The sequence below is a fragment of the Serratia proteamaculans genome, from assembly GCF_013337185.1.
In the GTDB taxonomy this organism is placed as follows: Bacteria; Pseudomonadota; Gammaproteobacteria; order Enterobacterales; family Enterobacteriaceae; genus Serratia; species Serratia proteamaculans_D.
In genome coordinates this window covers 1,320,812-1,782,184 of sequence record NZ_SWDE01000001.1, presented here as the reverse complement: position 1 = coordinate 1,782,184, position 461,373 = coordinate 1,320,812, and the positions used below count along the sequence as shown (strand labels likewise).

At 54.7% G+C, this 461,373-nt stretch carries 425 protein-coding genes, 1 pseudogene, 1 riboswitch and 1 other annotated feature (2 of these 428 only partly in view); of the genes and pseudogenes, 235 read left to right on the top strand and 191 right to left on the bottom strand.

Features of this window, described 5'->3' with window-relative positions; all coding sequences use genetic code 11:
• From galM to modE, 7 genes are all read right to left on the bottom strand, one after another.
• Positions 1 to 831, bottom strand: partial view of a galactose-1-epimerase gene (gene galM, locus FCL49_RS08330; protein ID WP_174353168.1) — the 5' portion only. Its footprint begins 213 nt before the window's first position; only the first 831 of its 1,044 coding nucleotides appear in the window; its start codon is at positions 829 to 831; the stop codon falls past the left edge of the window.
• Positions 825 to 1,976 carry a galactokinase gene (gene galK / locus FCL49_RS08325; protein ID WP_174353167.1) on the bottom strand — a complete coding sequence of 384 codons (1,152 nt, stop codon included), beginning with the start codon at positions 1,974 to 1,976 and terminating at the stop codon, positions 825 to 827. Before galK ends, galM begins: the two co-directional genes overlap by 7 nt.
• On the bottom strand, positions 1,973 to 3,025 hold the full coding sequence (gene galT, locus FCL49_RS08320; protein WP_174353166.1) for a galactose-1-phosphate uridylyltransferase: 1,053 nt from the start codon (positions 3,023 to 3,025) through the stop codon (positions 1,973 to 1,975). The genes galK and galT overlap by 4 nt, the downstream gene beginning before the upstream one ends.
• A gap of 275 nt (positions 3,026 to 3,300) precedes the next feature.
• A complete protein-coding gene (locus FCL49_RS08315) occupies positions 3,301 to 4,119 on the bottom strand; it encodes a CPBP family intramembrane glutamic endopeptidase (protein WP_174353165.1) in 819 nt (272 codons plus the stop codon).
• A 136-nt stretch (positions 4,120 to 4,255) separates the two neighbouring features.
• On the bottom strand, positions 4,256 to 4,828 hold the full coding sequence (locus tag FCL49_RS08310; protein WP_174353164.1) for a cysteine hydrolase family protein: 573 nt from the start codon (positions 4,826 to 4,828) through the stop codon (positions 4,256 to 4,258).
• 118 nt (positions 4,829 to 4,946) lie between these two features.
• Positions 4,947 to 6,419 carry a molybdate ABC transporter ATP-binding protein ModF gene (gene modF / locus FCL49_RS08305; RefSeq protein ID WP_174353163.1) on the bottom strand — a complete coding sequence of 491 codons (1,473 nt, stop codon included), beginning with the start codon at positions 6,417 to 6,419 and terminating at the stop codon, positions 4,947 to 4,949.
• A 90-nt stretch (positions 6,420 to 6,509) separates the two neighbouring features.
• Entirely contained in the window at positions 6,510 to 7,301 is a 792-nt protein-coding gene (gene modE, locus FCL49_RS08300; protein WP_174353162.1) for a molybdenum-dependent transcriptional regulator, read from the bottom strand.
• A 190-nt stretch (positions 7,302 to 7,491) separates the two neighbouring features.
• Here modE and FCL49_RS08295 point away from each other — a divergent pair, with 190 nt between their 5' ends.
• From FCL49_RS08295 to modC, 4 genes are all read left to right on the top strand, one after another.
• Positions 7,492 to 7,635, top strand: a complete 144-nt coding sequence (locus FCL49_RS08295) for an AcrZ family multidrug efflux pump-associated protein (RefSeq protein ID WP_174353161.1) — start codon at positions 7,492 to 7,494, stop codon at positions 7,633 to 7,635.
• Between the two features lie 157 nt (positions 7,636 to 7,792).
• Positions 7,793 to 8,566, top strand: a complete 774-nt coding sequence (gene modA / locus FCL49_RS08290; protein ID WP_174353160.1) for a molybdate ABC transporter substrate-binding protein — start codon at positions 7,793 to 7,795, stop codon at positions 8,564 to 8,566.
• Positions 8,563 to 9,252, top strand: a complete 690-nt coding sequence (gene modB / locus FCL49_RS08285; RefSeq protein WP_174353159.1) for a molybdate ABC transporter permease subunit — start codon at positions 8,563 to 8,565, stop codon at positions 9,250 to 9,252. Before modA ends, modB begins: the two co-directional genes overlap by 4 nt.
• The gene (gene modC, locus FCL49_RS08280; RefSeq protein ID WP_174353158.1) at positions 9,253 to 10,320 is read left to right on the top strand and encodes a molybdenum ABC transporter ATP-binding protein ModC; all 1,068 of its coding nucleotides are present in this window, start codon (positions 9,253 to 9,255) and stop codon (positions 10,318 to 10,320) included.
• 32 nt (positions 10,321 to 10,352) lie between these two features.
• On the opposite strand, the gene FCL49_RS08275 is transcribed toward modC, so the two are convergent.
• A complete protein-coding gene (locus FCL49_RS08275; RefSeq protein WP_174353157.1) occupies positions 10,353 to 11,177 on the bottom strand; it encodes a pyridoxal phosphatase in 825 nt (274 codons plus the stop codon).
• Positions 11,178 to 11,344: 167 nt separating this feature from the next.
• On the opposite strand from FCL49_RS08275, the gene pgl reads away from it, so the two are divergent.
• Positions 11,345 to 12,340: a 6-phosphogluconolactonase gene (pgl, locus tag FCL49_RS08270; protein WP_174353156.1), complete on the top strand. Its 996-nt coding sequence runs from the start codon at positions 11,345 to 11,347 to the stop codon at positions 12,338 to 12,340.
• A 173-nt stretch (positions 12,341 to 12,513) separates the two neighbouring features.
• On the opposite strand, the gene FCL49_RS08265 is transcribed toward pgl, so the two are convergent.
• Positions 12,514 to 12,996: a kinase inhibitor gene (locus FCL49_RS08265; protein ID WP_174353155.1), complete on the bottom strand. Its 483-nt coding sequence runs from the start codon at positions 12,994 to 12,996 to the stop codon at positions 12,514 to 12,516.
• 167 nt (positions 12,997 to 13,163) lie between these two features.
• Here FCL49_RS08265 and FCL49_RS08260 point away from each other — a divergent pair, with 167 nt between their 5' ends.
• Positions 13,164 to 13,565 carry a YkvA family protein gene (locus tag FCL49_RS08260; protein WP_174353154.1) on the top strand — a complete coding sequence of 134 codons (402 nt, stop codon included), beginning with the start codon at positions 13,164 to 13,166 and terminating at the stop codon, positions 13,563 to 13,565.
• 4 nt (positions 13,566 to 13,569) lie between these two features.
• On the opposite strand, the gene bioA is transcribed toward FCL49_RS08260, so the two are convergent.
• A complete protein-coding gene (gene bioA, locus FCL49_RS08255) occupies positions 13,570 to 14,844 on the bottom strand; it encodes an adenosylmethionine--8-amino-7-oxononanoate transaminase (RefSeq protein ID WP_174353153.1) in 1,275 nt (424 codons plus the stop codon).
• An 88-nt stretch (positions 14,845 to 14,932) separates the two neighbouring features.
• Between bioA and bioB the strand changes: the two genes are divergently transcribed.
• From bioB to bioD, 4 genes are read left to right on the top strand one after another with little or no spacing between them, the layout of a single operon-like run.
• Entirely contained in the window at positions 14,933 to 15,970 is a 1,038-nt protein-coding gene (bioB, locus tag FCL49_RS08250) for a biotin synthase BioB (protein WP_012005745.1), read from the top strand.
• Positions 15,970 to 17,121, top strand: a complete 1,152-nt coding sequence (gene bioF, locus FCL49_RS08245; protein WP_174353152.1) for an 8-amino-7-oxononanoate synthase — start codon at positions 15,970 to 15,972, stop codon at positions 17,119 to 17,121. The genes bioB and bioF overlap by 1 nt, the downstream gene beginning before the upstream one ends.
• The gene (gene bioC / locus FCL49_RS08240; protein WP_174353151.1) at positions 17,105 to 17,872 is read left to right on the top strand and encodes a malonyl-ACP O-methyltransferase BioC; all 768 of its coding nucleotides are present in this window, start codon (positions 17,105 to 17,107) and stop codon (positions 17,870 to 17,872) included. Before bioF ends, bioC begins: the two co-directional genes overlap by 17 nt.
• Positions 17,865 to 18,545 (top strand): dethiobiotin synthase, encoded by a 681-nt coding sequence (gene bioD, locus FCL49_RS08235; RefSeq protein ID WP_174353150.1) that lies wholly within the window; start codon positions 17,865 to 17,867, stop codon positions 18,543 to 18,545. The genes bioC and bioD overlap by 8 nt, the downstream gene beginning before the upstream one ends.
• A 57-nt stretch (positions 18,546 to 18,602) precedes the next feature.
• On the opposite strand, the gene FCL49_RS08230 is transcribed toward bioD, so the two are convergent.
• Both FCL49_RS08230 and FCL49_RS08225 read right to left on the bottom strand, forming a co-directional pair.
• Entirely contained in the window at positions 18,603 to 20,273 is a 1,671-nt protein-coding gene (locus FCL49_RS08230; RefSeq protein ID WP_174353149.1) for a hypothetical protein, read from the bottom strand.
• A gap of 190 nt (positions 20,274 to 20,463) precedes the next feature.
• Complete coding sequence (locus FCL49_RS08225) at positions 20,464 to 21,174, bottom strand: ATP-binding cassette domain-containing protein (protein ID WP_174353148.1); 711 nt, start codon at positions 21,172 to 21,174, stop codon at positions 20,464 to 20,466.
• A gap of 1,138 nt (positions 21,175 to 22,312) precedes the next feature.
• Between FCL49_RS08225 and uvrB the strand changes: the two genes are divergently transcribed.
• Together uvrB and FCL49_RS08215 are read left to right on the top strand one after the other, a co-directional pair.
• Complete coding sequence (gene uvrB, locus FCL49_RS08220) at positions 22,313 to 24,325, top strand: excinuclease ABC subunit UvrB (protein ID WP_174353147.1); 2,013 nt, start codon at positions 22,313 to 22,315, stop codon at positions 24,323 to 24,325.
• A 107-nt stretch (positions 24,326 to 24,432) separates the two neighbouring features.
• Positions 24,433 to 24,690: a VF530 family DNA-binding protein gene (locus FCL49_RS08215; protein ID WP_112350229.1), complete on the top strand. Its 258-nt coding sequence runs from the start codon at positions 24,433 to 24,435 to the stop codon at positions 24,688 to 24,690.
• Between the two features lie 4 nt (positions 24,691 to 24,694).
• Here FCL49_RS08215 and yvcK read toward each other — a convergent pair whose 3' ends face one another.
• Entirely contained in the window at positions 24,695 to 25,612 is a 918-nt protein-coding gene (gene yvcK, locus FCL49_RS08210; protein ID WP_174353146.1) for a uridine diphosphate-N-acetylglucosamine-binding protein YvcK, read from the bottom strand.
• Positions 25,613 to 25,872: 260 nt separating this feature from the next.
• Positions 25,873 to 26,014, top strand: a riboswitch (molybdenum cofactor riboswitch).
• Here yvcK and moaA point away from each other — a divergent pair.
• From moaA to FCL49_RS08180, 6 genes are all read left to right on the top strand, one after another.
• Positions 26,004 to 26,987 (top strand): GTP 3',8-cyclase MoaA, encoded by a 984-nt coding sequence (gene moaA, locus FCL49_RS08205; RefSeq protein WP_174353496.1) that lies wholly within the window; start codon positions 26,004 to 26,006, stop codon positions 26,985 to 26,987. It overlaps the preceding riboswitch by 11 nt.
• A 27-nt stretch (positions 26,988 to 27,014) precedes the next feature.
• Entirely contained in the window at positions 27,015 to 27,527 is a 513-nt protein-coding gene (gene moaB / locus FCL49_RS08200; RefSeq protein ID WP_174353145.1) for a molybdenum cofactor biosynthesis protein B, read from the top strand.
• 5 nt (positions 27,528 to 27,532) lie between these two features.
• Positions 27,533 to 28,012: a cyclic pyranopterin monophosphate synthase MoaC gene (gene moaC, locus FCL49_RS08195; protein WP_012005756.1), complete on the top strand. Its 480-nt coding sequence runs from the start codon at positions 27,533 to 27,535 to the stop codon at positions 28,010 to 28,012.
• Positions 28,009 to 28,254 (top strand): molybdopterin synthase sulfur carrier subunit, encoded by a 246-nt coding sequence (gene moaD / locus FCL49_RS08190; protein ID WP_012005757.1) that lies wholly within the window; start codon positions 28,009 to 28,011, stop codon positions 28,252 to 28,254. The genes moaC and moaD overlap by 4 nt, the downstream gene beginning before the upstream one ends.
• A 2-nt stretch (positions 28,255 to 28,256) precedes the next feature.
• Positions 28,257 to 28,724, top strand: coding sequence for a molybdopterin synthase catalytic subunit MoaE (gene moaE, locus FCL49_RS08185; protein WP_174353495.1), 468 nt, complete (start codon positions 28,257 to 28,259; stop codon positions 28,722 to 28,724).
• A 130-nt stretch (positions 28,725 to 28,854) separates the two neighbouring features.
• A complete protein-coding gene (locus tag FCL49_RS08180; protein WP_153857640.1) occupies positions 28,855 to 29,565 on the top strand; it encodes a Bax inhibitor-1/YccA family protein in 711 nt (236 codons plus the stop codon).
• Positions 29,566 to 29,608: 43 nt separating this feature from the next.
• Here FCL49_RS08180 and FCL49_RS08175 read toward each other — a convergent pair whose 3' ends face one another.
• From FCL49_RS08175 to cecR, 5 genes are read right to left on the bottom strand one after another with little or no spacing between them, the layout of a single operon-like run.
• Complete coding sequence (locus FCL49_RS08175; RefSeq protein WP_174353144.1) at positions 29,609 to 30,715, bottom strand: ABC transporter permease; 1,107 nt, start codon at positions 30,713 to 30,715, stop codon at positions 29,609 to 29,611.
• 11 nt (positions 30,716 to 30,726) lie between these two features.
• On the bottom strand, positions 30,727 to 31,899 hold the full coding sequence (locus FCL49_RS08170; protein ID WP_254611005.1) for an ABC transporter permease: 1,173 nt from the start codon (positions 31,897 to 31,899) through the stop codon (positions 30,727 to 30,729).
• Positions 31,896 to 33,626 carry an ATP-binding cassette domain-containing protein gene (locus FCL49_RS08165; protein WP_174353143.1) on the bottom strand — a complete coding sequence of 577 codons (1,731 nt, stop codon included), beginning with the start codon at positions 33,624 to 33,626 and terminating at the stop codon, positions 31,896 to 31,898. Before FCL49_RS08165 ends, FCL49_RS08170 begins: the two co-directional genes overlap by 4 nt.
• Positions 33,627 to 33,636: 10 nt before the next feature.
• Positions 33,637 to 34,623 (bottom strand): secretion protein HlyD, encoded by a 987-nt coding sequence (gene hlyD, locus FCL49_RS08160; RefSeq protein ID WP_174353142.1) that lies wholly within the window; start codon positions 34,621 to 34,623, stop codon positions 33,637 to 33,639.
• 18 nt (positions 34,624 to 34,641) lie between these two features.
• A complete protein-coding gene (gene cecR, locus FCL49_RS08155) occupies positions 34,642 to 35,331 on the bottom strand; it encodes a transcriptional regulator CecR (protein ID WP_174353141.1) in 690 nt (229 codons plus the stop codon).
• A 302-nt stretch (positions 35,332 to 35,633) separates the two neighbouring features.
• Between cecR and rhlE the strand changes: the two genes are divergently transcribed.
• Complete coding sequence (rhlE, locus tag FCL49_RS08150) at positions 35,634 to 37,004, top strand: ATP-dependent RNA helicase RhlE (RefSeq protein ID WP_012005765.1); 1,371 nt, start codon at positions 35,634 to 35,636, stop codon at positions 37,002 to 37,004.
• Positions 37,005 to 37,082: 78 nt separating this feature from the next.
• On the opposite strand, the gene FCL49_RS08145 is transcribed toward rhlE, so the two are convergent.
• Positions 37,083 to 38,111, bottom strand: a complete 1,029-nt coding sequence (locus FCL49_RS08145) for an HlyD family secretion protein (protein WP_174353140.1) — start codon at positions 38,109 to 38,111, stop codon at positions 37,083 to 37,085.
• Positions 38,112 to 38,113: 2 nt separating this feature from the next.
• Positions 38,114 to 39,721 (bottom strand): MFS transporter, encoded by a 1,608-nt coding sequence (locus FCL49_RS08140; RefSeq protein ID WP_174353139.1) that lies wholly within the window; start codon positions 39,719 to 39,721, stop codon positions 38,114 to 38,116.
• A gap of 160 nt (positions 39,722 to 39,881) precedes the next feature.
• Here FCL49_RS08140 and FCL49_RS08135 point away from each other — a divergent pair, with 160 nt between their 5' ends.
• The 4 genes from FCL49_RS08135 to dusC all read left to right on the top strand — a co-directional run bounded on the left by FCL49_RS08135 (position 39,882) and on the right by dusC (position 43,118).
• The gene (locus FCL49_RS08135; RefSeq protein WP_174353138.1) at positions 39,882 to 40,661 is read left to right on the top strand and encodes an IclR family transcriptional regulator; all 780 of its coding nucleotides are present in this window, start codon (positions 39,882 to 39,884) and stop codon (positions 40,659 to 40,661) included.
• Positions 40,662 to 40,673: 12 nt separating this feature from the next.
• The gene (locus FCL49_RS08130; protein ID WP_174353137.1) at positions 40,674 to 41,123 is read left to right on the top strand and encodes a universal stress protein; all 450 of its coding nucleotides are present in this window, start codon (positions 40,674 to 40,676) and stop codon (positions 41,121 to 41,123) included.
• A gap of 24 nt (positions 41,124 to 41,147) precedes the next feature.
• Positions 41,148 to 42,107 carry a D-2-hydroxyacid dehydrogenase family protein gene (locus FCL49_RS08125; protein ID WP_174353136.1) on the top strand — a complete coding sequence of 320 codons (960 nt, stop codon included), beginning with the start codon at positions 41,148 to 41,150 and terminating at the stop codon, positions 42,105 to 42,107.
• A gap of 81 nt (positions 42,108 to 42,188) precedes the next feature.
• The gene (dusC, locus tag FCL49_RS08120) at positions 42,189 to 43,118 is read left to right on the top strand and encodes a tRNA dihydrouridine(16) synthase DusC (RefSeq protein ID WP_174353135.1); all 930 of its coding nucleotides are present in this window, start codon (positions 42,189 to 42,191) and stop codon (positions 43,116 to 43,118) included.
• A 41-nt stretch (positions 43,119 to 43,159) separates the two neighbouring features.
• On the opposite strand, the gene FCL49_RS08115 is transcribed toward dusC, so the two are convergent.
• From FCL49_RS08115 to FCL49_RS08105, 3 genes are all read right to left on the bottom strand, one after another.
• Entirely contained in the window at positions 43,160 to 43,849 is a 690-nt protein-coding gene (locus FCL49_RS08115; protein ID WP_254611006.1) for a type 1 glutamine amidotransferase domain-containing protein, read from the bottom strand.
• 55 nt (positions 43,850 to 43,904) lie between these two features.
• Positions 43,905 to 44,666 carry an arylamine N-acetyltransferase family protein gene (locus FCL49_RS08110; RefSeq protein WP_174353134.1) on the bottom strand — a complete coding sequence of 254 codons (762 nt, stop codon included), beginning with the start codon at positions 44,664 to 44,666 and terminating at the stop codon, positions 43,905 to 43,907.
• 75 nt (positions 44,667 to 44,741) lie between these two features.
• Positions 44,742 to 45,680, bottom strand: a complete 939-nt coding sequence (locus FCL49_RS08105; protein WP_174353133.1) for a LysR substrate-binding domain-containing protein — start codon at positions 45,678 to 45,680, stop codon at positions 44,742 to 44,744.
• Between the two features lie 81 nt (positions 45,681 to 45,761).
• Here FCL49_RS08105 and FCL49_RS08100 point away from each other — a divergent pair, with 81 nt between their 5' ends.
• Entirely contained in the window at positions 45,762 to 46,616 is an 855-nt protein-coding gene (locus tag FCL49_RS08100) for an EamA family transporter (protein ID WP_368040107.1), read from the top strand.
• Positions 46,617 to 46,641: 25 nt separating this feature from the next.
• Here FCL49_RS08100 and FCL49_RS08095 read toward each other — a convergent pair whose 3' ends face one another.
• The gene (locus FCL49_RS08095) at positions 46,642 to 47,541 is read right to left on the bottom strand and encodes a LysR substrate-binding domain-containing protein (RefSeq protein ID WP_174353132.1); all 900 of its coding nucleotides are present in this window, start codon (positions 47,539 to 47,541) and stop codon (positions 46,642 to 46,644) included.
• Between the two features lie 132 nt (positions 47,542 to 47,673).
• Between FCL49_RS08095 and FCL49_RS08090 the strand changes: the two genes are divergently transcribed.
• Positions 47,674 to 48,255: a hypothetical protein gene (locus FCL49_RS08090; RefSeq protein WP_174353131.1), complete on the top strand. Its 582-nt coding sequence runs from the start codon at positions 47,674 to 47,676 to the stop codon at positions 48,253 to 48,255.
• On the opposite strand, the gene FCL49_RS08085 is transcribed toward FCL49_RS08090, so the two are convergent.
• Positions 48,252 to 49,550, bottom strand: a complete 1,299-nt coding sequence (locus FCL49_RS08085; RefSeq protein ID WP_174353130.1) for an oligosaccharide flippase family protein — start codon at positions 49,548 to 49,550, stop codon at positions 48,252 to 48,254. The two genes, FCL49_RS08090 and FCL49_RS08085, sit on opposite strands and share 4 nt — an antisense overlap.
• Positions 49,551 to 49,703: 153 nt before the next feature.
• On the opposite strand from FCL49_RS08085, the gene FCL49_RS08080 reads away from it, so the two are divergent.
• Positions 49,704 to 50,558, top strand: a complete 855-nt coding sequence (locus tag FCL49_RS08080; RefSeq protein WP_174353129.1) for an ATP-grasp fold amidoligase family protein — start codon at positions 49,704 to 49,706, stop codon at positions 50,556 to 50,558.
• 15 nt (positions 50,559 to 50,573) lie between these two features.
• Here the strand turns inward: FCL49_RS08080 and FCL49_RS08075 are convergent, their stop codons facing one another.
• Positions 50,574 to 51,476 (bottom strand): LysR substrate-binding domain-containing protein, encoded by a 903-nt coding sequence (locus FCL49_RS08075; protein ID WP_174353128.1) that lies wholly within the window; start codon positions 51,474 to 51,476, stop codon positions 50,574 to 50,576.
• 111 nt (positions 51,477 to 51,587) lie between these two features.
• Here FCL49_RS08075 and FCL49_RS08070 point away from each other — a divergent pair, with 111 nt between their 5' ends.
• The gene (locus tag FCL49_RS08070; RefSeq protein WP_174353127.1) at positions 51,588 to 52,367 is read left to right on the top strand and encodes a HalD/BesD family halogenase; all 780 of its coding nucleotides are present in this window, start codon (positions 51,588 to 51,590) and stop codon (positions 52,365 to 52,367) included.
• Positions 52,368 to 52,405: 38 nt separating this feature from the next.
• Here FCL49_RS08070 and ansP read toward each other — a convergent pair whose 3' ends face one another.
• Together ansP and FCL49_RS08060 are read right to left on the bottom strand one after the other, a co-directional pair.
• Positions 52,406 to 53,869: an L-asparagine permease gene (gene ansP, locus FCL49_RS08065; protein ID WP_174353126.1), complete on the bottom strand. Its 1,464-nt coding sequence runs from the start codon at positions 53,867 to 53,869 to the stop codon at positions 52,406 to 52,408.
• A 489-nt stretch (positions 53,870 to 54,358) separates the two neighbouring features.
• A complete protein-coding gene (locus FCL49_RS08060) occupies positions 54,359 to 54,796 on the bottom strand; it encodes a PACE efflux transporter (RefSeq protein ID WP_174353125.1) in 438 nt (145 codons plus the stop codon).
• Between the two features lie 127 nt (positions 54,797 to 54,923).
• On the opposite strand from FCL49_RS08060, the gene FCL49_RS08055 reads away from it, so the two are divergent.
• Together FCL49_RS08055 and FCL49_RS08050 are read left to right on the top strand one after the other, a co-directional pair.
• The gene (locus tag FCL49_RS08055; RefSeq protein WP_174353124.1) at positions 54,924 to 55,817 is read left to right on the top strand and encodes a LysR family transcriptional regulator; all 894 of its coding nucleotides are present in this window, start codon (positions 54,924 to 54,926) and stop codon (positions 55,815 to 55,817) included.
• A 75-nt stretch (positions 55,818 to 55,892) separates the two neighbouring features.
• Positions 55,893 to 56,519 carry a LysE family translocator gene (locus tag FCL49_RS08050; RefSeq protein WP_174353123.1) on the top strand — a complete coding sequence of 209 codons (627 nt, stop codon included), beginning with the start codon at positions 55,893 to 55,895 and terminating at the stop codon, positions 56,517 to 56,519.
• A 2-nt stretch (positions 56,520 to 56,521) separates the two neighbouring features.
• Here the strand turns inward: FCL49_RS08050 and FCL49_RS08045 are convergent, their stop codons facing one another.
• Positions 56,522 to 57,085: a DedA family protein gene (locus FCL49_RS08045; RefSeq protein ID WP_174353122.1), complete on the bottom strand. Its 564-nt coding sequence runs from the start codon at positions 57,083 to 57,085 to the stop codon at positions 56,522 to 56,524.
• Between the two features lie 95 nt (positions 57,086 to 57,180).
• Between FCL49_RS08045 and FCL49_RS08040 the strand changes: the two genes are divergently transcribed.
• From FCL49_RS08040 to FCL49_RS08015, 6 genes are all read left to right on the top strand, one after another.
• Positions 57,181 to 58,284: an adenosylhomocysteinase gene (locus FCL49_RS08040; protein ID WP_174353121.1), complete on the top strand. Its 1,104-nt coding sequence runs from the start codon at positions 57,181 to 57,183 to the stop codon at positions 58,282 to 58,284.
• A gap of 161 nt (positions 58,285 to 58,445) precedes the next feature.
• On the top strand, positions 58,446 to 59,375 hold the full coding sequence (gene pbpG, locus FCL49_RS08035) for a D-alanyl-D-alanine endopeptidase (protein WP_017892020.1): 930 nt from the start codon (positions 58,446 to 58,448) through the stop codon (positions 59,373 to 59,375).
• Between the two features lie 161 nt (positions 59,376 to 59,536).
• Positions 59,537 to 59,941: a VOC family protein gene (locus FCL49_RS08030; RefSeq protein ID WP_174353120.1), complete on the top strand. Its 405-nt coding sequence runs from the start codon at positions 59,537 to 59,539 to the stop codon at positions 59,939 to 59,941.
• A 210-nt stretch (positions 59,942 to 60,151) separates the two neighbouring features.
• Positions 60,152 to 61,156 carry a TauD/TfdA family dioxygenase gene (locus FCL49_RS08025; RefSeq protein WP_174353119.1) on the top strand — a complete coding sequence of 335 codons (1,005 nt, stop codon included), beginning with the start codon at positions 60,152 to 60,154 and terminating at the stop codon, positions 61,154 to 61,156.
• 12 nt (positions 61,157 to 61,168) lie between these two features.
• Positions 61,169 to 62,086 carry an AEC family transporter gene (locus FCL49_RS08020; RefSeq protein WP_174353118.1) on the top strand — a complete coding sequence of 306 codons (918 nt, stop codon included), beginning with the start codon at positions 61,169 to 61,171 and terminating at the stop codon, positions 62,084 to 62,086.
• Positions 62,087 to 62,209: 123 nt separating this feature from the next.
• Positions 62,210 to 63,130 (top strand): DUF808 domain-containing protein, encoded by a 921-nt coding sequence (locus FCL49_RS08015; RefSeq protein WP_174353117.1) that lies wholly within the window; start codon positions 62,210 to 62,212, stop codon positions 63,128 to 63,130.
• 38 nt (positions 63,131 to 63,168) lie between these two features.
• On the opposite strand, the gene FCL49_RS08010 is transcribed toward FCL49_RS08015, so the two are convergent.
• The 6 genes from FCL49_RS08010 to FCL49_RS07985 all read right to left on the bottom strand — a co-directional run bounded on the left by FCL49_RS08010 (position 63,169) and on the right by FCL49_RS07985 (position 67,896).
• Positions 63,169 to 63,708: a GNAT family N-acetyltransferase gene (locus tag FCL49_RS08010; RefSeq protein WP_174353116.1), complete on the bottom strand. Its 540-nt coding sequence runs from the start codon at positions 63,706 to 63,708 to the stop codon at positions 63,169 to 63,171.
• A 125-nt stretch (positions 63,709 to 63,833) separates the two neighbouring features.
• Positions 63,834 to 64,862, bottom strand: coding sequence for a MerR family transcriptional regulator (locus FCL49_RS08005; RefSeq protein ID WP_174353115.1), 1,029 nt, complete (start codon positions 64,860 to 64,862; stop codon positions 63,834 to 63,836).
• A gap of 137 nt (positions 64,863 to 64,999) precedes the next feature.
• Complete coding sequence (locus FCL49_RS08000; RefSeq protein ID WP_174353114.1) at positions 65,000 to 65,812, bottom strand: MetQ/NlpA family lipoprotein; 813 nt, start codon at positions 65,810 to 65,812, stop codon at positions 65,000 to 65,002.
• A gap of 133 nt (positions 65,813 to 65,945) precedes the next feature.
• Positions 65,946 to 66,782, bottom strand: coding sequence for a DUF1460 domain-containing protein (locus FCL49_RS07995; RefSeq protein ID WP_174353113.1), 837 nt, complete (start codon positions 66,780 to 66,782; stop codon positions 65,946 to 65,948).
• 104 nt (positions 66,783 to 66,886) lie between these two features.
• On the bottom strand, positions 66,887 to 67,429 hold the full coding sequence (locus FCL49_RS07990; RefSeq protein ID WP_174353112.1) for a GNAT family N-acetyltransferase: 543 nt from the start codon (positions 67,427 to 67,429) through the stop codon (positions 66,887 to 66,889).
• On the bottom strand, positions 67,426 to 67,896 hold the full coding sequence (locus FCL49_RS07985; RefSeq protein ID WP_174353111.1) for an acyltransferase: 471 nt from the start codon (positions 67,894 to 67,896) through the stop codon (positions 67,426 to 67,428). Before FCL49_RS07985 ends, FCL49_RS07990 begins: the two co-directional genes overlap by 4 nt.
• Positions 67,897 to 68,101: 205 nt before the next feature.
• On the opposite strand from FCL49_RS07985, the gene FCL49_RS07980 reads away from it, so the two are divergent.
• The gene (locus tag FCL49_RS07980; protein ID WP_012005797.1) at positions 68,102 to 68,692 is read left to right on the top strand and encodes a Yip1 family protein; all 591 of its coding nucleotides are present in this window, start codon (positions 68,102 to 68,104) and stop codon (positions 68,690 to 68,692) included.
• Between the two features lie 54 nt (positions 68,693 to 68,746).
• Here the strand turns inward: FCL49_RS07980 and FCL49_RS07975 are convergent, their stop codons facing one another.
• The 4 genes from FCL49_RS07975 to FCL49_RS07960 form a co-directional block, all read right to left on the bottom strand.
• Entirely contained in the window at positions 68,747 to 69,598 is an 852-nt protein-coding gene (locus tag FCL49_RS07975; protein WP_174353110.1) for a DMT family transporter, read from the bottom strand.
• A 361-nt stretch (positions 69,599 to 69,959) separates the two neighbouring features.
• A complete protein-coding gene (gene dld / locus FCL49_RS07970) occupies positions 69,960 to 71,666 on the bottom strand; it encodes a D-lactate dehydrogenase (protein ID WP_174353109.1) in 1,707 nt (568 codons plus the stop codon).
• A gap of 58 nt (positions 71,667 to 71,724) precedes the next feature.
• Positions 71,725 to 72,519 carry a type I methionyl aminopeptidase gene (map, locus tag FCL49_RS07965; RefSeq protein ID WP_135315645.1) on the bottom strand — a complete coding sequence of 265 codons (795 nt, stop codon included), beginning with the start codon at positions 72,517 to 72,519 and terminating at the stop codon, positions 71,725 to 71,727.
• Positions 72,516 to 72,719 carry a ParD-like family protein gene (locus tag FCL49_RS07960; protein WP_006324220.1) on the bottom strand — a complete coding sequence of 68 codons (204 nt, stop codon included), beginning with the start codon at positions 72,717 to 72,719 and terminating at the stop codon, positions 72,516 to 72,518. The genes map and FCL49_RS07960 overlap by 4 nt, the downstream gene beginning before the upstream one ends.
• Positions 72,720 to 72,888: 169 nt before the next feature.
• Between FCL49_RS07960 and ddlA the strand changes: the two genes are divergently transcribed.
• On the top strand, positions 72,889 to 73,992 hold the full coding sequence (ddlA, locus tag FCL49_RS07955) for a D-alanine--D-alanine ligase (protein WP_174353108.1): 1,104 nt from the start codon (positions 72,889 to 72,891) through the stop codon (positions 73,990 to 73,992).
• A 520-nt stretch (positions 73,993 to 74,512) separates the two neighbouring features.
• On the opposite strand, the gene FCL49_RS07950 is transcribed toward ddlA, so the two are convergent.
• Entirely contained in the window at positions 74,513 to 75,292 is a 780-nt protein-coding gene (locus FCL49_RS07950; protein WP_174353107.1) for an ABC transporter substrate-binding protein, read from the bottom strand.
• A gap of 42 nt (positions 75,293 to 75,334) precedes the next feature.
• Positions 75,335 to 76,489 carry a pyridoxal phosphate-dependent aminotransferase gene (locus tag FCL49_RS07945; RefSeq protein ID WP_174353106.1) on the bottom strand — a complete coding sequence of 385 codons (1,155 nt, stop codon included), beginning with the start codon at positions 76,487 to 76,489 and terminating at the stop codon, positions 75,335 to 75,337.
• A 116-nt stretch (positions 76,490 to 76,605) separates the two neighbouring features.
• Here FCL49_RS07945 and FCL49_RS07940 point away from each other — a divergent pair, with 116 nt between their 5' ends.
• The 6 genes from FCL49_RS07940 (at position 76,606) to FCL49_RS07915 (ending at position 83,659) form a co-directional block, all read left to right on the top strand.
• Positions 76,606 to 77,535 carry a LysR substrate-binding domain-containing protein gene (locus tag FCL49_RS07940; protein ID WP_174353105.1) on the top strand — a complete coding sequence of 310 codons (930 nt, stop codon included), beginning with the start codon at positions 76,606 to 76,608 and terminating at the stop codon, positions 77,533 to 77,535.
• 117 nt (positions 77,536 to 77,652) lie between these two features.
• Positions 77,653 to 79,950, top strand: a complete 2,298-nt coding sequence (gene bglX, locus FCL49_RS07935) for a beta-glucosidase BglX (RefSeq protein ID WP_174353104.1) — start codon at positions 77,653 to 77,655, stop codon at positions 79,948 to 79,950.
• 168 nt (positions 79,951 to 80,118) lie between these two features.
• On the top strand, positions 80,119 to 81,168 hold the full coding sequence (locus tag FCL49_RS07930) for an ABC transporter substrate-binding protein (protein WP_174353103.1): 1,050 nt from the start codon (positions 80,119 to 80,121) through the stop codon (positions 81,166 to 81,168).
• Positions 81,165 to 82,163 (top strand): FecCD family ABC transporter permease, encoded by a 999-nt coding sequence (locus tag FCL49_RS07925; protein ID WP_174353102.1) that lies wholly within the window; start codon positions 81,165 to 81,167, stop codon positions 82,161 to 82,163. The genes FCL49_RS07930 and FCL49_RS07925 overlap by 4 nt, the downstream gene beginning before the upstream one ends.
• On the top strand, positions 82,156 to 82,935 hold the full coding sequence (locus FCL49_RS07920; RefSeq protein ID WP_174353101.1) for an ABC transporter ATP-binding protein: 780 nt from the start codon (positions 82,156 to 82,158) through the stop codon (positions 82,933 to 82,935). Before FCL49_RS07925 ends, FCL49_RS07920 begins: the two co-directional genes overlap by 8 nt.
• Positions 82,928 to 83,659 (top strand): substrate-binding domain-containing protein, encoded by a 732-nt coding sequence (locus tag FCL49_RS07915; protein ID WP_174353100.1) that lies wholly within the window; start codon positions 82,928 to 82,930, stop codon positions 83,657 to 83,659. The genes FCL49_RS07920 and FCL49_RS07915 overlap by 8 nt, the downstream gene beginning before the upstream one ends.
• A 31-nt stretch (positions 83,660 to 83,690) precedes the next feature.
• Here the strand turns inward: FCL49_RS07915 and FCL49_RS07910 are convergent, their stop codons facing one another.
• The 7 genes from FCL49_RS07910 to lsrK all read right to left on the bottom strand — a co-directional run bounded on the left by FCL49_RS07910 (position 83,691) and on the right by lsrK (position 89,747).
• On the bottom strand, positions 83,691 to 83,987 hold the full coding sequence (locus FCL49_RS07910; RefSeq protein ID WP_174353099.1) for a hypothetical protein: 297 nt from the start codon (positions 83,985 to 83,987) through the stop codon (positions 83,691 to 83,693).
• A complete protein-coding gene (locus tag FCL49_RS07905) occupies positions 83,984 to 84,619 on the bottom strand; it encodes an AAA family ATPase (protein ID WP_153857578.1) in 636 nt (211 codons plus the stop codon). Before FCL49_RS07905 ends, FCL49_RS07910 begins: the two co-directional genes overlap by 4 nt.
• 275 nt (positions 84,620 to 84,894) lie before the next feature.
• Positions 84,895 to 85,236: an HNH nuclease YajD gene (gene yajD / locus FCL49_RS07900; RefSeq protein ID WP_004942039.1), complete on the bottom strand. Its 342-nt coding sequence runs from the start codon at positions 85,234 to 85,236 to the stop codon at positions 84,895 to 84,897.
• 57 nt (positions 85,237 to 85,293) lie between these two features.
• On the bottom strand, positions 85,294 to 85,755 hold the full coding sequence (locus tag FCL49_RS07895; RefSeq protein ID WP_174353098.1) for a GNAT family N-acetyltransferase: 462 nt from the start codon (positions 85,753 to 85,755) through the stop codon (positions 85,294 to 85,296).
• Between the two features lie 52 nt (positions 85,756 to 85,807).
• Positions 85,808 to 86,701 (bottom strand): LysR family transcriptional regulator, encoded by an 894-nt coding sequence (locus tag FCL49_RS07890; RefSeq protein ID WP_174353097.1) that lies wholly within the window; start codon positions 86,699 to 86,701, stop codon positions 85,808 to 85,810.
• A gap of 60 nt (positions 86,702 to 86,761) precedes the next feature.
• Positions 86,762 to 87,946, bottom strand: coding sequence for an MFS transporter (locus tag FCL49_RS07885; protein ID WP_174353096.1), 1,185 nt, complete (start codon positions 87,944 to 87,946; stop codon positions 86,762 to 86,764).
• Positions 87,947 to 88,181: 235 nt separating this feature from the next.
• On the bottom strand, positions 88,182 to 89,747 hold the full coding sequence (gene lsrK / locus FCL49_RS07880) for an autoinducer-2 kinase (RefSeq protein ID WP_174353095.1): 1,566 nt from the start codon (positions 89,745 to 89,747) through the stop codon (positions 88,182 to 88,184).
• Positions 89,748 to 90,059: 312 nt separating this feature from the next.
• Here lsrK and lsrG point away from each other — a divergent pair, with 312 nt between their 5' ends.
• On the top strand, positions 90,060 to 90,353 hold the full coding sequence (gene lsrG, locus FCL49_RS07875) for a (4S)-4-hydroxy-5-phosphonooxypentane-2,3-dione isomerase (protein WP_012005816.1): 294 nt from the start codon (positions 90,060 to 90,062) through the stop codon (positions 90,351 to 90,353).
• An 87-nt stretch (positions 90,354 to 90,440) separates the two neighbouring features.
• A complete protein-coding gene (locus FCL49_RS07870; protein ID WP_174353094.1) occupies positions 90,441 to 91,034 on the top strand; it encodes a LysE family translocator in 594 nt (197 codons plus the stop codon).
• On the opposite strand, the gene FCL49_RS07865 is transcribed toward FCL49_RS07870, so the two are convergent.
• The 5 genes from FCL49_RS07865 to bhsA (FCL49_RS07845) all read right to left on the bottom strand — a co-directional run bounded on the left by FCL49_RS07865 (position 91,031) and on the right by bhsA (FCL49_RS07845) (position 95,421).
• Complete coding sequence (locus FCL49_RS07865) at positions 91,031 to 91,849, bottom strand: AraC family transcriptional regulator (protein WP_174353093.1); 819 nt, start codon at positions 91,847 to 91,849, stop codon at positions 91,031 to 91,033. The genes FCL49_RS07870 and FCL49_RS07865 overlap by 4 nt on opposite strands.
• Before the next feature lie 145 nt (positions 91,850 to 91,994).
• Entirely contained in the window at positions 91,995 to 92,843 is an 849-nt protein-coding gene (locus tag FCL49_RS07860; RefSeq protein WP_174353092.1) for a PA4780 family RIO1-like protein kinase, read from the bottom strand.
• 123 nt (positions 92,844 to 92,966) lie between these two features.
• Complete coding sequence (gene amyA, locus FCL49_RS07855; protein WP_174353091.1) at positions 92,967 to 94,457, bottom strand: alpha-amylase; 1,491 nt, start codon at positions 94,455 to 94,457, stop codon at positions 92,967 to 92,969.
• Between the two features lie 246 nt (positions 94,458 to 94,703).
• Positions 94,704 to 94,961, bottom strand: coding sequence for a multiple stress resistance protein BhsA (bhsA, locus tag FCL49_RS07850; RefSeq protein WP_174353090.1), 258 nt, complete (start codon positions 94,959 to 94,961; stop codon positions 94,704 to 94,706).
• 202 nt (positions 94,962 to 95,163) lie between these two features.
• Entirely contained in the window at positions 95,164 to 95,421 is a 258-nt protein-coding gene (gene bhsA, locus FCL49_RS07845) for a multiple stress resistance protein BhsA (protein ID WP_174353089.1), read from the bottom strand.
• Between the two features lie 175 nt (positions 95,422 to 95,596).
• Here bhsA (FCL49_RS07845) and FCL49_RS07840 point away from each other — a divergent pair, with 175 nt between their 5' ends.
• Complete coding sequence (locus FCL49_RS07840; protein ID WP_174353088.1) at positions 95,597 to 96,241, top strand: TetR/AcrR family transcriptional regulator; 645 nt, start codon at positions 95,597 to 95,599, stop codon at positions 96,239 to 96,241.
• A 94-nt stretch (positions 96,242 to 96,335) separates the two neighbouring features.
• On the opposite strand, the gene FCL49_RS07835 is transcribed toward FCL49_RS07840, so the two are convergent.
• Together FCL49_RS07835 and FCL49_RS07830 are read right to left on the bottom strand one after the other, a co-directional pair.
• Positions 96,336 to 96,779: an acetyltransferase gene (locus FCL49_RS07835; protein WP_174353087.1), complete on the bottom strand. Its 444-nt coding sequence runs from the start codon at positions 96,777 to 96,779 to the stop codon at positions 96,336 to 96,338.
• A 26-nt stretch (positions 96,780 to 96,805) separates the two neighbouring features.
• The gene (locus tag FCL49_RS07830; RefSeq protein WP_174353086.1) at positions 96,806 to 97,696 is read right to left on the bottom strand and encodes a LysR family transcriptional regulator; all 891 of its coding nucleotides are present in this window, start codon (positions 97,694 to 97,696) and stop codon (positions 96,806 to 96,808) included.
• A 120-nt stretch (positions 97,697 to 97,816) separates the two neighbouring features.
• Between FCL49_RS07830 and FCL49_RS07825 the strand changes: the two genes are divergently transcribed.
• From FCL49_RS07825 to FCL49_RS07810, 4 genes are all read left to right on the top strand, one after another.
• Positions 97,817 to 98,797 (top strand): quinone oxidoreductase family protein, encoded by a 981-nt coding sequence (locus tag FCL49_RS07825; protein ID WP_174353085.1) that lies wholly within the window; start codon positions 97,817 to 97,819, stop codon positions 98,795 to 98,797.
• 58 nt (positions 98,798 to 98,855) lie between these two features.
• The gene (locus tag FCL49_RS07820) at positions 98,856 to 99,728 is read left to right on the top strand and encodes an oxygenase MpaB family protein (RefSeq protein ID WP_174353084.1); all 873 of its coding nucleotides are present in this window, start codon (positions 98,856 to 98,858) and stop codon (positions 99,726 to 99,728) included.
• Positions 99,729 to 99,890: 162 nt separating this feature from the next.
• On the top strand, positions 99,891 to 100,994 hold the full coding sequence (locus FCL49_RS07815) for a suppressor of fused domain protein (protein WP_174353083.1): 1,104 nt from the start codon (positions 99,891 to 99,893) through the stop codon (positions 100,992 to 100,994).
• 27 nt (positions 100,995 to 101,021) lie between these two features.
• Positions 101,022 to 101,549 (top strand): cysteine hydrolase family protein, encoded by a 528-nt coding sequence (locus FCL49_RS07810; protein WP_174353082.1) that lies wholly within the window; start codon positions 101,022 to 101,024, stop codon positions 101,547 to 101,549.
• 46 nt (positions 101,550 to 101,595) lie between these two features.
• On the opposite strand, the gene FCL49_RS07805 is transcribed toward FCL49_RS07810, so the two are convergent.
• Both FCL49_RS07805 and FCL49_RS07800 read right to left on the bottom strand, forming a co-directional pair.
• Positions 101,596 to 102,489 (bottom strand): NAD(P)-dependent oxidoreductase, encoded by an 894-nt coding sequence (locus FCL49_RS07805; RefSeq protein ID WP_261421007.1) that lies wholly within the window; start codon positions 102,487 to 102,489, stop codon positions 101,596 to 101,598.
• 62 nt (positions 102,490 to 102,551) lie between these two features.
• Entirely contained in the window at positions 102,552 to 103,298 is a 747-nt protein-coding gene (locus tag FCL49_RS07800; RefSeq protein WP_174353080.1) for an SDR family NAD(P)-dependent oxidoreductase, read from the bottom strand.
• Positions 103,299 to 103,425: 127 nt separating this feature from the next.
• Here FCL49_RS07800 and FCL49_RS07795 point away from each other — a divergent pair, with 127 nt between their 5' ends.
• Together FCL49_RS07795 and trpS are read left to right on the top strand one after the other, a co-directional pair.
• Positions 103,426 to 104,361, top strand: coding sequence for a LysR family transcriptional regulator (locus FCL49_RS07795; protein WP_174353079.1), 936 nt, complete (start codon positions 103,426 to 103,428; stop codon positions 104,359 to 104,361).
• 157 nt (positions 104,362 to 104,518) lie between these two features.
• Positions 104,519 to 105,526, top strand: coding sequence for a tryptophan--tRNA ligase (trpS, locus tag FCL49_RS07790; protein WP_174353078.1), 1,008 nt, complete (start codon positions 104,519 to 104,521; stop codon positions 105,524 to 105,526).
• A gap of 27 nt (positions 105,527 to 105,553) precedes the next feature.
• Here the strand turns inward: trpS and FCL49_RS07785 are convergent, their stop codons facing one another.
• Both FCL49_RS07785 and FCL49_RS07780 read right to left on the bottom strand, forming a co-directional pair.
• Positions 105,554 to 106,912 (bottom strand): MFS transporter, encoded by a 1,359-nt coding sequence (locus tag FCL49_RS07785; RefSeq protein WP_174353077.1) that lies wholly within the window; start codon positions 106,910 to 106,912, stop codon positions 105,554 to 105,556.
• 225 nt (positions 106,913 to 107,137) lie between these two features.
• Positions 107,138 to 108,043 carry a GntR family transcriptional regulator gene (locus FCL49_RS07780; protein WP_174353076.1) on the bottom strand — a complete coding sequence of 302 codons (906 nt, stop codon included), beginning with the start codon at positions 108,041 to 108,043 and terminating at the stop codon, positions 107,138 to 107,140.
• A 138-nt stretch (positions 108,044 to 108,181) separates the two neighbouring features.
• Between FCL49_RS07780 and FCL49_RS07775 the strand changes: the two genes are divergently transcribed.
• From FCL49_RS07775 to FCL49_RS07745, 7 genes are all read left to right on the top strand, one after another.
• Positions 108,182 to 109,204: a zinc-binding alcohol dehydrogenase family protein gene (locus FCL49_RS07775; protein WP_174353075.1), complete on the top strand. Its 1,023-nt coding sequence runs from the start codon at positions 108,182 to 108,184 to the stop codon at positions 109,202 to 109,204.
• A 119-nt stretch (positions 109,205 to 109,323) separates the two neighbouring features.
• Positions 109,324 to 110,157, top strand: a complete 834-nt coding sequence (phnC, locus tag FCL49_RS07770; RefSeq protein ID WP_174353074.1) for a phosphonate ABC transporter ATP-binding protein — start codon at positions 109,324 to 109,326, stop codon at positions 110,155 to 110,157.
• Between the two features lie 190 nt (positions 110,158 to 110,347).
• On the top strand, positions 110,348 to 111,280 hold the full coding sequence (gene phnD / locus FCL49_RS07765) for a phosphonate ABC transporter substrate-binding protein (RefSeq protein WP_174353073.1): 933 nt from the start codon (positions 110,348 to 110,350) through the stop codon (positions 111,278 to 111,280).
• Positions 111,281 to 111,357: 77 nt separating this feature from the next.
• A complete protein-coding gene (gene phnE, locus FCL49_RS07760; RefSeq protein ID WP_174353072.1) occupies positions 111,358 to 112,221 on the top strand; it encodes a phosphonate ABC transporter, permease protein PhnE in 864 nt (287 codons plus the stop codon).
• Positions 112,218 to 113,117, top strand: coding sequence for a phosphonate ABC transporter, permease protein PhnE (gene phnE, locus FCL49_RS07755; protein ID WP_174353071.1), 900 nt, complete (start codon positions 112,218 to 112,220; stop codon positions 113,115 to 113,117). The genes phnE (FCL49_RS07760) and phnE (FCL49_RS07755) overlap by 4 nt, the downstream gene beginning before the upstream one ends.
• Positions 113,118 to 113,336: 219 nt before the next feature.
• A complete protein-coding gene (locus FCL49_RS07750; protein WP_174353070.1) occupies positions 113,337 to 113,804 on the top strand; it encodes a DUF1456 family protein in 468 nt (155 codons plus the stop codon).
• 189 nt (positions 113,805 to 113,993) lie between these two features.
• Positions 113,994 to 116,561: a putative mucin/carbohydrate-binding domain-containing protein gene (locus tag FCL49_RS07745; RefSeq protein WP_174353069.1), complete on the top strand. Its 2,568-nt coding sequence runs from the start codon at positions 113,994 to 113,996 to the stop codon at positions 116,559 to 116,561.
• Positions 116,562 to 116,621: 60 nt separating this feature from the next.
• Here FCL49_RS07745 and FCL49_RS07740 read toward each other — a convergent pair whose 3' ends face one another.
• Together FCL49_RS07740 and FCL49_RS07735 are read right to left on the bottom strand one after the other, a co-directional pair.
• On the bottom strand, positions 116,622 to 118,121 hold the full coding sequence (locus tag FCL49_RS07740) for a SulP family inorganic anion transporter (protein ID WP_174353068.1): 1,500 nt from the start codon (positions 118,119 to 118,121) through the stop codon (positions 116,622 to 116,624).
• On the bottom strand, positions 118,118 to 118,729 hold the full coding sequence (locus FCL49_RS07735) for a carbonic anhydrase (protein WP_174353067.1): 612 nt from the start codon (positions 118,727 to 118,729) through the stop codon (positions 118,118 to 118,120). The genes FCL49_RS07740 and FCL49_RS07735 overlap by 4 nt, the downstream gene beginning before the upstream one ends.
• A 616-nt stretch (positions 118,730 to 119,345) precedes the next feature.
• On the opposite strand from FCL49_RS07735, the gene atzF reads away from it, so the two are divergent.
• The 10 genes from atzF to acpA all read left to right on the top strand — a co-directional run bounded on the left by atzF (position 119,346) and on the right by acpA (position 133,626).
• Entirely contained in the window at positions 119,346 to 121,175 is a 1,830-nt protein-coding gene (gene atzF / locus FCL49_RS07730; RefSeq protein WP_174353066.1) for an allophanate hydrolase, read from the top strand.
• A 2-nt stretch (positions 121,176 to 121,177) separates the two neighbouring features.
• Positions 121,178 to 124,801 carry an urea carboxylase gene (gene uca / locus FCL49_RS07725; RefSeq protein WP_174353065.1) on the top strand — a complete coding sequence of 1,208 codons (3,624 nt, stop codon included), beginning with the start codon at positions 121,178 to 121,180 and terminating at the stop codon, positions 124,799 to 124,801.
• A gap of 51 nt (positions 124,802 to 124,852) precedes the next feature.
• Positions 124,853 to 125,563, top strand: coding sequence for a GntR family transcriptional regulator (locus FCL49_RS07720; RefSeq protein ID WP_174353064.1), 711 nt, complete (start codon positions 124,853 to 124,855; stop codon positions 125,561 to 125,563).
• Between the two features lie 44 nt (positions 125,564 to 125,607).
• Positions 125,608 to 126,876: an urea ABC transporter substrate-binding protein gene (gene urtA, locus FCL49_RS07715; protein ID WP_174353063.1), complete on the top strand. Its 1,269-nt coding sequence runs from the start codon at positions 125,608 to 125,610 to the stop codon at positions 126,874 to 126,876.
• A gap of 51 nt (positions 126,877 to 126,927) precedes the next feature.
• Positions 126,928 to 128,508 (top strand): urea ABC transporter permease subunit UrtB, encoded by a 1,581-nt coding sequence (gene urtB, locus FCL49_RS07710; RefSeq protein WP_174353062.1) that lies wholly within the window; start codon positions 126,928 to 126,930, stop codon positions 128,506 to 128,508.
• Positions 128,508 to 129,584, top strand: a complete 1,077-nt coding sequence (gene urtC, locus FCL49_RS07705; RefSeq protein ID WP_174353061.1) for an urea ABC transporter permease subunit UrtC — start codon at positions 128,508 to 128,510, stop codon at positions 129,582 to 129,584. Before urtB ends, urtC begins: the two co-directional genes overlap by 1 nt.
• Positions 129,581 to 130,387, top strand: a complete 807-nt coding sequence (urtD, locus tag FCL49_RS07700) for an urea ABC transporter ATP-binding protein UrtD (RefSeq protein ID WP_174353060.1) — start codon at positions 129,581 to 129,583, stop codon at positions 130,385 to 130,387. Before urtC ends, urtD begins: the two co-directional genes overlap by 4 nt.
• An 8-nt stretch (positions 130,388 to 130,395) precedes the next feature.
• Positions 130,396 to 131,094, top strand: a complete 699-nt coding sequence (gene urtE, locus FCL49_RS07695; RefSeq protein WP_174353059.1) for an urea ABC transporter ATP-binding subunit UrtE — start codon at positions 130,396 to 130,398, stop codon at positions 131,092 to 131,094.
• Between the two features lie 142 nt (positions 131,095 to 131,236).
• A complete protein-coding gene (locus FCL49_RS07690) occupies positions 131,237 to 131,749 on the top strand; it encodes a DUF2165 family protein (protein ID WP_174353058.1) in 513 nt (170 codons plus the stop codon).
• 170 nt (positions 131,750 to 131,919) lie between these two features.
• Positions 131,920 to 133,626, top strand: a complete 1,707-nt coding sequence (gene acpA, locus FCL49_RS07685; protein ID WP_174353057.1) for an acid phosphatase — start codon at positions 131,920 to 131,922, stop codon at positions 133,624 to 133,626.
• A gap of 3 nt (positions 133,627 to 133,629) precedes the next feature.
• Here the strand turns inward: acpA and FCL49_RS07680 are convergent, their stop codons facing one another.
• Entirely contained in the window at positions 133,630 to 134,142 is a 513-nt protein-coding gene (locus FCL49_RS07680) for a GNAT family N-acetyltransferase (RefSeq protein ID WP_174353056.1), read from the bottom strand.
• 131 nt (positions 134,143 to 134,273) lie between these two features.
• Here FCL49_RS07680 and FCL49_RS24665 point away from each other — a divergent pair, with 131 nt between their 5' ends.
• Positions 134,274 to 135,050, top strand: coding sequence for an MbcA/ParS/Xre antitoxin family protein (locus FCL49_RS24665; RefSeq protein WP_254611007.1), 777 nt, complete (start codon positions 134,274 to 134,276; stop codon positions 135,048 to 135,050).
• A gap of 75 nt (positions 135,051 to 135,125) precedes the next feature.
• Here the strand turns inward: FCL49_RS24665 and FCL49_RS07670 are convergent, their stop codons facing one another.
• Positions 135,126 to 136,343, bottom strand: coding sequence for an FAD-dependent oxidoreductase (locus FCL49_RS07670; protein WP_174353055.1), 1,218 nt, complete (start codon positions 136,341 to 136,343; stop codon positions 135,126 to 135,128).
• Positions 136,344 to 136,602: 259 nt separating this feature from the next.
• Between FCL49_RS07670 and FCL49_RS07665 the strand changes: the two genes are divergently transcribed.
• On the top strand, positions 136,603 to 137,472 hold the full coding sequence (locus FCL49_RS07665) for a LysR substrate-binding domain-containing protein (RefSeq protein WP_174353490.1): 870 nt from the start codon (positions 136,603 to 136,605) through the stop codon (positions 137,470 to 137,472).
• On the opposite strand, the gene sseA is transcribed toward FCL49_RS07665, so the two are convergent.
• Genes sseA through FCL49_RS07645 form a run of 4 tightly spaced genes read right to left on the bottom strand, consistent with a single transcriptional unit; the run spans position 137,469 to position 144,737 of the window.
• A complete protein-coding gene (gene sseA / locus FCL49_RS07660; protein WP_174353054.1) occupies positions 137,469 to 138,314 on the bottom strand; it encodes a 3-mercaptopyruvate sulfurtransferase in 846 nt (281 codons plus the stop codon). The two genes, FCL49_RS07665 and sseA, sit on opposite strands and share 4 nt — an antisense overlap.
• A 41-nt stretch (positions 138,315 to 138,355) precedes the next feature.
• The gene (locus tag FCL49_RS07655; protein ID WP_174353053.1) at positions 138,356 to 140,587 is read right to left on the bottom strand and encodes a virulence factor SrfC family protein; all 2,232 of its coding nucleotides are present in this window, start codon (positions 140,585 to 140,587) and stop codon (positions 138,356 to 138,358) included.
• Positions 140,584 to 143,529, bottom strand: coding sequence for a virulence factor SrfB (locus FCL49_RS07650; RefSeq protein WP_174353052.1), 2,946 nt, complete (start codon positions 143,527 to 143,529; stop codon positions 140,584 to 140,586). Before FCL49_RS07650 ends, FCL49_RS07655 begins: the two co-directional genes overlap by 4 nt.
• On the bottom strand, positions 143,529 to 144,737 hold the full coding sequence (locus tag FCL49_RS07645) for an SrfA family protein (RefSeq protein WP_174353051.1): 1,209 nt from the start codon (positions 144,735 to 144,737) through the stop codon (positions 143,529 to 143,531). Before FCL49_RS07645 ends, FCL49_RS07650 begins: the two co-directional genes overlap by 1 nt.
• Positions 144,738 to 144,851: 114 nt before the next feature.
• Here FCL49_RS07645 and FCL49_RS07640 point away from each other — a divergent pair, with 114 nt between their 5' ends.
• Positions 144,852 to 145,277 (top strand): NUDIX hydrolase, encoded by a 426-nt coding sequence (locus FCL49_RS07640; RefSeq protein WP_174353050.1) that lies wholly within the window; start codon positions 144,852 to 144,854, stop codon positions 145,275 to 145,277.
• Here FCL49_RS07640 and FCL49_RS07635 read toward each other — a convergent pair.
• The 5 genes from FCL49_RS07635 to FCL49_RS07615 form a co-directional block, all read right to left on the bottom strand.
• Entirely contained in the window at positions 145,274 to 145,774 is a 501-nt protein-coding gene (locus FCL49_RS07635; protein ID WP_174353049.1) for a DUF523 domain-containing protein, read from the bottom strand. The two genes, FCL49_RS07640 and FCL49_RS07635, sit on opposite strands and share 4 nt — an antisense overlap.
• A gap of 72 nt (positions 145,775 to 145,846) precedes the next feature.
• Positions 145,847 to 146,521 carry an epimerase gene (locus tag FCL49_RS07630; protein ID WP_174353048.1) on the bottom strand — a complete coding sequence of 225 codons (675 nt, stop codon included), beginning with the start codon at positions 146,519 to 146,521 and terminating at the stop codon, positions 145,847 to 145,849.
• A complete protein-coding gene (locus FCL49_RS07625) occupies positions 146,518 to 147,540 on the bottom strand; it encodes an AraC family transcriptional regulator (RefSeq protein ID WP_174353047.1) in 1,023 nt (340 codons plus the stop codon). The genes FCL49_RS07630 and FCL49_RS07625 overlap by 4 nt, the downstream gene beginning before the upstream one ends.
• A 9-nt stretch (positions 147,541 to 147,549) precedes the next feature.
• Positions 147,550 to 148,434, bottom strand: a complete 885-nt coding sequence (locus tag FCL49_RS07620) for an oxidoreductase (protein ID WP_174353046.1) — start codon at positions 148,432 to 148,434, stop codon at positions 147,550 to 147,552.
• A gap of 82 nt (positions 148,435 to 148,516) precedes the next feature.
• The gene (locus FCL49_RS07615) at positions 148,517 to 149,965 is read right to left on the bottom strand and encodes a PLP-dependent aminotransferase family protein (protein ID WP_174353045.1); all 1,449 of its coding nucleotides are present in this window, start codon (positions 149,963 to 149,965) and stop codon (positions 148,517 to 148,519) included.
• A 177-nt stretch (positions 149,966 to 150,142) separates the two neighbouring features.
• Between FCL49_RS07615 and FCL49_RS07610 the strand changes: the two genes are divergently transcribed.
• The gene (locus tag FCL49_RS07610) at positions 150,143 to 150,331 is read left to right on the top strand and encodes a DUF1127 domain-containing protein (RefSeq protein ID WP_174353489.1); all 189 of its coding nucleotides are present in this window, start codon (positions 150,143 to 150,145) and stop codon (positions 150,329 to 150,331) included.
• A 238-nt stretch (positions 150,332 to 150,569) separates the two neighbouring features.
• Positions 150,570 to 151,700 carry a Gfo/Idh/MocA family protein gene (locus tag FCL49_RS07605; RefSeq protein ID WP_174353044.1) on the top strand — a complete coding sequence of 377 codons (1,131 nt, stop codon included), beginning with the start codon at positions 150,570 to 150,572 and terminating at the stop codon, positions 151,698 to 151,700.
• 87 nt (positions 151,701 to 151,787) lie between these two features.
• Here the strand turns inward: FCL49_RS07605 and FCL49_RS07600 are convergent, their stop codons facing one another.
• From FCL49_RS07600 to FCL49_RS07590, 3 genes are read right to left on the bottom strand one after another with little or no spacing between them, the layout of a single operon-like run.
• Positions 151,788 to 153,659, bottom strand: coding sequence for an amidohydrolase (locus tag FCL49_RS07600; RefSeq protein ID WP_174353043.1), 1,872 nt, complete (start codon positions 153,657 to 153,659; stop codon positions 151,788 to 151,790).
• A 21-nt stretch (positions 153,660 to 153,680) separates the two neighbouring features.
• Entirely contained in the window at positions 153,681 to 154,226 is a 546-nt protein-coding gene (locus tag FCL49_RS07595; protein ID WP_174353042.1) for an antibiotic biosynthesis monooxygenase, read from the bottom strand.
• Positions 154,227 to 154,272: 46 nt separating this feature from the next.
• Positions 154,273 to 154,917 (bottom strand): hydrolase, encoded by a 645-nt coding sequence (locus FCL49_RS07590; protein ID WP_135315704.1) that lies wholly within the window; start codon positions 154,915 to 154,917, stop codon positions 154,273 to 154,275.
• Between the two features lie 142 nt (positions 154,918 to 155,059).
• Between FCL49_RS07590 and FCL49_RS07585 the strand changes: the two genes are divergently transcribed.
• Positions 155,060 to 155,968, top strand: coding sequence for a LysR family transcriptional regulator (locus FCL49_RS07585; RefSeq protein ID WP_174353041.1), 909 nt, complete (start codon positions 155,060 to 155,062; stop codon positions 155,966 to 155,968).
• Positions 155,969 to 156,006: 38 nt separating this feature from the next.
• Positions 156,007 to 156,378: a cell envelope integrity TolA C-terminal domain-containing protein gene (locus FCL49_RS07580; RefSeq protein ID WP_174353040.1), complete on the top strand. Its 372-nt coding sequence runs from the start codon at positions 156,007 to 156,009 to the stop codon at positions 156,376 to 156,378.
• Positions 156,379 to 156,424: 46 nt separating this feature from the next.
• Here the strand turns inward: FCL49_RS07580 and nudI are convergent, their stop codons facing one another.
• Positions 156,425 to 156,850 (bottom strand): nucleoside triphosphatase NudI, encoded by a 426-nt coding sequence (gene nudI, locus FCL49_RS07575; protein WP_174353039.1) that lies wholly within the window; start codon positions 156,848 to 156,850, stop codon positions 156,425 to 156,427.
• 234 nt (positions 156,851 to 157,084) lie between these two features.
• On the opposite strand from nudI, the gene FCL49_RS07570 reads away from it, so the two are divergent.
• The 6 genes from FCL49_RS07570 to FCL49_RS07545 are packed head-to-tail and all read left to right on the top strand — an operon-like array spanning position 157,085 to position 162,819.
• Entirely contained in the window at positions 157,085 to 158,152 is a 1,068-nt protein-coding gene (locus FCL49_RS07570; RefSeq protein WP_174353038.1) for a fatty acid desaturase, read from the top strand.
• Positions 158,153 to 158,181: 29 nt separating this feature from the next.
• On the top strand, positions 158,182 to 159,114 hold the full coding sequence (gene osmF, locus FCL49_RS07565) for a glycine betaine ABC transporter substrate-binding protein OsmF (protein ID WP_174353037.1): 933 nt from the start codon (positions 158,182 to 158,184) through the stop codon (positions 159,112 to 159,114).
• Between the two features lie 47 nt (positions 159,115 to 159,161).
• A complete protein-coding gene (locus FCL49_RS07560; protein ID WP_174353036.1) occupies positions 159,162 to 160,322 on the top strand; it encodes an ABC transporter permease in 1,161 nt (386 codons plus the stop codon).
• Complete coding sequence (locus FCL49_RS07555; RefSeq protein ID WP_174353035.1) at positions 160,319 to 161,254, top strand: ABC transporter ATP-binding protein; 936 nt, start codon at positions 160,319 to 160,321, stop codon at positions 161,252 to 161,254. Before FCL49_RS07560 ends, FCL49_RS07555 begins: the two co-directional genes overlap by 4 nt.
• On the top strand, positions 161,251 to 162,030 hold the full coding sequence (locus FCL49_RS07550; protein ID WP_254611008.1) for an ABC transporter permease: 780 nt from the start codon (positions 161,251 to 161,253) through the stop codon (positions 162,028 to 162,030). Before FCL49_RS07555 ends, FCL49_RS07550 begins: the two co-directional genes overlap by 4 nt.
• A 9-nt stretch (positions 162,031 to 162,039) precedes the next feature.
• A complete protein-coding gene (locus tag FCL49_RS07545) occupies positions 162,040 to 162,819 on the top strand; it encodes a phosphate/phosphite/phosphonate ABC transporter substrate-binding protein (protein WP_174353487.1) in 780 nt (259 codons plus the stop codon).
• Positions 162,820 to 162,821: 2 nt separating this feature from the next.
• On the opposite strand, the gene FCL49_RS07540 is transcribed toward FCL49_RS07545, so the two are convergent.
• Positions 162,822 to 163,556 (bottom strand): SDR family oxidoreductase, encoded by a 735-nt coding sequence (locus FCL49_RS07540; protein ID WP_174353034.1) that lies wholly within the window; start codon positions 163,554 to 163,556, stop codon positions 162,822 to 162,824.
• A 129-nt stretch (positions 163,557 to 163,685) separates the two neighbouring features.
• Here FCL49_RS07540 and FCL49_RS07535 point away from each other — a divergent pair, with 129 nt between their 5' ends.
• Complete coding sequence (locus FCL49_RS07535; RefSeq protein WP_174353486.1) at positions 163,686 to 164,597, top strand: LysR family transcriptional regulator; 912 nt, start codon at positions 163,686 to 163,688, stop codon at positions 164,595 to 164,597.
• On the opposite strand, the gene FCL49_RS07530 is transcribed toward FCL49_RS07535, so the two are convergent.
• The 3 genes from FCL49_RS07530 to FCL49_RS07520 form a co-directional block, all read right to left on the bottom strand.
• Positions 164,585 to 164,761, bottom strand: a complete 177-nt coding sequence (locus FCL49_RS07530) for a hypothetical protein (protein WP_174353033.1) — start codon at positions 164,759 to 164,761, stop codon at positions 164,585 to 164,587. The genes FCL49_RS07535 and FCL49_RS07530 overlap by 13 nt on opposite strands.
• Before the next feature lie 165 nt (positions 164,762 to 164,926).
• Positions 164,927 to 165,844 (bottom strand): drug/metabolite exporter YedA, encoded by a 918-nt coding sequence (yedA, locus tag FCL49_RS07525; protein ID WP_174353032.1) that lies wholly within the window; start codon positions 165,842 to 165,844, stop codon positions 164,927 to 164,929.
• 168 nt (positions 165,845 to 166,012) lie between these two features.
• Positions 166,013 to 166,666 carry a helix-turn-helix transcriptional regulator gene (locus FCL49_RS07520; protein WP_174353031.1) on the bottom strand — a complete coding sequence of 218 codons (654 nt, stop codon included), beginning with the start codon at positions 166,664 to 166,666 and terminating at the stop codon, positions 166,013 to 166,015.
• Positions 166,667 to 166,770: 104 nt separating this feature from the next.
• On the opposite strand from FCL49_RS07520, the gene FCL49_RS07515 reads away from it, so the two are divergent.
• The 4 genes from FCL49_RS07515 to FCL49_RS07500 all read left to right on the top strand — a co-directional run bounded on the left by FCL49_RS07515 (position 166,771) and on the right by FCL49_RS07500 (position 169,862).
• Entirely contained in the window at positions 166,771 to 168,225 is a 1,455-nt protein-coding gene (locus FCL49_RS07515; RefSeq protein WP_174353030.1) for an MFS transporter, read from the top strand.
• Between the two features lie 97 nt (positions 168,226 to 168,322).
• Positions 168,323 to 168,892 carry a helix-turn-helix domain-containing protein gene (locus FCL49_RS07510; RefSeq protein WP_174353485.1) on the top strand — a complete coding sequence of 190 codons (570 nt, stop codon included), beginning with the start codon at positions 168,323 to 168,325 and terminating at the stop codon, positions 168,890 to 168,892.
• Positions 168,893 to 168,894: 2 nt separating this feature from the next.
• The gene (locus tag FCL49_RS07505) at positions 168,895 to 169,413 is read left to right on the top strand and encodes a GNAT family N-acetyltransferase (protein ID WP_174353029.1); all 519 of its coding nucleotides are present in this window, start codon (positions 168,895 to 168,897) and stop codon (positions 169,411 to 169,413) included.
• A complete protein-coding gene (locus FCL49_RS07500; RefSeq protein ID WP_174353028.1) occupies positions 169,413 to 169,862 on the top strand; it encodes a GNAT family N-acetyltransferase in 450 nt (149 codons plus the stop codon). The genes FCL49_RS07505 and FCL49_RS07500 overlap by 1 nt, the downstream gene beginning before the upstream one ends.
• 44 nt (positions 169,863 to 169,906) lie before the next feature.
• Here FCL49_RS07500 and FCL49_RS07495 read toward each other — a convergent pair whose 3' ends face one another.
• The 3 genes from FCL49_RS07495 to ompC form a co-directional block, all read right to left on the bottom strand.
• The gene (locus tag FCL49_RS07495) at positions 169,907 to 170,737 is read right to left on the bottom strand and encodes a 5'-nucleotidase, lipoprotein e(P4) family (protein WP_174353027.1); all 831 of its coding nucleotides are present in this window, start codon (positions 170,735 to 170,737) and stop codon (positions 169,907 to 169,909) included.
• 32 nt (positions 170,738 to 170,769) lie between these two features.
• Positions 170,770 to 171,609 (bottom strand): GNAT family N-acetyltransferase, encoded by an 840-nt coding sequence (locus FCL49_RS07490; RefSeq protein ID WP_174353026.1) that lies wholly within the window; start codon positions 171,607 to 171,609, stop codon positions 170,770 to 170,772.
• A gap of 190 nt (positions 171,610 to 171,799) precedes the next feature.
• The gene (gene ompC / locus FCL49_RS07485) at positions 171,800 to 172,897 is read right to left on the bottom strand and encodes a porin OmpC (protein ID WP_174353025.1); all 1,098 of its coding nucleotides are present in this window, start codon (positions 172,895 to 172,897) and stop codon (positions 171,800 to 171,802) included.
• A 243-nt stretch (positions 172,898 to 173,140) separates the two neighbouring features.
• On the opposite strand from ompC, the gene FCL49_RS07480 reads away from it, so the two are divergent.
• The 4 genes from FCL49_RS07480 (at position 173,141) to dinG (ending at position 176,891) form a co-directional block, all read left to right on the top strand.
• Entirely contained in the window at positions 173,141 to 173,791 is a 651-nt protein-coding gene (locus FCL49_RS07480) for a glutathione S-transferase family protein (RefSeq protein ID WP_174353024.1), read from the top strand.
• Positions 173,792 to 173,921: 130 nt separating this feature from the next.
• Complete coding sequence (locus FCL49_RS07475) at positions 173,922 to 174,239, top strand: carboxymuconolactone decarboxylase family protein (protein WP_174353484.1); 318 nt, start codon at positions 173,922 to 173,924, stop codon at positions 174,237 to 174,239.
• A 4-nt stretch (positions 174,240 to 174,243) separates the two neighbouring features.
• Positions 174,244 to 174,678: a tautomerase family protein gene (locus FCL49_RS07470; RefSeq protein WP_174353023.1), complete on the top strand. Its 435-nt coding sequence runs from the start codon at positions 174,244 to 174,246 to the stop codon at positions 174,676 to 174,678.
• A 14-nt stretch (positions 174,679 to 174,692) separates the two neighbouring features.
• Positions 174,693 to 176,891, top strand: a complete 2,199-nt coding sequence (dinG, locus tag FCL49_RS07465; protein ID WP_174353022.1) for an ATP-dependent DNA helicase DinG — start codon at positions 174,693 to 174,695, stop codon at positions 176,889 to 176,891.
• Here the strand turns inward: dinG and FCL49_RS07460 are convergent, their stop codons facing one another.
• Positions 176,892 to 177,326: an Lrp/AsnC family transcriptional regulator gene (locus FCL49_RS07460; RefSeq protein ID WP_012005895.1), complete on the bottom strand. Its 435-nt coding sequence runs from the start codon at positions 177,324 to 177,326 to the stop codon at positions 176,892 to 176,894.
• A 136-nt stretch (positions 177,327 to 177,462) separates the two neighbouring features.
• Here FCL49_RS07460 and FCL49_RS07455 point away from each other — a divergent pair, with 136 nt between their 5' ends.
• Positions 177,463 to 178,377, top strand: a complete 915-nt coding sequence (locus FCL49_RS07455) for a DMT family transporter (RefSeq protein WP_174353021.1) — start codon at positions 177,463 to 177,465, stop codon at positions 178,375 to 178,377.
• Between the two features lie 47 nt (positions 178,378 to 178,424).
• On the opposite strand, the gene FCL49_RS07450 is transcribed toward FCL49_RS07455, so the two are convergent.
• Positions 178,425 to 179,261 carry a helix-turn-helix transcriptional regulator gene (locus tag FCL49_RS07450; RefSeq protein ID WP_174353020.1) on the bottom strand — a complete coding sequence of 279 codons (837 nt, stop codon included), beginning with the start codon at positions 179,259 to 179,261 and terminating at the stop codon, positions 178,425 to 178,427.
• 100 nt (positions 179,262 to 179,361) lie between these two features.
• Here FCL49_RS07450 and FCL49_RS07445 point away from each other — a divergent pair, with 100 nt between their 5' ends.
• From FCL49_RS07445 to FCL49_RS07430, 4 genes are all read left to right on the top strand, one after another.
• Positions 179,362 to 180,783, top strand: coding sequence for an MFS transporter (locus FCL49_RS07445; RefSeq protein ID WP_174353019.1), 1,422 nt, complete (start codon positions 179,362 to 179,364; stop codon positions 180,781 to 180,783).
• Positions 180,784 to 180,847: 64 nt separating this feature from the next.
• Positions 180,848 to 181,480 carry an FMN-binding negative transcriptional regulator gene (locus FCL49_RS07440; RefSeq protein WP_174353018.1) on the top strand — a complete coding sequence of 211 codons (633 nt, stop codon included), beginning with the start codon at positions 180,848 to 180,850 and terminating at the stop codon, positions 181,478 to 181,480.
• A 39-nt stretch (positions 181,481 to 181,519) separates the two neighbouring features.
• Positions 181,520 to 182,479, top strand: a complete 960-nt coding sequence (ybiB, locus tag FCL49_RS07435) for a DNA-binding protein YbiB (RefSeq protein ID WP_174353017.1) — start codon at positions 181,520 to 181,522, stop codon at positions 182,477 to 182,479.
• A gap of 50 nt (positions 182,480 to 182,529) precedes the next feature.
• Entirely contained in the window at positions 182,530 to 184,386 is a 1,857-nt protein-coding gene (locus tag FCL49_RS07430) for a M3 family metallopeptidase (protein WP_174353016.1), read from the top strand.
• A gap of 63 nt (positions 184,387 to 184,449) precedes the next feature.
• Here FCL49_RS07430 and FCL49_RS07425 read toward each other — a convergent pair whose 3' ends face one another.
• Positions 184,450 to 185,088: a flavin reductase family protein gene (locus tag FCL49_RS07425; protein ID WP_174353015.1), complete on the bottom strand. Its 639-nt coding sequence runs from the start codon at positions 185,086 to 185,088 to the stop codon at positions 184,450 to 184,452.
• 119 nt (positions 185,089 to 185,207) lie between these two features.
• Between FCL49_RS07425 and rlmF the strand changes: the two genes are divergently transcribed.
• The 3 genes from rlmF to FCL49_RS07410 all read left to right on the top strand — a co-directional run bounded on the left by rlmF (position 185,208) and on the right by FCL49_RS07410 (position 191,002).
• Positions 185,208 to 186,173 carry a 23S rRNA (adenine(1618)-N(6))-methyltransferase RlmF gene (rlmF, locus tag FCL49_RS07420; protein WP_167796628.1) on the top strand — a complete coding sequence of 322 codons (966 nt, stop codon included), beginning with the start codon at positions 185,208 to 185,210 and terminating at the stop codon, positions 186,171 to 186,173.
• 220 nt (positions 186,174 to 186,393) lie between these two features.
• A complete protein-coding gene (locus tag FCL49_RS07415) occupies positions 186,394 to 189,402 on the top strand; it encodes a DUF4214 domain-containing protein (RefSeq protein ID WP_174353014.1) in 3,009 nt (1,002 codons plus the stop codon).
• A 322-nt stretch (positions 189,403 to 189,724) separates the two neighbouring features.
• Positions 189,725 to 191,002: a methyl-accepting chemotaxis protein gene (locus FCL49_RS07410; RefSeq protein WP_174353013.1), complete on the top strand. Its 1,278-nt coding sequence runs from the start codon at positions 189,725 to 189,727 to the stop codon at positions 191,000 to 191,002.
• A 78-nt stretch (positions 191,003 to 191,080) separates the two neighbouring features.
• Here FCL49_RS07410 and ybiO read toward each other — a convergent pair whose 3' ends face one another.
• The 8 genes from ybiO to rhtA form a co-directional block, all read right to left on the bottom strand.
• On the bottom strand, positions 191,081 to 193,291 hold the full coding sequence (gene ybiO, locus FCL49_RS07405; RefSeq protein ID WP_174353012.1) for a mechanosensitive channel protein: 2,211 nt from the start codon (positions 193,289 to 193,291) through the stop codon (positions 191,081 to 191,083).
• 154 nt (positions 193,292 to 193,445) lie between these two features.
• Positions 193,446 to 194,168 carry a glutamine ABC transporter ATP-binding protein GlnQ gene (gene glnQ, locus FCL49_RS07400; RefSeq protein ID WP_012005910.1) on the bottom strand — a complete coding sequence of 241 codons (723 nt, stop codon included), beginning with the start codon at positions 194,166 to 194,168 and terminating at the stop codon, positions 193,446 to 193,448.
• A complete protein-coding gene (glnP, locus tag FCL49_RS07395; protein WP_012005911.1) occupies positions 194,165 to 194,824 on the bottom strand; it encodes a glutamine ABC transporter permease GlnP in 660 nt (219 codons plus the stop codon). The genes glnQ and glnP overlap by 4 nt, the downstream gene beginning before the upstream one ends.
• A 105-nt stretch (positions 194,825 to 194,929) precedes the next feature.
• Positions 194,930 to 195,673 (bottom strand): glutamine ABC transporter substrate-binding protein GlnH, encoded by a 744-nt coding sequence (gene glnH, locus FCL49_RS07390; RefSeq protein ID WP_085115857.1) that lies wholly within the window; start codon positions 195,671 to 195,673, stop codon positions 194,930 to 194,932.
• A gap of 348 nt (positions 195,674 to 196,021) precedes the next feature.
• Entirely contained in the window at positions 196,022 to 196,288 is a 267-nt protein-coding gene (locus FCL49_RS07385; protein ID WP_174353011.1) for a DksA/TraR family C4-type zinc finger protein, read from the bottom strand.
• A 159-nt stretch (positions 196,289 to 196,447) separates the two neighbouring features.
• Positions 196,448 to 196,951, bottom strand: a complete 504-nt coding sequence (dps, locus tag FCL49_RS07380) for a DNA starvation/stationary phase protection protein Dps (RefSeq protein ID WP_012005914.1) — start codon at positions 196,949 to 196,951, stop codon at positions 196,448 to 196,450.
• Between the two features lie 362 nt (positions 196,952 to 197,313).
• Positions 197,314 to 197,781, bottom strand: coding sequence for an N-acetylneuraminate anomerase (gene nanQ / locus FCL49_RS07375; protein WP_174353010.1), 468 nt, complete (start codon positions 197,779 to 197,781; stop codon positions 197,314 to 197,316).
• Between the two features lie 145 nt (positions 197,782 to 197,926).
• A complete protein-coding gene (gene rhtA / locus FCL49_RS07370; protein ID WP_174353009.1) occupies positions 197,927 to 198,814 on the bottom strand; it encodes a threonine/homoserine exporter RhtA in 888 nt (295 codons plus the stop codon).
• A 398-nt stretch (positions 198,815 to 199,212) separates the two neighbouring features.
• Between rhtA and ompX the strand changes: the two genes are divergently transcribed.
• Positions 199,213 to 199,731, top strand: a complete 519-nt coding sequence (ompX, locus tag FCL49_RS07365; protein WP_037425349.1) for an outer membrane protein OmpX — start codon at positions 199,213 to 199,215, stop codon at positions 199,729 to 199,731.
• A 104-nt stretch (positions 199,732 to 199,835) separates the two neighbouring features.
• Here ompX and FCL49_RS07360 read toward each other — a convergent pair whose 3' ends face one another.
• Positions 199,836 to 200,819: a nitrilase family protein gene (locus tag FCL49_RS07360; RefSeq protein WP_174353008.1), complete on the bottom strand. Its 984-nt coding sequence runs from the start codon at positions 200,817 to 200,819 to the stop codon at positions 199,836 to 199,838.
• A gap of 94 nt (positions 200,820 to 200,913) precedes the next feature.
• On the opposite strand from FCL49_RS07360, the gene FCL49_RS07355 reads away from it, so the two are divergent.
• Entirely contained in the window at positions 200,914 to 201,792 is an 879-nt protein-coding gene (locus FCL49_RS07355; RefSeq protein WP_174353007.1) for a LysR family transcriptional regulator, read from the top strand.
• Here FCL49_RS07355 and FCL49_RS07350 read toward each other — a convergent pair.
• The 6 genes from FCL49_RS07350 to ltnD all read right to left on the bottom strand — a co-directional run bounded on the left by FCL49_RS07350 (position 201,787) and on the right by ltnD (position 207,432).
• A complete protein-coding gene (locus FCL49_RS07350) occupies positions 201,787 to 202,317 on the bottom strand; it encodes a GNAT family N-acetyltransferase (RefSeq protein ID WP_174353006.1) in 531 nt (176 codons plus the stop codon). The two genes, FCL49_RS07355 and FCL49_RS07350, sit on opposite strands and share 6 nt — an antisense overlap.
• Before the next feature lie 51 nt (positions 202,318 to 202,368).
• Positions 202,369 to 203,739: a GntP family transporter gene (locus tag FCL49_RS07345; RefSeq protein WP_174353005.1), complete on the bottom strand. Its 1,371-nt coding sequence runs from the start codon at positions 203,737 to 203,739 to the stop codon at positions 202,369 to 202,371.
• Positions 203,740 to 203,846: 107 nt separating this feature from the next.
• Positions 203,847 to 204,623: an HPr family phosphocarrier protein gene (locus FCL49_RS07340; RefSeq protein ID WP_174353004.1), complete on the bottom strand. Its 777-nt coding sequence runs from the start codon at positions 204,621 to 204,623 to the stop codon at positions 203,847 to 203,849.
• A 3-nt stretch (positions 204,624 to 204,626) separates the two neighbouring features.
• A complete protein-coding gene (gene otnC / locus FCL49_RS07335) occupies positions 204,627 to 205,259 on the bottom strand; it encodes a 3-oxo-tetronate 4-phosphate decarboxylase (RefSeq protein WP_174353003.1) in 633 nt (210 codons plus the stop codon).
• Positions 205,256 to 206,518 (bottom strand): 3-oxo-tetronate kinase, encoded by a 1,263-nt coding sequence (gene otnK, locus FCL49_RS07330; RefSeq protein ID WP_217434280.1) that lies wholly within the window; start codon positions 206,516 to 206,518, stop codon positions 205,256 to 205,258. Before otnK ends, otnC begins: the two co-directional genes overlap by 4 nt.
• Complete coding sequence (ltnD, locus tag FCL49_RS07325) at positions 206,518 to 207,432, bottom strand: L-threonate dehydrogenase (RefSeq protein WP_174353002.1); 915 nt, start codon at positions 207,430 to 207,432, stop codon at positions 206,518 to 206,520. The genes otnK and ltnD overlap by 1 nt, the downstream gene beginning before the upstream one ends.
• 281 nt (positions 207,433 to 207,713) lie before the next feature.
• Between ltnD and ygbI the strand changes: the two genes are divergently transcribed.
• Complete coding sequence (gene ygbI, locus FCL49_RS07320; protein WP_174353001.1) at positions 207,714 to 208,478, top strand: DNA-binding transcriptional repressor YgbI; 765 nt, start codon at positions 207,714 to 207,716, stop codon at positions 208,476 to 208,478.
• Positions 208,479 to 208,852: 374 nt separating this feature from the next.
• Here ygbI and FCL49_RS07315 read toward each other — a convergent pair whose 3' ends face one another.
• Positions 208,853 to 209,338 carry a hypothetical protein gene (locus FCL49_RS07315; protein WP_174353000.1) on the bottom strand — a complete coding sequence of 162 codons (486 nt, stop codon included), beginning with the start codon at positions 209,336 to 209,338 and terminating at the stop codon, positions 208,853 to 208,855.
• Between the two features lie 124 nt (positions 209,339 to 209,462).
• The gene (locus tag FCL49_RS07310) at positions 209,463 to 210,230 is read right to left on the bottom strand and encodes a molybdopterin-dependent oxidoreductase (protein ID WP_174352999.1); all 768 of its coding nucleotides are present in this window, start codon (positions 210,228 to 210,230) and stop codon (positions 209,463 to 209,465) included.
• Between the two features lie 107 nt (positions 210,231 to 210,337).
• Between FCL49_RS07310 and FCL49_RS07305 the strand changes: the two genes are divergently transcribed.
• The gene (locus FCL49_RS07305; protein WP_174352998.1) at positions 210,338 to 211,468 is read left to right on the top strand and encodes an RNA-guided endonuclease InsQ/TnpB family protein; all 1,131 of its coding nucleotides are present in this window, start codon (positions 210,338 to 210,340) and stop codon (positions 211,466 to 211,468) included.
• Between the two features lie 32 nt (positions 211,469 to 211,500).
• Here FCL49_RS07305 and FCL49_RS07300 read toward each other — a convergent pair whose 3' ends face one another.
• Positions 211,501 to 212,118 (bottom strand): cytochrome b/b6 domain-containing protein, encoded by a 618-nt coding sequence (locus FCL49_RS07300; RefSeq protein ID WP_174353482.1) that lies wholly within the window; start codon positions 212,116 to 212,118, stop codon positions 211,501 to 211,503.
• Between the two features lie 14 nt (positions 212,119 to 212,132).
• The gene (locus tag FCL49_RS07295) at positions 212,133 to 212,759 is read right to left on the bottom strand and encodes a hypothetical protein (RefSeq protein WP_135315748.1); all 627 of its coding nucleotides are present in this window, start codon (positions 212,757 to 212,759) and stop codon (positions 212,133 to 212,135) included.
• A gap of 140 nt (positions 212,760 to 212,899) precedes the next feature.
• On the opposite strand from FCL49_RS07295, the gene FCL49_RS07290 reads away from it, so the two are divergent.
• From FCL49_RS07290 to FCL49_RS07250, 9 genes are all read left to right on the top strand, one after another.
• Entirely contained in the window at positions 212,900 to 213,571 is a 672-nt protein-coding gene (locus FCL49_RS07290; RefSeq protein WP_115182929.1) for a heavy metal response regulator transcription factor, read from the top strand.
• Positions 213,568 to 214,992 (top strand): heavy metal sensor histidine kinase, encoded by a 1,425-nt coding sequence (locus FCL49_RS07285; RefSeq protein ID WP_174352997.1) that lies wholly within the window; start codon positions 213,568 to 213,570, stop codon positions 214,990 to 214,992. Before FCL49_RS07290 ends, FCL49_RS07285 begins: the two co-directional genes overlap by 4 nt.
• A gap of 544 nt (positions 214,993 to 215,536) precedes the next feature.
• The gene (locus FCL49_RS07280; RefSeq protein WP_174352996.1) at positions 215,537 to 216,376 is read left to right on the top strand and encodes a winged helix-turn-helix domain-containing protein; all 840 of its coding nucleotides are present in this window, start codon (positions 215,537 to 215,539) and stop codon (positions 216,374 to 216,376) included.
• 210 nt (positions 216,377 to 216,586) lie between these two features.
• Positions 216,587 to 217,216: a helix-turn-helix transcriptional regulator gene (locus FCL49_RS07275; RefSeq protein WP_174352995.1), complete on the top strand. Its 630-nt coding sequence runs from the start codon at positions 216,587 to 216,589 to the stop codon at positions 217,214 to 217,216.
• 434 nt (positions 217,217 to 217,650) lie between these two features.
• Positions 217,651 to 218,238 (top strand): common pilus major fimbrillin subunit EcpA, encoded by a 588-nt coding sequence (ecpA, locus tag FCL49_RS07270; protein ID WP_174352994.1) that lies wholly within the window; start codon positions 217,651 to 217,653, stop codon positions 218,236 to 218,238.
• Between the two features lie 81 nt (positions 218,239 to 218,319).
• Positions 218,320 to 218,988: a hypothetical protein gene (locus tag FCL49_RS07265; RefSeq protein ID WP_174352993.1), complete on the top strand. Its 669-nt coding sequence runs from the start codon at positions 218,320 to 218,322 to the stop codon at positions 218,986 to 218,988.
• A gap of 96 nt (positions 218,989 to 219,084) precedes the next feature.
• The gene (locus tag FCL49_RS07260) at positions 219,085 to 221,565 is read left to right on the top strand and encodes a CS1-pili formation C-terminal domain-containing protein (protein WP_217434329.1); all 2,481 of its coding nucleotides are present in this window, start codon (positions 219,085 to 219,087) and stop codon (positions 221,563 to 221,565) included.
• Positions 221,555 to 223,189: a fimbrial adhesin EcpD gene (gene ecpD / locus FCL49_RS07255; RefSeq protein ID WP_174352991.1), complete on the top strand. Its 1,635-nt coding sequence runs from the start codon at positions 221,555 to 221,557 to the stop codon at positions 223,187 to 223,189. Before FCL49_RS07260 ends, ecpD begins: the two co-directional genes overlap by 11 nt.
• 10 nt (positions 223,190 to 223,199) lie before the next feature.
• Positions 223,200 to 223,862 (top strand): fimbria/pilus periplasmic chaperone, encoded by a 663-nt coding sequence (locus tag FCL49_RS07250; RefSeq protein WP_174352990.1) that lies wholly within the window; start codon positions 223,200 to 223,202, stop codon positions 223,860 to 223,862.
• A 10-nt stretch (positions 223,863 to 223,872) separates the two neighbouring features.
• On the opposite strand, the gene FCL49_RS07245 is transcribed toward FCL49_RS07250, so the two are convergent.
• Together FCL49_RS07245 and FCL49_RS07240 are read right to left on the bottom strand one after the other, a co-directional pair.
• Complete coding sequence (locus tag FCL49_RS07245; RefSeq protein WP_174352989.1) at positions 223,873 to 225,336, bottom strand: sensor histidine kinase; 1,464 nt, start codon at positions 225,334 to 225,336, stop codon at positions 223,873 to 223,875.
• 3 nt (positions 225,337 to 225,339) lie between these two features.
• Positions 225,340 to 226,053 (bottom strand): response regulator transcription factor, encoded by a 714-nt coding sequence (locus FCL49_RS07240; RefSeq protein ID WP_174352988.1) that lies wholly within the window; start codon positions 226,051 to 226,053, stop codon positions 225,340 to 225,342.
• 151 nt (positions 226,054 to 226,204) lie between these two features.
• Here FCL49_RS07240 and FCL49_RS07235 point away from each other — a divergent pair, with 151 nt between their 5' ends.
• From FCL49_RS07235 to FCL49_RS07220, 4 genes are all read left to right on the top strand, one after another.
• A complete protein-coding gene (locus tag FCL49_RS07235; protein WP_174352987.1) occupies positions 226,205 to 226,816 on the top strand; it encodes a cytochrome b/b6 domain-containing protein in 612 nt (203 codons plus the stop codon).
• Between the two features lie 10 nt (positions 226,817 to 226,826).
• Positions 226,827 to 227,615 carry a molybdopterin-dependent oxidoreductase gene (locus tag FCL49_RS07230; RefSeq protein ID WP_174352986.1) on the top strand — a complete coding sequence of 263 codons (789 nt, stop codon included), beginning with the start codon at positions 226,827 to 226,829 and terminating at the stop codon, positions 227,613 to 227,615.
• 59 nt (positions 227,616 to 227,674) lie between these two features.
• Complete coding sequence (locus FCL49_RS07225) at positions 227,675 to 227,980, top strand: pentapeptide MXKDX repeat protein (protein ID WP_174352985.1); 306 nt, start codon at positions 227,675 to 227,677, stop codon at positions 227,978 to 227,980.
• A 62-nt stretch (positions 227,981 to 228,042) separates the two neighbouring features.
• A complete protein-coding gene (locus FCL49_RS07220) occupies positions 228,043 to 228,291 on the top strand; it encodes a YdgH/BhsA/McbA-like domain containing protein (RefSeq protein ID WP_174352984.1) in 249 nt (82 codons plus the stop codon).
• A gap of 76 nt (positions 228,292 to 228,367) precedes the next feature.
• Here FCL49_RS07220 and FCL49_RS07215 read toward each other — a convergent pair whose 3' ends face one another.
• Entirely contained in the window at positions 228,368 to 230,407 is a 2,040-nt protein-coding gene (locus FCL49_RS07215; RefSeq protein ID WP_174352983.1) for a choline transporter, read from the bottom strand.
• A 414-nt stretch (positions 230,408 to 230,821) separates the two neighbouring features.
• On the opposite strand from FCL49_RS07215, the gene betI reads away from it, so the two are divergent.
• The 3 genes from betI to betA all read left to right on the top strand — a co-directional run bounded on the left by betI (position 230,822) and on the right by betA (position 234,776).
• Positions 230,822 to 231,418 carry a transcriptional regulator BetI gene (gene betI, locus FCL49_RS07210; protein ID WP_174352982.1) on the top strand — a complete coding sequence of 199 codons (597 nt, stop codon included), beginning with the start codon at positions 230,822 to 230,824 and terminating at the stop codon, positions 231,416 to 231,418.
• Positions 231,419 to 231,438: 20 nt separating this feature from the next.
• On the top strand, positions 231,439 to 232,911 hold the full coding sequence (gene betB / locus FCL49_RS07205) for a betaine-aldehyde dehydrogenase (RefSeq protein ID WP_174352981.1): 1,473 nt from the start codon (positions 231,439 to 231,441) through the stop codon (positions 232,909 to 232,911).
• A gap of 197 nt (positions 232,912 to 233,108) precedes the next feature.
• Positions 233,109 to 234,776, top strand: a complete 1,668-nt coding sequence (gene betA, locus FCL49_RS07200; protein ID WP_174352980.1) for a choline dehydrogenase — start codon at positions 233,109 to 233,111, stop codon at positions 234,774 to 234,776.
• Between the two features lie 94 nt (positions 234,777 to 234,870).
• Here betA and FCL49_RS07195 read toward each other — a convergent pair whose 3' ends face one another.
• The 3 genes from FCL49_RS07195 to FCL49_RS07185 all read right to left on the bottom strand — a co-directional run bounded on the left by FCL49_RS07195 (position 234,871) and on the right by FCL49_RS07185 (position 237,995).
• Positions 234,871 to 236,493, bottom strand: coding sequence for an FMN-binding glutamate synthase family protein (locus FCL49_RS07195; RefSeq protein ID WP_174352979.1), 1,623 nt, complete (start codon positions 236,491 to 236,493; stop codon positions 234,871 to 234,873).
• A 172-nt stretch (positions 236,494 to 236,665) separates the two neighbouring features.
• On the bottom strand, positions 236,666 to 237,256 hold the full coding sequence (locus FCL49_RS07190) for a LuxR family transcriptional regulator (protein ID WP_174352978.1): 591 nt from the start codon (positions 237,254 to 237,256) through the stop codon (positions 236,666 to 236,668).
• Positions 237,257 to 237,278: 22 nt separating this feature from the next.
• Positions 237,279 to 237,995 (bottom strand): EAL domain-containing protein, encoded by a 717-nt coding sequence (locus FCL49_RS07185; protein ID WP_174352977.1) that lies wholly within the window; start codon positions 237,993 to 237,995, stop codon positions 237,279 to 237,281.
• Positions 237,996 to 238,510: 515 nt separating this feature from the next.
• Here FCL49_RS07185 and FCL49_RS07180 point away from each other — a divergent pair.
• The 4 genes from FCL49_RS07180 (at position 238,511) to FCL49_RS07165 (ending at position 243,488) form a co-directional block, all read left to right on the top strand.
• Positions 238,511 to 239,038 (top strand): fimbrial protein, encoded by a 528-nt coding sequence (locus FCL49_RS07180; RefSeq protein WP_174352976.1) that lies wholly within the window; start codon positions 238,511 to 238,513, stop codon positions 239,036 to 239,038.
• A 71-nt stretch (positions 239,039 to 239,109) separates the two neighbouring features.
• Positions 239,110 to 239,793 carry a fimbrial biogenesis chaperone gene (locus FCL49_RS07175; RefSeq protein WP_174352975.1) on the top strand — a complete coding sequence of 228 codons (684 nt, stop codon included), beginning with the start codon at positions 239,110 to 239,112 and terminating at the stop codon, positions 239,791 to 239,793.
• Between the two features lie 27 nt (positions 239,794 to 239,820).
• Complete coding sequence (locus FCL49_RS07170; protein ID WP_174352974.1) at positions 239,821 to 242,436, top strand: fimbria/pilus outer membrane usher protein; 2,616 nt, start codon at positions 239,821 to 239,823, stop codon at positions 242,434 to 242,436.
• An 11-nt stretch (positions 242,437 to 242,447) separates the two neighbouring features.
• Complete coding sequence (locus tag FCL49_RS07165; RefSeq protein WP_174352973.1) at positions 242,448 to 243,488, top strand: fimbrial protein; 1,041 nt, start codon at positions 242,448 to 242,450, stop codon at positions 243,486 to 243,488.
• Positions 243,489 to 243,545: 57 nt separating this feature from the next.
• Here the strand turns inward: FCL49_RS07165 and FCL49_RS07160 are convergent, their stop codons facing one another.
• From FCL49_RS07160 to FCL49_RS07150, 3 genes are all read right to left on the bottom strand, one after another.
• Positions 243,546 to 244,004 (bottom strand): helix-turn-helix domain-containing protein, encoded by a 459-nt coding sequence (locus FCL49_RS07160; RefSeq protein ID WP_174352972.1) that lies wholly within the window; start codon positions 244,002 to 244,004, stop codon positions 243,546 to 243,548.
• Positions 244,005 to 244,346: 342 nt separating this feature from the next.
• Positions 244,347 to 245,924 (bottom strand): malate dehydrogenase (quinone), encoded by a 1,578-nt coding sequence (gene mqo / locus FCL49_RS07155; RefSeq protein ID WP_174352971.1) that lies wholly within the window; start codon positions 245,922 to 245,924, stop codon positions 244,347 to 244,349.
• A gap of 433 nt (positions 245,925 to 246,357) precedes the next feature.
• The gene (locus FCL49_RS07150; protein WP_174352970.1) at positions 246,358 to 247,197 is read right to left on the bottom strand and encodes an NmrA family NAD(P)-binding protein; all 840 of its coding nucleotides are present in this window, start codon (positions 247,195 to 247,197) and stop codon (positions 246,358 to 246,360) included.
• Between the two features lie 93 nt (positions 247,198 to 247,290).
• Between FCL49_RS07150 and FCL49_RS07145 the strand changes: the two genes are divergently transcribed.
• The gene (locus FCL49_RS07145) at positions 247,291 to 247,917 is read left to right on the top strand and encodes a TetR/AcrR family transcriptional regulator (protein ID WP_254611009.1); all 627 of its coding nucleotides are present in this window, start codon (positions 247,291 to 247,293) and stop codon (positions 247,915 to 247,917) included.
• Between the two features lie 11 nt (positions 247,918 to 247,928).
• Here the strand turns inward: FCL49_RS07145 and FCL49_RS07140 are convergent, their stop codons facing one another.
• The 5 genes from FCL49_RS07140 to FCL49_RS07120 form a co-directional block, all read right to left on the bottom strand.
• Positions 247,929 to 248,486 (bottom strand): GNAT family N-acetyltransferase, encoded by a 558-nt coding sequence (locus FCL49_RS07140; RefSeq protein ID WP_174352969.1) that lies wholly within the window; start codon positions 248,484 to 248,486, stop codon positions 247,929 to 247,931.
• 10 nt (positions 248,487 to 248,496) lie between these two features.
• Entirely contained in the window at positions 248,497 to 248,880 is a 384-nt protein-coding gene (locus FCL49_RS07135; RefSeq protein WP_174352968.1) for a hypothetical protein, read from the bottom strand.
• A gap of 127 nt (positions 248,881 to 249,007) precedes the next feature.
• Positions 249,008 to 250,435, bottom strand: coding sequence for an alkaline phosphatase (phoA, locus tag FCL49_RS07130; protein ID WP_174352967.1), 1,428 nt, complete (start codon positions 250,433 to 250,435; stop codon positions 249,008 to 249,010).
• Between the two features lie 143 nt (positions 250,436 to 250,578).
• On the bottom strand, positions 250,579 to 251,286 hold the full coding sequence (locus FCL49_RS07125; protein WP_174352966.1) for a glutathione S-transferase N-terminal domain-containing protein: 708 nt from the start codon (positions 251,284 to 251,286) through the stop codon (positions 250,579 to 250,581).
• A gap of 63 nt (positions 251,287 to 251,349) precedes the next feature.
• Entirely contained in the window at positions 251,350 to 252,033 is a 684-nt protein-coding gene (locus tag FCL49_RS07120) for an ArsR/SmtB family transcription factor (protein WP_174352965.1), read from the bottom strand.
• Between the two features lie 81 nt (positions 252,034 to 252,114).
• Here FCL49_RS07120 and FCL49_RS07115 point away from each other — a divergent pair, with 81 nt between their 5' ends.
• Both FCL49_RS07115 and FCL49_RS07110 read left to right on the top strand, forming a co-directional pair.
• Positions 252,115 to 253,182 carry a cytochrome P450 gene (locus FCL49_RS07115; RefSeq protein WP_174352964.1) on the top strand — a complete coding sequence of 356 codons (1,068 nt, stop codon included), beginning with the start codon at positions 252,115 to 252,117 and terminating at the stop codon, positions 253,180 to 253,182.
• A complete protein-coding gene (locus FCL49_RS07110; RefSeq protein ID WP_174352963.1) occupies positions 253,179 to 253,526 on the top strand; it encodes an antibiotic biosynthesis monooxygenase family protein in 348 nt (115 codons plus the stop codon). The genes FCL49_RS07115 and FCL49_RS07110 overlap by 4 nt, the downstream gene beginning before the upstream one ends.
• 56 nt (positions 253,527 to 253,582) lie before the next feature.
• Here the strand turns inward: FCL49_RS07110 and cynS are convergent, their stop codons facing one another.
• Both cynS and FCL49_RS07100 read right to left on the bottom strand, forming a co-directional pair.
• Positions 253,583 to 254,053, bottom strand: coding sequence for a cyanase (gene cynS, locus FCL49_RS07105; RefSeq protein WP_012005966.1), 471 nt, complete (start codon positions 254,051 to 254,053; stop codon positions 253,583 to 253,585).
• Between the two features lie 21 nt (positions 254,054 to 254,074).
• A complete protein-coding gene (locus FCL49_RS07100; protein WP_174352962.1) occupies positions 254,075 to 254,728 on the bottom strand; it encodes a carbonic anhydrase in 654 nt (217 codons plus the stop codon).
• A gap of 114 nt (positions 254,729 to 254,842) precedes the next feature.
• Between FCL49_RS07100 and cynR the strand changes: the two genes are divergently transcribed.
• From cynR to FCL49_RS07085, 3 genes are all read left to right on the top strand, one after another.
• Positions 254,843 to 255,745 (top strand): transcriptional regulator CynR, encoded by a 903-nt coding sequence (gene cynR, locus FCL49_RS07095; protein WP_174352961.1) that lies wholly within the window; start codon positions 254,843 to 254,845, stop codon positions 255,743 to 255,745.
• Between the two features lie 24 nt (positions 255,746 to 255,769).
• The gene (gene mchS3, locus FCL49_RS07090; protein ID WP_174352960.1) at positions 255,770 to 256,186 is read left to right on the top strand and encodes an MchS3 family protein; all 417 of its coding nucleotides are present in this window, start codon (positions 255,770 to 255,772) and stop codon (positions 256,184 to 256,186) included.
• A gap of 191 nt (positions 256,187 to 256,377) precedes the next feature.
• Entirely contained in the window at positions 256,378 to 257,970 is a 1,593-nt protein-coding gene (locus FCL49_RS07085; protein ID WP_026142274.1) for an ABC-F family ATPase, read from the top strand.
• Positions 257,971 to 258,059: 89 nt separating this feature from the next.
• Here the strand turns inward: FCL49_RS07085 and moeB are convergent, their stop codons facing one another.
• Positions 258,060 to 258,815: a molybdopterin-synthase adenylyltransferase MoeB gene (gene moeB, locus FCL49_RS07080; RefSeq protein WP_174352959.1), complete on the bottom strand. Its 756-nt coding sequence runs from the start codon at positions 258,813 to 258,815 to the stop codon at positions 258,060 to 258,062.
• Between the two features lie 2 nt (positions 258,816 to 258,817).
• Positions 258,818 to 260,056: a molybdopterin molybdotransferase MoeA gene (gene moeA, locus FCL49_RS07075; protein ID WP_174352958.1), complete on the bottom strand. Its 1,239-nt coding sequence runs from the start codon at positions 260,054 to 260,056 to the stop codon at positions 258,818 to 258,820.
• A 94-nt stretch (positions 260,057 to 260,150) separates the two neighbouring features.
• Between moeA and FCL49_RS07070 the strand changes: the two genes are divergently transcribed.
• From FCL49_RS07070 to FCL49_RS07035, 8 genes and pseudogenes are all read left to right on the top strand, one after another.
• Positions 260,151 to 260,687, top strand: coding sequence for a DUF924 family protein (locus tag FCL49_RS07070; protein WP_135315789.1), 537 nt, complete (start codon positions 260,151 to 260,153; stop codon positions 260,685 to 260,687).
• A 345-nt stretch (positions 260,688 to 261,032) separates the two neighbouring features.
• Positions 261,033 to 261,980, top strand: coding sequence for an isoaspartyl peptidase/L-asparaginase family protein (locus FCL49_RS07065; protein WP_174352957.1), 948 nt, complete (start codon positions 261,033 to 261,035; stop codon positions 261,978 to 261,980).
• Positions 261,981 to 262,121: 141 nt separating this feature from the next.
• Positions 262,122 to 263,999, top strand: coding sequence for a dipeptide ABC transporter ATP-binding protein (locus FCL49_RS07060; RefSeq protein WP_174352956.1), 1,878 nt, complete (start codon positions 262,122 to 262,124; stop codon positions 263,997 to 263,999).
• A gap of 23 nt (positions 264,000 to 264,022) precedes the next feature.
• Positions 264,023 to 265,561, top strand: a complete 1,539-nt coding sequence (gsiB, locus tag FCL49_RS07055) for a glutathione ABC transporter substrate-binding protein GsiB (protein ID WP_174352955.1) — start codon at positions 264,023 to 264,025, stop codon at positions 265,559 to 265,561.
• 50 nt (positions 265,562 to 265,611) lie between these two features.
• Positions 265,612 to 266,532, top strand: coding sequence for a glutathione ABC transporter permease GsiC (gsiC, locus tag FCL49_RS07050; RefSeq protein ID WP_174352954.1), 921 nt, complete (start codon positions 265,612 to 265,614; stop codon positions 266,530 to 266,532).
• A 9-nt stretch (positions 266,533 to 266,541) separates the two neighbouring features.
• Positions 266,542 to 267,450: a glutathione ABC transporter permease GsiD gene (gsiD, locus tag FCL49_RS07045; protein WP_174352953.1), complete on the top strand. Its 909-nt coding sequence runs from the start codon at positions 266,542 to 266,544 to the stop codon at positions 267,448 to 267,450.
• A gap of 597 nt (positions 267,451 to 268,047) precedes the next feature.
• A complete protein-coding gene (locus FCL49_RS07040) occupies positions 268,048 to 268,284 on the top strand; it encodes a type II toxin-antitoxin system CcdA family antitoxin (protein WP_174352952.1) in 237 nt (78 codons plus the stop codon).
• Between the two features lie 50 nt (positions 268,285 to 268,334).
• Positions 268,335 to 268,599: pseudogene (locus tag FCL49_RS07035) on the top strand (CcdB family protein).
• A gap of 36 nt (positions 268,600 to 268,635) precedes the next feature.
• Here FCL49_RS07035 and fghA read toward each other — a convergent pair.
• From fghA to ptrR, 3 genes are read right to left on the bottom strand one after another with little or no spacing between them, the layout of a single operon-like run.
• Positions 268,636 to 269,478, bottom strand: coding sequence for an S-formylglutathione hydrolase (gene fghA, locus FCL49_RS07030; protein WP_174352951.1), 843 nt, complete (start codon positions 269,476 to 269,478; stop codon positions 268,636 to 268,638).
• 14 nt (positions 269,479 to 269,492) lie between these two features.
• The gene (locus FCL49_RS07025; protein ID WP_012005990.1) at positions 269,493 to 270,620 is read right to left on the bottom strand and encodes an S-(hydroxymethyl)glutathione dehydrogenase/class III alcohol dehydrogenase; all 1,128 of its coding nucleotides are present in this window, start codon (positions 270,618 to 270,620) and stop codon (positions 269,493 to 269,495) included.
• A gap of 26 nt (positions 270,621 to 270,646) precedes the next feature.
• A complete protein-coding gene (ptrR, locus tag FCL49_RS07020; RefSeq protein ID WP_174352950.1) occupies positions 270,647 to 271,564 on the bottom strand; it encodes a putrescine utilization regulator PtrR in 918 nt (305 codons plus the stop codon).
• 106 nt (positions 271,565 to 271,670) lie between these two features.
• On the opposite strand from ptrR, the gene FCL49_RS07015 reads away from it, so the two are divergent.
• The 7 genes from FCL49_RS07015 to mglC all read left to right on the top strand — a co-directional run bounded on the left by FCL49_RS07015 (position 271,671) and on the right by mglC (position 280,253).
• Entirely contained in the window at positions 271,671 to 272,828 is a 1,158-nt protein-coding gene (locus FCL49_RS07015) for a YbfB/YjiJ family MFS transporter (RefSeq protein ID WP_174352949.1), read from the top strand.
• 247 nt (positions 272,829 to 273,075) lie between these two features.
• Complete coding sequence (folE, locus tag FCL49_RS07010) at positions 273,076 to 273,738, top strand: GTP cyclohydrolase I FolE (protein WP_153857423.1); 663 nt, start codon at positions 273,076 to 273,078, stop codon at positions 273,736 to 273,738.
• A 70-nt stretch (positions 273,739 to 273,808) separates the two neighbouring features.
• Positions 273,809 to 274,990, top strand: coding sequence for a DUF418 domain-containing protein YeiB (gene yeiB / locus FCL49_RS07005; RefSeq protein ID WP_302479844.1), 1,182 nt, complete (start codon positions 273,809 to 273,811; stop codon positions 274,988 to 274,990).
• Positions 274,991 to 275,119: 129 nt separating this feature from the next.
• Positions 275,120 to 276,160, top strand: coding sequence for an HTH-type transcriptional regulator GalS (galS, locus tag FCL49_RS07000; RefSeq protein WP_174352948.1), 1,041 nt, complete (start codon positions 275,120 to 275,122; stop codon positions 276,158 to 276,160).
• 256 nt (positions 276,161 to 276,416) lie between these two features.
• Complete coding sequence (gene mglB, locus FCL49_RS06995) at positions 276,417 to 277,409, top strand: galactose/glucose ABC transporter substrate-binding protein MglB (protein ID WP_012005996.1); 993 nt, start codon at positions 276,417 to 276,419, stop codon at positions 277,407 to 277,409.
• Positions 277,410 to 277,722: 313 nt separating this feature from the next.
• A complete protein-coding gene (mglA, locus tag FCL49_RS06990; RefSeq protein WP_174352947.1) occupies positions 277,723 to 279,231 on the top strand; it encodes a galactose/methyl galactoside ABC transporter ATP-binding protein MglA in 1,509 nt (502 codons plus the stop codon).
• Positions 279,232 to 279,242: 11 nt separating this feature from the next.
• Positions 279,243 to 280,253 (top strand): galactose/methyl galactoside ABC transporter permease MglC, encoded by a 1,011-nt coding sequence (gene mglC, locus FCL49_RS06985; protein WP_012005998.1) that lies wholly within the window; start codon positions 279,243 to 279,245, stop codon positions 280,251 to 280,253.
• Positions 280,254 to 280,313: 60 nt separating this feature from the next.
• Here mglC and sanA read toward each other — a convergent pair whose 3' ends face one another.
• From sanA to metG, 8 genes are all read right to left on the bottom strand, one after another.
• Positions 280,314 to 281,057, bottom strand: a complete 744-nt coding sequence (gene sanA / locus FCL49_RS06980; RefSeq protein ID WP_174352946.1) for an outer membrane permeability protein SanA — start codon at positions 281,055 to 281,057, stop codon at positions 280,314 to 280,316.
• Positions 281,058 to 281,226: 169 nt separating this feature from the next.
• A complete protein-coding gene (locus FCL49_RS06975) occupies positions 281,227 to 282,924 on the bottom strand; it encodes an NAD-dependent malic enzyme (protein WP_174352945.1) in 1,698 nt (565 codons plus the stop codon).
• A 221-nt stretch (positions 282,925 to 283,145) separates the two neighbouring features.
• Positions 283,146 to 284,030 (bottom strand): cytidine deaminase, encoded by an 885-nt coding sequence (gene cdd, locus FCL49_RS06970; protein WP_174352944.1) that lies wholly within the window; start codon positions 284,028 to 284,030, stop codon positions 283,146 to 283,148.
• Between the two features lie 137 nt (positions 284,031 to 284,167).
• Positions 284,168 to 284,863, bottom strand: coding sequence for a CidB/LrgB family autolysis modulator (locus tag FCL49_RS06965; protein WP_174352943.1), 696 nt, complete (start codon positions 284,861 to 284,863; stop codon positions 284,168 to 284,170).
• A complete protein-coding gene (locus FCL49_RS06960) occupies positions 284,860 to 285,267 on the bottom strand; it encodes a CidA/LrgA family protein (protein ID WP_135315806.1) in 408 nt (135 codons plus the stop codon). The genes FCL49_RS06965 and FCL49_RS06960 overlap by 4 nt, the downstream gene beginning before the upstream one ends.
• Positions 285,268 to 285,403: 136 nt before the next feature.
• Positions 285,404 to 286,627, bottom strand: coding sequence for an MFS transporter (locus tag FCL49_RS06955; RefSeq protein WP_174352942.1), 1,224 nt, complete (start codon positions 286,625 to 286,627; stop codon positions 285,404 to 285,406).
• 102 nt (positions 286,628 to 286,729) lie between these two features.
• A complete protein-coding gene (locus FCL49_RS06950; protein WP_174352941.1) occupies positions 286,730 to 287,800 on the bottom strand; it encodes a sugar ABC transporter substrate-binding protein in 1,071 nt (356 codons plus the stop codon).
• A gap of 198 nt (positions 287,801 to 287,998) precedes the next feature.
• A complete protein-coding gene (gene metG, locus FCL49_RS06945; RefSeq protein WP_174352940.1) occupies positions 287,999 to 290,026 on the bottom strand; it encodes a methionine--tRNA ligase in 2,028 nt (675 codons plus the stop codon).
• Positions 290,027 to 290,186: 160 nt separating this feature from the next.
• Between metG and apbC the strand changes: the two genes are divergently transcribed.
• Entirely contained in the window at positions 290,187 to 291,299 is a 1,113-nt protein-coding gene (apbC, locus tag FCL49_RS06940) for an iron-sulfur cluster carrier protein ApbC (RefSeq protein WP_017892171.1), read from the top strand.
• Between the two features lie 51 nt (positions 291,300 to 291,350).
• Here apbC and FCL49_RS06935 read toward each other — a convergent pair whose 3' ends face one another.
• Positions 291,351 to 291,980 carry a phosphatase PAP2 family protein gene (locus FCL49_RS06935; protein ID WP_017892172.1) on the bottom strand — a complete coding sequence of 210 codons (630 nt, stop codon included), beginning with the start codon at positions 291,978 to 291,980 and terminating at the stop codon, positions 291,351 to 291,353.
• Between the two features lie 245 nt (positions 291,981 to 292,225).
• Between FCL49_RS06935 and udk the strand changes: the two genes are divergently transcribed.
• The 4 genes from udk (at position 292,226) to dcuC (ending at position 297,010) form a co-directional block, all read left to right on the top strand.
• The gene (gene udk, locus FCL49_RS06930) at positions 292,226 to 292,867 is read left to right on the top strand and encodes a uridine kinase (protein ID WP_012006009.1); all 642 of its coding nucleotides are present in this window, start codon (positions 292,226 to 292,228) and stop codon (positions 292,865 to 292,867) included.
• 126 nt (positions 292,868 to 292,993) lie between these two features.
• Positions 292,994 to 293,575, top strand: a complete 582-nt coding sequence (dcd, locus tag FCL49_RS06925; protein WP_012006010.1) for a dCTP deaminase — start codon at positions 292,994 to 292,996, stop codon at positions 293,573 to 293,575.
• Between the two features lie 44 nt (positions 293,576 to 293,619).
• Positions 293,620 to 295,455: an outer membrane assembly protein AsmA gene (asmA, locus tag FCL49_RS06920; RefSeq protein ID WP_174352939.1), complete on the top strand. Its 1,836-nt coding sequence runs from the start codon at positions 293,620 to 293,622 to the stop codon at positions 295,453 to 295,455.
• Between the two features lie 196 nt (positions 295,456 to 295,651).
• A complete protein-coding gene (dcuC, locus tag FCL49_RS06915; RefSeq protein ID WP_017892176.1) occupies positions 295,652 to 297,010 on the top strand; it encodes an anaerobic C4-dicarboxylate transporter DcuC in 1,359 nt (452 codons plus the stop codon).
• 28 nt (positions 297,011 to 297,038) lie between these two features.
• Here the strand turns inward: dcuC and FCL49_RS06910 are convergent, their stop codons facing one another.
• Positions 297,039 to 298,625, bottom strand: coding sequence for a TerC family protein (locus tag FCL49_RS06910; RefSeq protein WP_174352938.1), 1,587 nt, complete (start codon positions 298,623 to 298,625; stop codon positions 297,039 to 297,041).
• A gap of 661 nt (positions 298,626 to 299,286) precedes the next feature.
• Here FCL49_RS06910 and galU (FCL49_RS06905) point away from each other — a divergent pair.
• The 18 genes from galU (FCL49_RS06905) to FCL49_RS06820 all read left to right on the top strand — a co-directional run bounded on the left by galU (FCL49_RS06905) (position 299,287) and on the right by FCL49_RS06820 (position 321,722).
• Complete coding sequence (gene galU / locus FCL49_RS06905; RefSeq protein ID WP_174353479.1) at positions 299,287 to 300,186, top strand: UTP--glucose-1-phosphate uridylyltransferase GalU; 900 nt, start codon at positions 299,287 to 299,289, stop codon at positions 300,184 to 300,186.
• A 45-nt stretch (positions 300,187 to 300,231) separates the two neighbouring features.
• On the top strand, positions 300,232 to 301,125 hold the full coding sequence (locus FCL49_RS06900) for a sugar phosphate nucleotidyltransferase (RefSeq protein WP_174352937.1): 894 nt from the start codon (positions 300,232 to 300,234) through the stop codon (positions 301,123 to 301,125).
• A gap of 452 nt (positions 301,126 to 301,577) precedes the next feature.
• Positions 301,578 to 302,714, top strand: a complete 1,137-nt coding sequence (locus tag FCL49_RS06895) for a polysaccharide export protein (protein ID WP_174352936.1) — start codon at positions 301,578 to 301,580, stop codon at positions 302,712 to 302,714.
• An 11-nt stretch (positions 302,715 to 302,725) separates the two neighbouring features.
• Complete coding sequence (locus FCL49_RS06890; protein WP_112362372.1) at positions 302,726 to 303,160, top strand: protein tyrosine phosphatase; 435 nt, start codon at positions 302,726 to 302,728, stop codon at positions 303,158 to 303,160.
• Positions 303,161 to 303,172: 12 nt separating this feature from the next.
• On the top strand, positions 303,173 to 305,320 hold the full coding sequence (wzc, locus tag FCL49_RS06885) for a tyrosine-protein kinase Wzc (RefSeq protein ID WP_174352935.1): 2,148 nt from the start codon (positions 303,173 to 303,175) through the stop codon (positions 305,318 to 305,320).
• A gap of 93 nt (positions 305,321 to 305,413) precedes the next feature.
• Complete coding sequence (locus tag FCL49_RS06880; RefSeq protein ID WP_174352934.1) at positions 305,414 to 306,103, top strand: acylneuraminate cytidylyltransferase family protein; 690 nt, start codon at positions 305,414 to 305,416, stop codon at positions 306,101 to 306,103.
• 3 nt (positions 306,104 to 306,106) lie between these two features.
• Positions 306,107 to 308,347 (top strand): N-acetylneuraminate synthase family protein, encoded by a 2,241-nt coding sequence (locus FCL49_RS06875; RefSeq protein WP_174352933.1) that lies wholly within the window; start codon positions 306,107 to 306,109, stop codon positions 308,345 to 308,347.
• Entirely contained in the window at positions 308,348 to 309,586 is a 1,239-nt protein-coding gene (locus FCL49_RS06870; protein WP_174352932.1) for a lipopolysaccharide biosynthesis protein, read from the top strand. It abuts the gene before it with no gap.
• A complete protein-coding gene (locus tag FCL49_RS06865) occupies positions 309,583 to 310,089 on the top strand; it encodes an acyltransferase (protein ID WP_174352931.1) in 507 nt (168 codons plus the stop codon). Before FCL49_RS06870 ends, FCL49_RS06865 begins: the two co-directional genes overlap by 4 nt.
• A gap of 48 nt (positions 310,090 to 310,137) precedes the next feature.
• Positions 310,138 to 311,154 carry a polysialyltransferase family glycosyltransferase gene (locus tag FCL49_RS06860; protein WP_174352930.1) on the top strand — a complete coding sequence of 339 codons (1,017 nt, stop codon included), beginning with the start codon at positions 310,138 to 310,140 and terminating at the stop codon, positions 311,152 to 311,154.
• Between the two features lie 30 nt (positions 311,155 to 311,184).
• Positions 311,185 to 312,324, top strand: coding sequence for a glycosyltransferase family 4 protein (locus tag FCL49_RS06855; protein ID WP_174352929.1), 1,140 nt, complete (start codon positions 311,185 to 311,187; stop codon positions 312,322 to 312,324).
• Complete coding sequence (locus tag FCL49_RS06850; RefSeq protein WP_174352928.1) at positions 312,324 to 313,658, top strand: hypothetical protein; 1,335 nt, start codon at positions 312,324 to 312,326, stop codon at positions 313,656 to 313,658. The genes FCL49_RS06855 and FCL49_RS06850 overlap by 1 nt, the downstream gene beginning before the upstream one ends.
• Positions 313,659 to 313,691: 33 nt before the next feature.
• Positions 313,692 to 314,750: a glycosyltransferase family 4 protein gene (locus tag FCL49_RS06845; protein ID WP_174352927.1), complete on the top strand. Its 1,059-nt coding sequence runs from the start codon at positions 313,692 to 313,694 to the stop codon at positions 314,748 to 314,750.
• Positions 314,747 to 315,811: a glycosyltransferase gene (locus FCL49_RS06840; RefSeq protein WP_174352926.1), complete on the top strand. Its 1,065-nt coding sequence runs from the start codon at positions 314,747 to 314,749 to the stop codon at positions 315,809 to 315,811. The genes FCL49_RS06845 and FCL49_RS06840 overlap by 4 nt, the downstream gene beginning before the upstream one ends.
• A gap of 102 nt (positions 315,812 to 315,913) precedes the next feature.
• The gene (locus FCL49_RS06835) at positions 315,914 to 317,329 is read left to right on the top strand and encodes a mannose-1-phosphate guanylyltransferase/mannose-6-phosphate isomerase (RefSeq protein ID WP_217434281.1); all 1,416 of its coding nucleotides are present in this window, start codon (positions 315,914 to 315,916) and stop codon (positions 317,327 to 317,329) included.
• A gap of 63 nt (positions 317,330 to 317,392) precedes the next feature.
• On the top strand, positions 317,393 to 318,766 hold the full coding sequence (cpsG, locus tag FCL49_RS06830; RefSeq protein WP_174352924.1) for a phosphomannomutase CpsG: 1,374 nt from the start codon (positions 317,393 to 317,395) through the stop codon (positions 318,764 to 318,766).
• Positions 318,767 to 318,892: 126 nt separating this feature from the next.
• Positions 318,893 to 320,287 carry an undecaprenyl-phosphate glucose phosphotransferase gene (gene wcaJ, locus FCL49_RS06825; protein ID WP_174352923.1) on the top strand — a complete coding sequence of 465 codons (1,395 nt, stop codon included), beginning with the start codon at positions 318,893 to 318,895 and terminating at the stop codon, positions 320,285 to 320,287.
• Positions 320,288 to 320,387: 100 nt separating this feature from the next.
• Positions 320,388 to 321,722, top strand: coding sequence for a cellulase family glycosylhydrolase (locus FCL49_RS06820; RefSeq protein WP_174352922.1), 1,335 nt, complete (start codon positions 320,388 to 320,390; stop codon positions 321,720 to 321,722).
• A 283-nt stretch (positions 321,723 to 322,005) separates the two neighbouring features.
• On the opposite strand, the gene FCL49_RS06815 is transcribed toward FCL49_RS06820, so the two are convergent.
• Positions 322,006 to 324,993 carry a beta strand repeat-containing protein gene (locus FCL49_RS06815; protein WP_174352921.1) on the bottom strand — a complete coding sequence of 996 codons (2,988 nt, stop codon included), beginning with the start codon at positions 324,991 to 324,993 and terminating at the stop codon, positions 322,006 to 322,008.
• 662 nt (positions 324,994 to 325,655) lie between these two features.
• On the opposite strand from FCL49_RS06815, the gene FCL49_RS06810 reads away from it, so the two are divergent.
• The 15 genes from FCL49_RS06810 to FCL49_RS06740 all read left to right on the top strand — a co-directional run bounded on the left by FCL49_RS06810 (position 325,656) and on the right by FCL49_RS06740 (position 345,515).
• Positions 325,656 to 327,422 (top strand): type I secretion system permease/ATPase, encoded by a 1,767-nt coding sequence (locus FCL49_RS06810; RefSeq protein ID WP_174352920.1) that lies wholly within the window; start codon positions 325,656 to 325,658, stop codon positions 327,420 to 327,422.
• Between the two features lie 54 nt (positions 327,423 to 327,476).
• Positions 327,477 to 328,808, top strand: a complete 1,332-nt coding sequence (locus FCL49_RS06805) for an HlyD family type I secretion periplasmic adaptor subunit (RefSeq protein ID WP_174352919.1) — start codon at positions 327,477 to 327,479, stop codon at positions 328,806 to 328,808.
• 2 nt (positions 328,809 to 328,810) lie between these two features.
• Positions 328,811 to 330,187 (top strand): TolC family outer membrane protein, encoded by a 1,377-nt coding sequence (locus FCL49_RS06800; protein WP_174352918.1) that lies wholly within the window; start codon positions 328,811 to 328,813, stop codon positions 330,185 to 330,187.
• A 227-nt stretch (positions 330,188 to 330,414) separates the two neighbouring features.
• Positions 330,415 to 331,437, top strand: a complete 1,023-nt coding sequence (gene galE / locus FCL49_RS06795) for a UDP-glucose 4-epimerase GalE (RefSeq protein ID WP_174352917.1) — start codon at positions 330,415 to 330,417, stop codon at positions 331,435 to 331,437.
• Positions 331,438 to 331,932: 495 nt separating this feature from the next.
• Positions 331,933 to 332,820 carry a UTP--glucose-1-phosphate uridylyltransferase GalU gene (gene galU, locus FCL49_RS06790; RefSeq protein ID WP_174352916.1) on the top strand — a complete coding sequence of 296 codons (888 nt, stop codon included), beginning with the start codon at positions 331,933 to 331,935 and terminating at the stop codon, positions 332,818 to 332,820.
• Between the two features lie 323 nt (positions 332,821 to 333,143).
• Positions 333,144 to 333,911, top strand: a complete 768-nt coding sequence (locus tag FCL49_RS06785) for an ABC transporter permease (protein WP_112350249.1) — start codon at positions 333,144 to 333,146, stop codon at positions 333,909 to 333,911.
• Entirely contained in the window at positions 333,911 to 334,651 is a 741-nt protein-coding gene (locus FCL49_RS06780; RefSeq protein ID WP_174352915.1) for an ABC transporter ATP-binding protein, read from the top strand. The genes FCL49_RS06785 and FCL49_RS06780 overlap by 1 nt, the downstream gene beginning before the upstream one ends.
• Before the next feature lie 31 nt (positions 334,652 to 334,682).
• The gene (locus FCL49_RS06775; RefSeq protein WP_174352914.1) at positions 334,683 to 336,581 is read left to right on the top strand and encodes a DUF4422 domain-containing protein; all 1,899 of its coding nucleotides are present in this window, start codon (positions 334,683 to 334,685) and stop codon (positions 336,579 to 336,581) included.
• A gap of 7 nt (positions 336,582 to 336,588) precedes the next feature.
• Positions 336,589 to 337,743: a UDP-galactopyranose mutase gene (gene glf, locus FCL49_RS06770; RefSeq protein ID WP_174353478.1), complete on the top strand. Its 1,155-nt coding sequence runs from the start codon at positions 336,589 to 336,591 to the stop codon at positions 337,741 to 337,743.
• Positions 337,740 to 338,636, top strand: a complete 897-nt coding sequence (locus FCL49_RS06765; RefSeq protein ID WP_174352913.1) for a glycosyltransferase — start codon at positions 337,740 to 337,742, stop codon at positions 338,634 to 338,636. Before glf ends, FCL49_RS06765 begins: the two co-directional genes overlap by 4 nt.
• A 14-nt stretch (positions 338,637 to 338,650) precedes the next feature.
• Positions 338,651 to 339,793 (top strand): glycosyltransferase family 4 protein, encoded by a 1,143-nt coding sequence (locus FCL49_RS06760; protein ID WP_174352912.1) that lies wholly within the window; start codon positions 338,651 to 338,653, stop codon positions 339,791 to 339,793.
• 16 nt (positions 339,794 to 339,809) lie between these two features.
• Positions 339,810 to 341,000 carry a polysaccharide pyruvyl transferase family protein gene (locus tag FCL49_RS06755; protein WP_174352911.1) on the top strand — a complete coding sequence of 397 codons (1,191 nt, stop codon included), beginning with the start codon at positions 339,810 to 339,812 and terminating at the stop codon, positions 340,998 to 341,000.
• 137 nt (positions 341,001 to 341,137) lie between these two features.
• The gene (gene gndA, locus FCL49_RS06750) at positions 341,138 to 342,544 is read left to right on the top strand and encodes an NADP-dependent phosphogluconate dehydrogenase (RefSeq protein ID WP_012006041.1); all 1,407 of its coding nucleotides are present in this window, start codon (positions 341,138 to 341,140) and stop codon (positions 342,542 to 342,544) included.
• 153 nt (positions 342,545 to 342,697) lie between these two features.
• Positions 342,698 to 343,543 (top strand): glycosyltransferase family A protein, encoded by an 846-nt coding sequence (locus FCL49_RS06745; protein ID WP_174352910.1) that lies wholly within the window; start codon positions 342,698 to 342,700, stop codon positions 343,541 to 343,543.
• A 28-nt stretch (positions 343,544 to 343,571) separates the two neighbouring features.
• Complete coding sequence (locus FCL49_RS06740; protein ID WP_174352909.1) at positions 343,572 to 345,515, top strand: HAD-IA family hydrolase; 1,944 nt, start codon at positions 343,572 to 343,574, stop codon at positions 345,513 to 345,515.
• A gap of 124 nt (positions 345,516 to 345,639) precedes the next feature.
• Here FCL49_RS06740 and hisIE read toward each other — a convergent pair whose 3' ends face one another.
• The 9 genes from hisIE to hisL all read right to left on the bottom strand — a co-directional run bounded on the left by hisIE (position 345,640) and on the right by hisL (position 352,919).
• Complete coding sequence (hisIE, locus tag FCL49_RS06735) at positions 345,640 to 346,254, bottom strand: bifunctional phosphoribosyl-AMP cyclohydrolase/phosphoribosyl-ATP diphosphatase HisIE (RefSeq protein ID WP_174352908.1); 615 nt, start codon at positions 346,252 to 346,254, stop codon at positions 345,640 to 345,642.
• Positions 346,248 to 347,024: an imidazole glycerol phosphate synthase subunit HisF gene (hisF, locus tag FCL49_RS06730; protein ID WP_017892208.1), complete on the bottom strand. Its 777-nt coding sequence runs from the start codon at positions 347,022 to 347,024 to the stop codon at positions 346,248 to 346,250. The genes hisIE and hisF overlap by 7 nt, the downstream gene beginning before the upstream one ends.
• Positions 347,006 to 347,743, bottom strand: coding sequence for a 1-(5-phosphoribosyl)-5-[(5-phosphoribosylamino)methylideneamino]imidazole-4-carboxamide isomerase (hisA, locus tag FCL49_RS06725; protein ID WP_174352907.1), 738 nt, complete (start codon positions 347,741 to 347,743; stop codon positions 347,006 to 347,008). Before hisA ends, hisF begins: the two co-directional genes overlap by 19 nt.
• Before the next feature lie 5 nt (positions 347,744 to 347,748).
• A complete protein-coding gene (gene hisH / locus FCL49_RS06720) occupies positions 347,749 to 348,339 on the bottom strand; it encodes an imidazole glycerol phosphate synthase subunit HisH (RefSeq protein WP_174352906.1) in 591 nt (196 codons plus the stop codon).
• Complete coding sequence (gene hisB / locus FCL49_RS06715) at positions 348,339 to 349,406, bottom strand: bifunctional histidinol-phosphatase/imidazoleglycerol-phosphate dehydratase HisB (RefSeq protein ID WP_012006046.1); 1,068 nt, start codon at positions 349,404 to 349,406, stop codon at positions 348,339 to 348,341. The genes hisH and hisB overlap by 1 nt, the downstream gene beginning before the upstream one ends.
• Positions 349,403 to 350,491 carry a histidinol-phosphate transaminase gene (gene hisC, locus FCL49_RS06710; protein ID WP_174352905.1) on the bottom strand — a complete coding sequence of 363 codons (1,089 nt, stop codon included), beginning with the start codon at positions 350,489 to 350,491 and terminating at the stop codon, positions 349,403 to 349,405. The genes hisB and hisC overlap by 4 nt, the downstream gene beginning before the upstream one ends.
• Entirely contained in the window at positions 350,488 to 351,795 is a 1,308-nt protein-coding gene (gene hisD, locus FCL49_RS06705; RefSeq protein WP_174352904.1) for a histidinol dehydrogenase, read from the bottom strand. Before hisD ends, hisC begins: the two co-directional genes overlap by 4 nt.
• Positions 351,796 to 351,799: 4 nt before the next feature.
• Positions 351,800 to 352,699 (bottom strand): ATP phosphoribosyltransferase, encoded by a 900-nt coding sequence (gene hisG / locus FCL49_RS06700; RefSeq protein WP_174352903.1) that lies wholly within the window; start codon positions 352,697 to 352,699, stop codon positions 351,800 to 351,802.
• Between the two features lie 70 nt (positions 352,700 to 352,769).
• Positions 352,770 to 352,896, bottom strand: a sequence feature (His leader region).
• On the bottom strand, positions 352,872 to 352,919 hold the full coding sequence (hisL, locus tag FCL49_RS06695; RefSeq protein ID WP_101495319.1) for a his operon leader peptide: 48 nt from the start codon (positions 352,917 to 352,919) through the stop codon (positions 352,872 to 352,874). It overlaps the preceding feature by 25 nt.
• 229 nt (positions 352,920 to 353,148) lie before the next feature.
• Between hisL and FCL49_RS06690 the strand changes: the two genes are divergently transcribed.
• Complete coding sequence (locus FCL49_RS06690) at positions 353,149 to 353,973, top strand: SDR family oxidoreductase (RefSeq protein WP_174352902.1); 825 nt, start codon at positions 353,149 to 353,151, stop codon at positions 353,971 to 353,973.
• A gap of 55 nt (positions 353,974 to 354,028) precedes the next feature.
• Here the strand turns inward: FCL49_RS06690 and FCL49_RS06685 are convergent, their stop codons facing one another.
• Positions 354,029 to 354,943: a LysR family transcriptional regulator gene (locus tag FCL49_RS06685; protein WP_174352901.1), complete on the bottom strand. Its 915-nt coding sequence runs from the start codon at positions 354,941 to 354,943 to the stop codon at positions 354,029 to 354,031.
• A gap of 247 nt (positions 354,944 to 355,190) precedes the next feature.
• On the opposite strand from FCL49_RS06685, the gene speB reads away from it, so the two are divergent.
• Entirely contained in the window at positions 355,191 to 356,123 is a 933-nt protein-coding gene (gene speB / locus FCL49_RS06680) for an agmatinase (RefSeq protein WP_174352900.1), read from the top strand.
• A gap of 73 nt (positions 356,124 to 356,196) precedes the next feature.
• Positions 356,197 to 357,579 (top strand): sodium:solute symporter, encoded by a 1,383-nt coding sequence (locus FCL49_RS06675; protein WP_174352899.1) that lies wholly within the window; start codon positions 356,197 to 356,199, stop codon positions 357,577 to 357,579.
• 40 nt (positions 357,580 to 357,619) lie between these two features.
• Here the strand turns inward: FCL49_RS06675 and corA are convergent, their stop codons facing one another.
• From corA to FCL49_RS06655, 4 genes are all read right to left on the bottom strand, one after another.
• Complete coding sequence (gene corA / locus FCL49_RS06670) at positions 357,620 to 358,600, bottom strand: magnesium/cobalt transporter CorA (RefSeq protein WP_174352898.1); 981 nt, start codon at positions 358,598 to 358,600, stop codon at positions 357,620 to 357,622.
• An 11-nt stretch (positions 358,601 to 358,611) separates the two neighbouring features.
• Positions 358,612 to 359,031 (bottom strand): GNAT family N-acetyltransferase, encoded by a 420-nt coding sequence (locus FCL49_RS06665; RefSeq protein ID WP_174352897.1) that lies wholly within the window; start codon positions 359,029 to 359,031, stop codon positions 358,612 to 358,614.
• Positions 359,032 to 359,226: 195 nt separating this feature from the next.
• Entirely contained in the window at positions 359,227 to 359,847 is a 621-nt protein-coding gene (locus tag FCL49_RS06660; protein WP_174352896.1) for a glutathione S-transferase family protein, read from the bottom strand.
• A 108-nt stretch (positions 359,848 to 359,955) separates the two neighbouring features.
• Positions 359,956 to 360,612: an HAD family hydrolase gene (locus tag FCL49_RS06655; RefSeq protein ID WP_174352895.1), complete on the bottom strand. Its 657-nt coding sequence runs from the start codon at positions 360,610 to 360,612 to the stop codon at positions 359,956 to 359,958.
• Between the two features lie 112 nt (positions 360,613 to 360,724).
• Here FCL49_RS06655 and FCL49_RS06650 point away from each other — a divergent pair, with 112 nt between their 5' ends.
• Both FCL49_RS06650 and FCL49_RS06645 read left to right on the top strand, forming a co-directional pair.
• Positions 360,725 to 360,961 (top strand): hypothetical protein, encoded by a 237-nt coding sequence (locus FCL49_RS06650; protein WP_174351922.1) that lies wholly within the window; start codon positions 360,725 to 360,727, stop codon positions 360,959 to 360,961.
• Complete coding sequence (locus tag FCL49_RS06645; RefSeq protein WP_174352894.1) at positions 360,906 to 361,925, top strand: isopenicillin N synthase family dioxygenase; 1,020 nt, start codon at positions 360,906 to 360,908, stop codon at positions 361,923 to 361,925. The genes FCL49_RS06650 and FCL49_RS06645 overlap by 56 nt, the downstream gene beginning before the upstream one ends.
• A gap of 50 nt (positions 361,926 to 361,975) precedes the next feature.
• On the opposite strand, the gene FCL49_RS06640 is transcribed toward FCL49_RS06645, so the two are convergent.
• Positions 361,976 to 363,121 (bottom strand): trans-sulfuration enzyme family protein, encoded by a 1,146-nt coding sequence (locus FCL49_RS06640; protein WP_174352893.1) that lies wholly within the window; start codon positions 363,119 to 363,121, stop codon positions 361,976 to 361,978.
• A gap of 13 nt (positions 363,122 to 363,134) precedes the next feature.
• Positions 363,135 to 364,502, bottom strand: a complete 1,368-nt coding sequence (locus FCL49_RS06635) for a pyridoxal-phosphate dependent enzyme (protein ID WP_174352892.1) — start codon at positions 364,500 to 364,502, stop codon at positions 363,135 to 363,137.
• A gap of 465 nt (positions 364,503 to 364,967) precedes the next feature.
• Between FCL49_RS06635 and FCL49_RS06630 the strand changes: the two genes are divergently transcribed.
• On the top strand, positions 364,968 to 366,173 hold the full coding sequence (locus FCL49_RS06630) for a serine hydrolase (protein ID WP_167519893.1): 1,206 nt from the start codon (positions 364,968 to 364,970) through the stop codon (positions 366,171 to 366,173).
• Between the two features lie 62 nt (positions 366,174 to 366,235).
• Here FCL49_RS06630 and FCL49_RS06625 read toward each other — a convergent pair whose 3' ends face one another.
• The 4 genes from FCL49_RS06625 to deoC form a co-directional block, all read right to left on the bottom strand.
• Complete coding sequence (locus FCL49_RS06625; protein WP_135315861.1) at positions 366,236 to 367,603, bottom strand: L-serine ammonia-lyase; 1,368 nt, start codon at positions 367,601 to 367,603, stop codon at positions 366,236 to 366,238.
• 91 nt (positions 367,604 to 367,694) lie between these two features.
• Positions 367,695 to 368,990, bottom strand: a complete 1,296-nt coding sequence (locus FCL49_RS06620; RefSeq protein WP_174352891.1) for an HAAAP family serine/threonine permease — start codon at positions 368,988 to 368,990, stop codon at positions 367,695 to 367,697.
• 969 nt (positions 368,991 to 369,959) lie between these two features.
• The gene (gene deoR, locus FCL49_RS06615) at positions 369,960 to 370,724 is read right to left on the bottom strand and encodes a DNA-binding transcriptional repressor DeoR (protein ID WP_174352890.1); all 765 of its coding nucleotides are present in this window, start codon (positions 370,722 to 370,724) and stop codon (positions 369,960 to 369,962) included.
• A 145-nt stretch (positions 370,725 to 370,869) separates the two neighbouring features.
• A complete protein-coding gene (deoC, locus tag FCL49_RS06610; protein WP_135315864.1) occupies positions 370,870 to 371,550 on the bottom strand; it encodes a deoxyribose-phosphate aldolase in 681 nt (226 codons plus the stop codon).
• A gap of 215 nt (positions 371,551 to 371,765) precedes the next feature.
• Here deoC and FCL49_RS06605 point away from each other — a divergent pair, with 215 nt between their 5' ends.
• Positions 371,766 to 372,608 carry a hypothetical protein gene (locus FCL49_RS06605; RefSeq protein WP_174352889.1) on the top strand — a complete coding sequence of 281 codons (843 nt, stop codon included), beginning with the start codon at positions 371,766 to 371,768 and terminating at the stop codon, positions 372,606 to 372,608.
• Between the two features lie 36 nt (positions 372,609 to 372,644).
• On the opposite strand, the gene ybjG is transcribed toward FCL49_RS06605, so the two are convergent.
• Together ybjG and FCL49_RS06595 are read right to left on the bottom strand one after the other, a co-directional pair.
• Complete coding sequence (ybjG, locus tag FCL49_RS06600) at positions 372,645 to 373,250, bottom strand: undecaprenyl-diphosphate phosphatase (RefSeq protein ID WP_174352888.1); 606 nt, start codon at positions 373,248 to 373,250, stop codon at positions 372,645 to 372,647.
• Positions 373,251 to 373,255: 5 nt separating this feature from the next.
• On the bottom strand, positions 373,256 to 374,008 hold the full coding sequence (locus tag FCL49_RS06595) for a phosphatase PAP2 family protein (RefSeq protein WP_217434282.1): 753 nt from the start codon (positions 374,006 to 374,008) through the stop codon (positions 373,256 to 373,258).
• 137 nt (positions 374,009 to 374,145) lie between these two features.
• On the opposite strand from FCL49_RS06595, the gene FCL49_RS06590 reads away from it, so the two are divergent.
• The 3 genes from FCL49_RS06590 (at position 374,146) to FCL49_RS06580 (ending at position 376,860) form a co-directional block, all read left to right on the top strand.
• Entirely contained in the window at positions 374,146 to 374,985 is an 840-nt protein-coding gene (locus FCL49_RS06590; protein ID WP_174352886.1) for a 5'-methylthioadenosine/S-adenosylhomocysteine nucleosidase, read from the top strand.
• Positions 374,986 to 375,126: 141 nt separating this feature from the next.
• Positions 375,127 to 375,639 (top strand): serine protease inhibitor ecotin, encoded by a 513-nt coding sequence (gene eco, locus FCL49_RS06585; protein WP_174352885.1) that lies wholly within the window; start codon positions 375,127 to 375,129, stop codon positions 375,637 to 375,639.
• Positions 375,640 to 375,891: 252 nt separating this feature from the next.
• Complete coding sequence (locus tag FCL49_RS06580; RefSeq protein ID WP_174352884.1) at positions 375,892 to 376,860, top strand: threonine ammonia-lyase; 969 nt, start codon at positions 375,892 to 375,894, stop codon at positions 376,858 to 376,860.
• Between the two features lie 203 nt (positions 376,861 to 377,063).
• Here the strand turns inward: FCL49_RS06580 and FCL49_RS06575 are convergent, their stop codons facing one another.
• On the bottom strand, positions 377,064 to 378,752 hold the full coding sequence (locus tag FCL49_RS06575; RefSeq protein ID WP_012006072.1) for an aspartate:alanine antiporter: 1,689 nt from the start codon (positions 378,750 to 378,752) through the stop codon (positions 377,064 to 377,066).
• A gap of 315 nt (positions 378,753 to 379,067) precedes the next feature.
• Here FCL49_RS06575 and FCL49_RS06570 point away from each other — a divergent pair, with 315 nt between their 5' ends.
• On the top strand, positions 379,068 to 379,448 hold the full coding sequence (locus FCL49_RS06570; protein WP_174352883.1) for an inner membrane protein YbjM: 381 nt from the start codon (positions 379,068 to 379,070) through the stop codon (positions 379,446 to 379,448).
• 51 nt (positions 379,449 to 379,499) lie between these two features.
• On the opposite strand, the gene FCL49_RS06565 is transcribed toward FCL49_RS06570, so the two are convergent.
• Complete coding sequence (locus FCL49_RS06565) at positions 379,500 to 379,763, bottom strand: GrxA family glutaredoxin (protein WP_012006074.1); 264 nt, start codon at positions 379,761 to 379,763, stop codon at positions 379,500 to 379,502.
• 242 nt (positions 379,764 to 380,005) lie between these two features.
• Here FCL49_RS06565 and FCL49_RS06560 point away from each other — a divergent pair, with 242 nt between their 5' ends.
• From FCL49_RS06560 to rlmC, 9 genes are all read left to right on the top strand, one after another.
• Positions 380,006 to 380,311, top strand: a complete 306-nt coding sequence (locus FCL49_RS06560) for a YbjC family protein (RefSeq protein ID WP_174352882.1) — start codon at positions 380,006 to 380,008, stop codon at positions 380,309 to 380,311.
• Between the two features lie 57 nt (positions 380,312 to 380,368).
• On the top strand, positions 380,369 to 381,271 hold the full coding sequence (gene rimK, locus FCL49_RS06555; protein ID WP_174352881.1) for a 30S ribosomal protein S6--L-glutamate ligase: 903 nt from the start codon (positions 380,369 to 380,371) through the stop codon (positions 381,269 to 381,271).
• A gap of 161 nt (positions 381,272 to 381,432) precedes the next feature.
• Positions 381,433 to 381,912 carry a YbjN domain-containing protein gene (locus FCL49_RS06550; protein ID WP_135315874.1) on the top strand — a complete coding sequence of 160 codons (480 nt, stop codon included), beginning with the start codon at positions 381,433 to 381,435 and terminating at the stop codon, positions 381,910 to 381,912.
• 407 nt (positions 381,913 to 382,319) lie between these two features.
• Entirely contained in the window at positions 382,320 to 383,429 is a 1,110-nt protein-coding gene (gene potF / locus FCL49_RS06545) for a spermidine/putrescine ABC transporter substrate-binding protein PotF (protein ID WP_174352880.1), read from the top strand.
• A 128-nt stretch (positions 383,430 to 383,557) separates the two neighbouring features.
• Positions 383,558 to 384,691, top strand: a complete 1,134-nt coding sequence (gene potG, locus FCL49_RS06540) for a putrescine ABC transporter ATP-binding subunit PotG (RefSeq protein ID WP_174352879.1) — start codon at positions 383,558 to 383,560, stop codon at positions 384,689 to 384,691.
• Between the two features lie 25 nt (positions 384,692 to 384,716).
• Positions 384,717 to 385,682: a putrescine ABC transporter permease PotH gene (gene potH, locus FCL49_RS06535; RefSeq protein ID WP_410001295.1), complete on the top strand. Its 966-nt coding sequence runs from the start codon at positions 384,717 to 384,719 to the stop codon at positions 385,680 to 385,682.
• Complete coding sequence (gene potI / locus FCL49_RS06530; RefSeq protein WP_174352878.1) at positions 385,679 to 386,524, top strand: putrescine ABC transporter permease PotI; 846 nt, start codon at positions 385,679 to 385,681, stop codon at positions 386,522 to 386,524. The genes potH and potI overlap by 4 nt, the downstream gene beginning before the upstream one ends.
• Before the next feature lie 171 nt (positions 386,525 to 386,695).
• Positions 386,696 to 387,175, top strand: a complete 480-nt coding sequence (locus tag FCL49_RS06525) for a YbjO family protein (RefSeq protein WP_174352877.1) — start codon at positions 386,696 to 386,698, stop codon at positions 387,173 to 387,175.
• Positions 387,176 to 387,243: 68 nt separating this feature from the next.
• Positions 387,244 to 388,371: a 23S rRNA (uracil(747)-C(5))-methyltransferase RlmC gene (gene rlmC, locus FCL49_RS06520; RefSeq protein WP_174352876.1), complete on the top strand. Its 1,128-nt coding sequence runs from the start codon at positions 387,244 to 387,246 to the stop codon at positions 388,369 to 388,371.
• Here the strand turns inward: rlmC and FCL49_RS06515 are convergent.
• Both FCL49_RS06515 and FCL49_RS06510 read right to left on the bottom strand, forming a co-directional pair.
• On the bottom strand, positions 388,368 to 388,652 hold the full coding sequence (locus FCL49_RS06515; RefSeq protein ID WP_174352875.1) for a type II toxin-antitoxin system RelE family toxin: 285 nt from the start codon (positions 388,650 to 388,652) through the stop codon (positions 388,368 to 388,370). The genes rlmC and FCL49_RS06515 overlap by 4 nt on opposite strands.
• Positions 388,642 to 388,893 carry a prevent-host-death protein gene (locus tag FCL49_RS06510; protein WP_085116028.1) on the bottom strand — a complete coding sequence of 84 codons (252 nt, stop codon included), beginning with the start codon at positions 388,891 to 388,893 and terminating at the stop codon, positions 388,642 to 388,644. The genes FCL49_RS06515 and FCL49_RS06510 overlap by 11 nt, the downstream gene beginning before the upstream one ends.
• A gap of 131 nt (positions 388,894 to 389,024) precedes the next feature.
• Between FCL49_RS06510 and FCL49_RS06505 the strand changes: the two genes are divergently transcribed.
• Complete coding sequence (locus FCL49_RS06505; protein WP_174352874.1) at positions 389,025 to 389,192, top strand: hypothetical protein; 168 nt, start codon at positions 389,025 to 389,027, stop codon at positions 389,190 to 389,192.
• Here the strand turns inward: FCL49_RS06505 and FCL49_RS06500 are convergent.
• The 7 genes from FCL49_RS06500 to FCL49_RS06470 form a co-directional block, all read right to left on the bottom strand.
• Complete coding sequence (locus FCL49_RS06500) at positions 389,189 to 389,806, bottom strand: Fic/DOC family protein (RefSeq protein WP_174353476.1); 618 nt, start codon at positions 389,804 to 389,806, stop codon at positions 389,189 to 389,191. The two genes, FCL49_RS06505 and FCL49_RS06500, sit on opposite strands and share 4 nt — an antisense overlap.
• Positions 389,807 to 389,894: 88 nt before the next feature.
• Positions 389,895 to 390,629, bottom strand: a complete 735-nt coding sequence (gene artJ / locus FCL49_RS06495; protein WP_012006085.1) for an arginine ABC transporter substrate-binding protein — start codon at positions 390,627 to 390,629, stop codon at positions 389,895 to 389,897.
• 208 nt (positions 390,630 to 390,837) lie between these two features.
• Complete coding sequence (gene artM / locus FCL49_RS06490; protein WP_012006086.1) at positions 390,838 to 391,506, bottom strand: arginine ABC transporter permease ArtM; 669 nt, start codon at positions 391,504 to 391,506, stop codon at positions 390,838 to 390,840.
• The gene (artQ, locus tag FCL49_RS06485; protein ID WP_174352873.1) at positions 391,506 to 392,222 is read right to left on the bottom strand and encodes an arginine ABC transporter permease ArtQ; all 717 of its coding nucleotides are present in this window, start codon (positions 392,220 to 392,222) and stop codon (positions 391,506 to 391,508) included. Before artQ ends, artM begins: the two co-directional genes overlap by 1 nt.
• A 9-nt stretch (positions 392,223 to 392,231) precedes the next feature.
• Complete coding sequence (gene artJ, locus FCL49_RS06480) at positions 392,232 to 392,963, bottom strand: arginine ABC transporter substrate-binding protein (protein WP_017892235.1); 732 nt, start codon at positions 392,961 to 392,963, stop codon at positions 392,232 to 392,234.
• Positions 392,964 to 392,996: 33 nt separating this feature from the next.
• A complete protein-coding gene (gene artP / locus FCL49_RS06475) occupies positions 392,997 to 393,725 on the bottom strand; it encodes an arginine ABC transporter ATP-binding protein ArtP (RefSeq protein WP_012006089.1) in 729 nt (242 codons plus the stop codon).
• A 263-nt stretch (positions 393,726 to 393,988) separates the two neighbouring features.
• Positions 393,989 to 394,537 (bottom strand): lipoprotein, encoded by a 549-nt coding sequence (locus tag FCL49_RS06470; RefSeq protein WP_174352872.1) that lies wholly within the window; start codon positions 394,535 to 394,537, stop codon positions 393,989 to 393,991.
• Positions 394,538 to 394,698: 161 nt separating this feature from the next.
• Between FCL49_RS06470 and FCL49_RS06465 the strand changes: the two genes are divergently transcribed.
• Positions 394,699 to 395,022, top strand: a complete 324-nt coding sequence (locus FCL49_RS06465) for a heavy metal-binding domain-containing protein (protein ID WP_037426521.1) — start codon at positions 394,699 to 394,701, stop codon at positions 395,020 to 395,022.
• 42 nt (positions 395,023 to 395,064) lie between these two features.
• Here the strand turns inward: FCL49_RS06465 and FCL49_RS06460 are convergent, their stop codons facing one another.
• Positions 395,065 to 396,609 carry a DUF3300 domain-containing protein gene (locus FCL49_RS06460; protein WP_174352871.1) on the bottom strand — a complete coding sequence of 515 codons (1,545 nt, stop codon included), beginning with the start codon at positions 396,607 to 396,609 and terminating at the stop codon, positions 395,065 to 395,067.
• A gap of 190 nt (positions 396,610 to 396,799) precedes the next feature.
• Between FCL49_RS06460 and FCL49_RS06455 the strand changes: the two genes are divergently transcribed.
• Positions 396,800 to 397,636, top strand: coding sequence for an N-acetylmuramoyl-L-alanine amidase (locus tag FCL49_RS06455; RefSeq protein WP_368040106.1), 837 nt, complete (start codon positions 396,800 to 396,802; stop codon positions 397,634 to 397,636).
• Here FCL49_RS06455 and FCL49_RS06450 read toward each other — a convergent pair whose 3' ends face one another.
• Both FCL49_RS06450 and FCL49_RS06445 read right to left on the bottom strand, forming a co-directional pair.
• Positions 397,637 to 398,647, bottom strand: coding sequence for an NAD-dependent epimerase/dehydratase family protein (locus FCL49_RS06450; RefSeq protein ID WP_174352869.1), 1,011 nt, complete (start codon positions 398,645 to 398,647; stop codon positions 397,637 to 397,639).
• Between the two features lie 168 nt (positions 398,648 to 398,815).
• Positions 398,816 to 400,255: a DUF2867 domain-containing protein gene (locus tag FCL49_RS06445; RefSeq protein ID WP_174352868.1), complete on the bottom strand. Its 1,440-nt coding sequence runs from the start codon at positions 400,253 to 400,255 to the stop codon at positions 398,816 to 398,818.
• Positions 400,256 to 400,408: 153 nt separating this feature from the next.
• Between FCL49_RS06445 and FCL49_RS06440 the strand changes: the two genes are divergently transcribed.
• The gene (locus FCL49_RS06440) at positions 400,409 to 400,756 is read left to right on the top strand and encodes a DUF1294 domain-containing protein (RefSeq protein ID WP_174352867.1); all 348 of its coding nucleotides are present in this window, start codon (positions 400,409 to 400,411) and stop codon (positions 400,754 to 400,756) included.
• Between the two features lie 35 nt (positions 400,757 to 400,791).
• Here FCL49_RS06440 and ltaE read toward each other — a convergent pair whose 3' ends face one another.
• From ltaE to FCL49_RS06415, 5 genes are all read right to left on the bottom strand, one after another.
• Positions 400,792 to 401,808, bottom strand: a complete 1,017-nt coding sequence (gene ltaE / locus FCL49_RS06435; RefSeq protein WP_174352866.1) for a low-specificity L-threonine aldolase — start codon at positions 401,806 to 401,808, stop codon at positions 400,792 to 400,794.
• A gap of 163 nt (positions 401,809 to 401,971) precedes the next feature.
• Positions 401,972 to 403,693, bottom strand: coding sequence for a ubiquinone-dependent pyruvate dehydrogenase (gene poxB, locus FCL49_RS06430; protein ID WP_174352865.1), 1,722 nt, complete (start codon positions 403,691 to 403,693; stop codon positions 401,972 to 401,974).
• Between the two features lie 180 nt (positions 403,694 to 403,873).
• Positions 403,874 to 404,878 (bottom strand): NADH oxidoreductase, encoded by a 1,005-nt coding sequence (hcr, locus tag FCL49_RS06425; protein WP_174352864.1) that lies wholly within the window; start codon positions 404,876 to 404,878, stop codon positions 403,874 to 403,876.
• 54 nt (positions 404,879 to 404,932) lie between these two features.
• Positions 404,933 to 406,582: a hydroxylamine reductase gene (hcp, locus tag FCL49_RS06420; protein WP_174352863.1), complete on the bottom strand. Its 1,650-nt coding sequence runs from the start codon at positions 406,580 to 406,582 to the stop codon at positions 404,933 to 404,935.
• Between the two features lie 171 nt (positions 406,583 to 406,753).
• Entirely contained in the window at positions 406,754 to 407,650 is an 897-nt protein-coding gene (locus FCL49_RS06415) for a lysine exporter LysO family protein (protein ID WP_012006100.1), read from the bottom strand.
• A gap of 191 nt (positions 407,651 to 407,841) precedes the next feature.
• Here FCL49_RS06415 and FCL49_RS06410 point away from each other — a divergent pair, with 191 nt between their 5' ends.
• Positions 407,842 to 409,506: an ATP-dependent endonuclease gene (locus FCL49_RS06410; RefSeq protein WP_174352862.1), complete on the top strand. Its 1,665-nt coding sequence runs from the start codon at positions 407,842 to 407,844 to the stop codon at positions 409,504 to 409,506.
• Here FCL49_RS06410 and FCL49_RS06405 read toward each other — a convergent pair.
• Positions 409,503 to 410,471, bottom strand: a complete 969-nt coding sequence (locus FCL49_RS06405; protein ID WP_174352861.1) for a VirK/YbjX family protein — start codon at positions 410,469 to 410,471, stop codon at positions 409,503 to 409,505. The genes FCL49_RS06410 and FCL49_RS06405 overlap by 4 nt on opposite strands.
• A gap of 191 nt (positions 410,472 to 410,662) precedes the next feature.
• On the opposite strand from FCL49_RS06405, the gene macA reads away from it, so the two are divergent.
• Together macA and macB are read left to right on the top strand one after the other, a co-directional pair.
• Positions 410,663 to 411,778 carry a macrolide transporter subunit MacA gene (macA, locus tag FCL49_RS06400; protein WP_254611011.1) on the top strand — a complete coding sequence of 372 codons (1,116 nt, stop codon included), beginning with the start codon at positions 410,663 to 410,665 and terminating at the stop codon, positions 411,776 to 411,778.
• Entirely contained in the window at positions 411,778 to 413,724 is a 1,947-nt protein-coding gene (gene macB, locus FCL49_RS06395) for a macrolide ABC transporter ATP-binding protein/permease MacB (RefSeq protein ID WP_174352859.1), read from the top strand. Before macA ends, macB begins: the two co-directional genes overlap by 1 nt.
• Before the next feature lie 75 nt (positions 413,725 to 413,799).
• Here macB and cspD read toward each other — a convergent pair whose 3' ends face one another.
• Complete coding sequence (cspD, locus tag FCL49_RS06390) at positions 413,800 to 414,021, bottom strand: cold shock-like protein CspD (RefSeq protein ID WP_012006105.1); 222 nt, start codon at positions 414,019 to 414,021, stop codon at positions 413,800 to 413,802.
• A 359-nt stretch (positions 414,022 to 414,380) separates the two neighbouring features.
• Between cspD and clpS the strand changes: the two genes are divergently transcribed.
• Positions 414,381 to 414,701, top strand: a complete 321-nt coding sequence (clpS, locus tag FCL49_RS06385) for an ATP-dependent Clp protease adapter ClpS (protein WP_004928347.1) — start codon at positions 414,381 to 414,383, stop codon at positions 414,699 to 414,701.
• A gap of 27 nt (positions 414,702 to 414,728) precedes the next feature.
• Positions 414,729 to 417,008 carry an ATP-dependent Clp protease ATP-binding subunit ClpA gene (gene clpA / locus FCL49_RS06380; protein WP_012006106.1) on the top strand — a complete coding sequence of 760 codons (2,280 nt, stop codon included), beginning with the start codon at positions 414,729 to 414,731 and terminating at the stop codon, positions 417,006 to 417,008.
• A 212-nt stretch (positions 417,009 to 417,220) separates the two neighbouring features.
• Here clpA and infA read toward each other — a convergent pair whose 3' ends face one another.
• From infA to trxB, 7 genes are all read right to left on the bottom strand, one after another.
• Positions 417,221 to 417,439: a translation initiation factor IF-1 gene (gene infA, locus FCL49_RS06375; RefSeq protein WP_002211347.1), complete on the bottom strand. Its 219-nt coding sequence runs from the start codon at positions 417,437 to 417,439 to the stop codon at positions 417,221 to 417,223.
• A gap of 106 nt (positions 417,440 to 417,545) precedes the next feature.
• The gene (gene aat / locus FCL49_RS06370; protein WP_012006107.1) at positions 417,546 to 418,271 is read right to left on the bottom strand and encodes a leucyl/phenylalanyl-tRNA--protein transferase; all 726 of its coding nucleotides are present in this window, start codon (positions 418,269 to 418,271) and stop codon (positions 417,546 to 417,548) included.
• 30 nt (positions 418,272 to 418,301) lie between these two features.
• A complete protein-coding gene (cydC, locus tag FCL49_RS06365) occupies positions 418,302 to 420,038 on the bottom strand; it encodes a heme ABC transporter ATP-binding protein/permease CydC (protein ID WP_174352858.1) in 1,737 nt (578 codons plus the stop codon).
• 2 nt (positions 420,039 to 420,040) lie between these two features.
• Positions 420,041 to 421,807: a heme ABC transporter permease/ATP-binding protein CydD gene (gene cydD / locus FCL49_RS06360; protein ID WP_174352857.1), complete on the bottom strand. Its 1,767-nt coding sequence runs from the start codon at positions 421,805 to 421,807 to the stop codon at positions 420,041 to 420,043.
• A 176-nt stretch (positions 421,808 to 421,983) separates the two neighbouring features.
• The gene (gene gstA, locus FCL49_RS06355; protein WP_174352856.1) at positions 421,984 to 422,601 is read right to left on the bottom strand and encodes a glutathione transferase GstA; all 618 of its coding nucleotides are present in this window, start codon (positions 422,599 to 422,601) and stop codon (positions 421,984 to 421,986) included.
• 95 nt (positions 422,602 to 422,696) lie between these two features.
• Positions 422,697 to 423,584: a LysR family transcriptional regulator gene (locus FCL49_RS06350; RefSeq protein ID WP_174352855.1), complete on the bottom strand. Its 888-nt coding sequence runs from the start codon at positions 423,582 to 423,584 to the stop codon at positions 422,697 to 422,699.
• A 79-nt stretch (positions 423,585 to 423,663) separates the two neighbouring features.
• On the bottom strand, positions 423,664 to 424,635 hold the full coding sequence (trxB, locus tag FCL49_RS06345; RefSeq protein WP_153857332.1) for a thioredoxin-disulfide reductase: 972 nt from the start codon (positions 424,633 to 424,635) through the stop codon (positions 423,664 to 423,666).
• Between the two features lie 667 nt (positions 424,636 to 425,302).
• On the opposite strand from trxB, the gene lrp reads away from it, so the two are divergent.
• The 19 genes from lrp (at position 425,303) to FCL49_RS06250 (ending at position 449,175) form a co-directional block, all read left to right on the top strand.
• On the top strand, positions 425,303 to 425,797 hold the full coding sequence (lrp, locus tag FCL49_RS06340) for a leucine-responsive transcriptional regulator Lrp (protein WP_004928318.1): 495 nt from the start codon (positions 425,303 to 425,305) through the stop codon (positions 425,795 to 425,797).
• Positions 425,798 to 425,917: 120 nt separating this feature from the next.
• Positions 425,918 to 429,502, top strand: coding sequence for a DNA translocase FtsK 4TM domain-containing protein (locus FCL49_RS06335; protein WP_174352854.1), 3,585 nt, complete (start codon positions 425,918 to 425,920; stop codon positions 429,500 to 429,502).
• Positions 429,503 to 429,862: 360 nt separating this feature from the next.
• The gene (gene lolA / locus FCL49_RS06330; protein ID WP_135315908.1) at positions 429,863 to 430,474 is read left to right on the top strand and encodes an outer membrane lipoprotein chaperone LolA; all 612 of its coding nucleotides are present in this window, start codon (positions 429,863 to 429,865) and stop codon (positions 430,472 to 430,474) included.
• A gap of 7 nt (positions 430,475 to 430,481) precedes the next feature.
• A complete protein-coding gene (locus FCL49_RS06325) occupies positions 430,482 to 431,825 on the top strand; it encodes a replication-associated recombination protein A (protein ID WP_012006115.1) in 1,344 nt (447 codons plus the stop codon).
• 110 nt (positions 431,826 to 431,935) lie between these two features.
• The gene (gene serS, locus FCL49_RS06320) at positions 431,936 to 433,228 is read left to right on the top strand and encodes a serine--tRNA ligase (protein ID WP_135315910.1); all 1,293 of its coding nucleotides are present in this window, start codon (positions 431,936 to 431,938) and stop codon (positions 433,226 to 433,228) included.
• Positions 433,229 to 433,498: 270 nt separating this feature from the next.
• Positions 433,499 to 435,952, top strand: coding sequence for a selenate/tellurate reductase subunit YnfE (ynfE, locus tag FCL49_RS06315; RefSeq protein WP_174352853.1), 2,454 nt, complete (start codon positions 433,499 to 433,501; stop codon positions 435,950 to 435,952).
• A gap of 10 nt (positions 435,953 to 435,962) precedes the next feature.
• Positions 435,963 to 436,580 (top strand): DMSO/selenate family reductase complex B subunit, encoded by a 618-nt coding sequence (locus tag FCL49_RS06310; protein ID WP_174352852.1) that lies wholly within the window; start codon positions 435,963 to 435,965, stop codon positions 436,578 to 436,580.
• A gap of 1 nt (position 436,581) precedes the next feature.
• Positions 436,582 to 437,442 (top strand): DmsC/YnfH family molybdoenzyme membrane anchor subunit, encoded by an 861-nt coding sequence (locus tag FCL49_RS06305; protein ID WP_174352851.1) that lies wholly within the window; start codon positions 436,582 to 436,584, stop codon positions 437,440 to 437,442.
• Positions 437,443 to 437,491: 49 nt separating this feature from the next.
• A complete protein-coding gene (gene dmsD / locus FCL49_RS06300; protein ID WP_135315914.1) occupies positions 437,492 to 438,109 on the top strand; it encodes a Tat proofreading chaperone DmsD in 618 nt (205 codons plus the stop codon).
• Between the two features lie 297 nt (positions 438,110 to 438,406).
• Complete coding sequence (locus tag FCL49_RS06295) at positions 438,407 to 438,865, top strand: DMT family transporter (protein WP_012006121.1); 459 nt, start codon at positions 438,407 to 438,409, stop codon at positions 438,863 to 438,865.
• 11 nt (positions 438,866 to 438,876) lie between these two features.
• Complete coding sequence (locus FCL49_RS06290) at positions 438,877 to 439,320, top strand: DMT family transporter (RefSeq protein ID WP_012006122.1); 444 nt, start codon at positions 438,877 to 438,879, stop codon at positions 439,318 to 439,320.
• Positions 439,310 to 440,491: a questin oxidase family protein gene (locus tag FCL49_RS06285; protein WP_174352850.1), complete on the top strand. Its 1,182-nt coding sequence runs from the start codon at positions 439,310 to 439,312 to the stop codon at positions 440,489 to 440,491. The genes FCL49_RS06290 and FCL49_RS06285 overlap by 11 nt, the downstream gene beginning before the upstream one ends.
• A 12-nt stretch (positions 440,492 to 440,503) precedes the next feature.
• Positions 440,504 to 440,920: an NUDIX hydrolase gene (locus FCL49_RS06280; protein ID WP_174352849.1), complete on the top strand. Its 417-nt coding sequence runs from the start codon at positions 440,504 to 440,506 to the stop codon at positions 440,918 to 440,920.
• 127 nt (positions 440,921 to 441,047) lie between these two features.
• Positions 441,048 to 441,698 (top strand): uracil phosphoribosyltransferase, encoded by a 651-nt coding sequence (gene upp, locus FCL49_RS06275; RefSeq protein ID WP_174352848.1) that lies wholly within the window; start codon positions 441,048 to 441,050, stop codon positions 441,696 to 441,698.
• Positions 441,699 to 441,721: 23 nt separating this feature from the next.
• Positions 441,722 to 441,946 carry a tautomerase PptA gene (gene pptA / locus FCL49_RS06270; protein WP_174352847.1) on the top strand — a complete coding sequence of 75 codons (225 nt, stop codon included), beginning with the start codon at positions 441,722 to 441,724 and terminating at the stop codon, positions 441,944 to 441,946.
• A 20-nt stretch (positions 441,947 to 441,966) separates the two neighbouring features.
• Complete coding sequence (locus tag FCL49_RS06265) at positions 441,967 to 442,659, top strand: HAD family hydrolase (protein WP_174352846.1); 693 nt, start codon at positions 441,967 to 441,969, stop codon at positions 442,657 to 442,659.
• 393 nt (positions 442,660 to 443,052) lie between these two features.
• Positions 443,053 to 446,889 carry an amino acid adenylation domain-containing protein gene (locus FCL49_RS06260; protein ID WP_174352845.1) on the top strand — a complete coding sequence of 1,279 codons (3,837 nt, stop codon included), beginning with the start codon at positions 443,053 to 443,055 and terminating at the stop codon, positions 446,887 to 446,889.
• Positions 446,886 to 447,812 (top strand): pseudouridine-5'-phosphate glycosidase, encoded by a 927-nt coding sequence (locus FCL49_RS06255; protein ID WP_174352844.1) that lies wholly within the window; start codon positions 446,886 to 446,888, stop codon positions 447,810 to 447,812. The genes FCL49_RS06260 and FCL49_RS06255 overlap by 4 nt, the downstream gene beginning before the upstream one ends.
• Positions 447,813 to 448,029: 217 nt before the next feature.
• On the top strand, positions 448,030 to 449,175 hold the full coding sequence (locus FCL49_RS06250; RefSeq protein ID WP_174352843.1) for an MFS transporter: 1,146 nt from the start codon (positions 448,030 to 448,032) through the stop codon (positions 449,173 to 449,175).
• 51 nt (positions 449,176 to 449,226) lie between these two features.
• Here the strand turns inward: FCL49_RS06250 and pflA are convergent, their stop codons facing one another.
• The 4 genes from pflA to ycaO form a co-directional block, all read right to left on the bottom strand.
• Entirely contained in the window at positions 449,227 to 449,967 is a 741-nt protein-coding gene (gene pflA / locus FCL49_RS06245) for a pyruvate formate lyase 1-activating protein (RefSeq protein WP_174352842.1), read from the bottom strand.
• 298 nt (positions 449,968 to 450,265) lie between these two features.
• Positions 450,266 to 452,548 (bottom strand): formate C-acetyltransferase, encoded by a 2,283-nt coding sequence (gene pflB, locus FCL49_RS06240; RefSeq protein WP_135315923.1) that lies wholly within the window; start codon positions 452,546 to 452,548, stop codon positions 450,266 to 450,268.
• Positions 452,549 to 452,602: 54 nt separating this feature from the next.
• Positions 452,603 to 453,463, bottom strand: a complete 861-nt coding sequence (gene focA, locus FCL49_RS06235) for a formate transporter FocA (RefSeq protein ID WP_012006133.1) — start codon at positions 453,461 to 453,463, stop codon at positions 452,603 to 452,605.
• Positions 453,464 to 453,924: 461 nt separating this feature from the next.
• Entirely contained in the window at positions 453,925 to 455,688 is a 1,764-nt protein-coding gene (ycaO, locus tag FCL49_RS06230; protein ID WP_174352841.1) for a 30S ribosomal protein S12 methylthiotransferase accessory factor YcaO, read from the bottom strand.
• A 148-nt stretch (positions 455,689 to 455,836) separates the two neighbouring features.
• Between ycaO and ansB the strand changes: the two genes are divergently transcribed.
• The 5 genes from ansB to rpsA form a co-directional block, all read left to right on the top strand.
• Complete coding sequence (gene ansB / locus FCL49_RS06225) at positions 455,837 to 456,883, top strand: L-asparaginase 2 (RefSeq protein ID WP_174352840.1); 1,047 nt, start codon at positions 455,837 to 455,839, stop codon at positions 456,881 to 456,883.
• Between the two features lie 282 nt (positions 456,884 to 457,165).
• Positions 457,166 to 458,251, top strand: a complete 1,086-nt coding sequence (gene serC / locus FCL49_RS06220; RefSeq protein ID WP_174352839.1) for a 3-phosphoserine/phosphohydroxythreonine transaminase — start codon at positions 457,166 to 457,168, stop codon at positions 458,249 to 458,251.
• A 115-nt stretch (positions 458,252 to 458,366) separates the two neighbouring features.
• Positions 458,367 to 459,653, top strand: a complete 1,287-nt coding sequence (gene aroA, locus FCL49_RS06215) for a 3-phosphoshikimate 1-carboxyvinyltransferase (RefSeq protein WP_174352838.1) — start codon at positions 458,367 to 458,369, stop codon at positions 459,651 to 459,653.
• A gap of 275 nt (positions 459,654 to 459,928) precedes the next feature.
• The gene (gene cmk / locus FCL49_RS06210) at positions 459,929 to 460,618 is read left to right on the top strand and encodes a (d)CMP kinase (protein WP_012006138.1); all 690 of its coding nucleotides are present in this window, start codon (positions 459,929 to 459,931) and stop codon (positions 460,616 to 460,618) included.
• A gap of 181 nt (positions 460,619 to 460,799) precedes the next feature.
• A protein-coding gene (gene rpsA / locus FCL49_RS06205; protein WP_012006139.1) for a 30S ribosomal protein S1 crosses the window boundary here: on the top strand, positions 460,800 to 461,373 show its beginning. It continues 1,106 nt past the right edge of the window; only the first 574 of its 1,680 coding nucleotides appear in the window; it begins with the start codon at positions 460,800 to 460,802; its stop codon lies beyond the right edge, outside the window.

Here is a 461,373-nt window from a genome sequence, read left to right as displayed (position 1 = left end):
GGTGAACACGCTCATTTGCACCTGGCCATCGGCCGACCACAGGTGGGCTGCCGGGCAATCCAGAGCGCCACAGGTACGGTGCAGCAGATAGGCGTGGTCGTAGCCTTTTACCCGTTGCTGGTCGCGATCGCTCAAAAAATCCTGCAGCAGGGTTTTCGGCTGGCGAAAGTCCATGCCACTGCCTTCCACCGGAGTAAGGGAGGCGCTGGGGATACCCTCGCTGTCGACCGGCAGATAACGGTCGGCAAACAGTTGCAGCCGCTGGTGACGGGCATCGGTGCCGGCACCGTCCAGGTTGAAGTAGGCGTGATTGGTCAGGTTGACCGGGCAGGCGCTGTCGGTCCGTGCCTGATAGCTGATTTCCAGGCGATTATCGGTGGTGAGCCGATAGTTGACCTGCACGTCGAGGTTACCGGGAAAACCCTGGTCGCCGTCTGGCGAATGCAGCGCGTAGCTCACCTGCTGTTCATCTTGCTGAACAATCCGCCAGCGACGGCTGTTGAAGCCTTCCGGCCCGCCATGTAACTGGTGTTCCCCCTGATTGGCCGCCAGCGGATGCGGCTTGCCGTCAATCAACAGGCTGGCGTTAGCGATGCGGTTGGCATAGCGGCCGACGGTAGCCCCCAGATAGGCGGCCTGCTGCAGGTAATCCGCCGGTGTTTGGCAACCCAGCAGCAGTTCACGCGTTTTGCCTGATTTCAGCGGTAACACGGCGGAAAGCCAGGTAGCGCCCCAATCCATCAGCGTGACCGTCATTCCGCCGGCGTTTTTCAACTGGATCAACTGGTAAGGCTGGCCGTCCGGAGCCAGCGTCTGGCTGTCGCTTAGCATGTTCCGGCCCCCTCTGATGCTTTGCAGACGTAAAAGGTTTCTTTCAGCCCGTTGGTTTGCAACGGATATTCGCGTGCCACGGCTTCACGAACCGGCTCCACCAGCGCCAACGGCATCAAGGCCACGATACAGCCACCAAAGCCGCCGCCGGTCATGCGCACACCGCCGCGATCGCCGATAACCGCTTTAACGATCTCTACCAGCCGATCAATCGGCGGTACGGTAATTTCAAAATCATCACGCATTGAGGCGTGTGACTCCGCCATCAATTTGCCCATCAGTTTCATATCACCGGCGGCCAGCGCATCGGCTGCGGCCAGGGTTCGATCGTTTTCGCTGATCACGTGGCGCGCTCGTTTGGCGACGATCGGATCCAGTTCATGCTGGATCGGGATAAACAGATCCGGGCTGACGTCGCGCAGCGCCTTGACGCCGAAGAAGCGTGCGGCCTCTTCACACTGCTCGCGACGAGTGTTGTATTCGCTGTCCACCAATCCGCGCTTCACATTGGAATTGATGATCACCACGGCAATATCTTCCGGCACCGATACCGCCCGGGTCTCTAATGTGCGGCAATCGATCAGCAACGCGTGGTCTTTTTCGCCGAGTGCGGAAATCAACTGATCCATAATCCCGCAGTTGCAGCCGACGAATTGGTTCTCTGCTTCCTGGCCATTGAGCGCCAGTGCCACGCCATCCAGCGGCAGGGCATACAGCGCCTGCATGGCCTGCCCAACGGCAACTTCCAGCGAGGCAGAAGAACTGAGGCCGGCGCCCTGCGGTACGTTACCGGAAATCACCAGGTCCGCGCCGCCAAAATCGGCGTTACGCTGCTGCAGGTGTTTGATCACTCCGCGCACATAATCCGACCAACGTTGATCAGGGTGGCTGACGATCGGGCTGTCGAGCGAGAATTGATCCTGCTGGCCTTCATAATCGGCGGCGATCACCCGGATCTGACGATCGTCGCGTTTGGCACAGGCGATCACCGTCTGATAGTCAATGGCGCACGGCAGCACAAAACCGTCGTTATAGTCGGTGTGTTCGCCGATCAAATTCACCCGGCCAGGGGCCTGGATAGTCAGCGTGGGCGCATAGCCAAAACGTTCGGTAAACAGGGTATGGGTAAGGTTCTTCAAACTCATTTTTTGGCTCCGGCTTCACGGTAATGAATATCACTAACGGCACGCAGACGTTCTGCGGCCTGTTCTGCAGTCAGATCGCGCTGGGTTTCCGCCAGCAACTCATAACCCACCATAAATTTACGCACCGTGGCGGAACGCAGCAGTGGCGGATAGAAATGGGCATGCAGCTGCCAGTGGCGGTTATCCGCATCATTGAATGGCGCGCCGTGCCAGCCCATAGAGTAGGGGAAGGAACATTGGAAAAGGTTGTCGTAACGGCTGGTGAGCTTTTTCAATGCCAGCGCCAAATCACTGCTCTGTGCGGCGTCAAGATCGGTAATGCGCTGCACTGCGTTTTTCGGCAGTAACAGCGTCTCAAACGGCCAGGCAGCCCAGTAAGGCACTACCGCCAGCCAGTGTTCGGTTTCCACCACCGTGCGGCTGCCGTCAGCCTGTTCGCGCTGCACGTAGTCCAGCAGCATTGAGGATTGGTGCTGCTGGAGATACTCGCGCTGCAGGCGATCCTCATGTTCAGCTTCATTCGGCAGGAAGCTGTTGGCCCAAACCTGACCATGCGGATGCGGGTTGGAGCAGCCCATCGCCGCACCTTTATTTTCAAATACCTGCACCCACGGATAACTGCGCCCCAGATCGGCAGTCTGTTCCTGCCAGGCGGCGATCACGCTTTCCAGTGCCGGCAGCGTTAGCTCCGGCAGCGTTTTGCTGTGATCGGGGGAGAAGCAGATCACCCGGCTGGTGCCACGAGCGCTCTGACAACGCATTAACGGATCCTGACTTTCCGGCGCCAGCGGGGTGTCCGTCATCAGCGCGGCAAAGTCATTGGTGAACACATAGGTGTTCTGATAATCCGGGTTTTTATCACCGGTGACGCGGGTATTCCCTGGGCAGAGGAAGCAGTCCGGATCGTGCTGCGGCAGTGTTTCAGTCTGTGTGGCTTCCTGCTGGCCCTGCCAGGGGCGCTTGGCGCGGTGCGGAGATACCAATACCCATTGACCGGTCAGCGGGTTGTAGCGGCGATGGGGATGATCGATGGGATTAAAATCCGTCATGACGGTTCCTTTTTCTTGGTCGATACGGCCGCGTGTAATCGCTTTCACCTGCCGCTAACGCACCTTTGACTCATGTAAATGGATAACTATGGCCAAAAATATAGCATGCCATCCAAGGCAAAAAGGTGATCCAGAGCGAAAAATGGAATCGTTTACACAGTATGACACAACCAGGATCACCGCCAATACAGTAGGAACAATAGGGGAGTGAAATAACAGTCAGAAGGAAGTGATAGCGTTTTCACCGGCAGGGGTTGGCCTGCCGGTTCTGAGGATCAGGGGTGTTGGTACAGCGGATAAGTGAACAGCAGCAGATGGGTCAGATTAAGCCCAAAGTGGAACAGAATCGGCACCCACAGACGGCCGCTCCACATCCACGCAATACCGTAAATCAGTCCGGCAAGCGTAGCGAAAGCCACCATCAGCATACCGCCGGCCAGGTGCGCTGCGCCGAAGATCAATGCGGCGATAATCAATGCCGGCCAGGCGCCCAGCCATTGGCTAAGACGTTGCTGCAGATAGCCACGGAACAGGGCTTCTTCGGCCATACAGACAAAGAACAGGTTGGCCATGACAAACGCCAGGATCCAGGCTGGGGCATGCAGTTCTATCTTCAGGCCGCCGAGCGCCACCGCCACCAGCAGCAGTGCCGGGACGCTGATAATCAGCGCGATCCAAGCGGATCTGTTAGCACTTTTACCGGTTTGTGCGGCAAACAACGTAGGCAAACAGGCAAACAGCAGGAAGGGCACCAGCGCCTTGTCGAAGTTGTAATACATGGTGAACGGCGCGCTCAATGGGCCGGCTTTCTCACCGTCAATCATCAACTGGTTATGGAACCCCGGCACCCAATGCAGGAATAGCGCCACACAGCTTGCGACCACCAGCACTTCGAGTGGAACCGCCAGATTGCGCTGAGCACGAAAATGGTGCCGCAATCCTGCAAGAGCGACAATACCTAATAAACACGCCAGGCTGAGCGGGGTCAGTACCCCGTGGTACATCCCCATTCCTGCCGATGCGGCCAAAATGACCCAGGCAATAAGCCGGTTAAATGGCAAAAAGAATAACGCCGTAGCCAGTACGCCCCACATAACTATGTCCCTTTAAAATATGTACACGGCGCTCAGTGCCTTTGCGGCGTGTGATCATGGCGAAATTGAGCGCTAATTCGGATAGTAGCACAGTGAAGTTACAGTAAAGGTCGGGGCAGTGGCGTAAATGGTGCCTTTAACCTTTCATCCAGGCCGACGAGCGGGTGATTTCCGCCAGATTTTGCAGAATATCCAGACTCTGCTGGTGCATCTCCAGCGTCGGCGCGGCGCACAAGTCCTGCAAGATGCTGACCTGAAAACCGGCGTCGTGCGCCTGTCTGGCAGTGCTCTCGATTGCCAGCGGGGTACTGACGCCGCCCAGCAACAAATGATGGCAGTGATGCTGCTGCAGCCAGGCTAACAAATTGTTACCGGCAAAGGCGCAAACTCCGTTCTTTTCGAACTGAAAATCTGCCGGTAAGACCTGCAAATCCTTATCCCACTGGCAACCCACACTGCTTAAACGCAGCGCACCGATCTGTTTTAGGTGGTTGAACAGCGGCGAGTGGGCAGGAATGTCGTGATAGTCATCGGCAAAGCCGACGCGCACCCAAATCACCGGAATTTTGCGTACCCGAGCGTAAGCCGCAGCGGCATTGGTGTTGGCAATCAGATTTTGCGCGATCGCCTGTTCACGGCAATGATTTGCACGTCCTTTGGGGCCAATCAGATCGTCGATAAGATCGATAATAATCAGTGCGGCGGACATAGTGTCTCCAGAAACGAATCCTTTCCCCTTATGATAAAAGGCCAAATGTGATGTGTTACCGGGGAAGTGTTGCCGGATATGTCATCGGATGAGTGGTAAAGCCACCCATCCGGATTTTTCAGATTAGTGTATCGCGTTGGTAGCGATAGCCATCGCCGTCAGGCACAAAGCTCAGGCGGTGGGTAATACTCTGTGGTGCGTCCTCTGCATGGTGCGAGACAAACAACAGCTGGGTTGCACCCTGGCCAATCAACACGTCGACAAAACGGCGCACCAGTTGGCGATTGAGCGGATCCAACCCCTGTAGCGGTTCGTCGAGGATCAGCAGCGCCGGGTGCTTGACCAGCGCGCGGGCAATCAATGCCAACCGTTGCTGGCCCCAGGACAGGCTGTGGAACGGGGCTTCACCCTTTGAGCCACCCAACCCCAGCAGTGCCAGCCATTGGTCGGCCAATTGCCGCTGGCGATCGGACACCGCCTGATAAATGCCAATCGAATCGAAGAAACCGGACAGGATGACGGTACGCACGCTGGCGCTGACGCGGTAGTCCAAATGCAGGCTGCTGCTGACGTAGCCGATATGTCGTTTGATATCCCAGATGGTTTCCCCGCTGCCGCGACGGCGGCCGAACAGGGTGAGATCGTTACTGTATCCTTGAGGATGATCGCCGGTGATCAGGCTGAGCAGGGTGGATTTACCGGCGCCGTTCGGGCCGACGATCTGCCAGTGCTCACCGGGGTTAACCTGCCAGTCGAGATGGTTAAGGATCGGTTGATCGTTATAACTGACCACCCCATCGCGCAGGGTGATTAATGGTTGATCTGCCGGCAACGTGGTTTTTTGCGCCGGATCCTCGGTTTCCGGCAGCGACAGGCCATCCAGGTTTTCACTGTGTGCCAGTTGAGCGACCAGTGCGTCTGCCATCACCTGCTGCCGCGTTCCCTGGCTTGCCAAAGTGCAGTCTGCCAATACACCTACCTGACGGATAAAGTCCGGCACCTCGTCAAAACGGTTGAGTACCAGCACCAGGGTATAGCCATGCCCAGAGAGGTCGCTCATCAGCGCCGCCAACTGGGCGCGCGAATTGACATCCAGCCCGTCAAAAGGCTCATCGAGGATCAGCAGGTCGGGTTGCGGCATCAGCGCCCGACACAGCAAGGTTTTGCGGGTTTCGCCGGTAGAAAGATATTTGAAGCGGCGTGACAACAGCGGGGTAATGCCGAACTGTTCGGCCAATTGCGCGCAGCGGGCTGGGTCCTTGAGCTCTTCCTGAATGATTTCCGCCACGGTACGGCCGGTATCTTCTTCGCCAGGGCTAAGCAGGTCGGTGTTGTTGCGTTGCCATTCGTCGCTGACCAGTTTTTGCAACTGTTCGAAAGAGATGCGCACCGCATGGCTGAAATCGCTGCGCCGTTCACCGCTCAATAACACCAGCTCATCGGCCAGCGCGCGAGCCAGGGCTGATTTACCGCTGCCGTTGGCGCCGACAAAGGCCCAGCTTTCGCCGGCCTGAATAGCCAGCGCATCCAGCGTCAGGGTGCGGGTATCGCTTAAGCGAAATGAACCTTGCGAAATGTGCAACGACGACATCACCTGTTCCTTTTTATGCAATTATTTTGTTTAGAAATAGGCGCATTGCAGGGGGATGTCAATCGGCAAAAATGCAACGTTACGTTGCGTTTAACACAACGTGGCGACAATCACCCGGTCGGCGTTAAACATGGCGTACACCGCGCTGCCTGGGCGCAGTTTAAGCTGCTGTAGCTCTGGGGTAGTCAGGGTAGCGCACAGGGTTTCGCCCCCGGTGAGCGTGACCAATACTTCGCTGTGATCGGCACCCGGCTGGATGCTGGCCACCACGCCTGCCAGCGAGTTGTCTGCCGCACCGGCCAAAGACGGGTCGGTATTCAGCTTCACCCAAGGCGCTTTAATCAATGCCAGCACTTCTTTACCGGGCGAGAGCTGCAGTCGATCGGCGCTTTGTTGGGTAATGGCTGCACTGAGACGGGTTTTGCCGTCGTTAAGCAAGATATCCAGATGTTGCTGCACCTGCTGGTGATCGCGTTCGATCACCGTACCGAAGAACTGGTTGCGGGCACTGGTTTGCAGCGAAAAGCGGGAGATGGCCGCCAGCAGGCTGTCGAGCGGCAGGTTGTCTTGCTGCAGGACGTCGAAGGCTTTTTGCTGGATCTGCCCCAGCAGATCGTAAAGCTGGATCAGCCGTTCACCGTAATGGGTCACCTGAGCGCCGCCGCCGCCTTTGCCGCCGGTAGCGCGTTCCACCACCGTTTGCTCCGCCAACTGGTTCATTTCGTTTATCGCGTCCCAGGCACTTTTATAGCTGATGCCTGCCAGCTTGGCCCCCTGGCTGATGGAGCCGGTGTGTCGGACCTGCTTAAGCAGCGCGATGCGGCGCGGATCGGCGAACAGTTTTTGCTGGAGTTTTAGAGTAAGAAGAATTTCGGCCTGCATAACACGTCCTGTCGGCTGCAAAAGGGTTATTGTCGCTGATTTATGGGCAAAGCGCCAAATGGCACGTTTGGCCGGTTACAAATTTCCTCCAGTCTTTAAAATAGCCACGTTTTAGTGCGTATTTTGGTTTAAAGTAAAACATACGTGGCGGTGTTCATTACCGCTCAATGGGCAGTTAAGTGAGGCTACCATGTTGGAATTATTGGAAAGTTTGCTGTTCGCCGTAATAATGGTGCCAATTGTCATGGCCATCATTCTCGGTTTGATCTACGGTTTGGGTGAGGTATTCAACGTCTTCTCCAAAGTGGGTCATGCTAAAGAGAACCGCACCTAGCACCACCCTTTCTCTATACCCGTCGGCGTCGTTCGGCGGGTGTTTCTCAAGTTATCTCCCACTGTGCCGATAAACCGCATGACAAGCTTCTGCGCGACGTTATATTATTTTTTATATAACGAAGAGTGATAATGCACGTTAACTTGCGGAGAAAACAATGAAACAGCAATGGACCAAGTGGGTCGGCGGTATCGTACTGATGTCCGGTATGGTTATGCAGGCTTCTGCGGCGGAGAAAGTGACCGTTTTTGCCGCGGCGTCGTTAACTAATGCCTTACAGGACATCGCGACGGAGTATCAGAAGGGCAAGGATGTTCAGGTCGTCTCCTCATTTGCTTCCTCTTCCACGCTGGCACGCCAGATAGAGCAGGGCGCTCCGGCCGATTTGTTTATCTCCGCCGATCAACAGTGGATGGATTATGCCATCGACAAACAGCAGATGGTCAAAGACACCCGTTATACCTTGCTGGGTAACGAACTGGTGCTGATCGCCGCCAAAGATGCCAAACAGGCTAAAATCACGCTCGATAAGCAGACTGACTGGACGAAGCTGCTCAATGGCGGCCGCCTGTCGGTGGGCGACCCGGATCACGTACCGGCCGGCATCTATGCCAAGGAAGCATTGCAAAATCTGGGGGCCTGGACCGCACTGGAGCCTAAACTGGCGCGTGCCAACAACGTACGCAGTGCCATGGCGCTGGTGGAACGTGGCGAAGCGCCGCTGGGCATTGTTTATGGCTCAGACGCGGTAGCCAGTGATAAAGTCAGCGTGGTGGCCATCTTCCCGGAAGACAGCCACAAACCGGTTGAATACCCGATGGCGGTCGTTAAAGGCCATCAAACCCCGGCCGTCAGCGCGTTCTACAGCTACCTGAAGAGCCCGGAAGCGGCGGCTATTTTCAAACATTATGGATTCTCCCCGCGTAAATGATTTTGAGTGAGTACGAGTGGCAGGCGGTTGAGCTGAGCCTGAAAGTGTCCGCCCTGGCGGTGGTATGCAGCTTACCCTTTGGCATTCTGATGGCCTGGGTGTTGGTACGCTGCCGCTTTCCCGGCAAGTCGCTGCTGGACAGTATTATTCACCTGCCGCTGGTACTGCCGCCGGTAGTGGTCGGCTATTTATTGCTGATTGCCATGGGGCGGCGCGGTGTGATTGGCGAATGGCTGTACCACTGGTTCGGTTTCAGTTTCAGCTTTAGTTGGCGCGGTGCAGCGCTGGCTTCGGCGGTAGTGGCGTTCCCGCTGATGGTGCGAGCCATTCGGCTGGCGCTGGAAGCGGTGGATACCCGGCTGGAGCAGGCTGCCAGAACCCTGGGGGCCAACCCATGGCGGGTGTTTTTCACCATTACGCTGCCGCTGTCGTTGCCGGGGGTGATTGTCGGTGTGGTGCTGGCCTTTGCCCGTTCGCTGGGCGAGTTCGGTGCCACCATTACCTTTGTTTCCAATATTCCCGGCGAGACGCGCACCATCCCGCTGGCGATGTATACCCTGATTGAAACGCCGGGGGCAGAAGCTGCCGCGGCGCGTCTGTGCGTGATTGCCATTGTGCTGTCACTGGTTTCACTGATGGTTTCCGAGTGGCTGGCCCGCTGGGGCCGCAAACGGATGGGCGTGTAAATGCTGGAGCTGGATTTCTCCCAACGCCTTGGCGATCTGAACCTTAACGTGTGCGCCGATCTGCCCGCTCAGGGCATTACCGCTATTTTTGGCCTGTCCGGCGCCGGTAAAACCTCATTAATCAATGCCATCGGCGGCCTGACCCGCTTGCAGCAGGGACGTATCGTGCTCAATGGCCGCACGCTGGTGGATACCGAGCGTGGCCTGTGCCTGCCGCCGGAAAAACGCCGCATTGGCTATGTGTTTCAGGATGCACGTCTGTTCCCGCATTACCGGGTGCGCGGCAACCTGCAATACGGTATGGCGGCCGGTATGCGCGCGCAGTTCGACAGTATTGTCGAACTGCTGGGCATCGGTCCGTTGCTTAATCGCCTGCCGTTGACGCTGTCTGGCGGTGAAAAACAGCGGGTGGCGATTGGTCGCGCCTTGCTGACTGCGCCAGAGTTGCTGTTGATGGACGAGCCGCTGGCCTCGCTGGACTTGCCACGCAAGCGCGAGCTGTTGCCCTATCTGGAACGTTTGGCGCAGGACGTTAATATCCCCATTCTCTACGTCAGCCACAGCATGGACGAAATTCTGCGTCTGGCGGAGCAGGTGATGGTGCTCGATAACGGTCAGGTGCGGGCGTTCGGCGGGCTGGAGGAAGTGTGGGCCAGCAGCGCGTTGCGACCCTGGTTGCAGCGAGAGGATCAAAGTAGCGTGCTGCGCGTCAGCGTGATTGAACATCACGCGCGTTATGCGATGACGGCGTTGGCGTTGGGTGATCAACGTTTGTGGGTCAGCGGCGTTGACGCCGCCCTGGGTGCCCAACTGCGTATCCGCATCAACGCCGCCGATGTTTCGCTGGTATTGCAACCGCCGGTCAACAGCAGTATCCGCAACGTCTTGCCGGCCAGGGTGACCGAGTGCCTGGAGGTTGACGGGCAGGTGGAGGTGAAACTGGCGGTAGGAGAAAGCGTACTCTGGGCGCGTATTACGCCGTGGGCGCGTGACGAACTGGCGATCCGGCCGGGGCAGTGGCTGTATGCGCAGGTCAAAAGCGTGTCGATCAGCCGCGAAGCGCGTTGAATTAAGCCCTCCCGGTGGGGAGGGCAATGGCATTACTGACCCAAAACGCGAGTGCGGATGACTTCGGCAATGCCCGGCTGCAGGTGATCGGCAATCACCAGATCGGCGCGTTGTTTTATGGCATCATCTGCGTTGCCCATCGCGACGCCCAGACCTACCGCTTCCAGCATGCTGAGATCGTTGTAGTTATCCCCGAAGGCCACCACCTGGCTCATGCTTAAACCCTGTGACTCCACCCATTGCTGCAGGCGTTTTCCTTTGCTGTTGCCGCCTTTGGCAATATCGACCTGATCGTGCCACGACCATTCGCAGGCCAGCCCCAGCTCCTTTTCTACCGTTTCGGCGAAGCGACGCAGTGCAGGAATATCGGCGTGCGAGGTGGCGAACTTCCAGATCGACTGCGCCTCATCGGCCGCCTGAACCAGGCTGTTAACCTGCAACAGCGTTGGGCGTTGCGCCGGTGGCAGGGTTTCGGCCCAGGCCAGTGAACGGGTGACGTGACCGCTCGGCTCCTGATACAGCATGGCGTCGTCCACGTACATCAGGCCATGAATGTCGCTTTGTTTCAGCATCTGCAACACCAGCCTGGCCTGATCTTTTTCCAGCGGATCGGCCGCCAGCACTTTTTTCTGCTGGAAGTCATACAAATAGGTGCCGTTACAGCAGATTGCCGGAGTGTCTATCTCCAGCGCCTGATAGAACGGGTGGATCGCCACATGATGGCGACCGGTGACTACCACTACCTTGACGCCGGCGGCGCGCGCCTGGGCCAGGGCTGCCAACGACTGCGGTAAAATGCGTTTTTGGTTGTCCAGCAAGGTGCCATCCAGATCGAGGGCAATGACGCGGTAGCTCATAGAGATCTCATTATAGTTAGCAACAAAATTAAACCGATGGTACACCGGATAAGCGACGGATAAAACCGCACAGATTTCATCTGCAACGCGTCACGGATGTGAGGTAAGCTAGGGGAAACCGAAAAACCTGAAACCGGTTTCTCTTTTACCCTATTCAAGGAGAATACATGAAGCAAATCGTTTATGTCGCCAGCCCGGAAAGCCAACAAATTCACGTGTGGCAGTTAAGCGACGCGGGTGCGTTAGAGTTGCTGCAGACCGTCGAAGCCCCGGGCCAGGTACAACCGATGGCGATCCACCCGGACAGAACGCATCTGTACGTGGGTGTGCGTCCGGCTTTCGGTATTGTCAGCTATCGCATTGAGGCGGATGGCAAACTGCAACAGGCCGGTATGGCGCCGCTGCCAGGCAGCCCAACCCATATCTCCACCGATTTGCAGGGGCGCTATCTGTTTTCCGCTTCTTACAGCGGCAACTGTGCCAGCGTCAGCCCTATCGGCCATGACGGCGTGGTGGTAGCACCTATCCAGCAGATCGACGGTTTGACCGCGCCGCACTCGGCCAATATCGACCCGACCAATCAACTGTTGCTGGTGCCTTGTCTGAAGGAAGACAGCATCCGCCTGTTTAATCTGGACTTGCAAGGCGAACTGACGCCACACAGCCAGGAAGCCGTGGCGACGGCCAGCGGCGCCGGCCCGCGTCATATGGCATTCCACCATAACGACAAATATGCTTACTGCGTCAATGAGTTGGATGGCACGGTAGACGTGTTCGCCATCAGCGAAAACGGCGGCAAATATACTCTGGTGCAAACGCTGGATATCATGCCGAGCGATTTCAACGGCACCCGCTGGGCGGCGGATATCCACATCACGCCGAACGGCCGTTTCCTGTACACCAGTGACCGCACCGCCAGCATCCTGACTATTTTCAGCGTGTCCGAAGATGGCAGCACCTTGTCGGTGGTGGGTTATCATCCGACCGAAGAGCAGCCGCGCGGCTTCAATATCGACCACAGTGGCCGCTTTGTGATTTCGTCCGGCCAGAAGTCCGGTCATATCGGGGTGTATGAGATAGATCAGGCCAGCGGCAAGCTGACCACATTGGCACGGTATCCGGTAGGGAAAGGGCCGATGTGGGTAAGCATCTTGGCTAAGTAAAAATCCCCGTCGTCTTTCAAGCTGCAGCGTTGTTACCTGCACTCGCTCACCCCAGTTACTTACTTAAGTAAGCGCCTGGGGATGAGCGAGCTGGTCGCCTAGCTGCAACTTGAAATCCATAGGGTATGAATTATTGGAAAGTAGGCTCGAAAGAGCCTTTTATTAACCAATAATCAGCTGTATTTCACCGTCAGTGAAGCGCTGCCGAGGCTATGGAAGTGCACGTTAAAACCAACCAGTGCGCCGCTGGAGCCTTCATCCACCTCAATGCTCTCTACGTCCAGCGCATGTACGGTGAAGTGATAGCGGTGACTTTCGCCTTGTGGTGGGGCCGCGCCGCCGTAACCGGCAGAACCAAAATCGGTGCGGGTCTGGATTGCACCGGCCGGTAAGCCACCTTTGCCGGAGCCAGCGCCCGGCGGCAGTTCACGCGTTGCCGCCGGGATATTGGCTACCACCCAGTGCCACCAGCCGGAGCCGGTCGGGGCATCGGGGTCATAAACCGAGATCACGAAGCTCTTGGTGCCTTCCGGCACGCCATCCCACGCCAGATGCGGTGACAGATTATCGCCGTGATAACCCATACCGTTAAATACCTGACGCTCCGGCATTTTTGCGCCGTCCTGCAACTCATTGCTGTACAAACGAAAAGTCATGGTGACTCCCTGTTGTCGGTAAAAGCAGAACCCCTAAGCTAGACTGTTTTGCCGGAACAACACAAGCAGCATTGTATCTCGCCAGTCGCCTTATCTATGGGTTACCATAATTAACCGCGAGGCTACATTCGCGATAACTATCATTCACAGTCCGATATAAAGTAATCATGATTTCATTCAAAAAACGCACGCCGTGGTTTGGCTGGCTGCGGCGCTGGGCCAGGGGCATCAAGCGTGACATTTATGCATTGTGGCTGGCGGCCCGTGACCGGCGCACTCCCTGGTATGCCAAATTGGTCGCCCTGCTGGTTGCGGGCTACGCGGTATCGCCGATAGATTTGATCCCGGATTTTGTTCCGGTATTGGGCTATCTGGACGATGTGATTATCGTGCCGTTGGGCATCATGCTCGCGGTGTGGCTGATCCCCAAACCGCTGATGGTGGAGTTTCGCGAGAAAGCACAACGGCGAATCGATAATCCTACCGGCCGGATGGCGGCAGCGATGATTATTTTGCTGTGGGTGGGGGCCCTGGTGTGGCTGGCCCGTTATCTGGACCAGCATTGGTAATCTATTACTCTACTGCGGCTGCTACGGCGGCGGTCAAGCGGCTGAGCTGTTCAGGTTCAATGATGAACGGCGGCATCAAATAAATCAGTTTGCCGAATGGCCGGATCCACACGCCGCGCTCGACAAAACCACGCTGTAGCTGCGCCACATCCACAGATTCACGCATCTCTACCACGCCGATCGCCCCTAAAACCCGCACATCCGCCACTTTTGGCAGCGCCTTCAGCGGCAATAACTGCTGTTTCAGCTGGCTTTCAATAGCGGCGACCTGCTGCTGCCAGCGGTTTTCTGCCAACAGCGACAGGCTGGCGTTGGCCACCGCGCAGGCCAGCGGGTTGCCCATAAAGGTTGGCCCGTGCATAAAGCAACCGGCGGCACCGTTACTGATGGTTTCCGCCACGTGGCGAGTGGTCAGGGTGGCAGATAGTGTCATATAGCCGCCGGTCAACGCCTTGCCCAGGCACAGAATATCCGGCACCACGTCGGCATGTTCACAGGCAAACAGCTTGCCGGTGCGACCAAAACCGGTGGCAATTTCGTCGGCAATCAGCAGCACCTGATGACGATCGCAGAGTTCACGCACCCGCTTAAGGTAGGTCGGGTGGTAGATGCGCATGCCGCCTGCCCCCTGAACCACCGGTTCGAGGATCACCGCCGCCACTTCCCCGGCATGCTGTTCCAGCAGCGCGGCGAACGGCGCGATATCGTTCTCATCCCAGGCCTGATCGAAACCGCACTGTGGCGCGGTAGCGAACAGGTGCGGCGCCAGATAACCCTGATACAGGCTGTGCATCGAGTTGTCCGGGTCGCATACCGACATGGCACCGAAGGTATCGCCATGATAGCCGTGACGCAGGGTCAAAATGCGTTGCCGCCGTTCCCCGCGTGCCTGCCAGTATTGCAACGCCATCTTCAGCGACACCTCTACGGCCACCGAGCCGGAATCCGCCAGGAATACGCATTGCAGCGCCTCCGGCGTCATCGCTACCAGGCGGCGACACAGGGCGATCGCGGCGGGATGGGTAATGCCCCCGAACATCACGTGCGACATTTTTTCCAGCTGTTGCGTGGCGGCCTGATTCAGTTGCGGGTGGTTATAACCGTGAATGGCCGCCCACCAGGAGGACATGCCGTCAACCAGACGGCGGCCATCGGCCAGCTGCAGTTCAACGCCGCTGGCAGCTTCGACCGGATAACAGGGCAGCGGGTGACTCATGGAAGTGTACGGGTGCCAGATATGGCGCTGATCGAATTCAAGGTCTGATTGAGTGATAGACATACTTGTAAACCAAATCAAATTCATAATGGTTGACAGTATATCCACAATAATTAAACTGACGACACTTTTTTCATTTGGAGACGCCATGATGGCCGATCGCATTCACTGGACAGTGGGTCTTGCCCAGACCCTGTTTGATAAACCCCTGCTTGAACTGTTATTTGAAGCCCAGACGGTTCACCGCCAGCACTTTGACCCGCGTCAGGTACAGGTGAGCACGCTGTTATCAATCAAGACCGGCGCATGCCCGGAAGACTGCAAGTACTGCCCGCAAAGCTCGCGCTATAAAACCGGCCTGGAGTCGGAGCGGCTGATGCAGGTGGAGCAGGTGCTGGAGTCGGCGCGCAAGGCCAAGGCGAATGGATCGACCCGTTTCTGCATGGGTGCGGCGTGGAAAAACCCGCACGAGCGCGATATGCCTTACCTGCAGCAGATGGTGCAAGGGGTGAAGGCGATGGGCATGGAAACCTGCATGACGCTGGGCACGCTGGACGGCACGCAGGCGGAACGGCTGGCGGATGCCGGGCTGGATTACTACAACCATAACCTGGACACCTCGCCGGAATTCTACGGCAACATCATCACCACCCGCAGCTATCAGGAACGTCTGGATACCCTGGGTAAAGTGCGCGGCGCAGGCATTAAAGTCTGTTCCGGCGGCATTGTCGGGTTGGGTGAAACGGTGCGTGACCGCGCCGGGCTGCTGGTGCAGTTGGCCAATCTGCCGACGCCACCAGAGAGCGTACCGATCAACATGCTGGTGAAGGTCAAAGGTACGCCGCTGGCCGATAACGAAGACGTCGATCCCTTTGATTTCATCCGCACCATTGCGGTGGCGCGCATCATGATGCCGGCTTCCTACGTGCGCCTGTCCGCAGGTCGTGAGCAGATGAACGAGCAAACTCAGGCAATGTGCTTTATGGCCGGTGCCAACTCCATCTTCTATGGCTGCAAACTGCTGACGACGCCAAACCCGGAAGAAGACAAAGATCTGCAACTGTTCCGCAAACTGGGTCTGAACCCGCAGCAGACCGAAACCGAGCACGGCGACAACCAGCAGCAACAGGCGCTGGCTGCACAGTTGATGCAGGCGGATACCGCTGAGTTTTACAACGCGGCACTGTAATGAGCTGGCAACAACGCATTGAACAAGCGCTGGAGGAGCGGCAGCAGAGCGCCGCTTACCGCCGCCGTCAGGTGAATCAGGGCGGCAATGGTCGCCATATTCAGCTTAATGGCGAGCAGTACCTGAATTTCTCCGGCAATGACTACCTGGGCCTGAGCCAGCATGCCCAGGTGATCGCTGCCTGGCAGCAGGGCGCGCAGCAGTATGGTGTCGGTAGTGGGGGCTCTGGCCACGTTACCGGTTTTTCTACGGCACATCAGGTGCTGGAACAGCAACTGGCGGACTGGCTTGGCTATCCGCGTGCATTGCTGTTTATCTCTGGCTATGCCGCCAACCAGGCGCTGCTGGCGGCTCTGATGCAGGCCGAGGATCGCATTTTAGCCGACCGGCTCAGCCATGCTTCTTTGCTGGAGGCCGCAGCTCACTCACCGGCCCAGTTGCGTCGTTTTCGCCATAATCAGCCACAGGCGCTGGCTGATTTACTGGCCAAACCCTGCGACGGCCAGATGCTGGCGGTGACCGAAGGGGTGTTCAGCATGGACGGTGACAGTGCGCCACTGGCGGAGCTGCACCGTTTGACCCGCGCGGCGGGTGCCTGGCTGATGGTAGATGACGCACACGGTATCGGCGTGCACGGCGAGCAGGGGCGCGGCAGCTGCTGGCAGCAGGGGGTAAGGCCCGAGCTGTTGGTGGTTACTTTTGGCAAAGCCTTTGGCCTCAGCGGCGCGGCGGTACTGTGCGATGAATCCACCGCTGAATATCTGCTGCAGTTTGCCCGCCATTTGATTTACAGCACCGCGATGCCACCGGCACAGGCCTGCGCATTGCAGGCGGCGTTGCATTGCATCCGGCAGGGCGATGAATTGCGTGCCCGGTTGCAGGATAACATTCAGCGTTTCCGTCAGGGGGCGGCCCAGTTGTCGCTGACCCTGACGGAGTCGGTTACCGCCATTCAACCTTTGCTGGTGGGCGACAACCAACGGGCACTCGATCTGGCGCAAAACCTGCGCAAACAGGGCCTGTGGGTGAGTGCTATCCGCCCGCCAACGGTGCCGCCGGGCGGTGCGCGCTTGCGTATTACCCTGACGGCGGCGCATCAGCCGCAGGATATCGATCGTCTGCTGGAGGTATTGCATGACGTCAGCGTTTGAATCAGTCAATAAGCAGGCGGTAGCCTCGGCCTTCAGCCGTGCCGCAGGCAGTTATGATGCGGCGGCGGTACTGCAGCGTGATGTTGGTGAGCGCTTGCTGGGGATCGGGCTGGAGCACCCGGGCGCGCAACTGCTGGATGCGGGTTGTGGTACCGGTCACTTTAGCCGCCGCTGGCGTGAACTCGGCAAACAGGTTACTGCACTGGATCTGGCGCCGGGCATGCTGGCATTTGCCCGTCAGCAGCAGGCGGCGGATCATTATCTGCTGGGGGATATTGAGAATGTGCCCTTGCCCGACGCCGCCGTGGATATCTGCTTCAGCAGCCTGGTGGTGCAATGGTGCAGCGACCTGCCGCGAGCGCTGTCGGAGCTATATCGGGTCACCCGGCCCGGCGGTGTGATCCTGTTTTCTACGTTGGCACAAGGATCGCTGGGCGAACTGGGCGATGCCTGGCAGCAGGTGGACGGCGAACGCCATGTGAATGATTTTCTGCCGCTGGCTCAGATTAGCGCCGCCTGCGCCGACTACCGTCATCAGTTGGAAGTGGAGTGGCAAACCCTGAATTATCCGGATGTGATGGCGCTGATGCGATCGCTCAAGGGGATCGGGGCGACCCATTTGCACCAGGGGCGTGATGCCGGGCTGCTGTCGCGCCGACGGCTTGCGGCCTTGCAGGCGGCTTACCCCCGCCGGCGCGGGCAGTTTCCGCTCAGTTATCATTTGGTTTATGGAGTGATTTATCGTGATTAAGCGTTGGTTTGTCACCGGCACCGATACCGAAGTGGGCAAAACCGTGGCCAGCAGTGCCTTGTTGCAGGCCGCCAATCTGGCAGGCTACCGTACTGTGGGTTATAAACCGGTGGCTTCCGGCAGCGAGATGACCGCCGAAGGCTTGCGTAACGGCGATGCGCTGGCGTTGCAGGCTAACAGTGCGGTTGCGCTAAGTTACCAGGAAGTAAACCCTTACGTTTTCGCCGAACCGACTTCACCGCATATTGTCAGCGCCGATGAAGGGCGGCCGATCGAACTGGCCCAGCTTTCCGCCGGGTTACGCCATCTGGAACAGAAAGCCGACTGGCTGCTGGTCGAAGGCGCCGGGGGCTGGTTTACGCCGCTTTCTGAGCAACATACCTTTGCCGATTGGGTGCAGCAGGAGCAACTGCCGGTGATTTTGGTGGTGGGCATCAAGCTGGGTTGCATTAACCATGCGCTGCTGACCGCACAGGCTATCAAACAGGCAGGGTTGTCGCTGGTCGGTTGGATCGCCAATGACGTCAGCCCTCCGGGCCGTCGCCATCAGGAATATCTGGCCACGCTGCGCCGTATGTTGCCTGCGCCGTTGCTCGGTGAAATCCCCCATCTGGCCGAACCCGAACGGCAGGCTTTGGGGCATTACCTGGATTTGAGCGTTTTACCTCATTGAGGGTTAAGCCTTCCGTCCACGGATCCACCGTGGACGGAGAAAAACCGACCTGCCGTTTTACATGGCGGTGATGCATGCATTATCTAAGTAAAGCACCCCGTTTTTCGCTAAGGCATACAAATTGAAAGACAAGATGACATGGGTTGCCCAAACCGGCACTTTTCGTCGGTTGGCGTTAAAACGGTATTCCTTAAACTCGGCATAATCACTGGCATTGAGAGTGCCATCCCAGGCGGCCACATCTGACTTGGCGACGATTGATACGCCGTTGCTTTCGGTCTCCTGAATACAGGCATAACTGAGTGTGGCAAATAAATTGCCGGTGCCGCCATTGAGTGCTTTCAGGGTAAAACAGGCGCCCAACTGTTCATATTGCGATACCGGAACCACCAGTCGTAAACCGGCGCTGGAGTTGGTATTTCCCAGCTTGGTCACTTTTAGGGCATTGCTGCCGTTAACGCCTGCGCCGGCCTCAATAGCCAGGGTAATGACGTCAGAGATAAAGGGACTGCTAACGTTGCCACCGGAAACCTCCCAGCCAAACGGTTTGGTGGTAAATGAGAAATTACCGTCTTTGAGCTTGTTATTATTGGCGGTGGTCAAGGTCTGAATGCCCTTGCCGCCACCGCCGCCATCGAGCCGACTGTTTTTAATCACAAAGTCGCCGGTACCGCCAAAATAACGGCCGGTCGCTGTTCGCACCCCATAGAACTTAACGTTGTCTACGATAATTCCGCTGCTGCCCGCCTCGGCGTAAAAACAGTAGTCTTGGGCCAGAGTGGTTTGCAGCGTAATGATCTCCCCACCCTGAATAAGTAATGACGCATTCTGGTTGGCGCTACAGCGGAAGGGGGAATCAGAAAGTGGGCTATTACTATTACCGAACTCAATATGGCAGCCGTGCAACTCAACGCTTCCAGCTTCTACATTTACAATCGCCCCCGCGTAATCTATTGATGTGCCGAAGAAACGAAATGCGCCATTTTGGTTCTTATTACCGATAGCCAACCCCTGAGAGTTGCCAAGAGTGCCACCGAAGAAGTTGATCCCTTCCCCAAAGTTATGATCGGTGGGATCTTTATCACCAGTTTGTGATGGTAGCACATTAGTGGTTTTAGCGGCTGGCATATGGACGCACTCATAGCAACGGACGATCTCACAGCCATAGTGATGCCCAATGTACGCGTTGGTGCCAAAATACATGCCGTAATAAAAACCGGAAATATAGACGTTATTAACGGAAAAATTTCCCAACAGGCTTTCCGGTGATTGGAACACTATCCCATCGATAAAGTTATATGCTGTCTTTTGACCGGGTACTTCAGACTGAGTTGCCCCAATCCCTTTGACGGTAAAGTTCTTTAAGATTGGTGCAGGGCGAATGGGGATCCCGTTATCCAACGCGAGAGGGGTTGCATAGCAGCGCAGGAAGTAGTTGTGGTCGTTTTCAGTCCCGTTGGGGATATTGGTGGTGATATTTACACCGTTGCCGTCAATATAAACGTAGCCGACATCGATATCGGTCTTGGGAGCCGTCCACACCTCAAACGGCGCGGTGAATTTTACAATTGTCGGTCTTTTTAATGTGCCCGTAATAAAGGTTTGAGCCTTGATCAGCTCATCGCGAGACTTTACGTAAATCCCCTCAACATCAAGACGATCTTGCAAAGTCCAGACCTTCCCGTTCAGGTCGCTATATTGGATAAATTTTGCATCGTTATCGGCCATGGTCTATCCCTCAGTTCAAGTTAACGGTTGTGAAAACCCGTTGAATATGGAGGGAGTGTCTGGTCATTTCCAACAAACGGAGTTCGGTCTTCGCTGATACAACACAAGGCGAAATGAGTGGTGCAGTTCTGCAGGCGTTAGTCTGGGATAAGCCATGAGAGCGGGGTGCAATATTGCGCACCCCTGCCAATCAAACTGCCAGATAGGCATTAATCAACTCCTCGTCCAACTGTTCCAGCGTGCCATCTGCGACGCTGCGCCCCTGGTCCATCAGACAGAAACGGTCCGCTACCCGGCGGACAAACGGCAGCTTGTGCTCCACCAGCAGGATGGTCATACCCAGCTCGCGGTTAAGCTTGCGGATCACGTTGCCGATATCGGCGGCGATCGTTGGCTGCACACCGCTGGTGGGTTCATCGAGGATCAGTAATTCTGGCTCCAGCACCAGGGCGCGACCAATCGCCAGTTGTTGTTGTTCCCCGTTGCACAAGTCGCCGGCTCTGCGGCTGCGCATTTCTCGCAGGTTGGGGAACAGGTGGTAAATCAAAGGCGGGATACGGCGGTTTTTATCGCGGCCGGCCATCAGCGCTACCTGCAGGTTTTCCTCTACGCTGAGCTGCGAAAAGATTTGCCGCCCTTGCGGCACATAGCTGATCCCCAGCGCTGTACGGGTTTCCACTGGTTGTTGCAGCAGGTTTTGTGGCGGTTCATCCGCCAACTGCCAGGTCATGCTGCCACTGACCACCGGCAAATGGCCCATGATGCAGTTCACCAGCGTGGTCTTGCCTACGCCGTTACGACCGATGAGCACCGTACACTGGCCGCGTGGTAGCTCCAGATTGATGTCCCACAGAGTATGGGTTTGTCCGTAAAACTGATTCACTGACCTTAAACTCAACATCCGGCATTCTCCTCAAAGAATTGTATTCCACTCCTTGCTACCGTTTTCGCAGTAGCGGTTTCTTTCCCGAGTGTTTTAATGTCCAGAATGAAATGCTGAATGACTGCCTTTTACCAGGTAGTTTAAATTCGGGTAAAACATGTGATACATAGCCAAAAATCGCTGTTATTGTCGGCTTGTCTGCGCTCTTTAGTCTTTATCAAGTAAAGGACGGTTGTTTTACTCCCGTTTGGCCGCTAAATGACAGCGGATCATTCCGCCGTTACTGCCCGGATATTTATCCCGACCGTACTTTTGCCGCCCAAGGGTAATGCAACCCTTGGGCCAACTTTATAAAACCGCTAAAAATAGGATTGTTATTGCCTTGTTAACGGTTTTGCGCGCCAGGGCAGGCGTGGCGGAGCAAGTGAAAATAGCGGGGAAAGTTAACGCGGACGATTTTTGCACTCTTCCAGTGCTGCGAAGAATGCTTATGGTGCAAACTATTTCGTCGGTTGTAGCAAGATGCATCAGGTGATGGCAACAATGAGATAAATCCGTTTTTGGCAATGGTGTTTTTTAGCATTAATCGGCATAACCAAAGCGATATTATTGTGAAAAAATAACTAAAAAAGCCCTCTTGGCGGACAGAAACGGCAAAAAGCGTTCTTTCTGCAACTCCCAGCCGGGGCGGGACGGTGAGAGTTATCCACTATTCCTGTGGATAACCTTGTGCATTAGATTTAGAAAACCGGTTTAAAGCGAGAGCGGACGCGGGTTGTGTTCGCTTTGTCCGCAATCTCGTCTTTTTTATAAAATCATTACTTATCAATAAATTAACTAAAATCAAGCGGCTAATGTATTGATGAAGTCTCTATGTATGATTTTTGGCCGCAGTGCTATCAATAAGTTAATTCGTGACGGATTTTGGGGATAAATCTGTTATTGACAATAAAAATGTCACGCGGCTGTAACCCCGACGGTGCATTTAGCCTGATTTGACGCACGCTAAAACGACGAATCGCTTGAAGCTGGTTTTATATCCAGTATCATGGGCACTGGCAAAAATCGCCGGGGCTTTCCATAATTAGAGGCCATTCATCGAGCATTAGCTCCATGGCCGCCTGAGCGCGCACATCTCCACAGGGTAGCCGAGTCCATGAGTAAAGTTTTCAAACTGCATTCCGAATTCAAGCCTGCCGGCGATCAGCCGCAGGCCATCAGCAAGCTGGAAGAGGGCCTGGAAGACGGCCTGGCACACCAGACGCTGCTCGGCGTTACCGGTTCGGGCAAGACATTTACCGTCGCCAATGTGATAGCCGATCTCAACCGGCCCACCATGGTGCTGGCACCTAACAAAACGCTGGCGGCGCAGCTGTATGGCGAGATGAAAGAGTTCTTTCCCGAGAATGCGGTCGAGTATTTTGTTTCTTACTACGACTACTACCAGCCGGAAGCCTACGTACCCAGCTCCGACACCTTTATCGAAAAAGACGCCGCGGTGAACGAACACATCGAGCAGATGCGTCTTTCCGCGACTAAGGCATTGCTGGAGCGCCGCGATGTGATCGTGGTGGCATCGGTTTCGGCGATCTACGGTCTGGGCGATCCTGATCTGTATCTGAAGATGATGCTGCACCTGACCAAGGGCATGATCATCGATCAGCGTGCGATCCTGCGCCGTTTGGCGGAGCTGCAATATGCCCGTAACGATCAGGCATTCCAGCGCGCGACCTTCCGCGTGCGTGGCGAGGTGATCGACGTCTTCCCGGCTGAGTCGGACGAACTGGCGCTGCGTATTGAACTGTTTGATGAGGAGGTCGAGCGGCTTTCGCTGTTTGATCCTTTAACCGGCCAGATCGAGCAGGTGGTGCAACGCTTCACCATTTATCCGAAGTCGCACTACGTGACGCCGCGTGAGCGGATCCTGCAGGCGATGGAGGAGATCAAAGTGGATCTGGCCGAACGGCGCAAGGTGCTGTTGGCCAATAACAAGCTGCTGGAAGAACAGCGCCTGACGCAGCGAACGCAGTTTGATCTGGAGATGATGAACGAACTGGGCTACTGCTCCGGTATTGAAAACTACTCGCGCTACCTGTCCGGACGTAAAGAGGGCGAGCCACCGCCGACGCTGTTTGATTATTTACCGGCGGATGGCCTGCTGGTGGTCGATGAATCCCACGTCACCATTCCGCAAATCGGCGCTATGTACAAGGGCGACCGTTCGCGTAAAGAGACGCTGGTGGAATACGGTTTCCGCCTGCCGTCGGCGCTGGACAACCGCCCGATGCGTTTTGAAGAGTTCGAAGCCTTGGCGCCGCAGACCATTTATGTGTCTGCCACGCCGGGCAAATATGAGCTGGAGAAGTCCGGCGACGATATTATCGATCAGGTGGTGCGCCCAACCGGCTTGCTGGATCCACTAATAGAAGTCAGGCCGGTGACCACCCAGGTGGATGACCTGCTGTCTGAAATTCGCAAGCGTGTGGCAATCAACGAACGCGTACTGGTCACTACCCTGACCAAACGCATGGCGGAAGACCTGACCGAATATCTTGAAGAGCACGGCGAGCGGGTACGCTATCTGCACTCGGACATCGATACCGTGGAACGGGTCGAAATCATTCGTGACCTGCGCCTGGGCGAGTTTGACGTGCTGGTGGGTATCAACCTGTTGCGTGAGGGGCTGGACATGCCTGAGGTGTCTCTGGTGGCGATCCTGGACGCGGATAAAGAAGGCTTCCTGCGTTCCGAACGTTCGTTAATCCAGACCATTGGCCGTGCGGCGCGTAACCTCAACGGTAAAGCGATCCTCTACGGTGACAGAATTACCGACTCTATGGCCAGGGCGATTAGCGAGACCGAACGTCGTCGCGCCAAACAGCAGGCGTTCAACGAAGAAAATGGCATTGTGCCGCAGGGCCTGAACAAGAAAGTTTCCGATGTTCTGCAGTTGGGCAAACCGGGCAATCGCGGCAAGGGCCGAGGGAAGGGCAAGGCGGCGGAAAACGCGGGGCAATACCAAAACCTCACGCCAAAAGCCCTGGATCAAAAAATCCGCGAGCTGGAAGCGCAGATGTATACCCACGCACAGAACCTGGAGTTCGAGTTGGCGGCGGGCTTGCGTGATGAAATCCACCAGCTGCGTGAGCAGTTTATCGCTATTTCGTGACCGCTTGGGGCGCTGCTGAGGGCGCCCCTGCCAAACATAAAATCCTTGTCGCCTCCGCCAAAGCTGATTATGGTGTGCGGCCAATTGACTACTACGAGCCGCAGACCATGACCGAACACCAGTCCAAAGACCCGATGCACGGCGTCACTCTGGAACAACTTTTGAACAAACTGGTGGAGAACTACGGCTGGTCAGGGCTGGCTGAACGCATTCGCATCAACTGCTTCAGCAGCGATCCCAGCATCAAATCCAGTCTGAAGTTTCTGCGCCGCACGCCGTGGGCGCGCAAGCAGGTGGAAGATCTTTATATCGATATGGTTGAGAAGGCCGCCAGCGATAATCCATGGTTGCGCGGCGGCCAGTAAAGCCTTAGCCGCGGGCACCCAGCTCGATCAATGCCTGATCCAGCGCCTGGCGCAGCAACTGACGGTCATGACGGTAAGGAATATCCGTCGCTTCCAGCGGTTGTTTAATCACCACCCGATCCTGTACTTCGCTGGCATCGACCGCCGGTCCAACAATCAGCGCGTCAATCATCTGGCGGCCAATTTTTTCTTCCATCAGCTCCAGCTTGTTCTTCAGCGTCAAGGCGGCTGCCGCGACGCTCAGCTCGCGCCCCAGATTGCCGATATAAATCATATTGGCGCTGCTGCGGCGCAAGGCCTGCGTCAGGTCATCGAGCAACAGCAGCGGCATCAGGCTGGTCAGGAAGCTGCCTGGTCCAATCAGGATCACATCGGCCTGTGCGATGGCGTCCAGTGCCTCTCGCGTGGCGTTGACGCGCGGTGACAGCATCAGTTCCTGCGGCATGTCTGTCAGTTGATCGACGTTCACTTCACCATAGACGTGGTTGCCTTCATGGTCGTGCGCCATCAGATCCACCGGCTGCTCAGACATCGGGATCAGCGCCGCGTCGACCTTCAGCAAGCTGCGTACCAGATTGATCGCTTCCAGTGGGCGCACGCTGAGATGATCCAACGCCTTCAGCATCAGATTACCGAGGTTATGCCCCGAGAGTTCGCCATTGCCGCTAAAGCGGTACTCGAACATCGCCGAGGCGACGCTCGGTTCGGTGATCAACTGATTCAGACAGTTACGGGTATCGCCCCAGGCAATGCCGCCTTCCGAGCGGCGAATACGGCCAGTGGAACCGCCGTTATCGGTGGTGGTGACAATACCGGTTAAACGGGATCCTAAAGACGACAGGGAAGACATCACGCGGCCAAGACCATGGCCACCACCTAATGCCACCACCCGATCGAGATCGGCCAGGGTACGATTACGCATAAATTTCCTTACAAAGGGGCTTAACTGCCCGCATAAAGTAGCGGATTTGGCGTAAAAACGCGAAAAAGAGTGTGATTTGCGTGATTCCGGTCAATTCATCTGCGTAAAGGGTGTTTATCATGGTTTACCAGATTTGGCAGCGCGTAAAAACGCTGTATACACAATTATATAGCGAAATTGGGCGTTGGCTATCGCCTTTGTTTAGCGCTAGAATTCTGGTGAAAACCACGGTTTCGTTCCGGCTACTCAGCCTGCGGGAACTGAAATCAAAACTCCTAGCCTCTGGGCCTACGTTGTTCTGAGAACAATATGGCGCTTGGGCCGTGGCGAAGTCAGCCACCAGGGTGCAGAGTGGAAACGCTCGCATCTCCCGACTTTGGAAGGTGTTATGGTGCCGCAACTCATTGATGCTTATGAGCGCAAGTTCTATTACTTGCGCCTGTCGATCACCGACGTGTGTAACTTTCGTTGCACCTATTGTCTGCCGGATGGCTATCGCCCTAACGGCAGCCCGAAAACCTTCTTGTCGCTCGATGAGATCCGCCGCGTTAGCCGTGCCTTCGCCGAGCTGGGCACCGAAAAGGTGCGCCTGACCGGCGGTGAGCCTTCGCTGCGTCGCGATTTTACCGAGATCATTGCCGCCGTGCGTGAAAACCCGGCCGTTCGCCAGCTTGCCGTGACCACCAATGGCTACCGTCTGGCGCGCGACGTTGCCGCCTGGCGCGACGCCGGCCTGACGGCGATCAACGTCAGCGTCGACAGTCTGGACCCCCGTCAATTTCACGCCATTACCGGCCAGGACAAATTCCGTCAGGTAATGGAGGGTATCGATGCCGCCTTTACCGCCGGGTTCAGCAAGGTCAAGGTCAATGCGGTGCTGATGCGTGACGTTAACCATCAGCAACTGGGCGCTTTCCTGCACTGGATAAAAGACCGTCCGATCCAATTGCGTTTTATCGAATTGATGGAAACCGGTGAGGGTGGCGATTTGTTCCGCAAACACCACGTGTCTGGCGAAGTGATCCGTTCGCAACTGGAACAGCAGGGTTGGCAACGGCAACCGCGCGGCCGCAGCGACGGCCCGGCGCAGGTGTTCAGCCACCCGGATTACCAGGGTGAAGTGGGTTTAATCATGCCGTACGAAAAAGATTTCTGTGCCAGCTGCAACCGACTGCGGGTTTCCGCCATCGGTAATCTGCACCTGTGCCTGTTCGGTGAGCAGGGCATTAACCTGCGCGATCTGCTGGTGAATGACGGCCAGCTTGAAGAGTTGAAAGATCGCATTCAGGGTGGGCTGCGGACCAAAAAGCAAACCCACTTCCTGCACCAGGGCAACAGTGGCATCACGCAGAATCTGTCGTTTATCGGCGGATAAATTTTTCCAATTGCACGGGAGCAAGCAATGAGTCATGCCAGCAGTGAATTCATTCCGGCGCATATCGCTATTCTGACCGTTTCGGACAGTCGCGGTGAAGCGGAAGACACCTCGGGTCAGTATCTGCAGGAAGCGGCGCTTGAAGCCGGGCATCAGGTGGTGGATCGCGCCATCGTCAAAGACGATAAATATCAAATCCGCGCACGCATCTCCGCATGGATCGCCGACGAACAGGTTCAGGCCGTGCTGATCACCGGGGGCACCGGTTTTACCGTCAGGGACAACACCCCGGAAGCGCTGCTGCCGCTGTTCGATCGTGAAGTGGAAGGGTTCGGTGAATTGTTCCGCATGGTGTCCTACGAAGAGATTGGCACCGCCACTGTTCAGTCGCGCGCATTGGCCGGCATGGCCAATCAGACGGTGATTTTTGCCATGCCGGGCTCGACTCGCGCCTGCCGCACCGCCTGGGAACGCATTATTGAAGAGCAGTTGGACGCGCGTCACCGCCCGTGCAACTTCCTGCCACATTTGAAGAAATAGAAACTATGACGCAGCTGACTCACATTAACGCCGCGGGCGAAGCCCATATGGTCGACGTTTCCGCCAAGGCAGAGACGGTGCGCGAAGCGCGCGCCGAGGCCTTCGTCGAGATGCTGCCGACCACGCTGGCGATGATTATCGAGGGTAGCCATCACAAGGGTGATGTGTTTGCCACGGCGCGCATTGCCGGTATTCAGGCGGCGAAACGTACCTGGGAGCTGATCCCGCTGTGTCACCCGCTGATGCTGAGCAAGGTCGAAGTGCAGTTGGAAGCGCAGCCGGAACACAGCCGGGTGCGGATTGAAACCTGCTGCCGGTTGACCGGCAAGACCGGCGTCGAAATGGAAGCCTTGACCGCCGCTTCGGTGGCCGCGTTGACCATTTACGACATGTGCAAGGCAGTACAAAAAGACATGGTGATCGGCCCGGTGCGGCTGCTGGCGAAAAGCGGCGGTAAATCCGGTGATTTTAAGGTGGAGCTATGATTAACATTCTGTTTTTTGCCCAGGTGCGCGAACTGGTCGGCACCGGTGACCTGTCAATGCCGGCGGACTATCCAACGGTAGAGGCGCTGCGTAAGGCGCTGTGCGAACGCGGCGATCGCTGGGCGCTGGCACTGGAGTCCGGCAAGCTGTTGACGGCGGTGAACCAATCCCTGGTGGCGGCCGAACATCCGCTGCGTGCCGGTGATGAAGTCGCTTTCTTTCCACCGGTAACCGGGGGTTAATGGTGGAAAATACCCGTATCCGCGTGGGGGAAGCGCCGTTCAACGTTGGCGAAGAATACCAGTGGCTGGCGCAGTGCGACGACGACGGTGCCGTGGTGACCTTTACCGGCAAGGTGCGTAACCATAATCTGGGTGATAACGTCAGTGCGCTGACGCTGGAACACTACCCTGGCATGACCGAGAAAGCGCTGGCGGAAATCGTGGACGAAGCACGCAGCCGCTGGCCATTGCAGCGCGCGACGGTGATCCACCGCGTGGGTGAGCTGTTTCCTGGCGATGAGATTGTGTTTGTCGGCGTGACCAGCGCCCACCGCAGCATGGCATTCGAAGCCAGCGAGTTCATCATGGACTACCTGAAAACCCGCGCCCCGTTTTGGAAACGCGAAGCCGTTGGCCAGGGCGACCGTTGGGTTGACGCGCGCGACAGCGATCGTCAGGCGGCAGAACGCTGGCATAAAGCGGTTAAATAACCGGTAAACAGCAGAAACAAATCAATACCTTTGCCGCTTTGCCATTAGATTTTCTGTGATACGCTTATAGCAGGCCGGGTCCCGCAAAGAGAGACTCGAAATCTTGTTCCACACGCAAAAGGTAACCGTCATGGACCGATATCCACGCTCTAATGGTTCAATCGTCGAACGTGCCAACAGCGGCATTCAGGCTTACATGGCGCAGGTATATGGCTGGATGACCTGTGGCATGCTGTTGACGGCGTTTGTATCCTGGTACGCGGCCAACACGCCCGCGATCCTTAACTTTATCTTCTCCAGCCAGATCACTTTCTTCGGTCTGATTATCGTGCAGTTGGGGCTGGTGTTTGTGATTTCCGGCATGGTCAACCGCCTCAACGGTACGGTAGCTACCGCGCTGTTTATGCTCTATTCGGCGCTGACCGGATTGACGCTTTCCAGTATTTTCATCGCCTATACCTATAGCTCGATTGCCAGCACCTTTGTGGTCACCGCCGGTATGTTCGGTGCGATGAGCCTGTACGGTTATACCACCAAGCGTGATTTGAGCGGTTTCGGCAGCATGCTGTTTATGGCGCTGATAGGTATCGTGCTGGCTTCGCTGGTCAATATCTGGCTGAAAAGCTCCGCGCTGATGTGGGCGATTACCTACATCGGGGTGGTGGTGTTTGTAGGCCTGACGGCGTATGACACCCAAAAACTGAAAGCGATGGGTGAGCAGTTGAACGCCGATGACAAAGACAGCTTCCGCAAGTACGCCATTGTCGGCGCGCTGACGCTGTATCTTGATTTCATCAACCTGTTCCTGATGTTGCTGCGGATTTTCGGCAACCGCAGATAAGAATCTATATGACTTGTAGGGGCTCAGCATGCTGAGCCCTTTTTTATGCAATTTTACGACGGAACATGGCATAGGCGGCGCTGCCGGTGGTGGCGGTGATCGCCAGTAGCGGCCACAGGCTATGCCAAATGATGCTGAAACTGGCGTCCTTCAGGTAGATCTGTTTGGTGATGTCGGTGAAGTGACGGATGGGATTGGCCCAGGTGAGGTTTTGCAGCCACACCGGCATGTTCTCCACCGGCGAGACATAGCCGGAAAGCAGGATCGCCGGCATCATAAACACGAATACACCGATAAACGCCTGTTGCTGGGTAGCGCACAGCGAAGAGATCAGCAGGCCGAACCCCACCAAAGACAACCCGTAAATCAGCATGGTGCCGTAGAACAGCAGCAGCGAACCGGCGAACGGGATCTGATAGATAAAGATACCGATCAGCAATACGACGCTGGCCTGGAAGGTGGCGACAATCAGCGCCGGAACCGCTTTACCGATAAAAATCTGCCAGGTAGTCAACGGTGACACCAGCAACTGCTCCAGCGTACCCTGTTCGCGTTCACGCGCTACCGACAACGAGGTGACAATCAGCACCCCGATAGTGGTGATCATGGCGATCAGCGACGGCACCACGAACCATTTGTAATCCAGATTCGGGTTATACCAGTTGCGCACCACCAGTTCGCTGTTGTTGGGCTTGGCACGGTTACCGATCAGCTCATTTTGATAGTCCTGCACAATTTGCTGCACATAGTTGGCGGCGATTTGTGCGCTGTTGGAGTTACGCCCATCGAGCAACAGTTGCAGCGGGGCGGTATTGCCGTTGGCGATATCACGCGAGAACTTGGCCGGGAAGCGGATCAATAGCAGCGCTTTTTGGTTGTCGATGGTGGTTTGAATCTCTTGTGGGCTGCGCAACAGCAGCACATGCGAGAAGGCTTTCGCTTTGGCAAAACGTTGGGTCAGTTCGACCGAGGCATGGCCGCTGTCTTCGCTGTAGACCGCGATGGTGGCGTTGGTCACCTCCAGCGTGGCGGCGAACGGGAACAGCAGCACCTGCACGATAACCGGCATAATCAGGATGGCGCGGGTCTGCGGATCGCGCAGCAGTGACTGCATTTCTTTTATGATTAACGTCCAGAGACGGTGAAACATCGTCTTTCCCCTTAATCCAGCCGCCGCTGGGTTTTCCAGGCCGTCAGGCCGATAAACACCACCGCCGAAGCGATCAGGAACAGCAGGTTAATCATCAGCACCGTGCCGATATTGCCCGCCAGGAACAGCGTTTGCAGCGTACTGACGAAATAGCGCGCCGGAATGATATAGGTTACGGCGCGTACGATGGCCGGCATGCTGTCGATCTGGAAGATAAAGCCGGACAGCATGATCGAAGGCAGAAAGGCGGCGTTCAGTGCCACCATCGCCGCGTTAAACTGGTTACGGGTAATGGTGGAAATCAACAGCCCCATGCCGAGCGTACTGGCCAGGAACAGGCTGCTGATGACGAATAAAATCAGCAGCGAACCGCGATAGGGCACGCCGAGCACCCATACCGATACCGCCATACATAACACCATGGCGATCATGCCAAGGAAATAGTAGGGCACCAGTTTGGACAGCAGCAGCTCAGCACGCGTTACCTGGGTGGAAAGCAGCGCCTCCATGGTGCCGCGCTCCCACTCGCGGGCAATCACCAGGGAGGTGAGGATAGCGCCGATCACCGTCATGATAATGGTGATGGCACCAGGAATGATGTAGTGCCGGCTGATGGCCGCCGGGTTGAACCAATAGCGCATCTGCACATCGATTAAGGGCTTTTCCTCGAGCCCGCGGTCGGTGGCGCGCTGTTGCTGCCAGACTTGCCACACCCCCTGGGTATAGCCCTGAACAAAGTTGGCGGTGTTCGGTTCGCTGCCGTCGGTAATAATTTGAATCGGTGCGCTGTCGTACGGCCGCGCCATACGTTGGGCAAAATCGTTGGGGATCACCACCAGCCCGCGAATGCGTCCGGCCTGCATCAGCTGGATCAGCTGCTGACGGTTGTCGCTGATGGTCGGTTCGATATAGGGCGAACCAGCAAAAGCATTGGCCAAATCACGCGCCTCTTCGCTTTGTTGTTCCATCAGGATGCCCAGCCGCAGCTTGCTGGAGTCCAGGTTGATGCCGTAGCCAAAGATAAACAGCAGCATCAGTGGAATGACAAAGGCAATCAGCCCGCTGCTCGGATCGCGCAAGATTTGTCGCGTCTCTTTCAGGCACAGCGCGCGCAACCGCCGCCAGGAAAAACCACTGTCGTCGCGGGTGGCTATTTTTTCGCTCATGGCGATTTTGGGGCTCATGGCTGCTCCTCCTGATCGTAACCCTGCACCAGTTCGATAAACGCCTGTTCCATAGAGGGATTGGGGTTATCGCTGCTGGCGACCTGGTGCTTGAGATCGTCCGGCGTGCCGGCGGCGATGATCTTGCCGCGATACACCAGCCCGATGCGGTCGCAGTATTCCGCCTCATCCATAAAGTGGGTGGTGACCATCACCGTTACGCCTTTATCCACCATGCCGTTGATATGCAGCCAGAACTCGCGCCGGGTCAGTGGATCGACGCCCGAGGTTGGTTCATCGAGAAACAAAATATCCGGCTCGTGCATCAGTGCGCAGGCCAGCGCCAGCCGCTGTTTGAAACCCAGTGGCAGCGAGTCCGGCGTCTGGTTGAGGATCGGGCCAAAGTTGAAGGCGTTGGACATCTCGCTGATTTTATCGCGCTGCGCCTTGCCGCTCAGGCCATAAACGCCGGAGAAAAACTTCAGGTTTTGCGCCACCGTCAGGTTGCCGTACAGCGAGAATTTCTGCGCCATATAACCCAAATGCTGGCGTGCCTTGCCGGAGCTGGTTTTCAAATCCATCCCCAGTACCAGCGCCTTGCCTTCGGTCGGTACCAGCAACCCGCACATCATTTTAAAGGTGGTGGATTTACCGGCACCGTTCGGGCCTAACAGGCCGAAAATTTCCCCGCGCTGCACTTTGAAGTCCACGTGATCGGTGGCGGCAAAGTCGCCGAATTTCTTGGTCAGCCCTTGCGCTTCGATCACCGTTTCCGTGCTTTCTCCCTGAACGGTCGGCATGATCTCCGCCAGCGCCGATTTACTGTTCGGCCCGCCGCCGAGCAGATCGATAAAAGCATCTTCAAAGCGAGGATCCGCTTCGCTCAGTTCGGCATCCGGCAGATCCAATTGTTGCAGTACCTGCCGATGATCTTCGCCTTGCTTGAGGATCAGCCGCAGGTATTTCCCCTGGATCACGCCGTCGGTGACCGACGGCAGGCAGATCGCCCGTTGCAACAGGGCGCGGTGGCTACCGGCCGGTGGGGCGATCAGCACCGTGCGTCCGGCCATTCTTTGGGTAAGATCTTTCGGTGCGCCGCTGAACAGCAGTTCCCCTTCGTTAAGCAGCAGTACTTCACGGCACTGCTCGGCTTCGTCCAGATAAGAGGTGCTCCACAGGATCAACATGCCGTCGTTGGCCAGTTCATGCACCATGCGCCATAGCTCGCGGCGCGAGATCGGATCGACGCCGACCCCCGGCTCATCCAGCAACAGCACCTGCGGTTGGCCGACCAGCGTACAGGCCAGCCCGAGTTTTTGTTTCATACCGCCGGAAAGTTTGCCCGCCAGCCGGGTGGTAAAGCGGGTGAGATCGGTGAAGGTCAGCAAGCGATCGAACGTCTGCTTGCGGAGATCGCCGGTGACGCCGCGCAGATCGGCGTACAGCGTCAGGTTTTCCATCACCGTCAGATCTTCATACAGACCAAATTTTTGCGGCATGTAGCCGAGAATGGCGTGCAACTGACGATCCTGGGCGATCGGATCCAACCCGGCGACGCGCAGTGTGCCGCTGCTGGGCTTGAGCAATCCGGCCAGCATACGCAGCAGGGTGGTTTTACCGGCGCCGTCCGGGCCTACCAGCCCGGTGACCGCACCGCTGGTCAGCCGGGTGGTCAGGCTGGCGACCGCCGGTTTTGCCAGTGACGGAAAACGCTTTTCCAACGCCTCAAGCTCAATGACCTGTTCCATCACCGCTCCCTCAAGGTTGGGCAAAGCGAACGGTGACCGGCATCCCCTGGCGCAGCGCGTCATCGGCGTCAGTGACGATCACCCGCAGCCGGTACACCAGGTCGGTACGCAGGTCCGGGGTTTCGACGCTTTTCGGTGTGAACTCAGCGGTGGGCGACACAAAGCCGATTTTGCCGTGATACGGCTTGTCTGGCCGGCCGTCGGTGTAGATTTCCAACTCGGTACCCGGCGTCGCCTTACCCAGGCTGGCCTCGTTGATATAGGCGCGTATCCATACCGGACGGGTCAGCGACAAAGTGAATACCGTGCCACCGGCGCTGAGCATGGTGCCCGGCTCGACCGCACGCGTCAGCACCGTACCGGCGGACGGGGAAACCAGGCTGGTGTCGTGCAGGTTAAGCTGTGCCTGAGCCAGCGCGGCTTCGCTTTGCGCCAGATTGGCTTTGGCCTCTTCTATTTCTTGCGGGCGATTACCGCTAAGGTACTGCGCCAGCTTGTCTTTCGACGCCTGCAGGTTGGCCAGCGCCTGATTGCGTGAGGTGCGGGCATCTTCCAGTGCGTCGGCGGAGGTAGCATTTTTCGCCCACAGGCCCTGCTGGCGCTTCAGGAAGCTATCGGCATAGCTAAAGGCGGACAGGCGCTGCGCCATTTCCGAACGTACCTGGGCAATTTCTTCGGCGCGGTAACCGGCCATCAGCAGCGCCAGCTTGGCTTTGGCGCTGCCGACGTTAGCCTGCGCCTGCTGCAGTGCGTTGATGTAGGGCGCGTCGTCCAGTTTGCCGAGCAATTGCCCCGGTTGCAGGGTATCGCCTTCATCCACCGTCAGCGACGCCAGCCGCCCATCGACGCGGAAGCCCAAATTCACCGTGCGAATATCCACGTTACCGTACAGCGTCAGCGGTTTTTCCTGATGCTGTTGGTAATAGCAGACCCCGTAAACGGCCGCGGCGATCAGCACAATAATGACCACGATGAAGGCACTGCGTTTCTTATTCATAACTCTCCCTGCCTGAATTTACGCGCCATAGCGTTGGCGCAGCCCATTAACCAGAATCTCAATGTGTTCAGCCAGCACTTCGCTGATTTGTTGTGCCTCGGCAGTGTCGATCTGCTGCCAGCCGGCCTGTCGGCGGACGGTTTCCCGCGCCACGCGAAACGACAGCACTTCGCCGATCAGCGCGTGGGTATGCAGCACAATTTTGGTCGAATGTGGATCGATGCCGGTATAGGCCGCCAGCAGGCGGCAAAGCTTGTTATGCAGCGGTGCCACCACCTGCTGGTGGATCAGCGGATAGGCATCGGTGGGGGAGAGCTGCTCGCGCGACATGATTTTGCTCAGGTTCAGCGTCTGCGGTTGGGTCATCAGGTCGCTGAACGCCAGCAGGCCGCGTTTCAGATGTTCGAGGTAGTGTTCCGGCAGACGTTCGGCTTCGGGGAGTTGCCAGAAGCGGTCAATCTCTTCGGCCAGCGGACGAAACGCCTGCTGGATAAAATCGGCAATCCACTGGGCGACGGCCAGATACAGGCCCTCTTTGGAATTGAAGTAGTAGGTGATGGCGGCGATATTGTGCCCGGCACGTTGGGCAATATCGCGGGTGGTGGCACCCTGAATGCCGTATTCACCGAACATTTCGATGGCAGCGGCAATCAGTTGCTGACGCGCTTGCTCACCCCGTGCCCGGCCGGCAGTCTGATTATTTGGCATTGATGGCACTCGTAAAAGTTAATCAATCATATGATTAACTTTATGCCAGATTGCACGAAATGCAATCAGTAACCGTGGTTTATTTAAGGGTATCCTTTCGGATTCGGCTGAATTGTCGCCATATTGTGCTCTGAGTCACTTAATTTGCCTTTTCTTGTTCGACTTCTGCTACACTCGCCCGCTTGGTGCACTGCAGTTTGTGCCAATCCCTCGTGGTCATGCAAAATGTCCCGTCTGATAATCCTCCCAGGAAACTGCACCGAACACTGTTAGGTTAGGGGGGATCTGGAGTTTTTCTCTTTATGTCATTTGAAACCCTCGGCTTAAGTGCTGAAATTCTGCGCGCTGTTGAAGAACAGGGCTATCGCGAACCTACGCCAATTCAGCGCCAGGCTATTCCTGTCGTATTGGAAGGTCGTGACCTGATGGCCAGCGCCCAGACCGGTACCGGTAAAACCGCTGGCTTTACCCTGCCGCTGCTACAGCTGCTGAGTAAGCATGACCATGCGGTCAAAGGTCGCCGTCCGGTACGTGCGTTGATCCTGACGCCAACCCGTGAACTGGCTGCGCAGATCGGCGAAAACGTCGAATCCTACAGCAAATACCTGCGCCTGCGTTCGCTGGTGGTATTTGGTGGCGTGAGCATTAACCCGCAGATGATGAAACTGCGCGGTGGCGTCGACGTGCTGGTGGCAACACCGGGTCGCCTGCTGGATCTGGAACACCAGCGCGCGGTTGACCTGTCCAAAATTGAAATTCTGGTGCTGGACGAAGCTGACCGCATGCTGGATATGGGCTTTATCCATGATATCCGCCGCGTGCTGGCCAAGCTGCCTGCCAAGCGTCAGAACCTATTGTTCTCTGCAACCTTCTCCGACGACATCAAAGGGCTGGCCAACAAACTGTTGCACAACCCGGCATCGGTTGAAGTGGCGCGCCGTAACACCGCGTCCGAGCAGATTGAGCAAAGCGTGCACTTCGTTGACAAGAAGCGTAAGCGGGAACTGCTGTCCCAGATGATCGGTGAAGGTGACTGGAAGCAAGTCTTGGTGTTTAACCGCACCAAACACGGCGCCAACCACCTGGCTGAACAGCTGAACAAAGACGGCATCACTGCCGCCGCTATCCACGGTAACAAAAGCCAGGGCGCTCGTACCCGCGCATTGGCCGATTTTAAAGACGGCAAAATCCGCGTATTGGTGGCTACCGATATCGCGGCTCGTGGTCTGGACATCGACCAGTTGCCACACGTGGTGAACTACGAGTTGCCTAACGTGCCGGAAGACTACGTGCACCGCATCGGTCGTACCGGTCGTGCTGAACGTACCGGTGAGGCGATCTCGCTGGTGTGCGTGGATGAACACAAACTGCTGCGTGATATCGAACGCCTGTTGAAGCGTGAGATCCCGCGTATTGCTCTGCCGGGCTATGAGCCGGATCCGAGCATCAAGGCCGAACCGATCATCAACGGTCGTCAGGCGGGTGGGCGCGGTGCGCCACGCGGCAACGGCGGTGGTCAACGCTCCGGTAACGGTGGCGGCCAGCGCAGTGGCAACGGTGGCGGCAATGGCGGTCAGCGTGAAAATCGCGGTGGCGGCAGTGCACGTCCGCAGGGTGATGGCAAGCCGCGTTCAGGTGCTCCGCGCCGTCCGCGCAGCCGCCCGGCTGAGTAAATTGCGCTGTTGTCAGCTGCTAAAAGGCCACCTTTAGGGTGGCCTTTTTTATAGGTAAAAAACAGGTTGCGCCTGCTATCAGCGCATCTCAAGTTCCGGCACCACCGACATGCCAACGCGCAGCCGCGCCAGCTCCGGCTGGTTGGGTTCCAGCAGGATCTTCACCGGCAGGCGTTGCACCACTTTGGTGTAGTTGCCGGTGGCGTTATCGGCGCTGATGGCGGCAAAGGTGGAACCGGTCGCCGGGGCGATACTGTCAACGTGGCCGCGCAGCGTCACGCCGGGCAGCGCATCAACGGTGATGGACACCGGTTGACCGGCAGAGACGTTGGCCAACTGGGTTTCCAGGAAGTTGGCGACCACGTAGCTCTGCTGTAACGGCACCACCGCCAGCAGGCGCGTACCGGCGGAGACCCAGGCACCCTGGCGCACCGCACGCTGGCCGACGCTGCCGGCAATCGGCGCAATAATCTGCGTGTAGGAAAGATTCAGACGCGCCTGATCAACACTGGCCTGTGAGGCGGCAATATCGGCTTCGGCCTGTTTGCGGCTGGCCTGCAACACCCCAACTTCTTTACGTGCCGAGACCACGGCCGCCTGATTCTGCCTTAGCTGCGCGGCGGCGGTCTGCATCACGGAGGCCGATTTTTGCTGTTCATCGGCGGTGGCGGTACCGGTTTTCAGCAACCGGCGATAGCGATCGGCGTTCTGCCCGGCGTAGTTGAGCGTGGCCTGGCTGGCGCTGACGCCGGCTTCCTGCTGGGCAATATTGGCCTGCTGTTGATCCAGCTGCGCCTGAATGCTGGTCAGCTTGGCCTGACTAATCTGCAGATTGGCCTGTGCCGTTTCCAGCGCCACGCGGTAATCCCGGTCGTCGAGGGTGGCCAGCACTTCACCGGCTTTTACTTGCTGGTTATCACTGACGTTGACGCTGCGGATATAGCCGGAAACCTTGGGGGCCACCAGCGTGTAATCGGCGCTCACGACCGCATCATCGGTACGTAAATGATGACGATTGAGCGATGAGCGGACAAAGAAAGCGATCGCCAGCAGGATTAGCAGCAGCAACGCCAGAGTTAAGGTTCGTTTTGCAGGGGTGAAGCTCATGGTTATGATCCTGATGTTTTGGGAACTAAAGGTAAAAGCGTTTGCGGCGGATAGGTACGCTTCGGTAGCCAGGCGGTCAGCAACACCAGCAGCAGTGCGCAGCCAATAATCAGCAGGTAGGCGTCACTGATGCTGAGGATCACCGCCTGATGCTTTACCAGCGTCGAAAAATGCCCGAGATTTTCCGCTGAACTGGCCGTACCGTTCGGCAACAGCGGCAGGGCGCCGCTGGCATGGTCTGAGTTTTCTGCCGTCATCAGCCACGGATGATTGCCTAACCGGTCAACCAGCACGTGAGAGTGAAATTGCTCCCGGTGGCTCATAAAGTTCTCGACCAGGCTGCCCGCCGCCACGGCGGAAAAACCGCGCACGGTGTTAAACATTGCTGAAGCGAAGGGGCCTTCCGGCGCCATGATCACGCTGGTGGAGGTCAGTAAAACTGGCAAAATCATCATCGGCTGACCAAACGCCTGCAGACTCTGGATCAGCCAGAAATTTTGCCGCGCCCAGTCGTCGGTCAGTTGCATACCCAGCAAACAAGAGCCGGCAATGCATGCAGCACCGAAGGTCAGCACCCAGCGGGCGTCTACCCAACGCAGGTTCAACAGGGTGGCGATTAAGGGTGCTATCACTAACTGCGGCAAGCCTACGACTAACGCCAGAGGCGCAAATTGTACGGTGCGAAAACCCTCCACCTGCGAAAAGTAAAACGACGGCAGCATCGAGCCTGACAGCGCCAGCAACAGCACGCCAGCCAGCGTCAGCAGGCTATAAGAAAGATTTATGCGCCGCAGTAATTGCAGTTTTAACAGCGGTAACGGATGGAACCATTCGTTGATCAAAAACACCACCAACAGCGCAATGGAAACCGGCAACATCAGGCTAATCAAGGGCGAATTGAACCAGTCGAGTCGCTCACCCTGAGTCAGCGAGAGAATCAACAGCGCGATACCGCTACAGCCGGTCAGCATGCCGAACAGATCGATCTGGCGGAAACGCTCCAACCGCAAGGGATCCTGCGGCAACCCCCAGCCGATCAATAAGGAGGCGATCAGACACAGCGGGACCGCCTGCCAGAACACAAACTGCCAACCCAGACTGTCGGTCCACAGTGCCGCCAGCGGCGCCGCGACATTAGGGCCAAAGGTGGCGGTAAGCGCATAGGCGGCCAGACCGTAAAGCTTGATGCCGGGTGGCAGAAAACGCAGTGCCACCGTCATCAGCAACGGCGGCAATGCCCCACCAAACAGGCCTTGCACCACCCGCAGCGCAATAAACAGTGTGGGATCGGCGGTTAAAGGCTGGAGTACACCGACGATGGCAAAACCACCGATCATTACCAGGGCGAAACGGCGTAGCGAAAAGGTCACGGCAAACCAGGGAGCCACCATCATGGCCGACACTTCCGCCGCCTGATAAACCGAGGTGATCCAACTCCCCTGGTCGAAACCGATACCGATAGCCGCGCGGATATCCGCCAGCGCCAGATCGCTGATGCGATCATTGAGTCCTGAGGTCAGGGCGGCAATTAGCACTCCCACCAACCCCACAGCAAGACGCAGGGTGAAAGGATGCGGCGCGGCGACGGCAGACGCAGGCTGAGCATTCATAGTATGACTCCAGAAACGAAACTTACGATGCACTGTATTGCATAGCGATACATTGTGACGCATGCTACATTGTGATGCACTGTATTGCAATGTGGTACATCGTGCCGCCTGACAGGAAAAAATGTTACAGTGTGGCCAAAAGCAAGGAAAAGAGCCTTCCATGTCTGAACCCTCAACATTCTGTGATGATGAAAAAACTGGCGGTATTCAGGTTATTACCCGTGCGGCGAAAATCCTCGAGGCACTGGGCGCCAAGCCCAACGGCATGAGCCTGGGTGAAATCGCGCAGGCGGTCGATCTGCCGCGTTCCACCGTGCAACGTATCGTCAACGCGTTGGATTCTGTGCAATTGGTGCGCGGCGGTGCCGGTGGTGTGCGTCTGGGGCCGTCGTTGCTGCGGCTGATTGCCAGCGTACATACCGAAATGGTGTCGATTGCGACGCCCTGGCTGCAGGCTTTATGTGACGCCACCGGCGAGACGGTTTCTCTGGGGCGCGCCAGCGGTTTGCAGTTGGCGGTGGTGCACTACATTGTGGCGGATCGCGAGCTGCGGGTGGTGCCGCGCATCGGCATGAATCTGCCGCTGTACAGCACCTCCGGCGGACGTGCGTTATTGGCTTTGAACAGCGATGATGCGGCCCGAAATTTACTGGGGGAAGCCTATATGGCGGTGACCGATATGACGGTACGTGATTTTCCGGCACTGCTGCAGCACCTGAACGAAATACGCCGTACCGGTCTGTCCTATGATCGGGAGGAAACGCTGGAAGGCGTTTCAACCATGGCGGTGGCCATCGATACCATTCTGGGACGTTTCTCCATCAGTCTGTTGGTGCCCAGTTCCCGTTTTACCAAAAATGAAGCTCGCTTCCGCGAGGAAATCCTCAGGTGTAAAGAGGCGCTGATTGATGAGATCGGCAAGGCGGCTGCGCGAGATTAATCGGAGTAGATAATGAAAACGCTGTTGGTTGCGGTTGATAATTCCGCCAATGCTCGTAAGGTCATTTCACTGGCTGCTGAACAGGCGTTGGCCCAGCAGGCGGCGGTCGTGGTGCTTTGTTGTGTCGATCTTGGCTATTCCATGACGGGGCCTTATGAAATAGAAGCGGGTGAAGATCCGGCAGATTTCGGCTACGCGCAGGATGAACAACAGGCCGCTGCCACTGTAGTACACCAGGCGCTGAGCGAACTGCAGGCCGCAGGGGTCAATGCGCGTGGGCGAGTGGTGGCCGGTGAGCCGGCAGAAACCATTGTTGCCCAGGCGAAAGAACTGAATGCGACGATGATTATTATGGGGCGACGCCATCTTTCCCCCTTTAGACGTTTGTTAAATGGGTCGCACAGCGCCCTGGTGATTGAACATGCCGATTGCCCGGTGCTGGTTGATGTGCGTGCCGACTGACTTTGCCTAATCCCGGAGCCGAAGATGAAACTAAAATGTGCCATTCTTGATGATTATCAGCAGGTCGCGCTCAGCATGGCCGACTGGTCTGCCCTCGGCGATCGGGTTGAGGTGTTCAGTATCGGTCAACATTTTAGTGATGAAGCGGAACTGGCCGTGCATCTGCAGGACTGCGATATTTTGGTGATTATGCGTGAACGTACGCCGATCACCGCCACGCTGCTGGCGCGTTTGCCTCAGTTAAAGCTGTTGATCACCTCGGGCATGCGCAATGCCTCTATTGATTTGGCGGCAGCGGCACAGCATGGGGTGATTGTCTGCGGGACCGCCAGCGGCTCAGCTGCACCGATGGAGCTAAGCTGGGCGCTGCTGCTGGGGTTGGCAAAACATTTGCTGACCGAAAATCACGGCCTGCGGCACAACGGGCCGTGGCAGCAAGCGGTTGGCGTGACGCTGCAGGGCAAGACGCTGGGCCTGCTGGGGTTGGGCAAGATTGGCAGCCAAATGGCGGTGGTGGCGCAGGCGTTTGGTATGCGGGTGCTGGCCTGGAGCCAAAACCTGACGGCAGAAAGGGCCGCCGAGGTGGGGGTAATGCTGGCAGCATCCAAACAGGCGCTGTTTGAACAGAGCGACTTTGTTTCGGTTCATCTGGTGCTCAGTGAACGTAGCCGTGGGCTGGTGGGCCGGCCAGAACTGCAGGCGATGAAGAAAACCGCTTATCTGATCAATACCTCGCGTGCGGCGATTGTCGATCGCAACGCGTTGATTGACGCATTGCAGCAGGGGCAAATTGCCGGTGCCGGGCTGGATGTGTTTGAGGTTGAACCCTTGCCGAGCGACGACATCTTCCGCCAACTGCCCAACGTGCTGGCGACGCCGCATCTGGGCTATGTGGCCGACAGCAACTATCAAATCTATTTCCGCGAAGCGATCGAAAACATCGAGGCCTTTATCGCCGGTGTCCCGCTGCGCCAATTGACGTAGCACGGTTTTATTCCCCTCAGATGCTTGTCTGCTGCGGGCATTCCCCCGTATCATTGCGCGTCTTTTTTAGCAGGGGTAATCATGCGCGTATTATTGGCTCCGATGGAGGGCGTTCTCGATTCTTTGGTGCGTGAGCTGCTCACCGAAGTGAACGACTACGACCTGTGCATCACCGAATTCCTGCGCGTGGTCGATCAACTGCTGCCTGCCAAGTCTTTCTACCGCCTGTGCCCTGAACTTCATCACGCCAGCCGTACGCCGTCCGGCACTCTGGTGCGTATCCAATTGCTTGGTCAATACCCGCAGTGGCTGGCAGAAAATGCCGCTCGCGCGGTGGAATTGGGATCTTACGGTGTCGATCTCAACTGTGGTTGCCCATCCAAGTTGGTGAATGGCAGCGGCGGCGGGGCGACGCTGCTCAAGGATCCGGAGCTGATTTACCAGGGCGCCAAGGCCATGCGTGCAGCGGTACCTGCCCATTTGCCGGTGACGGTAAAAATACGCCTGGGTTGGGATAGCGACAGCCGCAGCTTTGAAATTGCCGATGCGGTGCAGCAGGCCGGTGCCAGCGAATTGGCGGTGCACGGGCGTACCAAAGAAGACGGCTACAAGGCGGAACGTATTAACTGGGCAGCAATTGGTGAGATCCGCCAGCGGCTGACCATTCCGGTGATCGCCAACGGTGAGATCTGGGACTACCAGAGTGCGCAAGACTGCCTGCAAACTACCGGCTGCGATGCGGTGATGCTCGGGCGCGGTGCGCTAAATGTGCCCAACCTGAGCCGGGTAGTGAAATACAATGAACCGCGCATGCCCTGGCCACAGGTGGTGCAGCTGCTGCAAAAATACGTTCATCTGGAAAAACAGGGCGATACCGGCCTGTACCACGTGGCGCGGATAAAACAGTGGCTGGGTTATTTGCGTAAAGAATATGACCAGGCGACCGAGCTATTCAGCGAGATCCGTGCGTTGAATAACTCGAAGGATATCGCCCGGGTGATCTGTCGTTAAGGATGAAACAGGGGAGCGGTGCTCCCCCATTGAGTTAACGGTTATTTTCCTGCCAGCAGCTTCAGCACTTCCTCTGCCACCGCCGCACCCGACGCCGGGTTTTGCCCGGTGGCCACCCGTTGGTCGCTCAATGCGAATGCGGCCCAGGGTTCAGCCGCTTTCTGATAAAGGGCTCCGCGTTTTTTCAGCTCGGTTTCTGTCAGGTAGGGCACCAGCTTATCCAATTCTGCCAGCTGTTCCTCTTCATTGCTGAAACCGGTGACCTTTTTGCCGTTAATCAGGTAGTCACCGTTGGCCAGTTTGATATTCAACAGGCCGATAGCGCCGTGACACACGGAGGAGACCACGCCACCGCTTTCATAAATCGACTGGCTAAGGGTTTGCAACGCCGGGTTGTCCAGGAAATCCCAGATCACGCCGTGGCCGCCGGCATAGTAGATAGCGCCATAATCGGCGGCGTTGACCTGAGAAGGTTTCAGCGTGGCACCCAGCCGGTTCATAAACGGCTTGTTCTGATACCACTCCCAGTCGGTGGCGTCAGCCATGGCCAGGCTGTGGGGATCGATTGGGGTATAACCGCCTGACGGGCTGACATAGTCAACCTGATAGCCGGCAGCTTCCACTTTCTTCACAAAGTGCACCGCCTCCCCAAGCCACAGGCCGGTGGCGCGATCGATGCTTGGATATTTGGCAATGCTGGTGAGTACCACCAGGATCTTCTTTTTCATCATGCTTCCTCTCGATTGACTGCTTCCATCGGGCTAAAGTATAGCCAATCCGAGAGGTTCAGTTGTCCAGATCGATCTGGAAGTAGTGCATCAGCGCTTCGCGGCGTTCATCTTCCGAATGAAGTGTCGACTCCCGGCGGTGGTGATCTTCGGTGATGATCAGCTTGTTTTCGCTAATGGTCACCCGGCCGTTTTCCGTGGCGTGGGAGCACACCAATTTCTGGGTGAAATGCGACTGTGGTGAGGTGCTGTGGTAATGACACATGTCGGCAAATTCGTCGAGCCGGCGTTTTTGCAGGCTGAAGCGATAGAGCGTTTTGGCGTGCGAACGCTGATCGCCGTTGCGGCGCTCCAGGTAGTAAATCTCGCCTTCCTGTTCCAGGTGGAAGGTGCCGGTGCTTTGTGGTTGTTGCTCGGCGGTGGTGATCATTAGCGGCGTCAGAAAAGAATCCCCAAAACCCACGTCCACTAAATACGGCTGGTCCAGCTCCACCATCAGTGCCATATGGTCGAACTGCGGGCCGAAGCTGCCATCGCGGGCGCGGATCTCACCGGAAATAAAATGAACGCTAAAGCCGATGTCCTGCAACAGCAGAGCAAACAGCCGGTTCAGTTCATAGCAAAAGCCGCCGCGGTTGTGTTCGACAATTTTATTGAACAGCGCTTCTTCTTCCAGATGGATCCCCTGCTGATAAATAATGCTCAGGTTTTCAAAGGGAACCTTCAGCATATGGCCGCGGTGTAATTGTTGCAGCGTCGCAAGGTCGGGCTTGGGGATGCCTGCGAAGCCAATATGTTGCAGGTAGCGTTGTCTGTCCACGGCTTATCTCACAGCAGAAAAATTGAACATAAAATAGTTGGGTTTGGCAAAGTTGTGAGGGCAATAAGTGCTATGTCAGAATGCCGGGGATTTTCCCGCCGCCTGCAGCAGCATATTGACCCAGCGGCGGGTGGTGGAGCTGACGAACGCGCTGTCCGCCCAGCACAGGCGGTATTGGTAGGCGGCGGGCAGTTGTCGGGCGTCGTCAAATACCCGAACCAGCTTGCCGGTGGCCAGGGCATCCTGCGCGACGGCCAGGCTGCCGAGTACGATGCCATTACCTTCTATCGCTTCCTGCAGGGCATGGCCGACGCTGTTAAAGGTGAGAATACCGCGCGGTGCCGTGGTGCCTTCGCCAAAGGCGGCGAACCAATCTTGCCAGCCTGCGATGCCGATTTTCTGTCCATCCTTCCACGGCGAGTGGATCAACTGCGACAGCGCCAAATCGGCGGCCGTGATACGGCTGGGATGTGCTGCGAGAAAGGCCGGGCTGGCTAACGGCGCAAAGGCATCGGCGAGCAGCTCACGGGAGTGCGGCGGCGGGTTGGCCGTTGGGCTATAACGGATGGCAATGTCCGCTTCGCCATTGGCCAGGTCACGCAGGCTTTCATTGGCATCCAGCACCAGTGAAACATCAGGATCGGCACGGCGCAGTGCCGGTAGTCGTACAGCCAGCCAATGGCTGGCAATGCCCAACGTGCAGGTCAGCCTCAGCGTTTGCTGTTGCTCTGGCCGGACGCGATCGCTGGCTTTTTGCAGCAACGTCAGTGCGCGGGTGACGTCGATAGCCAGCTGTTTGCCGGTGTCGTTTAGCGCCACCGCGTTCCCCTTGCGGTGAAACAGCTCGACGCCCAGTTCATTTTCCAGGTGACGTATCTGGCGGCTGACCGCTCCCAGCGTGACGTTCAACTCTTCCGCCGCCTCGGTAAAACTGGCGCAGCGCGCCGCCACCTCGAAAGTATGCAGAGCTTTCAGGGAGGGCAGGCGAGGTTGAGCGTTCAGCTTGAGTTTCATTCAACCATATTGCCAATCTATCGATGTTCCACAAGTGATTTTTTGCTTACTTTTAGGGCAAATTTTCGACGGGAGTATCGAGTGGACATTGTGATGGGGCTGGCTGCCGCACTCTGCTGGGGCGGCACGGATTTTTTGGTCGGTATCAACGCCCGATCAGTGGGGGTGCGCAGGGCGGTATTTTTTTCGCAGGCGATTGGCTTTGTGATTTTCAGCGCCTTATTACCGGCAACGGCGGTTCCTGTCTTTGCGACTTCCGGCGTGGTTTGGGGGTTGGCATTGCTGGCCGCTGCCCTGATCGTAGGCGGTTCACTGGCGCTGTCACAGGCCTTCGCTATTGGCAAGGCGGCGATGGTGGCCCCTCTGGTGACCAGCTACGGTGCGGTTACCACGCTGCTGTCGTGGCTAAGTGGGGAACCTCTGGGGGCGCTGACGCTGACGGGACTGGTTATTTGTTTACTGGGGGTGATGCTGACCGCCGTCATTCCCGCTCGTCAGCCGGGCAACTCTTCGTCGGCCTTACCGGCGATGGCCTTCGCGCTGATCGCCGCATGCTGTTATGGCACCGGTTTTTGGCTGCAGGGGAAATACACGCTGCCGGTGCTGGGGCCGAGTGTCAGCCTGTGGCTCGGCTATACGCTGGGGCTGACGGCTCTACTGGCGCTGAGCGCTAACCGGCGTGCATTGCTGGCGCGTCCCGGCTGGCGGCAGGGCGGGCTGCTGCTGGCTGCCAGTTTGCTCAACCTGGGTGGCTTTAGCGCCTTTGCCGTAGGGGTCGGCGGCGGATCGGTGGCGGTGGTAACGGTGCTTAGCACCCTGTCTGGCGGCATTGCCGCGCTGCTGGGCGCCTTGCTGCTGCGAGAGCGGCTTGCCGGCATACAGTGGCTGGGCGTGTTAACGGTATTGGCCGGTGCCGTGGTGCTGCATTGGCATTAAGCTCCAGCCTCAGCCAATAAATTCCTTACTCCAGCGTGCCGGGATGCATATTTTTCTGCATCCAGTCGCGTAATGATACGACGTCGGGGCGCTCGGCAGTGTCTTCCAGAGTCACCAGATAATAATTCGCGCCGGGTAAAGACAACTCAAAAGGCGCCACCAGCATTTTGCGTTTTATCAAATCTTCTGCCAGCAACTTACTGGCAATAACCACCCCTTGCCCTGCCACCGCGGCCTGCAGCGCATGGGTCTCATCGCTGAAATACAGGCCTCTGGAAATATTCAGGTTCTCCGGCCCGTAACCTTGCCGCCAGTGTTTCCAGTCAGGGCTTTCGGCAGGCACATGCCTGTTCTCAACGTGAAACAGCGTCGTGCGATGCAGGTCATTCAGGGTATTCAAGGCCAGTGCCGGGCTGGCAACCACGATAAACCGATCTTCATACAGCAAGGTACTGTGAAGGCCCATTTCAGCGGTTTCACGATAACGTATGGCCACGTCGACGGTACGCTGCGTTAAGTCGACGCTTTGCACGCTGGTATGCAGGTGTAAATCAATCTCGGGAAATTGTGCCTTAAAGCTTTCAAGGCGCAGCACCAGCCAATTGGTCAAAAAGTTCGAGGTGGTGGTGATGGTCAGTGCCGGCGGTTGTCTGGCCTGATCAATTTTTTTTACCGACTCTTCCAGGGCGGTAAAGGCGGATTGGGTGCCCGTATACAGCAAATGTCCGGCCTCGGTTAACTTCACCCCCTGTGCGTTGCGTTCGAATACGCGGCACTCCAGCATGGATTCAATCAAACGGATTTGATGGCTGACAGCGGTGGCGCTGACATTCAGTTGCCCGGCAGCCTGCTTGAAGCTAAGGCAATCGGCAACCGCATGGAAGGCGCGCAGTGCGCCCAGCGGCGGTAAACGGGAAGATTGCATGATGAGTTATTTTCATCCATGGGTGAAAACTCTGACTTTGATTGCCTGATTATATATGCGATAGGCTCAACATACCTCCTTGTAAGGATGAAATAAATTTTCTATCGCCGCTTTTATATAGTGAGGATCATTATGAGCACGTCTCCTTTATCCGTCCCTTTTACCGCCTCTGCGCAACAGCAGGCGCAAGCTAATGCCGGTATTCTTTTAGTCAGTGGGCTGGTCGCGCAAGTTGCACTGTTACTGAAGCTCTATGCGCTGGAGAACCCGCTGCAGCTGATCGCTTTGCTGGCATGCCTTGGTATTGCCTTTGTTTTGGCCGTATTTTTAATGCAGCTGAAGGTGTTTCTGAGCAAAAGTCGCCTGAGCCTGGTACGCCATGGGTTTGTCATCAGTGCCGTCGGCACCTTGCTGCTGATCCTGGCATTGCATGGTCTGCCAAATGGCCTACCGCTATTTTCGGCAATGGCTATTTCCGGCCTGGGTCAGGGAATGGTTTACAGCGCCGCGATACGTCGAGGTACCAACAACGACGGCCATGTACTGCGCCGACGGGCACTGCTGATTGCAGGGAGTATCCTTGCGGTTGCGGCTGTTCTGCTGATCCAATCGAGTTTTAGCGGAATAACGGGTTTTCCTTACGCTTTTGCGCTGTTGATTGACCTGTCGCTGCTTGCGGCCTTGTACGTAAGGGTAGTCGAACTGGAGAGCTAGCCTTGGGTACGGCCAACCGGTCGCCGGATATAGGTCAAAGGATTCAGCGAGCGCAGGTGCATCTGCAATACTGCGCCACGGCGGAAGAAGTAGTTGAGGATAGTCAGCGACAACAATTCGGTCAGCAGGGTGCTGTAGGCCGCGCCCATCATGCCGTATTGGCGGATCAGGCAGTATGACAGCGGAATATTGATGATAAATACCAGGAACATCTTCTTCGACAAGAAGCCGTAGCCGGAGAAAATCACAATGTATTTGTAGGCCAGGGTACCCAGGGCGGAAAGCAGGGTGGCAACCGCCAACACCCCCATCGCCGGGTAAGCCGCTAAATACTGCTCGCCGTACAGCAGCACTATCACCGGTTTACCCAGCAAAAAGATGCCGGCGACGATAGCGGCGGCAATCGCCAGCACCAGCCCATTGAGTTTGGCGGCGGTGCGCATGGCATCATCGCGTTGATATGCGAATATTTTGGCGAAAAATGAAGTGATAACCGCATCGGTGACAAACATCCAGGCGGTGGCCAGCGTAATGGCAACGGAGTAAATGCCCAGCGCTTCGGCGGAGACGAACCACATCAGGAACAGCTGCGCCAGCCGGGTGTAGATGGCGATGGAGACATTGGAAACCGCCAGGGGCAGGCCGCTGGCGAGCAGATAGCGCACGTATTTGCGGCGAACGCGACCTGGTGCGACAAAGCGCGGATTACGGCGGTGATAGATATGGTGGCGGATCAGATAGGGGATCAAATAAACCATCACGATCGGGATCGCCAGGTAATACAGGTGCAGATCAAAATAAACGATCAGATAACGCGCCAGCAGCGCACTGCCCAGCCCGCTGACGTTGGCCAGCGTATTGAAGCGCGACTCCAGCCGGGCATCATGATAGATGGTGAAGACGTCTCTGAGTGAGAAGAAGCTGGCGACAAAGGTGGCGGCGCAAAAGTAGAAGGTAATGAAATCCTCACGTAGCCCGGTGTAAATCAATATTGCCGCAGAGAACAGTACGAAGCAGCCCTGACGCAGCCGGTTGGTGGAAAACATCAATGCCGTTCCCGAGGCCGGGTTGCGGCTAATCCGCTTGAACAGCACGGTATCTGAGCCCAGCAGCGCCAGCGTTTGAGTAATGGCGAAAATCGCGGTGGCAAAGGTGATTTTGCCAAAGCTTTCCGGGCCGATATATCTCGCCATATAGGCGGTGATAAAAATGACGCCAAGGATAGACACCATTTTTTCGGATATCATCCAAAACGCATTTCTCACGATATTGATATCTATGAATTTTAATTTCATGGTCACTTTCCCTGTTGCATCTTATAATAGGAATCATCCGATTATTTCCTTATCCTCTGTAAGGAATGACTCACAGGGTTTTATAATTAAGATGCAATAATCGGAGTGTCGCAGCATTTATCCCTATGCTAGATTCATGGAAGAAAGAGAAGAATGAGAAAACTCGCAAAACAACTCTATCGGGCCGCGCCCGATTTTATCTATTATCAAGTCAGTCATTATCTTGCCCATGGCGCCTGGATTAACTTCAAACACCCAAAGGCATTTTCAGAGAAAATCTACCGGCGTATGCGCTACCCATGCAGTGATTTCAGTATGTTAGCGGACAAGGTGGCAGTCAGAGACTATATTTCACAGCGGGTATCGGAAAAATACCTAACCCCCATCATTATGATCCGCGATAATTTTACCGAAAAAGATTATCTTTCATTGCCTCAATCGTTTGTTATCAAAACTAATAATGCATCGCAGCAGGTAAAGATAGTCAAAGATAAAAGCGAAGTTACTTTTTCCGAAATTGCGAAAATTCTTAAGGAATGGTCTGGAATAACCTACTGGAAAAGGTTTCGCGAAAAACACTACGCTAATATCCCGCAGAAAATTATCGTCGAGCAGCTATTGGATATAGAAACAGAAGGTGAATTAATTGATTACAAGGTGCATGTTTTTAACGGTGAACAGGCTTATTTATTCGTAGAGCTGTTGCGTGGCGGGCCTGAGCCGACTTCACTGGAGTTTTTGGACGAGCATGCGCATCACTGTTTCTTTACCCAGGCGGATATCCCGCAGATTAATACGCTGAATGAAAAACCGGCGTTCTGGGATGAAATGATCCAGGTGGCGAAAGCCGTTGCGGCAGATCTGGACTATTGCCGCGTCGACTTCTACCTCACCCGCGAGCAAATCTACATTGGTGAACTGACACTGACCCCCGGTGCCGGCAACGAGGTTTACCTGCCGCGTGCGACCAACCTGCTGCTGGGCGAGATGATGTCCAAAGTCGGGTAGTGGCTGCTGCAGCCTTTAGCGGTCATTGTCCGCTGGCGCGATGCTTTGCAGCCACCTGAGAAACTCGGTCGCTTTGGGCTTGTCCAACGTGCGTTGCGGATAAACCAGGTAGTAGGGCTTGCTGAGTGGCAGTGCCGGTTCTGCCAGCGGCACCAGCGTCCCCCTGGCCAGTTCGCGCTGGATCAGCCGCTGCTGGCCGAGCAAAATGCCGTGGCCCTCGACCGCGGCGTCAATCGCCAGTGAGGTCAGGTTATAGGTCAGGCCACGCCGTTGTGGCGGGGGTAATCCGGCGGCACTGAACCAGTCATGCCAGCCCGGCAGGAACTGACTTTCCTTGCCCCAATCCACATGGATCAGCGGCTGTTGGGTCCAGTCGCCGCTGGCCTGTAATTGCGGGCTGCAAACCGGCTGCACGCAGTCCTGAAACAGCCGCACTTTTTCCAACAGCGGGTAGTCCTGATCGCCAAAACACAGGGCAAAGTCCGCCGCTGAACCGGCGAAATCGACTTCGGCATGGGTGGCGTGCAGGCGGATATCTACCTGTGGATGCCGGGCCAGCCAATCGCCGATCGCCGGGTTCAGCCATTTGGACGCCAATGCCGGCAAGGCGAATACCGTCAGCGTTTCCTTGCCCCGCTGGCGATCGACATGCTGTTGTGCCACGCGCAGCGTTTCGAAGGCCTGTTGCACGTAGGCCAGGTAGTCCATTCCCTGCTCGGTCAGCGTCACGCCGCTTTTAGCGCGGATAAACAACACAATACCCAACTGTTGCTCAAGCTGGCGGATCTGTTGGCTGACGGCGGCGGCGGTCAACGCCAGGAGGTCTGCCGCTTTGGCCAGGCTGCCGGTGCGGGCGGCGGTTTCAAACGCCAGAATGGCGTTCAGTTTGGGCAGACGAGGACGGGAAGTTGGGCTCATGGCGGCTATCACTAAGAATTGGTTGGCTCATCCTTAACGTATTTTTGTTATTACGGCAATCCGGTATTCGCTACAGTGGGTTATCCGGCCGCTATGCCTAAGGAGTCTCTGATGCAGCCACTCGCTCATATCGTTGATTTATCCGCCAACCCAATCGGTGACTCTGCCTTTCGGGCACAATGCAAAGCTACACTGGATACGGCGGGGGCGCTGGTGTTGCCGGGCTTTCTGACGGCGGCGGCGCTGGCGACTATCCGTCTGGAAGGGGCGGAGCACAGCCATGCGGCGTTTTATGCCGCCAGCAAGCATAACGTCTACCTCAGGCCGCAGGATGAAACGCTGCCGGCCGATCACGCACGCAACCGGCTGGTGGTCTCGTCAAAGGGCTGCATTACCGATGAGGAGATCCCACCGCAATCGCCGCTGCGCACACTGTATGACGCTCAGCCGTTCCGCGATTTTCTCTGTGCGGTGCTGGAAGAACATTGTCTGTATCCCTATGCCGATCGTCTGTCTTCGATCAATCTGCACTATGCTCATCGCGGGCAGGAACTGGGTTGGCATTTTGACAACTCGTCGTTCGCCATCACGCTGTTGATCCAGAAACCGCAGGCCGGTGGACGCTTTGAATATGTGGAAAACCTGCGCGACGCCGACCGCGGCGAGATGAATTACGCCGGGGTTTCCCAGGTGCTGGACGATGAACGTGCAGTTAAGCCGTTGGCGATGGAGGAGGGGGATTTGGTGCTGTTTCGTGGCCGCAACGCCATGCACAGGGTCACGCCGACCGAAGGTGACATCACCCGCATGCTGGTGGTGCTGGCTTATAATGCACAGCCGGATATCGCGCTGTCGGAAAGCGCCAGAATGACTTTTTACGGCCGGGTATAGGGGAGTAAAACTGCCCCGGTTGGGGCAGTTTTAAAAACTTAGTGATGGGCTTCTTCGTGTGCCTGCTGTTCCAGTTTCACTTCCTGCGCGCGTTTGCGCAGGCCGAACCAGCCCAGCACCAGCAGCACGACCAGCACCGGAATGGTTGCAATGGTCCAGGTGCCGTTCGGGTAGTCAAACGCCATCATGACCACCACCGCCAGCAGGAAAGCCAACGTTAGCCAGGAGGTGACCGGTGCGCCAGGCATCTTGAAGGTAACCGGCTTGGCACGGCCTTCACGCACCGCCTTACGCAGGCGCATCTGGCAGACGATGATAAAGGCCCAGGAGCTGATAATGCCCAGCGAAGCGATGTTCAACACGATCTCAAACACCTGTGAAGGCACCAGATAGTTCAATATCACCCCGAGCACGTAGATACCGCAGGTCACCAGGATCCCGGCGTAAGGTACCTGCTGGCTGCTCATTTTTGCCATAAATTTCGGCGCCGAGCCGCCCATCGACAGCGAGCGCAGAATACGGCCGGTGGAGTACAGGCCCGAGTTCAGGCTGGAGAGTGCGGCGGTCAGCACCACGATGTTCATGATGGTGCCGATATAGGGCACGCCCAGCTTGCTGAAGAAGGTGACGAACGGGCTTTGGCCCGCCTGGTAGGCGTTCCACGGCAGCAGCAGCACCAGCAGCACCACCGAGCCAACGTAGAATAGGCCGATACGCCAGATAACGCTGTTGATAGCCTTTGGCAGCATTTTGGCCGGATCCTTGCACTCGCCGGCGGCGGTACCGATCAGCTCAATTCCGGCGAAGGCGAAGATCACCCCTTGTACCAAAACCAATGCGGGCAGCAGGCCATGCGGGAACATGCCGCCGTTTTCAGTAATCAGGTGTAGACCGGTGGTATTGCCTGCCACCGGGGTGCCGGTGCCGAGCAACACCACGCCAACCACCAGGAACAGAGCGATGGCGACCACTTTGATCAGGGCGAACCAGAACTCCATTTCGGCGAACCACTTCACGCCGATCATGTTCATGGTGGCGACCACCCCGAGGGCGCAGAGGGCAAATAACCACTGCGGCACATCGGCAAAGGTACCCCAGTAGTGCATATACAGCGCTACCGCCGTGATGTCGACGATGCCGGTCATCGCCCAGTTGAGGAAGTACATCCAGCCGGCGACGTAAGAGGCCTTTTCACCGAGAAACTCGCGGGCGTAGGAAACAAAGCTGCCGCTGGTAGGACGGTGTAAAACCAGTTCGCCCAATGCCCGCAGGATGAAGAAAGAGAAGATACCGCAAACCAGATACACCAATGCCAGCGCCGGTCCTGCCAGTTCCAGCCGGCCGCCGGTGCCGAGGAACAGGCCGGTGCCTATTGAACCGCCGATGGCGATCATTTGAATCTGCCGGTTGCCCATGCTTTTGTGATAACCGGATTCGTGAGAGTCTAACCAACGTCTTCTGGCTGCATGTTGCTCATGCGCCGATTTTTTTTGTGATTGCATCGTTCGTCCTGTTTTACCCGTCTGTAAAATTATCCTGCCCCAGCTTCGGAGCAAACGATTGCTAAGACCAACCGTGATGAGAATGAGGTCATGGCATCATTCTGTTGTTTATACCCGTCGCGTTTCGATCTTCAGCAATGAAATTCATAGCGTATATTATATGAACAGCTACCGTTAAATAACGGCGAGGCATGCTACCTTTTCTCTGGAAATGTGGCAAAAAATCCTGCGTATAAATCGTGAACAATTGTGTTTATTTTTTGTTCCATATACAAAAGAACATATTATTCAATAAGATGATTGATTTTATCAAGACGGAAATAACGAGGAATAAAAAGTGATGAAAATCACAGAATAATAATTACCGTGCAAACTACAGGGGATTTTGCTTATTTATTCGCGATGAGAAAAAAGGGGGATAATAAACTTCACTCTGCCTGCGGCGATATTGCCACAGGCGAAGAACATCATGGGAAGGGTGACCGATTTTTAGGCAGATTCTCCGACCGGCAGGGCCGAGGTTGGCAAACCGAATATCTTGTCGAATGCCCAGTTAAACACAAAGGTGTAGCACGGGATAATGACGATCAGCGCCATATCCAACAGCAGCGCCTGCCACAGCGTAATGCCCATCCACCAGGCGATCAGCGGGATCAGATACACCACCAGCGTTAATTGGAAGCCCACGGCATGGATAATGCGGCGCTTGAGCGTACGGCCCCGGGTTGCCTGGCGGCTTTCCCACAGTTCAAACAGTGAGTTATAGATGAAGTTCCAGCTGACGGCTATGGTGGTGATGATCACCGCCAGCGGCCCGGTACTGCTGGGGGCGGTGCCGGAAAGCAATGCCAGCCCGAGTGCGGAGATCGCCATGCCGATAATTTCATAGGCGGTGACATACACCAGTTTGCGTTTAACGCCTTGCATTACTCATCTCCTGACTGATTTTTTGGCTATGCGGTCGGATGACCTTTTGCCGTCTGACGAGTAAGATACCGTCAATCATATTGATAGAAAAAGTCAGGAGCTGTCAGTTTTACTGACAGGTGATGCAATGAACTTTTCCAGCGATAACATTGAGCTGTTTCTGGCGGTACTGGATCGCGGGTCGTTTTCCGCGGCTGCCCGTTCGCTGCGGCGTGTCCCTTCGGCGGTCAGCATGGGGATCGCCAACATGGAAGCGGAACTGGGGTTTCAGTTGTTTGATCGTTCACACCGGGAACCGCTACCCACCCCGCTGGCGTTGGCACTGGCGCCGCATGCGCGGCTGATCGCCGGCCAGCTTAAACAACTGCAGAACCACGCTATCGAATTATCCCAGGGGCTGGAGAGCACCCTGTCGGTGGGGGTTGCCTCGGACATCAACAGCAGTGGCCTGCTGGCTGCGGTCAAAACGCTGGCGGAACGCTACCCGTTGCTGAATATCGAAGTGCTGACCGCTCCGCAGGACGACGTGTTGCATATGCTGCATCAGGGCAGGATTGGCGTTGCTTTGGCGTTTGGCGGGCTTAATATCAACAGCCAGGAGCAGTTCCACTTCGTCGGTGCTGAATCACTGGTTGCTACGCTCTCGCCTTCGCACCCGGCGCTCAACGGGGCGGCAGACGAACTGTTTCTCGAGGATCTGGTTAACGTACGACAGATTATGGTGGCCAGCCGCGATTTGCCGATTACCGATTTGCGGCCGCAGGTGGCGGAATCCTACTGGCGTACCGACAGCCTGCCGATGGCACTGAGCATGGTGGAGGCCGGTTTGGGCTGGGGCAATTTCCCGCTCTCGCTGACCGCGCCCTTGTTGGCGCAACAGCGGCTGGTCAGGCTGAAATTCAAAAACACCAAAAACGAACTGCGCCTGCCGATGCACCTGATCTGGCTGAAGAACAGACCGCTGGAGAAGGCCGCCCATGAACTGGTGACGTTAATGCGGGACAGGCCGCAAGCGGAATAATCCCCGCTATTGCATTGCTTTTATTTTCTTCGCTGAGCTACTTTGAGTGATGGGATCACTATGGGGGCAGCTAGCATGTTAAGCGAGACGGCATTATCGGTACTGAGCATTAGCGGGGCGATTACGCTGGGGGCGATGAGCCCAGGGCAAAGCTTTATTCTGGTGGCGCGTACCGCGGTGGCCTCTTCGCGTCGCGACGGTATGGCGGTAGCGCTGGGAATGGGCGTCGGTTGCTTTATCTTTGCGCTCATTGCCCTGTTGGGGCTGCAATCTTTGCTGCTGGCGCTGCCATGGCTTTACACCACGTTAAAAGTGCTGGGGGGCGCTTATCTTGTCTATCTGGCTTGCAAAATGCTGCGCGGGGCCAGTCAGCCGCTGAGTGTGGAAGCGGTCGGTGAGCAACATCTGGGCTTTCGCAAGGCGTTTACTACCGGCCTGTTGACTCAACTGGGCAACCCCAACACCGCCATTGTGTTCGGCAGTGTGTTTGCCGCGTTGCTCAGCCACAAAATCTCACCGGTGATGTACCTTGTGTTGCCGCTGATCGCGCTGACTATCGATGTGCTGTGGTACGCCTTCGTGGCCTTTGTGCTGTCGTCACCGCGCCCGCGTCGCACCTATCTGCGGTTTAAAGCCTGGTTCGATCGGTTGGGCGGCGGAGTGCTGGCCTTGCTCGGTCTGAAATTGATGTTAAACCGATAACCCTAGTCGGCATGGCGGCGGCGCCACCAAAATCGCAGCAGCAAGATGGCGGCGATCACCAGCGCGCAAAACAGCACGCTGGTCAGCCGTTTGTCGAAGCCCGAGATAAACCGGGCGATCGCTTCACCGCCGAAATAGCCCAGCAACACAAAGATTGTTGCCCACAGGATGGCACCCAGAATATTCAACGGGACAAAGCGCGACGGCGGCAGCTTGCTGGCACCGATTAACACCGGGCCAATAATGCGAAAGCCATACATAAATCGCACGCCAATCACAAACAGCATCGGGTGGCGGGCAATCAGCTTTCTGGCGCGATCAATGCGCTTTTCCTGGCTCTTCATGCGTGAAATCACCTTTCCGCCGAAGCGCCGGCCGAGGAAATACAGGATCTGATCCCCTAGTGTGCCCCCCAATGCCACCACCGCAATCACCCAGGGCAGATGCAGTAACCCCTGATGTGCCGCAATTCCCCCCAGCAAGGTGATGGTTTCGCCTTCGGCCAGACAGCCGATAAACAGCGCCCAGTAGCCGTAGTCCGTAATGTAGTGGGCCAAATCCGCCATACCGCTCCCTTTATGTCTTTAATACATAAGGGTCAGTATACTCTCTGTCAGTCAGCCGCGCCCTGTCGGCGCGACGCACAGTAGAGGAGCAACAGATGTATCAGGATTTTGAGAGCGAACTGAACTGGGCGATGCGCCATATGCCACGTACCCGGGCGGCGGTAGCTGCGTTGCCGGATTTGAGCGGTGTGCGGCTGGCGTGCAATATGCATCTGGATCTGAAAATGGCACCGCTGGTGTCCGGCTTGCTGGACAAGGGCGCGGCGATTTATCTGACCACCTGTAACCCGACCACGGTACAGGATGATGTGGTGGCCTGGCTGGAGCGCCGCGGGGCCGAGGCTTATGCCTGGCGTGATATGAGCGATGCCGAATGGTCAGCCTCCTTTGACCGCGCTTTGGCCTGGGCGCCGACCCATCTGTGCGAAATGGGGGCGGATTTGACCACCCGTCTGCACCAGTCAAACGCCGGCCCGCAGATTATCGCCGGGCTGGAAGCCACCGGTTCCGGCATCAGTAGGTTAAACGGCATGGCGCCGCGTTATCCGATCTTCAACTGGGATGACCTGCCGGTGAAAGAAGGGCTGCATAACCGCCATATGGTTGGCCTGACCGCCTGGCATACCTTCTTCCAGACCACCCATTTGACGCTGCATGAAAAATGCGTGCTGGTGATCGGTTATGGCCTGGTGGGGCAAGGCGTTGCGGCGGCGGCGAAAGCCTACGGTGGGCAGGTGATCGTGGCGGAAATCGATCCGGCGCGGGCGCTACAGGCACGCTATGACGGCTGGGCGGTGCTCGATCTTGCCAGTGCGGTAAGCCAGGCCGATGTGATAGCTACCGCCACCGGGGCGAAAAACGTGCTGTCGGCGCGGCATCTGCAGCAGGCGAAGGACGGGGTGTTCATTCTCAATGTGGGTCATGTGACGGCAGAGATTGATGTTGGCTTCCTGCAAAACCTGCCTCACAGCGAGCCTATGCCGTTTGTAAACGCCTACCAACTGGAAGAGAAAACGCTGTATTTACTGGCCAATGGCTCGATGTTCAACCTGACGGCGGGCTACGGTGACAGTCTTAATGCCTTTGACGTGACGCTGGCCGTGATGGCGGCGGGCATTGGCCATATTGTCGGTGACGGTGCCCGGCAGCAGCCCGGTTTATATCTGTTGCCGCAGTCGGCCTGGCAGCCGGCGCTGTAACTTTTTTCCCGCGGGCGCTGACCCCAGAGCGCTCGCGGTTTGCGCAATTTTCTGTTCGACAGAATTTGTCACAAATCGGCACGTATAATCCCAGTGCCAACTTCAGATCCCTCACATATAATTCGGCCAAATAAGACCTTCATCTTCTTCGTCACAGAGTAATGCATGTGAAAATACGTGTTTTGGTACTAACCCTGCTCGCTTTGCAGGCAGGAGCAGGCATCGCGCCGCGCGCGCTGGCCAGTGAAAATAACGCAATCACCCGTGCCGCCGAGCCTGAACTGGCTTCCGGCAGCGCCATGGTGGTGGATATGCAGACCCACAAGGTGATGTATGCGCGTAACCCGGATGAAGTGGTGCCTATCGCTTCGATCACCAAGCTGATGACCGCGATGGTCACGCTGGACGCCCATCTGCCACTGGATGAAATGTTGTCGGTGGATATTCATCAGACACCGGAGATGAAAGGGGTCTACTCGCGCGTTCGTCTGAACAGTGAAATCAGCCGTAAAGATATGCTGTTATTGGCATTGATGTCGTCGGAAAACCGTGCGGCCGCCAGTCTGGCGCATCATTATCCGGGTGGTTACGGTGCCTTTATCAAAGCGATGAATGCCAAAGCCAAATCCCTGGGGATGACCAACACGCGTTACGTGGAGCCGACCGGGCTGTCGATTCATAACGTTTCGACTGCACGCGACCTGACCAAGCTGTTGATTGCCACCAAGCAATATCCGCTGATTGGCCAGCTCAGTACCACCACCGAACGCATGGCGAGTTTTAAGGATCCGAACTACACATTGCCGTTCCGCAACACCAACCATCTGGTCTACAACCAGAAATGGAATATCCAGTTGACCAAGACCGGTTTCACCAACGAAGCGGGACACTGCCTGGCGATGCGTACCATGATCGGTAGCCGCTCGGTATCGCTGGTGGTGCTGGACGCCTTCGGCAAGTACACCCACTTCGCCGATGCCAACCGCCTGCGCACCTGGATCGAAACCGGTAAGGTGACGCCGATCCCGGCGGCGGCCCGTGATTACCGCCGTCAGAAAGATGCCCGTCTGGCGAAGAACGAAACCGAATAATCTGTTTTGCGGCCTGCGGAGTTTTTCTGCAGGCCGTTTCCCCTCCTGATGCAGCCTTATCCTTGCCGTCAGCAACATCTCCAATTACCTTGGGTAGAGCCGCGGTGCCAATCCATCCGCTATCATTAATGAATACTCTATCGTCGTGAGGACAGTATCCCATGAGCAAGGTTGCCACTTTTGTCATGTTTCAGGGTAATGCCCATGCCCAACAGGCTATTGATCTTTATAGTGAGTTGTTCGCCGGCTTCAAGGTTCAGCAGGTGCAACATTATGATGACAGCAATGATGGGCCGCTGCGGATCAGGCAGGCATTCATCGACTTTGAACGGCAGAGACTGATATTCACCGATAGCCCAATCAGCCATGATTTCAGCTTTACCCCGGCGATATCCCTGTTTGTTAATTTGGCCAATGAAACCGAACTTGACCGGGTTTTCACCCGTCTGGCAGAAGGCGGCAAGGTGCTGATGCCGATTGATGACTATGGTTTCAGTGCGCGGTTTGGTTGGTTGAACGATCGCTTTGGTTTGTCCTGGCAACTGAATGTACCTGTCTCAGGGTAAAGTGACGCTCAATCTGATTTTGTGCATTAACTGATGGTTTTGAATAATTTAACGCCCGTGCACGCTCCCGGCGATGGTGGGCGAAGCTGGCAGTGACTAAGATCACGATTTTAGTTAATAAATCTTTATGATTTTGATATCCAAATGTTAACATCCTGCCGCTTTCATTAGCAATGCTAATGATATTGTTGTTATCAAGGAAAATACAGAATGGATTATCAAAATGTCTTTCAATTGACTGAACAGGAAAAAAACGAGCTATTTTCAGCATTGGATAAAATAGCTTACGATCCTGCCGGTGGCGATTCTTATATTCACGAGATCAGAACGGCAATGACCAACTTTTTACCTCATAGGGTGAGCGCAGCTCTGGGGAAACAAAGAGCGTCAATCAGTCCCAGACCTTACTTTATTTTAAAAAATGCCCCTGTAGATAAAGAAGTATTTTTCTCCCCTTGTCCAAATCAATATACACCATCTGCCAAGTCAGGAAGTATCAGTGAAAACCTGCTAGTGGGAATATCTTCTTTGATCGGCGAGCCTTACTCCATGTACTTCGAGGGTAAGGAAATTATTAATAACTTGATCCCCAAGCGTGAAGCAAAAAAGGAATATACCGGCTTGGGTTTTGATGTGGAATTGGATTTCCATATTGAAAACGCGGCGCTGAAGCATCTTGAGCAGTTCAATGTCTCACCTATGGGGCTACTGTTGGCGGGAGTGCGGCGTGATCCGCAAAGCCCAATGACGCGTATTTCAGACTCGCGGCTAGCCATCACTCAGCTCGGTAGGGAAGATATTGAGACCTTGTCCAGCCCACTTTATAACATCAAACTTCCCTACCGTTGGCGGAACTCCACTCAGGGTGGGCGGGAAGAAACCGCGCTGGTGCCATTGATTTCGCAAAATCATATCTTGCCGGATGTCAGCGCCGTATTTTACCCAGGCATGATTTTTTCCAGCACGCCGCGGGCGGAAGCCGCGTTGGAACGTTTTTATGGTTTGATTAAAGAGAACGCGATTGGCATTGATATTCGACCTGGTGATCTCGTCTATATCGATAATAGATTTGCTCTACACTCCCGGGATAAATTTACGCCTTCTTATGATGAAAATGACACACCATTGCGTTGGGTACAGCGGGTCTTCATTTCAGCCAGCCTTTGGAACCACCGTAATCTTAATCAGGTTGAAGAGCGAATTTTCTCGATTTAAGGTGTTTTATTCATGTTAAACGTTTTCTTTTCTATTTTGCCTATTTTTTTATTAATTGTACTTGGTTTTTTATCCAAGGTTTACGTCAAGGATGTTGCTGTTTTTTGGGGGTTCTCTGATAAATTTGTTTATTATCTTTTCTTTCCTGCATTATTGATTCTTGATATTAGTGAGGCGAATTTTAGTGGCGCGGATAGTTTCTATCCTGTAATGGCAACAATAATTTCAACCCTGGCAATTGCCTTGATTATCTTTGCTGTTAAGTTTTTTGTTGATACTTCGCCCGATTTGTTTACCTCAATCTTCCAGGGCGGAGTCAGATACAATTCTTATGTATTCATCGCACTGTCTCAATCACTGTTTGGCAGCGAAGGCGTCGCGTTGTCCGGTTTCTTTGTGGCTTACATGATTATTTTGACCAACATCATGAGCGTACTGGTGATGAACCACTACGGTACTGGCAGCAAGAAAAGCCTTAGCGGTGCGGTGCTGGCGTTAACCAAAAACCCTTTGATTATCGGTGCGTTACTGGGCGTGTTGATGAATGTGCTCGATCTACACATTACAGGCGCGATCAAGCAGTTATTCCAGTATTTGGCTAACGCTGCCACGCCACTGAGTTTGATGTCGGTCGGCGCCGGATTGATTGTCAGCATGCATATTCGCAAAATGGTTTCCATTTCCTACGCCACGTTACTCAAACTGGTAGCGATGCCGTTGATCACTATTGTGCTGATAAAATATTTTGGCGCGACTGGCGCCCCGGCCAGCATCGCCGTGCTCTATTCCGCCGTCCCTTGCGCAGGTAACGCTTATATTTTGGCGCGGCAAATGGGTGGCGACCACGAGGCGATGGCATCGATTATTACCTGGACCACCTTGCTGTCTGTCGTGACAGTGACATTTATATTAGGGAGTATGACGATTTAACCGCTCTGCCGGGCTCTGATGGAACAGAACCCGGCGTTTTCAGGCATCATCCCATACCCATTCATTGGCGTTTGCCGCTATGCTAAACAGGCGACAACTGATGAATTAAAAGGATGAATCATTTTGGCCGGAAGTAGCTTACTGACGTTAATCGATGATATTGCCTCACTGCTGGACGATGTCTCGCTGATGACCAAAATGGCGGCGAAAAAAACCGCCGGGGTATTGGGGGACGATCTGGCGCTCAATGCGCAACAGGTTTCCGGGGTTAAGGCCGACCGCGAGCTGCCGGTGGTGTGGAGCGTGGCTAAAGGGTCGTTTATCAACAAGGCGATCCTGGTGCCGCTGGCGTTACTGATCAGCGCATTCGCCCCCTGGGCCATTACGCCGCTGTTGATGGTGGGCGGTGCCTACCTGTGCTACGAGGGGTTTGAGAAAGTCTTTCACAGCCTGACCCACAGCAAACAAGCGGGTGAAGAGAAGAAAGAGGCGCTGGATGCCAACGAAGATGTGGCGGCCTACGAACAACGCAAAGTGAAAGGGGCAATACGGACGGACTTTGTGCTGTCCGCCGAGATTATTGCCATTACGCTGGGCACCGTAGCGGGAGCCACCTTCAGCCAACAGGTGATCGTGCTGTGCGGTATCGCCATTGTGATGACGGTGGGGGTTTACGGCATCGTGGCCGGCATCGTCAAACTCGACGATCTGGGGCTGTATCTGAGTCGTAAAAGCAGTGCCGCGGTGCGTTCAGTCGGTAACGGAATTGTCAGTGCTGCCCCTTACCTGATGAAGACGCTGTCGGTGGTTGGTACCATCGCCATGTTTATGGTCGGTGGCGGCATCCTGACCCACGGTCTGCCGCCGGTGCATCATCTGTTTGAGGACTGGGCGTCTTACGCCACCGTGGTGCCGACCTTCGGCCAGATCTTGCAGGGGGTTATTCCTGCCTTGCTCAACGTGGTATTTGGTTTGATTGCCGGCGGCGTGGTGCTGCTGGTGGTTTCGGCTCTCGGTGCCATTCGTGGCCGTTTAAAAGCCTGATGATATTGCCGGGTGCAGTTGCTGCACCCGGTTTATCACTATTGCGGAAAATTATCGCTACCTTCCCCCAGCATGCGTTGCATGATGTGAGTATCACGCCACTCGCCCAATTTAAAACCCACCGCCTTTAGCGTGCCTACGCTGCTAAACCCCAGTTTCTGATGCAGGGCCAACGAGCCATGATTCTCTTTGGCATTGCCAACGGTAGCCAACATCTGGCGCCAGGGGCCCAGCTCGCAGCGGGCGATCAATTCGGCCAACAACAGCTTGCCAATACCCTGACCTTGCTGACCATCGGCAATATAGACCGATTCCTCTACGGTAAATCGGTAGGCCGGGCGAGGGCGATAAGGGGTGGCGTAACAGTATCCCACCACCTGACCCGCCCGTTTGGCCACCAGCCAGGGCAGCCCAACCTCCAGCACCTTACCCAGTCGCTGTTGCATTTCCTCCAGCGTCGGCGGCGTTTCTTCGAAGGATGCGGCGCCATATAACACGTGGTGAGCGTAAATCTGTTGCACTGCCGCCATGTCATCTGGCGTGGCATCGACGAGCAGCAGCGGGGCAGAATGGAGCATGATAGTTCCTGTTTACCTTAAAAATCAGAAGATAAGCGCATTATGCGCCGCCTTCATCAACAAGGTAAATTGGGCTTTCTTATGCTGGAGATAAGAAAAACCTATGGTGTTGCCATGACGGTTCATCATGCACCGCGCATTAACTGCGCCACCGACTGCTGCAAATAACGCAGCAACGCCGGGGTCAGCCAGGTGCCTTCAGTCAGCGTGGGTTCCCGTTCCATCGCCTGGCGAATTTTCATCTGGGTGGCCGGGTTGGTGCCGGCATAGGATTGGAACAGCTCAAGCCATTGGGCTGCCAGCTGTTTCGCCTGCCCGGACTCCGGCGGTACGCCGTCATTGAGCGCCTGATGGAACCGGGCGATCAGCGCCGGCCATTCCTGCAAGCGGGTAAAATAGTGTTGGCGTACATAGGCGTATTCTTCCTCAGACAGGTATTTCTGGTAGATAGACAGTTTGGTTTCGGCAAAGGCCCGGGTCACATAGTCAGTCATCGCCGGGGTGATACCGGTTTGTTCGCGCATGGAGGGCTCGTCGGCATGCATAGCGTTAAGCCGGGTGAGAAACGCCGGGTTGCCTGCGGTATCGCGCTCCAGCATCTGCATCCACCGCCGGGCCAGAGTCTGTGCCTGTAGCGTTTGTGGGGCAACGCCACTGTCGATTAACTGGCGCATGTTGCTGACCAGTTCGGCCCATTGCTGATTGCGCATGGGATCGGCCTGATAGAACGGCAGTTGTGCCAGTTCGTCGGCGGTAAAATATTTGTCGTACATGATCATTAACTCCAATGTCGTCAGCCAGTCGTTCAGTTCAGGTTCTTCCCCGGCGGTGAGCTGTGCATGCATCTGTTGCAAACGATCGCGCAGTGCGGCGGTCTGGGCCAGTTGCTGCTCCAGCATGGCTATTTGCTGTTCAATCACCGTCGTTAGCGTCATCCCCGAACGTGCCAGAATTGCCCCGACTTCCGCCAGCGGGATCCCCATTCGGCGCAGCGCCTGAATATGGTGCAAGCGGCTAATATCAGCCCGGTTATATAAGCGATACCCGGCGTCGGAACGCGCAGAGGCAATCAGCAAACCAATGCTGTCGTAATAATGCAGCGTCCTGACGGTGATGCCGGAACGGCGGGCCAGTTCGCCAACTTTCAATAGCATGTGATGTGCTCCTCCCTTGTGCGTGCAGAAATACTAAAGCCTGACGTGGCGTGAGGGTCAATAGGGGAAATGAGGATATTTTCGGGGGGAGTTGCGGGCTCCATTAATAGAACCCGCAATTGAAATCAATGGATTGATTACCAGCCTTTTACCGCGCCGCCGTTGAAGATTTTCTCGGCGGCAGTGGCGACCTCATCCGACTCGTAGGCCTTGATGAAGTTTTGCACGTTCGGCGCATCCTTGTTGTCTTCACGCGTCACGATAATGTTGGTGTACGGCGAATTCTTGTCTTCGATAAAGATGCCGTCTTTGGTTGGCGTCAGACCGGTCTGGTTGATGTAAGTGGTGCTGATGACGGCGACGGTGACTTTAGGGTCATCCAGCACCTGCGGCAGTTGCGCGCCTTCCAGCTCCATAATCTTGTAGTTATGCGGGTTGGCGCTGATATCCAGCGAGGTTGGCAGCAGCCCTTTGCCCGGTTTGAGCGTGATCAGACCGGTTTTTTCCAGCAGCAGCAGTGCGCGGCCGAGGTTGGTGGGATCCAGCGGGATGGCAATCACCGCACCGTCCTGCAGTTCTTTCAGTGATTTGATTTTTTTCGAATAGCCGGCCATCGGGAATACGAAGGTATTGCCCACTTCCACCAGCTTGTAGCCGTGATCTTTATTCTGCTGTTCGAGGAACGGCCGGTGCTGGAACACGTTGGCATCCAGCTCGCCTTTATCGGTAGCGTCGTTGGGCAGCAGCGAACCGCTGAAACCGACCAGTTCAACCTCCAGGCCGTACTTCTCTTTCGCTACCTGTTTGGCAACCTCCGCCACGTCCTGCTCTGCGCCATTGATGACCCCGACCTTGATATGATTCTGATCGGTTTTTTGGTCGCAGCCTTGCAGCATCAGTACGGCGGCGAATGCCGCCAGCAGTGGGGTATAACGCCAGTTTTTGGACATCGACTTCTCCCTGAAAAAAACAATGAAATCAGTTGGTTTTGTGCTGTTAGCTAAGCCTGAACCCGTGGGGAAGTCAAACATCTGCTCAGCACAAAGGCTTCTAACTAATAACAGGAAGTTTTATTGCGCGCCCTTATTTGGCGCGAAATACCACGATGCCCGGCGTGGCCAGTACGTAATCCATAAAGGGTGAGTCCACCACCTGCATATTTTCTTTGCGTGAAGAGGCGTTACGCAGCACCGGGCCGTTTTCGGTCATGATATAGATGCCGGTATGGGTGACGTCCAGCCCGGCCAAATGAGTGTAAATGCCGATGTAATCGCCGGTGTGCAACTGGGCCAGTACCTTGTCGTCAATAAAATCGCTGGGCAGGTAGGTGATACTGCGCTGAACGTTTTTCAGCCCCGGCAGATAGCTGCTGCCGTCTGACTTTTGGTTCAGATTTTTCACCAGCGTTACCGTATGCGGGCTGAGTGAGGCGGTGATATCCGTGACGTTGGTTTTGGCCTGGTGGGACCAATCGCTGAAGAAATGCTTGCGTTGCAGGAAGCTGATTTCACCACTGGCATAACGGATGTGGGTCAGCCGCTGGACAAAATCGGTCTGGCTGCTCGCCTGGCGCAGGGCATCGACGTAATCGATATAGGTAAAACAGTCCAAACCACGGAAGTCGATCACCAGTTTTTCCGGCGTATCCTGCGAGCCAATCAGCATGTTGGCCACGTAAGGTGTTCCCAGGAAGGGCCGTGACAGCAGATCGATCATGTAGCCGCTGTCCTGCTGCTGCTCTGCCGGTGCGGCGGCGCGCAGGGCGAGAAGCTGATTGAGTTTGTTTAACGTCTGGTTATCCATGCTGGCCTTGAGATCTGCGGGTGGGGTAGTAATGGGTTCAGGTGTTTGCCCAACCGGAATTTTATCTGCGCAGCCGCTGAGCGCAATAGCCAATATCAATGAAACAACCTTGTACATTTTCCCCTCCGATGGTTTTGGCTCGTGATGGTGAAAATGATAACAGCTCTCACTATCGTCTGGAGGGGCAATGCTTAAACATAGCCTCAACGTTCGGTTAACACTTAATAACCGATTTCACTGTTAAACGGCAGGTACCAGAACAGGGCGATTTCGTGATCGGCGATGTCCGGTTGAGCGCGATACAGCAGGTGATCGATGCCGCCGAGGATAAAACCAAAGCGCTGATAACAGCGGCAGGCGGGCAGGTTGGTGTTTTGCGTTTCCAGCATCAGCCCGGCGGTTTCGTGGCGCTGCGCCCACTGGCGGGCGGTTTCCAGCAATGCGCTGGCGACACCCAGGCGGCGCACGTGGGCGCTGACCACGATTTCTTCAATCAGCGCATAGCCGTTCCAGTTATTGCTGAGCGTGATATGGCCGACCGGCTCGCCGCGATGACGGGCCAGAAAGGTGTCGCTTTCATCGTTAACGAACGGGGCCAGCGGGTAATTCTTGCGAAAGGGGGTAACCGGTAGCAACGGCCAACTTTCGACCGGTGCATCAAAAACCGGCTGAGCGTAGTGGGCGATGTGAAAGCTAAAGTCGCAACTGGTCAGGTAGCCGTCGGGTAAACGGCTGACCGGGGCAATTTGGATCGCCTGGCTCATGGGGCAAGCTCCCTCAGCAAACGCGCCGGGTTACCGGCATAGATCCCCTTACGGGTGATATTTTTGGTGACCACCGAACCGGCACCGATCACTGCGCCGCTGCAGATTTCCACCGCCAGCACTGTGGCACCGGAGCCGATGGAAACACCATCACCAATTTGCGTACGGCCCCAACTGCCGGCATCGGCATTGGGCGCGCCATCTTTAAACAGATCGTTGGCGAAGGTGACGTTGTGGCCGATAAAGCAGTCTGCGCCAATAGTGACATATTCACAGATAAAGCTGTGCGACTGAATTTTGCTGCGGGCGCCAATACTGACGTTTTTTTGGATCTCGACAAAGGGCCCGACGAACACCCCATCACCGAGTCGACAGCCATACAGATTACAGGGCTGAACGACGGTGACATTTTGACCGGCGTCGACATCGACAATACCGGCCTGAAGAACACGAATGGCGGATGACATGACATTCCTCACGGCAGTGACGCAGGGGGGGAATTATAAAGCAAACCATCGGCACGTCTGTGCTTTCCGAACGTTTTTTCAGCGAAAGACTATAATTAGTACAGGGGAGAGAGCCCCGAGGCCGCAATCCTCGTACGGTTAGCAATCCGTCAGAGGGGTAAATTCGTTCGCCGAGCGCGACCTACGGCGATGGAGGAGGTGTCTCATGGTTAGTCATGTTTGGGGACTTTTGGCGCATCCAAGCACCGAGTTCGAACAAATCAAAAGCGAGAACGAAAGCGTCTCGCACCTTTACACCCACCATGTACTGCTGCTGGCGTTGATACCGGTTGTCTGCGCCTTTATCGGTACCACCCAACTGGGCTGGCTCTCCGGCGAAGGACAGGCTATCCGGCTCGATATGTTCACCGCATCCTATACCGCGGTAGCTTTCTACCTATTGATGCTGGCGGGTGTGGCCATCATGGGGAAAGTGATCCACTGGATGGCACGGCGTTATGAAGTGCGTCCGAGTCTGCATCGCTGCATGGTGTTTGCCGGCTATATTGCTACCCCGATGTTCCTCAGCGGCATCGTGGCGCTGTATCCCGTCGTGTGGCTGTGTCTGTTTGTCGGCGTGATTGGCCTGTGCTATTCGGGCTATCTGCTGAATCTGGGCATTCCGCACTTCCTGAATATCGACAGTAAAGAAGGGTTTATCTTCTCCAGCTCTACCTTTGCCATCGGCATCTTGTTGCTTGAGCTGCTGCTGGGGGTAACGGTACTGCTGTGGGGGTATGGTTCCTGGTTATTCTAAACTCTGTTTTGATATTGCCCCTCACGCCGGTCTGGCGTGGGGGGCTTTTGCTATTCAGGGTTGGCGAAATACCAGCATCACGCCAAACAAAATGGCCGCCATGCCCAGCATGCTGATGGCCGCCAGCGCATGGCCGAGCAGCAGGTAATCCAGCAGCGCGGTCACCGCCGGGATCAGGTAGAACAGGCTGGTGACCTGCACCAGATTGCCGTGTTGAATTAGCCGGTACAGCAAAAAGGTCGCCAACACCGAAATCACCACCGCCATCCACAGCAGCGGTACGATAAATGCCGCACTCCAATCGACCCGCAGCGGTTCAAAGGGTAACACCAGCGTACACATCAACAACCCGACCGCGTACTGCAACGGCAACACGGCCAGCGGCGCTTGGGCCAGGCCTTTTTGCAGCAGCGTACCGGCGGTCATGCAGCCCAGCGCGACAAAGGCACACAGCATGCCGAGCAGCGAAAAGTGCGCAACCATCAGGCTTTGATATACCACCAGCGTTAACCCGGCCATCGCCAGCAGCAGCCCAAGGCCGCGCAGCCCGGAACAGCGGCGTTCGGTAATGAACTGAGTGAGGATCGGCTGAACGCCAAGCAACGTCGCCAATACGCCGGGAGTAATGCCTTGTTCCAGCGCCAGCAGATAACATATCTGGTAACTGCCGATCATCAGCAGCCCGATCAGCGCGACCCGACGGCGGGTGCCGGGTGCGGGCAGGCATTGCCGTTGCCACAGGCCGATCGCCAATAGCAGTGCCAGCGCGATAGCGCAACGGAAGAATAAAAAGGCAAAGGCGGAGGCATGCTCCAATCCCCAGCGAGAGAAAATCGCGCCGCTGCTCCAGAGCAGGACGAATAGCGTTGCCAGGCCGGCGTTGGCCCATTGGGAAATAAATCGCATTTGGTTTTCACCTGTCGTGAAAGTAACAAACTCCAGTACGCACGGCGGTCTTCGCCTGAACGTAAATCAATAAAAGCTGGAGGTGAGAATTCGGTTTGGCTTAGCGCACAACCACAGAGCGTGGTGGGTAAGCAGCAACCGCAGAGACGACAGAGAAAACGGCGGGTGGGGCAGAGGATGCGCACAGCAGAACGACGGCCGGAAGGGTCGTGTTCGCAGGATCTTTCATGTGCGCAAACTGAGTCATTGATATTCCTGAATGCAGGGAGTTATTAACCTATCCAAAATAGTGAAATTTGGCAGGCGGGGCAACATAAAATTAACAAAATCTCCCGACCAGCGCTGGCCGGGAGAAATCATCTTACCGGTTATTGTCGGCCCAGTTTTTCCGTTTGCTGGTTTTGCCCAGGCCCGGATTAAAGCTGTTGGTCGGATCGGCAGAGCGGTAGAACGCCTGCAGGTCTGGCTTGGCCGGGTACAGGTGGCCGACGTTATGTTCCGCCGGGTACTCCGCGCCGCGCTGGTCGAGGATCGCCAGCATTTTCTCTTTCAATGCGTGGCTGTCGACGCCTTTTTTCACCACATAATCCTGGTGGAATACGTGACACATAAAGTGGCCGTAATACAGCTTGTGCACCAGTTGGCTGTCGATTTCAGGCGGCAGGGTTTCGAACCAGTCGGTGTCGTTACGGCGCAGCGCGATATCCAGCGCCAGAATATCTTCTACCTTGTCGGCGTGCACCGCATGGTAACGCACGGCGGCACCGGCGGCGGCAAAGCGATGCAGGAAGGCTTTCTTGCCCTCGTCCGGGGTGCAGGTGAAGAACTCGCCGTCGGCCTGGGCAAAGTACTGTTTCAGGTACTGCTGCGCTTCTTCCACGCCCGGACCGGCCATTTTCAGCAGCAGGTGATGTTCAAAGCGTTCGCGGTAGTCTTTCATCCGTTTCGGCAGGTGGCTGGGGGCCAGATGGCTCAGGCCCTGCATCAGCCGGTCGGTCAGGTTGTGCGGCAGTAATGGCAGCTTGTTAAGGCTGGCATCCATACGGCCTTTCAGGGTGAAGAAGCTGGGCATCTGGTCGGTGCCGAGCTTGTCGATCATCATAAAAGTATCTTTGCCGTACACTTCGGCAATATCAAAAATATCCCGGTGCATATACTCGCCGGCTACCGGCAGGTTGTCGAACTGGCTCAGCATATGGCGACGCAGTTCGGTCAACACGGCGGTGTCGTTGGTACCGATATAAAACACCTGTTCCTTGCCTTCTTTCTCAAAGGTGTCCAGCCGCACCGCAAACACCGCCAGCTTGCCGGCGCAGCCGGAGGCCTCGTACAGGCGGCGCTTGTCGGCATTAAACCGGGAGGGCGTATCGGCATCGACATCGCGTACCCGGCTGGCGTATTCGTTGTCGGAAGCACGCAGTTCGCCGTGCTCGACATCCTCCGGCCGGTAGTCGCCTTTTTCCAGCCGGGTGAGAATTTCCTCCGGCGTATCGCCCAGGTTAATCCCCAAATGGTTTACCAGCCGCAATTGACCGTCTTCCCCCAACTGGGCATACAGCGCCATCTCGGTGTAGGCCGGGCCGCGTTTGACCAGCGAACCGCCGGAGTTATTACACACGCCACCGATCACCGACGCACCGATACAGGAGGAGCCGATGACCGAATGTGGCTCGCGGCCATAGGGTTTAAGCAATTTTTCCAACTGATTGAGGGTACTGCCGGGGAAACCGACCACCTGTTTGCCGTTATCCAGCACCTGCACGTGGTTGAGCCGCAGGGTGCTGATAATGACGACATCGCGGTCGTAGTCATTGCCGCTGGGGGTTGAACCTTCGGTCAGGCCGGTGTTGGCCGCCTGCATGATGACAATTTTGTCGGCAGCGACGCAGGCCTCCAGCAGTTGCCAGAGCTGCAACAGGCTGGTTGGGAACACCACCGCCAGTGCCTGGCCAACGCCGGAGCGAAAGCCTTTGCGGTAGCGTTCGGTGCTACGTTCGCCGGTCAGCAACTGCGGGCCGCCGACGATGCTTTTCAGCTGATTGAGAAATGTCTGGTTGGACTGCGTCATGCCGATCTCCCTTCGAATAAATTAATTTAGTGACTTATTAGGATACTAACCTGGTGGCTTAATAACGTTCTGCAAAACCGGCCTGGCGTTCTTCGTCCCGCAGCGTCAGGATCTCCACGCCGTCGGCGGTGACTGCCACGGTGTGTTCCCATTGGGCCGACAGCTTTTTGTCGCGGGTTACCACCGTCCAACCGTCTTTCTTCTGTTTAATCCGGTGGTCGCCCTGGTTAATCATGGGCTCGATGGTAAACACCATGCCCTCCTGCAAGACCATTCCGGTTCCCGGTTGACCAAAGTGCAGCACCGCCGGCTCTTCGTGCATATCCCGGCCGATACCGTGACCGCAGTACTCACGCACAATACTGTAGCCGGCCTGTTCGGCATGCTGTTGAATAGCGTGGCCGATATCACCCAGCGTCGCCCCCGGTTTTACTGCCCGGATGCCTTGCCACAATGATTCATACACGTTGTTTACCAGTCTTTTGGCCACCGGCGTGGTCTGGCCGATACAGTACATCTTGCTGGAGTCGGCGATATAGCCGTCGTTTTCCAGCGTAATGTCGACATTAACAATCATGCCGGAACGCAAGATTTTGCTGACCGACGGAATGCCGTGGCAGATAACGTCGTCAATTGAGGTATTGAGCACATAAGGGAAATCGTACTGCCCTTTGCTGGCCGGGCGCGATTTCAGCTCATTGACAATAAAGGCCTCGGCCCGGTCGTTGATCTCCATGGTGGAAATACCTTCGACAATCACCTCATCGAGCATAGCAAACACCTGCGCCAGCAGGGCGCCAGAGTGGCGCATTTTGGCAATCTGTTCCGGCGTTTTGATCACAATCTCTTTCACCCGACAATCTCCTTCAACGTCAGCGCGTTATCTTTCATCATTTTTTTAACCAGTTGGGGATAGGTCAGTTCCGGATGGAACTCCGCCAACATGCCAATCTTGATCCAGTACTCTGCCTGCGCGTTGATCGAACGCGTCATCGTCAGGCTGGCGAGGCGCAGATCGTCATGCAGCGCGTCTGAAATTTTCACAATGCCCATCGTCGGCTCCATAAGTGATTTATATACGGAGTGTATATGGTTTGGATGCTGCACATTTTGCTTTCTGTGGCATGGGAATATTCTTGTTCACAGTGATTGTCGCCGCCCGGCAATGCGTTTATTGTGATAAACGACTTTTTTACACTGATTTTTCAGAAGGATTTAGGGCGTGAGCAAATTACGTGTTGGGGTGATCTTTGGCGGTAAATCGGCGGAGCATGAAGTTTCGCTGCAGTCGGCAAAAAACATTGTGGATGCAATCGACAAAGAGAAGTTTGACGTCACGCTGCTGGGGATCGACAAGCAGGGGCAATGGCACATTAACGATGCGTCCAATTACCTGCTGAATGCGGAAAACCCGGCGCTGATCGCGCTGAACCGCTCAAATAAAAATGTGGCGCTGATCCCCGGCCAGGAGAAACAGCAACTGATCGAATCAGGCAACGCCGGTGCGCTGGGCCAGCTCGATGTCGTGTTCCCAATCGTACACGGCACCTTGGGCGAGGACGGTTCGCTACAGGGGCTGTTGCGAATGGCTAATCTGCCGTTCGTCGGTGCCGGCGTGCTGGGGTCGGCGGTCAGCATGGATAAAGACGTGACCAAACGCCTGCTGCGCGACGCCGGGCTGGCGATAGCACCGTTTGTGACGCTGACCCGCAGCAACCGCGCCAAATTCAGCTTTGATCAGCTCAGCGAACGTCTGGGGCTGCCGCTGTTTGTTAAACCGGCCAACCAGGGCTCTTCGGTGGGCGTCAGCAAGGTACAGGATCGCGCTGGTTTTGAGGCTGCGGTGGCGCTGGCGTTCAGCTTCGATCATAAGGTGCTGGTGGAGTCGGCGATTGTCGGCCGTGAAATAGAGTGCGCGGTATTGGGCAACGACGAACCCCAGGCCAGCCTGTGTGGCGAAATCGTGCTGAGCGACGCCTTCTATTCTTACGACACCAAATACATCAATGAGCAGGGTGCTCAGGTGATAGTGCCGGCGGCGATTGAGCCGGAGGTGAGCGATAAAATCCGCGACGTGGCGCTAAAAGCCTTTCGGGCGCTGGAGTGTTTCGGGCTGGCGCGCGTCGATGTTTTCCTTACGCCGGATAACAACGTGGTGATCAACGAAATCAACACGCTGCCAGGCTTCACCAATATCAGCATGTACCCCAAACTCTGGGCCGCCAGCGGCGTCAGCTACAGCCAATTGATCACTCGCCTGATTGAGCTGGCGCTGGAACGCCATCAGCAGGATCGCGCGCTGAACAGCTCGGTGTTTGATCGGTAAGTGGGCATAAAAAAAGAACCAGGTTGGTAGCCTGGTTCTTCTATTTTTTGCGCTGAAAGAGAGCGCTACTGCATGTACTTGTCATCCGGTTTTCAGTGTACCCGGTGTTTTGTTTGATTACAAATTGTGCAGCCTGCTTTATAATCAATGGCGATGACAGGTGTGTCAGAGTAGTGCATGGCGGGTGGTGAATCACACACGATTTCCATTGGTCCCAACTGGATACGGGTGGTGCCGTCCAGTTTGCTCCCACCTAAAGGTGTGCTGCATGTACTTGTCATCCAACGGGTACTCATTGTAAGGGACTGACCAAGAGCAATTATGGTGAAGTGCGCACCCTCTGTCACAAGGAGTGTGCAAGTGATAACTGCAAGTCTTGTTCTATTGACGTTACAGACAGTGCTTGTCTGTTTGCAAATTATCGTTGTCATCAAGCAACTGACTCGTCGTCCATAGGGAAATGGCGGGAACTTAATCAAGAGCTGAGCTAACCACTCAGCTCTTTTTTGAAGCTGATTTCTTATTTCACCGTTACATCAATATCGCCAAAATATTTCTTCGCCAGCTCGCTCACGGTGCCTTGCTGCTTCACTTTGACGATCGCCTCATTCAGCTTTTTCTTCAGCGCGTCATCACCCTTACGCAGGCCGAAGGCAATGCCCTCACCGAGGATTTTGTCGTCGCTGACCGCATCGCCGACAAAGGCGAAACCCTTACCGTCCGGGTGCGCCAGGAAACCGCTTTGGCCTGATGGCGCCATCACCAGCGTTGCGTCGAGCCGCCCGGCGGTCAGGTCAAGATAAGCCTGGTTCTGATCCTGATAGGACACCACGTCCACACCTTGCGGTGCCCAGTGGGCCTTGGCGTAGGTTTCCTGAATCGAGCCTTGCAGCACGCCGACGTGTTTGCCCGCCAGCGAGGTGGCGTTTGGCAGCAGACCGCTGTCGGCCTTGGCGATCAGGCGATTTGGCACCTGATAGATTGAATCGGTAAAGTCTATTGCCTGACGACGCTGGTCGGTGACGTTCATCGCCGAGTTGATGGCGTCGAACTTGCGAGCCTTCAGCGCCGGGATCAGGCTGTCGAACGAGGTCTCGACCCAACTGCATTTTAGCTGGGCGGCGGCACATACCGCGTTGCCCAGATCGATATCAAAGCCTTCGAGCTTGCCGCTGGCCGATTTGGATTCGAACGGGGGATACAGCGCTTCCAGCCCGAAGCGCATCGTGTTTTCCGCCGCCAGCGTGGAACCGGCGGCCAGCAGGCAGCCTGCGGCGATCAACGTTTTCAGTGATTTCATAGTTGGAGCCCTTTTCCCATGGTCAAAGCAAAAATAACTGCGTTATACCTGACACAGACGGCGTGCGCCCTCCAGCAGGGTCTCATTGTCTTTTGAAAAACTCAGTCGAATGATGCCGGTGTTGGTGCCGTCGCTGTAAAACGCCGACAGCGGGATCGTCGCGACCTTGGCTTCGCGGATCAGGCGCACCGCAAAATCGTTGTCGCTTTCACTGCTGAAGCCGCTAAAGCGGGCCAGCATAAAGAAACTGCCACGGCTGGGCAGTAATTCAAAGCGCGAATCCTGCAGCGCGCTCGCCAGTAAATCACGTTTTTGTTGATAGAAGGCCGCCAGACCCAGATAACTTTGCGGATTGCCCAGCGCCTCGGCGAAGGCGTACTGCATCGGCGTATCGGCGGAGAACACCATAAACTGATGTACCTTGCGGATCTCGTCCATCAACGCTGCCGGCGCCATGCAGTAACCGACACGCCAGCCGGTCACGTGATAGGTTTTGCCAAATGACGACACAATCACGCTGCGTTCGGCCAACTGTGGGTGGCGCGCCATGCTGTGGTGGATATCGCCGTCGAACACCACGTGTTCATAAACCTCGTCGGACAGGATGACGATATCAGTGTTGCGCGTCAGGGCGGTCAGCCGTTCGATGTCATGCTCGCCAAACACGCTGCCGGTCGGGTTGTGTGGACTGTTGACGATGATCATCCGCGTTTTGCTATTGATGGCGTCGGCGACTTCGTCCCAGTCAATATGCAGATCCTGCAGCGACAGTTTGATGGCGACCGGCGTTGCGCCCTGCAAGCGCACGATCGGCGCATAGCTGTCGAACGCCGGTTCGAAATAAATCACCTCATCGCCCGCATGCACCAGTGCGCTGATGGCGGAATACAATCCTTCACTGGCACTGGCAATAACCGTGATTTCTTCGTCGGCGTCATAGCGTGCGCCATACAAACGTTCAACTTTATCCGCCAGTGCGGTGCGTAATGCCGCCACACCGCTCATCGGTGCGTACTGGTTATGACCGCTGCGCATGGCTTGGGCCACCGCTTCGACCAATTGCGGTTCACAGGCGAAGTTCGGTGCGCCCTGCGACAGATTCAACGCCTGATGTTCGGCGCTAAGCTGGCCGATAACGGTGAAAATAGTGGTGCCGACGTCCGGCAATTTCGAGCGGTGTGAGCAGGCGCTCAGCATGAGTGGCTCCAGTGAATGGGGGAGGTATCGTTTGATTAAGCATCACAGAGGGTGGGCCAACAAGGGAAAGTTTGTCATACTAGCCATGAGTTAATCTCATGGCTTGAGAGGCCGTTATGTCGTCATCCTTACCATCGCTCGACGTATTGAAAACCTTTGTGGTAGTGGCGCAAAGGCTTAATTTCACCCATGCCGCCCAGAGTCTGCATCTGACGCAGGGCGCGGTCAGTCGGCAGATCCTCGGGCTGGAGCAGCATCTGGGTTACCCGTTGTTCAGCCGTCGGGCGCGTGGCCTGACGCTGACCCCGCAGGGCGCGATGCTGCTGGCACCGGTACAGCAGGCGCTGGGGCAACTGGACGAGGCACTGGCGCGGGTGGGAGCGCAACCGGGCACTCTGCGCATCAAGTGCCCAACCTGTGCCATGCGCTGGGTGCTACCGCGCATTATCCGGCTGCAAAATGAACGGCCGGAAATGCATATTGAGCTGACCGCCTCGGTGTCGCACGGGCTGGATTTTGGCGCAGAACATTTTGATGCCGCGGTGGTCTTCGGTCAGCCACAGGGCAAAAAATTGCGGGTACATCATCTGTTCGATGAAATTCTCACGCCGGTCTGCACGCCGTCTTACCTGCCCGACATGTCACGTCCCCCCACGCCGGCCGATTTGGCGGATAAAACCCTGCTGCACCCAACGCGCGATCGCCGCGACTGGCTGTTGTGGCTGAAGGCGGCGGGGAGTGAGGCGTTGCCATCCGGTAAGGCGCAGCATTTCGATACGCTCGATCTGGCGATGAGCGCCGCGTTACAGGGGTTTGGCATCGCTATCGGTGACCTGTGCCTGTTGGAGGAAGATATCCAGGCGCAGCGTATCGTCACGCCGTTCCCGCTCAGCGTGGTCAGCGGCGCAGCCTATTATTTGGTCTATCCTGAACGGGCGATGGTGCCGATGCCATTAACCGAACTGGTCAATTTCCTCAGCGATGAAGCGGCGCAAAGCCGTAGCCGGCTGCAAAACTATCGACCGGCCTCCGCTAACAGCTTGTAACTTTTAACATTACAAATTATTTCTGCGCCGAAAAGGAGTTATGGCACACTGCCTTTTCACATTGATAAATCATCTCCGTCGCCGCCTGCGGCGGGAACATGCCTGAGATTAAATAATATGAAATGGCTTTGTGTGGTGAGTATGTTGTCCGGTCTGGCCATCAGCCCGGTTTTTGCGCAGGAAAGCGCCGTAATCCAGGGCGTTAATGCCCAGCAGCGCGACGCCTTTGTCAGCAACCTGATGAAACAGATGACGCTGGCCGAAAAAATTGGCCAGTTGCGCTTAATCAGCGTCGGTCCGGATAACCCGAAAGAGGCGATCCGCGACGGCATCAGCAAGGGGCAGATTGGCGCCATCTTCAATACCGTCACCCGACCGGATATTCGCGCCATGCAGGATCAGGCGATGCAGCTCAGCCGCCTGAAAATTCCGTTGTTCTTTGCCTACGACGTGGTGCACGGCCAACGCACCGTGTTCCCGATCAGCCTCGGCCTGGCGGCCAGTTTTGATCTCGAAGCCATCGCCCTCAGTGGCCGAGTGTCGGCACAGGAAGCCAGTGATGACGGCCTGAACATGACATTCTCACCGATGGTTGATATTACCCGCGACCCGCGCTGGGGCCGGGTTTCTGAAGGTTTTGGTGAAGATACCTGGCTGGTATCCAAAATTGCCAAAGTGATGGTGGATGCCTATCAAAACGGCGACCCGTCCAAGCCCGGCTCAATCATGGCCAGCGTGAAGCACTTTGCGCTGTACGGTGCCACTGAGGGCGGCCGCGATTACAACACCGTCGATATGAGTCCTCTGAGAATGTACCAGGACTACCTGCCGCCTTATAAGGCCGCGGTTGACGCCGGCAGCGGCGGAGTGATGGTCTCGCTCAACTCGATAAACGGCATTCCGGCTACCGCTAACCCCTGGTTGCTGAAAGATTTGCTGCGCGATCAGTGGGGCTTCAAGGGTATCACCATCAGTGACCACGGTGCGATTAAGGAACTGATCAAACACGGCGTGGCCGCAGACGCACGCGATGCGGTGCGCCTGGCGATCACCTCCGGCGTCGATATGAGCATGAGCGACGAATATTACGACCAATACCTGCCGGGGCTGGTGAAGGACGGGCTGGTATCGGAAAGTGACATCGACCGTGCCTGTCGCGACGTGCTGAATACCAAATATGATATGGGCCTGTTTAAAGACCCTTACACCCATCTTGGCCCGGTCGGTTCCGATCCGCAGGACACTAATGCCGAAAGCCGTTTGCATCGTGCCGAAGCGCGCGTAGTTGCGCGTAAGACTATGGTGCTGTTGAAGAATGATAAGCAGACGCTGCCACTCAGCAAGCAGGCGACCATTGCGCTGGTCGGGCCGATGGCCGACAGCCAGCGTGACGTGATGGGCAGTTGGTCGGCGGCCGGGGTGATTAAACAGTCGGTCACCCTGCGCGAAGGGCTGGAACATGCGGTGGGCGACAAGGCGAAAATCCTCTACGCCAAGGGCGCCAACGTCACTCAGGACAAGAGCATTATCGACTACCTGAACGAGTATGAGCCGGCGGTGGTATTTGATACCCGTCCGCCACAGCAGATGATCGATGAGGCGGTGCAGGCTGCGAAGAAAGCCGATGTGGTGGTCGCGGTGGTGGGTGAATCGCAGGGCATGGCGCATGAAGCTTCAAGCCGTGCCGACATCACCATTCCACAAAGCCAGCGTGACCTGATCGCCGCGCTGAAGGCGACCGGTAAACCTCTGGTGCTGGTGCTGATGAACGGCCGACCGCTGGCGCTAAGCTGGGAAAGCCAACAGGCGGACGCGATGCTGGAAACCTGGTACAGCGGCACCGAGGGCGGTAATGCGGTGGCCGACGTACTGTTTGGCGACTACAACCCGTCGGGCAAGCTGCCGATGACCTTCCCGCGTTCGGTCGGGCAGATCCCGATGTACTACAACCATCTCAATACCGGCCGTCCGTTCGGCAAGGAAAACCCGGGCAAGTACACCTCCCGCTACTTCGACTCACCGAACGGCCCGCTGTATCCGTTTGGTTATGGCCTGAGCTACACCAGCTTTAGCCTGTCGGATCTGAAACTCTCCAGCCCGACGATGGAGCGCAACGGCAAGATGACTGCCAGCGTCACGCTCAAGAACACCGGTAAATATGACGGTGCCACAGTGGTGCAGTTGTATCTGCAGGACGTGACCGCTTCGGTCAGTCGCCCGGTGAAAGAGCTGCGTAACTTTAAAAAGGTGATGTTGAAAGCGGGGCAGTCGCAGAAGGTGGAGTTGCCTATCACCGAAGAGGATCTCAAGTTCTATAACGCCAGCCTGAAATGGGGCGCGGAAACGGGCAAGTTTAATGTGTTTGTCGGCCTGGATTCCGACGACGTACAGGCGCAGAGCTTTACGCTGAAGTAATATCTGATGGCCCTCTCTCGCTACCGCGGGGGAGGGTTTTATTGGCATTGCCATGCCAACACTTCTTGTTTGCCCCCCGTATTTTCTCAATCGTTGATCCCGCTGATTGTTTCGTTACCGCCATCGCTATATCATTTTGTATACAACGATAACTCACCGGAAATCCCCATGTTGAAACGCTTCCCACGGCTGTTACTGCTTTTTGTCCTTTTCTCTTGTGCCGCGCAGGCGGACCGTCAGGTTACTGACCAACTCAACCGACAGGTCACGCTGCCCGATACCATCACCCGCGCGGTGGTGTTGCAACACCAGACGCTGAACCTGCTGGTGCAGCTCGATGCTCTGCCGCAGGTGGTTGGCGTGCTCAGCAGCTGGAAGAAGCAGCTGGGGCCAAATTACCTGCGCCTGGCTCCTGGGTTGGCGAACATGCCGATGCCGGGCGATCTTACCTCGGTCAATATCGAAAGCCTGCTTAGCCTGCATCCACAGGTGGTGTTTGTGGCTAACTATGCGCCGCCGGAAATGATTGCCCAGATTGAAAGGGCCGGTATCCCGGTGGTGGCCATTTCACTGCGCCGTGAGGCGGCGGATCAGGCGGGGAAAATGAACCCGGTGCTGAAAGATGAGGATCAGGCCTATAACCTGGGCTTGCAGGATGGCATCCGCCTGATCGCCAGCGTAATGGGCCATCAGCCGCAGGCCGAGGTGCTGATCCAGGATGTATTTCAGCAGCGGGCGCTGGTGGCGGACCGGCTGCGCGACCTGCCGGAGGATCAGCGGGTGCGGGTCTACATGGCTAACCCGGACTTAACCACCTACGGTTCGGGTAAATACACCGGGCTGATGATGCAGCACGCTGGGGCGCTCAACGTGGCGGCGAAGGAAATTAAAGGTTTTAAGCAGGTGTCGATTGAGGACGTGCTGAAGTGGAACCCGGCGGTGATTTTCGTGCAGGAACGCTATCCCGAGGTGGTAAAGCAAATCCTCAGTTCGCCGCAGTGGCAGGGGATTGATGCGGTGAAAAACAAGCGTGTCTATCTGATGCCGGAATACGCCAAGGCCTGGGGTTATCCGATGCCGGAGGCGTTGGCGCTGGGCGAATTATGGATGGCAAAAAAACTCTATCCGCAGCGTTTTGGCGACGTTAATTTGCAACAGCGGGTGGATGCCTACTACCGGCAGTATTACCGCAGTAGCTGCTGCCAGAGTGAGCAATGAGGCTGGGTTGGCTTATCCTGCTGACGTTGCTCTGCGCATTGTTATCGCTGGGGATCGGCCGCTATCCGGTGTCGGCGACCCACAGCTTGCTAATCCTGCTGGAGCCGTTGACCGGCCCGCACGGCGACATTGATGAGGTACAGCGTCAGGTGATCCTCGGGGTGCGCGTGCCCCGGGTGCTGTTGGCGATGGGCGCCGGGGCGGCGTTGGCCCTGTGCGGCGCGGCGCTGCAGGGCGTATTTCGCAACCCGTTGGTGGATCCGCATATTATCGGCGTCTCTTCCGGTGCGGCCTTCGGCGGCACGCTGGCGATATTACTCAGCCTGCCGATGGCGGCGCTGTTGCTGTCCGCTTTCGTGTTCGGCATGGCGGCCTTGCTGCTGATTTTTGCCATTACCAGCGCTATCGCCCGGCGCAATATTCTGTCGCTGGTGCTGGCGGGTGTGATCCTCAGTGGCTTTTTTTCCGCCTGCGTCAGCCTGCTGCAATATCTGGCCGATACCGAAGAGAAACTGCCGAGCATTGTGTTCTGGTTGCTGGGCAGTTTCGCGACCGCCGACGATAACAAACTGCTGATGTTGTTCCTACCGTTGTTGTTGGGGGGCGGGTTACTGATGGCGTTGCGCTGGCGTATTAATCTGTTGTCGCTGGGAGATGAGGACGCCGCAGGGCTGGGCATCAACGTCGAAGGGACTCGTTGGTTGATTTTGACGCTGTGTGCCGCCATCGTCGCGGCACAGGTGGCGGTCAGTGGCAGCATTGGCTGGGTCGGGTTGGTGATCCCACACGTGGCCCGATTGTTGGTCGGTCCGGATCATCGCCGCCTGTTGCCTGCCTCTATGTGCCTTGGGGCGCTGTATATGGTGTTGATTGACGACCTGGCGCGTACCCTGAGCAGCAGCGAAATCCCATTGGGGATCCTGACTGCGCTGATTGGTGCACCGCTGTTTGCGTTGCTGTTGCGCCGGGCGCAACTGAGAGGTTGGCATGGCTGAAACGCTATTGGCGATCAGGGATTTGAGCTTTGGCTGGCCCGGTCAGGCTCCCTTGTTTAACCGGTTGGATTTGCAGTTACAGCGCGGTGAGGTGCTGGCGGTGCTTGGCCCCAACGGGCGTGGCAAGAGCACTTTGATGCAACTGCTGCTCGGCACCTTACCGTTGCAGCAAGGCGTGGTCGATCGCGGTAACGGGATTGGCTTTGTGCCACAGCATTTCAGCGCTCCCTTTGCTTATCGGGTATTGGATATCGTGCTGATGGGGCGGGCGCGCTATGTGGGTCTGCTGCGTTCTCCTTCGGCGCAGGACCACCGGGTGGCAAAAGAAGCATTGCAGTCGCTGGATATGCTGGGCTTTGCCGAACGTGAATTTGGCAGCCTGTCCGGCGGGCAGCGGCAACTGGTATTGATAGCCCGCGCGCTGGCGATGAGCTGCGAAGTGTTGATGCTGGACGAGCCGACCTCCGCATTGGATTTGCATCATCAGGACCGGGTGCTGAGCCTGATATCACATCTGGCACGGGAGCGGCAGATGGCGGTGATGTTCTCTACCCATCAGCCCAATCATGCGCATGCGGTGGCCGATCGCGCGCTGTTGTTAGGGGCCGCCGGGCAGCATCAGATGGGACCTTGCGCCAGAGTGCTGACGGCCGAGAGCCTGTCGCCGCTGTTTGATTTAGCCATTGAGCGGATAGCCTTACAAATTGACGGTCGGCAGTTCGAAACCCTGGTGCCTTTGTATCGCAGCCAACGGGAGCGTGGGCGTGAGTAATATCTTGTTGTTCGCCGCCGGTAGCCTGCGCGGGGCATTCGGCCCCATGCTGGCCGCATATCAGGCGCAAACCGGTGCCGTGGTGGAGGCGGTGTTTGGCCCGGCGGGGCTGCTGCGCCAGCGAATCGAAGCCGGGGAGCGACCGCATATTTTCGCTTCGGCCAATCTGGCGCATCCGCAGCGATTGGTAAGTCTGCAACTGTCGTCACGGGTTGAGCCTTTTGCCCGCAATCGTCTGTGCGCCACGGTGCGTAATATTGCCGGGTTAACCGAACCGCCACTGTTGGAGGTGTTGCTGGACTCGCGTTGGCGAGTGGCGACATCAACGCCGGGCGCTGATCCTTCCGGCGACTATGCGCAGCAACTGTTCGAGCGCATTGAGCGGTTAGCACCGGGGCAGGGAGTAGCCTTGCAGCAGCGGGCTTTGACGTTGGTAGGTGGGGCGGACTCCGTGCCGCTGCCGGCGGATCGCCTGGCGGCAGAGTATCTGCTTAACAGCGGGCAGGCGGATATTTTCCTCGGCTATGCCAGCTATGGTGCAGCGTTGGCGGGCTATCCCGAATTGTTGGTGCGTCAGTTACCCATGCCACTGGCGATAGAAGCGGTTTACGGCCTTTGCCTGTTGGATGCGCGGGCGCAGCCTTTGGCCGAATTTATTCTGGCGGAGCAGGGGCAGGGGATACTGCGGGAACAGGGCTTTTTACCTGCCAACGTAATAGATTAGTGGCTTATTAAGTTGGCAGGTTGGGAGGCTATTACAGCTTTTTCAGCAATTGCAGCAGATGGTCTTCGCTTTTTTCGGCCAGGCCGTCAATCGCCAGCTTGATGATGTCGGAGCGGGTAATGCGCACAACACCGTTACGTGCCGCCTGCACAATGATTTCATCAATCGCGTCGACGTGGTTATCGGTTAGGCTGACCGAAATAGCTTTATAGGTGCGTTTGCGGCCCTGCGGCTTGGCTTCCGGGGCGGGAGCCAGCAAGGTGTGGGAAGTGGCGCTGTTGATGAATTCGTCTTCCGACATACGCTGGCTTGGGGCGCGTTTTTTCACAGGATCACCTCCTTCACCAGGCTTTCGATTTCCGCCTGTGCTTTTAGGTTATTCGCCTCATGCACGGTGATGGCTTCGCCCCAGGCATCGCGATAAATCTTGCGGTCGCACAGGCGGTGACTGACCAGCGTCAACTCCGGATATTCGCTGAGCACCTGCGCCGCTTCATTGGCTTCATTGATGAAGATATTGGTCGGGCACATATTCAGCACAATGTAGCCTTTCACCTTCTCGTTATATTCCTGCGCGGTGGCAAACATTTCCGACAGATAGCCGACGGTGTCCAGATCCATCTGTGATGGGCGCAGAGGGGAGAGGAACAGATCGGCGGCCAGCAGGCCGGAACGTAGCTCGGCGCTGTCGCGACCGGCGGTATCGACAATCACGTAATCGTAATGGCGATCCAGTTCCAACAGGGTCTCTTTGATTTTGCCCGAGGCAGCCACCACCGGGATATGCGGCAGGCCTTCGACATTCTGACGGTCGTTATACCAGGTCATGATTGATTTCTGATCGTCAGCATCAACGATGATGGCGGTTTTGCCCTGTTTGAGGATCAGATATCCGGCGATATTGACCGCCTTGGTCGATTTCCCTACGCCACCTTTTTGCGAGCCAATCAAAACAATCATGCTGCCATCTCTCAAGTTATTAAGTTGATAGCTTATTAAGCTAGCAACTTATTGGATTGATAATTAAACAGGTTAAAAATAACAACGCTTGAACAATATGCACCAACGGTGGCGGCTTGCCAAGCCAGTATACGGTTAACTTTACAGCTTATTTTGCTGGTAACTTAGTAGCTGGGCAAGTAGGAATGCTCTGGGAAGTGGCCGTACGGAGGGAGTTTTTTTAATTTAGCAGCTTAATAAGTTATTAAGCTGCTAATGATGACTGAGGGCAAAGGCTACTTTTTCAACATCGATTTCAGATTGGCGAACGGGTTATGGGTGGCTACCCCGACGTCTTTTTGCGCGTCTTCACCAGCAATCACCGTGGAGCCGTACTGATCGGCTTCGGTGTATTTGGAGTGCTCATGGTCGTGACAATACAGGCACAGCATTTCCCAGTTGCTGCCGTCCTCCGGGTTGTTGCTGTGGTCGTGATCGATATGGTGGACTGTCAGTTCACGCAGGTTGGAGTAAACAAACTCGCGCGAGCAACGCCCGCAGACCCAGGGGAAAATTTTCAATGCTTTTTCGCGGTAGCCGGTCTCCAGCCTCGCGTAGTTTTTTGGGATATATGCCATGGTGTGTGCCCGTCGGGTGATAACAATAATGGGTAAATAATACCACAACGTGCCGGATTACAGCGTGCGGCACATCACCGTCACTTCTTCGCCGCAAACCTCCCGCAACTCAACCGGTTGCCAGCCCAGTTTTTGATACAGCAACTGTTGATCGGGAGTGTAGAGATACAACTCGGCGATCTGTTGCTGGCGGCAGTGCGTGACGCAGTGATCGATCAGGCGGCGAGCCACCCCTTGCCCACGGTGCTGGGGGTGAGTAAAGACTTCACCCATCCAGAATTTTCGCTCCGGCTTATCCGCCAGTTCGTAAACGATCACGCTGGCAGTGCCGAGGATCTCTTGTTGCGGCGACAGAGCCAACAGCGCCATGCCAGGATGCTGCGGTTCGCAACGCTGTTCAAGACGTCGGCTGATTTTATCGCGACAGCTCCACGGCGGGAAATCCTGCCACTCCAGATGCAGTAATGCGGCCAGTTCATCAATGCGTTGGCGATTCGCAGAAAGTGGTTCAATACGCATAATTCGGTTCGTTTTTTGCCCAATAGCAGCCAACTATAGCGGCAGTTTTCGCTTATTTGAAGGTCTCGATCGCCCAATCGATAAACACGCGCATTTTGGCGCTTAGATGGCGGTTGGAGGGATAGACCACGTACATCTGTTCCGAGGGCGGTTGCCAGTCGTGCAGCAGGCTGACCAGTTCGCCGTTGTCCAGATGCGGCTGGGCCATAAAGCGGAAGGTCTGGATAATGCCCAGCCCGGCCAATGCCGCGGCAAGTAGGGCATTGCCCTCGTTGACGCTGACGTGATAGCGGTGCTGGATATCAATCTCCTTGCCCCGATCGACAAAGTGCAGCGGCTGGATGCGATCGTTCAGCGCATGGCGGTAGTGCGCCAGCGGAAAACCCAGCTCCAGATCGCACGGGTGTTGCGGCGTGCCGTGGCGCGCCAGATAGGCTGGGGTGGCGCAGGTGACCCATTCAAGTTCGAACAGCCGGCGGGCAATCAGAGTGGAATCGGCCAGCGGACCGCTGCGGATCACGCAGTCGGCGCTGTCGTTAATCAAATCAATCAGGCGGTCACCGACCCCCAGGTCGATCTGTATCTGCGGGTAGCGCGAGATAAAGTCCGGCAGCGCCGGTACCAGCAACTGCCGCGCCGTTGAGCCACCGGCGTCGATGCGCAGCACGCCCTGTGGCGCAGTCTGCGACTCGGTCATGCTGCCTTCCATTTGCTCCAACTCTGCCAACCACTTGACCGTTCTCTGGTAGTAGCATTCGCCCTCGGCGGTGACCGACACGCTGCGGGTGGTGCGCTGGAACAGCTTGGTTTGCAGGTGATCTTCCAGGTTCTGAATCAGCTTGGTGACGGTGGCCTTGGGCATCCGCAACGAGTCTGCGGCGCGGGTGAAACCGCCGGTTTCCACTACGCGATTAAACACCCGGATAGCGAGTAAATGATGATCCATAGCGCTCTCAGTGCAAAACCCCGGCAGAGGCCGGGGTGTGTTTCTGCGGATGAACAATGATTATGACTGTTTAGCGCCAATCATGCCGGAACGCAAGGTCAGGCCGAAAACCAGCGCGGCGGACAGGGTGAGCGCGCCGCCAAACAGCATGGCGCTGCTGACGCCCTGCCAGTCGACCACTTCACCGCCCAATAGCGCACCGGAGGCCAGCGCAATCTGGATCACGCAGACCAGCAGTGCCTGACCGGCTTCGGGAGCCTGGGGTACGGCGGCGAACATCCAGTTGGTGGCGCAGACCGGCACGGCGCCAAACGCCAACCCCCACACCATGACCATCAGCGTGGCACCGGCGATACCGCTAAGGAACGGCGAGACGATCAGGATAGCCGCCAACATGGCGGTGATCAGAATAAAGGTGGCGCGCAGGCTACGTTCGGCCAGCCGTTCACCGAGGAAGGTACCCAGCAGACCAATGGCGCCGTAGGCCAGCAGTTGCAACGAAATTGCCGACGGACTGAGGACAAACACCTGTTGCAGCAGCGGCTTCAGGTAGGTATAGGCGGCAAAGTGGCCGATAAACAACAGCACGATGGCAATCAGCCCGGTACGGGCCATCGGCAGGCGCAATGGTAACAGCAGATCGCTTACGGTGACCGGGCGAGTGGGGGGGACGGAAGTCAACAGGCGCAGCTGCGCCAGCAGCACCCCGATCGCCAGCACCGCGCTGCCAAAGAAGGCGGCACGCCAGCCGAACAGGTCACCAATCAGGGCTCCGGCGGGGACGCCGCACACGGCTCCGACCGAAATACCGCTGAGGATCAGCGCGGTGGCGCGCCCCTGGCTGGCTTCCGGCACCAGATGGCGGCCATAGTTGGCGGCGAAAGCCCAAAAGCCGCCGACGCAGATACCGAGCAACACGCGACCCAGCAGCATCATGGGGAAATTAACCGCCAGTGCGGAGACCAGATTGGAGATGGCCAGCAGTACGCTCAGCGCCAGCATCAGCAGGCGACGATCGAGCCGACCGGCTGCCAGGCTCAGTGCCGGTGCGGCGATCGCCGCGATAATGCCGGGCACCGTCACCATCAGGCCGGCTCTGCCGGTGCTGACATCCAGCGACGGCGCGATGTTGGTTAGCAGGCCGATCGGCAGAAACTCGGTGGTGACCATTACAAAGCAGGCAACCGTCAGCGAGAAAATCGCCAGCCAGGCTGATGGTGCAGGTTTATCATTGTTATTCAGCATAGTACCGCTCATCCCAGGTGAATACGTAAACCGCGCGACGGGCGCGGAGTGACAGAGATCACAATTTACGCAGGCATTGGCGGCGGATAAATCCGTTTGCGGTGGTTACACTGTTTCTGAGGAGGAATAATCACGCGAGGCAAGCATCACGGCGGTTGGCAGCCCATCGACAGGCCAAATGCTTAATGGGCATAAGCTTATCTGACAGGCGCAGCAGGCTGCGCCCAAACCAGATTCATAATCCCGGCGCTTTCCACATCGAGGTGGTCAAGCCATGGTCTACCAGCGTTAACTGGTCGGCATAGACCTGCTGCCAGGTTTCTTTTTGTCGTTGGTACAGTTCATGATTGGCCATGTCCGGCTGATACTCACGCTCCCAACGCACCAGTTGTTCGCCGGTTTGCGCCAGCGACTCATACAATCCGGCGCCCACTCCGGCAGCAATCGCGCAGCCCAGCGCAGTGGCTTCTTTCACCACCGGCACGCGCACCCTCAGGCCGGTCACGTCGCTGAGAATTTGACTCCACAGCTTGCCCTTCGAGCCACCACCGGCGAACACCAGCGAACGCGCCTGTACGCCGGAAAAACGGGCGATCTGCTCCAGATTGCAGGCAGAAACAATCGCGGCGTTCTCTTCCAGTGCTCGAAACAGCGTTTGTTTATTGCAGCGTTCCGGGTCGAGCGACAGGTTAATAAACGAAGGCGCGGCGTGGTACCAGGTCTTGAAATGCATGGCATCGGAGAAAATCGGCATCACTCCGTAGGCCCCTGGCGGGACACGTGCTGCCATCTCTTCCATCAGGCTGTAGGCATCCACACCCAGCCGTTCTGCCATCAACTTTTCTTCGGCGCAGAAGGCGTCGCGGAACCAGCGCATGGTCAATCCGGTGAAGAAGCTGATCGACTCTGCCTGTGCCATACCGGGGATCACATGCGGATTGATACGGATGTTCATCTCCGGGTCGGTCGCCGGTTCGGGCAGATTGACGATTTGTTGCCAGAAGGTGCCACCCAATACCGCAGTTTGCCCGGCCCGCACTATCCCCAGTCCCAGACTGCCCAACTGCACATCGCCGCCGCCCATCACTACCGGCGTACCACGCAGCAGGCCACTTTGTTGGGCCGCCTGTTCGGTGACGTGCCCCAGGACGCTGCCGGTTTCTTTCACTGGCGACAGCATATCGGCGCGCAGCCCGGCCATATCGAGCAACGCCGGTCGCCAGTCACGGCTGACCAAATCCAGCATGCCGGTAGTCCCGGCGTTGGAAGGATCGACCGCCAGTTCACCGCTCAGCATGTTTGCCAGCCAGTCGCTGATCATGGTCAGCGTTGCGGCCTGACGGTAAATGTCCGGCCGGTGATGCGCCAACCACAGCAGGCGCGGCATGGCGCTTAACGCCAGCGTTTGGCCTGAATATTGGTACACCTCACGTTCGAAATTATGGTTATGCAGCTCCTTCAGCTCGCTGACTTCCTCGCTGGCACGGGCGTCAACGTTGGCGCAGGCCCAGATTGGCGTGCCGTCGCGATCGTAAAGCACTATGCCTTCGCGCATCGAGCAACAGGCGATGGAACGGATCGCCTGACCAGAGAGACCGGCGTTCTGCAGCGCCTGGCGAATGCACTGACAGGTCAGTTGCCAGTTGTGGGCCAGATCAAACTCCATCGAGCCGGGCACCCCCGGCACCGCCAGATGTCGCCATTCCGCCTGGCCCTGAGCGATCTGATTGCCTGTCAGACTGAAGATGACCGCGCGAATGCTACCGGTGCCTGCGTCCAGTGCCATCAAATAGTTATCCATAGCTCACTCTCTCTGGGGTTGGGATCTTAACTATAGATGCGGGGCTCCTGGCGCTGGTGGGGGAAAGGGTGGGGCTGGCAGGATTTGTGAACTGTGCTGCAAAATTGCCGTTGCGGGGGGTAAATCCGCAGGAATAAACCTATGGTTGGAAAGCACATATACCCTATAGCTTTCAAGTTGCAGCTAGGCGCCCAGCTCGCTCATCCCCAGGCGCTTACTTTAGTAAGTAACTGGGGTGAGCGAGTGCAGGTAACAACGCTGCGGCTTGAAAGATGACGGGTATTGACCTTCAAGGTGAAACAAGGAGCCACCATGCACGTCACTCTGGTAGAAATTAACGTTAAACAGGACAAAATCGACGAATTTATTGAGGTGTTTCGCGCCAATCATCTGGGGGCGATCGAAGAGCCGGGTAATCTGCGTTTTGACGTATTGCAGGATGAAACCATCCCGACGCGTTTTTATATCTATGAAGCCTACCGGGACGAGCAGGCGGTCGCCGCCCACAAAAAGACGCCGCACTATCTGCAATGCGTGGAAAAACTGGAAGCCTTGATGACCGGGCCACGCAAGAAAACCAGCTTTATCGGCCTGATGCCGGGTTAGGCCAGTAGGTCAGGGTAATTTTGTTCAATACATTGCTTACTCGGGTCGTCAGTCTGGCATCTGTGAATTCATTCTCAGGTGCCCGTAATGAATATTTATCTTTCGATGGCCGCTTTTGCGTTGGCCTCTTCCATCACCCCCGGTCCAGTCAATATCGTGGCGCTGAGCGCTGGGGCGCAATTCGGTTTTAATGCCACCCTGCGGCATGTCTTTGGTGCCACGCTGGGTTTTACCCTGCTATTGATTCTGATTGGGCTGGGGCTGCACCAGTTACTGACGCTGTGGCCGGTGCTGACTCAGGTGATCCAGTGGGCGGGCATCGCCTTTTTACTGTTTATGGCTTATCAACTGGCCTTTGACGACGGACGGCTGGGCAACGGCAGCCGCCCGCAAGCCCCCTCGTTCTGGTATGGCGCCTTGTTGCAGTGGCTGAACCCTAAAGCCTGGCTGGCGTCGGTGGCCAGTCTGGGGGCGTTTGTCGCCGACGGTGACCGATTGCTGTTATGGCAGTTTGCGGTGATTTATTTTGTCATCTGCTATGCCTCGGTGGCCTGCTGGGCCTACACCGGCGCGATGCTGAGCGGTCTATTGCAACAGGCTCGCAATGTGCAGCGTTTTAATCGTTTGATGGCGTTGCTGTTGGCGGTCAGCGCCTGTTATTTGCTGGCCGACGGCGTTTAGCGCGGATTTTGGTATTGGCCGGGGGTGGCAGCCAATAGCTGTTTGAAGGTGCGTTGAAAGTGCGCCTGGTCGGCAAAGCCGCTCTCACTGGCAGCCGCGGCGATCGGATAGCCCCGTTTCAGCAACCGATGACCGAACTGAATACGCTGATTGACCAGGTAGGCGTGCGGCGTCATGCCGTAACGCCGCTTAAAGGCGCGGATTAAGTAAGAGGGCGAGAGTGCTGCAGCCTGGCAGATAGCTTCCAGCGTCAGTGGTTGGGTGCAATATTGACTGATAAAGCTTGCCGCCGCCTCGAGTCTCGGGTGCTCGGCTTCGGCTGCAGATAGGCGAACATCGCCCTGACAGATTTGTAGCTCGGTGAAGTATTCCACCAGGGCGATCTGTTTTTCCAACTGGCAATGCTGTGGGTCGATCAGTAGGGAATACAGCCGGTTCAGGCCATTGAACAGGCTAGGGGCATGGCTGATCACCTGAGAAAACGGAATAAAACTACCGTCGCCACCGGCGATTTCCTGCTGCAGTTTACCCAGCCAGGTGGCATCAATATAAAACATGATGTATGACCAGCGCTGGTCACCGATGGGGTTGCAAGCGTGGGCCTGCTGCGGGTTAATCATCACCACGTCGCCGGTGCTGACCTGCAGTTGTTGGTTGCCGTTAATATAAATGCTGGTGCCGCCGGTGATAGCCCCGATGGAAAAAATTTCATGGCTATGCAGGGCGTAACAAACTTTGCGGCCATCTTCAATGGCGCGAGCTTCCACAAAAGGGAGCTGCGGATCTCGCCAAAATTGCGGCGCGGTAGCGGTCATGAGCTTTCCTTTCAGAGACGGCAGGGCTAGCTTGTTATAGCGTAAAATGAGCGAGGGAGGGAACGCGGGTGATAATTTTTAATGTGTTTTGCCGCCTTCTGAATTGAATAAACCCCCGGCCACAGAGGTATGGCCGGGGTGGTTTTTAATCTTCTTCGTTGCGGGCCATCAACTGACGTTGATGTTCTTCGCTGGCCGCCTGGATTTCCTCCAGTACTGAACCGACATCGGCGCGCTTGCTGCTTTCGACAAACTTGCCGGTCAACACGCTGGCCGGCGTCAGGTTGCCTTCCTGATACAGCGCCCAGATTTCTTTGGCGTATTTGCTGCCCAGCAGTTCCGGCGCGTACTGGCCATAAAACTGCGACATGTTGTTGATATCACGTTCGAACATGCTCTTGGCGTGGTTGTTGGCAGCGGCATCCACCACCTGTGGCAGATCGATAATCACCGGCCCATCTTTGTCCATCAGCACGTTGAACTCCGACAAATCACCATGCACCAGCCCGGCGCACAGCATGCGCACTGCGTAATTCATCATCAGTGCGTGATCGGCCCGCGCCTGTTCCGGCGTCAGGGTAACATCGCTCAGACGCGGCGCTACCAGGCCTTCTTCGTCGGTGATCAGTTCCATCAGCAGCACGCCATCGAGACAGATATCCGGTTGCGGCACGCGTACGCCCGCTTTGGCGAGCAGGTACAGCGCGTCGACCTCGGTGTTCTGCCAGGCTTCTTCCTGCTGCTGGCGACCGAATTTCGACCCTTTGCTCATGGCACGCGCATCGCGGCTATTACGCACCTTGCGGCCTTCCTGATAGTTCACGGCCTGCTTGAAGTTACGCTTGTCTGCTTCTTTGTAAACTTTGGCGCAGCGGATCTCTTCGCCGCAGCGCACGATAAAGACGTCGGCTTCTTTGCCACTTTTCAAACGGCGGATGACGTCGTCGATTAAACCATCATCTACCAATGGCTGGAGTCGTTTTGGAATTTTCATGCAGCCTTGTACCCTATTTAGGCTCCGGTGTGAATGGTTTGCTAAGGTGTTACCTCAATTTAGACCCGAAAGGCAAAATTTAGTTTGCCGCCGCTGCGACACATGGCCGCAACGGCGCACCCGCTACAGGGTTTCTGCCAGTACCCAAACGCTGACGCTGCCGCCGTTAACCGGGAAAGTGGCATTCCCCTGTTCGTCGGTGGTGACCTCATCCTGACGGTTACCGAGCAGATCGCGCCAGTTTTTATGCGCCAGTTCAGTGCCCAGCGAAACCGCTTTGCCACTTTCAGCCCCGTTGGTCAGCACCACTATGCAGCCAGGGGCATCGGCGGTACCGCTGCGGCTGAAGGCCACGCAGTTTTTATCATCAAAATAATCGGTTTGCACGCCGTTGGCAAAGCGTTGTCGCGCCTGAATCAACTTTTCCAGCTCAGGGATGACCGGCATATCAATCTGGTATTCCTGGCCGTCGCTGCCTTTATCCTTATAGCTGGCACCGAACAGGTCAGGATAGAACACGCAGGGCACGCCTTGTTCGCGCAACAGGATCAGGGCATAGGCCAGTGGCTTGAACCAGGGTTCGACCGGTGCCTCCAGCGATTGTAGCGGTTGCGTATCATGGTTGGCGACCAGCGTGACCGAATGGGCCGGATCGGCCGCGGTCAGGGTATCGGTGAACATCTGCGCCATGTCGAACCCGTCACCCTGTTTCGATGCCTGATGAAACTTCAGGTGCAAGGCTACGTCGAACAACATCACTTTGCCCTCGACCAGGTCAATATACTGCTGCAGCGCCGCCAGATCGTGCGACCAATATTCGGCGACGATAAACAGATCGCGCTGCGCGCTGTCGCGCACGTGGTCAGCCCACTCTTTAAAGAACCAGGCCGGAATGTGTTTGGCCGCGTCCAGACGGAAACCGTCGCAGGGCAGAGTTTCCAGCAGCCAGCGTGCCCAGTATTTCAGCTCTTCCACTACCGCCGGGTTGCGGAATTCGACGTCCGCGCCCATCAGATAATCATAATTGCCTTTTTCGTCGCCAACCTGGTCGTTCCAGCCGTCGTCGCCGTAGTCATTGGCGATTTTGAACACGCCTTTTTCATCGGGCTGCTCAACGTAATCCACTCCGCCGAAGCATTTGTAATCCCAAATGAATTTGGAATAGGTGCCTTGTCTGCCGGGGAAGGTGAAGCGGGTATAGGCCAGGGCGTCGAAGCCCTGGTCATTAATATCGTTGCGGTTGTTGGCATCCGCCTTGTACACGTGTATCTGTTCTTTTTCATCGGCACCGAGCTTGTGGTTGAAGACCACGTCATAAATCACCCGCACGCCGTTGTCGCGAAGCGTATTCACGGCATTTGCCAGCGCTTCTTTGTCACCGTATTTGGTGGCGCGGCTGCCTTTTTGATCAAACTCGCCCAGGTCGAACAGATCATAGCTGTCGTAACCTACCGAATAGCCGCCGGAAGCGCCCTTATAGGCGGGAGGCAGCCACAGATCGGTGATGCCCAGCCCGGCAATTTGCGCTGCGCGTTCGGTTGCCTCTGGCCATAACTGACCGCCATCCGGGTAATACCAATGGAAAAACTGCAGCAAGGTAGTTTTTTTCGTCATGAGCAAGCCGTCCTATTTGCCAGAAGGAGGTGCAGAATGAGCGGTGGCCCACCCCATACCGTTACAGCATGGGCTACTTTTGGCAAAAGGGAAACTCGGTTTGAGAGGCTAATGGTGCCGTTTTGGCGGGAGTCATGCAGCTTGGCGCAATTGGCCAATAGCGACCACAAGGCCAGTGGTATTTACTCTGCGGAAAACGCAAAAGGCGGCCAGGGCCGCCTCTTTGCACTCTTGCTGATTTAGCAATTAATTGTAGATGATCGCAGTACCGTGCAGCTTGTTGTCACCGGTAGTTGAGATGATCTGGAATGATTTGGCACCTGCGGCATCCGCTTTGGCAGCCAGATGATTTTCCAGGCTGGTCAGGTCGGAAGCCCCGCTAACGGTAACCACACCGGCTTTTTGCAGATCGGCCGGTTGAGCGTTAACCAGATCGGCGGCGAAACTACCAAATGATGCAGAAGCCAGTGCGATGGCGGCGATGGTGATTTTCAGGTTTTTCATGGTCTTATTTCCTATCTTGGTATTCTGTTTGATGTTTTTTATTGGGGTCGTTAAATTAATTAACGATCGATAATTTAATGTTAGACGCCTGTTCGGCGCTTTGCAACTATTTTTTTAGTGTTCGTTAATTAATTTTTCTTACCGTCTTTAACCAGAAGCATAATGGTCATTGCGTATCTGATTGTTTAAAGCTAACTCACTGTTATTGATAGATTACAGCGGTACCATGCAGTTGATTGTTGCCACCGGCACCAATGATGCGGAATGATTTTGCACCGGCTTCATCTGCTTTGGCTGCCAAATCGGCTTCCAGCGAGCTGATATCGGAAGCACCGCTGACGGTGATCACACCGAGTTTTTGCTGGTCTGCCGGTTGGTTGTGAACCAGGTCGGCGGCGAAACTACCAAAAGAAGCAGAGGCCAGGGCGATGGCGGCAAGAGTGATTTTTAAGTTTTTCATGATGTTAATTCCTATTTCAGAAGCGTAAACTGGGTTTGTTAATGTCTGTCGTTATGATTACTTAACGATCGATAACTAAATGTTAATCGCTTCTCGACGGCAGCGCAATATTTTTTTATAATGATCGTTAATTTAATTGATAAGCCCTGCTGCGGGGCGGGATAAGAGAGGGTCTATGAGTATCAATGAAGAAGTCTGCGCCAAAAAAACGCGTGGCAGACCGAAGCAGTTTGATCGCGACCGTGCGCTGGACAGCGCGCTCGATCTGTTCTGGCGGCACGGTTATGAATCAACCTCGCTGGCCGATCTGGTAGAAGTCACCGGTGCCAAAGCGCCAACGCTGTATGCCGAGTTTGGTAACAAGGAAGGGCTATTCCGTGCGGCGGTGGAACGATATCTGCAAAAATACACTACCTGTACCAATCAATTTTTGGAGCGGGATTTGCCAATAGCGGAGATCGTTGAAGCTTATGTGCGTTCTTCCGCGGAGGTGTTTACCGACCCGGATACGCCTTCCGGCTGCTTTATGGTTTGTGCCTCTGCGGCGCTGTCTTCGTCTTCCGATGAAGTGGCCGAGATGCTGCGTAAAAAACATCATTCGAATGAAGCCAGCCTGCGAGCCTGTTTTGACCGCAAGGTACAGCAGGGGGAGTTATTGGCGAAAACCGATACCGCGCTGTTGGCCAAATTCATCGTCTGTACCATTGAAGGGATGTCGGTTCAGGCACGTGAAGGGGCTAGCCGTGAGGATTTATATCGCTTGCTCGATGCATTGATGCTGGTTTGGCCGCGTCTCAGCCAGGTGGGCAATAAGGTTTAGGGCAAGACATATCAGGCTAGAGGTCGCAGCGTTGCGGCCTCTATTGGTTTTTGCGCTAAAACTACAGCCAGGCTGAACCTGGCCGCCGGTTTTTTTAACGCTTGTCGAGCTTCATGTGCAGCAGCGGGAAAGGATTGCCCTGACCGTCGAGTGCCGAACGGCCGGTAATTTCAAAACCGTAGTGGCGGTAAAAATCACTGGCCTGCGGGTTCTGTTCATTAACATCCAACTGCAACTCATCATAGAGCGTTTCGGCGTGGGCCAGCAGCGCTCTGCCGACGCCTTTGCCACGCTGCTCTGCATCGATAAACAGCATTTCTACTTTATTGCCGCTTAGCCCGATAAAACCGCAAGGGTGACCGGGGCGGTCTTCTGCAACCCAAACGTCGACCGCCGGCAAATAGTCGTTAAGCACCAACGGATAGAGTTGGGCGATATTATCTTCGGTGAGGAAATGGTGGGTGGCGCGGACCGAACGCTGCCAAATCTCCACCAGTTGCGCATTGTCTTGTGCTGCGCGTGCTCGGATAGTGATCATGGAAACTCCTTGGTGATTTACTTATTTTAAACCCGACCCCAGAGTCTGGCGACAGTCAGCGCGATAAAAGCTTCCAGCTTGGGTGACTGCCGACGTTCGGGCAGATAGACCAGATGCATTGGCCGCGACAACGGTGAATAGTCCGGCAGCACCTGTACCAATCGGCCGCCGGCAATATCTTCCTCCAGCAGCATGCAGGCGTGCAGCGCGATACCGAAACCGGCCAGCGCCGCCCGACGTACCCCTTCGCCAGAGTCCATCCGCAGCCGCGGCCTGACCGGCACGCTGATTTCCCCCGTCGGCCCCTGCAAGCGCCAGAAATGGTTGCCGTCCCACTGACTAAAACCAAAACAGCTGTGTGCGCTGAGTTGCTCCGGCTGGGTTGGTACACCTTGCTGCGCCAGATAGGCCGGTGCGGCGGCCAGCGTCATGCGGTAATCGGGCAGGGCGCGGGCCACCAGGCCATCGTCTGCCACCGGCCCGATGCGAAACGCAGCTTCGTAGCCTTCTTCAATCAAATCTACCTTACGGTCCGACAGCACCACTTCCGCTTCTACCTCCGGGTGCCGTTGCAGGAATTCGGTGAGGATCGGCGTCAGTACGCGGTTGCCGAAAGTGACGGGGGCACTGATGCGCAACAGGCCGCTGGGGGAGCTCAATAGTGCCCGCGCGCTGGCTTCGGCGGCATCGGCGTCGGCCAGCAGACGGCGGCAGCGTTCGTAGAATACCCGGCCGGTCTCGGTCAGCCCCTGCCTGCGGGTGGTACGGTTCAGCAACGGTGCATTCAGCCGTTGTTCCAGGTAACGGATGTGTTTGCCGACCATGGTCGGGGAGATGGCCATCTCCTCGGCGGCGGCGACAAAGCTGCCTTTTTCCACCACCCGCACAAACACCGCCATGCTGGTTAATCGATCCATTATAAACCCCTGGTGTTTTCTGAATGCTCTGTGGGCCACTTCTCCTGATTATAGCGCTTTGCGATAATCATTCTATCGACTGTCAGTGTGTTATTGGCGGAAACTTCCCGGAGCAGCAACATGCATGCATTAGCGTTTGAACATTTTGGCGGGCCGGACGTGCTCGAATACCTTGAGCTGCCGACGCCAGCGGTACCTGCAGGCGCAGTGCAGGTGCGTATGGGGGCCGCCGGGCTGAATTTCGCTGATATTTATCGCCGCAAGGGCAACTACGTGCTGCACGGCAACCCGCCTCATATCGGCGGTTACGAAGGCGTGGGAACAATTATCGCCGTGGGGGAAGGAGTCGATGGCTGGCAGTTGGGGGAGAGAATTGGTTTCGCCGATGTCCCTTTCTGTCACGCCACGCGAATCAACGTGCCGGTGGAGCATGCACTGCGGCTGCCGCATGCACTGAGCGACGTCGAAGCCGCCTCGATTCTGTTGCAGGGGTTAACGGCGCAGTACCTGATTAATGACAGCGTACAGGTGAAAGCGGGCGATCGCGCTTTGGTGCATGCGGCAGCCGGGGGCGTCGGACAAATTTTGACGCGTATGCTGGTGGCGCGTGGCGCGCAGGTTTACGCCGTGGTGTCTTCGGCGCACAAACAGCAGATTGCCCTGAACAACGGCGCTGCGGCAGCCTTCACTTATCAGCAGGATTGGGTCGCGCAAATTGCTGCGCTGACCGACGGTGGCGTTGAGTACGGTTTTGACTCGGTGGGCATCACGCTGCAACAGAGCATTGACGCGCTGCGTCCCGGCGGCCGGGTGGTCACCTTCGGCATGGCAGGCGGCGAGGCACCGGCCATTTCCGCCTACGGCCTGATGATGGATTCCAAAGGCGTGGTTGGTGGCGACCTCTGGACCTACCTTAATAGCGCCGAGGCCCGGCGAGAAAGGGCTGAGCGCTTGTTCAGCAGTTGGCAGAGCGGCGAGTTTGCCGTGCCCCATATCGAAACCTTCCCGCTGAGCGAAGGGGCGGCCGCTCATCGCCGGCTGGAGGATCGCAGCTTTGCCGGCAAGATTGTGTTGCTAAGCGATCGCGACCCTCAGAGTTAAAAGCGGCCTATCGCCGCATGTTACACTGGCCGCCAGGCGATAATGGGGGTCAGTCAGGATGGAAGTGATTCGTGCGGCGATAGAAAAACAGGTGATTGGCCTGACCGGGCTGGCGCTTGGCGATGTCGACTTTGAAAACCCGCCGGGTGACCCGGGCCTGTATGGGCCGCAGTCGGTCATTTGGCAGGTACACAGTGATTTCACCACCATGCTGTGCGGGGGCGTCAGCGCCTTACTGTTGCAGATGCTGCACCCGTTGGCGCTGGCCGGCGTCTGGGATCATTCCAACTTCCGCGACGATATGCTCGGCCGCCTGCGCCGCACCAGCCAGTTTGTCTCCGTCACCACCTTTGGGCCCACCGCCGAGGCCGAACGGCTGATCGCCAAAGTCAAAGCCATTCACCTGCGGGTCAACGGCATCAGCAGCGACGGCAGGCCTTACGCCGCCAGCGATCCCGACCTGCTCACCTGGGTGCACGTGGTGGAAAGCAGCTGCTTTTTAGCCAGCCATTTGCGTTACCGCAACCCGCATCTTTCCCGCGAACAGCAGGACGGTTATTACCGTGAGACGGCGCGAGTTGCCGCTGCACTGGGGGCACGCGATATCCCCATCTCTTGCGCGGCGGTTGAGGATTACCTGCGGAGAATGCAGTCGCAGTTGGTGTGCGATGAGCGCACGCAGGAAGTGGCTCGTATTCTGCTGGCGGCCCCGGCACCGAGCGCATTGGCACGACCTTTTGGCAGATTGGTGATGCAGGCGGGCATCGATCTGCTACCGGAGTGGGCGCAGCAGCAGTTTGGTTTTTCTCCCGGCGTATTGCAGCAAAAACTGGTGCGGGCCGGTGTCAGTGGTGTAGGTAAAGTGCTGCGTGGCTCCATGCGTAACGGCTCCTATCAACGGGCGCTACGACGAATTGGCCGACCAGTCTGAACCCGCACGCACTATAATTCTTACCAATAACCCAATGTTTAGGGACACTTTTGAGACTTTTACGGGTGATCCGGCCGCTAATGCGCTTTACACTGGGCCAAAGCCAATTCCTATTTTTTAGCGTGCAGCGTTATTCTGCGCCTTGACCCTATTTGAGGTTATATGAACGAGTCACACGTACTTGCTGAAGTCAGTAATGAGAACCAGACGCTGGTGGCGGTGGTTCAGCAAGATAGTCGGGCTGCCTATTTTTATATTTATCCTTCAGAAGAAAATAGCGAACGTTTTCAGGTGCGTGCCTGCTGGCTGCGTAACCTGGCGGCCGCGCCGCAGCAGGAAGACAGCGCGGCGCTGGCTCTGGGGCAGCCACCGATGCTGGCGGCCGAGTTTTGCCGCAATCTGGAGGGGGAAGCGCCACTGAACCCGGAAGGGCTGATGGTGGTCTGGACGGAGAGCGACGATGGTGCAGCGCTGTGGTATTACGGCCAACTGCTGGCCGTGATCCCTGGCTGGAGCCTGTATATCGACCACTCGGTGTGCTATTCCGCCAGTTGCATCAAGGAAAGCCCATTGGCTTATCCGCTGGGTTCCGCCTCCACCAATACCCAATATGCGCTGGCGGAAAACACCCGCCAGTTCTGGCGCAGTTGGCAGCGGGAAGAGGGTAACCCATGGCCAAAAATGCAGAACGACTATCAGGCGATTTACGATCAGCATTTTGGCCCTTCGGTGAAATACTACGCGATCGATCAGGGCAAATGGCCGCCGATGGCCATCACCCAGCATGAGCGCGACGGCATCTACTATTTTCTCACCATGGGCGTCAGTATCCGCCCGATGCCGTGGGTAGAGATCCTGTTTAACGACGACGCTTCCCGTTACCGCCGCATGGAAATGGGCATCGCCATCGACGGTCAGTACATGACCGAGGAGAACGCGGTGCAGATGGCCAGCGCACTGGCCGGGTTCGCCCATGCGCCATGGGCTAAAATTACCTGGTTTGGTGAAGGTCATACTCTGGAATCTGAGGTGGCACCACAGGGTTATGAGGGCTACGTGCTGTCCTCCTCGTTTTACCCCTATAGTGAACACCTGAACCTGCCGAAACAATATGGCGACCCGGTGAATATCTTCTGGGCCAGCCCGGTATTTGAAGCCGAGCGCCTGCTGGCGCACGCGACGCCGAATGGCGGTCACGATCTGGTGAGTAAGTTGCGTGAGCAGGGTGTTGACCATATCTTCCGCCCGCGCCAACCGCTATGCTGATCGTCGATTAAATTTACGGGAGTTATCATGACGTCCGCTCTGTTAATTATTGATGTGCAGCAAGGGTTGTTTACACCGCCGCCGGCCGATGCCGAAGCGACGATTGAGCGTATTAACAGCTTGAGCGCCGCTGCCCGCCTGGCCGGAGTACCGGTGATTTTTATCCAGCACCAGACCCCGGACGATGAGTTGGCGCACGGCAGCGATGCCTGGCAGATTGACCGCCGTTTGCAGGTGAAAGACGGCGATCATCGGGTGGAGAAAACCACGCCTGACTCCTTCCTGCGGACCGGACTGGGGCCGTTGCTGGTGGCTAACGGGGTTTCGCACCTGGTGGTCTGCGGCTACTCCAGCGAGTTTTGTGTAGACACCACCACTCGTCGTGCCGCCGGGTTAGGTTATCCGGTGACGCTGGCTGCCGATGCTCATACCAGTCATGACAAAGCGCACGCCACTGGCTTACAGATCCGTGCCCATCACAACGCCACGCTGTCGAATATTGAGAGCTTCGGCGTTTTGATCAACGCGCTGCCGACGGCAGAAATTCACTTCTGATCGCCAGATAAAAAGCGGGCCGGTCTATGTACCCGGCCCGTGAGCGTTATTTCAATCCCGCCCTGCGTGCGGCCACTTTGGCCAGCGCTGACCAGTCCAAATCTGCATCGCCCTGCGCCACCGCATCAAGGAAGTTGTCCTTCAACACGCTGGCGAACGGCATGGGGGTGTGGCTGTTGGCACCGGCCTCCAATGCCAGGCTCACGTCTTTCATACCCAGGCTTAATTTGAAGCCGGCCGGTTCGAACTTCTCTTCGGCAATCAGTGCGCCATAACCCTTGTAGGCCGGGGAAGCGAACAGGGTGCTGCTGAGCATTTGCAGATAATCCGCGCCAGAAACGCCGTAGTTGCGCACCAGCGCACTGCCTTCGGCCATCGCCTCAATCGCACTGGCCAGCGTGAAGTTGGCGGCGATTTTGACGATATTGGCCTGTTCGGGCTGTTCGCCAAAATGCCAGGTCTGCTGGCCGAGTACCTCAAACAGCGGCTGCACTTTGGCGATCAGTTGTGCATCGCCTGCCGCCAGAATGTTCAGCTTACCGGCTGCGGCAACGTCTACCCGCCCCAGTACCGGTGCGGCGATATAGCCAATATTGTGCTGCGCATGCAGCGCAGCCAGTCGCCTGGCCAGCGCCACCGAGACCGTCGCCATGTTGATGTGGATGGTTCCCGGTTGCAGTCGCTGCAGCAACCCGCTTTCCACCACCACCTGTTCGGTCGCGGCGTCATTGGCCAGCATGGTGATCAGCACATTCACGTCGGCCAGTTCATCAGCCTGCTGTACCTGCTGGGCTCCGGCGGCGGCCAACGGTTGTGCTGCCTGAGGGGAGCGATTCCATACTTTCAGCGTATAGCCTGCTTGTAACAGATTGGCAGCCATCGCGCTGCCCATACCGCCAAGTCCGGCAAATCCGATCTTCATATTGCGTTCCTTTTTCAGGTTGGATCCCTTCACCCTAACGCGATGGGCAGAGAACGCAAATGGCGCAATGTAACGCTTTCTTAACCGACCCGCGCGCCGCCGTTAATCGAGGTGATGGTGCCGGTAACGAACGAGGCTTCTTTTGACGCCAACCACAGTGCGGCGCTGGCGATGTCTTCTACCCGGCCGGTGCGGCCCATCGGCGTTTCAGCGGCGATGGCGTCAATGCGATCCTGCGGTAGCCCGGTGCCGAAGAAGCGAGTATCGGCGATAAAACCCGGCGCAATGGCATTGACAGTAATCCCCAACTCGCCAAGTTCACGTGCCAAACTGAGGGTAAAACCCTGCACGCCGGCTTTGGCGGCGGAATAACCTAATGCACCCGCGCTGCCGCTGCCGCATTGGGCGGCAATCGAGCTCAGATTAATGATGCGGCCGCCCGGTTTGCTCAGGTGTGGCAACATCGCCAGGGTAAACAGGAAGGTACTTTTCAGATTCCCGTCGATCACCGCATCCCATTCTTGTTCGGCCTGCGCCAATGGCGTATCGGCGGCAATGACCCGGGTAAATCCGGCGTTGTTAATCAGGACATCTACCGTACCGAGATCGGCTGCCAATTGAGCGACGACCTCCTCCACTGGCCCGCGGCGGCTCAAGTCCGCCGAATAGTAGCGGGTAGCGGGGCCAATTTCCTGCGCTGCCTGCTGCAGGCGTTGCGGATCGCGCGCCACGATGGCGACACGGTAATTCTGTAGCGCCAGTTGTTGAGCGATGGCGAGCCCAATACCGCTGGAACCGCCGGTAACAATTGCTGTACGTTGCGTCATGATTGTTCTCCTTTATCGCCGAGTGCACCGGAATGGCGCAGCACTGTGCGGTCGGGAAAGTATTGGCTTTTGCAATTGATACATCCAATACTCTATTTATGACTTCAAAATACGAAAAAGGTATTGCGTGATTGAACTACGTCAACTGCGGCAATTTGTCGCCGTCGCGGAAGAAATGAGCTTTCACCGCGCCGCCGAGCGCTTGCATATGGCACAACCCCCACTGACTGCCGCTATCCGAAAGATTGAGCAGGAACTGGGCGTGATCCTGCTGGAACGCGGCAACCGCGTCACCAGGATCACCGAAGCGGGGCAAGTGTTTCTGATTGAGGCGCGGCGTACGCTGGCACAGTTTGAACGTACCCTCGGCAATACCCGACGTGCGGCACTTGGCCTGACGGAATCGCTGCGTCTGACCTTCGTCGACAGCACGGTAAACGCTCTGTTGCCGGGCATCCTGCGGCAGTTTCGCCTGGCGCATCCGCAGGCGGAGTTTCACCTGCAGGAGGCGACGACCGCCGAGCAACTGATCGCCCTGCGTGATGACCGTGCCGACCTTGGCATGGTGGTGCTACCGATAACGCCGCAAGAGGGCTTGCAGATCCTGCCTTTCCTGTACGATCGCATGGTGCTGGCATTGCCGGAGAACCACCCACTGGCGGCGCAACAGCAAGTGACGTTGAGCAGCCTGGCCGATCAACCCTGGGTGCTGTTTCCGGCGCATTACGGCCCCGGTATGCACACGGCGATCCTGCAGGCCTGTGCGGTGGCGGGATTCAGTCCGCGTATCGTGCAGGAGGCGCGACAGATGCAGACCATCGGCGGGCTGGTGGCGGGCGGTGTGGGGATTGCGTTGATGCCGGCCCTGTTTGCAAGACTGCAATCCCCCGGCGTGGTGTTCCGCGAACTGAGCGGCACAGGCAGCCCGGTACCCTATACGTTGGCGCTGGCGTGGCGCACGGCTTCGCCGCTGACCGAAGCTTTTTGTCGTATTGCCGCTGAACAGGCGCTGAATTGGCAACCTGCGGTGATTGACAACCCGCATACCGGGGGGATACCTTAAAAGCATGAATATACCGATGCAATCCACACTCAATCAGTCCTGGTGGCGCCTCTTCTGAAGGCGGCACGGGTATTCACACCTCTTTTCAATGCCGCCGGTTCTGGCGGCATTTTTATTGCGTTGATCCGGTGGTGTATTTACTTTCAGGAGCAAGGCAATGAGCTATACCATTCTGACCGGCGATCGTCCCACCGGGTCGCTGCATTTAGGCCACTACGTCGGGTCACTGCGCCAGCGCGTTGAGCTGCAACAAAACCATCAGCAAACGGTGTTGGTGGCGGACCTGCAGGGGCTGACCGATAACGGCAACAATCCGCAAAAAATCAGCACCAACGTGCTTAATCTGGTCGCCGACTATCTGGCGGTCGGTATAGATCCGCAGAAAACCACCCTTTGCCTGCAATCCGCGCTGCCGGCGCTGGCCGAACTGACGATGTATTATCTCAATCTGGTCAGCGTGGCGCGGCTGGAACGCAATCCGACGGTGAAAAGTGAAATTATCGAAAAAGACTTTTCTCGCAGTCTGCCGGCCGGTTTTCTGGTCTACCCGGTTAGCCAGGCGGCGGACATTACCGCCTTTGGTGCCACCCACGTGCCTGTCGGCGACGACCAATTGCCGATGCTGGAGCAAACCAACGAGATCGTCCGGCGTTTCAATCACATTGTCGGCCGGCAGGTGTTGACGGAGTGCCAGCCGCTGTTAAGTCACGTCAGCCGCCTGCCGGGGCTGGACGGGCAGGGCAAGATGTCGAAGTCGCGCGGTAACACCATCACACTGGGCGCCGACGCCGATCAGGTGCATAAGGCGGTGATGAGCATGTTTACCGATCCGGGCCACTTGAATATCAACGATCCCGGCCGGGTGGAGGGCAATATGGTGTTCACCTATCTGGATGCCTTCTGTGACGATGCCGCGCTGGTGGCTGAGCTGAAAGCGCACTATCGCCGTGGTGGGTTGGGCGACATGAAAATCAAACGCCTGTTGGAAGATTGCCTGCAAAGCCTGCTGGAGCCGATCCGTACTCGCCGGGCGCAATACCTGGCGGACAAGGGTGAGCTGTTGCGCATTCTGCAACAGGGCACCCAACGCGCCGACCTGGTCAGTCGGCAAACGCTGGGGCAGGTGAAGGCCGCATTGGGGCTGGATTTCTTTACCCTGAATTGAGTGCCGGCCCCTTTGTTGGGAGGGGCGTCAGGCGGCGCTGTCAACGATCGGGTGTTTAACCACGAAGATATACGACAGCGCGCCGATGACGGTAAAGCAGGAGCAAAGGGTGAGCGCCAGGCTGAAAGAGTGGGTGGTGTCGAGGATCCAACCGGTGACCACTGGCGCGAACGAGGCAAAGATAAAGCTGGCGAAGTTTTGAATGCTGCCGACCGAAGCGGTCATGCGTGAATTCACCGCCACGTGGATCAGGCCCCAGCAGGAGGTACCAGCAAAGTGGATGCAAAACAGCGCCATGCCGATCAACAACACCGCGCTGTAGGTGGTGGTGGCCTGAGCGACCACGGCGGTAAAGGAAGCGGACAGCAACATACCGGCGACGATGCAAATTTTGCGGCTTTTCAGCGGTGCCATGCCGCGCCGCACTAAAAAGTCGGTGACGAAGCCGTTCGACAACATGCCGGCGGCGCCAAACAGGAACGGAATGGCACTCAGCAGCCCGGTGCTTTTCAGATCCAGATGGTAAGTGGTCTGCAGATAACCCGGCAGCCAGGCCAGGTACAGCCAGGCGGTGTAGTTGATGCCGCTAAAGCCAATCATCATGCCCCACATGGTACGGTTCCTGAATAGCGCACGCCATTCGCGAAAGTTCATCGGTTCAGGTCGGGCGCTGACGCTACCGGCATTCAAATAGGCCTGTTCCTGAGCACTCAGGCTGACGTCCTGCCGGTTGCGATACAGCATGTACCAGCCGATGGACAGTGCGATACCCAATACGCCGATGGTGATAAACATGCCGCGCCAGCCGAAGGCCAGCATCATGGCGGTGAGGATCGGTGGGCTGATCGCCAGCCCAATGGTCGATGCGGCATTAAAAATCCCCATCGGCATACCGCGATCCTTGATATTGAACCAGTCGTTGATCACCTTCACGCCGCAGGGGTTCATGGGGGCTTCGCCAATCCCCAGCCCGATACGTACCCAGATAAATTGGGTAAAGCTGTGGATCATGCCGGACAGAGTCTGGAACACTGACCAGACAAACATGCCGATCCCCAGCATGATGCGTGGACCTTTACGATCCAGCAGCAGGCCGCAGGGCAATTGGGCGATGCCATAGGCCAGGGAGAATGCCGACAGCAACAAGCCGATTTCGGTACCGCTCAGCCCCATTTCTTGCCGGATGGTGGAGTTCGCCACCGAGAGCGAACTGCGGTCAAGAAAGTTGATTATGGCGGCCAAAAATAACAGCAACATGGCCGTGGTTTGAATTTTTTTAATTCTGGCCGAGCGAACCAGCATTCCCTCGGGTGGCATCGGAATTATGTGATTGGAATAGGGTTCACCCTGTTCCTTCCCGGTATTAATCGTATGACTTGTTTCCATTTCATCCTCCAGAATTTCGCATTAATAATATTTATTATTCCGGGTATTCCCCTGGGTGGTGTCTTAATGAAGGTATTAGCAGGTGGTCGGCAGTAAGCCTAGAGGGCGAAATATTTTAGGCGGTGTGTTTTGTTACGGTTCCGTGCGACAGCCAGTATTTTGCTGCTTTTTATCGGTTTTAAATGACGTCAGGGTGTTTTTTATCGATAAAAAACACCCTGCAGCTCAGGCTATGGCCTGATTGAGTGAGCGGATCATCGACTGTTTGGCGGTATCCAAATGGCGATGCAGCGCATTGATGGCTTCCTGATCGTTACGGCAAATAAGCGCGCTGAGAATGGTCATGTGCTCTTCAATGGCAATGATATTGCGTTGTTTAAGATCGGTCTCATCCCACTGATAATGGAAGTGGAAAATCACCGAAATGATCTCCAGCGACTGATTGAAAAAAGGATTATTGGCGGCGGAGAGGATCAGACTGTGGAAGTCGCGATCCAACTGGGAAAACAGGCGATAGTTGTCGCTGATACCTTCCCGCAGTTGGCGGTGGCGGCTCAGCAGTTCCTTGGCCTGCAGCCAGCGTGGGTCATGCGCCGGCAGATTGATAAAGTGGGAAAGGGCGTGGGTTTCCAGCATCTGACGCAGCTCGAACAGCTGTTCGGCATAACGCTGGTCAAACTGTTTCATGCGCCATTGCCCGCGCTTGACGCTGTCGATCAGATTGTAACGGCTAAAATGCAGCAGAAATTCCCGCACGACCACCGGGCTCACATTGACCGCGCGCGCCAGTTGCAGCTCGCTGAAGCTGTCCCCGGCGCGCAGCTGTTTCTGATTAATCATCTGGTAGAACGCTTTTTCGAACCTTTTGCCCTGTTCGTCCAGGGAAGGGCTTTGGCAGTCGAAGCCGTCTTCTGGCTGGGGCTGGCGTAAAATCACATAGTCGTCACCGACCTTTTCCAGCACGCCGCGTTGGAACAAATGCGTCAACGTATGGCGCACCGTGGTACGGCTGATATTGTACATTTCGGCCAACGCAGCTTGGGACGGCAGCGGCGAGCGCAGGTGGTTATTGTTGATGCCGTCAATCATCTGGTTAACCACGTTGTGGCGCAGGTTCTGGGTTCTGCTCATGCGAGCCTCGGATGTTTTTTATCTATTTAAAACCAATTTAAAGCGGTTTATTTAGTACTGCTTCACAGAATTCGCTTCCGACTTCATGCTTGCCGACGCTTTTATTTAATAACTGATCCCATAAATAAAGGGGAGGTTATGAAAACAATGAAAGTATTAGTTCTCGAACAACCAACGAAATTAATTTATCAGCAGCGCCCGGCACCTATTCCAGCGCAGGCCGAAGCGGTGATCAAAATGATTACCGTGGGCATTTGCGGCACGGATATTCACGCCTGGTCCGGTCAGCAACCTTTCTTTAGTTATCCGCGGGTTTTGGGCCATGAGATATGCGGCGAGATTGTCAGCCTGGGCAGTCAGACGGCCGGCTGGCAGGTAGGGCAGCGCGTGACGGTGATGCCCTATCTTGCCTGCCATCATTGCGGTGCCTGCCAGAGTGGCAAAACCAACTGCTGCGAGAATATTTCGGTGATTGGCGTACATCAGGACGGCGGCTTTTGCGAGTATCTCAGCGTGCCGGTCAGCAACCTGCTGGCGGTGGACGACGTAGCGCCAGAGGCCGCAGCCCTGATTGAGCCGTTTGCCATCAGCGCTCATGCGGTTCGCCGTGCGGCCATAGCGCCGGACGATCCGTTATTGGTGGTGGGGGCCGGGCCCATCGGCCTGGGGGTGGCGGCGATCGCCAGGGCTGACGGGGCGCAGGTGGTGGTGGTTGATACCAGCGCCGAACGGCGGCGGCATGTCGAGCAGGTGCTGCAATTGCCGACGCTCGACCCGCAGGATGACCAGTTTGAAGCCCGGCTGCGCGGCCACTTTGGCGGTAGGCTGGCGGCTAAAGTGATCGACGCCACCGGGAGCAGGCAAGCGATGAACAATGCCGTCAACCTGATCCGTCACGGCGGCAGCATCGTTTTTGTTGGGCTGTTCAAGGGGGATTTGCAATTCTCGGACCCCGAGTTCCATAAAAAAGAAACCACCCTGATGGGCAGTCGCAATGCAACCGAAGAGGATTTCGCCAAGGTCGGCCGTTTGATGGCGGCAGGGGCGATCACCGCCCAAATGATGCTGTCCCACCATTTCGAATTCGACAGCCTGGCGCAGCATTATGAAGAACAGGTGATCAATAACAAGCGGCTAATTAAAGGCCTTATTCGTTTTTAACCTCTGCGGGGAATGGCGGCATTCGTCATTTCCCGGCCATAAAACCATCATCCCGTTGTCACAAAGTTATTCGTTAATAGGTGCCCATAATGATTAGCCACTGAAACCAGAGAAATCATATGGGTCAGGCACAGTTAAAACTAGCAACCACCGACTTTCCAGGGCAACAACCGCTATCATCCCGCAAGGTATTATCGGTAAAAGGCCTGGGCAAAGCTTATAAATCACAGCAACGGGTATTGGACGATATCAACTTCGACCTGCACGTTGGCGAGTTCGTGGCGGTGATCGGCCGTTCCGGCGCCGGTAAATCTACGCTGCTGCACACCCTGAACGGCACCATTCCTTCGAGCTGCGGTGAGATGCTGCACTTTGAAGATGACGGTGTGGCACAGGACATCGCACAGCTGAGCGCCCGCCAAATGCGCCAGTGGCGTGCCCGTTGCGGCATGATCTTCCAGGACTTCTGCCTGGTACCGCGATTGGACGTGATGACCAACGTGCTGTTGGGCCGTCTGAGCCACACTTCCACCCTGAAATCCTTCTTCAAACTGTTTGATGACGCCGACCGTGCCCGCGCCATCGAACTGTTGCAATGGCTCAATATGTTGCCGCATGCGCTGCAGCGCGCCGAGAACCTGTCCGGTGGCCAGATGCAGCGCGTGGCGATCTGCCGTGCACTGATGCAAAACCCCAAAATTCTGCTGGCCGATGAGCCGGTGGCATCACTCGATCCGAAAAATACCCGTCGCATTATGGATGCGCTGCAAAAAGTCAGTGAAAACGACATTGCGGTGATGGTGAATCTGCACTCGGTCGAACTGGTGAAAGAATATTGCACCCGGGTGATCGGTATTGCCCAGGGCAAAATTGTGTTTGACGGTCATCCGTCGCAACTGAACGAACGGATACTGCACCAGCTGTATGGCGAGGAAGCCAATCAAATCCATTGAAATTTTTGACAACGTGGGGAAAAAGCGTGGTTTTTCCCCACGTTGTGGTTATCAGCCGAAAATCAATAAATTGATTTTCCTGGTTTTTGTGGTTGGTGACCCCTGATATTCCAAGCATCTGTTGAGGTTTGTTATCAGTCTGATTGAAACCCTTATTTTCACTTTTACCTTACACACACAAGGCATCGTAATGAAAAAAGTATTGAGTCTGACCACCCTGATGGCCGGCGCGATGATGGTATTTAACGCTACCGCAGCGGACGCACCTAAAGTACTGAATCTGGGCATTCTCGGTGGGCAGAACGCCACCCAGCAAATTGGTGATAACCAGTGCGTTAAACAGTTCCTGGACAAGGAACTGAGCGTCGACACCAAGCTGCGTAACTCTTCCGACTATTCCGGCGTCATTCAGGGCCTGCTGGGCGGCAAAATCGACCTGGTGTTGAGCATGTCGCCGTCGTCGTTTGCCTCGGTGTACATCAAGGATCCTAAAGCGGTGGATATCGTCGGCATCGCGGTTGATGACGTCGACCAATCCCGTGGTTACCACTCGGTAGTGATCGTTAAAGCCGGTAGCCCGTATAAAAAGCTGGAAGATCTGAAAGGTAAGGCCGTGGGCTTCGCCGATCCGGATTCTACCTCCGGCTTCCTGATCCCGAACCAGGAATTCAAGAAACTGTTTGGTGGCACGGTAGACAACAAATACAACAATACTTTCTCCAGCGTGACCTTCTCCGGTGGCCATGAGCAAGACGTTCTCGGCGTGCTGAACGGTCAGTTCGAAGGCGCAGTGACCTGGGCTTCGATGATCGGCGACTATAACACCGGCTACACCAGCGGCGCGTTCACCCGCATGATCCGTATGGATCACCCGGACCTGATGAAACAGATCCGCATTATCTGGCAGTCGCCGCTGATCCCGAACGGCCCAATCCTGGTGAGCAACGCGCTGCCGGCAGAGTTCAAAGCCAAAGTCGTCACCGCGATCAAGAAGCTGGATAAGGACGATCACCAGTGCTTTATCAAAGCGATGGGCGGTAAACAACACATCGGCGAGACCACGCTGGCGGAATACCAGAACATCATCGATATGAAGCGTGAGCTGACCAAAGGCGACCGTTAATTCTCGCCTTTACGTCGTGATTGATCCAAAGGGGTTCAGCGTGCTGAGCCCCTTGTTCCATAAGATGGAAACCTATTTTGAATAAAGATTTTGCGCACTATTACCAGCAAATCCGCAGCAAGCAAAAACGCGAGACGTTGATCTGGTCGCTCGGCCTGGTGGTGCTCTATCTGGGCGCCGGCAATATCGCCGAGTTCAATTTGCACACCGTGTGGCTGTCGCTCCCTCACTTCTTTGATTATCTGGCAGAAACCATCCCGACCCTGCACTGGAAGTTGTTGTTCGCCGATAGCCACACCGAAGGGTCGTTTGCCTACTGGGGCTACCGGCTGAACATTCAACTGCCGCTGATTTGGGAAACGCTGCAACTGGCACTGGCGGCAACTATTCTGTCGGTGCTGGTGGCGGGCGTTCTGGCGTTTCTGGCGGCCAACAATACCCATAGCCCGGCAACATTACGCATGGCGATCCGCACGCTGGTGGCCTTTTTACGCACCATGCCGGAACTGGCGTGGGCGGTGATGTTTGTGATGGCGTTCGGTATCGGCGCTATTCCGGGCTTTCTGGCATTGGCGCTGCACACCATCGGCAGCCTGACCAAACTGTTTTACGAGTCGATTGAAACTGCCTCCAACAAACCGGTGCGCGGGCTGGCCGCTTGCGGTGCAACGCCATTACAGCGCATGCGTTTCGGTATGTGGCCACAGGTGAAACCGGTGTTTCTGTCGTACAGCTTTATGCGACTGGAAGTTAACTTCCGGCAGTCGACCATTCTTGGGTTGGTGGGGGCGGGCGGTATAGGCCAGGAACTGATGACCAATATCAAGCTCGATCGCTACGATCAGGTCAGCATGACGCTGTTGCTGATCATCCTGGTGGTTTCGCTGCTCGATTACACCTCAGGTGAGCTACGCAAACGGGTCGTGGAGGGGAAAAAATGATGTCAGCACCAACCATTTCGGCAGAAAAGCTCGAAAGTCTGAAACAGCAGCATCCGGAAATTTTCTCGCAGCAACGCCGCTATCTGCGTACTGTCGGCATCATCGCGGCTGCTATCATTTTGTATTATCTATTTTTCTTCCAGTTTTTTGGTATCTCCTGGCCGCAGTTCATTAACGGTTGTCAGCAACTTGGCCGTTATTTTATGCGCATGTTCGTCTGGCATGATTTCGTCAACTGGCCGTTTATGTACTACTTCCAGCAGATATTTATCACCATCGGCATAGTGTTTGCCGGCACTATTACCGCCTCATTTATTGCCTTGCCGCTGTCGTTCTTTGCCGCCCGCAACGTGATGTCGACGCCGTTGCTGCGACCGATTTCGGTGTTGGTGCGCCGCCTGCTGGATATCCTGCGCGGTATCGACATGGCCATTTGGGGGCTGATTTTCGTCCGTGCCGTCGGTATGGGGCCACTGGCCGGGGTATTGGCTATTGTGATGCAGGACGTCGGGTTGCTCGGCAAACTCTATGCCGAAGGGCACGAAGCGGTAGATAAATCCCCCAGCCGCGGTCTGACGGCGGTCGGTGCCAACGGTCTGCAAAAGCACCGTTACGGTATCTTTACCCAGTCGTTCCCCACTTTTCTGGCGCTCAGCCTGTACCAGATTGAGTCCAACACCCGATCTGCGGCGGTGCTGGGCTTTGTCGGTGCCGGCGGTATCGGCCTGGTGTATGCGGAGAACATGCGGCTGTGGAACTGGGATGTGGTGATGTTTATCACCCTGATCCTGGTGGTGGTGGTGATGATAATGGATAAGGTGTCATCCATTCTGCGCAATAAATACATCATTGGCGAAGACATCCCGCTGTATCAGCAAAAAAGCCAAATCGATTGAGAAACCCCGCTCTGATCCCTATACTGCCGCACATATTCAAGGCATGCAGCAGTACCCGTCGTCTTTCAAGCCGCAGCGTTGTTATCTGCACTCGCTCACCCCAGTAACTTACTCGAGTAAGCGCCTGGGGATGAGCGAGCTGGACGCCTAGCTGCGACTTGAAAGCCATAGGGTATTGAAATATGTATATCTCCCGGTCTACAAGCTAAAGGCAATACTATGATCAACAATGACGTGCTGCGCAGCGTGCGCTACATGCTGGGTATCAACGACGCGAAAATGGTTGAGATTATCAAGCTGGATAATTTCGACGTTGCGGTCTCGGCAATGAGCACTTACGTCATCAAGGAAGGTGAGCCGGGGTTCGAAAACTGCCCGGACGAAGTGATGGCGCACTTCCTGAACGGTCTGGTGTTCTTCAAACGCGGCAAGGATGACAAGTTCCCGGCACCGGAAGTGGAACTGCCAATCACCAACAACCTGGTGTTGAAAAAGCTGCGTGTAGCCTTCGAGTTGAAAGATACCGATATGCACGAGATCTTCACCGCGGTTGATTTCCGTATATCCAAGCCGGAACTGAGCGCGTTGTTCCGCAAAGAAGGCACCAAAAACTTCCGTCCTTGTGGCGATCAGATGTTGCGTTATTTCCTTAAAGGTTTGGCGCAGCGCATTCGCGGCGTAAAATAAAAGCACCGTGATGTTGATTAAGGCGTAATCGAAAGATTACGCCTTTTTTATTTTGACAGGGTTATCGAGGTCACTTTCGTTATTTGTTGTGTGGTGAATCAGCCTTCTTCTATGGTTAGTGATTAAGATTATTCTTGGGTAATTTCTTGAGGTCTGTTAGATGACAATAATAACCTTGAGGAATACAACATGCCTACAATCACTAAATCCAAATCTCTTTATACTTTGCCAAGGCCTGTATGGCTCGATGCTGCCGGCATGAGCAAAGGTATTGGTCACGACCGTCAGCACCTGGGGATTATTCTTGCCGCCGGGCAGGTGATCCGAGTACGTCAAACCAATGCGTCATTTAGCGCCAAGCTGAAGTTGCGTTTGCTCAATGATGACAACAAAACCGAGGCCGATTTCAGTATCGGCAGTGCCTGGGTCGAGGCCAGTGTCAATGCGGTGTCGGTGCCGTTTGTTGATACCCCTTATGTCGAGGGGGCGCCCATCCTGGAGTTTGAGTTCCCGGATACCAGTAAATCCTTGCCGGTATACCGTAAAGGCGAAAATGAAACGACATTCTTTGCGCGTTGGGATGCACAGGACGCTGAGTTTGCGTTTGTCGAGTCGGAATACACCCATCTGCTGGTGCCAAAAATAAGCAAAAAAGAGTTGAAGTCGCTCGGCGAAGCAAAAAATATTGATGGTCTGATTGCTTATTATCATCGAATTTTTACGTTTTATAATGCGCTGTCAGGTGTTTCATTTGAGGCTGAAAGCGATTCTGATCGTAATATCAAAAACCGTTATTTTATCAAGGCCGATAAAAATGGTGCCGGAGCGGCTTATTACGGAGGGAATTGGACGGCGGAAAGTACCAGTTCCATCAGCAGTTTCTGGCTGACCGCGCAGGATAATAACTGGGGCAGTTTGCATGAAATTGCTCATGGTTATCAGGGTAACTTTATGGGCGATGCCTATTTTTCCGTTGGTGAAGTGTGGAACAATATTTACGCTGCCTGTTATCAGGATATCATGCTGGGGGAGCGTAAATACAAAGAAGGCTGGTTGTATGATTATGGCAACATGGCCAAGGTTGAGAAAAAAATCGTCGACCTGATCGCTCAAGCCACTCCGCTCAATCAATGGGACCTGCGTTCCAAGCTGTATTTTATGGTGTTGATGGTGGAGAAAGCGGGCAAACATGCCTTCACCCACTTTAATCAGCAGTATCGCCAAAATAGTAATACCCCGGGCTTTGTGGCTTCCGATCACGCGTTGCTGGATATGTTGTCCGAAAGCTTTGCCACTGCCGGGGAGCAGGTTGACGTCACCCCGTTTATCCAGTTGGCAGGAGGCTATATGGGGCAGGCGCAGCGCAATCATAATGCGTTCAGCCATGCGAAAGCCGTTTACCCACTTTATCAGTTGGTCAGTGCACAGGATTTGGATCGAGTAAAAGCGCAGTTGAGGCTGGATTCCTCGCTCCGCCTGGTCGACTCAACGCAGTTGAAGGCCAGCGGCTTGAAAGGCAACGTGACGCTGAATTTTGATATTGATGATTTTGCCCAGATTGAGGGGGAATACCTGACCCTGATGGAAGGGGCGCGTTACGCCTATAAAACACGGATCAACAATACCACCATGGTATTGAACGACCTGCCAATTGGCGTTTATACCCTGCGCATACCGACGGGTAAAAACGTTAAATACCAGCCAACCACGGACTATCTGGTGTTGAAGCAGGGGGATAACCAGCTGCAGGTTGGCTTTGTCAAAAAGGCCTCTTCACCGATTGTCTCGCAAAAAATTAACCTGTTGGGTCTGGGCGATGCCATTTTCGCCACCGTTGCGGTTGATCACGCCAAAGGCGTGGTGGCTATTGACGTTACCCGCACCACGCCGCATTCCTATTTCCCCGATATGACCTATGCCAAAATTATCGTGCGTAACCAACAAAATGCGGTGATTCTCAGCAAGGATATTCATGGCACTCAGGCAACCCTGAGCCATGACGAATTGCCTCTTGTCGCCGGCGAAAAAATTGAGATCTACCATGAAGAACCGGGGCGTGTGCAATTGAGCCCTGACTACCCAAACATCATTGATAACAAAAACAAAACCAACGTTTTGTTGATCACTCGAAGCGGACTGAAAAATGAGGCGCTGCCAGGCAATCCGGAACAGGCGCTATTAGCGCGGGTGGAAAGCGCTGCCCAGGATTTACGCAGCTATCGTCAGGCCTATTACGCGCCGTTTTCAGCCTTCAAAGATGATATCTATCTGGCGATCAATACCTTTGGCAGCCCCCAGCGAGAGCAGTTGTTAGAAACCTATCAGGATTGTATTTCGGTTCATAATACCCACCCGGGTGACAACGTGGGCAATGCCTTTACCGTCGCCTGTCTGGGGGTTTATGACCGTCAGTTCCTGACCGCAACCCTCGATCTGGTGAGCAAAACCCTGACGGTGAAGGTTGAAGCCGGGGTGGCGCACAGCGGTTTTCCTGGCCTTTACGCGGCTATCAGCTACGACGACGCGGATGGCAACAACCTTTACCATCTGGAGGTGACAGGCAACCAGACGCAACAGAGTAATCTGGTGGTGCTGCCAATCTCAGGCTACGGTGGCGAGGTACTCAGTCTGCATCATGAAGAACCGAAAAACCGGTTAATCATCACCAATGAAATGCTGCACATCCGGTTAGCTGAAGTGGGTAAACAGCAGGACTATTGCCTGAAACCGAACGGGTTGGAGCGAATTATCGATTAATTGGCAGCAAGGTTTTTGACTCTCTACGACGCCGGGCTAATCACCCGGCGTCGTTTTCAGTCAAGAAACCTCGCGAGCCAGTATATTGGTGGGCGGGTGCAGACTGATATTGATCTGTTTTTCCGCTGCCGTTTGGCGATATTCATTGAGCATCGCGCGGATATCGTCGTCCAGGTAATGAATCCCTTCGCAATCGATAATCACCGTGCTGTTGTGCTCAATCTGCCCCAACAAATGCTTCAACCGCATCTTATTGAGGAAGGTCAGGTTTTGCTGGCACTGCAGCAGGTAATGGTCGTCGTAGCGGGTCAGCCGCAGGGCGTGACGGTTGCTTTGATACAGGCTCCACAGCAGTTGCGCCACCAGGCCGATAGCAATACCCGCCAGCATGCCAAACACCAGAATACCGCCGAGGGTGGCGGCAAAAGGGACGAACTGTTGCAGGCCCTGACGCCACAAATTGATAAAAATACGTGGGTGCGCCAGCTTAAAGCCGGTGTAGATCAGGATGGCCGCCAGACTGGCCAATGGAATGCTGTTGAGCAGTTCGGCAAACAGCAAGGCGCTGAGCAACAACAGCACGCCATGCAGCAGAATAGAGACCCGGCTGCGTGCGCCGGCCTGCACGTTGGCAGAGCTACGCACAATGACGGCGGTAATCGGCAAGCCGCCCAGCAGCCCACTAATGCAGTTGCCCACCCCCTGCGCGCGCAGTTCTTTATCGGGTGACGGTTCCGGCATCATCGGCGCCATCTTTTTCAACGCTTCCTGGCTCAGCAGGGTTTCCAGACTGGCCACTATTGCCAGAGTAATGGCGACCAGATAGACCGCCGGGTTACGCCATGCCTGCCAGTTGGGCAGCGAAAATTGCCCTTGCAGTGCTTCAAGGCTATCGACAGCCGGTAATTCAATTCGGGGTAGCGTGCCGATGGCGGGCCAAATCTTCTCGCCCAGCCAGACAAACAGACAACCCCACAGCACGGCGACCAGCGGGCCGGGCAATGCCGTCAGCCGCAGGCGTTGTTTGAGCGATGATTTCCCCCAAAATACAATCAGTAGCAGAGCACCCAGCGTAAGCATGACCGCCGCCGGGGCAATATCCCCACGGAGTTGCTCAGTGGAAGGTTTTTCACTCAGACCCTGCCCGGACGGATAACCCATTGCCAGCGGCAGCTGTTGCAGGATCAGTAAAATGCCGATGGCGGCCAACATGCCGTGGATCACCGCTCCGGGGATCAATGCTGCCAGTTTACCGCCGCGCAGCAGGCCGAAGGCCAGTTGCAGTATGCCGGCCAATAGCAGGGCGAATAAGAAGGTGGAAAAGTCGCCCAGCGTCAACATGGCGCCGGTAACAATGGTCACCAGTCCGGCGGCCGGGCCACTGACCGAAAAGGGCGAAGGGCTGAGCAGGGTGACGACAATGCCGCCAATCACACCGGTGAGCAGGCCAACGAACGGTGGGACACCGCTGGCTTGCGCAATGCCCAGACTTAACGGCAGGGCGACCAGAAAGACCACCAGCCCGGCGGGCAGGTCAAAACGCAGATCGGCACGATTCATGTGACCCTCCCGGCAGCGTTGCGCTGCTCCAGCACATTCAAAAATCCGTTATGCATATCGTAAATGCAGCCGACCAGCGTCAACCCGGCATTATGTCGCCAGGCGCGTTGTATTAACTGGGTGTTACTGAGGGTATTGAGTTGGAGTTGTACGTTGGTGTGGGCCGCTTTATTCAGGTCGTCGTCATGGGTTTCGGTCTCAGTTGGCAAATGCGGCTCCAGTTTGGCACGTAGCGAACTGAGTCGGCGTGTGAGTGAGTCCTTACTGGGGGTGTTAGGGTTATTCAGAGCCGCTTTGATCCCACCGCAACCGTAATGCCCACAAATCACGATGGCCCCAACCTCCAGATGCTCGACCGCGTATTGTACCACGCTCATCAAATTATCATCCTGCTCTTCGACCACGTTGGCGATATTGCGGTGTACAAACAGCTCGCCGGGTTGCGCACGAACTATGGTTTCGGCCGGGACCCGGCTGTCGGAGCAGCCAATCCACAGAATGTGCGGTTTCTGCGCCTGTGCCAACTGTGGGAAGAAATCGGGATCGCGGGCTTGTTGCTGAGTTGCCCAACTGCGGTTTTTAACCAGCAGATGATTAATCAATGTCATGGAAGCTCCTTGGGTCAGGGTATTAAGTCGCGATAAAAGTCGGCGCTGAAATTCAGGCCGTCGCCACTAGCAATAATTCCTGTCCAAGGTTAGTTCAATCACACCACCAATGATAAGCAGGCTTTGTGTAAAGTTTTCTATATTGAGGAGGGTTTAGTTGGTTTTCAGGCTTTTAATTCTATTAAGTTATAAATATATATCCGTCATTTTATGGATTTTAATTCTGGTTTTTTAATTTTTACCAGTATTTAAATGTTGTTTATGGTTAGTAGGCTAATTTATTATTCTTTTGTATTTTTATGTTGATAATCAAGCGATCACATCGTTTAGTAACTAAATAATTTATTATATACACAGGCTAATGATTTCTGATTAATCGTAAATGGGTATTCCATTGCACGCATAGAATCCAGGGTTAAATAATGAAATCTATTTTGGCATATCGCCATAATGTAATTTATTGCACCTTTTTTGTTCGCCAGTTGCCCACGGCTGGTGCAGATTTTTGCCGCTTTACTATAAGTTTTCCTTATATTTTATTGAAATCAGCCGATTAAAAATTGGCACGCTGGTTGCTGTAGGGATCCCATCTTGTGTACCAGATGGAATTTTGCCGATGACTCAGTCCGTTAGCCTACGCGGCTTCACCCTTAGCGAATGGCAGCACCATTATCATACCCGCCCGGCCGGCGAGCGCATGGCCTGCGTGCGTGCCACGCTGGTTGCCTTGTTGGCCAATTTACCCGCCGATGACAATGCCTGGCTGTATCTGGCCAGCGCTGCACAACTGGAGGCGCAGTACCAACAACTGGCCCAACGGCTTGAAGCCGTCGCCGGGGACATCAGCCGCCTGCCGCTGTTTGGCGTGCCTTTTGCGGTCAAAGACAATATTGATGTCGGCGGTTGGCCGACGACCGCCGCTTGCCCGGAGTTTGCCTATCAGGCGGCGACGGACGCCACCGTGGTTGCCAATCTGCGCGCCGCCGGTGCGCTGGTGATCGGTAAAACCAATCTCGATCAGTTCGCTACCGGCCTGGTAGGCACCCGCTCGCCGCACGGCGCGGTAGTGAACAGTTTCGACAGTCGCTACGTCAGCGGCGGCTCCAGCTCAGGCTCGGCCTCGGTGGTGGCGCGCGGCCTGACGCCGTTTTCATTGGGCACCGATACCGCCGGTTCAGGGCGCGTTCCGGCTGGATTCAACAATATTGTCGGCCTGAAACCGACCAAGGGGTGGCTGTCGAACCGTGGCGTGGTTCCCGCCTGTCGGCTCAATGACACGGTGTCGGTATTCGCCCTGACGGTGGCGGATGCCGCGCTGGTGGCCGAACTGGCGGGTGGCTATGACCCGGCAGATGCCTATTCCCGCATCAATCCCCATACCGCCCCGGCGAGTCTCCCCGCGGCCCCCCGCTTTGCGGTACCTGCGCAGCTCGAGTTTTTCGGCGATACACAGGCCGAGCTGGCCTTTCAACGGGCGCTGGAGCAGTTGCAAAGCTGCGGCGTAACGCTGGAAACCCTCGATTTTACCCCGTTCCGCGTACTGGCAGAGCAGCTCTATTACGGCCCCTGGGTGGCGGAACGCACCGTGGCGGTTGAAAAAATGCTGAGTACCAACCCGCAGGCGATTAATCCGGTGGTGCGCGGCATCGTCAATAACGGCCTGAAGTACAGCGCCTGCGACGCCTACAAAGCGGAATATCTGCGTGCCGAGTTGGCGCGGCAGATTGAACAACGACTGGCTCCCTTCGACGCACTGGTGGTGCCGACCTCGCCGACCATTCGCACCCTGGCGGAAATGGAGCAGGAGCCGGTGTTGTTCAACTCACAGTTTGGCACCTACACCAATTTCACCAACCTGGCCGATCTGAGCGCGCTGGCACTGCCTGCGCCGATGCGTGACGACGGCCTGCCTGCCGGTATCACGCTGGTTGCCCCGGCCTGGCACGATCGGGCGCTGGCCGCCTTCGGCCTGCGCTGGCAACAGGCGCAGGATCTGCCGCTTGGCGCCACCGGCCGCCCACTGCCGCCGTTGAATGCTCTGACGCCGTCGGCTCAGCACGTGCAGGTGGCGGTGGTCGGCGCTCACCTCAGCGGAATGCCGCTGAATTTCCAGCTTACGCAGCGTGCCGCGATTTTACTGGAGCAAACCACCACAGCGCCGTGCTACCGGCTGTATGCGCTGGCTAATAGCCAGCCGCCAAAGCCGGGGCTGGTCAAAACCGAGCAGGGGGCGGCAATCAGCGTGGAACTGTGGGAAATCCCGCTGGCACGTTTTGGCGAATTGGTGGCGGAGATCCCGGCGCCGCTGGGTATCGGCACGCTGTTACTGGCGGATGGTCGCCGGGTGAAAGGCTTTATCTGCGAACCCTGGGCGCTGCAGGGTGCCACGGATATCACTGAATTTGGCGGCTGGCGTAACTATGTCGCCAGCCTGAAGGGGGCTTGATCATGTTTTCTACCGTACTCATTGCCAACCGTGGCGAAATTGCCTGCCGCGCCATCCGCACCCTGAAACGCCTGGGGGTGACCAGCGTAGCGGTTTATTCCGACGCCGATCGCAATGCACCGCACGTCACCGAAGCCGATTTGGCGGTGGCGCTGGGCGGTGAAAAGGCCGGCGACAGCTACCTGTGTATCGACAAGATCCTGGCGGCGGCGGCAGAAACCGGTGCACAGGCGATCTATCCCGGTTACGGCTTCCTTTCCGAGAGCGCTGAGTTTGCCGATGCCTGCGAAGCAGCAGGCATCGCTTTTATCGGCCCGACGGCGGCACAAATTCGCGAGTTCGGCCTGAAACACCGGGCGCGTGAGCTGGCGGCACTGGCGCAGGTGCCGATGACGCCGGGTACCGGCCTGCTGGACAGCGTTGAACAGGCGGTCAACGCCGCCAGACAGATTGGCTACCCGGTGATGTTGAAAAGCACCGCCGGGGGTGGCGGTATCGGCCTGACGCGCTGCGATGACGAAGCCGCACTGCGCGATGCCTACGACAGCGTGAAACGGCTGGGTGAGCAGTTTTTCCGCGACTCTGGGGCCTTTATCGAGCGCTTTGTCGATCAGGCGCGTCATGTCGAAGTGCAGATCTTTGGCGACGGTCAGGGCTGGGTGGTGGCGCTCGGCGAGCGTGACTGCTCATTGCAACGTCGCAACCAAAAAGTGGTGGAAGAGACCCCGGCACCCAACCTGCCTGCGGCTACCCGTCAGGCGCTGCATCAGGCGGCGGTAGCACTGGGGGCGTCGGTTAATTATCGCAGCGCCGGTACCGTGGAATTTATCTACGACGACGCGCGCGACGAGTTTTATTTCCTCGAGGTCAATACTCGCCTGCAGGTGGAGCATCCTGTGACCGAGATGGTTACCGGGCTGGACTTGATCGAATGCATGTTGCAGGTGGCGGCGGGGGACGCGCTGGACTGGGCGGCGCTGCAACGCCCGCCGCAGGGAGCGTCGATTGAGGTGCGTATTTATGCCGAAGATCCGCTGAAGAACTTCCAGCCCAGCCCGGGCGTATTGACCGAGGTGCATTTCCCGGATGGGGTGCGGGTGGACGGTTGGGTCGCCACCGGCAGTGAAGTGTCGGCATTTTACGACCCGATGATCGCCAAGCTGATAGTCCACGGTGAGGATCGCCAACAGGCGCTGGAGAAAATGCGCCAGGCGCTGGATGCGACTCGGCTGCACGGCATCGCGACGAATCTCGATTACCTGCGGCAGGTGATTGCCACCACGGAGTTCCAGACCGGCAGCGTCTGGACCCGCATGCTGGACAGCTTCCACTTCCAACCCAGCAGTATCGAAGTGCTGCAACCGGGCACTTACAGCAGCGTGCAGGATTACCCGGGCCGTGTCGGTTATTGGGATATCGGCGTGCCGCCGTCCGGGCCGATGGACGACTTCGCTTTCCGGCTGGCCAACCGCATTGTCGGCAACCACCCCAGCGCCGCCGGGCTGGAGTTTACCCTGCAGGGGCCGACCCTGCGTTTTCATTGCGACGCCATTATTGCGTTAACCGGTGCGGACTGCCCGGCGGATTTGGATGGCGAAGCGCTGGCATATTGGCAACCGATAGCGGTTCGGGCTGGGCAGACACTGACGATGGGCCGCGCCCGGCACGGGTGCCGTAGCTATCTGGCGGTGCGAAACGGTTTTGATGTGCCGGTGTATCTGGGTAGCCGTTCGACCTTTGCCCTGGGGCAGTTTGGCGGTCACGCCGGGCGTACTCTGCGGGTGGCGGATATGCTGGCGGTGTCGCAACCGGCGTTGGCCGCTACCACCACGCCGGCACCGGTTGCCGCGCCGCAGGCAATGGATGAAAGCCTGATCCCAGAGTACGGCAACCTGTGGAACATCGGCGTGCTGTATGGGCCGCACGGCGCACCGGACTTCTTTACCCCGGAGTCGATCGACAGTTTCTTCGCCGCCGAATGGCAGGTGCATTACAACTCCAACCGGTTGGGTGTACGCCTGTCCGGGCCAAAGCCGGAGTGGGCACGGCAGGACGGCGGAGAGGCCGGGCTGCATCCGTCCAACGTACACGACTGTGAATACGCCATCGGTGCGATTAACTTCACCGGCGATTTCCCGGTGATCCTCACCCGCGACGGGCCGAGCCTGGGTGGCTTTGTCTGCCCGGTGACTATCGCCAGGGCCGAGCTGTGGAAGGTCGGTCAGGTGAAACCGGGCGATCGCATTCGCTTCCATCCGATCGGCTTCAAACAGGCGCAATCGCTGGAACAGGCGCAGCTTGGCAGCATCGAAGCGCTGGCGGCGGTGAAGGCCATCACCTTGCCGGCACCGGATCTGATGCCGGGTGCCACGGTGTCTGCCGCTATCCTGGCGGCACTGCCGGCGACCGACAGCCGCCCGGCGGTAGTCTATCGCCAGGCCGGTGACGGCTACATCTTGCTGGAGTATGGCGACAACGTGCTCGATCTGGCGCTGCGGTTACGCATTCATCTGCTGATGCAGTCGCTCAGGCAGGACGCGATCCCCGGCGTCGAAGAATTGGCACCCGGCGTGCGATCGCTGCAGATCCGCTACGACAGCCGCGTTCTGAGCCAGGCCGATTTATTGGCGCGCCTGCTGGCGCGTGAACAGGCGCTGGGCGATGTCAGCCAACTGAAGGTGCCGACGCGCACGGTTTACCTGCCGATGGCGTTTGAAGACTCCGCCACCCTGGGGGCGGTGGAACGCTATCAACAGACGGTGCGTTCGTCCGCACCCTGGTTGCCGAACAACGTCGATTTTATTCAACGTATCAACGGGCTCAGCACGCGTGAGCAGGTGCGCGACATCATCTTTGATGCCAGCTACCTGATCCTCGGGCTGGGCGATGTTTACCTCGGCGCACCCTGCGCGGTGCCGATTGACCCGCGTCACCGGCTACTCAGTTCCAAATATAACCCGGCCCGCACCCATACCGCAGAAGGCACGGTCGGCATCGGTGGCATGTACATGTGCATCTATGGCATGGACTCACCGGGGGGCTACCAGTTGGTCGGGCGCACATTACCTATCTGGAACAAATTCCTCAAGAACCCGCAGTTCAGCGCCGGTGAGCCCTGGCTGCTGCACTTCTTTGATCAGGTGCGTTTCTATCCGGTCAGCGAACAGGAGCTGGATGAGCAGCGCGAGGCGTTCCGCGAAGGGCGCGCGCAGGTCCGCATTGAGGACAGCGAGTTTGATTTTGCCCAATACAGTCGTTTCCTGGCGGACAACGCCGAAGACATCAGCGCCTTCCAGCAGCGCCAGCAGCAGGCGTTCAGCCATGAGGTGACGCGCTGGCAGGAAGAAGAGGGCGATGCAGAGGCCCAGTTGCTGCCGCCACAGGATGATGAAGAAGAGGTTGATGGCTATCTGGTCAGCGCCGACCTGAACGGCAGCGTGTGGAAAATTCTGGTGGAGCCGGGGCAGCAGGTCGAAGCCGGCCAGCCGTTGATCGTGGTCGAGGCAATGAAAATGGAGCTGGCGGTCACCGCGCCGCGCGCCGGGATCATCAAGCGCATCAGTTGTCAGCAGGGGCGGCCTGTCGGGCCGGGTGACGCCCTGCTGTGGCTGGAGCACGCCAGTTAACCCTGTTTAATTGTCTGGGCGCGGCAGGCTGCGCCCGCAGAGAGGAATGCGATGCAAATCACCAATAACCGCAGCAAGGCGCGGCCGGAGGGGCTGGCGGAGCGTATCTATCTGCAGCTTAAGGACGACATTTTTGATTTTCAACTGCTGCCGGGCGATCGCTTTAGCGAAAACGAAGTGGCGCTGCGCATGGACGTCAGCCGTACGCCGGTGCGTCAGGCACTGTTTTGGCTGGAGCGCGAGGGCTACGTCGAAGTGCATTTTCGCAGTGGTTGGCAGGTACGGCCGTTCGATTTTGCCTACTTCGAGGAGCTGTATGACCTGCGCATCGTACTGGAGTGTGAGGCGGTTAAACGGCTGTGCGCGCGGCCAATGGATGAAGTGCCGTTGCAACTGGAGGCGCTCGGCAGTTTCTGGATCGACGAGCCACGGCTGGAAGACGGCAAAACCGTCTCGCTGCACGACGAACAGTTCCATATGGCGCTGGTGGCGGCGGCGGGCAACGGTGAAATGGCACGCATTCATCGCGAGCTGACCGAGAAAATTCGCATTATTCGTCGGCTGGACTTTACCCAGGGCAGCCGGGTAGAGGCGACCTATAACGAACACGCCGCCATTTTGCGGGCGATCCTGCAACAGCAAACCGGGGAGGCGCAAACGCTACTCAGTAACCATATCGCCGTCAGTAAGGCTGAGGTCAGAAAAATAACCCTGCATATGTTGCATCAAGCGCGGCTTCAGCCACCAGACAGTCTCACGTGAGTTTTTCTGAACCTGTTTTCCAACACACATCAGGAGTTTGAAATATGCAACGTCGTCACTTTATAAAAGCTTTCGCGCTGTCCGCCACCATGATCGGCATGGGCATGGCCTGGGGCGTGCAGGCCGCCGATACCATCAAGGTCGGCATCCTGAGTTCACTGTCCGGCACCATGGCTATTTCTGAAACGCCGCTTAAAGACGTGGCGCTGATGACCATTGATGACATCAACGCCAAGGGTGGCGTATTGGGTAAAAAACTCGAGCCGGTGGTGGTGGACCCGGCCTCCAACTGGCCGCTGTTCGCCGAAAAGGCGCGTCAGTTGCTGAGCCAGGACAAGGTGGCGGCGGTGTTTGGCTGCTGGACTTCGGTATCGCGTAAATCCGTGTTGCCGGTGTTTGAAGAACTGAACGGCTTGCTGTTCTACCCGGTGCAGTACGAAGGGGAAGAGATGTCGCCCAATGTGTTCTATACCGGTGCGGCGCCTAATCAGCAGGCGATCCCGGCGGTGGAATACCTGCTGAGCGAAGACGGCGGATCGGCGAAACGCTTCTTCCTGCTGGGCACCGACTACGTTTACCCGCGTACCACCAACAAGATCTTGCGTGCTTTCCTGCACTCGAAAGGCATTCAGGATAAAGACATCGAAGAGGTCTATACGCCGTTTGGCTACAGCGACTACCAGACCATTGTCGCCAACATCAAGAAATTCTCCGCCGGTGGCAAAACGGCGGTGATCTCCACCATCAACGGTGACTCCAACGTGCCGTTCTACAAAGAGCTGGCCAATCAGGGCATCAAGGCCACCGATGTGCCGGTGATCGCCTTCTCGGTAGGAGAAGAAGAGCTGCGCGGCATCGACACCAAACCGCTGGTGGGTAACCTGGCGGCCTGGAACTACTTCGAATCGGTGGATAACCCGACCAACAAGCAGTTCGTCAGCGAATGGCGGGCCTATGCCAAGGCGCACAACCTGCCGAACTACGCCACCGCAGTGACCAATGACCCGATGGAAGCCACCTATGTCGGCATCCATATGTGGGCGCAGGCGGTCGAGAAGGCCGGTACCACGGACGTTGACAAGGTGCGCGCGGCGATGGCCGGGCAGACCTTTGCCGCACCGTCGGGCTTTACCCTAACCATGGATGCCACCAACCACCATCTGCACAAACCGGTGATGATTGGCGAAATTGAAGGCAACGGCCAGTTCAACGTGGTGTGGCAAACCGATGCTCCGGTACGCGCCCAGCCGTGGAGCCCGTACATTGCCGGCAACGACAAAAAGTCGGAAAGCCCGGTAAAAGGCGGTAAGTAACACCGCAATCCATGGGCCGGGCATGCCCGGCCCTTACAGAAGAGGCTGCCGATGCAACTCCCATTTTTCTTTCATTTCCGACGCTGGCTTTGGCTGCTGTGCTGCCTGCCCATGTTCGCGCAGGCGGGGCCGGCCGATGACTTTGCTGCGGCCAACCGTACGCAGCAGGCCAAATTATTGCAGGCGTGGGCGACTGCGCCGGATGCTACGCGCTTGCCGTTACTGCAGGCGTTAAAGCAGGAAAGCGTGGTGATCGACGAGGCCAAACATGCCTTTATCCAGCAGGGCGATCGTTACCAGCCGCTGGAAGGCAGTGCTGCCCCGGTCGGTACGCCAAAGAAGCTGTGGCTGAATAACCGGCTGCGGATCCTGATTGCCAACGCGCTGTCGGCCCACCGGCTGGTCAGTGAAGATCCGGCGCTGCGTTTACAGGCGGCGCAGGCCCTGCAGCAGGAGGCGCAAAACGATCAATTACCGCTGTTGACCCAACGCCTGGCGCAGGAAAAAGACAGCCGGGTGCATGAGGCGCTGAGCATCGCGCTGGCCAATCTGCAACTGACCGACGCCGATGCCAAAGTGCGCCTCAATGCGGTGCGGTTGCTCGGCAGTTCGGGGGCAGCGGAAACCCAGACGCGATTGCAGGCATTGACCGATGCCGCCCATGAACCGGACGCTGCCGTGCGCGCCGAAGCGCTGAAAAGCCTGGCCAGCGTCAAACACCGGCTGATGATTGGCGACCTGATTGGCCAGGCGTTTACCGGCCTGTCGCTCGGCTCGATCTTACTGTTGGCGGCGCTCGGACTGGCGATCACCTACGGCCTGCTGGGGGTGATCAACATGGCGCACGGCGAAATGCTGATGCTCGGTGCCTACTCGGCCTATCTGGTGCAGGGATTGTTTCAGCAGTTTGCGCCGCAGTGGCTGGCGTTGTATCCGCTGGTGGCGTTGCCGGTGGCGTTCACCATCACCGCCTGCATTGGCATGGCGCTGGAGCGCACGGTGATCCGCCATCTGTATGGGCGGCCGCTGGAAACCCTGCTGGCGACCTGGGGTATCAGTCTGGTGCTGATCCAATTGGTTCGGGTGTTATTTGGCGCGCAAAACGTGGAGGTCGCCAACCCGGCCTGGCTGTCAGGCGGCATTCAGTTACTGCCCAATCTGGTGCTGCCGTGGAACCGTATCGCGGTGATCCTGTTCGTAGTGCTGGTGTTGGTACTCACCTGGTTGCTGCTAAATAAAACCCGCCTGGGTATGAACGTGCGCGCCGTGACGCAAAACCGCGCTATGGCCGCCTGCTGCGGCGTCCCCACCGGCCGCGTCGATATGCTGGCGTTCGGCCTGGGTTCCGGCATTGCCGGGCTGGGCGGAGTGGCGCTGTCGCAGCTGGGCAACGTCGGGCCGGAGCTGGGTCAGGGTTATATCATCGACTCGTTCCTGGTGGTGGTGCTCGGTGGCGTCGGCCAGTTGGCCGGGACCGTGGTGGCGGCCTTTGGCCTCGGTATTCTCAATAAAATTCTTGAACCGCAGATAGGTGCTGTATTGGGCAAAATCCTGATCCTGGCGCTGATCGTGCTGTTTATTCAAAAACGTCCTCAGGGACTGTTCGCCTTCAAGGGCAGGGTGATCGACTGATGAGCCAACCATTGACTGTAACCGGCCTGCAGAAGGCGCCCCGGCTGGCGCTGGGCATCGGCGGGCTGGCGTTGCTTACGCTGCTGATCATGCCGTTTTTGGCGCTGCTGCCGGCAGAGCATCCGCTGGCGATCTCCACTTACACCCTGACGCTGGTGGGTAAAATCTTGTGTTATGCGGTGGTGGCGGTGGCGCTTGATCTGGTGTGGGGTTACGCCGGGCTGCTGTCGCTGGGGCATGGGCTGTTTTTCGCCCTTGGCGGCTATGCCATGGGCATGTATCTGATGCGCCAGGCGGCGGGCGATGGTCTGCCGGCATTTATGTCGTTTCTTTCGTGGAATGAATTGCCGTGGTTTTGGAGCGGTACCCAGTATTTCGCCTGGGCGCTGTGCCTGATTGTGCTGGTGCCCGGCGTGCTGGCCTTTATCTTCGGTTATTTCGCCTTCCGCTCAAAAATCAAAGGGGTGTATTTCTCCATCATGACCCAGGCGCTGACCTACGCCGGTATGCTGCTGTTTTTCCGTAACGAAACCGGCTTTGGCGGCAACAATGGCTTTACCGGATTTACGACCTTGCTGGGCTTCCCGATCACCGCCACCGGCACGCGGGTGGCGCTGTTCCTGACCACGGTACTGCTGCTGGCCGCCAGTCTGGCAATCGGCTTTGCGCTGGCACGCAGCAAATTCGGCCGGGTGCTGACGGCGGTGCGCGATGCGGAAAACCGCCTGACGTTCTGCGGCTACGATCCGAAGGGCTTCAAACTGTTTGTCTGGACGCTGTCGGCGGTGCTGTGCGGGCTGGCCGGGGCGCTGTATGTGCCGCAGGTAGGCATTATCAACCCCGGCGAAATGTCCCCGACCAACTCGATCGAAGCCGCCATTTGGGTGGCGCTCGGCGGACGCGGCACGCTGGTGGGGCCGCTGCTGGGGGCCGGTATCGTCAACGGTGCCAAAAGCTGGTTTACCATGGCCATTCCGGAATACTGGCAGTTCTTCCTCGGCCTGATGTTTATCATCGTCACGCTGTTCCTGCCGAAAGGGGTTATCGGCCTGCTGCGCAGAGGAAAATCACAATGAATTCGCTGCAAATGACCGAAGAGCTGTTCACCCAGCCGCTGCCGGCCGATAAATACCGCCAGCAAACCGATCCGGTACTGCTGCTCGACAAGATCAACGTCAGCTTTGACGGTTTTCGGGCGTTGAGCGATCTTTCGCTGCAGATCGGCGTGGGTGAACTGCGCTGTGTGATCGGCCCCAACGGCGCGGGGAAAACCACGCTGATGGATGTGATCACCGGTAAGACCCGGCCGGACAGCGGCAGGGTGTTTTACGATCAAACTGTCGATCTGACCGCGCTGGATCCGATGCAGATCGCCCAGGCCGGTATCGGTCGCAAGTTCCAAAAGCCGACGGTGTTTGAGGCGTTGACGGTGTTCGAAAATCTGGAGATCGCCCAGAAAACCCAGAAGTCGGTATGGGCCTGCCTGCGTGCCAAACTGAGCAGCGAACAGCGCGACCGCATTGATGAAATGCTGAAAACCCTGCGGCTGGGCCATGAACGCTATCGTCCCGCCGGGTTGCTGTCTCACGGGCAAAAACAGTTTCTCGAGATAGGCATGTTATTGGTGCAGGAACCGCATCTGCTGCTGCTCGATGAACCGGCGGCCGGCATGACAGATGCGGAAACCGAGTACACCGCCGAACTGTTCCGCTCGCTGGCGGGCAAGCATTCGCTGATGGTGGTGGAGCACGACATGGGGTTTGTCGAAACCATTGCCGACCACGTCACGGTGCTGCATCAGGGCCAGGTGCTGGCGGAAGGCTCATTGGCGCAGGTACAGGCCAACGAGCAGGTGATCGACGTGTATCTTGGGCGTTAGGAGTCGTTATGTTGCAAGTGAGTGAACTGAATCAATATTACGGCGGCAGTCACATTTTGCGCGGCCTGTCGTTTGAAGCTCATATCGGCGAAGTGACCTGCCTGCTGGGGCGCAACGGCGTGGGGAAAACCACGCTGTTGAAGTGCCTGATGGGGCTGATCCCAGCCAAGAGCGGTAGCATCAGTTGGCAGGGCGAAAGCCTCAACGGCAGAAAACCGCACCAGCGGGTACAGGCAGGCGTCGCCTATGTGCCGCAGGGGCGTGAGATCTTTGGCCGCCTGACGGTGGAAGAAAATCTGCTGATGGGGCTGGCACGTTTTTCCGGTAGCCAGGCGCGCAAGGTTCCGGATCAGATCTATGAACTGTTCCCGGTGCTGTTGCAGATGAAAGATCGACGCGGCGGCGATCTCTCCGGTGGCCAACAGCAACAGTTGGCGATTGGGCGTGCGCTGGCCTGCCGACCGCAGTTATTGATCCTGGATGAGCCGACGGAGGGGATCCAGCCTTCGGTGATCAAAGAGATCGGCGCGGTGATCAAACAGTTGGCGGCCCAGGGGGATATGGCCATCCTGCTGGTGGAGCAGTTTTATGATTTTGCCGCCGAGCTGGCGGACCGCTATCTGGTGATGTCGCGCGGCAGCATTGTCCAGCGCGGTGCCGGCAGCGCGATGGAGCAAGACGGCGTTCGTGGGCTGGTGGCGATTTAAGGTTCAAGGCTGGCAGTGAAAGGGCAATGATTCTCAGAACACTTTGTTGGGTGGAACGGTAGTCGCCGTTTAGCTATCCCGAGTTAAACTGCAGCAATACAAGGAACTCCGGGTTATACATCACCATAAATTAGGGATAATCATGACCGAAATCACTATGTCACGTCTGGGCTGCATCGTCCTGTCACTGTTCCCGGCTCTTTGGGGAATATTCAGCTTGCTGAACAATACCGCCGATTTTTCCGGGACTGCCCAACATGCCGTGGCCCCGTTGCTGGCCATGCAGGATACCTATCAGGTTCCTGGATTAATGTGGCGGGCTATCAGCGTTGAATGGGCCGGGCGGGTCGGGCTGGCGATGATCACTTTGCTGGAGTCTGTGGCCGGCATCACCGCTGCTTTTGGCGTGGTGCTGATGCTGAAACATCTGGGCCATTCTTACGCGGCTTTTGCCAGGGGAAAAGCCTGGGCCATGCTGGGCGCGCTCTGTGCGATCGCGGTGTGGGGCCTCGGCTTTATGGTAGTAGCAGGCGACTGGTTTATGGCCTGGCAGGCCAAGGATAATCCGCTGGCGGTGCAGCTGGGCGCGATGCTGTATATGGTGCCCAATACGCTGGCGCTGATATTTTTGATGCTGCAACGCGACGCTCGCTAACCGATAAAGCCGCAGGATTTTAATAAAACTGCGGCGAAATTCGCGAAAGTGTTGCCAAATGCTAACCTGCCGACGGGTGTCACATTTCGTTCATAATTTTGCCATAGCATAATGATCCTTAAATAAATTAATAATAAATCAACAGGTTAATTATTTTCGAGGGAATGCCTATGAGCGATAAACCGAATAAGGATCTGCCGTTACCGGCGGAGGAACAGCAGCCGAGCAACCCGGCACGTCGGCGTTTTCTGGCTGGCGCTACGGCGTTAGGGGTAGGTGCCTCCATTGCGCCGTTGGCCAGGGCCGCGGCTGAGGGTAACAAGAAAGTCTTGCTGAGCGCTGTGCCAGCCAGTGCACAAAACCCGCTGTTGCGGCGTCATGTGAAAAATGTGGTGGTGATCTACGCCGAAAATCGCAGCTTCAATAACCTGTTTGCCAATTTCCCTGGGGTAGAAAAACCGCTTTCGGCGCTCAAACCCGAGGAATACCAGCAGCGCGATCGCGACGGCAGTCTGCTGGACTCGCTGCCGCCGATCTGGAAAGGCCTGGTGCCAAAGGCACAGGAGGTTGGGCACGTTAACTATCAAATTGGTGAAGACGCGGTGTTCACCAATCAATTGCCCAATCAGCCGTTTGTGTTGACCGGGCCACAGGGCGAGAACCTGCCGCATGGCGTGGTCACCCGCGACCTATGGCATGTGTTCTACCAGAATCAAATGCAGATCAACGGCGGCAAAAACGACAAGTTTGTCGCCTGGGCCGACTCCGGTGCTTTGACCATGGGGTATTACGGTGACGGTGCTTACAACCTGCGGTTGTGGACGTTGGCGCAAGAATTTACGCTCTGCGATAACTTTTTCCAGGGGGCGTTTGGCGGTTCCTTCCTGAATCACCAGTATCTGATCTGCGCCCGCCCGCCGTTTTACCCCGAGGTACAAAACTCCATCGCCAAAGACGGCATTGCCCTGCTGGAAAGCGATGACGTGACGGACTCGCGCCTGAAGCCGTTGGGCGACTCGCCGGTTAGCGCCTCGTTCGGTATCCCGCTGTTTGGCAAGAGCCTGCTGACGCCGGATGGCTATGCGGTCAACACTATGGCACCACCGTACTGGCCGTCGTGGACTCAGGATGAGAAAGACCCGACGCTGGCGGACGCCACCATGCCCAACGTTATGCCACCACAGAAGCATCAGCATATTGGCGATTTACTGAGCCAGAAAGGGATCGACTGGGCGTGGTATGCCGGGGGTTGGCAGTACGCGCTAGACAACCGCAAGGATCAGGGCGATTTCCCTGGTGCGCCAGATTTTCAGTATCACCATCAACCGTTCAACTATTTCGAGAATCTCGGGCCGGGTAACCCGCAGGCGCGTGAGGCGCATTTGCGTGACGGCGGTATTGGCGATTCAACCGGTAGCAATAAATTTCTGGCCGCGGTCGAAGCGGGGACTTTACCGCCGGTGGCATTCTACAAACCGCAGGGCAACCTCAATATGCACGCCGGTTATTCCGATGTAGAGGCCGGCGATCGCCATATTGCCCATATCATCAACAGTCTGCGCAATGGCCCCCAGTGGGAAAATAGCGTGGTGGTGATTACCTTTGATGAGAACGGCGGCTGGTGGGATCATGTGGCCCCGCCTCAGGGCGATCGTTGGGGCCCTGGTTCGCGTATCCCGGCATTGGTGGTTTCATCTTTTGCCCGCAAAGGTTACGTCGATCATGAGGTGTACGATACCGGCTCGATCCTGCGATTAATCAGTCGGGTGTTTGATCTGCCACCGCTGGACGGGCTAACGGAGCGCGATAAAGCGATGGCGGCGCGCAGCCAAAAACCGCTAGGGGATCTGACCGGCGCGCTGGAGTTTCCGGGCTAGGGGTTACAGCGGCTTTGACATATACCAGATGCCGATGGAACCCTGGGCGCTGGTGTAGCAGGTTTCACCGCAAATACTCAGCCCCTGGCGTTGGTAAAAACGCTGGGCGCTGGTATTGCGCTGCAACACTTCCAGCCACAACGTTTTTTGCTTACGTTCGAGCGCCCGAAGCTGCACCTGTTCAAAAAAGTGCTGGCCGTAACCCCGGCCTGCATATTCCGGCAGGAAATAGATTTTCTGCAGTTCGGCACCGATTGTTTGAGTCGGTGCCAGCAGGCTGTTGAAATTCAGCCGCGCATAACCCACCAGGTTGTCGCCTTCATACCCCAATAGCCAGCAAACATCCGCGTCCTGCAGCGTCTTCTGTAGAGCTTCAACAGCAAAGTCTTGCGCCAGAAAAGCGTCCAACTCCTCTTTATGGTGCCAAAGTTTGCCAAAATGGGCCTGGTAGGTGCGCATACCCACATCACGAACCTGCGCTAAATCACCGCTCAAAGCCTGGCGGATACTGAACATAGGGACCTCTTGGAAATAATGAGAAACGGCGGACAAGCTGAAAGGGAAATGCCGCCACTGGTGAGAATTTAGACAACCCAGTGCATACGAGATATACTCAATATACGCAATATCTGCATGCCGGGGAAAGTATGACACTCAAACAGCAAACCCATCGTCGTCAGGGACATCGTACCGTTATGCAAATGCTTACTGCCGATCAGCTACAGCATCTTAAGCCAAGTAAGCATTCGGCGCGATTTTTGGTGATTGAAATTGATCCCGATGCTCATACCACCGATTCGGATCGCAACAATGACGCCGGCAATAGCGCACTGAGGAAAAAGCTTACCGACATGATCAATGATCCTGCAGTCGATCCCAATGCGGCGATTCAGATGCTGGAGATTGCCTGGGATATGGTCACCAAGTCTGCGACAGGGAAGATACCGGCGGCCCGAGTGGATGTCGATAGCGAAAAAGCTATGCCTGCCGCCAGTATCTTTGCCGGTTTTCCCGAGTTTCAGGCCAGCAATGAAGAAAGGAAGCAGGACCTTCGCCAGTACCTTCTGGCAGATGCCAACTGGCTGACATCTGCCGAACTCTCTGACCGGGCAGGTTTTAAAAATCGCAACCGTAGCGCAGGCCCAAACGGTTGGAAGCAACGCGGAAAGATTTTTGCGATCAACGTTGAGTGGCACGACCGCTATCCGGCCTACGCACTGGATGAGGCTTACCAGCCGCTAAAAATCCTCAAAGACATATTGACCGTTTTTGGTGACAGCACCAGTGCCTGGTCGATAGCGAGCTGGATGGGCACGGCCAATAGCTGGCTGGAGGGTAAAAAACCCAAAGATCTGATGAAGCAAGATCCTGCTGCGGTGTTACATGCCGCTCTTATACAAAAGGCGGGAGCGCAGCATGGATAAAATGGGCATTACCCTGCTGGAAGATGATTAATCTATCGATTGTGCCCATTACGTATTTTTGACCGCAGCAAGCCCTCAATCTGCAAGATGCTTCGGCGTTTCTCGCCGGAACCCCAGCCCGATAATCCGGCCAAATAAACGTGGCAGCCAACGGCTGTTGCCAACCCGAGCCATCAGACGGGATCCGCCGCTACCTTGACGTTTTTTCGGCCTGCGTTGGCTCATTTTAATTTGCAGGAACTGGGTGGCTTTGGTGGGAAAACTGCGGCGGCGTTGCACGCGCAGCAGGTGCTTGAGCTGCAAACACTGGCTACGCAGCGGAGGAATAATCACGTTGGCGGTGGCGACCGCGTCCTGAATCGCCAGATTCACCCCGACACCGCCAATCGGCGACATGGCGTGTGCGGCATCGCCAATGCACAGCACGCCCGGTTTGGCCCACTGATCCAGTCGATCGATACGAATGCTTAATAATTTCACCTGATCCCAACTTACGATATCCTGCAGGCGATGGTCCTGGAAGGGGGCGATCGTGGCGATCTGCAGCAAAAACTTCTCCAGCCCCTCCCGTTGGAGCGCCTCGAAGCTGCCCTTGTCGACTGAATAACCGCACTGCCAGTATTCACCCCGGTCGATCATAATGAAGTTTTGTTTTGGCCCGGTGTGTCCCATCGACCAGGCCGGATCGCCGGGTTTTTTAGCGATCTTCATCCACAATACGTCACGCGGTGAGCCGAAACAGCGGCTGCTGAGCATTGCCTGTTCGCGCACTACCGAGTTGCGTCCATCAGTACCTATCACCAATTGGCAGCGTACGCGAACAGGGCCTTCCGGCGTCTCTGCCAGCACTCCGCAGACCTGGCCACGATCGTATAGCAACTGGTGTACCTGCGCCGATTTTATCAGGGTGAATTCAGGAAAGACGGCGGCTTTTTCTGCCAGAAAGTTGAGAAACTCCCACTGCGGCATAAAGGCGATAAATTTGCAGCGCGTCGGCAGGTGGGTGAAGTCGGCAAGCGTAATGTCACGCCCGGCGATCTCGGCATGCAGCGTTTCTGCGCACTGGTGCGGCAGTGCCAGCAGTTCCTCCAGCAGGCCAAGCTGATGCATGATTTCCAACGTTGAAGGATGAATGGTGTCGCCGCGAAAGTCGCGCAGGAAATCGGCGTGCTTTTCCAGCACCATCACGTCTATGCCCGCCCTAGCCAGCAGATAGCCGAGCATCAGCCCGGCGGGGCCACCGCCAACAATGCAGCAAGTAGTGGCGTAAGGTGCGGTCGGTGACTGTGACATTGCGGGTGACTCCTGGGATCCGCATCCTGCAGATCCTGATTGAAACTCAATATTGATAATGATTATCAATATCAATATCAAGTCTGGCTGTCAACCCGCAGTGCTGTGTGGTCAAAGGGGGAGGACGTGGTAAAGCCGGCTGTTTGGCAAGCAGAGCAATGCTCCTGAAAGTTATTGACCGGCTGAGCATGACACGCCATCTTTGTTAGTAATATCGGCATTATTTTGACTGATGGTTCTTAAAAACGGGATGGTGGGTATGGGGCGAGTCACCTTTGATCTCGACGATTTGCGCAGCTACGTGACAGGTATTGAGCTGGGCAGTTTTGCAAAAGCGGCGGAACGGCTGGGGCGATCTACCTCGGCGGTCAGCGCGCATCTGAAAAAGCTGGAGCAGCAGGTTGGCAGCCCGATCCTGCGTAAGTCCGGACGCGGTATGGTAATGACCGAAGCCGGCGAAACACTGCTGGGCTATGCTCGCCGTTTGCTGGAGCTCAATGATGAGGCTGCCGTTGCGGTGCGCGGGCTGGACCTGCACGGCACTGTCAGGCTGGGTTTGCAGGAAGACTTTGGGGAAACCTTTTTACCGCAGGTCTTGGGCAGTTTTGCCCGAGCGCATCCGCGAGTGCGTATCGAAGCACGTATCGCCCGCAATACCGAACTGCTCGAGTGGGTGTTGAAAGGGCAACTGGATTTGTCACTGGCGTGGGACGGCGGTATCAGCACGCCGTTTTATCAGACATTGGGTCAGCGGCAGATGCACTGGATCGCCTCACCCCATTTTGAAATCGCGCCATGGAGCCAGGGAGATGAGCCGCTGCCGCTGGTGATGTTTGACGCCCCTTGTCTGATGCGCAGTGCCGCGACTCAGGCGCTGGATCGTGCCGGTATTACCTGGCGTATCGCCTTTACCAGTCGCAGCCTGAACGGCGTATGGGCTGCGGTCAGCGCCGGATTAGGGGTGACGGTGCGCACCGACGCCGGGCTGCCAGCGGGACTGTCCCTTTTGCCACCTGACGTGTTGCCGCCGCTAAATCAGCTAGGCGTGGTGCTGCACCGTGCCGAAGAAAACCCGTCAGCGGCGATCCAGCGTTTGGCGCAGATCGTCGCCGATAGGATCAACAGCTAGTCCTGCTCGATCGGCTGTTTGCCGCTTAACGCACCCCATTCGCTCCAGGCACCGTCATACAGTTTCACCTGCGGTGCGCCGAGTGACAGCAGGCCGAAAGCCAGCACCGCTGCCGTGACGCCGGAGCCGCAGCTGGTGATGATCGGCCCGTCGAGACTCACGCCCTTGTCGCCGAAGGTTTGCTTCAGTGCTGCCAGCGATTTGAAACGGCCGTTTTCCAGCAGTTCGCCGTAAGGAATATTGATACTGCCGGGAATATGACCGCGGTGCAGACCGGGACGCGGTTCTGGTGCTTCGGCGTAAAAACGCGGTGCGGCGCGCGCATCAAGGATTTGCACTTCGCTGTTCAGCGCCTGTTCCACCTGCTGCATATTGACTACCGCATCCGCATTAAAGTGGGCGTTGAAGGTTTGCGGCGTGCGCTGAGCCGCACCGGTAGCCAGCGGTTGGCCCAGTGCTGTCCAGCCGTTCAGACCTTCGTCCAGCACATAAACCTGCTGAGCGCCAAAGTTGCGGAAGGTCCACCAACCGCGCGGGGCCGAGAACTGATTGCCTTCGTCATAAAACACGATGGTCTGTTGTTCGCTGATGCCCAATTTCCCCACTGCCGCGCTGAATTCCTCTGCTGTCGGCAGCATATGCGGCAATGTGGTGTTTTTATCCGCGACGTCATCGATGTCAAAATACACCGCGCCGGGGATATGGCCGCGTTCAAATTCGGCGAGCATGTCTTTTTTCGGCACCAGGCCGACCGGGGACATCCTGACATCAACCACTACCAGGTTTTCATCGTTGATATGCTGCGCAAGCCATTGCGGAGTAACCAGAAACGGAGAGTTCATCGTTTTGTTCGCCTGTGGTGAAAACGGTTTTTCACTATACCTTAAATCATTGGCGTTGCCTCAGCGTTAAGCGGGGCGACAATGGCGGCCAACGCTTGATGTGCAGCTTCATCGATTGTGTCTTCCGCCGCAGTTGCCACGTTCTCCGCCAACAGCGTCTGCAGGCCAACTAACCAGTCGTAGATATAAAACGCGGTGTTTCTCGCCGGGGTGGGGGCCAGTTTGGTTAACCGGTGTTGGCTACTCCAGTCCACGGCGGGCTGCGGTGGAGGGGTAAAGATGGGTTGGCCGTGATTGATTCGGCTGGCGGGGCGTAACTTCGCCTCGCGCTGCTGGAAGCCCAGCCAGGTGACGAAATCACTCAATATCGCTAACGCCTGGCTGACCTGTCTGTCCTCAGCTTGTTCAGGTTGCGCCCCGGCAGACAAGGCACGTTCCAAAGATTCGGCAATTTCCAATCGGCAGGCGGCGGTGATTAACGCGTCGACCAGTATCTCCAGATGCTGCTTGCCGATGCCCAACAAGGCCAGCAGTTGGCTATTGTCCGGCAGGCTGCGCAGATGATTTATCCAATCGGCAAACACCCGTTGGGCAAACGAATCACCGTCTTGCCCGATGGGCGCCACACAGGCCATATCTTCCTCGTCAAACAGATCGATCTCAACCTCGAACGTTGGGCCACCGGCCACCGGTGCGGGCAAGTTATGCTGTTGCTGGCTATACAGTTGGCGCAGGGTATCGCACTGCGGCAGCAGCCACTCGAGCAGTTCGCCGTGGATCCCTGCCTGTGCCTGCAATTTGCGCAGTAACTGCTGGGCGCGCTGCTGCGTTAACGGCGTATCCGCTGCGTGCAGCCAGTTGCCGAGCAGGCTTTCCGTCAGCTCGCGTTGCAGTTCCTGCTGTTGTTCAAGAATGCGCTCCTGTTTCAAGGTCGGACGCGCCTGTGCCGCCAGCCAGGTCACCATGCGCTGGCAGTCGCTTTCATCCATCGCCAGCAGGGTGGCCCAACTTTCGCCCGGTTCACCGACATAGCGTTGAACGGCGTCGTCGGGGCGGGATTTCCCTTCCTGACGCGAGTCGAACGCGGTGACTGCCCAGATTAAACCCGGTTTGCGGCGGCTGCGTAGCTCCGCGGTTTCCCCCTGGGTTTGTCTGACCCAGTAGGCCAGCGCGTTGCCCGTACGGCCGGCATCTTGTGGCGTAAGGGCAGCATCGCTCACCAGCAGCAGACTGGCGTGCAGGCCATCGGCAGCGAGAGCCAGCAGGTTGGCGCGTTTTGTCTGCTGCATGCGCTGTATCAGCCCAGCGCCCGGGCATGGGGCGCCGGCCGGCAGGTCCAGCAGTTCGATACTGTTCGGTAACCCGACATTTCCTCTCGCTGGCAAGGTTGTAGTGACCGAGGCCGCCAACCACGCCAGGTCAGCCAACGCGATCGCTACCTCGACGCCATGCTCCGTCAGCACGGTCAGCCTTTCTCCGGCCGATGCAGGGATTGTCTGGGCATGCACAATCCCCTCATCCTGGCTCAATACCTGGCGGGGGGCATACAGGCGCTCGCAGTGGCCCAGGGCGTGCAGGGCATGCGCCAACTGGCGATAACAGGTTGTCAGTGCTGGCTCCTCGCCCCAAAGCGGTGCGAACAGCCCGGCGCGGTCGTCAACGTTCAAATAGGGTGCCAGTGAGATGGCATGTGGCCAGAAGTGTCTTGCCAGCGGCGTTTGCCATTTGCCGCCCTGAAGACGAAGGTTGTCCCACAGCGCTACCATGGCGTTGCTGTCCAGCCCGCCGATAGCCATCGGCTGGCGGAGACGCTCCAGTGCCTGCAGATGTGCGGCCATGGCACGGGCATCCCAATCCGGTCGAAAACCGCCCATCAAGGCGCTGCCAATCAACATGGCAACCAACTGCGCCTCATCCAGCAGGGAAACGGCAACAGGGTAAGACGGCGGATTTTGGGCGTCACCACAGCGGTAGCGTACCGCCAGCGTGGCATCTTCGGTCAATAGCCTGGCACCGGGCGCCAGTGCCGCCAACAAGTGGGCCTTGGCCGCGGCGTTATGACCATAGAGGCCGATGGTCAGGGGCTGATGCATGGCGCTGTCCAACTGCCTGGCCCGGTTGTAGCTGCGGCGCAGACGGACAGTCAGGTTATCGGCCTCCCGGTTCAGCCGGGTGGACTGCTGCCGGGTAGCGGCCACCCAGTCAATCGCCTGTGCAATGCTGTTTCCAAGGCTGCTTATCGGCTCGTGCCGGCCGGAGGTGATAGGTTTCATCGCTGATAAATGCTCCCGCTGTCAATCCAATAATGGGTTGCGCCAGAGGCGCTGGCTGCCAGGGTATTGAGTTTTAGTTGCAGGCTGTCTGCGGGCACCGGCGTGCCGTCGGCCAGGCGGGCTTCGGCAATGCTGACGCCTTCGGCTCCCTGCCGATCATTGCCGGTGATGGCCAAACGCAGGCTGATGACCGCATCGCCAGCCAGTTTGCGCGCCAGAGCGGCATCGGTAATGGTCAGGGCGTAGAGCGGCGATGCCGGCCAGCGTGGGTTATCCAATTGACGGAATCCCAGACGCAGCGGGCCACGTAGCTGGAAATAGCTGTCGGGATCCAGCGCAAAGTCTGCGCAGTCCAGATCGATATCGCGATAATAGACATTATCGTCGGCCAGCATGTTATTGCTGTCCAGCATGCCCAGATGACGAATGGTGGAATAGGGTTGGAAGTCGCCGACGTTAAAGTAAAAACTCTCCAGCCGCAGGTCGATAGCCAACAGGCACAGCATGGCACCCACGGCGGCGGTTGATTTGGGATTATCGATGCGCCCGCCTTGGTTAAACGGATACCAACTGCGGGTGTGATAACCCTCAAGCGGCAAAATTCGGCTGGCGGGCAAGGGTTGCAGGTGTCGCAACAGCGCCTGAACGCCGGGGAAACACGCCGGACGGCCGGTGATTAACAGCACATCGCAGCTATACAAGGCTACAACCTCGCACAGCAGGCGCAGGCAGTGGCTGATGCCGATTCGGTCAGACAGGAAAGCGGCATGCACGGCCCCCAGCCGGATCACCAGCGGGGTCTGCAGAATGTCGAAGGCGGCGTTGCCGGATCCGCGCTGAACCTCGTCATTGATAAATGCCAGCACCTGCAGGGTGGGCATCTGTGGCAATAGTTCGCCCAGAGTGGCGGCGATTTCCGCGTGGCTGTCCAGCGGATCGTAATCTTCATAGGCACTCAGCAGCGCGCGCCCGGCGGGTATGAAAATCTGCAGCGTGGCCTGCTGGCGCAGGGTGGAGAACCCATCCATACGCCCCTGGTTGCCAAACAGCTTGTCCATTATCGCCGCTGCAGCGCTGGCCCCGGCCTGTTCAAACGCCTGCTGTACGGCGGGCAAGATAAATTGCCCAATCACATCCAGCAAAATGTCGTCGCCGGCGAGCTTGAATCCTTCACGGAACAACAGGCGCGGATTGATTTTGATGTTGTTGCCCACGCCATCATCCAGCCGGTATTGGGTAATCGCCAGATCGGTAGTGCCGCCGCCGATATCGATAGAGGCGATACGCAGTGATTTTCCCGGTTGTTCTCCCGGCACTGGCGGTCGGTCCGGCCGGGCCATGGCGGCGAAAAAGGCGTCGGTGCGGCCGGCAAAATTGACCTGAGTTTCGTTATACAGATAAACCATCTGGCCGCAGGTGGCTTCGTCCCATTCCATATGCACCACTGGCACCGGCATACGGGCTTGCTCAGCGCTGAACGGGGCATCCAGCGGGTGCCAACCCATGGCTTTCCATAGCAGGCCAATCGCCTCTTGCATGCGGCGGCGGAAAATTTCACGCTCCGGCTTGGGCATCGCCGAAGGCAATGTCAGGATGATGGTACGCAAACGCCGAGGGGCCGCGGTGTTCGGCATTTTGATTCGTTGGGCGGCGCTGTTGATTTGCATCAGTGCCTGCGCCAGCAGCTCGGTCAGCATCAGGGCCATGACCGAGCTGCGGCTATAGTGGGCGGCAAAAACCGGCAACCGCTCATCTACCGGCAGCGCAGACAGTGGAACACCTTCGTCGTTGATCAGTGAGCTTAACGGCGCGGCGGCAGCCATTGGTTCTTGTTGGCTGTTAAAACGCCAGCCGGGCGCATAGCGTTCTTCGTCCCACAGGTAACGGCGTGGGCTGGAAATGCCGGTGGTGCCTTCGGTACCTTCCCGCCGCTGGGCCAGTTGCGCGGCTTCCCGGCCCACGCGGAGGATCGAAGGCCAGACAAAGGCATCATCGCGCCCGCTTTGGTATGAAAGGTGAGGTTTGCCAAATGACGCCTGGGCAAACTCCACCCGGCTTTCAAACAACTCGTTGTAAACGCAATGCGGTGCAGACAGCGAACGTAACTGCAGTTCATTGGTCTGTTTCAGGCCATTATTTTCTTGCGGATGATCTTCGACCAGCACCCCGCAGGTGTGCGAATTGCCGACATCCAAAATCAGATCTACGTTGATCGCGGGCTGTTGCGGCGTCTCCCCGATGATTTTTATCTGCGGCAGCGTTAATTGGCTGCCAAGCAGGTTCAACAGATTGAGGTAGTGCGCCTGATATTCGAAGGTTTTCAGCCCGGCGTTTATTTCTGATTCGCTGCGTAGTTCCTGGCTGCTCGCGGATTGGCTAAAGACTTCGCGCAGCCAACTGTCTACCCAGGTCAGGTCAAGAAACTCGCCCAGCTCATGGTTTTGATGGCCCAGCGAGAAGCCGATCCCGGTGTTGATGTCGCTTTCGCCTGGGGCTAGTGCTTCCTGGCCTGCGGCGGCGAGCCGGGTATCAAAGGCCAGGACCACCCGCAGCAGGTTGCCGTCCTGGTCGGGGCTATCGAGTAACCGCGTCTGCATGCGGGCCCAGTTATCCGGCCCGGACAAAAACACCCCTGATGAAGTACAACGAAAGAAAGGTAGCGGCAGCCAGGTTTTATCCAGCAGTTGCAGCGATTGCTGCAGAGAATGGCTGAACTCCGGGCGAACCACTTCAGCGCTCTGTCCCGGTTGGGCGGGCAACAGGTATTTGCCACTGTCGGCATCCCATTGCAGGCGCAGTAGCGGGCCACTGGCCGTCTGGCGGACAAACTTGCCCGGAAACTCATCATCCAGAACCGGCGTCAGGGCGAAGTCCAAAAATTGAATGCCGCTATCCTGAATCAGCGTCATGCTGCGTGGGTAATCAGTAAGAGGGGCCAGCATTATTTACTCTCGCGCTTTAACATCATGGGATAGACCGTTTGGGCATCGTAGCGACCGACGCAGGCCGCCGGGCCGGTTTCATTTTGCGTACAGGTAATTTCCGGCATTTGGTAGCGGCTGCCGTCGCTACAGCGTGCTTTGGTGCGGCTGTTAATTACCAGATTGCCGGACTGCATCAGCCCGGCCTCAATCGGTACCCGGCAGGTGATGGCATCACCGTAAGTAATGCTTGCAGTACCTTTCCCCTCTTTGATGCGATATTGCAGGCTGGGACGTTTACCGGTGGGCAGATCTTTGAGTGCCACAGTGGCTCGCCATTTACCGTTCAGAAAACGCACTGAACCGACTTTGACCGAATCGCTGGGCAACACCAGCGCATGCTTGTCCGCCGGCGGCATGACAACGGGGAGCGGGGCGGGTGGCATCAGCGTCGCCGGTGCTAAGGGCAGATGCAGTTTGAATGCGGGTACGATAGCGCGTTGCGACGGTACCGCTGGCGGTGCGACAACAGGCTCTGCAAGTGGGGCGCTTGGGCGGCTCAGCCAGCCAAACAGCAGGGCAATCAGCATCATCACAGGCAGCATCCAGCCATAACGGCGCCATTGGCGACGTGCTTGCACCGGCGTAGTTGCAGCAGGCGGCGTAACCACCGGTTCTGGTGCGGGTTTGGCGGCGGGAATGACCACCGGGCGCGGCGCGGCAGCGATAGGCGTCGGTTTTTCTTCTTCGGCCGGGCGCAGGCTTGCCAGCGGGTCGTCCTGGCACTGAGCCGCTGGCTTGATAAAGCCCCAGAAGGTCAATACCGGTTTGCCATCGACCAGATAAACATGGTTGGGGTCAGGGATTTGCATGGCCTTGGCCAGCAATGCGCCAAACAGACGGTGGCTGGGGTGCGGGTGGGTCTGTGTCTGAGCGACCAGAGTACGGAATGTCGCCAGGCTTTGTTCCAGCAACTGCACGGCCTGCGTGCGTTGGGCATCACTCGCTGCCAGCCAGGACGTTACTTTCCCCGGAAAGGGGGAATACCAGTCAATGCGGGTACCCGTTTCGTTCGGCTGCGGGACAGCCAGGCAGTCTGCGGCCGGTTGCTGTTGGCGAATGCGCAATGTTTCTCGCAATTGCAGTGCGCAGGCGTAAACCGGTTGCCCATTTTCGCCCAATGCAAGCACATCATCTAAACTGCCACTGCGTAAAAAGGGTTTCACCACGGCAAAAAACCTTGTCCTGTTCGGCTAAACAAATAATCGGCCATGGTAACCCGTGACCAGAACGGTCAAACGGATAAGGACAGGGGTAAAATGCCGTTCTTTAAGAGGTTCAAGATGTCACAGATTGATGACTCAGACTTTGGTGGCGCGAAAATCGCGCTGTTGTGCGGCGATAACGTGCTGACCTACCAGCGTGATGACAAGGTGGATATTCCCTGGCCCGGCTGTTGGGATTTGCCGGGGGGCGGGCGCGAAGGGGATGAGACGCCGCTGCAATGCGTGCAGCGGGAAACGCTGGAAGAGTTTGGCCTGCAGATTGACGCACAGCAGGTGAGTTTACGTCAGCGTTACGAAGGGATTTTCCCCGGCTACCCGCCGACCTGGTTTATGCTGGGTCACATCACGCCGGAGCAGATAGCCGCCATTCGCTTTGGCGATGAAGGGCAACGCTGGCAGATGATGGTCATCGAGCGCTTTATTGTACATCCACAGGGCATCTCGCACCTGCAGCAACGGTTGGCGCAGCATCTGCAGCGCTAGGCTTGTTCCACGGCTTCAATCCGGGCGATCAGCGCGTCGATCTGACGGTCGGAAAACACCTCAATACCATTCTGGCGCAGCAGTTCGGCGGTGACGCCGCTGCCGGGTTTGGTCTGGCCGCTGAAAGAACCGTCGTAGATAAACTGGCTGCCGCAGGATGGGCTGCCGTCGGTAAGCAGGGCAAAGCGACAATCATGCCGTTGTGCGGTCTCCAGCGCCAGATGGGCACCGAGCAGATAGCCGGCGGTGACGTCACCGCCGCTGACTTCAACCACTCTTGCCCGTTGAGCCAGTACCGTGGCGCCTTCAGCGGATGGGGTGATTTCTGCCGAGGGGCGTGGGGTGGGAAAACCGGCGGCCAGCTCCGGGCAGCACACTACCAGGCGGCCTTCGCGCTGCCAGCGTTGCAGGGTGGCGTCGAACAAGGGCTTATCGGATCCGTTATAACGAACTTTAAAACCGGCCAGGCAAGCGCTGAATAAAATCTTTGACGGCATGGGCTCTGTCTCTGTCACAGTGGCGAAAGCGTGGGGCAGGCGGCCCACGCGCGCGGCTTTAACATAGCAGAATCATCTCGCCGATGTCAGCGCCAGACGATTAATCTCCTCAGGCTCAATGACCCGCAGCGTCGTCTGGTGGCGTGCCACTGCCAGCATCGCCAGCCCGACGCGTTCGGTGGTGGTGACCTGGTGGGGGAACAGCCGAAGCGCGCCAAACCACAGCGGTTTAAATAGCCGATACAGCAAATCATAAAGCCGGGTTCTGGAGCGGATGCCGTGCAGTGGCACGATAGCGCCGGGGCGGAACATCACGGCGTGGAAAGGCAGTGCCAGCAAGGCGTTCTCGGTTGCGCCCTTGACTCTGGCCCACATGCTGCGGCCGCGTTCGCTGCTGTCGGTGCCGACACCGGAAACATAAATAAAGGTCATCGCCGGGTTCAGCCGCGCAAGCGGACCAGCGGCGGCCAGCGTCAGGTCGTAAGTCAAGGCGCGGTAACGCGCTTCGTTCATGCCGGCTGAGGAGACGCCAAGGCAGAAAAAGCAGGCGTCGTAACCTGCAAGCTGTGTCTCTACGGCAGATAAGTCACTCAGATCGGGCAGTGTCAACTGCCTTAATTTTGCATGGCTCTGCACCAGCGCGCTGCGGCCGATGCAGAGCACTTCCGTCACCTGCGGGTCACGCAGGCATTCGCGCAGCGCGCCCTGGCCGACCATACCACTGGCGCCAAATATAATGACTTTCATGCTCTGTTCTCCCTGGTACCGGTAAGGCGTTGGCTGCGCCAGCGGTTCGGCGTTTGCGCTTCCCATTGCATAAAGGCGCGGCTGAACGAATTCAATTCTTCAAATCCGAGTACAAAGGCGATTTCCCCCGGCTCCAGAGTGGTTTCGGCCAGCAGTTGGCAGGCGGTACGGTGGCGGGTTTTATCCAGCAATTGCTGGTAGCTGTAGCCATGCTGTTGCAAGCGACGTTGCAGGGTGCGCGGGCTGATATATAGCTCGGCGGCCACGCTGTTAACGCTTGGGCGCTGGCCGCGCATGCTGCGCCCCAGTATCGCCATCACCTGGCTCGGCAGGCTGTCGTCCTGCAGCGATCTGGCCAGTTCGAACTCCAGCCCTGGCAGCAGCACCGTCAGCATGTCCTGATTGTAGGTGATGAAGGGTTGGTGCATCAGCGTACGGTCAAACACCAGCACATCCAGCGGGGCATTGAAATGCACCGGGCAACCGAAGTAGTGCGACAGCGGTGAGGCAGGATCCGGCCTTCGGGTCAGTTCGATAGCCCGTGGGTGTATCGCCTGACCGGTGCCACGGCGGCACAGGGTAATGATAGAGGCGAACATCGCGTCTATCAGCAAATCCGGCGCATGGCTCTTGGCCATGGTCCAGCGGGTGTGCAGACGGATACTGTCGCCATCCTCTACCAGCATCAGTTCTTCCGGACACAGCAGCCGTTTGTAACGGGCGACCTTTTGCAACGCGTCCCCGAGAGTGGCGGAATGCAGCGCAGCGACCGAAGCAATATCATAATGCTCTGGTGGCACTTCGCCGCCAAGACGCAGGCCGAAACCGCTGTCACTCAACTGGGCGAGGGCACGCCAGATATCGAAGAACTGCCGGGTGGACAGCTTGACCTTCTCACGTCGCTCGCTGAGTAACCCTTCAGGCAGGCCGGCCAACTGACCGACCCGTTCGATATCCACACCCAGCGCCATCAGGCGGGCCGACAGGGCGCTGGACAGGGCGATCTGATCGCTGCTCATTGTTATTCCTTATGATTGACCGGCCACCAGAGCCGCCAGAGCGGCGTGATCCGGCTGGCTGTCGTCCCGATCGGTGCTCAGACTGAGCGTTCGGAAGGCGGCATCTTCTGCCTCACGTGCCGCCAATACCTGTTGGGCCAAATATACCGCATCGCTGCCGAGCAACAGGCGTAACGGCGGCTGGTTTATCGTCGTCAGTTGCAGGATCGCCTGCGCCGCCTTGGCCGGATCGCCGGGTTGATTGCCGTTATGTTGCTGCAGGTAATCCAGCATTGGGGCGAAGAGTGGCTGGTAAGCTGTGCCGACCGGTGCGACGGTCATCGACGAGCCTGCCCAGTCGGTACGAAAGCCACCCGGTTCTACCATGGTGAGTTTCACGCCGAACGGGGCAATTTCCTTGGCCAGCGATTCGGAGAAGCCTTCGAGCGCCCACTTGGCGGTATGGTAGGCGCTAAGGCCCGGCATACCCAGGCGAGCGCCGATAGTGGATATCTGAATGATATGGCCGCTACCCTGTTGACGCAGTATAGGCAGAGCGGCGCGAGTCACGTTGAAGACACCGTAAAAGTTAGTGTCGATCTGGGCGCGAAAATCGGCTTCATCGGCTTCTTCTACCGGCGCAATATTGCCGTAGCCGGCGTTGTTGACCAGCACGTCGAGGCGGCCGAAGTGTTCAACCGCCGTTTGCACTGCGCGTTTTGCCGCTGCGGCATCGGTAACGTCCAGCGCTACGGTGATAACCCGGTCGCCAAAGCTGTCCACCAGCGGCTGCAATTGCTGTGGCTGGCGCGCAGTAGCCACCAGACGATGTCCGGCAGCCAGCACCGCTTGCGCCAACTGCCGGCCCAGACCGCGCGAACTGCCAGTGATTAACCACACCTGAGACTGAGACATACAACCTTCCTTACCTGTTCATTGGGTGAGGTCTCACTCTAGAAGGTTAGACGCTGTACTGATAATCCGATTATGCCAACAATTAATCCGATTGCGCCAATGTGCTTTCACGCGTCGGCATCAGTCTTTGGATGGTTGCGCCGACCCGTAATACCGCTTGCTCAATCTCGGGCATCAGCTTCGGTGCATAGGCATAGTTGATGCGCAGACAATGGCGGTATTTACCTGAGGCGGAAAAAATACTGCCGACGGCGATCTGCACGCCCTGTTGCTCCAGATGACGGTTGAGCCGCAGGGTATCAAATTCTTCATCCAGTTCGATCCACAGCATAAAGCCGCCGCGCGGCTGGCTGACGCGGGTACCGGGAGGGAAGTATTTCATAATCCAACCGGTCATGATGTCGCGGTTTTGTTGGTAGCGGGTGCGCATGCGCCGCAGGTGTTGCAGGTAGTGACCGTGACGGATGAATTCGGCAATCGCCAACTGTGGCTGGGTGGCGGTGGATCCGGTGCCGATATATTTCATGTGCAGTACGCGCTCCAGATAGCGGCCGGGAGCGATCCAGCCGATGCGCAGGCCGGGCGCCAAGGTTTTTGAAAAAGAGCTGCACAACAGCACCCGTCCATCTTCATCGAAGGACTTGATGGTACGCGGTCGCGGATATTGGTAGGCGATATCGCCGTACACGTCATCTTCAATAATCGTCACGTCAAAGCGCTGCGCCAGCGTCAGCAAACGTTGCTTGTGCGCCTCCGGCATGATGTAACCCAGCGGATTATTGCAGTTGGGGGTCAACAGGATGCTTTTGACCGGCCACTGTTCCAGTGCCAGCTCCAGCGCTTCCAGGCTGATGCCGGTGAGCGGATCGGTGGGGATTTCCAGCGCCTTCATCCCCAAGCCTTTCAGCGTCTGCATGGTGCCGTGGAAGCAGGGGGAGTCAACCGCCACAATGTCCCCTGGCTGGCATACTGCGCGCAGCCCGGCGGACAATGCCTCGTGACAGCCGGTGGTGATCACCAACTGATCGGCATCAATCTGGCAACAGGAATCGAGTAGCAGGCGGGCAATTTGCTCACGTAACCCCAGCACGCCCTGAATGCTGTCGAAATGCAGACTGCGCAGATCGCCGTGGCGGCCCATATGCCCCAATGCTTTCATCAGCGGTTTCAACGTCGGTTCACTGATATCCGGCATGCCACGACCCAGTTGAATCAGGTCTTCGCGCGGCTTGTTGCGGATCAGTTCCAGCACCTGCTCCCACTGTGAAATATCCACCGGTCGCTGCACCGGGCGGGTCACCGCGGGCAGTTCGGCCAAATTCCGTCGCGCCTGCACAAAATAGCCCGACTTTGGCCGGGCCTCTACCAGATGTCTCTCTTCCAGCAGACGGTAGGCCTGCTGCACCGTGCTGATGCTGACGCCGTGTTCCTGGCTCAACATGCGTACCGAAGGCAGGCGATCGCCGGTCGGGTAAAGCCCCTGTTCAATGCGTTGGCTGAGGATCGCGGCCAGTGTGGCGTAGCGTGTCATACAGATGCCCAGAATGAGAGTGGATGGAGGTAAAACCGGTACAGATGAAGTTAAATTAGACCATGCAGACAGACAGAGACAGCTTTTGTATGGAAAAAATACTGTCGGCTTGAATCTGTATTGTTTTTTGTCCGCAGCGCATCATCAATCTCAGGCTAAATCGAAGGAGATTGAATGATGACAGTTATTGTTGCCGACGTACCCGCACCCCGTCAGACCCGATTAATTCCCCTTTGGCGACTCTATTGGCAGCGTTATCTTACCCGCCAATCCTTGCTGCTGTTGGACGACGCACAGTTGGCGGATATCGGCCTGACGCGCACTGACGCGTGGCGGGAAGGGTGCAAGCCTTTCTGGCGAGGCTAAACGCTGACGGCGTTTTTTAGAATAAAAAATTCATTTATACCCGCCGGGCTGGTTTCTGCTTGCCCGGTTTTATGTTGTTTCATTCGAGCCTGCAAGGATTTATGAACGGCATCACGAATATCATCTTTATTCTATCCCTCGCTTGTTATTGAAATTTATATTCCATATAAACGCTTATCAGATGATGCATTTCATTGTGTGCGCCATCCTATATGACTATCGGTAACGGGAGAAGGTGATGAAACAGGTTCGCGTTGGTTTAATTGGCACCGGCTACATTGGGCGCTGCCACGCTATTGCTTATGCGCAGGCTGCCACGGTATTTCCACTTAAAGGGGAACTGGTGCTGGAAATGCTGGCAGAAGTGACGCCAGAATTGGCGCAACAGCGAGCCGCAGAGTTTGGTTTCTCGCGCTCCACCGGTGACTGGCGCCAACTGGTGGCCGATCCGTCGATAGATGTGGTGGATATCTGCGCGCCCAACTTCCTGCATAAAGAAATGGCGCTGGAGGCGATCCGCCACGGCAAACACGTCTATTCCGAAAAACCGCTGGCGCTGGACGCCAAAGACGCCGCCGAAATGGTACAGGCCGCGCGGGCTAAAGGGGTCAAAACCCTGGTGGGCTTCAACTATATGAAGAATCCGACCAGCCAGTTGGCGCGTGAAATTATTGCCAATGGCGAGATAGGTGAAGTGGTGCATTTCTACGGTACCCACAACGAAGATTACCTCGCCGACCCACGTACGCCGATCGATTGGCACTGCCGCAAGGCGACGGCCGGGTTGGGGGCGCTGGGTGACCTGGCGGCGCATATTGTGAATATGGCGCACTATCTGGTGGGGGACATTGTTGCCGTCTCCGGCGATATGCAGACCATCATTAAACAGCGTCCGGATGCGAAAGACTCTACGCTGATGCATCAGGTGGAAAACGAAGATCAGGCCAGTGCGCTGGTACGCTTTGCCGGCGGGGCGATGGGCACCATCGAAACCTCACGTATTGCCTGCGGGCGAAAAATGGGGCTGACCTATGTGGTCACTGGCACTAGGGGGACGCTGAGTTACACTCAGGAGCGGATGGCGGAACTGAAGCTGTATCGTCATGATGAGCCGGCGGAGCGTCAGGGTTTTAAAACCTTGCTGGTGGGGCCAAAGCATCCGGATTACGCCGCTTTCTGCATTAGCGCCGGGCATGGTATCGGCTTTAACGATCAGAAAACGGTGGAGATCCGCGACCTGGTCAACGGTATTGCCGCCGATGACCCTATGTGGCCGGACTTTGAAGAAGGCTGGAAAGTCTCTTGCGTGCTGGATGCGATCGCCGCTTCCGCCGAACAGCGCCGCTGGCTGGAGATCAACCGCGACTGAGAATAACTTATGGCGCTCGTAAATTGAGAGCGCCTTAAGCTATGAAGAAGTTAGGCCATTAGCTTAGTAAGCTAATAGCCTGATAGCTTAAAAGGCAAAGCATGAGCAGCCGAACGCGCCCCAGAAGGCATTGTCGTCCGAGACGGGAATGCTGGAGCGGCGAGCGACATCATGCTGATGCGCATGCACACCGCACGGGCCGCAGCACTGGTGCGCCTGGCTTAATACCCCGCTACGGGTCGTGGCGGCAGGCGGCGCAGAGCGATAATGCCCTGGCACCTGAGTGACCGGCGACCAGTCCGGCAGCACCGGTATTGCCGGTGGCGCCAACGGTGAGAAGCTACCGGCGGCATAAACCACTTTGCCGTCCACCACCGTCATCACCGATTCAATCCCCTTGATCTGCTCCTCCGGCACGCTGAAATAGTCCTGCGACAGCACCGCCAGATCCGCCAACTGCCCAACCTTAATCTGCCCTTTTTTGCCTTGCTCGGTAGAGAACCAGGCGCTGCCCTGGGTCCACAGCATCAGCGCCGTTTCACGATCCAGCCGGGCATTGTCGTCATACATCGCCATGCCGCCGACGGTGCGGCCGGAAACCAGCCAGTACAGTGCGGTCCACGGGTTATAACTGGCCACGCGGGTGGCGTCGGTGCCCAGCCCAACCGGCAGTTCGGCCGCCAGCATTTTGGCCACCGGCGGCGTCTGTTTGGTGGCTTCCTTACCGTAGCGTTCGGCGAAATACTCGCCCTGGAATGCCATGCGGTGCTGTACCGCAATGCCGCCACCCAGTGCTTTCACCCGCTCGATGTTGCGATCGGAGATGGTTTCGGCGTGATCGAAAATCCAGTGCAGGCCGTTGAACGGAATTTCGCGGTTCACCTTTTCGAACACGTTCAGCATGCGGCTGATGGATTCGTCATAGGTGGCATGCAGGCGGAATGGCCAGCGGTGTTCGACCAAATGGCGTACCACGCGCTCGAGTTCGTCTTCGGTGCCTTCCGGCAGATCCGGACGTGGCTGCAGGAAATCCTCGAAGTCGGCGGCGGAGAATACCAGCATCTCACCGGCGCCGTTATGGCGGTAAAAATCGGTACCCTGGCCCGGTTGTAGCATGTCGGTCCACAGCTTGAAATCCTCCAGTTCCTGTTTGGGACGTTGGGTGAACAGGTTGTAGGCAATCCGCAGGGTCAACTGCTTTTTCTCGTGCAGCTCGGCGATCACCTGATAGTCCTCTGGGTAGTTCTGGAAACCACCCCCGGCGTCAATGGCGCTGGTCAGGCCAAGGCGATTCAACTCGCGCATAAACTGACGGGTCGAATTGACCTGCTGTTCCAGCGGCAGTTTTGGCCCTTTGGCCAGAGTGGCATACAGGATCATCGCATTGGGTTTGGCAATCAGCATGCCGGTCGGGTTGCCGTTGCCGTCACGCTGAATTTCGCCCCCAGGCGGGTTCGGCGTGTCTTTGGTGTAGCCCACCACTTTCAGCGCTGCGCGGTTGAGCAGGGCGCGGTCATACAGATGCAGGATAAATACCGGGGTATCCGGTGCCGCCTGATTGATTTCATCCAGCGTCGGCATGCGGCGTTCGGCAAACTGAAACTCGGTCCAGCCACCGACCACCCGTACCCACTGCGGGCTGGGGGTGCGCAGCGCCTGTTCCTTCAACATGCGTAACGCATCGGCCAGAGAAGGTACCCCTTCCCAGCGCAGCTCAAGGTTATAGTTCAGGCCGCCGCGGATCAGGTGCAGGTGTGAGTCATTGAGGCCGGGGACTGCGGTGTGGCCGTGCAGGTCAATCACCTGCGTTTCTGGCCCTGCGTACTGCATGACTTCGTTTTCATTGCCGACGGCGAGGAATTTGCCGTCGCGGATCGCCACGGCCTGGGCGGTAGGTTGCTCGCGATCGACAGTATGAAATTTACCGTTGGTGATAATCAGGGAAGCATGGTTACTCATAACGTTCTCCCGGCAGGCCGCCTAACGGCGGGTGAGCCATTGATGAAATACGCGGGTCACTATTGGCATCCAGAGAAACACCACCAGGGCAACTACGGTGGCGTCATTAAGAAAATGGCCGATCAGGGTGCCGTTCAATTGCGGCAACAGCTTGCCCCAGAACCAGGGCACCAAATTGGTGGAGGGGAAGATCACCAGCAGGGTGATCAAAAATTGTTTCCACTTGGCAGGCTGGCGGGTGTTGGGGCTTGGCGGCGTGAACCAGAATTCCGCACCGGGCCGAATTTCAATGCGATCGCTCTCCAGCAGCAGCGGTGAGACCTCCTCGATGTAGCGCTTGCGCAACGGCGAGTTAATCCACAGATAGAGATTGTCCAGGTTGTCAAAACGCACCAATACGGTATAGGCCTGTTCGTTGCCGGTAGGACGGATCACGTTAACGCCGAGGTGGCCGGTAAAGTTGGCAGCCTCGGGCATGATGCGTTTTAGCCAGGCCTCATAGGCCTGTTCCTGTCCCGGTGCCAAAAGATGGGTGATGACTAACGTGACATGCTGCGGATGGGCCATAGTATTCCACTCCAGAAAAACCCCGGCGCGAGGCCGGGGTGAAGGGTTATTTCGCCACGCGTGCAGGAGCGTGATGCACCATGGTGTAAGCGTAGTCGACACCCATGCCGTAAGCGCCGCTGTGTTCGCGCACCAGTGCCATCACCGCGTCGTAAGTCTCTTTACGTGCCCAGTCACGCTGGTATTCCAACAGCACCTGCTGCCAGGTCACCGGGATGGCACCGGCCTGCACCATGCGGTCGATTGAACGCTCATGCGCATCGACCGAGGTACCGCCGGAAGTATCGGTGACCACATAAACTTCGTAGCCGGCTTCAAGCGCCATCAGCGCCGGGAAGGTCAGGCACACTTCGGTCCACAGGGCGGAAATCACCAGCTTTTTGCGACCGGTAGCCTCCACGGCCTTCACGAAGGCGGCATCTTCCCAGGAGTTCATCGAGGTTCGTTCAATCGGGGTGATTTCAGGATGTACTGCCAACAGTTCCGGCCAGATATAGCCGCTGAAACTTTCGGTTTCCACCGAGGTAAAAATCGTCGGGACGTTAAAAATCTTGCCGGCTTTGGCCAGACCTACCACGTTGTTTTTCAGCAGCTGGCGATCAATATTAGCCACGCCAAAAGACATTTGCGGCTGGTGGTCGATGAAAATCAGTGCGGAATTATCTTTATCAAGCAATTGAAATTTAGACATGATTTACCTTCCCAGTGATACTTCGGTTTAACAGATGATGAGTGTCATCTCGATTAATCACAGAGTAGGCAGGGGCAGATTTCAAAGATAGCGCAGAATTTTTGCCGTCTTGTTGAGTTTTTTTATACACGAAGGGGGAGCGGTGAGATTAAACCTGGAAGCGTTACTGATTTTGGATGCGCTCGATCGGCATGGTTCCTTTGCCGCCGCGGCGGCAGTGCTGTTCAAAACGCCGTCGGCACTGAGCTATATGGTGCAGAAACTGGAGAACGACCTCGATATTACGTTGCTTGATCGTTCCGGCCATCGGGCGAAATTTACCGACACCGGCAAATTGATGCTGGAAAAAGGCCGGTCGATATTACGGGCGGCGCAGGATTTGGAGCAGCAGGCGCGTTATGTAGAAAACGGCTGGGAAAGCGAAATCACGCTGGGCATTGACGCTTCATTTCCGTTTGAGCGCTTGCTGCCACTGATTGAGGAGTTCTATCAACAGCATCACCATACCCGCCTGCGTTTTGGTCATGAGGTGCTGGCCGGATCCTGGGAATCCCTGGTTTACGGCTGCGCGGATATTATTGTCGGTGCAATCTGTGAGCCCCCGTCGCAGGTAGGCTATGCTTTTAGCCAGTTGGGAAGGTTGGATTACGTGTTTGCCGTGGCTCCGCAGCACCCGCTGGCGGCGTTGGCGGAACCCTTGCCAAAGGATCAAATCCGCCAGCACCGGGCGGTGGTGGTGCGTGATACCTCGCGGGTGAACGCGCCGCAAAACCTGAACATCCTCGAGGAACAAGACACCTTGACGGTCTTCGGTTTCGACGCCAAGTTGCGTGCGCAACTCAGCGGCCTGGGTTGTGGTTATTTGCCGCGTTATTTGGCTGAACCTTACCTGAAAAGCGGCGAACTGGTGGCGAAAAGCGTCGAATCGGAACGCTGTAGCGACGTTGCTTATTTTGGCTGGCGAGAAAGTGCCAGCGGCCTGGCGGCGAAATGGTGGCGCGAGCGGTTACAGCAATATGCCGATGCCGGCGGTGTCTACCCGGAACACTGATTTTTCACCTTCGGGTGATAATACAAGGAAGTAGAGAAATGAAAGCAGGGATGTGGCTATGGGTGATGTTACTGGCCGGCTGTAGCGCCGGCAGCGAAAACCGCACTGCGTTGGAAAGCGTGGCGACTTCAGTTCAGCCAACGAAGCTCCAGCGCAGCAATTATCCGGAAAGAATGCGGCAGGCCATCACGCAGGAAATGCAGTTGCCCGGCAAATATAAGTCCAAAAGTTGTTCGATCAGCATTCATCTGTTGCCGGATGGATCTTTGAAAGACTTTAAAGTGCTGGAAGGTGACGCAGAGCTGTGTGCAGCGGCAAGCCAGGCAGTACAACGTGCCAAACTGCCGAAAATGGCCAATGAAACCGAGTACGCGTTATTCCACAGCGTGGTACTGGATTTTGTTCCCTGATGAGGCAGTTGGCTTACCGCATCGGATGCGGTAAGCCATGCACCAGTTACAAAATACCTTTCTGCGCAAAGGTGATGCGAGTGGCCTCATTGAGATCGAGTTCAGGTATCCGGTCGGGCCTGAGCCAGGTGACTTCCTGAAACTCTTCATTGAAGGTGACCTGACGATTGGCACTGACACAATCGAAGATCAGATACAGCATGTAGATCTGTTCTGTTGTCCCATCAGGATAAGTCTTGGTACGAACATCATCCCTGAAAGTCCAAGGGGTGATCTGGGTAATTTCCAGTGCTTCCCCCAGTTCTTCCCTGATCTCACGACGAAGGGCTTCCTCAATCGTCTCGCCGGGGTCCATACCTCCACCGGACAGCGCCCACTGGCCGGGGAAAACGCCGCGGTCATCGGCCATTTTGCACAGTAAATACTCGCCATTATTTTCAATAATCGGGCAGACGATGGTCCTTTGACGCATGTAACCTCCTGATGTCATAAGTTCTTATTAGCCAATCAGATAACAGCTGTTATCAAGCCAGAATACTATTCACGGTAGTATCCCGTTGAACTCGATGGGGCATCCGTGATCGGGTTCTCATCAACAGCAATGGCATAAATAGCTGATTTTTAACTTTGCTTTGCCGCTTTCGTTATTTTGAGCACTCCTGCGGCTCGCTGATACTGAGCAAAATCTCAAACAGCGAGCCGCGCAATGTCCTCAGCCAAAAGCCACAGCCACTATTTGCATCCTGCCCAACGCCATTGGATACAGCAACTTAACCAGCGTTGGTCCTGGCGGCTGGAGCTGCCGACCTGGGGCATTATGGCAGCGGTTTACGGCGGCTGGTTTGGCGTGGTGCAGTACTGGCAGGCGCTGGGGCCGTGGCTTGGCACGCCAATGTTAATTCTGCTGACCACCTGGTATATGTCGCTGCAACACGAGCTGATCCACGGTCATCCCACGCGCTGGCCGCGGCTTAATCAGTTATTCGGCCTGCTGCCGTTGGCGGTGTGGTATCCCTACGGGCTGTATCGCGACTCGCATATTCAGCATCACCGCAATGAACATCTGACCGTTCCGCATGAAGACCCCGAAAGCTATTACTTCAGCCAGGCACAGTGGCAGCGCTTTCCACGGCTGTACCCGCTGTTGGCCAGAGTGCGCAATACCCTGAGCGGACGCCTACTGGTTGGCCCGGCGCTGGATATTGTCGCTACCGGGGTTAATGCGCTAAAAGCGATCGTTGCCGGTGAGTTACGTACTCTGGCGATGTGGCTGGTGCATTTGCTATTGCTGGTGGGGGTATTGAGCTGGTTGCAACAGCACGGCATTGGCACCGGGTTTTATCTGCTGGCCATCAGCTATCCGGCGTTGGCGTTGACCAAGGTAAGATCGTTTTTTGAGCATCGTGCCGTTGAAGCTCCGCAGGCACGTTCTATTATTAATGAGGCAGCCTGGCCGTGGCGGCTGTTGTTTCTTAATCTGAACTATCATTTAGTTCACCATGATCTCCCCGGCTTACCGTGGTACGGTTTACGGCAGGTGTATCTGGCGGAGCGTGATGAATACCAGCAACGCAGCCAGGGATTTGTGGTGGCGGGCTATGGCCAGTGGGTGAATGAATACGCGTTTACCCCGGTGGCCGTTGAGGTTCATCCGTTTCATGCCGGCAAGCCGCCAAGGGAAACGCAGGGCGAAAATGAAGCCTGGCCGGCAGAGACATTTATTGTGCGATGGAAGCGCGCTTCTCAGGATTTTCCAATCGATCTGGCCAAATAGCCGGAAAATACACAACAAGAGGAAAAAATATGGCAATCACCCCATCACGTGGTCGCGGGTTAGCTTTGGCACTGAGTTTACTCGCGGCAAGCCTCGGTGTGGCACAGGCGGCTGATACGGTGCGCGTTGGCTCCAAAATCGATACCGAAGGTTCGTTGCTCGGCAATATTATCGTGCAGGTGCTGGAATCCAACGGCATCAAAACCACCAATAAATTACAGCTCGGCACCACCAAGGTGCTGCGTGGGGCGATCACCTCCGGCGAAATTGACGTCTATCCGGAATACACCGGCAACGGCGCATTTTTCTTCTCTGATGAAAAAGACCCGGCGTGGAAAAACGCCCAGGCCGGTTTCGAAAAGGTGAAGAAGCTCGATTATGACAAGAACAAAATCGTCTGGCTGGATGCGGCTCCGGCCAACAACACCTGGACCATTGCTATCCGTCAGGACGTGGCGGATGCCAATCACCTGAAAACGCTGGCCGATTTGGGCAAGTGGATCAACGGCGGCGGCAAGTTCAAGCTGGCCGCTTCGGCAGAATTTATCGAGCGTCCGGATGCGCTGCCTGCGTTCCAGAACGCTTACGGCTTTAAGCTGAACCAGGACCAGTTGCTGTCACTGGCCGGCGGTGACACGGCGGTGACCATCAAGGCGGCAGCGGAGCAAACCTCTGGCGTCAACGCGGCCATGGCCTACGGTACCGACGGCCCGGTAGCGGCGCTGGGGCTGGTCACGCTGGAAGATCCAAAAGGGGTGCAGCCGATTTACGCACCGGCACCGATTATCCGCGAGGCAACGCTGAAACAGCATGCCAACATCGCCGAATTGCTGAAGCCGGTATTTGCGACACTTGACGGCCCAACGCTGCAAAAACTCAATGCGCAGATTGCAGTGGAAGGTCAGGACGCCAAACAGGTGGCGGCCGCCTATCTGAAAGAGAAAGGGTTGGTTAAGGGGTAACGCCGCTGGCCCCCGTTGGGGGGCCAACATGGAGCTGGAGAGTTTCTTTGATTATTGCCGTAAAAAACCGCGTATTACTGACGCTGCTTATTCTGTTGCTGCTGGCCGCATTTGGCCTGCCGTTTCTCAGCTATGCCCCCAATCGCCTGCTGTCGGGCAAGAGCATTTCCCTGATTTCCCTGATGCACGGCCCGGCGCTGTGGTTGCTGGTGCCCATGTTGGCGTTGGCGGTACTCAGCCTGTTGGCACCGGTCAGGCGCCATGCGTTGCTTACCGCGTTGACGGCTTCGGTGTTGCTGGCATTAACCTTCTGGTTGAGTGGGCATGCGGCCCAACAGTTGGCGTTGGAGGGATCCAAACTGGCGCGAACTTCCTGGGGCAGTGGTTGCTGGTTGATGCTGGCGCTGAGCCTGTTGATGGCCGCCGACGCCCTGACCCGTATCACCACCTCGCATTTTTGGCGCATTCTGGGCAACCTGTTGGTGGTGCTGCCTGCGCTGGTGCTGTTGTTTAGCCATCAGCTGGATCAGCTTTCGCTGCTGAAAGAGTACTACAACCGGCAGGACGTATTTGACGCCGCACTGTTGCAGCATTTGACCATCCTGCTGGCCACGCTGGTACCGGCGCTGTTGATTGGCATTCCGCTCGGGGTGCTGTGTTTTCGCTCTGTACGCTTACAAACACCGATATTTTCTACTCTGAACATTATCCAGACCGTGCCGTCGATTGCGCTGTTCGGCTTGCTGATCGCGCCATTAGCCGGGCTGGCAAAGGCGTTGCCCTGGCTGGCAGAACACGGCGTCAGCGGTATCGGCATGGCTCCGGCGATTGTCGCCCTGGTGTTGTATGCGCTGTTACCTTTGGTGCGCAGTGTAGTGGCCGGATTGCAGAGCGTGCCGGCCAGCGTGATTGAATCCGCCAGTGGCATGGGGCTGACGCGTGGGCAGATCTTCTTGCGCGTGCAACTGCCATTGGCGTTGCCGCTGTTCCTGACCGGCGTGCGCATTTTGGCGGTGCAGACCGTCGGCATGGCGGTGGTGGCGGCGCTGATTGGTGCCGGAGGTTTTGGCGCCATCGTTTTCCAGGGCCTGCTCAGCAGCGCGCTGGACTTGGTGCTGCTGGGGGTGATCCCGGTGATCGTGATGGCGGTAATCGTCGATTCGCTGTTTAAATTTTTGGTTTCAATTTTGGAAGTGTCACGCCGATGATTCAGTTTAATCAGGTCAGCAAGATTTTTCAGGGCAAGCCGGCGGTGGACGATCTTACGCTGCGGATTGCCAAGGGCGAATTTGCCGTACTGATCGGCACCTCTGGTTCTGGGAAATCCACCACGTTAAAAATGATCAACCGACTGATCGAGCACGATCAGGGCAAGATTTACTTTGCCGACGAGGAGATCCAGAAATTCAAACCGCAGGATCTGCGCCGCCGCATGGGGTATGCCATTCAGTCGATCGGCCTGTTCCCGCACTGGACGGTGGAAGAGAACATTGCCACCGTGCCACAACTGCTGAAATGGCCGCGTGCGCGCATTCGCGACCGGGTGACCGAGTTGCTGGAGCTGCTGCATCTGGAGCCGGATCTGTTCCGCCGCCGTTACCCGCACCAGCTTTCTGGTGGCCAGCAGCAGCGGGTTGGGGTGGCACGTGCGCTGGCCGCCGACCCAGAAGTGCTGCTGATGGACGAGCCTTTTGGCGCACTGGATCCGGTGACCCGTGCAGCGCTGCAGACAGAGATTGCACGTATCCACCATCTTTCCGGACGCACCATCGTACTGGTGACGCACGACATCGATGAAGCGTTGGCCCTGGCGGACCGCATTGTACTGCTCGATCAGGGCCGCATCGTGCAGCAGGGCACGCCGCTGGAACTGTTGACCGCACCGGCCAACGATTTTGTGCGTGATTTCTTTGGCCGCAGCGATCGCGGTATCAAGCTGCTGTCGCTGGAAACGGTAGCGCAACGGGTGCGGCCTGGCCAGGTGGAGGGAGAGCCTATTGCCGCCACCATGAGTCTGCGTGAAGCACTGTCGGTGTTTGTGGCACGCGGCAGCGAATGTCTGCCAGTGATTGGCGAACAGGGCGAAGCGCTTGGCGTGCTGCATTTCAGCGATCTGATTGTGCAAAAGGCGCTGTCATGAGTGCGCTTCGGGCCCTGCGCTGGCTGCGCGATCCGCTGCCCTGGACCTTTGCCCTGTTGTTGGCACTGGTGTTTGGCATGAATCATTTACACGGCCTGTTTGCCGCCTGGTTCCCGGATCTGGACCGGCCGGTGTATCAGCAGGACAGTTTTATCTCACTGGTATGGGCGCATCTGTTGCTGGTGGCGGTTTCCAGCCTGGTTGCCGTGGTGATTGGCGTCAGCGCCGGCGTCGCTGTCACGCGCCGCGCCGGTAAGGAGTTCCGCTCATTGGTGGAAACGCTGGTGGCGGTGGGGCAGACTTTTCCGCCGGTGGCGGTACTGGCGATCGCGGTGCCGGTGATGGGCTTTAGTGAACAGCCGGCGATCATCGCGCTGGTGCTGTACGGTTTACTGCCGATTTTGCAAGGCACGCTGGCGGGGATTGAGTCGGTGCCCAGCGCCACCCGTGAGATTGCGCAGGGGGTAGGGATGAGTTCCCGGCAGATCCTGTGGCGCGTCGAACTGCCGCTGGCGGCGCCGGTGATCGTCGCCGGGATCCGTACCTCGGTGATCATTAATATTGGCACGGCGGCGATAGCTTCTACCGTCGGCACCAAAACCCTGGGATCGCCGATTATTATTGGCCTGAGCGGCTTTAATACCGCTTATGTTATCCAGGGCGCGGTGGTGGTGGCCCTGTTGGCGATCATTACCGATATGCTGTTTGAGCGCTGGGTACGCCATCTCACCGCCTGGCGTCAGCAGGCGCTGGTGGCTTCTTCTTCTGCCGGATAAGGGAACATGATGCAGGTATCTTTACCGATGTACGGCGTGACACATCAACCGGCGGAAGCCTTCTGGCGGGTGCTGCGTGACAAGTTACTGCAACTGGGATTAGCGCAAGCGCCCGAGTCGCTCAGTTGGCCGCAGGATCTGGCGCAGCACTGGCAGCGCGATGACTTGTTGCTCAGCCAAACCTGCGGCTATCCGCTGGCCATCAGCCTGCCGCAGGTGCAGCTGGTGGGCACCTATCATTATCGCGTTGAAGGTTGCGAAGGGCCGGAATACAGCAGTTGGCTGGTGGTGCGTGATGACGAACCCGGCGAGCAGCTGGCGGATTTTCGCGGCCGGGTTGCGGCCTATAACAGTACCGATTCGCAGTCTGGTCATAACAGCTTGCGGGCGTTGATTGCGCCGCTGGCTCAGGAGGGCAAATTCTTCCGCGCCGCCATCGCCTCTGGCGCGCATTATCAGTCGATCAAACTGATCCAGAATCGGCAGGCGGATATTGCTGCCGTTGACTGTGTCAGCCTTGAACTGTTGAAACGGGCACAGCCGCAGGCACTGGTGGGGCTAAAAATTATTGGGCGAACGGCGAGCGTACCGGGGTTGCCGCTGATTACTTCGCGACAAACCCCGCCGGAACAGCTGGAGATCCTGCGTGCCGGGGCCAGGGCGATGCTGGGTGAAGCGGTGAGCGACAGCCTGTTGATCGGTGATTTCAGCCTGGTGCCGCGTTCGGCATACCAAAAAATCGCCGGGCTGGAACAGCAGGCCGCCGCGCTTGGGGTGACAAGGCTGTAAGCTTACAGCAGCCCGCCGCCGTCAATATCGATAATGCTGCCGGTGATAAAGCCGTTTTCCATCGCCAGCAAATAACCCGCGGCCACCTCTGCCGCCTGGCCAACACGCCCAACCGGCAGCCCAGCGCCGGTTTTGGCAAACATAGCCTGACGCTGTTCGGCGCTCATGGCGTCGTAAGCTTCGGTGACCGTGACGCCAGGGCTCACCACGTTAACCCGCCGCGGTGCCAACTCTTTTGCCAACTGCTTGCCGATGGCCTCCAGTGCCGCATTAATACCGGTTTTAATCAGCTGGCCGCTGAGGTATTTCCGCGACAGCTGGCCGGAGGTCAGGGTGATGGAACCCTGTGGCGCCAGGGTGGGCAATGCCGCCTGAATGGCTCGCAATGCGCCCCACAGTTTGACGTCGAAGTTGGCCTGCGCTTGGTCAAAGTCGATATCCGCCAGCAGTCTGGCCTGCACTACCGGCCCGGCGGTGAACACCAGATGATCGAACTCGCCGACTTCGGCAAACAGCGCACGCAGTGAGCTTTCATCGGTCACGTCAGCCTGCATCACCCGCAGGTTACCGCTACCGTCGGCAGGCTGATAGTGCTGCATGCTGCCGACGCGGCGGGAGGCCAACACCACATTGGCCCCGCGTTCTATCGCGGCATAAGCCACTGCCGCACCAATGCCGCTGTTACCGCCGAGGATCACCAGTTTTTGCCGGTTCAGGGAAGAAGAAGGAATAGTCATGATAGCGCCTCAATTTCAGTGAGTTTCAGTGCTATCTATCATTCCTGATTGAAAATCCGTGAGCAATTGGCCTAAATGGCAAACACTTGTAAAATTATTTTAATAGTTTGCGGGCCGCAGGAATAACCCATTACCTCCTTTATCGACCTCGAAGTGTTTGTCCGGACGGTGGAAGGCGGCAGCTTTTCAGCGGCGGCGCGTGCGTTGGATATGACGCCGGCGGCTGCCAGCATTGCGATTAAAAGGCTGGAACAGCGCCTGGGGGTACGGCTGCTGGTGCGTTCTACCCGCAGCTTGCGCCTGACGGAAGAAGGGCAGCGCTATCTCGACAGTGCCCGGTTGGCCCTGGGGGCGCTGGCGGAGGGTGAACAGGCAATACGCGAGAAACATCAGGGATTGTCCGGCGTGCTGCAGATCTCCGCACCCTCGGATTTTGGCCGTAACCTGTTGCTGGGCTGGCTTGATGAATTCAAACGGCAACACCCGCATATCCAGCTGCAGTTACTGATTAATGACCGCCATGCCGATCTGTTTCGTGAACCGGTGGATATTGCGCTGCGCTTTGGTCAACTGGCGGACTCTTCGCTGGTGGCGCTACCGATCCTGCCGCAGCACCGACGGTTGATTTGTGCCAGTCCGGCTTATCTGCAGCAACATGGCACGCCGCAAACGCCAGACGAACTTGCTCAGCACAGCATTCTGATTTATCAACCCAGTGGGCACAGGCAGGCGGAATGGCGCTTTTGGCGAGGCGATGAATTGACGGAGGTGCCGCTGACTGGCCGCTACTTTACCGATGACGGTGAAATAGCGCGTCGCTGGGCGCTGGCCGGGCACGGGATTGTCCGTAAATCAGCCATTGATGTGGTGGCGGATATTCAGGCCGGACGTTTGGTAACGCTGTTGCCGGAGTGGCAAAGCGACGCGGTGCCCATCAGCCTGGTTTGTCCACATCGCTCGCAGGTGTCGGAGCGCGTCAGGTTACTACAGCGCTTTTTACAGCAGCGCTGTCAGGACTGGATGACGCATCACTTGGTCTGAGTGCTGGCTGCCGGGGTCGCGCTGGCAGCGGCTTCGCTGGAGGTAGTGGTTTCTTCGCTTGGCGTGGTGGAACGGGTGTACATATTCAGCCCGGCCAGGAAGACGCCGCCGAGTGAACCAAAGGCACACAGAAAGATAACGATGATGAACGATTTTTTAAGCATTGGGATAATTTCGCAGGTTGCCCGGAACAGCGGGAATTATAGTCTCTTCAACGGACGAAACAAGAATCGTTTTTATACCCGTCGTCTTTCAAGCTGCAGCAGTTACCGTAGGGGGCGAATATATTCGCCCCGATGGATGCGGGCGCAGCATGCAGCGCCCCTACCTTATTGCTCCACGTTCTTTATACGGCTGGACGGGCGCGCAAACAGGAATTTGCCCAAGGTTACCAGCACCACCGCCGCGACGATAATCACCAGTGCTGCCCATTCACGTGGTGCCAGAGATTCGCCGGCAAAGCTGATGCCGAGCAGCACCGCTACCACCGGATTGACGTAGGCATAGCTGGTTGCCACCGCCGGGCGTACGTTTTTCAGCAAAAACATATAGGCGCTGATCGCCAGCATCGAGCCGAAGACAATCAGGTAACCCAGCGCGAAGAAACCTTTGGCGCTCGGCATCTGCGTCAGATGCTCGCCGCTGAGCTGGCTGACCACCAGTAGCACCACGCCGGCCACTAGCATTTCCGCTGCTCCGGCCATTGGCCCGGCCGGCAGAGAGATACGCGATCCCAGTACCGAGCCAAAGGCCCAACTGGCGGAGGCCAGCAGGATCAACAGCGCGCCGGTGGGGTTGCCGACCAGATTATTACCGGTATTGAGCAATATAATCCCCACCAACCCCAGCCCAATGCCAGCCCATTCCAGTTTGGTATTACGCATGCCCCACAGCAGGCTGAAGCACAGGGTGAACAGCGGCACTGTCGCCACCATTACGGCGGCAATGCCGGAAGGCACATGCTGATGTTCTGCCACCGTCACCAGGCCGTTGCCCACCGCCAGCAGCAAAATGCCAATGGTCCCGGCGGCCAGCCACTGCTTTGCCGTCGGCAATGCATGGCCGCGCAGCGCTAAAAAGCCAAACAGCACAAGACCGGCGACCAGAAAGCGGATACCGGCCATCATCAACGGCGGCCAGCTCTCCACGCCCAGACGAATAACGAAATAGGTCGAACCCCAGACAATATATAACGTGAACAGCGCCCCGATTAACGGCAGGACGTTACGGCTACTTTGGCTCAGCATGGATTTTAATTCTGCAGGGAAGGTTATTATTAGAGGACTCAGTAAACCCGATCGGGCAGAGGATAAGCAACGCTTTTCAATACTTTTTTAAGCGTGCAATGGGCTGGCTTTCCGGTGGTTATTCATCGGATGACGCCAGCCTGCTGGCTGCCTTACGCCGGGTGTCGGTTACAGCAATGAAATACGGTAGGCGCAGCGCCGTGCACCGGCCAGGATATGTTCGGAGCGTTCAACCTGCGCCTGTAATACCTCGGTGAAAACGCTCAATTCTGCGCGGCAGAATCCCTGGCAAACGGCGGCGGCGGCGCAAATAGGGCAGTGGTTTTCTACCAGCAGAAAAGAGCCGTCTTCCTGTAGGCTTGATTCGGCCATGTAGCCTTCGCGACAACGGATCGCCGTCAGGCGCGCTACGCGTTCCTGCAAATCCGTGGCGCCGACCATTGCCTGTTTGTAGTTAATGCGCGTTTCCTGCTCGCGGGTGTCGATCAACAACTCGATTGCCTGTTCGCCCAGCTTGTCGCGCACGGTGCGCAGCAGCTGTACTGTCAGTTCGGAATGGGTATCCGGAAAGCGTGCATTGCCTGCGGCGGTCAGGTGCCATAGCTGCACCGGTCGGCCGACACCGCGAGTTTCCGCCACCGCTTCAACCAACCCATCTTTTGCCAGCTTGACGAACTGCTGGCGCGCGGCTTCACCGGTGGTGCCAAGGACTTTACCTGCATCAGAAGCTTGCTGTGGGCCGCGGGTTTTCAACAGTGTCAGCAAACGGTCACTGACCGATTGTGCGGGACTACCGCTATTTTCCAAGTTTATTCTTGACATATTTCTCCGCCTCGCCCTACTCTTATTCCAAGATAATTCTTGTTAAATCTAACGCAGTCTCACAATTAACTCAATGCCATTCCTCTGAAAACAGGACGACAACTGTGATAACCAACGATGATAGCCGCTGGGCCGATCTCTTTTCCGGTAAAAATGGTGCCAGTGCGATCGCGCTCTCACTCGGCGTAGCGCTGCACGCCATCAATATTCTGGTCGCCACCACCATTCTGCCCTCGGTGGTGCAGGATATTGGCGGTCTGAGTCTGTATGCCTGGAATACTACGCTGTTTGTGGTGGCGTCAATTCTGGGTTCGGCATTATCGGCTCGTTTACTCAGCGGTTACGGGGCTCGCAGTGCCTACGTGGTGGCGTCACTGTTCTTTATTGCCGGGGCGATGCTGTGCGCGCTGGCGCCGTCAATGCCGGTGATGCTGATTGGCCGAACCGTGCAGGGCTTCGGTGGCGGGCTGATTTTCGCGCTTTCGTACGCCATGATCAATCTGGTCTTTGAGCAAAAGCTTTGGCCGCGGGCGATGGCATTGATTTCAGCGATGTGGGGTATCGCGACTTTGGTGGGGCCGGCGGTGGGCGGCATTTTTGCCGAACTGAACGCCTGGCGCTGGGCTTTTGGCATCCTGTTGCCGGTGATGGTGCTGTATGCCGGGTTTACCTTCCTGATCCTGCCGAAAGGCAAACCGCAGCAACAGGCGGCACCACTGCCGTTGGCTCAGCTGCTGTTGTTGACGACGGCGGTCCTGGTGGTGTCCGCCGGCAGCCTGGCGGACAGCGCGTGGATCAATCTTGGCGGCATTGCGTTGGCGGTGCTGATGATGGCCTGGCTGATACAGCGTGAAGCGCACTCCCGTGCCCGCTTGCTGCCGAAGGGGGCCTTGCGCCGCGGTTCGCCGCTGGCCTCGTTGTATATCACCGTCTCTCTGTTGGTGGTGGGCATGACCAGTGAAATCTTCGTGCCTTATTTCCTGCAAACGCTACACGGTCAGTCTCCGCTGATTTCCGGCTATATCGCTGCCACCATGGCGGCGGGGTGGACGTTATCGGAAATCCTCAGTTCCGGCTGGCGCAGTGCAGGCATTCGTCGGGCCATTGTCAGCGGGCCGCTGTTGGTGTTGGTGGGGCTGCTGGCATTGGGCCTGCTGATGCCGATACCTTCCGGCGGCCATTGGGCCGGGCTGACGCCGATTGTGATTGCCCTGACGGTTGTGGGTTTTGGTATTGGTTTCGGCTGGCCGCATCTGTTGACGCGTATTCTGCAGGTTTCGCCTGAGGCCGATAAAGATATTGCTGGGGCTTCAATCACTACGGTGCAACTGTTTGCGACTGCCTTTGGTGCTGCACTGGCCGGGATGATTGCCAACCTGGCCGGGCTGAATGTGCCGGGAGGGGCGGCGGGGGCGGCCTCTGCGGCGCGCTGGCTGTTCCTGCTGTTTGCACTGGCGCCGCTGCTGGCGGTGTTCAGCGCCTGGCGCTGTGCGGCAATCGCACCACCGGTTGCCGACAGCGACAAGCTGGTACCAGACTCGTCGGCTCTGTCGTCCTAGCAGCGAAAAAGTGACCACCAATTAAAAATCCGATTGACGAATCCCGTATTTGAGATTATTTCTCTCATATGGGATTTTTTGTATCAGAGACTCAATGATGGATAACGGATTGGAAAGCGCCGATCTCAGACTGGCACAGCGACTGTCTGATTTACGCCAGCAGCAGGGCTGGTCGCTGGAGGAATTGGCGCAGCAAACCGGCATCAGCCGGGCGACGTTGTCACGGGTCGAACGCGCTGAAACCAGCCCGACCGCTTCACTGTTAAACAAGCTGTGCTCGGCTTATGGGTTGACCATGTCGCGGTTGCTGAGCGAGGTCGAGGACGAGCCGCCGGAGTTGTTGCATCGTGAACAGCAGACGGTGTGGGTTGATCGCGCCAGCGGTTTTCATCGCCGTTCGGTCTCACCGCCTGCCGCCCTGTATAAGGCCGAGTTTATTGAATGCACATTGGAGGCCGGGGCGGTGATTGCCTATGACACGCCTTCGGTGCATGCGCTCGAGCACCATCTGTGGCTGCTGGCAGGGCGACTTGAACTGACGCTGGAGGGACGAACTTTCCAGCTTGAGCCGGGTGACTGCCTGCGTTATCGGCTGTTCGGCGCTTCAAAATTTCATGCCCCCGGCCCTGAGCCGGCCCACTACACCCTCGTTATCAGCAGGCCATAATCATGATTGAGATACAGCAACTGAATGCCGAAGCGGCACAAAACGCGATCCCTGAACTGGCCGAAATGTTGCAAGCTAGCGTCGCCCAGGGCGCGAGTATTGGTTTTGTCATGCCGTTCACACTGGAGCAGGCGCAGACGTTCTGGCGCAGCCTGTTACCGGCGATTGAGCGTGGAGAAAGGTTGCTGTTGGTGGCATACGATACCGGGCGTTTGGTGGGGACGGTGCAGTTGTTGCTGGCAATGCCGGAAAACGGCCGCCACCGGGCGGAGGTGGTAAAACTGATGGTGCACCCGGACGCACGCCGCCGCGGTATTGCCCACAGCCTGATGCTGCAGGTGCAACAAAGCGCACTTGAGCTGCAGCGGCATTTATTGGTGCTCGATACCCTGACCGGCGATACGGCGGAAGGTATGTATCGCCAATTGGGCTTTCAACTTGCGGGCAGCATTCCGCAATATGCCCTCGCCAGCAACGGCAGTGCGCTGGATGCCACCAGTTATATGTATAAGTTGCTGTGATGTTGACTATCTCCCGCGTTGAGGCCGGCAGTCCGGAAGCCCTGGTTCTGATGGCTGAGTTATCCAGAAAATTGGCAGAGATCACCGGCGACAGCGGTGCGAGCTCGTTTGACCTCAGCGAAATGCAGGCGAGCAACGCCTGTTTTCTGCTGGTGCGCAATGCTGCCGGTGAAGCGGTGGGCTGCGGTGCTTTCCGCTGGTTGGCTGCAGGGATTGCGGAAGTTAAACGTATGTATGTGCGTGATGCGGGTAATGGAGCAGGCGGGCAGTTGTTGCGTGAGCTTGAACAACATGCACGGCAGCAAGGCTATCGTCAATTGTGGCTTGAGACGCGGCAGGTGAACCAGCGTGCGGTAGGATTCTATCTGGCGCAGGGTTATCAGGTGCGTGAAAATTATGGCCGTTATCGCGGTAATCCCCAGGCGATATGCTTCGAAAAAATGCTGTGATATTGCCGCAAGGGCGAGGCCTCTTGCGGCAGTGAACAAACCTCTTACTGCCCGTTCCAGGCCTTGATAGCCTGTTGGCGTATCAGCAGTTTTTGCTCCGGCGTCAGCTTGTTATAGTCCTGCGCCATGCCACTTTCCCAGTCGCCGTACAGCGGGTTCGGCAGCACGATGTATTGGGTGCCGAACTTGCTTTGGTTGTCGGCGACAAATGCGCGGCGCTGTGCATTATCCTTGTGGTAGGTCGCTGCCCCGAAGTCGTTCAGGTTGTCACCGGCGTACACCACAATATCGTAGCCCGCGTTTTTGATGGCGTCGAAGCGGGGCTGTTTGTTGGAGGTGTCACCGCTGAGCAGTACGGTTTTTTCCGACATGCCGGTAAAGCCCAGTTTCTGCATATTGGCCACCGTGGCGGCGTATTCAGACTGCTTGCGGTTGGAAACGTAGAACATGGTGCCCTGATGGCTGTTGACGTAACGGGCAAATTGCACGGCACCCGGTACCGCACCGGCTTGCTCTGCCTGCGACCATTTGGCCCAGGTGGCAGCGGCGAAAGGTTGGCCCTGCTTTGCCTGCCAGCCGGAATAAGGACTGTTGTCCAGCATGGTTTCGTCCAGATCTACCACCACCGCTTTCTTCTTGCCCGGCGTGGCTTTGGCCTGATCAAAGGCCAGTTTGGCGCTGTTGAACGCCTGGTGTGACAGCGCCTGATACTCCCCGGACTGCTGGAACCAGTTCAGGGCCAGCACTGACTGATCTGCCAGGCGTTGCTGGGCTTGCAGGTCGGTTTTTGGCGGCTGCGCGCAACCGGTCAGGGCCAGTAGCGCAATGCCGATGGCCGCGCCAAGGGTGATTTTCTGCTTATTTATTCCTGCCATAAAGGGATAGCTCTCTGGTGGTTATTGTAGATTTACAGGGTTATTGTCATCTCGAACTGGCGCATCGCGTCCTGTTGCCAGCCGAGCCGAGCGAAGAAGGGGGCAGCCACTTCGGGAACGTAGACGTTGGTCACCAGCGGCAACGGTGAGAAACGCGTCTGCAGTGCGGCCAGCATGGCCCTTGCATGGCCCTGGTTACGGTGTTGTGGCGGCACGTAAATCATGCGTAAAAAACACTTATCCGCGCCAACCTGCACCACCGCATAGGCCTGGTGCTGTTCAAGGGCAAAGGCATGGGGTTTGCCGGGCAGCTTGAACAGCGTTTCCGGGGCGATCAGCCAGGGCTGGCTGGTGGCCCCTTCGGCAATCAGGCGGTGGGAAACGAACAGCGGATCAATTTCCTGCAGCGTCACAGTGTCGCCAGCCGTCTGCTCGCCTGCCAGATGGCCGGTGAGGGTGCCCACGATGCGCAACCCAGCCTGATGATACAGCGCAATGGCGGGGTCATTGCCTTCAATCACCTCCAGCGACAACTGGCGATCGCCGCGCTCACGCGCATCGGCGACAATCCGCTGCATCAGGGCTTTACCCAATCCCTTACCGCGCATTTCCGGCCGGATCGACAGCGCCGCCACCCGGCTGTGCAAGCCACGGCGGCTAATCAGCGCCAGTGCTACCGGTTGCTGTTGATGCGTGACAATAATGCTGTCATTCAGGCTGAGGTCTTCGGCACCGAAGCGACGGGCGAAGGTGTCACCGTCAATGACGAAACGCACAATGTAGTTTTCAAAACAGTGGCAAAGGATCTGCGCCAGCTGGTCACTGCTGTAGCGCAATGCTGAGTGGTATTCGAATGGGGAGGTGTTTGGCATAGGTCATCCAGGTTGATTTGCGCAACATATAGATGTAGACCCGTTTGTTTTGTAAGGCAAGTTTCCTGATGCGGTGATGAGAGGTGAAGGGCGGCCAGAGCATCAAATGAAAAAGCCGGGCGTTGCCGCCCGGCGAAGTCATTCTGGATATCAAGTGGAGCTAAGTTTGCAGTGGTGGTTATTCATCACATCAGAACTGGTAGGTCAGGGCGACGGCGATGACGTTGTCATCTTTCAGACCCAACTTATTGTTGCTGTCGAGTTGGTTGATTTTATAATCAACATAGGTCGACATGTTCTTGTTGAAATAGTAGTAAGTACCGATATCGATATATTTCACCAGGTCGGCGTCGCCGATGCCTTCAATATCTTTACCTTTCTGCTGAACATAACCCAGCGATGGACGCAGGCCGAAGTCGAACTGGTATTGCGCAACCAATTCCAGACCTTCTGCTTTATTGGCAAAGCCGCTAACAGAGGTAGAGGTATTATTAATGGTTGCAGTGCCGGAAATAGGCGCGATATTACGGCTTTGCGAGTAGGTCGCTGCCAGATAAACTTCTTTGTTGTCGTATTTCAGGCCGCCGGCCCAGATATCCGCTTTATCGCCCTTACCGAAGGTGCCTGCTTTTTGGCCGGCAGTACGGTTGGAAGAAGCGTAAGCAGCACCGACGCTCAGGCCGTCGATGATTTCATAGCTGGAAGACAGGCCCCAACCGTCGCCGTTCGCTTTGCTGCCAGAACGGCCGTCGTTTTCGTTTTTGCCCTGGTACTGTACAGCGAACTTCAGGCCATCAACCAGACCGAAGAAGTCGTTGTTACGGTAGGTTGCCACGCCGTTGGTACGGCCATTCATAAAGTTGTCGGTCTTGACGTAAGCATCATCACCGAACTCTGGCAGCATATCCGTCCAGGCACCGACGTCATAGATAATACCGTAGTTGCGGCCGTAGTCGAATGAACCGATATCTTTATATTTCAGACCAGCAAAGCCCAAACGGGTTTTGGTATCTTTGGTGCCGTCAGCCTCAGCATGGTTGGCAGCAATCTGATATTCCCACTGGCCATAGCCAGTCAGCATATCGTTAATTTGTGTAGCGCCTTTAAAACCGATACGCACATAGGTTTTATCGCCATCATTACCGGCATCGTCAGAGAAATAGTGCATTGCTTTAACGCGGCCGTAAAAATCAAGTTTATTGCCGTCTTTATTGTAGATTTCCGCTGCCTGTGCTGTCTGCGCAATTAAAAGTGCCGGAATAATAACGGCCAGAAGATTACGTTTCATGATTTACCCTGCTTTATTCGATTGAAAGACGCTTATCATCAGTTGTACTGCTGCTTCACTGTGCCGCCCGTTTTGTTTGCAGCGCAGGTTTTTTACCGTAGTTATGTGATCTATTTATGACAAAATATTCATTTCCATGTCGAACGATTAAAAAAGTTGCGTAAAGAGTGAATTTCTTCTTCATACAACTGTCTGTGGCTGGTCTACAGTTAGCGTTACTGTTCCTTGGTTTTTGGAGGAATCATGCGTGAGACTTATACGTTACTGGGTACCCGTGGTTGCGGATCCACCATTGTTGCCGCCGCGCTGGAGCTGACCGGTTTTCCCTGGGGCTACGAGGAAGTGGACTATCAGCTGGATGGGCCTGAACGCGAGCGCCTGCTGGAGCTGAACCCGCTGGGGCAGGTGCCTACTCTGATCCTGCCGAATGGCGAAGTAATGACGGAAAGCGCGGCAATTGTTCTGTTGCTGCACGATCGCGCGCCACACGCCGAGCTGGCACCCCATAGCGGATCGGCATTGTTGCCACGCTTTTTACGCTGGTTGTTGTTCATCAACGCCGAGATTTACCCCACCTTTACCTATGCCGATCATCCTGAAAAATGGGTGCCGAAAGAGTCTGGGTCTGAACAATTGGCTGCCGAAGTGTTGGGTTATCGTCAGCGGCTACTGTTGCAATTGGCCGCTGCCAGCGATGCCGGGCCCTGGTTCCTCGGCAAGACCTTCAGCGCGCTGGATCTCTATGTGGCGGTAATGTGTCATTGGCGGCCGGGACAGGCCTGGTTCCAACAGCATTGTCCCAAGCTGCACGCTATCTCCCAAAAGGTTGAGCAACGCGCCGAATTTAACGCCTTGTTCCAGGCGCATTTTGATCATGTGGCGCCGCTGGAGTAAGGCTTGTCATTTGCAGGGGAGTGGGGGAAACCATCCTGTTTTTCTGAACCTTTAGTGTTAAAAATCCCGATTTTCGCCAGCTGTGTTTGCGGGTAGCGTGGGGCTATCGGTAAATCGACAGGAGAAAATGATGCAACCTTCCCAACAGGCCGGCCAGCAGGCGTTCGGCGACATAGCCCCCAAACTGGCGCAGCTCAGTGACAGCGTATTATTCGACGACGTCTGGCAGCGGCCGATACTCACCCCGCGTGAGCGCAGCCTGATCACCGTGGCGGCGCTGGTGGCGCTTAACCGCGTGGAGCAATTGCCGTTTCATCTGCAACTGGCCCAGCGCAATGGCGTGAACGTCGAACAGCTTGCCGAGTTGATCACTCATCTGGCGTTCTATGCCGGCTGGCCTGCGGCTGCTTGTGCCGTAACGCGCTTGCGCGAACTGAAACAGGAGTAGCCTCATGCCATTCAGCCGCATTGCTTTGCATCAGGGGAAATCTGCGCAATACCTGAAAACCCTGTCAGACAGCCTGCATCAGGCGTTGGTAGAAACCTTCAGCGTACCGCCGGCCGATAAATTCCAGGCCATCGATCAATATCGTCCAGGAGAGCTGATTTACGATCGTGACTATCTGGGCGGCCCGCGTTCGGCGGATTTTGTGCTGTTTTACATTACCGCTGGTCGTCCGCGCGATACCCTGACCAAACAGCGTTTTTATCAGCGGTTGGCGGAGCTGCTGGGGGAAAATCTGCAGTTACGGCCGCAAGATGTGATGGTGGTGATCACCACAACTCAGTTGGACGAGTGGTCGTTCAGTGCGGGTCGCGCCTCAATGATCGAAGGCCAGGCTGACGCGGCCGACGGTCTGTGGGACAATAGCGCCATCATTTCGTAGAGATATAGAGTTGAATGGCGCTCTCCCCCGCAGTTAAAGATCAGATTGGCCAGTGGTACAAAGCCCTGCAGCAGCAAATACCGGATTTTATTTCCCGTGCACCGCAACGGCAGATGATCGCCGAAGTGGCAAAAACGCTGGCCGGTGATTACCCACGCCACCTGGCGATTGAGGCACCCACCGGCGTGGGCAAAACCTTGTCGTACCTGATCCCGGGGATCGCCGTTGGCCGCGCCGAAAGCAAGCCGCTGGTGGTCAGCACCGCCAACGTGGCGCTGCAGGATCAGATCTACAGCAAAGATTTACCCCTGCTGAAGAAGATCATTCCCGATCTGAAATTTACCGGTGCCTTTGGCCGCGGGCGCTATGTTTGCCCGCGTAACCTGGCGGCGCTCTGCACTGACGTCAGCGAGCAGGGTGACCTGATGCTGTTTCTGGGCGACGAGCTGGCGCCTTCTAGCGGTGAAGAACAGGCGCTGTGCCAAAAGCTGAGCAAGGCGCTTGACCGCCATGAGTGGGACGGGCTGCGCGACCATTATCAACTGTCGATCGACGATCCGCTGTGGATCAAGCTGAGCACCGATAAAGCCAACTGCCTGGGCCGTAACTGCCATTACATTCGTGAATGCCCGTTTTATATCGCCCGTAAAGAGATTGAAACCGCCGACGTGGTGGTGGCTAACCATGCGTTGGTGATGGCGGCGCTGGAAACCGAGTCGGTACTGCCGAACCCGAAAGAGCTGTTGCTGGTGCTGGACGAAGGGCATCATCTGCCGGAAGTAGCGCGTGACGCGCTGGAGATAGAAGGCGAAATCACCGCCTTGTCGACCAATTTGCAGTTGGACATGATCGTGCGCCAGGTTGAGCAGTGCATGACGCAATACCGGCCGAAAAGCCCGCCGGGGTTGGCGAATGGCGAACGTTTGAAGAACCACTGCGAAGAACTGCGCGAACTGATCCAAATCTTCGAGCATCAGGTCAGCGCCTATTTGCCGACCGATACGATCATCGCCGAACATCGATTTGAAATGGGGGAACTGCCAACGGAGATGGTAGAAACCTGCGCACGATTATTCAAGTTGACCGACGCCTTGCGTGGGGTGGCGGAGTTTATCGTCAATGACCTCAGCGAACAGACCGGCAAGCACGACATTGTGCGGCTGCACCGTTCCATCATTCAGATGAGCCGCACCCTGGGTTATCTGGAGGCGATGAGTAAACTGTGGCGGCTGGCCGCGCTGGACAAGTCTTCCAATGCACCGATCTCCAAATGGGTCACGCGGGATCTGCGCGATAACGTTACCCATCTGTACCTGCATTGTGTGGGCATTCGCGTCAGCGATCAGTTGGAAAAACTGCTGTGGCGCAAGGTGCCGCACGTGGTGATCACCTCGGCGACGCTGCGCTCGCTGAACAGCTTTTCGCGCCTGCAAGAAATGAGCGGATTAAGTGAAAAGGCCGGCGATCGCTTCGAATCCCTGTCTTCCCCCTTCAATCATGTGGAACAGGGCAAGATTGTTATTCCGAATATGCGCTTTGAGCCGGCGATGGCCAATGAGGCCGAACATCTGGAAGAGATGGCGCGCTTTTTCCGTGCCGAGCAGGCCACTGGCAAGCACAAGGGGATGCTGATCCTGTTCAGCAGCCATCGGGCGATGCAGACCTTCCTTAGCTATGTGACCGACCTGCGCCTGATGCTGCTGGTACAGGGCGATCAACCGCGCTATCGGCTGGTGGAAGAACACCGTAAACGGGTCGAAAAAGGCACGGCCAGCGTGTTAATCGGCCTGCAGTCGTTTGCCGAAGGGCTGGATCTGAAAGGTGAACTGCTGACTCAGGTGCATATTCACAAAATTGCCTTCCCGCCGATCGACAGCCCGGTGATCCTGACCGAGGGCGAATGGCTAAAATCGCTGAAGCGTTATCCGTTTGAAGTGCAGAGCCTGCCAAGCGCTTCGTTCAACCTGATCCAGCAGGTGGGGCGACTGATCCGCAGTAATGAGTGCCACGGTGAGATCGTGATTTACGATCGCCGCCTGCTGACTAAAAACTACGGTTCGCGCTTGCTGGCGTCACTGCCGGTATTTCCTATCGAACAGCGGGATGTGCCGGAGGCCGACAAGGCGCACCTGGCCGCCATCAAATCTGCCGCTGCGGCGGAAAAAAAAGACAAAAAGCGTAAAAATCCGTTCGCCCGCCGACGTACGCGTTAATCAAAGCAGCGGGGGCAGGCGGCGCTTCACCGGCGTGGTTTTGACGATGGAAGTGTTGCTCTGCGCGCGCTCGGCCAGCCGATCGAGGATCTGGTCGAGTTGTTCCATCGAGTGCGCCACCAGCCGCACGATAAAACAGTCCTCACCGGTCACCTTGTCACATTCAATCACCTCCGGGATATCCTGGATCAGCTGTTCGACCTTCTTGAGCATGCCCGGCAGCGGTTTGATGCGTACCAGCGACTGAAAAGCGTAGCCCAATGCCTGTAAATTGACGTTCAGGGTGTAACCCTGGATCACGCCATTCTCTTCCAGCCGTCGCAGGCGTTCTGAAGTACTGGGTGAAGACAACCCGGCTCTGGCGCTGAGCGTTTTCAGCGACACCCGTGCGTCCTCGGCCAGCAGGGTCAGGATTTGGCGGTCGATATCATCCATAAACTCTCCATTAGGTTAATTACGTCTTATGCCTTAAATAAAAAGGCAGTTAAGCATGTTGGCCTGTTTTATGCCATGGAAACCGGTGCGGGAAAGTCGCAAGCTAAGCGTATTGGCTTACCCTGAGGAAATAACGATGAACGCAGAGATAAAACGCGGCTCGCTGGAGATGATGGCCGCGATGCTGATTTCCGGCACCATTGGTTGGTTTGTGCTGATGTCCGGCCAATCGGTAGTGAACGTGGTGTTCTGGCGCTGTGCGGTGGGGGCGCTGGTATTGCTGGCAATTTGTGCGGCGCTGGGCCAACTGCGGCGTGACAGTCTGACTCGCACCACGCTATTGGTGGCGATAGCCGGCGGCATTGCGCTGGTGGTCAACTGGCTGCTGCTGTTTGCCGCTTATTCCTATGCGTCGATCTCCATCGCTACGGCGGTCTACAACACCCAACCCTTTATGCTGGTGGCGCTGGGGGCGTTGTTCCTCGGTGAGAAACTGACTGCCCGCAAGCTGTTATGGCTGGTGCTGGCGTTTATCGGCATGATGCTGGTGGTGTTGGCGCAGCCGAAGCAGGCGGGCGGACAGAACAACTACCTGATCGGTATTCTGCTGGCGTTGGGGGCGGCTTTTTTCTATGCCCTGATGGCGCTGGCCGCCAAACGACTGAAAGGAACGCCGCCGCATCTGATTGCGTTGATCCAGGTGACGGTCGGCGTGGTGATGCTGCTGCCGCTGGTGGATTTCCATGCATCAGCCAATGCCGGGCAATGGGGCATACTGCTGACGCTCGGGGTATTGCATACCGGGTTCATGTACGTGTTGCTGTACGGCGCGATCCAAAAGCTGCCGACCAACCTGATCGGCTCGCTGTCGTTTATTTATCCGATTGCCGCCATGCTGGTGGATCGGCTGGCGTTTGGACATCGGTTGGTGGCGCTGCAATTTGCCGGTGCGGCCATCATCCTGCTGGCGGCTGCGGGCATGAACCTGCTGGGTGAGTGCCGCGTACGGCTAACGGCTGCCCCAGGCGGCAAGCAGGCCCCCGAACAGTGATTTTCTGGGCTGGCTTGCAAGCTGATTTTTAACAGCCGTAAATAGCCTTACTCCTGCAATGACGCCTCAAACGCCGCGCTGGCCGGACTTTGTGCCAGCGCGCTGTACATCACCAGGCGTAAATGATTTTCCTCATCGACAATGAATGACGCATGTTCAAAAGTCACCTGGCCGACTCCCGGCACCTTGAAAGTACGCTGCCCCTGGCAACGACCGTGAATATCATGCTGTTGCCACAGTTGGCGGAACTGCGGTGATACCTGCTCCAATGCCTGCACCCGTTGCTGCATGGTAGCGTCTTCCGGGGCGCGGGCGTAGTCGCGGCGAAAGCTGGCGAGCACCTGGGGTGCCTGCGCTTGCCACTCTACCAATCGCTGATTGAGTTGTGGGTCGGCGAACAGCATCCACAGCATATTGCGCTGCTCCGCCGGGCGATCGCCGATGGCGAACAGCCGGTCCGCCGCCGGGTTCCAGGCGATGATGTCCCAGCTCAGGTTCATGACATAAGCCGGACGCAGTTGCAGATCGTCCAGCAGGCGGCGCACCAGCGGTGAAACCTGACACCACTGATGACCGACCGCTACCGGCGGGCGCTGATGCGCCAGCAAAAACAGATGGTAGCGCCCGGTCGCGTCCAGCTTCAGCACCCGAGCCAGATTCTCCAGAAAATCCACCGAGGCGTTAATTTCCCTGCCCTGTTCCAGCCAGGTGTACCAGGTGAGGCCGACGCCTGCCAGGGCGGCCACTTCTTCACGCCGCAGCCCCGGCGTTCTGCGCCGGGTGCCGCTCGGCAGACCTACCGCCTGCGGTGATAACTTCTCACGCTTTTGACGCAGAAAATCCGCCAGATCCTGACGGGTTCGGTTGAGGGTGCGCGGCGGCATAGTGGCTGTCCTGTTGCTATTAGTAATAGTATAACTGGCTATATAGTAACAGTTTAGGACATGTTCCATACTGCCGCCATCCCAATCTTTGGAGGCATTTATGGAACAGTCATTAGCTAGTGGAGCTCGTCGTCTTCCCGGTTTGCCGGTGTTATTGCTGGGCGGCTTTGTCACGGTGTTCGACCTGTTTGTGGTGAACGTGGCGGCGCCGGTGATCCAGCAGCAGTTCACCGCCGACTTTGCCGGCATCGGGCTGATTATTGCCGGTTATGAGCTGGCATTCGGCGTGTTACTGATTGCCGGTGGGCGGTTGGGCGATCGCTTTGGGCGCCGTCGCATGTTTAGTCTCGGCATGTTGGGTTTTACGCTGACGTCGGCGCTGTGTGGCATGGCAACCTCTCTGAGCATGTTGATCGTAGCGCGCTTTTTGCAGGGGGCGACGGCGGCGCTGTTGTTCCCGCAGATCTATGCGTTGCTGCGCGTGTTGTACAGCCCGCACCAGCGGCGGCGGGCCTTTGCCTGGCTGGGTATGACGCTGGGGCTGGCAGCGATTTTTGGTCAGATTTTCGGTGGCTTTATTATCGAAGCCAATATCTTCGACAGCGGTTGGCGAATGATTTTTCTGATCAATCTGCCGGTGGGGGCGCTGGCCATGCTGGCGGCGCGGCGTATTCCCGAATCCCGCCTCGAACAGGCGCAGCGGCTGGATGGTGTTGGCCTGCTGTTGGCGGCAAGCGGGCTGTTGTTGCTGCTGCTTCCGCTGCTGGAAGGGCCGTCGCGTGGCTGGCCCTGGTGGGTGTTGCCCGCGCTGGCGCTGGGCGTAGCGGTGCTGTGGGCCTTTATCCGCTGGGAACGGCGCTTGGCGCAGCGTGCGGGGGATGCGGTGCTTGATCCGGCGCTGTTGCGGCAGGGGAGTTTTGCCCCGGGCGTGATGGTGGTGCTGGCGATTTACTCGACCGCCTCTTCGTTCTTTCTGTGTTTTGCCCTGCTGTTGCAGGCGGGCATTGGCCTGACGCCGTTTCAGGCCGGTAGTCTGTTTGCGCCTGCCAGCGTGGCTTTTATGCTGGCTTCCCTGCTGGCACCGACGCTGGTACAACGCTGGGGCAATGGCGTGCTGGCGCTTGGCGTGGTGATTTACGCCACCGGGATGGCATTGCTGGTGGCGCAGGTGCAGTGGGGCGCGGCGCTGGTTCAGCCACTGTGGCTGTTGCCGGGCCTGGTGATTCTGGGCTTTGGTCAGGCACTGAGTATGACGCCGCTGCTTAACCTGGTGCTCGGACTGGCAAAAGAACAGCAGGCAGGGATGGCGGCCGGGGTGATTTCCACCGTGCAGCAGGTGGGTGGGGCGTTGGGAATTGCCGCCAGCGGCGCGTTTTTTGTTCCCTTGTTGGCAGGCGGTGCGGGCGCAGAGGGTTATGGGCGGGCGTTTGCCGGGGCCATGGTTTACAACCTGCTGGCGATGGCCGTTGCCCTGGGGCTGCTGAGGTGGATCATCCAACACCAGCGCAAAGTGGATCTTTAGTAAAGCTGTGGCGAGTGCTATTGCTATTCATCTCCCCCGATAACGCTGAAGGATGCTTAACGCCATGTACCAACCCGCCTCATTTCGCGATGACCGCCTGGAAAGTCAAATTGCTCTGGTACGTGCCCACCCGCTGGGCATGTTAATCAGCCACGGTGAACAGGGACTGGTAGCGGACCCGCTGCCGTTTTTGATTGACGTCGATGAGCAGGGCAACATGGTGTTGCGGGCGCACCTGTCCCGCGCCAATCCCCATGGGTCCTTGCTGCAGACCGTGCAGGAATGTCTGGTGGTGTTTCAGGGGCCGGAGGGCTATATCTCGCCGGGCTGGTATGAAACCAAGCGTCAGACCGGCAAGGTGGTGCCGACCTGGAATTACAGCGTGGTGCAACTGCGCGGGGTGCCCCGGGTAACGGAGAACGCGGGCTGGTTGCGACAACAGCTGGACGGGCTGACGGCGTTGCAGGAAGGCCGCCAGCCGGAACCCTGGCATATCGACGATGCGCCGACCAATTATATCGCTGCGCAGATCAGGGGCATTGTCGGTATCGAGATCGCTGTGACTCACCGTGAAGGCAAATGGAAGATGAGCCAGAACCGCAACGCCGAAGACGTCGAAGGGGTGATCGCCGCGCTACGTAGCGGTGATGCTGACCAGCAGCAACTGGCAGATGAGGTTGAGCGGCGGCGTGGATAAGGTATGCTGACTCCAGACTGAATCAGGGGAAAGCAGAGCATGGATTACACCAAAATTATTAAAGAGATCGGCCGTGGCAAGAACCATGCGCGCGATCTGGATCGGGAAACCGCCTTTCAGCTCTACCAAAAGATGCTGGCCGATGAGGTTGGCGAATTGGAGCTGGGCGGCATCCTGATTGCCATGCGTATCAAAGGCGAAGCCGAAGAGGAAATGATCGGCTTTTATCAGGCGATGCAACAGCAGGTGATCCGCCTGCAGGCACCGTCTGGGCGACCGATGCCGGTGGTGTTGCCAAGTTATAACGGTGCGCGCAAACAGGCGAACCTGACGCCGCTGTTGGCGCTGTTGCTCAAACGCGTCGGTCTGCCGGTGGTGGTACATGGCGTGCTCGATGACAGCACCCGCGTCACCAGCGCCGAAACCTTCAAGGCGTTGGGCCTGCCCTGGTCGCAAGATGCTGCTCATGCTCAGCAGCGCCTGGATGCGGGCGAAGTGGTGTTTATCCCGGTTTCCACCTTGTCTGCCCCTCTGGAGCGTCAGCTTGGCCTGCGCTGGCGCATGGGGGTGCGTAACAGCGCCCATACCCTGGCCAAACTGGCAACGCCGTTTGCCGAGCAGGATGTCCTGCGTATCGCCAGCGTGTCGCACCCGGAATACGTCGGCCGTGTGGCCTCGTTTTTCCGCCAAATCGGCGCTCGCGGGTTACTGATGCACGGTACCGAAGGCGAGGCCTATGCCAACCCGCAGCGATGCCCACAAATCCATTACATGGTTAACGGCGAGCAGCAGGTGCTGCTGGAACGACCGGCGCAGGATGAAATTCCCGAGCTGCCGGCGGCAAAAGATGCCGAGACCACCGCGCGCTGGACCGAACGTTGCCTGGCGGGTGAGGTGGCGATCCCGCTGGCGATCCAACGGCAGATTGCCTGCTGTTTGCTGGCTACCGGTGAAGTCGGCAGCCTGGAGCAGGGACTGGAGCGTTTACGCAGCGCGTAAATCCCGTCGTCTATACTGGAATACTTCGTGAATCGGCTGAAAGGATGGTTATGCAACAGGCTCTCGATTACTTCAATCAATTGAATCAGGATTACCTTGAGGTTCACCGCACCAAAGAAGATCTGTTCTGGCACAACTATATGGGTACCGGTGGCGACGATGTTTCCGCCCGCTTCTCGGCGGCGGAAAGCGCCTATAAACGCTTTATCGCCGAACCGCGTCGATTGGCGGAAATTCGTCAGTTGTTAGCTGGGCTGGAAGTGCTGCCGCAGGACGCACAGCGCGACGCGCTGCAACATGGGCTGAACGGCTGGCTGCGTTTCTTTGACTGTAACGCCATTGAAGATGCCGAGGCCCAGACGCTGCTGGATCAGATCATCAGTGCCGAGGCGGACCTGTATACCCGGCGCAAGGCCAATCCGGTCAGCCATCTGAATGCCACCGGGCAGCGGGTGAACGCTTCGCTCGGTGAGCTGCTGACCAACCAGGCCACCAATGAAAATGAAGATTACCGCCGCAGTTCGCAGAATGCGCTGCGTGAGCTGGAGCAGTGGCTGTTGCTCAACGGTTTGCCGGAGCTGATTAGCCTGCGTAACCGCTTTGCACGCCAGATGGGTTTTCGCAACTATTTCGACTACAAGGTCAACAAAACCGAGCGCATGACGCCGGAGCAGTTGTTCACCATTCTGGACCGCTTCGAACAGCAAACCCGCGAGGCCAATTCACGCAGCCTGCAGCAGTTGGCGGCGCAGAAGGGTGAGCAGGCGCTGGAACCCTGGAACATCCGTTTTGCCAGCGCCGGTGATGTGACCCGACAACTGGATCCTTACTTCCCGTTTGCCCAGTCGCTGGAGCGTTGGATCAACAGCTTCAAACGGCTGCACATCGGTTTTCGTGGTGCGCAGATGGATCTCGATCTACTGGTGCGTCAGGGCAAGTATGAAAACGGCTTTATGCACGGCCCGGTGCCGCCGTTTATCCAGCAGGGGAAATGGCTGCCGGCGCGGATTAACTTCACCAGTCTGGCGCAGCCGGATCAGGTGGGCAGTGGCGCTCATGGGCTGAATACGCTGTTCCACGAGGGCGGCCATGCCGCGCACTTTGCCAATATCTGCCAGAACGCGCCCTGTTTCTCGCAGGAGTTCCCGCCGACCTCCATGGCCTATGCGGAAACCCAGTCGATGTTCTGTGACAGCCTGCTGGACGACGCCGATTGGCTGAAACGCTATGCGAAAAACGCCGCCGGTGAGCCGGTGCCGGACGCGCTGATTGAAGCCAGTATTGCGGCACGTCAGCCGATGCGTGCGTTCAACGAACGTCATATTCTGCTGGTGCCTTACTTTGAGTGGGCGCTGTATCAGTGGGATGAGCAACAGCTGACACCAGAGGCGATTACCGCACTGGCGCGCGAGGTTGAGCACAAAATTCTGGGCATCAGTGGCAGCCCGCGTCCGACGCTGGCGATCCCGCATTTGTTGTCGCTGGAGTCGGCCTGTTCCTATCAGGGCTATCTGCTGGCACTGATGGCGGTCGAACAGACGCGTCATTTCTTCCTGCAGCGTGATGGTTACCTCACCGATAACCCGGCGATTGGTCCGGATCTGGCGCATCACTACTGGCTACCGGGTAACGGTGTCAGTCATGATGAAACGCTACGCAGCCTGACCGGCGAAGGCTTTAACCCGGACTATCTGGCGCGGGCCTGCAACCAGACGGTGGCGCAGGCCTGGCAGGATGCACAGCAGACCATCGCTGCCGCTGCTGTTCGGCCGCAACCGGCGGCAGACTTCGACCTGGCGGCGCATATTCGCGTGGTGGATGGCGAGCAGGTGCTGGCGGATAACGCCGAGGGCGATGAAAAGATGTGCCGTGACTTCGCCGCAGCGATTAACGCGCGCCTGGCCTGAAACCGCTGAACAAGCCCGCCATGTGCCTGCATCGGCGGGCTTGTTTTCAGAACCTGTGGCCGCTCAGCGCTTTTGCGCGTCCGGGCGGGTCAGGTCAAAACGGTGCTGTTCCGAGATGCCGTAGTAGGCGCTCGGGCCACCGGCACGCAGAATAGGTTCGGCGGCGGCGGTCTGATAGATGCCGTGTTCGTCCAGCAGCGCGGGGTCGATATGCACCGCCACCACTTCCCCCAGCACCAGCCAGGTATCCACCTTGTCGCCTGCAGCGCTTTGCAATTGAATGCACTGCGACAGGCGGCATTCAAAGTTCACCGGGCTTTCCGCTACGCGTTCGGCCTTCACCAGGCGGCTGGGTAGTGGCGTCACGCCGGCAAAAGCAAATTCATCTTCACCGCGCGCCAGGCTGGCGGAGCTGTTATTCATGGCATTGGCCAGTGGGCGCGTCGCCAGATTCCAGACAAACTCTCCGGTTTCGACGATGTTCGCCACGCTGTCTTTCCAGCCGGTACTGGCGAAGCCGATAATCGGCGGGCGGTAGTTGAAGCAGTTAAAAAAGCTGTAGGGTGCCAGGTTGCGCTGGCCGGTGACGCTGACCGACGAGATCCAGCCTATCGGCCGTGGGCCGACGATGGCATTCAGCGGATCGTGTGGCAAACCGTGGCCTGCGGCGGGTTCATAGTAATAACGGGACTCACTGCTCATAAATGACCTGAATTGGCTAAACAGAGCTTTTATTCTGGCGTGTTTCCTGCCGCCTGCAAGTTTGCCGTCGCTTTATGGTATCTTACGCGCCAGAAATACCTTTAAGAGAGCCCGTCACGGTGGAAAAAAAGAAAAGCTTCCCGCAGCAGAAAAGCGGACTGCACCCGCGTAACCGTCATCGCTCGCGCTATGACTTTCCGGCGCTGATCGCCAGCTGCCCGGCGCTGGAGCCGTTCGTCAAGCCAAACGCCTGGGGTGATATCTCGGTAGATTTTGCCGATCCGGCGGCGGTTAAAATGCTCAACCGTGCGTTGCTGCAACACTTCTATGGTATCGAACATTGGGATATTCCCGCCGATTACCTGTGCCCGCCAATCCCGGGGCGCGCCGATTACCTGCACCATCTGGCCGACCTGCTGGCGAGCAGCAACGACGGTGAGATCCCGCGTGGCAAAGGTGTGGCGATCCTCGATGTGGGTATTGGTGCCAACTGCATTTATCCGATCGTCGGCCTGCGCGAGTATGGCTGGCGTTTTACTGGCTCAGAGATTGACCCGGTGTCGCTCAATTCGGCCAAAATGATCGTCGAAATGAACCCGACGTTAAGAAACAGCGTGCGTCTGCGCCTGCAAAAACAACCGGAGTTTATCTTTAACGGCATCATCGGTGTGGCTGAGAAGTTTGACGCCACGCTGTGTAACCCGCCATTCCACGGCTCCGAGCAGGAAGCGCAGGCCAGCACCCGCCGCAAACTGCACAAGCTGGGCAAGGGTGAAGTGGCCGACAAGCCGGTCCAGAACTTTGGCGGCAAGAATAACGAACTCTGGTGTGAAGGCGGCGAAGAAGCCTTCGTGCGCAAAATGGTCGAAGAAAGCGTGAGCAAGGCGCAGAACTGCCTGTGGTTCACCTCGCTGATTTCCAAACACACCACCTTGCCGTCGATTTATCACGCGGCCAAGTTGGCCGGGGTGGCGGAAGTGCGCACTATCGAGATGGCGCAGGGGCAAAAGATCAGCCGCTTTGTTGCCTGGACCTTCCATGACGCCGAGCAACAGGCCGCCTGGGCGGCAGAACGCTGGCGTTAATTTCGGAGTTTGCACAGATTTTTGTCGGTATGGGAGGCAACTCCCATACTGGCTTTAGGCTTGACGCCCTTTCTTGACATATCCCATTAAGGTTCCTTAACTGTAGCCATACCAATAATAGCTATCCCAGCAGTGTGCATCGTCTCTCTCCCTGCAGCAGGAGACAGGTTGCGGCACTGATGTGCCGTATCTTTCATTCGACACATTAGTGGGAGTTATTATGATTCCTTTATCTACGCAACAAGAAGTCGGCGCTCTGATCATCGGTATTTTTGGACGTCTGCCGACGGTTTCTGAAATTGACTATTACGACAGTCAATTTGATATCGGCAGTCAGCCACCGGCTTATATGGCCAGTATTTTAATGAGTCAGCCTGATGCCGACTGGATGAACGGCCAGAGCGAATACGATATTCTCACCTCAGTCTACCTTTCGGTTTATAACGCCTACCCCGATCCGGATTATATCAACGAGCTGCTTATGCAGGGCCATTTCAATAGCGCGATCGCCAGTGTGGTCATCGATCTTTTCAATTATCTGGGGGACGATCCGGCTATCCTCGCGCAGCGTGACGCATTGGATCAAAGGATTGCCGAGGGGCTATTCCCGTCCGTTGCCGATGATGCTGTCGGAGGGGCCGGTGATGCCATCGCCATGTTCTACCTACTGAAAGCCCCTTGGTTGGCTGACGAAATCAATTCATATGGCCGTCAGCTTAATCAGGGGGGCGATCTGGGCGTTCTGGCGCAGGAAAAAATAGAGACCTTGCCAATCAATAATCTTTCGGACGGCGACTTTATTTTGCAGTTGTTCGAACAGGGTTTTGAGCGCCCGCCAACGGCGGCTGAACTGAGCGATTATCAAAATCAACTGGCGGGAGGGGCGACGCGTGGCGATCTGCTGGTTGCCATGATTGAGCAATTACGTGGCGAAGTGGCACCGGCAGATCAAGCTGCGCAGCAGCATTTCAATGATGCCGGTTATCAATATCCATCGGGGGAGCTGCCTGCAGCGGTTTATTTGGAACAAGTAGCAGCGCTGTTTCGCGCTATTCCTGAACGGAGTATTGATGCCGCTTCACTGGATACCTGGAGCAAAACCCTGGCCTCCGGCACCCTGAGTTATCCTGAGTTGGTCGCTGCCCTGTTGGCAACCCCCGAGTTTCAGGGACAGATTGGTGATTTGCAGGGGGATGCTTTTATTCAACACGTGTATCAGGCCGTTCATGGCAAAGCCGCAGATGAGCAACAACTGGCGCATTACCGGGCATTGGGTGACGACAAGGGAGTGATCACGCAGGCGGTAGTTGAGGATCTGATGACTAACGACGTCACTGGCGGAGTGACTCAGAGTGAGCAATGGGCGTTTGCCCGAGAGATTGGCCAAAGCCTGGCCTATAAAACCACGGCTTCGCTTGGCACTAGCGAAGAGGGTGGAAATGCTTACGGGACGGTAAACACCCATGTCGGACACTCGCTGAGCAATGCGGAAACTGCCGTACTGTTCCGGGTTTTCCTCAATGCAGATAAGGATGTCTCTGTGGATCTGAGCTATGCCTCCCAGCTTTCCTATTTGACTATCAATGGGGAGGGGGCTGCGGCCATTCAGTTGCATCATAACCCGAACGTTAAATATGGCGTGGCGGTGACCGTAAATAACGCCAACGTCACTCTCGACGGTACCTACGGTAGCGATCAGGTACAGTTAACGGCGCTGGCAGATGTGGCTGCCGCCAGCGGGAATTTTAATCTGAGTGAGGGAAATGACAGCCTGTTATGGGCCGGGAACGCCACCGGGGGGGCCAATCATGTAGGTTGGGCGCTGCGAGCTGACGGTGGTGCAGGCATGGACATCCTGTCTGCTAATCTGATCGTTAAACTCACGTCTACACTCGATCTTTGGGGAATGCGTGTCAGCACGGTGAGCAGCAACGCTGCCAACTTCAGCCATTTTGAACAGCTCGATATGGCCGGTTATATCGGTCAGGCTGAAGCGACGCTGAATAAGGTCAGTTGGAGTGGGATTAAGACAGAAAAACTGGTGACTGAAGCCCATGTTTTTGATTACGGCGTACTAAATGGCCATGCGACGGTAGAGGGCACTCTGGGGGGCTATGTCGTCCAGGATCGGGCTGCGAACGATCTGGGTAGCGGGGGACTGTTGCTTTCCGATCGGGCGGATAATGTCAAAGTGATTAACGCCAATGCGGATGCTGCACGGCTTGAAATAAGCAGCGTGGGCGATCAGGCAGACAGCCGGCTCGAAATCGATTTTCTGGCGAATGCCACTCACCGCGTCGATCTATTATTTTCCGGCAGCGGAAACGTCGGGTCTTTGGCACTGGGTTCTCACGGCAGTCAAAACCCGCTGGAGCTGATTGCCATCAATGCAGCGGGTTGGGGGCGCAGCGCACTGACGTTGACCGGCAGTAATGACCAGGTGCATGACATTGTACTTTCGGGGCGAGCGAGCTTTAACCTGACTCTGGAAGAGGGATACCACAATGTGGGGCTGATTGACGCTTCAGCCTTTGCCGGTAATGCGTTCACTCTGAATTCGGCCCATGGCGGCAGCGGAAACGGTACGCTGATCCAGATGCTGGATTTATTGCCGCTCAGCGGTGCCAGCCAGGCCAAATTGGATCCGTTATTGGCCGAATTGGGGCTGGTAGGTGAGCAACTGTTAGTCAAAGGTGGAGGGGGTAATGACCAGTTCAACATTACGGGAGATACCACGCTAATCGCAGGTGCAGGGCATAACAGCGTAACTCTGCAATCAAGCACGGCGGCTTCCGGCGTCACACTCAAGGGTTTTTCACTGCAGCAAGACAGTATTACTGACGTTTTGTCTGGCGTGCGTTTATCCCATGATGCCGGAGGTCGTTCATTGGCGGATTACGGCACCAGCGATGGCCAAAATATTGAAGCCCGGATTGGTGTGCTGGGGGATGAACAGATGGGGAGCGCCAGCCAACTGCTGGCGGCACTGCTGGATCTGGGCAAACCGGGGGCTCTCAGCGCCAAGGTGGGGGTGAGCAGCGTATTGGCCGATCAAAACAGCAGTTATATTATTGTCGACAATAACGACGATCACCGGCTGGATGCTGCTGACAGTGTGATCCTGCTGTTGGGCCAGGATCACCAGATGCTGCTCAGTGAACTGCGCTATCTCCCACCGGAAGTTACTATTACCGCTACGGCATCCATGGAGGAATCACTGGTTGCCTGAGTTTTAGCTGTCGTATTTATGTCCGCAGGCGCCGGTTATTTAACCGGCGCCAATTATAATTTTCGTTTTCCTTTCAATTTCTTCAACTTGCGTTATTCTCAATGCGGTTATCAATAATAAAAATCCTGATTTAATCATTTATTTAAAAAATAATAGTCACCTTGCTAAATTTATATATTTATCCCGGTTAGCATTATCTGTCTGGAGAATAAGGCCTGCCTGTTTCTCTGGGGATGCACGTCTGCGTGTGGGCGCGGCGTGCGTAAAAATAAAATGAGAAGCCTTGGTCCGCTAAATCATCTGCCAGAAGGATTTTTACCCTATGCTGTTACGATTCAGTCAGTTAAATACCCACAGCCGCGCGGAATTGAACGCAATAGAAAATGCCGTTGCCATGATTGTATTTAAACCCGATGGCACCGTGCTGCGCGCCAATGATCTATTTTTACAAACCATGGGATTCCAGCGACATGAAGTGCTCGGTCAACATCACGCTATTTTTTGCGATTCGCAATATGCCGCGAGCGCGGCCTATCGCAAACACTGGGATAGGTTAAATCAGGGCAAATCGATTACAGACAATATCAAACGCATTCGCAAAGACGGTGAAGTGGTGTGGCTGCAGGGGACCTACACTCCGGTATTGAACAAGCAGGGGCGGGTGATGGAGATCGTCAAGATCGCCAGCGTGGTGACCGAACGTATTACCCAGGCGCAGGAACATCAGAGTTTATTGGCAGCGTTAAATCGATCCATGGCGATGATCACTTTCAACGCACAGGGAAAGATCCTCGATGCCAATGACAATATGTTGAACTTGATGGGCTATCGGCTGGAGGAAGCGCGCGGGCAGTCGCATGCAGTGCTTTGCCCGCCAGAATTTGCCGCCTCTGACGATTACCGCCAGCATTGGCAGCGTTTGGCACGCGGTGAGTTTATTACCGGGCGTTTCGAACGTGTGAACCGACGCGGGGAGCGGGTGTGGCTGGAGGCCAGCTATAACCCGATCCTTGACGAGGATCGGCGCTTGGTGAAGGTGGTGAAAATCGCTCAGGACATTACCCAACTGATGATCCAGCAGCAGCACGAGGAACAGATGGTTCGCAACGCACATCACCTTTCTCTGGATACCGACAGAACCGCGGCGCAGGGGGCGGTGATCGTGCAGCAGGCGGTGGCGGGCATGCAGCAGGTGGAAGCGGCTGCGCGCGATACTTCTGCCGTGGTCAGCGAACTGGGCAATGGGTCACAGCAAATTGGCACCATGGTGGAGGCGATCCGTAAAATTGCCTCACAAACCAATTTGCTGGCTATCAATGCTTCTATTGAGGCCGCACACGCGGGGGAGCACGGGCGCGGTTTTGCCGTGGTCGCCAACGAAGTACGCACTTTGGCAGAACAGTCCCGCCAGGCGGCGACGGAAATCGAGAGGATTACCAAAGCGATTCAACAGGGCGTGGCGGCAGCGATTGCCGGAATGGCGGTCTGCGTGGAGCAAGCGGGCGGTGGCGTTGCCCTGACACATGATGCCGGTGAGGTGATCAATCAGGTGAATGTGGGCATGCAGGATGTGGTGAAACTGATGCAGACATTTGCCTAGGTAAAACAGCCAGAAGCGCTGCACTGAGGCCGGTGACGCTAACCCCGATGGCCAGGGTTAGCGTCATTTCCTCTCAACTCATTTTGCTGCCGGGGGTTCTGAGCCAGGAGCATAAGAAAGCTGCATGGCCTGTTGTGGCATGGCGATATCGGCCTGGTCAAAATGCATTTTTACCAGACGATCGAGCGCGTACTGCACCACCCACTGTTTCAACGCCTGAGTGCGAACGGTGACACGAGTGGTGAAGGAACGGTCACCCAGCGCGACCACGCCGTTGAATACCGGTTCGCCGACCAGAAAGTGCTTCACCTGCTCGTCTTGTTTCAATGCATCAACGGCCTGATGCAGCACCTCATGGACACGATCGATGTCTTCGTCGCGGCTAACGCTGTAATTGGCACGGTAAACGCCAAATTCACGCGCATAGTTGGCCAGCGTGGTGATCGAAGAAAAGGGAACGATGTGATACACGCCGTAGTCGTCCCGGAGACCGATTGAACGGATGGTCATGCGCTCCACGGTGCCGGTAATGCCGCTGACGGTGACATATTCGCCGGTATTCATGCCGTTTTCGAACTGGATGAAGACGCCGGTAATCACGTCTTTCACCAGCGTTTGCGCGCCAAAGCTGATGGCCAGCCCCAGTGCGCCGGCACCGGCCAGCAGGGGCGCAATGTTAATCCCCACCTGCGACAGTACAATCATGATGGTAATGGTGCTGATCACTATCGCCAGTACGTTGCGAAACAGCGTCAATAAGGTACGTTCACGCGCGCTCGGGCGAATACCGTTGCTCAGTTCCAATGCCAGGCGGTGTTCGATAATACTGGCCATTAGTGTCCAGCTGAATACCGCGATTACCACAATCAGCAGGATATGCACCAGCCCGCCAATAATTTTCTCGCCGTTTTCGCTGCCGGCCCACTGGTACAAATTGATCAGATGCCAGGCGTCAAACAGCAGCAGCGTCACCGCCAACACTACGATCACTCGCAGTATCTTCAGCCCATTGGGAATATAGGAGTTAATGCGACGTTCCAGCATCGGGTAGCGCCGGTTGACGTCATCCGGCAGCGAGATACGACGGAAAATCCAGCGGGTCAGCATGCCGGAAAGCAGGGCGCCGAGGCCAACGACCACAAGGCTTTTCACCGTCGCGGTCATCATAAAGCGCAGGCTGTTGCCGATTTCAAACTGCGACAGCGTAAATAGCACCAGGAAATAGGCGATCGCCAGCAGGTGCCAGACGTGACCCAGACCGCGCAAAATAATGCTGAAAAACGCCATGGAGCGTTCGGCCAGCAGGTTTATTTGCCGTTGTATCGGTTTGCGGTTACGCAGGATCAAAGCCACTGCATACAGCGTCAGAGCCAGCATGATTATCAGATTGGCCGCAGCCGCAGCCGGATAGCTGATTTGCGTCGCCACTACCGGCACCACCACCATCAGGCCGTAGCCAATCAGGCCGCTTAGCCAGGCGAGACGCTGGTTCCAGTAGTGGGCGCTGGCATCGCTAAACGGGAAGGGGCGCAGATAATCGAAGTTGGGCGCAAAGATCAGCCGCAGTACCGCCTTGAAGAACTCGATAACCGCAAAGGCGCTAAGAAACAGGGTTTGCAAACGCAGAATGGTCGCGCTGTCGGCATTCACATGGCGCGCAAACAGGTTGCCCGCCGCCAGCGCCAGCAGCAGTACCAGCAGATCGACGGCGAAAGCACCAAGGATAGCCGTCGGCAGTTTATACCATGGCCCCTGCTGCAGTTTGGCGTTATGTCCCCAGTTGCCCATGCGTGTATACAGCGGGCGGATCAGCCGACGGATCAGATGGAAGAGGGCAAAGGTCACCACCACCGTCAGCAGAAAGTAGCCCAGTGCGCGGAAAAAGCTGTCGGGATTAAAACTGCGTTTTGGCCCCGAGTCGATCAGCTTTTGCAGCGAGCTCAGCCTTTGATTAACGCTGCTGATACCCCCTTGTGCCAGATTGCTCAGATTGTCACTCAGCGACTCGGGCGTTTCTGACGTTTCTGTTTTCGGTGGGGTTTTGGCAGATTCATCTGCTGCCTGTCTGAGGTGGTCGATCAGCGCGGCACGGGCCTTGTCGTCTTGCAGAATATCCGCCAGTGCGGCGTAAGAGGCTTTTTGCTGTTGGTTTTGGTCAGCGGAAGCGGCTGTCTGTGCGGGTTGCGCCATCGCCAACGGGGAAACAGTGCAGGCTATCAGCAGCAGTAATAGGGGGAACCAGCGTTCTCGCAGATGAGAACCTAATCGGGAGCATGCGGTTGCGGGCATTTATCCTCTCTTGGGGCTCTGTAAATCGGCGGATTAAAGACAAATGTTAATAAAAACAAGCAATATAGTAGGAAATGATGCGAGGCAGGGAGTGGGAACGCGTGCTAAATAGAAACGGCGGGCGCTGAGTACGCCCGCCGTTGAACAGGATAAATCAGGAAACGTGCTGCAGGAACTCTTTCAAACGAGGGCTTGGCGGGTTGTTGATCAACTCGTGAGGGTTGCCATCTTCCGCAATCCGTCCCTTATCAATAAAGATCAGCCGTGACGCCACTTTTTCGGCAAAGCCGACTTCGTGGGTGACGATCACCATGGTCATGCCTTCTTCCGCCAGGTCCTGCATGACCTTCAGCACTTCATGGCGCAGTTCCGGGTCAAGCGCCGAAGTAGGCTCATCGAACAGCATCATTTTCGGCTTCACCGCCAGCGCACGGGCGATAGCCACTCGCTGTTGCTGGCCGCCGGAAAGCTCTGAAGGATAGTGGTGCGCACGCTCTGCCAGGCCAACTTTGGCCAGCAGGTCACGAGCCAGCTTTTCCGCATCCGACTTTTTCAGCCCGCGCACGCGAATAGGTCCAAAGGCGACGTTTTCCAACGCGGTCAGGTGTGGGAACAGGTAGAACTGTTGGAACACCATGCCGGCTTCCTGGCGAATCAACCGATCGTCAACCTTGGGATCGTTAGCTTTCAGGCCATCGACGATCAGATCGCCGCTGGTGATCTCTTCCAGTTTGTTGATACAGCGCAGCAGCGTAGATTTGCCGGAGCCGGAAGGCCCGATAATCACCACCACTTCACCCTGGTTAATTTTCAGGTCGATGTTGTGCAGCACCTGGGTTTGCCCGAAGTGCTTGGAGACGTTTTTAAATTCAATCACAGGATTTTCATCCTTCTTTCCAGACGACGCAGCACGAAGCTCAGCACCAGGGTAATAATCAGATAAATAACTGCCACGGCGCTCCAGATTTCCAGCGCGCGGAAGTTACCGGCAATAATCTCTTGACCCTGACGGGTCAGTTCCGCCACGCCGATCACGATAAACAGCGAGGTGTCTTTAATGCTGATGATCCACTGGTTACCCAACGGCGGCAGCATGCGGCGCAGCGCCAGCGGCATGATGACATAGCGGATGGTTTCGCGGCGCGACAGGCCCAATGCCAGGCCGGCCTCACGGAAACCGCTATGAATCGACAGCACGGCACCACGGGTGATTTCCGCAATATAGGCCCCGGAGTTGATCATAATGGTGACCACTGCCGCGCTGAAAGGATCGATGCGTAAATCGCTGAACGCCATCGGCAGGGCGAAGTAGATAAACATCACCTGCACCACGATTGGCGTACCGCGGATAACTTCAATGAATACCAGAGCCACGTGGTTGGCAATCCAACCGCCGTAGGTACGGGCAAAGCCGGCAACCAGGCCAATGATCAGGCCGCCAATCAGACCGAGGACCGAAATCCACAGGGTCATTTTGGCGCCTTCTAACAGAATGGGGATGGCGGGCCAGATGGCGCTCCAGTCGAACTGCATGGTGTTTTCTCCCGGTGTTCCCAAATGTGGGAATCAGATACAACAAAGCGCAGGGGCTAAGACACCACCCCTGTGCTCAAGTGAATCAGTGACTGACTTCATCCGTTATTTAGGTTCGGTACCGAACCATTTTTTGTAGATTTCGTTATAGGTGCCGTTGTCGCGCAGCGTTTTCAGCGCGCCATTGACCTTCACGCGCAGCTCATCACTGCCTTTCGGGAAGGCGATGCCGTATTGCTGAGCTTCCAGTGATTCACCGACGGTTTTGAACTTGCCTGCGCCGGCAGTTTTGATGAAGTACAGGATATTTGGCGTGTCGTGCAGCACTGCGTCGGCGCGCTTGGTGCCCAGTTCCATATAGGCGTTATCGATGTTCGGGAACTGACGCAGGTCTTTGGTTTTGATGTGTTGTTTGGCGTAATCAACGGAACCGGTGCCGCTCTTCACCGCCACCACTTTACCGTTCAGGTCGTCAATGCCCTTGATGCTGTTGTCGTTGGCATTCACCATCACCAGCAGGCCGCTTTTGTAGTAGCCGTCGGAGAATTCGATAGCTTTTTTACGTTCTTCGGTAATGGTAATACCGGCCAGCGCCAGATCGATATTTTTGGTTTGCAGTGCCGGGATGATACCGCTGAAGTCCATTGGTTTCAGGGTGTAATCCAGTTTCAGTTCTTTGGCGATGGCGGCCCAAAGGTCGATATCGAAGCCAACGTATTTATCGCCTTGTTTGAACTCAAAAGGCACGAATGCGGTGTCGGTGGCGACGACCAGTTTGTCTGCTGCGTGGGAGCTTACGGCAAAGGCCAGCGAAAGGGCGGCCAGGGAGACTTTAAAAATTGACTTCATGAGAGGAATTTCCTGTACAGGTTGCGGATTACCCATTTTTTATATTGCAGTTGGTGCCATGAAAGAATCGTGCCATGTTTTCAACTACTATAAAAACAAAGAGTTATGCTGTGATGTTGTGTTTGAAGATCGAATTATTATTTTCATGCACCAAATTGAGGCCCCAAAATGGTGCTTTGGGGTGCCTGTTGGTGCAGGGGTCTATCATTAACCAAATAATGGCGCTGAAACAACCGATAGTTAACCATTTCGCTTCAATACTGATAACTAACTCTAACTTTTGTGTCGCAAGGCTGTTGCATTTGGTGCAGGAGTGTTCAGTTTAGGCGGTGCCTGGCACCTATGAGCTTAACGCAGCTGGCTGTCTTTGCTGCCGCGGCGGTTAAATAAGCTACTCGCCGCCTGTTTTTTATCCAGCTCGGTTTGGCAGGCCAGACAATAGCGCACGCCTTTCAGCGCTTGCCGACGGGCTAAAGGAATTTCTTCTCCGCATTCCTGGCAATAATGCTCACTTTCGCCCCGGCCCAGCGCCTGTCTGGCACGCTGTACGGCGTCATCCACGGTGGAGTCGATTTGATCCTGCACGGCGCCTTCCGCCGCCCATCCGCTTGCCATAGTCACCTCACTTTTGTGATGCTGCCCATTGCCTGTTTTATCTACTATGGGCGGTTTTTTGAGCAATTCAAGCTGCGTAAAAAGAAAAACAGGCCGGGGCGAAAGCCCTCAGCCTGCTTAGTCCCGCGATGCGGGCCGTTTTGAACGGTACTATCGGGTTTATTCGATGTTGGACTCGATAAACCACAGGAACTTGTCCAGATCGCGGGATGCTGCGGTGAACATATCCGCGGTATCTTCATCCGCTACTTCAGTAATGGCCTTGCGAATGTCATTGGCCACCGCACCGTAACGATCGGCCAGCGCTTTCAGATGTTCCTGCACGCTGTGGATATTGGTCGGATAGCTTTTCAGCGGGGTCTTGTCGTTCACGACCTGTACCGTACCCAAGGCGACGCCGCCCAACTGTACGATGCGTTCAGCAAAAGTATCCTGATGATCGATGATGGCCGTACGGAACCCGTCCAGCATTTCATGAACGGCAATAAAGTTGGCGCCGCGCATGTTCCAGTGGGCTTGTTTGGTAATCAGCGACAGATCGATAAACTGGATAACCTGACGGTTCAGCGCCTTGATGGCGTCCAGCTTGGTTTTTTCGTCCATGTCATTGCGGGTGTAAAGCAGTTCAGAAGATTTCGTTTTCACCAGTTTAGCGGTACTCATATCAGATCTCCTCTTGTTGTAACCTGGTCCTATTTTGGTACGGGACTAATTATAGCAATGATATGAATTTTTGCAGGACGAAAATGGCTATTGGATAAATAGGGAGTAACGAATTGAAAATGATGAATAATAAGGGTAGGTTAACTCGTGTGAAATTATTTTTTATTTAAAATGTTGATTTTATTGTTTTTAATTTGTTTTAATTTGCGATTTGTTTGCGGGTGTAATAATTTATAAATGAAATTTATCACTCTGTTTACTTTTATTTTATTCGGATGGTTCTGGTCTTTAAAATTTGAACTCCAGTTTTGCAGCTATCAATAGAGCGACGAGAAAGCCGGCCATCTCGACCGGCTCGCCGGTCACAGCAACAGGGTGTAATGTATTCTAACCACCGCTTTTTTGATCAACATCGGTGCATTCAACTGGCATCCGACCTGATGCGGTTCATGAGGGAAAAATATGGCGTACATGCCCGGGAACATCGTCAGCGTCTGGCGATGACGGATGATATCCAACAGTTGCAGATCGCGGGCTTCGTCATAGGGTAATTCGCTTTGCCAGTCACCCAGCATGCCGTAATCAATTCGCTCTTCACCACTGATTAGCAGATGTATTTCGGCATATTCCTGATGCAGCTTTGCACGCCGGGTTTCCGTCGATCCGGTAGTGAGCGTCATCACTTCCATAAAAATCTTTTCACCGTCAATCTCATGCCGCCCCAGTGCCAACTCAGGCAGATCGTATTGACGAAGGGCGGTGAGGGTTTCATTCAGTTTCGGTGACAGCCCACGGCCGTAGCGTGGGTTAAACAGAGTGTTATAGATCACTTTAATTCTCCATGTGTTGAACCCTGCCGGGTTCGGTTCCATAAAACGTGGGGGATATTGCGCGGAAAAGTATGCCTGTTTGCCAGTGTGAAAACAGTTAACCCGCCTGCATTCCGCTTTTGGCAAATGCAGGCGTAGTCGTTCCTCAGGACAGCTTTTCGATTTGTGGCTTTGGCCTGATGGTCAGGGTGGCGCCCATGGAAGCCGCGATGATCGCTGCCAGTGCCAGCCATTGCACCGTTGTCAGGTGTTCATTAAGGAACAACATGCCGGACAGCGCCGCCATCGCCGGCTCCAGGCTCATCAGGGTGCCGAAGGTGCGCGCCGGAATTTTCGGTAGTGCGATAATTTCCAGGGAATAGGGTAGCGCCGTAGACAAAATGGCTACTGCCAATGCAATGGGCAGAATGTCGACATTCAGCAGCGCGCTACCGGTTTGCCAGGCACCAATCGGGCAGAACACCACGGCGGCGATCAGGGAACCGACAGCTACGGTGCCGGGGCCGTGGTCCCCCCCTGCTTTTTGGCCGCAGATAATATAGACCGCCCAACAGGCACCGGCACCCAACGCACAGGCCGCCCCCACCGGATCGATACTGTTCATGGCATGACCCAGCGGCAGCAAGAACCATAATCCGGCAATCGCCAATGCGACCCATAGAAAGTCGATCGGGCGACGTGACGAGAACATGGCGAGCGCCAGTGGCCCGGTGAACTCCAGGGCGACGGCGATGCCCAGCGGCAGAGTGCGCAGGGAAAGATAGAACAGGTAATTCATCGCGCCCAGCGTCAGGCCGTAGATAAACAGCGGCAGACGGCTGCCGGCGGCGAAACGCATGCGCCATGGGCGGAAGATAATAAACAGGATCAGCGTGCCGATACTCAGGCGCAGCGTGGTGATGCCTTCAGCACCGACCAGCGGGAACAGACTTTTGGCCAGCGAGGCGCCGGTCTGAATCGACACCATGGCAATAATTAATAAACAGATAGGCACCAGCGTGGAAGACGCTTTAGCGGTTGCAGACGAGGACATCCTTAAGAGCCTTTTATGGGGTTCCCACTACCAGGGAAGACCGTCGAAATTCGGATGATGGCAGTGTAAATGAAATGAGCTAAATGTGTCTGAGAAAAGCGTTCACAACGGAGAAAAGTGCCAGATTCAGGACGGTCGGCTGGGTTTTATGCTCAAAAAGTGCGCTTTTTTTAAGAATCATCTGGATTTTAAATAGGTGATTATTGTCACAGAAACGAGTAGAATACGGCTCGAAAATAGAGCGAAAAGAAGAGGATACACTGTTCTTGAAATCTAATGTTACACGATATAAAGCATTAGACACTCATTTTAAGGCAGAGTTTCACGCTGATTTTTGTTATATTTTCAATGCATGAACAAATGGATTTACTTAAAAATATAACGCGTTTGAGGTGGTTATGAAAAAAATTGCATGTCTTTCCGCAGTAGCAGCCTGTGTATTAGCAGTAACCGCAGGTACCGCATTCGCTGGCCAGAGCACCGTATCCGCAGGCTATGCGCAGGGTGATCTCCAAGGCGTTGCTAACAAAGCCGACGGTTTCAACCTGAAGTACCGTTACGAGTTCGACAACAACCCACTGGGTGTGATCGGTTCCTTTACCCACGTGGAAAAGAACGGTTCTGAGAACGGTTACTACGGTAAATCTCAGTACAACTCTATCACTGCCGGTCCAGCTTACCGCTTCAACGACTGGGCAAGCATCTACGGTGTGATCGGTGTTGGCTACGGCAAAAACATCGACAACGCTCAGAACGGTACCGACCGTAACGGCAACAGCGACTACGGCTTCACCTACGGTGCTGGCCTGCAGTTCAACCCAATCCAGGACGTTGCTCTGGATGTTGGTTACGAGCAGAGCCGTATCCGCAGCGTTGACGTTGGCATCTGGAGCGTTGGCGTAGGCTACCGTTTCTAAGATTTCTCCACGCCTACGGGTGTGAGCGTGTGGCGCAATTGGCCGCATCAGATAAAAATCCGCCCTCGGGCGGATTTTTTTTGCCTGTAATTTGGCACAGATGACTATTTGCCCAGTTTCTGCGCCGGCTCTGACGAAAAGCGAGCGCTGCGGGCATCTCGCTCGTAGCCCTGCGGCTGGGTGAGAATGCCGTACAGCGCCGGCCGACGGCCATGGATCCAGCGGCGTCCGGTACTGAGCGGGATTAACGACAGATCCAGTTCCGCCGTGACCATCCGATCTTCCGCCGCCCAGGTTTCCGCCAAAATACGGCCATAGGGGTCGAGGATCATCGCATTGCCGGTGCGAACTTCGTCATCATCGCGGCCCACACCATTGCTGAACAGAACGAACAGGCCATTGTCATGAGCGCGAGCCGGTAGCCAGCGCAGTAGCCAGCCGCGACCATGTTCGCCACGAAACGCCGCTTCTATCGCCGCCGGATTTGTCTGCCGCTGTTGCCAGACTTCCAGCGGGATTGGCTTCATGCCGTGTGGGCTGCGGGAATGGGTGCCGCCCGTTTGATGCGGAGCGAGCAGGACTTCAGCTCCCAGCAAAGCGGTTGCCCGCACGTTCTCTACCAGGTTATTGTCCCAACAGATCAACACTCCCATCCTGACCCCCCATGGGGTGTCAAAAACGGTGAAGCTATCGCCGCTGGCTATCGCCGGGTGTTCAAAGGCGTGCAGTTTTCGGTGTACGTGAAGCTTGCCATCGGGCAGGCAAACCGCATAGGCATTGTAATATTTGCCGTCTTCACCCTGTTCAATCAGCCCAACACCGATGGCCATGTTATAGCGCTCCGCCAGCGGACGAATACGCGCCAGTGAAGGGCTGGTGGCAATCGGCTCTGCCAGTGCAGCAATTTCGCCGGCGCTGAGATGCCGGACGTGCCAATAGCCGGTAATGCACATCTCCGGGAAGGTCAGCACCTGGATTTGTTCGGCGGCGGCGCGAGCGATAAAGCCCTCGATCACCGACAGGTTGTAATTTTTATCGTTGGCGCGGTGCTGGAATTGCACCGTCGCGGCGCGTAGAGAGTTTGTCATGGGGGACGCCTTTAGTTGTGATCAGGTGTCGATTACAGCAAAGCCATCGATTACTGTATAATCAATTAAATTCTCTATTTGATAACCAAATGGAATGGATATTCGACAACTACGCGCCTTTGTGGTGCTGGCCGAACAGGGCAATTATCGTCTGGCGGCGGAACGGCTTTGTATCACCCAGCCGGCGCTAAGCAAACAGATCCAGTCGCTGGAAGCATTGCTGGGTGCCCGGCTATTTAATCGTGGCCGCCAGGGCGCTCAGCTCACCGCCAGCGGACAGCGACTCTATCCCGAAGCGCAGACGCTGGTTGGTCAGCATGTGCAGTTTCAACAGCGTGCTTTGAGGATCGTGCAAGGCGAAGCGGGGCGGTTGGCTATCGGGTTCGGGCTGTCCAGTTTTCACCTTGCTCCGCAACTGGTTGCCGCCTTCCGCCAGCGTTTTCCTGAGGTTGCCGTGGGGCTGGAGGATTTGCCTTCAGAGCGGCAGTATCAACTGTTGTTGCAAGGAGAGTTGCAGGTGGGGTTCGTGCGGCTGCCGGTCAGCACGCCGTTGCGAGCGACCGCACTGCTGAGCGATCGGTTGGTGCTGGCGGCACCCGCTGCGTTGGCGCTGAAGGCGGAAACGATCATCGGGCAATTCAATACCCTGCCGCTGTTGCAACTGACGCCAAAACGCGGACGCGGTCTGAGCGAACAGTCGCTGCGTTTTATTGCCGCCCATCAACTGACGCCCAATGTGGTGCAGCAGGCGGGGGATATCCAGACGCTGTTGGCGCTGGTTGCCGCCGGCATTGGCGTTGCCCTGTTGCCGCACAGCGTCAGCCATATTATTCCGGTGGGTATCGATATTCTGCCGCTGAGCGGGGAACAGACCGAGTGGCAGGTCGGCATTGCCTGGAACCCACAGCAGGCTGATGCGCTGCGGGATAATTTTATTCAGGTTGCCCAGGCCACAGCAACGGTGAGTTTATAGTGGGCAGTGCATCACCAATATCGGGTTCTGATGGTACTCGCTGCGATGGCTTTCACTAAAACCGACTTTTTTCGCCAGTGCCACGGAAGCCTGGTTATCCGGCGAAATAATACAGACCGCCTTATCACCCGGTAAATGGTCTTTCCCCCAGGCCAGGGCCGCCCGCAACGCTTCGGTGGCATAGCCTTTGCCCTGCGCCGATGTCACCAGCGTCCAGCCCATCTCCGGGGCGTCGAGTGCCGGGGTGATATGCCGCTGGAAGTCAGAAAAGCCGATGCCGCCGAGGTAAGCGCCGCTGACTTTATCGCGCACTGCCCAATAGCCATAACCTAATAGCGCCCAGTGACCGACGTAACGCATCAGCCGACCCCAGGAGTCTTCCCGATCTCTAGGCGTGCCGCCGATATAGCGTACCACTTGAGGATCGGCCCACATGGTGGCCAGGGCGTCAAAATCGTCCAGTGTATGGGCATCAAGGCGTAAACGTTCGGTAAGCAACTGCGGTGCGGCGGTAATAAGGGGCATTATTTTTTCCTGCACAGAACCAAAGGCGGTCTGTGCAGTATGCCAGAGAAATTACACCGCCAGCCACAGCAACCAGGTGAACAGGAAACCGCTCAGGCCGAGGATAGTGGTCAGCACCGTCCAGGTTTTCAACCCATCAGCCACTGAAAGACCGAGATATTTGGTGACGATCCAGAAGCCGGAATCATTCACGTGCGATAGCCCCAGCCCGCCGAAGCAGGTGGCGAGGGTGACCAGCACCAACTGTAAATGGTTCAGTCCGCTGACCGCTTCCGACAGTAACCCTCCGGTCGTCAGGATCGCCACGGTGGCGGACCCCTGTGAGGCACGCAGAGCCAGCGAGATAATAAATGCCGCCGGGATCAACGGCAGACCAATGGTGGTCAGAACCTCCGCCAATGCCTTGCCCACGCCAGACTCCACCAGCACTTTGCCGAACACGCCACCGGCACCGGTCACCAGGATCACCACCGCGGCAGTGGGCAGCGCGCCACCCATGACGTCGCTGGTGTGTTGCAGGCTCCAGCCACGGCGAATGGCCAGGAAATAGAACGCCAACAGCAGAGCGATCATCAGCGCCACCGCCGGGGAACCGATCAACGATAAAGTGTCACGCAGTACCGAGCCTGGCTCAAGCAGGGTGGCGGAAACGGTACCCAGCATGATGATCGCGATAGGAATGACGATCAGCGCGGCCACCAGTCCGGCACCCGGCGGGTTGATGCGGTCGCTTAGCGGTGCTTTGCCTGCAGGAGCCGGCTCGGGGGCCGCCAGCTGCAGCTGCTCCAGCACTTCAATCGATAACGGGTAGGACTTGCGGTTCAGCCATTTGGCCGTGAAATAGCCGATAACACCGACCGGGATACAGATGGCCAGACCGATAATGGTCAGCCAGCCGATGTCGGCGCTGAGTAACCCGGCAGCAGCCACCGGGCCAGGGTGTGGCGGCAGCGCGACGTGCACCGTCAGCATCACGCCGGCCATCGGCAGGCCGAATTTCAGCGGGGAAACTTTGGCCACTTTGGCAAAGCCGTAGATGATCGGCGCCAGAATGATAAAGCCGACGTCGAAGAACACCGGAATACCGAGAATAAACGCGGCGAGGGTTAGTGCGGCGATGGTACGTTTTGGCCCTAAAGCCTGGCTGAAACGCTGGGCCAGCGACTCGGCCCCGCCGGAATGCTCGATCATTCTGCCGAGCATGGCCCCCAGACCGATAATAATGGTTACCGAGCCCAGCACGCCGCCCATCCCGGCAGTCATCACTTTCATCACTTCGCCGGTCGGAATGCCGCTGGCCAGCGCCACCAGCAGGCTAACCACCAGCAGGGCGACAAACGGCTGGATCTTGGCCTTGATCACCATCAGCAGGAGCAGCACTACGCCTAATACGGCAATTATCAAAAGCAGAGAAGTCGACATGAGGTAGCCTTTAATCGGGTAAGAGTCAGGCACCGCGATCGCCGACTGGCGATACGGGTGCGTTTAATTTTTATGTTGTTGCTGTGCAGGTACGGAGGAGTGGCCTGTTACCGATAAGGCCTTATCCAGCCCAGCCCGGCTCGGGTATCGCCACGCGGTTTGTACTCGCAGCCAATCCAGCCGGTATAACCGAGGCGGTCCAGTTGGGCGAACAGCCACGGATAATTCAGTTCGCCATCGTCAGGTTCATGGCGTTCTGGCACCGAAGCAATCTGAATATGGGCATAGCGCCCGGCCAGTGCGGTCATCAGACCGCTGATATTGCCGTCGACCAATTGCGCATGGAAAAAATCGAACTGGATAAACACATTCGGACGATCGACGGCTTCGACCAGTTTTGCTGCCTGATGCTGGCTGGAGAACAGGTAGTTGGGTTTAACCTGCGGGCTGAGCGCTTCGATCAGTACCTTGATACCGTGCTGGGCGAAGCTGTCGGCGGCGTAGCGGATATTGTCGATAAAGGTATCGCGGTAGCGCTGCCAGTCTTCGCCGGGCGGAACCACACCGGCCATGACGTGTACACTGGGGCAGTTCAGCGCGATGGCATAGGCCAGAGCTCTGTCGATATCGGCCCGTGCGTCCTGTTCGCGGCCTGGTAGCGCCGTCAGTCCCCATTCACCGGCATCGACATTGCCGGGGGCGGTATTAAACAGCACCTGTTGCAGGCCGTGGCTGCGCAGTTTTTCCGCCAGCAACCCGGCCGGATAGTCATAGGGGAACAGGAACTCCACTGCGGTGAACCCTTCGGCGGCCGCGGCCTCGAACCGCTCCAGGAACGGCAGTTCGGTAAACATCATCGATAAATTGGCAGCAAATTTAGGCATGATTCAGCTCCGTAGCTCGGCAATCTCATCATCGGTCAAATAACGAATCGGGCGTTCGCCGAGGGTGAAAATCAGCTTCGCCGCATCTTCCATCTCTTCGGTGTTGTCCGCCGCCGCACGCAGACTCTTACCGGTGACCACCGGGCCGTGATTGGCCAGCAAAAAAGCACGGTGCGTCGGTGCCAGCTTGGCCAGATCCTCCGCCAGTCGCAAGTCACCGGGGCGATAGTAAGGCACCACCGGTACCTTGCCGACCCGCATCACCACATAAGGGGTGAAGGGTTTGATGGCATTCTCCACGTCCAGCCCCTGCAGGCAGGACAGGGCGGTGAGATAGGTACAGTGCAGGTGCACCACCGCTTTGCATTCCGGGTTGTTCAGATACAGCGCGCGGTGGAAACTGATCTCTTTTGAGGGTTTATCCCCGGACAGCCATTCACCGCTCAGGCTGACTTTCGATAACCGATCGGCCTGCAGTTCACCCAAACAGGATCCGGTGGGGGTGGCCAGTAGCGTGCCGTCCGCCAATAACAGCGAAAGGTTACCGGCCGACCCGGTGGCGTAGCCACGCTGAAAGAACGAGTCTCCCAGACGTACCATTTCTTCACGCGCATGTTGTTCAGGGGTCAGTGTCATAGGGGGAACTCCGTTTGCGCCCGGGCGAAAAAGTTCTCATCGCCAAAATTGCCCGATTTCAGGGCCAGTGAAATAGACTGATCGATGGCACGCACCCAGGGCACGCCTGGAGAAATACAGGGGCCAATGTGGAAACCACGAATACCCAGAGCCTGGGTGACCACGCCGGAGGTTTCGCCGCCGGCGACGATAAAGCGGCTGAAGCCGCGCTGCTGGAGCTGTTTGACCACCCCGGCGAACAGCGACTCTACCGCCTGGCTGGCGGCGGCCATGCCGTACTGCTGTTGCACCTGCTGCAGTTTTTCCGGCTCTGCGGTGGCGTACAGCAGCGGGGCCAGCGGGGCATTCGCCTGCTGTTGCACCCAGTCGGCCAGTTCGGTGATATAGGCCGTGCGCTCAGCGTCGTCCAGGCAACGCGCCACGTCGACCGCCATGGCGGCTGCCTGTTGACGGTAACGTGTCACCTGTTGATTAGTCATAGTGGAACAGGAACCGGACAGCACCACGGCTTTTGCTCCCTGCGGCGCTCCAGCGGCCTGTGGGCTGCCTTGTCCCGGCTGCGCCCATTGGCGTGCCAGACCCATCGCCAGACCGGAGCCACCGGTCACCAGCTTCATCTCTTTCAGCGCCGCACCCTGGGTCAGCAAATGCTGCTCATTTAACGTATCGAGCACGGCGTAACGCATGCCCTGCTGTGCCAGCTGTTGTAGTTTTTCAGTCACCGCCCCGGCGCCGCGATCCATTTCTGCGGCATTCACCAGCCCACAGCGTCCCTGAGCCTGTGCTTCCATCAGCCGTAGCAGGTTACTGTCGGTCATTGGCGTTACCGGATGGTGGCGCATGCCGGATTCTGCCAGCAGCTGATCCGACACGAACAGATAGCCCTGATATACGGTGCGGCCATTCACCGGCAACGCGGGTGAGATCACCGTCTGGCTTTCACCCAGCGCATCAAGCAGGGCGTCGGTCACCGGGCCGATATTGCCCTGCGCGGTGCTGTCGAAGGTCGAACAATATTTGAAGTAAAATTGCCGGCAGCCCTGGCGCTGCAGCCAGGCCAGTGCCTGCAGTGACTGCTCAATGGCCTGTGCCACCGGACAGGAGCGTGACTTCAGGCTGATAACCACCGCCTGCGCCTCGACCGGCAGGTCATCCTGCGGCACGCCGTTCAACTGCACCGTCGGCAGACCGTTTTCTACCAGAAAACTGGCAATGTCGGTGGCCCCGGTAAAATCATCTGCAATGACGCCGAGCAGCATTATGCGTTCTCCTTCTTTTGCGGCAGGTCGATACCGGCGAAGATCTTGATCACCGCACTGTCGTCCTCTTTACCGAAACCGGCATTGCTGGCGGCGGTGAACATATTGAAGGCGGTTGAGGCCAGCGGCAGCGGGAAGTGCAGCGCTTTGGCGGTATCTGCTACCAACCCCAGATCCTTCACGAAGATATCAACCGCCGATTTAGGCGCATAGTCACCGTCGACCACGTGGCGCATGCGGTTCTCGAACATCCATGAGTTACCGGCGGCGTGGGTGACCACATCGTACATCACGTCCAGCGGAATACCGGCGCGGGCGGCCAGCGCCATGGCCTCGGCCCCGGCGGCAATATGTACCCCGGCCAGCAGTTGGTGGATGATTTTCACCGTAGCCCCCAGACCAATCTCTTCGCCAATGCGATAGACCTTGCCGGCAATGGCGTCCAGCACCGGTTGCAACTGGCGGAAAGTGGATTCGGCACCGGAGGCCATCACCGTCATCTGGCCCTCGGCAGCTTTGGCTGCACCACCTGAAACTGGGGCGTCCAACATGTTGAGGCCCAGGGCCAGCAACTGCTGTTCTATCTGTTTGGCATCGGCGGCGGAAATAGTGGAAGACACCATCACAGGCGTATTCGGTTTCAGCTTTGCGGCCAGGCCGTTATCGCCAAACAGGATCTGTTTCACCTGGGCGGCGTTGACCACCAGCAGTAACAAGGCATCCAGCTCGGCTGCGAAGTCGTCTGCGCAGGTGGCCGCCTGTTTTGCTCCGGCCTGTTGCAAGGTGGTCAGCGCCTGCGGGTTAAGGTCGACGCCGTAGGTTGTCAGCCCGGCATTAATGCACGACTTCGCCGCTCCCATGCCCATCGAACCTAATCCTACGATGCAAACTGCAAAATCCGCTGGCTGTGTCATACTGCACCTCATGTTAACTTTAGTGATAATTTGTTTTGTTGTGTTAAATATAAGCGCTTTGTGGCGCGTCATCAGCGATCGTTGTCACAATTATTAACAGTGAATGGATGAGGCTCACCTCGGTCAATAATATGAATTCTTTTCTATCTGTTTGTTTTAAAATATTAAAATTAAATAACCGATAACATGAGCGACTTCACGGCCTGAAAACAGCAGGCTTTCGCCGAACGAAAATTGACGTAAAATCACAATTATTATCACTGCGGTAAAGAGAGGGAACCGTGATACCTGTAGAACGCCATCAACAAATCTTAGCGCTGGTATCAGAACGCGGAGTGGTCAGCATTGCAGAATTGACCGAACGGCTGGGGGTGTCGCACATGACCATCCGCCGCGATCTGCAAAAGCTCGAAGAGCAGGGGGCGGTACTGGCGGTGTCGGGCGGCGTGCAGTCGGCAGAACGGGTGGCGATCGAACCTTCGCATCAGGACAAGGAAGGGATGTACAGCCAGCAGAAAGCGGCTATCGGTCAGTTGGCGGCCCGGCAGATCCCCCCTGACAGCTGTATCTATCTGGATGCGGGAACCACGACGCTGGCGCTGGCCAGGCACATTAGCGATCGCGATGACCTGACGGTGGTCACCAATGATTTCGTGATTGCGGGCTACCTGATTGAACACAGCCAGTGCAAAATTATTCACACCGGCGGTACCGTCTGCCGTGAAAATCGCTCCTGCGTGGGGGAAGCGGCAGCGCAGGCATTGCGCGGGCTGTTTATCGATCTGGCATTTATTTCAGCTTCGTCATGGGGGATGCGCGGGCTGTCGACGCCGAACGAAGACAAGGTGGTGGTGAAGAAAGCCATTGTGGATGCCAGCCGCCGCTGCATGCTGCTCAGCGATACTTCTAAATACGGTAAAGTCGCCACCTATCTGGCGCTGCCGATAACGGTATTTGATACGATTATTACCGATGACAATCTGCCCGCCGCCGCGCGCGAGGCGATCCTGCAGGCGGATATCACGCTGATGACGACCGGGGAGTGAGTGGCTAAAACAGAAAACCCCCGAATGGGGGTTCAGACTGATGACAAACCTCATTCCTGCCCAGAGCGAGTAGAGTACGATAAATAAAAATCAGGAAAATCAATTTATTGATTTTCGGCTGATCACAACAAAGCAGGAAAAACCACGCTTTTTCCTGCTTTGTCAGCAACCTCAAACCCCCTGGCGGGGGTTATGGCGTTTCGTTGGAACGGTAGCGGCTGATGACCCGCCCCGGCGTACCGAGGCAACCTCGTTCACGCCACTCCTGGCATCTTTGTTCCCACCAGGCATCATGGAAAGCTTGTAAGGCTTGCAGGCGCTGTTCTTTAATACTCAAAAAGTCCGAGCTTTGCTCCTGTGATTGATCCAAGACGTTAGATTTCGATGACATATAAACCGTCCTTTATGAATTCCATTTTGTACAAACACTGTACTCTCTGAGCGTGTTTTTTCAAGAGTGAATCATAGATTTTGGCCAAGGCGGGTCTTAAAGGTACGCTAAAAACGAGCTTTGCCTGATATTGGGTAACGAAGTCGATAATAGTTTTACCTATCCCATCGACGAACAGGCGCTCACGTTCAGAAAAAGTATACCCCATGGGGGTATAGGTATCGAATGCGGAGCGTCCTTGTCTGGTGGCAAGACTTAGCGCTTTGATATCATAAAACTCTATGGCATAAGCGTTATCTAAAAAGTCTGGGTCGGTATAAACATGCGAAAACCATGCTCGCATTTCTTGAGTGATCTTTTTGAAATCCAGATAATATTCTGCAGTTTTTTCATCACTTTTGCTTACCGTTATCTGATATCTGAACTCACCCGCCCGTAGCGTATAGCGCTCCGTAGCATCAATCTCCATGATAAAATCCTTTTTATTATTACTTTTCCAATAGTTATCTTCCTTGTTAATGGTGAATTATTAGCAGCATCGGGATATCTGTGCCAGCCACCAGAGGGGATCCTGCGCAGCGCTGCGCAGAAAACTAAATACCGCTGAACCAGTTATAACCCTGATCTTCCCAGTAGCCGCCGGGGTTGGTATCACTGACAAAAATAGCGGCGATATGTTTGGCGTTCTTGAACCCCAGCTTGGTGGGTACCCGCAGCCTTAGCGGGTAGCCGTAATCTGCCGGCAGCGCCTTGCCGCCGAAATCCAGCGCCAGAATGGTCTGTGGATGCAGCGCGGTGGCCATGTCGATGCTGGAGTAATAACGGTCTGCGCATTTGAAGCCAACATAGCGCGCGTTCAGATCCGCCCCGACGTGCTGCAGGAAGTTGCGCAGCGGCACGCCGCCCCATTGGCCGATGGCGCTCCAGCCCTCGATACAGATCAAACGGGTTATCTGGCTTTGCTGTGGCAGGCGCTGCAGCTGTTCCAGCGTCCAGGGCGCTTTTTTCTCTACCTTGCCGGAGACTTCCAACTGATAGCTGGCCAGATCCACTTCCGGCACGTTGTACTCGGGATAAAACGCGTTAAACGGGAAGGGATGGGTGATTTGATCCGGGCGATAGGTTTGCGCCAGCTTCTGGCCACTGAACAGCCAGGCCTGCACACGATCGTTCCAGCGCGACATTGCCCACAACACTTTATCGACCTGATCGCCGTCCTGCAGGTTGCAGCCGCTCAGCATGGCGATGCCGCCCAGGGTCAGGCCGGAGCGCAGCATCAGGCGGCGCTGCAGATTGACCAATTGTTTCTTTTGCGCCGGCTCCAACGTGGGTGCCGCAGGGCGCTGTTTTTTATCACTCATCAGAGTGCCTCCGGGAAACCTCGGCCTTCAGGCCGGGGAGGAAAGGAGGCGGTTTTCGAGCTAACTTCTTTTTGTCTTTTCACGATAGCTCCTGTAATTTTGTACATATGAAACGCGCTTACAGATACCGATTCTATCCAACAGCCGATCAGGTTGAGCTTTTGGCTCAAACGTTCGGCTGTGTGCGTTTTGTCTATAATTCAATCCTTCGCTGGCGTACTGATGCTTACTATGAACGCCAGGAGAAGATCGGCTATCTGCAAGCTAATGCGCGGTTAACCGCGCTTAAAAAAGAGCCTGAATGCGCATGGCTCAATGACGTTTCCTGTGTCCCCTTGCAACAATCGCTACGCCACCAACAGACGGCCTTTTCTCACTTTTTTGCAGGTCGGGCTAAATATCCCGCATTCAAAAGCAAACGCCACAAACAGGTCGCTGAATTGACCGCCAGCGCGTTTAAATATCGTGATGGCAAGCTGCATATGGCTAAGAGCAAAGCCCCATTGGACGTGCGCTGGAGCCGTGAACTCCCCTCCGTGCCGTCAACCGTCACTATTTCCAAAGATGCAGCCGGACGATATTTCATTTCCTGTCTGTGCGAGTTTGAACCTGTATCACTGCCCATTTCCGCTAAAACCGTGGGCATTGATGTGGGCTTAAAGGATTTGTTCGTTACTGACACTGGATTTAAACAAGGCAATCCCCGCCATACCGCTAAATACGCGGCTCGCCTGGCGCTACTTCAGCGCCGTTTAAGCAAAAAAGCGAAAGGTTCGAAAAACCGCGCTAAAGCCCGCTTGAAGGTGACCCGACTCCACGCGAAAATTGCCGATTGCCGCATGGATAACTTGCACAAGTTGTCCCGCAAACTGATTAACGATAACCAAGTTGTTTGCGTTGAATCCCTGAAAGTGAAGAACATGATCCGCAACCCTAAGCTGTCGAAAGCGATAGCCGATGCAAGCTGGGGCGAGTTTGTGCGCCAGCTCGCATACAAGGCTGAATGGGGCGGGCGTTCACTGGTCGCAATTGCCCCGTTTTTCCCGTCCTCAAAGCGTTGTAGTTGTTGCGGCTTCACCATGAAAAAATTACCTCTTGATGTTCGTAAATGGAATTGTCCGGAATGTCAGACAAGCCATGACCGTGACATTAATGCGGCACGGAATATAAAAGCTGCCGGGCTGGCAGCGTTAGCCCACGGAGAGTCTGTAAATCCTGAATCGCATCAAGCGGCTTAGGTTCGACTCAGTGAAGTGGGAATCCTCGCCCTTTAGGGCGGGGAGCAGTCAAGCTTGCCACCCGTAATCATTGCCCATAGCGTGCGCGGCACGATCATCACCATCAGCAGGTGGATCACCACAAATAAACCAATGCCGGACATCGCGAAAAAGTGCACATAACGCGCGATATCAAAACCGCCGAACAGGCTGACCAGCCCTTGTAGCTGCACCGGTTTCCAGATTGCCAGCCCGGAGAGCACCAGCAACAACCCGAGAACCAGTACGCCGAGGTACATTAGCTTTTGAATGGCGTTATAACGGCCGTGTTGATGCTTTAGTCGCAGCGTTAACGCCTGCCAGATATCACGCCGTAACTTACCGGCGGTGAGCGGCAGCAGATCGCGTCGAAAATGGCCGCTGAACAGGCTCCACAGGAAATAGCACAGCGCGTTGCCTGCCAGCAGCCACATGACCGCCAGATGCCAACCAATCGCGCCCCCCAACCAACCGCCGAGCGTGACCTGCGGCGGAAAGCGAAAGCCGAACAGCGGTGAGGCGTTGTAGATTTCCCAACCGCTCATGAACATGCAGACCATGGCGAACAGGTTAATCCAATGGGTAAGGCGTACCGGCCAGCGGTGCACCGGTCGCGGCGCGTTGGTTTTCATCATCGACTCCCGAGTTACATCGGTGGAACGGTGCCGTCTTTGCCGGCAGAAATGCGGGTGGCGACGCGTTCGCCCTTATCGTCAGTGGCGGAGAACAACACGATGTGCGCGCCGGGTTTCAGCAGGCTGCGATCGCCGGGATCGAGCGTCACGATCGGCACATCTTCCGGCACGTTAACGGTTTTCTGCTGGTTGCCGTAGGTCACGGTCAGAGTACGGCCGTTGGATTTAACCAGTTTACCGACGGTGCCGTTGGTCATGGTATCCACCTTGCCGTCGGCCGATTCCCAGGCCGAATGGCCCTCACCGGTGCCGCGCAGGCTGGCGGCGAAGACGTGGACTTCCAACGCTTTCAGGCTGCCGTCCGCTTGGGGTACCGCAGCGGTGCCGATAAAGCTGTCCGGTTTAATGTCATCGAGCGTACCTTTTGAAACGCTCAGCACCTTCGTCTGATCGTTGAGTTTGACATTGACCTTCTCCCCTTTACGGTCGGTAACCTGCAGGCTGCTGTCGGTCACTTGATCAATAGTGCCGCGCAGTGGAGCAATCACTTTCCCTGGCGTTTGAGCCGCAGCGGCGGCTCCGCTGCACAGCATCAGGGTGGACAGCAGTAAACCGGCAAAACGATGACGGGTAATCATAATGTTCTCCTCTGTTTAGGTTGCCGGTTAAGCATGGTTGAACAACAGGGACAGCACCATGTCCGTTTAATGACATTAATGTCATCAAGCAGGTCTGCCGAAGCTGCTAATATTTCGGCTGGTGTAATGAGGTGGCGATAATGCGGATATTGGTAGTTGAAGACGACATCAGCACGGGTGATTACCTGAAGAAAGGGCTGGGCGAGGCCGGGTACAGCGTAGATTTGGCGCGTAACGGCACCGACGGCCTGTTTCGGGCGCTTGAAGATGCCTACGACGCCATTGTGCTCGACGTAATGCTGCCAGGGCTGGATGGCTGGCAGATCATTGAGGTGCTGCGCAAGAAAAGCGACGTGCCGATCCTGTTTCTGACCGCTCGCGACGGGGTGCAGGATCGTATTCATGGCCTGGAGCTGGGGGCCGATGATTATCTGATCAAACCTTTTTCCTTCACTGAACTGGTGTTGCGATTGCGCACGCTATTGCGGCGCGGCACGGTACGCGAGGCCGACCACTATGCGATTGCCGATCTGCAGCTCGACGTCCTGCGCCGCAAAGCGGTACGGCAAGAACAGGTGATCCCGCTGACCAACAAAGAGTTCATGTTGCTGCACCTGTTGGTGCGTCGCGAAGGGGAGGTGCTGTCACGCACCATGATCGCCTCGCAGGTCTGGGACATGAACTTTGACAGCGATACCAACGTGGTGGATGTGGCGATCAAGCGGCTACGTGCCAAGATTGATCGGCCATTTGACGTCAAGCTGATCCACAGCGTGCGCGGCATCGGCTACGTTTGCGAGCCGCGTTCATGAAGGCTTTGGCCCAACGCTGGCGGGCGCTGTCGTTAACGCTGCGCAGCGCGATGCTGTTTGCGCTGGTGGCGGCACTGGTGGTTAGTGGCGCGGGATGGTACCTGTATGGCGCGATGCGTCAGGAGATGACTATCCGCAGCGATTTACAGGTCACCGGACGGGTGGAGTATTTTCGCCATTTGCTGAGCCAGCGCTTTCCTCTCGAGCGGCTGACGGCGAATACCGGCCTGTTCGAAAATATGCTGGGTAACGAACAGGACGTACTGATTTTTCAGCTACCGGGACAAAAACCGTTAATCAACGTTAACCCGGCCAGGCTGAGTCTGCCGGCGATAGTGCCGACGCCGGTTGGCACGCCGCAGCGCTTGAGCGCGGTGCACGGTGGGCAAACGCCACAAGGCGTGCCGCTGCGGGCCGTATCGGCGTTGGTCAAACTGGAGGACGGCCGCCTGCTGCAAATCTCGGCCGCACACGTGTTGGTCAATGAACAGAAGATGCTGGCGCGTTATCTTTGGCGGATTGTGGCCGCGGTGGCGATGGCGTTTGTGTTGATTGCATTGCTGGGGTATTGGGTGATGCGTCGTGGGTTGCAGCCATTATGGCGCATGGCGGCGCAGGCGGCGGTAATTACGCCGAACACGCTGTCGACTCGCCTGAGCGAGCAGGGGGCGCCGAAGGAATTGCAGCAACTGACACGTTCGTTTAATGCCATGCTCGATCGGCTGAACGAAGGCTATCAACGTCTGACGCAGTTTTCCGCCGATCTGGCGCACGAGATCCGGACTCCGGTGGGCGCGCTAATGGGGCAGTGTCAGGTGGCGTTGTATCAGTCACGCAGCGTGGAAGAGTATGAAACCCTGTTGTCGAGCAATATGGATGAGCTGGAACGCATTTCGCGCATGGTAGAAAATATTCTGTTCCTGGCGCGTGCCGGCGAAGGGCAAGCAGTACTGAACCTCAGTCGCCTTGATATGGCGCATGAGCTGCAACGGGTGGCTGATTATTTTGAAGGCCTGGCGGAAGAGCGCGGTATTACGCTGGTGTGCCAGGGCGCAGGGCCATTGCTGGCGGATGCCATGTTGTTCCAGCGTGCATTGAGCAACCTGGTGGCCAATGCGGTGCGTTATGCCGATGAGAACAGCCAGATATTGCTGCAAACCCTCAATCAGCAGACTGGCGAAGTGGTTGTGCAGGTGGTTAATCAGGGGCCAGCGATTGCCCCGGCTCATCTTGACAAGTTGTTCGACCGTTTCTACCGCGCCGATGCAGCCCGCAGTGCCGGCAGCCATGCCAGTGGTCTGGGGCTGGCAATCGTCCGCGCAATCATGACGCTGCACGGCGGGGTTAGTCGTGCCCAGTGTGCCGAAGGGAATACCACCTCCAGGATCACCTTTAGTCTGATTTTTCCCGCTGCAGATTAATTTAATCTCGCTGATTGAGGCTATTCGTTACATCGCTAATAGAGTGACGCCAGGTATTATTAGCGAAAATAGCATCCGTAACAATTTACTTTCATTTCCCTCTTTATTACGTCTGTATCCCCGCATCAAACGATTAATTCTGCTGTAGATTGCGTCAATTTTGCTCTTTACTCTTTGATTATTGGTTAAATATGATGTTGTTAAAATGGGTGTAATATTATTTACCCATTAAAAGTGCTTGCATTAAATGAACGAAAAGAATTTTTAGCTTAAAGGCGGTAATTTACAAAATAAAAAACTAACTTTAAGAACCTTTACATATAAATATATCATTGGTTGTGATGTTTGTATAATCTTTGGTTATAGGTTATGAGAAAAATCTTATATCTAAAATAGTAAGGGAAGCAGCATCCATGCTGTGGCGTTAATTGATTTTCATTACGGTGGGTGGCTGAGATTGACTAATTAACCTGATTAAATATTGCTTAATGTTTTATTAACATTTAATGCTGGCAATAAATAATCACTAGAGTGACCTTTAAAAATGAAATATAGATTAAATGATCACATCATTTTTGATGTGGATACGGGTACCCTGAGCCTGGCCGAGTTCTCTGACGATCCCATCTCTATTTCCAATCCTTCGAAGCGATTACTGCTGCTATTGATTACCCATCATGGTGAGGCCGTTTGCCGGGAAGTGATATTCAAGAAGGTTTGGGATGATTATGGCATGGTCTCAGGTAACAATAATCTTAACCAATGCGTGAGCAAACTACGTCGGGTAATTAAAAACCTGGGCATTGAAGAGGAGGTGATCGCGACCGTTCCCAAAGTCGGTTTTATGCTGCGTTATGAAATAGAGGTGGAGTCTTGTGATGAGCAGGAAGACAGCTTCACCGACGAAGAAATACCGGTTATTGCGTACGCTTCTGAGCAACCTCAAATAGCCTCATCGCCCGCAGAGCCGGCAGTCGCTGGGACTGTGCATGTCGGTTATTCCCGAAGATGGTGGGCGATAGCCAGCATTGTCGCGCTGGGGGTGATTATGCTGGTGGTGGCAATTAGCAGCTATCTCATCGGTTCGGTTCCCCGGCAGGAAATTTATCTGGGTAAGGCCAACAGCTGTAAGGTATTCATGTCAATGCCCGGCACTGCGGCCGCCGTCAGTGCCGGCCTGAGTCGTGACATTCTGGCCTATGCTGCCCCGCAGACCGCGGCGTGCAGTGGTGACGAGTTCTTGCTGGTGGTGCGCAGCAACCAGGTGCGCTCCTACATTTCCGGTATTTCCCGGCTATTTTTCCTACGTTGTCGCATTTTGCGTGAGCACAGGGTTGAAGTTTGTTCTGGTCTTGAAAGCGACAACGCAGCAATTATCAATTAATCATTAATCGGTGTCAGGATGAACACCACCCCGGGGGAAAAGGAATATGCCGCCAATATGATCACCTTGAAGTTAACCCCTTAACTTTCACTGTCTGGCTATTAATGCAGCATTTTTCTGGTGCAATATTTATGCTTTATAAGCCAGAAATGCAATGCACGGCATTTCCGGCTCGACCGCTATTTTATACCTAATTGACGGTAACAGATTATGATGAATACCCCTTTCAGGGAATCTATTCTCTTTTTTGAACCTAATCCCTGGGTGAGAAAAGGATTACGAGCGCTTATTGAATCTAAGCCTGTGCACTATCAATTTGCCTACAATCTCAGGGGAATAGACGCTGCGCTGAAGGAGAATGAGAGGCAAATCCTCATTATGGAGTTATATAATGAAAGTGAGAATTTGTATGATGTATTGCGCTTCATTCTGACCATTAACGATTTCTGGCCAAAGACGCCGCTGATCGTATTTACCGACGTCACCAACGCCAGCATACTGGCGATGCTGGCGGCAGAGGTACATTTATCTCTGGTGGCAAAAGACGATCCGCTTGATTGTTTGTTTGCAGCCGTTGTCGCCGCCGACACGGGAGTGGAGTACCGCAGTCCGGGCATTCAGACGGTGTTGACTCGACCCGTAGAATCTCTTTCCCGCAGCGAATGGCGCATACTGGCGATGATGATTACCGATACCAATCCGCAGCGTATTGCCCGTGTCACCCATCGCAGTTATAAAACGGTGAGTAGCCACAAGTTGAATATCATGCGCAAACTTGGCCTTAATCAGGCGGGGTTTATGCGCTTGATTCTGGCTTTTCGTCTCCAGCACCCAGCCTAAAATAAGTCGTCGGTCTGTCTTGTCACCCGGCCGATCGGCGACTTAATTTCCTTCTCCTCAGACTATTTATTTATGTTTCTGTCCCACGTTGCGTGGAATTGATTTACATCAAATTAAACATCCTACAAAAACAAGCCGAAAAGCCGTATTTTGATTTTGCGTAAGTGCGCATTTTATATACAGCTATGGCTGTTGCATTAGCTCAGGAAATAATAAATCTTTTGTTCTTACAAATGACGTTGATTGGGTTTTTAACCTTAAAATTAATCAGTTAAATGTTAAAAATAGAATTTAAATCTAAATATTTAACCATTGGTAGTTAATGATTCTTTTTTGATCTGATTGGATTACTCTTCCTCTCGTCAAGCAGACTGGCTAAAGCAGGTCACGCTAATGGACGCACAATCATATTTAAAGTTGAAGGGAGTTTTACCATGAAGAAAATTACACTGGCACTGGCCATTATTTCAGCCTTCGCAGCAGTTAGCTCTGCACAAGCCGCCGACGTCACCGCTCAGGCGTTGGCCACCTGGTCTGCTACCGCTAAAAAAGACACCACCAGCAAGCTGGTTGTTACCCCTATTGGCAGCCTGTCTTTCAACTATGCGGAAGGCATCAAGGGCTTTAACAGCCAGAAAGGTCTGTTTGACGTGACCGTAGAAGGGGATGCTACCGCGACGGCATTCAAACTGACCTCCAAACTGGTTTCCAACACCCTGACTCAGCTCGACACCTCTGGTTCTACCCTGAACGTCGGCGTGAACTACAACGGCGCTGCCGTAGAGAAAACCGCTGAGACCACCATGATCGATACCTCTGCCGGCATTCTGGGCGGCAACCTGAGCGCGCTGTCTAATGCCTATAACAAGGCCGTTCGTACCAGCGCACAAGATCAGTTCACCTTCACCATCATTGGTGCCACCTCTGACGGCACCACCGCAGTGACTGATTTCAGCACTTTGCCTGAAGGGATCTGGAGCGGCGATGTGAGCGTTGAGTTCAACGCCACCTGGACCGCGTAATCCCTGAGTGACCGCTGTAAACAGGGGGAGGGTCATCCCCCTGTATTCACCGCTACTGAAGAACGCCACTGGAATACCGTCATGAAACCTTTCTCTCTCGCTTCTCTCCTGCTGTTATCGCTGTCTCAACCTGTTTTCGCGCTTGATGTCGGTGAGATCAGTTCGTTCATGCACAGCGATAGCGCGCGTTTGAGTAAAGAAATCAAAAACACCACCGACAGTGGGCGCCTGGTGAACATCAAAATCGAGCGTATCTCCAGCCCATTGGAGTCCGGAACGGTGGTGCCGATGGGCAGCAAAGACGAAATGCTGCTGTCCCCGGCCAGCCTGATATTGCCGGCTAACGCCAGCGATGTGATTCGCTTTTATTACAAAGGTCCCGCTGACGGCCAGGAGCGCTATTACCGCATCGTCTGGTTCGATCAGGCACTGAGCGACGTGGGGCAAAACTCGGCCAGGCGCAATGCCGTCGCGACGACCTCTGCCCGCATTGGCACCATTTTGGTGGTGGCGCCAAGGCAGGATCAATTCAATTACCAGTTTGCCGCCGGCCAGATTAAAAACACCGGCAACGCCACTTTCAAGGTGGTGGCCTACGGTAATTGCCGCAACAAGAAAGACGGCAATGACTGTAAGGAAAACTATTTCGTGATGCCGGGTAAGGCACGTGGTTTCAGCAAAGTGGACGTCAACGACAAGAAAGGTCGCGTGGCACTGTGGCATGGCGAGCAGTTTATCCCGGTGAAATAGAGCCGGTTGTCTGCAATGAAACGGAATGCACCACATTAAAGCAAGGAGTGGCATGTGAAGGCTGTGTTGTTGAGGACGCTGCTGGCCGGTGGGGTAATGGCGATCCCTGCGGTGTTGCTACCGGGCCAGGCGGCGATCGCTGCCGGGCTGACCCAAATTGACGGTGTGTTAATCCCGCAAACCTTCAGCCTGGCACTGCGCGAGGGCATGAGTATTCCATTGCTGCTGCACTTTGAAAAAAACAGTGGCGTAAAAGACGACCGCCGTATTGGCCACGCCTTTTTGTACCTGGATGACAATCAGCTGAAAATTCGTCAGATCACGCTGGAAGACGGTGACGATGGCACGCCGCTGACGGCAGAGACCATCAGGCAATTGCAGGCGCTGCAGGAAGCCGGCTTTGACTCACAGCAGCGTATTGCACTGACCGATGACGCCTGGCTGGCGCTGGATTTCCGCCAGTTGAATTTGCAACTGGTGGTGAAAGAGGCGGCGATGGGTACCCTGTTGCGCGCCCGCTCCAGCGACATCGGCGTTTCCAGCGTGAATGCCGTCAGCAGTACGCTGGATTATAACCTCGGGGTTTACGATAACCGCACCCGGGCCAGCGAGGGCAATACCTCCAGCTATCTGTCGCTCAACAGCGTTACCGCCCTGCGTGAACATCATGTGGAAGTTAACGGTTCCGTCTATGGCATCGGCAGCGGCGATGAGAACGCCACGCTGTATAAGGCGATGTACGAACGTGACTTCGCCGGCCGCCGCTTTGCCGCCGGCATGCTGGACAGTTGGAACCTGCAGTCGCTGGGGCCGGTCACCACCATTAACTCCAGCAAGATTTATGGTCTGTCCTACGGCAACCGGGCCAACTCTACCGTATTTGATAACAGTCAATCGCTGACGCCGATCGTGGCGTTTTTCCCCTCGGCGGGGGAAGTGCATCTGTCGCGTGACGGACGACTGCTGAGCGTGCAGAACTTTGCCATGGGCAATCATGAGGTGGATACCGGCAATTTGCCCTACGGCATATATGACGTCGAGGTTGAGGTGGTGGTTAACGGTCGGGTGGTGGATAAACGCCTGCAGCGGGTGAACAAGCTGTTTAGCCCCAATCGCGGTGCCAATGCTCCACTGGCCTGGCAGTTTTGGGGCGGGATGATCCGTATGGACGACTGGCGCGGTGACGATCAACGCCAGCGGCAAGCCAGGGATTCATACCTGATCGGCGCTTCGGCCACCGGTAACCTGCGGACGCTGAACTGGGCGCTGTCCGGATACTCGTTTGACAGCAACGCGGTGGGTGAAAGCCGGATCAGTGTGCCACTCAGCCAATCCATTCAGTTCAACGTGCAGAACATGGTGGCATCAGACCATTCCTGGAGCCTGGTCAACAGCATCAGCGCCGCGCTGCCCGGCGGTTTCAGCAGCCTGTGGGTCAATCAGGAAAAAACGGTGATCGGCGACAAACTGCTGCAAAACGATGCGCACAACCGCGCCATCGGCGGCACGATGAATTTTGGTGCGCTTTGGTCGCCGTTGGGGAGCTTAAGCCTCAGTTACAACGACGATAAAAAGAACGGCAGTCACTACTACAACGCGGATTATTACCAAAATATTTTCACCGGTCGTTTTGGCACGCTTGGCGTGCGGGCCGGCGTTCAGCGTTACAACAACGGGGGGTACAGTTCGAATACCGGTAAATACGTCGCCCTCGATTTCTCACTGCCGATGGGCAACTGGCTCAGTGCCGGGGTTTCAAACCAGAACGGCTATACCATGGCTAACCTGGCTGCACGTAAAGACATTCAAGACGGGCCCATCCGCACCCTGGGCGCCAACCTGTCACGAGCGATCTCCGGTGATACCAAGGGTGACAACAGTATGAACGGGGGCGCCTATGCGCGCTTTGACACCAAGTATTCCGCCGGTACGGTCAACGTCAGCAGCTCTGCCGACGGTTACGTTAACACCAGCCTGACCGCCAGCGGCAGCGTGGGCTGGCAAGGGCGTGATATTGCGGCCAGCGGCAGAAGTGAGGGCAATGCGGGCATCATCTTTAACACCGGCATTGAAAATGACGGCATGTTGACCGCCCGGGTTGATGGCCGGACGGTGAAGCTGACCGGCAATAAAAACTATGTGCCGTTGTCGCCGTACGGCCAGTACGAAGTTGAGTTGATGAACAATAAAAACTCGGCGGAAAGCTTCGATATCGTCACCAGGCGCAAGAGCAAGCTGACGCTGTATCCAGGCAACGTGGCGGTGATCACACCGGAAATTAAACAGATGGTGACGGTGTTTGGCCGCATCAAGGCGGAAGACGGTACGCTGCTGGCCAACGCCTATATCAAAAACCATATCGGCCGCACCCGCACTGATGAAAAAGGGGAGTTCATTATGGACGTCGATAAGAAGTTCCCGGTGATCGACTTTACCCACAGTGGTAACCAGAGCTGCGAAGTGAGCCTGGATCTGAGTAAGGCGCAGGGGGCGATATGGGTCGGCGACGTGATTTGTAGCGGACTGCAAACTTATGTGGGTAACCTGCAGGCAGGAGAGATGAGCAATGAAGGTTAAGTTTACGCTGCTGCTAATGCTGTTGGTAGCTTTGCCGCTACAGGCGGCAGTGAGCGTCACCAACCGGCCGGATGCCGCGACGGTGAAGTTTGTGTTTGTTGAGAACAACGCCGATGACAACTTTTTTGTCACCCCGTCCGGGGCGCTGGATCCGCGCATGACCGGTGCCAATAAATGGACCGGGCTGAAATACGGCGGCTCCGGCACCATTTACCAGCAAAGCCTGGGTTATGTGGATAACGGTTATAACACCGGCCTGTCGGCCAACAATCGTTTTGACATGTGGCTGGAAAATGCGCCGATCAAGAACCCGTTCCTCGGGCTGCGCTGCATTAACTGGTATGCCGGCTGCAATATGGATACCAGCCTGATCTTGCCGCAGGCCACCGATGAGAAAGGCTTTTATGGTGCGGTAGTCACTCCGGGCGGCGCTAAATGGATGCACGGCATGATGTCGCCGAGTTTTTATCAGTACCTGAAACAGATGGCTCCCGGTGATGCGTTCAGCATGCAGATTAATGGCTGCCAAACCGCGGATGTCTACGATGCCAGTAGCGGTGGCCGCTGTCAGGATCAGAGCAGAGGTAACTGGTATAAACGCAACGTGACTCACAGCAAGGCGGCGCATCTGCGTTTTATCAACACCAACGCGGTGTCAGAAGTGTTTGTTAACAGTGATGGTGTGCCGATCATCGGTGAGGGTAATGCCGACTGCAAAAACCAGACGATTGGTTCGCGCTCTGGCATCACCTGTAAAATGGTCAGTTACGATCTGCAGACCGATGGCAGCGTCAGTAACACCTCGATTCACGTGTTTCCGGCGATCAATAATGCGGCGTTAACCTCAGCGACCAACGCCGCCGATTTACAGTTCAGCCTGGATGGCAATAGCTGGAAAAACACCTCGGGGACCGGCAGTTATTACACCTTTAACCAACTGAAGAGCAGTAATGTGATTTACGTGTTCTTCGCCAGCAATTTTTTCAAGCAGATGGTGAAACTGGGCATCTCCGACAGCGGGACTCGTGACCTGATTAACTTCCGCTTCCAGAACACCACTTCACCGGAGTCTGGCTGGTATGAGTTTTCCACCTCCAACCAGCTGATTATCAAACCGCGTGATTTCAGTATCAGCATCATCTCCGACGACTACGACAACCAGCCACATCGTGAAGGTTACGTCGGCCCGGCGGAGCCGCCGCTGGAGTTTGGTTATATCGTCACCACCAGCGGCAAGTCCGCCGCCGACCAGGTGCGGGTGATGGCTACCGGGCCAACGCAGGCCATCAACGGGATTAATTACTGTATTTTTTCCTCGGCGGATAACCAAAGTCAGGTGCCTTTCCCGGCCACGCTCAGTATCACTACCAGCAGCAACGGCCAACAAAGCTATGACGCCGGCTGCGACGGACAGTGGCATGACATGACCAATGCGTTGTGGAGCAGCACGCCGTGGAATGACATTTCCGGCGAAGTTGGGGTGCTGAACAAAACCCGGGTGAAGTTCAGTATCCCGATGGATAACCCGATCTCATTAAAAACGGTAGCGGGCAACGGTTGGTATGGCGACGTTAGCGCCGCCGGGGAGATCCACGTTGAAGCCACCTGGCGCAACATTAACTAGAGGAAACGCCGTGAGAAGCTGGTTGTTCTGGCTGCTGTGTTGGCCCTTTTACGCGACGGCGATAAACGTCGGCACCCTGACGTTTGCGATGGATCAGAACCAATCATTTACCGCCAAGCGAGTGCTGAACAACAACCGTAGTGCGCGTATTTATCAGGTGACCCTGCGAGCCATCGACAGGCCGGGGGAGAAAGAAACTCGCAGTCGCCCGGCAGATGGCGAACTGCTGTTTGCCCCACGCCAACTACAACTGCAGGCCGGACAGGGCGAATATTACAAGTTTTTCTACCGTGGCCCGCAGGATGACCGCGAACGTTACTACCGGGTGTCATTTCGAGAAATCCCGACTCGTCTTTTCGACCCGGCACAGCGTCAAACCAGCGGTGTCAATCTGGAGCCGATAGTGGTGATGGACACCATTTTGGTGGTGCGCCCGCGCCAGATCAACTTTGCCTATCGGCTGGATACGCAGCGCGGTACCCTGACCAATACCGGCAATACCTACTTCAAGTTCCTGCTCAAGCCCGGTTGCGACAGTACCGACGAGGAGGGGATCACCGAATACCTGCGTCCCGGTGATACCTTCACCCACGCCGGTATTCGGCTGAACGGACAGAAATTTATTATCTATAACGACAAATTTATCAGCGTTGATAAAAGCTGCATTCCCTAACCCTGTACGACTAGCGTAACGGGATCGAAAAGCGGAAACAGGCACCGGTTTGTGGCCGCTCGACCAATTGGATATCGCTGTCGTGCAGCAGCAAGATACGCCGCACGATCATCAACCCCAGCCCGCTGGCATGGCGGCGGGCGCTGCTGAGAATAGAAGGGCGCACAAACAGATCGGCGCGTAGTTCTTGTGGGATACCCGGGCCACTGTCATTAACCTGTACCAGCACCTTGCCCGCCTGTTGCCACAGGCGGACCTCGATCTCACCGCCCTGAGGCGTGTGGCGGATGGCGTTATCCAGCAGGTTGGTCAGCACCCGTTCAATCATACTGACATCGGCAAACACCAACGGAATGCCGGGGGCGATGTCCGCCAGCAACCGTTGCTGGCGAGCTTCCGCCGCCAATTCAAACTTCTGAAACACGTCCTGCACCAATTCACTGAGCGAGAACGGCTCTTTCTGCGGTTTCACTACGCCATATTCCAGCCGCGCCAGCTCGAACAGTTCCTGCGCTAATCGGCCGACCTTACGGCTCTGCGCCAGCGCAATCTCCAGATAACGTTGGCGATCGTTTTCGCTCAGGCTGGCCGATTTAACCGACAGCGTTTCCAGGTAGCCGTGCAACGAAGTCAGTGGGGTGCGTAGATCGTGCGAGATATTGGCGATGAACTCGCGGCGTTGCTGATCCTGCTGCGAAAGCGTCTGCCACTGTTCGGCTATACGTTGCGCCATGCTGCTGAACGCTTGTTGCAGTCGGCTGACTTCATCACGACCGCCTTCGGCCGGCAGCGCCGCATAGGCTTGCACCGCCGCGATGCCACCGCTGTCCAGCTCACTGACCTGGCGTGTAAGACGACGGATAGGTCGTGTCACCCAATAAAAAGCAAAACCACCGGCCACCAGACTGAACAGCACCATCAGGCCCGACGTCCACAGTGCCATGGAGACCGCGGAGTTATGCAAGGCAGAGCTGGTCAGCGTATCGTACTCCTCGCCCAGCAATACCACGTACAGATAGCCCTCAACCTGACCGTTGACCTTCAGTGGCGCGGCGCTGAACACCTTTTTGGCCTCCGGATTGCGCGGGTCATCGCCGTAAATCGGCATATTGGCACCATTGAAGAGTGCTTGCAGCGGCTGCAGGCTCACTTTTTGTCGCTTCAGGTGACCTGCCGGTGCGGCGTTGCCGATAATCTCGCCCTGCTTATCGAGCAGATAAACCTCAACGCTGGGATTCACCGCCATCAGTTGTCCAAACAGGCTTTGCACCGACTGCGGGTTCAGGCCGTTTTGCCCCAATAGCGGGTTGCTGTCGGCAATGTGCTGCGCCAGATTGCCGGACAGCCGTTGGATCACCGCCTGGCTGTACTGGGTGCTGCTGCGCACCTGCATCCAGCCGGAGATGGCACAGCTGACTACCATCAACAGGGCGAAGATCAGGGTCAGACGTTGCGTTAGCGTAAGATTTTTCATGGTTTACTCTTGCGGCATAGCCGCGAATTTATAGCCCATGCCCCACACCGTGAGGATGCGCTCGGGTTCCGCCGGGTTGGTTTCGATCTTGATGCGCAGCCGGTTGATGTGAGTGTTCACCGTGTGCTCGTAACCTTCGTGCTGATAACCCCAGACCTGATTGAGCAGGCTGAGGCGGGAAAATACCTTGCCGGGATGTTTGGCAAAAAAATACAGCAGATCAAATTCACGCGGCGTCAGATCGACATTCTGTTGGTTCAAATGCACTTCTCGGGCAATCGGATCGATGGTTAACCCGTCGAAACTCAGGGTGCCGGCGTCCATCCGCAGGTTGCGGCTCATCGCCTCCTGGCGGCGAAACAGCGCCTTGACCCTGGCCACCAATTCCAGCATCGAGAAGGGCTTGGCGAGGTAGTCGTCAGCGCCCAGTTCCAATCCCAGGACGCGATGCACTTCGCTGGATCGCGCGCTGGTAATAATGATTGGCGTATAGCGCGTCATATTGCGTGCCCGACGACAGATCTCCAGCCCGTCAATGCCCGGCAGCATCAGGTCGAGGATCAGTGCATCCCAGCCGCCCTGTTCCAGCATGGCCATGCCCAGATTGCCATCGGCGGCATGGCTGATGTCATAGCCTTCATCGCGCAGATGTAATTGCAGCAGCTCTGCGATGTTGCCGTCATCCTCGACGATTAAAATTTTCTTTGGCTTTTCCACTCTTCTCACCGCTGATTGCCAGACCTGATTGAAGTCTACACAACCCGCAGGGCCGGAGTTATCACATTTTATTTAACTTTGCGTGAGGTCTTGGGGAACAAATCAGACGGATACTCAGTACATCGAAACCGCTAACGTCAGGAGAGACTCCATGGATATGTCTGTTACGCCGGAAAAACCCGCGCTGATCCATCCGCTGTGGCTGCGCCTGACGCACTGGTTGAATGCGCTGGCGATGCTGATTATGGTCACCAGCGGTTGGCGCATCTATAACGCTTCGCCACTGTTTAACTTCAGCTTTATCAATGAACTGACGCTGGGTGGTTGGTTGGGTGGCGCACTGCAGTGGCACTTTGCCGGCATGTGGCTGTTTGGGATTAACGGGCTGTGTTATCTGCTGATTAATTTGTTCAGTGGTCGGCTGAAACGCAAATTCTGGCCGCTCAGCCCGAAAGCCCTGCTCGGCGATTTACTGGCGGCGCTGCGGGGCAAGCTCGGCCATAACGACCTGCGCCATTACAACATGGTGCAACGGGCGGCCTATCTGTTTGTGATGGTTGCCAGCGTGGTAATGGTGCTTTCCGGCCTGGTGTTGTGGAAGTCGGTGCAATTCCCTCTGTTGCGTGACCTGCTCGGCGGCTATGACACAGTGCGGTACATCCACTTTTTTGCCATGTCGGGGCTGGTGGGTTTTGTGGTGGTACATCTGGTGATGGTGGCGCTGGTGCCACGCACGCTGTTGGCCATGCTGCGTGGACGTTAAGGAGAGCCTGATGAAAACAGAAAAAGACCCAATAAGCCTGAGCGAAGGGCGGGAGATAGTCAGGGAAGCGCAGCAGCTGCTGGCACGCCAGCTGGAGTCCTCTTCGCGTCGTCGCTTCCTGCGCAACGGACTGACATTGGGCGGTATTGCGATGCTCACCGGGTGTGACATCAGCGACAACGCCAATGTCGAACAGGCGCTGAACCGCATATCGCGGTTTAACGACCGGGTACAGGGCTGGCTGTTCAATGCCGACCATCTGGCACCGGTGTATGCCGAGTCGATGATCACCCGTCCGTTTCCGTTCAACGCGTTTTATGCCGAGGAGCAGGCACCGGAGATCAATGGTAACGACTACCGGCTGGAGGTCAACGGACTGGTGCTGAATAAGCAGCCCTGGACGCTGCCGCAATTGCACAAGATGTCGCAAATCAGCCAGGTGACTCGCCATATTTGCGTAGAGGGTTGGAGCGCTATTGGCAAATGGGGCGGAGTGCCGTTCGCGGAGTTTCTCCAGGCGGTCGGCGCAGACCTGAGCGCCAAATATGTCAGCTTTAAATGCGCCGACGATTACTACACCAGCATTGATATGGCCACGGCGCTGCATCCGCAAACCATTATGGCGCTGACCTACGACGGCCAAATCCTGCCGCGAAAATACGGCTATCCGATGAAGCTGCGCATGCCGACCAAGCTCGGCTACAAGAATCCGAAACATATTCAGGTGATTGAAGTCACCAATCGTTTTCCCGGCGGTTACTGGGAAGACCAAGGTTACAACTGGTTTGGTGGCAGTTAACGGCGGCCACAACTATCCCCCGGCACACAGGTGCTTTTTAAATGAGAGAAGGAAATACCATGAAAAAGTTATTCGCAGTGATGATGTGCAGTGCGTTGATGTTGGGTTCTATCGGTGCCAATGCTGCAGACAGCATGAGTAAGGACTCGATGAAAAAGGACAACATGGGCCAGATGTCTCATGACGGCATGGCTAAAGATGGCATGAAAAAAGACGCCATGAAGAAAGACTGCATGAGCAAGGATTGCATGAAGAAAGACAGCATGAGTAAGGATGCGATGAAACATGACGCTATGAAAAAAGACAGCATGGCCAAAGACGGCATGAAGAAAGATGAAATGAAAAAAGATGCGATGGGGAAATAAACCCCGTGCCAACTCCGGCGGCTTGGGTCGCCGGTCTTTTCAACAATAGTGAGGTGTTTATCATGAAAAACCTTATCCTGGCCGTGGTATTGGCCTGCATCAGCGGGGCAGTATTGGCTGCCGCGCCGGTAACTGCGGAAAACGCTCAGCAACTGCAAAAAATTGGCGTGGTTTCCAGCCAGGCGTCAACGTTAAATGACTTTGAGCAGTCAATTGCTGCCGATGCAAGGCAACAAGGGGCGAGTGGCTATCGCATCACTTCTGTCACCGTCAACAATCATGTCTACGGTACGGCGGACTTGTATAAATAAAGGAAGATAGATGCGCTGCAGAAAATACAAAAGATGAGAAGGGGCACAGCCAGGCTGAGCCCCTTTTTTTATCGAATTACATATCCGGGAAGGTCAGGGTATTGCCCGGTGCCTCACGGTGGATATGCACAAAGTTCAGGTGTTTCTCGTACTGATCGAGGATATCGCCGATCACCTGTTCTTTGCTGTAGTCCATCAGGTCATTGCCCTGGGTGCCTTCCATCAGGAAGGTTTCCAGCCGGTAGTAGTGCGACTTGCCGGAGCGGGCGCGATAGGTAAAGCCCGGTACCGAGTAACGCTGCGGCCAGATCTGATAGATAAAGTTTTGCTCCTCGCCTAAATGCACCAGCAGTTCCAGATGGTTTAAACGCTCATCTTCGGTCGGCGGCACCTCACTGAATTCCACTTTGGCCCCGCGCAATTCCAGCTCACGTGCCACTTCCTGCATCGCCGGTCGGCAACGGGTATCCATCATTTTCTGTGTGTACTGGGTGCCTGGATAATTCATCACCCGTGACAGGCGCTGTTTCCAGTTCAATACGTCATTGCTGGACACCGGCATTGGCGCGGTGGTGTTCAGGGCGCTGGCCTTACGGTAATCCTCCACCCGTAGCGATTTATACAGCCCGGCCATCACGAAGAAGATCACAAAGCTGAACGGCAGGCCCATGATCACCGTGGTTTTCTGCAGCGCGGGCACGCCGTCGGTCATCAACATACCTATGGTCAGCAGGCCAATCGCCACCGACCAGAAAATACGCAGCCAGTTGGGGGCGTCATTATTGATATCACTCAGGCGCGAGGTGAAGTTACCCAGCACCAGCGAGCCGGAATCCGCCGAGGTGACGTAGAACAGCAGCCCGGTGATAGTGGCCACCGAAGCGCTGAAGGTAAAGCCCGGATACTGCGCCAGCAGGCTGTAGAACCCTCGTTCCGGGTACTGCATCACTTCCTGCGCAAAGGCGGCGTTGCCGTGAATAATCTGGTACAGCGCGCTGTTCCCGAAGATTGACAGCCACAGCAGGGTAAACACGAACGGAATAATCAGCGTGCCGACCACGAACTGGCGGATGGTGCGACCGCGTGAAATTCGCGCCAGGAACAGGCCGACAAACGGCGCCCAGGCGACCCACCAGGCCCAGAAGAACAGGGTCCAGTTGTTCATCCACTCCACCGGGCGATCGAAGGCGAAGCTGTTGAGCGTCATGCCCATAAAGCGGTTGATGTAATCGCCGACGTTAAGCACCAGCGCATTGAGCAGGAACTCGGTATCACCGAAGAACAGCACGAATAAAATCAGCCCCAGCGCCAACAGCACGTTGAGCTCGGAAAGAATACGGATGCCCTTATTGACGCCGGAAGTCACCGAAATGGTGGCCATGATCACCGAAAGCAGGATCAGCGCGGCCTGAACCGTCAGGTTTTCCGGTATGTGGAACAGCACTTTCAGCCCGTAGTTCAACTGCACCACGCCAATACCGAGCGTGGTAGCGATGCCGAAGATGGTACCCAGCACCGCGGCGATATCTACGCTGTGGCCAATCGGGCCATTGATGCGTTTACCGAAAATCGGGTACAGCGCTGAACGGATGGTCAGCGGCAGATTATAGCGGTAGCTGAAGTAGCCCAGGGCGATGCCCATCAATGCGTACATCGACCAGCCGGTCAGGCCGTAGTGGAACAGCGTCCAAACCATGGCCTGGCGTGCGGCTTCCAGCGTCTGACCCTGGCCTTCCGGCGGCATCATATATTGTGTCACCGGTTCGGCGACCGAGAAGAACATCAGATCGATGCCGATACCGGCGGCAAACAGCATCGCCGCCCAGCTCATCAGGCTGAATTCGGGTTTTGATTGCTCAGGCCCGAGCTTGATCGAACCAAAGCGCGAAGCGGCGATAAACACCACAAATACAATGTACAGGGTGGCGGCCAGCAGGTAGTACCAGCCAAAGGTGGTTGAAACCCAATTCAGGGTGCGGGTGATCCATCGCCCGGAGAAATCGGTAAAAAAGATGGTCATCAGCGAGAAGGCCAAAATCAGCCCTGCCGAGGTAAAGAAAACCACAGGATTAAGGCCATCCTTTTGCGGTTTTGAGGAGGTTTCGCGTGTTGTCATCGTCTTCCTCTGTTTTTTAACAACTGAGTAAAATCGTGCCCACACACCAGCCTGAACGACACACAGGTGTTGTCCGGAAACAGTGCGGATAAAAACGCCGCGGCAATCGCTATTCTGCTTGCCAAAGATTGCCGCTTTGCTTGTTAACGAAGCGGAAAATCGCCTCGTGGTGGGAACCGCTTACAGACACTGATTTTGGTCAGATTCGTTAAATACCTCACAAAAATCAGCCAGTTCCACAACCGAAAAATACATATTTGTAACCAATCGGCAATAAAATATATGCAATTTTTATTGAACGTTCAATCAAAAAAAAGTTTAATAGTGGCCATGAAGACCAAGTTCAGCAGGTGGAAAGACGGTGAAATCCCGCCGCTGAGATGAGGCCGAAATCGGTTTTGTGAGAGTCGAATTATGCCAAAGGTAGGAATGCAGCCGATCAGAAGGCAGCAGTTGATAGATGCCACGCTGGCCGCGGTCAATGAAGTTGGAATGCACGATGCCACCATTGCGCAGATAGCGCGTCGGGCGGGGGTTTCCAACGGCATCATCAGCCACTATTTCAAGGATAAGAATGGCCTGCTGGAAGCCACGATGCGCTATTTGATTAGCCATCTGGGCGAGGCGGTGAAGCTAAGGTTACAGGCGCTGAGCGACCATAGCCCGGCATCACGGCTGCAGGCGATCGTCGCCGGCAACTTTGACGACAGCCAGATCAACAGTGCGGCGATGAAAACCTGGCTGGCCTTTTGGGCCAGCAGTCTGCATCAACCGCAGTTGAACCGGCTGCAGCAGGTGAATGGTCGTCGTCTGTATTCCAACCTGTGCGCCGAATTTAGCCGGGTACTGCCGCAGACGCAGGCGAGGCTGGCGGCCAAAGGGCTGGCGGCGTTGATCGACGGTCTGTGGTTGCGCAGCGCGTTGCGCGGTGCGGCATTTAACCAGGCGCAGGCGATAGCGCTCACTACCGATTACATTACGTTTCAACTCCGGGGGCACACGCCACCCTGAGGACAACCCAAGGAGAACCTATGTCCCGTTTTGGCTTACAGAAGCTCTATATTAATGGCGCCTATGTAGACAGTACCGATGGAAAAACCTTCAACGCAGTGAACCCGGCAAACGGCGAAGTGCTTGCCGAAATCCAGTCCGCCAGCGCTGAAGACGTCAACCGTGCGGTGGCCAGCGCAGCCAGCGGACAAAAGGTGTGGGCGGCGATGACGGCAATGGCGCGTTCTCGCATTTTACGTCGTGCAGTGGATATCCTGCGCGAACGTAACGACGAACTGGCCGTGCTGGAAACGCTGGATACCGGCAAGGCGATGTCGGAAACCACGGCGGTAGATATTGTCACCGGTGCTGACGTGCTGGAGTATTACGCCGGCCTGATCCCATCCATCGAGGGGCAGCAGATCCCGCTGCGCGATAGCTCCTTTGTTTATACCCGCCGCGAACCCCTGGGTGTGGTGGCCGGTATCGGCGCTTGGAACTACCCGATTCAAATCGCCTTATGGAAGTCGGCTCCTGCACTGGCGGCAGGTAACGCCATGATCTTCAAACCCAGTGAAGTAACTTCTTTGACGGCGCTGAAGCTGGCGGAGATCTACACCGAAGCCGGCCTGCCGGACGGCGTATTCAACGTGGTCACCGGCAGCGGCGCAGAAGTGGGCCAGTACCTGACCGATCACCCTGGCATCGCCAAGGTATCGTTCACCGGCGGGGTGAAAACCGGCAAGAAAGTGATGGCTAACGCCTCCGGCTCGACGCTGAAAGAAGTCACTATGGAACTGGGTGGGAAATCGCCGCTGATTATCTTTGACGACGCTGATTTGGATCGCGCCGCTGATATCGCCATGATGGCCAACTTCTACAGCTCCGGCCAGGTGTGTACCAACGGCACCCGCGTATTTGTTCCCGCAGCGTTGCAGGCGCAATTTGAGGCGAAAATCCTTGAACGTGTTAAACGCATCCGTCTGGGAGACCCTACCGATCCGCAAACCAACTTTGGCCCGTTGGTCAGTTTTGCGCATATGGAGTCGGTGCTGCGCTTTATCGAAAGCGGCAAGAACAGCGGCGCGCGTCTGCTGTGCGGTGGTGAGCGTGTCACTGAGGGTGAATTTGCCAAGGGCGCTTATGTGGCCCCGACGGTGTTTACCGATTGCCGTGACGAGATGGAAATTGTGCGTGAAGAGATCTTCGGGCCGGTGATGAGCATCCTCAGCTATCAAAGTGAAGAAGAAGTGGTGCGCCGTGCCAACGATACCACCTTTGGTCTGGCCGCCGGAGTGGTCACTAATGATCTGACGCGTGCCCACCGGGTTATCCATCAACTGGAAGCCGGCATTTGCTGGATTAATACCTGGGGTGAATCGGCGGCAGAAATGCCGGTCGGCGGTTACAAGCAGTCCGGCGTTGGCCGCGAGAATGGCCTCGGTACGCTGGAACACTACACCCAAATTAAGTCGATTCAGGTCGAGCTGGGCGAATATATTTCCATCTTTTAAACACCCCATTATCGATTAAATGCTTGTCCGGGCATCCTAATCTATTAATCATAAAAATATATACCCAATGGATTTCAAGTCACAGCTAGGCGGCAAGTGCGGGAGTCCCCAGGAGCTTACTTAAGTAAGTGACTGGGGTGAGCGCATGCAGCCAACAACGCTGTGGCTTGAAAGACGAAGGGGATAAGGAGATATCGATGGAATACGATTACATTATCATCGGGGCCGGCTCGGCCGGTAACGTATTAGCCACCCGCTTAACCGAAGACGCTGACGTCAGCGTGCTGCTGCTGGAAGCCGGCGGCCCGGACTATCGGATGGATTTTCGCACTCAGATGCCGGCGGCGTTGGCCTTCCCGCTGCAGGGCCGCCGTTACAACTGGGCCTATGAAACCGACCCTGAGCCGCACATGAATAATCGCCGCATGGAATGTGGCCGTGGTAAGGGCCTGGGTGGTTCGTCGCTGATAAACGGCATGTGCTACATCCGCGGCAACGCGATGGATTTCGATAATTGGGCAAAGGCACCGGGTCTGGAAGACTGGAGTTACCTGGATTGTCTGCCGTATTTCCGCAAGGCGGAAACTCGCGATATCGGGCCGAACGATTTTCACGGCGGCGATGGCCCGGTCAGCGTTACCACGCCGAAAGCCGGTAACAACGAATTATTCCACGCGATGGTGGAGGCTGGCGTTCAGGCGGGCTACCCACGTACCGAAGATCTGAACGGCTACCAGCAGGAAGGCTTCGGCCCGATGGATCGCACCGTAACGCCGAAAGGCCGCCGTGCCAGCACCGCTCGCGGTTATCTGGATCAGGCACGATCTCGCCCTAATTTGAAGATTGTGACCCACGCGCTGACCGACCGCATCCGTTTCGAGGGCAAACGTGCCGTGGGCGTTGACTACTTGCAGGGGGAGGCAAAGGAAATCACCAGTGCTCGTGCGCGTCGGGAAGTGCTGCTGTGCGCCGGGGCGATCGCCTCGCCACAGATCCTGCAGCGCTCCGGCGTGGGGCCGGCGGCCTTGCTGAACCGTCTGGATATTGATTTGGTGCACGAACTGCCGGGGGTGGGTGAGAACCTGCAAGACCATCTGGAAATGTACCTGCAGTACGCCTGTAAAAAACCGGTGTCGTTGTACCCGGCGTTGCAATGGTTTAACCAACCGAAAATCGGTGCGGAGTGGCTGTTTAACGGCAGCGGTATTGGTGCCAGCAATCAGTTTGAAGCCGGTGGTTTTATCCGCAGCCGTGAAGAGTTCGCCTGGCCGAACATTCAGTATCATTTCCTGCCGGTAGCGATTAACTACAACGGCAGTAATGCGGTGAAAGAGCACGGTTTCCAGGCGCATGTCGGTTCGATGCGCTCCCCGAGCCGCGGCCGGGTGCAGGTCAAATCCAAAGATCCGCGTCAGCACCCGAGTATCTTGTTCAACTATATGGCGACCGAGCAGGACTGGCAGGAGTTCCGCGATGCTATCCGTATCACGCGTGAAATCATGGCGCAGCCGGCGCTCGATGAGTACCGCGGTCGCGAAATCAGTCCGGGGCCGGAAGTGCAGACCGACGAACAGTTGGACGCTTTTGTGCGTGAACATGCCGAAACCGCCTTCCATCCTTCCTGCTCATGCAAAATGGGCGAAGACGAAATGGCGGTGGTGGATGGGCAGGGCCGGGTGCACGGCATAGAAGGGTTGCGGGTGGTGGATGCGTCAATTATGCCGTTGATCATTACCGGTAATCTGAATGCCACCACCATCATGATCGCCGAGAAAATCGCCGACCGGATCCGCCAGCGCACGCCGCTGCCGCGCAGCACCGCCGAATATTACGTGGCCGGTGACGCCCCGGCGCGTAAGCAGTAACCCACATGTTCTCTCGCCGTTAAGGGGGAGGGCTGCTGTAGCAAGCAACCCCCTCTCCAAAGTCCTTCCCTGAGGCGAGGGGACAATCCACCGCTTAAACCGGCAGGGCGATCGCCTGATCGAAACTGTTTGGTGTCGCCATGCGCCACATGCGCGCATAGAAATCGCTCTCAATCTCTTTTTGCAACAATGCACCAGGTTTCAGGTAGTAATAGATGTCGGCATAGACCTTGATTTCCGTCGAGGTAATGCGGCGCAGCATATGGTGTGAAGTCAGTTGCTCCGGACGGCTGACCCCGGCTGCCGCCAACATTTCCGCCAGCGCTTTTACCGTGTTCTGGTGAAAATGGTAAACGCGCTCCGCCTTGTTGGGTACCACCAGCGCTTTCTGCCGTAGCGGATCCTGGGTGGCGACGCCGGTCGGGCAGTGGTTGGTGTGGCAACTTTGCGATTGAATGCAGCCTACGGCGAACATAAAGCCGCGCGCTGAATTCACCCAATCGGCTCCCAGTACCAATACGCTGGCGATGTCGAAGGCGCTGATAATCTTGCCGCTGGCACCGATTTTGATTTGGTCACGCAATCCACAGCCAACCAGCGTGTTATGCACGAACAGCAGCCCTTCGCGCAGTGGCATGCCCATATAGTTGGACAACTCAAGCGGAGCCGCCCCGGTGCCGCCTTCTTTACCGTCCACCACGATAAAGTCCGGCAATATTTGAGTTTGCAACATAGCTTTGGCGATGGCGACAAACTCCCAGGGATGACCGATACACAGCTTGAAGCCTACGGGTTTGCCGCCAGACAGCTCGCGCAACTGCTGGATGAAGTGCATCATTTCCACCGGGGTGCTAAAGGCACTGTGTGAGGCCGGTGAAATACAGTCGACGCCTTCTGGTACACCGCGCGTCGCGGCAATTTCCGCATCCACTTTTTTCGCCGGCAGAATGCCGCCATGGCCCGGCTTGGCGCCCTGACTGAGTTTGATTTCAATCATTTTGACCTGCGGGTTTTTAGCCTGCTCGGCAAAGCGCTGCGGATCAAAATGGCCATCGTCCGTGCGGCAACCAAAGTAGCCGCTGCCCAGTTCCCACACCAGATCGCCGCCGTTCTCACGGTGATAGCGACTGATACTGCCTTCACCGGTGTCATGATAGAAATTCCCCTTGGCCGCGCCCAGATTGAGGGCACGAATGGCATTGGCCGACAGCGCACCGAAACTCATGGCGGAGATATTGAAGATAGAAGCGGAGTAGGGCTGGCTGCAGCCGGGGCCGCCGATCGCCACGCGGAAGCTGGTCGGATCGGATACCGCTACCGGGCACATGGAATGGCCGATGCATTCATAGCCGGTTTGATACACGTCCAATTGGGTGCCGAAGGGTTTGTCACCCATCTCGTTTTTAGCGCGCCGATAGACCAGCGTGCGTTGGGTACGGGAGAATGGGATCTGCGCGTTATCTTCTTCCAATAAATACTGGCGGATTTCCGGGCGGATAAATTCGAAGAAGAAGCGCAGGCGGCCAATGATCGGGTAGTTGCGGCAGATGGCGTGGCGCTGTTGGGTCAGATCGTAAATACCCAATGCGCTCAGACTACCAAAGATGACCGTTGGCAGCCAAAACCATGGCCGATGCGCCAATAGCGCTAATGACACCAGCGTCAGCAAGAGACTCAACACAAGACAGGTATAACGGCTGAATAAGGATGACTTCATAACATCTCCTGATGTTTTTTTTAATCCAGACGACATGACTCACGGAAAAACTCCGTGGCGGGATCTTAACCAATGGGCAGGAGTGTTATGTGACTGTTACTGCTTTATCGTTCCTTGTTACATTAATTTAACGTGGCTACGTGGCGTCAGGCCGCCAGGGCGGCCTGAAGGATCACTTACTGGCGACGAAGATGGTACTCATGCTGCGCAAACGCAGTTTTTTCATCGCACTGTATTTTTGCGAGAAAATGGTTTTGGGATGAGTGCCGCGCTTTTGGGCAATGTGCAGCAGGCTGTCTCCACGCAGCAGGTTGAAAATAACGTCACTTTCCGCTGGGCTGAGCTCCCGGGTTTTCTGCATTTTTATCCCGCCGGGTTCTTTGCTTTCCAACAGGGTTTGTATTTTTTCCTGCAGTGAATAAAGTGGGATACGGGTAGAGACCAGCTCAACGGAAATGCCCAGAATCGACAACAGTTTCACTACGCGCTCATCGTCATAAAACACCAGCAGGCGTGTTTTTGAGTTGTATTGCTGATGCGAAGACACCAGGCTTTCAATGACATTGACGCTTTGTTCCAGATTCTGGGAGGTGAAAATCAGCGCGATATCGTGCTTGATTATTTTCTCCGCCTTGGCGCCACCGTGCATAAAGTCCGAAAACAGTCTGATATCGTACTTGCCGTAATGTTTTTTCAGTAATACCGAAAGGCCGACATAGCTGTACTTACACTCACTAATAACAAGGACATTGTTTTTAGACATAATGGCAAACACCCATAATGAGTTAAAAGTATTCAGCTGTAAGAAGCGAATTCAAATCCTTGATGTCGGATTCCTTCCACAGCTTTCCCTGCAGTGCGTAATATGGCATTTCGTCCAGCCATTTTTTATGTTCGGGAGTTTCTACTCCTTCGATAATCACCTTGTAATGATTAAGGTGAAAAAAGCGCAATAAAGCGCGCATTAAACCTTCACCGCCGGACTTTTTCATAAAGTCCCATAGTAAAAAACGGTCCAATTTAACGAAGCGAAATTGGCTGTTATACAACGCGGAAAAACCCGCATAGCCAGAACCAAAATCATCGAGCCAAAATGAATAACTCTTTAGAGAGGGATCGCCGTGGACGCGATCCTTTACCAATCGGGTTGAGTTCTCGCTGATTTCAAAATGAATACAGCGAGTGGCACTAATTCTTTCTGCAAAATGACTATTAGCCAGGGACCTCAGAGAATGGTCGTCCACATTTAATGTGGCTATAACCTGATTATCACGAAACCAGTGGTTATATTTTTCTATCAGACTGACCTGCTCTAACAGAATCGCAATCCGGGTGGCGCTATCGGCGGAACGAAAGAACTGCTCAGGAGAGAAATGTGCATATCCACTATTAAAAGTGAATCGCGACAGGCACTCAACGGCCAGCAATTGTCCGGATTTTGCGAACATTGGCTGGAAAACATAATTAATTCCGTTATTTTGCTCTCTAAAAGAACTGTGCATTCCTCAATCCCTTGATTGATATATAACTATCTGTTTTATAACGATAATAAAATAAAATGTGTATATTTATGGGTAATAATCTTATTTGATACCGTCAGGATGAGTGATGCCGCTTACAGACCGTTAAACGTGCAATTTGTCTCGAATTCCAAATCGCTCAAAAGGTAACAAAATGTAAATATACGGAATAATGTGCTGTTAATCAGGCCTTAAGGCAAAATGTCCAACTGCATGACTTTCCCAAACACAGATTATTCCTATTCGATTGAATCGTCAACATCGATCGATAGGTATTTGTTGATAGTTTATTCCTATCAAGAGGGGGCTTATGAATGTTTTAAACGATTTAACAATAAGAATACGCTTAGTCTATATTTCGTCCGGCAATGGGTTCATCGAGGCAACATTCCTTTTAAGCAAGGAGTGCTATCGCTGAGTGTATGCTCAGTGCCGGGTCGGTATATATTCATCTGTCACTGAATCGATTATTTTATTGTTTTTCTATGGAGCTGGAAATGAAAAAAGTATTATTGCCTTTGGCCGCGCTGGTATTGTCTGCTACTGCTTATAACGCTACTGCTGCAAGCGGTAACGTGAAATTTACCGGTGAAATCGTACAGTCTACTTGTCAAGTAGTTGATAAAGACCAGAATAAAGAAGTTTACCTGGGTAAATATCCTACCAGCGCATTCCCAACTTCTGGTTCTACCAGCGGTGCTAAAGCTTTCGATATTAGCCTGGAGAAATGTGAACCAGGTAATTACACCCTGCGCTTTGACGGCAACACCCCTGCCGGTCACCCAGAGCTGTTGGCTGTAACTGGCGGCGCTAATGGCGTTGGCGTTGAAATTCTGGATAACAACGGTTCAACTCTGCCAATCTCTCAGGAAGTTGCTACTCCAGCTACCGTTGCTGTAGCTTCTGATGGCGATAACCCAGGTTCTGCAACTTTCAACCTGCGTGCACGTTATAAATCTTACCAGAATGCAGTAACTGCGGGTCAGGCAAACTCTAACGCTACCTTTACCATCGAATACAAATAATTTAATTCGCTGGCAGGATAGATAGAGCTATTGGCCACGGACGGCTAAATTTTGAGAGTTGAGATATTCCGATGAAAAAAGTGCTTTCTTGTATTTTATTCGCATTCTCTGTTAATGCTTTTGCCGGCATTCAAGTTGATTCAACGCGCGTAATTTATAATAGCGGAAGTAAATCCGCATCGCTCTCAATCAGCAATGACAGCGATGACACCTATATGGTGCAAACCTGGCTGGATACTGGTGACGCAAGCCAGATGCCAAAGAATTTACCGATCGTGGTCACACCACCTATTTTAAAATTGGCTGCCAAAAAAGACGCGATTTTGCGTTTTATCTATTCCGGCAGCGGTTTACCGCAGGACAGAGAAAGTCTGCTCTGGGTTAACGTACAGGAAATTCCGCCAACACCTAAGCAGGACAACGTGCTGCAGGTGGCGATCCGTACCCGCATCAAACTGTTTTACCGTCCTGAAGCTCTGAAGACCAATTTGCAGCAGCAAGCTGAGGCTCTTAAATGGCAGCGTCAGGGGAGCAATCTGGTGGTCAGCAACAACGGCCCACTGCATGTGACGTTGGGCATACTGACGCTGAAAAGCGGTGGCAAGAGCTGGAAAGTGAATGCCGACATGGTGAAACCGCAAGATAGCCTGAAGATTGCTCTGCCACAGGGCGCGCAGTCGGCTAACAATATGTCGTTCACTTATATCAACGATTACGGCGGCCACACCGAGATTAAGAACGTTGCATTAAATTGATTTAAGCCCTTCAAGGAATGAACAAAAATGGCACATACAAGAATAACAACCCCCACGCCAAAACGTTTGGTCAGGCTGATTAATGGTGTAATTTATTTTTCTGCGGTGCCATTTTCATTCTCTCACATGGCCATGGCGGAGGAGCAGTTCAACACCTCTTTCATTCATGGCGATGACAACATTGCCCAGGTGGCTGCGTTATCCAGTGGTGACGATATTTTGCCAGGTAAATATCCGTTTGATATTTACCTCAACGGTCAACGTGTCGATCACCGCGATATCGAATTTAAAAAAGACAGCAAAGATGCACCGGTATCGCCGTGCCTGAGCGCACAAGATTACCAGGACTACGGCGTTAAACTGCCGGGTGATATGAAAACAGAAGGTGCTGCGCAGTGTTATGCACTGTCACAGCAGATCTCCGGTGCAAAACTGAGCTATGACGCGGCTATCCAGCGCATGGACCTGGAAGTACCGCAGGTTTTCCTGGTGCCGCGCCCACAGGGCTCCATCTCGCCTAAGGTTTACGATCGCGGTATTAACGCCGGCTTCGTCAACTATAACTTCAGCGGCAATCATAATAACTACAGCAACAACGCCAACGATAAAACCTCAGACTATTACTTCCTGAGTCTGAATAACGGTATCAACGTCGGTAACTGGCGTTTGCGTAATAACTCGACGCTTAACCAGCAGTCAGGAGCGGGCACTCACTGGAATGCGATCTCCAGCTGGGCGGAAACCGATATTGTTTCCCTGCGCAGCCGTATGGTGATTGGCCAGACCAATACCAATAACAATGTGTTCGACAGCATCCAGTTCCGCGGCGTGCAGATTTCCAGTGCCAACGATATGTTGCCGGAAAGCCAGCGCGGCTATGCTCCTGTGGTACGCGGCGTAGCTTCGACCAATGCTCGCGTAGAGATCCGCCAGAACGGTTACACCATTTATAGCACCAACGTGCCACCGGGTCCGTTTGCGCTGACGGATATTTTCCCGAGTACCTTGAGTGGTAACCTGAACGTCTCGGTGATCGAGGCCAACGGTTCGAGAACCACTTTCGTGGTGCCGTTCTCCTCAGTGCCAAATATGCTGCGTGAAGGGATCTGGGACTACCAGATGACCGCCGGTAAATATCACGACGGTACCACCCGTTATCAGCCGAAATTCATGCAAGGTACTTTGTCCCACGGGATGGCGTATGACATTACGCCATACGGCGGTTTGCTGGTTGCAGAGAACTACCGCTCGGCGGTGTTGGGATTGGGGAAAAACCTGGGTTCCTGGGGCGCGGTTTCTTTTGATATGTCCTATTCCGATACCAACCTGGTCAACGGTGATGACAAGCAGGGTGAGAGCTTCCGCTTCCTGTACTCCAAGTCGCTCAGCGACTGGGGCACCGAATTCCAGATCGCCGGTTACCGTTATTCAACCTCTGGCTATTACGATTTCTCGGATGCGGTTGCGGAACGCGATCGCTATGAAGACGGTTACTACCGCAACGATTACTACGATGAAAACGATCGTAACCTCGGTGTTCCCGATTGGGCGGAATCGCGTCGTCGGACTTATTACACCAGCAAGTTCAACAATAAACGCCAACGCGTAGAGCTGTCGATCAACCAACGTATCGCCGGTAACTCAACGCTGTACACCAATATCAGCAACCAGTCGTATTGGGGCGGATCCGGTCAGGATCGTACCGTACAGAGCGGTTTCAACAGCAGTTACAAGAATATCAGCTACGGCGTGTTCTATCAGGACAGCCGCAGTAACTACGGTTACAAGGATCGCAGCGTTAACTTGAGCGTGTCGATTCCGTTCAGCTTCTTCAGCCGGGATTCGTCTGATATGACGGCCAGCTTCAATGCCGGCCATAGCAAGCAGAGCGGCAACACTTACAGCGCTGGTCTGAGCGGCACGGCACTGGATGATAACCGCCTCAATTACGCGGTGCAAAGTGGGCACGATCGTTACTCCGGTCAAACCAGCTCGGCTAACGTGGGTTATCAGGGCAGTATGGGGACGGTCAATGCCGGTTACAGCTACAGCAATGATTACCAACAGTCTTCATTGGGTGTATCAGGCGGTATCGTGGCGCATTCCGGTGGTGTGACTCTGACGCAACCGCTGCAAAATACCTTTGTGCTGGTCGAGGCCAAAGATGCCAAGGGTGTCCGCCTGGAAAACCAGCCGGGTGTGGCTATCGACCGCTTTGGTTACGCCGTGATGACTTCCGCATCGCCATACCGTCACAACCGCGTGGCGTTACGCACTGAAGATATCGGTAATGGCCTGGATATCCCAATGGCAGCCCGTGATGTGGTACCAACTTACGGTGCCATCACCCGCGTGAAATTTGAAACACACACCGGTCAAAGTCTGTTGGTACACAGCAAAATGTTGGACGGCGGTGTGCCACCGATCGGCGCTAACGTATTCAGCGCTGATGGCAAGAACAACGGTACCGTGGGTACCAACGGGGATATTTATATCTCCGGTGCATCCGCAGGGGATCGCCTGCTGGTCAAATGGGGCAGCGATGCCGGCGAAAGTTGTTCGCTGGTAGTGCCGGAACTGAAATCAGCGACCGAACAGTTGATGGGTTATCAGGAACTTTCGCTGACCTGCGGAAAACCGTAAAAGGAATGAATATGTCTTCTTTGTTAAAACATAAAAACCTCGGGCTGGCAGCAGGACTGTTGGTCACATTGGGGGCGTTCTCGCAGAGCAGCTATGCGCTGTCATGTAAGCAAAATGGCAGTATCCGCCAGGACATCGTGTTGGATAAGGTGATCAAAGTATCAACGGCCAATACTGCTGCGGGGGCGTTGCTGTGGCGCTCAAAACCCTTTACTTCCGTCTTCCAGTGCGTGGATGACTGGAATAACCCTAGAGGGGAGCATGCTTTCCTGTACTGGGACCCGCAATCGCGTATGAGTCAGATCCATAACTCGATTGAAGTGGGCGTGACCTACAACAGTGTGGATATCAAACCCACTAAAGGTGCCAAACAAGATGTTGGCCCGGGTACAGAATGTCGTCCTTCCGGTAATAGCTGCCGTCCCCCGGCCAAATCTTTGACCGTAACGGTTTCCTATGCCATTTATATCAAGGCTACCGGAAAAGCACCGCCACCAGGTGGTAAAATAAACGATAGCAACGCCTATTCGGTATTCCAGGTGGATGGTGTGGGTGGCTTGAACGGTACGCCTAACAGCAACTTTAACGCCTATATTTCCGGGCTGGGCAATATTCAGTTTATTTCCTGCAACCCGAAAATCAACGTGGTGGCCAACAACGGTTCAACCGTGAACTTTGGTACTATTCCACGTCAGAATGCCGTGGCCGGCAAGATCGAAAAGCAGGTGCCATTCTCCGTTTCGGCCAACATGTCTGATCCTACTACCGGTCAGGATTGCAAGGGCGAAACCTTGCAGGCCAGCTTCAGCTCTACTTATCCGGTGCAGGACAACAGTGTAATTCTGCCGACCAGCGACAGCGGTTTTGGTATCGTGTTGTCTCAGGCGACAACGCCCAATACACCGATCATGATGAACAGCCCGGTGGACTTGGGTCTGGTCAACGGCACCGTCGTTGAAAAGAACTTTTTGGCCAGCCTGAAGTGGCTGAACACCAACCCGAGAGTGGGGCCGTTCAACGCTTCGGCGAATATAGACGTCACTTTTAAGTAAATGTCTTTAAGTAAAAAAGGGGGTTCAGCCATCCAGGCTGAACCCCCTTTTTTATGCTCAGTGCTGACCAACCCAGTTGGTGCAGACCCCGTCCAGACACTTACCTGCATACCATAGATTCATCCCCGGCGACTCGTGACGATGTCCGTTCAGCGGCTCGATAGCCTGTGGGCGCATTTCTGCGACATCCCAGCGCGTAGTACGGCGATATACCGCCGGCGTTTTGCCGAACTGTTTTTTAAACGCGCGCGAAAATGACGGTTGGGAATCAAAATGGAACTGCAGGGCGATATCGAGAATAGGGCGAGGGCTTGAACGCAGCGCCTGTGCCGCCTGCGACAGACGACGCTCGCGGATATAGCTGCCCAGCGCGTGGCCGGTGGTGCTGCGGAACATCCTTTGCAAGTGCCATTTGGAGTAGCCTGACTTGGCGGCCACGTTGTCTAACAGCAAGGGTTGATCCAGATGATTTTCAATCCAGTCCAGCAAATCGTGAATGATATTGACGCGATCCATGTTTGAGTTCTCCCGCAGTACGACATTCAGGTCAGTGTAGGTAAGAGTAATTATCCAAGCTTGTTCTTTGATAATAGGCTGCGGCACTGGGTTACGCAAGTGTTAACTATGGTGCTAAAGGTGGCTAAAAGTGCTCTTACCGTCGCGGAGAAATGAAAAAGGCCGCACGAGGCGGCCTTCAGACTGATGACAAACCCGCACAAGGGCTGAACCGGTAGGGGTCGAACATGTTCGACCCGATTTAACCCATTGCTTATGCTATAGGGCGCAGCATGCAGCGCCCCTACCACTAAACAACAAAGCTCTTTGTCATCGGCCTTAAAGCGAGGAGGGAAACGGCTATCAGTTGGTTTCCGGCTTCACTTCGATATAGTCCAACTGCAACACGCTGCTGGTGTAGCCACGGATCTTGTTGGTCATTTCAATATCGCCGTTCAGCTTGTGGCCGTAGGACGGAATGATCTCTTTCAGCTTGCTCTGCCATTCCGGCGTCGCCACTTTATCTTTGAACACGGTTTCCATCAGGTGCAGCATGATCGGTGCGGCAGTAGAGGCGCCCGGTGATGCACCCAGCAGGGCGGCAATGCTGCCGTCTTTAGCGCTGACCACTTCAGTACCGAACTGCAGCAGGCCACCTTTGTCATCGTCTTTCTTGATGATTTGCACGCGTTGACCGGCAGTCCACAGCTTCCAGTCAGCTTGTTTGGCTTCAGGGAAATACTCTTTCAGCGCGGCGAAACGGTCGTCGTCGTTCATCATCAACTGACCCACCAGGTATTTCACCAGGTCGAAGTTATCCAGACCGACGTGAGTCATTGGCATCAGGTTAGAGGTGCTCAGGGAATGCAGCAGATCGAACAGTGAACCGTTTTTCAGGAACTTGCCGGAGAAGGTAGCGAACGGCCCGAACAGCAGGACGCGTTTGCCATCCAGCATGCGGGTATCCAGGTGCGGAACCGACATCGGTGGCGAGCCTACGCTGGCCAGACCATAAACCTTGGCCAGATGCTGGTTGGCAATTTCCGGGTTGGTGGTCACCAGGAACTGACCGCCGACCGGGAAGGCACCGTAGCCTTCGGCTTCAGGAATACCGGTTTTTTGCAGCAGCGTCAGAGAAGCACCGCCCGCGCCGATAAACACGAACTTGGCGTTAACGGTGGTTTCTTTGCCGTCACGGTTCAGATCGGCCACGGTTACACGCCAGGTATTGTCGTCGTTGCGTTTGATATCGCGTACTTCATGGCTCAGGTTCAGCTTGAAGTTTGGATTTTTGGTCAGCGTATCCACCAGTTGGTGGGTGATCACGCCAAAGTTGACGTCGGTGCCCAGCGGCATGCGGGTGGCGGCAATTTTTTGCTTAGGATCGCGACCGTCCATGACCAGCGGTGCCCACTGTTTAATCTGGTTGGCGTCCTCTGAGTACTCCATACCACGGAACAGGGTGCTGTGCTGCAGCGCTGCATAGCGTTTGCGCAGGAAGTTGACGTTATCGTCACCCCAGACAAAGCTCATGTGCGGCACGCTGTTGATAAAGGATTTTGGATCTTTCAGGACGTTATTTTTAACCTGATAAGACCAGAATTGACGAGAGATTTCAAAAGACTCGTTCACCACCACGGCTTTGCTGATATCAATGCTGCCGTCTTTTTTTTCTGGGGTGTAGTTCATTTCGGCGAAGGCGGAGTGGCCGGTACCGGCGTTATTCCAGCCGTTGGAGCTTTCTTCCGCAACGCCATTCATGCGCTCATACATGTCGATGGACCAGTTTGGCTCCAGCTCATGCAGGTAAGTCCCCAAAGTGGCGCTCATGATGCCGCCGCCGATCAGAACCACATCAACGGTCTTATTCTCTTCTGCTGCGGCCTGTTGCGTGACGCCAAACAGGTTCAGACAGAAAATCAGGACGAGTAATTTTCTCATTAATTCAAATCTCTTGTGTGTAAATTCTACTCATTGCAGGTGAAAGAATTTATCGGGAGCTACCCTGGAAATAAGTGAAATCAACCCGCCCGGCAAAACCGGATTGCAGTGATAATGTCTTTTTGTTAATCATTTTTTTAACGAAAAGTGGATTATTACAGGCTGCCTGGGGACAGATTGTTCAACTCTGGTTACTGAGGGGATATTATTGTTTGCAATATTGTTAAAAACTACTTTTGTAATTAAAAAAAGCGGATTAAAGGCAGGAATAATTCATTTGTTATTTCTATTTAAATATAACCGCTATATTTACAGGGTTTAATTGCCGCGGATTTAAACGATATTCAGCTATCACACAATATTTATAGAACAATTGCAAATGCCCTCGGTAACAAAAAGAAAATGGCCGCCGTGCAGGGCGACCATTAACCGGTTAACGCGCTTGCCAAACTCCGCTGGGAAGGGTGTCGGCGATGTAAGTGCTGAAATCGCGCGGTGCACGCCCAAGGCTACGCTGGACATCATCGGTCAATGACGCGTTGCGTCCGTCCAGCACCGTGCTGAACAGATACTCAAGCAGCGTGACCATTTCTGCCGGCAGTTGCGCTTCGCGCAGGTATCCAACGTAATCTGCCACCGGCACCTGCTGATAGTGGATCTCACGCCCAGCGGCGGCGGCAATCTCGCCAATCGCCTGTTCAAAGGTCATCAGACGCGGGCCGGTCAATTCATAATGCGTATTGCTGTGGCCGGGTTGGGTGAGGGCGGCAACCGCAACATCGGCAATATCTTCCGCATCAATAAAAGGTTCGGGGATCTCGCCCGGTGGTAAATAGACTGCGCCGTTTAGTAATTCATCAAGAATAAAACTCTCGCTGAAGTTTTGCATAAACCAACTGGCTCGCAATATCGTCCAGTCCGCCCCACTGCGTTCAACCACTTCTTCCGCCTGACGGGCCTCGTCTTCGCCGCGCCCACTGAGCAACACTATTTTTTGCACGCCGCCAGTTACCGCCTGCCGGCAAAAGCGTTCAACGATTTCGGTTGCGCCCGGAACTGCCAGGTCGGGTTGAAAGCTGAGATAAAGTTTTTCCACATCCTGCAAGGCGGATTGCCAGGTGGTGCTGTCCTGCCAGTCGAAAGGGATGGCGGCACTACGATGCCCGGCACGCACCGGTATGCCCCGCTGTTGCAAACGTGCTGCCACACGGCTACCGGTTTTTCCCGTAGCGCCTAAAACCAGAATGGGTGAATCCTTTTCGTTGCTGTTCATAGTGTCGCTCAAAATGTGAGTGTTACTCATGTTTTGTAAATATGATAAACCCTCGTATTATTGTCAAGGCGGTTTTTGTTCAAAGGACGATGCATGATGAATGATAAGCAAAAAAATATTGCCGCCCTGCGGCGTAAACCCAGCCAGACGCGTAGCCGTGAGAAGGTGGAGCTGATCCTGGACTGCGCAACTGCGCTGATAGCCCAACAGGGCAGTGACGTGATGCGGATGAGCGAAGTGGCGCAAAATGCCGGCATTTCGATTGGCGCGCTGTACCAGTACTTCCCGGATAAAAGCGCTATCGTGCGTGTGCTGGCGCAACGTTATAACCAGGAGGCGCGTGAATGCATCGAGCAAGGCTTGATTCAGGTCCAGACGTTACCGCAGTTGATCGAGGCTTTTAACTGCCTGATTGACGAATATTACGCCTTGTTTATGGCTGAGCCGGTGATGCGGGATATCTGGGCGGCGACTCAGGCCAACAAAACGCTGCGTGAAGAAGAAGTGGCGGAAAGCCGGTTGAACGGTGCATTGCTGGCAGCGACAATACGCCGGTTACGACCGCAGTCAGACCCGGCGGCGGTGGAAAATGCCGCTTTCCTGTTGATGCATTTGGGGGAGGCGACGATGCGACTGGCGGTGAGTACCGATCCTGATGAGGGCCGCGATTTGGTAGCGAGTTATAAGCAAATGGCGGCCAAGATGCTGGCGGATAGTTAAAAGGTCTCTGGTTAGCGTGCCTGACGCCACTCTTCATTCAGCAGGGCATAAATCAATTCGTCGCCCCATTCGCCGTTGAAACGATCGTTTTGCCGCAGGTGCGCCTCTTTACGCATACCCAGACGTTCGACCACGCCAATCGAACCCTGATTGGCGGCATCAAGGCGGGCAAATATGCGATGAAAACCCGATTCGGCAAACCCGCGATCCAGTACCGATTTTACGGCTTCCGCGGCATAGCCTTTTCCTGAATAAGCCGGGTTGAAAATGTAGCCAATCTCCCCTTGCAATGCTGCGCCGTTGGCCAGTTTCAGCAACACTTCACCGATCAGTTTCCCGCTATCTTTCAAGGTAACGGCACAATAAAGAATGTCGCCGTCCTCACTGAAGCGCGAAGCCATCGCCTGGGTAAACAGGGAGGCCAACTGCGCATCGTCCGGTGTGGGGGCGTACAGATAACGATAGACCTCCGGCAAGCGATGATAATCCGCATAAGCTTCGAGATCGGCAGGCGTAAACTGGCGCAGTTGCAGACGTTCGGTGGTCAAGGGCAGGGTTATCAAATTCAAAAGCAGATCCTTATTTTTTGGTCGGCTCACACTGGTTTTTCAACAGGCTGGGAAACAGCTTTTGTGCGGTTGGGCCATCGGTCGAAATGCTAAGCGCAGTAACCTTTAACTCACTGCGTAGCGTGGCGCTATTTACCTGAATACCGTTGATCACTGTGATGAATGTTTTGCCGAAGTTGTCGCTGGTAGTGATTGCCGCCAGCCGTTGTGCTGCCTGCGGTTGCAGTTCGACGTTTAGCTGCACGAAGCCGGGATTAAGCGAGTCTTTAAGCTTGATACTTAACTGACTGAAATCACAGGCAGAATCAAGACGGAATTGTATCGGCGAAGCGGCCAGGGGGGAAGCTGCAACAAACAGCGAACTGATGAGTATAACCAAGCGGAATAACGCCATGAAGAGTCCTTCTCGAAAGCGAAAGTGTTCTTCAATATAACAGTTGCCTGTTGTTTATAAAGGGTAAAAACGCTATTCATCCCTGCACTCCAGGCGATGAACAGCGTTTGGGTCTCCGATTATTAGCTTACTTAATCGCCATGGCGTCGCGCAGGGTATAGAACAGATCCGTTTGATCGGTCAGGCCAACCACGTTGGCAGCATGGGGGCCGTAAGCCGCGACCCGCAATTGAGTACCCGTGTGCCCTTGCGAATCTTCTTCTGAATTGCCGTAGCTGATGGTCATCGGCGCGCCATCTTTGGTGGTCAGCGTTTGCGTCAGGCCTGGGGCCTTGGCGTCGGTGGCGATAATCTGGCTGGAGTGGGCGTGGTCTGCGGTGACGATCACCAGGGTGTTGCCATCCGCGCGGGCGAATGCCAAGGCTTTCTGTACCGCTTCATCCAAATCCACGGTCTCGCCAAACTGGCCGCACGGGTTGGCAGCATGATCCTGTTTGTCGATCGACGCGCCTTCAATCTGCAGGAAGAAACCGTTTTGATTGGTTTTCAGCAGGTCGATGGCTTTTTCAGTCATGGCTGCCAGCGTCGGGATATCCGCAGTGCGTGCCGGATTATTCTCGCAGGTCACCGCCGGCTGGTCGATATTGCCGTGATAAGTGGCTTTCGGCCCCAGCCAGCGAACCGGCATATTGCCGGCAGCAAACAGCCCGAGCAGCGGTTTCTGCTGGTTGGCTACGCTGACGGCGTTCAGGGCATCAAGGTTTTCAACCCACTGATAGCCCAGAGCGGCCGCCTGTTCTTTTAGTGATTTTCCCTGCCATTCGCCGCTTTTTGCCAGCTGATTAAAGGATTTTGCCCCACCGCCGAGCGTGACGTCGGCGCGAGCCTTCAGCAACTGCTCGCTGATGGATCCATGGCCGCCATTTTCCAGCGCGTGGGTGGCGCATTTTTCGCTGGTTTCTTCCGGGCCGTAACATTTACGTGAGGTGACATGGGAAATTTGTGCCGCCGGTGTGGCGTCCTGCAGCTCGGCAGTGGACACATTGCCGGTGGCTTTACCCGCGGTCTTGGCGATTTCCAGCAGCGTCGGCTGGTCTTTGCCGTTGACGTCCACACCCAGTGCGCCGTTATAGGTTTTTACACCGCTTGACCAGGCGGTCGCCGAAGCGGCGGAGTCGGTGACGTAATTCGGTTTGTGGGTTTTCTTGTCCAGCGAGTAATGGGTGTATTGACCGGTCAGCGGCAGGGCATCGATACCTTTAAAATAGCCGCCCGCACCTTCGGCGTAGTTGCGTGCCGAGGTGATTTCCGAATCGCCCATGCCATCACCGATCAGCAAAATCACGTTTTTGACCGTTTTGTCAGACAGCGAAGCCTTCAACGCGGCAGTTTGATCGCCACTCAGACGGCGGGCGCCACCGGGTTCCACGATGTTGCCGCGTGCCGCACGTTCGTAAAGGCTGGCGGTATTGACCGGGGTTTCATCGGCGAAGGCGGCGGAACAGAGCAAGGCGGATAACACGGCACCGGCGATCAGGGAAAGGGACTGCTGCATAGGGGGAAAGCTCCTTGTCGAAATACAAAATTATAATTGGCATCAATTTGTTACGAAGGAGGGTAGTGCAGAGGTATGACAGTTTTATGACGGTAAATGGGGGAAAGAAAAAGGATAGCCGAGTGGCTATCCCAGGCGATCCATTATTCGCTGCGGGCGGGAATATTCAGGCCGCGTTGTACTGCCGGACGGGCCAGACCGCGCTCCAGCCATTGTCCTACCAGCGGGAAGCTATCGAACTCGACCAACTCACGGGCTTCGTAAAAGCCAATCAGGTTACGGACCCAGCCCAGCAATGAAATGTCGGCGATGCTGTAATCCTGGCCCATGATCCAGTCACGGCCTTCAAGCCGGGTTTCCAGCACGCCGAGCAGGCGCTTGGATTCATTTTTATAGCGTTCCAGCGGGCGTTTATCCTCATATTCGCGACCGGCGAATTTATGGAAGAAGCCGAGCTGACCGAACATCGGGCCTACCGCCGCCATCTGGAAAAACACCCACTGGATGGTTTCGTAGCGCAGAGCGGGATCCTGCGGCAGGAACTTGCCGCTTTTTTCCGCCAGGTACAGCAGGATAGCGCCGGATTCAAACAGCGCCAGCGGCTTACCATCCGGGCCGTTAGGATCGATGATCGAGGGGATCTTGCCGTTTGGGTTTAGCGACAGAAACTCGGGCGTCCAGGTTTCGTTGTTGCCGATATCGATCAGGTGCGGCTCATAAGCCAGACCGATTTCTTCCAGCATGATGGAGACCTTGACCCCGTTGGGCGTAGGCAATGAGTAAAGTTGCAGTCTTTCCGGGTGCTGCGCGGGCCAGCGTTTGACGATCGGGAATTGGGTTTGGTCGAGCATGACGAGTCCTCGGGTTGACGGTTTGCCTATTGAGTATTGCAGCAAAGCTAACGCGGCGCAGGGTTAAAGCGTGAGACCAAAATGTGCTGTCAGCGCTTTTTTACCGGCGGCGGTGAGTTGTAGCTCACGGCTTTCAAGCTGGCGCCTGAGCCAACCGCGATCGATAAAAGTATTGAGCACAGCCGCACCCAGTGCGCCGCCAAGGTGGGCCTTGCGTTCGCTCCAGTCCAGACAGCCGCAGGCGAAACGCCGCCGTGAACGTGCCGCAGAGCAGTCGATGCCTAACCGGGTTAACGCGGTGTGGCCCGCTTGAGTCAACAGGTAGTCTTCTTCGCCTTCCAGCCAGGCAAGCTGGTGCAGGCGGTCATGCAGTTTTACCGCGATTTCTCCGGCCATATGGTCGTAACAGGTGCGGGCGAATTGCAGGGAAGTCGGAGTAGTGCTTTTCACCACCGGCGTTTCGACACCGGCCAGCGCCATCAGCGTTTCCAGCGCGGTAGCCACCGCCGGGCCGGTCAGGCGGAAATAGCGATAGCGCCCTTGTTTGACGCAGACGATCAACCGCTGTTCTTGCAGGCGCGCCAGATGCCCGCTGGCGGTCGAGGCGGCGACGTCCACCGCCGCGCTCAATTCGGTGGCGGTATAGGCGCGGCCATCCATCAGCAGGCACAGCATGCGTGCCCGCGTACGGTCGGCAATGGCGGCGGTCAGCGCGGTAAGGAGATCTTCAATATCGATGTTATCCATACTTCGAGATTAGACGAAGTATGACTGCAGGGCCAGCGTTAGGATGGATTTTCACACTGGTCCAGTTCAACGGAGAACATCATGACGGTTTGTCCCTATTCCCGTGCTCTTGCTGCCGTTACTTCTGAAGATCCACTCGCTGACTATATGCAGATGATGCCGATGGCATTTCAGCCGAGTTTGCAGAGTTGGGTCGCGGCCTCCCCGGCGGCAGTCCGTGAGATTTTGCACAGTAGCGATTTTGAGGTGCGCCCAGCACATGAACCTATTCCTGCTGCGTTGTTGAATACGCCTGCACAGCCTATTTTCGGTGCTCTGGTACGTATGCAGGATGGTGAACAACATCTCAAACTCAAAGCGGCTGTCCTGCAGACGTTAGCTGCTTTTGATGCGGCGCGGATCGAGAACACCGCATTGACTGTAGCGCAAGAATTGATGCCTTTGGTACCGCCTGACGCAAATCAGATCACCCGTTTTAACTATGCTCTGCCGGTGTGCGTTATCGCTTCACTGCTGGGTGTTCCTGCGGATGAGTGGTCAGAATTAATCGATGATATTCTGGATTTTTCCCGTTGCATTGCGCCAGGTGGTAGTGAGCAGCAGGTGGAAAAAGGGATCCTGGCCGTGGGGCGTTTAACGGCACGTATTGAGGGTTGTAGTGGCCCGTTATGGCTGAGTTTGCAGCATTTATGCGCGATGCAAGGTCTTGATCGTCAGGTAGCAATGGCCAATGCCATTGGCTTGATGTTTCAGGCGTGTGAGGGCACTGCCGGCTTAATCGGCCAGGCTTTGCTGCTGATGCGCAACCATGCGGGAAATGCGCCGCAACTGATTGATAAAGTCTTGTCTGAGACGCCCTCGATTCAGAATACCCGCCGTTTTGCGCTACGAGATACGCAGGTGGCGGGATACCCGATATTGGCTGGGCAGAGCGTTTTGGTGTTGTTGTGTACGGGGGCCGAAAGTTTTGCTTTTGGTGAGGGTGTACATCGCTGCCCGGGGGCGGATTGGGCGAGAATTATTGCGCGGTGCGGCATTCAGCATTTATCGGCATTGGGTATTGATCTGCAACTGCTGCACAACGCCCGTTGGCGGGTTTCGCAAAATGCACGGGTGCCCGAATTTATCTCTGACAGGAGCTCACTATGATTGCGGTAATTTTTGAATTGCAGGCCGCCGACGGCCAGCGCGAAACCTATCTTGAGTTGGCGGCCGAATTGAAACCCCTGTTGGCAGAGATTGACGGGTTTATTTCGATTGAACGCTTCCAAAGCCTGGCCGATCCGCAGCGGCTGCTGTCACTGTCTTTTTGGCGTGATGAAGCGGCAGTACAGCAGTGGCGCAATATCGAGCAGCACCGCGCCGCCCAGAAGCGTGGCCGCCATGGCGTGTTGGCGCAGTACCGCCTGCGGGTGGCGGAGGTGGTGCGCGACTATGGGCTGGATCAGCGGGAGCAGGTGCCGCAGGACAGCCGCGGCTATCACGCGGGTTAAGCCCGCTTTTACACGGGCTATCAGAGCTTGGTACTGAGGCTCAAACTGCGGGGAGACTAGAAAGGCTTGGTCGGCAGATATTTACCGTCGAGGGTGATGACCGCGCGCTCGCCACCGTCTGGATCCGGCACTTTTTTGATATCCAGTTTGAAGTTAATCGCGCTGATAATGCCGTCGCCAAACTGCTCATGCACCAGGGCTTTCAGCGTGGAGCCGTAGATCTGTACCATTTCGTAGAAGCGATAAATGGTCGGGTCGGTCGGTACGCCGCCGGGGATGCTGCCGCGCAGCGGAATGGTTTGCAGCAGGCGAATGGCGTCTTCATCCAGATCCAACTTCTCAGCTACCACGCGGGCGGCCTGTTCCGGCAGCGGATGCTGGCCCAGCAGGGCGGCGGTGACGAACGCCAGGCTCAGGCCGGTGCCCTGGTTAATCGCTTCGAAGGTCAGGTTTTTGCGGATCTTGGCCATCATAATGGTGTCGGTCAGGGTTTCGCGCGGGGATGAGTAGTGCAGTGACTGAGTCATATTGTTTCCTTAATAATGAAATTAAAAGCGTGCTACGGCAGGAGTTGCCGTGACTTCAGGATTCGTGGCCAGCGGAATAAAACGGCGGGTTTCGCCATCCAGCGCTTCAATGCCGCCGCTGGCGATGTCATATACCCAACCGTGCAGCTTCAACCGCCCTTGTTCAAGCGCCAAAGCCACCGACGGGTGGGTTTTGATATTGTTCAACTGGGCGATGACGTTCTCACGCACCATCGAACTGACTTTCTCGTTTTCGGAGGCATGCTGATAAGCCTGATTGACTGCCTTGGCGGAGTCGGCATAACGCAGCCAGTTAGCCACGGTCGGCATATGTTCCAGACACTGGCAGGTGGCGATGGCGGTCATTGCGCCACAGTCGGAATGCCCGCAGATCACGATATCTTCCACCCCGAGCGCGGCGACGGCATATTCCACCGAGGCGGAGACCCCACCGGGTTCCGGGCCGAACGAAGGCACGATATTGCCGGCATTACGGATCACGAACAGGTCGCCCGGTTCGCGCTGGGTAATCAGTTCCGGCACCAGGCGGCTGTCGGAACAGGAGATAAACAGGGTGCGCGGGCTCTGCTGGGTCGCCAGCCGCTGGAACAGTGCCGTGCGTTCGACAAACGCCTCGCGCTGGAACTTCAAGAAACCTTCAATAACCTCTTTCATACTGTCTCCATCTGGGTGCTGTTAAGCGATGGAAGTATCTTGCGCCGCTCTGGCTATAGGGTCTAAGACCCATTTATAATGATTACCATAGGAATTACTAATAGTAGGGGCACTATGCTGTTGCGACATATTCGTTATTTTCTGGCCGTTGCCGAGCAGGGCAATTTCACCCGCGCTGCCGAAGTGCTGCACGTCTCGCAGCCCACGCTGTCACAGCAAATCAAACAGCTGGAGGAAACGCTGGGTACGCCGTTGTTGGATCGCAGTGGCCGTACCGTGCGTCTGACCGATGCCGGTGCGGCCTGGATGCGCTATGCCCGCCTGGCGTTGCAGGATCTGGATGAAGGAGCGCGGGCGATCCATGACGTGGCGACGCTGGAGCGTGGCAATCTGAGGTTGGCAATGACGCCGACCTTTAGCGCCTATCTGGTTGGCCCGGTTATCGATGCCTTTTATCGGCGTTATCCGGGCATATCGCTGAGTATTCAAGAAATGACGCAGGACAGAATAGAGGCGTTGCTGGCAGAGGACCGGTTGGATTTGGGCATTGCTTTCGGCCAGGCGCAGTCGGTAGACATTGAGGCCACAGACCTGTTTAGTGAATCGTTGAATATGGTGGTTGGCGCCGACCATCTTTTGGCCCAACGGCAACACCCTTTGACGGCGGCGGAGCTTGAGCGGCAACCCCTGGCTTTGCTGAGCGAAGATTTTGCTACCCGTCAGTTCATCGACGGTTATTGTCGCCAGCAGAGCATCTGCCCACTGGTGGCGGTAGAGGCTAATGCGATTGGTGCTATCCTCGAGATTGTGCGCCGTGGTCAGCTTGCCACCATTCTACCGGCGGCGATTGCCCAGGCGGATCCGCAGTTGCGATCGGTACCACTTGTCGCCGCTCTGCCGGCGCGTCGGGCGGTATTACTGCAACGTAAAAGCGCTTACCGCAGCGCGGCATCGCAGGCGTTTGTAGCGGTTTTACATCAGCAGGATTTGATGTCGGCACATTCCAACCCGGTATAAAACCGGTTGAATAGGGAGACTTTGATGAAAATGATTTTTCGCGTTGTGACTTTGCTTGTTGTTTCTTTCTGTTCCCTCAACGCTTACACCGCTGAACAAAGCAGTGAAGAGACAGAAAATGTTTTATCCAGGGTTAACAATTTCTCTTTGGGAATGAATGGGTTTGTTGGTATCGGCAGCGTAGGCGAAACCGAGTTAATAAAAATCCTAACCTATCAGGATGCGGGAGCCATTTTCTTGCGTATTGCCAAAAATCCGCAGGCCACGCCAGAAGCGAAACTTTATGCCGCCTGTGGCTTAAAAAAGCTGAATAACAACGACGGCGAAGCCGATTTTACCCAAGAGTGGGATAAACAGGTTTCGGTATTGAAAGGGGATGTTTTAAGGTCAGAAAAGTTTAAAGAGGTTTATTTCAATATCTTAAAACATGGCTGCTGGTGAGCGTATTCATTCCCCCTCAATCCGCCGGAGGGGATTTACTGCCTCCGGCCTCAAGACACCGCGCACTGTCTGGCTTTTTCTGCCACCGCACCATTGCTCAAATTGTCACCAAAACTTCCCGCGATCTCTTATCCCCGTTATGGCATAATGCGCGCCAAATCACATTCCTAATGATATGAAGAGCGAGCGCTGTGTTAAGCACTAACAACATTACTATGCAGTTTGGCAGTAAGCCGCTGTTTGAAAACATCTCTGTAAAATTTGGTGGCGGTAACCGCTATGGTTTGATCGGAGCCAACGGCTGCGGCAAATCCACCTTTATGAAAATCCTGGGCGGCGATCTGGTCCCGAGCGGCGGCAACGTGTTCCTCGATCCGAACGAGCGTCTGGGTAAACTGCGTCAGGATCAGTTTGCTTTTGAGCAATACAGCGTGCTGGACACCGTTATCATGGGCCACCATGAACTGTGGGCAGTGAAAGAAGAGCGTGACCGTATTTACGCTATGGCCGAAATGAGCGAAGAAGACGGCTATAAAGTGGCCGATCTGGAAGTGGCTTACGGCGAAATGGACGGTTACACCGCCGAAGCGCGTGCCGGCGAGCTGCTGCTCGGTGTTGGCATCCCGGTTGAACAGCACTATGGCCCGATGAGCGAAATCGCGCCGGGCTTCAAACTGCGCGTGTTGCTGGCGCAGGCACTGTTCTCCGATCCGGAAATCCTGCTGCTCGACGAACCCACCAACAACCTGGACATCGATACCATTCGCTGGCTGGAGCAGGTGCTGAACGAGCGTAACAGCACTATGGTTATCATTTCGCACGACCGTCACTTCCTGAACATGGTGTGTACTCACATGGCGGATCTGGACTACGGCGAACTGCGCGTGTATCCGGGTAACTACGATGAATACATGACGGCGGCTACGCAATCGCGTGAACGTCTGATGGCGGATAACGCCAAGAAGAAGGCACAAATTAACGAACTGCAGTCGTTCGTCAGCCGCTTCAGCGCCAACGCCTCCAAATCCAAACAGGCGACTTCACGTGCCCGCCAGATCGACAAAATCCAGCTGGAAGAAGTGAAGGCTTCAAGCCGTCAGAACCCGTTCATCCGTTTCGATCAGGACAAAAAACTGTTCCGTAACGCACTGGAAGTGGAAGCACTGACCAAAGGCTTCGACAACGGTCCCCTGTTCAGCAAGCTCAACCTGATGGTTGAAGTGGGCGAGAAAGTGGCGGTGCTGGGCCCGAACGGTGTTGGTAAGTCTACCCTGCTGAAAACCCTGGTTGGCGATGCACAACCGGACAGCGGCAGCGTGAAATGGTCTGAAAACGCGAAGATCGGTTACTACGCGCAGGATCACGAATACGAGTTCGATGACACCCTGACGGTATTCGACTGGATGAGCCAGTGGAAGCAGGAAAAAGACGACGAGCAGGCAGTTCGCAGCGTGCTGGGCCGTTTACTGTTCAGCCAGGACGACATCAAGAAGAAAGTGAAGGTGTTGTCGGGGGGGGAGAAGGGCCGCATGTTGTTCGGCAAGCTGATGATGCAGCGTCCTAACATCCTGATTATGGATGAACCGACCAACCACCTGGATATGGAATCCATCGAGTCGCTGAACATGGCGTTGGAAATGTACGAAGGCACCCTGATCTTCGTTTCCCACGACCGTGAGTTCGTCAGCTCGTTGGCGACCCGCGTACTGGAAATGACACCGACCAAGGTGATCGACTTTACCGGCAACTACGAAGACTATCTGCGTAGCCAGGGCATCGTCTAACTATCCGGTAGGGGCGCTGCATGCGGCGCCTGCAAGATAGCCAGTGATATAGAGGGCGGGAGCGAATATTCCCGCCTTTTTTGTGTCTGCTATTCCCCGCCACATACCTCGCACAGCGGATCCTTCGGCAGTTTCATCTCACGGAACTGCATGGTCATCGCATCAAACATCAGCAGTTTGCCGGTGAGCGGCTGGCCGTATTGCGTCAACAGTTTGATGGCCTCGATAGCCTGCAGAGTGCCGATGGTGCCCACCAGCGGTGCCATCACACCGGCCTCGACGCAGGTCAGGGCGTTGTCGCCGAATAACCGGCTCAGGCAGCGGTAGCAAGGTTCGTCGGCCTGGTAGGTGAAGACGCTCAGTTGCCCTTCCATACGGATCGCCGCGCCGGACACCAGTGGTTTGCGCTGCGCATGGCACAGGCGATTGAGCCGATCGCGTGTGGCCACGTTGTCGGTACAGTCCAGCACCAGATCGTTGGCGGCAATCTGTGCCGCCATCTGTTCATCGTCCAGTTGTCCGTCAACGGCATCAATATGGATATGCGGATTGATGGCGCTCAGCTCGGTACGCGCCGAATCAACCTTCGCCATGCCAATGCGTGCGTCGCGGTGCAGGATCTGGCGTTGCAGGTTGGAGAGCGAAACGGTGTCGAAATCAACCAGCGTCAGATGACCCACCCCTGCCGCAGCCAAATAGGGCGCGGCGGCGCAACCCAAACCGCCCAGGCCGACAATCAGCACCCGTGCGGCTTTCAGCTTTTCCTGACCGTCGAAGTCGAAACCGCGCAGGATAATCTGGCGGTTATAGCGCAATGCTTCGGCATCGGTTAATTCCGGCAGCATGCTTAGCTCCTCAGCAGGGCGTTAAAGGGTTCAATTTCCACTTTTTCACCCACCGCCACCGAGCCGCGATCGCGCTCCAGTACGATAAAACAGTTACCCTGGCTGAATGAACTGAACACGTGCGAGCCCTGATGACCGGTGCTGCTGACTTCCAACTCGCCCTGGGCATTACTGCTAAATACCCCGCGCTGGAAGTCGAGACGGCCCGGCGCTTTCTTCAACGGCGTCAAGGCGCGTGCTTGCAGACGCGGTGGCAACTGCCAGTCGCTGTGACCGGCCAGTTTTGCCAGTAACGGCTGCACCAACTGGTAGAAGGTCAGGGCGGCAGAAACCGGGTTGCCCGGCAGACCGCAGAACCAGGCGTGTTTCAGTTTGCCGAAGGCAAAGGGCTTACCCGGTTTGATTGCCAGCTTCCAGAAGCTGACTTCACCCAGTTCATCGAGCATCTGCTTGGTGTAGTCGGCTTCACCGACCGAAACGCCACCGCTGCTGATCACCACGTCGGCCTGACTGTCCGCCTGCTCGAAAGCGGCGCGCAGCGCTTCTTGATTGTCGCGGATAATGCCCAGGTCTATCACCTCGCAGCCCAACTGTTCCAGCATCAGGCGCACCGCAAAGCGATTGGTATCGTAGATTTGCCCTGCCTGTAACGGCTGGCCGACCGGTTGTAACTCGTCGCCGGTAGAGAACACCGCGACTTTCAGTTTGCGCATCACCTGGACTTCGGCCACGCCGAGCGAGGCCAGCAGCGGCAATTGCGCGGCACCCAGCCTGACGCCTGCGGGCAACACGCCTGCGCCCTGGCGAATATCTTCCCCTGCCAGACGAATATTTTGCCCGGCTTGTACTTCGGCCGTAAAGCGCACGCCTGCATCACTTACCTCGGCCTGTTCCTGCATGATCACCGCTTCGGCGCCTACAGGGACAGGAGCGCCGGTCATAATGCGTACGCAGGTATTGGCCGGCCAGTCGCCATCAAACGGCGCACCGGCAAAGGCTTTGCCCGCCACCGGCAACGGCGCGTTGGCTTGCAAATCCGCCAGGCGCACGGCATAACCGTCCATAGCCGAATTGGCAAACGGCGGTACGTCAATCGGCGAAATGACCGGGGCGGCGGTAATGCGGCCTGCGGCGGCGGTCAGGGCAATGGATTCGGTCTGCTGCAGGGGGGAGAGCTGGCTGAGCATCTTCTCCAGTGCCTGCTCCAGGGAAATGAGATCGGAAGTATGGCAATGATCCATCGGGGGAACTCCGTAATCAGGGTGCGCGATAAATAGCGGCAATGTGGGGGTATTATGAAGGATGCTATGCTGATGTAAACAACAGGAGGCAGTGATGCACAGACAGGTATTAGACTTTTGGTTTGACGAGATCGAACCGGCTTTGTGGTTCAAAAAGGATGATGATTTCGATCGCCTGCTGCATACGCGCTTTGGCCAGATCTGGCAGGCCGCCGCCGCCGGGGAGTTGGCGCACTGGCGAGAAACCATTGAGGGGCGTCTGGCGGAGGTGATTGTGCTCGACCAGTTCAGCCGCAACCTGTTCCGTGGCACGCCGCGTTCATTTGCCAGCGATTGCATGGCGCTGGTGTTGGCACAAGAAGCGATCCGCAGCGGGCAATGTGAGCAACTCAGCAAGGAACAACGGGGTTTTCTCTATTTGCCGTTTATGCACTCGGAATCGGCGCTGATCCATCAGCAGGCGCTGGCGTTGTATACCGAGTTGGATAATGGTGACCAGTTGGAGTTCGAACTGCGGCATAAGGCCATTATTGACCGTTTTGGCCGCTACCCGCACCGTAATGCGATATTAGGCCGCGTCTCAACCCCGGAAGAAGAGGCATTTCTGTTGCTGCCGGGTTCCGGTTTCTAAATATTATCATCTGCGTTCAGCCTGCTAAAAAACAGCAGGTTGAACCTGTGACGGTTAAATATTCAGAGCTATCGGTTATTTCTCAGGATAATAGTTGTCTATCTCCTCGCTGCTTTTACCAAAAATCCCAACCGTTATTTATGGCTTTCTTGCACTGTTATAACTTGCTGTTTTTATTCCATTAAGCTATTTCAATGTGCGAAATAATCTAAGCGGACTACGCTGAATGCTGAGCGTTGACTTAATGCTTTACATAGAATGCAGGGCTAAATATAGTCGGGAAAAGAAAAAATAATTAATTACCAGCCCGGGAACGGTGCGGGATTAACACAGGGTGTCAGGCCTATGAGCAAACCAGTGATTGCCATTCATGGCGGCGCGGGCGCAATTACCCGCTCGGCGCTGAGTGCGGAAAAGGAACAGGAGTATATCCAGGCGTTATCCGGCATTGTTGCCGCAGGTCAGCAGATCCTGGCCCAGGGCGGCAATGCATTGGATGCGGTGACCGAAGCCGTGCGCTTGCTGGAGGAGTGCCCGTTGTTTAATGCCGGCAAAGGCTCGGTGTTTACTCATCAGGGTACCCATGAGCTGGACGCCTGCGTGATGGACGGGCGCACCTGTGATGCCGGTGCGGTAGCGGGCGTCAGCCGGATACGCAACCCGATACTGGCCGCACGCGCGGTGCTGGAAAATAGCCAGCATGTGCTGTTCGCCGGTGAGGGGGCGGAGAAGTTCGCCGCCGCCCATGGGCTGGAAATGGTTGCCCCCGATTTCTTCTTTACCCAACAACGTTTTGACCAACTGCACCGCGCCCAGGCGGAGCAGGGCCGAGTATTGCTCGATCACGATGGCGCTGAGCCGATCGATCCCGACAGGAAGTTCGGTACCGTCGGCGCGGTGGCGCTGGATGCTTTGGGCAATTTGGCGGCGGCGACCTCGACCGGTGGCATGACCAACAAACAGGCCGGTCGGGTGGGGGATACCCCGATCATCGGCGCCGGTTGTTATGCCAACAATGCCACCGTGGCGGTGTCCAGCACCGGTACCGGCGAAATATTCATGCGTGGCGTGTCGGCCTATGACGTTTCCGCGCTGATGGAATACGCCGGTCTCAGCCTGCAGCAGGCCACCGACCGGGTGGTCATGGAAAAACTGCTGGCGATGGGCGGCAGCGGCGGCATGATTGCCATCGACAGTCAGGGCAACGTGGCGCTGCCGTTTAACAGTGAAGGGATGTACCGCGGTTTTGGTTATGTCGGCGATGCGCCGTCCGTAGGGATTTATACCCTATAGCTTTCAAGTTGCAGCTAGGCGGCCAGCTCGCTCATCCCCAGGCGCTTACTTTAGTAAGTAACTGGGGTGAGCGAGCGCAGATAACAACGCTGCAACTTGAGAGATGACGGGTATATCGCTAACCGTTCACCAGGAGGGTACATGACCGAGACCTTAATGCCGCCCACGGCCGAGTCGGGGTTGTGGCTACCGCCGCAGCGCGTACTGTCGGTGCGCGATCTCAGCATTCAGTTTCATCAACAGGGCGACACTCTGGATGCGGTACGTAACCTGTCATTTGATGTTGATCGCGGTGAAACGCTGGCGATCGTCGGTGAATCCGGCTCGGGCAAGTCCGTTACCTCGCTGGCATTGATGCGGCTGGTCGAACAGGGCGGTGGCAACATCGTCAGCGGCAGCATGCCATTGCGTCGGCGAAACGGTGAGCTGCTCGATTTGGCTCGCGCACATTCGGGCACGCTACGCAGGGTGCGCGGTGCCGATATGGCGATGATCTTTCAGGAGCCGATGACCTCGCTGAACCCGGTGTTTCCGGTGGGCGAGCAGATTGCCGAATCCTTGCGCCTGCATCAGGCAATGGACCATCGGGCCGCCAAACAGGCCGCTTTGCAGATGCTCGATCTGGTGCGTATTCCCGAAGCCAAAGACGTGCTTAACCGCTATCCGCATCAGCTTTCTGGCGGCATGCGCCAGCGAGTGATGATCGCCATGGCGCTGTCTTGCAAGCCGGCATTATTGATTGCCGACGAACCCACAACCGCATTGGACGTCACCATTCAGGCGCAGATCCTCCAGCTCATCCGCGTGCTGCAGCAGGAAATGCAGATGGGGGTGATTTTCATCACCCACGACATGGGCGTGGTGGCGGAAATTGCAGACCGGGTATTGGTAATGCGCCAGGGGGAACGGGTGGAGCAGGGGCCGGTGCGTGAGCTGTTTGCCGCCCCGCAACAGCCCTATACCCAGGCCTTGTTGGCTGCGGTGCCGAAGCTGGGTTCGATGGCACAACAAGATTTTCCGGCCAAATTTCCGTTGCCGAACGGGGCGGACAATGGCGGCCCACAGGATACCGTACCGCCCGGTGCGGCACCGATCCTGCGGGTGGAGAATCTGGTTACGCGCTTTGATCTGCGCAGCGGCATCCTCAACCGGGTTACCCGCCAGGTGCACGCGGTGGAAAACGTCAGTTTTGACCTCTACCCCGGCGAAACGCTGGGGCTGGTGGGGGAATCCGGCTGTGGCAAGTCCACCACGGGTCGTTCCTTGCTGAGGCTGGTGGACAGCCAGCGCGGTACCATCACCTTTGACGGTCGCCAGATTAATCAGTTGAAAGGCCCGGCGTTGCAGCATCTGCGGCGGGATATTCAGTTTATCTTCCAGGATCCTTACGCTTCGCTCGATCCGCGCCTGACCGTCGGTTTTTCGATTATGGAACCCTTGCTGGTGCATAACGTGGCGCGCGGCAAGGCGGCGCAAGAGCGGGTGGCGTGGCTGCTGGAGCGTGTCGGCCTGAAACCGGAACACGCACACCGCTATCCGCATGAGTTCTCCGGCGGCCAGCGGCAGCGGATCTGCATTGCGCGCGCCCTGGCGCTCAATCCTAAAGTGGTGATTGCCGACGAATCAGTGTCGGCGCTCGACGTGTCGATTCAGGCGCAAATCGTCAATCTGCTGCTCGATTTACAGCGGGAGTTTGGCATTGCCTTTCTGTTTATTTCCCATGATATGGCGGTGGTGGAGCGCATCAGTCATCGCGTTGCGGTGATGTACCTCGGGCAGATTGTCGAAATTGGCCCGCGCCGCGCCGTGTTTGACAATCCGCAGCATGCCTACACCCGCAAGCTGATGGCGGCCGTGCCGGTGGCCGATCCGGCCCATGCGCATAAGCGCCAGCCGCTGCTGGTCGATGAAATTCCCAGCCCGATCCGCTCGCTGGGTGATGAACCCGTTACCGCACCGCTGGTGCAGGTTGGCCCCGGGCACTTTGTTGCCCGTCATCCGATCGCCGGTGCCTTTTAATGACCTCAGGAGATGCAAGCACCATGAAGCACACATTCAAACGTAAGGCATTGGCGGCCGTCGTGCTGTTGGCGGCAATGGGCGCAGGCCCGGCCTGGGCGGCGAAAGATGCGGTGATCGCCGTCGCGTCCAACTTCACCACGCTTGACCCCTATGATGCCAACGACACGCTGTCGCAGGCCGTGGCCAAATCCTTCTATCAGGGCCTGTTCGGTTTCGATAAGGACATGAAGCTGGTGAACGTGCTGGCAGACAGCTATGAGGTAAGTCCGGATGGCCTGACTTACACCGTCAAACTGCATCCGGGGGTGAAATTCCATGACGGCACCGATTTTAACGCCGAAGCGGTGAAGGTGAACCTGGATCGCGCCAGCAACCCGGACAACCACCTCAAGCGCTACAACCTGTTCAAGATGATCGATAAAACCGACGTAGTGGATGCCACAACGGTGAAAATCGTGCTGAAAGCGCCATTCTCGGCGTTTATTAACAATCTGGCGCACCCGGCGGCGGTGATCATTTCCCCGGCGGCGCTGAAGCAGTACGGCAAAGAGATTGGTTTCCATCCGGTCGGTACCGGCCCTTACCAGTTCGTGACCTGGAACCAGACCGATTTCGTCAAGGTGAAGAAATTTGACGGCTACTGGAAGCCGGGGCTACCGAAGCTCGACAGCATCACCTGGCGCCCGATCGTCGATAACAATACCCGTGCAGCGATGCTGCAGACCGGCGAGGCCACTTTTGCCTTCCCGATCCCATATGAGCAGGCCAAGGTGCTGGAAGGCAATGCCAAGCTTGACCTGGTGGCCGCGCCGTCGATTCTGCAACGCTATATCAGCCTGAATGTCACCCAGAAGCCGTTTGATAACCTGAAAGTACGCCAGGCGCTGAACTATGCCATCAACAAGGATGCGCTGATCAAGGTAGCGTTCTCCGGCTACGCAGTACCGGCGGAAGGCCCGGTGCCGCCGGCGATTGACTTCGCCACCCGTTATAAGCCCTGGCCATACGATCCGGCCAAAGCGCGCGAATTGCTGAAAGAAGCCGGTTATCCGAACGGTTTCACTACCACTTTGTGGTCGTCCCATAACCACAGTACCGCGCAGAAAGTGCTGCAGTTTGCCCAGCAGCAGTTGGCGCAGGTTGGGGTGAAAGTGACGCTGACCGCGATGGACGCCGGTCAGCGTGCGGCACAGGTAGAAAGCGTTGGAGTGAAAGACACCGGCGTGCGTATGTTCTATACCGGCTGGTCCGCGTCGACCGGCGAGGCGGACTGGGCGCTGTCGCCGCTGTTCTCTACTCAGGCAGCACCTCCCAAGCAGTTCAACACCGCGTTCTACAGTAACCCGCAGGTGGACAAGGATCTGACCGGCGCGCTGGCGACCACCGATCGCGCCGAAAAGCAGAAGTTGTATAAGGACGCACAGGATCGTATCTGGGCCGATGCGCCGTGGATCTTCCTGGCGACCGAACGGCTGCTGTCGGCCAATAACAAGCAGCTGAGCGGTTTCTATGTGATGCCGGATACCTCGTTCAACTTTGATAACGCTGACCTTAAATAAGGCGCCAATCCCCGCTCTCACTGAGGGCGGGGTGAGGGGACTCACCCGAGATGCTTAATTATTTTCTGAAACGGCTGCTGGGCCTGATCCCGACGCTGCTGATTGTCGCGGTGCTGGTGTTTCTGTTTGTCCATCTGCTGCCTGGCGATCCGGCGCGGCTGGCGGCGGGGCCGGAGGCCGACGAAGCGGTGGTGCAACTGGTGCGTAAGGATCTGGGGCTCGACAGGCCGCTGCCGCAGCAATTCGTACACTTTTTTGTCAATGCGCTACAGGGGGATTTTGGCACCTCGATGGTCTCCAAACGGCCGGTAAGCGAAGAGATTAGCTCGCGCTTTCTGCCGACCCTGTGGCTGACGCTGACCAGCATGTTATGGGCGACATTCTTTGGGATGGGCATCGGTATGCTGTCTGCCGTTTGGCGCAACCGTTGGCCGGATCGCATTGGCATGGCGCTGGCGGTCTCCGGCATCTCATTCCCCGCTTTTGCGCTGGGTATGCTGCTGATGCAGGTGTTCTCGGTCAATCTGGGCTGGCTGCCGACGGTGGGAGCCGACAGCTGGCGGCATTATATTTTGCCCTCCATCACGCTGGGGGCGGCGGTGGCGGCAGTCATGGCGCGTTTTACCCGCGCTTCGTTCGTTGAGGTGCTGCAGGAAGATTATATGCGCACCGCGCGTGCCAAGGGCGTGCCGGAAACCCTGGTGGTGGTAAAGCATGGCCTGCGTAATGCGATGATCCCGGTGGTCACCATGATGGGGCTGCAGTTCGGCTTTTTGCTCGGCGGCTCGATCGTGGTGGAAAAGGTATTCAACTGGCCAGGGCTGGGCAGGCTGCTGGTCGACTCGGTGGAGATGCGCGACTATCCGGTGATCCAGGCCGAGGTTTTGCTGTTCTCGCTGGAGTTTATTCTGATTAACCTGTTGGTGGATCTGCTGTATGCGGCAATTAACCCGGCGATACGCTACAAATGAGGACGCTGGATGATTAAGCATTGGCGACGCAACGCCGCAATGAAGGCGATGCCGACGATTAACCCTAACGCGGTGCGCACGCCGTGGCATGAGTTCTGGCGGCGCTTCCGCCAACAACGCGTGGCGCTGGTGGCCGGGCTGTTGGTGCTGTTGCTGGTGGTCGCCGCGCTATTGGCACCTTACCTGGTGCCGTTTGACGCGGAAAACTACTTTGATTATGACCGCCTGAACGAAGGCCCTTCGCTGGTGCACTGGCTGGGGGTAGATTCCCTTGGGCGAGATATTTTCAGCCGTATTCTGATGGGCGCCCGTATTTCGCTGGCTGCCGGGGTGTTCTCGGTGCTGGTCGGCGGGCTGATCGGCACACTGCTGGGGCTGCTGGCCGGCTATTACGAGGGCTGGTGGGATCGCATTACCATGCGTATCTGTGACGTGCTGTTTGCCTTCCCAGGCATTTTGCTGGCGATCGGTGTGGTGGCGATTATGGGCAGCGGTATATCCAACGTGATCATCGCAGTGGCCATTTTCAGCATTCCGGCGTTTGCCCGGCTGGTGCGCGGCAATACGCTGGTATTGAAGCACCTGACCTATATCGAGTCGGCGCGCAGCATTGGGGCCTCCGACTGGAACATTATCTTGCGACATATACTGCCGGGGACGATTTCGTCGATTGTGGTGTATTTTACTATGCGTATCGGCACCTCGATCATTACCGCCGCCAGCCTGTCATTCCTCGGCCTGGGCGCGCAGCCACCCACGCCGGAGTGGGGCGCGATGCTTAATGAGGCACGGGCGGATATGGTAATGGCACCGCACGTGGCCATTTTCCCCAGCCTGGCAATATTTATCACCGTGCTGGCGTTCAACCTGCTGGGCGACGGGCTGCGTGACGCGCTGGATCCGAAATTAAAGGGCTAGAATAAAGTTAAATTAATAGCAGTTAATATATCGGGCATTAATCTTTTAATTAACTGTGACATTTCAACGTATTCGGTAATTCAACCGGATACGTTAATTCAATTGTTGTTTTAGTCATATCACTATAATCAATGGTTATTTTTATTTTATTTCTCATGGGGTGGTGTTACCTTGCTTTTCTTAGTGTTTTTATGATTTTTACATGGATGTGTAAATGAAAAACTGCATTATTGTAGCCCTGTGGGTATTTATTTCATTTTCTTTAATCGAGTATTCATCACTGCTAATTATGAAGCCCTGTAATAGCTATGTGGATGTCACAATAGCGGTGATAACAGTGATCGGCACCAAAGCCTTATTAACCTGGTTTGAAGATGTTTATTATTGGTTTACAGGGCGAGAGCGTTAACTGACGGTGTTATCGGGAAGAATAACCGCTTGCGATACTGACCATCGCAAGCGGTTAGGACCGATCACCGGAACAGATGTTCGGCGTGACCTGTGGTGCATATTTGAATGGGCTTACACTGTTCCTTGGTGTTATTACCCGTGCAATAAGCCGTGTTGCTTGCACGAAAGCTAGGGTAGGCGGTACTGATGCCAGTAAAACAACGAACGACGCAAAGCGTTACCATGACGATGGAACGCAGCTTGCTGAGCCGCGCACGAGAGTCGGGTATTAACCTCAGCGCCACGCTGAACGCTGCTTTGGATGCCGAGTTGCGTCAGCATGAGATGAGGAAATGGAAGGAAAATAATCGGGAAGCTATTGAGACACTGAATCGTTTTCATGATGAACATGGCTGTTTCAGCGACGAAAACAGGTCGTTTTAGCGATGTAATTTACGGTAGATGCAAATACAGGAAAAGGTGTTGTTTACCCGCTGCTGCTTGATGTGACAAGCGATATCATCGGGCAATTAAATCGTCGTGTCGTGATCCCCTTATTACCCATTGAAAAGTTCCCGGGTAACACTCACGGAACGTTTGATCCCTGTAGGCAGACTGGTGGATGACAACGAGTACGCCATTATGACTCATGAGATGGCCAGTATTCCCGTTCGTGCCCTGGGCGCTGAATTTTGCGTTGCTTCCCAATACCGGACCGAGGTTAAAGCCGCAATAGATTTTCTTCTCGACGGTATCTGATTAAATCCGGACGGGGTAACCGCCCGGATTTTTCGATCAACGGAACAGATGTTCGGCGTGGAAGCGCAGGTGGTCTTCGATAAAGCTGGCGATGGTGAAGTAGCTGTGGTCGTAACCCGGTTGGATGCGCAGGGTCAGCGGCCAGTCGCGCTGGCGCGCCAGCTCGGCCAGCTTCGCCGGTTGCAGTTGATCCGCCAGGAACTGATCGTCATCACCCTGATCCACCAGCACCGGTATTTTTTCTGCACCGCTCGCCAGCAGGTGGCAGCTGTCATACTGCAGCCACTGGCTTTCGTCGTTACCCAAATAGGCGGCGAAGGCTTTACGCCCCCATGGCACCTGGCAGGGGTTAACGATGGGCGCAAATGCCGACACCGAACGGAAACGCTGCGGATTACGCAACGCCATCACCAGTGCGCCGTGACCGCCCATTGAGTGACCGAAGATCGACTGGCGATCGCTGACGCTGAAATGCTGATTGATCAACGCCGGTAATTCATCGCTGATGTAGTCGTACATGCGAAAGTGCTTGTCCCACGGCGCCTGGGTGGCGTTCAAATAGAAACCGGCACCCTGGCCCAGGTCATAGCCTTCATCATTGGGCACATCGTCACCGCGCGGGCTGGTATCGGCCATCACCAGCACCAACCCCAGCTCGGCGGCAATACGCTGCGCGCCGGCCTTCAGCGTGAAGTTTTCATCATTGCAGGTCAGCCCCGACAGCCAGTACAGCACTGGCGGCGGGTTATCATCGCGCGGGGGCGGCAGATAGATGCTGAAAGTCATGTTGCAATTCAGGCTCTGCGCCGCATGGCGATAACGCTGTTGCCAGCCGCCGAACATACGGTGCTCTTCGAGAAGTTCTAATGACAAGGTCATCTCTGCCTCCTGGCTTATTTTTTGTCGAAGTGAATAACGGAACGGATGGATTTGCCTTCGTGCATCAAATCGAACGCTTCGTTAATCTGCTCCAGCCCCATGGTGTGGGTAATAAAGTCATTCAGCGCGAACTCGCCGTCCATATAACGCTGGACGATGCCCGGCAGTTGCGAACGGCCCTTCACGCCGCCGAAGGCGGAACCGCGCCATACGCGACCGGTCACCAGTTGGAACGGACGGGTAGAAATTTCCTGGCCGGCACCGGCAACGCCGATAATCACCGACTCGCCCCAGCCTTTGTGGCAGCATTCCAGCGCCGAGCGCATCACGTTAACGTTGCCGATACACTCGAAGGAGAAATCAACGCCGCCGTCGGTCAGTTCGACGATCACGTCCTGAATCGGTTTATCGTAGTCTTTCGGGTTAATCAGGTCGGTGGCGCCCAACTTGCGTGCCAGGTCGAACTTGCTAGTGTTGATATCGATACCGATGATACGACCTGCACCGGCCATTTGGGCGCCGATGATGGCCGACAGGCCAATGCCGCCGAGGCCGAAGATGGCCACGGTATCGCCTTTTTGCACTTTGGCAGTGTTGATTACCGCGCCCATGCCGGTGGTGACGCCGCAGCCCAGCAGGCAAACTTCTTCCAGCGGGGCTTCTTTACTGATTTTTGCCAGGGAGATTTCCGGCACTACGGTGTATTCGGAGAAGGTTGAAGTGCCCATGTAGTGGAAGATAGGCTTGCCATCTTTGAAGAAGCGGGTGGTGCCGTCCGGCATCAGGCCTTTGCCCTGGGTCGCACGGATCGCCTGACACAGGTTGGTTTTGCCGGATTTACAGAATTTGCACTCGCCGCATTCCGGCGTGTACAACGGGATCACGTGATCGCCGACCGCTACGCTGGTCACGCCTTCACCGATAGCTTCTACCACGCCGCCGCCTTCATGGCCGAGGATCGCCGGGAACACGCCTTCAGGATCGGCGCCTGACAGAGTATAGGCATCGGTATGGCAGACGCCGGTGGCGACGATCCGCACCAGCACTTCGCCTTTTTGCGGTGGCATCAGATCCACTTCTTCGATTTTCAGCGGCTGGTTCGGGCCCCAGGCAACGGCGGCACGGGTTTTGATCATTTCCATCATAGTCTCCAGTGGTCTATTTTTAATCAGGCTATGTCGATAGCATCAGGTAAATCACAGGCAGTATTTTCAACCGAGAGGGTTTCTGCCTGTTCAATAATTAATTCTTTCAGAGCGCGAACGTTCGGGCCGAAGGCATCACGTCGCCACAGTAACCAGGTGGCAGTTTGGGCGATGTCGTCCGGTAGGGTATGCACTTTTACCCGCTCATGGCCCGGCAGCAGGCTCAGCACTGAATGCGGGATCATCGCCAGCCCGGCGCCGCTGGCGACGCAGGCCAGCATGGCGTGGTAAGACTGGATTTCCATCACCTGGCCCGGCAATACGCCTTCGCGCTTGAACCAGGACTCCAGCCGCAGGCGGTAAGAGCAACTGGCGCGGAAGGCAAACAGCGTTTCGCCCTTGGCGTCTTTGGCGCTGTGGATCGGCAGGTGATCGAGGCAAGAGATCACCACCATATGTTCGGGAAAGGCGATACAGCCATTAAGTTCGTCATACTGTACCGGCCCATCAACCAGTGCCGCCGCCAGCGTACCGGCGCGTACCCGTTCGGTTATTTCGCCGGAGGTACCGGTGGTCAGCGACAGTGATACCTGTGAAAAACGTTGGTGATAGGCTGCCAGTAACGTAGGCAAGCGGGTGGCGGCGGTGCTTTCCATCGAACCTATGGCGAAGTTGCCTGCCGGCTCGCCGGCATGGGTGATGCTCATGGCTTCTTCGCTCAGAGCCAGAATGCGGTTGGCGTAGCAGAGAAAATTATGGCCCATCGGCGAAAGGCGCAGGCGCTGTTTTTCGCGGATGAACAGATCGGTGCCCAGTTCCTGTTCGAGCTGACGCAGGCGGGTGGTCAGGTTCGAGGGGACGCGGTGCAACTGCTCGGCGGCACGGGCGACGGAGCCGGTTTCGGCGACGCTGCAGAACATGCGGAGCTGGGTGAGATCCATTATCTTCTCTTTTCGTGATGAACTTGATGAGTATTATTCAGTTTTTGTGAGTGTAATACTGCGGCATGATACTGGCAACTTTCTTTTAACAGTCTGGATACTCTACATGGCCTTAAGAATTGCCCTAAGTGGCTTTATTGCATTGATCGTAGCCATGGGAATTGGTCGCTTCGCCTTTACCCCACAGGTGCCGCTGATGATTGCCGAGCACCAGTTTACCCTGACCGGAGCCGGGCTGGTGGCTGCCATTAACTACCTGGGTTATCTGTGCGGCGCCTTTGATGCGATGCGCGCCAACCGACATGTTGAACGTCGGCTGTGGCTGGGCGTGTGGGGAGCGGTAATATTGACCTTGCTTTCGGCCTGGGTGCAGGGCGAATGGTGGCACGGCGCCGTGCGTTTCCTGATTGGCTGGGCCAGCGGCTGGGCGATGGTGTTGGTGGCGGCCTGGACTAATGAACGACTGGCTCACTATGGCCGCCCGGCGCTCAGTGCGGCGGTCTTCGCCGGGCCGGGTGCCGGGATTTTTATCAGCGGCATGCTGGCGGTTGGCATTCACAGCCTGGCGCTGACGGCGTCTCAGGCCTGGCTGGTGTACGGCGTGTTGGCACTGGTGTTGATTGGCGCAATCAGCATTAACCTGCCGAAGGCCGGTGAATTGCATCGTCCTGATGTGGCACCGGAGCCTCTGCTGTTGACTCCGGCGCTAAAGCGGCTGGTATGGAGCTACAGCCTGGCGGGCTTTGGCTATATTCTGCCGGCCACCTTTCTGTCGCAAATGGCCGCCGCGCGCTTTCCCGGTAGCGTGTTCGCGCAATTTGTCTGGCCGATCTTCGGTGGGGCCGCGGTGCTGGGTATTGTTATCGGTATCCTGACCCGTCACAAGCTGACCACCCAAACGCGTCTGGCCATGACTCTGTGGGTACAGGCGCTGGGGGTCTTGAGTGCGGAAATCGTGCCGGGGGTCGCCGGACTGGCGTTGGGGGCATTGTTGACCGGCGGTGGCTTCCTCAGCGTGGTGCAACTGTCTATTCAGCACGGCAGGGAGCTGGCACCCAATCATGCGCGTTACATGGCGGGACTGCTGACCACCGGTTATGCGATTGGTCAGTTGGTCGGCCCGACGCTGTCGGCGCTGTCCACCGCCTTGACCCATCGGCTGGAACCGGCGTTATATGTCGCCGTGGTGGCGCTGATCGTTGCCGGTCTGTTGGTGGTGAATACCCCGACGCGTGAGCTGGCACGAAAACCGACGGCGTTGTGATTAAATTCCGTACAAAAAACGTGGAATAGCCGCAGCGGGCCTGATTGTGCTAAATGCGAATATTTCACCTGCTGATGAAGCACAATCGCTGGATAATCCCCTCACTCTCATCTAGAGTGGGGTCAAAATCTTGACCGGGTTCACGTTGCCAATGACGGAAACCTCTGCTGTCAGGAGAGTATGCAATTCACCAGTCTGCTCGGTAAAGCAGCCGGATTGGCGAGTTCAGGTCCGTTGGAGAGATGAAATGACATCATTAAGTAAAGAAGCTGTTCTGGTTCATGCGGCGCTCGAAGAGCGTGGCCTGGAAACCCCGTTGCGTGGTGAAGTGCTGGATCGCGAGACGCGCAAGCGCCGTATTAAAGAGCACATGACGGAAATCATGCAGCTGCTTAATCTCGATCTGTCCGACGATAGCCTGGCGGAAACCCCGCATCGCATTGCCAAGATGTATGTCGATGAAATTTTCTCCGGCCTGGACTACGCGAATTTCCCAAAAATTACCGTCATCGAAAACAAGATGAAGGTAGATGAAATGGTGACGGTGCGCGACATTACCCTGACCAGCACCTGTGAACACCATTTCGTGACTATCGACGGCAAAGCGACCGTGGCCTATATTCCGAAAGATGCGGTGATCGGCCTGTCGAAAATCAACCGTATCGTGCAATTCTTCTCCCAGCGCCCACAGGTGCAGGAGCGTCTGACTCAGCAGATCCTGGTGGCATTGCAAACCCTGCTGGGTACTAATAACGTGGCAGTATCGATTGATGCGGTCCATTATTGTGTTAAGGCGCGCGGTATCCGCGACGCGACCAGCGCCACCACCACCACCTCGCTGGGTGGGCTGTTCAAGTCCAGCCAGAACACCCGTCAGGAATTCCTGCGTGCGGTGCGACATCACGGGTGATGTGGGTTTAAAGAATAAGAACAGGCGCCTGCGGGCGCCTTTTTAATGGCCGGAATACAGCGATAAAATAATGAGCAACCCTTCGACCACACCGCTGCCGCGCATCGCCACTCTGGACTGTGTGCGCGGTATCGCCATCCTTGGCATTCTGCTGCTGAATATCAGCGCCTTTGGCCTGCCGAAGGCGGCCTACCTGAATCCTGCCTATCTGGGGCTGCCGTCATCGCGTGATGCCGGGACCTGGGCGCTGCTGGATATTTTCGCTCAGGCCAAGTTTCTGGCGATGTTTGCCTTATTGTTTGGTGCCGGTCTGCAGATGCTGCTGCGCCGCGGCAAGGGCTGGATACGTGCGCGGCTGTCGTGGTTGGTACTGTTTGGTTTGGCGCATGCCATTTTCCTTTGGGACGGCGATATCCTGCTGGCTTACGGCCTTATCGGGCTGGTGTGCTGGCGGATGATCCGCGATGCCAAAGAAACCTATCAGCTATTGAAAACAGGCGTGGTGCTGTACCTGATCGGAGTCGGGGTGCTGCTGTTACTGGGCTTTATCTCGCACGGAGAGCCGGGCGGTTTCTGGCAGCCCGGCGTAGCGGAACTGCAGTATGAAAAATTCTGGAAGCTGCAGGGCGGCATGGAGGCCTGGCGTAGCCGTACCGATCTGCTCTCGTCCAGCCTGTTGGCGATTGGCGCGCAATACGGTTGGGAGTTGGCGGGGCTGATGCTGTTTGGTGCCGGACTGATGCGCAGCGGTTGGCTGCGTGGCACTTATTCGCCGGGGTACTATCGCCGTCAGGCCGCCTGGCTGATACCGCTTTCATTACTGATCCAACTGCCGGCGGTGGCGTTGCAGTGGCATCTTCACTGGGACTACCGCTGGAGCGGCTTTTTATTGCAGGTGCCGCGCGAACTGGGCGCTCCGCTGCAGGCCATGGGCTATCTGGCACTGTGCTACGGTTTCTGGCCAACGCTGTCGCGGCTGCGCATTGGGCATTGGTTGACGCAGGTCGGGCGCATGGCGCTGAGCAATTACCTGCTGCAAACGCTGATCTGTACCACGCTGTTCTATCGCTTTGGCCTGTATCAACAGTTCGATCGCCTGCAACTGCTGGCGTTTGTGCCGCTGGTTTGGTTGGCTAACCTATTGTTTTCTAACCTGTGGTTGCGTTACTTCGCCCAGGGGCCGGTGGAGTGGCTATGGCGCAAACTGACCACTCTGGCCGCCGGCAACACGGAGCCCAAGGGAGTGAATTGAGATCTGGCGCAGGTAGGTTAAAAAAATGTATGTAAACGTTTTCTTTCCTGTGACGGGATTCACGCAGAGGAGGATGACAAACGGGGTAGGATAGCGCCACTGTCAACTACCCCGACCTCAGGATTTTTCATGGCCTCCTCTGTTCATCCAACCACCATTCGTGACGTGGCGAAGCGTGCGGGCGTGTCCGTGGCGACCGTTTCCCGCGTGCTGAACCACAGCGCCCTGACCAGTAAAGAGACGCGTGAACAGGTGCTTAAGGCGGTGGCTGAACTCGGTTATCGGCCGAACGCCAATGCGCAGGCACTGGCCACTCAGAGCAGCGATACTCTCGGGGTGGTGGTGATGGACGTCTCCGATCCCTTCTTTGGCGCGCTGGTGAAAGCGGTAGACACCGTAGCGCAGCAACACCACAAATATTTGTTGATCGGCAACAGTTATCATCAGGCGGATAAAGAGCGTCACGCCATCGAAGTGCTGATTCGCCAGCGCTGTAATGCCTTGATTGTGCATGCTAAAGCGCTGTGTGATGCCGAATTGATGACTTTCCTCGATCAGGTGCCGGGCATGGTGTTGATCAACCGCATCATTGCCGGTTATGAGCACCGCTGCGTCGGGTTGGACAACGTCAGCGGCGCGGAGATGGCAATGCGTTTGCTGTTGTCGCAGGGGCATCAGCGCATTGGCTATCTGGGCTCCAACCACCCGATCGAAGACGGGCCGCTGCGCCAGCAGGGCTATACGCAGGCGATGGCTGCGGCTGGGCTGATTACGCCGGACAATTGGCGCGCCTATGGTTCGCCGGATCTGCAGGGTGGGGAAGCGGCAATGGTCGAGCTGCTCGGGCGTAACCTGCATTTGAGTGCGGTGTTTGCCTACAACGACGCCATGGCCGCCGGTGCCATGGCGGTGCTGAAAGAAAACGCTATCACAGTACCGCAAAATTTCTCGCTGGTGGGGTTCGACGATATCCCCATTGCACGCTATACCAGCCCCAAACTCACCACGGTGCGCTATCCCATTGTCACCATGGCGACGCTGGCTACCGAGTTGGCCCTGCTGGGGGCGGCAGGCCGGCTGGAGCCACAGGACCGCCATTTGTTCATGCCTACCCTGGTACGCCGCCATTCCGTGGCTCCGTGGCAAATTGAGGCAGCGGTCACTCTCTGAACATTTAATCTTGTGTAACCGTTTTCAATCTGTGAGAAAATTCACAGATTATTAACATCACGCCGTCTATGCTCTAGTCGTTTTCCAGCGCAAAGGCACTTGCCGCTGCTGTTCTTTACCTCGCGCTGGCACCACACTTTTCAGGAATAACATGATTCACGGATGACAGGGAAACTGCCAGGCCCGGTTGTGCACCCGCCACCGGTTACCTTTGGCCTAACACCGAGCAAGACCCTACATAAACCGGAGACACACAATGAATAAGAAGGTTTTCACCCTGGCCGCGACGGCCGCAGCCATGATGTTTGGCGCCGCAGCACATGCAGATACCCGTATTGGCGTCACAATTTATAAATATGACGACAACTTTATGTCGGTGGTACGCAAGGCAATCGAGAAAGACGCCAAGGCCTCTCCGGACGTCACCCTGCTGATGAATGACTCGCAGAATGACCAATCCAAACAAAACGATCAGATTGACGTGTTGATAGCCAAGGGCGTTAAAGCACTGGCGATCAACCTGGTTGACCCGGCTGCTGCCCCGGTGGTGATTGATAAGGCACGCGCAAACGATATTCCGATTGTGTTCTACAACAAAGAGCCTTCCCGCAAAGCGCTGGACAGCTATGACAAAGCCTATTACGTGGGGACCGACTCCAAGGAATCCGGCGTGATCCAGGGGAAACTGATCGAGAAGCACTGGAAGGCTAACCCGAACTGGGATCTGAACAAAGACGGTCAGATTCAGTATGTGTTGCTCAAAGGTGAGCCAGGCCACCCGGATGCTGAAGCGCGTACCACCTACGTGACTAAAACGCTGAACGACGACGGAATCAAGACGCAGGCATTGCAGATGGATACCGCGATGTGGGACACCGCCCAGGCCAAAGACAAGATGGATGCCTGGCTGTCCGGCCCGAATGCCAACAAAATCGAAGTGGTGATTGCCAACAACGATGCGATGGCAATGGGCGCGGTTGAAGCGCTGAAAGCGCACAACAAATCCAGCATTCCGGTATTCGGTGTGGATGCGTTGCCAGAAGCGCTGGCGATGGTGAAATCTGGTGCGATGGCAGGGACAGTACTGAACGATGCCGACAATCAGGCCAAAGCCACTTTTGAACTGGCGAAAAACCTGGCAGCGGGCAAACCGGCCGCCGACGGCACCCAATATAAGATTGAAAATAAAGTGGTGCGCATTGCTTACGTTGGCGTAGATAAAGACAACCTGTCTCAGTTTATCAAGTAAGTTTTGAGATAATACACAATGACCCCGCTTGCGGTGCGCTGAACAGCGCCAACACCAGGAACGCCGCAGGTGGGGCATTTATATTAATATCAAGTCCATACCCTATGAATTTCAAGTTACAGCTAGGCGGCCAGCTCGCTCGGCCCAGGCGCTTACTCAGGTAAGTAACTGGGGTGAGCGACAAATCTGTCGGGAACAGATTTGAACGCTGCTTGCAGCGGCCCCGAAGGGGCAAGACTCACGGATGGGTCTTGTAAAGCAGGTAACAACGCTGTGACTTGAAAGGCGACGGGTATACTAGCCAGGTGTACTTATGGCCGACAGCCCACGTGAATTTCTGCTGGAAATGACCGATATCAGTAAGTCATTTCCCGGCGTCAAGGCATTGGATAATGTGAATCTGCGCGTTCGTCCGCACTCCATTCATGCATTAATGGGGGAGAACGGCGCGGGGAAATCGACATTATTAAAATGCCTGTTCGGCATTTATAAAAAAGATGCCGGCAGTATTATTTTTCAGGGCCAGGAAATTGATTTCAAAAGCTCCAAAGAGGCGCTGGAACATGGCGTTTCAATGGTGCATCAGGAATTGAACCTGGTGTTGCAGCGTACCGTGATGGATAACATGTGGCTCGGGCGTTACCCGACCAAAGGCATGTTTGTCGATCAGGACAAAATGTTGAAGGACACCCAGGCGATATTCGACGAGCTGGATATTGATATCAACCCACGCGATAAAGTGGGCACGTTATCGGTATCGCAGATGCAGATGATCGAAATTGCCAAGGCTTTCTCCTACGACGCCAAGATTGTGATTATGGATGAGCCAACCTCCTCGCTGACGGAAAAAGAGGTGAATCATCTGTTCACCATTATCCGTAAGCTGAAAGAGCGCGGCTGCGGCATCGTCTATATCTCGCACAAAATGGAAGAGATTTTCCAGTTGTGCGATGAAATAACCATCCTGCGCGACGGCCAGTGGATTGCCACCCAGCCGCTGGAAGGGCTGGACATGGACAAGATTATTTCGATGATGGTGGGGCGTTCGCTCAGCCAGCGTTTCCCCGACAGGCAAAATACGCCGGGCGAGGTGATCCTGGAGGTGAAGGGCCTGACCTCAATGCGTCAGCCTTCGATTCGTGACGTCTCTTTCGACCTGCATCAGGGGGAGATCCTCGGTATTGCCGGGCTGGTGGGCGCCAAGCGCACCGATATCGTGGAAACCCTGTTCGGCATCCGCGAAAAAATTGCGGGCACCATCAAGCTGCACGGTAAGGCCATCAACAACCACAGCGCCAATGAAGCGATTAACCACGGTTTTGCCCTGGTGACGGAAGAGCGCCGTTCCACCGGGATTTACGCCTATCTGGATGTCGGTTTTAACTCGCTGATCTCCAATATCCGTAACTATAAAAACAAAATTGGCCTGCTGGATAATGCCCGCATGAAGAGCGACACCCAATGGGTGATCGATGCCATGCGGGTCAAGACTCCGGGTCATCATACCAACATCGGCTCGCTGTCCGGCGGTAACCAGCAGAAGGTGATTATCGGCCGTTGGCTGCTGACCCAGCCGGAGATATTGATGCTGGATGAACCGACGCGCGGTATTGACGTTGGCGCCAAATTCGAAATTTATCAGTTGATGACCGAGCTGGCGAAGAAGGGCAAGGGGATCATTATTGTCTCGTCTGAAATGCCGGAGCTTTTGGGAATTACCGACAGAATATTGGTGATGAGTAATGGTCAGGTTGCGGGCATCGTTAACACCAAACAGACCTCGCAAAATGAAATTTTACGTCTCGCATCCCTGCACCTTTAAGGATCAGAATTATGAACGCGCTGAATAAGAAAACTTTGTTCACCTATTTCAAGGAAGGTGGCATTTACGTGGTGTTGCTGGTGCTGCTGGCAATTATTATTATCCAGGATCCGACTTTCCTCAGCTTAATGAACCTGAGCAACATTCTGACTCAGTCTTCTGTGCGCATTATTATTGCACTGGGCGTGGCAGGGCTGATTGTTACCCAGGGGACTGACCTGTCCGCCGGCCGCCAGGTGGGGTTGGCGGCGGTGATCGCTGCGACTCTGTTGCAGTCGATGGATAACGTCAACAAGGTGTTTCCGCATATGGAAACCTGGTCGATTCCACTGGTGATCCTGCTGGTGTGTGCCGTAGGCGCGGTGATCGGCCTGGTGAACGGTCTGATCATTGCCTATCTCAATGTGACGCCGTTTATTACCACGTTGGGTACCATGATCATCGTGTACGGCATTAACTCGCTGTATTACGATTCCGTCGGCGCATCACCAGTGGCGGGGTTTGATCCCAAGTTCTCCACCTTTGCTCAGGGGTTCCTGCGCTTTGGCGACTTTAAGCTGTCGTACATTACCTTCTACGCCATCATTGCGATTATTTTTGTCTGGATCCTGTGGAATAAAACCCGCTTCGGCAAAAACATCTTCGCCATCGGTGGCAACCCTGAGGCAGCAAAGGTTTCCGGCGTGAACGTGCCGCTGAACCTGATCATGATTTATGCGCTGTCTGGCGTGTTCTATGCGTTTGGCGGTTTGCTGGAAGCGGGGCGTATCGGCAGTGCCACCAACAACCTCGGCTTTATGTATGAATTGGATGCCATTGCCGCCTGCGTGGTCGGTGGGGTGTCCTTTGCCGGTGGGGTCGGTACGGTATTGGGAGTGGTGACCGGGGTGATCATCTTCACCGTTATCAACTACGGCCTGACCTACATTGGTGTGAACCCTTACTGGCAGTACATCATCAAGGGCGGGATTATTATCTTCGCGGTGGCATTGGATTCACTGAAGTACGCCAAGAAGAAGTAAAAGTCTCTGCAAAAAAACGGCCAGCAAATGCTGGCCGTTCTTGTTTTTATTGAGGGGAAGTCAAGGCTGTTTGGCCTTTTGTTTTTCCGCTTCCAGCTTGTGTTCCAGCTCGACCAATTGTTCCGGTGATACCGCCGGATAGCCCTGGGCGTCCTCCGGTATGGTGTGCATGGAGGAGATTGGGATCAGCGGGCCGAGGAAGCGCGGTTCACGTTTGAGGATGTACAAATCGGTCAGCGCGCCAAGGCGGGCGAAGATCTCGCGCACACGCACCGTCATCATATCTTTTGGTGAGGGTACCGCGTAGCACTGCGCCTGGATCCCCATATGCAGCGCGATAAACAGCGCGCGTTCACAGTGGAAGCGTTGGGTGATGATGATAAAGTCGTTGGTGTCGAATACCTTACGGGTACGTACGATCGAATCCAGGGTGCGGAACCCGGCGTAATCCAGCACGATATCGCTGGGCGCCACGCCGGCGGCGATTAAATCGCGACGCATGGTCATGGGTTCGTTGTAGCTTTGCTGGGCATTGTCACCGCTCAGCAGCAGGTATTTCACTTTGCCGCTGTTGTAGGCGTTGATCGCCCCCTGAATGCGGTAGCGGTAATATTGGTTGATCACGCCGGTCCGGTAATATTTGGCGGTACCCAGTACTACGCCGACCTGGCGATGGGGTAGCCCCTGCAGTTCGTCATAGACGAAAGGTGCAGTTTTCCAGCTGATCCAACGATCGAGCGCGATAGCCGAAATCATCAGCAATGCAGCGATGACAAACAAGCCGATTATCAGGCGTTTCCACATGTTATTGCCTTACGCGCACCGTGGCCAAAAAAGATGGCTCAAGGCTACTTTACCTGACTACTTGAAGCAAGCTTGTCCCCGTTCTGGCACGCATTGCGCCGCATTTTTAGGCGTTTTCGGCCATAAAAAAAGTCCGGCGAGCCGGACTTTATCAACTTGCTTGTGCAAATCAGAAAGAGGTGCGCTTGTAGCTGCGGTATTGCGGTCGCCAGAAGTTGTGTTCGATGGCTTTCGACAGCGCTTCTTCAGAAGTGACTACCGCCATTCCCTGCAGTTGAGCCGCTTTACCCACTTCCATCGCGATGCATTTTGACACGCCCTGAATATCGTCAATATCCGGTAACAGTGCCCCATGCCCGTCGGTGGCCAGCGGTGAACAGTCGGCCAATGCCCGGCTGGCGGCCATCAGCATCGCGTCCGTGACACGGGTCGCGCCGGAGGCCAACACACCCAGACCAATCCCCGGGAAGATATAGGAGTTGTTGCATTGGGCAATCGGGATCTGCTGTTCTTTATAGTGAACCGGTGCGAACGGGCTGCCAGTGGCGACCAGCGCCGCGCCTTCGGTCCAGTTGATGATGTCTTCCGGACGGGCTTCCACGCGTGAAGTTGGGTTGGACAGCGGCATCACGATCGGCCGCGGGCAATGCTTGTGCATTTCGCGGATCAGTTCTTCGGTGAACAGACCAGGCTGGCCGGAAACGCCGATCAAAATGGTCGGTTTGGCATTACGCACTACGTCCAACAGCGAGATGGCATCGCTTTCTGTTTGCCATGCGGTCAGGTTTTCGCTTTTTTGCACCAGCTTGCTCTGGAAGTCGAGCAGGTTAGGCAGTTTGTCGGTCAGCAGACCAAAACGGTCAACCATGAACACGCGGGCGCGCGCTTCGTCTTCGCTCAGACCTTCGGATTTCATCTGGGCGATAATTTGCTCGGCAATGCCGCAGCCGGCGGAACCGGCACCCAGGAAGGTCACTGTTTGGTCACGCAATTGGCTGCCCGCAGCGCGGCTGGCGGCAATCAGGCTACCCAGCGTGACCGCGGCGGTGCCCTGAATATCGTCGTTAAAGCAGCAGATTTCGTCACGGTAGCGGTTCAGCAACGGAGTCGCGTTGTTCTGAGCGAAATCCTCGAACTGCAACAGCACGTTCGGCCAGCGGCGTTTTACCGCCTGGATAAACTCTTCAACGAAAGCGTGGTATTCATCACCGGAAATACGCGGATGACGCCAGCCCATGTACAGCGGATCGTTCAGGCGCTGTGGGTTGTTGGTCCCCACGTCCAGCACTACCGGCAGGGTGTAGGCCGGGCTGATACCACCGCAGGCGGTGTAAAGCGACAGTTTACCGATAGGAATGCCCATGCCGCCGATGCCCTGGTCGCCCAGTCCGAGAATACGTTCGCCGTCGGTGACGACGATCACTTTGACATTCTGTTTGGTGGCGTTTTGCAGCATGTCGTCAATGCGATCGCGGTTCGGGTAGGAGATAAACAACCCGCGCGCCCGGCGGTAAATATCGGAGAAGTGCTCGCAGGCTTCACCCACCGTTGGCGTGTAGATGATTGGCATCATCTCGCTCAGGTGGGAGTCCAGCAGGCGGTAGAACAGGGTTTCGTTGGTGTCCTGGATGTTGCGCAGGTAAATGTGCTTATCGCTGTCGTTTTTGAAATCCTGATATTGGCGATAGGCGCGCTCAGCCTGTTCTTCAATGGTTTCCACCGCGTCGGGCAGCAAGCCTTGCAGGTTGAAATGGTTGCGTTCTTCTTCGGTGAAAGCACTGCCTTTATTCAGCAGTGGGAATTCCAACAGGATCGGGCCGGCATAAGGGATGTAGAGAGGGCGTTTGCTTTCGTATTCAAGTTCCATGACTTTTGCTCTTCAACGTATCGGATAACTTTATAAGGGTGATCCTAAAAGATCGGCGAAATATGTACAGCAATTGTTATCGGATCATGAGGTAAATTGGCGTAATTATCGACGATCAAATCCTAATTTAACTAAAGAAAGTGTTTTAAGACGTGAATGCCATTGTAATCGGCTGGCGAGGCTGTTAACAGCGGTGCCGGGCGGCACCGCCAGGGTCAGGATCAGAAAGTAATACGGCTGACATTTTGGCAGCCCAGGGCAGCCAGCGTGGCACGGGTAGCATCCCATTGGGTAAGGATGGCGCTTTCTGGCTCAGCCAGCACTGCGCGTTTCACTTTCTGACAGTCGTCGCCGGAAACATTCATCAGAATCAGCGCGGCCTGCAAGGGTGGCAGACTTGGGTTGAAGGCGGCGTTTTCCGCATAACGGCCAGTGTAGATTGTGCCGTCTTCAGCCTCCAGTGCGACGCCGCTGTGGGCGTTGCTGTAGGGTGCATGGCTCTGATTGGCGGCGGCCAGCGCTGCTTTTTCCAGTTCGTCCGTCAGCGCCAGTTGGAAACCATGGTCGACCTGGTCCATTAACAGCGTGGTGATATCCAGGTCTTTCGGGCCGAAGGAGTCCGGCAGGTAATCACCAAGCGTTGCCGGTTCACGGCCGGGCAGACGAATTTTCAGGTTGGTGCCGCTATTGAGTTCGTTCATAAACTGACGGCAATGGCCACAAGGCGTGTAGTTAACGGTGATGGAGGCCAGAGCGGGTTCACCGCGCAGCCAGGCGTGGGTCACCGCACACTGTTCCGCATGAATGGTTTGTTGCATCGGGGCGCCGCTGAACTCCATATTGGCACCAAAATACAGATTGCCGCTCTGCCCACGGGCAATGGCGCCGACATAAAATTGTGAGATTGGCGCTAACGAGCAGGCCGCCGCCAGTGGCAGCAGAGCGAATGCCAGAGCATCATCATCCAGCCCACAGCGCTGCTTGATCGCGTCCACTTGTTCCGCCTTGAGCATGGCCGGGAAATCAGGCGCATCAATATAAGACTGCAGGGCGGATTGCAAGGTGGCGGGCAGTTCGCCAAAAGCGGTTTGAAAACGCGGGTGCATAGAAACTCTCTCTACTGGTTAACGGGATAACATTCTAGGCAGCCTTGCGTGAATAAAGTGTGATGCAAATCTCTTTATTGATGAAATCAATGCAATGAAAAGCATAATTGCGAGATATATCGCAAGTTTTAACCGTTCTAACTGAACAGATGCAGGAGTACCGGGAACAGGAAAGGGGCCAGCAGCGAGGTAATGATCCCGCAGATCACCAGCGCCAAAGAGCCGAAAGCCCCCTCCTGATAGTCCATTTCCGCGCAACGAGCCGTGCCCAGCGCATGAGATGCAGTACCCATGGCCAGTCCCCGCGCCGAGCGAGTGGTGATTTTCAATAGTTTAAACAATGTATGCCCGAATACTGCGCCGAGAATACCGACGAAGATTACGCAGACGGCGCTGATTGCCGGGATGCCGCCGAGCGATTCCGCCACTGCCATGGCGATAGGGGTTGTGACCGATTTGGGCATAATGGATGCGGCGATTTCCGGCGTGGCACCCATCCATAAAGCGATGGCACCGCCGCTGATCATGGCCGTCATACTGCCGATAAAGCAGACGGCGATAATGGATTTCCAACGGGCGCGGATCTGGTGCAGCTGTTCATACAGCGGGTAGGCCAGCGCGACGACGGCGGGCTGCAATAAGTCATTGAGGATTTTGCTGCCCTGAAAATAGCGTTCATAGGGGATGCCGGTCAGTAACAGCAGGGGAATGATCACCGCCATCGAGACCAGCAGCGGGTTCAGCAGCGGCATGTTCAGCCACTGTGCCAGCTTGCGTGCGGCAAAGTAGACTGCCAGCGTCAGTGGCAATGACCACCAAATTTCATGGATCATTTCTCACCCTCCGCGGCATCCGGTTTGCCGACGATGCGACGCTCCCGGTGGAAATAATGCGAGGTATAGCCCACCACCACCAGCACCATCAGGGTACTGATAATGCAGGAAACCACCAGCGGGCCGAGGTGATCGAGGATCTGGTCATAGTATTTCATTACGCCAACGCCGATGGGCACAAACAACAGCACCATATAGCGGATCAGCAGATGACAGCCGGGTTTGACCCACTTGGCCGGCATAATTTGCGTGGAGAGCAGGGCGAACAGCAACAGCATGCCGATAATGCTGCCGGGAATGGCGATCGGCAAGAGCGCCGCGATGGCATTGCCGGCAAATAAGCAAAGGTAGATAAGGACGATTGCCCTCAGGTATTTCCAGCACAGAGTGAATAGCTTGGTCATAACTTAATCCCGTTTAACCGATGCATTCATCATACAATTAAACTGTGACCTTCGCCACAAATCACACCATGAATTCTCTCTATGGCTATCATGCCTGCCAGGCAGGTTGACAGCCGTAGTTAAGCCCGGTGCGCCCTCATTTTGTACTGATGATGCCTGCGCGGTATTGCTGCTTTTGCGCCAGGCGATGACCGAGGAAAAAGAATAGCAGGCTGAACAATGCGGCAGCAATCAACATCACAAACATCATTTGCGGCGCGGCATAGCTGAGTATAAAACCGCACAGCACCGGGTTGATGGCACCGCCCAGAGCGCTGAGGTTTTGCACACCGTAGTAACTGCCTTTCAGATGCTGTGGGGCGATAAAGTCGATAAACATATACTCCACCGGGATCACGATAATTTCCCCCAGGGTAAATATCGCCATAGCGATGGCCCACAGCCAGAGTGATTGCCCGGCCAGGCTAAAACCGATCAGCCCCAAAATGAAAAACACGGTGCCCAGCGCCAGCCAGCGCAGCATGTTTTCCTGCCGCATACCTCGGCTCAGTAAATACTGCAGGGCGATGACGATGCAGGCATTAACAATCATCACCGCACCTATGACCTGGTAGGCAAACTCGGCGTTGGAAACCAGTATCAGGTATTGCGACAAATAACCGGTGAACTGCCCGAATACCACCGCGCCCAGCGTACTGCCGAGGGTAAAATAAATCAGCCGGTGGTCGCTTCGCAGAATGGTCAGCGTTTGGCGGAAATTGGGTGGTGCAGACGGCATGACATCAGTCGCCGCTGGCGGTGTGGGACGTTGCCGGTGCAGGCTAAAACTCAACGCTGTCACGGTGAATAAAGCCAATCCGCCGGAAAGGTAGAAGGGTAACAATGGGTTCAGCCCTGCCACCATTACCCCCAGTGATGAGCCCACCGCCCAGCCGACGTTCACCAGCGTGTAGTTAATTGAAAAGGCTTTGATACGCTGTGCAACCGGTAGCCAGTCGGCAAAACAGGCTTTGATGGTGATGCCCAGCACCGAATAGGCGGTATGCAGAATAGCCAATACCACGATGATGCCGCCCGGACGCGGGATCCACGGAATAGCGAAAAAACTCAGGGCGAACAGCAAAATGGCCGTCAGGATCAAGGTGTTTTTGTTGAACTTGTCGACCAGGTAACCGCCATACAGACTGGCGAAAATACCGATCATCAGGCTGATGCCCAAAATGATACCGACGCTTTTCGGCAGCAGATGGAAATGCCCGGTGAGATAGATGGTAATGAACGGCAGCGTGACGCCACGCCCAATGGTCAATACCAGCGAGCTGGCCAGCAAGGTGTTGATCAGCGGTGGGAATCCCTTCATGTCAGACCTGTTTATGCATGCGGTGATTAATTTGGTGTGGGTAACCGTAGGGGGCGAAGATATCCGCCCCTATAATCTGCCTGAGTATATGCAGGATTTAAATTATTTGCCCGTTTTAGCCTGCAGCGTGGCGAACCAGGGCTGAATGAACGCGTCGCTGCTGCCCCAGCCCGGGATGATTTTGGCCAGGCCGGCGACGTTGACCGGCCCCGGCTGGCTGACCAGCAGTGCCTGTGGAATAGCGGCGGCTTTAAATTCGTAGGTTGCCGGCGTCGGTTCCCCGGCAATTTTGTTCGCCACCAGACGCAGGTTGATTGCGCCGATCAGTTTGGTGTCCACCGCCACGCTGACTTTCCACGGGCTGTTGGCTTCGCGCATCAGCTGCAAATCCTGATTAGAGATGTCGATGCTGTACAGTTTGATCTCGGTACGGCCATTCTCTTTCAACGCCTTGTAGGCACCCTGACTGAAGGCATCCCAGGTGCCCCAAATGGCGTCGATCTTGCCTTTCGGATATTTGGCCAGTACGGCGCCGACCTTGTTGGCGGTATCACCCTGTACGTCGGATGACACCGCACCAATTGATTCCAGCTCGTGAATGCCAGGGTTCTGTTTCAGTAACTGTTGATAAGCGGCCTGGCGGCGTTCCATCGGCGGGAAACCGGCCACCCAGAGTTTGATGATATTGGCCTTGCCGTTGAAATCCTTGATTAACTGACCGAAAGACTCATTGGCCAGCGAGGCGTCATCCTGCTGTGAAACGGTCACGCCGGGGATGCTGCCGCTGATGTCGGTATCAAAGGCGGATACGGCAATACCCGCCGCCGTAATGCGTTTGACCAGATCGGTGGAATAGGGCGCGCGGCCCTGCGAGAGAATAATGCCGTCATACTTCTGGCTGATGGCCTGATTCACGAAATCCTGAAAGCGTGCGTCGTCACCGTTGCTGAGGAAGGTATCCACCTTAAAACCCAGTTTACGGCCTTCCTGGAGGGTGCCGGCCAGAAACTGAGTGGTGTTGTCGTCGGAGCCCAGATTGCGGATCACCGCAATGCGAATCGGACCCTGATGTTGAGCGATGGCGGTGGGCACCGGCGCAGGGATTTCTGCGGCAAACAACGGCAGAGTGGTCAGCAGGCCAATGGCCAGCAGCGGGGTCTTTAGGGTTTTCATTATTATTGGCTCCGAAAGCAGGTGAGAACTATCCCGGTAAGTGGCTATTTATAGCAGTCTTTCCTTCTGGACGTCTACTTTAATGTCGGAGCATTGGAACCGAAAGGATTCTCTTGGGAAGGGGCTGGAGCAGGTACTTTGGGGGATCAAATAAAAAGGGCCGAGCAAGCTCGACCCTTATGACCGTGGTAGCGGGTGTTACTTCACCTGCATCCCTGGCTGTGCACCGCTGTCCGGGCTAAGCAGGAAGATTTCTTTTCCGCCCGGGCCGGCAGCCATCACCATGCCTTCGGAGATACCGAAGCGCATTTTGCGTGGCGCAAGGTTGGCAACCATGATGGTCAGACGGCCTTCCAGCGTTTTTGGATCCGGGTAAGCGGAACGAATACCGGAGAAGATCTGGCGCATTTCGCCACCCAGATCCAACTGCAGCTTCAACAGCTTGTCCGAACCTTCGACAAAATCGGCGCTCTTGATCAGGGCAATACGCATATCAACCTTGGCGAAATCGTCAAAGGTGATGGTGTCCTGAATCGGATCCTCAGCCAGTGGGCCGGTGACCACTTTCGCCGCTACCATATCTTCTTTCGAAGCGCTGACCATCTCATTTACCTTGTCCAGATCGATACGGTTGAACAGGGCTTTGAATGTATTAACCTGATGGCCCAGCAACGGCTGCGGGATGCTGTCCCAGCTCAGCTCACAATTAAGGAAGGCTTCGGTGCGTTCAGTCAGTGACGGCATTACCGGTTTCAGGTAAGTCATCAGTACGCGGAACAGGTTGATACCCATTGAGCAAATAGCTTGCAAATCCGCATCGCGGCCTTCCTGTTTGGCCACTACCCACGGCGCCTGCTCATCCACATAGCGGTTTGCCAGATCGGCCAGCGCCATGATTTCGCGGATTGCGCGACCGGACTCACGGCTGGCATAGGCTTCGGCGATGCTTTGTGCCGCATCAACGAAGGTTTGGTACAGCGCCGGGTCGGCCAGCTTGTCGGCCAGTTGCCCCCCAAAACGCTTGCTGATAAAGCCGGCGTTGCGCGAAGCCAGGTTAACCACCTTGTTCACGATGTCGGCGTTCACCCGCTGCACGAAATCTTCCAGATTCAGGTCGATATCGTCAATGCGTGAAGACAGCTTGGCGGCGTAGTAGTAACGCAGGCAGTCGGCATCCAGGTGTTGCAGATAGGTACCGGCCTTGATAAAGGTGCCGCGAGACTTGGACATCTTGGCGCCGTTTACCGTCACGTAGCCATGTACGAACAGGTTGGTCGGTTTGCGGAAGTTACTGCCTTCCAGCATGGCCGGCCAGAACAGGCTGTGGAAATAAACGATGTCCTTGCCGATAAAGTGATACAGCTCGGTGGTGGAGTCCTTGCGCCAGAACTCGTCAAAGTCCAGATCGCCGCGCTTGTCGCACAGGTTTTTGAATGAACCCATGTAGCCGATTGGCGCATCCAGCCAGACGTAGAAGTATTTGCCTGGGGCATCCGGGATTTCAAAGCCGAAATACGGCGCATCGCGGGAGATATCCCACTGTTGCAGACCGGACTCAAACCATTCCTGCATCTTGTTCGCTACCTGCTCTTGCAGCGCGCCGGAACGGGTCCAGGCCTGCAACATTTCGCTGAACGACGGCAGATCAAAGAAGAAGTGCTCGGAATCACGCAGCACCGGCGTTGCACCGGAAACCACGGATTTCGGATCGATCAGTTCGGTCGGGCTGTAGGTTGCGCCACAAACTTCGCAGTTATCGCCGTATTGATCCGGCGATTTGCATTTCGGGCAGGTGCCTTTGACGAAGCGGTCAGGCAGGAACATGCCTTTTTCCGGGTCGTACAGCTGAGAAATGGTGCGGTTCTTGATGAAACCGTTTTCTTTCAGGCGGCCGTAAATCAGGTTCGACAGCTCACGGTTCTCATCGCTATGGGTTGAATGATAGTTATCATAGCTGATGCCAAAACCGGCGAAATCCTGTTGGTGCTCCTGGCTCATTTCCGCAATCATTTCTTCCGGCTTGATGCCCAACTGCTGAGCTTTCAGCATGATCGGCGTGCCGTGCGCGTCGTCCGCGCAGATGAAATGAACCTCGTTGCCGCGCATTCGTTGGTAACGAACCCAGATGTCTGCCTGGATGTGCTCGAGCATGTGGCCGAGATGGATGGAACCATTTGCGTACGGCAGCGCGCACGTCACCAATAATTTTTTCGCGACTTGAGGCATAGTGAGAACTTGGTTTCTGTAATGAATAAAAAGGGTCTTTGATGTTACCCGATCGCGCCCGCCACGGCTAGGGCGGTTTCTTTATACAGACATGCGCCGACCGGCCTGCAGTTCTGATATGCTTAGCGGGAAGCTATCCATTCAAAATCAAGGAGCCGGGATGAGCACAAAATCCCCCGAGCAGACCAACCCCGAAGTTCTGCGTGCCCTGGTGACCGGTGTACTGGCCGCCTTTGAACACCCGACGTTAAAAAACAACCTGACCGCGCTGAAGGCAATTCACCACTGCGCGTTGTTGGATCATGTGCTGCACATTGAACTGATCATGCCATTCGCCTGGCAGAGCGGTTTTGAGGTGCTGAAAGACAGCGTCAGTGCAGAATTGCTGCGCGTGACCGGTGCTGAAGCGATCGACTGGAAACTGAAGCACGACATTACTACTCTGAAACGCGCCAACGATCAGGCCGGTATCAAGGGGGTGCGTAATATCATCGCCATCAGTTCCGGTAAGGGCGGGGTGGGGAAATCCACCACGGCGGTTAACCTGGCGTTAGCGCTGGCTGCGGAAGGGGCCAAGGTCGGTATTCTGGACGCCGACATTTATGGCCCGTCGATCCCGAATATGCTGGGCACCGAGAACGAGCGTCCAACCTCGCCGGATGGGCAACATATGGCACCGATCCTGGCGCACGGTTTGGCAACCAACTCTATTGGCTATCTGGTGACCGACGATAATGCCATGGTGTGGCGCGGTCCGATGGCCAGCAAGGCGTTAATGCAATTGTTGCAGGATACCTTGTGGCCGGATCTGGACTATCTGGTGCTGGATATGCCACCGGGTACCGGTGATATTCAGTTGACGCTGTCGCAAAACATTCCGGTTACCGGAGCATTGGTGGTCACCACGCCGCAGGATATCGCGTTGCTCGATGCCGCCAAGGGCATTGTGATGTTTGAGAAGGTTCATGTGCCGGTACTGGGCATCGTGGAAAATATGAGTGTGCATATTTGCAGCAACTGCGGACACCACGAGCCCATTTTCGGTACCGGTGGGGCGGAGAAGCTGGTGAAGAAGTACCATAGCCGCCTGCTGGGGCAATTGCCGCTGCATATTTCACTGCGCGAAGATTTGGATCGTGGCGAGCCGACGGTGATAAGCCGCCCGGACAGCGAATTTGCCGAGCTGTATCGCCAGCTTGCCGGTCGCGTTGCCGCGCAGATGTATTGGCAGGGTGAAGCTATTCCGACGGAAATCTCTTTCCGCGCCTTGTAATTCACTTAACGCCTGCCAGAAAACAACCCCGGACATGTGCCGGGGTTTTGTTTAGGGGGTCGTAAGGTGTTTGTGCAGATCAGCTCGGGTATAAGGGCGTTCGATATGCGCTAGGGCGGTGGCAATATGTTCCAACAGGCCCTGCGTCGGTGCCGGCTGCCGGTTGCCCATCAGGGCGAGCGGTAAAGCCAATGCGCAGATGATCCGTAACCAGGAAAGCTGCGGACGCGGTTTGCCACGCTGTAACCACAGGAACAGCGTGCTGGCCAGATAACCCAACACTAATCCGCTCACTACTTCCGAAGGCGAATGCACCTGAATGGCCAGCCGCGATAACCCGATAGTGAGGGGCAATACCAAACCGGCCACCAGCGCCATACTGCGCACCGCATGTGAAAAACGCCCGGTCAGCGTCCAGAGGAACACCGGCCAGATACTGGCCGCCAGCGCAGAGTGACCGCTAAAGCCGGTAAAGTCATAGCTTTCAATGCCGATGCCCCAGCCCATAAAGGCCAGTTTGGAGGCACATACCACGCCGCCGGCACCGCCGAAAATCAGCGCCCATTGCCAACCTGCGGTTCGGGTGGCTGGTGGCACGACTAATACGACAAAGAGAATCAATGAGCACGGCAGTAACAACATACTGTCGCCAAAAAATGTCAGAAAATACCAGTCCAGCACGTCGGTCTCCGGTGAAATAAGGCATCCCAATTGTCAGGATTATCATCAAGTCACCGAGTTTACCCCGGCATGCCCGATAGCCCTAGAAGCAATCATCTGAAAATCGTGGCAGACCAATCCGACGAAATAACCCGATATAGCGGCCTGGCGGCGGTAATATAGGCTGGCGCTATGGCCGCTAACTCCCTATAATTGACGCGTTTTAGTTCCCCCCCTTCACACTACGAAATCAGGTCTTCAATTTTATGACTGACAAGCCGCATCAGTGCGTCATTATTGGTATAGCTGGCGCATCTGCCTCCGGAAAAAGCCTTATCGCCAGTACGTTGTATCGTGAACTTCGCGATCAGGTTGGCGATGAACATATCGGCGTTATTCCTGAAGACAGTTACTACAAAGACCAGACTCACTTGACCATGGAAGAAAGGGTCAAGACAAACTATGACCACCCGAGCGCCATGGACCACAACCTGCTGTTTCAGCATCTGCAAATGCTGAAATCAGGCAAGGCGATAGAGTTACCCTTGTACAGTTACACCGAGCACACGCGTAAGAAAGAGACCATTCACCTGGAACCGAAAAAGGTGATTATTCTTGAGGGGATCCTGCTGTTGACGGATATCCGTCTGCGTCAGGAAATGAACTTCTCGATCTTCGTTGATACGCCGCTGGATATTTGCCTGATGCGCCGTATGAAGCGTGATGTGAATGAACGTGGCCGTTCGATGGATTCGGTAATGGCGCAATACCAGAAAACCGTCCGTCCGATGTTCCTGCAGTTTATCGATCCTTCCAAACAATACGCCGATATTATCGTCCCGCGCGGGGGTAAAAACCGCATTGCGATCGATATTCTGAAAGCCAAAATCAGCCAGTTCTTCGAGTAATGCTATCCAATGGCCGGAAACCCCGTGTTTCCGGCCGACGGGCAACTATTTACGCCGCGGCGTAGACCTTTTGCCCGTTGTGTGGCAATTTTTGTTTTAGTGACACGCCTTGATGGAGATGAATAAATGAGACTGTGCGACCGTGATATAGAAGCCTGGCTGGATTGCGAAAAACTGGTGATTTCGCCGCGTCCGCCGATTGAGCGTATTAACGGGGCCACAGTGGATGTCCGTTTAGGCAATCAGTTCCGCGTTTTTCGTGGCCATACCGCTGCCTTTATCGACCTTAGCGGGCCGAAAGATGAAGTCAGTGCCGCGTTGGATCGCGTGATGAGTGATGAAATTGTTCTGCCGGAAGGAGAGGCTTTCTTCCTGCATCCGGGGGAATTGGCGCTGGCGGTCACGCTGGAGTCGGTCACGCTGCCAAACGATTTGGTGGGTTGGCTGGACGGGCGTTCTTCCCTGGCGCGTCTGGGCCTGATGGTTCATGTTACCGCGCACCGTATCGATCCAGGCTGGCAGGGCCGAATTGTCCTGGAGTTCTATAATTCAGGTAAGCTGCCACTGGCATTGCGTCCGGGCATGCTGATCGGCGCACTGAGTTTTGAACCGCTGTCCGGGCCTGCGGCACGTCCTTATAATAGCCGCCAGGATGCAAAATACCGCGATCAGCAGGGCGCAGTAGCCAGTCGAATCGACAAGGATTAACAGCGCTGGAAGCACGGTCGGTGTGGCGCTGACAAGAGGATGGCATGAGAAGATTACTGACGACTTTGGTGATTTTGCTGGTGGTGTTGCTGGCGGGGATGTCTGCGCTGGTACTGTTGGTAAATCCGAATGATTTTCGTGCCTACATGGTCACGAAAGTCGAGAAAAAGAGTGGTTATCATCTGACGCTGGATGGCGATTTGCGCTGGCATATCTGGCCGCAGCTCAGCATTCTGGCCGGTCGCATGACCTTGACTGCGCCCGGAGCCAAAGCACCGGTGATCAGCGCAGATAATATGCGCCTTGATGTCAAACTGCTGCCGTTGTTGTCGCATCAACTGTTTGTGAAACAGGTGATGCTGAAAAACGCCGTGATCCGCCTGACTCCTGAAAGTGAAGAACAAAATCAACCGGATGCGCCTATCGCGCCTGCGAGCCACTCCGAAGAGCCGGTAGATACGCCCTGGAAATTTGACATCGATAATCTGCGGGTGGTGGATAGCCTGCTGATTTGGCAACGCGCCAATAACGAACAGATCAACGTTCGCGATATTAATCTTACCCTGCAACAAAATGCCAAACGCCAGGCGCAAATGGAACTTTCCAGCCGGGTAAACCGCAATCAGCGCGACTTGACCTTCAACCTGGCCGCAGATATCGATCTGCAGCAATATCCACGGCGAATTGCAGCCAATGTCACCCAATTCAGTTACCAACTGGAAGGTGCAGACATCCTGGCCGGTGGTATTAAAGGCGACGGCAGCACTCAAGTGGTCTATCAACAGACGCCGCAGCAAGTGACACTTAGCCAACTGAGCCTGGGTGCCAATGACAGTACCTTTAGCGGTGGCGCCAGTATTCAGTTCGGTGAGATACCGGCCTATACGCTTAACCTGACGTCTGCGGCGGTGAATTTTGACGCCTTTACCGGCTGGCAGTCCAGTAGTTCGCCAGTGCAGCAAGAGCAGAATGTCACTTCCTCGCCGGTCATTGCCAGCCAGATGGACGATCCTCAGCAAAATTTGGAGGTGCTGCGAGATTTTAACGCACAGCTCAATTTGAGTGTGGATCAACTCACCTACCGCGGTATGAACATTACCCATCTTTCGACCCAGGCGGAAAACCAACAGGGCCTGTTAACGCTGCATTCGTTCTCCGGGCAGGTAGCCGGTGGTGATTTCGCTTTACCAGGCACTCTGGATGCGCGTGGCCGCAGGCCGGTGATTACCGTGCAGCCGGTGGTGAAGCAGGTTGAACTTGGCAGCATTTTGAAGGCGTTTGAGATGCCGCAAATCATGACCGGGAAATTCAGCATGGAAGGGGATTTAACCGGCGATCGCCTGACGTCGCAGTCGTTTGAACGGCGCTGGCAGGGCACTGCTCAGCTGGCGATGCAGGACGCGCAGTTACACGGTCTGAATATTCAGCAACTGATTCAGCAAGCCGTGGCGCGCAATGATAACAGCGTGAGTGGACAAAAAGATTATCAGCGTTATACCGAAGTGAAACAGTTGTCGGCTAATGCCAGCCTGGATCGCGGCACGGTAAAAATTACCGAGTTGGGTGCAGATTCTCCGTTGTTAAATCTGAGCGGCAATGGGACGGTAGACATGCCGGGTAAACAGTGTGATATGACGCTTAACGTTCGGGTAACTGGCGGCTGGCAAGGGCGTAGCGATCTGATTGAACAGTTGCAGAAAACGCCGATCCCACTGCGGGTTTACGGCCCATGGAACCAACTTAACTATCAATTGCAGGTCGACCAGGTCTTGCGGAAAACGCTGCAGAACCGGGCGAAGGACGCGTTGAACAAGTGGGCCGATAAAAACAAGGATTCGCGCGAAGGCCAGGATCTTAAAAAACTGCTCGATAAGCTCTAATCTTTGAGAGTGCAGGCCGGGCGCTGGCCTGCACTCTCAGTAAACCTCGCCAGAGTATTTCCCTTTCCCAATAATTTCCTCCCGTAACTTTGACGGATATCATGACGTCTGTGCCTGAGTTTGTGCAGAGTGTGCGCAGTTAAGCGATTTATACGCTTTGGCACGGTCAAAAACGAAAATGATAAGTTGAGGGAATATGATAGAGCTTCTGATCGGGGCGGTTGTCGCGGCAGGCGTTGGCCGTTACATCATCAAAGGTTACTCTGCCACCGGCGTATTGATGGTGGGCGGCCTGTTGCTGTTGGCCATCAGTGCCCTGATGGGCAAAAGTCTGTTGCCTGCCAGCGCCACATCTACCGGATGGCGCGCGACTGACATCATTGAATACGTCAAAATTCTGCTGATGAGCCGTGGTGGCGATCTTGGCATGATGATTATGATGCTGTGCGGATTTGCGGCCTATATGACTCACATTGGTGCCAATGATGTGGTGGTCAAGCTGGCATCCCGTCCGCTGCAAATGATCAACTCTCCCTACCTTTTGATGGTGGCGGCCTATTTTGTTGCCTGTCTGATGTCACTGGCGGTCTCCTCTGCCACGGGCCTGGGCGTATTGTTGATGGCTACGCTCTTCCCGTTGATGGTCAACGTGGGTATCAGCCGTGGTGCGGCTGCGGCGATTTGTGCTTCCCCTGCGGCGATTATTCTGGCTCCAACCTCGGGTGATGTGGTACTGGCCGCCAAGGCGGCGGAAATGCCCTTGGTTGATTTCGCCTTTAAAACTACTTTACCGATCTCGATTGCGGCGATTGTCTGCATGGCGGTTGCGCATTTCTTTTGGCAGCGTTACCTGGACAAAAAGGCCAATGAACAGCATCACATTATGGATGTGAGTGAAATCACCACGCATGCACCGGGGTTCTACGCGGTGCTACCCTTTACTCCCATCCTTGGCGTGCTGGTGTTTGATGGTAAATGGGGGCCGGAACTGCATATCATCACCGTGTTGGTTGGCTGCATGCTGTTGGCGGCGGTGATTGAATTCCTGCGCAGTTTCAGTGCCAAACAGGTATTTAGCGGTCTGGAAGTCGCTTATCGCGGCATGGCGGACGCTTTTGCCAGCGTAGTGATGCTGCTGGTAGCTGCCGGCGTGTTCGCCCAGGGCTTGAGCACCGTCGGGTTTATCAGCGGGCTGATCAGCCTGGCGCAGTCGTTCGGTACCGGCGGCATCATCATGATGTTGGTGCTGGTGGTGATTACCATGCTGGCGGCAATGACCACCGGTTCAGGCAACGCCCCTTTCTATGCTTTCGTAGAACTGATTCCCAAACTGGCGGCGCAGATGGGGGTTAATCCGGCGTATCTGGTGATCCCGATGCTACAGGCTTCGAACCTGGGACGTACCCTGTCGCCGGTTTCCGGGGTGGTGGTGGCGGTATCCGGTATGGCAAAAATCTCGCCGTTCGAAGTGGTGAAACGAACTTCGGTACCGGTGATTGTTGGGTTGATCGTGGTGATTGTGGCGACGGAGTTACTGGTTCCCCAGCATTTATAATAGCGGCCGGGCGATGCCCGGCCCTGGTTTAAACCTCGTAGTCTGGTTCTGGTACCAACAACGGGGTGATTTTTACCTTCAAAATACGGTGGCTACTGACTTCCAGCGGTTCAAACAGGTAGTCACCGATCCGCAACTGCTCGCCTTCCTGAGGAATGCGCTGGCTGTGCTCCATCAGCAGGCCGGCCAACGTGTGATACTCACGCTTGTCTTCCAGTGGTAATGGCAGATACAACACCAAATCCTCCAGCGGCATATAGCCGTTGGCGGTCCAGCTTCCGTCATCATTTTGCACGATGTCATGCCGGGCATCGACTTCCTCTCCGGCTTCCGGCAGGTTGCCTGCAATGGTTTCCATCACATCGGTCAGCGTGACTATCCCTTCAACCGAGCCGAATTCGTCTACGACAAAGGCAAAATGCGTCTGTGCCTGGCGAAATTGTTCCAGGGCGCTCAGCAGGGTCAACTGCTCGGGGAAAATCAGCGGCTGCAGCACCAACGCGCGTAAATCGAGCGGCTCCTGGGCTAACTGCTGCTTCAGCACGTCAATGGTATGGATGACACCGAGAGGTTCATCGCTGGCGCTGTTTTCCACCACCACAATGCGCGTATGCTGATTTTTTTCCAGTAATTGGGTCAGCTTATCCTGCGGATCATTCAGCTCGAGGTATTCCACATCATGGCGGGAGGTCATGATGCTGCTTACCGTACGCTGCGCCATACCCAACACGCGCTCTATCATATGGCGTTCCTGTTGGTTGAAAATTTCGCCGCTTTCATTGCCGCTATCGGCCAACAGGTTGGCGGATTGGTTGTCGATTTCCGCTTCTTCATGCTTGCCGCTCAACATGCGCAGCACGGCTTCTGCGGTGCGCTCGCGCAGTGGTCGTGCTGTCGAGAGGAAACGGCGGCGGTTGAACTGCGATAGCTGGTTCAGGGCTTCGATCATCACTGAGAAACCAATGGCAGCGTACAGATAACCTTTCGGAATGTGGTAGCCAAAGCCTTCGGCAACCAGGCTGAAACCGATCATCAGCAGGAAGCTCAGACACAGGATGACAATCGTCGGGTGGGCATTGACGAAGCGTGTTAGCGGTTTACTGGCCAGCAACATCAATCCGATAGCGATACAAACCGCAAGCATCATGACTGCCAGGTGATCGACCATGCCGACGGCGGTGATCACCGAGTCGAGCGAGAAGACCGCATCCAGCACCACGATTTGTGCCACCACTGGCCAGAAGCGGGCGCCTTTGCGCTGGCCCTGTTGCTCTTCATCTTTGCCTTCCAGCCGTTCGTTAAGCTCCATGGTGGCTTTGAACAGCAGGAAGATACCCCCAACCAGCATTATCAGATCGCGGCCGCTGAAGGGATGTCCGCCGGCAAAAAACAACGGTTGAGTCAGTGTCGCCAACCATGAGATGGAGGCCAATAACGCCAGACGCATCAGCAACGCCAGCAATAAACCCACAACACGGGCTTTATCTCTTTGATGCTTTGGTAATTTTTCCGCCAGGATGGCGATAAAGATAAGGTTGTCTATACCCAGCACGATTTCCAGCACGACCAGAGTGGCCAGGCCGGCCCAAATTGTTGGATCTGCGATCCATTCCATACGCCCAATTTCACCTGTAAGTTCGACGGCTTATGCCGCAAACGAATGATGGGTGTTGAGCCAGGAAAATTCAACATTAAAACTGGGGGGACTTGCCTGCGAAATGAAAAAACCAAGCAAAATGAATGCATAAAAATTCATCCATGCGGGAGAGGATCAGAATGTGACACAAGGAGAAATGGGGAATTTTCTGAAAAGGAAGTCAGTTTTTGGAATATGGGGGTAGACGTTTGTTGATAAAAGCAGCGTAAATATAATTTTTAAAAATCAAGCCATTATGGATTTCATTGACTGCTACACTTTGCTGAGTCTACCCCTGTGGGTAGTCTTATTCTGAAAAGGGTACCCAATGGGTATCTTAGGCTTGTATCGATAGGGCAATAGTATAAGAATCTTAGCCATATAAACATTTACAAGTATCATCGTTTGGTTATAAGGACGTATTTATTTTGTTTCATTTGTGATCTAACTATCGATTAACAAAAGAGTACGTCCCTCGATTTACATTAAAACGTGACTGAACCTGGTCGCCTATAGAGAACGATGACAGTACATTGGTAGCTGAAAGCCAAGGGCGGTAGCGTGTCTCAACTATCCCGTTTCCGACTTCATGAGCGGCTTGGTTCAGCTACGTAATAATTATTGAATGTGGATGAAAAACATGCAAAAAAGATTGAAGGCTGTCATTCCCGTAGCAGGCCTGGGAACTCGTATGTTGCCGGCGACAAAAGCCATCCCTAAAGAAATGTTGCCGGTGGTCGATAAGCCACTGATCCAATACATCGTTAATGAATGTGTTGCCGCTGGGATTAAAGATATTGTTCTGGTAACTCACTCTTCCAAAAATGCTATTGAGAACCACTTCGATACCTCTTTTGAGCTTGAAGCGGTACTGGAATCACGGGTCAAACGCCAGTTGCTGGAAGAAGTGCAGAGTATTTGTCCTTCAGATGTGACAGTAATGCAAGTACGTCAGGGACAAGCGAAAGGTCTGGGCCACGCGGTTCTGTGCGCCAAGCCGATGGTCGGCGAAGATCCTTTTGTGGTGTTGTTACCTGATGTGTTGCTGGATGACTCAACTGCCGATTTGCGTAAAGAAAACCTGGCCAAAATGATTCAACGTTTCACTGATACCGGTTTTAGCCAGATCATGGTGGAACCGGTACCGGAACAGGATGTTTCGAAATACGGCGTCGTTGATTGTGGTGGTGCGGCGTTGTCAGCAGGTGAGAGTACTCCAATGACCGCCGTGGTGGAAAAACCGGCCCTGGAGGATGCACCTTCAAATCTGGCGGTGGTTGGCCGTTATGTTTTGTCTGCTGACATTTGGCCGCTGCTGGAAAAAACCTTACCGGGTGCCGGCGATGAAATTCAGTTGACCGATGCCATTGCTGCCTTGATGGGGCAGGAAACCGTAGAGGCTTTTCATATGAGCGGAAAATCGCATGACTGCGGCGATAAGTTGGGTTATATGAAGGCATTCGTACAATACGGACTGCGTCACGCCTCCGAAGGCGAAGATTTTACCCAGTGGCTAAAACAAACGCTTAACAGCAAGTAAGAGTTACGGCTGAGAAGACGATCATAAGATATCAAGAGGATTACCATGACCAAGTTAAAAGCTGTCATTCCCGTTGCAGGTCTGGGTATGCGTATGCTGCCTGCAACCAAGGCTATTCCAAAGGAAATGTTGCCGATCGTTGATAAGCCGTTGATTCAATACATAGTTAATGAGTGCGTTGCTGCTGGGATCAAAGAGATCATCCTGGTGACGCATTCATCCAAGAATGCAATCGAAAACCATTTTGATACCTCCTTCGAGTTGGAAGCGATGCTTGAAGCGCGCGTAAAGCGCCAGTTGCTTGATGAAGTGCAATCTATTTGCCCAAAAGGCGTAACGCTAATGCATATTCGTCAGGGGCAGCCAAAGGGTTTGGGGCATGCGGTGCTTTGTGCCAAGCCGCTGGTAGGGGACTCACCTTTTGTAGTTCTGTTGCCGGATGTCTTGCTTGACGACGCCAAAGCCGACCTGAAGAAAGACAACCTGCCGCATATGATTACTCGCTTTGAACAGACCGGCTTGAGCCAGGTGCTGGTTCAGGCTGCGGATGAGCATGTTTTACACGACTACTCGGTGGTTGAATGTGAAGCCAACAAGCTGCAGCCTGGTGAAAGCTCGCGGATGACTTCTATCATAGAAAAACCGGGCCATGAAGTTCCGTTGAAGTCTAATTATTCTGCGGTTGGGCGCTATGTTCTCTCAGCTGATATTTGGCCGATTTTAGAGAAAACCGAGCCGGGCGTATGGGGGCGAATTCAGCTGACAGATGCCATTGCCGAGTTGTTGAAGCACAAACCGGTTGAAGCGACAGAGTTGGTTGGGGAATCGTTCAACTGTGGGGAGAAGATGGGTTACTTGCGTGCGTTTGTTACTTATGGGCTACGTCACCCCACCCAAGGCAAGGCATTTCGCGAGTGGGCAGAAAAATTGTCACTCTAGGATCTATGCGATATTTGGTTACCTGGCAGCGAGTTCAGTCTCTGCCAGGGCAATTTGCCACACCCATTGAATCTTAGGTAATTTCGCTGTTTCATTTTTTATATTAGTATACATTCTATTACAGGCTGTCTTACCGTTTGGCCTTCGCGGTTTTTCTTTGTGAATCAGGTTGTAAAATCTCAGCAACTTTCTGTTTTATAAGGGTAATTGCCGTTAACGCTTGTAGGAAGTCGCCAGTGTGAGCATAAGCTGAATACTTTACTTCGTTAATAATAATATCTTTGTATTCATCAACAGCAGATAAACGTTAAAGATTTATTGCAACAGGTTTTCCTCCGTTTCAGGACGGGAACATAAACCGAGGCATTTTGGTAAGGTTACAGAGACGCAGCCATGGTCGGCTAGCATTGTAGCTTTGCAGATACATTTACTTTGAAAGTGATGATAATTTGATGGCAAAACGACAATTGAAAATGATACCGCTGTTGATCTCCATCAGCGTAATCAGTGGTTGTACCGTGTTTCCTGGAACCCACCTTTCTACAAGCGGCAAAGACGTTGTAAAGCAGGAAGATGCGGACTTTGATATTGACAAAATGGTCAATATTTACCCAATGACACCCAAGCTGCTGGACAAGTTGCGCCCAGCAAAAGTAGTAGCGCAAACCAATGGCCAGTTGGATGCTTCTCTGCGTACCTATGAATACCGGATCGGTGTGGGTGATGTGCTTAACGTCACCGTTTGGGATCACCCTGAACTGACCACCCCTGCTGGGCAATATCGCAGTGCCAGTGATACTGGCAACTGGGTCCATTCGGATGGCACTATTTTCTATCCTTACATCGGTAAGGTGAACGTGGTAGGCAAAACGGTGACCCAAATTCGCGATCAGATCGCTTCCCGCTTGGCTCAATATATTGAGAGCCCGCAGGTTGATGTCAATATCGCCGCTTTCCGTTCCCAAAAAGCCTATGTAACAGGCGAAGTGTCTAAATCAGGCCAACAAGCAATTACCAACGTACCTCTGACGGTGATGGACGCTATCAATGCCGCAGGTGGTCTGACGGAGAATGCAGACTGGCGCAACATTGTGTTGACGCACAATGGCAAAGAGTCGAGCTTGTCGCTGCAACAACTGATGCAGAATGGCGATTTGACTCAGAACCGTCTGCTTTACCCGGGTGACATTCTTTACGTGCCGCGCAATGACGACCTGAAAGTGTTTGTCATGGGTGAAGTCAGAACGCCGGCGACACTGAAGATGGACCGCAGCGGCATGACTTTGACAGAGGCTTTGGGTAATACCCAGGGGATCAGTCAGGCGGCGGCAGATGCGACAGGCGTCTTCGTTATTCGCCCTCTGCATGGTACGCAGGGTGACAAGCTGGCAAACATTTATCAGCTCAACATGGCGGATGCGACAGCCTTGGTGATGGGGGCGGAATTCCACCTGCAACCTTATGATATTGTTTATGTTACAGCCGCGCCGATCGCCCGTTGGAACCGTCTGATCGTTCAATTGGCACCTACCATTGATAGTTTCAACAATCTCACGGAAGGCGCATTGCGTGTTCGTAATTGGCCGTAGAGGAGTAGGTAATGTTTGATTCTATTCTGGTTGTTTGTGTAGGTAATATCTGCCGTTCTCCAACGGCAGAACGTTTGCTGAAACAGCATCTGCCAGAGAAAGAGATCGCCTCTGCCGGGATTAGCGCATTAGTTGGCAACCCTGCGGACAAAAGCGCTATTGCCATTGCGGAAAAACACCATTTGTCGCTAGAACATCATGAGGCGAGGCAACTGACGAAAGAAATGTGCCGGGAATATTCGCTGATTCTGGTGATGGAAAAAGGCCATATCGATGCGGTTTGTCGGTTAGTGCCGGAAGTCAGAGGGAAGACGATGCTTTTTGCTCACTGGCTGGGGCAAAAAGAAGTGCCCGATCCTTACAAAAAAAGCGCAGAAGCGTTTGAGTTTGTTTACCGCCTTCTTGATGATGCTGCCCAAAAATGGGCGCAGGCATTAAATCGTTAACCAGAGATTCCAATGACTGATAATACGAAACCAGGCTTATCAACGGCCAATAATAATGACGAGATCGATCTAAGTCGCTTGCTTGGGACTTTACTGGACCACCGGTGGCTGATTATCGGTGTGACAGCGTTATTCTCTGTCGCCGGTATCATTTATTCACTGTTCGCGACGCCAGTCTACCAAGCTGACGCTTTGGTTCAGGTTGAACAAAACGTCGGCAATTCACTGGTCAATGATTTATCCCAGATGTTACCTAGCGGCCAACCGGGCTCCGCGACGGAAATCGAGCTAATCCAATCGCGGATGGTAACGGGAAAAACCGTTGATGATTTGAATCTTGACACAGTGGTTCAGCAGAAATTTTTCCCAGTGTTTGGCCGTGGCTGGGCGCGTTTAACCGGAGTTGAGCCAGGACGCATCGCATTGTCCCGGCTTAACGTTCCGTCAAACGCGGATGACATTGAGCTTGAACTGAAAGTCATTGATGATAAGAACTATGTGCTAAGTAAAAACGGCACGGAAATTATCAAAGGGAAGGTCGGTGAGTTAGCCAGCGCCCATGGGGTGGCTTTATTGGTTAGCGAAATCTCGGCTGAACCTGGCACCGTATTTGAAGTGGCTAAACTGCAGCGTTTGGTTGCCACCAACAATTTGCTGGATGCTTTAACTGTTGAGGATAAAGGCAAGGATACCGGAGTCTTGGCTCTGAGTTTGATTGGCGATGATCCGATTCTGGTGCGTAAAATCCTGGATGGCATCAGTAAAAACTACCTGTTGCAAAACGTTGAGCGCAAGTCAGAGGAAGCGGCTAAAAGCCTGGACTTCCTGAAAGAGCAATTGCCGGAGGTGCGTAGCTCATTAGACAGTGCTGAGGAGAAACTCAATCGTTTCCGCCAGGCCAACGACTCCGTAGATTTGTCACTCGAGGCCAAATCGGTATTGGATACCATTGTTGGCGTTGAAGCTCAGTTGAATGAACTGACTTTCAAGGAAGCGGAGATCTCCAAGCTTTATACTAAAGAGCACCCTGCATATCGGGCGCTTATGGAGAAACGCGTCACGTTACAACAGGAAAAGGACAAGCTGAACAAACGTGTCAGTGGCATGCCAAAGACTCAGCAGGAAATTTTACGTTTAACCCGTGATGTCCAGGCTGGGCAAGAAATTTACATGCAATTGCTGAACAAGCAGCAAGAGCTGGGCATCACCAAGGCTAGTACTGTAGGCAACGTACGTATTGTTGATCCGGCAGTCACTCAACCACGTCCGGTTAAACCGCAAAAAACAATTATCGTCTTGATTGTTACCCTGTTGGGTGGTCTGTTCTCTACCGGATTTGTCTTGCTGAAAACCATGCTTCATCGTGGCATCGAAAGCCCGGAGCAGTTGGAACAGCAGGGTATCAACGTTTATGCCAGCATTCCGTTATCTGAATGGCAACAGAAAAGCGACCGTGAAACGATGCTATCCGGTAAGCGCAGCAGTACTAAAAGCTACACACTGCTTGCTGTGGGTAACCCAGCGGATCTGGCTATCGAAGCGGTCAGAAGCTTGCGTACCAGTTTGCATTTCGCTTCTTTGGAAGCCAAAAATAACGTTCTTATGATTTCGGGCGCTAGCCCAAGTATTGGTAAGACGTTTGTCAGTATTAACCTTGCTGCTGTTATTGCTCAGGCGGGCCAGCGTATTTTGGTAGTTGATGCCGATATGCGTAAAGGTTATGCCCATTCATTGTTGAATTGTGAGTTGGGTTTAGGTCTGTCCGATGTGCTTTCTGGACAGGCAACGGCGCAACAGGCGATCAAAAAAACTTCGATTGAGAATCTGAGCTTTATATCACGTGGTAAAATTCCACCAAATCCTTCAGAACTGCTGATGCATAATCGTCTGTCGGAGTTCCTTGAGTGGGCAGGTAAGGAATATGACATCGTCCTGGTCGATACTCCGCCAATATTGGCAGTGACAGATGCTGCAATTGTGGCGCGTAATGTGGGGACCACTTTATTGGTGGCGCGTTACGGTGTTAACTCACTGAAAGAGATTGAAGTAAGTATCCGCCGCTTCGAGCAAAATGGCATGGAAATTAAGGGTATTATCCTTAATGCCGTAGAACATAAATCCGGTAGCGCTTACGGCTACTACGCGTACGAATATAAATAAATCCCCTTCCTTACGTAAAATAGAGGCTCCTTATTCTTTAGGAGCCTCTAGTTCCGTTCAATAAATTATAGATTCCAATTTCGGAGATATCAGATGAGTAATCTTGCAATTATTCCGGCAAGGGGTGGGTCGAAAGGGATCCCTAAGAAAAATATTAAAGAAATTGCAGGTAAACCTTTAATTGCCTGGAGTATTGAGCAGGCTCTGAATTCATCACAAATTGATCGTGTTATTGTTACAACCGACTGTGAGGATATCGCTGCAGTTGCCAGAGAGTATGGTGCTGAAGTTCCCTTTATGCGTCCGGCTCACTTGGCAGTAGATACTGCGGCCACTGAACCTGCTTTGTTGCACACTTTAGAGTGGTTGGCGGAGCATGAGAACTATAAACCTGAATTTACTGTTCTGCTGCAGGCAACCTCACCAGTTCGTAAAGACGATGCGATTGATGTAGCGATCAAAAAGATTATTGATAAAAAAGCTGATTCATTATTGAGTGTCTGCGAATTTTGGCATTTCCTTTGGGAAAATGAAGATGATCCGAAAGCTTATTATGATTATTTAAACCGTCCACGGCGCCAAGATATTAAGCCGGAAAATATTAAGCTGAAAGAAAATGGTTCAATCTACGTAACTAAAAGCGAAATTCTTTTGAGCACCGGAAATCGTCTTGGCGGAAAAGTTGTTGCGCATAAGATGTCAGAAGAAGAAAGCTTTGAGATTGATACCATGCTCGATTGGGCGGTTGTTGAAGTGATTTTGCAGAATTGGAATGGGAGATAATTAATGTTAATTCAGAAAAAAATATCCGATTTTTTGGTGTTTGAAACAGAAACAATCATCAAAGCATTGGAAAAAATCAACTCAAACAAAAAACGCATTATTTTCGTTGTAACTGAAGACGGTAAGTTATGCGGTTCCTTCTCAGATGGCGACTTCCGTCGTTGGATCACCAGTGGTGATTTCGACCTGAGTCGTGAAATGTCTGAAGTTATGAACCAGAACGTGCGCTATAAAAAAGTTGACGCGCCTCGTCCTGAAATTGAAGCATTGTTCACTAACGGCGTTGATGTTCTGCCTCTGGTTGATGACTATCGCCGTCTGGTCGCTGTTGCGTTGCAAAGTGAAAAAGGGCTGACCATTGGTAAGCACACTATCACCGATACATCGCCGAGCTATATCATTGCGGAAATTGGTAATAACCATAACGGCGACATCAAACTGGCTAAGCACTTGGTTGATCTGGCTGTTGATGCCGGTGCGGATTGTGTCAAATTCCAAATGCGTGATCTGAGTTCATTGTATAAAGGCGGCAACGACAAAGATAAGTCTGCCGATCTGGGTGCGCAATATACCATTGATTTGCTGAGAAAATTCCAGCTCTCCAATGAAGAACTTATCGAAGTGTTCGATTACTGCAAAACCAAGGGTCTGACACCGCTGTGTACGCCATGGGATCTCAAGAGCCTTGAGATTTTGGAAGAGTACGGTATGGAAGGTTATAAAGTTGCTTCTGCAGACTTTACCAACCACGAAATGCTGGGTGCATTGGCTGCTACCGGCAAGCCGTTGATTTGTTCCACCGGTATGTGCAGCGAAGCAGAAATCAAAAGCTCGGTTGAGTTCTTGAAATCCAAAGGCGCTGAGTTTGTGATCCTTCATTGCAACTCAACCTACCCTACGCCATTCAAAGATGTGAACCTGGCTTATATCAAACGACTGCAGCAAGTGACCGGTTGCCTGGTTGGCTATTCAGGCCATGAACGTGGGATCTCTATACCCATTGCCGTAGCTGCACTGGGTGCACGCGTTATCGAGAAGCATTTCACCATTGATAAATCCATGGAAGGCAATGACCACAAGGTTTCACTGTTGCCACCAGAATTTAAAGAGATGGTTGTGCGTATTCGTGAAGTTGAAGAATCCATGGGTCAGGCTGGTGAGCGTGCCATCACTCAGGGTGAAATGATCAACCGTGAAACGCTGGCAAAAAGTTTGATCATCAATCGTGACCTGAAAAAGGGTGAAATCATCACCCGCGATATGATTGAAGTGAAAAGTCCTGGCCAGGGTTTACAACCTCTGTACATGGAACAGTTAGTCGGTAAAAAAGCCAACCGAGATCTTGAAACCGGTGGTTATTTCTACGAGTCAGATCTTAACGATGTGGCGATTGAAGCCAAAGATTATGATTTTGACCGTCCATTTGGTATTCCAGTTCGTTACCACGACTACAGTAAGCTGAAAAATAAATCCAACCTGGACTTTGTTGAGTTCCACCTGAGCTATCAGGACATGGAACTGGATCTGACCGAGTTCTTCACCGGTACTGAAGATATTGGCTTTGCAGTACATAGCCCAGAACTGTTTGCCAACGACCATATTCTGGATCTGGCAACCGAAGACCCGGCGTATCTGGCCCATTCGATCGCACAATTGCAGCGTGTTTGTGATGTGACCCGTGCGCTTAAGCAATATTTCCCGAAAACCGAACGTCCGGTTATCGTGGTTAACGCCGGTGGATTCAACACCACAGGTTTCTTGCCTAAAGAAGCTCGCAAGGCAATGTATGAACGCATTGGTACTACGTTAGGCGAGATTAATCAGGAAGGTGTGGAAATTATTATCCAGACCATGCCGCCATTCCCATGGCACTTTGGTGGTCAGAGTTACCATAACCTGTTTGTTGATCCGGATGAGATTAAAGCATTCTGCGAAAAATATAACTATCGTATTTGCTACGATACTTCTCACTCAATGATGGCCTGCAACTACTATCAATGGGACCTTCATGAGTTTACCCAGAAGGTTGGTGCTTACACTGCGCACATGCACGTTGTTGATGCTTTGGGCGTTGATGGCGAAGGCGTTCAGATTGGTAAAGGTGATGTGAACTTTGACGAGCTTGCTGATGATCTACAGCGGTACGCTCCTGGTGCGATGTTCATTCCTGAAGTCTGGCAAGGCCATAAAAATCAGGGAGAGGGATTCTGGCACGCACTTAACTTCCTGGAAAAGTATCTGTAAATGAGCAAAGTCATTATGGGCGCTGCGGCCTTGTCGATAGGGGATATTCTCGGCAAGGTCATAGGCTTCATCATACTGCCTTATTTAACAGCACACCTTGGCGCGTCGGGATACGGCGCGCTAACTCTATATTTGTCCGTTATTCAGATGCTGATCATTTTTATTTCGTTTAGTGGTCAGGGTCTGTTACCGGTCAAATACATGCAAGAGGGGGAAGGGAGTTCCCTGGTGTTCCGCAGAGATAACATCACGCTGGCGATAGCTTCGAGTGTACTGTTAGTGGCAATATTCTATATTGTTACATTAGTCGCGAATATATCAGTAAGTTTCAGTGATGGTTTCCTGGTCGTTCTGGCGTCTTTGGCACAAGCGCTTAACTTTATTAACCTGTCGCATCTGCGTATCAGTCAGACTTACAAGGTCGCTGCGATTGGACAATTTCTACTTTCTGCATTTAACGTTCTGTTTACGATCGCTCTTTTCGAAATGATTGCGGCTACTCCAGGACAGCGTTTGATAGCCATCGCGGCTTCATTTTTCAGTATTCAACTAGCGTATGAGTTTTTTGTTTATAAGAGAATCAAAGGTGAACGTGTTGTACTTGAACCGGTTCGCAAACGTTATAAAGAAATTATCAGTTATGGCGTTTCGCTGCTGCCGCACCATGGCAGTTACTGGATAAAATCATCGATAGATCGATTTTTCATTGCACATTACATGAGCACTGCAGTAGTCGGGGTTTACGGCCTGGCATTTCAGCTTACTTCTATAGTGATGTTGTTCTTCGGTGTAATTAATCAGGCGTTTCAGCCATTCATTTATAGAAAATTGAAAGAAAAAGACTTTAGAGGTGTTGAGCTAATTCAATATGGCTATACAGGTCTGGTGATTGTTGCCTGTATTATTTATTTCTTTATTATGCCATTTGCTTTCCCTTACTTGTTTAAAGCTGAGTTTAATCGCGCCATCTATTACTTTAATATATTGCTGCCCGGCACGGCATTTCTTTCTATATATTATATTTTTACGCATTCTCTTTTTTATTATCGTAAAAATAAAATGATCTCAATTATAACCATGGGTTCAATGGTTACGCATTTAGTTGGTATTTTTATCATTACCATGACGACGATAAAGGTAGAGTATTTCTGTTTCGTCTATGCCGTATCCAGTCTTTTTGCCTGCGTGGCGACCTTTATTTATGGTAAGCGTCAAATTAGCATTGAGAGGAAAAGATGATAGCAAGTTTGAAACGATGGCTGCGCAGTATACGTAAGCAACGTTATCGCTCTAAAGTTATCAATACTGCAGCGAAATGTGGTCGCGAACCAAAGGTTAATTTTTTGACCATTGTTAATAATAAAACAATGCTTGGCAACAACTTCAATTCTAATGGATTGACCGTTGTAGGAAAGGGTGGCGTTGTCATTGGTGATAATTTCCACTGCGGTTTTGGCTGTGTAATAATCACAGAGAATCATAATCATAACGGCACTGCTATTCCGTATGATCATACTTATGTAATTAAAGATACTCATATTGGAGATAACGTCTGGTTGGGTATTAATGTGATTATCCTACCCGGAGTTACCGTAGGTGAAGGTGCAATTATTCAGGCCGGTAGCGTTGTTGTAAAAGATATTCAACCTTATGCTATTGCGGGTGGACACCCGGCTACGCCATTCTCACAGCGCAATGTCGAGCATTATTTGCAGCTTAAAGCTGAAGGTAAGTTCCACTGAGTAGTGCTTGGAAGTTTGCATCAGCAGCCATAACCGGATATCAGAAATATGAGTAAGCACATTGCGTATATAGAGTCACCATTGCAGGCTTTTAACCTGATCGAGTATTTAGATGTTAAGAACATCACTCTCGATTTACTGATCGTGAATAAACGTTCGGCCAACTCAGCATTGAATCATGGCCAGATCGTGTATTTATTGAAGATGATCAGACACAAGGCGTTGAAAACAATTGATGTCGAAGGGTACTTAGGTAAAGTGCTCGATATCAGGAAGGAATTAAAGAGCGTTAAGTCAGACGTCAGCGCGAAAGAGAATGTGACATTGATCGCAGGTGAATACCGCGCAAGAGTATTCTGGATGTTGGCCAACAAGTTCCCTAAAAGAAATATTGTCTTGTTGGATGACGGTACGGCTACACTCCGGATTAAACGTTCTAATAACGTTACTGTAAGAGATATCGCCAAGTCTATTTTTCTTAAGTCTTTAGGTATGGCCAATAATGAGCGAGAGAAAATTACCTTTTTCTCGGTATACAACATTGAAAACAATATCGCTCAACAAGACAGAATAGTTAAACATAATTATCAGAATTTCAAACTGAAGTTGGCTGCCCTGCCGCAGGGAGATAATAAGGTATTCATTATCGGAACGCCGCTTTACGAAGCTGGGGTGACTTCAGTTGATGATATAGAACTAACGTTGAAAATGATCGACGACCTGAAATTGAATCAAGAAGGCGTTGAGTTAGTATATATTCCACATCGACGCGAGCGGGAAGAGAAAATCGATGCTATTAGACAGCATGTTGAGGTTAGACGTCTCGACTTCCCATTTGAGGTTTATCCCATAGTTATGGGCGAGAATGTAGCCTCAATAGCTGGTTTTTATTCTTCGTTATATGACAACCTGATTAAAATCTATGATGAAAAAATAAAAATAACGGCTTATGTTCTTGATAAAAAAGTGCTGTCACCGGAGTGGGTAGGATTCGTTGACGCAATCTATAAAAATTATGAGACTTATGAGAGTGCAGATATCACTCTGATTAAAGATAAATTTTGATTTTATAAAATTCCCTGTGGTGGTCAACAAATGAAGATTGCTTTAATAAATACACTTTATGCTCCCTACAAAATTGGTGGCGCAGAGGTATCCGTACAAATGCTGGCTGAAAGCCTGCAGAGTGCTGGTCATCAGGTGCGTGTATTTTGTCTTCATGAAGGTGATGAAATTAAACATGATTCACTAAATGGTGTAAGCATTGTGTACTTCCCATTAAAGAATCTGTATTGGCCGTTTCAAAAGCAGGTGGCCGGCAAGCTGAAAAAAGCAGTCTGGCATTTGCTTGACTCATACAACCCATTTATGGCGAGTTTGGTACGTGCTGAATTGAAAGCTTTTTCTCCTGATGTGGTACACACCAACAACCTGAGTGGTTTTTCTGTTGCAGTGTGGCGAGTGGCTAAAAAGCTTGGTGCACGAGTGGTTCACACGACTCGTGATTATTACTTATTCCATCCTAATGGGACTTTATTTAAACATGGGATGAATATGGATGTAAAAAGCCGAGCTGTGATCATTACCTCATATTTCAAGAAAAAAGCCAGTCAGCACGTTGATGCTTTCGTTGGCATCAGTAAGTATATTTCAGCTTTACACAAAGATAATGGGTTTGCTTGCCATGCACAGCATACTTATATCTATAACCCAGTTGCCGCTATAGCATTTTCTGCAACTGCGAGTGAAAAGGTTAGAATTGGTTTTGTCGGTCGTTTGACTGAGGATAAGGGATTTGACGAATTCTGTCTGCTGGCCAGGCAAGGCATTCAGGATCCTCAGGTAGAGTTTTATGCTGCGGGTAGATTTAATAACGATATTTCTGGTGAGCGGATGAAGGCTCTGGCGATTGAGGCCGGGGTCAATTTACTCGGGTTTATCAAGATTGAAGATTTTATGGCACAGGTCGATGCGGTAGTGCTACCAACACGTTGGAATGAACCCTTTGGCCGTGCGGTTGCGGAATCGGCTATCTCTGGTAAGGTTGTGTATACTACCTTCAGCGGTGGTGTTACCGAAATTGCTGCTTTTTATGATAATATTTTCGAATTGAAAGATTTTTCTGTCTCAGGGGCGGTAAAGGCCGTTCGAGAAAATAATAATAAGCTGCAGAGCTCGTTTTTTGAGAGTGAAAAAATAGCCAGCAGTTACGAAAGTGTGTACAGAGGACAATAATGAGAGTATCGACAAAATCGCTGGTTGTTTTCCTGTTATTAATGTATATGACATTGCTGTCATTGAATGGGATTGTGACTGTCGTTGCGTACATGTCGACCAGGGCACTTTTGCTGTATAAAGATTTCTTTGCCATGGCCGTCCCCGTCTTTGTGTTGATTCTGCTTTTTGCTCGAAACCCACGCGTGTCCGCTCAGTGCCGGAGTATATTGATTTTATTTTTGTCGATGGTCGTATTTTCATTAGTGTTTATCCTTTTGAGTATGCTATCAGGCCGATTCGACTTTTTCCGCGCCATAGTGCAATTCCGTTTAGAATTGTTGACCTTTGGTTCATTTTTCTTTGCTGCCGTTTTACTCCTGTTTGAATATGATGAGCGGGTTGAGATTGTCACAAAGGTTATCAAGTACTATATAATTTTTGCCGTATTAAATGCGCTCTTTGCTGTTGCGGAATCCAGTCTGGCTGGGTTGTTGTACGCGGTTATTGGTTTTGACCCAGGCCCGCAGTTGACGCAGTTTGGTAAAGAATATGGGCTGTTGTTGCGTACAATTCAGGGACAGCTTCGTGCTTTCGGCCTGCTTACCGGTCCATTTAGCTTAAGTGAATATCTTTTCTTTGCGTTAGTACTGACGCCTTTCGTTAGCGCAAAACATCGGAAAAAATACATATTACTTATTGTTGTTGGAATCGCGTTTTCTACGTCTAAAACAGCCATAATCATGGCGCTTCTGTATATTATGTTCCTGATCTCTCGACGCTTCTTCTCACAGCGTTTTAGTTTGAACATTGTAACAATGGTGACAATGGTCTTGTCGTTGTTTTTCTACGTCACAACAACGAATTACAGTATTTATGAGATGATATTCCCTAAGGAAAATGCCTACGCAGAGAATAGCATTTTGCTTAGAACGGTGAACATCGAGGCGGTACGTGCTGACAGCGGTTACTCGCCTTTTATCGGTGCGGGTTATGCAGTGAATGGTAATGCCGTCGTCGGCGATGATAATACCAACTCTATCCCCTTGGATAGTATGTATATCTATATGCTTTCTAATTACGGAAATTTGGGTATTATTTTCTTGGTTATTGTGGCGTCGTTAATTCTCGGTATTCTTTACCAGCGTACTCGGCGTGGACTTAATCCCAGTGTATATTTGTATTGGATGATATCACTGTCGATGAATTTCGTTTACAACAACCCACTAACAAACTATCCAGGGTACATATTCCCGATAATAATATCGATTTTGTTACTATCGGTCAGAAAACCTGAGGGTAGTATTGCCAAGAGATCGGAAAAGACTCTTGGCCGTGTTCACCTATCACATTGACACGGATATTATTTGAATGGCATGAGGTAGATAATGATTTATGTCAATGCGCGATTTTTAACGCAGGACTTAACGGGCGTTCAGCGGTTTGCTCAAGAGATCAGCTTAGCATTAAGTAAAATTAGGGATGATGTCGTTTTCCTCTCCCCAGGAAATATTATACACGCTGAAGTTGCCTCTCAGTTGAATGTTAAGATTATAGGTAATAAAAGTGGCCATCTATGGGAGCAATTAGAGTTACCCTCCTTTTTGCGTAAGCAGGGAAGCCCTTTGTTGATAAACCTATGTAATACGGCTCCCGTTTTTTATAGTAATAAATTCGTTACTCACCATGATGTTATTTATAAACACTATCCGCAAAGTTATTCTGCGAAATTTCGTTTTGTTTATAATAACTTTGTTCCTTTGATGCTACGTTCAAGCAAAGCTTTGTTGACGGTTAGCGAGTTCTCAAAAAAGGAACTTCATGCAGCATTCAACTATCCATTAAATAATATTCATGTAATAAATAATGCTGTTGCTAGCCAGTTTCAACCTGAGTTACAGGAGGCTAGTGAAGCGAAACCTTATCTGTTGGCTGTTTCTTCACCAAATTATCATAAAAATTTCCATGGCCTGGTTAGCGCATTCACGCAAATGAGAAACAACCAAGAAGTTGTGTTGAAAATTATTGGCTCCGCGAATAAAAACTTTGCAGGTGTGAATTTTTCTCCAGATGCAATGCTGGCTGATAATATAGAGTTTGTTGGCCGTGTGAGCGATGAAAGCCTTGTTGAATTGTATTCTAATGCCAGAGCCTTTGTTTTTCCTTCACTATATGAAGGGTTTGGCATTCCACCGTTGGAGGCTCAGGCTTGCGGTTGCGCGGTTGTTTCATCCAATAAGGCCTCTCTGCCCGAGGTACTGGCGGATAGCGTGCTGTACTTTGACCCGGAAAATATTCCTGAAATGAAGCATGCACTAGAGCGGATTGTTCAAGATGATGCACTGCGCCAGAGTTTAATTACTAAGGGTTTTGAGAATGTAAGGCGTTTCGATTGGATGCGTTCTGCTGAAAACTTGAATAAAATCATTATGAGAGCTGCTCAATGAAAAAAAAAGTGTTGCATGTTGCCGAAACGGTGAAGGGTGGAGTCGCAACAGTTATCAGGCAACTCGTTCAGCCAAATGATGAATTTGATTTTTATTGTTTGTTACCGGATAGCCAGAGCGGAGAAATAGGTGTTTTCCCTGAAAGTAAGTTGAAGAAATTCTCCCGTACGGGAAGAAATATTCCTTCATTTATTTCATTGGCGATAAATTATATTCGAGTGGTTCGCAAAGAAAAACCGGAAGTTATCCATATTCACAGTACCTTTGCCGGTGTGATCTGTCGATTGCTTACTCCTCTGATAAGAATGACGTGCAAACCCAAAATAATTTATTGCCCGCACGCATTTTCATTTTTGATGGATACCTCCGAAAAGAAAAAGAAAATATATATTCGCATAGAAAAGTTTTTACAAAAAAATACTGATGTGATCATTTGCACTAGTGAGTATGAGAAGAAAATTGCTCTTGATGTGGGGATGGATTCAGCTAATTTAACCGTGGTTTATAATGGGGTAGAACCCCCAATGCCCGCCGCTGACTATACTACTCCTTATTCGTCAGATAAGATTAATATATTATTCGTGGGGCGATTTGACTATCAAAAAGGTTTTGATCTGGTTACAGATATTGCCTCAAAGTTAGACGATAAATTTTTAATAACTGTCATTGGTGGTAATGTTCATTCAAAAGAACAGCCACCACAGCATGCGCGAATTAATTATAAAGGCTGGTTGTCCTCTTCTGAAATAGCCCCTTATTTTGCTCATTCTGACGTTTTGTTAATGCCGAGTCGCTGGGAGTCATTTGGTCTGGTTGCCGTTGAAGCAGAGAGTTATGGTTTACCTGTAGTTGCCAGTAGGTGCAGCTCTTTGCCAGAAGTCGTCAGTGAAGGGGTTACGGGTTACCTGTTTACGACCAATAATGTCGATGAAGCTGTGGATATACTAAGCACGCGCGGTAAAGAAGATTGGGCGTCGATGAAAGTGTCCTGTATAGATTTTTATTGCGCCAATTTCACTTCTGAAAAAATGGTCTCAAATACTTACCATCTATACAGATGATATTCTCTGGGGATTATCATCTGTAGTTAATGTTCTTTATTTCTGTGTTCTATTGTTAATTCACGCTAAATTCCTATTTGTATTTAATCAGTGAGAGTAAAAATGAGTAACCTTTATCCTGTTATCATGGCTGGGGGAACGGGAAGTCGTCTATGGCCACTGTCCCGTGAGTTATTCCCAAAACAGTTTTTAGCTTTGTGCAATGAATTCTCAATGCTGCAAACTACGGTGATGCGTCTTAAAGGGTTAGACATTATTAATCCTCTTGTGATCTGTAACGAAGAACACCGCTTTATTGTTGCAGAGCAACTGCGCCAGATTACTCGTTTGTCGCATAATATTATTTTGGAACCCGTGGGACGTAATACTGCTCCGGCAATTGCACTTGCTGCACTGCAGGCTGTTTCTAACGGTGATGATCCTCTGATGCTGGTATTGGCTGCGGACCACGTTATTCAGGACGAGGCTATTTTCCGCGAGGCGGTAAATCAGGCGATACCCTATGCTGAAGCAGGCAAACTAGCGACTTTCGGTATTGTGCCAACAGGTCCTGAGACGGGTTATGGCTACATTCAAAAAGGTACCAGTGTTGATGGTTCCAGTATCTGTGGCGTATCGCGTTTTGTAGAAAAACCTAACCTTGAGACAGCTCAGCAGTATCTGGATAGTGGTGATTACTTATGGAACAGCGGTATGTTCCTGTTCAAAGCTAGCCGCTATTTAGAAGAATTGGAGCGTTTCCGTCCTGATATTCTGGATGCCTGCAAAAAATCATTGGCACACCTGTCACCGGATATGGACTTTATTCGCGTCGATCGCGAAGCCTTTATTGCCTGCCCTGATGAATCTGTTGATTATGCGGTAATGGAACAGACGGCAGATGCCGTTGTTGTGCCGTTAGATGCCGGTTGGAATGATGTGGGTTCATGGTCTGCCCTGTGGGAAATTAGTGAGAAAGATGTCAAGGGTAACTCTACCTTCGGCGACGTTCTGGAACATAACTGCTCTAATAACTACATCCGTGCTGAACATAAGTTAGTGGCTGTGGTTGGGGTAGATAACCTGGTGGTAGTAGAAACCAAAGACGCAGTGCTAATTGCTAACAAAGATAAAGTTCAAGATGTGAAGGAGATTGTTAATCAGCTCAAACAGCAGAAACGCTCCGAAAGCAAACAGCATCGCGAAGTTTATCGTCCATGGGGTAAACACGATGCGATTGCACAAGGTGATCGCTTCCAGGTTCGTCGTATTACCGTTAAACCTGGTGAGAAACTGTCTTTGCAAATGCACCATCATCGTTCAGAGCACTGGGTTGTGGTTTCTGGCACGGCGAAAGTCAATGCCAACGGGAAAGTACAGTTAATCAGCGAGAATGAATCTATTTATATTCCGTTGGGTGTTGAGCACTCCCTCGAAAATCCGGGGAAAATCGCCCTGGATTTGATTGAAATTCAATCAGGTGCCTATTTGGGTGAAGACGACATCGTTCGTATTGGCGATACAACTCAACATAATTAATAATTTAGCGCTGTGGACATTTGCACAGCGCTGCCGGGTTTATATTTGGGTAAGGATCTCAACATGTCACAATCATTGACCTGCTTTAAAGCATACGACATTCGTGGACAACTGGGCGAAGAACTAAATAACGATATAGCTTATCGTATAGGTCGCGCGTATGGAGAATTCTTGAAGCCAAAAAGCGTCGTTGTTGGCGGGGACATCCGACTGACCAGCGAGGAGCTCAAACTTTCTCTGGCCGAAGGGCTGCGTGATTCTGGTGTGGATGTATTAGACATTGGTGTAAGTGGCACAGAGGAAATATATTTTGCCACATTTCATTTAGGTATTGATGGCGGTGTTGAAGTTACTGCCAGCCATAATCCTATGAATTATAATGGTATGAAATTAGTCCGTAGCCAGGCGAAACCCATCAGTGGTGATACTGGTCTTCGCGATATTCAACGATTGGCGGAGCAGAACAGCTTTGCACCGGTGGATAAAGATAAGCGCGGCAGCTATGAAAAGATCTCTATTGAGAAAGATTATGTTGATCACCTGCTGGGTTATGTAAATGCGGCTAATTTGAAGCCATTGAAGCTAGTGGTTAACTCTGGCAATGGCGCTGCCGGTCATGTGATCGATGCTATCGAAGCTCGCTTTAAGCAGCTTCAGGTACCTGTTGAATTTATCAAGGTCCATCATCAGCCGGATGGCAATTTCCCCAATGGGATCCCTAATCCATTGTTACCTGAATGTCGTGAAGATACCGCTCAGGCTGTTCGTCTGCATAAGGCGGATATGGGAATCGCTTTTGATGGTGATTTTGACCGCTGCTTCCTGTTTGACGAGCACGGCGGTTTTATCGAAGGATATTATATCGTTGGCTTGCTGGCTGAAGCGTTCCTCGAAAAAGAGCATGGGGCAAAAATCATCCATGATCCGCGTTTAAGCTGGAACACCATCGACGTAGTGACGAAAGCAGGTGGAGTGCCGGTAATGTCGAAGACGGGGCACGCCTTTATAAAAGAGCGTATGCGTCTGGAAGATGCGGTCTATGGTGGGGAAATGAGCGCCCATCATTACTTCCGTGAGTTCTCTTATTGCGACAGTGGCATGATCCCATGGCTACTGGTGGCTGAGTTGTTGTGCATTAAGAATAAGACATTGGGTCAATTGGTTGAGGACCGTATGGCCGCATACCCTGCGTCGGGGGAAATCAACAGCAAATTGCAGGATCCGCAGGCTGCAATTGAAAGAGTGTTGAATTGTTACCAGCCCACTTCCCTGGCATTTGATACCACTGATGGCATTAGTCTGGAGTTTTCCGATTGGCGTTTCAATTTGCGCAGTTCCAACACTGAGCCAGTTGTACGATTAAATGTTGAGTCGCGTGCTAATCCCCTATTAATGCAACAAAAAACAGAAGAAATACTGGCCTTGCTGCGCAGATGATCTCTGAGTTTAACGCTATATTATATAGCTGGGCCATACGAATGGCTCAGCTAAGTTAAGAGATATAGGTACCAGAGAAAACTAACAAAAGGCATCTATACTATGATTGTTAATAGGCAGTTATCTATGAACGGTTTCCGTCGAGGGGCATTGCACACTAATGCTTCCCTAACCTCAATGATTCAGCGCTTTTCAGATATTTTCATTATTTTTGCCGGTTTGTACTTGTCTTGTCTGATTTCTGGTGCTGATTTCATTATGCAGCACTGGGTTATGGTGTTGATTTCAATTGTAATTTTTCAAATGATAGGCGGTATTACCGATTTCTATCGCTCATGGCGAGGCGTCCGTGCCGGTCTCGAGGTTCAGCTGATTTTACAAAATTGGTCACTGAGCTTACTTCTAACTTCGGGCACCGTCGCACTGGTCAGCGCCTTTAACAATGAGTATTCCGTCTATATCCAATGGTATTTGTTGGTGAGTTGCGGTCTGGTCATTTCGCGTAGTGTCATTCGATTATTCCTTGGCTATATGCGTAACATAGGTTTTAACACCCGTAATGTAGCGATAATGGGCGCGATGCCTGTGGGTATCCGTCTTGCTGAGTCATTACGAGATGCTCATTGGATGGGCTTTAAGGTTCTTGGCATTTATGACAATGACAATTCCCCGCTGGACAGTACGATTGAGCGCAGGGGAGATTTGTGCCAATTGGTTGAGGATGCCAAAAGCGGGCGTATCGACCGCGTGTACATTGCCATGTCCATGGACCAAGAGAAGTTAATCAAAGATACGGTTGCTGACCTTTCCGATACCACCTGTTCAGTGATGTTAATACCCGATATTTTCACCTTTAATATTTTGCAATCGCGCTCAGAAGAAATTAACGGCGTACCTGTTGTTTCGCTGTTTGACACTCCGATGAGTGGTATTAACCAGGTTATTAAACGGATTGAAGATATTGTCCTGTCAGTTTTCATTTTACTGTTTATCTCCCCTGTGCTGCTGTTAATTGCTGCTATGGTGAAGTTTACCTCTTCGGGACCGGTGATCTTTAAACAGCGCCGTTATGGCATGGATGGCAAGGCCATTGAGGTCTGGAAATTCCGCTCTATGTCGGTAATGGAGGATGGAGACAAAGTGGTTCAGGCAACAAAAGGTGACACGCGCTTAACCTCGGTTGGGGCATTTTTACGCCGCACTTCTTTGGATGAACTGCCACAATTCGTCAATGTATTGAAAGGCGATATGTCCATTGTTGGACCAAGACCGCATGCGGTTGCGCATAATGAGCAGTACAGAAAGTTGATCAATGGCTATATGTTGCGCCATAAAATGAAGCCGGGTATCACTGGCTGGGCACAGATCAATGGCTGGCGTGGAGAAACAGACACGCTGGAGAAAATGCAAAAACGTGTTGAGTTCGATCTGGACTATATTCGTAACTGGAGTGTCTGGTTGGACGTTAAAATTGTCTTTCTGACTATTTTTAAAGGTTTTATTAATAAGTCTGCCTATTAATTATAAAGCTTGAATTATTGGTTTTACACACGGCGGAGTGCGAATTTCCTGGTCTCTGGGGCGTGAGACAGTTCATTTTCCATTTAAAGCTGGAGGTCAGATGCTGACTATAGCAAGCCGTAATAAACCTAAGATCGGGGAAAGCAAAGTGACTTTGCTAGCCCTTGCTGTTTTGCCGCTAATGTTTTTTAGTTCTGGCTCGGCAGCTTTTGAGGTTGGGGTACACACGCATTTTCGCTGGTATCCCAACGATCCCGACAAGTATCTGGAATTGGTAAAGCGTTATGGCTTCACTTCATATCGTGCTGATTTCCCCTGGAGTGGGTTAGAGCAGCAAAAAGGCCAGTATGTGATTACCGGCAATATGCAAAAGGCCGATAAGGCTTTTAACGATGGTCAGGCGAAGTTTGGGCTTAACGGGTTATTGGTGCTGGCATATGGAAACAAGCTGTATGATCCCTCGGGTTATCCAACCACACCTGAAGCTATCAATGCCTTCGCCAACTATGCTTATTGGACGGCATCAAAATACAAAGGCAAGATTAAATACTACGAGATCTGGAACGAATGGACCAATTCCACCGCAATTAAACCTAAACCACGTAATCCGCCTTCGCCAGAGATTTTCGTCGCGCTGGTGAAAGCAACGGCTGCGGCGGTTAAAAAGGCCGATCCTAACGCGATTGTCATGACGGGCTCAGCCAACCCGACCGGAACTCGCGATCCTTCCTGGGTTGATAATATTGTCAAATTGGGTGTTCTAAACTATGTCGATGGATTATCTATTCACCCATACTCTTACGGAAACGACAGCTATGCCGTGCGAGCACCTGAGGGTAATCTCGGCGTAGTGGATCAGTTTGAGGCGAAGCTAGCCAAGGCGGCAGGGCGTCAGGTGCCAATCTATATTACCGAAATAGGTGTGCCAACCTATGAGGGTAAAGGGGGCTTGTCGAAAGATGTTGCCGCGCAATATATAGTGAAGTACACCTTCCTGGCGAAGTCACGGCCATATATCAAAGGGGTCTGGTGGTATGATCTGCTTGATGATGGTGATAATCCGAAGATCAACGAACACCGCTTTGGATTATTGACTCGAGATGGTCAGCCAAAACCCTCGATGTTGGCATTCAGTAAAGTCGCAGATGTCGCCCGCTCATACTCGGTAGAGAAATATCAGGTGTTGCCTGGGGGAAAAATATCTATCGCGTTGAAGGGTAATAACCAACATGCAATGTTGTTCTGGCAGGAAAAACCGGTAGCACAGCCTTCAACCGGGATTGCGTCTAGCCTACGCAGTCTTGTGTCCAGTGACACACCAGTGCAACAACAGCAGGCCACGCCTTTGAAAGAAGTGCAGGGCAATACTGCGACCCCTGATGGTGATGTGCCTGTGATGATGCGTTCCAGCTCTGCGATTACCCCTCCCTGGTGATGTGTTGCGCTGAGTAATGACTGATAAAGGGGCGAGTGTTTACCTAATCCTGTCCTACTTAATCCAATCCGGAAACATCCTTGTTTCCGGATTTTTTTTGTCAAATTTCTCCTCAGCCAACCCACCTTGTTAGTTCCCCGCAATGAAGCCTCGCCAAAGAAAAAGACTCCTTTAATCACAAAAAAATGCCGGTCAGAGTTAACTGGCCGGCATTGATATTAATTGTTGGTACTCTTCGGTAACTGACAGACTTCACCAACATTGTCAGTTTACCGAATAATGCTTAGGCGTAATGCAGGGTATCCAACAGTTGCTGATGGTTTTGACCAGTCAGGTAAACCACGCTGTCGCTGGTATCCAGTGTGTGGTTATTGTTGTTATCAATAATCACATAAGAACTGGCGTTATCACCTGTTCCACCGAACACCACAGACGCCACACCCACTTTCGCAGTCAATGCGTTGCTGCTGCCCAGACCGAGGATACCGCCCAACAGACCGATAACGCCGTTGGTCAGGCCGCCTACCAGAGTCCCCAGCAGGGCATCCAGAGTATCGGAAGCACGGGTGCCGTAATCCGCCACTGCAGTACCGCTGGTATCGCCAGAAATAGTTAAAGCAGATGCAGCGTCAACAATCTTGTCTTTGGTACTGTCAAAGTCGGTAATGGTGACACCGGCTTGAGTCGTACTGGACTTCAGATCATAGGTGTTCACACCGTTGCCACCGGCCAGGGTTGTGTTACCCAATACGTTGAAGCTGTCAGCAGCACCGGTACCTTCTACCGTCAGTTGATAACCATTCAGACCCAAGGTGGTCAGTACTGGTGCCAAAAGCGCCGTGGTGACCGCACTCAGTGGCAGAATATTCAGCAACTGAACGATGATACCGTCACCGGTACCGGCATGGCTGGAATCCAAATTCAGGCCAGCAGTATTAGCCGTCGCGTTAATATCTCGCACGTTGCTAAAACCACTGCCCAATGTCAGATCCAGCACATGATTGCCAGTGACGGCAATGTTCTGTACCTGCGCGTTAGTCCCAGCCAGTGACAAGATATTGTCAAAGTTGCCGGTACCACCGGAAGCAATATTCACATTAGTCAGAGCCGTACCCAACAATGCGCTGCTGCTGCTGTTCAAGCTAACCTGTCCGGCGTTAACGTTGGCAGAACTCACAGCATCAAAATTAATATTGAAGTGATCGGTCGCATTCTGCACAAAAGTAAAGCTTAGAGTACTGGCAGCGGTAGCATCACCTTTCACTTCCAGCTGCGCAGCAGTGCCGCCAGCTGCGTTAATCACACTCGCATTGGCCAAACCGGAAATCACAAAGCCCTGAGAACCCAGGTTGGTAGCCGCAGCCCCTTGAGTGACTGTACCACCAGTCGTACCTTCTACTGTGGCTGTCCCGTTGGTTAAACCAAAATCGAAGACGTGGGTAGGTGTCGTCACACTGGTGGTAGTTGGAGAACCAATAAGTGGAGTCGTAATCAGCGTACCAACGGATTTACCGATATAACCCGTCAGGTCAATCTGCTCGAAATTCGAGAAGTTATTGGCATTGCTGGTTACTACGCTGCTACGAACACCCAGAGCATTTTGGTTAGTTACCACAGATTTGGTGATAAAGTTAGCGGAAACAGAATCTGTTCCCGCGCCACCATTTGCCGTAATCGCTGTGGATACGGTATTGGCGCCGTTAGATACCCCATTACCTGCCCAATGCAAACTGTCGTTCCCGTTCCCCAGGTTAAACTTGGCGGAGCCGGTCGCGATATTTGCCGTTGAAGTAACCACGACATCATCGTCACCCGAGCTGGCATTCAGAATAATGTTGCCGTTATTGACGGTAATATCTACACCTGGGTTAACACCATTGTCAGACAGGTTAACCGTCGCCGCGCTGGTGCCGTTAATGGTCAGATTCGCCAGATGATCGGCAAACTTCAGGTTAACAACGCTGGCTGCGTTAGCGGCAAGCTGAACATCGGTCAATACTGCAGTTTCTGCATTGCTGATCTGGTGCGATGCGCCTGTATTCACAGTACCGGTAGCATTGCCGCCGGCTGCGGTGGTAGTCAGTGAGGCTGCAGTTTTGTACAGCAGACTGGTACCAATATCAAATTCAAAACCGTGTTGCTGAGTTACAGTGGCAGCATCGGTCGCCACGGAAGTACGCAAGTCATTAATGATGGCTTGGGTAATGGCCGTTTTATCAGACAATGCACCGTAAGTAGCTAACTGCGCCGCTGTGGCGGCAACGCCGTGCACCAAAGTAAATACGTGCTGGACGAATGCATCACCGGTCAACTGGCCACCTTTAACCTGAGACTCTGCTGAGTTGATCAGGGTAGTGATAACCTGCGCATAGGTTTTGCCTGCGAACAGTTCCTTACTCCAGGTGTCGAGGCCACCGGCATCTATGCCACGGCCCGGGACCGCCAGGAATACGGCTGCGGCTTGCTCCTGGAAGTTCAGCGCAGGAAGTTCACCTGGTTGATAGACGTGAGTTGCTGCCTGGAAGTGTTGTTGCGCCGTGGTATCACCGACTGCAACCGTACCTTTCAATGCCCCAATAATTTGCGCAACCACGTCACCGCGCGTTGAGCCTCCGCTCAGCAGAGCTAGATAACTATTGCTTTCGGCCGTAGTCGGTACGCGTTCATAGCTGTTCTGGAAAATAGCATTGATGAAGGCGCTGTCACTCAGTGTCTTCAATGGACTGGAGTTGACGAATGACTGTGCGATGGCTGCCAGAGTTTTTGAACCTTGAGCCAGCACTGTGCCCCAGTAGTTGATCCCGTCTTGAGTTTGAGTCAGACCGACAACGTGGAAAATCCCCTGTACGTCAGCAGCCCCCGGAGTTGCTGATGCGCTTGCAACTGGGAAGAGTACCTTTTCAACTTTCGTTTCAAAGTTGCTCTGTTGTGTCAATAATGTTGAATCGAAGCCATTGTAGTTCAGCACGTCAGAAACTACTTTTGCCACTATGGATGATGCGGTCCCGTTACCGGCTAAAAGGGCAGCCAGAACTGGGGCGGTAGGAGCGCTACCATTTACTGCGGTGTAAACTGCAGTGACAATGTCAGAGGTTGATTTACCATTTAGGCCAGCAGTGCCTGCAATGAATTTTTGGGCTACTTGATCAAGTGAAAGCGCTGAAGTCTCAACTTTTTGTGAATAGTACTCTAAACCCGCGGCATCAATGCTCTTTCCTGATATGGCTAAAAACAACGCCGCTGTTTTTTGCTGTGTTACTAATGTGGCCATACGTTACCCCTTTGGATGTACCCATTTCTATTGTCATAAGTATGTCGTGACCTTGCTCCACTACCGTTAACAGGAGAGATTCGGTCAGAATTTTTAGTGTTAACGAGCGCAAAAACAGCGACATATAAAGATGGCGCATGAATAGCAATTTTTGTTTTCGCAATTTAAGCAAAGGAGCTAACGGGAATTTTGTCAAGGAACTAGGATTTTTTTTATTTATTTGCCATCGTACTATTCTTAAATGTTCATGAAAGTAATGGGTTGCGCTCTTTATATATTGATTATATATGGTTTTTTATTAATGATAATAATTCATAGTATGCTACTAAGCGTGGTGATTATTAGATATCTAATCATTTGTTTTTTGAAAGTTCATATGTAAAAACAGGTATTAGAGGCATGAAAAACCATGTAATAACTGTTGGTTTGGTTTTTAAGTCGCTGGAGTGATATAACTTGTTGTTTTTAAAATTAAAAAAATGATGTGTTGTCGCCAATTTTTTTTTCCTTTGTGCCTTGCCGATATCGGGTTTATGTATCTATAGTTAATAAAAATTGCGACTGCAGTCTTGAGCATGTTAGGGGTGATTATCGTTTGGGAAGTTTCCTATACGGATCAATGCGAATTTGGCTGACAGTGCGGGTGAAGTTAAGGAAAGAAAGTGAATCAATTTATACCGCGTAATGAAATTGCGGATGTTATACGGACACGCAGTAAAATCTTCTGGACCGTTGGCATATTCACCGCATTTATAAATTTATTAATGTTAGTTCCCTCTGTCTATATGTTGCAGGTCTACGACAGGGTACTTCCTTCACGTAATGAAATCACTTTGCTGATGTTAACGCTGATTATGCTGGGAATGTTCGGCATGATGGCGCTACTTGAGTATGTCCGTAGCATGGTTGTTATCCGTATCGGCAGTCAGTTGGATATGCGATTGAACACCCGTGTTTACACGGCGGCCTATGAATCCAATCTGAAAAATGGCTCTTCCGACGCGGGGCAGATGCTGGGTGATTTGACCACCGTACGGCAGTTCCTGACTGGCAGCGCATTGTTTGCGTTCTTCGATGCGCCCTGGTTCCCGATTTACCTGCTGGTGATTTTCCTGTTTAACCCGTGGTTGGGATTGTTCGCTCTGGTTGGCTCGCTGTTGCTGGTTGCGTTAGCCGTGGTCAACGAAATGGTTTCCAAGAAACCTTTGGGTGAAGCCAGCAAGCTATCAATCATGTCCAGCAGTTTGGCGAGTACAAATTTGCGTAATGCCGAAGTGATCGAGGCATTGGGCATGTTACCTAATTTAAAGCGCCGCTGGTTCGGTTTGCATCAGAGATTTCTGAATAGCCAACGTGTCGCCAGCGAGCGTGCTACTACCGTTTCCTCCATAACCAAGTTTGTTCGCCTTTCACTGCAATCATTGGTGTTGGGACTGGGTGGTTGGTTGGCGATTGATGGTCATATCACCCCCGGTATGATGATTGCCGGTTCTATTTTGATGGGACGTACGCTGGCGCCTATTGAACAGGTGATTAACGTTTGGAAAAGCTGGAGTTCTGCCAAACTCTCCTATCAGCGCCTGGTGAAATTACTGGATAAGCACCCGCCGCGCGGTATGGGTATGTCTTTGCCGCGGCCGGAAGGCGTCATCTCTGTTGAAGGTGTCACTGCCACACCTCCAGGATCCAAAGGCGATGCGGTATTGCATAATGTCAGCTTCGCGATCCAGCCGGGTGACGTACTGGGAATTATCGGGCCAAGCGCTTCCGGCAAATCCACGTTGGCGCGTTTGTTGGTAGGTATCTGGCCGGTCAGCGAAGGTATTGTGCGGCTTGATAACGCCGATATTTACCAATGGAACAAAGATGAACTGGGGCCCTACATTGGCTATTTGCCGCAGGATATCGAACTGTTCGCCGGCAGCATTGCCGAGAACATCGCTCGTTTTAACGACATCGATTCTGAGAAAGTGATTGAAGCCGCCAAGTTGGCCGGGGTCCATGAGCTGATCCTGCGTTTCCCTAACGGCTACGATTCAATCATTGGCAATGGCGGGGCGGGATTATCCGGCGGACAGAAACAGCGTATTGGCCTGGCCCGAGCGCTGTATGGCGATCCTTCCCTGATCGTATTGGATGAACCCAACTCCAATCTGGATGATGCCGGTGAAAAGGCGCTGAATCAGGCGATCCTGTTCCTTAAGCAGCGTAATAAAACGGTGATCCTGATTACCCATCGAACCAACCTGTTGTCGATGACCACCAAGCTGCTGCTGTTAGTGAATGGTACCGTTAATGCGTTTGGCCCAACTCAGCAGGTGCTGCAAGCGTTGGCCAATGCGCAGAAGGCGCAAACACCACAGCAGGCGGTGCGCGCAGTCAATTCCGAGCCGGACGAAGGCAATATCCCAAAAACTCAAATTAATTAAGCTGTTTACTTGCCGGGCGGCGCCAAAATGCCGCCTGCAGTTAAAGGAGTTGGTATGTCTACGCACATTGGCGAGCCGCAAGACTCGTATTCAGAACAGATCCCTCAGGATGAACGGCGGTTCACCCGCATGGGTTGGTTAGTGGTTGGGATTGGCCTGTTTGGCTTCTTTGCCTGGGCTGCGTTTGCACCTTTGGATAAAGGGGTTGCGTCACCAGGTTCGGTGACCGTTTCCGGCAACCGTAAAACCGTACAGGCCCCGGCCAGCGGCATCATCAAAAGTATCACGGTAAAAGAAGGCGACAAGGTTAAAGCGGGCGAGGTGCTGGTGCAGTTGAGCCAGGTTCAGGCCCAGGCGCAGGTTGACTCGCTTCGCGACCAATATTACACCACGCTCGCCAGCGAAGGTCGTTTGCTGGCTGAACGTGATGGCTTAAGCAAGGTCACTTTTTCTCCTGTTTTTGAAACCATTCAGGCTCAGCCGCGGGTCGCTGAGATCATCGCGTTGCAAACGCAGTTATTCTCTTCACGTCGCCAGGGATTACAAAGCGAAGTTGACGGTTATAAACAGTCAATGGACGGCATGCGTTTCCAACTGAAGGGCCTGCAGGACTCCAGGGTCAACAAGCAAATCCAGCTTTCCAGCCTGCGCGAACAGATGAACAGCATGAAGCAACTGGCGGCGGACGGTTATTTACCGCGTAACCGCTATCTGGAAGTACAGCGTCAGTTTGCAGAAGTGAACAGCAGTATCGATGAAACCGTTGGGCGAATTGGCCAGGTGCAAAAACAGTTGCAGGAGTCTCAACAGCGGATCGACCAACGCTTTGCCGACTATCAACGCGAAGTCAGAACCCAGTTGGCGCAAACGCAGATGGATGCCAGCGAGTTCAGAAACAAGCTGGAAATGGCGAATTTTGACCTCGGCAACACCGCTATCACCTCGCCGGTGGATGGTACTGTCGTTGGGTTGAATATCTTTACTCAGGGGGGCGTCGTGGGAGCGGGTGACCACCTGATGGACGTTGTACCGAGTCAGGCTACGTTGGTGGTGGATTCACGCCTCAAGGTAGAGCTGATTGATAAAGTGTACAACGGGTTGCCGGTGGATCTGATGTTTACCGCCTTCAACCAAAACAAGACCCCGAAAATACCGGGGACGGTGACGTTGGTTTCTGCCGACCGTCTGGTCGACAAGGCCAATGGCGAACCCTACTACCAAATGCAGGTCACGGTTTCGCCTGAGGGCATGAAATTGCTCAGTGGCGAAGACATCAAGCCGGGGATGCCTGTTGAGGTGTTTGTGAAGACCGGCTCGCGCTCACTGTTGAGTTATCTGTTTAAACCTATTTTGGATCGCGCTCATACTTCATTAACCGAGGAATAATTTTGATTCAATTTAAACGACAGGTTGCTGGCCTTGCTATCAGTACCCTCTTGTTTGCGATAGCTGCGCCGGTTCATTCGATAGGGATTATAGACGCATATTCGCTGGCACTTGAGAAAGATCCGACCTTCAGGGCGGCAATAAAAGAGAAAGAGGCGGGAGACGAAAACGAAAATATCGGCAGGGCGGGGCTGCTGCCGAAGGTATCGCTCAATTACCAGAACTCACCGAGAAACTGGCAAACGCAAAAGTATCCGCAAAGTGATTTCTTTGGCAACGTTACTGAAGCCACCAAGCGGCAGCAGTATCGCAGCTATTCCAGCTCGGTTACACTGACACAGCCTCTGTTCGATTATGAGGCTTATGCACGCTACAAGGCTGGCGTGGCGCAAACGCTGATGTCTGATGAGCGCTACCGCAGCAAGTTTCTTGATTTGGCGGTACGGGTGATCTCCGCTTATGTTGAAGTGGCTTACTCCAAAGACCAAATCGCTTTAGCCTCAGCGCAAAAAGCGGCTTATAAAGAACAGCTGTCGTTGAACGACCGCTTAATGAGCGCAGGTGAAGGCACCATTACCGACGTTTCCGAGACTCAGGCGCGCTACAGCCTGGCAGAGGCGCAGGAGATTGAGGCGCGTGATGCACTGGACGCGGCTCAGCGCGAGCTGGAGGTCATTATTGGCATGCCACTCAATCAGCTCGATGACGTACAGCTGCTACGTCCTGGCAAGTTCCAGGTGGCACCGTTGATCCCATCAAAGTTTGAAGAGTGGCAAAAAATTGCCCTCGAGAATAACCCGATGTTAGCGGCTTCACGCCATGGTGTGGATGCGGCGAAATATGAAGTGGAGAGAAATCGTGCCGGCTTTATGCCTCAGGTGCAGCTCTACGCCTCACATTCTGAGAATGATTCCAGCAGCGATAACACGGTTAACCAAAAATATCGCACTGACAGTATTGGCGTGCAGGTGAGTATGCCAATCTACGCCGGCGGTGGGGTTTCGGCATCGACTCGCCAGGCTGCGTCACGATACGGGCAGGCGATGTACGAAATGGATGCACAGGTGGGCACTACGCTTAACGATCTGCGCAAACAGTATAATCTTTGTATCAGCAGCCGTGCCAAACTGGCCGCGTACGAACTGGCGGTGAAGTCAGCGACCACGCAGGTGACGGCAACGCGCCAGAGCGTGCTGGCGGGGCAACGTGTCAACGTCGATGTACTGAATGCTGAGCAACAGTTGTACAGTGCCCAACGTGATCTGGCCTCGGCTAAGTACACCTACATAAAATCCTGGATTACCTTGCTGAGCGACTCAGGTACGCTTGATGAAAGTGATGTCAAACGGGTGGCGCAGTATTTTTCCATGAGCCGCTGAGCAGATAGTTACACTCATCATGTCTATTTATCCGAAAGAGCAGCCTTGAGCTGCTCTTTTTTGTCTCTATACGTTATGTTCTCAACGTTTTGGTGATGAATCGAGTAAGTTGTATCATGTCGCTGGCATTGATATCTTAGTTTTGCATTTTTCTCCTGATTTTTTAGAGCGATAGATTATTTTTAATGGGTGAGGATCCTCCAGTAAGGCTGGGGAGAGGGGTTGATATGGCGATTTTAGTCACTGGCGGAGCCGGTTATATCGGTTCTCATACCGTTCTGGCTTTGCTGGAGCGCGATGAGGATGTAGTGGTATTGGATAACCTGTCGAACTCTTCGGAAGAGTCTTTGCAGCGTGTAGAAAAGTTGACGGGCAAAGCGGCTGTGTTTTACCAGGGTGACATTCAGGATGGCGAATGTCTGAAGCGTATTTTCGACGCTCACACGATAAATTCGGTTATCCATTTTGCCGGCCTGAAAGCAGTAGGGGAGTCGACTCGCAAGCCACTTGAGTACTATCAAAACAATGTTGCCGGTACGCTGGTGTTACTGGATGAAATGCGCCGTGCAGGTGTTCACCAATTTATCTTTAGCTCTTCCGCTACTGTTTATGGCGCTAACTCTCCTGTGCCCTATGTGGAAACTACACCTATTGGTGGAACAACTAGCCCATATGGGACTTCCAAATTGATGGTGGAGCAGGTTTTGCAGGATTTTGCCAAGGCTGAACCCCAGTTTTCCATTATTGCCCTGCGTTACTTCAATCCGGTCGGTGCGCATGAGTCAGGTTTGATTGGTGAAGATCCAAATGGTATCCCGAACAATCTGTTGCCGTATATCTCTCAGGTTGCTATTGGCAAACTGGATAAGTTGGGCATTTTCGGTGGCGATTACCCAACTGAAGATGGCACCGGTGAACGTGATTACATTCACGTGATGGATTTGGCCGAAGGGCATTTGGTAGCAATGGATCATTTGAAGAAAATAGTGGGCTTCAAAGCATACAATCTGGGGGCAGGGGTGGGGCACTCGGTTTTGGCGATGGTGCAAGCTTTTGAAAAGGCTTCTGGCGTGAAGATCCCATATCAGATCTTGCCGCGTCGTGATGGCGATTTGCCTGCTTTCTGGGCTGACGCGAATCTTGCCCGTGAGGAGTTGGGTTGGGAAGTGCGGCGCGGTATCGATGAAATGATGCGCGATACCTGGAATTGGCAAAAGAATAACCCGCAGGGCTATAGCCGCAAAAGTTGAGTTGGGGTAACACTCCATTCTGACTAAGCCCGCAGTTCAACGCTGCGGGCTTTTTTTTAAGGAACAGGCATGTTGCAAAGGATATGACTAGCATTAATTAATAATCATTCTCAATTTCATTTTGTTTTTATTGGAATGCTTAATTATAAGCATGCTACTTATTTCGGTTGGTATTTGTTCGATGAATGCTATGTGATTCATCAATCGATATCAAAAAATTGCGGTCTTTATAGCGTCTTTTTTGGTTTTTTTTTATTTAGTTTCAATTTGTTATGATTTTTGTTGCTAGGCAAAGAGGTCGTTGTGTAGACAAATGACGTTTTGTCTACGTGTGGTTAATGTATTAACTTCTGACATGGGTGTATACTTCAGGCCGAATAAATTGATGTCATTTTCTGCTGTGTGCTATAACGCAACAATGCAATGAAACGGCATTGCGCTGATTTTATATGTGATGCAGTAATGAAACGGTAATTGCTGGGGGTTCCCACAAAGATGCTAAAAGCTGTCATACCCATTGCAGGTCTAGGAACCCGCATGTTACCGGCCACCAAAGCTATTCCTAAGGAAATGTTGCCGGTCGTAGACAAACCCCTCATCCAATACATTGTGAATGAATGCGTTGCTGCTGGTGTTACGGAAATTATTCTTGTTACACATTCATCAAAAAATGCCATTGAGAATCACTTTGACACATCGTTTGAACTGGAAAGCATGCTGGAGTCGCGCGTCAAGCGCCAGCTGCTGGAAGAAGTACAATCGATCTGCCCTAAAGGCGTTACCTTGATGCATGTACGCCAAGGTCAGTCCAAAGGCTTGGGGCATGCAATCTTGTGCGCTAGACCATTGATTGGTGACGAAGCTTTTGCGGTACTGCTACCCGATGTTTTAATTGACGATGTTGCCTCAGATCTTAAAAGAGATAATTTGGCTGGCATGATTGCTCGATTTGCGGAACATGGGCGCAGTCAGGTCATGGTAGAACCCGTGCCGGAAAAAGATGTATCCAAATACGGGGTGGTCGATTGCAGTGGTGTCGAAATTCATCCAGGTGAGAGCATGCCAATGCGTGCAATTGTAGAAAAGCCACAGTTGGATAAAGCACCTTCAAATTTGGCTGTGGTTGGCCGTTACGTATTGGCTGCGGATATTTGGCCGTTGCTTGATAAAACGCCTTACGGTGCTGGTGGAGAAATTCAGTTAACCGATGCGATTGCTATGTTGATGGAACAAAAACCGGTTGATGCTTTTGCTATGGTTGGACGTTCCCATGATTGCGGCGATAAATTGGGTTATATGAAGGCATTTGTTGAGTTCGGGCTCCGGCATCCAACGCAGGGAAAAGACTTTTCGGTGTGGGTGAAAGGGGTTTTCAATCACTGATACCAAGTGTTTTTGTGTGTTAGGAATCCAGTCGATTCCTAGAGAAAAATGGCGCTGCTGAATGTAACGTAACAAGCAACCTGTGCGTGATAGCGGTAAGACCTAAAGATCCTGTAAACTGGATTTATTGGGAATATGTAGTAGAATCAATTGGTTGTTTGGTCTGTACTCTGGTTGCGATAATGCCAGGGGCGGTAGCGTGGCTGTAAATAGTGAAGAAGCCTGAAGCTTGCCTTTCCTGGCGAGGCGCTCGTTAGCAAACGCAGTTGATAAGTATTACGTTTCTTGTGTTAGGGAATTTTAATCTTAAATCGAGTTTTCATATGAAGTATAGCTTAGGTTACCTCTGGGATTTGGCTGCGGTCATTACAGAGAAAGAATTGAAAGTAAGATATAAAAGTAGTTTTTTTGGCTATTTATGGTCAATTGCAAACCCATTACTTTTTGCCTTGATATATTACTTTATTTTTAAATTGGTAATGAGGGTTCAAATACCAAATTATACTATATTTATTATTACAGGGCTTTTCCCATGGCAATGGTTTGCTAGTTCAACTACAAATTCACTATATTCTTTTATAGCCAATGCACAAATAATAAAGAAAACAGTATTCCCTCGTTCCGTTATCCCTTTTAGTAACGTGCTTATGGAGTGTCTGCATTTTTTATGCACCATTCCTGTGATTATTGTGTTTCTCTATGTATATGGTATGCGTCCTTCGGTTGACTGGATTTGGGGAATTCCATTAATTGGTATAGCCCAAATGTTGATGACTTTTGGCATTGCAATGATGTTGTCGACGTTGAACCTTTTTTTCCGTGATCTAGAAAGATTCGTGACCCTAGGCATTATGCTGATGTTTTATTGTACGCCAATTCTTTATTCTGGCGATATGATACCCAAAGAGTATCATTTCTTGATCGATTATAACCCGCTGGCAAATATGATACTCAGTTGGCGCGATCTTTTCATGAATGGGGTTATCGATTACCACCAGGTTGGTATGCTCTATGGATATGCACTTTTATTTGTCATCATCGGTACAAGCATATTTAATAAATTAAAGTACAGATTTGCAGAGATACTATAATGAGTTTGGCTATAGAGTTTAAAAATGTTACTAAGCGCTATCCATTATATCATCATATTGGATCTGGCATCAAAGAATTGATTTTTAATCCACGTAGGGCATTAAGCTTGCTAAGTGGTCGTAGCTATTTAGCGATTGAAGACATTAGCTTTCAGGTTCAGAAAGGGGAGTCTGTCGCACTTATTGGTCGTAATGGTGCGGGAAAGAGTACTTCACTTGGTTTGGTCGCTGGTGTAATGAAACCATCGTCCGGTACGGTTAGCGTTGTTGGGCGTGTTGCATCCATGCTGGAGTTGGGTGGGGGTTTCCATCCTGAACTCACCGGTCGTGAAAATATACGGCTTAACGCAACCTTGTTGGGGTTACGTCGCAAAGAGCTAAAACAGCGTCTGGACAAAATTATCGAGTTCTCTGAGTTGGGTGAGTTCATTGATGAGCCCATTCGGGTCTATTCAAGTGGTATGCTGGCGAAGTTAGGGTTCTCAGTGATAACACAGGTAGATCCGGATATATTGATAATCGATGAAGTTCTGGCTGTGGGCGATATTGCTTTTCAGCGGAAATGTCTGAAGACTATTAATGAATTCAAAAAGAAAGGTGTTACAATTCTTTTTGTTAGTCATAACCTTGAGGATGTTGAGAAAATCTGTGACAAAGTCATTTGGATTGAAAACCATAAAATGAGAGAGATGGGAGATGCCCATTCCGTTATCTCTCAATATAAAATAGCAATGGCCTGAGTTTTATAATTCTGACTATTAGGTAATTCAAATGAGCTCTATTAAGATTTATACTTGTCATCACAAACCAAGCGCGTTTCTTGATTCATCGTTGATTCAACCGATTCACGTTGGTAAGGCAAATAACCCGAATGAGATCGGCTGTCCTGGTGATGATACTGGAGATAACATCTCTTTCAAAAACCCGTTTTACTGTGAGTTGACCGCTCATTATTGGGTGTGGAAGAATGCGCAACCGACAGACTATGTTGGTTTTATGCATTATCGACGTCATTTTAACTTCTCAAAAGATCAACAGGTTCCGGAAGATAACTGGGGCGTAGTTAATTATGAGAGAATTGATGCGTCATATCATGATAAGTTTGGCTTAAACGATAAAGATATTTCTCTATGTCTGATGGATGTAGATATTATTTTGCCAAAAAAATGGGATGTCAGTGCGGCAGGTAGTAAGAACAACTATCATCATTATAAAGTTTCTAACTACCTGCATATTGAAGATTACGATGCTGCGTTGGAAATCCTTGCTGACATTTATCCTGAGTATAGATCTGCTGCAGATAAGTTTAATAACGCTACGGATGGTTATTACACAAATATGTTTGTTATGCGAAAAGATATCTTTAATGACTATTCCAAGTGGCTCTTCACTATTTTGGAAAGGCTAGAAGGTAAACTTCGATTCAAAAATTATAACTCACAAGAAAAGCGAGTTGTTGGTCATATCTCTGAGCGTTTGCTGAATATTTATATCGCGTACCAAATTGAACAACACGCTTTTAAAGTGAAAGAGTTACAACGTACTTTCATCGAACAAGAAACTTTTAATGCTACCTTAAAGCCAGTCTTTTCGGCCAAAAATGTTCCAGTGGTGATCTGCTTCGATGATAATTATTCTATCAGTGGTGCCGCGTTAATTAATTCTATTGTTAAGCATGCAAGTTCAGAACTCAATTATGACTTAATTATCCTTGAAAATGGAATTTCTTTATCAAATAAACGTCGTTTGTTGTCGCTAGTTGCTGATGTTGAAAATTTCAGTCTTCGTTTCTTTGATGTTAATGCTTTTAGTGAGATAAAAAGCGTCTTTACCCGTGCTCATTTTAGTTCGGCAACCTATGCTCGTTTGTTCATTCCGAAACTTTTTTCCGAATTTGACAAAGTTATCTTTATTGACGCAGACACTGTTGTTGAAAGTGACCTGGCTGAATTAATGACTATCCCGCTTGGGAATAATCTTGTCGCTGCGGTAAAAGACATTGTCATGGAAGGATTTGTTTTATTCGGTGCAATGTCACAGTCCAGTGATGGTGTAATGCCAGCTAAAGAGTATTTGTCAAACTCATTGGGGATGGTTAACCCGGATGGCTATTTCCAAGCCGGTATTTTGGTATTTAACATTGATTTGATGAACAAGGAAAATACGTTTTCCAACCTAATGGATGCGATGAAAAGCAAAACATATTGGTTCCTTGATCAGGATATAATGAATAAAGTGTTCCATGGCCGCGTGCACTATTTGCCATTGGAGTGGAACGTATATCATGGTAATGGTAATACTGAAGATTTCTTCCCTAATTTACCTTTTAAAACCTACATGGATTATCTTGAGGCTCGCAGAAAACCAAAGATGATCCACTTTGCCGGTGAGAATAAGCCATGGAATACGCGCCACGTTGATTTTTTTGATAACTATCATAAAAACATCGTGAATACGCCATGGGCGTTTGAAGCTTATGAACGACTGATTGGCACCTCGGTTTCACATGCTTCTGCAGCACAGCTTGTGAACAATACGCCAGTGTTGCTGCAGACCAAATTAAAACGCGCTTTGATGCCGACTCTTAATAAATGGGCACCAATAGGCACGTCTCGTCGCAACTTTATGACGAAATACTACTACAAAGTTAGACGCGTAATTCTTGGGTAACTTAATGATGAATAGCAAAAAAATCCTAATTGTAGGTGCCGGTTTCTCTGGCGCAGTAATCGGACGTCAACTGGCTGAACAGGGGCATTTGGTTCAAATCATCGACAGCCGGGATCATATCGCAGGTAACTGCTACGATGCCCGTGATGCGAAGACCGACGTTATGGTGCATACCTATGGTCCGCATATCTTCCATACTGACAACGAACAGGTATGGAATTTTGTTAATAGTTATTCCACCATGATGCCCTACGTTAATCGGGTAAAAGCGACGGTTGACGGACAGGTTTTCTCGTTGCCAATAAATCTTCATACGATTAACCAATTCTTTAAAAAAACCTGTTCACCAGCGGAAGCCAAGGCATTAATCGCTGAAAAAGGTGACAGCAGCATTACTGAACCGAAATCGTTTGAAGAGCAAGCGTTGCGTTTTGTGGGCAAAGAGCTTTATGAGGCCTTCTTTAAAGGCTACACCATTAAGCAATGGGGCATGTCCCCAGCTCAACTGCCAGCATCGATCCTTAAACGTTTACCTATTCGCTTCAATTATGATGATAACTATTTTAATCATAAATTCCAGGGTATGCCGAAAGACGGCTATACCAAAATGGTTGAAGGTATTTTAGACCATGCGAATATTTCCGTATCTCTCGGTGTACAATTCCAGCCGCAGGAACGCGAGCGATACGACCATGTGTTTTACAGCGGACCACTGGATGCGTTCTATGGATTCCAGTTCGGTCGTTTAGGGTACCGTACGCTGGATTTTGAAAAATTCTCGGTGGATGGTGATTACCAGGGTTGTGCGGTAATGAACTATTGCGAGCAATCAGTACTTTACACGCGTATCACAGAACACAAATATTTTTCGCCGTGGGAGCAACATGAAGGCTCTGTTTGTTATAAAGAATACAGCCGCGCATGCGAGGAAAACGATATCCCTTACTACCCAATTCGACAAGTAGGTGAAATGAGCCTGCTGGAAAAATATGTCGATTTGGCAGAAAAAGAAAATAACATGACCTTTATCGGGCGGTTGGGAACCTACCGCTATCTGGATATGGATGTGACTATTGCTGAGGCGTTGAAAACCGCTGAAATTTATCTGGCCAGCCTGGAGAAAAAAACGACCATGCCGGTATTTACGGTCAGTATCAGATGAAAACCACGGCGTTAATTGTTACTTTCAATCGCCTGGAAAAATTGAAACAGTGCTGGATGGCAACTGCCGCGCTGCCTTTTGAGCATATTGTCGTTGTTGATAATGCTTCAACCGATGGTACTCAGACTTGGCTGAACGGGATTGAGGATGCTCGTCTTCATGTACTGCGTGCTGAGCAAAACAATGGCGGCGCGGGTGGGTTTAAGCTTGGCGCAGAAATCATTGCTCAAAAAATAGATACTGATTGGGTATTTATGTTTGACGATGATGCTTATCCTCAAGCGGAGTTGCTGGTGCGTTTTGCCGAGTTGGTACAAACTAATCATGCAGCATATTGTTGTCGGGTACTGGATAAGCAGGGTGTACTTTGTAAAATGAATGTGCCCTTCACTAAGATGCCAACATCGCTGATGCGCACGCTCGATTATATTGCAAGGCCTGGCCGCTATACCCCGACAGGACTGGAGGTGTCAGAGGTTGTGACGCTGTCATTTGTTGGTGCAATAATTCGCAAAGACGTTTTAGCTGCCAACACAGAGTCTATCTGGTCAGAACTCTTTATTTATTATGATGATCTTTACTTCTCTTACAGGTTGAGTCAACAGGGGTATCGTTTTCGATACTCACCAGAGCTGCTGTTCTTGCATGATGTACCGCCTGCCAATGGGGGGATCAATCCACCATGGAAGGTGTACTATTTGGTCAGGAACCTGCTTCTTTCAAGGATGTTGTTCAAAAAAAATGAAAGGCCCTACTCACTCGGTGCTATCGTGTTACGTATTGCAAAATATTTACTTTCTGTTACCTCGCAAGCTAACAAGATAGAATATATTAAATATGTAGTGCGCGGTATTGTTGACGGTATATCACGTAAAAATGGTAAACAACATTAGCCGGTAAGAGTTTAATGAAAAAGATTTGTTATTTTATCAACTCAGATTGGTACTTTGAACTTCACTGGGTTGAAAGAGCCCTGGCAGCTAAAGCTGCCGGCTATGAAATTCATGTTGTCAGCCACTTTGTGGGAGACGGCATTCAGCAAAATCTGGCAGAAAAAGGTTTTATCTGTCATGACTCTTCTGTTTCCGAGCTTTCCATCAACCCAATTAATTTTTTGGGCTCGTTGGTTAAGGTCTGGCAGTTGCTTAAGAAAATTAACCCGGATGTATTGCATTGTATCACCATCAAACCTTGCCTGATGGGGGGCTTCTTTGCCCGTTTTTATAATAAGCCCATCATTTTGGGCTTTGTAGGACTGGGTCGGGTATTTATGGAAGATAAGTTGTCGATGAACGTTATTCGTTTTCTGACATTACATTCCTATAATCATATATTTAAGAATAAAAAATGTCTGTTGGCTTTTGAACATGAGCACGATCGTGATCGGCTCATTGACCTTACTGACGCCAAAAAAAGCCAGACTGTAGTGATCGACGGGGCCGGTATCAATCCGGAGATCTATCACTATTCATTGGAAATCAATCGAGAAAAGCCCATTGTGCTGTTTGCCAGCCGTTTGCTGTGGAGCAAAGGACTGGGTGATTTGGTTGAAGTGAAGAAGCGTTTAGCGCTTAAAGGCGTAGATTTTGTGCTCAATGTGGCAGGGATCTCGATCGTTGACGATCCCGATGCTATTCCATTGTCGCAAATTGAAGAATGGCATCAGCAAGGATTGATAAACTGGCTTGGTCGTTGTTCTGATGTTTACAGTCTTATCAAAGCTTCTAACGTTGTGGCGCTACCCTCTACCTATTCTGAAGGTATTCCACGCATCTTGCTTGAGGCGTCGTCTGTGGGGCGCGCTTGCATTGCTTACGATGTTGGCGGATGCCAAAGCCTGATCATTGATGAATACACAGGCAGTTTGGTGGAGAAACGTAACATCAAACTTTTGACAGAAAAGTTGGAAAAATTACTTACCAGCCCAAACAAACGTGTAGAGATGGGCGTTCGTAGTCGCGAGCGAATTGAGAGCAAGTTCGCATCATCACTGGTTATTGATGACACGCTGAAACTCTATCAGCGTGCGATTGCCACCGGGAATTATTAATTTAAGGAGCACTATTTTGGCTTTTTTCGCGAAATTATGGACGAAAAGGCATAATAGGGATGTTCAGGCTCCACCGATACTGAAGAAAACATTTTATTTGGTTTCAGCTGCAGGTATGCCAAATTTTGGCGATGACATGCTTACGCGATATTGGATAAATGAATTGCAACGACAGTTTCCTGACAGCGTTATCTATCTAGATGCTGTGGATGCTGTGGTAGCTACGGAGTTGTTCCCAGGGGTTAAATGCGTTGATTATCTTTGGCGCCTGGCGCAGGCACTGGGTGACGATGGGTCCGTTCAGGAAAAATTTGCTGATCCTTATACGCTGCCGCTTCGCGAGCGCTTGATGACCGAGGCATTTATCTCCGCGGAAAGTATCCATCTGTTAGGGGGCGGCTACATCAATGAACTCTGGGGAGCCAATGCGCGGTTGATAGAACTTGCGGCTTACTTTGCCGAAAAACATCAGTTGGTCAGCTACGCAACCGGACTCGGATTGCAACCGCTTTCACCCGAAAATGCCGCTAAATTCGCCCCCTCCATCCGCCAATTTAATCAGTTTGATGTGCGAGACGAAGCCAGTTACGAGGTATTGAAACCTTTCGAGCTGCCAGGCCTGAGCTTTACTGGGGACGATTATTTTGCTTTCCCTGGTTCTCCTATCGGGCGTCTTGTCGAAAGTGAACAACCCACTCTTCATCTGTGTATCCACACTGAACTGTCTGAAGGCGGGATTCTGACAGATAATTTGCTGCTGTTGTTGCAGAAGGCGGTAGCTAGTTTTTGTCAGACCCATCCTGCGGCTGCGATCAATTTTTATGAGTTTCGTCCAGGCTCAGATGGTGTATTTTTCCGTCAGGTGCAAGAACGTTTCCCACAGGCAAATTTCATACAGTTCGAACAGATTTGGCAAGATGGTTTAACATTCGCCACCAATGATTTTTGCATCAGTTCACGTTTCCATTTCCAGGTGATTGCTGCAAGCCTCGGTATCGCGGGGATTGCGCTATCGTGGTCAGATTATTACGACAACAAATTTGCCAGTTTACAGCCGATGTCTGACTGGCCTATGGTTAGGCCGGATATCAGTGTGGAGGCATTAGTGCCATTGCTATCACCAGAAGTCAGTATTGACCGCCAGTCGGGAAAGGAACTGATTCAGCAAGCCAAGCAACATTTATTGACACAACTGTATAATTTCTGATGGTTTATTATCTGTTGTAAAGCCTATCGCACCAATCACTACCCACGCGCCTTGATCCTGAGTTAACATGTGTGCCATATCACAAAACCTGTTAGCCAAAGTTGCTAACAGGGTCATCCTCAGACAGGAGTTCCTCAATGTCCAAGCAACAAATCGGCGTTGTCGGCATGGCGGTAATGGGCCGCAATCTGGCACTGAATATCGAAAGCCGTGGTTACACCGTTTCGATCTTTAACCGTTCAGGCGACAAAACCGACGAAGTTATTGCAGAGAATCCGGGTAAAAACCTGGTGCCGCACTACACCGTTGAAGAGTTTGTTGAATCTCTGGAAAAACCACGCCGCATTCTGCTGATGGTGAAAGCGGGCGAAGCGACTGACAAGACCATTGCTTCCCTGACTCCGCACCTGGATAAAGGTGACATTCTGATCGATGGTGGTAACACCTACTATCAGGACACCATCCGCCGTAACCGCGAACTGTCTGACCAAGGCTTCAACTTCATCGGCACCGGCGTTTCCGGTGGTGAAGAGGGCGCGTTGAAAGGCCCTTCAATCATGCCTGGTGGCCAGAAAGAAGCTTACGAACTGGTTGCCCCAATTCTGAAGAAAATCGCTGCGGTAGCGGAAGGCGAGCCTTGCGTGACCTATATCGGCGCTGACGGTGCCGGTCACTATGTGAAGATGGTGCACAACGGTATCGAGTACGGTGACATGCAGCTGATTGCAGAAGCTTACTCGCTGTTGAAACAGGCGCTGAACCTGAGCAACGAACAACTGGCTGAAACTTTCGCCGAGTGGAACAAGGGCGAACTGAACAGCTACCTGATCGACATCACCAAAGATATCTTCACCAAGAAAGATGAAGAAGGTAAATACCTGGTTGATGTGATCCTGGACGAAGCGGCCAACAAAGGCACCGGCAAGTGGACCAGCCAGAGCTCTCTGGATCTGGGCGAACCGCTGTCACTGATCACCGAGTCGGTGTTCGCTCGCTACCTGTCTTCACTGAAAGACCAGCGTGTTGCCGCGTCTAAAGTGTTGACCGGTCCTAAAGCAACACCAGTTAGTGGTGACAAGGCTGAATTCATTGAGAAAGTGCGCCGCGCATTGTACCTGGGCAAAATCGTTTCTTATGCTCAGGGCTTCTCTCAATTGAAAGCCGCTTCCAAAGAAAATAACTGGGATCTGCACTACGGCGACATTGCCAAGATCTTCCGCGCCGGTTGTATCATCCGCGCACAGTTCCTGCAGAAAATCACCGACGCTTATGCACACGACGCGGATATCGCCAACCTGTTGCTGGCACCTTACTTCAAGCAGATTGCTGATGAATACCAGCAGGCGCTGCGTGACGTAGTTTCTTACGCGGTGCAAAACGGTATTCCTACACCGACCTTCTCTGCGGCGATTGCCTACTACGACAGCTACCGTTCAGCGGTTCTGCCTGCCAACCTGATCCAGGCGCAGCGCGACTACTTCGGTGCCCATACTTACAAACGTATCGACAAAGAAGGCGTATTCCATACCGAATGGATGGAATAAGTTAATTAATATAATATGGCCGGGCTATGCCCGGCTTTTGCTATTATAAGGTTTGATCTCTATTGTTATATTGTTGTGAATTAGAGATTACTATAATTATTTAATATGTTTCCATGTTAATTCATTTGCCTAGATAGTATTCATAGAGGAATTATGAAAGGCTCAGTTGCTATTATTTTGAGACATCATGAGACTAGGAAGCGCTTGCTTTTGCGAGCTCTTGAGTCCGTGAAAAATCAATCATATCAAAATTATAAAGTTTTTATCATGACTAACGGTTCTGGTATACCGCCAGATATTGAAGAGTTAGTTTTTATTTCTGAAAGCGACAAAATTCATGCTGTCTCTTCTCAGGAAGAACTTATTAAGGCACTACACAGCTTCCCATTTGAGTATGCATGTTTTCTTGATGACGACGATACTTGGGCGCCAGAGTATTTATCCCGTTGTATCTCCGTTTTTGAAAAAAGTAAAGCTAGATATCAATCTGTTGGTGCTGTTGCCTGCCATGTTAATAAAGTTTATGAAATAGCTGAGGGCAACAGGATAAAAATAGACAGAACCGAACCGTGGAATCATTATTTCTCGGTTGGGCCGGTGAATATCGATGCGTTATATTATAGAAATAGTATCCCGGCATCATCATGCATTTTTGATTTTTCTGCATTTATACGCACTGTCGTGTCCCATAATATCATGGAGCCAGCGTTTTTCTGGGTGTTCTTGATATCATTTATGAGCAAGAATGATGTGTGGCTCGTTCCCGAATCTTTGTCTTTTTATCATTTCCGCCGGGAAGATGACTTTAACCTGGGCAACTATAGCATTATTCATGCCGAAGAGTATGGTTTTTCATCCAAAATCATTCTAAATAGTATAGCTAGAAATACCTCTGACGATTATACCTGTCGGTTTATTTCTAATTTTATCTTCAACGAAACGATGTTTCATCGAATAGCTTCGATTGAGAATAAAATTTGTCATCACTTCGGCCATTGAATAATTATGCTCAGGAGTAGAAGGAACTATGGATTTTAATAATTACGACTTCGTGAGTTTCGACATATTTGATACACTTTTGAGTCGAAAAATCGCGCGGCCCAAGGATTTGTTTTCACTGATTCAAGCTAATTTATCGTATGACGCTCAATATATCGCATGGCCCGATTTGGTCGATAATTTTTCTGTTATCAGGGAAAAGGCGGAAGAAAAAGCCAGACAACATAAGGTAAGTTTACACGGAGGTGAGCCTGAAATTCTGATATCCGACATCTATGACCAGGTCAGCCAAAGGATCCCAACATTGCCTAAGCATGTCATTAACATGCTTATTTCTCTAGAAATAGAGATGGAGAAGGCTGTTCTTTTTAAAAGTACAGCGGCAGAAGATCTTTTTAATAAGGCCAGGGCCGCAGGATGTAAGATTATCGTTATCAGCGATATGTATTTACCTTCGAAAGTACTACGCGAGTTACTGGAAAATTCTGGCTACAAAAATCTTGATGATGTTGCCATTTTTTCTTCAGGTGAAGAAGGGGTGTCTAAACACTCCGGAGAGTTATATCCTAAGGTTAGGAATAAACTTAACCTTAGTGGAAAACGTTGGTTGCATATTGGCGATAATAAGCATTCTGATGTTGAAATGGCAAAGCGTCATTCGATAGATGGGCTACATGCGGATTGGTCTGAATATGATGGCAGTGTTTCACGCCATTGGCAGATTAAAGATGTTATTGGCGAGTCTATTAATATTTCAGTAACGAATATTCAGGCGAGACAGTTTTTTTCTGATGACCCGCTCACTGAGATTGGTTTCAAGATATTTGGTCCATTGATGCTGGGTTACACATCCTGGATCCATGCTACGGCCAAAAAACTTAACGTTGAGAAACTATTGTTTTTGGCGCGAGATGCGCATTTAATTCGCGATATTTTTCTTAATTACTATAATAAAGATCGCCAGTTCGACTACCAGTATGTTTATCTTTCCCGTGCATCCACTTACAAAATGGGAATGACTGATTGGCCAATGCATCGTATCTGGCATCTGTTCGGTGGTAAGAATAGAAAAAGCATAAAAAACATTCTTTCTGTTATTGGACTAAATGCTGAAGAGCATCTTTCCGATATTCATGACGTTGGCTTCCCTGACGTAAACTATGTTCCAAGCCACGGCGAGCGTGATAAAGTTCATTGGCTGATTAATAAGCTGTTCATGCATGCTTTACTGCAAAACAAGAAGTATCGGGATGAATTCTCAGACTACTTCAAAGAAGCGGTAGGTGATTATTCTTCAGTCGCGTTAGTCGATATTGGTTGGATGGGAAACATTCAATCAGTCTTCAGCCGTGCTTTAGGAGATATCTGGGCAGATAAGAAAATAAGCGGGCTATACTTGGCAACCTTTGAAGGGGCTAAGGATAACAAATCCTATTATAATGACATGAAAGGTTGGTTGACCAATTTTGGGGAGCCTAGAAATCAACATGATTTGATCCTCTCTGGTGGGGTCGAGCTGTTGGAGTTTGCAATGGCGGACAATACCGGGTCGACCAAAGGTTACCAAAAGATTGATGGTAAAACTCAGCCAGTGAAAGAAAATGTGAGTGAGGAGGAGTTGGAATATCTTAAAAAAGCACAGCTTTTGCAAAAAGGTATTCTGTCATTCTTTGAATACATCTCTTCTATTCTTGCGGTTGTACCGTCAGAGGCCATGAGTAGCCGGTTACTGTCCGAACCTTTCTTTGAGCTTGTTTCAAATCCAAGCAGCTACGAGCTGGAAGCGTTGGTTGGCATTACTCACTCGGAGGCTGCGGGGGCCAATAATGGCCGCATTGCCTTAGCGGAGAAATTAAGTCTAAAAGAGCGCTTGCTTCAGGGGCATAAGTATTCAGAAATGTTTGAGCAGAGCTATTGGAAAGAAGGCTATAAGCGTATAAACAGGAAGAAATTCTGGAAGAAATATATCTAAATTATTGATATAAGATTCTAGTCAATAACCGGCATTAAAATATCCACAGGTGATATTTAATGCCGGTTTTTTTTTATGCCTAAAAAAGTGAAGTAGAAAAAACTGTGGCATTCATGCCGTAATTTTATCTTTTATGACGTTCGCGCAACCGGCCAATCACTTTGCTCAAGTCCAAATCCTGATCCTGCAGCAACACCAACAGGTGATAAATCAGATCAGAAGCTTCGTTGGTCAATTCTTCACGATCGTTCACCGTGGCGGCCAGTGCGGTCTCCACACCTTCTTCACCGACTTTCTGCGCGATACGCTTGGTGCCGCTGGCGTACAGGCTGGCGGTATAAGAGCTGTCGGGGCTGGCGTTTTTACGTTCTGCCAGCAGTTGTTCCAACTGATACAGAAAACCCCAGTCGCTGCTGGCCGGGTGGAAACAACTGGTGTTACCCAGGTGGCAGGTAGGGCCAATCGGATTAGCCAGAATCAACAGCGTGTCGTTGTCGCAGTCCGGGGTGATGCTGACTACGTTGAGGAAGTGGCCAGAGCTTTCGCCCTTGGTCCACAGGCGCTGTTTGGTGCGTGAGAAAAAGGTGACCTTGCCGCTCTGTTCGGTCACGGCCAGCGCTTCCTGATTCATATAGCCGAGCATCAGCACTTCGCCGGATACGGCATGCTGGACGATTACCGGCAGCAAGCGATCCGTTTTTTCCCAGTCGAGCTGGTTTCTTTGTTGTTCTGTTAACACAGGCGGATCTCCACACCTTGTTCGGACAAGAACCTTTTCAGGTCACCGATATTAATGATTTGTTTGTGGAACACCGAAGCGGCCAGTGCGCCATCGACATCGGCATCGCGGAAGGCTTCCAGAAAGTGCTCCATGGTGCCTGCGCCGCCGGAGGCGATTAATGGCACTTTGCACACTTCGCGCACCAGGCGCAGCTGTTCCAAATCGTAACCGTTACGTACGCCGTCCTGATTCATCATGTTCAGCACAATTTCGCCGGCGCCGCGTTTCTGCACTTCTTTCACCCAATCGAGGGTTTCCCACTCGGTGACGCGGGTGCGGCTTTCGTCACCGGTGTACTGGTTAACGTGGTACTTGCCGGTTTCGGCTTCGAACCAGGTATCAATGCCCACCACAATGCACTGCACGCCAAAGCGATCCGCCAGGCGGCTTATCAGCGTCGGGTCGGCCAGCGCCGGGGAGTTGATGGAAATCTTGTCGGCGCCGAAAGACAGGATCTGGCTGGCGTCTTCCGGGCTTTTAATTCCACCGGCGACGCAGAAGGGGATGTCGATCACCTCAGCTACGCGTGATACCCAGCTTTTATCTACCACCCGACCGTCGCTTGACGCGGTGATATCGTAAAACACCAGTTCGTCCGCGCCTTCCTGCGCGTAGCGCTGTGCCAGCGGCACTATGTCGCCGATAATTTCATGGTTGCGGAACTGCACGCCTTTCACTACCTGCCCGTCTTTAACATCCAGGCACGGGATTATCCGTTTTGCCAGCATGCGATCGCCTCCTCAACGCTAAACTTACCTTCCAGCAGGGCACGCCCCACAATCACACCCTCAACGCCACTGCCGCGCAGCTGGGCGATATCATCCAGATTACCGATACCGCCAGAGGCCTGGAAGGCGATCTGCGGATATCGTCGGCTGATTTCCTGATACAGCGCCACGTTGGAACCGGCCAATGTCCCGTCACGGGAAATATCGGTGCACAGCACGTGCTTGAGGCCATAAGGCAAGAACTGCTCAACCACCTGTTCCAGTGTGGCATCGGAGTTTTCCTGCCAACCGCTGATCGCCACGCGTTTGGTGCCGTCTGCGTCAATGCGCACGTCCAGTGCCAGTACCATGGCATCGGCGCCGTAGCGTTCGAACCAGCCCTGTACCAACTGCGGCTGTTTTACCGCGGTGGAGCCGATCACCACGCGGGTCGCACCGGCCTCCAGCAGGGCAGCGACGTCCTGCTCATTGCGAATACCGCCGCCGACCTGAACCGGTACGTTAACCCCTGCCAGCAGCTTGCGCAGCAGTGGGATTTGGCGTGCTGTCGGGTCTTTCGCGCCGGTCAGATCGACCAGATGCAATACCTGCGCGCCCTGTTGCTGATAGTCCTGCAGGCGTAACAGCGGATCGTTGCCGTAGTCGCGCTGCTGGCCGTAATCGCCCTGATGCAAGCGCACCACGTTGCCGTCGATCAAATCCAAAGCCGGAATAATCATGCTGCCTACATCTCCAGAAAGTTTTTCAACAGTTGCGCACCGGCCGCACCAGATCGCTCTGGATGAAACTGCACGCCGAAGAAGTTGTCTTTTTGTACGGCGGCGGTGAAGGGCTCGCCGTAATTCGCCTGGGCGATGGTGCTTGGGCATATCGGCATCGCATAGCTGTGAACGAAGTAGAAGTAGGCACCCTCTTCGATGCCGCGGAACAGATGATGGCCCGCCTGGGCAGAGACCTGATTCCAGCCCATGTGCGGCAGCGGCAGACCGAAGTCGGTCATCTGGGTGACCGGGGTATCGATAATGCCCAGCGTGTCGATGCCGCCGTTCTCTTCGCTGCTTTTGGCCAGCAACTGCATGCCGAGGCAAATCCCCAGCACCGGCTGGGTACAAGCCTTGATCAGCTCAATCAGCTCGCGCTGTTCCAGTTGATCCATCGCCGCCTGCGCGGTACCCACGCCCGGCAGGAACAGCTTGTCGGCGCGCAGGACAGTCTCCGGGTCACGGCTTACCTCCGGGCGGTAGCCCAGACGCTGCACCGCGTAGGTGACGGAGGCCAGGTTGGCACAGCCGGTGTCCAGAATCACCACGTCCATCACAGCACTCCTTTCGAGCTCGGGAGGGTGTTGCCCTCAACGCGGATCGCCTGGCGCAGCGTGCGGCCAAACACTTTGAACAGGCTTTCGACACGGTGGTGGTCGTTTTTGCCCTTGGTTTTCAGGTGCAGGGTACAGCCCATGGTGTAGGACAGCGAACGGAAGAAGTGCTCGACCATTTCGGTGCTCAGATCGCCGACGCGCTGATAGTTGAATTCCGCTTTATATTCCAGGTGCGGGCGGCCGGAGATATCCAGCGCGCAGCGTGCCAGACACTCGTCCATCGGCAACACAAAACCGAAACGTGCGATGCCGCGTTTGTCGCCCAGTGCCTTGTTCAGCGCTTCGCCCAGTGCCAGACCAGTGTCTTCCACCGTGTGGTGATCGTCGATATACAGATCGCCTTTGACGTTGATATCCATGCGGAAGCCGCCGTGGGTGGCGATCTGATCCAGCATGTGATCGAAGAAGCCGACGCCGGTCTTGATCTTGCTGCCGCCTTCGCGATCCAGCCAGACGTTGACGTCAATCTGCGTTTCCTTGGTCACGCGGTTAACCTGTGCATGACGATCGCGCTGGGTCAGTTGGCGAGTAATTTCTTTCCAGCCCAGGGAACCACGCTGATAACGCAGCCCCTGAATACCCATGTTCTCGGCCAGTTGCACGTCGGTTGGACGATCGCCGATCACGTAGCTGTGGACGGTATCCATTACGCCGGGTTCCAGATAGCCTTTGACCAGCGCGGTCTTCGGCTTGCGACAGTCACAGTTGTCCGCCGGCAGGTGCGGGCAGATCAGAATATCTTCAAAATGAATACCCTGTGAGCTGAGGATTTGCATCATCAGGTTATGCGGCGGATCGAAGGTTTCCTGCGGGAAACTGGCGGTGCCGAGGCCATCCTGGTTGGTGATCATCACCAGTTGATAACCCGCCTGCTGCAACTCTAATAGGCAAGGGATCACGTCCGGCTCCAGCGCCAGCTTATCCAGGCGGTCGACCTGGAAATCTTCTGGTGGTTCAGCAATCAGCGTGCCGTCACGGTCAATAAAGAGGAATTTCTGGCTCACATTGGCTCCTGGCGAGTCTTGGTTGCACCGGGCAGGGCAGACAGCGCATCAACCACGCGCTGGCATTCTTCACGGGTGCCTATGGTGATGCGCAGGCAGCCGGATAACCCCGGTTGTTTATTTTGGTCTCTTAAGATGATGCCCTGATCCCACAAGGTTTTAAACACATTACTGGAGGCAGTGAATCGTGCCAGCAGGTAATTGCTGTCGCTGGTGAAAACCTGTTCAACGCAGGCACAGTTTTGCAGCGCCTGCTGCAGCCAACTGCGGTTGGCGGCAATCTCGGTAACCCGTTGGCGCATGATGCGGATCCCCTCGGTGCTGAGCGCCTGGGCGGCGATATCGGCGACCGGGGTGGACAGCGGATAAGGGGCGATCACCTTCAGCAGCAGAGCGATCAACTCTTCGTTGCCGAGGGTAAAACCGCAGCGCAATCCAGCCAGTGCAAAGGCCTTGGACAGGGTGCGCAAGATTGCCAGGTGCGGGTAGTCGTTCAGCCAGCCGGCGACGCTTGCCTGCGGGCAGAATTCGATATAGGCCTCGTCGACCGCAACGATCGCCTTGCCCTTGGCCATTTCCAGCAGGCTGCGCAGATCGTTGGCATCGATCAGGTTACCCGTCGGGTTGTTGGGGCTGCAGACGTAAATCAGTTTCACGTTGTCCAGGCTGTCGGCGATAGCCGGCAAATCCAGCTGCCAGTCCTGTTTGGCCGCCACGGTACGACGCTCCACGCCAAAGGTTTCGGCGCTGACGGCATACATGCCGTAGGTCGGTGGGCAGAACAGGATGGCGTCTTTTCCCGGCTCGCAGAATGCGCGGATCAGCAGTTCGATACCTTCATCTGCCCCACGGCTGACCAGCACCTGCTCTTTTTTAACCCCGGCGTACTCGGCGTAGCGTTCGATCACCAGAGCCGGTTGGCACTCCGGGTAACGGTTAAAGGTTTGAGCGGTCAGTTGGAACTTTGGGGCTATCGGGTATTCGTTGGCGTTCAGCCACACGTCGCCGTTACCACCCAGGCGGCGTGCCGACTGATAAGGGGTCAGATCGCGAACGTTGGCACGGGCCAGATTTTCAATGCTCATGCTTGCTCCTTCAGGGCGGCAACGCGCAGGGTCACGGCGTTTTTGTGGGCAATCAACTGCTCGGCGGCGGCCAGGGTTTCAATGGTGGCGGCCAGGTTCATAAAGCCCTGCGGCGTCAATTCCTGCACCGTCATGCGCTTTTGGAAGTCCGCCAGCCCCAAACTGGAGCAGGTGGCGGTGTAACCATAGGTTGGCAGCACGTGGTTGGTGCCGGACGCATAGTCACCGGCGGACTCCGGTGACCAGTCGCCAAGGAATACCGAACCGGCGCTGGTGATGCTGTCGACCAGAGCGCGGGCGTCGCGGGTCTGAATGATCAGGTGCTCCGGGCCATACTGATTGCTGATGGCCACGCATTCGGCCAAATCTTTGGTGACAATCAGTCGGCTACTGGCCAGCGCCTGACGTGCAGTTTCGGCGCGTGGTAACTGTGCCAGTTGCTGTTCTACGGCATCGCGTACCGCCTGCGCCATCGCGGCGTCCGGCGTAAGTAAAATCACCTGCGAGTCCGGGCCGTGCTCTGCCTGCGACAGCAGATCCGAGGCGACGAACGCCGGAGTGGCACCGGCGTCAGCGATCACCAGCACTTCGGAAGGGCCGGCCGGCATATCGATGGCGGCGCCGTCCAGCCGTTGGCTGATTTGGCGTTTGGCTTCGGTGACAAAGGCATTGCCCGGTCCGAAGATTTTCGCCACGCGCGGTACGGAGTCGGTACCGAACGCCATAGCGGCGATCGCCTGCGCACCGCCAACCTGAAACACCTCTTCCACTCCGCACAGTTGCGCGGCATACAGTATCTCGTCGGCAATCGGCGGCGGTGAGCACAGCACTACGCGGCGGCAACCGGCGATGCGTGCCGGTGTCGCCAGCATCAGCACCGTAGAAAACAGCGGCGCGGAGCCGCCGGGAATATACAGGCCAACCGAGTCGATCGGACGCGTGATCTGCTGACAACGCACGCCCGGCTGGGTTTCCACATCAACCGGCGGCAGTTGTTGCGCATTATGGAAGGTCTCCACATTACCGACCGCTACGGCCATCGCCTGCTTGATCTCATCACCCAGACGCGCGCTGGCAGCCGTTATTTGCTCTGCGGTGACGCGCAGTGCGCCAACTTCGGTTTTATCAAATTTGGCGCTGTATTCGCGCAGCGCTTGATCGCCATTGGCCTTCACGTTGTCGAGGATTTCGCTCACCGTGCGGGTGATGCTGTCCGAGGCGGAGATCGCCGGACGCATCAGCAGTGCCGTGCGCTGTTCGGCGCTGCAGTCTGCCCAGTTGACCAGAGTATTGAAGTTCGACATGGCCTTACTCCATCATCTTCTCAATAGGCAATACCAGAATCGAGCTGGCCCCGAGCGCTTTGAGTTTTTCCATGGTTTCCCAGAACAGGGTTTCGCTACTGACCATGTGCATGGCTACGCGGTTCTGTGCCCCGGCCAATGGCAGAATGGTCGGGCGTTCGGCACCCGGCAGCAGCGCGACGATTTCGTCCAGGCGCTCGCTCGGTGCGTGCAGCATGATGTATTTGGATTCACGCGCCTGGATCACGCCCTGAATACGGGTCATCAGGCGGTCGATCAATTGCTGTTTGGCTTCCGGCATTTCGCCATCGCGCTGGATCAGGCAGGCTTTCGAACGGTAAATCACTTCAACTTCACGCAGCCCGTTGGCTTCCAGCGTGGCACCGGTGGAGACCAGGTCACAGATGGCGTCGGCCAAACCGGCACGTGGGGCGACTTCTACCGAACCGTTCAGCAAACAGGATTTGAAGCGTACGCCCTGTTTGTCGAGGTATTGCTTGAGCAGGTGTGGATAAGAGGTGGCGATGCGGGCGTCTTGCAGGCTTTGTGGGCCGGTGTATTCACTGTCGAGCGAGGTAGCCAGCGACAGGCGGCAAGCGCCGAAATCCAGGCGGCGCAGGGTGAAATAGCGCGGGTCTTCGCCCTGAGCGCGGCGGGTGAGCAGCTCTTCTTCCAGCACGTTCTCACCGATAATACCCAGGTCGACCACGCCGTCCATCACCAGGCCCGGGATGTCGTCATCACGGACGCGCAGGATATCGATCGGCATATTCTCCGCGAAGGCGATCAGGCGTTGTTGCTGCAGGTTGATTTTGATACCGCAGCGCGCCAGCAATTCCTGAGACTCATCACTCAGGCGGCCCGATTTCTGCATTGCTATCCGTAAACGTGTTTTATCCAGCATGGTAACCTCTGTTTAATCTGTAATTTTATGAATTTATTATGAAAATTATTTTGTCTGTCTGTCCGGAGCCAAAAAAAAACCCTCGGAAGAAATCTTCCGAGGGCTCTCTCTTGCATTCTGCGCGCCACTGGAAGATTAGAAAACTGTCTTCCAGCACTCATCGCCTGAAAGACTAGTCAGGGTGATGGTGATGATGGTGGCTGAACTGAATGCGTGTCATGGTGTTTTCTCTGTATAAAGTCGCTACAAACTCAATTGCTAATTAACCTAAACTATCCGCCGTCTTTCACGCAACTCTTTTTTATCGTCATAAATTTAATTTATTGAAACAGGTTGAGTTATTAGTTGGACGCGACTTTACCTAAGCTTAAGGTCGGTGGATTGAATCACTACGCCGACTGGCGTAGCCTTAATGGGCAAAGTGTTGCAGTCTTCAGGAGAGGAAGCTGATGAAAAAGGTAGCCATTATTGGCCTGGGTTGGTTGGGTATGCCGCTGGCTCTGTCGCTGATGAGCCGTGGGTTTGACGTCGTTGGCAGTAAAACCACGCCGGATGGCGTCGAGGCCGCACGGATGAGCGGGATTGAATGCTATCAGCTGGAACTGACGCCGGAACTGATTTGCGAACCGGAGGATCTGGAGGCGCTGCTGCGCGTCGATGCGCTGGTGGTGACACTCCCGGCCCGCCGCACCGTCGAAGGCAGCGAAAACTATTTTAATGCGGTGCGCATGCTGGTGGACAGCGCGATGGCCTTTGGTGTGCCGCGTATCCTGTTTACCAGTTCAACCTCGGTGTACGGGGAAACCACCGGCACGGTACGCGAAGACTCGCCGTTGAAGCCGGTTTCACCTTCCGGCTTGGTGCTGGCGGAGCTGGAGCGTTGGCTGCATGAACTGCCGAACACCTCGGTGGATATTTTGCGTCTGGCCGGGCTGGTGGGGGGCGATCGCCATCCTGGACGTTTCCTGGCAGGCAAAGTCGATGTCAAAGGCGGTTCGCAAGGGGTCAATCTGGTGCATCAGGACGACGTGATCGGTGCGATCCAACTGTTGCTGAAACTGCCGAAAGGCGGCCATGTTTATAACCTGTGCGCCCCGGCCCATCCCACCAAGCGTGAGTTCTATCCGGCGCTGGCCGAACAATTAAATCTGGCGCCACCGCAGTTTGCCGCCGAGACGGAACAGGGCGGGCGGCTGGTGGACGGCAGCCGTATCTGCAATGAACTGGGGTTTGAATATCAGTACCCGGATCCGGCGAGAATGCCGGTCAATTAAGCGTTTGAACATGCCCTGCCAAGTGCGGGGCATTTTTTCGTGCTGTTCGCAGGGGCTACATCAACGCCATAGCGGCTGAAATCTCTCCGGCGCGCTGCAAATCCTCCAGCAATGCGCTCAGTGCCTCCTTCGGCAACCCCGGCCGGCTCACCAGACTCAATGCCGCCTGATAAGACAGCGCTTGCCCTCCCAACTGTTTCAGTACGCCTTGCTCTACCCAACGCGCAGCGTAATGGGTGGGCAGATAACCGAGATACTCGCCGCTGAGCACCAAATGAGCGACCCCTTCCATATGATGAGCGACGGCACTGAGGTTTAACGGTGCCAGCGGACAAAGTTGCTGTGCCAACAAGTAGCCACGTTTAACCCAGCGTGCATTTTCAATCTGTTCACGCCCCGGTTGCTCCAGCGTAAACAGCGGGTGATCGCTACTGCAATAAACCGCCTGCGTCTCTGCTATCCAGGGCTGATACTGCAGCTCGTCCAACTGCTGACCGAAATAACCGATGCCCAAATCAAGCTGCTGATTCAGCAGCCCCTGTTCTATTTCTCCGGGGGCGCAAATGCGGCACTGCAACTGCACATCCTGGTGTCGGCGTTGAAACTGTTTGATGGCATGGCTGAAGGGATTGCCCGGCAGCGACACCAGATTATCCACCAGGCCAATCTGCAAATCCCCGGTCAGCAGGCCGTTCAGCGACTGACTGACGCGGGTAAAGTCACGAGCGGCGTTGAACAGGGTGCGGCAGGCGATCAGCATGCGTTCACCTTTCGGCGTCAGCATAAAACCGGAGCGGCCCCGCTGACACAGACGAAATCCCAGCCGGGTCTCCAGGGTGGCGAGATGGGTGCTGATGGTCGACTGGTTCATCAGCAGCGTTTCCTGGGCAGCGCTGACGCCATGGGCTTCGGCGACGGCGACGAAGACCCGCAGCAGTCGCAGATCAATATCGCTTAGGTTGGTGAGCATCCGTTCCTCCGCAGTAATAGCGCGTATTAACCATTTTATAACACTCCAAAAATGAAGCTGGCGGCCGTAAATCTGTCTTTTTATGTCACGAATGCCAAATAAAATCCAATGGTTCAACTGGTTACCAATCATCGGTGTTTTCAATGCTTACATCCCAAAGATGGAATGGTAGCCCTGTCAGGGGGCGGGTAGCCTGTAATTGTTATCCAAATGTTGAAATTATCTGACAGCCGAATAAGGAAAGATCATGCTGAATCAACCCCAAAGCGGTAATGATATGCCGCGTTTTGCCGGCATCCCCACCATGATGCGTCTACCCGTCGCCGATGATGCACGGGGGCTGAATGCGGCCTTCGTCGGTATTCCTCTTGATATTGGTACCTCAAACCGCAGCGGCACGCGCTACGGGCCGCGACAAATCAGGCAAGAGTCGGTGATGATCCGCCCTTACAACATGGGCACCGCGGCCGCCCCTTTTGAACGGCTGCAGGTTGCCGACCTGGGGGATGTCGCCATCAATCCTTACAGCCTGGAAGACAGCGTTCGCCGCATTGAGTTGGCCTATAACGGCATTCTGGCCCACGGCTGCATTCCACTGACGCTGGGGGGCGACCACACGCTGACGTTGCCTGTCCTGCGCGCCATGGCCAGCCGATATGGCCCGGTTGGATTAATTCACGTAGACGCCCACTCAGACACCAACGAAGAGATGTTTGGGGAAAAGTTGGCGCACGGAACGACTTTCCGCCGAGCCTTTGAAGAGGGGTTATTGCAACCACAACGGGTCATTCAGATTGGCCTGCGCGGCAGTGGTTATGAAGCTGATGACTTCGATTGGTCGCGCAAGCAGGGGTTCCGCGTGGTCCCGGCAGAAGCCTGCTGGTACCGCTCGTTGGCACCGCTGATGGCGGAAGTGCGCGAGCAAATGGGCAATGCGCCGGTTTACCTCAGTTTCGACATCGACGGTCTGGATCCGGCATTTGCACCGGGTACCGGCACGCCGGAGGTCGGTGGGCTGTCAGTCTGGCAGGGGCTGGAAATTGTCAGAGGTTGCCGGGGGCTGAATCTGGTCGGCAGCGACGTGGTGGAGGTCTCGCCGCCTTACGATCGTTCCGGTAACACTGCGTTACTGGCGGCCAACCTGTTGTTTGAAATGCTGTGCGTACTGCCTGAGCGATAAGGCGACGGCGATAACCTGATCGGCGGAGCCGTTGCGCCTGATACCGAATAATAACAAGCATGCGGAGTGACCGATGAATCTCGACCTGCTGGTAGTGGTGTTTTACTTTTTGGTGATAGGGGCGGTGGGTTGGCTTGGCGTTCGCCGGGCCACCACCAAGGAAGATTATCTGGTGGCCGGCCGCAATCTGGGGCCTTGTTTGTACCTGGGCACGCTGTCCGCCGTGGTGCTTGGCGGCGCTTCTACCATTGGCAGCGTTAAGCTGGGTTACACCTATGGGATCTCGGGCGTATGGCTTTGTGGTGCGCTGGGCGCGGGGATTGTGGTGTTGAGCATGGTGTTGGCCAAACCGCTGCTCAAGCTAAAGCTCTATACCGTCAGCCAGGTGTTGGCGCGGCGCTATCATCCAGCCGCCAGGGTCACCAGCGGTGCCATTATGCTGGCTTATGACCTGATGGTGGCGGTGACCTCGATTATCGCTATCGGCAGTGTGATGCAGGTGATGTTTGATTTGTCGTTCACCGCTTCGATTCTGCTCGGCGGCGGTTTGGTGGTGCTTTATTCCACGCTGGGTGGCATGTGGTCGCTGACGCTAACCGACATCATCCAGTTTATCATCATGACCGTTGGCATGATGCTGGTGTTGATGCCGATGAGCATCGTCAAGGCCGGTGGCTGGGCGGCGTTCAGCCACCTGTTGCCGGACAGTTACTACCAACTGTCGTCGATCGGGCTCGATACCATCCTGGTGTTCTTCCTGATCTACTTCTTCGGCATTCTGATTGGTCAGGATATCTGGCAGCGGGTATTTACCGCGCGTAGCACCAATATTGCCCGCTACGCCGGGCTGGGGGCAGGGGTGTACTGCGTGCTGTATGGCGTGGCCGGCGCTCTGATTGGCATGGCCGGCAAGTTGGTGCTGCCGCATCTGACCAATACCGACGGCGCCTTTGCCGCCATTGCTCAGGCGGTGCTGCCGCCGGGCGTGAGCGGGCTGGTGGCGGCGGCGGCGTTGGCGGCACTGATGTCGACGGCCAGTGCCTGTCTGTTGGCATCGTCAACCATCGCGCTGGAAGACGTACTGCCGGCTGTCCGCAAGCGGCCTTCCGGTGGGCTGGCGGCCGGGCGATTCACAACCTTTGTCATGGGCTGCATTATGTTGGGGCTGGCGTTTGTGGTGCGTGACGTGATGATGGCGCTGACGCTGGCCTATAACCTGTTGGTGGGCGGTATGTTGATCCCCCTGATCGGTGCGATTTTCTGGCAACGTGCCACCAGCACCGGCGCTATTGCCAGCATGCTAACCGGCAGCCTGAGCGTATTGGCGCTGATGTATTACCACGGCATTGAGGCCAACAGCCCGATCTACGGTGGCTTGCTGGCGGGCGGGGCGGCCTTTCTGATAGGCAGCCTGCTGACCCGGCCAAGCCCGCAGCCGCAGGTACAGCCGGAATAATGGGTAACCCTGGGGCTGTGACGGGCAGCCCCATTACCCACTACAGCCAGCCGGATCGCTTCAATTTTTGATACAGGAAGAAGCAGCCGACGGCGGTCACCCCGAGGATGGTGTGATAGGCCCAGGGGAATTTCAGCTCCGGCATATTGGCGAAGTTCATGCCGTACAGGCTGAATATTACCGTAGGGATCGCCAAAATTGCCCCCCAGCCCGCCAGTCGTTTTACCACTTCGTTCTGTTTAACCGTGACCAGCGCCAGGTTGACGTGCATGGCGTTAGTCAGCATTTCACGCATATCGTCGATATTGCTGACCACCTGGCGCGCATGGTCTTGCACATCTCGCACGTAGGCGCGCAGCTCTTTCGGGATCACCTCTTCATGCAGGCGAATCAGCTGATTGCAGATTTCGTCCATCGGCATTGCGGCATTACGCAACGCCAGCAGGTGGCGTCGCAGGGTATAGACGTTCTCAATGGCCGCCTGATCAAACTCGGATTTGAACATGTTGGCTTCGATGGCCTCGATTTCCGTCTCGAACTTCGCTACCACGGTGCGGTAGTTATCAACCACAAAGTCCATCACCGAATACAAGGCAAAGCCCGGCCCACGGCACATTTGCTTGTGGTTTTCCTCGGCCTTGAGACGGATCGGCGCGTAGCTGGGCGAATCACCGTGACGCACCGTGACCAGAAAGTTTTTGCCGACAAAGAAGTGGGTTTCGCCGTACTCGACTTCGTCCTGACCCCACTGCGCAGTTTTGACCACGATAAACAGCGAATCGCCGTAGGCTTCCAGTTTGGGGCGCTGGTGGGCGCAAAGCGCGTCCTCAATCGCCAGATCGTGCAGTCCAAACTCCTCCTGAACCTTACGCATAAAGGCGTCTTCCGGCTGCCACAACCCGAGCCAGACGAAGGTGTCCGGCTGTTTGACCACCTCGCTGATATCATCAATGGTCACTTCACCCAGCCGTTGACCAGCCTTGTACGCCACGCAATTCACAACCATGGTTGCGGTTTCCATCAAGCCACCTGCTATTCAATAAGAGTTTTGGTGAGAACGTAACATTCGTGCTCTACCGGATAATTCTGCAGCGTCATCTGTAGCTGATAACCGAGTTTCTCGTAGAACGGCCGTGCCTGAAAGCTGAAGGTATCCAGGCGAACATAACGACAACCCCGCGCCCTGGCTTCCTGTTCCGCCGCCAGCACCACCTTGCGACCTAACCCGCTGCCGCGCTGTGAATCATCCACCCACAACCATTCCACGCTCAACCAGTTGCCCCAGGTCTCACCGGTCAGGCCTGCGACCACCCGACCGGCCTCATCCTGGCTATAAACGGCAAGGGGTTTGCGTTGGGTAGGGTCAATATACGGACTATTATGGGCTCGCAGCCCCAAACGGATAACGTTGAGGGTTGCTTCGTCAGGTATTTCGGTAACGGTGATATTCATGTTTCCTCCTTGGTGAACCCTTAACTTAAGCACAGTCCACGTAAAAGGCAACATGTTGAAATTTAAAATAAACATGGGGTCAGAACGCTGGGTGCGTTACGGGGGGCGGGCTGGATAACTTCAAGGGGATGTTCCGTCAGCAGCTGAAGCTGTCGGAGAAATACATAATAGCGCCCCTGGCGGGGCGCAGAAAACTCAGGTCAATTCACTCATCACGCCACGCTGATAGGCGGGACGTGTGGTTAACTGCTGGTACCAGCGCTCCATGTTCGGGCGGGGTTGGCGCTTAATCGGCATAGAGAACCAGGCGTAAGCAAAGCTGCCGAGCGGGATGTCACCGATGCCGAACGACTCGCCGGAAAGATAAGGTTGGCGGCCCAGGGTTTCTTCCACGATGTCGAACTGCTTTTCCAGCGCGGCGATGGCCGCTTCAATCTTGGCCATGTCGCGCAGTTCCGGCTTGGTGCGTACCAGGCCCCAGAACACCACGCTAAAGTGGCTGACAATGGTGGCGGTGGTCCAGTCCATCCATTTCTCAGCGCTGGCGCGGGCCTGCAGATCCTGCGGATAGAATGGCTCACTGCCAAACTTGGCCGCCAGATAACGCACTATGGTGTTGGATTCCCACAGCACGAAGTCATCGTCCTGCAGCAACGGCACCAGGCCGTTCGGGTTTAATGAACGGTAGAGCTCATCGTTCACCTTGCCGAATGCGCCACCGGCATTGATATGGCTGTAGTTCAGCTCCAGTTCTGCGGCGCACCACAGTACTTTCCTGACGTTGTTCGAATTTTCACGACCCCAAATGGTCAGCATAGAACGCCTCTTTATACGGGTGAATTAACCTAAGCTGTTATTCGTACGCCACAATGGCGGCGTTGTCACACCGGAAGGCGTTTTATTTTTTGCCGACCGGGTTGCCATTTATCGTTCCCAGCGACAAATTTCCCAGCCCTGATCCACTGCCAACGCCTTGAGCTCGGTGTCCGGGTTGATCACCGTAGCGCTATCGACGTACTCCAGCATCGCCTTGTCGTTGAGGGAGTCGCTGTAACCATGGCTGTGTTCAAAGCTTAACTCCGGGTGTTCAGCCAGCCACTTCTTCAGGCGCGTCACCTTGCCCTGTTGGTAAGTCATGGTGCCGTAGGTGTTACCGGTGAAGCGGCCATCTTGCACCTCGACGCCAATCGCCAGTGCGTCGTCGGCACCCAACTGTGCGGCAATCGGTGCGACCAGATGTTCGCCGGTGGCGGAAATAACCAAAATGCAGTCGCCGCGCTCGCGGTGCCACAGCAGTCGTTCACGGGCTGCGGGGTAGACACGCGGCAGAATATCGCGGCGGATATAACGCTGCACCCACCCGGCCACCGTCTGGGTGCTCAGGCCGGCCAACGGTGCCAGCGTGGCCTGCATGTAATCCTCCATCGACAGCTTACCCTGATAATAGAGCTGCATCAGTTGCTGTTCCTGCTGTTCCAGTTCCGCCGGCGCAAACCCCTCGGTGACTAACCAGCGCATCCACAGGCTGGCGCTGTCATCATCAATCAGGGTTTCATCCAGGTCGAATAAGGCTAAATCCATCAGTATTTCTCCGGCAGGCAGGGCGTGAAATGGGGGTGTATACAGAATAGCGGATAGCGTAAGCCGCCAGCCAGTGGCGGCAAACAAATTGCGCAGAGCATAAGAAACCTTGATGACAGTTTTGCGACGCTTTGTTGAATCTTTGCATAACTTAGAACGCAACAATATTGGCTGGCGTCTCTGGCGGGGTGGTAACTATAAGGCTAATGCACTGGCCATTCAGGAGTTAACGATGCTGATCATTCGCCTTTATAGCGGTCCGGTTTTTGTCGGAGAGGAAGAGGAACAGGATAATGACGCCACCACTGACGTTGAAGACGCTGCCGCAGCTGAGTCTTTCGCAGCTTGACGGCGACCGGCGACAGCGGCAGGCATTTCTTGATGGGCTGCGTGAGGCCGCGCGTGACGTAGGTTTTTTCTATCTGCGCGGACATGGCGTGGATAACAGGTTGAATGCTCAACTGCAGCAGCATGCCAGGCAGTTTTTTGCGCTGCCGGAAGCCGACAAGCTGGCGGTGCAGATGGTGCATTCGCCGCATTTTCGCGGTTATAACCGAGCGGCGGCCGAACTGACGCGTGGGCAGCCGGACTGGCGTGAACAGTTCGATATTGGCGCGGAGCGTCCTGCGCTGCAACTGGCCTATGAGACTCCACGTTGGGCACGTTTACAGGGGCCAAATCAATGGCCGGAGGCGTTGCCTGCACTCAAACCGTTGCTGTTGCAGTGGCAGCAGGCGATGACTGCCATGTCGCTGCGTCTGTTGCGCGCTTTTGCGCTGGCGCTTTCTTTGCCGGAGCAGGCGTTTGATCCGCTCTACGGCGACAAACCCAATGAACATATCAAACTGATCCGCTATCCGGGGCGTGACGCGACCACCAGCGGGCAAGGGGTAGGGGCGCATAAAGACTCCGGTTTTCTCAGCTTTCTGTTGCAGGACCGGCAAAAAGGCCTGCAGGTTGAAGTTGAAGAAGGAAGGTGGATTGACGCCGAGCCGCTTGAAGACAGCTTTGTAGTCAACATCGGTGAACTGTTGGAGTTGGCAACCAACGGCTATCTGCGTGCCACGGTGCACCGGGTTGAGACGCCGCCGGCGGGCAGCGATCGTCTGTCGATTGCCTTCTTTCTCGGGGCGCGACTCGATGCCGTGGTGCCGCTGTATCAGCTACCTGCAGATCTGATGGCCCAGGCGCATGGTCCAGCCAGCGATCCGCATAATCCGCTGTTGCGTGACGTAGGTTTTAACTACCTGAAAGGACGGATCCGCTCTCATCCCGACGTGGCGCAGCGCTATTATCAGGATGTTATTGCCTAATAGTAGGGGCGCCGCATGCAGCGCCCTACGATTTTACCTCCGGACTAGGATTACTCCGCCAGCGCTTGCTGCAGATCGGCGAGCAGATCTTCCGCATCTTCGATACCCACTGACAAGCGCAGTAACTGTGGCGTGATACCGGTTTTCAGCCGCTGCTCCAGCGGGATAGACGCATGGGTCATGCTGAACGGCTGGCTGATCAGGCTTTCCACACCCCCCAGACTTTCTGCCAGGGTGAACAGTTTGGAACGCTTGATCACCCGGCGGGCAAAGGCATCGTCACCTTTCAGGCGTACCGAAATCATGCCGCCAAAGTGGCTCATCTGCTTTGCCGCCAATCCATGCTGCGGGTGGCTCGGCAGGCCCGGATAATAGACTTCTTCTACCTGCGGCTGGCTTTCCAGCCACTGGGCGATGCGCAAGGCGCTGTTACTGTGGCGCTCCATGCGCAGTGCCAGCGTGCGGATACCGCGCAGCGTCAGGAAGCTGCTGAACGGATCGAGAATGCCACCTACCGCGTTTTGCAGGAAACCCAGCTGTTCGGCCAGTTCCGGGTTATTCCCAACCGCAGCCACGCCGGCCACCACGTCGGAATGGCCATTGAGGTATTTGGTGGCGGAATGCACCACCACGTCAAAGCCGAGTTCCAGCGGACGTTGAATATAGGGGGAGGCGAAGGTGTTGTCCGCCACGCTGATTAAATCGTGTTTTTTGGCGATCGCCGCGATGGCGCTCAGATCCGCGAGTTTCAGTAGCGGATTGGTCGGCGTTTCCACCCAGATCATTTTGGTATCCGGCTCGATCGCCTGCTCCAGTGCGGCAATGTCCGCCGGGGAAACATAGGTCACCCGCAGACCGGCAGTGCGACTACGCACCTTTTCCAGCAGGCGATAGGTCCCGCCGTACAGATCGTCAACCGCCACCAGGTGGCTGCCCTGATCGAGCAGCTCCAGCACCGTCGAGCAGGCTGCCAGGCCAGAGGCAAAGGCGTAACCGCGGCTGCCGCCTTCCAGTTCGGCGATGGCGCTCTCCAGCGCGGTGCGCGTCGGGTTGGCGCTGCGCGAATATTCATAGCCAGTATGCTCCCCCGGTGCCGGTTGGGCATAGGTGGAAGTGGCGTAAATGGCCGGCATCACTGCGCCGGTAGCGTCCGGGGTATAACCGGCGTGAACGGTCAACGTATCAAACTTGGTCATACAATCATCCTTATTAACGTAATTTTTGGCGCCAGGCGTTAAGCACGTCTGTGCGGGTAATCAGACCGAGGAAGCGCTCACCGTCGAGCACCACCGCCACGTGGCCGTGGTTGAAGGTGGCGAGCAAATCCTGATAGCTGGCTTCTTTTTGCAAGGTTTTGACCGCATGGGTCATGGCGTGGGAGGCCGGCAGGCTGAAATGTTTGGCGTCCGCCTGCACGGCATTCAGCAGATCCCACTCGTCGATCAGACCGATCACCCGATCGCCCTCCAACACCGGCAACTGCGAAATGTCATACAGCCGCATGCGGGCATGGACGATAGCCAGAGTATCTTCCGATGCTACCGACACTGCTGCGCCTTCGTCATGGCGGTAGGCAACCAGATCGCGCAGATCGCCATGCTGCGGTTTGCTCAATAAGCCCTGTTCCAGCATCCAGTGATCGTTATACATTTTAGACAGGTATTTATTGCCGCTGTCGCACACGAAGGTGACCACCCGTTTGGGTTCGGTCTGCGCCTGGCAATAACGCAGCGCGGCGGCCAACAGGGTGCCGGTGGACGAACCGGCCAGCACGCCTTCTTTGCGCAGCAGAGCGCGTGCGGTGGTAAAGGCCTCGGCATCACCGATACGGTAGGCGTTGCGCACCTGGTTGAAGTCGCTTAACGGCGGGACGAAATCCTCACCAATGCCTTCTACCAGCCAACTGCCGGCCTCGCCGATCTGGCCGTTATCGAGATAGTCCGCCAGAATTGAACCGGCGGGGTCAGCCAGCACAAACTCGGTCTGTGGCGACACTTCGGCGAAATAGTGGCTAAGACCGCCCAGCGTGCCGCCGGAACCGACGCCGACCACGATAGCATCTACCTGATGGTCCATCTGCTGCCACAGTTCCGGGGCGGTGGTGCGGGCATGGGCCGCCGGGTTGGCCGGGTTGTTAAACTGATCGATATAGAACGCACCGGGAATCTCACTCGCCAGGCGTTTGGCGTAGTCCTGATAGTAAGCCGGGTGGCCCTTGCCCACGTCGGAGCGGGTCAGCAAAACTTCCACACCCAGTGCACGCAAATGGAAAATTTTCTCCCGGCTCATTTTGTCCGGTACCACCAGCAGCAGTTTATATCCCTTCAGGGCTGCCACCAGCGCCAGCCCCAGGCCGGTATTGCCGGCGGTGGCTTCAATGATGGTCCCGCCTGGCTGCAAGCTGCCATCTCGCTCCGCCTGTTCGATCATTGATAGTGCCACGCGGTCCTTGATCGAACCGCCGGGGTTTTGATTCTCCAGCTTGACGAACAGCCGGCAGGGGCCGGTATCGAACTGAGTCAGTTCCAGCATCGGAGTGTTGCCGATCATATCGATGACGGAATGGGGTATGGCCATGGGTTGCCTCCAGAATAATGCGGTTTAAAAGCCGTTATCTGGATGATAGCGCTGCCAATAAGCGCATTAAAAAGAACAAATAACCGTTCAATATGCATTTTTGGAATATATTAATCTTATTTGGACGTATGGAGGCGCAGATGTGCAGCAGTTTAGATGTGCAGCCGTGTAGCGGTGAGTAGTATAAAAAAAACGCTTATGGCTGGCTTTTCATCCAAATTGCGCGTAACAGCGTACAGTTATGTAAAAATGATGAAAATTCATGCTAAACCCTGCAAAAATAAGATGAATCTAATAAACTCACAGCAAGGGCATTTTCGGTGCGCCGCTCACCCGTCATGGGGCCGCAGGGAGTTTGCGGTTGGCAAATGCGTGCCGGGCCACTCTCGCTGGTTGGCTGAAAACGTGAATATGTTTGAAAGTTAACGCTATTTCAATGATTTGAATGGACACTCTGGCGACGTCATGATGAAAAGAAACTTACCTACCACTCTGAAAAAATTAACTTTTAGCGTCAGCATACTGTTGCTGGCCGTGCCTGTTGTCCAGGCGGCTGAAGCGCCGGCGGCACCGCAGGTGGACGCCAAGGCCTACGTGCTGATGGATTACAACAGCGGTAAGATCCTGGCGGAAGGCAATGCCGACACCCGTCTCGACCCCGCCAGCCTGACCAAGATCATGTCCAGCTATGTGATCGGCCAGGCGATCAAGGCCGGCAAGATTAAACCTGAGGATATGGTGACCGTCGGTAAGGACGCCTGGGCGACCGGCAACCCGGCGCTGCGCGGCTCCTCGCTGATGTTTATCAAACCGGGCGATCAGGTGCCGGTGATGGAACTGAACAAGGGCATCGTCATTCAGTCGGGTAACGATGCCAGCATCGCACTGGCCGATTACGTCGCGGGCAGCCAGGATTCGTTTGTTGGCTTGATGAACAACTACGCTAAATCCCTGGGCCTGCAGAATACCCATTTCCTGACGGTGCACGGCCTGGATGCGGAAGGGCAGTACAGCACCGCCCGCGATATGGCGCTATTGAGCCAGGCACTGATCCGCGATGTGCCGGATGAATACGCGCTGCACAAAGAAAAAGAGTTCACCTTCAATAAAATTCGCCAGGTTAACCGCAACCGTCTGTTGTGGAGCACCAACCTGAGCGTCGATGGCATCAAAACCGGCTATACCGGTGGCGCCGGGCATAACTTGGTGGCCTCTGCTACCGACGGCCCAATGCGTTTGATCTCGGTGGTGCTGGGCGCGCCAAGCGACCGTATCCGCTTTAGTGAAAGTGAGAAACTGCTGACCTGGGGCTTCCGTTTCTACGAAACCGCCACGCCAATCAAAACTGACAAGCCGTTTGTGACCCAGAAAGTGTGGTTTGGCGACGTCGGCGAAGTACCATTGGGCGTAGCGAAAGATGCCGCCGTCACTATCCCGAAAGGGCAGATGAAAAACCTGAAGGCCAGCTACAAGCTGAACCAGCCGACGCTGGAAGCCCCGTTGGCAAAAAATCAGGTGGTCGGCACCATTGATTTCCAGCTCGACGGCAAAACCATTGAGCAATACCCGCTGGTGGCGATGCAGGAAGTGAAAGAAGGTAACTTCTTCAGCCGCATCTGGGACATGGTGATGATGAAGCTGACCCAGTGGTTCGGTAGCGTGTTTGGTTAAGGATTACAGCATTAAGCTTTAACAGGAGGGCGCAGTCATTGATGATTGCGCCCTCTTTTTTATCAGTTACAGGCCACTACCTTGATCGCCAATCCACCTTGCGATGTCTCGCGGTACTTGGCGTTCATGTCTTTGCCCGTTTCATACATGGTTTCGATCACCTTATCCAGGCACACGCGCGGCTCACTGGTGCGGCGCAGCGCCATACGTGCGGCATTGACCGCCTTCACCGCGGAAATGGCGTTACGTTCGATACAGGGCACCTGAACCTGACCGGCCAGCGGATCGCAGGTTAGCCCCAGGTGATGCTCCATGGCGATCTCCGCCGCGATACAAACCTGTGCCGGGCTGCCGCCCATCAATTCTGCCAACCCTGCTGCGGCCATTGAGCAGGCGACGCCCACCTCGCCCTGACAGCCAACTTCGGCACCGGAGATTGAAGCGTTCATCTTGTACAGCGCACCGATCACGCCGGACGTCAGGAAATAACGGCTGTAGGAGTTAGGGTTTACCGGGCGAATAAACTGGTCGTAATAGGCCAGCACCGCCGGGATGATGCCACAGGCGCCGTTGGTCGGAGCGGTGACTACACGGCCACCAGCAGCGTTTTCTTCATTGACGGCAAAGGCGAACATGTTGATCCAGTCGACCACGTTCATTGGGTCGATATTGTTCTTGTCACCGGTGACCAGCAGGCGGCGCAGGGCCGCGGCGCGGCGCTGAACCTTCATCGGGCCGGGCAACAGGCCTTCGGTGTTCATACCGCGTTCGATACCGGCGCGCATCACCTGCCAGACATCGGCGAAGTGAGCGTCGATCTCGGCTTTGCTGTGCAGCGCCAATTCGTTTTGCATCACCAGGCCGGACAGTGAAAGACCTGCATCTTTGCAGTGTTGCTGCAAGTCTCGCGCCGAGTTGAACGGGAAGGGCACTTGAACCGGATTGGCCGCAGCCAGGCCGAAGTTTTCTTCATCGACGATAAAACCGCCGCCGGTCGAGTAATAGGTTTTGCTGTGTAACAGTTGTTCACCGGCGAAAGCGCTGATGCGCATGCCGTTTTCATGCAGCGGCAGATTATCGCTGTTGAAATTCATGCTGGTTTGCAGCGGGAAATCCACTTCGTGGTGGCCCTTGGCCAGCAGCAGGCGGCCGCGTTGCTCAACGTCGCGGATAAAACCGGCGATACCGTCGATATCAACGTCGTGCGGCAGGTTACCCGCCAGGCCCATAATAATCGCGATATCGGTGTGGTGACCTTTGCCGGTCAGTGACAGCGAACCGTAGACGTCCACCACCACGCGAGTGGTATCCAATAGCTGCTGGCTGGCAATCAATTCATCGACAAACAGCTTGCCGGCTTTCATCGGGCCGACGGTGTGAGAGCTGGATGGGCCAATACCAATTTTGAAAATATCGAAAACGCTGACCATGGTCTCGCCTCCTTCTTCAGGTGTTAGGCGTTAATGCAGGAAAGGGGGTCGTGCAGAGAAGCCGGCGCAAGGTAGCGCCGGCTGGTCTTGATTAGAAGCTGTACAGGATTGCGGAGATGGCGATCAGGCCCATCACTACCACGAACACGTTACTGATGTGGCCGCTGTATTTGCGCATGGCCGGCACTTTACGGATAGCGTACATCGGCATCAGGAACAGCAGCATGGCGATGATTGGACCACCCATGTTCTCGATCATGCCGAGGATGCTTGGGTTCAGGGTCGCAACAATCCAGGTGGTCACCAGCATAAACAGAGCGGTGATACGGTTCAGCTTGTTGGTGCTGATGGTTTTACCGCGGCTCTTCATCGATTTGGCAATCAGACCGTTAAAGCCTTCACGTGCGCCCAGGTAGTGACCGAGGAACGATTTGGTGATGGCGATAAAGGCGATAACCGGCGCGATGTAGGCGATCATCGGGTTATTAAAGTGGTTAGCCAGGTAAGACAGAATGGAGATGTTCTGCGCCTTGGCTTCCGCCAGGTTTTCCGGCGACAGGCTCAGCACGCAGCTGAACACGAAGAACATTACGGTCAACACCATCATGATGTGAGCGAAGCCCAGAATGCGAGAGCATTTCTTCTCTGCTTCTTCCTGACCGTACTCTTCACGCTTGGCCACCGCGAACGCGGAGATAATAGGTGAATGGTTGAAGGAGAACACCATCACCGGGATAGCCAGCCACAGCGTGACAACCAGACCATGACCCATACCCGTGCCTGCGCCGGACAGGGAAACGTTCTCGAAGATGGCGGTGCTCCAGTTCGGGATCAGGTACAGGGCCAGCAGCATCAGCACGGCGACAAACGGGAACACCAGGATACTCATGGTCTTCACGATAGCCTGCTCGCCGAAACGCACGATGGTCATCAGGCCGACAATCAGGATCAGCGACAGAATGGCACGTGGCGGCGAAGTCATACCCAATTGGTGGGTAATAAAGCTGTCGACGGTGTTGGTAATGGCGACGCTGTAAACCAACAAAATGGGGTAAATGGCAAAGAAGTAAAGCAGGGTGATCAGCTTACCGGCGCTGATACCAAAGTGTTCTTCAACCACTTCGGTGATGTTTTCACCGGCGTTTTTACCGGAGAGAACGAAGCGGCACAGGCCACGGTGAGCAAAGAAGGTCATCGGGAACGCAATGATGGCCATGATAATCAGGGGGATCAAACCACCGATACCGGCGTTGATTGGCAGGAACAAAACGCCCGCGCCAATCGCGGTGCCGTACAGGCCCAACATCCACATGGTGTCGGTTTTACGCCAGGTACTGGTAGAGCCAGAAGCCGCAGAGGCAATGGTGCCGGTCTGTGTAGTGTCCATAAATATCTCCGAAGTGAACACGCTAATTTAAAATTAAAGGCAAAACTTAAGGTTAAATCCGAATGACGCAATATCAGATGGCGGCATCGGTAAGAATCAGATGTTGCTTGCGGGGAGTGTTGGCGTCCCCCTGGTTATTTAATAGGCTAATTACCCTTGGCAGCGGTGCCGGATAATTAATCAAATGATATTTAGCCTGTAGAGGGCATCGTATCGGTACTGCTGCCGGAAGGTCATTGCCTGCCGATTTTCGTTGGCGGCAAGATAACGATTTACAGTAGAAACAACCGTGATCATGCTCTCAAATGCGTAATGTGTGCGGCTAACTGCTTTTATATTGGTTTTTCATGCATATGTTGCGCACTTGTGTAAAATTTCGTGCTGAACGCGCTCTCATCAATGTTTCAGAGTTTATCTGGTATGAACAATCTGTAACCAGATAAAACGCTGCCGTTATCAGCAAGTCGAGCAATATATTTTAAGCGTGGGTTTGGATCTAGCTAAAAACCCGGATTAAGCGGTTTTAGTGACGTAGATCACATTACGTTTTAAAGTTAAATCATATATAACTTATTGTTTTTAAAATGTTTGTTATGAATATCCAGCTAATAACGTGGGTAAACTAGTTAAGTGGCTAGCGGATAAAAATGCTTAATCATTCATCATATAAATAAGCCGGATTGGTTATATTTAAAGCTTGTTAGTTGCGCAATTGTTGATATTTATCGTGCGGACGTCACTGCTATTTATCATATAAAAGCGCTGTTATGCAGAGTACGAAAGTAATATTGAGTAAGATTTATCCGTGCAGAAGGAATAAGCCTGCAGAACTGTTTCAATTTATTAACCTGCTTTCGGGTAGGGATAATAAAACAATCGAATCAATTGCGCATTATTTGTTCAATATCTTGCCGGGATAGAAGGGGGATTGAGGAGCTCCGCCGACCGGGGTCGACGGCAGGGTGCAGATTAAAAACGAATGGCGATCGCGTTTTCGCTGAAAAATTCCGCAAATTCCGCGTCGGGCTGGCGATCGGTGATCACCCGATCGAATTGGGTCAATAACCCGATGCAGGCAGGTTTGGTTTTACCGAATTTACTGTGGTCGGCCACCAGGATTTTTTGTTGTGACATTGCTATCGCCCGGTGCTTCATCTCCAGTTCATCAAAGTTAAAGCAGGTTGCGCCATGCTGCAGGCTCAAGCCGGCTGCGGAGATAAAGGCGATATTGGGACAGATATGATCAAGTTCGCTGTGGCGGCCGACGGCGGTGAAAATGTAGTTGTTCGGTTTGAATTCCCCGCCGCACAGGATCACCTTGCAGTTCGGTTTGTCCTGTAACGCCAGGAAGGTATTGAGCGAGTGGCAAATCGCAGTGAAGACCAGATCGTCAGCGATAGCGTCGATGATCGCCGGCGTGGTGGTGCCACAATCGAAAAATACGGTGTCGTTTTCGCTGATAAGCTGCGCGGCGAGCAGGCCGATACGGCGTTTCTCCGTGACCTGCTTGGCTTTTTGGTCGGAAACAAAATAGTGGGTCACACCGTTACTGCGCGGATCGGCCACCACGTAACCGCCCAGCAGCACCACGGCCGCCGGTTCAGCGCTGAGATCGCGGCGAATCGTCATTTCTGACACGCCCAACAGGACGGCGGCTTCTTTTAAGTGGATCTTGTCAGAGCGCTTTAACGCCTGGACTAATCGATTGATACGTTCTTCGCGCCGCGTTTCCATCAGTCTGTCTTCCCACAGGGTTAAGAGAGTTTCTCCAGGGCTGAACACACAAATGCGGGGTAATAGCGGTCCAGCCATCGGCTGAACTTATTACCCCGCATCAGATTATCTCGGCGTGCGCCCGGAACCCAGACGCCTCAGGTTATCAGTAGCTGCCGGTAGCAGCCTGATCACCGGAAACGATTGCTACGCCAGAGCTGGTGCCGATACGAGTTGCACCTGCTTTGATCATCTTCTCGGCGGTTGCGCGATCGCGCACGGCGCCGGATGCTTTAACACCCATCTCGCTGCCCACCGTTGCGCGCATCAGTTTGACGTGCTCTTCACGAGCACCGCCGGTGCTGAAGCCGGTAGAGGTTTTAACGAAGGCCACATCGAGTTCGCGACACATTTCACAAACCTGAACGATCTGCGCATCGCTGAGCAGGCAGGTTTCCAATATTACCTTCAACGGGATCGCCGCGCAAACCTCGCGCACTGCGGCGATGTCGGCTTTAACTTCATCCAGCAGGCCGCTTTTCAGCCAACCCACGTTGATCACCATGTCAATTTCCTGCGCGCCGGCAGCAATCGCCGCTTTAGCTTCGAAAGCTTTGGTTACTGTCAGACCGGCACCCAGTGGGAAACCAATCACCGAGCAGATTTTCACTTCGCTTTCTTGCAGCAGGTGCGCAGCCAATGGCACGTAACCAGAGTTAACGCAGACAGCGTAGAAGTTGTGCTGTTGTGCTTCTTCACAGAGTTTGGCGATTTGCTCTTCAGTGGCATCCATCGCCAGCAGGGTGTGATCGACATAGCGGGCGTAATCAATGTTTTCGGTAGTCATCTCGATTCCTTATTAAGGTTTTATCAAAGCAGGATGTGAGTAATGTTAGAATAATAACATTTCATCGGCGATAAACCTAGTGGTGTTTAAAAATGAATGCCAGATCATCGTTTTTTGGCTGTTTAACGTATAACATGGGGTGAGATAAATGTTATTTAAGTAACATTTTAGGCGTTGGTCGCGGGATAACTCGCGTGAACACCCAGGGGGAAAGCATGGATATGATAATAAATTTGGCGCCAGAACAGTTTGGAGCGCAACCGTATGAAGTTTTCCGCAATGCGGATTTTGTAGTCACGGCCTTTAACTGTGCTGCTGCAGGGCCGATGCTGACACTGGCAAACAGCCGTGGCTCATTGCGCCTATTGCCCTACCGCGCGCTGACGATCTGGGATGCTGATTTTGATGGCTACTCGTTGAAGTCGGGCCGTCGCAGTGTCAAAACGTTAGGGGGCAAACCGGAGAGCAGTGTGGCCTTTCATTCACCCTGGTCACCCCAGGGCGGTTTATTATCAGACATGCAGCTTGTCTGGTTGCAGGTTGAGGGCGATACGCTGACGCTATACGGCAGTGGGGAATCTGCCCATCAACGTTGTCGGCTGCGTCCGGCGGTCCGTTTAACGGCGGAGAGTGCTCAATTCTCCATTGATATGCAAATCACCAATCTTGCCGACCACCCGCTGCCGCTAAGTTATGTTTGCCAGCTTAATTACGGCTGTATTCCTGCGGCGGTGTTCAGGCAGAACTTGCCGACGCCAGCGCTGATGCCACCGGGAAGTGTCACCGAAGAAGGGCTACAGTACTCGGACGATTTGTCACTGTATGTTGATCAGGCCGAGTTCTATATGTTGGCGTCGAAAGGGAGGCGATATGTTACGCGTTTCTCCACCGAGCAGTTCAATTATGGCCTGCGCCGCATGACACAGCAGGGAAATCAGCGCCTGTTCAGGTTCATTCAGCCGGCAACCTGCAGTCCGCAAGGGCAAAGTGAGCGCTCGAGAATGATGATCGGGGCGGGGAAAACGCGAGAGTTCTGTGTGGTAACCGGGGTAGTGTGACAGCCGGGGCGGAGCCGCCCCGGCCAAAATACAGGCTTACTCTTTCACCCAGCCCTTGCGGATCGGGAAGGCGAACAGGAAGCGGTACAGGCGCGTCAGCTTGTCGGCAATACTATCGCCAAACAGGTTCCATACCAATTGAGCAAACAGGCAACCGACCAGGCCGACCAGGAAGCCACCTACCATATCCAGCGGCCAGTGTACGCCCAGATAGACGCGCGACCAGGCAATGCCGACCGCGACAGCCAGCAATAAAATGCCTGACCAGACCCGATGCCAGAACAAAAAGGCCAGAGCGAAAGTGAAGATGGCGGTACCGTGATCGCTGGGGAAGGAGCTGTCCGGCGCATGCGCCAGGAAGGTATAACCGACACCGGCCACAAACGGCCGTTCGTGCGGCAGCAGCATGCCAATGGTCGCGGAGGCAAGCATGGCGAACAGCAGAGCAATTGTCGTCTTGGCCACCACTTGACGCTGCGATACCAGTTGATTCTGCGGCCCCCACAGCCATAGTCCAACGATCAGCATAGGTACGATAGCGATCAGATCGCGGGCCAAAAAGGTGGCGACATCAATCAACCACTCGGGGGACGCCGGGGTCGCGTTGATCCAGGCGAAAAGAAAATAATTCAATTGCTCCATAATATTTACCTTGTCTTGCGGCGGAGATACCCGCTCACCATCCAATAAACAGCCAGTTGGCTGAGCCAAACCCACCAACCCGCCCACAGGTTATGGGTAAGAAAATGTGCTCCACGCATTACCTGACCAAAACCCATCAGCATGCCGAGCGCAATACCGCCGAACCAGCACCAGTAAGCCAGGCGCGGGCGTTGCGGATAAAACAGGAAAAACAGCGCCATCACCGCAAAACCGCTGGAGGCATGGCCACCAGGGAAGCAACGGCCCGGCCCGGGCTCTGCCGGGATTGCGCCGAACAGCGGGTAGGACATTGCCTTGCCGCCGTATTCGATCAAATCCCATGGGCAGGAATGTGCGCTGGTGGCTTTAAGAATGCCGACCACCAGTGGGCCAATACCGATCAGCAACATGGTGACGATCATGCGCGGGTTACGGCGGTAAATGCCCCAAAACAGCGCCAGCACCGCACCGGTAATCACGCCAATTTTCAGCAGGCGGTGGTTAATCAAGTCCAGCCAGTGATTGTTCTGCCAGGGGAAATGCCCGCTGGCGGCGTCGAACCAGTAGTTGCTGACAGCCCAGTCCAGTTGTTCGTTACGCGACAGCCAAAGGAACAACAAACCACTGACTACCAATCCAAAAACCTGCCAACGGTAAAAGGATGCCGGCAGGGAGTAAAGGGCGTTAGTCTTAATTTGGGGTGTTGTTGAGGATTGATTTAATGAAGGTTTTAGGTTCACACGCAGGCTCGGTGACATTAATGGATGATGTCACTGTAATAATTCTGTCTTAAGAAAACCTTAATGCCCCAGTTGGTTGAGGTTGAGAAAGGGATAGGCGGATTATCGGCTTTCGGCTAAGGTAATCGTTTGCTTTTTATGGGAATGATGTGGTGATGACAAGAAACTTGAATTTGGCGCTATTGGCAGCCTGTAGTGCAGTTTTTTCCCCCTTGGCATTAGCGCAGGTTAGCGGGCCGATTGTGGTGCAGGGTGCGATGCCGGTAGAGGCAGAACGTTTTGCCCAACGCCTGGATAACCCGCGCGAAGAACAGATTGGCGGCTGGCGTTTCTGGCGCGGCACGGTGGATGGGTATCCGGTGGTGGTGTCAGAAACCCTGAAAGGCATGTCGAATGCAGCGGCCGCTACGGCTATTGCCGCTACCCAATTCCATCCGGTAGCCATCATCAATCAGGGGACCGCCGGTGGCCACGATCCGGCGCTGAAGGTGTACGACATCGTATTGGGCAAGTATTCGGTCAGCCTGGGCGCGTTTAAAACACCGAAGAAGGCGGCGGGGGAAGGCAGTGACTCGCGACAATGGCAGCCGATGGATTTACTGGCTTCGAAAGGCAGTGCCGGTGAAGATAAAAATGCCCACACCATCCGTCAGTTTCCGGCTGATGCCAAACTGTTGGCGATAGCTGAAAGTGTTAAGGGCAGCTATACCCAGGGCAAGGTGGTTGAAGGGGTTATCGGTTCTGCCGATGTGTGGAACAGCGAACTGGACCGTATTGGCTATTTCCACGAAAACTATCATACCTCGGTTGAAGAGATGGAGACCGCCTCCGCTGCGCAGATCGCCGCTTCCTTCAATATTCCTTTTGTCGGCATCCGCGTGCTGTCCAACAATATTACCAATCAGGGTAAATACGACCCACAGACTGGCCTGGCGTGCCAGGATTATGTCTATCAGGTGGTGAAGACTTATATCGCCAAAAACGCATCTCGTTAATGATTTATCCTAATTAATGGTCAGCGGTGGGTTATTGCTACTGGCCATTGCTTATTGTAAAGAAGATTAAACTACTGGCGAGCTTCTCTGTAGTGTATTAGCTTATGCCCGGAGCATTTAATAAATTGTAGGGATATAAACATGAACAAGGCATCCGTTGTATTTTCCGGCCTGCTGATGGCCGCTTCCGCCAGCGCTATTGCTGCCACCTCTGCCGAAGACACCGATATCAGCAAGCAACCGCTGGAAAAGGTCGCCCCTTACCCGAAAGCCGAGAAGGGCATGAACCGTCAGGTGATTTACCTGCCGAAGCAGGAACACGAAGAGAATTTCAAGGTTGAACTGCTGATTGGCAAAACGCTGGAAGTGGACTGCAACCGCCACATGATGGGTGGCACGCTGGAAACCAAAACCCTTTCCGGTTGGGGTTACGACTACCTGGTGGTGGAAAAACTGTCTGAACCGGCTTCCACCATGATGGCTTGCCCGGACAATACCAAACAGCAAAAATTTATCGCTGCCAATCTGGGTGACGCTGCCATGCAACGTTACAACAGCCGCCTGCCAATCGTGGTCTACGCACCGAAAGACGTGGAAGTGAAATACCGCGTGTGGAAAGCCGAAGACACCGTGAGTAAAGCAGAGCAGAAGTAATGCCGATGTGTGCTAACCATTAGCACGGCTAAGTGATTACCTGAACATGAGCCCGTCTGGAGAATGAATTGCGTTGCCGGCAATCCTTCCCAGACGGTTTTTTTTTGCATCACATAATAGCTTTAACCAATAGAAAGCGACGGTGAAAATCTGTATTTTGAGGAGCGAGCAATTACCGATAAAGGCCGCAGGATTAAAAAGTTAGCTTTAATGTCATGCGTGCAATAACGAAACTCACCTGACTGGGCAAAAATGACAAAATTAATTGAATTTAGCGCCATTACTGAAGCGGCTGAGCGGCTAGCCGGAAAGGTTATTCGAACTCCCACCATCCCTGGTTCAAAATTAACGGAAAAGATTCAGAGACCGGTTTTTTTGAAACTTGAAAACACTCAGTTGGGGGGCTCTTTTAAAGCTCGGGGTGTGCTTAACAAGTTTTTGAGCCTGGCGAGCGATGTTAAAGATAACCGGTTTGTGGCGGTGAGTGGCGGTAATTTTGGCATTGCGATAGCCGAGGCGGCGAAGATCTTTGGGGCTGATGTCACCATTATTATGCCGAAAAGTGCCCCGGCAACCGCCATCGACCGGGTGGGTGAACTGGGTAGCACCGTTATCGTGGAATCTGATGTTCACGCTGCGTTTGAGCGGGCTAAGGCTTTGGCTGATCAGGGATATGTAGTCATTGATGATTGCAACGATTCGCTGATTGCCGAAGGGCATGGAACCCTGGCGCTTGAGTTCATTGCCGACTGCCCGGAGCTTACCGACGTCCTGGTTGCGGTGGGCGGCGGCGGTATGCTGGCCGGTGTGGCTACTGCGCTAAAAGCCATAAAGCCAGAGATTAGAATTTGGGGGGTTGAAACCTCTGGGGCAAGTTCGATGCATCAGGCGTTGCGCGCCGGCAAACCGGTTAACATTGAGGTCACTTCAATTATCTCTACCCTCGGTGTGCCTGCCATTGATGAAATGATGCTGGCCCATGCTCAAGCTTATATCGAAGAGGTTGTTGTGGTATCGGATAAGTCCGCGATAGAGGGAATGGTGGCCTTTGGCGAAGAGGCAAAATTATGGGTTGAACTGGCTTCCGGAACGCTGATACCTGCGGCTATGGCCATTGCTCCCCAACTTCCCGTAGACGCCGTCATGGGGCTCGTAGTGTGCGGTGGAAATATCTCCCATCAGGATATGTCAAAATGGGTTAGCTACTCGCAAACCCTGTGATTTAGCCCCTGTGGAGTTTATTCAGGCAATAAAAAACCCGCTAGTCTTGAACCTAAATAGGCGGGACTAACGGGCTCCACAAAATGGGGACATCAAAGAAAAGCAGTGGCACTAATTAAGACTACCCCCCGAAAGGAAAGTTCTCACCGGGGATAAAAATTTCAAAATATTTTTGCCACTGATTCATCTTCGTTGCTTATCGGTTAGCCGAGGATCCCCGGCCACAACACCACTATCAACGAGCCCGCCAGGGTTAACAATACGTTAGCGATGGCGTAGGTGCCGGCGTAGCCCAGCGCCGGAATGTTACTGCGCGCGGTATCACTGATAATTTCCATTGCCGGCGCGCAGGTACGGGCTCCCATAATCGCGCCGAACAGCAGGGCGCGGTTCATGCGCAGCACGTAGGCACCGAACAGGAAGCAAATCACTACCGGCACCAGGCTGACGATTAGCCCGGCGATCAGCATCTGGCCGCCAACGGCTCCCAGGCTGTTGCCGATACCGGCACCGGCGCTCAGACCGACACCGGCCATAAAGACCATCAGGCCGAACTCTTTCACCATGTTCAGCGCCCCCTGCGGAATGTAGCCGAAGGTCGGGTGGTTGGCACGCAGGAAGCCGAGCATGATGCCGGCCATCAGCAAACCGGCGGCGTTACCGATGCCGAACGAGAAATTGCTGAACTGAATGGTGATCTGGCCAATCAACAGCCCGATGATAAAGAAGGCGCAGAATGCCAGCAGGTCGGTCACCTGGCTGTGGATCGAGATAAAGCCAATCTTCTCCGCCACGCTTTTCACCCGGCGGGCGTCGCCGCTGACCTGCAGCACATCGCCTTTATTGAGCACAATGCTGTCGTCGATAGGCATTTCAATCTGGCTGCGGATCACCCGGTTGAGGAAGCAGCCGTGATCGGTCAGCTTCAACTGGCTCAGGCGTTTGTTCACCGCATTGCTGTTTTTAACCACGATCTCTTCGGTAACGATGCGCATATCCAGCAGGTCGCGGTCGAAGACTTCTTTGCCGTTGCGGAAGCTGGGATCCAGTCGTGCATGGGCGTCGGGGTAGCCGACCAGCGAAATTTCGTCGCCCACCTGCAATACAGCGTCGCCGTCCGGATTGGCCAAAATACCGTTACGGCGGATACGTTCGATATAACAACCGGTCTGGCGATAGATACCCAGCTCACGCAGATTTTTGCCATCGGCCCAGGCCACCAGCTCGGGGCCAACGCGATAGGCGCGGATGACCGGCAGGTAAACCTTGCGTTGGCTGTCGGTGTCCAGGCCGCGTTCACGGGCAATCTGTTGAGCAGAGGTGGAGAGATCCTGGTGTTGCAGCTTGGGCAGGTAGCGCGCTCCGAAAATCAGGCTCACCAAACCAATCAGGTAGGTCAGGGCGTAGCCAAGGCTCAGATGATCCTGCGCTGCCAGCAGTGCCGGGCCATTGGTGATGGTATTACGTAGCGTATCGCCGGCGCCCACCAATACCGGGGTCGAGGTCATTGAGCCGGCGAGCATACCGGCGGTCAGGCCGATATCCCAATGGAACAGTTTGCCCAGACCGATGGCGATCACCATCGCGGAACCGACCATCACCAGCGCCAACATCAGGTAATTTTTGCCGTCGCGGAAAAATATCGAGAAAAAGTTTGGCCCGGCTTCTACGCCAACGCAGAAAATAAACAGCATAAAGCCGAGATTCAGCGCTTCGGTGTTAATGGCGAAGTGTTGTTGACCGAGCAGCAGCGAAACCACCAAAACGCCAATGGAATTACCGAGTTGAACGGAGCCCAGACGGACTTTACCGAGGCACAGCCCCAGCGCGAGTACCACGAACAGTAACAGGATGTAGTTACCGTTTAACAAACTAGCGACGTTTATGTTCACGTAGGATAACTTATTGTTTACCAGTAAGTGCTTGATATAGATAAATATAAGATATAAATTCAGTCAAAAAGCGACTTCATAAATAACTAACCAGCGAAAGGCGATTCGAAGCATCGATCGGCGGCGTTTATTCTAGTCGCTATGGCGCGTGACAGCCAGCATAAAGCTGGGTTCATGCCCTGCCGAAAGCATTTAACTCTCTTTAGGCCAAGGAAAAAGTTCAGTTTTGCGTTGTCGGTTTACGACAAGGCGTCACCGGCATTGTGGCACGGCTGATTTCTACGGTGTGGTAATGAGGTTAAAGGGGGAGGGGGCATGGCGAGTGAACGGTATTGGTGGGGAATATTAAGCTGTTTTCTGCTGTTCAGCCTGGTGTATCTCGGCCAGCAGAGTGGGGTGTTTGGCAGCACGGATCATGAACACCGGGGGGAGACAGGTCTGTTGCTGTTTGTGATACCCGGTGTGGTCGCCAGCTATCTATCGAGCAAAAAACGCATTCTCTGCCCGCTACTGGGGGCGTTGTATGCCTTGCCGCTGTGTCTGATCATCCGCCATTTCTGGCTAACGCCGTCTGCCTCGGTTTGGCAGGAATTGGCTTATGCCACCAGCGCGGTGTTCTGGTGCGTGTTCGGTGCGTTGCTGGCTTTGTTTGCGCGCGGCCTGTTGCAAGCCTACCGGCAGTGCCACCGTGGCTAATGGCAAATAAAAAAGGCGCACTTAGCGCCTTTTCGTCTTTCTGCCCGAAGCTTACTGGAACAGATTCAGGTTTTCTTTGGCATAGGCTTCGAAATCGGTGCAGCCGCCGATGTGTTTCTCATCGAGGAAAATCTGCGGTACGGTTTCTACCGGCTTGCCGACGGTTTTTTCCAGATCGGCCTTGGTGATGCCTTCAGCGTGGATATCAACATAACGGAAGTTGAAATCGTCACGTTCTTCAGTCAGTTTTTCCGCCAACTCTTTCGCACGGACACAATAAGGACAGCCAGGGCGCCCGAAGATAACTGCAAACATGCAACACTCCTTAGATTGATATTCAATAATTTAATCGCAACTGCAATGACATTCTGTCAGTCGAAAAAGACTTGAGCCTGAACATTACCCGCATTGATGGCGCTTACTATGCCCGTTGGTTCGGCGAAAAAAAAGCAGGAATTACCTGTTAATCTGATTCATGTAACCGATTAAGCCGCCGGGGGTGTCGCCGCCGATGGGAATTCACTACACTGGAGGCAGAGCTTCTGGAGAAGAAAAATATGCGTTCATTCGGTGACTTACCGCGTACGGTGCTGGTTTTGGAAGGGCTGGGCATGCTGTTGTTGGTGCTGGCCTATCTGAGCATTCATAGCCACGTTCAATTACCCGGCTGGTTGGCCTCACAGCAGGCGGCGGTGGGAATGATCTTCCTCGGCGTGGCGCTGATGGTACCGGCGGCGGCATTTCTGGTTTGGCGGGTGGTGCAAGGATTTGGCCCATTGATGCGCGGTGGTCTGCCGCCGCAGAACGATCGGCACAAACCTGATATGCCTGAAGATAAAAACGACAGTGAGCCGCGTGGCTGAATAAGGGCCACCGGAGACATACCTGCCAGGCAGGTGCTTGCCTTTTTGGGGTGACGAGTGAAAATTGCCATTCTTTCGCGCGACGGAACGCTGTACTCATGTAAACGCTTGGTGGAGGCGGCGGAACAGCGCGGCCACAGCATCGAGGTTATCGATCCACTTTCTTGCTATATGAACATCAACCCGGCCGCGCCGACTATCCACTACCGCGGCCGTCAATTGGAGCGTTACGACGCGGTGATCCCGCGCATCGGCTCCGCCATCACCTTTTATGGCACTGCAGTGCTGCGCCAGTTTGAACTGTTGGGCAGTTATCCGCTTAATGAGTCGGTGGCGATCACTCGTGCGCGCGACAAGCTGCGTTCGCTGCAGTTGCTGGCGCGGCAGGGGATCGATTTGCCGATCACCGGTTTTGCGCATTCGCCCGACGACACCGGCGATTTGATCGAACTGGTTGGTGGCGCGCCGCTGGTGGTCAAACTGGTGGAAGGTACGCAGGGTATTGGCGTGGTACTGGCGGAAACTCGCCAGGCGGCAGAAAGCGTGATTGATGCCTTTCGCGGCCTTAACGCCCATATCCTGGTGCAAGAATATATTCGCGAGGCGCAGGGCAGTGATGTGCGCTGTCTGGTGGTGGGGGGAAAGGTAGTGGCAGCCATTGAACGGCAGGCCAAACCCGGGGAGTTTCGTTCCAATCTGCACCGTGGTGGCACTGCCCGCAAGGTAAGCATCACTGCCAAAGAGCGGGCGATTGCGGTCAAGGCCGCCACCACACTGGGGCTGGATGTCGCCGGGGTGGATATCCTGCGTGCGGCCCGTGGCCCGCTGGTGATGGAGGTCAATGCTTCGCCGGGATTGGAGGGGGTGGAAAGCACCACCGGGTTGGATATCGCAGGCAGGATGATCGAGTATATTGAGCAGCGCGGCAGGCCGGGTTTCAGGTTGAAATCGGGCGGATAAGTTTGCCGTAAAAAATTCGCCTTGCTGTGGCTGGAGTTGCGGCTTTTTATCGACCATATTTACCCTAATAGCGAATTAAGCCGCATTGATCGTGGCGTAGCGGGGTAATTTTCCGTAAGCTATGCGCCTTTTCGCGTTTTGAATATTGTGAGGCTGGTATTATGGATTCACTCATTGTCCCTGATTTGGCGTTGTTGCGACGCTGGCTGGATCAATCGGGCATTTCATTCTTTGAGTGCGATTCCTGTCAGGCGCTGCACTTGCCGCACATGCAAAATTTCGATGGCGTATTTGATGCCAAGCTGGATCTGGTCGACAACGTGATCCTGTTCTCCGCACTGGCCGAAGTTAAGCCGACATCATTGATCCCACTGGTGGCCGATCTCAGCCAGATCAACGCCAGTTCGCTGACTATTAAAGCGTTTGTTGATATTCAGGACGACAATCTGCCTAAGCTGATCGTCTGCCAGTCGCTGAGCATTGCCGTTGGCGTCACGCTGGAGCAGTTCACCCACTTTATGCAGCAGGGCGAAGAGCAAATCTCGATGGTGATCCTCGAGGCGCGGGCGAACGATCTGCTGTTTATGGGTGACGAAGAAGATAACACGGCTGCGACTGACCGCCTGCCAATGCTGCACTGATCCCCACTGTACATGATGCGTGCCGTCCCTCCGGCGGCATGCTGTCGTTATTCCCTTCCGCAATAAAATATTCTGTGTTTAACCCTCTGCTGCCAGATATTCCTCTTCGTTTATGCCATTAATGGCGTATCACATACAGACAAACTGCATAAAAAATCGATAAAAGCCGGTTTTATCCCCGGAGGCTGGTGCGTTGTGGCAACAGCGGTTATGCTGCTGATTCTGCTAAGGGCTTGCGATTCCCCTGGTGACCATGCGGGCTGGGCAACTGAAAAAGGTGTATGCAATCAACTGCATAGACATTCAATCCGTGGTTGCGACGATTGCGCTCGATCAGGAAAGGTTTTGTATCGTTTGCGGTACAAGTTCAATTCTATGATTCACCCCTGTTTTGGAGGAAGTTACGGATGGTCACCCAACGTAAAAAGTGGTTATCGGGTGTGGTTGCCGGCCTGCTGATGGCAGCAAGCGTCACGGCGTCAGCCGAGGAAAAAACGCTGCACATCTATAACTGGTCCGACTATATTGCGCCGGACACCTTGGCCAAATTCCAGAAAGAAACCGGCATTAAAGTGGTGTACGACGTCTTTGACTCCAACGAAGTGTTGGAAGGTAAACTGATGGCGGGCAGCACCGGTTATGATCTGGTGGTACCTTCATCCAATTTCCTCGAGCGTCAGTCGAAGGCCGGCATTTTCGAGCCGCTCGACAAGAGCAAGATGCCGAACTACAAAAACCTTGATCCCGAGATGCTGCAACTGGTGGCGCACAACGACAAGGACAACAAGTACGGTATCCCTTATCTGATGGTGACTACTGGCATCGGCTATAACGTCGACAAGGTGAAGGCGGTGCTGGGCAAAGACGCACCGGTTGACAGCTGGGATCTGATCCTCAAACCGGAAAACCTCGAGAAGTTGAAAAGCTGCGGCGTTTCCTTCCTGGATGCGCCAAGCGAAGTCTATGCCACCGTGCTGCACTACCTGGGTAAAGATCCCAACAGCACCAACGCGGCAGACTACACCGGTGCGGCCAACGATCTGTTGCTCAAGCTGCGGCCGAACATCCGTTATTTCCACTCTTCCCAGTACATCAACGATTTGGCAAACGGTGATATCTGCGTAGCGATCGGCTGGTCCGGCGACGTGATGCAGGCGGCCAACCGTGCCAAAGAAGCGAAGAACGGCGTGAACGTGGCCTATGCAATCCCGAAAGAGGGGGCGCTGACCTACTTTGACATGTTCGCCATGCCGGCAGATGCCAAAAACAAGGACGCTGCCTACCAGTTCCTGAACTTCCTGATGAAGCCTGACGTCATGGCGGGGATCAGTAACTTCGTGTATTACGCCAACGCGGTGAAGGACTCTACACCGCTGGTCAATGCCGAAGTCCGCAACAATCCGAACGTGTACCCACCGGCCGATCTGCGCGCCAAGCTGTTTACGCTGAACGTACAGTCGCCGAAGCTGGATCGTGTGATTACCCGCGCCTGGACTAAAGTTAAAAGCGGGAAATGATCAATAGCGGCTCAGCATGCTGAGCCCGGTGTCATACCAGCAGGCGGGTGCTCCCCGCCTGCGTTGCCATTTTGGGCCATGGCAATCGCCGTGGTTTTTTGTACTGTTTGCACCGGAGAGCACCCCGATTGAACGACGTCATCCCTCGTCCTCAAGCCAAGTCGCAGAAGGTCTTCACTCCTCTGCTGGAAATCCGTAACCTCACCAAAACCTTTGACGGCCAAAACGCGGTCGAAGATGTCAGCCTGACCATCTATAAAGGCGAAATATTCGCTTTGCTGGGGCCATCTGGCTGCGGGAAGTCGACGCTGTTGCGCATGCTGGCCGGTTTTGAACAGCCGTCGGAAGGGCAGATTGTGCTCGATGGGCAAGACATGTCGCACGTGCCGCCTTACCAGCGACCGATCAATATGATGTTCCAGTCCTACGCGCTGTTCCCGCACATGACGGTAGAGCAAAACATCGCCTTCGGTCTGAAACAGGACAAAATGCCGCGTGCGGAAATCGCCGAGCGGGTAGCGGAAATGCTGTCGCTGGTGCACATGCAGGAGTTCGCCAAGCGTAAACCGCACCAGCTATCCGGTGGCCAACGCCAGCGGGTGGCACTGGCACGCAGCCTGGCCAAACGGCCGAAACTGCTGTTGCTGGATGAGCCGATGGGCGCACTGGATAAAAAGCTGCGTGATCGCATGCAGCTGGAAGTGACGGATATTCTTGAGCGTGTTGGCGTGACTTGTGTGATGGTCACCCATGATCAGGAAGAGGCGATGACCATGGCAGGGCGCATCGCTATCATGAACCGTGGCAAATTTGTGCAGATCGGTGAACCGGAAGAGATCTACGAGCATCCGAACAGCCGTTTCAGCGCCGAATTTATCGGCTCGGTCAACGTTTTTGATTGTGTGCTGCAAGAGCGTCATGACGATGGCCTGATCCTGCAAAGTCCCGGTTTGCGCCATGCGATTAAGGTGGACTCCGATGCCTCGGTAGTGGACGGCGTGCCGATCCAGGTCGCACTGCGGCCGGAGAAAATCATGCTGTGCGAAGAGGTTCCGCAGGACGGCTGCAACTTTGCGGTGGGGGAAGTGGCGCATATCGCCTACCTCGGCGACCTGTCTATCTACCATGTGAAGTTGCTCAGCGGCCAGATTATTAGCGCCCAATTGCAAAACGGTCACCGTTTCCGCAAAGGGATGCCGACCTGGGGCGACGAAGTGCGCCTGTGCTGGGAAGCCGACAGTTGTGTCGTGTTGACGGTGTGAGTCGAGAAGGTGAGGAATAATCATTATGACAATGCTTGCTGAACACACACCGCCGGAGCCACCGGCCAAAGGGCCCGGCCCGCTAAAAGCCTTTTTCCAGCGCCTGCAGATGGCCCATGGCCGCAAGCTGGTGATCGCGGTACCGCTGCTGTGGCTGACGCTGCTGTTCCTGCTGCCGTTCCTGATCGTGTTCAAGATCAGTCTGGCGGAACTGGCGTTGGCGGTCCCGCCCTACACTGATCTGATGAGCTGGGCAGAGGGTAAGCTGGACATCGCGCTCAATTTTGCCAATTACCTGCAACTGACCGACGATCCGCTGTATATAGACGCTTATCTGCAATCGCTGCAGGTGGCGGCGGTATCGACGATTTGTTGCCTTGTTATCGGCTATCCGCTGGCCTGGGCGGTGGCGCATAGCAAATCCTCAACCCGCAATATTTTGCTGTTGTTGGTGATCCTGCCGTCGTGGACCTCGTTCCTGATCCGCGTCTACGCCTGGATGGGCATTCTGAAAAACAACGGCATCCTCAATAACTTCCTGTTATGGACCGGGGTGATCGATCAGCCGTTGGTGATCCTGCACACCAATCTGGCGGTGTATATCGGCGTGGTGTATTCCTACCTGCCGTTTATGGTGCTACCGATTTACACCGCGCTGACGCGGCTGGACTATTCGCTGGTGGAGGCGTCGCTGGATCTGGGGGCTAAACCGCTGAAAACCTTTTTCAGCGTGATTATGCCGCTGACCCGCGGCGGGATTATTGCCGGTTCTATGTTGGTGTTTATCCCGGCGGTCGGCGAATTCGTGATCCCGGAACTGCTGGGGGGGCCGGACAGTATTATGATCGGCAGGGTACTGTGGCAGGAGTTCTTTAATAACCGTGACTGGCCAGTAGCCTCTGCAGTGGCCACCGTCATGCTGTTGCTGTTGATCGTACCGATTCTCTGGTTCCACAAGCACCAGAACAAGGAAATGGGGGGGCAGGGATGAACAACTTGCCGGTAGTGCGTTCGCCGTGGCGTATCGCTATTTTGGTGTTGGGTTTCACCTTCTTGTATGCGCCGATGCTGATGCTGGTGATCTACTCGTTCAACAGTTCCAAACTGGTGACGGTGTGGGCCGGTTGGTCAACGCGCTGGTATACCGAGTTGTTCCATGACTCGGCGATGATCAGCGCCGTTGGGCTCAGCCTGACTATCGCCGCCGCCTCGGCGACCGCGGCAGTGGTGCTGGGGGCGATTGCGGCAGTGGTGATGGTCCGTTTTGGACGTTTTCGGGGTTCAACCGGTTTTGCTTTTATGCTGACGGCACCGCTGGTGATGCCAGACGTGATCACCGGCCTGTCGCTGCTGCTGTTGTTTGTGGCGATGGGGCATACCTTTGGCTGGCCGTCGGAGCGGGGGATGTTCACCATTTGGCTGGCGCACGTCACCTTCTGTACTGCCTACGTTTCGGTGGTGATCAGCTCGCGTCTGCGCGAGTTGGACCGCTCTATCGAAGAAGCGGCGATGGATCTGGGCGCGACACCGCTGAAAGTGTTTTTCGTGATCACTCTGCCGATGATTGCACCGGCGCTGATTGCCGGTTGGATGCTGGCCTTTACCCTGTCGCTGGATGACCTGGTGATTGCCAGTTTCGTCGCCGGGCCGGGCGCGACCACCTTGCCGATGCTGGTGTTCTCCAGCGTACGTATGGGGGTCAATCCGGAAATTAACGCCCTGGCGAGTTTGATCCTGCTGGTGGTCGGCGTTATCGGCCTGATTGCATGGTGGTTTATGGCGCGCTCGGAAAAACAGCGATCGCGCGAATTACAAAAGGCTGCCCGTAGCTGAGTCTGATTAAACCTGCTATTTTTGCAATTATTGGTATTGCAATTGATTACCTGACTTTATATATCTCGTTTGAATATACCCTATAGCTTTCGAGTTACAGCGAGCGCAGGTAACAACGCTGCAACTTGAAAGATGACGGGTATAGATGGCGTTTTGTTGCGGAACATGGACATGTCAGACATGCTGAACAGCAGGCAGGGAATAAGAATGAATTCAGATGCGCCAGTACCGGTGATGGTGGCCGGAACGGCGATGGTGGCCATCAAGTGCATCAGCGTGCTGTTGCTGTTGGGGGAACTGGGGGTCGATGGCGCTCAAGAGTTCGTCAGCACCAGTGCACAGGCCTGGGATTCCACCCTGATCTTTTTGGCCGGCCTGTTATTACTGTGCCTGCAAATCAGTTGCGGTTTTGCGGTGATGCGCGGCCGCAACTGGGGGCGTTGGGGCTATGTGGCCTGCCAGTGCCTGGTGGTCGGTTATTTGCTGTTGGCCACCATTGGCAGTTTTCTGCCGGAGGTGTTTACCGTCGAAGGTGAAACCAGCGGCCAAATTCTGCACGTCCTGATCCTGCAAAAAATCCCTGACATCGTCATCCTGGCATTATTGTTTGTTCCCGCAACCAGCCGCCATTATTTCGCCGCGCGCAATTGAGATTTTAACGGCGTAGAGTGATAAACTCTGCGCCCTTAATTATTCACCCCGAACTCAGGGTTATCTTCATGCATTGCGCTTTGTATACGGCGGGCACCTGCCGTTCCTGTCAGTGGTTGGAAAAACCGTACCCGCAGCAACTGACGGACAAACAGCATCATCTGCAATCACTGCTGAGCGACCGTGAAGTTGCGCAGTGGCTGCAGCCGATCGCCGGCGAGCAGAGCGCATTTCGCAATAAAGCCAAAATGGTGGTCAGCGGCAGCGTAGAGCGTCCGCTACTGGGTATGCTGCATCGTGACGGCACGGCGGTGGATCTGAGCGCCTGTCCGCTGTATCCCGCCAGTTTCTCGCCGATGTTTGAGGTGCTGAAAAGTTTTATCGCCCGCGCCGGTCTGGTGCCTTATAACGTGGCGCGTAAACGCGGCGAACTGAAGTACCTGCTACTGACTGAAAGTACCCACAGTGGTGGCGTGATGCTGCGCTTCGTGCTGCGTTCGGACAGCAAACTGGCGCAGCTGCGCGCCGCACTGCCGTGGCTGCAACAGCAGTTACCGCAGCTCAGGGTGATTTCCGCCAATATTCAGCCGGTACATATGGCGATTATGGAAGGGGAGCGGGAGATCCCACTGAGCGAGCAGCAGGCGCTGGAAGAGCAATTTAACCAGGTGCCGCTGTATATCCGCCCGCAAAGCTTCTTTCAGACCAATCCGCTGGTGGCTGCCGAACTGTACGCCACCGCCCGTGACTGGGTGCGGGCATTGGGTATCGACAGCATGTGGGATCTGTTCTGCGGAGTGGGTGGATTTGGCCTGCATTGTGCACTGCCGGAAACGCGCCTGACCGGCATCGAGATCAGCGCCGAGGCGATTGCCTGCGCGCGCCAGTCGGCGGAAACTCTGGGTTTGCGACACGTCGATTTCCAGGCGCTGGATTCTACCCGCTTCGCTACCGCCGAAGGCAGCGTACCGCAGCTGGTGCTGGTTAATCCGCCGCGACGCGGAATTGGCAAGGCACTGTGCGACTATCTGAACCAGATGGCACCGGGCTATATTCTGTATTCGAGCTGTAACGCCGAGAGCATGGCGAAAGACATTGAGATGTTGCCGGATTACCGCATCGAGCGCGTACAGCTGTTTGATATGTTCCCGCACACCGCCCATTACGAAGTGCTGACGCTGCTGGTTCGTAATTAAAGGCGCTTTTTAGCCGAAGTATAGGCCTCTGAGCGTTCACGTTTACCTATCGAGAGTACCAACACCACAATCTCCTCGCCGATGACACGATAGACCAGACGGTAACCAGAAGCCTTGAGTTTTATTTTATAGCAATCAGGCAGGCCGGATAGCTTATTGGCGGGGACCAACGGGTTTTCCAATACGGCCACCAATTTCCGCTTGAACTGTTCCCGGATCATCGGAGCTAATTTCTTAAATTCCTTCAGTGCATGTTCTTCGAATTCAAGGTTATAAGTCATCCAGATTGACCTTAATACGTTTGCCACTCATCCGTGAGCGGACTATTTCAGCGAGTTCGATATCTTCCAGGCATTCAGCAATGGCTTGCCAGGTCTCGGGAGAGACGTAATAACCGGAAATCTTTCCATTAGTAAGGACGGCTACGGGTTGTCCGTTGGCTTCTTTGAGTGCCGCGTTAGGTGACTTTTTAAAATCGCTGATACTGACGGCTGAATCAGCCAGGATGGGTTGGACGATCATAGTATTGCCTTTGGTATTAAATTTAGTATCAAATTTAGCACTGAGAGGGCGGGGAGGCAATGCATGACCACGTGAGTTGACCTCATTCGGTTTAATTGAGGTTATACTAAGCCCACTAGCGAGGGGAAAACATGAAAAAGCACCAGTCACAGAGACAACCCGGTAAGCCGACGTCAGAGCGTATTGCACGTGCCGTAGCCACTTCCACGGCCATTGAAACCGGGCAGGCGTCAACACAGGTGGCGGCTATATTGGCCGAAAAACGCGAAAAATACGCTTATCTTCACCTGGCCCTTTAGCCTGCTGTCAGTGCCTGTCTAACCCATTCCTGCATCGGTTGGTAATCCATCAGCATCCCATGATGAATGGCGGCGATATACTGCGGCCGATTATTTTCCCAACAGCCATAATCCAAAGGTTCAAACCCCGCCTGAACCGCCATCACGTCCGATAATAACCGCGCCAACCGACCATTTCCCTCGCGAAAAGGATGGATCAGTATCAGTTCGATATGGGTAATGGCGATGGCTTCAATTAATGCGGCTTCATCCAAATCGGTGCAGGGGGTATAGCGATCGAGGCAGTTTGACTGAAATTGGCCCATCAGCTTAACGATTTGTGCCGCCGGCGCGAACATAAAGCCGTCCTTACTGATATTGACCGAGCGGTCGTGGCCGGCCCAGTCATAGACATTGCCCAACCAGCGGTGATGCCATTGCCGGAGCATGGCCAGGGTAATCCTGCCCTGAGGGAGGTCAGCGCCTAAAACGGAGTGATATAATTTCTCCAGCAGCACCAATTCAACATCGTTGATATCTTCCACGCGAACTATACCCAGTTTATTGAGCAGTACTTCCTGGCGTTCACCGTCGGCAAATTGCCCCTGTGAGTTTGAAACATCGTATTTGTTCATCATCGCCACCTGTAAGTGGGTTGCTTTATGAACAGAATAGACTACAGAGATAAGTGTGGGGCGTGGTATTCCACGCCCTGGACCGTTGTTACTGAGGGAACCACTTGTCGTTAATGGCTTTGTAGGTGCCGTCGGCCTTAATGGCGTCCAGCGCGCTGTTGAGCTTGGCCAGCAGCGCCTGATTGTCCGGACGTACCGCAATACCCAGGCCGGTACCGAAGTATTGTGCATCGGTCACGTGTTCACCTACCGGAGCCAACTGAGGATTGTTCTTCAGCCACTCATTGACCACGGCGGTATCACCGAATACGCCGTCAATGCGGCCATTTTTCAGCTCGAGAATGGCGTTCTGATAGCTGTCGTAAGAGACGGTGTTAATCTCCGGATGCTTGTCCTGCATGTATTTCTGGTGGGTGGTGCCGTTCTCCATGCCGACCTTTTTCCCTTTCAGATCCGCCAGCGAACTGAACTTGCCTTTTTCGGCAATCACAATTGCCGAGTTGGCGTAATAGGGCTGAGTGAAGGCAACCTGCTTGCTGCGCTCTGGCGTGATGTCCATACCGGAGATTACCGCGTCGTATTTCTTGAATTTCAGCGCGGCGATCAGGCTGTCAAACGCCTGGTTGGTGAAGGTACATTCGGCCTTCATTTGTTTGCACAACGCATTAGCCAGATCGATATCAAAGCCCACGATCTTGTTGTTGGCATCGAGCGACTCGAACGGCGGGTAGGTGGCGGAAGCGGCGAAACGAATGGTCTCGGCTGCGCTGGCGTTAAAGGCGATGCCTGCTAATACTGTGGCGGCCAGCAATAGTTTTTTCATGCTTAAAGCTCCTGTCTGCAAGTCTGCGTATTTTTATCTCGTCACCGCTTGATTTTACTGACAATAACCCAGGGGTTTTGGCGGCTTTCGGTCGGTGTTAACCCTGCCATTTAATGAATTAATATGCAATATAAATGATTAAAAATTTGTTCTGGATGTAAAAAAGCCCCGCGCGATGGCAGGGCTTTGAGAGTATCGCTCTACTGACTCAGTTGCGACGTTCAAACGCCAATGCACGGCGCTCGACCAGGCGCATCAGCAGTGTCAGCAAGCCGTTGACGCACAGATACACCAGTCCGGCAGCGCCAAACACCATCACGTCGTAGGTACGGCCATACATCAGCTGGCTGTAGCCCATGACTTCCATCAGGGTGATGGTATAGGCCAGCGAGGTACTTTTGAACACCAGCACCACTTCGTTGGAGTAAGACGACAGCGCACGCTTGAAGGCAAACGGCAGCAGGATACGCAGCGACTGCGAACGCGACATGCCGAGGGCTTCACAAGATTGCCATTGACCGGCCGGGATCGCCCGTACCGCACCGTAAAACAGTTGGGTGGTATAGGCGGCACTGTTCAGCGCCAATGCGATCATCGCACACAGCCACGGCTGCGACAGCAAGTTCCATAACCACGGATACTCGCGGATCGCCGGGAACTGACCGGGGCCGTAGTAGATCAGGAAGATCTGCACCAGCAGCGGCGTACCGGTGAACAGGGTGATATAGATTTTTACCAACGGCGTCAGGATCGGCGTTTTCAGCGTCAGGATCACCGTCAGCACCAGCGACAGCACCAGCGCCACGATCAGCGCGGTGATGGTCAGCGTCAGGCTGGTATGCAGCCCTTTGATAATTTCCGGCAAGAACTCAAACATCAGGATGGCCCCCGCTCAAAACGCGTGGTGCGCAGTTCGATGCGTTTAATGATGTACTGGCTGAACAGGGTGACCACCAGATAAATCGCCGCCGCTATCACGTACCAGGTAAAAGGCTCCTGGGTGCGGGTGGCAATGCTTTTGGTTTGCAGCATCAGATCGTTAACGCTGATCAGTGACACCAACGCGGTATCTTTCAGTAACACCAGCCACTGGTTGCCGAGGCCGGGCAGCGCGTGCCGCCACATCTGTGGCATGATCAGGCGGAAGAAAATTGCCGTGGTGCTCATCCCCAGCGCCTGACCGGATTCCCATTGCCCCTGCGGCACGGCCTTCAGCGCGCCACGCAGCGTTTGCGACGCATAGGCCGAATAGAGCAGGGCGAGGGCAATGACACCGCACAGGAACGGGCTGACTTCAAAGTTATCAATCGCCAGTTGGATCGGCAGTTGGAACAGACCCAGGTTCAGGGTGAAGCCATCGGACAGCATCAACAACAGCTGTGATGAGCCGAAATAGATGAACAGCACCACCAGAATTTCCGGCAGGCCGCGCAACAGCGTGACCCAGGCGGTGCCGAGCCAGCTAACCACTCTCCAGCGTGATGACTCCCAGACGGCAAACAGCATCGCCAGGATCAGCCCAAGGATAAGGGCACAAACGGCAAGGCCGACGGTCATCCCGGCGGCGCTTGCTAAAGGTTGAATTTCATTCATCAGAGTTGATTACTGCTGGAACCATTTTTTGTAGATGGTTTCGTAAGTCCCATCCTGTTTGATTTTGTCCAGAGCGGCGTTGAACTTGCCCTGCAGATCGGTATTTTTCTGGCGAACGGCAATGCCCAAACCGGTACCGAAGTAGTCTTTATCGGTTACTTTGTCGCCCACTGCCGCCAGAGCCGCATTTTGTTTCAGCCATTCGTTGACCACCGCAGTGTCACCAAATACCGCATCAACGCGGCCATTTTTCAGATCCAGAATGGCGTTCTGATAGCTGTCGTAAGGCACGGTGGTGATTTCCGGGTGCTTATCGGTCAGGTATTTCTGATGGGTGGTACCGTTCTGCACGCCCACTTTCTTGCCTTTCAGCGCGGCGACGTCAGCCACTTTGCCTTTCTGGGCCACAAACAGGGCGGAGTTATCGTAATACGGCTTGGTAAACAGCACCTGTTTTTCACGCTCTGGCGTGATGTCCATACCGGCCATCACCGCGTCGAAACGCTTGAACTTCAGGCTTGGGATCAGGCTGTCAAAGGCCTGATTGGTGAAAGTACATTCGGCCTGGATCTCTTTACACAGCGCATTGGCCAGATCGACATCAAAGCCCTGGATCTTGTTGCCGGCGTCAATAAATTCAAATGGAGGATAAGAAGCTTCGGTAGCGAAACGGATGGTTTCGGCTGCAGAGGCGGAAACGCTGATGCCGGCCAGAACGGCGGCGATTATTAGTTTTTTCATCGCAAACTCCCCAAATTACAGCAAGTAAAATTGTTAGTGTGATAAGTAATTGGCAAACTCGGTGGTCTGTGGATTCTTGAAGTGGCTGGCATCGCCTTGTTCCACTACGTGGCCGTTTTCCATATACACCACGCGGCTGGCGGTTTTGCGCGCCACTTCCACTTCGTGGGTCACGATCACCTGGGTGATCCCGGTGCCGGCCAATTCGCGAATGATGCTGACGATTTGGGCGGTGATCTCAGGATCCAGCGCGGCCGTCGGTTCATCAAACAGCAGAACCTGCGGTTCCATCATCAGCGCACGGGCAATGGCTACACGCTGTTGCTGGCCACCGGAGAGGTGCAGCGGGAAACGATCGGCAAAGTCGGTCAGACGCAGGCGCTTGAGCAGCTTGTCGGCACGCTCCATCGCCTGAGCCTTGGTCAGGCCCAGCACGCGGCAAGGTGCTTCGATCAGGTTTTGCACCACGGTGAGGTGAGGCCAGAGATTGTATTGCTGGAATACCATGCCGACGTTCTGCCGTAGCTCGCGAATGGCTTTTTCGCCCGGAGCCTGCTTAAAGTCGAATTGGTTACCGGCGATCTGCAGTTGGCCCGAACGTGGCATTTCCAACAGGTTCAACACCCGCAATAACGAGCTTTTCCCCGCGCCGCTTGGACCGAGCAGCACTAAGGTTTCCCCTGCTGGGCAATCCAGCGTGATGTCAAACAGCGCCTGATGTGCGCCGTAATAGCAATTGATACCGTTAAGTTGAATGCTCATGCGCCAGAATTGAATAGATATTGATGCCGCGAATGTTAACTTCCACAGAATACTTATGCAATCTTTGCGCGTTAAAATTTATTACTGCGCGGCAGAATAGTAAAAGAATAGCACAAGATACCGCGAGTCAGGTTCGAAGGGGGGATTTGTCGTGCATGCTGTGAGGCAGGTAGCGAAATTTCTCAAATTGAACAAATATTGCGCGCAATCAAGGTATTTATCTAACCACCGGTACCCACAAGGGCACCGGTGGTTGAGTTGGCTTACTGGTTTTCCAATACCTGACGCAGCGTACCGCTGGCGGCGTGCGGTGGCACGTTCAGATAGCGGATATCGTCCACGACCCAACAGGTGCCTTCGCGCACCATAAGCACTTCATCCTGCCAGTTGACTGCGCTGCCACCGTCTTTCTGGTAGCTGAGCTGAACGCGCAACGGGATATTTTTGGCATCGGTATTAGGAATGGTCGACGCGCTGGCGACGGTGGCGCTGGTCGGCCCCTGAGCATTGCCGGTAAACAGATCGCCGGTGACCTGATGTTTGCCCGGATTCTGGTTAGCGGTCACCAGATCCTGGTACAGCACTTTACTCAGGTAAGGCTGCAATTGCGCCAGACGGTTGCTGTCCGGCAGGGTAGTACCGGCACCTTGTTGCAGGCGCAAATCGTAAAATTTCTGTGCAACCGCATCCGGGCCGCCTTCCACACAACCGCCGGTACGGGTGCCGATATCCTTGAATGCCGGTTCAACGGTGGTGCAGGCACTCAGTAACAGCGCTAAGGGAATAACAGCCGCAATCGTTTTTGTTTTCATCTCATTACCTTATGTGAAAGTCTCTACCATGAAGACCACTAGCCTACAGTATAAATGCGATTTCTGGCCTTGCATTCGTAGTGCGTGCCATTTCAATACAGAACATAATGCTAAAACGATGGTCAGATAAATGCCATGAATCAATCAAGCAAGGAGTTTTGATGCAGCTTTCAACCACCCCGACCCTGGAAGGGTTTACCATTACCGAGTACTGCGGCGTAGTCACCGGCGAGGCTATTCTGGGTGCCAATATTTTCCGTGATTTCTTTGCCGGCGTGCGTGACATCGTCGGTGGTCGCTCCGGGGCCTATGAGAAAGAGCTGCGTAAAGCACGCCTGATCGCCTTCAAGGAACTGGAAGAGCAGGCACAAGAGTTGGGTGCCAACGCGGTGGTCGGTATTGATATCGATTACGAAACCGTGGGTAAAGACAGCAGCATGCTGATGGTGACCGTCAGCGGCACCGCAGTGAAAGTCAGTCGTTAATCCCTTCTTTCACGCCCCGGCCTCCGCCGGGGCGTCATATCTTTAATCAGCCCTGCGGGATTCAATTTTTAATGGCCGGCGTTCCTGCTGTCTGACTGCGGGGGCCGGGCGATGCTCTGTCTGTATCCGTTGCTGATGGAACGGGTTCCGCGGGGTATCAGAGCGTTGCTGAACCGGCTGCGGGCGGGAAACCGGGGCTACGGGCGCGCTACGAACCACCGGTTTAGTGGCTGCGGGCCGAGTCACCTGTTGTACGGCCTGAGGCGCGGTTGTGCGTTGTTTGGGCTGCTGTGTTGGCCGTTTTTCTGTTTGCTGAACCGGCGCTGCTGATTTTCGCGTTTGCGGCGGTACCGCTGCGGGTGCCGTAGAGTTGAATTTAGGCAGGGTCATCTGTGGCTGAGCATGGGCCGAGGGTGTTACTGCACGGGGGGCGGCTACCGTTCCCGTATGGGTAAAGTTAGGTGTAGTCATTGGCTGGCGCGTATTAACCGCGGCGGCCTGCTGGGCAAAGTGAGGTTGTTGCATCGTGTTAACGTTAGGAGCCGGACGGGCCGTCGGTGCGGCAATACGCGGTGCCTGAACCATCGGCGTGTTGCGGTAGTTATTCACGGTGTTGCTACGGTTCACATTATTAAATTGATTGATATTGGTGACGCGGTTAATCACCGTGGTGGAATGCGAAATATAGGGCGCGTTGTTGTAGACCACCGGCTGACGCCGATTATTCCAGTGCACATCCCAGCTATGCCAGTCGTCATGATGGTTTTCATTAATCAATGCACCGACCACGATCCCGACACCAAAGCTGATCACTCCTGCCGCCACCATATCGCCGCTGCTATAGCCGGGTGCACTTGGGTATTGGTAGCTCGGGTAGGCCGGTACCGGTGCGCCATAGGCTACCCAGGGGTCGTAACGCGGTACATAGACCACATTCGGCTGGCTGGGCTCAATCACAATGGTTTGGGCCGGAGCCGCCACTACGGTTTGTGGGGAGGGCTGCTGTTCAACGTATTGCGTGGCCGGGGTGACTATCACCTTTTGCTGCGGTGAGGTTTTCAGCGTGCCTTGGGTGGCGGCGCGTTGACGCATCACCTGAATGGCATTCATCACGTCGGTAGGATCGTTGAGATAGGCACTGCCCAGTTCCGTGGTCCAGGGGATATTTTTAGCCATTTGATCCAGCACGTCAGGAAATTGTACCAAGCCACGCACGCTCGGGTCCCAGGGCTGAGCGTCTGCGGCCGTGGCGAGCGCCGCCGGTTGCAGGCTACGATTTTGTGCCAGCCAGTTATCCGCCGTGCTGATCTGGTCGGGATACCCGGCACCGGCCAGCACCTGCGCTAACAATTTGTCAGGAAAAAGCGCCACCGGGCTGACCAACTGGTAGAGTTGATCGGCGCTCAACGGCGTGTAGGCCGGTGCTGCCGCGGGGGAGGTGGCTACTGCGGAAGATGTGTCTGCCGCCGGAGCGGTAGCTGCAGACGGCGTGGCCCCCATGGCGTTGGCCACTGTTTTTTGGTCACAACCGCTGAGCGGGAGCATGGCGATACAGATCAGCCATGAGAGGTAGCTTGGCTTGAACATGAGTGACTCGCTTATATCAGCGCAGATAATATGATTAGCCTAACAGCTGAAGTGCAATCTGCCAGTCAAGCGCAACACTCGCTTGCACATCAGGCTGGTCTGTCATCATTTATTGATTACAATGATTATTGGATACAGATTAATCAATTCGGGTTACAAATTCGGCATAGCTGACACACAGGAGGGATTCGTGAAAATTTGGCCAGGGATATTTGCCGTAGCGCTGCTTGCAGGCTGCCAAAGTGCGCCGCAGGACACTATCGTCGACCATGGCGGCTATCAGCTGGAAACGCTGCATCAGGCCCAGGGCGCAGACCAGCGCATTCGTTTCCTGGTGATGCATTACACTGCCGAAGACTTCCACTCCTCATTGAAAACCCTGACGGATGAACACGTCAGCGCGCATTATCTGTTGCCGGCACATCCGCCGTTGGCGCAGGGCAAGCCGGTGGCATTTCAACTGGTGCCGGAAGCGTTGCGCGCATGGCATGCCGGGGCCAGCAGTTGGCGCGGCAGAACCAACCTTAATGACACCTCGATTGGTATTGAGATCGTCAATCGCGGGTTCAACCGTACCCTGCTGTTTACCCACTGGCAGCCCTATACGCCGGAGCAAATAGCCCTGTTGATCCCACTGAGCCGCGATATTATCCAGCGCTACGGTATTTCGCCAACGGACGTGGTGGGGCACAGCGATATTGCGCCGCAGCGCAAGCAGGATCCCGGCCCGCTATTCCCCTGGCAACAGCTGGCGCAGGCGGGCATAGGCGCCTGGCCGGACGAGGATCAGGTGCAGAAACTGTTGGCCGGGCGGGATAAGCATGCCGAAGTGCCGCTGGCACCGTTGATGGCCAAGCTGGCGAGTTACGGTTATGGCATCGATGCGCAGTGGGATGCTCGGCAGCAGAAAAACGTGCTGGCGGCGTTTCAGATGCATTTCCGGCCCAGCGATTATCGCGGTGAGCCGGATGCCGAGAGTGAGGCGATTGTCGACGCGCTGTTGCTGAAATACGGAGCCGCCCGTTAATTACAGACCGTGCAGTTTGCCGTGATCCTTCAGCCAGCGGGCGGTGCGGGAGATACCTTCATCCAGCGAAATAATTGGCCGGTAGTCCAGTTCTTGCTGGGCACGTGTGGTATCCAGCGTCAGATCAAAATTGAGCTTGGCGACGCCATAGTGGGTCAGTACCGGCTCTTTTTCACTTTTGCTGCCGAGCTTTTCCATGCCACGCGCCATCATGTCCAGCATTGGGTAGGGTACCGAGCGGATCCGACACTTCATGCCCAACTCGTCGATCAACTGCTGCACCACGCTGCGTAGCTGACGCGGCTGCTGGTTGGTGATGTTGTAGGCACGGCCCGACGGGGTATTTTCTTTTTGGGTCGCCAGCCACATGGCATGCACTGCGTTTTCCAGATAGGTCATGTCCACCAGCGCGGCACCGCCGCGTGGCAGCAACAGATTGCCGTAGCGTTTGATCATCTGTAACAGACGCGGCAGCATCACCTTGTCGTGCGGTCCGAATAGCCCCTGAGGGCGCAGGATGGTGAAGTGGGTCTGCGGATTGGACAGTGCCAACTGTTGGATCACTTGTTCACCGGCGGCCTTGCTGCGGGCAAACTCGTTGGCGTAGCGTACAGGGCGGAAGTCTTCGGTAACGTTGCGATGGTGATGGTAGTCGAAGTAAACCGCCGGCGAAGAGATATGGATAAACTGCGAAACGCCGTAGGCCGCCGCCCATTCGCCCAGGCGACGGGTAGCGCGCACGTTGGCCAGTTCAAAGGCTTCTTCGGTACCCCAGGGGGAAGTGAAACTGGAGCAGTGCCACAGCACGTCCACATCGGCCAGCATGGCTTTGGCCTGCGATGAGATCAGATTGGTGAGATCGGCATGAATGAATTCCGCACCCATTTTTTCCAGCAGACTGCCCATCGCCTGGTTGCGACCGGTGGCGCGTACTTTGATGCTCTGACGGCGCAGATATTCAACGGCGTTACGGCCTAACCCACTGGTTGCACCGGTGACCAATACCTTCATAACGAACTCTATTCTCACCAAAAATCAGAATGCTGACGGCCTTCAGCGGCGCTCCAGCAAATAAGATGCCATTCTTCCGTTATTTCGTGCTCTATGCAATCGGAAAGGACCTAACCGCAGCAGCAAAGTGTGCGGTTGATCGACAATTGAACACCTGAATACTGCCTATTACGGCAGATTGCGCTGATGTTCTTCGGCCAGTTTGGCAATACGCCGGGCCATCCCGCGGAAAATAAACAGATGAGCGGGCATCATGGCGAACCAATACAGTAGTCCGCTAAACCCGGCGGGGTGCCACCAGGCCCGTACGTCCAGGGTTCGATGGTCGCCGTGATCCTTGATGGTGAAAGCGAGGCGCCCCAGGCCGGGGGCTTTCATACCGAACAGCAATGCCAGTAACCGCTGTGGTTTGAGGGTGATCACCTTCCAGCCGTCGACGACGTCGCCAACCTCCAGCGTGTCGCGCTGTGGCCGGCCATAAACCACGCGATTGCCAATCATATCGTCCATACGTGCGCGGATCTGCCACAGGATATTGGCGTAAAAATAGCCCTCTTTGCCACCCAGTTGCTGCACCGTATGCCACAGAGCCTGGCTGGATGCCTGGGTTTCTATCGAGCAACCCGCCTGCTTCGGATAAAAACCATAGCCCGGCCGCCAGCGTGCCCGCGCTTCCGGGTCGTAACCCCAGTCGGCGGAATCGACCACCTCTTCTTCGCGTTGCAGGGTGGCCGTCACCGCCTGATCGAAGGTCTGCAGCGTCTGCGGGATCAGCGCCTGCAGCGGTTTACCGTCGGCGGGCAGATCGTGGTTCAACCCCTGGATCAACGCGCTGGCGATTGACGTGGGCACCGAGGTGATCATGCTGATAAACCAGACCGAGATAAAACGGGTCGGCAGCGGGATCGGGATCAGCCAGCGTTTTTTACCGCTGATGGCGATGAAGCGTTCGAACATGGTTTGATAGCTGATGTACTCCGGGCCGGCAACGTCAAAAATACGACTTTCTTCCGCCGGATGGGCCAGCAGATCGGCCATATACACCAGCAGGTTTTCCAACGCTACCGGTGAAGATTTTGAACGTACCCAGCGTGGCGGAGTCAGCACCGGCAGGTTGTAAACCATATCGCGCATGATTTCGAACGCGGCCGAGCCGGGGCCGACAATAATACTGGCTCTTAGCTCGGTGACGGGAACACCACTCTGGCGCAGGATCTCCCCGGTCAGCTTGCGTGCCACCAGGTGTGGTGAACTGTCGCCTTCGGGTTGCAATGCGCCGAGAAAAATGACCTGTTTGACGCTGGAATTGCGCAGCGCGTCACGCAGGTTTTCAGCGGCCTGGCGTTCCTTTTCAATAAAATCATCGCCGTCGCCCATACCGTGGATCAGGTAATAAACCGCGTCGATCTCCCACAGCGCGGCGGTCAGGGTTTCCGGCCGGTAAACGTCGACATATTGGCAGTTAACCTGCGGCCAGTGCTGTTCCTGCAGCCATTCGATACGACGCGCGGCGGCGGTAATGTGATGTCCCTGTTCGATCAGGTGGGGGATCAGGTTTTGGCCGATATAGCCGCTGGCTCCAAGAACCAGTACGCGTTGAGCTGTCATTAGCGCCGCCTTTGCGGTGAAAGTCTGTTTAGCATAGTCACAGGATGCCAAACTCGTGGTTTAAATGCACTTTTTGTGTGGTTATGTGGGCATTGCATCCGCTGACAGGGGGCGTCACACTACCCGCCGTTTGTCTGCGCTAAGCCGGAAGCTATGAAACTCAATGCTGTTTGTTATGCCCTGTTGGGGCTGGCGCTGATCGCCAGTTTGTTTTTCCTGCATCCGATCTGGATGTGGTTGTTGTTGGCTAACCTGCTGACGCTGGTGGTCTACGCTGCGGATAAGTTTGCTGCACGCAGAAGCTGGCAACGGGTGCCGGAAAGCACGCTGCTGGTGTTCGGGCTGGTGGGCGGTTGGGTGGGAGCGATAGTGGCGCAGCAGGTATTTCGCCATAAAACCCAGAAACAGCCGTTCAAGAGCTGGTTTATCGTCAGCGTGGTGCTGAACATTGCGGCGACGCTGGCGATTTGGTACTGGGTTTATGGCCGCTGGATACTCTGAGGCGGGGCGCGTTAGCGCCCCGTACAGGCAAGGACTCAGGCGTGCTGCCGGAGGAACTGCTGCCATAAATCGACCACCTGCTGCAAATCCTGACGGCTGACGTCAAGGTGGGTCAGAATGCGCGTCAGTGGCCCGCTGCTGATCAGCACGCCGCGCTCACGCATCCAGGGGCCCAGTTTGGCTGCCAGCTCTGGTGACTGGCGCAGGTACAGCACGTTGGTTTGCGCGCCCGGTTCAACAATCTCAACGCCAATCTGTTGCAACTGCTGTTCCAGCCATTTGGCATTGTCGTGGTCTTCACGCAGGCGTTCGACATTGTGCTCCAGCGCATAGAGACCGGCCGCAGCCAGAATACCGGCCTGGCGCAGACCACCCCCGGTCATTTTACGCCAGCGCAGGGCCTGCTGGATAAAGGCTTCACTGCCGCACAGCAAGGAACCCACCGGGGCACCCAATCCTTTCGACAGGCAAATGGTGAAGGTGTCGCAGTACTGCACAATCTCATTCAAAGGCACATTCAGCGCGACGGCGGCGTTAAAGATGCGTGCGCCGTCGATGTGCAACGCCAACTGATGTTCACGGCTGAACTGCCAGGCTTGCTGCAGGTATTCCAGCGGGAGCACGCGGCCACTGATGGTGTTTTCCAGGCTCAGCAGGCGAGTTTTGGCAAAGTGGATATCGTCGGGTTTGATGGCCGCCGCGACCTTATCGAGCGGCAGGGTGCCGTCCGGGTTAGCTTCAATCGGCTGTGGTTGGATGCTGCCGAGCACCGCCGCACCGCCGGCCTCATATTTATAGTTATGTGCCTGCTGGCCGACAATGTACTCGTCACCGCGCTGGCAATGGCTCAGCAATGCCACCAGGTTGGCCTGAGTACCGCTTGGCAAGAACAGCGCCGCCTCTTTACCGGACAGGCGAACCGCCTCTGCCTCCAGAGCGTTGACCGTGGGGTCATCGCCGTAAACATCATCACCCACTTCCGCCTGGGCCATGGCATCGCGCATAGCGGCGCTGGGGCGGGTCACGGTGTCACTGCGTAGATCAATAAGCATAAAAATCCTTTATCCCCTTCATCTTTCAAGCCGCAGCGGTGTTGGCTGTACATGCTCACCCCAGTCACTGACTTGAGTCAGCTCCTGGGGATTATCATGCTTGCCGCCTGGCTGCAACTTGAAATCTGTTGGGGATAGTTTTAGCTGAAAGAGGACACGATTATTAACGCAACCAGTTGGTTTTTGCCAGCTCGACCACTTCGTCACCGCGGCCGTTGATAATGGCGCGCAGCATATACAGGCTAAAGCCCTTGGCCTGCTCGAATTTGATCTGCGGCGGCATCGCCAGTTCCTGTTTGGCGGTGACGACGTCCAGCAGTGCCGGGCCGGGATGCGCCAGCATTTCCTGCAGCGCACCATCCAAATCAGAAGCTTTCTCCACGCGAATGCCTTTGATGCCGGCGGCGTTGGCGATTGCTGCAAAATCAGGGTTGTGCAGATCGGTGCCGTCGGTCAGGTAGCCACCGGCCTTCATTTCCATCGCCACAAAGCCCAGCACGCTGTTGTTGAAAATCACAATCTTGACCGGCAGTTTCAGTTGCGCCAGCGACAGGAAATCCCCCATCAGCATGGTGAAGCCGCCGTCGCCGCACATGGCGATCACCTGTTTGTCCGGTTCGGTGGCCTGTGCGCCAATCGCCTGTGGCATGGCGTTAGCCATCGAACCATGGTTGAACGACCCGAGCAGGCGACGTTTGCCGTTCATCTTCAAATAGCGGGCCGCCCACACCGTTGGCGTGCCGACGTCGCAGGTGAAGATGGCGTCATCGTTGGCGTACTGACTGAGCTGTTGCGCCAGATACTGCGGGTGAATCGGCTGATCGTCATTGGCCGTCGCCAGCCCGTCGAGATCCTTGCGCGCCGTGCGGTAGTGCTCCAGCGCCTTGTCGAGAAATGCCCGGTCGCTCTTTGGCTCTATCTGCGGCAGCAGAGCGCTGAGGGTGGTATGGATATCTCCCACCAGCGCCATATTGACCGGGCAGTGTGCGCCGATGCTGCCGGGGTTGATGTCAATCTGAATGATATTGGCATTGGTCGGGTAGAAGGCGCGGTACGGGAACTGGGTGCCGAGCAGCACCAGGGTATCGGCATTCATCATGGCGTGGTAGCCGGAAGAGAAACCGATCAGCCCGGTCATGCCGACGCTGTAAGGGTTATCCCATTCGATATGCTCTTTACCGCGCAGCGCATGAACCACCGGAGCCTGTAACAGTTCGGCCAACTTGACCACTTCGTCATGCGAGCCGGCGCAACCACTGCCGCACATCAGCGTAATGTTCTTCGCCTTGTTCAGGGTCTCCGTCAGCTTGTTCAGTTCGCTCATTGGCGGCTGCACCAGCGGCAGTGCCGGGGTGTGCCACACCATGCTGGCGTCTTCCGGTGCCATACGCAGCGCCACGTCGCCCGGCAGGACGATCACCGATACGCCGCGATTGAGGATCGCCTTACGCATGGCGATTTCCAGTACCCGGGGCAACTGTTCCGGGTTGGAGACCAGTTCACAGTAGTGGCTGCATTCGCGAAACAGTTCTTGCGGGTGGGTTTCCTGGAAATAGCCGCTGCCGATCTCGCTGGAGGGAATGTGTGCGGCAATCGCCAGCACCGGCACATGGTTGCGGTGGCAGTCGAACAGGCCGTTAATCAGATGCAGGTTGCCGGGCCCGCAGGAGCCGGCACAAACCGCCAACTGACCGGTCAACTGGGCTTCTGCACCGGCGGCGAAGGCGGCGACCTCTTCATGGCGGGTTCCCAGCCATTCGATGGTGCCCATACGGTGCAGGCTGTCGCTGAGTCCGTTGAGCGAATCACCGGTGACGCCCCAAATGCGTTTCACACCGGCCTGTTCCAAAGTTTTGGCGATCAGTGTGGCTACGGTTTGCTTCATAGTTCCCCCAAATATGATAGAAATACCCTGTTTTTTCAACTAATTGAAATCCATTGGGTACAGCTTTTTAGATATTGAGCAGATGAACCTGATAAAAGCCTGGAACCGGGAAAGTGTAGAAGGGGAAGGTAAAGCTTGCTTGCCGATAAATGCCCCATCCTGACCGACGGGGCGCAAATATCAGGCGAGGGTGACGTCACCTTGCAGTTGGCAACTGCAGGCCAGCACATAGCCCTGGGCGATTTCAGCCGGGGTCAGGGTCATGCTGCTGGTGGTGGTGTAGTCACCTTCGAGGATGCGGGTTTTGCATGATCCGCACACCCCGGCGCGGCAGGCGGCGTTGACCGGCAGCGCATGGGTCTCCATTGCTGCCAGTAGCGTGCTGCCAACCGGTACACGAAACTCACGCAGAGGGCGCGCGGCGCGCAAGGTTAATCCTTCGCCCTGTTCACCATCGGTGGCTGTCGGGGTATGGAACTGCTCTTTATGGAAACGGTCGGCTGGCACGCCAAGCTGCAGGCAAAGCCGTTCTGCCTGGGTCATATAGGGGGCCGGGCCACAGGTCATCACGGTGCGTTCGGTGATATCCGGCGCCGCCTGGCGCAGCACTTCGGCACTGATTCGCCCATTGAGATAACCCGGTTGAATGTCCTGTTCGGCCATCAGCGTCAGCCGCAGTTGCGGGTGGCTGGCGCACAACTCGCGCCACTGCTCGGCAAAAATGGTATCGGCGGGAGTGCGGACATTAAAGATCACCGCGATATCACAGGCAGGACGGTTCGCCACCAGCCAGCGACACATGGAGATGATAGGAGTGACGCCGCATCCGGCCGCCAGCATCAGGTAGCTGTCCGCCGGATGTTGTACACAGCTGAACTCGCCTTGCGCATCGGACAGCCACAGGGTGTTGCCGGGTTTGACTTCGCCGGTTAGCCAGCGTGAACCCGTGCCGTCCGGCAGGCAACGCACACTGATGCTGAGAAAGCGGCTCTGGCCGGGCGAGGAGGACAGCGTATAGGCGCGCAGAGTGTCTTCGCTATTACGGATACTGACCAGCGCAAACTGGCCGGGTTGATAAGGGTAATAAACATCGCAGATCAGGTTGAGTGTCCAGACGTCGGCGGTTTCCTGCTGGATCGAATGTACCTGCATGCGGTTGGGGCAAAGTGGGCTGGGTTGGGTCATAGGGCACCTCAAAAGCAAAGGGGCCGACATCGGCGGCCCCGAGAAACAGTGGCATTAGCCGAGCAGGGCTTGCAGATCCTGATCAACGGTGGTGATCGGGCGCATACCGAATTTATCGTTCAGGATCGCCATCAGGTTGTCGGTCAGGAAGCCCGGTGCGGTCGGCCCGGTGACAATGTTTTTAACCCCCAGTGACAATAGCGTCAGCAGAATGACGATTGCCTTTTGTTCAAACCACGACAGCACCAGGCTCAATGGTAGTTCGTTCACCGAGCAACCGAGGGTGTCGGCGAGTTTGACCGCCAGCATGATGGCGGAATAGGCGTCGTTACACTGACCGACGTCCAGCAGGCGTGGCAAGCCTTCCAGGGTACCGAAATCCAGCTTGTTGAAGCGGTATTTGCCGCAGGCCAGCGTCATGATCAGGCAGTCTTGCGGAACGCTGCGGGCGAAGTCGGTGAAATAGCTGCGCTCATCGCGGCTACCGTCACAGCCGCCGACCAAAAAGACGTGACGCAGTTTCTTTTGCGCCACCAGGTCAATCACCGTATCGGCCGCATTGAGCAACGTTTGGCGGCCGAAGCCGACGGTGATCATATGTTCGATTTCGGTATAGGGGAAGCCACCCATGCCCTGCGCCTGAGCGATCACCTGGCTGAAATCTTCACCTTCCAGATGGTTAACGCCCGGCCAGCCGACGATGCTGCGCGTCCAGATACGATCGCCATAGTTACCGACATTAGGATCGATAATGCAGTTAGAGGTCATCAGGATCGGGCCGGGGAATTTGGCGAACTCGGTTTGCTGGTTCTGCCAGCCGCTGCCGTAGTTGCCCACCAGATGTTTGAATCTTTTCAGTTCCGGGTAGCCGTGCGCCGGCAGCATTTCACCGTGGGTATAAACGTTCACGCCCTGGCCCTCGGTTTGCTCAAGCAGCATGCGCAGATCTTTCAGATCATGACCGGAGATCAAAATCGCCTTGCCTGCCACCGGGCGCACGTTCACCGCACTTGGCACCGGATCGCCGTAGGCCTGAGTCTCGCCGTGATCGAGGATCGCCATCACGTTGAAGTTCATTTTGCCGATACCCATGGCGTTGTTCAGCAGGGTATCTACGTCACGTGGCTGGGTGCCGAGCCAGGCCATAAAGGCGTGGTAGTCGGCGTAGATTTGGTCATCGGACTGACCCAGTACGTGGGCGTGCTCCATATAGGCCGCTGCACCTTTCAGGCCGTACAGGCACAGCATGCGCAGGCCGTGCACGTCGTCGCCGACCTCGGCTTTATCGCTATTCAGGGCAAACTGCGCGGCCTGCTGTAGCAGCGAAGGCATATCATCACCGGCCAACTGCAGGCTGGCCAATGGGTGTTCGACATGGACGCTGGCGTCCAGCAGACGGCAGCGGGTGGCCAGGGATCCGCGCAGGGCGATGGTTTCGCGTGCGTAACCGATGATGCGATCTGAATCGAAGTTGACGTTGGTCAGGGTAGAGAAGAAAGCACGTGGGGCAAAGCTGTCGATATCATGATCGACAATCCCGAGCGCCCGCGCTTGCAGCGCCCAGGCGGAAAGCCCCTGCAACGCCGCGACCAGTAAGTCCTGCAGGTCGGAGGTTTCCGCCGTTTTGCCGCACATACCCTGGGCATAAGAGCAGCCGTTGCCTGCCGGGGTACGGATAGTTTGTTCACATTGCACACAAAACATAATCACTTCCTTTTTAAAGTTGCATTTGTAATGCTTGTTTAAGAGCATAGATCGGCAACCGGGGCTTAAAAAGGCTTTTGTGATGCTACCAAGGGCAAGTTTGATTTAGCGCAATTTTACCGTGCGGATGGGAATTATTACGCTTTCCGGGGGCTGCCCCCCGGAGAAGGGTCAAGAGAACAGGGCGATCAGTACCGGTGCCAGCAGGCTGAGTAGAAAGCCATGCACAATGGCCGGAGGCACTATCTCCATCCCCCCGCTGCGTTGCAATACCGGCAGGGTAAAGTCCATGGAGGTGGCGCCGCACAGACCCAGTGCCGAGGAGCGGCTACGACGTACCAGAGTAGGGATCAGCACTATGGCTACCAGTTCACGCGCCAGATCGTTAAAGAAGGCCGCACTACCTAACACCGGGCCATAGGCATCGGTGATTAAAATGCCGGAAAGCGAATACCAGCCGAAACCGGACGCCATGGCCAGCCCGGCCTTAATCGGCAGCCCCAGCAGTTGCGCCGCCAGAGCACCGCCGGCCAGTGAACTGATCACCACCACCACGGCCACTATCATGCCACGCCGGTTGAGCACGATTTGGCGTAGTGTCATGCCGCTGTTGCGCAGCTGGATGCCCACCAGCAGCAACAGGAAGATCAAGGCGTACTCGCTGCCCTTGTTGGCAAATTGCAGCCATTGCCACTGTGTCAGGCCGAGCAGGAAACCGCCGAGTACCACGCCGCAAAGCTTGAGCGATTCGAGCGCCATATGCAGGCGTGAGGGCAGTTTTTCCTGTTTATGGCTGTTGTGCCACGGCATTTTGCGTTCCAGCAGTGCCAGCATCAGCAAACTGGCGGCGAGAATGCACAGGAAAAACACCGAAGCATACTGGAATATCAACACCAGGTTGCTGCTCAGATCCTCCAGAAACGCCAGGCTGATACCCATGAAAAACAGGATCACGTAGACCATCCAGCTCAGCAGGCGGTTGATGGTTTGCAGTAACGTCCGGCTACGTAGCGCAATGAGGTAACCGGCAATCAGCGGTAACAGAATAATCAGCAGTCCTGAATACATGGTGAAGCTTGCGTCCTTTGTTCTGAGGGCGGCGCCTGGATGAGCGACGAGGCCCCACACGCTAACCAAAACCACGTCTGGAGTAAAGCGGCAGATTTGACGTCGTCCGCTTGACCTGCAAGGGGTTTTTTGACCATGCTCTGAGGAGGCCACCCCATAAGGACGGTGACCGCGCGCACGGGAGGCGACAGATGTTCTTAGAGCGAATCGAGATTGTAGGTTTCCGCGGTATTAACCGGCTGTCACTGATGCTGGACGACAACACGCTGCTGATCGGCGAAAATGCCTGGGGTAAATCCAGCCTGCTTGACGCGCTGACCCTGCTGCTGGCACCGGAACCCAAGCTGTACCGTTTTGAAGCGCACGACTTCCATTTCCCGCCCGGTGAGGAAGAGGCCAAAGATCGGCACCTGCAGGTGGTATTTACCTTCTGCGAGAAAGATATCGGCCATGCTCATCTACCACGTTACCGCCACCTGTCGCCGCTGTGGGTCAAGGGCGGGGATAACCTGAACCGCATTTATTATCGCTGCGAAGGTGAACTGGCCGATGACGGCACGGTTTGCACCTGGCGCGGTTTTCTTGATGCCGAAGGCAACCCGATGCAGTTGCACCATATTGAGCAACTGGCACACGCCATTATCCGTATCCACCCGGTACTGCGCCTGCGCGATGCGCGTTTTATCCGCCGCCTGCGGCCCAGCACGTTGAATGATGAACACCCGGCCGATAATAAGGCACTGGCCCAGCAGTTGGATCAACTGACGCGTGAGCTGGTACGCAACCCGCAAAAGCTGACCAATGCCGAACTGCGCCAGGGGCTGGCGGCTATGCAGCAACTGTTGGAACATTACTTTGCCGAGCAGGGATCACAGGTGACGCGACCGCGCCGACAACGGCTGGGTCAAGATCAGGATCAGCAGGCATGGCGCTCGCTGGACAGTATCAACCGTATGGTGGCCGAACCCAATAGTCGCAGCATGCGTCTTATTCTACTGGGTATGTTTTCTACGCTGTTACAGGCCAAGGGCAGCGTCAAACTGGATCCGCACGCCCGGCCGCTGCTGCTGGTGGAAGACCCGGAAACGCGCCTGCATCCGATCATGCTGTCGGTGGCCTGGGGGCTGCTTAACCAATTGCCGCTGCAACGCATCACCACCACCAACTCCAGCGAACTGGTCTCCCTGGTGCCGGTTGAGCACGTTTGTCGGTTGGTGCGTGAGTCGGGGCGGGTAGCCACTTATCGTCTTGGGCCACGCGGGCTGGGGCCGGAAGATGGGCGGCGCATTTCCTTTCATATTCGTTTTAATCGGCCGTCGTCGCTGTTTGCCCGTTGTTGGCTGCTGGTAGAAGGCGAAACCGAAGTCTGGCTGCTCAACGAACTGGCGCGCCAGTGTGGTTATCATTTTGAGGCGGAAGGGGTACGGGTGATCGAATTCGCCCAGTGCGGCCTGAAGCCGCTGCTGAGGTTCGCCCGGCGTATGGGCATTGAGTGGCATGCGTTGGTGGACGGCGATGAAGCAGGGCGTAAATACGCCGGCACCGTCCGCGGCATGCTGGATAACCATGAGGATAACGAGCGTGACCGGCTGACCGCGTTACCGGCGCCGGATATGGAACACTTTATGTTCCGTGAAGGTTTCAGCCCGGTTTATTACCGGGTCGCCTCGGTACCCAGCAATGCGCAGATGCCGGTACGCAAGGTGATCCTCAAGGCAGTGCATCACTCTTCGAAGCCCGACCTGGCGATTGAGGTGGCGATGCAAGCGGGCGAGTGGGGCACGGACTCGGTGCCGCCATTGCTGAAAAAAATGTTCTCACGTGTGATCTGGCTGGCGCGTGGCCGGGCCGACTAGGCCCCGGCAAAACAAGGCTGGGTGCTGAAGTGCTCGGCCATCCCTTGTTCCAGCTGGTCCAGCAATTGATAACGACGGCGGTATTCTGCACGCTTTTTGCTGACCACCTCATCGATAGGTTTACGGGCGATCTGTTCCGGCAGCAGGAAATAGCCGCTTTCCAGCATTTTGCCGCCCATTGATGTCCAGAATTGATCGTAATCGGCATGCAGCTGGTCTTTCTTTTTACTGTGATAACGCCAGTTCTGATAGATATGGGTAGCGTTGCCGACCGCTACAATTTGCTGAATGCCCATATGGCGCGCCAGAGTACAAATCCCTTCCAGCGCCAGGCGTTTCGGGAACAGACCGTGACACTCTTTGGTGGCCTGCTGGATTTCTGCATGTGGTACCTGCTGATTGGCCCCCTGTATTCCTCCGATAAACAGCGTCGGTCGCTGCTGATAGTGCACCAGTGCGAAGGTGATTTCGGCCAGCATGATGCCGTTGGCGTTACGCAGCAGCAAGGTGACTTCCCCTTCCTTATTCAGATGATCGATGGACGCCAGTTCCAGTGAAACCGTTTCGCCGCTCTTGCCACTGGCTTTGGCCAGTACAAAGGTTTTGTTCAGATGACCGAGCAGCATTTTCATCGGCATGCGTTGCTTGCTGAGAGCGTAATGATCGCGCAGGGCGAACAGGCTCTCGATTTTGCTCATATTCGCCGCCAGATAAGGGCGATGCAGTTTGCAGGGCAGATTGGGTTGCGCCTTCAGTATTTCATCCAGCAAAGGATTGGATGCCAGGGTGTTGAGCAGGGCGCTGGTGGTCGGCCAGCCAAATAATGAACGGCCGATAAACTTCAGGCGAAATGATGTTTTCTTCCAGGCTTTGCTGGGTGCCTTGTCGCCATTGGCCAGCGCCGTCATCAATTGCCAGCCGTTAAGCGGGCGTGCAGATACGAGTGGATAGCTGAGCTGAGACATGATGAAATCCTTGGCTGTGTTGAATGGCGCTATTTCACCAAGCCTTCACTAAACGGGAGTTCAATGCAGAATGTAACCAAGGGTGTCTCCACATTGTGTTGAACCAAGGTTTAGTTATTCATCACCGTGCGTGATAATTTAGCCCCGCTGCCGCCGTTGGCAGCATGAATTGCAACAGGCAGGAACCTATTTTGACGTGGTTTAAAGGACATAAGCGACGCTGGGTCATGGCGCTAATCGTACTGGTGGCGATCGTGGCGATGGCGGCCTGGCACTTCAGCCACCCGGCCCCGACGCCATTTAAAACGGTGAAGGTGGCCAAGGGCGATCTACAGCAAAACGTACTGGCGACCGGACAGCTTGACGCGGTACGCAAGGTTGACGTGGGTGCGCAGGTCAGTGGGCAGTTGGAAAGCCTGTATGTCGAGATCGGCGACCGGGTGAAAAAGGGCCAGTTGCTTGGGGTGATCGATCCGCAGCAGGCGCAAAACAGCATCCGTGAGGGTGAGGCGACGTTGCGTGAGCTGCACGCCCAGTTGCAACAGGCACAGGCTGAGCAACAGCTGGCGGCGGTAACGCTGCAGCGTAATCAGGCGTTGGCCAAATTGCAGGCGGTGTCGCGTCAGGATCTGGATCAGGCGGCGACACAGCTGGCGGTGAAGAAGGCGCAAGTGGGTACCATTCAGGCGCAGATCGCCAGGAATCAGGCCAGCCTGGATACCGCCAAGATCAATCTGGCGTTTACCCGTATAGAAGCACCGATGGACGGTGACGTGGTGCAAATCACCACGCTGCAGGGCCAGACGGTGATTGCCGCGCAGCAGGCTCCGAACATTTTGACGCTGGCGGATCTCAGCACCATGCTGGTGAAGGCTCAGGTGTCGGAAGCAGACGTCATCAGCCTCAAGCCGGGTCAAAAAGCCTGGTTTACCGTGCTGGGCGATCCTAACCGACGCTTTGACGGCGTGCTGAAAGATATTCAGCCCACACCGGAAAAGGTCAATAACGCCATCTTTTACTATGCGCGTTTTGAAGTGCCCAATCCCGAGGGATTACTGCGACTGCAGATGACGGCGCAGGTGCATATTCAACTGGCGGGCGTCAATCAGGTGCAGGTCATTCCTCTGGCAGCGTTGGGCGATCAAATCGCCGATAATCGCTACCATGTTTCGATATTGAAACAGGGCAAGGAGGAAAAGCGCGAGGTGGCCATTGGCCTGCGTAATAATATTGACGTGCAAATTCTCAGCGGACTGAACATTGGCGATGAAGTGATTGTCAGCCGCGGCGGCGCGGAGGCTCTCTGATGGCCGCGCTGTTGGAATTGAGCGGTATCAGCCGCAGCTATCAGTCGGGCGATCAAACCGTAGCGGTGCTGAAGGACGTGAGCCTGAGCATCAACGCCGGTGAAATGGTGGCGATTATGGGCGCCTCCGGCTCCGGCAAGTCGACGCTGATGAATATTCTTGGCTGTCTGGATAAGCCCAGCGCCGGCGTTTATCGGGTGGCCGGGCAGGACGTGGCGACGCTGGATGGTGATGCGCTGGCCCGGCTGCGGCGTGAGCATTTCGGTTTTATCTTCCAGCGTTATCATTTATTGCCTCATCTGAGCGCGGCGCATAATGTTGAGGTTCCGGCGGTGTATGCCGGGCTGGGTAAGGCAGCGCGGCGCGAGCGGGCGATTGCGTTGTTACAGCGTTTGGGACTGGGTGAACGCGTTGGCTACCGGCCAAGCCAGCTTTCCGGTGGCCAGCAGCAGCGGGTCAGTATTGCCCGTGCGCTGATGAACGGGGGCCAGGTGATCCTGGCGGATGAACCGACCGGCGCCCTCGACAGCCATTCTGGCGAGGAGGTGATGACCATCCTCAAGCAACTGCGTGAGCAGGGGCATACGGTGATTATCGTCACTCACGATCCGGCGGTGGCCCAGCAGGCTGAGCGGATCATTGAAATTCGCGACGGGGAGATCATTGCCGATTCACGCCCGGATCGGCAGAGCAACCCGAACGCCAAACCGCTGGAGATGGTGGCACCGGCACCGTCCTGGCAGCAAACGACCGGCCGTTTTCGTGAGGCATTGGTGATGGCCTGGCGGGCGATGGCGGCAAGTAAAATGCGCACCGCGCTGACCATGCTGGGCATTATTATCGGCATTGCCTCGGTGGTGTCGATCCTGGTGATCGGCGACGCCGCCAAACAGATGGTGCTGGCGGATATCAAGTCCATCGGTACCAATACGGTCGACATTTACCCCGGCAAGGACTTCGGCGACGACGATCCGACCTTCCGCCAGGCACTGAAATACGACGATCTTGAGGCACTGCGTGAGCAGCCTTACGTCAATGCATTGTCCCCAACGATTGCCAGCAGCATGCGGTTGCGCTTGGGTAACGTCGATGTGGCGGCCAATGTTACCGGAGTCAGCGAACAGTTTTTCCGCGTCTACGGCATGACCTTTACCCAGGGCGTCGGTATCGATCAACTGCAGGTGCAATCGCAGTCGCAAACGGTGGTCATCGACGCCAATACCCAGCGCCGGTTATTCCCCAATCAAAAAGATGTGGTAGGCCAGGTGATCCTGGTGGGCAATATGCCGGCGACGGTGGTTGGGGTGGCGAAAGAGAAGCAGTCGATGTTCGGCAGCAGCAAGACGCTGAACGTCTGGGTACCTTATAGCACTATGGCCAACCGACTGATGGGCAACGCCTATTTTGATTCGATCACCGTGCGTATTCGCGAGGGCTACAATAGCCAGGAAGCGGAGCAGAAGTTGACGCGTTTGCTGACGCTGCGCCATGGCAAGAAAGACATCTTCACCTATAACATGGACAGCCTGGTGCAGACCGCAGAAAAAACCACCCGCACGCTTCAGTTGTTCCTGACGTTGGTGGCGGTGATTTCACTGGTGGTTGGCGGGATCGGCGTGATGAACATCATGTTGGTGTCGGTGACGGAGCGCACTCGCGAAATCGGCATTCGTATGGCGGTAGGCGCTCGCTCCGGGGACGTGTTGCAGCAGTTTCTGATTGAAGCGGTACTGGTGTGTCTGGTGGGGGGCGCCCTGGGCATTACGCTGTCGTTTGCCATCGGCCTGCTGGTGCAGCTTGTCCTGCCGGGCTGGCAGATCAGTTTCCCACCGGCGGCGTTGTTGAGTGCGTTTGTCTGTTCTACCGCCATCGGCGTGGTGTTTGGCTATCTGCCGGCGCGCAGCGCGGCGCGGCTTAACCCGATTGACGCTCTGGCACGCGAATAACAAGCCAATAAAAAATGCCAGTCATACGGCGGCTGGCATTCTTTTCGCTGTTTCAGACTGACTCGGTGGAAGCGTTTAGGCCAACGCCTCGCTTTCCACTGGCACAATAAGACTTGCATGATTCCCTTTTGGCCCCTGGTGCACGTCAAAACTGACCTGTTGGCCAGCTTTTAGCGTCCGGTACCCGTCCATCTTGATCGTAGAATAGTGGGCGAATATGTCTTCGCCACCGCCTTCAGGACAGATAAACCCAAACCCTTTGGCGTTGTTGAACCATTTAACAGTACCCGTCTCCATGCTTTTACATCCCTCGCAACGCTATTTTTAGGTGAGATGAATAACTGAATTCGCACCCGCCAATGGCAGGCGGCAGATGAGCCCGAGAGTGGTTAAAACACCACCAGCCCATGAATTTACACTCTAGAGCAAATGATTATCACGTCAAGGGATCGGCTTTTGTCGGCAGGGAGCAGTTCATCAAAGTTTGAAGCAGGTAACGCTATTGACATTGTTTGGTAACAATTCATCAGAGATTTTTGCGCACGTTCCAGTGCGGCGGGATGCCGGCGAAGATGATAAAATAGTATGGATACCCCACTTTGAATAACCGGAACCTGTCCCCATATTAAAGGACAGAGCAGAGAAGATGAGCAGCGATGGGCAATAACAACGATTGGCTAAATTTTGAACACTTGGCCGAAGAAAAACAAATCGATGCGGTAAAACCGCCGTCTATGTATAAAGTTATACTTAACAACGACGATTACACACCGATGGAATTTGTGATTGACGTTCTGCAAAAGTTCTTTTCTTATGATATTGAACGCGCAACGCAACTGATGCTCACGGTCCACTATCAAGGCAAGGCGATCTGCGGTGTATTTACCGCCGAGGTGGCGGAAACCAAAGTCGTGCATGTGAACCGTTATGCCAGGGAGAACGAGCATCCGTTGCTTTGTACGCTGGAAAAAGCCTGAATAAGGCAATCTATTGGGGAGGTGCTTATGCTCAATCAAGAACTGGAACTCAGTCTCAACATGGCTTTCGCCAGAGCGCGTGAGCACAGACACGAGTTTATGACCGTGGAGCACCTGTTGCTGGCGTTACTCAGCAACCCTGCCGCGCGGGAAGCGCTTGAGGCATGCACGGTGGACCTGGCCGCACTGCGCCAGGAACTCGAAGCCTTTATCGAACAAACCACGCCGACGCTGCCCGCCAGCGAAGAAGAGCGCGACACTCAGCCGACGCTTAGCTTCCAGCGCGTACTGCAGCGTGCGGTATTCCATGTCCAATCTTCCGGCCGCAGTGAAGTCAGCGGCGCCAACGTGCTGGTGGCAATTTTCAGCGAGCAGGAGTCGCAGGCGGCTTACCTGCTGCGCAAACACGACGTCAGTCGTCTTGACGTAGTGAACTTCATTTCACATGGCACACGTAAAGACGAGCCGGGCCAAGCGCCGAATGCGGAAAACCCGGTGAACGAAGAGCAGTCCGGAGGGGAAGACCGTATGGAAAACTTCACCACCAACCTCAACCAACTGGCCCGGGTGGGCGGTATCGATCCCTTGATTGGCCGTGGTCCCGAGCTGGAGCGTGCCATTCAGGTATTGTGCCGTCGCCGCAAGAATAACCCGCTGCTGGTGGGTGAGTCCGGCGTGGGTAAAACCGCGATTGCCGAAGGGCTGGCCTGGCGCATCGTGCAGGGCGACGTCCCGGAAGTGATGGCGGACTGTACGCTGTATTCGCTGGATATCGGCTCATTGCTGGCCGGTACCAAATACCGCGGCGACTTCGAGAAACGCTTTAAGGCCCTGCTGAAACAGTTGGAGCAGGATAAGAACAGCATCCTGTTTATCGATGAGATCCACACCATCATCGGTGCCGGTGCGGCTTCCGGTGGGCAGGTCGATGCCGCCAACCTGATCAAACCGCTGCTTTCCAGTGGCAAGATCCGGGTCATCGGTTCGACCACGTACCAGGAATTCAGCAACATCTTTGAAAAAGATCGCGCCTTGGCCCGTCGCTTCCAGAAAATCGACATTATCGAGCCGACGCCGGAAGAAACCATTCAGATCATCAACGGCCTGAAAACCAAGTACGAAGCGCACCACGATGTACGTTATACCGCCAAAGCGGTGCGTGCCGCGGTTGAGCTGTCGGTGAAATACATCAACGACCGTCATCTGCCGGACAAGGCTATCGACGTCATCGACGAGGCGGGTGCTCGCAGCCGGTTGATGCCGGTCAGCAAGCGCAAGAAAACCGTTAACGTTTCCGACATTGAGTCGGTAGTGGCGCGTATTGCACGTATCCCGGAAAAAACCGTGTCGGCGAGCGATCGCGATGTGTTGAGAAGCCTGGGCGACCGTCTGAAAATGCTGGTATTTGGCCAGGATCAGGCGATTGAAGCACTGACCGAGGCCATCAAGATGAGCCGTGCGGGTCTGGGCCACGATCGCAAGCCGGTCGGTTCCTTCCTGTTTGCCGGGCCAACCGGGGTCGGGAAAACCGAGGTTACGGTACAGCTGGCGAAGGCGATGGATATCAAACTGCTGCGTTTTGACATGTCCGAGTATATGGAACGTCATACCGTTAGCCGTCTGATTGGTGCGCCTCCGGGCTATGTCGGCTACGATCAGGGCGGTCTGCTGACCGACGCGGTGCTCAAGCATCCGCACTCGGTCGTACTGCTAGATGAAATCGAGAAGGCGCATCCGGACGTGTTCAACCTGCTGCTGCAGGTGATGGACAACGGTACCCTGACCGACAACAACGGCCGTAAGGCGGACTTCCGCAACGTGATCCTGGTGATGACCACCAACGCCGGGGTGCGCGAGACAGAACGTAAATCGATCGGCCTGGTCCAGCAGGACAACAGCACCGACGCGATGGAAGAGATCAAAAAAGTGTTCACGCCGGAATTCCGTAACCGTCTGGACAATATTCTTTGGTTCAACCATCTGTCGACCGAGGTGATCCAGCAGGTTGTCGATAAGTTTATCGTCGAACTGCAGGCGCAGCTGGATGCGAAGGGCGTGTCGCTGGAAGTGAGTGACGAAGCGCGTGACTGGCTGTCAGTGAAAGGCTACGACCGTGCGATGGGCGCTCGTCCAATGGCGCGAGTGATGCAGGAAAACCTGAAGAAACCGCTGGCCAACGAACTGCTGTTCGGCTCGCTGGTGGACGGTGGCTCGGTGAAAGTCGAGTTGGACAAAGAAAACCAGAAACTGACTTATCAATTTATCAGCGCGTCAATGCGCAAGGCGGACGAAGGTGCGGTGCACTAAGTCTGGGGTCAGATTCAGATAAAGAAAAAGCGATGCTTCGGCATCGCTTTTTTTATGGGTGAAAATCATCACCACAACAGAAATGATTGAGCCCTCTCAGTTTACCTGCGCACCTGCAACTCGGTGTTGAACGTTGCTACGGGGGTAAACGGAAAGGGCTCCGGAGGCATTACATCCTCGGTGCCGCCATCGGCTGGCGACGAGTGAGCCGATTAACGGCTACGGAAGACAATGCGGCCTTTGCTCAGGTCGTACGGGGTCAGCTCTACAGTGACTTTGTCGCCCGTCAGGATGCGGATGTAGTTCTTGCGCATTTTACCGGAGATATGTGCGGTAACCACGTGCCCGTTTTCTAATTCAACGCGGAACATGGTGTTTGGCAGCGTATCAAGAACGGTGCCCTGCATTTCAATATTGTCTTCTTTGGCCATCGAATCCTCTAGGTCTAACTACCTTAGTTTTTAACCGGCAAGATAATGCCGAAAAACCCACATTATGTAAAGAAGTGTCGGTGAACATTGCACCGTTTCCGCAAAATTAGTTTGTTGGGGAGGGTGGTTCAACCTGCTGTGGGGGTAACACTTGCGGTGCCCAGCATTCTGGCGCTAATGGCTTGCGCTGAAGTTGGCTGAGCTGCTGCAAAAATTGTCTTCGGGGGATCTCTTTCGCTCCCAGCGTGGCAGTGTGAGCGTTAAGCACCTGACAGTCAATCAATTCTCCGCCATAAGCGGCAAAATGACGGCAAAAAGTCATCAGGGCGCACTTGGAGGCGTTGGTGGTACGGCTAAACATGGATTCGCCGCAGAATAGCGCGCCCTGAGCCACGCCGTACATGCCCCCGACCAGTTCGTCACCCTGCCATACCTCGATTGAATGAGCGAAGCCAAGGCGGTGCAGATGCAAATAAGCGCGCTGTACTTCCGGGCCAATCCAGGTGCCTTCTTCCGGTCGGTCGGCGCAGGCGGCGATCACCGCGGCAAAGTCGTGATTCAGCGTCACGCGAAAGGGATTACTGCGCAGAAAGCGTTTCAGACTGCGGCTGATATGGCGCTCGGCCGGGAACAATACAGCGCGTGGGTCAGGCGACCACCACAGAATGGCTTCCCCCGGTGAAAACCAGGGGAAAATACCGCGCTCATAAGCAGCCAGCAAGCGCGGCGCAGTCAAATCGCCGCCAATAGCCAGCAGACCGTTAGGATCGCGCAGCGCGCCCTCAGGAGAGGGGAACGCCAGTGAATGCGGTGACAGCTTAACTATGCGCATAAAAGGTCTCAGCGTCCTCTACAGGCCATTTTACAGCGGTATGCCACTGATACGTTGGCGGAAGTGGGCATAACGCCCCTGTTGACGCATCAGGGTCAGATGATCGCCTTGTTCGACAATCTGGCCGCCATCCATCACGCAGATGCGGTCCAGGTGCTCCAGCCCATACAGACGGTGGGTCACCAGGATCAGCGTTTTACCCCGGCAGTGCCGGCGCAGCAGCGCCAGGATCTGTTGTTCGGTTTCGGCGTCCAGGCCTTCGGTCGGTTCATCGAGCAACAGTAACGGTGCCTGATGCAACAGCGCGCGGGCAATGCCCAGACGGCGCTGCTCCCCGCCGGAAAGCTGGCGACCGCCATCTCCCAGCCAGGCGTTCAGCCCTTCGTTATCCAGCAGCTTGTCCAGGCCGACCTGCTGCAATACTTCGCGCAATTGTTCATCGGTCGCTGCAGGCGCGGCGATGCGCAGGTTCTCACGCAGCGTATCGCTGAAAATATGCACCCGTTGGCTGACCACGGTGGTCATCTGGCGCAGCGTGGTTTCATCGTAAGCGCTCAGTGGCTGGCCATTGAGCAGCACCTGACCGCTGTCGGCGTTCCAGGCGCGGGTTAGCAACTGCAGCAGGGTCGATTTGCCGCAGCCAGTACGCCCGAGTAGCGCAATGTGTTCGCCGGCGGCAATCTCCAGTGTGACATCCTGCAAGACCGGCAGCGGCTGGTCTGGGTAAGTGAAAGTGAGCTGTTGCAGGCTCAGCGTGGCAACGCCCTCGGCCGCCGGGCCATGGGTCGGGAAGGTCACTTCCGGCTGCCGGTCGATGACCTGTTTCACCCGCGTGGCGGAAGCGATCACCTGACCCAGATGCTGGAAGGCACCGGCCACCGGCATCAGCGCTTCAAACGAGGCCAGCGCGGCAAATACGAACAGCGCAATCAGCGCACCGGGTTGGCTATCACCGCCGACGCCCGCCGCGGTGAGCCACAGCATCAAAGTGACCGTCAGGCCACTGGCCAGTATCATCAGTGCCTGTGCTATGCCACCCAGCGAAGCCTGTTGCCATTGGCGGCGCTGCCAGCGCTGCTCGGTGGTATCCAGATCGGTGCGGAAGCTTTCAACGGCACCGAACACCACCAGTTCGGCCTGGCCCTGCAGCCAGGCGGTCAAATCGGTACGGTACTGACCGCGCAGTGCGGTCAACTGACCGCCAATCGGCTTACCGGCACGATAAAACACCGGTGGCACCAACAGCAGCAACAACAGCAGAATGCCGCCCAGCGTCAGGGCCAGCGTGGTGTCCAGCCAGCTCAGGCCATAGGTCACCACCACAATCACGGCGGCGGCGCTGATCAGCGGGGATATCACCCGCAGGTATAAATGATCCAGCGTATCGACATCCGCCACCAGGCGATTAAGCAGATCGGCCTGGCGGAAGCGAGCAATACCGCCCGGCGACAGCGGCAGGATCTTTTTAAAGGTAAACACCCGCAGATGGGACAGCACGCGGAAAGTGGCATCGTGGCTGACTACGCGTTCGGCGTAGCGCCCGGCGGTGCGGAAAATGGCGGCACCCCTGACACCGGCGGCCGGCAGCATATAGTTGAAGGTAAACAAACCGGCCAGCCCGGCCAGGGCCGACGCGGCGAGGAACCAGCCGGAGAGTGCCAGCAGGCCGATGCTGGCCAGCAGAGTGACGATGGCCAGCACGATGCCCAAACAAATCAGCAGGCTGTGACGACGGTATAGCGCCAGAAACGGCAGCAAAACGCGCATGATTAGAGATCCCCGCTGCGGTGTGCGATCAGATTGGCAAACAGGCCCGGTTGAGCACTCAGCGTGGCGTAATCGCCTTGCTGAACGATCTGCCCACCTTCCATCACCCAAATCTGGTCGTAATCTTCGGTATCTTCCAACTGGTGGGTGACCAGCAGGGTGGTTTGTTGGTGCGAGGCGACATTCAGCGCCTGCATCACCCGCCGTTCGCTGTGGGCGTCAAGACTGGCGGCCGGTTCATCGAGCAGCAGTAAACGGCGCGGACTGATGAGCGCCCGGGCTACGGCCACGCGTTGAGCCTGGCCGACGGATAAGCGGGCGGCGTTATCGCCCACTTCAGTCTCTAATCCTTGCGGCAAATTCGGCAGGATCTCGCCGACGTAGGCTTGCTCCACCGCCTGTTGCAACTGGGCTTCGCTGGCCTGCGGGTTCCCCAGCAGAATATTAGCCCGCAGCGTCTGAGCCGGCAGGTGCGGGTTTTGACCTACCCAGCCAAGCTGCTGACGCCAGCCTTCGGCCGCCAACTCCCGCAGTTCGATTCCATTGACGGTCAATGAACCACGATAGGGCAGAAAGCCGAGCAGCAGATTCAGCAGCGAGCTTTTACCGGCACCGCTCAACCCGACCAGGGCAATGCGCTGGTTCGCCGGCAGGGTGAAACTCAGTGGACCGGCCAGCAGTACGCCATTCGGTGACAGGATCTCCAAATCCTGCGCCTGCAGTTCCAGCGGCGCATCGGTATCAAGCCGTTGTGTGCCGCTGCCCATTTGCTCGCCTTCGGCGCTGAGGAAGGTTTCCAGCGCTTCTGCTGCGCCCACCGCCTGCGCCTTGGCATGGTAGAAAGCCCCCAGGTCACGCAGAGGTTGGAAGAACTCCGGAGCCAGGATCAGCACCAGGAAACCGGCAAACAGCGTGACGCCGGTGCCGTAGCTGCCGAAATTAAGTTCGCCAAGGAAGGAGAAACCGAAATAGACCGCCACCACGGCGATGGAGATAGAGGCAAAGAATTCCAATACTGCCGAGGACAGGAATGCCAACCGCAGTACTTCCATGGTGCGGCTGCGGAAGTCCTCGGACGATTTGGCGATCTGCGCGGTTTCTGCTTCAGCCCGGTTGAACAGGCGCAGCGTATCCAGCCCGCGCAGGCGGTCGAGAAAATTACCGCTCAGCCGTGCCAAGGCCACAAAGTTTCGACGGTTGGCATCGGCGGCACCCATACCGACCAGCGCCATAAACATTGGGATCAGCGGCGCGGTGGTCAACAGGATCAGACCGGCAGCCCAGTTGATCGGGAAGACGGTAATCAGGATCAGCACCGGGATAAACACCGCCAGGTACATCTGCGGCAGATAGCGGGAGTAGTAATCCTGCATATCTTCGATTTGTTCGACGATGATGCTGGCCCAACTGCCGGCCGGCTTGCCCTGGATCCAGGCCGGGCCGAGCTGTTGCAGTTTATCCAGCACCTGTTGACGCATACGCTGGCGGATCACCTGCCCGCAGATAAAACCGACGCGCTCACGTAGCCAACTCAACACCGCTCGCAGTGCGAAAGCGGCAGCCAGCCAGATAAACGAGGGGATCAGCTGTTCACGCGGGGCGTGTTCGATAATCAGGGCGTGGAGCAGGGCGGCCAACAGCCATGCCTGTGCGACGATCAAAACGCCGCTTATCAGCCCCAACAACATGGAAAGGCGCAACCAACGCTGCGCCAGGGTGCTCTGAGTTTTGAGCCAACGGGTTAACTGTTGCTGTCTGGTTTTTTTCATCAGATATGAGTCTGCGTCGCCGGCGCCTGTTGTTACAGACAAGGTTAACGTACTGTTAAAAAAAGTGTTTGCCCCAACCTGAAGCGAACAAGTGAAGGCCAATGTTACCTCTTCACCCGGCAGACTGAAAATAATAAAGCGGTCAAATATCGCTATAACAGACGGCGGTAACCGGGTTAGTTCACCTCCTGACTCGCTGCTTCCGCGGCCAGGGCGGCCTGGACCGATTTTCGTTGGGCGATCAGCGCTATATATCGGGTTAACGATGGCCAGTCTTTCAGTTCGATAGAAAACTGGGCCATCCAACGCAGCACGGTAAATAAATAGGCATCCGCTACGCTAAAGCATTCACCCAGCAGGAAAGGCTGTTCGTCCAGCATCTGGGCAAGGTAATAGAGGCGGCGACGCAGCTTGTCGCGAAACAGTGTTTTGACCTCTTCCGGTAATGCCGAGTTGAACAATGGGCTGGAACCCGCGTGGATCTCGCTGGTAATGAAGTTCAGCCATTCCTGTAGACGTACCCGTTCGAAAGACGCTGCTGGAGGGGCCAATGCGGCGTCGGGGCGCAGATCCGCTAAATATTGTACGATTGCAGCACCTTCGGTAATCACCCGTCCGTCGTCCAGCATCAGGGCGGCGACGTAGCCTTTGGGATTTACCTGATAAAAGTCCTGGCCGTCGGCGCTGCGTTTGGTGCGGTTATTGACTCGGATCAGTTCGAACGGCAACCCCAATTCTCGTAAAACGATATGTGGGGAGAGCGAACAGGTATTGGGGGCAAAGTAGAGTTTCATGGCAGTTCCTGGCTAAGAAGCGAAATCGCTTGATCGTCAGAATGTCGTCGGTGCTACCCACTGAAAAATTAAAATATCAGAAACCTGTTATCAGCTCAGCTAATAACGGGCAGCGCCAGACGATCCTGCAGGTACTGCAGCAGGGCTTGCACCGGTGCTGAACTTGCACCGCTTAATGAGCACACCAGACCAAAATGACGGTATAGCGGCGCGGATAGCGGCAGGGCACAAAGACCTGGAGTATCGGTTGGTATGACCGACGCCGGTATCAGCGATACGCCGACCCCTTCACGCACCAATGTCAGCGCGGTGCCCCAGTCACTGACGGTTGCGCGTACATCCGCCAGTGCCAACCCGGCCTGTTGCGCCAACAGTTGCGCATTGAGATAGCAGCCGCCCGTAGCCAGAACAAAGGGCAGTTTGGCCAGTGTGCTGAACTCCACCGGTTGCCGTCCTCTGGCCAGGGGATGGTGACTGGCGGTCACTGCCAGCCACCGATCCTGCCCCAATGGGTAACTCTGCCTTTCTGGCGCCGGGTTCAACACCACTCCGACGTCAGCGGTCTCCTGCGCCAGCCAATTTTCGACTTCCAGATCGGTACCTTCCAACTGAATCAGCTCAATGGCGGGGTAACGTCGACGGAATTGACGTAATAACGGTGGCAGCAACAGGGAAAACGCAGAGGGAAAGCTGGCCAGGCGTATTTTGCCAACGTGAGCGCTTTTGGCCTGTTGCGCGTAGTGTTGGATCGTATCGAGTTCGGCCAGCATGGCACGAGCGTGCATGACAATCTGTTCACCGCTCTGGGTTAGCACAACGCTATGCGGCAGGCGAACCAGCAGCAGAGTTTGCAGTTGGTCTTCCAACTGAGCGATGGCCTGACTGGCGGCGGATTGGGTCATGCCACATTGACGCGCCGCTTGAGTGATTTTGCCGCTGTCGGCCACTGCAACCAACAGACGCCAGTGGAGAAGATTGTGCATCGAATAACCGCCGGATTTAACTGCCAGGTACAAAAAAAGCGGCTGTGATAGCCGCTTTTCAGGATGATGCAGGATGCCGTTACAGCACTTCTGCGCCGGCGATGCCGTCCAGATAACGCTCAGCGTCCAGCGCCGCCATACAACCGGTCCCGGCAGAGGTGATCGCCTGGCGGTAGATGTGGTCCATCACGTCGCCGGCGGCGAATACGCCCGGAATGGTGGTCTGGGTGGCATTGCCGTGAATGCCGGACTGCACCTTGATGTAGCCGTTCTCCAGTTCCAGCTGACCGCCGAAAATGCTGGTATTCGGGCTGTGGCCGATGGCGATAAACACGCCGGCCAGTTCCAGTTCCTGCGTTTGGTTTTCCGCTTTGGTGCTACGGATACGTACGCCGGTCACGCCCATTTGATCGCCCAGCACCTCGTCCAGAGTATGGTCGGTGTGCAGCACGATATTGCCGTTTTTCACTTTCTCCATCAGCCGGTTGATCAGGATCTTCTCGGAACGGAAGCTGTCACGGCGGTGAATCAGGTGAACTTCGGCGGCGATGTTGGACAAATACAGCGCTTCTTCCACGGCAGTGTTGCCACCACCGACGACCGCGACTTTCTGATTACGGTAGAAGAAACCGTCACAGGTAGCACAGGCAGACACGCCTTTGCCTTTGAAAGCTTCTTCGGTAGGCAGGCCAAGATAACGGGCCGATGCGCCAGTGGCGATAATCAGTGCATCACAGGTGTATTCGCCGCTGTCGCCAAACAGGCGGAACGGACGGTTCTGCAGGTCAACGCTGTTGATGTGGTCAAACACAATCTCGGTCTGGAATTTTTCAGCATGCTCGCGCATACGCTCCATCAGCGCCGGGCCGGTCAGGCCTTCGGCATCACCCGGCCAGTTTTCCACTTCGGTGGTGGTGGTCAACTGACCCCCTTGCTCCATACCGGTAATCAACACCGGGTTCAGGTTGGCGCGCGCTGCGTAAACTGCGGCGGTATAACCAGCCGGGCCGGAGCCCAGGATCAATAATTTGCTGTGTTTAGCCGTGCCCATGAATACCCTCTTTTCCCACAATGGCGGACAATGGATCCGATTGTAGGGAAAACGCAGCATTAAAAAAAGCGTCAGGGGATGTTGTTAACGATTTGTTTGATAGCCATTACCTATTAATTATTAAATTGCTGCTAAAGCGAGCGTAAAACGCAGCAATTTAACTTATGGAAGCCACTCATCGGCGCTCTCTATTCAATTGACCGGAAACAGCCCGTTAAGCGGGTTTAAGCCCCTTGAATGCGGGCTTTTTAAGCCAGCGATTCATAACTAAAAACGGGGTGCTAACTTTTCATGACGGTACGTTCTTCTGATTTTGCTTCTTTTACTTTGACAATCCGCTGCGCATTTGCGAAAACATCATAGGAAGAAGAAATTATCCCTGTCCCTACAGTAAATCGTACGTATTTACAGCGTTGGTGCAGAATTTTACGCCGTTGCTGAAGCTTCGTGTGGCAGGTGAGGGGACAGCGCGCAAGCGGGGGAATTCTTCTTGCGATAACGTCATTTAACTACCCGGTGCAGGGTTTGACAGACAGGCTGCACCAGGGGAGATGATGGTAGTGAAGCATATGACAGGCATTGGGTCTTCGCTTGGAACGAACCCTTACACATTGACGTTGGTTAGGGTGTGGCAAGTGCAGGGAAGAAAATAAGAGAGACAATAATAATGGCAGACAATAAGAAACGCCCGGGTAAAGATCTCGACCGTATCGACCGCAATATCCTGAACGAGCTGCAGAAGGATGGGCGTATTTCGAACGTTGAGCTTTCCAAGCGCGTGGGGTTATCCCCAACCCCATGTTTAGAACGTGTGCGCCGCCTCGAGCGCCAGGGTTTTATTCATGGTTATACCGCTTTGCTCAACCCGCATTATCTGGATGCGTCCCTGCTGGTCTTCGTAGAAATCACGTTGAACCGCGGTGCGCCGGATGTGTTTGAGCAATTCAACTCGGCAGTACAGAAACTTGAAGAAATTCAGGAGTGTCATCTGGTGTCCGGTGATTTCGACTATCTGTTGAAAACCCGCGTGCCGGATATGTCGGCTTACCGTAAGTTGCTCGGTGAAACCTTGCTGCGTCTGCCGGGGGTTAACGACACCCGTACGTACGTGGTAATGGAAGAAGTGAAACAGAGTAACCGTCTGGTTATCAAAACACGGTAGGGTGCAGGTGCAAAACCTGATTAAATTGGTTACACTCCTGTTTATTCATACAGTTTCGGCGCCGGGAAAGCTTCTCGGCGCTGTTGCTATGTCAGCTAACAGGAACCTGGAGAGCCTTTCTTGAGCCAGGAATATACAGAAGATAAAGAAGTTACCTTGAGAAAACTCAGCAGCGGCCGCCGTTTGCTCGAAGCTGTGTTGATTGTGGTAGCCATTTTTGCCATATACCTCATGGCTGCCTTGGTCAGTTTCAATCCGTCTGATCCAAGCTGGTCGCAGACCGCGTGGCATGAGCCTATTCATAACCTGGGCGGTGGCGTCGGGGCCTGGATGGCCGACACATTGTTCTTCACCTTCGGGGTACTCGCCTATGCGATACCACCGATCATGCTGGTGTTGTGCTGGGCAGCTTATCGCCAGCGCGGCGGCGGCGAATACATCGACTATTTCGCGCTTTCACTGCGCCTGATCGGCACGTTGGCGCTGGTGCTCACTTCATGTGGCCTGGCGGCATTGAATGTCGACGATCTCTATTACTTCGCATCCGGCGGTGTGATCGGCAGTTTGCTGAGCAACGCCATGCTGCCATGGTTCAACGGCATTGGCGCCACCCTGGGGCTGCTGTGCGTTTGGGCTGCGGGGCTGACACTGTTTACCGGTTGGTCCTGGCTGGTGATCGCCGAGCGTATCGGCGGCGTGGTGCTGGGGACGGCGACCTTTATGACCAACCGTTCACGGCGTGAAGATCGTTATCACGACGATGACGACCGCTACGTCGAAGAGCAGCCCGAGTCTGCAGACAAGGAAGCCACGCTTGCGGCGGCTGCCACGGCGACGGCGGCCAATGCAGCGGAAGATGACGTATTGTTCTCGGCGCCTTCAGTCACGGAAACCGCCAAAATGGCGGCGGAAGATGCCGAAGATCCGTTGCTCAGCGGCCTGCGGGCTAATGATGACGATGATGCGGATATCACACCTGTTACGCCGGCGCCAGCCAGCGCACCGGCCACGGCGGCACCTGTTGTGGCTCAGGCTCCATCGGTTACTGCGGCACCCGCGGCTCCGGCTTCGGTAAACCAGCATCCGATGAGCGCGGTAGCGGAAAACACCGCGCCGCCGCTGTACTCGTTTGAGATCCCTGAAGAGACACCAACGCCTAAAACAACGCGTCCGATCGATCCTTACCAGGACGACGACGAGCCGCGTATGGGCAATTGGGATGCTCCGGCCGTAGCACCGTCGCACGACCGCTCTCCATTTGATTTCTCTGCCGCCCAGCGTGATCACGTTGATGTCAGTGCTCCGGCCGGTTTCAGTGCCGCCGAGCCTGCCGTTTCACCCTTTGGCAGCGCGAAACCTCAGGCACCCGCTGCAGCGACGGCAATTGCCGGTGCTGTTGCCGCCAATACCTTTATGCCGGCCTTTAGCGCCACCAGTGACGCGAATTCACAGGTGAAGCAAGGCCTCGGCCCTGAATTGCCGCGTCCGAACCCGGTGCGCATTCCGACCCGGCGTGAACTGGCTTCCTACGGCATCAAGCTGCCTTCGCAGCGTATGGCCGAACAGGAACAGCGCACCCGTGAGGACGACGAGCCGTTGCAACAGGCTGATAATCTTTCACCAGATGATGAAGCCCTGCAGGAAGCGGCGTTGCGCCAGGCGTTTGCCGAGCAGCAAAGCCAGCGTTACGGTGAGGAGTCTGCGTCGGATAATCTGGATGATGAAGCTGCTCTGCAGGAGGCCGCGCTGCGTCAGGCATTTGCCGCCCAGCAAAGCCAGCGCTATGGCCAGCCAGATGCCGCTCCAGCGGTGGCGTCAACTACGCCGGTAGATACACGCAATGCGTTCGGCTTCTCGCCGATGGATGATTTGGTTGATGATGGCCCGGTTGAGCCACTCTTCACCCTGTCGCCGCAGCTGGAAGAACGTATTGAGCTGCAAAGCGAGCGTGAAGATGATGTGCCTTTCGGTCAGTTTGAGCCAGCCGCGCCGGTTTATCCGTCGTCGGCTCAGCCTCAGACCCCGCCGGTACAACAATCCTATCAGCCTGCGCAGCCGGCTTATCAATCGCCGCAGCAGCAACCGGTCGTGCAGCAACAGCCGCCAGCCTATCAGCAGCCTGTGGCGCAACCGGAGCCTGCTGCCGTGCAGCCGCCGGCAATGGACAGCCTGATCCACCCGTTCCTGATGCGTAACGAAATGCCGTTGCAAAAACCGACCACGCCGTTGCCGACGCTGGATTTGCTGACCGAAGCCCCGAAAGAGGTGGAGCCGGTAGATTCCTTCGCGTTGGAACAAAAGGCGCGTTTGGTGGAGGCCAGCCTGGCCGATTATCGGGTGAAAGCTGACGTGGTAGATATTTTGCCAGGCCCGGTCATCACCCGTTTCGAACTGGATTTGGCTCCGGGCGTCAAGGCTGCACGCATTTCCAACCTGTCGCGTGACCTGGCGCGTTCACTGTCAACCTCTGCGGTACGTGTGGTTGAAGTGATCCCCGGCAAGCCTTACGTCGGGTTGGAACTGCCTAACGTCAAACGTCAGACGGTCTATCTGCGAGAAGTGCTGGACTGCCCGGCATTCCGCGATAATCCGTCGCCGCTGGCCATTGTCCTGGGTAAAGATATTTCTGGCGAACCGGTGGTGGCCGACCTGGCGAAAATGCCGCATCTGTTGGTGGCAGGGACCACCGGTTCCGGTAAATCGGTAGGGGTCAATGCCATGATCCTGAGCATCTTGTATAAGGCCACGCCGAAAGAAGTGCGCTTTATCATGATCGACCCGAAAATGCTGGAGCTGTCGGTTTATGAAGGTATTCCGCACCTGTTGACGGATGTGGTCACCGACATGAAAGACGCCGCTAATGCCCTGCGTTGGTGCGTCGCCGAGATGGAGCGTCGCTACAAGCTGATGTCTGCGCTCGGTGTGCGTAACCTGGCCGGCTATAACGAACGCGTCGATCAGGCCGAAGCCATGGGACGTCCGATCCCGGATCCGTTCTGGAAACCGACCGACAGCATGGACATGACGCCGCCGGTACTGGAGAAAGAGCCTTATATCGTGGTGATGGTCGACGAATTTGCCGATCTGATCATGACGGTCGGCAAAAAGGTTGAGGAACTGATCGCTCGTCTGGCGCAGAAAGCGCGTGCAGCGGGGATCCACCTGGTGCTGGCAACCCAGCGTCCGTCGGTGGATGTGATCACCGGTCTTATCAAGGCCAACATCCCGACCCGTATTGCCTTTACCGTGTCCAGCAAGATTGACTCCCGTACCATCCTCGATCAGGGCGGTGCTGAATCCCTGCTGGGGATGGGTGACATGCTGTATCTGGCCCCTAACTCCTCGATTCCGGTCCGTGTGCATGGTGCATTTGTGCGCGATCAGGAAGTGCATGCGGTGGTTAAGGATTGGAAAGCGCGTGAGCGACCTCAATATAAAGAGGGTATCCTCAGTGCCGGTGACGACGGTGAGGGTGGAACTGGCGGCGGTCTGGACGGTGACGAAGAGCTGGATCCGTTGTTTGATCAGGCGGTGGAGTTTGTGGTGGATAAACGCCGTGCCTCTATCTCCGGCGTACAGCGTCAGTTCCGCATCGGTTATAACCGCGCCGCGCGTATCATCGAACAGATGGAAGCGCAGGGCATCGTCAGCGAGCAGGGGCACAACGGCAACCGCGAGGTGCTGGCACCGCCACGGCATGACTGATGAAGTTTTAATCGTTGTTATTTAATTAAAAGGGCCGCTTAGCGGCCCTTCAGACTGATGACAAACCTCATTCCTGTACAGAGCGAATAGGGTTCGATAAATAAAAAACAAGGAAAATCAATTTATTGATTTTCGGCTGATCACCACAAAGCAGGAAAAACCACGCTTTTTTCTGCTTTGTCAGCAACATAAAAGGGCCGCTTAGCGGCCCTTGTGCAAAGAAGCGTAAACCCATCGGCTTCTCGGAACATTGGCCTATCTGCCGGCGAATGGCTTCGGGTAGAGTAAAGGTGTTGAGGGTTCATTTGACCCGCACGGCACCGCCTTGCGGTTAACGCATTTCATAAGGTATCTGGAATAATGAAAAAACTGTTAGTTGCCTGTTGTCTGCTTTCGGGATTCGCTTCCACCTCTGTGCTGGCCGACGCCGCGCAGGATTTGCAAAGTCGCCTGGCGAAAGTGAACAGTTTCCACGCCAGCTTCTCCCAGACCGTGACCAGCAGTGATGGCGCTGCGGTACAGCAGGGTGAAGGTGAACTTTGGGTGAAACGTCCCAACCTGTTTAACTGGCACATGACCTCACCAGACGAGAGCGTGCTGGTGTCAGACGGTCAGACCCTGTGGTTCTACAACCCCTTTGTTGAGCAGGTGACCGCCACCTGGCTGAAAAATGCTACCGGCAATACGCCGTTTATGCTGATCACCCGCAATAACGCCAATGACTGGAAACAGTACAACGTTAAACAGAAGGGTAATGATTTTGAGCTGACGCCAAAATCCAGCAGCGGTAACCTGAAGCAGTTCGCTATTAGCGTGGATAACAGCGGCACTATCCGCAGTTTTGCCGCGGTTGAGCAGGACGGCCAGCGCAGTTCTTACGCGCTGAAAAGCCAGCAGAACGTTGCTGCCGATGCCAGCAAATTTAAATTTACCCCGCCGAAGGGGGTGACGCTGGACGACCAGCGCCAGTGAGGTCCGCGTGAGTAATATGTCGCTCGATTTTTCCCAGAATGAGTTCCAACCGTTGGCCGCGCGGATGCGGCCGACCACGTTGGCACAGTATATCGGCCAGCAACATCTGCTGGCCGCCGGCAAGCCTTTGCCGCGCGCTATCGAGGCGGGGCAACTGCATTCGATGATTCTGTGGGGGCCTCCAGGCACCGGGAAAACGACGCTGGCAGAATTGATCGGCCGTTATGGCCAGGCGGATGTCGAGCGTATTTCTGCCGTCACCTCCGGGATCAAAGAGATCCGCGAGGCGATCGAGCGTGCACGCCAAAACCGTGACGCCGGTCGCCGCACTATCCTGTTTGTCGATGAGGTCCATCGCTTCAATAAAAGCCAGCAGGATGCCTTCCTGCCGCACATTGAAGACGGCACCATCACCTTTATAGGCGCTACCACCGAAAACCCGTCTTTTGAGCTTAACTCGGCGCTGTTGTCACGGGCCCGTGTTTATTTGCTGAAGGCACTGACCGCCGAAGATATCAGCCAGGTGCTGGATCAGGCGATGCAGGACAGCAGCCGGGGCTTTGGCGGCCAGAATATCGAACTGCCGGAAGAGACGCGTCGCATGTTATCAGAGCTGGTCGGCGGCGACGCTCGTCGGGCGCTGAACAGCCTGGAGATGATGGCGGACATGGCGGAGATCAACGCCAAAGGCATTCGCGTGCTGACGCCGGAATTACTGAAAGAGGTCTCCGGTGAACGCAGTGCGCGTTTCGATAATAAAGGCGACCGCTTTTACGATCTGATCTCGGCGCTGCATAAATCGGTGCGTGGTTCAGCGCCGGATGCGGCGTTGTACTGGTATGCGCGTATTATTACCGCCGGGGGCGATCCACTGTACGTGGCGCGCCGGTTGCTGGCGATTGCTTCAGAAGATGTGGGTAATGCCGACCCGCGTGGCATGCAGGTCGCTATCGCGGCCTGGGACTGCTTTACCCGCGTCGGTCCGGCGGAAGGCGAACGGGCGATTGCTCAGGCTATCGTCTATTTGGCCTGTGCGCCAAAAAGCAACGCGGTTTACACCGCCTTTAAAGCGGCAATCCGTGATGCCAAAGAGATGGCTGATTATGATGTCCCCGAACATCTGCGCAATGCGCCAACCAAGCTGATGAAGGAAATGGGGCTGGGTGCAGAATATCGTTACGCCCACGATGAACCCAATGCCTATGCCGCCGGTGAGGATTACTTTCCGCCCGAAATGGCCAGGACGCGTTACTATCATCCAACCACGCGCGGGCTGGAAGGTAAAATCGGTGAAAAGCTGGCATGGCTTGCTGAGCAGGATCAAAATAGCCAGACAAAACGCTACCGCTAGCGTTGCCGTTGCGGTAAGGTTAGCGGGTATCACTCTTCCTTTATACGGCTATAAATTCAGCCGAATAAAACATCAAATTTTCTTTCAATAACAATAAGCACAGGATTAGCATGCTCGATCCCAATCTGCTGCGTAATGAGCTAGACGCAGTCGCCGTCAAACTGGCTCGCCGAGGCTTTAAACTCGATCTGGATCTGCTGCGTTCTCAAGAAGAGCGTCGCAAAGTTCTGCAGGTAGAAACCGAAACGCTGCAGGCAGAACGTAACTCCCGATCGAAATCCATCGGCGCGGCTAAAGCGCGCGGGGAAGACATTGAGCCGCTGCGTCGCGAAGTAAACGAACTGGGTGACAAGCTGGACACGGCCAAGGCCGCGCTGGATCAGCTGCAGGCTGAAATCCGTGACTATGCGTTGGCGATCCCGAACCTGCCTGACGATGAAGTACCAGACGGCAAAGACGACAGCGATAACCTGGAAGTCAGCCGCTGGGGCGAACCGCGCCAGTATGATTTTCCGGTACGCGATCACGTCGATCTGGGCGAAATGGCCGGTGGTCTGGATTTTGCCGCTGCGGTAAAACTGACCGGTTCACGCTTTGTGGTGATGAAAGGGCAAATTGCCCGCATGCACCGTGCGTTGTCCCAGTTCATGCTGGATCTGCATACCGAACAACACGGCTACCAGGAAACTTACGTTCCTTACCTGGTTAACCATGCCACACTGTTCGGTACCGGCCAGTTGCCGAAATTTGGTGAAGACCTGTTCCACACTAAACCGCTGGAAGAAGAATCCGACAGCAGCAACTACGCGCTGATCCCGACCGCAGAAGTGCCATTGACCAACCTGGTGCGCGACGAGATCCTGGAAGAGGAATCTCTGCCGCTGAAGATGACCGCGCATACGCCATGTTTCCGTGCCGAAGCCGGTTCTTATGGCCGTGACACCCGTGGTTTGATCCGCATGCACCAGTTCGACAAAGTTGAGATGGTGCAGATCGTCCGTCCGGAAGACTCGATGGCTACGCTGGAAGAGCTGACCGGTCATGCAGAGAAAGTGCTGCAGTTGCTGAACCTGCCGTACCGTAAAATGTTGCTGTGTACCGGTGATATGGGCGCAGGCTCGTGCAAAACTTACGATCTGGAAGTGTGGCTGCCGGCGCAGGACACTTACCGCGAGATCTCATCCTGCTCCAACATGTGGGATTACCAGGCACGCCGCATGCAGGCCCGCTGCCGCAGCAAAACCGAGAAGAAGCCGCGCCTGGTGCATACGCTGAACGGTTCTGGTCTGGCAGTAGGTCGTACGCTGGTGGCCGTGCTGGAAAACTACCAGCAGGCTGATGGCCGTATTCAGGTACCGGAAGTATTACGCCCATATATGGGTGGCCTGGAATATATCGGTTAACGAGTTAGCTATGCTACGAAAAGCGCCTGCGGGCGCTTTTTTTTTAAGAAATTTATTCCCCCTTTGTTCGAAAGCCATTTTTCTTTCAGATACTTCCCCCGCTTTATTGATAGCAGACAAAGTTAACTACTCACTTCTGAGTAATATCCACTCAGAGAGGAGGGCTTTTGTTCCGGCTCATCAGCAGACACCGAATCTGTCTCCTCTGTTCGCCGCCTGGAGTGAAGGGCATGACGTTTATCAATATCAGGGTAAAACGTGGAGTGAGTTATGTCGGAAAACAAAGCAAACCGTCAGGAGTCTGGGGGATTCAGCCGTCGCACGTTGGTGAAATCCAGCGGTATCGTCGGCCTGGCGCTGGCTGTTGGTGGCATAGCATTGCCATTTAGTCGCCGCGCGTTAGCGGAATCCATTAGTGAAAGTGTGCTGCAAGCCGCGCAGGACAAAGTGGTCTGGGGCGCCTGTTCGGTTAACTGTGGCAGTCGTTGCGCCTTGCGTTTACACGTCCGCGACGACGAAGTGTATTGGGTTGAAACCGATAACACCGGTTTGGATGAATACGGCGATCATCAGATAAGAGCCTGTTTACGCGGCCGCTCTATTCGTCGCCGCATGAACCATCCCGATCGTTTGAACTACCCAATGAAACGCGTCGGTAAACGTGGCGACGGCAAGTTCAAACGCATCAGTTGGGACGAGGCTTATGATGCCATCGCCAACAATCTGAAACGCATTGTCGAGCAATACGGCAACGAAGCGGTATATATCAATTACACCTCAGGCATTGTCGGCGGCAATATTACCCGCTCATCGCCGAATGCCTCACTGGTCGCCCGTCTGATGAATTGCTATGGCGGCTACCTCAGCCAATACGGTACCTATAGCACCGCGCAAATCGCCTGCGCCATGCCTTACACCTATGGCAGCAATGAAGGTAACAGCACGTCGGATATTGAAAACAGTAAACTGGTGGTGATGTTCGGTAACAACCCGGCCGAGACGCGAATGAGCGGGGGAGGCATTACCTATTATCTGGAGCAGGCGCGCGAACGTTCCAATGCGCGGATGATTGTTATCGACCCACGTTATACCGATACCGCCGCCGGGCGTGAAGATGAGTGGATCCCGATTCGCCCAGGCACCGATGCGGCATTGGTCGCCGGACTGGCACATGTGCTGATCAGCGAAAACCTGGTCGACCAGCCATTTCTGGATCGGTATTGCGTTGGCTACGACGAAAAAACCTTACCCGCCGACGCCCCGAAAAATGGCCACTACAAGGCTTACATCCTTGGGCTGGGTGAAGATGGCGTTGAAAAAACGCCGCAGTGGGCGGCGAAAATTACCGGTATTCCGGCAGAGCGAATTATCAAACTGGCGCGTGAAATCGGCAGCGCCAAGCCGGCCTATATCTGCCAGGGCTGGGGGCCGCAGCGGCAGGCCAATGGTGAACTGACCTCGCGGGCCATCGCCATGCTGCCGATTCTGACCGGCAATGTCGGCATTAATGGTGGCAACAGCGGCGCGCGTGAGTCGACTTATACCATTACCATTGAGCGGATGCCGGTATTGACCAACCCGGTCAAGGCGCAGATCTCCTGCTTTAGCTGGACCGATGCCATCGTGCGGGGTCCGGAGATGACCGCCAGGCGTGATGGGGTGCGTGGCCAGGATAAGCTGAATGTGCCGATCAAGTTCATCTGGAACTATGCCGGTAACACCATCACCAATCAGCACTCTGATATCAATAAAACCCACGATATTTTGCAGGATGATTCTCAATGCGAAATGATAGTGGTGCTGGAAAACTTTATGACCTCGTCGGCGAAATATGCCGATATTTTGTTGCCAGACCTGATGACGGTCGAACAGGAAGACATTATTCCCAACGACTATGCCGGGAACATGGGCTATCTGATCTTTATTCAACCGGCCACTGCCGCCAAGTTCGAACGCAAGGGCATTTATGAAGTGCTGAGTGAAGTGGCGCGCCGTTTAGGGCCAGAGGTATATCAGAAATTCACCGAAGGGCGCACCCAGGCGCAATGGCTGCAGCATTTATACGCCAAAATGCAGGCGAGGGATCCGCTGCTGCCGGGCTATGAAGAGTTGCGCAGCATGGGCGTTTACAAGCGCAAAGATCCCAATGGTCATTTCGTGGCTTATCAAAAGTTCCGCGAGGATCCTGTAGCCAATCCATTAAAAACGCCCTCCGGCAAGATAGAAATCTATTCCGGCAGGCTGGCCGAGATCGCCAGCGACTGGCAGTTGGAGAAAGACGAAACCATCAGCCCGTTACCGGTTTATGCCTCGACCTTTGAAGGTTGGGACGATCCGCTGCGTAAAACCTATCCGCTGCAAATGTTTGGTTTCCACTACAAGGCTCGCACCCACTCCTCGTACGGCAATATCGATGTTCTGCAGGCGGCTTGCCGTCAGGAAGTGTGGATCAATCCATTGGATGCTCACTCTCGGGGGATCATCGCCGGCGACAAAGTGCGGGTGTTCAACGGCCGTGGTGAAGTCCGTGTCGAAGCCAGGGTGACGCCGCGCATCATGCCGGGTGTGGTGGCTATGGGTCAGGGAGCCTGGCATCAGGCGGATATGAGCGGCGATCGGGTCGATCACGGCGCCTGCATGAATACCCTGACCACCCACCGGCCTTCGCCGTTGGCCAAGGGGAATCCGCAGCATACCAATCTGATCCAAATCGAAAAGGTATAAGGGGTAGCCAATGACTCAGCAATATGGATTCTTTATCGATTCAAGTCGTTGCACTGGCTGCAAAACCTGCGAACTGGCCTGCAAAGACTATAAAAACCTGACGCCGGACGTCAGCTTCCGCCGCGTCTATGAATATGCCGGAGGGGACTGGCAACAGGATGGCGAAGGCTGGCAACAAAACGTGTTTGCCTATTACTTGTCGATCGCCTGCAACCATTGTGAAGATCCGGCCTGTACCAAAGTGTGCCCGACCGGCGCGATGCATAAGCGGGAAGACGGCTTTGTGGTAGTGAATGAAGAGGTGTGCATCGGTTGTCGCTATTGCCACATGGCCTGCCCGTACGGTGCGCCGCAATACAATGCGGCCAAAGGGAACATGACCAAATGCGATGGTTGCCATGAACGGGTGGCGGAGGGCAACAAGCCCATTTGCGTAGAGTCCTGCCCGCTACGGGCACTGGACTTTGGCCCCATCGAACAATTACGGCAACAGCATGGCACCCTGGCGCAGGTGGCTCCGCTGCCGGCGGCGCATTTTACCCGGCCCAGCATAGTGCTGAAACCCAATGCCAATAGCCGGCCATGTGGCGATACCACGGGCTATTTGGCCAATCCGAAGGAGGTTTAATATGGGCATGGGATGGCATGAATGGCCGCTGATGCTGTTTACCGTATTGGGGCAGTCAGTGGTGGGAGCGACCTGCGTCATGGCGGGGGCGCTGATCGGTGGCAATCTGAATGAGCAGCAGGGCCGGGCGGTTCATCGCTCAATGTTCTTTTTGTGGTTGCTGATGGGCATCGCTTTTATTGCTTCTACGCTGCACCTGGGGTCACCGTTACGGGCGTTCAACTCGTTAAACCGCGTTGGCGCTTCGGCGTTGAGCAATGAAATTGCCAGTGGCGCGTTGTTCTTTGCCGTCGGGGGGTTTTATTGGCTGCTGGCGATACTGGGCAGAATGCCACCGGCGTTGGGTAAAGTGTGGCCGTGGGTGACCATGGTGCTGGGCGTGGTCTTTGTTTACGCCATGACGCGGGTGTATCAAATCGATACTGTGCCAACCTGGCATAACGGTTACACTACGCTGAACTTTTTCCTGACGACGCTGATCGGCGGGCCGTTGCTGGGCGTTTTATTGCTGCGTGCGGCTGGATTAGCGGTATCAGCCCGCTATTCACTGGCTATTCTTAGCGTGGTGGCTCTGTTGGCCAGCCTGTGCGCAGTGATGATGCAAGGCTATGAGTTGGCCAGTATCAATAGCTCGGTACAGCAGGCCTCCACGCTGATCCCGCAATACGGCCAGCTAATGGTTGGGCGGCTGGTGTTGGTGGTGTCAGGTTTAGGCTGTTGGATTTGCCCACTGTTGCGCCGGGGTAACGCGAGCGTAATGGGGATGGGTTTAGGTTTGATTTTGGTTATCGCCGGTGAGTTGGTAGGCCGTGGTGTGTTCTACGGCCTGCATATGACCGTTGGCATGGCGGTAGCCGGTTAATATTGTAGTCAGGCACAGTTCGCTGTGCCCTTAACAGGATCCTTGATTTATGACGCTTGAAAATATCGCTTTAACGGGCCGGGTGCTGGGTGTGTTGTTGTATGCACCGCCAGAAAGTGAAGACGGTCAACAGCTGTTGGCAACCTTGTCTGAATCTGAGTGGGTCAAAGAGTGGCCGTATGGCGACGCCGAGCAGCTGCAGACGGCGGCAGCGCTGATCGCCACCGGCATTGAAGATGAACAGGAAGAGTCGTTGGCAGAGGCTTACCAACGTCTGTTTGTCGGGCCTGACACCTTACCGGCTCCATTATGGGGTTCGGTGTATCTGGACAAAGAGAACGTGCTGTTTGGCAATTCCACTTTGCGCCTGCGCAGGTGGTTGCGTTCCAATGGTATCGACGCGCAACACGATCGCAATGAGCCGGAAGATCACATCGGTACCTTGTTGATGATGGTGGCATGGTTAGCCGAAGAGCGTCAGGGTGGGTTGGTGGAGCAATTGCTGACCAAACATTTGCTGCCTTGGGCACCGCGCTATCTGGAACTGCTGCAGGCGAATGCGCAACATCCTTTCTATCAGGGGCTGGCGCAATTGGCGCAGATCACTCTGAGCGCCTGGGCTGCCGAATGCTCTGCCGAAGTTGAAACTTTAGAGCTGCATTTCTGATACCAAGGAACGGCCGCCAAAGCAGGCGGCCGTTCCTGGTTGACCCTCCGCATGAACTCATAAAAGGGCTGGTTATCGCCAGTGCTTCCCCCCTCTGTCACATCAATCCCTTTCTCTAATGTTTAACTTTAATGAATTATTAAAGCAATCTTAACATTCCATTGACATGCTTTATCGATGGGTGTAGTTTTTTTTGCGGATTATATGAGTAAAAGCTTCTTGGTATCGTTCTTAAGCTTTGCTGTACAAGGATTGTAAAATCACCTTAGTGGTTTTTTAATGCGCAGGTTACACATTATGATTGGCAATTTTAAAAATATTTTTATCGCTATTCTTAGCGGTTTTTTTCTTACCTTAATGTTTCAAGCCAACAGCGCTCTGTCTGAACAAACCTCTTCTGTCGTCGCCTCGTGGGTGGCTCACGGTATTGGTATGTTGAGTTCATTGTTGCTTATTTTGTTATTTGTTAAAAAAAATCCTCAGGAATCGAATAATAAACCACAGAAACGATCCTGGTGGCTCTATCTTGGGGGCATTCCCGGAGCCTTTACCGTTATTTTGGCGACGATGGCAATTAACGGTGGCATCCCTCTCTCCAGCACAATTTCTCTTGGTTTGGTTGGGCAATTATTATTCGGTTTTGTCTCAGATCACTTTGGTTTATTTGGCTCACAAAAACGAAAAATGACACGAAGTAGCCTTTATATCTCTGCTCTGATTATTTCCGGCTGTTTTCTTATTATCTATAGCCTTTAGGGAGCGATGACGTGGATACGCTTATTTTTATTGCCCTGTTAAACGGGATGATTATTAGCTCGGCCAGGGTGATTAATGGCCAGCTGAGCGCCTCTATTGGCGCCTTCCGCACCTCCTTATGGAATCACTCGGTGGGTTTCTTATTTCTGACCCTGCTGGTGGCGGCGTTTTACTGGCAACAGCTGGGGCAGTTTCATTGGGCGCAGGTTCCGGCATACGCCTGGGTTGGTGGCGGGTGTGGCGCACTGTTCGTGGCAACCAGCAGCTACGTGTTCCCCAAAATGGGGGCGCTGAATACTTCGGTATTAATTATTGGCGGTCAGATGTTCTCGGCCGTGCTGTTTGATGTGATTAATCAAGGTGGGCGCAGTCATCTCATTCAGCTATTGGGAGTGGCGCTGATCACCATTGGGATCATCCTATCGACACTCGAGAAATATCATCATGATAAATGAACTGTTAGATGATCAGCGGTACGACATAGAGTTTAACGGGCATCTCTCCAATCATGTTAAACATGCCGTTATCGCCTTGGCTGGGTTGGGCGTGCCGGAGGAACGTATCCTTTGGTATTACCGCCGCTATGCCGCCATGACGCCTTACGGCATGGGGTTGGAACCGCCAAGAAAAGCCAGGTATCAGATTGATGACGCAAACTGGCGTAGCCTGCTGGGCAAGCGCAGCAGCTTCAGTGCCTATTGCGACTTTTTCCGGCAGCAGATTCGTGAGCAGGGACGTGAACAGGTGCTTGCCAGCTACCTGCCGGAGCTGATCGACGGTTGGGTGGGCTCGTTGACGCACGGCACCATTCATCTGGGCTGGGCATTGCTGGCCGAGCATGAAGGAATGATCGTCGAAGGCCTGGCCTATATGGCCTATTCGTACGTTCCCTGCCATCACCGGCGCTCCCGCTACGACCCGCATCTTGGGGAGCCAACGGCCTTCGACTCGGTGCTACGTTTGGCGAACTGCTGGCAGCAACGGCGGGAAGAGATGTTGGCCTGGCAGAGCGCAGTGATTGAAACGCCGGCTGAGGAAATCACCGCGCGTATCCATCCTGAATTACAGCGCTCCGGTCTGCAATATCGTATTGCCTGTGTGTTGCATCAGGGGCATGAGGAAATTTATCGCCAGCCGGAGTGGCTGACGCAGCAAAGCCTTGAGCTGGCCTGGGCGCAGCTCTATCAGACGGTCACATTAATCTACCTGACCACTCCGGGGAATTTTCTGCTGCTGCACTTGTTGACGTCATTGTTGGCCATGGAACAAATCGCCGGGCATTTACCTGAGCAAGAGGCGCGCGAGGTGCTTTGCAGCTACTGGGTCGGGATGCAGTGCATGTTGTTTGCTACCGATAGTTTGGCTCACCCCGATAAGTTACAATCTCTCCAGCATCTTTATGCCGATGAATACGACGATATCCGCGATCCGCTATGGGAACGCGAGTGGCGGCAGCTCACCGCGCGAGCCGTGGAGGAGGAAGAGGAGCATAACCCAAAACTGGTTTATGTGATGAAACTGCTGTGGTTGCGTACCAAATGCACCTTGTATCGCGCCACCGCACATCAGTTCACCACAACTCCCCAATTGCCGCCGTCGTTTGAACATGCACCTAATCTGGAGTGAGAGGTCAACAGAGTGAATAACAATCCTGCTGCAAAGTTCATTGATAAATTAGGCTGGGTTTATATCCAGGATAAAAAAGTCCTGATGGCTCGTTCGTATAACAAGACGACGTTTTATATTCCCGGCGGCAAACGGGAAACAGGAGAGAACGATCGAGAAGCTCTGACCCGAGAAATTAAAGAAGAACTTTCCGTCGATTTAATTAATGACAGTATTATTTCACTGGGCGAATTCCATGGGCAGGCTGACGGTAAACCTGCAGGCGTGATGGTGAAGATACATTGTTTTTCTGCCGACTTTAGTGGCGAAGTAAAAGCCAGTGCCGAAATAGAAGAAATATCCTGGTTGAACCATGCGGACAGCCATCGTTGTTCTGCCGTTGCAGCAAAAGTATTGAACGAGCTAAAGGAAATGCATCTTATCGACTAATTATTACCTGTTGATATTGATAAGTTACAGACTGACTTTTATTTTTAATCGATATAAGCCTTCCTTTCACCCAACCCGGTGAAGGGCGGTGCTTATGTATCTATTACTCTGTTAAAAGAACAAGGTTATGAAACTTTCTAATATTCATCTTCTGGCCCCAAATCATTATCTTACTTATTTGCACACTCAAATCCGTAATAAACAGGCGGAGCATGCCTGCTTTGAATATTATAGCGATCAACTGCTGCGCCAACTGTTGGTACAGGCCGCCGCATTACTGCCGTATGAAAAACATGAGGTGATTACGCCCATTGGCGAAACCTACACGGGGCTAAAACTTGCCCGAGGTATTTGCGGTGTTTCGGTGATCCGCGCCGGGGAAAGTTTTGAGGGCGAGTACCGCAGAATGTTTAGCGGCCAGCCGATAGGTAAAATACTCATTCAACGCAATCCGCAAAGCAAGCTGCCAAAATATTTCTACTCTCATTTCCCCGACGATATTGCCGAACGCGCCGTGTTGCTATTTGAACCTATGCTGGCCACGGGCGGTTCGCTGATCATGGCAATCGAAACGCTGTTGGAGCAAGGCGTGCCGGTGGAAAATATCTATGTTGTTAATGTATTGGCATCGCCGGTAGGGGTCGATCGTTTGTTTACCCGCTTCCCGGCCATCCAACTGGTGACGTCGTCCATTGAACAGGGACTCTCGGAACAGGCCTTTATGAAACCGGGGATCGGCGACTTCGGTGACCGCTATTTTGGTACCCGTCACGGGTAATTAAATTCTACAAAGGAAAAAACATGCCGCACGTGAAAATTCAGCACTTTCCGCAGGTACTTTCCCAAAGCGCCAAGAATGCATTGGCAGAGGAGATCACGCGGGTTATTACGCAAGCATTACAGTGCGATGCCGGCGTCGTTTCCATTGCAATAGAGCAGGTGTCTGCCGATGACTGGCAGACGCAGGTTTATCGCCCGGAAATAGAAAATAAAAAAGACTGCTTAATTAAAGTCCCTAATTACTGACCCTCAAGAAGGTGACAACGATGAAACCTGAACTCCGGGTCATTATGTTTGACCTTGACGGCACCCTGTTTGATACGGCGAGAGCGATAGTGTCCGCCTTTCGTGCCACCTTTCAACAACTGCAATTACCCCAGCCGGTAGACGATGAACTGATCCGTGAAACGATAGGCCTGCCGTTGGAGCGTGCCTTTGCCCAATTGCTCTCTCAGGAGGCTGATGGACGGGCAGTAACTGACTGTGTGGCGGAGTATCAACGGCAGTTTCAGACGCTGATTTTACCGATGGCGGCATCGCTGTTATTTCCTGGCGTCGCCGCGGGCCTGCAACAGTTGAAAGGAGCGGGTTTTCATCTGGCGGTGACCACCAATAAGTTCGCACGCAGTGCAAATTCGCTATTGGCGGCGGCGGGCATTGCCCCGTTGTTTGATGTGGTGGTTTGCGCCGACCAGGTAACGGAGAAAAAACCGGCGCCGGAGTCTGGCAACAAAATCCTGGAGCACTATCAGGTCAGGGCGGAGGAAGCGGTGATGGTGGGGGATACTACGCACGACATATTGATGGCTCACCAGGTTGGCTGCCCGGTGATCGCGGTAGATTATGGTATCCAAAATCGGCAGGTACTGGCCGCGGCCGAGCCCAGCATTATTGTAAGCTCTTTTGCCGCCGTGGTTGACTGGTGCCGTCACAGAGACGCTAGTCGCGTAGCAGGCTAGCAACAGCATAAGAATTACTGGTTATTCAGGGCCGCAGACAGCGCTATTTCTTAATGGTGAAAGTTTAGGGGCGATAAATATCGTCATGCTTACACTGATAACGCAATTAGCGCCATGACAAATAAATAGATCCAAAGGATATGGGCAAAAGTCGCTCAGGCTCCTGCCTGCGAAAAAAATGACGTCAGTTGTCATCTGCCAACTGGCAACTATTAACTCTGAAAGAGGGTGAGTGCCGAAAAGCTGTATGGATAACGACAGTAATGACAACGACAGATATACCCTGATGGGATAAGGTCGGGCATTTCCCCATAATGGGAAGTGTTGCTAAAGCACGTCGTCATTACAACCCTACCGGGATCCTTGCAAATGTGAGGCGTTCATAGAGTAAAAATGGATATTTCGGCGGGACTATTTGCACAGTTGGCTCAACACTACAGCCGACAACCCGAAGCCATTGCGGTGCAGGACGCGGACGGCGTACTGAATTATCGCGACTTCTGCCACCATGTTTTCAGTATTTCTTCCTGTTTGCGGCAGCGGGTTAGGACAGACAGCGTTTGTATCGGTTTATTCTGCGAGCCTTCTACTACTCTGGTCAGCGGCGCCTGGGGGATTTTGGCCAGCGGCTATGCTTATTTACCTTTGGCGCCAGAATATCCCGATGAGCGGCTGCGTTATATGATTGCCGACTCAGCGGTAAAAGTTATTTTTTGCCAATATCATCTCAAAGAAAAATTGCAAACGCTGATCGGGCCTGATGTCACGGTTATTACCGACAATGATATTCCTTATCTTTCTAATTTGCCCGAAGCGGCTTTTGACATTGCTGATGCCAGCGATACCGCGCGGCTGGCCTATGTCATTTACACCTCAGGCAGTTCGGGCAAACCGAAAGGCGTAATGGTCAGTTACCCTAATATTTCCCGTCATATGCATTACCTGACCGGTCGTTTTGCTTTTGGTGCACACAGCAAAATTTTGCAGAAAACGCCCATGAGTTTTGATGCCGCGCAGTGGGAGATCCTGGCACCGGCGATGGGATGTTCGCTGGTGATGGCCCCGAAGGATTGCTACCGCGATCCGGATATGATGGTGATGACCTTGCTGCATCATCAAATCACCAGCCTGCAATGCGTCCCGACGCTGCTGCAGGCGCTGGTCGAGCAGCCGCTGTTACAGGATTGCCAGGCGTTAACGCAGGTCTTTTGTGGCGGTGAGATATTGACTCGCAACCTGGCGCGGCAGTTCTTTCAGTGTCTGCCGCAGGCCAGCCTGGTCAACCTGTATGGTCCAACGGAATGCACCATCAATGCCTCGGTGCATGAGGTTGAGAAAGATGGGCTGGCACAGTCGCCGGACGCCGTTTCGATAGGCCAACCGGTGGATGATACCCAGTTTTATGTGCTTGATGCGCACCGTCAGCCGGTGGCCGAGGGTGAAAAAGGCGAGTTGTACATTTCCGGCGTGCAGGTGGCCAATGGCTATTTGCAGCGTCCCGAGTTGACGGCTGAACGATTTCTGACGAATCCATTTACCACTGCGGCAGAACATGCGCGTATGTATCGCACCGGCGATGTGGTTTACCGGGATAGCCTCGGCAGCTATCACTTTTCCGGCCGGGCAGATAACCAGATTAAGCTGCGCGGTTACCGTATCGAACTCGATGAAATTCGCCTGGCCATTGAGCGTCACCTCTGGGTGAAAAGGGCGGCGGTGATGGTCAATGAGGATGAGCGAACCCATTATCAAAACCTGATCGCCTGCGTCGAGTTGGACTCGCAGCATGCGGTGTTGATGGATCAGGGGGTTCACGGTGAGCATCATCAGTCCAAGGCCAGCAGGCAACAGGTCAAGGCGCAGCTGTCCAATGCGGGGTGCCGCAGCGAGGACGAGTGCCGGGCATTGCCCGCGATCGCGCTTGCCGGTGCACAGGCTACCGCTCAGCAAAGCTATCGGGCTTTCAGCCGCAAGAGTTACCGTTTCTTTGAAGGGACGACGCGGGTCACCGAGGCGCAATTATTGTCAATCCTGGGGCGTAGCCCGCGCGCCGTATTAGCGAGTGAGCTGCAGGCGCTGTCGGCGGAGGATTTTGGCGCGCTGCTGCGTAACTTTGGCCAGTTCGCCAGTGAAAAACGTTTGTTGCCCAAATACGCCTACGCATCACCGGGGGCGCTGTATTCGGTTCAGATGTACCTCGAACTTCACCGCATGTTTGGCTGGCCGGCGGGGATCTATTATTACCACCCCGTAAACCACCGTCTGTACCGCATAGGCGAACTGCAGGAACAGGCAACGGCGAGCCTGAAAATCCACTTTATCGGCAAACGCGCGGCTATCGATCAGGTTTATCAGAACAATATTCAAGAAGTTTTGGAGATGGAGGCGGGTCATATGTTGGGGCTGTTCGATGAACTGCTGCCGGAATATGGCTTGCAGGTCATCACCGGTGCCAAACCGGAGGCATTGCCGCAGTGGTATGACGGAGCCGCAACTGACTATTATTTTGGTGATTATCGCCTTCAGCCAGCCAATAGGGAGGCCGTTGTCGAGCATGCAGAATTTTTTGTCCAGGTGCATGCGCAGGGCGTCGCCGATATGTCTGCTGGGCTGTACCACTATCGCCAGGGATCGCTGCATTTTATGGATGAGGAGATCCTGGCACGCCATCACGTTATCGCCATCAATCAGCAGGTCTATCAGCGTGCGGGCTTTGGCATCATGCTGGTAAACAACCATGCCGATGCTCAGGGGCATTACATTATGCTGGGGCGTGCGCTGCATCGCCTGCAGGCCAATCCGTTGGGGCTGGGGATGATGTCGGCCGGCTATAGCTCGAAAAGCGGGCACGACTTGCCTGCCGCAAAGGCGATGCGGGCGCTGTTGACCCGCCACGGGTTACCGATGCAGAGCTGTTATTTCTGTATCGGCGGCCCGCTCAGCCCGTCGCAGCTGAGTCATGACGGCATGGATGAGGACCGGGTGCATATGCAAGGGCCAACTGAAATGCTGAAAGCCGATCTAGCCGCGCAGTTGCCACAATACATGATCCCCAACCGTGTGCTGGTCATGGACAAGCTGCCGCTGATGGCCAACGGTAAGGTCGACCAACAAACGCTTAATCGTCTGTATGCTTGCCAACTGAATACCGAAAAGCCGCTGTTGGCTCCAGAGGGCGAATTGCAACAGCGCTTGGCCGAAATCTGGTGCCGGGTCATGAAGTGGGAAAGGGTCTCTGCGGACGATGATTTCTTTGAAAGCGGGGGGAACTCACTCACCGCAGTGATGTTTATCAACCAGGTAAACAAAGCGCTCGATATTAAATTGCCGATGCAGATCCTGTTCCAAACGCCAAGCATCGTTGCTTTGGCCGACTGGATAGAACGCAATGCCTATCTCGCGCCACAGCTGTCGCGCCTGGTGCCCTTTAATCGACAGCAGGCGCCGGCGATTTTTTGCTGGCCAGGACTGGGAGGCTACCCGCTGAGTCTGAAAGCGCTGGGAGAGAGCCTGAGCCAGGCGCGTGGCTTTTATGGCGTGCAAGCACTGGGCATTAACGAAGGGGAACTGCCACTGGAGTCCATCCAGCAGATGGCGGCGGCCGATATCGTGCAAATCCGACGCTTGCAGCCCCACGGGCCCTATACCTTGTGGGGATACTCGTTCGGCGCACGCGTAGCTTTCGAAGCTGCCTACCAGTTGGAGGCTGAAGGCCAGGAAGTGGAGGCGCTGTATCTGATTGCTCCCGGCTCGCCAAAAACGCAATTTGACCGAGAGCAAGAGGGTAACCAACAGGTCAGTTTTACCAACCCGGTGTTTGTGGCGATTTTATTTTCCGTTTTTGCCCGCCAGGTGGAGGGGCCCTTGCTTGAGCGCTGTCTGGCAGAGTGCCGTGAAGAGGGGGACTTTGTGCGTTTTATTTGCCGCTGTTTCCCACAGCTTCAGGTGGAGCTGGTGGAGCGGATCATTGAGATCGTCAAGCAAACCTATGCCTTCGGCTATAACTTCGATGAATTGCAGCAACGCCAGGTTCGGGCGCCGATAACCGTCATTAAAGCGGCCGGCGACCATTATTCCCAACTTGAAAACTCACCGGCTCTGCAGGTTAATCCGCCACGGGTGATCCAACTGGCGGTCGACCATTACCAATTGCTGCAGCCTGAAGGTGTCGCGCAACTGCAAGCGGCGCTGTTTCCCTCTGTTTCCGTCAATATGATAAGTGAGTCATGATGCACGCTAATTTACTGCCTTTAGTTATTCATCCTGAAGTGAAGGCCGCTCTGGAAAGCCACCGCGCGGTGGTTGCGCTGGAATCAAACGTCATTACCCACGGGCTGAACTATCCTGCCAATGTGGAGACGGCGCTGGCGGTGGAAGCGGCAGTACGCCGCAGCGGCGCGGTTCCTGCGACCATTGGCATTTGCGATGGCGAAATTTTGGTGGGAATGAATCGCGAGCAGATCGAACGTTTCGCTACCACGCCCGGCATCGCGAAAGTATCCAGCAACAATTTGCCTTTTGTGTTGGCGCAAAAAGGCATGGGGGCCACCACGGTGGCGTCGTCGCTGATGCTGGCCGAACTGGCCGGCATTCGTTTCTTTGCCTCTGCGGGTATTGGCGGCGTGCATCGCGGAGGAGAGGACAGCATGGATATCTCTTCCGATTTGATCCAATTTACCCGCACTAACGTGACCGTGGTGTGCGCAGGTGCCAAAAATATCCTCGATATCGGGCGTACGCTGGAGTTTCTGGAAACCCAGTGCGTTCCCGTGGTGACCTATCAGGCGGACGATTTCCCGGCCTTCTATTGCTGCAGTAGCGGTTATCGCAGTCCGCAACGGCTAGACAGCCTGGAGGAGATTGCCCAGGCGATTGATATTAACCGCGCATTACCGGGCAGTGCGGCGATGGTGGTGGCAGCCCCGACCAAACCGGAGGATGCGATTGACAGCCGTGACGTTCAGGCAGCGATCCAGGCCGCCATCGAGGACGCGGCCGCCGAAAGCGTGACTGGCAGCCAGGTAACCAAATTCATTATGAAAGCGGTCGAGCAGGCAACCCAGGGGCGTTCGGCCATGGCCAATGCGGCAGTATTGGTGAATACCGCCGAAATTGCGGGCCAGTTGGCGATGGTTTATCACCGGTCGCGTTAAGAAAGTTTGGCGTCGTCTATAAGGAAGGGGGCGACGCCGAAACCTCATTGATGCACAGCGTTAAGCGGTCATTGAGAGCGCGTTTCCTGAAGAAGTTACTCTGCGCCAGGGTGACAAAAAACAAATCGTGCGATCCACTGATAAGAGCTGATTGACTTTTTTATCGCCAGTGGCATGATGCGCGCACTCTCATTGCGCGTTCGGTTTCAATCTCACTATGTCCGCATATTCCCGCCCAGTGCTCCTGCTGCTCTGTGGCCTGTTGTTGCTCACGGTTTCTATTGCCGTATTGAATACGTTAGTTCCTCTTTGGTTAACCCATGCACAGTTGTCAACCGGACAGGTGGGAATGGTAAGTTCCTCTTACTTTACCGGCAATCTGCTCGGCACGCTGATGGCGGGTAAACTGATCCAGCGCATTGGCTTTACCCGCAGCTATCATCTTGCCTGCGTGGTATTTGCCGTGGCGACCGCCGGCATGGCGTTGTCACTCGATTTCTGGAGTTGGATGGGCTGGCGTTTCTTTGCCGGTATCGGCTGCGCCTGGATTTGGGTGATTGTTGAGAGCGCCTTATTGCGCAGCGGAAACCTTTCCAACCGTGGCCAACTGCTGGCGGCCTATATGATGGTTTACTACCTGGGAACGGTGGTCGGCCAACTGTTGCTGAGTATGGTGTCTACCGAACTGTTGAACGTAGTGCCCTGGGTGACGGCCATTGTGCTCAGCGCCATATTGCCGATGTTGTTTGCCCGGGTTAACAGCCAGCACGATGAACCTCAACAGGCCGCTGTTTGGCCGATGTTGAAACGCCGTAGCGCGCGGTTGGGCATCAATGGCTGTATTATCTCCGGGATTGTTCTCGGCTCGTTGTATGGCCTGATGCCGTTGTATTTATCTCATCAGGGGATGAGCGACGCCAACGTCGGTTACTGGATGGCATTACTGGTCAGTTCAGGCATTGTCGGGCAGTGGCCGGTAGGGCGTCTGGCTGACCGCTATGGGCGCCTGCTGGTGCTGCGTATTCAGGTATTTGTGGTGATCCTCGCCAGCGTGGCGATGCTCAGTCACTCCGCCATGGCACCGGCGCTATTCATTCTCGGCTGTGCCGGGTTTACCCTGTATCCGGTCGCGATGTCCTGGGCCTGTGAGAAGGCGATGCCGCATGAGCTGGTGGCGATGAATCAGGCACTGTTGATGAGCTACACCATTGGCAGCCTGCTCGGCCCGTCGATGACGGCGCTGCTGATGCAAAATTATTCCGACCAATCGCTGTTTGTGATGATTGCCGCCGTAGCACTGGTCTATCTGATGATGCTGCTGAAAAAGCCGGACCCTCAACACACCCCGTTTGCTGCCGCCTGAGCATAAAAAACCCGGCCATAGCGCGCCGGGTTTTTTGTTGTAGCCAAGGCCTCAGTACATCACTTTATGGCCGTAGCTTTCCAGAATGCCTTTGACGCGCTCCATGGTTTCCGCTTTCGGTGGATGGACGCCGTCCAGCTTGTACTCTTCCCCCATCGCTACCCACTTATGCTTGCCCAGTTCGTGGTAAGGCAGCAGTTCGATTTTCTCGATGTTGGTCATGTCCTTGGTGAACTCACCCAGCAGGTGCGTCGACTTGTCATCATCTGACCAACCCGGCACCACGACGTAACGGATCCAGGTGCGCTGATTGCGCTTCGCCAGATAGCGGGCAAATTCCAGCGTGCGGTGGTTGGAAACGCCGACCAGATTTTGGTGAATATCGTCGTTCATCTGTTTGAGATCCAGCATCACCAGATCGGTGGCATCCAGCAGTTCGTCGATTACCGGATCGTAACGGCGGACAAAACCATTGGTGTCCAGACAGGTGTTGATCCCTTCTTCGTGGCAGGCGCGGAACCAGTCGCGGACGAATTCAGCCTGCAAAATCGCTTCGCCGCCGGAAGCGGTAACGCCGCCGCCGGAAGCATTCATAAAGTGGCGATAAGAGACGGCGTCTTTCATCAGCTCTTCCACGGTGACTTCTTTCCCGCCGTGGGTATCCCAGGTATCACGGTTGTGGCAATACAGGCAGCGCATCAGGCAGCCCTGGAAGAAAACGATAAAGCGGATCCCTGGGCCGTCTACGGTGCCACAGGATTCGAAGGAGTGGATGCGACCTTTCACTGACATTGCGGGGTTTTCTCCAATATTGACTGTCAAACGCAGTCTAAAAGTAGGCTTGTAACCGCCAGCAGGGATCAGCGATGCAGCAAGCGGGCAGGGCCCGACGACTGGGGTGGAACGATTCCTGTTGGCCGGTTATTACGCCGGATAACTGTTTTGCCGGATAGCCATTCCATTGAGTATAGCCATCTGGCAAAACAGACTCGCGCTGAGTCAGGGGACTGCATTATTAAAAAGGCCGGAAAGATCCGGCCCCGGGGTTCAGCTTAACCACCGGGCGGGAAACCCCGCCCGGATGGGGCAATTACATCGACTGAGTGAAAGTACGGGTAATTACGTCTTGCTGTTGTTCTTTGGTCAGCGAGTTGAAGCGAACGGCATAACCGGATACGCGGATGGTCAGCTGAGGATATTTCTCAGGGTTTTCCATCGCGTCCAGCAGCATTTCACGGTTCATCACGTTAACGTTCAGGTGCTGGCCACCTTCGATAGAGGCTTCGTGGTGGAAGTAACCGTCCATCAGACCTGCCAGGTTGGCTTTACGCACGTCGTCATCTTTACCCAGCGCGTTTGGCACGATGGAGAAGGTGTACGAGATCCCGTCTTTCGCATAGGCAAACGGCAGTTTGGCTACGGAGGTCAGGGAAGCTACGGCACCTTTCTGGTCACGGCCGTGCATTGGGTTGGCACCTGGACCGAATGGAGCGCCTGCACGGCGGCCATCTGGGGTGTTACCGGTTTTCTTGCCGTAAACCACGTTAGAGGTGATGGTCAGTACAGACTGAGTCGCTACTGCATTACGGTAGGTACGCAGTTTCTGAATTTTCTTCATGAAACGTTCTACCAGGTCACAGGCGATGTCATCTACGCGAGCATCGTTGTTACCGAACTGCGGGTATTCACCTTCGATTTTGAAGTCTACGGCCAGGCCGTCTTCGTCACGGATGGTGGACACTTTAGCGTATTTGATAGCAGACAGGGAGTCAGCCGCAACCGACAGACCGGCGATGCCGCAAGCCATGGTGCGATAAACGTCACGGTCATGCAGCGCCATCAGTGCAGCTTCATAGCTGTACTTGTCGTGCATGTAGTGAATGATGTTCAGCGCGGTCACGTACTGCTTGGCCAGCCAATCCATAAAGTGGTCCATGCGTTCCATGACTTTGTCATAGTCCAGCACGGTATCCATCATTGGCGCTTCTTTCGGGCCGACCTGGATTTTCATTTTTTCATCAACGCCGCCGTTGATGGCGTACAACATGGTTTTCGCCAGGTTGGCACGGGCACCGAAGAACTGCATTTGTTTGCCGACAATCATCGGGCTGACGCAACAGGCGATGGCATAGTCATCGTTGTTGAAGTCAGGACGCATCAGGTCGTCGTTTTCATACTGTACGGAGGAGGTGTCGATAGACACTTTCGCAGCGTATTTTTTGAAGTTCAACGGCAGTTTTTCAGACCACAGGATGGTCATGTTCGGTTCCGGAGACGGCCCCATGGTGTACAGGGTGTTCAGGAAACGGAAGCTGTTTTTGGTAACCAGAGTACGGCCGTCAACGCCCATACCTGCCAGGGACTCAGTCGCCCAGATTGGGTCACCGGAGAACAGTTCATCATACTCAGGGGTACGCAGGAAGCGAACCATACGCAGTTTCATCACCAGGTGGTCAATCAGTTCCTGCGCTTGTTCTTCGTTCAGTTTGCCCGCATCGATGTCGCGTTGGATAAACACGTCAAGGAAGGTGGACACGCGGCCGAAGGACATGGCTGCACCGTTCTGGGATTTCACTGCGGCCAGGTAGCCGAAGTAGGTCCACTGTACGGCTTCTTGCGCGGTGGTCGCCGGGCCAGAGATATCGCAGCCGTATTTGGCCGCCATTTCTTTAATTTGACCCAGAGCGCGATGCTGTTCAGCAATTTCTTCACGCAGCTGGATGGTCATTTCCAGATCTTCGCCGTTTTCCAGCTTGGTCTGCAGTGACTTGAACTGGTTCAGCTTGTCGGCCATCAGGAAGTCGATGCCGTACAGCGCTACGCGACGGTAGTCACCGATGATGCGGCCACGGCCGTATGCATCAGGCAGACCGGTCAGCACGCCGGATTTACGGCAGTTCAGAATGTCTTTGGTGTAAACATCGAATACGCCCTGGTTGTGGGTTTTGCGGTATTCGGTGAACACTTTCTTCAGCTGTGGATCCAGTTCGCGGCCGTAGACCTTACAAGAACCTTCCACCATTTTGATGCCGCCGAATGGGATCAGCGCGCGTTTCAGTGGTGCATCAGTTTGCAAACCAACGATGGTTTCCAGCTCTTTGGCAATGTAGCCCGCGTCGTGAGAAGTAATGGTAGCGGCAACGTTGGTGTCGAAATCAACTGGCGCATGGGTGCGGTTTTCCAGTTTGATCCCTTCCATAACCTTGTCCCACAAGGTGGAGGTGGCCTGAGTTGCGCCAGCCAGGAAGGATTCATCACCCTCGTAAGGAGTGTAGTTTTTCTGGATGAAGTCACGAACGTTGACTTCATTCTGCCAGTCACCCTTGCTGAAACCTTCCCAGGCTTTGGCTAATTTCTCGTTAAGTTCGGTCATTATACACCTACCTTTAATTGTGGAGTTCTAACTCGGCGCGCGGTAACTAACAGCTTAGTGCTGTTGTTCACCACCACGCAGATAAATTACCCAGTAAGTCAACCCAACCAGCAGACCGCCACCAATGATGTTACCGATGGTGACCGGGATCAGGTTGTCGATGATAAAGTTGCTTACGGTCAGATGAGCAAATTGCTCAGGTGTTGCCCCTACGGCTTGCCAGAATTCTGGCGTGGCGAAGTTTTTAACCACGATACCCATAGGGATCATAAACATGTTGGCGATGCTGTGTTCGAAACCGCTGGCGACAAACATGCCGACCGGCAGGATCATGGCGAACATTTTGTCCATCAGGCTGCGGCCGGAGTAGCTCATCCATACCGCCAGGCAGACCATCAGGTTAGCCAGGATGCCGAGGCAGACGGCCTCAACAAAGGTGTGATGCAGCTTGTGATCCGCGGTTTGCAGGACGTTCAGGCCCCACTGACCGTTGGCGACCATGTGTTCACCAGAGAACCAGATGAGTGCCACAAAGAACAGTGCACCAATCAGGTTGCCGATATAGACATTCAGCCAGTTGGCCCCCAGTTGGCACCAGCTGATGCGGCCGCTGGCCTTGGCAATGACAATCAGCACGGTGGAAGTGAACAGGTCGGCGCCCGAAACCACCACCAGCATTAACCCCAGAGAGAAACAGATGCCGCCGACCAGTTTTGCCAGGCCGAAAGGCACACCGGCAGTGCCGGTAGTCGCAGTGATATAAAATACGAATGCGATTGAAATAAAGACGCCGGCAGTGATCGCCAAATAAAAGGTTTTCAGCGGATGCTTGGTGGCTTTATACACACCTGCATCCTCAGCGATTTTCGCTGTTGCTGCAGGTAATATCAGATCGAAGGGGTTGTCAGCTTTCACACTAACTCTCGCTTTTAAGGGTTAAAACAACGCAATAAGATACTAACAAAGCAGTATAGGGTAAAAATTGATTTGGATCATAAGGCGAGAAACTAAAGCGGTCAAAAACCAGATAAATCGCAAGGTTTATTGAATTAAGGTATTGAATTTAATGATAAAACTATTTTTTAATGTTTGCAAATAATTTTGAAAAGACGGTGATGACAGCCTCGATAAGGTTAAATTTTAACGCATTTTGTCACTTTTCAGGGGATAGGGTTTAATTATCGGTTAATTATTATTTCACCAACCAGTAACAATTGCCGTTTTATTTATCTTGTTTGCCGATAAGTGCGTAATTAGGCGAAAAAAATAAACAGAAAACCCGCTTATTTAACCGTCAAAATAAAAGGTTGATATTTTTGAACTGAGACTTTGGGGTATCGCGCCGGCAGAGATCCGCCGGCGCCAAGATACTGAGATTATGCCTGCGCCCAATAGCGGCGCTTGGCGTTCTGCAGTTTTTCGTAGGCCGCCAACAGTGCCTGATGGGCCGGCAAGGCTTTCAGACTGCTATCGACCGCGAACAGGCCGTTAAAGCGCTCTTCGCCACTGATGGCCGCAGAGGCCGCATCCACCGCTTCCTGACCGTACATTTTCACGAAGGCCGCGTAATACTGCGCCGGATCGCGTTCTGGCTCTTGTGTCAGCAACAGCAGGGTTTGCAGGCAACGGTAGTAGTTGCTGCGTGCCGGGCTCAATACCGAAGCGTTGAAGTCCTGCGTCCATTCGGCCCAAATCAGCGCCTGATCCATATCGCCGCCTGCCAGCGCCAGCATTGATTTCAGCTCACCCACGCGTAGGGTATTCCAGGCGTTGTCTTTACCGGAGGCAATGCCCAACAGTTCACGCACGCGGGTGAAATCGTCCAGGCCTTCGTCGTCAAAGCGTTCAATCAGCGCCAGATATTCTTGTGGCTCCCACTCACTGCCCGGCAGCGCCAGCAGAAGATCTCGCAGGTGCGCACCCATGCTGTTGTTGGCCAGCAGCAGGTCTTCCGCAGGATAGATGTCGGACATGCCCGGCACTATGATACGGCAGGCATACACATCCAGATGCTCGTAGTCGGCGATATACACTTCCGCGCCTTCTTTATCGAAGATGCTCATCAACGTGGCGAACTCTTCCTGCGTGCTGCCGCTGAAGCTCCAGTCGACAAACGGGTAATCCGCGTCCTGCTTGAACATATCCCAGGAGATCAAACCGCTGGAATCGATAAAGTGGGTTTCCAGATTGGTGTGCTCTGCCACTTCTTCGTCGTCGAAGGTTGGCGCGGTGAACACATCCAGATCCTTCAGGCTGCGGCCCTGCAGCAGTTCAGTGACGGTACGCTCAAGCGCCACGCCAAAATCAGGGTGGGCGCCGAACGAGGCGAAACAGGTGCCGTTAGCCGGATTGAACAGCACAACGCAGATCACCGGATAGTTGCCGCCCAGCGAGGCATCGTAGGACAGGATTGGGAAACCTTCTTCCTCCAGCTTGGCGATGGCTTCCACCACGCCCGGATAGCGGTTCAATACTTCAGCCGGGATCTCCGGCAGGCTGATGGATTCGGCGATGATGCGGTTTTTCACATAGCGCTCGAACACCTCAGACAAGCCCTGCACGCGAGCTTCGTTGGCGGTGTTGCCGGCAGACATGCCATTGGACACATAAAGGTTACCGATGATGTTCATCGGGATATAAACCGTCTGCTGGTCTGACTGACGGGAAAACGGCAGGGCGCAAATGCCACGATCGCCATTCCCGGACTGCAGATCGATCAGGTCGCTGGCGTTAACATCCTGATCCGGATTGTAGAATGCATGCAGACGTTCATCGAGAATACCGGCCGGCAGCGAATCATCGGCCGGGATCGGGAACCATTTCTCGTTCGGGTAATGCACGAAATCGCCTTCGGCAATCTGCTTGCCCAGATAGAAGTCGGCAAAGAAATAGTTGGTAGAAAGGCGTTCGAAGTATTCGCCCAAAGCGGAGGCCAGCGCAGCTTTCTTGCTGGCGCCTTTACCGTTGGTGAAGCACAGCGGGCAATCGCGATCGCGGATGTGAACCGACCATACGTGCGGCACCGGGTTCAGCCAGGAGGCCTCTTCGATATTAAAACCCAGATCGCTTAATTTCTGTTGGAAACGCGCGATAGAGTCTTCCAGCGCGGCATCTTTGCCAGGGATAAAAGTTTGCGTCATTGTCTTCACTTTTTGAGCGTACTAAAAACGCGCAATGATACGGGGTTTTACGCCCAAGCTCCACGTATTCCTAAAGCGGTGGCAAAGTCACAGTTTTTTTGAGGATAAGGGCCATAATTCAGCGGGTTATCTATCATGGAGAAACCTAATGAAATCAGTGAAACTCAGCGTTGTAGCGCTACTGCTGGCGGGGGCAAGCGGTTCTGCGTTGGCATTGCCTACCATCACCTTGCTGGCGACCGGTGGCACCATTGCCGGTGGCGGCGAGTCGGCGACAAAATCCAACTATACGGCGGGCAAACTGGGCGTTGATGCTCTGGTTAATGCCGTACCGGAGCTGAAAAACGTCGCCAATGTCCAGGGTGAGCAGGTGGTAAACATTGGTTCGCAAGATATGAATGATGAGGTTTGGCTGAAGCTGGCGAAGAAAATCAACGCCGACTGCGCTAAAACCGACGGTTTTGTGATCACCCATGGCACCGATACGCTGGAAGAAACCGCCTACTTTCTTGATCTGACGGTTAAATGCGACAAACCAGTGGTGATTGTCGGGGCGATGCGTCCGGCCACGGCGATGAGTGCCGACGGCCCGTTTAATCTGTATAACGCCGTAGTGACGGCGGCAGATCCGCAATCGGCCAAGCGTGGGGTGCTGGTGGCGATGAACGACAGCGTGCTGGACGGGCGTGATGTGACAAAAACCAACACCACATCGGTACAGACTTTTCAGTCGCCCAACTTTGGCCCGCTTGGTTATATCCATAACGGCAAGGTTGACTATCAGCGTTCGCCGCAGCGCAAGCACACCACGGATACGCCGTTTGACGTCTCCGGCCTGACTGAGTTGCCCAAAGTCGGCATTATCTATAACTATGCCAATGCCTCCGATGCGCCTGCCAAGGCATTGATTGCCGAAGGTTATCAGGGCATCGTCAGCGCCGGAGTTGGTAACGGTAACCTGTATAAAACGGTGTTCGATACGCTGGCGACGGCCGCCCATAACGGCGTCGCCGTGGTACGTTCTTCCAGAGTGCCCACCGGGGCGACCACCGAAGATGCCGAAGTGGATGACGCCAAATTTGGCTTTGTGGCCGCAGGCACGCTGAACCCGCAGAAAGCGCGGATCCTGCTGCAATTGGCGTTGACGCAGACCAAAGACGCCAAGCAAATTCAGCAGATGTTTAATCAATACTGAGTGCCTTTTCTTCATTCGGGGGCCTGCGCGGCCCCCAGCCATGTCGGCTGAATACAGCATAAAAAACCGCGTTAACCCACTGAATTGGCCGCTGTCACAGCGTTTTATGGCAAAAAATACCGGTGATTTGGCAGAGCCTGTTATTGCAGGGATAAAGCGTTTCCCGGCGCCGGGCGAATAACCATTGCAGGCAGGGGGCGCGAGTGATAAAACCGATGGGTTAGTTCGGGCGTATTTCGGTAGGCCAGTTTCATTGGCGAATAGTGAATGTGGTGAGGGGAAATGACTCAGGTTTATAATTTTAGCTCTGGTCCGGCCATGCTGCCGGTTGAAGTTTTGCGTCGTGCGGAACAGGAGTTGTGCAACTGGCACGGTCTTGGCACCTCGGTGATGGAAATCAGCCACCGCAGTAAAGAATTTATCGAAGTTGCTCAGCAGTCCGAACAGGACCTGCGCGATCTGCTGAAAATCCCCTCCAATTATAAAGTTCTGTTCTGCCACGGCGGGGCCCGCGCACAGTTTGCCGCGCTGCCGCTGAACTTGCTGGGTGACAAAACTACCGCGGACTATATCGACGGCGGCTACTGGGCGCACAGCGCCATCACCGAAGCGCAAAAATACTGCACGCCAAACACCATCGACGTGAAAACTAACGTCGACGGCCTGCTTGGCATCAAACCGATGAAAGAGTGGCAGTTGAACGACGACGCGGCTTACGTGCACTACTGTCCGAATGAAACCATCGACGGCGTGGCTATCGATGAGCTACCGGATTTCGGCGATAAAGTCGTGATCGGCGATTACTCCTCCACCATTCTGTCTGGCCCGCTGGACGTTAGTCGTTTTGGCGTGATTTATGCCGGCGCACAGAAAAACATTGGCCCGGCCGGCCTGACGCTGGTGATCGTACGTGAAGATCTGCTGGGCAAGGCGCGCCGCGAAGTGCCGTCTATCCTTGATTACACCGTGCTGGCCGAAAACGACTCGATGTTCAACACGCCGCCGACCTTTGCCTGGTATCTGTCCGGCCTGGTGTTCAAATGGCTGAAAGAGCAGGGTGGCCTGGTAGAGATGCACAAACGCAATCAGGCCAAGGCCGAGTTGCTGTATGCGACTATCGATAAGTCTGATTTCTACCGCAGCCGGGTGGCGCTTGCCAACCGTTCCTGGATGAACGTACCCTTCCAGTTGGCGGATCCTGCGCTGGACAAGGTGTTTCTCAGTGAAGCCGAAGCCATTGGCTTGCAGGCACTGAAAGGCCACCGAGTAGTTGGCGGTATGCGCGCTTCTATTTACAATGCCATGCCGTTGGCCGGCGTGAAGACATTAACCGACTTTATGACCGACTTCGAACGTCGTCACGGTTAAGCCGGGTAGCCTGCATTGAGCGGGCCGCCTTCGCTGTTGTCCTTTTTGAATTAAAGCGGCTCCGGCATTTTCCCGGGGCCGTTTCGTTTATCAGATTTTGGAGATTTTTGTTCACATGGTGGATTCCCTGACGTTACAACCGGTTGCCCTGGTCAATGGCACCGTCAACTTACCCGGCTCCAAGAGCGTATCCAACCGTGCTCTGCTGCTGGCTGCGCTGGCGGAGGGAACGACGACGCTGACCAACCTGCTGGACAGCGACGATGTGCGCCATATGCTAAATGCGCTGCAGGCGCTGGGCGTGAGCTATCAGCTGTCCGCCGATCGCACCACCTGTAAAGTTGAAGGTGTGGCCGGCCCGCTGGTAGCCAGTCAGCCGCTTGAACTGTTCCTCGGCAATGCCGGTACCGCGATGCGTCCATTGGCAGCCGCTTTGTGCCTGGGCAATAGCGATGTGGTGCTGACCGGTGAGCCACGCATGAAAGAGCGTCCAATCGGCCATTTGGTCGATGCTCTGCGTCAGGGCGGTGCACAGATTGATTACCTGGAACAGACCGATTATCCGCCATTGCGCCTGCGCGGTGGTTTTCACGGCGGCGATGTCACCGTCGACGGTAGCGTCTCCAGCCAGTTCCTGACCGCATTGCTGATGACGGCCCCTCTGGCCGCGCAAGACACCAATATCCACATCAAGGGTGAACTGGTTTCCAAGCCGTACATTGATATCACGCTGCATCTGATGCGTACTTTCGGCGTTGAGGTTAGCCACGACAACTATCGCGTGTTCCACATTAATGGCCGCCAAGCCTACCGTTCGCCGGGCGATTATCTGGTGGAGGGCGATGCTTCTTCCGCTTCTTACTTCCTGGCGGCGGCTGCGATCAAAGGCGGCACCGTTCGCGTCACCGGCATCGGTAAGAAAAGCGTTCAGGGCGATACCAAATTCGCCGATGTGCTGGAAAAAATGGGCGCGCGCATTACCTGGGGCGATGATTATATCGAGTGCAGCCGCGGTGAACTGCGCGGCATCGACATGGATATGAATCATATTCCTGACGCGGCGATGACCATTGCGACGGCGGCCCTGTTTGCCGAAGGCCCAACGACCATTCGCAACATCTATAACTGGCGGGTGAAAGAGACCGACCGCCTGGCCGCGATGGCGACCGAGTTGCGTAAAGTGGGCGCTGAGGTAGATGAAGGCGAGGACTATATTCACGTCGTACCGCCAGCCAAGCTGAAGTTTGCCGATATCGGCACCTACAACGATCACCGTATGGCGATGTGCTTCTCGCTGGTGGCGTTGTCTGATACGCCGGTGACCATTCTTGATCCTAAATGTACCGCGAAAACCTTCCCGGACTATTTCGAACAGTTGGCGCGCATCAGTCAATTGGCGTGATCCGCAGTCAGATACTTTCTTTTAAGGCCCTTGATTGGGCCTTTATTGTTTTTAACGCCCGTAGCCTGGATCCGTCCGCTATACTTTTGCGCGGTCATACGCTTATTTTCAACAACCAGACAGTTCCAGGGTAACAGTTCGTCGTTTGGCAGCGTATAATGCGCCACCGTAACTGCCCCGATGGGCGGGCGGCAGGGACGGTTTTAATTATGCTTTCGCATTGTGCTGGCGGCAGGTTATGTCCCTGTGAGGTTTTCTACCTGAAGGAGAGAGAAATGACGGCTACAGCCCCAGTGATAACCGTTGATGGACCAAGTGGCGCAGGCAAAGGCACCTTGTGCAAAGCGCTCGCCGAATCCCTTGGTTGGCGTTTGCTTGACTCAGGCGCGATTTATCGCGTACTGGCGTTGGCAGCGCTGCATCATCAGGTTGATATCACGTCTGAGGAGGCGCTGGTTCCACTGGCCGCACATCTCGATGTTCGCTTTATTGCCCAGGATGGCAAACTGCAGGTTATTTTGGAAGGTGAGGATGTCAGCAATGAAATCCGCACTGAAACCGTCGGCAATACCGCTTCGCAGGCTGCGGCTTTCCCGCGCGTGCGTGAAGCCCTGTTGCGGCGCCAGCGGGCATTTCGTGAGGCTCCTGGCCTGATTGCCGATGGCCGCGACATGGGCACGGTGGTGTTTCCCGATGCGCCGGTCAAGATTTTCCTGGACGCCAGTTCTGAGGAGCGTGCGCACCGCCGCATGCTACAGTTGCAGGAAAAGGGCTTTAATGTTAACTTTGAACGTCTTTTAGCCGAGATAAAGGAACGGGATGACCGTGACCGTAATCGGCCTATCGCGCCACTGGTGCCGGCTTCCGATGCCCTCGTGCTGGATTCAACCAGCATGTCGATTGACGAAGTTATCCAGCGTGCGTTGACTTATGCACATGAAGTTTTAGCGTTGCCGCAGCAGTAAGCGCGGCGGCGTTATTGGCTTTTTGTCATATTTGTCATGGTAGTATCGAACTATATCGGGTAAAATTTTACCCCTGTAACCTAAACCCTGTCGGCATGGAGCCAATGGCGGGGTATGTGAAACAACCCCATTCGGCGGGATGCTAAATGGACGTTAAACTATAGAACCCTGAAGATTAAACATGACTGAATCTTTCGCTCAACTCTTTGAAGAATCCCTGAAAACAATCGAAACCCGTCCGGGTTCCATCGTTCGTGGCGTTGTAGTTGCTATCGACAAAGACGTAGTACTGGTTGACGCCGGTCTGAAATCTGAGTCTGCCATCCCGGCTGAGCAATTCAAAAACGCACAGGGCGAGCTGGAAATCCAGGTAGGCGACGAAGTTGATGTTGCGCTGGACGCTGTTGAAGATGGCTTCGGTGAAACTCTGCTGTCCCGTGAGAAAGCTAAGCGTCACGAAGCTTGGATCACGCTGGAAAAAGCTTACGAAGAAGCTGAAACTGTCGTCGGTGTTATCAACGGCAAAGTTAAGGGTGGCTTCACTGTAGAGCTGAATGGTATTCGTGCGTTCCTGCCAGGTTCCCTGGTTGACGTGCGTCCAGTACGTGACACTCTGCACCTGGAAGGCAAAGAGCTTGAGTTCAAAGTCATCAAGCTGGACCAGAAACGCAACAACGTTGTAGTTTCTCGCCGTGCGGTTATCGAGTCAGAGAACAGCGCAGAACGTGATCAACTGCTGGAAAACCTGCAGGAAG

Bases quoted from the DNA above. Each gene is read 5' to 3' on its own strand.
- galK (WP_174353167.1), bottom strand. From the start codon at position 1,976: ATGAGTTTGAAGAACCTTACCCATACCCTGTTTACCGAACGTTTTGGC.
- galT (WP_174353166.1), bottom strand. From the start codon at position 3,025: ATGACGGATTTTAATCCCATCGATCATCCCCATCGCCGCTACAACCCG.
- FCL49_RS08315 (WP_174353165.1), bottom strand. From the start codon at position 4,119: ATGTGGGGCGTACTGGCTACGGCGTTATTCTTTTTGCCATTTAACCGG.
- FCL49_RS08310 (WP_174353164.1), bottom strand. From the start codon at position 4,828: ATGTCCGCCGCACTGATTATTATCGATCTTATCGACGATCTGATTGGC.
- modF (WP_174353163.1), bottom strand. From the start codon at position 6,419: ATGTCGTCGTTGCACATTTCGCAAGGTTCATTTCGCTTAAGCGATACC.
- modE (WP_174353162.1), bottom strand. From the start codon at position 7,301: ATGCAGGCCGAAATTCTTCTTACTCTAAAACTCCAGCAAAAACTGTTC.
- FCL49_RS08295 (WP_174353161.1), top strand. From the start codon at position 7,492: ATGTTGGAATTATTGGAAAGTTTGCTGTTCGCCGTAATAATGGTGCCA.
- modA (WP_174353160.1), top strand. From the start codon at position 7,793: ATGAAACAGCAATGGACCAAGTGGGTCGGCGGTATCGTACTGATGTCC.
- modB (WP_174353159.1), top strand. From the start codon at position 8,563: ATGATTTTGAGTGAGTACGAGTGGCAGGCGGTTGAGCTGAGCCTGAAA.
- modC (WP_174353158.1), top strand. From the start codon at position 9,253: ATGCTGGAGCTGGATTTCTCCCAACGCCTTGGCGATCTGAACCTTAAC.
- FCL49_RS08275 (WP_174353157.1), bottom strand. From the start codon at position 11,177: ATGAGCTACCGCGTCATTGCCCTCGATCTGGATGGCACCTTGCTGGAC.
- pgl (WP_174353156.1), top strand. From the start codon at position 11,345: ATGAAGCAAATCGTTTATGTCGCCAGCCCGGAAAGCCAACAAATTCAC.
- FCL49_RS08265 (WP_174353155.1), bottom strand. From the start codon at position 12,996: ATGACTTTTCGTTTGTACAGCAATGAGTTGCAGGACGGCGCAAAAATG.
- FCL49_RS08260 (WP_174353154.1), top strand. From the start codon at position 13,164: ATGATTTCATTCAAAAAACGCACGCCGTGGTTTGGCTGGCTGCGGCGC.
- bioA (WP_174353153.1), bottom strand. From the start codon at position 14,844: ATGTCTATCACTCAATCAGACCTTGAATTCGATCAGCGCCATATCTGG.
- bioB (WP_012005745.1), top strand. From the start codon at position 14,933: ATGGCCGATCGCATTCACTGGACAGTGGGTCTTGCCCAGACCCTGTTT.
- bioF (WP_174353152.1), top strand. From the start codon at position 15,970: ATGAGCTGGCAACAACGCATTGAACAAGCGCTGGAGGAGCGGCAGCAG.
- bioC (WP_174353151.1), top strand. From the start codon at position 17,105: ATGACGTCAGCGTTTGAATCAGTCAATAAGCAGGCGGTAGCCTCGGCC.
- FCL49_RS08230 (WP_174353149.1), bottom strand. From the start codon at position 20,273: ATGGCCGATAACGATGCAAAATTTATCCAATATAGCGACCTGAACGGG.
- FCL49_RS08225 (WP_174353148.1), bottom strand. From the start codon at position 21,174: ATGTTGAGTTTAAGGTCAGTGAATCAGTTTTACGGACAAACCCATACT.
- uvrB (WP_174353147.1), top strand. From the start codon at position 22,313: ATGAGTAAAGTTTTCAAACTGCATTCCGAATTCAAGCCTGCCGGCGAT.
- FCL49_RS08215 (WP_112350229.1), top strand. From the start codon at position 24,433: ATGACCGAACACCAGTCCAAAGACCCGATGCACGGCGTCACTCTGGAA.
- yvcK (WP_174353146.1), bottom strand. From the start codon at position 25,612: ATGCGTAATCGTACCCTGGCCGATCTCGATCGGGTGGTGGCATTAGGT.
- moaB (WP_174353145.1), top strand. From the start codon at position 27,015: ATGAGTCATGCCAGCAGTGAATTCATTCCGGCGCATATCGCTATTCTG.
- moaC (WP_012005756.1), top strand. From the start codon at position 27,533: ATGACGCAGCTGACTCACATTAACGCCGCGGGCGAAGCCCATATGGTC.
- moaD (WP_012005757.1), top strand. From the start codon at position 28,009: ATGATTAACATTCTGTTTTTTGCCCAGGTGCGCGAACTGGTCGGCACC.
- FCL49_RS08180 (WP_153857640.1), top strand. From the start codon at position 28,855: ATGGACCGATATCCACGCTCTAATGGTTCAATCGTCGAACGTGCCAAC.
- FCL49_RS08175 (WP_174353144.1), bottom strand. From the start codon at position 30,715: ATGTTTCACCGTCTCTGGACGTTAATCATAAAAGAAATGCAGTCACTG.
- FCL49_RS08170 (WP_254611005.1), bottom strand. From the start codon at position 31,899: ATGAGCCCCAAAATCGCCATGAGCGAAAAAATAGCCACCCGCGACGAC.
- FCL49_RS08165 (WP_174353143.1), bottom strand. From the start codon at position 33,626: ATGGAACAGGTCATTGAGCTTGAGGCGTTGGAAAAGCGTTTTCCGTCA.
- hlyD (WP_174353142.1), bottom strand. From the start codon at position 34,623: ATGAATAAGAAACGCAGTGCCTTCATCGTGGTCATTATTGTGCTGATC.
- cecR (WP_174353141.1), bottom strand. From the start codon at position 35,331: ATGCCAAATAATCAGACTGCCGGCCGGGCACGGGGTGAGCAAGCGCGT.
- rhlE (WP_012005765.1), top strand. From the start codon at position 35,634: ATGTCATTTGAAACCCTCGGCTTAAGTGCTGAAATTCTGCGCGCTGTT.
- FCL49_RS08145 (WP_174353140.1), bottom strand. From the start codon at position 38,111: ATGAGCTTCACCCCTGCAAAACGAACCTTAACTCTGGCGTTGCTGCTG.
- FCL49_RS08140 (WP_174353139.1), bottom strand. From the start codon at position 39,721: ATGAATGCTCAGCCTGCGTCTGCCGTCGCCGCGCCGCATCCTTTCACC.
- FCL49_RS08135 (WP_174353138.1), top strand. From the start codon at position 39,882: ATGTCTGAACCCTCAACATTCTGTGATGATGAAAAAACTGGCGGTATT.
- FCL49_RS08130 (WP_174353137.1), top strand. From the start codon at position 40,674: ATGAAAACGCTGTTGGTTGCGGTTGATAATTCCGCCAATGCTCGTAAG.
- FCL49_RS08125 (WP_174353136.1), top strand. From the start codon at position 41,148: ATGAAACTAAAATGTGCCATTCTTGATGATTATCAGCAGGTCGCGCTC.
- dusC (WP_174353135.1), top strand. From the start codon at position 42,189: ATGCGCGTATTATTGGCTCCGATGGAGGGCGTTCTCGATTCTTTGGTG.
- FCL49_RS08115 (WP_254611006.1), bottom strand. From the start codon at position 43,849: ATGATGAAAAAGAAGATCCTGGTGGTACTCACCAGCATTGCCAAATAT.
- FCL49_RS08105 (WP_174353133.1), bottom strand. From the start codon at position 45,680: ATGAAACTCAAGCTGAACGCTCAACCTCGCCTGCCCTCCCTGAAAGCT.
- FCL49_RS08095 (WP_174353132.1), bottom strand. From the start codon at position 47,541: ATGCAATCTTCCCGTTTACCGCCGCTGGGCGCACTGCGCGCCTTCCAT.
- FCL49_RS08090 (WP_174353131.1), top strand. From the start codon at position 47,674: ATGAGCACGTCTCCTTTATCCGTCCCTTTTACCGCCTCTGCGCAACAG.
- FCL49_RS08085 (WP_174353130.1), bottom strand. From the start codon at position 49,550: ATGAAATTAAAATTCATAGATATCAATATCGTGAGAAATGCGTTTTGG.
- FCL49_RS08080 (WP_174353129.1), top strand. From the start codon at position 49,704: ATGAGAAAACTCGCAAAACAACTCTATCGGGCCGCGCCCGATTTTATC.
- FCL49_RS08075 (WP_174353128.1), bottom strand. From the start codon at position 51,476: ATGAGCCCAACTTCCCGTCCTCGTCTGCCCAAACTGAACGCCATTCTG.
- FCL49_RS08070 (WP_174353127.1), top strand. From the start codon at position 51,588: ATGCAGCCACTCGCTCATATCGTTGATTTATCCGCCAACCCAATCGGT.
- ansP (WP_174353126.1), bottom strand. From the start codon at position 53,869: ATGCAATCACAAAAAAAATCGGCGCATGAGCAACATGCAGCCAGAAGA.
- FCL49_RS08060 (WP_174353125.1), bottom strand. From the start codon at position 54,796: ATGCAAGGCGTTAAACGCAAACTGGTGTATGTCACCGCCTATGAAATT.
- FCL49_RS08055 (WP_174353124.1), top strand. From the start codon at position 54,924: ATGAACTTTTCCAGCGATAACATTGAGCTGTTTCTGGCGGTACTGGAT.
- FCL49_RS08050 (WP_174353123.1), top strand. From the start codon at position 55,893: ATGTTAAGCGAGACGGCATTATCGGTACTGAGCATTAGCGGGGCGATT.
- FCL49_RS08045 (WP_174353122.1), bottom strand. From the start codon at position 57,085: ATGGCGGATTTGGCCCACTACATTACGGACTACGGCTACTGGGCGCTG.
- FCL49_RS08040 (WP_174353121.1), top strand. From the start codon at position 57,181: ATGTATCAGGATTTTGAGAGCGAACTGAACTGGGCGATGCGCCATATG.
- pbpG (WP_017892020.1), top strand. From the start codon at position 58,446: ATGCATGTGAAAATACGTGTTTTGGTACTAACCCTGCTCGCTTTGCAG.
- FCL49_RS08030 (WP_174353120.1), top strand. From the start codon at position 59,537: ATGAGCAAGGTTGCCACTTTTGTCATGTTTCAGGGTAATGCCCATGCC.
- FCL49_RS08025 (WP_174353119.1), top strand. From the start codon at position 60,152: ATGGATTATCAAAATGTCTTTCAATTGACTGAACAGGAAAAAAACGAG.
- FCL49_RS08020 (WP_174353118.1), top strand. From the start codon at position 61,169: ATGTTAAACGTTTTCTTTTCTATTTTGCCTATTTTTTTATTAATTGTA.
- FCL49_RS08010 (WP_174353116.1), bottom strand. From the start codon at position 63,708: ATGCTCCATTCTGCCCCGCTGCTGCTCGTCGATGCCACGCCAGATGAC.
- FCL49_RS08005 (WP_174353115.1), bottom strand. From the start codon at position 64,862: ATGCTATTGAAAGTTGGCGAACTGGCCCGCCGTTCCGGCATCACCGTC.
- FCL49_RS08000 (WP_174353114.1), bottom strand. From the start codon at position 65,812: ATGTCCAAAAACTGGCGTTATACCCCACTGCTGGCGGCATTCGCCGCC.
- FCL49_RS07995 (WP_174353113.1), bottom strand. From the start codon at position 66,782: ATGTACAAGGTTGTTTCATTGATATTGGCTATTGCGCTCAGCGGCTGC.
- FCL49_RS07990 (WP_174353112.1), bottom strand. From the start codon at position 67,429: ATGAGCCAGGCGATCCAAATTGCCCCGGTCAGCCGTTTACCCGACGGC.
- FCL49_RS07985 (WP_174353111.1), bottom strand. From the start codon at position 67,896: ATGTCATCCGCCATTCGTGTTCTTCAGGCCGGTATTGTCGATGTCGAC.
- FCL49_RS07980 (WP_012005797.1), top strand. From the start codon at position 68,102: ATGGTTAGTCATGTTTGGGGACTTTTGGCGCATCCAAGCACCGAGTTC.
- FCL49_RS07975 (WP_174353110.1), bottom strand. From the start codon at position 69,598: ATGCGATTTATTTCCCAATGGGCCAACGCCGGCCTGGCAACGCTATTC.
- dld (WP_174353109.1), bottom strand. From the start codon at position 71,666: ATGACGCAGTCCAACCAGACATTTCTCAATCAGCTGAAAAGCATCGTC.
- FCL49_RS07960 (WP_006324220.1), bottom strand. From the start codon at position 72,719: ATGGGCATTGTGAAAATTTCAGACGCGCTGCATGACGATCTGCGCCTC.
- FCL49_RS07950 (WP_174353107.1), bottom strand. From the start codon at position 75,292: ATGAAATCACTGAAAACGTTGATCGCCGCAGGCTGCCTGCTGGCCGCC.
- FCL49_RS07945 (WP_174353106.1), bottom strand. From the start codon at position 76,489: ATGCTGAGCGCCTGCTCACACCGCTCGAAATTGCCGGACGTCGGCACC.
- FCL49_RS07940 (WP_174353105.1), top strand. From the start codon at position 76,606: ATGTCGTCATCCTTACCATCGCTCGACGTATTGAAAACCTTTGTGGTA.
- bglX (WP_174353104.1), top strand. From the start codon at position 77,653: ATGAAATGGCTTTGTGTGGTGAGTATGTTGTCCGGTCTGGCCATCAGC.
- FCL49_RS07930 (WP_174353103.1), top strand. From the start codon at position 80,119: ATGTTGAAACGCTTCCCACGGCTGTTACTGCTTTTTGTCCTTTTCTCT.
- FCL49_RS07925 (WP_174353102.1), top strand. From the start codon at position 81,165: ATGAGGCTGGGTTGGCTTATCCTGCTGACGTTGCTCTGCGCATTGTTA.
- FCL49_RS07920 (WP_174353101.1), top strand. From the start codon at position 82,156: ATGGCTGAAACGCTATTGGCGATCAGGGATTTGAGCTTTGGCTGGCCC.
- FCL49_RS07905 (WP_153857578.1), bottom strand. From the start codon at position 84,619: ATGATTGTTTTGATTGGCTCGCAAAAAGGTGGCGTAGGGAAATCGACC.
- yajD (WP_004942039.1), bottom strand. From the start codon at position 85,236: ATGGCATATATCCCAAAAAACTACGCGAGGCTGGAGACCGGCTACCGC.
- FCL49_RS07895 (WP_174353098.1), bottom strand. From the start codon at position 85,755: ATGCGTATTGAACCACTTTCTGCGAATCGCCAACGCATTGATGAACTG.
- FCL49_RS07890 (WP_174353097.1), bottom strand. From the start codon at position 86,701: ATGGATCATCATTTACTCGCTATCCGGGTGTTTAATCGCGTAGTGGAA.
- FCL49_RS07885 (WP_174353096.1), bottom strand. From the start codon at position 87,946: ATGCTGAATAACAATGATAAACCTGCACCATCAGCCTGGCTGGCGATT.
- lsrK (WP_174353095.1), bottom strand. From the start codon at position 89,747: ATGGATAACTATTTGATGGCACTGGACGCAGGCACCGGTAGCATTCGC.
- lsrG (WP_012005816.1), top strand. From the start codon at position 90,060: ATGCACGTCACTCTGGTAGAAATTAACGTTAAACAGGACAAAATCGAC.
- FCL49_RS07870 (WP_174353094.1), top strand. From the start codon at position 90,441: ATGAATATTTATCTTTCGATGGCCGCTTTTGCGTTGGCCTCTTCCATC.
- FCL49_RS07865 (WP_174353093.1), bottom strand. From the start codon at position 91,849: ATGACCGCTACCGCGCCGCAATTTTGGCGAGATCCGCAGCTCCCTTTT.
- FCL49_RS07860 (WP_174353092.1), bottom strand. From the start codon at position 92,843: ATGAAAATTCCAAAACGACTCCAGCCATTGGTAGATGATGGTTTAATC.
- amyA (WP_174353091.1), bottom strand. From the start codon at position 94,457: ATGACGAAAAAAACTACCTTGCTGCAGTTTTTCCATTGGTATTACCCG.
- bhsA (WP_174353090.1), bottom strand. From the start codon at position 94,961: ATGAAAAACCTGAAAATCACCATCGCCGCCATCGCACTGGCTTCTGCA.
- bhsA (WP_174353089.1), bottom strand. From the start codon at position 95,421: ATGAAAAACTTAAAAATCACTCTTGCCGCCATCGCCCTGGCCTCTGCT.
- FCL49_RS07840 (WP_174353088.1), top strand. From the start codon at position 95,597: ATGAGTATCAATGAAGAAGTCTGCGCCAAAAAAACGCGTGGCAGACCG.
- FCL49_RS07835 (WP_174353087.1), bottom strand. From the start codon at position 96,779: ATGATCACTATCCGAGCACGCGCAGCACAAGACAATGCGCAACTGGTG.
- FCL49_RS07830 (WP_174353086.1), bottom strand. From the start codon at position 97,696: ATGGATCGATTAACCAGCATGGCGGTGTTTGTGCGGGTGGTGGAAAAA.
- FCL49_RS07825 (WP_174353085.1), top strand. From the start codon at position 97,817: ATGCATGCATTAGCGTTTGAACATTTTGGCGGGCCGGACGTGCTCGAA.
- FCL49_RS07820 (WP_174353084.1), top strand. From the start codon at position 98,856: ATGGAAGTGATTCGTGCGGCGATAGAAAAACAGGTGATTGGCCTGACC.
- FCL49_RS07815 (WP_174353083.1), top strand. From the start codon at position 99,891: ATGAACGAGTCACACGTACTTGCTGAAGTCAGTAATGAGAACCAGACG.
- FCL49_RS07810 (WP_174353082.1), top strand. From the start codon at position 101,022: ATGACGTCCGCTCTGTTAATTATTGATGTGCAGCAAGGGTTGTTTACA.
- FCL49_RS07800 (WP_174353080.1), bottom strand. From the start codon at position 103,298: ATGACGCAACGTACAGCAATTGTTACCGGCGGTTCCAGCGGTATTGGG.
- trpS (WP_174353078.1), top strand. From the start codon at position 104,519: ATGAGCTATACCATTCTGACCGGCGATCGTCCCACCGGGTCGCTGCAT.
- FCL49_RS07785 (WP_174353077.1), bottom strand. From the start codon at position 106,912: ATGGAAACAAGTCATACGATTAATACCGGGAAGGAACAGGGTGAACCC.
- FCL49_RS07780 (WP_174353076.1), bottom strand. From the start codon at position 108,043: ATGAGCAGAACCCAGAACCTGCGCCACAACGTGGTTAACCAGATGATT.
- FCL49_RS07775 (WP_174353075.1), top strand. From the start codon at position 108,182: ATGAAAACAATGAAAGTATTAGTTCTCGAACAACCAACGAAATTAATT.
- phnC (WP_174353074.1), top strand. From the start codon at position 109,324: ATGGGTCAGGCACAGTTAAAACTAGCAACCACCGACTTTCCAGGGCAA.
- phnD (WP_174353073.1), top strand. From the start codon at position 110,348: ATGAAAAAAGTATTGAGTCTGACCACCCTGATGGCCGGCGCGATGATG.
- phnE (WP_174353071.1), top strand. From the start codon at position 112,218: ATGATGTCAGCACCAACCATTTCGGCAGAAAAGCTCGAAAGTCTGAAA.
- FCL49_RS07750 (WP_174353070.1), top strand. From the start codon at position 113,337: ATGATCAACAATGACGTGCTGCGCAGCGTGCGCTACATGCTGGGTATC.
- FCL49_RS07745 (WP_174353069.1), top strand. From the start codon at position 113,994: ATGCCTACAATCACTAAATCCAAATCTCTTTATACTTTGCCAAGGCCT.
- FCL49_RS07740 (WP_174353068.1), bottom strand. From the start codon at position 118,121: ATGAATCGTGCCGATCTGCGTTTTGACCTGCCCGCCGGGCTGGTGGTC.
- FCL49_RS07735 (WP_174353067.1), bottom strand. From the start codon at position 118,729: ATGACATTGATTAATCATCTGCTGGTTAAAAACCGCAGTTGGGCAACT.
- atzF (WP_174353066.1), top strand. From the start codon at position 119,346: ATGACTCAGTCCGTTAGCCTACGCGGCTTCACCCTTAGCGAATGGCAG.
- uca (WP_174353065.1), top strand. From the start codon at position 121,178: ATGTTTTCTACCGTACTCATTGCCAACCGTGGCGAAATTGCCTGCCGC.
- FCL49_RS07720 (WP_174353064.1), top strand. From the start codon at position 124,853: ATGCAAATCACCAATAACCGCAGCAAGGCGCGGCCGGAGGGGCTGGCG.
- urtA (WP_174353063.1), top strand. From the start codon at position 125,608: ATGCAACGTCGTCACTTTATAAAAGCTTTCGCGCTGTCCGCCACCATG.
- urtB (WP_174353062.1), top strand. From the start codon at position 126,928: ATGCAACTCCCATTTTTCTTTCATTTCCGACGCTGGCTTTGGCTGCTG.
- urtC (WP_174353061.1), top strand. From the start codon at position 128,508: ATGAGCCAACCATTGACTGTAACCGGCCTGCAGAAGGCGCCCCGGCTG.
- urtD (WP_174353060.1), top strand. From the start codon at position 129,581: ATGAATTCGCTGCAAATGACCGAAGAGCTGTTCACCCAGCCGCTGCCG.
- urtE (WP_174353059.1), top strand. From the start codon at position 130,396: ATGTTGCAAGTGAGTGAACTGAATCAATATTACGGCGGCAGTCACATT.
- FCL49_RS07690 (WP_174353058.1), top strand. From the start codon at position 131,237: ATGACCGAAATCACTATGTCACGTCTGGGCTGCATCGTCCTGTCACTG.
- acpA (WP_174353057.1), top strand. From the start codon at position 131,920: ATGAGCGATAAACCGAATAAGGATCTGCCGTTACCGGCGGAGGAACAG.
- FCL49_RS07680 (WP_174353056.1), bottom strand. From the start codon at position 134,142: ATGTTCAGTATCCGCCAGGCTTTGAGCGGTGATTTAGCGCAGGTTCGT.
- FCL49_RS24665 (WP_254611007.1), top strand. From the start codon at position 134,274: ATGACACTCAAACAGCAAACCCATCGTCGTCAGGGACATCGTACCGTT.
- FCL49_RS07670 (WP_174353055.1), bottom strand. From the start codon at position 136,343: ATGTCACAGTCACCGACCGCACCTTACGCCACTACTTGCTGCATTGTT.
- FCL49_RS07665 (WP_174353490.1), top strand. From the start codon at position 136,603: ATGGGGCGAGTCACCTTTGATCTCGACGATTTGCGCAGCTACGTGACA.
- sseA (WP_174353054.1), bottom strand. From the start codon at position 138,314: ATGAACTCTCCGTTTCTGGTTACTCCGCAATGGCTTGCGCAGCATATC.
- FCL49_RS07655 (WP_174353053.1), bottom strand. From the start codon at position 140,587: ATGAAACCTATCACCTCCGGCCGGCACGAGCCGATAAGCAGCCTTGGA.
- FCL49_RS07650 (WP_174353052.1), bottom strand. From the start codon at position 143,529: ATGCTGGCCCCTCTTACTGATTACCCACGCAGCATGACGCTGATTCAG.
- FCL49_RS07640 (WP_174353050.1), top strand. From the start codon at position 144,852: ATGTCACAGATTGATGACTCAGACTTTGGTGGCGCGAAAATCGCGCTG.
- FCL49_RS07635 (WP_174353049.1), bottom strand. From the start codon at position 145,774: ATGCCGTCAAAGATTTTATTCAGCGCTTGCCTGGCCGGTTTTAAAGTT.
- FCL49_RS07630 (WP_174353048.1), bottom strand. From the start codon at position 146,521: ATGAAAGTCATTATATTTGGCGCCAGTGGTATGGTCGGCCAGGGCGCG.
- FCL49_RS07625 (WP_174353047.1), bottom strand. From the start codon at position 147,540: ATGAGCAGCGATCAGATCGCCCTGTCCAGCGCCCTGTCGGCCCGCCTG.
- FCL49_RS07620 (WP_174353046.1), bottom strand. From the start codon at position 148,434: ATGTCTCAGTCTCAGGTGTGGTTAATCACTGGCAGTTCGCGCGGTCTG.
- FCL49_RS07615 (WP_174353045.1), bottom strand. From the start codon at position 149,965: ATGACACGCTACGCCACACTGGCCGCGATCCTCAGCCAACGCATTGAA.
- FCL49_RS07610 (WP_174353489.1), top strand. From the start codon at position 150,143: ATGACAGTTATTGTTGCCGACGTACCCGCACCCCGTCAGACCCGATTA.
- FCL49_RS07605 (WP_174353044.1), top strand. From the start codon at position 150,570: ATGAAACAGGTTCGCGTTGGTTTAATTGGCACCGGCTACATTGGGCGC.
- FCL49_RS07600 (WP_174353043.1), bottom strand. From the start codon at position 153,659: ATGAGTAACCATGCTTCCCTGATTATCACCAACGGTAAATTTCATACT.
- FCL49_RS07595 (WP_174353042.1), bottom strand. From the start codon at position 154,226: ATGGCCCATCCGCAGCATGTCACGTTAGTCATCACCCATCTTTTGGCA.
- FCL49_RS07590 (WP_135315704.1), bottom strand. From the start codon at position 154,917: ATGTCTAAATTTCAATTGCTTGATAAAGATAATTCCGCACTGATTTTC.
- FCL49_RS07580 (WP_174353040.1), top strand. From the start codon at position 156,007: ATGAAAGCAGGGATGTGGCTATGGGTGATGTTACTGGCCGGCTGTAGC.
- nudI (WP_174353039.1), bottom strand. From the start codon at position 156,850: ATGCGTCAAAGGACCATCGTCTGCCCGATTATTGAAAATAATGGCGAG.
- FCL49_RS07570 (WP_174353038.1), top strand. From the start codon at position 157,085: ATGTCCTCAGCCAAAAGCCACAGCCACTATTTGCATCCTGCCCAACGC.
- osmF (WP_174353037.1), top strand. From the start codon at position 158,182: ATGGCAATCACCCCATCACGTGGTCGCGGGTTAGCTTTGGCACTGAGT.
- FCL49_RS07555 (WP_174353035.1), top strand. From the start codon at position 160,319: ATGATTCAGTTTAATCAGGTCAGCAAGATTTTTCAGGGCAAGCCGGCG.
- FCL49_RS07550 (WP_254611008.1), top strand. From the start codon at position 161,251: ATGAGTGCGCTTCGGGCCCTGCGCTGGCTGCGCGATCCGCTGCCCTGG.
- FCL49_RS07545 (WP_174353487.1), top strand. From the start codon at position 162,040: ATGCAGGTATCTTTACCGATGTACGGCGTGACACATCAACCGGCGGAA.
- FCL49_RS07540 (WP_174353034.1), bottom strand. From the start codon at position 163,556: ATGACTATTCCTTCTTCTTCCCTGAACCGGCAAAAACTGGTGATCCTC.
- FCL49_RS07530 (WP_174353033.1), bottom strand. From the start codon at position 164,761: ATGCTTAAAAAATCGTTCATCATCGTTATCTTTCTGTGTGCCTTTGGT.
- yedA (WP_174353032.1), bottom strand. From the start codon at position 165,844: ATGCTGAGCCAAAGTAGCCGTAACGTCCTGCCGTTAATCGGGGCGCTG.
- FCL49_RS07520 (WP_174353031.1), bottom strand. From the start codon at position 166,666: ATGTCAAGAATAAACTTGGAAAATAGCGGTAGTCCCGCACAATCGGTC.
- FCL49_RS07510 (WP_174353485.1), top strand. From the start codon at position 168,323: ATGGATAACGGATTGGAAAGCGCCGATCTCAGACTGGCACAGCGACTG.
- FCL49_RS07505 (WP_174353029.1), top strand. From the start codon at position 168,895: ATGATTGAGATACAGCAACTGAATGCCGAAGCGGCACAAAACGCGATC.
- FCL49_RS07500 (WP_174353028.1), top strand. From the start codon at position 169,413: ATGTTGACTATCTCCCGCGTTGAGGCCGGCAGTCCGGAAGCCCTGGTT.
- FCL49_RS07495 (WP_174353027.1), bottom strand. From the start codon at position 170,737: ATGGCAGGAATAAATAAGCAGAAAATCACCCTTGGCGCGGCCATCGGC.
- FCL49_RS07490 (WP_174353026.1), bottom strand. From the start codon at position 171,609: ATGCCAAACACCTCCCCATTCGAATACCACTCAGCATTGCGCTACAGC.
- ompC (WP_174353025.1), bottom strand. From the start codon at position 172,897: ATGAAACGTAATCTTCTGGCCGTTATTATTCCGGCACTTTTAATTGCG.
- FCL49_RS07480 (WP_174353024.1), top strand. From the start codon at position 173,141: ATGCGTGAGACTTATACGTTACTGGGTACCCGTGGTTGCGGATCCACC.
- FCL49_RS07475 (WP_174353484.1), top strand. From the start codon at position 173,922: ATGCAACCTTCCCAACAGGCCGGCCAGCAGGCGTTCGGCGACATAGCC.
- FCL49_RS07470 (WP_174353023.1), top strand. From the start codon at position 174,244: ATGCCATTCAGCCGCATTGCTTTGCATCAGGGGAAATCTGCGCAATAC.
- dinG (WP_174353022.1), top strand. From the start codon at position 174,693: ATGGCGCTCTCCCCCGCAGTTAAAGATCAGATTGGCCAGTGGTACAAA.
- FCL49_RS07460 (WP_012005895.1), bottom strand. From the start codon at position 177,326: ATGGATGATATCGACCGCCAAATCCTGACCCTGCTGGCCGAGGACGCA.
- FCL49_RS07455 (WP_174353021.1), top strand. From the start codon at position 177,463: ATGAACGCAGAGATAAAACGCGGCTCGCTGGAGATGATGGCCGCGATG.
- FCL49_RS07450 (WP_174353020.1), bottom strand. From the start codon at position 179,261: ATGCCGCCGCGCACCCTCAACCGAACCCGTCAGGATCTGGCGGATTTT.
- FCL49_RS07445 (WP_174353019.1), top strand. From the start codon at position 179,362: ATGGAACAGTCATTAGCTAGTGGAGCTCGTCGTCTTCCCGGTTTGCCG.
- FCL49_RS07440 (WP_174353018.1), top strand. From the start codon at position 180,848: ATGTACCAACCCGCCTCATTTCGCGATGACCGCCTGGAAAGTCAAATT.
- ybiB (WP_174353017.1), top strand. From the start codon at position 181,520: ATGGATTACACCAAAATTATTAAAGAGATCGGCCGTGGCAAGAACCAT.
- FCL49_RS07430 (WP_174353016.1), top strand. From the start codon at position 182,530: ATGCAACAGGCTCTCGATTACTTCAATCAATTGAATCAGGATTACCTT.
- FCL49_RS07425 (WP_174353015.1), bottom strand. From the start codon at position 185,088: ATGAGCAGTGAGTCCCGTTATTACTATGAACCCGCCGCAGGCCACGGT.
- FCL49_RS07415 (WP_174353014.1), top strand. From the start codon at position 186,394: ATGATTCCTTTATCTACGCAACAAGAAGTCGGCGCTCTGATCATCGGT.
- FCL49_RS07410 (WP_174353013.1), top strand. From the start codon at position 189,725: ATGCTGTTACGATTCAGTCAGTTAAATACCCACAGCCGCGCGGAATTG.
- ybiO (WP_174353012.1), bottom strand. From the start codon at position 193,291: ATGCCCGCAACCGCATGCTCCCGATTAGGTTCTCATCTGCGAGAACGC.
- glnP (WP_012005911.1), bottom strand. From the start codon at position 194,824: ATGCAGTTCGACTGGAGCGCCATCTGGCCCGCCATCCCCATTCTGTTA.
- glnH (WP_085115857.1), bottom strand. From the start codon at position 195,673: ATGAAGTCAATTTTTAAAGTCTCCCTGGCCGCCCTTTCGCTGGCCTTT.
- FCL49_RS07385 (WP_174353011.1), bottom strand. From the start codon at position 196,288: ATGGCAAGCGGATGGGCGGCGGAAGGCGCCGTGCAGGATCAAATCGAC.
- dps (WP_012005914.1), bottom strand. From the start codon at position 196,951: ATGAGTACCGCTAAACTGGTGAAAACGAAATCTTCTGAACTGCTTTAC.
- rhtA (WP_174353009.1), bottom strand. From the start codon at position 198,814: ATGTCCTCGTCTGCAACCGCTAAAGCGTCTTCCACGCTGGTGCCTATC.
- ompX (WP_037425349.1), top strand. From the start codon at position 199,213: ATGAAAAAAATTGCATGTCTTTCCGCAGTAGCAGCCTGTGTATTAGCA.
- FCL49_RS07360 (WP_174353008.1), bottom strand. From the start codon at position 200,819: ATGACAAACTCTCTACGCGCCGCGACGGTGCAATTCCAGCACCGCGCC.
- FCL49_RS07355 (WP_174353007.1), top strand. From the start codon at position 200,914: ATGGATATTCGACAACTACGCGCCTTTGTGGTGCTGGCCGAACAGGGC.
- FCL49_RS07350 (WP_174353006.1), bottom strand. From the start codon at position 202,317: ATGCCCCTTATTACCGCCGCACCGCAGTTGCTTACCGAACGTTTACGC.
- FCL49_RS07345 (WP_174353005.1), bottom strand. From the start codon at position 203,739: ATGTCGACTTCTCTGCTTTTGATAATTGCCGTATTAGGCGTAGTGCTG.
- FCL49_RS07340 (WP_174353004.1), bottom strand. From the start codon at position 204,623: ATGCCTAAATTTGCTGCCAATTTATCGATGATGTTTACCGAACTGCCG.
- otnC (WP_174353003.1), bottom strand. From the start codon at position 205,259: ATGACACTGACCCCTGAACAACATGCGCGTGAAGAAATGGTACGTCTG.
- otnK (WP_217434280.1), bottom strand. From the start codon at position 206,518: ATGCTGCTCGGCGTCATTGCAGATGATTTTACCGGGGCCACCGACATT.
- ltnD (WP_174353002.1), bottom strand. From the start codon at position 207,432: ATGACACAGCCAGCGGATTTTGCAGTTTGCATCGTAGGATTAGGTTCG.
- FCL49_RS07315 (WP_174353000.1), bottom strand. From the start codon at position 209,338: ATGGAGATTGATGCTACGGAGCGCTATACGCTACGGGCGGGTGAGTTC.
- FCL49_RS07310 (WP_174352999.1), bottom strand. From the start codon at position 210,230: ATGAGTGATAAAAAACAGCGCCCTGCGGCACCCACGTTGGAGCCGGCG.
- FCL49_RS07305 (WP_174352998.1), top strand. From the start codon at position 210,338: ATGAAACGCGCTTACAGATACCGATTCTATCCAACAGCCGATCAGGTT.
- FCL49_RS07300 (WP_174353482.1), bottom strand. From the start codon at position 212,118: ATGAAAACCAACGCGCCGCGACCGGTGCACCGCTGGCCGGTACGCCTT.
- FCL49_RS07295 (WP_135315748.1), bottom strand. From the start codon at position 212,759: ATGATTACCCGTCATCGTTTTGCCGGTTTACTGCTGTCCACCCTGATG.
- FCL49_RS07290 (WP_115182929.1), top strand. From the start codon at position 212,900: ATGCGGATATTGGTAGTTGAAGACGACATCAGCACGGGTGATTACCTG.
- FCL49_RS07285 (WP_174352997.1), top strand. From the start codon at position 213,568: ATGAAGGCTTTGGCCCAACGCTGGCGGGCGCTGTCGTTAACGCTGCGC.
- FCL49_RS07280 (WP_174352996.1), top strand. From the start codon at position 215,537: ATGAAATATAGATTAAATGATCACATCATTTTTGATGTGGATACGGGT.
- FCL49_RS07275 (WP_174352995.1), top strand. From the start codon at position 216,587: ATGATGAATACCCCTTTCAGGGAATCTATTCTCTTTTTTGAACCTAAT.
- ecpA (WP_174352994.1), top strand. From the start codon at position 217,651: ATGAAGAAAATTACACTGGCACTGGCCATTATTTCAGCCTTCGCAGCA.
- FCL49_RS07265 (WP_174352993.1), top strand. From the start codon at position 218,320: ATGAAACCTTTCTCTCTCGCTTCTCTCCTGCTGTTATCGCTGTCTCAA.
- FCL49_RS07260 (WP_217434329.1), top strand. From the start codon at position 219,085: ATGGCGATCCCTGCGGTGTTGCTACCGGGCCAGGCGGCGATCGCTGCC.
- ecpD (WP_174352991.1), top strand. From the start codon at position 221,555: ATGAAGGTTAAGTTTACGCTGCTGCTAATGCTGTTGGTAGCTTTGCCG.
- FCL49_RS07245 (WP_174352989.1), bottom strand. From the start codon at position 225,336: ATGAAAAATCTTACGCTAACGCAACGTCTGACCCTGATCTTCGCCCTG.
- FCL49_RS07235 (WP_174352987.1), top strand. From the start codon at position 226,205: ATGGATATGTCTGTTACGCCGGAAAAACCCGCGCTGATCCATCCGCTG.
- FCL49_RS07230 (WP_174352986.1), top strand. From the start codon at position 226,827: ATGAAAACAGAAAAAGACCCAATAAGCCTGAGCGAAGGGCGGGAGATA.
- FCL49_RS07225 (WP_174352985.1), top strand. From the start codon at position 227,675: ATGAAAAAGTTATTCGCAGTGATGATGTGCAGTGCGTTGATGTTGGGT.
- FCL49_RS07220 (WP_174352984.1), top strand. From the start codon at position 228,043: ATGAAAAACCTTATCCTGGCCGTGGTATTGGCCTGCATCAGCGGGGCA.
- FCL49_RS07215 (WP_174352983.1), bottom strand. From the start codon at position 230,407: ATGACAACACGCGAAACCTCCTCAAAACCGCAAAAGGATGGCCTTAAT.
- betI (WP_174352982.1), top strand. From the start codon at position 230,822: ATGCCAAAGGTAGGAATGCAGCCGATCAGAAGGCAGCAGTTGATAGAT.
- betB (WP_174352981.1), top strand. From the start codon at position 231,439: ATGTCCCGTTTTGGCTTACAGAAGCTCTATATTAATGGCGCCTATGTA.
- betA (WP_174352980.1), top strand. From the start codon at position 233,109: ATGGAATACGATTACATTATCATCGGGGCCGGCTCGGCCGGTAACGTA.
- FCL49_RS07195 (WP_174352979.1), bottom strand. From the start codon at position 236,493: ATGAAGTCATCCTTATTCAGCCGTTATACCTGTCTTGTGTTGAGTCTC.
- FCL49_RS07190 (WP_174352978.1), bottom strand. From the start codon at position 237,256: ATGTCTAAAAACAATGTCCTTGTTATTAGTGAGTGTAAGTACAGCTAT.
- FCL49_RS07185 (WP_174352977.1), bottom strand. From the start codon at position 237,995: ATGCACAGTTCTTTTAGAGAGCAAAATAACGGAATTAATTATGTTTTC.
- FCL49_RS07180 (WP_174352976.1), top strand. From the start codon at position 238,511: ATGAAAAAAGTATTATTGCCTTTGGCCGCGCTGGTATTGTCTGCTACT.
- FCL49_RS07175 (WP_174352975.1), top strand. From the start codon at position 239,110: ATGAAAAAAGTGCTTTCTTGTATTTTATTCGCATTCTCTGTTAATGCT.
- FCL49_RS07170 (WP_174352974.1), top strand. From the start codon at position 239,821: ATGGCACATACAAGAATAACAACCCCCACGCCAAAACGTTTGGTCAGG.
- FCL49_RS07165 (WP_174352973.1), top strand. From the start codon at position 242,448: ATGTCTTCTTTGTTAAAACATAAAAACCTCGGGCTGGCAGCAGGACTG.
- FCL49_RS07160 (WP_174352972.1), bottom strand. From the start codon at position 244,004: ATGGATCGCGTCAATATCATTCACGATTTGCTGGACTGGATTGAAAAT.
- mqo (WP_174352971.1), bottom strand. From the start codon at position 245,924: ATGAGAAAATTACTCGTCCTGATTTTCTGTCTGAACCTGTTTGGCGTC.
- FCL49_RS07150 (WP_174352970.1), bottom strand. From the start codon at position 247,197: ATGAACAGCAACGAAAAGGATTCACCCATTCTGGTTTTAGGCGCTACG.
- FCL49_RS07145 (WP_254611009.1), top strand. From the start codon at position 247,291: ATGATGAATGATAAGCAAAAAAATATTGCCGCCCTGCGGCGTAAACCC.
- FCL49_RS07135 (WP_174352968.1), bottom strand. From the start codon at position 248,880: ATGGCGTTATTCCGCTTGGTTATACTCATCAGTTCGCTGTTTGTTGCA.
- phoA (WP_174352967.1), bottom strand. From the start codon at position 250,435: ATGCAGCAGTCCCTTTCCCTGATCGCCGGTGCCGTGTTATCCGCCTTG.
- FCL49_RS07125 (WP_174352966.1), bottom strand. From the start codon at position 251,286: ATGCTCGACCAAACCCAATTCCCGATCGTCAAACGCTGGCCCGCGCAG.
- FCL49_RS07120 (WP_174352965.1), bottom strand. From the start codon at position 252,033: ATGGATAACATCGATATTGAAGATCTCCTTACCGCGCTGACCGCCGCC.
- FCL49_RS07115 (WP_174352964.1), top strand. From the start codon at position 252,115: ATGACGGTTTGTCCCTATTCCCGTGCTCTTGCTGCCGTTACTTCTGAA.
- FCL49_RS07110 (WP_174352963.1), top strand. From the start codon at position 253,179: ATGATTGCGGTAATTTTTGAATTGCAGGCCGCCGACGGCCAGCGCGAA.
- cynS (WP_012005966.1), bottom strand. From the start codon at position 254,053: ATGACTCAGTCACTGCACTACTCATCCCCGCGCGAAACCCTGACCGAC.
- FCL49_RS07100 (WP_174352962.1), bottom strand. From the start codon at position 254,728: ATGAAAGAGGTTATTGAAGGTTTCTTGAAGTTCCAGCGCGAGGCGTTT.
- cynR (WP_174352961.1), top strand. From the start codon at position 254,843: ATGCTGTTGCGACATATTCGTTATTTTCTGGCCGTTGCCGAGCAGGGC.
- mchS3 (WP_174352960.1), top strand. From the start codon at position 255,770: ATGAAAATGATTTTTCGCGTTGTGACTTTGCTTGTTGTTTCTTTCTGT.
- moeB (WP_174352959.1), bottom strand. From the start codon at position 258,815: ATGCTGCCGGAATTAACCGATGCCGAAGCATTGCGCTATAACCGCCAG.
- moeA (WP_174352958.1), bottom strand. From the start codon at position 260,056: ATGGATCATTGCCATACTTCCGATCTCATTTCCCTGGAGCAGGCACTG.
- FCL49_RS07070 (WP_135315789.1), top strand. From the start codon at position 260,151: ATGCACAGACAGGTATTAGACTTTTGGTTTGACGAGATCGAACCGGCT.
- FCL49_RS07065 (WP_174352957.1), top strand. From the start codon at position 261,033: ATGAGCAAACCAGTGATTGCCATTCATGGCGGCGCGGGCGCAATTACC.
- FCL49_RS07060 (WP_174352956.1), top strand. From the start codon at position 262,122: ATGACCGAGACCTTAATGCCGCCCACGGCCGAGTCGGGGTTGTGGCTA.
- gsiB (WP_174352955.1), top strand. From the start codon at position 264,023: ATGAAGCACACATTCAAACGTAAGGCATTGGCGGCCGTCGTGCTGTTG.
- gsiC (WP_174352954.1), top strand. From the start codon at position 265,612: ATGCTTAATTATTTTCTGAAACGGCTGCTGGGCCTGATCCCGACGCTG.
- gsiD (WP_174352953.1), top strand. From the start codon at position 266,542: ATGATTAAGCATTGGCGACGCAACGCCGCAATGAAGGCGATGCCGACG.
- FCL49_RS07040 (WP_174352952.1), top strand. From the start codon at position 268,048: ATGCCAGTAAAACAACGAACGACGCAAAGCGTTACCATGACGATGGAA.
- fghA (WP_174352951.1), bottom strand. From the start codon at position 269,478: ATGACCTTGTCATTAGAACTTCTCGAAGAGCACCGTATGTTCGGCGGC.
- FCL49_RS07025 (WP_012005990.1), bottom strand. From the start codon at position 270,620: ATGGAAATGATCAAAACCCGTGCCGCCGTTGCCTGGGGCCCGAACCAG.
- ptrR (WP_174352950.1), bottom strand. From the start codon at position 271,564: ATGGATCTCACCCAGCTCCGCATGTTCTGCAGCGTCGCCGAAACCGGC.
- FCL49_RS07015 (WP_174352949.1), top strand. From the start codon at position 271,671: ATGGCCTTAAGAATTGCCCTAAGTGGCTTTATTGCATTGATCGTAGCC.
- folE (WP_153857423.1), top strand. From the start codon at position 273,076: ATGACATCATTAAGTAAAGAAGCTGTTCTGGTTCATGCGGCGCTCGAA.
- yeiB (WP_302479844.1), top strand. From the start codon at position 273,809: ATGAGCAACCCTTCGACCACACCGCTGCCGCGCATCGCCACTCTGGAC.
- galS (WP_174352948.1), top strand. From the start codon at position 275,120: ATGGCCTCCTCTGTTCATCCAACCACCATTCGTGACGTGGCGAAGCGT.
- mglB (WP_012005996.1), top strand. From the start codon at position 276,417: ATGAATAAGAAGGTTTTCACCCTGGCCGCGACGGCCGCAGCCATGATG.
- mglA (WP_174352947.1), top strand. From the start codon at position 277,723: ATGGCCGACAGCCCACGTGAATTTCTGCTGGAAATGACCGATATCAGT.
- mglC (WP_012005998.1), top strand. From the start codon at position 279,243: ATGAACGCGCTGAATAAGAAAACTTTGTTCACCTATTTCAAGGAAGGT.
- sanA (WP_174352946.1), bottom strand. From the start codon at position 281,057: ATGTGGAAACGCCTGATAATCGGCTTGTTTGTCATCGCTGCATTGCTG.
- FCL49_RS06975 (WP_174352945.1), bottom strand. From the start codon at position 282,924: ATGGAACTTGAATACGAAAGCAAACGCCCTCTCTACATCCCTTATGCC.
- cdd (WP_174352944.1), bottom strand. From the start codon at position 284,030: ATGCACCCGCGTTTTCAAACCGCTTTTGGCGAACTGCCCGCCACCTTG.
- FCL49_RS06965 (WP_174352943.1), bottom strand. From the start codon at position 284,863: ATGATCCATGAAATTTGGTGGTCATTGCCACTGACGCTGGCAGTCTAC.
- FCL49_RS06960 (WP_135315806.1), bottom strand. From the start codon at position 285,267: ATGACCAAGCTATTCACTCTGTGCTGGAAATACCTGAGGGCAATCGTC.
- FCL49_RS06955 (WP_174352942.1), bottom strand. From the start codon at position 286,627: ATGAAGGGATTCCCACCGCTGATCAACACCTTGCTGGCCAGCTCGCTG.
- FCL49_RS06950 (WP_174352941.1), bottom strand. From the start codon at position 287,800: ATGAAAACCCTAAAGACCCCGCTGCTGGCCATTGGCCTGCTGACCACT.
- metG (WP_174352940.1), bottom strand. From the start codon at position 290,026: ATGCCTCAAGTCGCGAAAAAATTATTGGTGACGTGCGCGCTGCCGTAC.
- apbC (WP_017892171.1), top strand. From the start codon at position 290,187: ATGAGCACAAAATCCCCCGAGCAGACCAACCCCGAAGTTCTGCGTGCC.
- udk (WP_012006009.1), top strand. From the start codon at position 292,226: ATGACTGACAAGCCGCATCAGTGCGTCATTATTGGTATAGCTGGCGCA.
- dcd (WP_012006010.1), top strand. From the start codon at position 292,994: ATGAGACTGTGCGACCGTGATATAGAAGCCTGGCTGGATTGCGAAAAA.
- asmA (WP_174352939.1), top strand. From the start codon at position 293,620: ATGAGAAGATTACTGACGACTTTGGTGATTTTGCTGGTGGTGTTGCTG.
- dcuC (WP_017892176.1), top strand. From the start codon at position 295,652: ATGATAGAGCTTCTGATCGGGGCGGTTGTCGCGGCAGGCGTTGGCCGT.
- FCL49_RS06910 (WP_174352938.1), bottom strand. From the start codon at position 298,625: ATGGAATGGATCGCAGATCCAACAATTTGGGCCGGCCTGGCCACTCTG.
- galU (WP_174353479.1), top strand. From the start codon at position 299,287: ATGCAAAAAAGATTGAAGGCTGTCATTCCCGTAGCAGGCCTGGGAACT.
- FCL49_RS06900 (WP_174352937.1), top strand. From the start codon at position 300,232: ATGACCAAGTTAAAAGCTGTCATTCCCGTTGCAGGTCTGGGTATGCGT.
- FCL49_RS06895 (WP_174352936.1), top strand. From the start codon at position 301,578: ATGGCAAAACGACAATTGAAAATGATACCGCTGTTGATCTCCATCAGC.
- FCL49_RS06890 (WP_112362372.1), top strand. From the start codon at position 302,726: ATGTTTGATTCTATTCTGGTTGTTTGTGTAGGTAATATCTGCCGTTCT.
- wzc (WP_174352935.1), top strand. From the start codon at position 303,173: ATGACTGATAATACGAAACCAGGCTTATCAACGGCCAATAATAATGAC.
- FCL49_RS06880 (WP_174352934.1), top strand. From the start codon at position 305,414: ATGAGTAATCTTGCAATTATTCCGGCAAGGGGTGGGTCGAAAGGGATC.
- FCL49_RS06875 (WP_174352933.1), top strand. From the start codon at position 306,107: ATGTTAATTCAGAAAAAAATATCCGATTTTTTGGTGTTTGAAACAGAA.
- FCL49_RS06870 (WP_174352932.1), top strand. From the start codon at position 308,348: ATGAGCAAAGTCATTATGGGCGCTGCGGCCTTGTCGATAGGGGATATT.
- FCL49_RS06865 (WP_174352931.1), top strand. From the start codon at position 309,583: ATGATAGCAAGTTTGAAACGATGGCTGCGCAGTATACGTAAGCAACGT.
- FCL49_RS06860 (WP_174352930.1), top strand. From the start codon at position 310,138: ATGAGTAAGCACATTGCGTATATAGAGTCACCATTGCAGGCTTTTAAC.
- FCL49_RS06855 (WP_174352929.1), top strand. From the start codon at position 311,185: ATGAAGATTGCTTTAATAAATACACTTTATGCTCCCTACAAAATTGGT.
- FCL49_RS06850 (WP_174352928.1), top strand. From the start codon at position 312,324: ATGAGAGTATCGACAAAATCGCTGGTTGTTTTCCTGTTATTAATGTAT.
- FCL49_RS06845 (WP_174352927.1), top strand. From the start codon at position 313,692: ATGATTTATGTCAATGCGCGATTTTTAACGCAGGACTTAACGGGCGTT.
- FCL49_RS06840 (WP_174352926.1), top strand. From the start codon at position 314,747: ATGAAAAAAAAAGTGTTGCATGTTGCCGAAACGGTGAAGGGTGGAGTC.
- FCL49_RS06835 (WP_217434281.1), top strand. From the start codon at position 315,914: ATGAGTAACCTTTATCCTGTTATCATGGCTGGGGGAACGGGAAGTCGT.
- cpsG (WP_174352924.1), top strand. From the start codon at position 317,393: ATGTCACAATCATTGACCTGCTTTAAAGCATACGACATTCGTGGACAA.
- wcaJ (WP_174352923.1), top strand. From the start codon at position 318,893: ATGAACGGTTTCCGTCGAGGGGCATTGCACACTAATGCTTCCCTAACC.
- FCL49_RS06820 (WP_174352922.1), top strand. From the start codon at position 320,388: ATGCTGACTATAGCAAGCCGTAATAAACCTAAGATCGGGGAAAGCAAA.
- FCL49_RS06815 (WP_174352921.1), bottom strand. From the start codon at position 324,993: ATGGCCACATTAGTAACACAGCAAAAAACAGCGGCGTTGTTTTTAGCC.
- FCL49_RS06805 (WP_174352919.1), top strand. From the start codon at position 327,477: ATGTCTACGCACATTGGCGAGCCGCAAGACTCGTATTCAGAACAGATC.
- galE (WP_174352917.1), top strand. From the start codon at position 330,415: ATGGCGATTTTAGTCACTGGCGGAGCCGGTTATATCGGTTCTCATACC.
- galU (WP_174352916.1), top strand. From the start codon at position 331,933: ATGCTAAAAGCTGTCATACCCATTGCAGGTCTAGGAACCCGCATGTTA.
- FCL49_RS06785 (WP_112350249.1), top strand. From the start codon at position 333,144: ATGAAGTATAGCTTAGGTTACCTCTGGGATTTGGCTGCGGTCATTACA.
- FCL49_RS06780 (WP_174352915.1), top strand. From the start codon at position 333,911: ATGAGTTTGGCTATAGAGTTTAAAAATGTTACTAAGCGCTATCCATTA.
- FCL49_RS06775 (WP_174352914.1), top strand. From the start codon at position 334,683: ATGAGCTCTATTAAGATTTATACTTGTCATCACAAACCAAGCGCGTTT.
- glf (WP_174353478.1), top strand. From the start codon at position 336,589: ATGAATAGCAAAAAAATCCTAATTGTAGGTGCCGGTTTCTCTGGCGCA.
- FCL49_RS06765 (WP_174352913.1), top strand. From the start codon at position 337,740: ATGAAAACCACGGCGTTAATTGTTACTTTCAATCGCCTGGAAAAATTG.
- FCL49_RS06760 (WP_174352912.1), top strand. From the start codon at position 338,651: ATGAAAAAGATTTGTTATTTTATCAACTCAGATTGGTACTTTGAACTT.
- gndA (WP_012006041.1), top strand. From the start codon at position 341,138: ATGTCCAAGCAACAAATCGGCGTTGTCGGCATGGCGGTAATGGGCCGC.
- FCL49_RS06745 (WP_174352910.1), top strand. From the start codon at position 342,698: ATGAAAGGCTCAGTTGCTATTATTTTGAGACATCATGAGACTAGGAAG.
- FCL49_RS06740 (WP_174352909.1), top strand. From the start codon at position 343,572: ATGGATTTTAATAATTACGACTTCGTGAGTTTCGACATATTTGATACA.
- hisF (WP_017892208.1), bottom strand. From the start codon at position 347,024: ATGCTGGCAAAACGGATAATCCCGTGCCTGGATGTTAAAGACGGGCAG.
- hisA (WP_174352907.1), bottom strand. From the start codon at position 347,743: ATGATTATTCCGGCTTTGGATTTGATCGACGGCAACGTGGTGCGCTTG.
- hisH (WP_174352906.1), bottom strand. From the start codon at position 348,339: ATGGACGTGGTGATTCTGGACACCGGCTGTGCCAACCTGGCCTCCGTC.
- hisC (WP_174352905.1), bottom strand. From the start codon at position 350,491: ATGAGCATTGAAAATCTGGCCCGTGCCAACGTTCGCGATCTGACCCCT.
- hisD (WP_174352904.1), bottom strand. From the start codon at position 351,795: ATGTCGAACTTCAATACTCTGGTCAACTGGGCAGACTGCAGCGCCGAA.
- hisG (WP_174352903.1), bottom strand. From the start codon at position 352,699: ATGCTGGATAAAACACGTTTACGGATAGCAATGCAGAAATCGGGCCGC.
- FCL49_RS06690 (WP_174352902.1), top strand. From the start codon at position 353,149: ATGAAAAAGGTAGCCATTATTGGCCTGGGTTGGTTGGGTATGCCGCTG.
- FCL49_RS06685 (WP_174352901.1), bottom strand. From the start codon at position 354,943: ATGCTCACCAACCTAAGCGATATTGATCTGCGACTGCTGCGGGTCTTC.
- speB (WP_174352900.1), top strand. From the start codon at position 355,191: ATGCTGAATCAACCCCAAAGCGGTAATGATATGCCGCGTTTTGCCGGC.
- FCL49_RS06675 (WP_174352899.1), top strand. From the start codon at position 356,197: ATGAATCTCGACCTGCTGGTAGTGGTGTTTTACTTTTTGGTGATAGGG.
- corA (WP_174352898.1), bottom strand. From the start codon at position 358,600: ATGGAAACCGCAACCATGGTTGTGAATTGCGTGGCGTACAAGGCTGGT.
- FCL49_RS06665 (WP_174352897.1), bottom strand. From the start codon at position 359,031: ATGAATATCACCGTTACCGAAATACCTGACGAAGCAACCCTCAACGTT.
- FCL49_RS06660 (WP_174352896.1), bottom strand. From the start codon at position 359,847: ATGCTGACCATTTGGGGTCGTGAAAATTCGAACAACGTCAGGAAAGTA.
- FCL49_RS06655 (WP_174352895.1), bottom strand. From the start codon at position 360,612: ATGGATTTAGCCTTATTCGACCTGGATGAAACCCTGATTGATGATGAC.
- FCL49_RS06650 (WP_174351922.1), top strand. From the start codon at position 360,725: ATGACAGTTTTGCGACGCTTTGTTGAATCTTTGCATAACTTAGAACGC.
- FCL49_RS06645 (WP_174352894.1), top strand. From the start codon at position 360,906: ATGACGCCACCACTGACGTTGAAGACGCTGCCGCAGCTGAGTCTTTCG.
- FCL49_RS06640 (WP_174352893.1), bottom strand. From the start codon at position 363,121: ATGACCAAGTTTGATACGTTGACCGTTCACGCCGGTTATACCCCGGAC.
- FCL49_RS06635 (WP_174352892.1), bottom strand. From the start codon at position 364,502: ATGGCCATACCCCATTCCGTCATCGATATGATCGGCAACACTCCGATG.
- FCL49_RS06630 (WP_167519893.1), top strand. From the start codon at position 364,968: ATGATGAAAAGAAACTTACCTACCACTCTGAAAAAATTAACTTTTAGC.
- FCL49_RS06625 (WP_135315861.1), bottom strand. From the start codon at position 367,603: ATGGTCAGCGTTTTCGATATTTTCAAAATTGGTATTGGCCCATCCAGC.
- FCL49_RS06620 (WP_174352891.1), bottom strand. From the start codon at position 368,990: ATGGACACTACACAGACCGGCACCATTGCCTCTGCGGCTTCTGGCTCT.
- deoR (WP_174352890.1), bottom strand. From the start codon at position 370,724: ATGGAAACGCGGCGCGAAGAACGTATCAATCGATTAGTCCAGGCGTTA.
- deoC (WP_135315864.1), bottom strand. From the start codon at position 371,550: ATGACTACCGAAAACATTGATTACGCCCGCTATGTCGATCACACCCTG.
- FCL49_RS06605 (WP_174352889.1), top strand. From the start codon at position 371,766: ATGGATATGATAATAAATTTGGCGCCAGAACAGTTTGGAGCGCAACCG.
- ybjG (WP_174352888.1), bottom strand. From the start codon at position 373,250: ATGGAGCAATTGAATTATTTTCTTTTCGCCTGGATCAACGCGACCCCG.
- FCL49_RS06595 (WP_217434282.1), bottom strand. From the start codon at position 374,008: ATGTCACCGAGCCTGCGTGTGAACCTAAAACCTTCATTAAATCAATCC.
- FCL49_RS06590 (WP_174352886.1), top strand. From the start codon at position 374,146: ATGACAAGAAACTTGAATTTGGCGCTATTGGCAGCCTGTAGTGCAGTT.
- eco (WP_174352885.1), top strand. From the start codon at position 375,127: ATGAACAAGGCATCCGTTGTATTTTCCGGCCTGCTGATGGCCGCTTCC.
- FCL49_RS06580 (WP_174352884.1), top strand. From the start codon at position 375,892: ATGACAAAATTAATTGAATTTAGCGCCATTACTGAAGCGGCTGAGCGG.
- FCL49_RS06570 (WP_174352883.1), top strand. From the start codon at position 379,068: ATGGCGAGTGAACGGTATTGGTGGGGAATATTAAGCTGTTTTCTGCTG.
- FCL49_RS06565 (WP_012006074.1), bottom strand. From the start codon at position 379,763: ATGTTTGCAGTTATCTTCGGGCGCCCTGGCTGTCCTTATTGTGTCCGT.
- FCL49_RS06560 (WP_174352882.1), top strand. From the start codon at position 380,006: ATGCGTTCATTCGGTGACTTACCGCGTACGGTGCTGGTTTTGGAAGGG.
- FCL49_RS06550 (WP_135315874.1), top strand. From the start codon at position 381,433: ATGGATTCACTCATTGTCCCTGATTTGGCGTTGTTGCGACGCTGGCTG.
- potF (WP_174352880.1), top strand. From the start codon at position 382,320: ATGGTCACCCAACGTAAAAAGTGGTTATCGGGTGTGGTTGCCGGCCTG.
- potH (WP_410001295.1), top strand. From the start codon at position 384,717: ATGACAATGCTTGCTGAACACACACCGCCGGAGCCACCGGCCAAAGGG.
- potI (WP_174352878.1), top strand. From the start codon at position 385,679: ATGAACAACTTGCCGGTAGTGCGTTCGCCGTGGCGTATCGCTATTTTG.
- FCL49_RS06525 (WP_174352877.1), top strand. From the start codon at position 386,696: ATGTCAGACATGCTGAACAGCAGGCAGGGAATAAGAATGAATTCAGAT.
- rlmC (WP_174352876.1), top strand. From the start codon at position 387,244: ATGCATTGCGCTTTGTATACGGCGGGCACCTGCCGTTCCTGTCAGTGG.
- FCL49_RS06515 (WP_174352875.1), bottom strand. From the start codon at position 388,652: ATGACTTATAACCTTGAATTCGAAGAACATGCACTGAAGGAATTTAAG.
- FCL49_RS06510 (WP_085116028.1), bottom strand. From the start codon at position 388,893: ATGATCGTCCAACCCATCCTGGCTGATTCAGCCGTCAGTATCAGCGAT.
- FCL49_RS06505 (WP_174352874.1), top strand. From the start codon at position 389,025: ATGAAAAAGCACCAGTCACAGAGACAACCCGGTAAGCCGACGTCAGAG.
- FCL49_RS06500 (WP_174353476.1), bottom strand. From the start codon at position 389,806: ATGAACAAATACGATGTTTCAAACTCACAGGGGCAATTTGCCGACGGT.
- artJ (WP_012006085.1), bottom strand. From the start codon at position 390,629: ATGAAAAAACTATTGCTGGCCGCCACAGTATTAGCAGGCATCGCCTTT.
- artM (WP_012006086.1), bottom strand. From the start codon at position 391,506: ATGTTTGAGTTCTTGCCGGAAATTATCAAAGGGCTGCATACCAGCCTG.
- artQ (WP_174352873.1), bottom strand. From the start codon at position 392,222: ATGAATGAAATTCAACCTTTAGCAAGCGCCGCCGGGATGACCGTCGGC.
- artJ (WP_017892235.1), bottom strand. From the start codon at position 392,963: ATGAAAAAACTAATAATCGCCGCCGTTCTGGCCGGCATCAGCGTTTCC.
- artP (WP_012006089.1), bottom strand. From the start codon at position 393,725: ATGAGCATTCAACTTAACGGTATCAATTGCTATTACGGCGCACATCAG.
- FCL49_RS06470 (WP_174352872.1), bottom strand. From the start codon at position 394,537: ATGAAAACAAAAACGATTGCGGCTGTTATTCCCTTAGCGCTGTTACTG.
- FCL49_RS06465 (WP_037426521.1), top strand. From the start codon at position 394,699: ATGCAGCTTTCAACCACCCCGACCCTGGAAGGGTTTACCATTACCGAG.
- FCL49_RS06460 (WP_174352871.1), bottom strand. From the start codon at position 396,609: ATGTTCAAGCCAAGCTACCTCTCATGGCTGATCTGTATCGCCATGCTC.
- FCL49_RS06450 (WP_174352869.1), bottom strand. From the start codon at position 398,647: ATGAAGGTATTGGTCACCGGTGCAACCAGTGGGTTAGGCCGTAACGCC.
- FCL49_RS06445 (WP_174352868.1), bottom strand. From the start codon at position 400,255: ATGACAGCTCAACGCGTACTGGTTCTTGGAGCCAGCGGCTATATCGGC.
- FCL49_RS06440 (WP_174352867.1), top strand. From the start codon at position 400,409: ATGAAACTCAATGCTGTTTGTTATGCCCTGTTGGGGCTGGCGCTGATC.
- ltaE (WP_174352866.1), bottom strand. From the start codon at position 401,808: ATGCTTATTGATCTACGCAGTGACACCGTGACCCGCCCCAGCGCCGCT.
- poxB (WP_174352865.1), bottom strand. From the start codon at position 403,693: ATGAAGCAAACCGTAGCCACACTGATCGCCAAAACTTTGGAACAGGCC.
- hcr (WP_174352864.1), bottom strand. From the start codon at position 404,878: ATGACCCAACCCAGCCCACTTTGCCCCAACCGCATGCAGGTACATTCG.
- hcp (WP_174352863.1), bottom strand. From the start codon at position 406,582: ATGTTTTGTGTGCAATGTGAACAAACTATCCGTACCCCGGCAGGCAAC.
- FCL49_RS06415 (WP_012006100.1), bottom strand. From the start codon at position 407,650: ATGTATTCAGGACTGCTGATTATTCTGTTACCGCTGATTGCCGGTTAC.
- FCL49_RS06410 (WP_174352862.1), top strand. From the start codon at position 407,842: ATGTTCTTAGAGCGAATCGAGATTGTAGGTTTCCGCGGTATTAACCGG.
- FCL49_RS06405 (WP_174352861.1), bottom strand. From the start codon at position 410,471: ATGTCTCAGCTCAGCTATCCACTCGTATCTGCACGCCCGCTTAACGGC.
- macB (WP_174352859.1), top strand. From the start codon at position 411,778: ATGGCCGCGCTGTTGGAATTGAGCGGTATCAGCCGCAGCTATCAGTCG.
- cspD (WP_012006105.1), bottom strand. From the start codon at position 414,021: ATGGAGACGGGTACTGTTAAATGGTTCAACAACGCCAAAGGGTTTGGG.
- clpS (WP_004928347.1), top strand. From the start codon at position 414,381: ATGGGCAATAACAACGATTGGCTAAATTTTGAACACTTGGCCGAAGAA.
- clpA (WP_012006106.1), top strand. From the start codon at position 414,729: ATGCTCAATCAAGAACTGGAACTCAGTCTCAACATGGCTTTCGCCAGA.
- infA (WP_002211347.1), bottom strand. From the start codon at position 417,439: ATGGCCAAAGAAGACAATATTGAAATGCAGGGCACCGTTCTTGATACG.
- aat (WP_012006107.1), bottom strand. From the start codon at position 418,271: ATGCGCATAGTTAAGCTGTCACCGCATTCACTGGCGTTCCCCTCTCCT.
- cydC (WP_174352858.1), bottom strand. From the start codon at position 420,038: ATGCGCGTTTTGCTGCCGTTTCTGGCGCTATACCGTCGTCACAGCCTG.
- cydD (WP_174352857.1), bottom strand. From the start codon at position 421,807: ATGAAAAAAACCAGACAGCAACAGTTAACCCGTTGGCTCAAAACTCAG.
- gstA (WP_174352856.1), bottom strand. From the start codon at position 422,601: ATGAAACTCTACTTTGCCCCCAATACCTGTTCGCTCTCCCCACATATC.
- FCL49_RS06350 (WP_174352855.1), bottom strand. From the start codon at position 423,584: ATGCACAATCTTCTCCACTGGCGTCTGTTGGTTGCAGTGGCCGACAGC.
- trxB (WP_153857332.1), bottom strand. From the start codon at position 424,635: ATGGGCACGGCTAAACACAGCAAATTATTGATCCTGGGCTCCGGCCCG.
- lrp (WP_004928318.1), top strand. From the start codon at position 425,303: ATGGCAGACAATAAGAAACGCCCGGGTAAAGATCTCGACCGTATCGAC.
- lolA (WP_135315908.1), top strand. From the start codon at position 429,863: ATGAAAAAACTGTTAGTTGCCTGTTGTCTGCTTTCGGGATTCGCTTCC.
- serS (WP_135315910.1), top strand. From the start codon at position 431,936: ATGCTCGATCCCAATCTGCTGCGTAATGAGCTAGACGCAGTCGCCGTC.
- ynfE (WP_174352853.1), top strand. From the start codon at position 433,499: ATGTCGGAAAACAAAGCAAACCGTCAGGAGTCTGGGGGATTCAGCCGT.
- FCL49_RS06310 (WP_174352852.1), top strand. From the start codon at position 435,963: ATGACTCAGCAATATGGATTCTTTATCGATTCAAGTCGTTGCACTGGC.
- FCL49_RS06305 (WP_174352851.1), top strand. From the start codon at position 436,582: ATGGGCATGGGATGGCATGAATGGCCGCTGATGCTGTTTACCGTATTG.
- dmsD (WP_135315914.1), top strand. From the start codon at position 437,492: ATGACGCTTGAAAATATCGCTTTAACGGGCCGGGTGCTGGGTGTGTTG.
- FCL49_RS06295 (WP_012006121.1), top strand. From the start codon at position 438,407: ATGATTGGCAATTTTAAAAATATTTTTATCGCTATTCTTAGCGGTTTT.
- FCL49_RS06285 (WP_174352850.1), top strand. From the start codon at position 439,310: ATGATAAATGAACTGTTAGATGATCAGCGGTACGACATAGAGTTTAAC.
- upp (WP_174352848.1), top strand. From the start codon at position 441,048: ATGAAACTTTCTAATATTCATCTTCTGGCCCCAAATCATTATCTTACT.
- pptA (WP_174352847.1), top strand. From the start codon at position 441,722: ATGCCGCACGTGAAAATTCAGCACTTTCCGCAGGTACTTTCCCAAAGC.
- FCL49_RS06265 (WP_174352846.1), top strand. From the start codon at position 441,967: ATGAAACCTGAACTCCGGGTCATTATGTTTGACCTTGACGGCACCCTG.
- FCL49_RS06260 (WP_174352845.1), top strand. From the start codon at position 443,053: ATGGATATTTCGGCGGGACTATTTGCACAGTTGGCTCAACACTACAGC.
- FCL49_RS06255 (WP_174352844.1), top strand. From the start codon at position 446,886: ATGATGCACGCTAATTTACTGCCTTTAGTTATTCATCCTGAAGTGAAG.
- FCL49_RS06250 (WP_174352843.1), top strand. From the start codon at position 448,030: ATGTCCGCATATTCCCGCCCAGTGCTCCTGCTGCTCTGTGGCCTGTTG.
- pflA (WP_174352842.1), bottom strand. From the start codon at position 449,967: ATGTCAGTGAAAGGTCGCATCCACTCCTTCGAATCCTGTGGCACCGTA.
- pflB (WP_135315923.1), bottom strand. From the start codon at position 452,548: ATGACCGAACTTAACGAGAAATTAGCCAAAGCCTGGGAAGGTTTCAGC.
- ycaO (WP_174352841.1), bottom strand. From the start codon at position 455,688: ATGACGCAAACTTTTATCCCTGGCAAAGATGCCGCGCTGGAAGACTCT.
- ansB (WP_174352840.1), top strand. From the start codon at position 455,837: ATGAAATCAGTGAAACTCAGCGTTGTAGCGCTACTGCTGGCGGGGGCA.
- serC (WP_174352839.1), top strand. From the start codon at position 457,166: ATGACTCAGGTTTATAATTTTAGCTCTGGTCCGGCCATGCTGCCGGTT.
- aroA (WP_174352838.1), top strand. From the start codon at position 458,367: ATGGTGGATTCCCTGACGTTACAACCGGTTGCCCTGGTCAATGGCACC.
- cmk (WP_012006138.1), top strand. From the start codon at position 459,929: ATGACGGCTACAGCCCCAGTGATAACCGTTGATGGACCAAGTGGCGCA.